427 protein-coding genes, 5 pseudogenes and 1 riboswitch (2 of these 433 only partly in view) are annotated in these 451,578 nt (G+C 60.6%); of the genes and pseudogenes, 203 read left to right on the top strand and 229 right to left on the bottom strand.

The window, feature by feature from the left end:
* Positions 1-1,389, top strand: the 3' end of a protein-coding gene (uvrA, locus tag RAN89_RS04185; RefSeq protein ID WP_428984475.1) for an excinuclease ABC subunit UvrA. 1,641 nt of this gene lie to the left of the window's left edge; the window shows 1,389 of its 3,030 coding nt (coding positions 1,642-3,030); its start codon lies off the left edge, out of view; its stop codon occupies positions 1,387-1,389.
* Between the two features lie 66 nt (positions 1,390-1,455).
* On the opposite strand, the gene RAN89_RS04180 is transcribed toward uvrA, so the two are convergent.
* A complete protein-coding gene (locus RAN89_RS04180; RefSeq protein WP_313868392.1) occupies positions 1,456-3,450 on the bottom strand; it encodes a sigma-54-dependent Fis family transcriptional regulator in 1,995 nt (664 codons plus the stop codon).
* 302 nt (positions 3,451-3,752) lie between these two features.
* Here RAN89_RS04180 and exaC point away from each other — a divergent pair, with 302 nt between their 5' ends.
* Positions 3,753-5,276, top strand: a complete 1,524-nt coding sequence (exaC, locus tag RAN89_RS04175; protein WP_313868391.1) for an acetaldehyde dehydrogenase ExaC — start codon at positions 3,753-3,755, stop codon at positions 5,274-5,276.
* 255 nt (positions 5,277-5,531) lie between these two features.
* A complete protein-coding gene (locus tag RAN89_RS04170) occupies positions 5,532-5,906 on the top strand; it encodes a DUF779 domain-containing protein (RefSeq protein ID WP_313868390.1) in 375 nt (124 codons plus the stop codon).
* A 64-nt stretch (positions 5,907-5,970) separates the two neighbouring features.
* On the opposite strand, the gene RAN89_RS04165 is transcribed toward RAN89_RS04170, so the two are convergent.
* The 6 genes from RAN89_RS04165 to tsaB form a co-directional block, all read right to left on the bottom strand.
* Positions 5,971-7,491 carry a DUF1501 domain-containing protein gene (locus RAN89_RS04165; RefSeq protein WP_313868389.1) on the bottom strand — a complete coding sequence of 507 codons (1,521 nt, stop codon included), beginning with the start codon at positions 7,489-7,491 and terminating at the stop codon, positions 5,971-5,973.
* A 10-nt stretch (positions 7,492-7,501) separates the two neighbouring features.
* The gene (locus tag RAN89_RS04160) at positions 7,502-9,118 is read right to left on the bottom strand and encodes a DUF1800 domain-containing protein (RefSeq protein WP_313868388.1); all 1,617 of its coding nucleotides are present in this window, start codon (positions 9,116-9,118) and stop codon (positions 7,502-7,504) included.
* A gap of 321 nt (positions 9,119-9,439) precedes the next feature.
* Positions 9,440-10,282: an orotidine-5'-phosphate decarboxylase gene (pyrF, locus tag RAN89_RS04155; RefSeq protein ID WP_313868387.1), complete on the bottom strand. Its 843-nt coding sequence runs from the start codon at positions 10,280-10,282 to the stop codon at positions 9,440-9,442.
* Positions 10,283-10,303: 21 nt separating this feature from the next.
* A complete protein-coding gene (locus RAN89_RS04150) occupies positions 10,304-11,185 on the bottom strand; it encodes a uracil-DNA glycosylase (RefSeq protein ID WP_313868386.1) in 882 nt (293 codons plus the stop codon).
* A gap of 5 nt (positions 11,186-11,190) precedes the next feature.
* A complete protein-coding gene (rimI, locus tag RAN89_RS04145; protein WP_313868385.1) occupies positions 11,191-11,682 on the bottom strand; it encodes a ribosomal protein S18-alanine N-acetyltransferase in 492 nt (163 codons plus the stop codon).
* Positions 11,679-12,428: a tRNA (adenosine(37)-N6)-threonylcarbamoyltransferase complex dimerization subunit type 1 TsaB gene (gene tsaB, locus RAN89_RS04140; RefSeq protein WP_313868384.1), complete on the bottom strand. Its 750-nt coding sequence runs from the start codon at positions 12,426-12,428 to the stop codon at positions 11,679-11,681. Before tsaB ends, rimI begins: the two co-directional genes overlap by 4 nt.
* A 41-nt stretch (positions 12,429-12,469) precedes the next feature.
* Here tsaB and dacB point away from each other — a divergent pair, with 41 nt between their 5' ends.
* Positions 12,470-13,966, top strand: coding sequence for a D-alanyl-D-alanine carboxypeptidase/D-alanyl-D-alanine endopeptidase (gene dacB, locus RAN89_RS04135; RefSeq protein ID WP_313868383.1), 1,497 nt, complete (start codon positions 12,470-12,472; stop codon positions 13,964-13,966).
* A 43-nt stretch (positions 13,967-14,009) separates the two neighbouring features.
* On the opposite strand, the gene RAN89_RS04130 is transcribed toward dacB, so the two are convergent.
* Genes RAN89_RS04130 through purE form a run of 3 tightly spaced genes read right to left on the bottom strand, consistent with a single transcriptional unit; the run spans position 14,010 to position 16,839 of the window.
* Positions 14,010-15,071, bottom strand: a complete 1,062-nt coding sequence (locus tag RAN89_RS04130; RefSeq protein ID WP_313868382.1) for an L-threonylcarbamoyladenylate synthase — start codon at positions 15,069-15,071, stop codon at positions 14,010-14,012.
* A gap of 26 nt (positions 15,072-15,097) precedes the next feature.
* Positions 15,098-16,306 (bottom strand): 5-(carboxyamino)imidazole ribonucleotide synthase, encoded by a 1,209-nt coding sequence (locus tag RAN89_RS04125; RefSeq protein ID WP_313869338.1) that lies wholly within the window; start codon positions 16,304-16,306, stop codon positions 15,098-15,100.
* Positions 16,307-16,335: 29 nt separating this feature from the next.
* Complete coding sequence (gene purE / locus RAN89_RS04120) at positions 16,336-16,839, bottom strand: 5-(carboxyamino)imidazole ribonucleotide mutase (RefSeq protein ID WP_138512731.1); 504 nt, start codon at positions 16,837-16,839, stop codon at positions 16,336-16,338.
* Between the two features lie 37 nt (positions 16,840-16,876).
* Between purE and trxA the strand changes: the two genes are divergently transcribed.
* The 7 genes from trxA (at position 16,877) to RAN89_RS04085 (ending at position 25,194) form a co-directional block, all read left to right on the top strand.
* Positions 16,877-17,833 carry a thioredoxin gene (gene trxA, locus RAN89_RS04115; RefSeq protein WP_313868381.1) on the top strand — a complete coding sequence of 319 codons (957 nt, stop codon included), beginning with the start codon at positions 16,877-16,879 and terminating at the stop codon, positions 17,831-17,833.
* 156 nt (positions 17,834-17,989) lie between these two features.
* On the top strand, positions 17,990-18,676 hold the full coding sequence (locus RAN89_RS04110) for a response regulator (RefSeq protein ID WP_313868380.1): 687 nt from the start codon (positions 17,990-17,992) through the stop codon (positions 18,674-18,676).
* Positions 18,673-19,740: a sensor histidine kinase gene (locus RAN89_RS04105; RefSeq protein WP_313868379.1), complete on the top strand. Its 1,068-nt coding sequence runs from the start codon at positions 18,673-18,675 to the stop codon at positions 19,738-19,740. Before RAN89_RS04110 ends, RAN89_RS04105 begins: the two co-directional genes overlap by 4 nt.
* Positions 19,737-20,813 carry an ABC transporter ATP-binding protein gene (locus RAN89_RS04100; protein ID WP_313868378.1) on the top strand — a complete coding sequence of 359 codons (1,077 nt, stop codon included), beginning with the start codon at positions 19,737-19,739 and terminating at the stop codon, positions 20,811-20,813. Before RAN89_RS04105 ends, RAN89_RS04100 begins: the two co-directional genes overlap by 4 nt.
* An 11-nt stretch (positions 20,814-20,824) precedes the next feature.
* Positions 20,825-21,850 carry an ABC transporter substrate-binding protein gene (locus tag RAN89_RS04095; RefSeq protein WP_313868377.1) on the top strand — a complete coding sequence of 342 codons (1,026 nt, stop codon included), beginning with the start codon at positions 20,825-20,827 and terminating at the stop codon, positions 21,848-21,850.
* A gap of 72 nt (positions 21,851-21,922) precedes the next feature.
* Entirely contained in the window at positions 21,923-24,124 is a 2,202-nt protein-coding gene (locus tag RAN89_RS04090; RefSeq protein ID WP_313868376.1) for an ABC transporter permease, read from the top strand.
* 23 nt (positions 24,125-24,147) lie between these two features.
* Positions 24,148-25,194 carry an ABC transporter ATP-binding protein gene (locus tag RAN89_RS04085; RefSeq protein WP_313868375.1) on the top strand — a complete coding sequence of 349 codons (1,047 nt, stop codon included), beginning with the start codon at positions 24,148-24,150 and terminating at the stop codon, positions 25,192-25,194.
* A 7-nt stretch (positions 25,195-25,201) separates the two neighbouring features.
* Here RAN89_RS04085 and RAN89_RS04080 read toward each other — a convergent pair whose 3' ends face one another.
* The 3 genes from RAN89_RS04080 to pyk all read right to left on the bottom strand — a co-directional run bounded on the left by RAN89_RS04080 (position 25,202) and on the right by pyk (position 28,887).
* Positions 25,202-26,107 (bottom strand): phosphoribosylaminoimidazolesuccinocarboxamide synthase, encoded by a 906-nt coding sequence (locus tag RAN89_RS04080; protein ID WP_313868374.1) that lies wholly within the window; start codon positions 26,105-26,107, stop codon positions 25,202-25,204.
* 93 nt (positions 26,108-26,200) lie between these two features.
* On the bottom strand, positions 26,201-27,283 hold the full coding sequence (fba, locus tag RAN89_RS04075; RefSeq protein WP_313868373.1) for a class II fructose-bisphosphate aldolase: 1,083 nt from the start codon (positions 27,281-27,283) through the stop codon (positions 26,201-26,203).
* Between the two features lie 170 nt (positions 27,284-27,453).
* Positions 27,454-28,887 (bottom strand): pyruvate kinase, encoded by a 1,434-nt coding sequence (gene pyk, locus RAN89_RS04070; RefSeq protein ID WP_087495966.1) that lies wholly within the window; start codon positions 28,885-28,887, stop codon positions 27,454-27,456.
* Between the two features lie 169 nt (positions 28,888-29,056).
* Here pyk and RAN89_RS04065 point away from each other — a divergent pair, with 169 nt between their 5' ends.
* Positions 29,057-30,031, top strand: coding sequence for a diguanylate cyclase (locus tag RAN89_RS04065; RefSeq protein ID WP_313868372.1), 975 nt, complete (start codon positions 29,057-29,059; stop codon positions 30,029-30,031).
* A 102-nt stretch (positions 30,032-30,133) separates the two neighbouring features.
* Here RAN89_RS04065 and RAN89_RS04060 read toward each other — a convergent pair whose 3' ends face one another.
* The 5 genes from RAN89_RS04060 to def form a co-directional block, all read right to left on the bottom strand.
* Positions 30,134-31,327, bottom strand: a complete 1,194-nt coding sequence (locus RAN89_RS04060; RefSeq protein ID WP_313868371.1) for a phosphoglycerate kinase — start codon at positions 31,325-31,327, stop codon at positions 30,134-30,136.
* A 163-nt stretch (positions 31,328-31,490) separates the two neighbouring features.
* Complete coding sequence (locus tag RAN89_RS04055) at positions 31,491-31,850, bottom strand: AzlD domain-containing protein (protein ID WP_313868370.1); 360 nt, start codon at positions 31,848-31,850, stop codon at positions 31,491-31,493.
* Positions 31,850-32,590, bottom strand: coding sequence for an AzlC family ABC transporter permease (locus tag RAN89_RS04050; RefSeq protein WP_313868369.1), 741 nt, complete (start codon positions 32,588-32,590; stop codon positions 31,850-31,852). The genes RAN89_RS04055 and RAN89_RS04050 overlap by 1 nt, the downstream gene beginning before the upstream one ends.
* Entirely contained in the window at positions 32,590-33,597 is a 1,008-nt protein-coding gene (fmt, locus tag RAN89_RS04045) for a methionyl-tRNA formyltransferase (protein ID WP_313868368.1), read from the bottom strand. Before fmt ends, RAN89_RS04050 begins: the two co-directional genes overlap by 1 nt.
* 21 nt (positions 33,598-33,618) lie before the next feature.
* Positions 33,619-34,128 carry a peptide deformylase gene (gene def / locus RAN89_RS04040; RefSeq protein ID WP_313868367.1) on the bottom strand — a complete coding sequence of 170 codons (510 nt, stop codon included), beginning with the start codon at positions 34,126-34,128 and terminating at the stop codon, positions 33,619-33,621.
* Between the two features lie 141 nt (positions 34,129-34,269).
* Between def and RAN89_RS04035 the strand changes: the two genes are divergently transcribed.
* The 3 genes from RAN89_RS04035 (at position 34,270) to RAN89_RS04025 (ending at position 37,265) form a co-directional block, all read left to right on the top strand.
* The gene (locus RAN89_RS04035; protein ID WP_313868366.1) at positions 34,270-35,487 is read left to right on the top strand and encodes a LysM peptidoglycan-binding domain-containing protein; all 1,218 of its coding nucleotides are present in this window, start codon (positions 34,270-34,272) and stop codon (positions 35,485-35,487) included.
* Between the two features lie 24 nt (positions 35,488-35,511).
* Positions 35,512-36,678 carry a DNA-processing protein DprA gene (dprA, locus tag RAN89_RS04030; protein ID WP_313869337.1) on the top strand — a complete coding sequence of 389 codons (1,167 nt, stop codon included), beginning with the start codon at positions 35,512-35,514 and terminating at the stop codon, positions 36,676-36,678.
* Positions 36,679-36,767: 89 nt separating this feature from the next.
* Positions 36,768-37,265, top strand: a complete 498-nt coding sequence (locus RAN89_RS04025) for a Smg family protein (RefSeq protein WP_313868365.1) — start codon at positions 36,768-36,770, stop codon at positions 37,263-37,265.
* 21 nt (positions 37,266-37,286) lie between these two features.
* Here RAN89_RS04025 and RAN89_RS04020 read toward each other — a convergent pair whose 3' ends face one another.
* The 5 genes from RAN89_RS04020 to RAN89_RS04000 all read right to left on the bottom strand — a co-directional run bounded on the left by RAN89_RS04020 (position 37,287) and on the right by RAN89_RS04000 (position 46,923).
* Positions 37,287-39,932, bottom strand: coding sequence for a DUF1631 family protein (locus RAN89_RS04020; protein ID WP_313868364.1), 2,646 nt, complete (start codon positions 39,930-39,932; stop codon positions 37,287-37,289).
* Between the two features lie 18 nt (positions 39,933-39,950).
* Entirely contained in the window at positions 39,951-40,904 is a 954-nt protein-coding gene (gene secF / locus RAN89_RS04015; protein WP_313868363.1) for a protein translocase subunit SecF, read from the bottom strand.
* A gap of 11 nt (positions 40,905-40,915) precedes the next feature.
* Complete coding sequence (gene secD / locus RAN89_RS04010) at positions 40,916-42,796, bottom strand: protein translocase subunit SecD (protein ID WP_313868362.1); 1,881 nt, start codon at positions 42,794-42,796, stop codon at positions 40,916-40,918.
* Between the two features lie 27 nt (positions 42,797-42,823).
* Positions 42,824-43,153 carry a preprotein translocase subunit YajC gene (gene yajC, locus RAN89_RS04005; protein WP_087495958.1) on the bottom strand — a complete coding sequence of 110 codons (330 nt, stop codon included), beginning with the start codon at positions 43,151-43,153 and terminating at the stop codon, positions 42,824-42,826.
* Between the two features lie 140 nt (positions 43,154-43,293).
* Positions 43,294-46,923: an indolepyruvate ferredoxin oxidoreductase family protein gene (locus tag RAN89_RS04000; protein ID WP_313868361.1), complete on the bottom strand. Its 3,630-nt coding sequence runs from the start codon at positions 46,921-46,923 to the stop codon at positions 43,294-43,296.
* Between the two features lie 118 nt (positions 46,924-47,041).
* Here RAN89_RS04000 and RAN89_RS03995 point away from each other — a divergent pair, with 118 nt between their 5' ends.
* Both RAN89_RS03995 and RAN89_RS03990 read left to right on the top strand, forming a co-directional pair.
* On the top strand, positions 47,042-47,551 hold the full coding sequence (locus tag RAN89_RS03995; RefSeq protein ID WP_313868360.1) for an Lrp/AsnC family transcriptional regulator: 510 nt from the start codon (positions 47,042-47,044) through the stop codon (positions 47,549-47,551).
* A 68-nt stretch (positions 47,552-47,619) separates the two neighbouring features.
* Positions 47,620-48,195 (top strand): hypothetical protein, encoded by a 576-nt coding sequence (locus RAN89_RS03990; protein WP_313868359.1) that lies wholly within the window; start codon positions 47,620-47,622, stop codon positions 48,193-48,195.
* 18 nt (positions 48,196-48,213) lie between these two features.
* Here the strand turns inward: RAN89_RS03990 and RAN89_RS03985 are convergent, their stop codons facing one another.
* The 8 genes from RAN89_RS03985 to RAN89_RS03950 form a co-directional block, all read right to left on the bottom strand.
* Complete coding sequence (locus RAN89_RS03985; protein ID WP_313868358.1) at positions 48,214-49,650, bottom strand: FGGY-family carbohydrate kinase; 1,437 nt, start codon at positions 49,648-49,650, stop codon at positions 48,214-48,216.
* A gap of 10 nt (positions 49,651-49,660) precedes the next feature.
* Positions 49,661-49,993, bottom strand: coding sequence for an L-rhamnose mutarotase (gene rhaM, locus RAN89_RS03980; RefSeq protein ID WP_313868357.1), 333 nt, complete (start codon positions 49,991-49,993; stop codon positions 49,661-49,663).
* Entirely contained in the window at positions 49,990-50,952 is a 963-nt protein-coding gene (locus RAN89_RS03975) for an ABC transporter permease (protein WP_313868356.1), read from the bottom strand. The genes rhaM and RAN89_RS03975 overlap by 4 nt, the downstream gene beginning before the upstream one ends.
* Positions 50,949-51,953: an ABC transporter permease gene (locus RAN89_RS03970; RefSeq protein ID WP_313868355.1), complete on the bottom strand. Its 1,005-nt coding sequence runs from the start codon at positions 51,951-51,953 to the stop codon at positions 50,949-50,951. Before RAN89_RS03970 ends, RAN89_RS03975 begins: the two co-directional genes overlap by 4 nt.
* Positions 51,950-53,488: a sugar ABC transporter ATP-binding protein gene (locus tag RAN89_RS03965; protein WP_313868354.1), complete on the bottom strand. Its 1,539-nt coding sequence runs from the start codon at positions 53,486-53,488 to the stop codon at positions 51,950-51,952. The genes RAN89_RS03970 and RAN89_RS03965 overlap by 4 nt, the downstream gene beginning before the upstream one ends.
* A gap of 189 nt (positions 53,489-53,677) precedes the next feature.
* Positions 53,678-54,670 carry a rhamnose ABC transporter substrate-binding protein gene (rhaS, locus tag RAN89_RS03960; protein WP_313868353.1) on the bottom strand — a complete coding sequence of 331 codons (993 nt, stop codon included), beginning with the start codon at positions 54,668-54,670 and terminating at the stop codon, positions 53,678-53,680.
* Between the two features lie 129 nt (positions 54,671-54,799).
* Positions 54,800-56,089 carry an L-rhamnose catabolism isomerase gene (gene rhaI, locus RAN89_RS03955; protein ID WP_313868352.1) on the bottom strand — a complete coding sequence of 430 codons (1,290 nt, stop codon included), beginning with the start codon at positions 56,087-56,089 and terminating at the stop codon, positions 54,800-54,802.
* A gap of 24 nt (positions 56,090-56,113) precedes the next feature.
* On the bottom strand, positions 56,114-58,219 hold the full coding sequence (locus RAN89_RS03950; RefSeq protein ID WP_313868351.1) for a bifunctional rhamnulose-1-phosphate aldolase/short-chain dehydrogenase: 2,106 nt from the start codon (positions 58,217-58,219) through the stop codon (positions 56,114-56,116).
* A 188-nt stretch (positions 58,220-58,407) separates the two neighbouring features.
* On the opposite strand from RAN89_RS03950, the gene RAN89_RS03945 reads away from it, so the two are divergent.
* On the top strand, positions 58,408-59,436 hold the full coding sequence (locus tag RAN89_RS03945) for a LysR family transcriptional regulator (protein ID WP_313868350.1): 1,029 nt from the start codon (positions 58,408-58,410) through the stop codon (positions 59,434-59,436).
* 16 nt (positions 59,437-59,452) lie between these two features.
* Here RAN89_RS03945 and RAN89_RS03940 read toward each other — a convergent pair whose 3' ends face one another.
* Both RAN89_RS03940 and mltA read right to left on the bottom strand, forming a co-directional pair.
* Positions 59,453-60,403, bottom strand: a complete 951-nt coding sequence (locus RAN89_RS03940) for a chemotaxis protein (RefSeq protein ID WP_313868349.1) — start codon at positions 60,401-60,403, stop codon at positions 59,453-59,455.
* Positions 60,404-60,465: 62 nt separating this feature from the next.
* Positions 60,466-61,653, bottom strand: coding sequence for a murein transglycosylase A (mltA, locus tag RAN89_RS03935; protein WP_313868348.1), 1,188 nt, complete (start codon positions 61,651-61,653; stop codon positions 60,466-60,468).
* Between mltA and RAN89_RS03930 the strand changes: the two genes are divergently transcribed.
* Entirely contained in the window at positions 61,601-61,732 is a 132-nt protein-coding gene (locus RAN89_RS03930; RefSeq protein WP_313868347.1) for a hypothetical protein, read from the top strand. The genes mltA and RAN89_RS03930 overlap by 53 nt on opposite strands.
* Before the next feature lie 42 nt (positions 61,733-61,774).
* Here the strand turns inward: RAN89_RS03930 and RAN89_RS03925 are convergent, their stop codons facing one another.
* Both RAN89_RS03925 and RAN89_RS03920 read right to left on the bottom strand, forming a co-directional pair.
* On the bottom strand, positions 61,775-62,593 hold the full coding sequence (locus RAN89_RS03925) for a carbon-nitrogen hydrolase family protein (RefSeq protein WP_313868346.1): 819 nt from the start codon (positions 62,591-62,593) through the stop codon (positions 61,775-61,777).
* Between the two features lie 34 nt (positions 62,594-62,627).
* Entirely contained in the window at positions 62,628-66,683 is a 4,056-nt protein-coding gene (locus RAN89_RS03920; protein ID WP_313868345.1) for a YhdP family protein, read from the bottom strand.
* A gap of 27 nt (positions 66,684-66,710) precedes the next feature.
* Between RAN89_RS03920 and glnE the strand changes: the two genes are divergently transcribed.
* On the top strand, positions 66,711-69,416 hold the full coding sequence (glnE, locus tag RAN89_RS03915) for a bifunctional [glutamate--ammonia ligase]-adenylyl-L-tyrosine phosphorylase/[glutamate--ammonia-ligase] adenylyltransferase (RefSeq protein ID WP_313868344.1): 2,706 nt from the start codon (positions 66,711-66,713) through the stop codon (positions 69,414-69,416).
* A gap of 11 nt (positions 69,417-69,427) precedes the next feature.
* Here the strand turns inward: glnE and rfaE2 are convergent, their stop codons facing one another.
* Entirely contained in the window at positions 69,428-69,931 is a 504-nt protein-coding gene (gene rfaE2 / locus RAN89_RS03910) for a D-glycero-beta-D-manno-heptose 1-phosphate adenylyltransferase (RefSeq protein WP_313868343.1), read from the bottom strand.
* Between the two features lie 89 nt (positions 69,932-70,020).
* Here rfaE2 and RAN89_RS03905 point away from each other — a divergent pair, with 89 nt between their 5' ends.
* Positions 70,021-71,250, top strand: a complete 1,230-nt coding sequence (locus RAN89_RS03905) for an HD-GYP domain-containing protein (protein WP_313868342.1) — start codon at positions 70,021-70,023, stop codon at positions 71,248-71,250.
* Here RAN89_RS03905 and RAN89_RS03900 read toward each other — a convergent pair.
* A complete protein-coding gene (locus RAN89_RS03900; protein WP_313868341.1) occupies positions 71,233-72,096 on the bottom strand; it encodes a ferritin family protein in 864 nt (287 codons plus the stop codon). The two genes, RAN89_RS03905 and RAN89_RS03900, sit on opposite strands and share 18 nt — an antisense overlap.
* A gap of 226 nt (positions 72,097-72,322) precedes the next feature.
* Between RAN89_RS03900 and RAN89_RS03895 the strand changes: the two genes are divergently transcribed.
* The 8 genes from RAN89_RS03895 (at position 72,323) to RAN89_RS03860 (ending at position 79,445) form a co-directional block, all read left to right on the top strand.
* Positions 72,323-73,618 carry an NAD(P)/FAD-dependent oxidoreductase gene (locus RAN89_RS03895; protein WP_313868340.1) on the top strand — a complete coding sequence of 432 codons (1,296 nt, stop codon included), beginning with the start codon at positions 72,323-72,325 and terminating at the stop codon, positions 73,616-73,618.
* Positions 73,619-73,629: 11 nt separating this feature from the next.
* Positions 73,630-74,457 carry a DUF1365 domain-containing protein gene (locus RAN89_RS03890; protein ID WP_313868339.1) on the top strand — a complete coding sequence of 276 codons (828 nt, stop codon included), beginning with the start codon at positions 73,630-73,632 and terminating at the stop codon, positions 74,455-74,457.
* 21 nt (positions 74,458-74,478) lie between these two features.
* On the top strand, positions 74,479-75,726 hold the full coding sequence (locus tag RAN89_RS03885) for a class I SAM-dependent methyltransferase (RefSeq protein WP_428984474.1): 1,248 nt from the start codon (positions 74,479-74,481) through the stop codon (positions 75,724-75,726).
* A 32-nt stretch (positions 75,727-75,758) separates the two neighbouring features.
* Positions 75,759-76,331, top strand: coding sequence for a chalcone isomerase family protein (locus RAN89_RS03880; protein ID WP_313868338.1), 573 nt, complete (start codon positions 75,759-75,761; stop codon positions 76,329-76,331).
* A complete protein-coding gene (locus tag RAN89_RS03875) occupies positions 76,328-77,605 on the top strand; it encodes an MFS transporter (RefSeq protein WP_313868337.1) in 1,278 nt (425 codons plus the stop codon). The genes RAN89_RS03880 and RAN89_RS03875 overlap by 4 nt, the downstream gene beginning before the upstream one ends.
* Positions 77,602-78,135 carry a DUF3833 domain-containing protein gene (locus RAN89_RS03870; RefSeq protein ID WP_313868336.1) on the top strand — a complete coding sequence of 178 codons (534 nt, stop codon included), beginning with the start codon at positions 77,602-77,604 and terminating at the stop codon, positions 78,133-78,135. The genes RAN89_RS03875 and RAN89_RS03870 overlap by 4 nt, the downstream gene beginning before the upstream one ends.
* 105 nt (positions 78,136-78,240) lie before the next feature.
* Positions 78,241-78,990, top strand: coding sequence for an SDR family NAD(P)-dependent oxidoreductase (locus RAN89_RS03865; RefSeq protein WP_313868335.1), 750 nt, complete (start codon positions 78,241-78,243; stop codon positions 78,988-78,990).
* A complete protein-coding gene (locus RAN89_RS03860) occupies positions 78,987-79,445 on the top strand; it encodes a nuclear transport factor 2 family protein (protein ID WP_313868334.1) in 459 nt (152 codons plus the stop codon). The genes RAN89_RS03865 and RAN89_RS03860 overlap by 4 nt, the downstream gene beginning before the upstream one ends.
* 31 nt (positions 79,446-79,476) lie before the next feature.
* Here the strand turns inward: RAN89_RS03860 and RAN89_RS03855 are convergent, their stop codons facing one another.
* Both RAN89_RS03855 and RAN89_RS03850 read right to left on the bottom strand, forming a co-directional pair.
* The gene (locus tag RAN89_RS03855; protein ID WP_313868333.1) at positions 79,477-79,698 is read right to left on the bottom strand and encodes a hypothetical protein; all 222 of its coding nucleotides are present in this window, start codon (positions 79,696-79,698) and stop codon (positions 79,477-79,479) included.
* Positions 79,699-79,805: 107 nt separating this feature from the next.
* Complete coding sequence (locus RAN89_RS03850) at positions 79,806-80,420, bottom strand: glutathione S-transferase C-terminal domain-containing protein (protein WP_313868332.1); 615 nt, start codon at positions 80,418-80,420, stop codon at positions 79,806-79,808.
* 96 nt (positions 80,421-80,516) lie between these two features.
* Between RAN89_RS03850 and purB the strand changes: the two genes are divergently transcribed.
* Positions 80,517-81,896, top strand: a complete 1,380-nt coding sequence (gene purB / locus RAN89_RS03845; RefSeq protein ID WP_313868331.1) for an adenylosuccinate lyase — start codon at positions 80,517-80,519, stop codon at positions 81,894-81,896.
* Complete coding sequence (locus RAN89_RS03840; protein WP_313868330.1) at positions 81,896-82,456, top strand: YaeQ family protein; 561 nt, start codon at positions 81,896-81,898, stop codon at positions 82,454-82,456. Before purB ends, RAN89_RS03840 begins: the two co-directional genes overlap by 1 nt.
* 65 nt (positions 82,457-82,521) lie before the next feature.
* Here the strand turns inward: RAN89_RS03840 and RAN89_RS03835 are convergent, their stop codons facing one another.
* Positions 82,522-82,941 (bottom strand): DUF3717 domain-containing protein, encoded by a 420-nt coding sequence (locus tag RAN89_RS03835; protein ID WP_087495927.1) that lies wholly within the window; start codon positions 82,939-82,941, stop codon positions 82,522-82,524.
* Between the two features lie 346 nt (positions 82,942-83,287).
* On the opposite strand from RAN89_RS03835, the gene RAN89_RS03830 reads away from it, so the two are divergent.
* The gene (locus RAN89_RS03830) at positions 83,288-83,998 is read left to right on the top strand and encodes a TerC family protein (protein WP_313868329.1); all 711 of its coding nucleotides are present in this window, start codon (positions 83,288-83,290) and stop codon (positions 83,996-83,998) included.
* A 36-nt stretch (positions 83,999-84,034) separates the two neighbouring features.
* The gene (locus RAN89_RS03825; RefSeq protein ID WP_087495925.1) at positions 84,035-84,385 is read left to right on the top strand and encodes a phage holin family protein; all 351 of its coding nucleotides are present in this window, start codon (positions 84,035-84,037) and stop codon (positions 84,383-84,385) included.
* Here the strand turns inward: RAN89_RS03825 and RAN89_RS03820 are convergent.
* The 13 genes from RAN89_RS03820 to sucC all read right to left on the bottom strand — a co-directional run bounded on the left by RAN89_RS03820 (position 84,356) and on the right by sucC (position 101,816).
* Positions 84,356-85,855 carry a M48 family metalloprotease gene (locus tag RAN89_RS03820; RefSeq protein WP_313868328.1) on the bottom strand — a complete coding sequence of 500 codons (1,500 nt, stop codon included), beginning with the start codon at positions 85,853-85,855 and terminating at the stop codon, positions 84,356-84,358. The genes RAN89_RS03825 and RAN89_RS03820 overlap by 30 nt on opposite strands.
* 35 nt (positions 85,856-85,890) lie before the next feature.
* Entirely contained in the window at positions 85,891-86,664 is a 774-nt protein-coding gene (gene tfpZ, locus RAN89_RS03815) for a TfpX/TfpZ family type IV pilin accessory protein (protein WP_313868327.1), read from the bottom strand.
* Positions 86,665-86,768: 104 nt separating this feature from the next.
* The gene (locus RAN89_RS03810) at positions 86,769-88,433 is read right to left on the bottom strand and encodes a PglL family O-oligosaccharyltransferase (RefSeq protein WP_313868326.1); all 1,665 of its coding nucleotides are present in this window, start codon (positions 88,431-88,433) and stop codon (positions 86,769-86,771) included.
* Between the two features lie 45 nt (positions 88,434-88,478).
* Positions 88,479-89,009, bottom strand: a complete 531-nt coding sequence (locus RAN89_RS03805; protein WP_313868325.1) for a pilin — start codon at positions 89,007-89,009, stop codon at positions 88,479-88,481.
* A gap of 118 nt (positions 89,010-89,127) precedes the next feature.
* On the bottom strand, positions 89,128-91,458 hold the full coding sequence (locus tag RAN89_RS03800) for a GspE/PulE family protein (RefSeq protein WP_313869335.1): 2,331 nt from the start codon (positions 91,456-91,458) through the stop codon (positions 89,128-89,130).
* A gap of 86 nt (positions 91,459-91,544) precedes the next feature.
* Positions 91,545-92,327, bottom strand: coding sequence for an MBL fold metallo-hydrolase (locus RAN89_RS03795; protein WP_313868324.1), 783 nt, complete (start codon positions 92,325-92,327; stop codon positions 91,545-91,547).
* A gap of 15 nt (positions 92,328-92,342) precedes the next feature.
* Positions 92,343-94,538 carry a CHASE2 domain-containing protein gene (locus RAN89_RS03790; protein WP_346432731.1) on the bottom strand — a complete coding sequence of 732 codons (2,196 nt, stop codon included), beginning with the start codon at positions 94,536-94,538 and terminating at the stop codon, positions 92,343-92,345.
* A gap of 102 nt (positions 94,539-94,640) precedes the next feature.
* Positions 94,641-95,306, bottom strand: coding sequence for an FHA domain-containing protein (locus tag RAN89_RS03785; RefSeq protein WP_313868323.1), 666 nt, complete (start codon positions 95,304-95,306; stop codon positions 94,641-94,643).
* A 44-nt stretch (positions 95,307-95,350) separates the two neighbouring features.
* The gene (locus tag RAN89_RS03780; protein WP_313868322.1) at positions 95,351-96,136 is read right to left on the bottom strand and encodes a Stp1/IreP family PP2C-type Ser/Thr phosphatase; all 786 of its coding nucleotides are present in this window, start codon (positions 96,134-96,136) and stop codon (positions 95,351-95,353) included.
* Between the two features lie 5 nt (positions 96,137-96,141).
* Positions 96,142-98,790, bottom strand: a complete 2,649-nt coding sequence (locus tag RAN89_RS03775) for a CHASE2 domain-containing serine/threonine-protein kinase (RefSeq protein WP_313868321.1) — start codon at positions 98,788-98,790, stop codon at positions 96,142-96,144.
* Between the two features lie 175 nt (positions 98,791-98,965).
* Positions 98,966-99,649 carry a TerC family protein gene (locus tag RAN89_RS03770; RefSeq protein WP_087495915.1) on the bottom strand — a complete coding sequence of 228 codons (684 nt, stop codon included), beginning with the start codon at positions 99,647-99,649 and terminating at the stop codon, positions 98,966-98,968.
* Between the two features lie 100 nt (positions 99,650-99,749).
* Positions 99,750-100,643 carry a succinate--CoA ligase subunit alpha gene (gene sucD / locus RAN89_RS03765; protein ID WP_313868320.1) on the bottom strand — a complete coding sequence of 298 codons (894 nt, stop codon included), beginning with the start codon at positions 100,641-100,643 and terminating at the stop codon, positions 99,750-99,752.
* Between the two features lie 9 nt (positions 100,644-100,652).
* Complete coding sequence (sucC, locus tag RAN89_RS03760; protein WP_313868319.1) at positions 100,653-101,816, bottom strand: ADP-forming succinate--CoA ligase subunit beta; 1,164 nt, start codon at positions 101,814-101,816, stop codon at positions 100,653-100,655.
* Positions 101,817-102,019: 203 nt separating this feature from the next.
* Here sucC and argC point away from each other — a divergent pair, with 203 nt between their 5' ends.
* On the top strand, positions 102,020-102,955 hold the full coding sequence (gene argC, locus RAN89_RS03755) for an N-acetyl-gamma-glutamyl-phosphate reductase (protein WP_313868318.1): 936 nt from the start codon (positions 102,020-102,022) through the stop codon (positions 102,953-102,955).
* Positions 102,956-102,958: 3 nt separating this feature from the next.
* Here the strand turns inward: argC and recX are convergent, their stop codons facing one another.
* Both recX and recA read right to left on the bottom strand, forming a co-directional pair.
* Entirely contained in the window at positions 102,959-103,417 is a 459-nt protein-coding gene (gene recX / locus RAN89_RS03750) for a recombination regulator RecX (RefSeq protein WP_313868317.1), read from the bottom strand.
* Positions 103,418-103,500: 83 nt separating this feature from the next.
* Positions 103,501-104,589 carry a recombinase RecA gene (recA, locus tag RAN89_RS03745; RefSeq protein WP_313868316.1) on the bottom strand — a complete coding sequence of 363 codons (1,089 nt, stop codon included), beginning with the start codon at positions 104,587-104,589 and terminating at the stop codon, positions 103,501-103,503.
* 142 nt (positions 104,590-104,731) lie between these two features.
* Between recA and RAN89_RS03740 the strand changes: the two genes are divergently transcribed.
* The 3 genes from RAN89_RS03740 (at position 104,732) to RAN89_RS03730 (ending at position 107,424) form a co-directional block, all read left to right on the top strand.
* Positions 104,732-105,208 carry a MarR family winged helix-turn-helix transcriptional regulator gene (locus RAN89_RS03740; protein ID WP_313868315.1) on the top strand — a complete coding sequence of 159 codons (477 nt, stop codon included), beginning with the start codon at positions 104,732-104,734 and terminating at the stop codon, positions 105,206-105,208.
* Between the two features lie 93 nt (positions 105,209-105,301).
* Positions 105,302-105,976, top strand: a complete 675-nt coding sequence (locus RAN89_RS03735; protein ID WP_087495909.1) for a response regulator — start codon at positions 105,302-105,304, stop codon at positions 105,974-105,976.
* Positions 105,973-107,424 carry a sensor histidine kinase gene (locus tag RAN89_RS03730; RefSeq protein ID WP_313868314.1) on the top strand — a complete coding sequence of 484 codons (1,452 nt, stop codon included), beginning with the start codon at positions 105,973-105,975 and terminating at the stop codon, positions 107,422-107,424. The genes RAN89_RS03735 and RAN89_RS03730 overlap by 4 nt, the downstream gene beginning before the upstream one ends.
* 3 nt (positions 107,425-107,427) lie before the next feature.
* Here the strand turns inward: RAN89_RS03730 and RAN89_RS03725 are convergent, their stop codons facing one another.
* The 3 genes and pseudogenes from RAN89_RS03725 to RAN89_RS03715 all read right to left on the bottom strand — a co-directional run bounded on the left by RAN89_RS03725 (position 107,428) and on the right by RAN89_RS03715 (position 109,482).
* The gene (locus RAN89_RS03725) at positions 107,428-108,087 is read right to left on the bottom strand and encodes an SPOR domain-containing protein (protein ID WP_313868313.1); all 660 of its coding nucleotides are present in this window, start codon (positions 108,085-108,087) and stop codon (positions 107,428-107,430) included.
* Positions 108,088-108,092: 5 nt separating this feature from the next.
* Complete coding sequence (locus RAN89_RS03720; RefSeq protein ID WP_313868312.1) at positions 108,093-108,905, bottom strand: biotin--[acetyl-CoA-carboxylase] ligase; 813 nt, start codon at positions 108,903-108,905, stop codon at positions 108,093-108,095.
* Positions 108,906-109,482 (bottom strand): annotated as a pseudogene (locus RAN89_RS03715) (SET domain-containing protein).
* 102 nt (positions 109,483-109,584) lie between these two features.
* Between RAN89_RS03715 and RAN89_RS03710 the strand changes: the two are divergent.
* Positions 109,585-112,547: pseudogene (locus tag RAN89_RS03710) on the top strand (DNA topoisomerase III).
* Positions 112,548-112,582: 35 nt separating this feature from the next.
* Positions 112,583-113,527, top strand: a complete 945-nt coding sequence (locus tag RAN89_RS03705; protein ID WP_313868311.1) for a cation diffusion facilitator family transporter — start codon at positions 112,583-112,585, stop codon at positions 113,525-113,527.
* A 19-nt stretch (positions 113,528-113,546) separates the two neighbouring features.
* Here the strand turns inward: RAN89_RS03705 and RAN89_RS03700 are convergent, their stop codons facing one another.
* From RAN89_RS03700 to RAN89_RS03655, 10 genes are all read right to left on the bottom strand, one after another.
* A complete protein-coding gene (locus RAN89_RS03700; protein WP_313868310.1) occupies positions 113,547-114,893 on the bottom strand; it encodes an ABC transporter permease in 1,347 nt (448 codons plus the stop codon).
* Positions 114,890-115,837, bottom strand: a complete 948-nt coding sequence (locus RAN89_RS03695) for an ABC transporter ATP-binding protein (RefSeq protein ID WP_313868309.1) — start codon at positions 115,835-115,837, stop codon at positions 114,890-114,892. The genes RAN89_RS03700 and RAN89_RS03695 overlap by 4 nt, the downstream gene beginning before the upstream one ends.
* An 85-nt stretch (positions 115,838-115,922) precedes the next feature.
* Positions 115,923-116,531, bottom strand: a complete 609-nt coding sequence (locus RAN89_RS03690; protein WP_313868308.1) for a TIGR00645 family protein — start codon at positions 116,529-116,531, stop codon at positions 115,923-115,925.
* 79 nt (positions 116,532-116,610) lie between these two features.
* Positions 116,611-117,405: a D-hexose-6-phosphate mutarotase gene (locus RAN89_RS03685; protein WP_313868307.1), complete on the bottom strand. Its 795-nt coding sequence runs from the start codon at positions 117,403-117,405 to the stop codon at positions 116,611-116,613.
* 9 nt (positions 117,406-117,414) lie between these two features.
* Positions 117,415-118,437: an SIS domain-containing protein gene (locus RAN89_RS03680; protein ID WP_313868306.1), complete on the bottom strand. Its 1,023-nt coding sequence runs from the start codon at positions 118,435-118,437 to the stop codon at positions 117,415-117,417.
* Positions 118,438-118,456: 19 nt separating this feature from the next.
* Positions 118,457-119,347 (bottom strand): glucosamine kinase nucleotide-binding domain-containing protein, encoded by an 891-nt coding sequence (locus RAN89_RS03675; protein WP_313868305.1) that lies wholly within the window; start codon positions 119,345-119,347, stop codon positions 118,457-118,459.
* The gene (locus RAN89_RS03670) at positions 119,337-120,479 is read right to left on the bottom strand and encodes an ABC transporter ATP-binding protein (protein ID WP_313868304.1); all 1,143 of its coding nucleotides are present in this window, start codon (positions 120,477-120,479) and stop codon (positions 119,337-119,339) included. Before RAN89_RS03670 ends, RAN89_RS03675 begins: the two co-directional genes overlap by 11 nt.
* 12 nt (positions 120,480-120,491) lie before the next feature.
* Positions 120,492-121,346, bottom strand: coding sequence for a carbohydrate ABC transporter permease (locus RAN89_RS03665; RefSeq protein WP_313868303.1), 855 nt, complete (start codon positions 121,344-121,346; stop codon positions 120,492-120,494).
* Between the two features lie 8 nt (positions 121,347-121,354).
* Positions 121,355-122,269 carry a carbohydrate ABC transporter permease gene (locus RAN89_RS03660; protein WP_313868302.1) on the bottom strand — a complete coding sequence of 305 codons (915 nt, stop codon included), beginning with the start codon at positions 122,267-122,269 and terminating at the stop codon, positions 121,355-121,357.
* A 109-nt stretch (positions 122,270-122,378) separates the two neighbouring features.
* On the bottom strand, positions 122,379-123,626 hold the full coding sequence (locus RAN89_RS03655) for an ABC transporter substrate-binding protein (protein WP_313868301.1): 1,248 nt from the start codon (positions 123,624-123,626) through the stop codon (positions 122,379-122,381).
* A gap of 269 nt (positions 123,627-123,895) precedes the next feature.
* Between RAN89_RS03655 and RAN89_RS03650 the strand changes: the two genes are divergently transcribed.
* The 4 genes from RAN89_RS03650 to RAN89_RS03635 all read left to right on the top strand — a co-directional run bounded on the left by RAN89_RS03650 (position 123,896) and on the right by RAN89_RS03635 (position 128,050).
* Complete coding sequence (locus RAN89_RS03650) at positions 123,896-125,158, top strand: ABC transporter substrate-binding protein (RefSeq protein ID WP_313868300.1); 1,263 nt, start codon at positions 123,896-123,898, stop codon at positions 125,156-125,158.
* A 16-nt stretch (positions 125,159-125,174) separates the two neighbouring features.
* Complete coding sequence (locus RAN89_RS03645) at positions 125,175-125,894, top strand: response regulator (protein ID WP_087495892.1); 720 nt, start codon at positions 125,175-125,177, stop codon at positions 125,892-125,894.
* Entirely contained in the window at positions 125,881-127,356 is a 1,476-nt protein-coding gene (locus tag RAN89_RS03640; RefSeq protein ID WP_087495891.1) for an ATP-binding protein, read from the top strand. Before RAN89_RS03645 ends, RAN89_RS03640 begins: the two co-directional genes overlap by 14 nt.
* 109 nt (positions 127,357-127,465) lie before the next feature.
* The gene (locus RAN89_RS03635) at positions 127,466-128,050 is read left to right on the top strand and encodes a hypothetical protein (RefSeq protein ID WP_313868299.1); all 585 of its coding nucleotides are present in this window, start codon (positions 127,466-127,468) and stop codon (positions 128,048-128,050) included.
* Positions 128,051-128,111: 61 nt separating this feature from the next.
* Here RAN89_RS03635 and rbp (RAN89_RS03630) read toward each other — a convergent pair whose 3' ends face one another.
* The 7 genes from rbp (RAN89_RS03630) to RAN89_RS03600 all read right to left on the bottom strand — a co-directional run bounded on the left by rbp (RAN89_RS03630) (position 128,112) and on the right by RAN89_RS03600 (position 134,169).
* Positions 128,112-128,408, bottom strand: coding sequence for an RNA-binding regulator (gene rbp / locus RAN89_RS03630; protein ID WP_087495889.1), 297 nt, complete (start codon positions 128,406-128,408; stop codon positions 128,112-128,114).
* 114 nt (positions 128,409-128,522) lie between these two features.
* Positions 128,523-128,762: a hypothetical protein gene (locus RAN89_RS03625; RefSeq protein ID WP_313868298.1), complete on the bottom strand. Its 240-nt coding sequence runs from the start codon at positions 128,760-128,762 to the stop codon at positions 128,523-128,525.
* 262 nt (positions 128,763-129,024) lie between these two features.
* A complete protein-coding gene (locus RAN89_RS03620; protein ID WP_313868297.1) occupies positions 129,025-129,876 on the bottom strand; it encodes an AraC family transcriptional regulator in 852 nt (283 codons plus the stop codon).
* A 27-nt stretch (positions 129,877-129,903) separates the two neighbouring features.
* Positions 129,904-130,347, bottom strand: coding sequence for a GyrI-like domain-containing protein (locus RAN89_RS03615; RefSeq protein ID WP_313868296.1), 444 nt, complete (start codon positions 130,345-130,347; stop codon positions 129,904-129,906).
* A gap of 100 nt (positions 130,348-130,447) precedes the next feature.
* Positions 130,448-131,578 carry an N-acetylglucosamine-6-phosphate deacetylase gene (gene nagA / locus RAN89_RS03610; protein ID WP_313868295.1) on the bottom strand — a complete coding sequence of 377 codons (1,131 nt, stop codon included), beginning with the start codon at positions 131,576-131,578 and terminating at the stop codon, positions 130,448-130,450.
* Positions 131,575-132,303 carry a GntR family transcriptional regulator gene (locus tag RAN89_RS03605; RefSeq protein WP_313868294.1) on the bottom strand — a complete coding sequence of 243 codons (729 nt, stop codon included), beginning with the start codon at positions 132,301-132,303 and terminating at the stop codon, positions 131,575-131,577. Before RAN89_RS03605 ends, nagA begins: the two co-directional genes overlap by 4 nt.
* A gap of 57 nt (positions 132,304-132,360) precedes the next feature.
* Positions 132,361-134,169, bottom strand: a complete 1,809-nt coding sequence (locus RAN89_RS03600) for a sensor domain-containing diguanylate cyclase (RefSeq protein ID WP_313868293.1) — start codon at positions 134,167-134,169, stop codon at positions 132,361-132,363.
* 173 nt (positions 134,170-134,342) lie between these two features.
* Here RAN89_RS03600 and RAN89_RS03595 point away from each other — a divergent pair, with 173 nt between their 5' ends.
* From RAN89_RS03595 to RAN89_RS03585, 3 genes are all read left to right on the top strand, one after another.
* The gene (locus RAN89_RS03595) at positions 134,343-134,888 is read left to right on the top strand and encodes a 3'-5' exonuclease (RefSeq protein WP_313868292.1); all 546 of its coding nucleotides are present in this window, start codon (positions 134,343-134,345) and stop codon (positions 134,886-134,888) included.
* A gap of 43 nt (positions 134,889-134,931) precedes the next feature.
* A complete protein-coding gene (locus tag RAN89_RS03590) occupies positions 134,932-135,747 on the top strand; it encodes a hypothetical protein (protein ID WP_313868291.1) in 816 nt (271 codons plus the stop codon).
* Positions 135,748-135,811: 64 nt separating this feature from the next.
* Positions 135,812-137,236: a DUF2130 domain-containing protein gene (locus RAN89_RS03585; protein ID WP_313868290.1), complete on the top strand. Its 1,425-nt coding sequence runs from the start codon at positions 135,812-135,814 to the stop codon at positions 137,234-137,236.
* On the opposite strand, the gene RAN89_RS03580 is transcribed toward RAN89_RS03585, so the two are convergent.
* Positions 137,226-138,140, bottom strand: a complete 915-nt coding sequence (locus RAN89_RS03580) for a LysR family transcriptional regulator (protein WP_313868289.1) — start codon at positions 138,138-138,140, stop codon at positions 137,226-137,228. The genes RAN89_RS03585 and RAN89_RS03580 overlap by 11 nt on opposite strands.
* Before the next feature lie 128 nt (positions 138,141-138,268).
* On the opposite strand from RAN89_RS03580, the gene RAN89_RS03575 reads away from it, so the two are divergent.
* Complete coding sequence (locus RAN89_RS03575; RefSeq protein WP_313868288.1) at positions 138,269-139,291, top strand: zinc-binding alcohol dehydrogenase family protein; 1,023 nt, start codon at positions 138,269-138,271, stop codon at positions 139,289-139,291.
* Positions 139,292-139,459: 168 nt separating this feature from the next.
* Here the strand turns inward: RAN89_RS03575 and RAN89_RS03570 are convergent, their stop codons facing one another.
* The 3 genes from RAN89_RS03570 to yjjJ form a co-directional block, all read right to left on the bottom strand.
* Entirely contained in the window at positions 139,460-140,590 is a 1,131-nt protein-coding gene (locus RAN89_RS03570) for a Fic family protein (protein ID WP_313868287.1), read from the bottom strand.
* A gap of 123 nt (positions 140,591-140,713) precedes the next feature.
* Positions 140,714-141,280 (bottom strand): YdeI/OmpD-associated family protein, encoded by a 567-nt coding sequence (locus tag RAN89_RS03565; protein WP_313868286.1) that lies wholly within the window; start codon positions 141,278-141,280, stop codon positions 140,714-140,716.
* A gap of 34 nt (positions 141,281-141,314) precedes the next feature.
* Positions 141,315-142,652, bottom strand: a complete 1,338-nt coding sequence (gene yjjJ / locus RAN89_RS03560; RefSeq protein ID WP_313868285.1) for a type II toxin-antitoxin system HipA family toxin YjjJ — start codon at positions 142,650-142,652, stop codon at positions 141,315-141,317.
* 216 nt (positions 142,653-142,868) lie between these two features.
* On the opposite strand from yjjJ, the gene RAN89_RS03555 reads away from it, so the two are divergent.
* The 3 genes from RAN89_RS03555 to RAN89_RS03545 all read left to right on the top strand — a co-directional run bounded on the left by RAN89_RS03555 (position 142,869) and on the right by RAN89_RS03545 (position 144,400).
* The gene (locus tag RAN89_RS03555; protein ID WP_313868284.1) at positions 142,869-143,249 is read left to right on the top strand and encodes a VOC family protein; all 381 of its coding nucleotides are present in this window, start codon (positions 142,869-142,871) and stop codon (positions 143,247-143,249) included.
* A gap of 175 nt (positions 143,250-143,424) precedes the next feature.
* Positions 143,425-143,949: a hypothetical protein gene (locus RAN89_RS03550; protein ID WP_313868283.1), complete on the top strand. Its 525-nt coding sequence runs from the start codon at positions 143,425-143,427 to the stop codon at positions 143,947-143,949.
* Entirely contained in the window at positions 143,939-144,400 is a 462-nt protein-coding gene (locus tag RAN89_RS03545) for an ABA4-like family protein (protein WP_313868282.1), read from the top strand. The genes RAN89_RS03550 and RAN89_RS03545 overlap by 11 nt, the downstream gene beginning before the upstream one ends.
* A 96-nt stretch (positions 144,401-144,496) precedes the next feature.
* On the opposite strand, the gene RAN89_RS03540 is transcribed toward RAN89_RS03545, so the two are convergent.
* On the bottom strand, positions 144,497-145,348 hold the full coding sequence (locus tag RAN89_RS03540) for a helix-turn-helix transcriptional regulator (RefSeq protein WP_313868281.1): 852 nt from the start codon (positions 145,346-145,348) through the stop codon (positions 144,497-144,499).
* 127 nt (positions 145,349-145,475) lie between these two features.
* On the opposite strand from RAN89_RS03540, the gene RAN89_RS03535 reads away from it, so the two are divergent.
* Positions 145,476-145,769 (top strand): DUF2834 domain-containing protein, encoded by a 294-nt coding sequence (locus tag RAN89_RS03535; RefSeq protein WP_313868280.1) that lies wholly within the window; start codon positions 145,476-145,478, stop codon positions 145,767-145,769.
* Between the two features lie 50 nt (positions 145,770-145,819).
* Here the strand turns inward: RAN89_RS03535 and RAN89_RS03530 are convergent, their stop codons facing one another.
* The 3 genes from RAN89_RS03530 to RAN89_RS03520 are packed head-to-tail and all read right to left on the bottom strand — an operon-like array spanning position 145,820 to position 147,504.
* Complete coding sequence (locus RAN89_RS03530) at positions 145,820-146,443, bottom strand: pyridoxamine 5'-phosphate oxidase family protein (protein ID WP_313868279.1); 624 nt, start codon at positions 146,441-146,443, stop codon at positions 145,820-145,822.
* Positions 146,444-146,452: 9 nt separating this feature from the next.
* Positions 146,453-146,932 carry a nuclear transport factor 2 family protein gene (locus RAN89_RS03525; protein ID WP_313868278.1) on the bottom strand — a complete coding sequence of 160 codons (480 nt, stop codon included), beginning with the start codon at positions 146,930-146,932 and terminating at the stop codon, positions 146,453-146,455.
* 23 nt (positions 146,933-146,955) lie between these two features.
* Positions 146,956-147,504 carry a carboxymuconolactone decarboxylase family protein gene (locus tag RAN89_RS03520; protein WP_313868277.1) on the bottom strand — a complete coding sequence of 183 codons (549 nt, stop codon included), beginning with the start codon at positions 147,502-147,504 and terminating at the stop codon, positions 146,956-146,958.
* A gap of 150 nt (positions 147,505-147,654) precedes the next feature.
* On the opposite strand from RAN89_RS03520, the gene RAN89_RS03515 reads away from it, so the two are divergent.
* Entirely contained in the window at positions 147,655-148,554 is a 900-nt protein-coding gene (locus RAN89_RS03515) for a LysR family transcriptional regulator (protein ID WP_313868276.1), read from the top strand.
* Between the two features lie 55 nt (positions 148,555-148,609).
* Entirely contained in the window at positions 148,610-149,005 is a 396-nt protein-coding gene (locus RAN89_RS03510) for a VOC family protein (RefSeq protein WP_313868275.1), read from the top strand.
* 68 nt (positions 149,006-149,073) lie between these two features.
* On the opposite strand, the gene RAN89_RS03505 is transcribed toward RAN89_RS03510, so the two are convergent.
* Positions 149,074-149,724, bottom strand: coding sequence for a pyridoxamine 5'-phosphate oxidase family protein (locus RAN89_RS03505; protein WP_313868274.1), 651 nt, complete (start codon positions 149,722-149,724; stop codon positions 149,074-149,076).
* A 112-nt stretch (positions 149,725-149,836) separates the two neighbouring features.
* Between RAN89_RS03505 and pdxR the strand changes: the two genes are divergently transcribed.
* Entirely contained in the window at positions 149,837-151,288 is a 1,452-nt protein-coding gene (gene pdxR / locus RAN89_RS03500) for a MocR-like pyridoxine biosynthesis transcription factor PdxR (RefSeq protein WP_313868273.1), read from the top strand.
* A gap of 51 nt (positions 151,289-151,339) precedes the next feature.
* On the opposite strand, the gene RAN89_RS03495 is transcribed toward pdxR, so the two are convergent.
* Complete coding sequence (locus tag RAN89_RS03495) at positions 151,340-152,041, bottom strand: dienelactone hydrolase family protein (protein WP_313868272.1); 702 nt, start codon at positions 152,039-152,041, stop codon at positions 151,340-151,342.
* Between the two features lie 90 nt (positions 152,042-152,131).
* Complete coding sequence (locus RAN89_RS03490; RefSeq protein WP_313868271.1) at positions 152,132-152,587, bottom strand: hypothetical protein; 456 nt, start codon at positions 152,585-152,587, stop codon at positions 152,132-152,134.
* A 70-nt stretch (positions 152,588-152,657) separates the two neighbouring features.
* On the opposite strand from RAN89_RS03490, the gene RAN89_RS03485 reads away from it, so the two are divergent.
* Positions 152,658-153,137, top strand: coding sequence for a MarR family winged helix-turn-helix transcriptional regulator (locus RAN89_RS03485; RefSeq protein ID WP_313868270.1), 480 nt, complete (start codon positions 152,658-152,660; stop codon positions 153,135-153,137).
* 82 nt (positions 153,138-153,219) lie between these two features.
* On the opposite strand, the gene RAN89_RS03480 is transcribed toward RAN89_RS03485, so the two are convergent.
* Entirely contained in the window at positions 153,220-154,617 is a 1,398-nt protein-coding gene (locus RAN89_RS03480; RefSeq protein WP_313868269.1) for a homoserine dehydrogenase, read from the bottom strand.
* A 342-nt stretch (positions 154,618-154,959) separates the two neighbouring features.
* Here RAN89_RS03480 and RAN89_RS03475 point away from each other — a divergent pair, with 342 nt between their 5' ends.
* The 5 genes from RAN89_RS03475 (at position 154,960) to RAN89_RS03455 (ending at position 158,544) form a co-directional block, all read left to right on the top strand.
* Positions 154,960-155,211, top strand: coding sequence for a hypothetical protein (locus RAN89_RS03475; RefSeq protein WP_313868268.1), 252 nt, complete (start codon positions 154,960-154,962; stop codon positions 155,209-155,211).
* A gap of 41 nt (positions 155,212-155,252) precedes the next feature.
* On the top strand, positions 155,253-155,804 hold the full coding sequence (locus RAN89_RS03470) for a restriction endonuclease (RefSeq protein WP_313868267.1): 552 nt from the start codon (positions 155,253-155,255) through the stop codon (positions 155,802-155,804).
* Positions 155,801-156,577 (top strand): tRNA-uridine aminocarboxypropyltransferase, encoded by a 777-nt coding sequence (locus tag RAN89_RS03465; RefSeq protein ID WP_313868266.1) that lies wholly within the window; start codon positions 155,801-155,803, stop codon positions 156,575-156,577. Before RAN89_RS03470 ends, RAN89_RS03465 begins: the two co-directional genes overlap by 4 nt.
* A gap of 70 nt (positions 156,578-156,647) precedes the next feature.
* A complete protein-coding gene (locus RAN89_RS03460) occupies positions 156,648-157,052 on the top strand; it encodes a 5-carboxymethyl-2-hydroxymuconate isomerase (protein WP_313868265.1) in 405 nt (134 codons plus the stop codon).
* Position 157,053: 1 nt separating this feature from the next.
* A complete protein-coding gene (locus RAN89_RS03455) occupies positions 157,054-158,544 on the top strand; it encodes a PglL family O-oligosaccharyltransferase (RefSeq protein ID WP_313868264.1) in 1,491 nt (496 codons plus the stop codon).
* On the opposite strand, the gene rarD is transcribed toward RAN89_RS03455, so the two are convergent.
* Genes rarD through RAN89_RS03435 form a run of 4 tightly spaced genes read right to left on the bottom strand, consistent with a single transcriptional unit; the run spans position 158,538 to position 161,442 of the window.
* Positions 158,538-159,422 carry an EamA family transporter RarD gene (gene rarD, locus RAN89_RS03450; protein ID WP_313868263.1) on the bottom strand — a complete coding sequence of 295 codons (885 nt, stop codon included), beginning with the start codon at positions 159,420-159,422 and terminating at the stop codon, positions 158,538-158,540. The genes RAN89_RS03455 and rarD overlap by 7 nt on opposite strands.
* A gap of 27 nt (positions 159,423-159,449) precedes the next feature.
* Positions 159,450-160,055: a chalcone isomerase family protein gene (locus RAN89_RS03445; protein ID WP_313868262.1), complete on the bottom strand. Its 606-nt coding sequence runs from the start codon at positions 160,053-160,055 to the stop codon at positions 159,450-159,452.
* Positions 160,055-160,924, bottom strand: a complete 870-nt coding sequence (locus RAN89_RS03440) for a bile acid:sodium symporter family protein (RefSeq protein WP_313868261.1) — start codon at positions 160,922-160,924, stop codon at positions 160,055-160,057. Before RAN89_RS03440 ends, RAN89_RS03445 begins: the two co-directional genes overlap by 1 nt.
* Positions 160,921-161,442 (bottom strand): Mpo1 family 2-hydroxy fatty acid dioxygenase, encoded by a 522-nt coding sequence (locus RAN89_RS03435; RefSeq protein WP_313868260.1) that lies wholly within the window; start codon positions 161,440-161,442, stop codon positions 160,921-160,923. Before RAN89_RS03435 ends, RAN89_RS03440 begins: the two co-directional genes overlap by 4 nt.
* A gap of 106 nt (positions 161,443-161,548) precedes the next feature.
* Between RAN89_RS03435 and RAN89_RS03430 the strand changes: the two genes are divergently transcribed.
* On the top strand, positions 161,549-162,253 hold the full coding sequence (locus RAN89_RS03430) for a Crp/Fnr family transcriptional regulator (protein WP_313868259.1): 705 nt from the start codon (positions 161,549-161,551) through the stop codon (positions 162,251-162,253).
* A 68-nt stretch (positions 162,254-162,321) separates the two neighbouring features.
* Here RAN89_RS03430 and gap read toward each other — a convergent pair whose 3' ends face one another.
* Positions 162,322-163,320 (bottom strand): type I glyceraldehyde-3-phosphate dehydrogenase, encoded by a 999-nt coding sequence (gene gap / locus RAN89_RS03425; protein ID WP_313868258.1) that lies wholly within the window; start codon positions 163,318-163,320, stop codon positions 162,322-162,324.
* A gap of 97 nt (positions 163,321-163,417) precedes the next feature.
* Positions 163,418-165,496, bottom strand: coding sequence for a transketolase (gene tkt / locus RAN89_RS03420; RefSeq protein WP_313868257.1), 2,079 nt, complete (start codon positions 165,494-165,496; stop codon positions 163,418-163,420).
* Between the two features lie 133 nt (positions 165,497-165,629).
* On the opposite strand from tkt, the gene RAN89_RS03415 reads away from it, so the two are divergent.
* Complete coding sequence (locus RAN89_RS03415) at positions 165,630-166,751, top strand: NADH:flavin oxidoreductase/NADH oxidase (protein ID WP_313868256.1); 1,122 nt, start codon at positions 165,630-165,632, stop codon at positions 166,749-166,751.
* Positions 166,752-166,818: 67 nt separating this feature from the next.
* Here RAN89_RS03415 and RAN89_RS03410 read toward each other — a convergent pair whose 3' ends face one another.
* From RAN89_RS03410 to RAN89_RS03400, 3 genes are all read right to left on the bottom strand, one after another.
* On the bottom strand, positions 166,819-167,457 hold the full coding sequence (locus RAN89_RS03410) for a PEP-CTERM sorting domain-containing protein (protein ID WP_313868255.1): 639 nt from the start codon (positions 167,455-167,457) through the stop codon (positions 166,819-166,821).
* Positions 167,458-167,571: 114 nt separating this feature from the next.
* Complete coding sequence (locus RAN89_RS03405) at positions 167,572-169,860, bottom strand: penicillin-binding protein 1A (protein ID WP_313868254.1); 2,289 nt, start codon at positions 169,858-169,860, stop codon at positions 167,572-167,574.
* Between the two features lie 107 nt (positions 169,861-169,967).
* Positions 169,968-170,762, bottom strand: a complete 795-nt coding sequence (locus RAN89_RS03400) for a ParA family protein (protein WP_313868253.1) — start codon at positions 170,760-170,762, stop codon at positions 169,968-169,970.
* A 136-nt stretch (positions 170,763-170,898) separates the two neighbouring features.
* Between RAN89_RS03400 and RAN89_RS03395 the strand changes: the two genes are divergently transcribed.
* Together RAN89_RS03395 and RAN89_RS03390 are read left to right on the top strand one after the other, a co-directional pair.
* The gene (locus RAN89_RS03395; protein WP_428984473.1) at positions 170,899-171,747 is read left to right on the top strand and encodes a nucleotidyltransferase family protein; all 849 of its coding nucleotides are present in this window, start codon (positions 170,899-170,901) and stop codon (positions 171,745-171,747) included.
* On the top strand, positions 171,744-173,147 hold the full coding sequence (locus tag RAN89_RS03390) for an aminopeptidase P N-terminal domain-containing protein (RefSeq protein WP_313868252.1): 1,404 nt from the start codon (positions 171,744-171,746) through the stop codon (positions 173,145-173,147). The genes RAN89_RS03395 and RAN89_RS03390 overlap by 4 nt, the downstream gene beginning before the upstream one ends.
* A gap of 18 nt (positions 173,148-173,165) precedes the next feature.
* Here RAN89_RS03390 and ypfH read toward each other — a convergent pair whose 3' ends face one another.
* Complete coding sequence (gene ypfH / locus RAN89_RS03385; protein WP_313868251.1) at positions 173,166-173,849, bottom strand: esterase; 684 nt, start codon at positions 173,847-173,849, stop codon at positions 173,166-173,168.
* A gap of 4 nt (positions 173,850-173,853) precedes the next feature.
* Entirely contained in the window at positions 173,854-175,059 is a 1,206-nt protein-coding gene (locus tag RAN89_RS03380) for a multidrug effflux MFS transporter (RefSeq protein ID WP_313868250.1), read from the bottom strand.
* A gap of 133 nt (positions 175,060-175,192) precedes the next feature.
* On the opposite strand from RAN89_RS03380, the gene RAN89_RS03375 reads away from it, so the two are divergent.
* The 9 genes from RAN89_RS03375 to RAN89_RS03335 all read left to right on the top strand — a co-directional run bounded on the left by RAN89_RS03375 (position 175,193) and on the right by RAN89_RS03335 (position 182,980).
* Positions 175,193-175,726 carry a heme NO-binding domain-containing protein gene (locus RAN89_RS03375; protein ID WP_313868249.1) on the top strand — a complete coding sequence of 178 codons (534 nt, stop codon included), beginning with the start codon at positions 175,193-175,195 and terminating at the stop codon, positions 175,724-175,726.
* A 4-nt stretch (positions 175,727-175,730) separates the two neighbouring features.
* The gene (locus tag RAN89_RS03370; RefSeq protein WP_313868248.1) at positions 175,731-177,089 is read left to right on the top strand and encodes an ATP-binding protein; all 1,359 of its coding nucleotides are present in this window, start codon (positions 175,731-175,733) and stop codon (positions 177,087-177,089) included.
* Between the two features lie 160 nt (positions 177,090-177,249).
* On the top strand, positions 177,250-177,732 hold the full coding sequence (locus tag RAN89_RS03365; protein ID WP_313868247.1) for a rubrerythrin family protein: 483 nt from the start codon (positions 177,250-177,252) through the stop codon (positions 177,730-177,732).
* A 100-nt stretch (positions 177,733-177,832) separates the two neighbouring features.
* Entirely contained in the window at positions 177,833-177,997 is a 165-nt protein-coding gene (locus RAN89_RS03360; protein ID WP_087495845.1) for a rubredoxin, read from the top strand.
* 104 nt (positions 177,998-178,101) lie between these two features.
* Positions 178,102-179,289 (top strand): NAD(P)/FAD-dependent oxidoreductase, encoded by a 1,188-nt coding sequence (locus tag RAN89_RS03355; protein WP_313868246.1) that lies wholly within the window; start codon positions 178,102-178,104, stop codon positions 179,287-179,289.
* Positions 179,290-179,445: 156 nt separating this feature from the next.
* A complete protein-coding gene (locus RAN89_RS03350; RefSeq protein ID WP_313868245.1) occupies positions 179,446-181,806 on the top strand; it encodes an NADP-dependent malic enzyme in 2,361 nt (786 codons plus the stop codon).
* Positions 181,807-182,005: 199 nt separating this feature from the next.
* Positions 182,006-182,350: a guanyl-specific ribonuclease gene (locus RAN89_RS03345; protein ID WP_313869332.1), complete on the top strand. Its 345-nt coding sequence runs from the start codon at positions 182,006-182,008 to the stop codon at positions 182,348-182,350.
* A 34-nt stretch (positions 182,351-182,384) separates the two neighbouring features.
* The gene (locus RAN89_RS03340) at positions 182,385-182,786 is read left to right on the top strand and encodes a barstar family protein (RefSeq protein WP_087495841.1); all 402 of its coding nucleotides are present in this window, start codon (positions 182,385-182,387) and stop codon (positions 182,784-182,786) included.
* Positions 182,787-182,842: 56 nt separating this feature from the next.
* Entirely contained in the window at positions 182,843-182,980 is a 138-nt protein-coding gene (locus RAN89_RS03335; RefSeq protein ID WP_313868244.1) for a hypothetical protein, read from the top strand.
* An 86-nt stretch (positions 182,981-183,066) separates the two neighbouring features.
* Here RAN89_RS03335 and rsmA read toward each other — a convergent pair whose 3' ends face one another.
* The 3 genes from rsmA to RAN89_RS03320 are packed head-to-tail and all read right to left on the bottom strand — an operon-like array spanning position 183,067 to position 187,549.
* Complete coding sequence (gene rsmA / locus RAN89_RS03330; protein WP_313868243.1) at positions 183,067-183,864, bottom strand: 16S rRNA (adenine(1518)-N(6)/adenine(1519)-N(6))-dimethyltransferase RsmA; 798 nt, start codon at positions 183,862-183,864, stop codon at positions 183,067-183,069.
* The gene (locus RAN89_RS03325; protein ID WP_313868242.1) at positions 183,861-185,171 is read right to left on the bottom strand and encodes a peptidylprolyl isomerase; all 1,311 of its coding nucleotides are present in this window, start codon (positions 185,169-185,171) and stop codon (positions 183,861-183,863) included. Before RAN89_RS03325 ends, rsmA begins: the two co-directional genes overlap by 4 nt.
* 5 nt (positions 185,172-185,176) lie before the next feature.
* On the bottom strand, positions 185,177-187,549 hold the full coding sequence (locus RAN89_RS03320; RefSeq protein WP_313868241.1) for an LPS-assembly protein LptD: 2,373 nt from the start codon (positions 187,547-187,549) through the stop codon (positions 185,177-185,179).
* 90 nt (positions 187,550-187,639) lie between these two features.
* On the opposite strand from RAN89_RS03320, the gene RAN89_RS03315 reads away from it, so the two are divergent.
* From RAN89_RS03315 to RAN89_RS03305, 3 genes are all read left to right on the top strand, one after another.
* Positions 187,640-188,776 (top strand): aminoglycoside phosphotransferase family protein, encoded by a 1,137-nt coding sequence (locus RAN89_RS03315; RefSeq protein WP_313868240.1) that lies wholly within the window; start codon positions 187,640-187,642, stop codon positions 188,774-188,776.
* Positions 188,777-188,852: 76 nt separating this feature from the next.
* A complete protein-coding gene (locus RAN89_RS03310) occupies positions 188,853-189,578 on the top strand; it encodes a 16S rRNA (uracil(1498)-N(3))-methyltransferase (RefSeq protein WP_313868239.1) in 726 nt (241 codons plus the stop codon).
* Positions 189,575-190,744 carry an MFS transporter gene (locus RAN89_RS03305; protein ID WP_313868238.1) on the top strand — a complete coding sequence of 390 codons (1,170 nt, stop codon included), beginning with the start codon at positions 189,575-189,577 and terminating at the stop codon, positions 190,742-190,744. Before RAN89_RS03310 ends, RAN89_RS03305 begins: the two co-directional genes overlap by 4 nt.
* On the opposite strand, the gene RAN89_RS03300 is transcribed toward RAN89_RS03305, so the two are convergent.
* The 6 genes from RAN89_RS03300 to metX all read right to left on the bottom strand — a co-directional run bounded on the left by RAN89_RS03300 (position 190,719) and on the right by metX (position 197,673).
* Entirely contained in the window at positions 190,719-191,318 is a 600-nt protein-coding gene (locus RAN89_RS03300) for a chalcone isomerase family protein (RefSeq protein ID WP_313868237.1), read from the bottom strand. The genes RAN89_RS03305 and RAN89_RS03300 overlap by 26 nt on opposite strands.
* Positions 191,319-191,347: 29 nt before the next feature.
* Complete coding sequence (locus RAN89_RS03295; protein ID WP_313868236.1) at positions 191,348-193,438, bottom strand: putative bifunctional diguanylate cyclase/phosphodiesterase; 2,091 nt, start codon at positions 193,436-193,438, stop codon at positions 191,348-191,350.
* A complete protein-coding gene (locus RAN89_RS03290; protein ID WP_313868235.1) occupies positions 193,439-194,281 on the bottom strand; it encodes an alpha/beta hydrolase in 843 nt (280 codons plus the stop codon).
* A 14-nt stretch (positions 194,282-194,295) separates the two neighbouring features.
* Positions 194,296-195,774: a M20/M25/M40 family metallo-hydrolase gene (locus RAN89_RS03285; protein WP_313868234.1), complete on the bottom strand. Its 1,479-nt coding sequence runs from the start codon at positions 195,772-195,774 to the stop codon at positions 194,296-194,298.
* 88 nt (positions 195,775-195,862) lie between these two features.
* On the bottom strand, positions 195,863-196,444 hold the full coding sequence (metW, locus tag RAN89_RS03280; RefSeq protein WP_313868233.1) for a methionine biosynthesis protein MetW: 582 nt from the start codon (positions 196,442-196,444) through the stop codon (positions 195,863-195,865).
* Positions 196,441-197,673 carry a homoserine O-succinyltransferase MetX gene (gene metX / locus RAN89_RS03275; protein WP_313868232.1) on the bottom strand — a complete coding sequence of 411 codons (1,233 nt, stop codon included), beginning with the start codon at positions 197,671-197,673 and terminating at the stop codon, positions 196,441-196,443. The genes metW and metX overlap by 4 nt, the downstream gene beginning before the upstream one ends.
* A gap of 270 nt (positions 197,674-197,943) precedes the next feature.
* Between metX and RAN89_RS03270 the strand changes: the two genes are divergently transcribed.
* Positions 197,944-199,146 (top strand): ammonium transporter, encoded by a 1,203-nt coding sequence (locus RAN89_RS03270; RefSeq protein ID WP_313868231.1) that lies wholly within the window; start codon positions 197,944-197,946, stop codon positions 199,144-199,146.
* Positions 199,147-199,206: 60 nt separating this feature from the next.
* On the opposite strand, the gene RAN89_RS03265 is transcribed toward RAN89_RS03270, so the two are convergent.
* From RAN89_RS03265 to RAN89_RS03250, 4 genes are read right to left on the bottom strand one after another with little or no spacing between them, the layout of a single operon-like run.
* A complete protein-coding gene (locus RAN89_RS03265; protein ID WP_313868230.1) occupies positions 199,207-199,692 on the bottom strand; it encodes a DoxX family protein in 486 nt (161 codons plus the stop codon).
* A gap of 31 nt (positions 199,693-199,723) precedes the next feature.
* Positions 199,724-200,497 carry a DNA-binding domain-containing protein gene (locus RAN89_RS03260; protein ID WP_313868229.1) on the bottom strand — a complete coding sequence of 258 codons (774 nt, stop codon included), beginning with the start codon at positions 200,495-200,497 and terminating at the stop codon, positions 199,724-199,726.
* Positions 200,494-201,423 (bottom strand): MNIO family bufferin maturase, encoded by a 930-nt coding sequence (bufB, locus tag RAN89_RS03255; protein ID WP_313868228.1) that lies wholly within the window; start codon positions 201,421-201,423, stop codon positions 200,494-200,496. The genes RAN89_RS03260 and bufB overlap by 4 nt, the downstream gene beginning before the upstream one ends.
* A 47-nt stretch (positions 201,424-201,470) precedes the next feature.
* Positions 201,471-201,728 carry a BufA1 family periplasmic bufferin-type metallophore gene (locus RAN89_RS03250; protein WP_313868227.1) on the bottom strand — a complete coding sequence of 86 codons (258 nt, stop codon included), beginning with the start codon at positions 201,726-201,728 and terminating at the stop codon, positions 201,471-201,473.
* A 174-nt stretch (positions 201,729-201,902) separates the two neighbouring features.
* Here RAN89_RS03250 and RAN89_RS03245 point away from each other — a divergent pair, with 174 nt between their 5' ends.
* The 3 genes from RAN89_RS03245 (at position 201,903) to rbp (RAN89_RS03235) (ending at position 203,295) form a co-directional block, all read left to right on the top strand.
* A complete protein-coding gene (locus RAN89_RS03245) occupies positions 201,903-202,472 on the top strand; it encodes a sigma-70 family RNA polymerase sigma factor (RefSeq protein ID WP_313868226.1) in 570 nt (189 codons plus the stop codon).
* Complete coding sequence (locus tag RAN89_RS03240; protein WP_087495823.1) at positions 202,469-202,681, top strand: zf-HC2 domain-containing protein; 213 nt, start codon at positions 202,469-202,471, stop codon at positions 202,679-202,681. Before RAN89_RS03245 ends, RAN89_RS03240 begins: the two co-directional genes overlap by 4 nt.
* Before the next feature lie 185 nt (positions 202,682-202,866).
* Positions 202,867-203,295, top strand: a complete 429-nt coding sequence (gene rbp / locus RAN89_RS03235) for an RNA-binding regulator (protein ID WP_313868225.1) — start codon at positions 202,867-202,869, stop codon at positions 203,293-203,295.
* 72 nt (positions 203,296-203,367) lie between these two features.
* Here the strand turns inward: rbp (RAN89_RS03235) and RAN89_RS03230 are convergent, their stop codons facing one another.
* The 4 genes from RAN89_RS03230 to RAN89_RS03215 are packed head-to-tail and all read right to left on the bottom strand — an operon-like array spanning position 203,368 to position 206,325.
* Complete coding sequence (locus RAN89_RS03230) at positions 203,368-204,144, bottom strand: SDR family oxidoreductase (RefSeq protein WP_313868224.1); 777 nt, start codon at positions 204,142-204,144, stop codon at positions 203,368-203,370.
* Positions 204,145-204,164: 20 nt separating this feature from the next.
* Entirely contained in the window at positions 204,165-204,746 is a 582-nt protein-coding gene (gene lptC, locus RAN89_RS03225; protein ID WP_313868223.1) for an LPS export ABC transporter periplasmic protein LptC, read from the bottom strand.
* Between the two features lie 32 nt (positions 204,747-204,778).
* Positions 204,779-205,324: a KdsC family phosphatase gene (locus RAN89_RS03220; RefSeq protein WP_313868222.1), complete on the bottom strand. Its 546-nt coding sequence runs from the start codon at positions 205,322-205,324 to the stop codon at positions 204,779-204,781.
* Positions 205,324-206,325 carry a KpsF/GutQ family sugar-phosphate isomerase gene (locus RAN89_RS03215; RefSeq protein WP_313868221.1) on the bottom strand — a complete coding sequence of 334 codons (1,002 nt, stop codon included), beginning with the start codon at positions 206,323-206,325 and terminating at the stop codon, positions 205,324-205,326. Before RAN89_RS03215 ends, RAN89_RS03220 begins: the two co-directional genes overlap by 1 nt.
* A 43-nt stretch (positions 206,326-206,368) precedes the next feature.
* Here RAN89_RS03215 and RAN89_RS03210 point away from each other — a divergent pair, with 43 nt between their 5' ends.
* Together RAN89_RS03210 and RAN89_RS03205 are read left to right on the top strand one after the other, a co-directional pair.
* Positions 206,369-208,357 carry a monovalent cation:proton antiporter family protein gene (locus RAN89_RS03210; protein WP_313868220.1) on the top strand — a complete coding sequence of 663 codons (1,989 nt, stop codon included), beginning with the start codon at positions 206,369-206,371 and terminating at the stop codon, positions 208,355-208,357.
* A 63-nt stretch (positions 208,358-208,420) separates the two neighbouring features.
* Positions 208,421-208,975 (top strand): adenine phosphoribosyltransferase, encoded by a 555-nt coding sequence (locus RAN89_RS03205; protein ID WP_087495817.1) that lies wholly within the window; start codon positions 208,421-208,423, stop codon positions 208,973-208,975.
* Positions 208,976-208,996: 21 nt separating this feature from the next.
* On the opposite strand, the gene RAN89_RS03200 is transcribed toward RAN89_RS03205, so the two are convergent.
* From RAN89_RS03200 to rpmH, 6 genes are all read right to left on the bottom strand, one after another.
* On the bottom strand, positions 208,997-209,539 hold the full coding sequence (locus tag RAN89_RS03200; RefSeq protein WP_087495816.1) for a hypothetical protein: 543 nt from the start codon (positions 209,537-209,539) through the stop codon (positions 208,997-208,999).
* 181 nt (positions 209,540-209,720) lie between these two features.
* Entirely contained in the window at positions 209,721-211,130 is a 1,410-nt protein-coding gene (gene mnmE, locus RAN89_RS03195; protein WP_313868219.1) for a tRNA uridine-5-carboxymethylaminomethyl(34) synthesis GTPase MnmE, read from the bottom strand.
* Positions 211,131-211,145: 15 nt separating this feature from the next.
* On the bottom strand, positions 211,146-212,843 hold the full coding sequence (gene yidC, locus RAN89_RS03190) for a membrane protein insertase YidC (protein ID WP_313868218.1): 1,698 nt from the start codon (positions 212,841-212,843) through the stop codon (positions 211,146-211,148).
* Complete coding sequence (gene yidD / locus RAN89_RS03185; RefSeq protein ID WP_087495813.1) at positions 212,840-213,112, bottom strand: membrane protein insertion efficiency factor YidD; 273 nt, start codon at positions 213,110-213,112, stop codon at positions 212,840-212,842. Before yidD ends, yidC begins: the two co-directional genes overlap by 4 nt.
* Positions 213,109-213,573, bottom strand: a complete 465-nt coding sequence (locus tag RAN89_RS03180) for a ribonuclease P protein component (protein ID WP_313868217.1) — start codon at positions 213,571-213,573, stop codon at positions 213,109-213,111. The genes yidD and RAN89_RS03180 overlap by 4 nt, the downstream gene beginning before the upstream one ends.
* Before the next feature lie 33 nt (positions 213,574-213,606).
* Positions 213,607-213,741 (bottom strand): 50S ribosomal protein L34, encoded by a 135-nt coding sequence (gene rpmH / locus RAN89_RS03175; RefSeq protein ID WP_006299042.1) that lies wholly within the window; start codon positions 213,739-213,741, stop codon positions 213,607-213,609.
* Positions 213,742-214,016: 275 nt separating this feature from the next.
* Between rpmH and dnaA the strand changes: the two genes are divergently transcribed.
* From dnaA to RAN89_RS03130, 9 genes are all read left to right on the top strand, one after another.
* Positions 214,017-215,429: a chromosomal replication initiator protein DnaA gene (gene dnaA, locus RAN89_RS03170; RefSeq protein ID WP_313868216.1), complete on the top strand. Its 1,413-nt coding sequence runs from the start codon at positions 214,017-214,019 to the stop codon at positions 215,427-215,429.
* A 93-nt stretch (positions 215,430-215,522) separates the two neighbouring features.
* Positions 215,523-216,629, top strand: a complete 1,107-nt coding sequence (gene dnaN / locus RAN89_RS03165) for a DNA polymerase III subunit beta (protein ID WP_087495810.1) — start codon at positions 215,523-215,525, stop codon at positions 216,627-216,629.
* 95 nt (positions 216,630-216,724) lie between these two features.
* Positions 216,725-219,328: a DNA topoisomerase (ATP-hydrolyzing) subunit B gene (gene gyrB, locus RAN89_RS03160; RefSeq protein WP_313868215.1), complete on the top strand. Its 2,604-nt coding sequence runs from the start codon at positions 216,725-216,727 to the stop codon at positions 219,326-219,328.
* Between the two features lie 5 nt (positions 219,329-219,333).
* On the top strand, positions 219,334-220,011 hold the full coding sequence (locus RAN89_RS03155; RefSeq protein WP_313868214.1) for a DUF3348 family protein: 678 nt from the start codon (positions 219,334-219,336) through the stop codon (positions 220,009-220,011).
* Between the two features lie 6 nt (positions 220,012-220,017).
* Positions 220,018-221,901, top strand: coding sequence for a hypothetical protein (locus RAN89_RS03150; protein WP_313868213.1), 1,884 nt, complete (start codon positions 220,018-220,020; stop codon positions 221,899-221,901).
* Positions 221,901-222,545, top strand: coding sequence for an OmpA family protein (locus RAN89_RS03145; protein ID WP_313868212.1), 645 nt, complete (start codon positions 221,901-221,903; stop codon positions 222,543-222,545). The genes RAN89_RS03150 and RAN89_RS03145 overlap by 1 nt, the downstream gene beginning before the upstream one ends.
* Positions 222,538-222,990, top strand: a complete 453-nt coding sequence (locus tag RAN89_RS03140) for a DUF2894 domain-containing protein (protein ID WP_313868211.1) — start codon at positions 222,538-222,540, stop codon at positions 222,988-222,990. Before RAN89_RS03145 ends, RAN89_RS03140 begins: the two co-directional genes overlap by 8 nt.
* A 37-nt stretch (positions 222,991-223,027) precedes the next feature.
* Positions 223,028-223,381: a RidA family protein gene (locus tag RAN89_RS03135; protein WP_313868210.1), complete on the top strand. Its 354-nt coding sequence runs from the start codon at positions 223,028-223,030 to the stop codon at positions 223,379-223,381.
* A gap of 129 nt (positions 223,382-223,510) precedes the next feature.
* Complete coding sequence (locus tag RAN89_RS03130) at positions 223,511-224,137, top strand: flavin reductase family protein (protein WP_313868209.1); 627 nt, start codon at positions 223,511-223,513, stop codon at positions 224,135-224,137.
* 21 nt (positions 224,138-224,158) lie between these two features.
* Here the strand turns inward: RAN89_RS03130 and RAN89_RS03125 are convergent, their stop codons facing one another.
* The gene (locus tag RAN89_RS03125) at positions 224,159-225,178 is read right to left on the bottom strand and encodes a LacI family DNA-binding transcriptional regulator (RefSeq protein WP_313868208.1); all 1,020 of its coding nucleotides are present in this window, start codon (positions 225,176-225,178) and stop codon (positions 224,159-224,161) included.
* Positions 225,179-225,594: 416 nt separating this feature from the next.
* Between RAN89_RS03125 and RAN89_RS03120 the strand changes: the two genes are divergently transcribed.
* The 9 genes from RAN89_RS03120 to RAN89_RS03080 all read left to right on the top strand — a co-directional run bounded on the left by RAN89_RS03120 (position 225,595) and on the right by RAN89_RS03080 (position 236,780).
* A complete protein-coding gene (locus RAN89_RS03120; RefSeq protein WP_313868207.1) occupies positions 225,595-226,881 on the top strand; it encodes an ABC transporter substrate-binding protein in 1,287 nt (428 codons plus the stop codon).
* A gap of 30 nt (positions 226,882-226,911) precedes the next feature.
* Entirely contained in the window at positions 226,912-227,808 is an 897-nt protein-coding gene (locus RAN89_RS03115; protein WP_313868206.1) for a carbohydrate ABC transporter permease, read from the top strand.
* Between the two features lies 1 nt (position 227,809).
* Positions 227,810-228,628, top strand: coding sequence for a carbohydrate ABC transporter permease (locus RAN89_RS03110; RefSeq protein ID WP_313868205.1), 819 nt, complete (start codon positions 227,810-227,812; stop codon positions 228,626-228,628).
* A 10-nt stretch (positions 228,629-228,638) separates the two neighbouring features.
* Positions 228,639-230,885 (top strand): glycoside hydrolase family 2 protein, encoded by a 2,247-nt coding sequence (locus tag RAN89_RS03105; protein WP_313868204.1) that lies wholly within the window; start codon positions 228,639-228,641, stop codon positions 230,883-230,885.
* Positions 230,886-230,911: 26 nt separating this feature from the next.
* Positions 230,912-232,012 (top strand): ABC transporter ATP-binding protein, encoded by a 1,101-nt coding sequence (locus tag RAN89_RS03100; RefSeq protein WP_313868203.1) that lies wholly within the window; start codon positions 230,912-230,914, stop codon positions 232,010-232,012.
* Entirely contained in the window at positions 232,009-234,183 is a 2,175-nt protein-coding gene (locus RAN89_RS03095; protein ID WP_313868202.1) for an alpha-galactosidase, read from the top strand. The genes RAN89_RS03100 and RAN89_RS03095 overlap by 4 nt, the downstream gene beginning before the upstream one ends.
* Before the next feature lie 60 nt (positions 234,184-234,243).
* Complete coding sequence (locus RAN89_RS03090; protein ID WP_313868201.1) at positions 234,244-234,570, top strand: rhodanese-like domain-containing protein; 327 nt, start codon at positions 234,244-234,246, stop codon at positions 234,568-234,570.
* Between the two features lie 223 nt (positions 234,571-234,793).
* Positions 234,794-236,254: an ATP-binding protein gene (locus RAN89_RS03085; protein ID WP_313868200.1), complete on the top strand. Its 1,461-nt coding sequence runs from the start codon at positions 234,794-234,796 to the stop codon at positions 236,252-236,254.
* A gap of 22 nt (positions 236,255-236,276) precedes the next feature.
* Complete coding sequence (locus tag RAN89_RS03080) at positions 236,277-236,780, top strand: DNA-deoxyinosine glycosylase (RefSeq protein WP_313868199.1); 504 nt, start codon at positions 236,277-236,279, stop codon at positions 236,778-236,780.
* Between the two features lie 66 nt (positions 236,781-236,846).
* Here the strand turns inward: RAN89_RS03080 and RAN89_RS03075 are convergent, their stop codons facing one another.
* The gene (locus RAN89_RS03075) at positions 236,847-237,635 is read right to left on the bottom strand and encodes an HNH endonuclease (protein ID WP_313868198.1); all 789 of its coding nucleotides are present in this window, start codon (positions 237,633-237,635) and stop codon (positions 236,847-236,849) included.
* Positions 237,636-237,679: 44 nt separating this feature from the next.
* Positions 237,680-238,090, bottom strand: a complete 411-nt coding sequence (locus RAN89_RS03070) for a hypothetical protein (RefSeq protein WP_313868197.1) — start codon at positions 238,088-238,090, stop codon at positions 237,680-237,682.
* Positions 238,091-238,251: 161 nt separating this feature from the next.
* Between RAN89_RS03070 and RAN89_RS03065 the strand changes: the two are divergent.
* Positions 238,252-238,501 (top strand): annotated as a pseudogene (locus RAN89_RS03065) (hypothetical protein); the annotation flags it as partial.
* A 25-nt stretch (positions 238,502-238,526) separates the two neighbouring features.
* Here RAN89_RS03065 and RAN89_RS03060 read toward each other — a convergent pair.
* Positions 238,527-238,934 carry a nuclear transport factor 2 family protein gene (locus RAN89_RS03060; protein ID WP_313868196.1) on the bottom strand — a complete coding sequence of 136 codons (408 nt, stop codon included), beginning with the start codon at positions 238,932-238,934 and terminating at the stop codon, positions 238,527-238,529.
* 95 nt (positions 238,935-239,029) lie between these two features.
* Here RAN89_RS03060 and RAN89_RS03055 point away from each other — a divergent pair, with 95 nt between their 5' ends.
* The gene (locus tag RAN89_RS03055) at positions 239,030-239,923 is read left to right on the top strand and encodes a LysR family transcriptional regulator (protein WP_313868195.1); all 894 of its coding nucleotides are present in this window, start codon (positions 239,030-239,032) and stop codon (positions 239,921-239,923) included.
* A 177-nt stretch (positions 239,924-240,100) separates the two neighbouring features.
* Positions 240,101-241,195, top strand: a complete 1,095-nt coding sequence (locus tag RAN89_RS03050; RefSeq protein WP_313868194.1) for a 3-deoxy-7-phosphoheptulonate synthase — start codon at positions 240,101-240,103, stop codon at positions 241,193-241,195.
* 29 nt (positions 241,196-241,224) lie between these two features.
* Here RAN89_RS03050 and cynS read toward each other — a convergent pair whose 3' ends face one another.
* The 16 genes from cynS to chvE (RAN89_RS02970) form a co-directional block, all read right to left on the bottom strand.
* Positions 241,225-241,668 carry a cyanase gene (gene cynS / locus RAN89_RS03045; RefSeq protein WP_313868193.1) on the bottom strand — a complete coding sequence of 148 codons (444 nt, stop codon included), beginning with the start codon at positions 241,666-241,668 and terminating at the stop codon, positions 241,225-241,227.
* Between the two features lie 26 nt (positions 241,669-241,694).
* Positions 241,695-242,573 (bottom strand): ABC transporter ATP-binding protein, encoded by an 879-nt coding sequence (locus RAN89_RS03040; RefSeq protein ID WP_313868192.1) that lies wholly within the window; start codon positions 242,571-242,573, stop codon positions 241,695-241,697.
* Positions 242,563-243,420: a nitrate ABC transporter permease gene (gene ntrB / locus RAN89_RS03035; protein ID WP_313868191.1), complete on the bottom strand. Its 858-nt coding sequence runs from the start codon at positions 243,418-243,420 to the stop codon at positions 242,563-242,565. The genes RAN89_RS03040 and ntrB overlap by 11 nt, the downstream gene beginning before the upstream one ends.
* A 2-nt stretch (positions 243,421-243,422) precedes the next feature.
* On the bottom strand, positions 243,423-244,838 hold the full coding sequence (locus RAN89_RS03030; protein ID WP_313868190.1) for a CmpA/NrtA family ABC transporter substrate-binding protein: 1,416 nt from the start codon (positions 244,836-244,838) through the stop codon (positions 243,423-243,425).
* 120 nt (positions 244,839-244,958) lie between these two features.
* Entirely contained in the window at positions 244,959-245,630 is a 672-nt protein-coding gene (locus RAN89_RS03025; protein ID WP_313868189.1) for a response regulator transcription factor, read from the bottom strand.
* Between the two features lie 2 nt (positions 245,631-245,632).
* Positions 245,633-246,826, bottom strand: coding sequence for a PAS domain-containing sensor histidine kinase (locus RAN89_RS03020; RefSeq protein WP_313868188.1), 1,194 nt, complete (start codon positions 246,824-246,826; stop codon positions 245,633-245,635).
* Between the two features lie 48 nt (positions 246,827-246,874).
* Positions 246,875-247,681, bottom strand: coding sequence for a FliA/WhiG family RNA polymerase sigma factor (locus tag RAN89_RS03015; protein WP_313868187.1), 807 nt, complete (start codon positions 247,679-247,681; stop codon positions 246,875-246,877).
* A 21-nt stretch (positions 247,682-247,702) separates the two neighbouring features.
* Positions 247,703-248,854, bottom strand: coding sequence for a M48 family metallopeptidase (locus tag RAN89_RS03010; RefSeq protein ID WP_313868186.1), 1,152 nt, complete (start codon positions 248,852-248,854; stop codon positions 247,703-247,705).
* Positions 248,855-248,858: 4 nt separating this feature from the next.
* The gene (locus tag RAN89_RS03005) at positions 248,859-249,665 is read right to left on the bottom strand and encodes a TIGR00266 family protein (RefSeq protein ID WP_313868185.1); all 807 of its coding nucleotides are present in this window, start codon (positions 249,663-249,665) and stop codon (positions 248,859-248,861) included.
* A 124-nt stretch (positions 249,666-249,789) separates the two neighbouring features.
* Positions 249,790-250,854 (bottom strand): multiple monosaccharide ABC transporter substrate-binding protein, encoded by a 1,065-nt coding sequence (gene chvE / locus RAN89_RS03000; protein WP_313868184.1) that lies wholly within the window; start codon positions 250,852-250,854, stop codon positions 249,790-249,792.
* Between the two features lie 25 nt (positions 250,855-250,879).
* The gene (locus RAN89_RS02995) at positions 250,880-252,319 is read right to left on the bottom strand and encodes an aldehyde dehydrogenase family protein (RefSeq protein WP_313868183.1); all 1,440 of its coding nucleotides are present in this window, start codon (positions 252,317-252,319) and stop codon (positions 250,880-250,882) included.
* A gap of 16 nt (positions 252,320-252,335) precedes the next feature.
* A complete protein-coding gene (locus RAN89_RS02990; RefSeq protein ID WP_313868182.1) occupies positions 252,336-253,496 on the bottom strand; it encodes a Gfo/Idh/MocA family protein in 1,161 nt (386 codons plus the stop codon).
* A 32-nt stretch (positions 253,497-253,528) separates the two neighbouring features.
* The gene (locus RAN89_RS02985) at positions 253,529-254,458 is read right to left on the bottom strand and encodes a dihydrodipicolinate synthase family protein (protein WP_313868181.1); all 930 of its coding nucleotides are present in this window, start codon (positions 254,456-254,458) and stop codon (positions 253,529-253,531) included.
* Positions 254,459-254,467: 9 nt separating this feature from the next.
* Positions 254,468-255,613 (bottom strand): multiple monosaccharide ABC transporter permease, encoded by a 1,146-nt coding sequence (mmsB, locus tag RAN89_RS02980; RefSeq protein WP_313868180.1) that lies wholly within the window; start codon positions 255,611-255,613, stop codon positions 254,468-254,470.
* A gap of 49 nt (positions 255,614-255,662) precedes the next feature.
* Entirely contained in the window at positions 255,663-257,195 is a 1,533-nt protein-coding gene (gene mmsA, locus RAN89_RS02975; RefSeq protein WP_313868179.1) for a multiple monosaccharide ABC transporter ATP-binding protein, read from the bottom strand.
* Between the two features lie 87 nt (positions 257,196-257,282).
* Complete coding sequence (chvE, locus tag RAN89_RS02970; protein WP_313868178.1) at positions 257,283-258,359, bottom strand: multiple monosaccharide ABC transporter substrate-binding protein; 1,077 nt, start codon at positions 258,357-258,359, stop codon at positions 257,283-257,285.
* Positions 258,360-258,505: 146 nt separating this feature from the next.
* Here chvE (RAN89_RS02970) and RAN89_RS02965 point away from each other — a divergent pair, with 146 nt between their 5' ends.
* Positions 258,506-259,480 carry a LysR family transcriptional regulator gene (locus tag RAN89_RS02965; RefSeq protein WP_313868177.1) on the top strand — a complete coding sequence of 325 codons (975 nt, stop codon included), beginning with the start codon at positions 258,506-258,508 and terminating at the stop codon, positions 259,478-259,480.
* Positions 259,481-259,492: 12 nt separating this feature from the next.
* Here the strand turns inward: RAN89_RS02965 and RAN89_RS02960 are convergent, their stop codons facing one another.
* Positions 259,493-260,269 carry an SDR family NAD(P)-dependent oxidoreductase gene (locus tag RAN89_RS02960; RefSeq protein WP_313868176.1) on the bottom strand — a complete coding sequence of 259 codons (777 nt, stop codon included), beginning with the start codon at positions 260,267-260,269 and terminating at the stop codon, positions 259,493-259,495.
* Positions 260,270-260,406: 137 nt separating this feature from the next.
* On the opposite strand from RAN89_RS02960, the gene RAN89_RS02955 reads away from it, so the two are divergent.
* Both RAN89_RS02955 and RAN89_RS02950 read left to right on the top strand, forming a co-directional pair.
* Positions 260,407-262,131: an IlvD/Edd family dehydratase gene (locus RAN89_RS02955; protein ID WP_313868175.1), complete on the top strand. Its 1,725-nt coding sequence runs from the start codon at positions 260,407-260,409 to the stop codon at positions 262,129-262,131.
* Between the two features lie 151 nt (positions 262,132-262,282).
* The gene (locus RAN89_RS02950) at positions 262,283-263,824 is read left to right on the top strand and encodes a methyl-accepting chemotaxis protein (RefSeq protein ID WP_313868174.1); all 1,542 of its coding nucleotides are present in this window, start codon (positions 262,283-262,285) and stop codon (positions 263,822-263,824) included.
* Between the two features lie 134 nt (positions 263,825-263,958).
* On the opposite strand, the gene infA is transcribed toward RAN89_RS02950, so the two are convergent.
* Positions 263,959-264,207: a translation initiation factor IF-1 gene (gene infA, locus RAN89_RS02945; RefSeq protein ID WP_087495722.1), complete on the bottom strand. Its 249-nt coding sequence runs from the start codon at positions 264,205-264,207 to the stop codon at positions 263,959-263,961.
* 488 nt (positions 264,208-264,695) lie between these two features.
* Here infA and RAN89_RS02940 point away from each other — a divergent pair, with 488 nt between their 5' ends.
* Positions 264,696-265,400, top strand: coding sequence for a glutamine amidotransferase-related protein (locus RAN89_RS02940; protein WP_313868173.1), 705 nt, complete (start codon positions 264,696-264,698; stop codon positions 265,398-265,400).
* On the opposite strand, the gene RAN89_RS02935 is transcribed toward RAN89_RS02940, so the two are convergent.
* Positions 265,397-265,882, bottom strand: coding sequence for a pyridoxamine 5'-phosphate oxidase family protein (locus RAN89_RS02935; RefSeq protein WP_313868172.1), 486 nt, complete (start codon positions 265,880-265,882; stop codon positions 265,397-265,399). The genes RAN89_RS02940 and RAN89_RS02935 overlap by 4 nt on opposite strands.
* Before the next feature lie 243 nt (positions 265,883-266,125).
* On the opposite strand from RAN89_RS02935, the gene RAN89_RS02930 reads away from it, so the two are divergent.
* On the top strand, positions 266,126-266,590 hold the full coding sequence (locus RAN89_RS02930; RefSeq protein ID WP_313868171.1) for an Lrp/AsnC family transcriptional regulator: 465 nt from the start codon (positions 266,126-266,128) through the stop codon (positions 266,588-266,590).
* A gap of 9 nt (positions 266,591-266,599) precedes the next feature.
* Positions 266,600-267,355: an NRDE family protein gene (locus RAN89_RS02925; protein ID WP_313868170.1), complete on the top strand. Its 756-nt coding sequence runs from the start codon at positions 266,600-266,602 to the stop codon at positions 267,353-267,355.
* Here the strand turns inward: RAN89_RS02925 and minE are convergent.
* Genes minE through minC form a run of 3 tightly spaced genes read right to left on the bottom strand, consistent with a single transcriptional unit; the run spans position 267,352 to position 269,243 of the window.
* Positions 267,352-267,612, bottom strand: a complete 261-nt coding sequence (gene minE / locus RAN89_RS02920) for a cell division topological specificity factor MinE (protein WP_087495717.1) — start codon at positions 267,610-267,612, stop codon at positions 267,352-267,354. The two genes, RAN89_RS02925 and minE, sit on opposite strands and share 4 nt — an antisense overlap.
* Before the next feature lie 4 nt (positions 267,613-267,616).
* Positions 267,617-268,432, bottom strand: a complete 816-nt coding sequence (minD, locus tag RAN89_RS02915; protein ID WP_087495716.1) for a septum site-determining protein MinD — start codon at positions 268,430-268,432, stop codon at positions 267,617-267,619.
* A gap of 34 nt (positions 268,433-268,466) precedes the next feature.
* Complete coding sequence (gene minC / locus RAN89_RS02910) at positions 268,467-269,243, bottom strand: septum site-determining protein MinC (RefSeq protein ID WP_313868169.1); 777 nt, start codon at positions 269,241-269,243, stop codon at positions 268,467-268,469.
* 491 nt (positions 269,244-269,734) lie between these two features.
* Between minC and RAN89_RS02905 the strand changes: the two genes are divergently transcribed.
* Complete coding sequence (locus tag RAN89_RS02905) at positions 269,735-271,294, top strand: GGDEF domain-containing protein (RefSeq protein WP_313869331.1); 1,560 nt, start codon at positions 269,735-269,737, stop codon at positions 271,292-271,294.
* A 9-nt stretch (positions 271,295-271,303) separates the two neighbouring features.
* On the opposite strand, the gene RAN89_RS02900 is transcribed toward RAN89_RS02905, so the two are convergent.
* The 3 genes from RAN89_RS02900 to RAN89_RS02890 form a co-directional block, all read right to left on the bottom strand.
* The gene (locus tag RAN89_RS02900; protein WP_313868168.1) at positions 271,304-271,519 is read right to left on the bottom strand and encodes a DUF2788 domain-containing protein; all 216 of its coding nucleotides are present in this window, start codon (positions 271,517-271,519) and stop codon (positions 271,304-271,306) included.
* The gene (locus RAN89_RS02895; protein WP_313868167.1) at positions 271,519-272,361 is read right to left on the bottom strand and encodes a DUF2189 domain-containing protein; all 843 of its coding nucleotides are present in this window, start codon (positions 272,359-272,361) and stop codon (positions 271,519-271,521) included. The genes RAN89_RS02900 and RAN89_RS02895 overlap by 1 nt, the downstream gene beginning before the upstream one ends.
* A gap of 83 nt (positions 272,362-272,444) precedes the next feature.
* On the bottom strand, positions 272,445-272,933 hold the full coding sequence (locus RAN89_RS02890; protein ID WP_313868166.1) for a Spy/CpxP family protein refolding chaperone: 489 nt from the start codon (positions 272,931-272,933) through the stop codon (positions 272,445-272,447).
* Positions 272,934-273,082: 149 nt separating this feature from the next.
* Between RAN89_RS02890 and RAN89_RS02885 the strand changes: the two genes are divergently transcribed.
* Together RAN89_RS02885 and RAN89_RS02880 are read left to right on the top strand one after the other, a co-directional pair.
* Positions 273,083-274,012, top strand: a complete 930-nt coding sequence (locus RAN89_RS02885) for a recombination-associated protein RdgC (RefSeq protein WP_313868165.1) — start codon at positions 273,083-273,085, stop codon at positions 274,010-274,012.
* Positions 274,013-274,098: 86 nt separating this feature from the next.
* Positions 274,099-274,989, top strand: a complete 891-nt coding sequence (locus RAN89_RS02880) for a dienelactone hydrolase family protein (protein WP_313868164.1) — start codon at positions 274,099-274,101, stop codon at positions 274,987-274,989.
* A gap of 3 nt (positions 274,990-274,992) precedes the next feature.
* Here RAN89_RS02880 and RAN89_RS02875 read toward each other — a convergent pair whose 3' ends face one another.
* The 10 genes from RAN89_RS02875 to RAN89_RS02830 form a co-directional block, all read right to left on the bottom strand.
* Entirely contained in the window at positions 274,993-275,466 is a 474-nt protein-coding gene (locus tag RAN89_RS02875; protein ID WP_313868163.1) for a glycine zipper domain-containing protein, read from the bottom strand.
* 193 nt (positions 275,467-275,659) lie between these two features.
* On the bottom strand, positions 275,660-276,394 hold the full coding sequence (locus RAN89_RS02870; protein ID WP_313868162.1) for an aspartate/glutamate racemase family protein: 735 nt from the start codon (positions 276,392-276,394) through the stop codon (positions 275,660-275,662).
* Positions 276,395-276,399: 5 nt separating this feature from the next.
* Positions 276,400-277,110 carry a GntR family transcriptional regulator gene (locus tag RAN89_RS02865; protein ID WP_313868161.1) on the bottom strand — a complete coding sequence of 237 codons (711 nt, stop codon included), beginning with the start codon at positions 277,108-277,110 and terminating at the stop codon, positions 276,400-276,402.
* A complete protein-coding gene (locus tag RAN89_RS02860) occupies positions 277,107-277,994 on the bottom strand; it encodes an ABC transporter permease (protein ID WP_313868160.1) in 888 nt (295 codons plus the stop codon). The genes RAN89_RS02865 and RAN89_RS02860 overlap by 4 nt, the downstream gene beginning before the upstream one ends.
* Positions 277,991-278,911, bottom strand: coding sequence for an ABC transporter permease (locus RAN89_RS02855; RefSeq protein ID WP_313868159.1), 921 nt, complete (start codon positions 278,909-278,911; stop codon positions 277,991-277,993). Before RAN89_RS02855 ends, RAN89_RS02860 begins: the two co-directional genes overlap by 4 nt.
* Before the next feature lie 122 nt (positions 278,912-279,033).
* On the bottom strand, positions 279,034-280,314 hold the full coding sequence (locus RAN89_RS02850; RefSeq protein WP_087495703.1) for an ABC transporter substrate-binding protein: 1,281 nt from the start codon (positions 280,312-280,314) through the stop codon (positions 279,034-279,036).
* A gap of 74 nt (positions 280,315-280,388) precedes the next feature.
* A complete protein-coding gene (locus RAN89_RS02845; RefSeq protein WP_313868158.1) occupies positions 280,389-281,420 on the bottom strand; it encodes an ABC transporter ATP-binding protein in 1,032 nt (343 codons plus the stop codon).
* Positions 281,421-281,639: 219 nt separating this feature from the next.
* Positions 281,640-281,831 carry a YgaP family membrane protein gene (locus tag RAN89_RS02840; RefSeq protein ID WP_087495702.1) on the bottom strand — a complete coding sequence of 64 codons (192 nt, stop codon included), beginning with the start codon at positions 281,829-281,831 and terminating at the stop codon, positions 281,640-281,642.
* A 178-nt stretch (positions 281,832-282,009) separates the two neighbouring features.
* Entirely contained in the window at positions 282,010-282,456 is a 447-nt protein-coding gene (gene cueR / locus RAN89_RS02835) for a Cu(I)-responsive transcriptional regulator (RefSeq protein WP_313868157.1), read from the bottom strand.
* Positions 282,440-282,637 (bottom strand): heavy-metal-associated domain-containing protein, encoded by a 198-nt coding sequence (locus RAN89_RS02830; RefSeq protein ID WP_313868156.1) that lies wholly within the window; start codon positions 282,635-282,637, stop codon positions 282,440-282,442. The genes cueR and RAN89_RS02830 overlap by 17 nt, the downstream gene beginning before the upstream one ends.
* A 144-nt stretch (positions 282,638-282,781) precedes the next feature.
* Here RAN89_RS02830 and RAN89_RS02825 point away from each other — a divergent pair, with 144 nt between their 5' ends.
* From RAN89_RS02825 to RAN89_RS02805, 5 genes are all read left to right on the top strand, one after another.
* Positions 282,782-283,237: a GNAT family N-acetyltransferase gene (locus tag RAN89_RS02825; protein ID WP_313868155.1), complete on the top strand. Its 456-nt coding sequence runs from the start codon at positions 282,782-282,784 to the stop codon at positions 283,235-283,237.
* 33 nt (positions 283,238-283,270) lie between these two features.
* Positions 283,271-285,595, top strand: coding sequence for a heavy metal translocating P-type ATPase (locus RAN89_RS02820; protein WP_313868154.1), 2,325 nt, complete (start codon positions 283,271-283,273; stop codon positions 285,593-285,595).
* 86 nt (positions 285,596-285,681) lie between these two features.
* Positions 285,682-286,020: a YnfA family protein gene (locus tag RAN89_RS02815; protein ID WP_313869330.1), complete on the top strand. Its 339-nt coding sequence runs from the start codon at positions 285,682-285,684 to the stop codon at positions 286,018-286,020.
* Between the two features lie 166 nt (positions 286,021-286,186).
* Positions 286,187-287,761, top strand: a complete 1,575-nt coding sequence (locus RAN89_RS02810; RefSeq protein WP_313868153.1) for a methyl-accepting chemotaxis protein — start codon at positions 286,187-286,189, stop codon at positions 287,759-287,761.
* An 8-nt stretch (positions 287,762-287,769) separates the two neighbouring features.
* Positions 287,770-288,990: a YbfB/YjiJ family MFS transporter gene (locus RAN89_RS02805; protein WP_313868152.1), complete on the top strand. Its 1,221-nt coding sequence runs from the start codon at positions 287,770-287,772 to the stop codon at positions 288,988-288,990.
* 83 nt (positions 288,991-289,073) lie between these two features.
* Here the strand turns inward: RAN89_RS02805 and gstA are convergent, their stop codons facing one another.
* The 3 genes from gstA to RAN89_RS02790 are packed head-to-tail and all read right to left on the bottom strand — an operon-like array spanning position 289,074 to position 292,105.
* Entirely contained in the window at positions 289,074-289,682 is a 609-nt protein-coding gene (gene gstA, locus RAN89_RS02800; protein ID WP_313868151.1) for a glutathione transferase GstA, read from the bottom strand.
* 18 nt (positions 289,683-289,700) lie between these two features.
* Entirely contained in the window at positions 289,701-291,338 is a 1,638-nt protein-coding gene (locus RAN89_RS02795) for a GMC family oxidoreductase (RefSeq protein WP_313868150.1), read from the bottom strand.
* Positions 291,339-291,346: 8 nt separating this feature from the next.
* Positions 291,347-292,105, bottom strand: a complete 759-nt coding sequence (locus RAN89_RS02790; RefSeq protein ID WP_313868149.1) for a class II aldolase/adducin family protein — start codon at positions 292,103-292,105, stop codon at positions 291,347-291,349.
* 100 nt (positions 292,106-292,205) lie between these two features.
* Between RAN89_RS02790 and RAN89_RS02785 the strand changes: the two genes are divergently transcribed.
* The 11 genes from RAN89_RS02785 to RAN89_RS02735 all read left to right on the top strand — a co-directional run bounded on the left by RAN89_RS02785 (position 292,206) and on the right by RAN89_RS02735 (position 304,112).
* Positions 292,206-292,901: a Crp/Fnr family transcriptional regulator gene (locus RAN89_RS02785; protein WP_313868148.1), complete on the top strand. Its 696-nt coding sequence runs from the start codon at positions 292,206-292,208 to the stop codon at positions 292,899-292,901.
* Between the two features lie 150 nt (positions 292,902-293,051).
* Positions 293,052-295,097: a tRNA uridine-5-carboxymethylaminomethyl(34) synthesis enzyme MnmG gene (mnmG, locus tag RAN89_RS02780; RefSeq protein ID WP_313868147.1), complete on the top strand. Its 2,046-nt coding sequence runs from the start codon at positions 293,052-293,054 to the stop codon at positions 295,095-295,097.
* On the top strand, positions 295,094-295,768 hold the full coding sequence (rsmG, locus tag RAN89_RS02775) for a 16S rRNA (guanine(527)-N(7))-methyltransferase RsmG (RefSeq protein WP_313868146.1): 675 nt from the start codon (positions 295,094-295,096) through the stop codon (positions 295,766-295,768). The genes mnmG and rsmG overlap by 4 nt, the downstream gene beginning before the upstream one ends.
* 408 nt (positions 295,769-296,176) lie before the next feature.
* On the top strand, positions 296,177-296,797 hold the full coding sequence (locus RAN89_RS02770; RefSeq protein ID WP_313868145.1) for a LysE family transporter: 621 nt from the start codon (positions 296,177-296,179) through the stop codon (positions 296,795-296,797).
* Positions 296,798-296,842: 45 nt separating this feature from the next.
* Positions 296,843-297,628, top strand: a complete 786-nt coding sequence (locus RAN89_RS02765) for a ParA family protein (RefSeq protein ID WP_313868144.1) — start codon at positions 296,843-296,845, stop codon at positions 297,626-297,628.
* A gap of 4 nt (positions 297,629-297,632) precedes the next feature.
* Positions 297,633-298,205 (top strand): RBBP9/YdeN family alpha/beta hydrolase, encoded by a 573-nt coding sequence (locus RAN89_RS02760; RefSeq protein WP_313868143.1) that lies wholly within the window; start codon positions 297,633-297,635, stop codon positions 298,203-298,205.
* Positions 298,202-298,531: a hypothetical protein gene (locus RAN89_RS02755; RefSeq protein WP_313868142.1), complete on the top strand. Its 330-nt coding sequence runs from the start codon at positions 298,202-298,204 to the stop codon at positions 298,529-298,531. The genes RAN89_RS02760 and RAN89_RS02755 overlap by 4 nt, the downstream gene beginning before the upstream one ends.
* A 25-nt stretch (positions 298,532-298,556) precedes the next feature.
* The gene (locus RAN89_RS02750; RefSeq protein ID WP_313868141.1) at positions 298,557-299,516 is read left to right on the top strand and encodes a ParB/RepB/Spo0J family partition protein; all 960 of its coding nucleotides are present in this window, start codon (positions 298,557-298,559) and stop codon (positions 299,514-299,516) included.
* An 89-nt stretch (positions 299,517-299,605) separates the two neighbouring features.
* A complete protein-coding gene (locus RAN89_RS02745) occupies positions 299,606-300,382 on the top strand; it encodes a class I SAM-dependent methyltransferase (protein WP_313868140.1) in 777 nt (258 codons plus the stop codon).
* Positions 300,379-301,125 carry an HD-GYP domain-containing protein gene (locus tag RAN89_RS02740; protein WP_313868139.1) on the top strand — a complete coding sequence of 249 codons (747 nt, stop codon included), beginning with the start codon at positions 300,379-300,381 and terminating at the stop codon, positions 301,123-301,125. The genes RAN89_RS02745 and RAN89_RS02740 overlap by 4 nt, the downstream gene beginning before the upstream one ends.
* Before the next feature lie 188 nt (positions 301,126-301,313).
* Positions 301,314-304,112 carry an ImpA family metalloprotease gene (locus tag RAN89_RS02735; protein WP_313868138.1) on the top strand — a complete coding sequence of 933 codons (2,799 nt, stop codon included), beginning with the start codon at positions 301,314-301,316 and terminating at the stop codon, positions 304,110-304,112.
* Positions 304,113-304,160: 48 nt separating this feature from the next.
* Here the strand turns inward: RAN89_RS02735 and RAN89_RS02730 are convergent, their stop codons facing one another.
* The 3 genes from RAN89_RS02730 to RAN89_RS02720 form a co-directional block, all read right to left on the bottom strand.
* Complete coding sequence (locus tag RAN89_RS02730; RefSeq protein WP_313868137.1) at positions 304,161-305,069, bottom strand: hypothetical protein; 909 nt, start codon at positions 305,067-305,069, stop codon at positions 304,161-304,163.
* 6 nt (positions 305,070-305,075) lie between these two features.
* Complete coding sequence (locus tag RAN89_RS02725; RefSeq protein ID WP_313868136.1) at positions 305,076-305,642, bottom strand: LemA family protein; 567 nt, start codon at positions 305,640-305,642, stop codon at positions 305,076-305,078.
* Between the two features lie 75 nt (positions 305,643-305,717).
* Complete coding sequence (locus tag RAN89_RS02720) at positions 305,718-307,142, bottom strand: FAD-binding oxidoreductase (RefSeq protein ID WP_313868135.1); 1,425 nt, start codon at positions 307,140-307,142, stop codon at positions 305,718-305,720.
* Positions 307,143-307,243: 101 nt separating this feature from the next.
* Here RAN89_RS02720 and RAN89_RS02715 point away from each other — a divergent pair, with 101 nt between their 5' ends.
* Positions 307,244-307,828 carry a cob(I)yrinic acid a,c-diamide adenosyltransferase gene (locus RAN89_RS02715; protein ID WP_313868134.1) on the top strand — a complete coding sequence of 195 codons (585 nt, stop codon included), beginning with the start codon at positions 307,244-307,246 and terminating at the stop codon, positions 307,826-307,828.
* A gap of 7 nt (positions 307,829-307,835) precedes the next feature.
* Here the strand turns inward: RAN89_RS02715 and RAN89_RS02710 are convergent, their stop codons facing one another.
* From RAN89_RS02710 to RAN89_RS02700, 3 genes are all read right to left on the bottom strand, one after another.
* Positions 307,836-308,591 (bottom strand): hypothetical protein, encoded by a 756-nt coding sequence (locus RAN89_RS02710; RefSeq protein ID WP_313868133.1) that lies wholly within the window; start codon positions 308,589-308,591, stop codon positions 307,836-307,838.
* A 29-nt stretch (positions 308,592-308,620) separates the two neighbouring features.
* Complete coding sequence (locus tag RAN89_RS02705) at positions 308,621-309,043, bottom strand: hotdog fold thioesterase (RefSeq protein WP_313868132.1); 423 nt, start codon at positions 309,041-309,043, stop codon at positions 308,621-308,623.
* Positions 309,044-309,208: 165 nt separating this feature from the next.
* Complete coding sequence (locus RAN89_RS02700) at positions 309,209-309,532, bottom strand: hypothetical protein (RefSeq protein WP_313868131.1); 324 nt, start codon at positions 309,530-309,532, stop codon at positions 309,209-309,211.
* Between the two features lie 161 nt (positions 309,533-309,693).
* On the opposite strand from RAN89_RS02700, the gene RAN89_RS02695 reads away from it, so the two are divergent.
* Positions 309,694-309,930, top strand: a complete 237-nt coding sequence (locus tag RAN89_RS02695; RefSeq protein WP_313868130.1) for a hypothetical protein — start codon at positions 309,694-309,696, stop codon at positions 309,928-309,930.
* 10 nt (positions 309,931-309,940) lie between these two features.
* Here RAN89_RS02695 and RAN89_RS02690 read toward each other — a convergent pair whose 3' ends face one another.
* From RAN89_RS02690 to RAN89_RS02675, 4 genes are all read right to left on the bottom strand, one after another.
* Positions 309,941-311,047: an ABC transporter substrate-binding protein gene (locus tag RAN89_RS02690; protein ID WP_313868129.1), complete on the bottom strand. Its 1,107-nt coding sequence runs from the start codon at positions 311,045-311,047 to the stop codon at positions 309,941-309,943.
* Between the two features lie 50 nt (positions 311,048-311,097).
* The gene (locus tag RAN89_RS02685) at positions 311,098-312,609 is read right to left on the bottom strand and encodes a tripartite tricarboxylate transporter permease (RefSeq protein ID WP_313866265.1); all 1,512 of its coding nucleotides are present in this window, start codon (positions 312,607-312,609) and stop codon (positions 311,098-311,100) included.
* A 34-nt stretch (positions 312,610-312,643) separates the two neighbouring features.
* Entirely contained in the window at positions 312,644-313,132 is a 489-nt protein-coding gene (locus tag RAN89_RS02680) for a tripartite tricarboxylate transporter TctB family protein (protein ID WP_313868128.1), read from the bottom strand.
* A gap of 152 nt (positions 313,133-313,284) precedes the next feature.
* Positions 313,285-314,313, bottom strand: coding sequence for a TRAP transporter substrate-binding protein (locus RAN89_RS02675; RefSeq protein WP_313868127.1), 1,029 nt, complete (start codon positions 314,311-314,313; stop codon positions 313,285-313,287).
* A 39-nt stretch (positions 314,314-314,352) separates the two neighbouring features.
* On the opposite strand from RAN89_RS02675, the gene RAN89_RS02670 reads away from it, so the two are divergent.
* From RAN89_RS02670 to RAN89_RS02640, 7 genes are all read left to right on the top strand, one after another.
* Positions 314,353-316,323: a two-component system sensor histidine kinase NtrB gene (locus tag RAN89_RS02670; RefSeq protein WP_313868126.1), complete on the top strand. Its 1,971-nt coding sequence runs from the start codon at positions 314,353-314,355 to the stop codon at positions 316,321-316,323.
* A 10-nt stretch (positions 316,324-316,333) separates the two neighbouring features.
* The gene (locus RAN89_RS02665) at positions 316,334-316,975 is read left to right on the top strand and encodes a response regulator transcription factor (RefSeq protein ID WP_313868125.1); all 642 of its coding nucleotides are present in this window, start codon (positions 316,334-316,336) and stop codon (positions 316,973-316,975) included.
* Between the two features lie 150 nt (positions 316,976-317,125).
* Positions 317,126-317,941 carry an ABC transporter ATP-binding protein gene (locus RAN89_RS02660; protein WP_313868124.1) on the top strand — a complete coding sequence of 272 codons (816 nt, stop codon included), beginning with the start codon at positions 317,126-317,128 and terminating at the stop codon, positions 317,939-317,941.
* On the top strand, positions 317,928-318,821 hold the full coding sequence (locus RAN89_RS02655; protein WP_313868123.1) for an ABC transporter permease: 894 nt from the start codon (positions 317,928-317,930) through the stop codon (positions 318,819-318,821). The genes RAN89_RS02660 and RAN89_RS02655 overlap by 14 nt, the downstream gene beginning before the upstream one ends.
* Positions 318,818-319,681, top strand: coding sequence for an ABC transporter permease (locus RAN89_RS02650; protein ID WP_313868122.1), 864 nt, complete (start codon positions 318,818-318,820; stop codon positions 319,679-319,681). The genes RAN89_RS02655 and RAN89_RS02650 overlap by 4 nt, the downstream gene beginning before the upstream one ends.
* 54 nt (positions 319,682-319,735) lie before the next feature.
* Entirely contained in the window at positions 319,736-320,740 is a 1,005-nt protein-coding gene (locus tag RAN89_RS02645) for an ABC transporter substrate-binding protein (RefSeq protein WP_313868121.1), read from the top strand.
* Between the two features lie 100 nt (positions 320,741-320,840).
* The gene (locus tag RAN89_RS02640; protein WP_313868120.1) at positions 320,841-321,467 is read left to right on the top strand and encodes a TetR/AcrR family transcriptional regulator; all 627 of its coding nucleotides are present in this window, start codon (positions 320,841-320,843) and stop codon (positions 321,465-321,467) included.
* Between the two features lie 86 nt (positions 321,468-321,553).
* Here the strand turns inward: RAN89_RS02640 and RAN89_RS02635 are convergent, their stop codons facing one another.
* From RAN89_RS02635 to nhaR, 7 genes are all read right to left on the bottom strand, one after another.
* Positions 321,554-322,645 carry a sulfate/molybdate ABC transporter ATP-binding protein gene (locus RAN89_RS02635; RefSeq protein ID WP_313868119.1) on the bottom strand — a complete coding sequence of 364 codons (1,092 nt, stop codon included), beginning with the start codon at positions 322,643-322,645 and terminating at the stop codon, positions 321,554-321,556.
* 26 nt (positions 322,646-322,671) lie between these two features.
* Positions 322,672-323,643 carry a sulfate ABC transporter permease subunit CysW gene (cysW, locus tag RAN89_RS02630; protein ID WP_313868118.1) on the bottom strand — a complete coding sequence of 324 codons (972 nt, stop codon included), beginning with the start codon at positions 323,641-323,643 and terminating at the stop codon, positions 322,672-322,674.
* Between the two features lie 2 nt (positions 323,644-323,645).
* On the bottom strand, positions 323,646-324,503 hold the full coding sequence (gene cysT / locus RAN89_RS02625) for a sulfate ABC transporter permease subunit CysT (protein WP_313868117.1): 858 nt from the start codon (positions 324,501-324,503) through the stop codon (positions 323,646-323,648).
* Positions 324,504-325,505, bottom strand: a complete 1,002-nt coding sequence (locus tag RAN89_RS02620) for a sulfate ABC transporter substrate-binding protein (RefSeq protein WP_313868116.1) — start codon at positions 325,503-325,505, stop codon at positions 324,504-324,506.
* A 156-nt stretch (positions 325,506-325,661) separates the two neighbouring features.
* Positions 325,662-326,546: a MipA/OmpV family protein gene (locus RAN89_RS02615; RefSeq protein ID WP_313868115.1), complete on the bottom strand. Its 885-nt coding sequence runs from the start codon at positions 326,544-326,546 to the stop codon at positions 325,662-325,664.
* A 19-nt stretch (positions 326,547-326,565) separates the two neighbouring features.
* Positions 326,566-327,036, bottom strand: coding sequence for a hypothetical protein (locus tag RAN89_RS02610; RefSeq protein ID WP_313868114.1), 471 nt, complete (start codon positions 327,034-327,036; stop codon positions 326,566-326,568).
* A gap of 58 nt (positions 327,037-327,094) precedes the next feature.
* A complete protein-coding gene (gene nhaR, locus RAN89_RS02605; RefSeq protein ID WP_313868113.1) occupies positions 327,095-327,988 on the bottom strand; it encodes a transcriptional activator NhaR in 894 nt (297 codons plus the stop codon).
* A 132-nt stretch (positions 327,989-328,120) separates the two neighbouring features.
* Here nhaR and RAN89_RS02600 point away from each other — a divergent pair, with 132 nt between their 5' ends.
* Positions 328,121-328,651, top strand: a complete 531-nt coding sequence (locus RAN89_RS02600) for an Rrf2 family transcriptional regulator (protein ID WP_313868112.1) — start codon at positions 328,121-328,123, stop codon at positions 328,649-328,651.
* A gap of 118 nt (positions 328,652-328,769) precedes the next feature.
* Here the strand turns inward: RAN89_RS02600 and RAN89_RS02595 are convergent, their stop codons facing one another.
* The 4 genes from RAN89_RS02595 to RAN89_RS02580 are packed head-to-tail and all read right to left on the bottom strand — an operon-like array spanning position 328,770 to position 330,424.
* Positions 328,770-329,117, bottom strand: coding sequence for a protein tyrosine phosphatase family protein (locus tag RAN89_RS02595; RefSeq protein WP_087495646.1), 348 nt, complete (start codon positions 329,115-329,117; stop codon positions 328,770-328,772).
* A 7-nt stretch (positions 329,118-329,124) separates the two neighbouring features.
* Positions 329,125-329,577, bottom strand: a complete 453-nt coding sequence (locus RAN89_RS02590; protein WP_087495645.1) for a YeeE/YedE family protein — start codon at positions 329,575-329,577, stop codon at positions 329,125-329,127.
* 44 nt (positions 329,578-329,621) lie between these two features.
* Entirely contained in the window at positions 329,622-330,053 is a 432-nt protein-coding gene (locus RAN89_RS02585; RefSeq protein WP_313868111.1) for a YeeE/YedE family protein, read from the bottom strand.
* A 29-nt stretch (positions 330,054-330,082) separates the two neighbouring features.
* Positions 330,083-330,424 (bottom strand): ArsR/SmtB family transcription factor, encoded by a 342-nt coding sequence (locus RAN89_RS02580; protein WP_313868110.1) that lies wholly within the window; start codon positions 330,422-330,424, stop codon positions 330,083-330,085.
* A gap of 109 nt (positions 330,425-330,533) precedes the next feature.
* Here RAN89_RS02580 and RAN89_RS02575 point away from each other — a divergent pair, with 109 nt between their 5' ends.
* The 4 genes from RAN89_RS02575 to RAN89_RS02560 all read left to right on the top strand — a co-directional run bounded on the left by RAN89_RS02575 (position 330,534) and on the right by RAN89_RS02560 (position 334,850).
* The gene (locus RAN89_RS02575; protein ID WP_313868109.1) at positions 330,534-331,448 is read left to right on the top strand and encodes an MBL fold metallo-hydrolase; all 915 of its coding nucleotides are present in this window, start codon (positions 330,534-330,536) and stop codon (positions 331,446-331,448) included.
* Between the two features lie 12 nt (positions 331,449-331,460).
* Entirely contained in the window at positions 331,461-332,075 is a 615-nt protein-coding gene (locus tag RAN89_RS02570) for a DUF599 family protein (protein WP_313868108.1), read from the top strand.
* Positions 332,076-332,165: 90 nt separating this feature from the next.
* The gene (locus tag RAN89_RS02565; RefSeq protein WP_313868107.1) at positions 332,166-333,008 is read left to right on the top strand and encodes a phosphate/phosphite/phosphonate ABC transporter substrate-binding protein; all 843 of its coding nucleotides are present in this window, start codon (positions 332,166-332,168) and stop codon (positions 333,006-333,008) included.
* A gap of 18 nt (positions 333,009-333,026) precedes the next feature.
* Positions 333,027-334,850: an ATP-binding protein gene (locus tag RAN89_RS02560; protein ID WP_313868106.1), complete on the top strand. Its 1,824-nt coding sequence runs from the start codon at positions 333,027-333,029 to the stop codon at positions 334,848-334,850.
* A gap of 29 nt (positions 334,851-334,879) precedes the next feature.
* Here RAN89_RS02560 and RAN89_RS02555 read toward each other — a convergent pair whose 3' ends face one another.
* The 10 genes from RAN89_RS02555 to RAN89_RS02510 form a co-directional block, all read right to left on the bottom strand.
* Positions 334,880-335,947 (bottom strand): DMT family transporter, encoded by a 1,068-nt coding sequence (locus RAN89_RS02555; RefSeq protein ID WP_313868105.1) that lies wholly within the window; start codon positions 335,945-335,947, stop codon positions 334,880-334,882.
* Positions 335,948-335,952: 5 nt separating this feature from the next.
* Complete coding sequence (locus RAN89_RS02550) at positions 335,953-336,261, bottom strand: copper-binding protein (protein ID WP_313868104.1); 309 nt, start codon at positions 336,259-336,261, stop codon at positions 335,953-335,955.
* A 12-nt stretch (positions 336,262-336,273) separates the two neighbouring features.
* Positions 336,274-336,729 carry a DUF411 domain-containing protein gene (locus RAN89_RS02545; protein WP_313868103.1) on the bottom strand — a complete coding sequence of 152 codons (456 nt, stop codon included), beginning with the start codon at positions 336,727-336,729 and terminating at the stop codon, positions 336,274-336,276.
* The gene (locus tag RAN89_RS02540) at positions 336,729-337,208 is read right to left on the bottom strand and encodes a cupredoxin domain-containing protein (protein ID WP_313868102.1); all 480 of its coding nucleotides are present in this window, start codon (positions 337,206-337,208) and stop codon (positions 336,729-336,731) included. The genes RAN89_RS02545 and RAN89_RS02540 overlap by 1 nt, the downstream gene beginning before the upstream one ends.
* 33 nt (positions 337,209-337,241) lie before the next feature.
* Positions 337,242-338,654, bottom strand: a complete 1,413-nt coding sequence (locus tag RAN89_RS02535; RefSeq protein WP_313868101.1) for a multicopper oxidase family protein — start codon at positions 338,652-338,654, stop codon at positions 337,242-337,244.
* 24 nt (positions 338,655-338,678) lie between these two features.
* Complete coding sequence (locus RAN89_RS02530) at positions 338,679-339,857, bottom strand: TolC family protein (protein WP_313868100.1); 1,179 nt, start codon at positions 339,855-339,857, stop codon at positions 338,679-338,681.
* Positions 339,854-340,192: a hypothetical protein gene (locus RAN89_RS02525; RefSeq protein WP_313868099.1), complete on the bottom strand. Its 339-nt coding sequence runs from the start codon at positions 340,190-340,192 to the stop codon at positions 339,854-339,856. The genes RAN89_RS02530 and RAN89_RS02525 overlap by 4 nt, the downstream gene beginning before the upstream one ends.
* Before the next feature lie 92 nt (positions 340,193-340,284).
* Positions 340,285-340,665, bottom strand: a complete 381-nt coding sequence (locus RAN89_RS02520) for a hypothetical protein (RefSeq protein ID WP_313868098.1) — start codon at positions 340,663-340,665, stop codon at positions 340,285-340,287.
* Positions 340,666-340,790: 125 nt separating this feature from the next.
* The gene (locus RAN89_RS02515; protein WP_313868097.1) at positions 340,791-341,048 is read right to left on the bottom strand and encodes a hypothetical protein; all 258 of its coding nucleotides are present in this window, start codon (positions 341,046-341,048) and stop codon (positions 340,791-340,793) included.
* A gap of 4 nt (positions 341,049-341,052) precedes the next feature.
* Positions 341,053-341,271, bottom strand: a complete 219-nt coding sequence (locus RAN89_RS02510) for a hypothetical protein (protein ID WP_087495632.1) — start codon at positions 341,269-341,271, stop codon at positions 341,053-341,055.
* A gap of 61 nt (positions 341,272-341,332) precedes the next feature.
* Here RAN89_RS02510 and RAN89_RS02505 point away from each other — a divergent pair, with 61 nt between their 5' ends.
* The gene (locus RAN89_RS02505; protein WP_313868096.1) at positions 341,333-342,229 is read left to right on the top strand and encodes a DMT family transporter; all 897 of its coding nucleotides are present in this window, start codon (positions 341,333-341,335) and stop codon (positions 342,227-342,229) included.
* 20 nt (positions 342,230-342,249) lie between these two features.
* On the opposite strand, the gene ssuE is transcribed toward RAN89_RS02505, so the two are convergent.
* From ssuE to RAN89_RS02475, 6 genes are all read right to left on the bottom strand, one after another.
* The gene (gene ssuE / locus RAN89_RS02500) at positions 342,250-342,840 is read right to left on the bottom strand and encodes an NADPH-dependent FMN reductase (RefSeq protein ID WP_313868095.1); all 591 of its coding nucleotides are present in this window, start codon (positions 342,838-342,840) and stop codon (positions 342,250-342,252) included.
* Between the two features lie 195 nt (positions 342,841-343,035).
* On the bottom strand, positions 343,036-343,179 hold the full coding sequence (locus RAN89_RS02495; RefSeq protein WP_313868094.1) for a hypothetical protein: 144 nt from the start codon (positions 343,177-343,179) through the stop codon (positions 343,036-343,038).
* A 138-nt stretch (positions 343,180-343,317) separates the two neighbouring features.
* Complete coding sequence (locus tag RAN89_RS02490) at positions 343,318-344,259, bottom strand: CysB family HTH-type transcriptional regulator (protein ID WP_313868093.1); 942 nt, start codon at positions 344,257-344,259, stop codon at positions 343,318-343,320.
* 7 nt (positions 344,260-344,266) lie between these two features.
* On the bottom strand, positions 344,267-345,562 hold the full coding sequence (locus RAN89_RS02485; RefSeq protein ID WP_313868092.1) for an O-acetylhomoserine aminocarboxypropyltransferase/cysteine synthase family protein: 1,296 nt from the start codon (positions 345,560-345,562) through the stop codon (positions 344,267-344,269).
* Between the two features lie 180 nt (positions 345,563-345,742).
* The gene (locus tag RAN89_RS02480; RefSeq protein ID WP_313868091.1) at positions 345,743-346,930 is read right to left on the bottom strand and encodes an MFS transporter; all 1,188 of its coding nucleotides are present in this window, start codon (positions 346,928-346,930) and stop codon (positions 345,743-345,745) included.
* Positions 346,930-347,850 carry a TauD/TfdA dioxygenase family protein gene (locus RAN89_RS02475; RefSeq protein WP_313868090.1) on the bottom strand — a complete coding sequence of 307 codons (921 nt, stop codon included), beginning with the start codon at positions 347,848-347,850 and terminating at the stop codon, positions 346,930-346,932. Before RAN89_RS02475 ends, RAN89_RS02480 begins: the two co-directional genes overlap by 1 nt.
* A gap of 197 nt (positions 347,851-348,047) precedes the next feature.
* On the opposite strand from RAN89_RS02475, the gene RAN89_RS02470 reads away from it, so the two are divergent.
* Genes RAN89_RS02470 through RAN89_RS02455 form a run of 4 tightly spaced genes read left to right on the top strand, consistent with a single transcriptional unit; the run spans position 348,048 to position 352,135 of the window.
* A complete protein-coding gene (locus RAN89_RS02470; protein ID WP_313868089.1) occupies positions 348,048-349,061 on the top strand; it encodes an ABC transporter substrate-binding protein in 1,014 nt (337 codons plus the stop codon).
* Entirely contained in the window at positions 349,058-349,912 is an 855-nt protein-coding gene (locus tag RAN89_RS02465) for an ABC transporter ATP-binding protein (protein ID WP_313868088.1), read from the top strand. Before RAN89_RS02470 ends, RAN89_RS02465 begins: the two co-directional genes overlap by 4 nt.
* Positions 349,905-350,744 carry an ABC transporter permease gene (locus tag RAN89_RS02460; protein WP_313868087.1) on the top strand — a complete coding sequence of 280 codons (840 nt, stop codon included), beginning with the start codon at positions 349,905-349,907 and terminating at the stop codon, positions 350,742-350,744. The genes RAN89_RS02465 and RAN89_RS02460 overlap by 8 nt, the downstream gene beginning before the upstream one ends.
* 38 nt (positions 350,745-350,782) lie before the next feature.
* Entirely contained in the window at positions 350,783-352,135 is a 1,353-nt protein-coding gene (locus RAN89_RS02455; RefSeq protein WP_313868086.1) for an LLM class flavin-dependent oxidoreductase, read from the top strand.
* Positions 352,136-352,148: 13 nt separating this feature from the next.
* On the opposite strand, the gene RAN89_RS02450 is transcribed toward RAN89_RS02455, so the two are convergent.
* Positions 352,149-352,688 carry an RBBP9/YdeN family alpha/beta hydrolase gene (locus RAN89_RS02450; RefSeq protein WP_313868085.1) on the bottom strand — a complete coding sequence of 180 codons (540 nt, stop codon included), beginning with the start codon at positions 352,686-352,688 and terminating at the stop codon, positions 352,149-352,151.
* 134 nt (positions 352,689-352,822) lie between these two features.
* Between RAN89_RS02450 and RAN89_RS02445 the strand changes: the two genes are divergently transcribed.
* Positions 352,823-353,713, top strand: a complete 891-nt coding sequence (locus RAN89_RS02445; protein ID WP_313868084.1) for a DMT family transporter — start codon at positions 352,823-352,825, stop codon at positions 353,711-353,713.
* A 51-nt stretch (positions 353,714-353,764) separates the two neighbouring features.
* Here RAN89_RS02445 and RAN89_RS02440 read toward each other — a convergent pair whose 3' ends face one another.
* Positions 353,765-353,980, bottom strand: coding sequence for a TOBE domain-containing protein (locus tag RAN89_RS02440; RefSeq protein ID WP_313868083.1), 216 nt, complete (start codon positions 353,978-353,980; stop codon positions 353,765-353,767).
* An 80-nt stretch (positions 353,981-354,060) separates the two neighbouring features.
* Positions 354,061-355,113: a sulfate ABC transporter substrate-binding protein gene (locus RAN89_RS02435; RefSeq protein WP_313868082.1), complete on the bottom strand. Its 1,053-nt coding sequence runs from the start codon at positions 355,111-355,113 to the stop codon at positions 354,061-354,063.
* 381 nt (positions 355,114-355,494) lie between these two features.
* Here RAN89_RS02435 and RAN89_RS02430 point away from each other — a divergent pair, with 381 nt between their 5' ends.
* The 7 genes from RAN89_RS02430 to RAN89_RS02400 all read left to right on the top strand — a co-directional run bounded on the left by RAN89_RS02430 (position 355,495) and on the right by RAN89_RS02400 (position 362,915).
* Positions 355,495-356,802: an ABC transporter substrate-binding protein gene (locus RAN89_RS02430; RefSeq protein WP_087495627.1), complete on the top strand. Its 1,308-nt coding sequence runs from the start codon at positions 355,495-355,497 to the stop codon at positions 356,800-356,802.
* 120 nt (positions 356,803-356,922) lie between these two features.
* Positions 356,923-357,783 (top strand): carbohydrate ABC transporter permease, encoded by an 861-nt coding sequence (locus RAN89_RS02425; RefSeq protein WP_313868081.1) that lies wholly within the window; start codon positions 356,923-356,925, stop codon positions 357,781-357,783.
* Positions 357,784-357,790: 7 nt separating this feature from the next.
* Positions 357,791-358,621: a carbohydrate ABC transporter permease gene (locus RAN89_RS02420; RefSeq protein ID WP_313868080.1), complete on the top strand. Its 831-nt coding sequence runs from the start codon at positions 357,791-357,793 to the stop codon at positions 358,619-358,621.
* A gap of 26 nt (positions 358,622-358,647) precedes the next feature.
* Positions 358,648-359,691, top strand: coding sequence for an ABC transporter ATP-binding protein (locus RAN89_RS02415; RefSeq protein WP_313868079.1), 1,044 nt, complete (start codon positions 358,648-358,650; stop codon positions 359,689-359,691).
* An 11-nt stretch (positions 359,692-359,702) separates the two neighbouring features.
* A complete protein-coding gene (locus RAN89_RS02410; protein WP_313868078.1) occupies positions 359,703-360,443 on the top strand; it encodes an SDR family oxidoreductase in 741 nt (246 codons plus the stop codon).
* Positions 360,444-360,487: 44 nt separating this feature from the next.
* Positions 360,488-361,888 (top strand): D-arabinitol 4-dehydrogenase, encoded by a 1,401-nt coding sequence (gene dalD, locus RAN89_RS02405; protein ID WP_313868077.1) that lies wholly within the window; start codon positions 360,488-360,490, stop codon positions 361,886-361,888.
* Positions 361,889-361,946: 58 nt separating this feature from the next.
* Complete coding sequence (locus RAN89_RS02400) at positions 361,947-362,915, top strand: AraC family transcriptional regulator (RefSeq protein WP_313868076.1); 969 nt, start codon at positions 361,947-361,949, stop codon at positions 362,913-362,915.
* Positions 362,916-362,933: 18 nt separating this feature from the next.
* Here the strand turns inward: RAN89_RS02400 and RAN89_RS02395 are convergent, their stop codons facing one another.
* Complete coding sequence (locus RAN89_RS02395; protein WP_313868075.1) at positions 362,934-363,725, bottom strand: AraC family transcriptional regulator; 792 nt, start codon at positions 363,723-363,725, stop codon at positions 362,934-362,936.
* 95 nt (positions 363,726-363,820) lie between these two features.
* Between RAN89_RS02395 and RAN89_RS02390 the strand changes: the two genes are divergently transcribed.
* The 3 genes from RAN89_RS02390 to RAN89_RS02380 all read left to right on the top strand — a co-directional run bounded on the left by RAN89_RS02390 (position 363,821) and on the right by RAN89_RS02380 (position 369,346).
* The gene (locus RAN89_RS02390; RefSeq protein WP_313868074.1) at positions 363,821-364,750 is read left to right on the top strand and encodes a DMT family transporter; all 930 of its coding nucleotides are present in this window, start codon (positions 363,821-363,823) and stop codon (positions 364,748-364,750) included.
* Positions 364,751-364,979: 229 nt separating this feature from the next.
* Positions 364,980-366,260, top strand: a complete 1,281-nt coding sequence (locus tag RAN89_RS02385) for an efflux RND transporter periplasmic adaptor subunit (RefSeq protein WP_313868073.1) — start codon at positions 364,980-364,982, stop codon at positions 366,258-366,260.
* The gene (locus RAN89_RS02380; protein ID WP_313868072.1) at positions 366,257-369,346 is read left to right on the top strand and encodes an efflux RND transporter permease subunit; all 3,090 of its coding nucleotides are present in this window, start codon (positions 366,257-366,259) and stop codon (positions 369,344-369,346) included. The genes RAN89_RS02385 and RAN89_RS02380 overlap by 4 nt, the downstream gene beginning before the upstream one ends.
* Here RAN89_RS02380 and RAN89_RS02375 read toward each other — a convergent pair.
* On the bottom strand, positions 369,343-370,092 hold the full coding sequence (locus RAN89_RS02375; protein WP_087495618.1) for a TerC family protein: 750 nt from the start codon (positions 370,090-370,092) through the stop codon (positions 369,343-369,345). The genes RAN89_RS02380 and RAN89_RS02375 overlap by 4 nt on opposite strands.
* Before the next feature lie 97 nt (positions 370,093-370,189).
* On the opposite strand from RAN89_RS02375, the gene otnI reads away from it, so the two are divergent.
* The 7 genes from otnI to RAN89_RS02340 all read left to right on the top strand — a co-directional run bounded on the left by otnI (position 370,190) and on the right by RAN89_RS02340 (position 378,370).
* Positions 370,190-371,002 carry a 2-oxo-tetronate isomerase gene (gene otnI, locus RAN89_RS02370; protein ID WP_313868071.1) on the top strand — a complete coding sequence of 271 codons (813 nt, stop codon included), beginning with the start codon at positions 370,190-370,192 and terminating at the stop codon, positions 371,000-371,002.
* Between the two features lie 17 nt (positions 371,003-371,019).
* Positions 371,020-372,006, top strand: coding sequence for an MYG1 family protein (locus RAN89_RS02365; RefSeq protein WP_313868070.1), 987 nt, complete (start codon positions 371,020-371,022; stop codon positions 372,004-372,006).
* The gene (locus RAN89_RS02360) at positions 372,003-372,677 is read left to right on the top strand and encodes an Mpv17/PMP22 family protein (RefSeq protein WP_313868069.1); all 675 of its coding nucleotides are present in this window, start codon (positions 372,003-372,005) and stop codon (positions 372,675-372,677) included. Before RAN89_RS02365 ends, RAN89_RS02360 begins: the two co-directional genes overlap by 4 nt.
* Before the next feature lie 181 nt (positions 372,678-372,858).
* Positions 372,859-373,344, top strand: a complete 486-nt coding sequence (locus RAN89_RS02355; protein WP_313868068.1) for a response regulator — start codon at positions 372,859-372,861, stop codon at positions 373,342-373,344.
* Positions 373,345-373,363: 19 nt separating this feature from the next.
* Entirely contained in the window at positions 373,364-375,430 is a 2,067-nt protein-coding gene (locus RAN89_RS02350) for an ATP-binding protein (RefSeq protein WP_313868067.1), read from the top strand.
* Positions 375,427-376,287 carry a substrate-binding periplasmic protein gene (locus RAN89_RS02345; protein ID WP_313868066.1) on the top strand — a complete coding sequence of 287 codons (861 nt, stop codon included), beginning with the start codon at positions 375,427-375,429 and terminating at the stop codon, positions 376,285-376,287. The genes RAN89_RS02350 and RAN89_RS02345 overlap by 4 nt, the downstream gene beginning before the upstream one ends.
* Positions 376,288-376,291: 4 nt before the next feature.
* Complete coding sequence (locus tag RAN89_RS02340; protein ID WP_313868065.1) at positions 376,292-378,370, top strand: sensor histidine kinase; 2,079 nt, start codon at positions 376,292-376,294, stop codon at positions 378,368-378,370.
* A 51-nt stretch (positions 378,371-378,421) separates the two neighbouring features.
* Here RAN89_RS02340 and RAN89_RS02335 read toward each other — a convergent pair whose 3' ends face one another.
* Complete coding sequence (locus RAN89_RS02335; RefSeq protein ID WP_313868064.1) at positions 378,422-379,030, bottom strand: tRNA-uridine aminocarboxypropyltransferase; 609 nt, start codon at positions 379,028-379,030, stop codon at positions 378,422-378,424.
* A gap of 101 nt (positions 379,031-379,131) precedes the next feature.
* Here RAN89_RS02335 and RAN89_RS02330 point away from each other — a divergent pair, with 101 nt between their 5' ends.
* The 5 genes from RAN89_RS02330 to add are packed head-to-tail and all read left to right on the top strand — an operon-like array spanning position 379,132 to position 386,454.
* Positions 379,132-380,127, top strand: a complete 996-nt coding sequence (locus tag RAN89_RS02330) for an ABC transporter substrate-binding protein (RefSeq protein WP_313868063.1) — start codon at positions 379,132-379,134, stop codon at positions 380,125-380,127.
* Between the two features lie 5 nt (positions 380,128-380,132).
* Complete coding sequence (locus RAN89_RS02325; RefSeq protein WP_313868062.1) at positions 380,133-383,999, top strand: hybrid sensor histidine kinase/response regulator; 3,867 nt, start codon at positions 380,133-380,135, stop codon at positions 383,997-383,999.
* Positions 383,989-385,152, top strand: coding sequence for a response regulator (locus RAN89_RS02320; protein ID WP_313868061.1), 1,164 nt, complete (start codon positions 383,989-383,991; stop codon positions 385,150-385,152). Before RAN89_RS02325 ends, RAN89_RS02320 begins: the two co-directional genes overlap by 11 nt.
* A gap of 30 nt (positions 385,153-385,182) precedes the next feature.
* Positions 385,183-385,398, top strand: coding sequence for a DUF4287 domain-containing protein (locus RAN89_RS02315; protein ID WP_313868060.1), 216 nt, complete (start codon positions 385,183-385,185; stop codon positions 385,396-385,398).
* Positions 385,399-385,422: 24 nt separating this feature from the next.
* A complete protein-coding gene (gene add, locus RAN89_RS02310; RefSeq protein ID WP_313868059.1) occupies positions 385,423-386,454 on the top strand; it encodes an adenosine deaminase in 1,032 nt (343 codons plus the stop codon).
* On the opposite strand, the gene yghU is transcribed toward add, so the two are convergent.
* Entirely contained in the window at positions 386,451-387,308 is an 858-nt protein-coding gene (yghU, locus tag RAN89_RS02305; protein WP_313868058.1) for a glutathione-dependent disulfide-bond oxidoreductase, read from the bottom strand. The two genes, add and yghU, sit on opposite strands and share 4 nt — an antisense overlap.
* Positions 387,309-387,413: 105 nt before the next feature.
* Here yghU and RAN89_RS02300 point away from each other — a divergent pair, with 105 nt between their 5' ends.
* Positions 387,414-387,758, top strand: coding sequence for a DMT family protein (locus RAN89_RS02300; RefSeq protein WP_313868057.1), 345 nt, complete (start codon positions 387,414-387,416; stop codon positions 387,756-387,758).
* A 116-nt stretch (positions 387,759-387,874) separates the two neighbouring features.
* Here RAN89_RS02300 and RAN89_RS02295 read toward each other — a convergent pair whose 3' ends face one another.
* The 4 genes from RAN89_RS02295 to RAN89_RS02280 all read right to left on the bottom strand — a co-directional run bounded on the left by RAN89_RS02295 (position 387,875) and on the right by RAN89_RS02280 (position 393,376).
* On the bottom strand, positions 387,875-389,146 hold the full coding sequence (locus RAN89_RS02295; RefSeq protein ID WP_313868056.1) for a Zn-dependent hydrolase: 1,272 nt from the start codon (positions 389,144-389,146) through the stop codon (positions 387,875-387,877).
* Positions 389,147-389,156: 10 nt separating this feature from the next.
* Entirely contained in the window at positions 389,157-390,599 is a 1,443-nt protein-coding gene (gene hydA, locus RAN89_RS02290) for a dihydropyrimidinase (protein WP_313868055.1), read from the bottom strand.
* Positions 390,600-390,687: 88 nt separating this feature from the next.
* On the bottom strand, positions 390,688-391,995 hold the full coding sequence (preA, locus tag RAN89_RS02285; RefSeq protein ID WP_313868054.1) for an NAD-dependent dihydropyrimidine dehydrogenase subunit PreA: 1,308 nt from the start codon (positions 391,993-391,995) through the stop codon (positions 390,688-390,690).
* Between the two features lie 28 nt (positions 391,996-392,023).
* The gene (locus RAN89_RS02280; protein ID WP_313868053.1) at positions 392,024-393,376 is read right to left on the bottom strand and encodes an NAD(P)-dependent oxidoreductase; all 1,353 of its coding nucleotides are present in this window, start codon (positions 393,374-393,376) and stop codon (positions 392,024-392,026) included.
* Between the two features lie 284 nt (positions 393,377-393,660).
* On the opposite strand from RAN89_RS02280, the gene RAN89_RS02275 reads away from it, so the two are divergent.
* Positions 393,661-394,674, top strand: a complete 1,014-nt coding sequence (locus RAN89_RS02275; RefSeq protein WP_313868052.1) for a hypothetical protein — start codon at positions 393,661-393,663, stop codon at positions 394,672-394,674.
* Positions 394,675-394,744: 70 nt separating this feature from the next.
* On the opposite strand, the gene RAN89_RS02270 is transcribed toward RAN89_RS02275, so the two are convergent.
* Genes RAN89_RS02270 through RAN89_RS02260 form a run of 3 tightly spaced genes read right to left on the bottom strand, consistent with a single transcriptional unit; the run spans position 394,745 to position 398,159 of the window.
* Complete coding sequence (locus RAN89_RS02270; RefSeq protein WP_313868051.1) at positions 394,745-395,653, bottom strand: LysR substrate-binding domain-containing protein; 909 nt, start codon at positions 395,651-395,653, stop codon at positions 394,745-394,747.
* A gap of 8 nt (positions 395,654-395,661) precedes the next feature.
* Positions 395,662-396,465 (bottom strand): carbon-nitrogen hydrolase family protein, encoded by an 804-nt coding sequence (locus RAN89_RS02265; RefSeq protein WP_313868050.1) that lies wholly within the window; start codon positions 396,463-396,465, stop codon positions 395,662-395,664.
* 5 nt (positions 396,466-396,470) lie between these two features.
* On the bottom strand, positions 396,471-398,159 hold the full coding sequence (locus tag RAN89_RS02260) for a flavin monoamine oxidase family protein (RefSeq protein ID WP_313868049.1): 1,689 nt from the start codon (positions 398,157-398,159) through the stop codon (positions 396,471-396,473).
* A 198-nt stretch (positions 398,160-398,357) separates the two neighbouring features.
* On the opposite strand from RAN89_RS02260, the gene RAN89_RS02255 reads away from it, so the two are divergent.
* Positions 398,358-399,554, top strand: a complete 1,197-nt coding sequence (locus tag RAN89_RS02255; protein WP_313868048.1) for an acyl-CoA dehydrogenase — start codon at positions 398,358-398,360, stop codon at positions 399,552-399,554.
* Positions 399,555-399,637: 83 nt separating this feature from the next.
* Positions 399,638-400,669: a LacI family DNA-binding transcriptional regulator gene (locus RAN89_RS02250; RefSeq protein ID WP_313868047.1), complete on the top strand. Its 1,032-nt coding sequence runs from the start codon at positions 399,638-399,640 to the stop codon at positions 400,667-400,669.
* 65 nt (positions 400,670-400,734) lie between these two features.
* Here the strand turns inward: RAN89_RS02250 and RAN89_RS02245 are convergent, their stop codons facing one another.
* Positions 400,735-402,081 (bottom strand): GH1 family beta-glucosidase, encoded by a 1,347-nt coding sequence (locus tag RAN89_RS02245; RefSeq protein WP_313868046.1) that lies wholly within the window; start codon positions 402,079-402,081, stop codon positions 400,735-400,737.
* Between the two features lie 106 nt (positions 402,082-402,187).
* On the opposite strand from RAN89_RS02245, the gene RAN89_RS02240 reads away from it, so the two are divergent.
* From RAN89_RS02240 to RAN89_RS02230, 3 genes are all read left to right on the top strand, one after another.
* The gene (locus tag RAN89_RS02240; protein ID WP_313868045.1) at positions 402,188-403,471 is read left to right on the top strand and encodes a CaiB/BaiF CoA transferase family protein; all 1,284 of its coding nucleotides are present in this window, start codon (positions 402,188-402,190) and stop codon (positions 403,469-403,471) included.
* Positions 403,472-403,532: 61 nt separating this feature from the next.
* Complete coding sequence (locus tag RAN89_RS02235) at positions 403,533-404,387, top strand: phosphate/phosphite/phosphonate ABC transporter substrate-binding protein (protein WP_313868044.1); 855 nt, start codon at positions 403,533-403,535, stop codon at positions 404,385-404,387.
* A gap of 39 nt (positions 404,388-404,426) precedes the next feature.
* The gene (locus RAN89_RS02230) at positions 404,427-406,784 is read left to right on the top strand and encodes a hybrid sensor histidine kinase/response regulator (protein WP_313868043.1); all 2,358 of its coding nucleotides are present in this window, start codon (positions 404,427-404,429) and stop codon (positions 406,782-406,784) included.
* Here the strand turns inward: RAN89_RS02230 and RAN89_RS02225 are convergent.
* Together RAN89_RS02225 and RAN89_RS02220 are read right to left on the bottom strand one after the other, a co-directional pair.
* Positions 406,781-408,745, bottom strand: coding sequence for an ATP-binding cassette domain-containing protein (locus RAN89_RS02225; protein WP_313868042.1), 1,965 nt, complete (start codon positions 408,743-408,745; stop codon positions 406,781-406,783). The two genes, RAN89_RS02230 and RAN89_RS02225, sit on opposite strands and share 4 nt — an antisense overlap.
* Positions 408,746-408,815: 70 nt before the next feature.
* Positions 408,816-409,991 (bottom strand): GGDEF domain-containing protein, encoded by a 1,176-nt coding sequence (locus tag RAN89_RS02220; RefSeq protein WP_313868041.1) that lies wholly within the window; start codon positions 409,989-409,991, stop codon positions 408,816-408,818.
* Between the two features lie 112 nt (positions 409,992-410,103).
* On the opposite strand from RAN89_RS02220, the gene RAN89_RS02215 reads away from it, so the two are divergent.
* Complete coding sequence (locus RAN89_RS02215) at positions 410,104-410,970, top strand: pirin family protein (RefSeq protein ID WP_313868040.1); 867 nt, start codon at positions 410,104-410,106, stop codon at positions 410,968-410,970.
* Here RAN89_RS02215 and RAN89_RS02210 read toward each other — a convergent pair.
* On the bottom strand, positions 410,942-411,991 hold the full coding sequence (locus RAN89_RS02210; protein WP_313868039.1) for an LLM class flavin-dependent oxidoreductase: 1,050 nt from the start codon (positions 411,989-411,991) through the stop codon (positions 410,942-410,944). The genes RAN89_RS02215 and RAN89_RS02210 overlap by 29 nt on opposite strands.
* 131 nt (positions 411,992-412,122) lie before the next feature.
* Here RAN89_RS02210 and RAN89_RS02205 point away from each other — a divergent pair, with 131 nt between their 5' ends.
* The 3 genes and pseudogenes from RAN89_RS02205 to RAN89_RS02195 all read left to right on the top strand — a co-directional run bounded on the left by RAN89_RS02205 (position 412,123) and on the right by RAN89_RS02195 (position 413,438).
* A complete protein-coding gene (locus RAN89_RS02205) occupies positions 412,123-412,608 on the top strand; it encodes an FxDxF family PEP-CTERM protein (protein ID WP_313868038.1) in 486 nt (161 codons plus the stop codon).
* A gap of 49 nt (positions 412,609-412,657) precedes the next feature.
* Positions 412,658-413,119: pseudogene (locus tag RAN89_RS02200) on the top strand (FxDxF family PEP-CTERM protein); the annotation flags it as partial.
* Positions 413,120-413,267: 148 nt separating this feature from the next.
* A complete protein-coding gene (locus RAN89_RS02195; RefSeq protein ID WP_313868036.1) occupies positions 413,268-413,438 on the top strand; it encodes a hypothetical protein in 171 nt (56 codons plus the stop codon).
* A 125-nt stretch (positions 413,439-413,563) separates the two neighbouring features.
* On the opposite strand, the gene RAN89_RS02190 is transcribed toward RAN89_RS02195, so the two are convergent.
* Entirely contained in the window at positions 413,564-415,069 is a 1,506-nt protein-coding gene (locus RAN89_RS02190; RefSeq protein ID WP_313868035.1) for a CoA-acylating methylmalonate-semialdehyde dehydrogenase, read from the bottom strand.
* 87 nt (positions 415,070-415,156) lie between these two features.
* Positions 415,157-416,467, bottom strand: a complete 1,311-nt coding sequence (aptA, locus tag RAN89_RS02185) for an omega-aminotransferase AptA (RefSeq protein ID WP_313869329.1) — start codon at positions 416,465-416,467, stop codon at positions 415,157-415,159.
* 174 nt (positions 416,468-416,641) lie between these two features.
* On the opposite strand from aptA, the gene RAN89_RS02180 reads away from it, so the two are divergent.
* Complete coding sequence (locus tag RAN89_RS02180) at positions 416,642-417,568, top strand: LysR family transcriptional regulator (RefSeq protein ID WP_313868034.1); 927 nt, start codon at positions 416,642-416,644, stop codon at positions 417,566-417,568.
* A gap of 300 nt (positions 417,569-417,868) precedes the next feature.
* Here RAN89_RS02180 and RAN89_RS02175 read toward each other — a convergent pair whose 3' ends face one another.
* Positions 417,869-419,194, bottom strand: a complete 1,326-nt coding sequence (locus RAN89_RS02175) for a D-amino acid dehydrogenase (RefSeq protein WP_313868033.1) — start codon at positions 419,192-419,194, stop codon at positions 417,869-417,871.
* A gap of 86 nt (positions 419,195-419,280) precedes the next feature.
* Here RAN89_RS02175 and RAN89_RS02170 point away from each other — a divergent pair, with 86 nt between their 5' ends.
* The gene (locus RAN89_RS02170; protein ID WP_313868032.1) at positions 419,281-420,198 is read left to right on the top strand and encodes a LysR family transcriptional regulator ArgP; all 918 of its coding nucleotides are present in this window, start codon (positions 419,281-419,283) and stop codon (positions 420,196-420,198) included.
* A 54-nt stretch (positions 420,199-420,252) separates the two neighbouring features.
* Positions 420,253-420,894, top strand: coding sequence for a TetR/AcrR family transcriptional regulator (locus tag RAN89_RS02165; protein ID WP_313868031.1), 642 nt, complete (start codon positions 420,253-420,255; stop codon positions 420,892-420,894).
* Between the two features lie 48 nt (positions 420,895-420,942).
* Here RAN89_RS02165 and RAN89_RS02160 read toward each other — a convergent pair whose 3' ends face one another.
* Positions 420,943-421,866 (bottom strand): aldose 1-epimerase, encoded by a 924-nt coding sequence (locus RAN89_RS02160; protein ID WP_313868030.1) that lies wholly within the window; start codon positions 421,864-421,866, stop codon positions 420,943-420,945.
* A 399-nt stretch (positions 421,867-422,265) separates the two neighbouring features.
* Between RAN89_RS02160 and RAN89_RS02155 the strand changes: the two genes are divergently transcribed.
* From RAN89_RS02155 to RAN89_RS02130, 6 genes are all read left to right on the top strand, one after another.
* Positions 422,266-423,231: an ABC transporter substrate-binding protein gene (locus RAN89_RS02155; RefSeq protein ID WP_313868029.1), complete on the top strand. Its 966-nt coding sequence runs from the start codon at positions 422,266-422,268 to the stop codon at positions 423,229-423,231.
* Positions 423,232-423,303: 72 nt separating this feature from the next.
* Positions 423,304-424,842, top strand: a complete 1,539-nt coding sequence (locus tag RAN89_RS02150; RefSeq protein WP_313868028.1) for a sugar ABC transporter ATP-binding protein — start codon at positions 423,304-423,306, stop codon at positions 424,840-424,842.
* Between the two features lie 2 nt (positions 424,843-424,844).
* Positions 424,845-425,906: an ABC transporter permease gene (locus tag RAN89_RS02145; protein WP_313868027.1), complete on the top strand. Its 1,062-nt coding sequence runs from the start codon at positions 424,845-424,847 to the stop codon at positions 425,904-425,906.
* Positions 425,903-426,871 (top strand): galactofuranose ABC transporter, permease protein YjfF, encoded by a 969-nt coding sequence (yjfF, locus tag RAN89_RS02140; protein ID WP_313868026.1) that lies wholly within the window; start codon positions 425,903-425,905, stop codon positions 426,869-426,871. The genes RAN89_RS02145 and yjfF overlap by 4 nt, the downstream gene beginning before the upstream one ends.
* A gap of 85 nt (positions 426,872-426,956) precedes the next feature.
* Positions 426,957-427,940 (top strand): aldo/keto reductase, encoded by a 984-nt coding sequence (locus RAN89_RS02135; protein WP_313868025.1) that lies wholly within the window; start codon positions 426,957-426,959, stop codon positions 427,938-427,940.
* A 7-nt stretch (positions 427,941-427,947) separates the two neighbouring features.
* The gene (locus RAN89_RS02130; protein WP_313868024.1) at positions 427,948-428,877 is read left to right on the top strand and encodes an NAD(P)-dependent oxidoreductase; all 930 of its coding nucleotides are present in this window, start codon (positions 427,948-427,950) and stop codon (positions 428,875-428,877) included.
* Here RAN89_RS02130 and RAN89_RS02125 read toward each other — a convergent pair.
* The gene (locus RAN89_RS02125) at positions 428,874-429,296 is read right to left on the bottom strand and encodes a universal stress protein (protein ID WP_313868023.1); all 423 of its coding nucleotides are present in this window, start codon (positions 429,294-429,296) and stop codon (positions 428,874-428,876) included. The two genes, RAN89_RS02130 and RAN89_RS02125, sit on opposite strands and share 4 nt — an antisense overlap.
* Positions 429,297-429,392: 96 nt before the next feature.
* Here RAN89_RS02125 and RAN89_RS02120 point away from each other — a divergent pair, with 96 nt between their 5' ends.
* Positions 429,393-430,295 (top strand): DNA ligase, encoded by a 903-nt coding sequence (locus RAN89_RS02120; protein ID WP_313868022.1) that lies wholly within the window; start codon positions 429,393-429,395, stop codon positions 430,293-430,295.
* Positions 430,296-430,337: 42 nt separating this feature from the next.
* Here the strand turns inward: RAN89_RS02120 and RAN89_RS02115 are convergent.
* Together RAN89_RS02115 and RAN89_RS02110 are read right to left on the bottom strand one after the other, a co-directional pair.
* Positions 430,338-431,155 (bottom strand): annotated as a pseudogene (locus tag RAN89_RS02115) (metallophosphoesterase).
* On the bottom strand, positions 431,152-432,114 hold the full coding sequence (locus RAN89_RS02110) for a LysR family transcriptional regulator (RefSeq protein WP_087495578.1): 963 nt from the start codon (positions 432,112-432,114) through the stop codon (positions 431,152-431,154). Before RAN89_RS02110 ends, RAN89_RS02115 begins: the two are co-directional and overlap by 4 nt.
* Positions 432,115-432,244: 130 nt before the next feature.
* Here RAN89_RS02110 and RAN89_RS02105 point away from each other — a divergent pair, with 130 nt between their 5' ends.
* The gene (locus tag RAN89_RS02105) at positions 432,245-432,652 is read left to right on the top strand and encodes a hypothetical protein (protein WP_313868021.1); all 408 of its coding nucleotides are present in this window, start codon (positions 432,245-432,247) and stop codon (positions 432,650-432,652) included.
* Positions 432,653-432,813: 161 nt separating this feature from the next.
* On the opposite strand, the gene RAN89_RS02100 is transcribed toward RAN89_RS02105, so the two are convergent.
* The 3 genes from RAN89_RS02100 to RAN89_RS02090 all read right to left on the bottom strand — a co-directional run bounded on the left by RAN89_RS02100 (position 432,814) and on the right by RAN89_RS02090 (position 435,687).
* On the bottom strand, positions 432,814-434,700 hold the full coding sequence (locus RAN89_RS02100; protein ID WP_313868020.1) for a phosphoenolpyruvate carboxykinase (GTP): 1,887 nt from the start codon (positions 434,698-434,700) through the stop codon (positions 432,814-432,816).
* 229 nt (positions 434,701-434,929) lie between these two features.
* Complete coding sequence (locus tag RAN89_RS02095; protein WP_313868019.1) at positions 434,930-435,532, bottom strand: glutathione peroxidase; 603 nt, start codon at positions 435,530-435,532, stop codon at positions 434,930-434,932.
* Between the two features lie 14 nt (positions 435,533-435,546).
* Positions 435,547-435,687 carry a hypothetical protein gene (locus RAN89_RS02090; RefSeq protein ID WP_198301815.1) on the bottom strand — a complete coding sequence of 47 codons (141 nt, stop codon included), beginning with the start codon at positions 435,685-435,687 and terminating at the stop codon, positions 435,547-435,549.
* Between the two features lie 162 nt (positions 435,688-435,849).
* Here RAN89_RS02090 and RAN89_RS02085 point away from each other — a divergent pair, with 162 nt between their 5' ends.
* Both RAN89_RS02085 and RAN89_RS02080 read left to right on the top strand, forming a co-directional pair.
* Complete coding sequence (locus tag RAN89_RS02085) at positions 435,850-438,177, top strand: ATP-binding protein (RefSeq protein ID WP_313868018.1); 2,328 nt, start codon at positions 435,850-435,852, stop codon at positions 438,175-438,177.
* A gap of 198 nt (positions 438,178-438,375) precedes the next feature.
* Positions 438,376-438,669 (top strand): hypothetical protein, encoded by a 294-nt coding sequence (locus RAN89_RS02080; protein WP_087495574.1) that lies wholly within the window; start codon positions 438,376-438,378, stop codon positions 438,667-438,669.
* A 15-nt stretch (positions 438,670-438,684) separates the two neighbouring features.
* Here RAN89_RS02080 and recQ read toward each other — a convergent pair whose 3' ends face one another.
* A complete protein-coding gene (recQ, locus tag RAN89_RS02075; RefSeq protein WP_313868017.1) occupies positions 438,685-440,532 on the bottom strand; it encodes a DNA helicase RecQ in 1,848 nt (615 codons plus the stop codon).
* 219 nt (positions 440,533-440,751) lie between these two features.
* A riboswitch (S-adenosyl-L-homocysteine riboswitch) is annotated at positions 440,752-440,832 on the top strand.
* A gap of 24 nt (positions 440,833-440,856) precedes the next feature.
* On the opposite strand from recQ, the gene RAN89_RS02070 reads away from it, so the two are divergent.
* From RAN89_RS02070 to RAN89_RS02030, 9 genes are all read left to right on the top strand, one after another.
* Positions 440,857-441,933 (top strand): homocysteine S-methyltransferase family protein, encoded by a 1,077-nt coding sequence (locus tag RAN89_RS02070; protein WP_313868016.1) that lies wholly within the window; start codon positions 440,857-440,859, stop codon positions 441,931-441,933.
* A gap of 89 nt (positions 441,934-442,022) precedes the next feature.
* Positions 442,023-442,646: a hypothetical protein gene (locus RAN89_RS02065; protein WP_313868015.1), complete on the top strand. Its 624-nt coding sequence runs from the start codon at positions 442,023-442,025 to the stop codon at positions 442,644-442,646.
* Between the two features lie 25 nt (positions 442,647-442,671).
* Positions 442,672-443,670 carry a Gfo/Idh/MocA family protein gene (locus tag RAN89_RS02060; RefSeq protein WP_313868014.1) on the top strand — a complete coding sequence of 333 codons (999 nt, stop codon included), beginning with the start codon at positions 442,672-442,674 and terminating at the stop codon, positions 443,668-443,670.
* 29 nt (positions 443,671-443,699) lie between these two features.
* Positions 443,700-446,465, top strand: a complete 2,766-nt coding sequence (gene metH, locus RAN89_RS02055; RefSeq protein WP_313868013.1) for a methionine synthase — start codon at positions 443,700-443,702, stop codon at positions 446,463-446,465.
* Between the two features lie 105 nt (positions 446,466-446,570).
* A complete protein-coding gene (locus tag RAN89_RS02050) occupies positions 446,571-447,053 on the top strand; it encodes a glycine zipper 2TM domain-containing protein (protein WP_313868012.1) in 483 nt (160 codons plus the stop codon).
* A 159-nt stretch (positions 447,054-447,212) separates the two neighbouring features.
* Complete coding sequence (locus RAN89_RS02045; protein WP_313868011.1) at positions 447,213-448,028, top strand: outer membrane lipoprotein; 816 nt, start codon at positions 447,213-447,215, stop codon at positions 448,026-448,028.
* Between the two features lie 46 nt (positions 448,029-448,074).
* Complete coding sequence (locus RAN89_RS02040) at positions 448,075-449,841, top strand: GspE/PulE family protein (protein WP_313868010.1); 1,767 nt, start codon at positions 448,075-448,077, stop codon at positions 449,839-449,841.
* Positions 449,842-449,843: 2 nt separating this feature from the next.
* A complete protein-coding gene (locus RAN89_RS02035; RefSeq protein WP_313868009.1) occupies positions 449,844-451,082 on the top strand; it encodes a type II secretion system F family protein in 1,239 nt (412 codons plus the stop codon).
* Between the two features lie 3 nt (positions 451,083-451,085).
* Positions 451,086-451,578, top strand: the 5' portion of a protein-coding gene (locus RAN89_RS02030; RefSeq protein ID WP_313868008.1) for a hypothetical protein. 29 nt of this gene lie beyond the right edge of the window; 493 of the gene's 522 nt are visible here — the first part of the coding sequence; its start codon is at positions 451,086-451,088; its stop codon lies beyond the right edge, outside the window.

Genomic DNA, 451,578 nt, shown 5'->3' with positions numbered 1-451,578 from the left:
ATCGGCCTGCACCAGCGTGACAACGACCGACTGATCGGCACGCTGCAACACCTGCGCGACATTGGCAACAGCGTGCTGGTGGTGGAGCACGACGAAGACATGATGCGTGCCGCCGACCATGTCATCGACATGGGCCTGGGCGCCGGCGTGCATGGCGGGCGGGTGATTGCCCAGGGCACGTTTGACGAAGTCAAAGCCAACCCTGACTCACTGACCGGTCAATACCTCGCCAAAACACTGCGTATCGAAGTGCCCAAGCGCCGCACGCCTTGGCTTCCCGTCGTCGAAGAAGCCAAGCCGGTCGCCAAGGGTGCAGGTAAAGGTGCACCCAGCAAGGCCGCCTTGGCCTGGGCCGAGCGTCAGGCACAGCACATCGCCACCCAGGGCACGCTGCAGGCCATCCGCATTACCGGTGCCACGGGGCACAACCTCAAGGGTGTGAATGTGGACTTCCCCGTGGGCCTGCTCACCTGCGTAACCGGCGTGTCTGGTTCCGGCAAGTCCACACTGGTGAACGACACGCTCTACGCCGCCGTGGCACGCCAGCTCTACCGCGCACACGACGAGCCCGCAGCCCACGAGAGCATTGACGGCATCCAGTATTTCGACAAGGTCATCAACGTCGACCAGTCGCCCATTGGCCGCACACCGCGCTCCAACCCGGCCACCTACACCGGCCTGTTCACCCCCATCCGCGAGCTGATGGCCGAGGTGCCCACCGCACGCGAACGGGGCTACGGCCCGGGCCGCTTCAGCTTCAACGTGGCCGGTGGCCGCTGCGAGGCCTGCCAGGGCGACGGCATGGTGAAGGTGGAGATGCACTTTCTGCCCGACGTGTATGTGCCCTGCGACGTGTGCGCCGGCCAGCGCTACAACCGCGAAACACTGGAAGTGCTCTACAAGGGCAAGAACATCGCGCAGATCCTGGACATGACGGTGGAAGCGGCCTACGAGTTTTTGCAGGCCGTGCCCACCATCGCGCGCAAGCTGCAAACCTTGCTGGACGTGGGCCTGTCGTACATCCGCCTCGGGCAAGCCGCCACCACGCTGTCCGGGGGCGAGGCGCAGCGCGTGAAGCTGGCGCTGGAGCTGTCCAAGAAAGACACTGGCCGCACGCTCTACATCCTGGACGAGCCCACCACCGGCCTGCACTTTGCCGACATCGCACTGCTGCTCAAAGTGCTGCACCAGCTGCGCGACGCGGGCAACACCATCGTCATCATCGAGCACAACCTGGACGTCATCAAAACCGCCGACTGGCTGATCGACATCGGCCCCGAAGGCGGCGCAGGTGGCGGCACCGTGGTCGGCGTGGGCACACCGGAAGACATTGCTGCGAACCCGGCCAGCCATACGGGCAAGTATTTGAGGCCGCTGCTGGAAGACTGATATTGGGTCAAATCAGGCTCTGGCGCCCATGGAATGTGCGTAAGCAGCTACCAATTTAATAGCAGATCAAACGCTGGCGGCACTCAACTTGCGATACAGCGTCTGCCTGCTGATGCCCAGTTGGCGGGCAGCGAGGGACACGTTGCCTCGGGTGGCCTCCAAGGCTTGCTGGATAGCGGCTTGGGACAAGGCTTGCAAGCTTTGCGGGGCCTGCACCGCAGCGGGCTGTGCATCCGGAGCATAGGGTGCTGGGGTCTGAGCTGATGGGGTGTCCACCATCCGCTCCGCCAGCGAAGGCGCCTGCAAGGCATCCAGCAAATCGTCCGGCATGTGCGTCCAGCCCAGCGTATCTTCCCCGTCTTGTAACATGGCGCAGGCGATGCGCAATACGCTGGCGTATTGGCGCAGGTTGCCGGGCCAGGGGTAGCTGGTCAAGCGCTGCATCAAGTCCGGTGCCACCTGCACTGGCACGTCCGGGCTCAGGTCAGCCAGCAAGCGCTCGGTCAAGGGCACCAGATCGCTGCGTTCGCGCAAGGCCGGGAGCGTAACCGTGAGGCCGTTGATGCGGTAATACAGGTCCTGGCGGAAAGCACCCTTCTCAGAGGCTTCCGCCAGCTTGCAGTGGGTGGCACTGATGAGCGCGAAATCCACTGCCACGGATTTCCCGGCGCCCACAGGTGTCACCGTGCGCTCTTGCAACACCCGCAGCAATCGGGTTTGCATGGGTAGTGGCATGTCGCCAATTTCATCCAGGAAAAGCGTGCCGCCATGGGCCTCGCGCAAGCGGCCGGGGCTACCCTCTTTGCGCGCTCCGGTAAAGGCACCGGCCACGTAGCCGAACAGCTCCGACTCGATCAGGTTCTCGGGGATGGCGCCACAGTTGATCGCCACAAATGGCCCGTCTCGGCGTGGGCCGCTGGCGTGCAAGGCGCGAGCAAACATTTCTTTGCCCACCCCGGATTCGCCCTGGATCAGCAGCGGTATGGGCTTGCCGACGACGCGGCGGGCCTTGTCGGCCGCACTGCGCCAGCGGGCGTCGCCGGTATCCAGTGCGGCCAGCGCATCGGCACCGGCTGCAGGTGAGCCTTCGACGGCATAAGCCGCGCGCAAGGCGGCGGTCTGGTTGATGACAGGCAGTACGGATGCATCCACCTGCACCTGGGCAAACAGCACGGCGCCGTTGTGCAAGCGCAATTGCTGAGGCAGCTGGGGGCGGCGCTTGTGGCGGGACAGCAAATCGTCCAGCCGCACATCGAGCACGCGCTCCATGGTGGTAGCGCCAATATCTCCCGCGTTCAGGCGCAGCAGGGCCAGCCCTACGCGGTTGGCACCGACGATCCATCCGTCGTCTGAGAGCGCGATGATGCCCTCCGCCACGCTGCCGATCCCCTCAGGCTGCACATGCAGGTGCAGACGGATGTTGCGTTTGCAGGTGGCCACCATCAGGCGGTTTTCAATCATGCGGGCTGCGGTGCTCACCAGCCCCAAGGTGTGGGCATGGCCGTTGCGGTGGTCGCCGGAAATATCCAGAATGCCGGTCAGCTCGCCAGTGGCCGACAGAATCGGCGAGGCCGCGCAGGTCAAGAAACCATTGCGCTCCAGAAAATGCTCAGAGCCATGGATTTCCACCGCACTGCGCTCTGCCAACGCCGTACCAATCGCGTTGGTACCCCGGTGGGCCTCGGCCCACGAAGCGCCGCTGGTGAGCGCCACGCGCTCGGCTTTGTCCACAAAGAACGGGTCACCCAAGGTGTGCATCAACATGCCGGCGGAGTCGGCGAGCACCACCACGCTCTGGCTTTGACGGACCTGGTCAAACATGTATTCCATGACCGGCCGGGAATGCGCCAACAAGGCATGGTTGCTGGCCAACACATGGCGCAAATGGTGGCTGCTGGCATGTTCAGGGGCCACGCGGGCAGTGGGCGCCAAGCCAGCAGCCACACTGCGGTGCCAGGAACGGGCCAGCCGCGCATCGACAACGCCCTCTGGGCATTGCCCGGTTTCCAATAGTTGCTGCCGGGCCTGACGCAGGGCCAGCAAGGGGGATGGTGATCGCACGTTGTCTCCTGCGCGGGGTCATAGCGCCCCGCTTTGGGCCCAGTATGGGGGTTGGCTGCGCGACGGGCAATGCCGCGCCGCCCCGCATCTGTCCGACTGTTCCATTTTGTGACACCTGTCACTGTGGCAAAGCTTGACAGGCCTGGCTTGCGGACAGCTTGCTGCATATCAACATTTGCAAAAAGTTCAATGAAATCAATACATTGAGCCGACCGAAACGCGTGGCACGCCTCTTGAGAGTACAGGCCACCCGGCAGAGTGACTCTGCGGGAAACCAAACCAATCACAAGAGGACGACAACCATGGCTATTTACGCAGCACCCGGCGCCGCTGGCGCCAAGATCACCTACAAATCCCAGTACAACAACTTCATCGGCGGCAAATGGGTTGCGCCGGTCAAGGGGCAGTACTTCGACGTCATCACACCGGTGAGCGGCAAGGTCTACACCCAAGCCGCCCGCTCCACCGCTGAAGACATTGAACTCGCGCTGGACGCCGCGCACGCTGCTTCTGATGCGTGGGGCAAAACCGACGCAGCCACCCGCGCCAACATCCTGCTCAAGATCGCCGACCGTATCGAGCAGAACCTGGAATTGCTGGCCTATGCAGAAACCGTGGACAACGGCAAGGCCATCCGCGAGACCCTGAACGCCGACATCCCCCTGACGGTGGACCATTTCCGTTATTTCGCAGGCTGCGTGCGTGCGCAAGAAGGCGCCTTGTCCAACATCGACGAGAACACCGTGGCGTATCACATCCAGGAACCCCTGGGCGTGGTGGGCCAAATCATTCCCTGGAACTTTCCCATCCTGATGGCGGCCTGGAAACTGGCGCCTGCCCTCGGAGCTGGCAACTGCGTGGTGCTTAAGCCCGCCGAATCCACTCCCATCTCCATCTTGATCCTGGTTGAGCTGATTGCCGACCTGCTGCCTGCTGGCGTGCTAAACATCGTCAACGGTTACGGCCGCGAAGCCGGCATGCCTTTGGCCACCAGCAAGCGCATTGCCAAGATCGCCTTCACCGGCTCCACCACTACCGGCCGCGTAATTGCGCAGGCCGCTGCCAACAACCTGATTCCCGCCACGCTGGAACTGGGCGGCAAGAGCCCCAACGTGTTCTTTGCGGACGTGATGGACAAGGACGACGCCTTCTTGGACAAAGCCATCGAAGGCTTGGTGCTGTTCGCATTCAACCAGGGCGAGGTCTGCACCTGCCCATCGCGCGCGTTGATTCAGGAAAGCATTTATGACAAGTTCATGGAACGCGTGCTGAAGCGCGTAGCCGCCATCAAGCACATGAACCCCCTGGACACCGACAGCATGATGGGTGCGCAAGCCTCCAAAGAGCAGCTGACCAAGATCCTGAGCTACCTGGACCTGGGCAAGCAAGAAGGCGCAGAGCTGCTGGCAGGCGGCGGCCAAGCCCATTTGGGTGGCGACTTGGAAGGCGGCTACTACGTGCAGCCCACCCTGTTCAAGGGCCACAACAAGATGCGCATCTTCCAGGAAGAAATCTTCGGCCCCGTGCTGGCCGTGACCACCTTCAAGGACGAAGCCGAGGCTTTGTCCATTGCCAATGACACCTTGTACGGCTTGGGCGCCGGCGTGTGGAGCCGCAACGGCAATGTGGCCTACCGCATGGGCCGTGCCATCAAGGCGGGCCGCGTGTGGACCAACTGTTACCACGCCTACCCTGCACACGCAGCTTTCGGCGGCTACAAGGAATCCGGCATTGGCCGCGAAACCCACAAGATGATGCTGGACCACTATCAGCAGACGAAGAACCTCTTGGTGTCTTACTCTGAGAACAAGCTGGGATTCTTCTAAAGCGGGGTGATGTCGCGCCGAACCGCGTGGTAGTCGGCCGGGCCTCCCCCTCATACTGGGGTACCAGAAATCGGGGGGATGCCCAACCGACTACCACGCTGCGGCAACGTTATGCCAACAGACACCCAGCGCAGTGACCCGACAGGGCGGCCGCCGATTTCTGGTACTCCAGTATGAGGTGGCCGCCCTGTCGGGTTGCTGCGTTGCGAGCGCCAACAATGCAAATTCAACAGCCCCTTGTTAAGGAGACAAGCCATGGTCGAAAAAGTAGTAGCCACCCCAGCAGCCCTGGAACTGGTGGCCTTCCTCAAAACCAAACACGGCCCCGACCTCATGTTCCACCAAAGCGGCGGCTGCTGCGACAACAGCGCGGCCAACTGCTATCTGCCCGGAGAGATCACCATGGGGGCAGGCGATGTGTATCTGGGCGACGTAGGCGGCAGCCCGTTTTACATCGGCAAGTCGCAATACGAATACTGGAAACACACGCAACTCATCATCGACGTGATCGAGGGCCATGGCGGCACGTTCTCACTCGAGGGGCCGGAAGGAAAAGCATTTCACACCCGCTCACGGGTGTTCACGGATGCGGAGTTGGCAGAGTTGGGCATCGAGAAGCCCACCGCCTGAAACTAGAAAAAAACAGACTGTAGCGCTCATCAAATATGCGCGAGCAGCTCCTTATTTCATAGCATCAGGCCATGAATCCCATGTCCCACGGGTAGTCTGCCCGACTGGCCGGTGTACCGAAATTGTTGATGTTGGCCAGCACTTGCGGCATCTCCGTGTCGGTCACGCCGAACCATTTGGCCAGTGTGGCGGCGTACTGGTCCACCGAGGTGCGGGGCAGCAGGCGTCCTTGCCCCACGTGCCATTGCTCCGCTGCCGAGTACACCCTGGGTGAGCCGCTGCCATCAGTTACGTTGATAGGAGGCGCTTCGCCGTAGAAGCGTCCTCCATTCACCGCTCCACCGACCACGAAGTGGTGGCTACCCCAACCATGGTCGGATCCATCGCCGTTGGAGGCCAATGTTCGGCCGAAGTCGGATGCTGTGAAAGAAGTCACTTGATTAGCCACTCCCAATTCAACAGTGGCGTTGTAAAAAGCGGTCATGGCTGCACTGACGCGGCCCAGCAAACCTCCATGGTCCCGCATCAGGTTGTCATGCAGGTCGAAGCCGCCCATGGAGACAAAAAACACCTGGCGACGAGCCCCCAGAGTGGAACGACCTTTGATCAGTCGTGCAACCATTTTGAGTTGATTGCCCAACGAATCCGTTGGAAAACCGATGTTTTGGAAGACCGTAGCGTCTTCACTGGCGGGAACCGCTGCTGCTATTGCGGCCTCGGCATCCAGCGCGCGCTTGGTAACCGCGTTGTACTCGTTCTCCAGCTTGTGGACCCTGTTCTCACGGAGCAAATTGTTGATGGCAGTGGCAACCGAGGCATGCCCATAAACGGTTGTGTTCGTAGCAGGCTTGATTTTGATCGCGCCGCTGGTGCTGACCTGGTACTGCAATGCAGTGTCCCCGGACAGGAAAACGGCATTGCCGGACACAGACATGCAAGTAAACACTGACGACGTGTTGAGGCTGTTGCCCAGCACCAAGTCACCCATGTTGCCGCCCCAGCCCACGGTGGACCCTTCGGGCGATGAAGACTGCCAAATACTCTGCTGGTCGTTATGGGAAAACAACTGTGGTGGACGAGGATAAAGCGCTCGGTTGGGGTCGTTGTACTGAGCACGGGTCAGTGGTTTGACCAAGGGCCCGACGTTCAGTTGCACAGCCATCTTGCGCTCGACGTTGAACAGATTGGCAAGCCCGGTCATTGCCGGGTTCAGCGCAAACTGACGGCCCGTTTGACCCTGGCTATCGGTAGGTGCCGCCAGAGGTGACAACAAAGTCCCTGCCAACGCGGACTTGGCCAACGCGATACCACCTGCCGTCTGTCCCGTTCCGCCGCCGCGGATCGCGCTGTAGAGGTTGTAGTTGGTGTCGTCGTAGGGAATGAGCGTGTTGGCATAGTCGTTGCCACCAAAGAGGAAAACGCACACCAGCGCCTTGTAGTCATTCGAAGGCGCATTGAATGCTGCTGCCTCCCCCATGGCCGCAAGATTCAGGGCAAAAGGCAAAGCGGTCCCGGTCAATGCCAGCTGCCCGGACCGACGCAAGAAGGCACGGCGTTGGGGGCTGGTCAGGTCGTGAGGGCTCATGATGTTTACCTTACTTCTGGACCAGGTATTCCACACTGGCCATCACCATTAAAACGGCAGCGCACACCCGGTTGCGCTTGACAGTTGCACTGCTGCTGGCAGTCACGGTGACGCCAAGCAAAGCATTGACGATGACCGTCACCGTTGCACCGGAAAGTTGCCCCCCGGCGAGCAAAAGGTTAAGGCGCTGGACCAATGCCGAAGGGTTGAGAACCAGAGTCAGCTCGGTGGCGTAGCTTGCCTTAATGTCACCCGAATTCAAGCCACTGTCGATGACGGTCATCATGTAGTTGAGATAACCACCCACACTGGTTTCATTCACGATTTGAAACTCCGGAGCGACCTTGCCGGCACTCAGACCGGTGGCCGGCGGCGCGACGGTGGAAGGCGGCACATACCCAGGGCGGAAGAAGTTGAACACCGAAGGTGCGCGCAAGGGACTTTGACCCAAGGCGCTACCCGGCGAACTCAAGTCGCCAATTTTCCATGCCCCGCTGGTGGATGTGACCTTGAAAGTGCGCACCCATTGCACCAGACGCAGCATGGGTTCGCGCAGCTTCCCGAATTCCGGTGCGGTCAATCCGGCTGAATTGCGAGCTTCGTCATCCAGGAGAATGGCCGCAAATACAAAAGCCAGGTCGCCGCGTACCCCGCTGCCGTTGTCCGCAAACACCGCCGCGACACGCCCCACATACGCAGCACTGGGGTTGCTGGTCACCAGCCGCTGGATCAGCTGTTTGCAGATAAATGGAGCAGTATTGGGGTGGTTGAAAAGCCTGTCCAAGGCTATTTTCAACGCAGCCGCGCCGGGCGTCCCGGCCGGGATGGTGGTGCCTAGAAACTGGACCTCCAGCGTCGAGTGGTTGGAGGCCGTCAGCTTCATGGGCAAGCGGACATAACTGGTGTTGGGAATGGTCCTTGTACCACCACCGGTTTGGGCAATGACCGTATCCACGTTTTGGCTACGATCCACGTCGTAACCCGTAAAGACACGCGCCAGGTTACTCACGTCACTGGCGGTGTAGGTTTCTTGCGCTTTGCCGTTGGTATCCAACTTGAGGGTGCCATCCGAATTGAGGAGATTCAGGCCCACGGTGAAGAGCTGCATGACCTCCCGTGCATAGTTTTCGTCAGGTTGTCGACCCGTCGCGGCGTTCTCTTTAAGGTTGCCTTTGGTATTGAGGTAATACCCCATCGCCGGATTGAGGGTGATTGCCTCCAGCAAGTCGCGGAAATTGCCGAATGCATGGGTCACCAGAATGTCCCAATACCTCGCAATGCCATGACTTCGCCAACTGAAGTCAAGCCCTGCAAGGGACACCACCAGTATCTCGGAGAGCGCCAATGCCGCTCTCTTGCGCATGGGGTCGGGTGCAGTCATGAGCTGGCTCCAGATCATGTAGCTGCCAGGATAGTCGTTGTCGTAATAGTTGGCTGTGTTGTACACATTGCCATAACCTTGGCTGTCCAACCAATCCCAGCCACTGATGCCCGACGATTTGGCGATTTCTGCTTGTATCCACCCCGCATAGCCAAGACTTCTGACCGAGGCAATTTCTTCATCGGTGGAAGCCAATCCCGCTTGCTGCAGAAAACGGGCGGCTTGGGCATCGTTGATACTGCTCAAGGCAGTGGAGTTGAAGGCATTGAGCGCGACGACCCGACCCGAGGTAAGCGGCGTATACGTGGTGGCGCCCCCCCACCAGAGCCGCCACCATCCCCTCCACCGCACGCTGTCAGTGCAAAGCTTGCGGCGGTAGTAGCTGCCGCAATGGTGGCGCTGTAGACCGAGGAGCACTCCTCAAGGTCCTGCCGGGAATGCGCAATCATGTTTTCCATACGATCCTTGCTGTTCGCACGCTCTGTCTGGCGTGTACTGTTTCAGTCAAGGTTACGGACTAAGTCCGAATTTGCATCATCAAACTTACAAACCTTTACGTCTGAAACATCAGAACGCTGAGGCGTTTTGTAACAACTCCCGGGTCCGCAAGGCCTCCTGGCGGGCAGCGGATGCAAAATCCGGGCCTGCCGAGGCGTACAAAATGGCGCGGGAGGAGTTCACTGCGATGGGCGCAGTAGTTGTGCCTTCTACGGACTTCCAGCCCGCTTTAACAGTGGCCACCGCATCACCTCCCTGAGCACCCACGCCGGGGATCAACAGAGGCACGGTAGGCGCCAAAGCGCGCACCCGCTCAATTTCCGCGGGGTAAGTGGCCCCCACCACCAATCCCAACTGGCCGTTGAGGTTCCAGGGCCCTTGGGCCAAGGCTGCAATGTGTTCATACAGGCGCGGCTGGCCGGGTACGTCACGCAGATGCTGCGGCTGGAAGTCATCACCGCCGGGGTTGGACGTGCGGCACAGCAGAAAAGCGCCCTTGCCGTGGTACTTGAGGTAGGGCGCCACCGAGTCAAAACCCATGAAAGGCGAGAGCGTGACCGCATCGGCCCCATAGCGCTCGAAGGCCTCTTTGGCGTACTGCTCGGCGGTGCTGCCGATGTCGCCGCGCTTGGCGTCCAGGATGATGGGCACCTGGGGCGCCGTGCGGCGCATGTGCTCCATCAGCTTTTCCAGCTGTGCTTCCGCGCCGTGGGCGGCAAAGTAAGCAATCTGGGGTTTGAAGGAATTCACCAGGTCGGCGGTAGCGTCCACGATGGCGGCGCAAAAATCGAAAATCTTGCTGGCGTCGCCGCGCAAATGCTCGGGGAACTTCGCAGGTTCCGGGTCCAGGCCCACGCACAACAGGGAGCCGTTTTGGCGCTCGGCGGTGCGCAACTGGTCAAGAAAGGTCATGGAGCTATTTTAAGAAGGGGGTTAGGGAGCGGACAAGGCGTCCATGGCCAGGCACAAATCGGCCCAGGCCTTAGCCTTGTCGGCGCTGTTGCGCAGCAGCAGCTTGGGGTGGTAACTTACCACCACCGGGATGCCCCGGTACCGGTAGACAGAACCGCGCAGCTTGCCCAGCGGTTGGGTTGCCAAAGCGCCATGTTCCGACAGCAGCGTTTGAACGGCGAAGCGCCCCACGGCAAAGATCACTTTGGGTTGCACCAGCTCGATTTCGCGCTGCAGGTAGGCCGCACATTGGGCCAGGTCTGCCGGCTGGGGGTTGCGCCCATGCGGTGGACGGCACTTCACCACATTGGTGGCATAGGCACCTTGCGGGCCACTGCCGGAGCGGCTGGCGCCTACGGCTTTGAGCATGTTGTCCAGCAACAGGCCCGGCGCTTCCACAAAGGCCTGGGCGGCACTATCTTCATCTTCCTCGGGCGGGTCGCCCACCACCATCCAGTCGGCCTGCGCTTGCTGTGCGGGTTGCAAGGTCGCGTGCTTGCGTCCGGCGCACAAGCCACAGGACTCGCAGGCAGCCGCCGTATCGGCCAAACCGTCCCAGTCCAGCGCTGCCAAAGCGGAAGCTTGAATCGGGGCACTGGCTGTTGCACCTGCAGCGACCGAAGCGGCCTGTACGGATACGGGTCGGCTCACCGGCGTCACCGGCGTGGCTGGGGAGGCCGGGCGCTGCTCCGCTGCAGACACGGCGCCCACGGGTGCAAGAGGCATGGCACGTGCAGGCAGTGCAGGGGCCTGCACGGCCACTGCGTTGTCTGCTGCGAGGGCGAAATCAGTGCCGGGCAGCCACACACGCACGCCCATTTCCAGCAGCATGGCGCGTTGGCGCTCGTCGAGTTGCAGTGCCATGGGGTTCAGTGCTCCAGTGCCAGGCTCATGACCACCGCGTCTTCACGCTGGCCGTTGTGGGCGGGGTAATAGCCCTTGCGCTGGCCGACGCGGCGGTAGCCATGGTTTTCATAAATCTGCAGTGCCCGCTGATTGCTCACCCGCACTTCCAGCCATAGCCATTGCGCACCCTGGCCCCGCGACCAGATGGCCAGTGCATCCAGCAACACGCGGGCCCAACCCTGGCGCTGAAATTCGGGCGCCACGGTGATGTTGAGCAAATGAACCTCATCCACGCCCTTCATCGCCACAAAGTAGCCCAATAGCTGGCCGTTGGCGGTCAGCATCTGGGCCTGGTAGCCGCTGTGTAGCGCGTCTATGAAGTTGGCACGGCTCCAAGGGTGCGAGTAGGCCCGCTGCTCCACATGGAGCACCCGGTCCAGGCTGTCCGCCAACAAAGGCTCGAACGCGGCTTCGTGGGTCACATCGGCCATCGGAAGACTGGCATAAGAACTCATGATGCAGCCACCGCCTGGGCGGCCGTCTTTTCGGCTTCGCGCTCCGCAGTGGTTTTGGCCACCTTGTCTCGGATGTAGCTGGGCATGGCCATTGCCGCATCCACCGCCAGACCTGCGGCCAGCATCCCGGGCGCCAGTCGCAACATGGCAGCGGCCATGGGTAAAGCCTGCACAACCTGCGCGGATTGCAGGGCTTGCGCCGGCAGCCTTTCCGCGTAGACGGTAAACACGTTGCCGGCCAGCAGGTGCCGCACACCGACCTCAACGCCCGGGACGGTCAAATCCTGCGGCTGCAGCAAGGTGCTGGCTTGCAGGGTCTGCCATTGTCCCTGTGCATAGTGGTACTGCGCCACGTACATCTCATCCATGCGCGCATCGAGCAATGCCGTGACCTGCAAAGTGGACGCATCCGACGCTGCCCGGAAACGGGCGTCTTCCGCGACGGCAAGGAGTGAGTCCACCGCCAGCACGGGCACACCGGCGCCAAAGGCCAGGCCCTGCACCACGGAGCAGGCGGTGCGCAAACCGGTGAACGAGCCGGGCCCGCTGCCAAAGCAAATGGCATCCAGTTGGCCCAAGCCTACACCCGCGTCGGCCAGCATCTGAAGGATGGCCGCAATCAAATCCGTAGAGGCCTTGGCGCCACCGGCGCTGTGGTGCTCCACCACACGCGTGCCTTCCGCTCCATCGGTACGCAGCGCAATCGAGAGAAATTCGGTTCCGGTATCCAGGGCCAACAGGTTCATTCCCGAATTATCCCTGCTGGGGCCGACCGGATAATGCCCGTATGCATCTTCGTCGCTTCCTTTCCCCTGATTCCCGTCGCGCAGCATGGGCTGCTCTCAGCCTGTGGGCCTTGCTTTTGAGTACCTCCGCCACCGCCCAAACCCTGCCCCCCGAGGTTGAAGCCGCACTGGCACGCGCCAAGGTGCCGCGAGACGCGGTGTCGTTTCTGGTGATGGATGCCCAAGGGGGTGCCGCGCCACGGCTCGCCCACCGTAGCACCAGCCCCATGAACCCCGCGTCCACCATGAAGCTGGTGACCACCATTGCCGCCCTGGACCTGCTGGGCCCGGCCTACACCTGGGCCACACCGATGTACGTGGACGGCACGGTGCAAAACGGGGTGCTCAACGGCAACCTCTACGTCAAAGGCTTGGGCGACCCCAGGCTGGTGATGGAGCGCCTGTGGCTGCTGCTGCGCCGGGTACAGGGCATGGGCATTAAAACCATTGCGGGCGACATCGTGTTGGACCGCAACGCCTTCGACCTGCCGGAACCCGACCCCGCCAAATTCGACGGCGAGCCCCTGCGCCCCTACAACGTGGCACCGGACGCCTTGCTAATCAACTTCAAGTCAGTCGTGATGACATTCACCCCGGACCTCGGCGCCAAAGTGGCCCAGGTGCAGTACGACCCGCCCCTGGCAGGTGTGAGCCTGCCCGCCACTGTGCCACTCAACACTGCCGCTGCCGATTGCGGCGACTACCGTGGTGCTCTTAAAGGTGACTTTGCTGACCCGCTGCGCTTCCGCTTCGGCGGCAGCTACCCCGTAAGCTGTGGCGAGAAGGTATGGCCCATCGCCTACGCGGACCCCAAGTCTTACCCAGGGCGTGCCGCACAAGGCCTGTGGGAGAGCATGGGTGGGAAGGTGCTCGGTACCGTGCGCAACGGCGTTGTCCCCGCACCGCTATTGGCCGGCAAACCCGCACTGCTGGTGAACTCGGCCACGCTGGCGGAGGTGATCCGCGACATCAACAAGTTCAGCAACAACGTGATGGCGCAGCAGGTGTTTCTGACCCTGGGCCGGGTGGCAGGCGCCGCCCAAGGCCTGCCCGCTGACGTGGTGGCAGACGCCAACCTGCCTCCGGGCAGCTTTGCCGCCAGCCGCGCTCTGGTGCAACGTTGGTGGAAGGACCGTATCGGCACGGACGATGCCCCCGTCATGGACAACGGTTCCGGCCTTTCGCGCCAGGAGCGCATCACCGCGCAGGCCATGGGCCGCCTGCTGCAGGCCACCTATGCAGCGCCCTTCATGCCGGAGCTGATGTCATCTCTGCCGATTACCGGGGTAGACGGCACCCTCAAACGCATCAAAACCCGCACCAGCGGCACCGCCCACCTCAAAACCGGAACCCTGACCGGTGTGGTGACGCTGGCCGGCTATGTGCACGCCGTCAGTGGCAAACGCTATGTGCTGGTCGCCTTCATCAACCACGCCAATGCCAACGACGCCCGGCCCGCGCTGGATGCGCTGGTGGACTGGGCGGGGCGGGATCAGTAAACCCACCGGCGGGCAACTGGCAAATGGCCGGGAGCTGCGCGGGTCAGGCAGCTGCGCGGGTCAGGCGGTCGCGCACGCCGTCCCACTCAGGGCTATCAGGTGGGGCTTCGACCCAGATGAGCTTGACGCCCTGCGCGTCCATCTCCCGCAGCTTGGAAAACAGCTCATGGGCTGCCGGCTGGGCATGCAACGGCATACGATGAGCGGCCACCAAAGGCGATCGTACATACAGCGGGCTGCGGTGGTAGAGCGCAATGGTGGGCCGCTTGTCCGGCGGAGTGGTGCCGCTCAGCAAGTCCAGGGCTGACTGCAAGGCTTTGGCGTCCATCAAGCGCACGGTCGCGCTGGGCGCGTAGTGCGACTCCAGGGTCCCGGAAGCCCGTGGCGCCTGTTGGTTCTGCGCGAGCAGCTCTTCTTTTGATAGCAGCTTGCGTCCGCAGGCATCTTCCACCTGCTGGGCGGTGATGGAGCCCGGGCGCAAGAGCACCGGCGCCCCCCGGGTGCAGTCGATGATGGTGGACTCAATGCCCACCTCACACGGTCCGCCGTCAAGGATCAGCAAGTCATCCCCGAATTCGCTGTGCACATGGGCCGCCGTTGTGGGGCTCACACGGCCGAACTTGTTGGCGCTGGGTGCGGCAATGCCCCAGACCTCGCGACCGCCGTCTGAAGGCTTGCGCAGGGCTGCCAATACCGCCTGGGCTACCGGGTGGGCCGGGCAGCGCAGGCCTATGCTGTTCTGGCCACCGGCTGCGGCCTCGCCCACGCCCTCTTTGCGCGGCAGGATGAGGGTGAGCGGGCCCGGCCAGAAGGCCGACATGAGCTGCTGCGCAAACGCCGGCACGCGGGCGCAGTAGTGCGCCACGCCGCCCATGCCGCCGTCAAAAGCAGCGACGTGAACGATCAAAGGGTGGTCGGACGGCCGGCCTTTGGCAGTGAATATCTTGCCCACGGCCACCGGGTCCGACGCATCCGCCCCCAGGCCATACACCGTCTCGGTAGGCAAGCCCATCAGGCCTCCAGCGCGCACCACGTCTGCGGCAGCAGCTATGGAATCAGGAGCAAGCTCCACCCCGTCGGCGAATTGGTAGGCAGAGACAATCATGCGCGGGGCGACTCGCTGACAGGCATTCAGAACGCGGCAATGCCGAGGATGCGCGCCGCTTCCAGAGCGGTAGCTCGGACCTGCTCAATGGTTGCGCCCGTGACGTTGAGGTGGCCCATCTTGCGGCCCTTCTTTGCGTCCAGCTTGCCGTACAGGTGCAAATGGGTGCCGGGCAAAGCCAGCACGGACGCCCAATCAGGCACACCGCCGTTACGACCATCTTGGGGCCAAATGTCGCCCAACAGATTGAGCATGATGGACGGGCTGTGCTGACGCGGTTGCACCAAGGGCAAGCCCGCCAGCGTGCGCACCTGCAGATGGAACTGCGACACATCGCAGGCGTCCATGCTGTAGTGGCCGCTGTTGTGGGGGCGTGGCGCCATCTCGTTGACCACCAAGCCACCCAAGCCTGCGGCGGCGGGGTGGGATTCTTCCAGCACGAAGAATTCCACGCACAGCACACCGACGTAGTTCACGCCGCTTGCTATCGATTTCGCAGCAGCCACCGCACGTTCGGCGAGCGCTGGAGGCACATTTCCTTCATAAACCTCGGTCACCGCCAGAATGCCGTCGCGGTGCAGATTGCGCTGCACCGGCAGGTTCACGCAGGCGCCCTCGGCACCGCGCGCCACGATGACGCTGCACTCCCACTGCAGGGGCAGCATCTTTTCCAGCACGCAGGGCACCTGTTTCAGGTCGGCCCACGCGGCGGCCAGCTCGGCAGGCGTCTTCACGCGAACCTGGCCTTTGCCGTCGTAGCCCATGCGGGCGGTTTTCAGAATTCCGGGGAGCAAGTTGGCGTCAATGGCGGCCAACTGCTCGGCTGTTTCAATCACCGCGTAGGGCGCGCATGGCACGCCGCATTGCACAAAGTGCGCTTTTTCCGCCGCCCGATCTTGAGCGATGGCAACCGCGGCCCCGCTGGGCGCCACGGGCCGGCTTTGTGCCAGCTGGTTCAGGGCCTCTGCCGGAACATTCTCAAATTCGGTGGTGATGGCGGCAGACACGGCGGCCAATCGCGCCAGCCCCTCTGCATCGGTGTAAGCCGTTTGCACATGGTGGTGGCTGATGCGGCCTGCCGGGCTGGTCGCATCCGGGTCCAGCACCGCAGTGAAAAACCCCATTTGTTGCGCAGCATGGGCAAACATGCGACCCAGCTGGCCGCCACCCATGACGCCCAGCGTCATTTCCTGTGAACCGCCCAGTGTCAATTCCTTGGGTCCACCCAGCGTCATTTCGGAACCACCCACTGCCAGTGCGTCCATCAGGCGTCGCTGCCGGTCACCGGCAGGGTCATGTTGCGGGCGGTCTGGGTCTGGTCGACGCGGTAGGCGTCCAGCTCCATGCGCAGGTCGGGGTTTTCGTTGGCCAGGAGCGCCACCGCAAACAAGGCCGCGTTCGCCGCACCGGCGTTGCCGATGGCAAAGGTCGCGACCGGAATGCCCTTGGGCATTTGCACGATGCTGTGCAAGGAGTCGACCCCCGAGAGCGCCTTGCTCTGCACCGGCACACCCAGCACGGGCACCGTGGTTTTGGCCGCCAGCATGCCCGGCAGGTGGGCAGCACCGCCGGCGCCGGCGATGATGGCTTTCAGGCCGCGGCCTGCGGCGGCCTCAGCGTAGCGGAACATGTCGTCCGGCATGCGGTGGGCGGAAATGACGCGCGCCTCGAAGCCGATACCAAACTGTTGGAGAATCTGGACTGCGTGTTGCATGGTGTCCCAATCCGAGTTGGAACCCATGACGACGCCGATTTGAATTGATTTCATTGTTGAATTTTACTTTTTCACCCCGAGCACCCTTCCCATGATCGACGTCACCCTAGAAAACTTCGAAACCGAAGTCATCGCCGCCTCCCACCAGGTGCCCGTTCTGGTCGATTTCTGGGCGCCTTGGTGTGGGCCTTGCAAAACACTCGGACCGCTGCTGGAAAAGGTGGAAGCCGACTACGACGGCCGCTTCAAGCTGGTGAAAATTGACTCTGACCAGGAGCAACAGCTCGCGCAGGCCTTCGGCATCCGCAGCATTCCGACCTGCGTGTTGATGATCAACGGCAAGCCCGCCGATGGTTTCATGGGCGCAGTGCCCGAGAGCAAGCTCAAGGAGTTTCTGGACAAGCACGTGCCCTCCGAAGAAGTACTGGAAGCAGAAGCCGATGTGGAAGATGCCCAATCTTTGGCCCAAGCAGGTGACCCACGCGCGGCCCTGCAAAAGCTGCATGAAGCGCTGACCCTGAACCCCGGCAACGATGACGCACGCTACGACTACGTCAAGCTGCTGATCGAGAACGACATGATCGAAGACGCCGAGGCCGCTTTGGCCCCGACGCTGGCCTACATCCCCAAGCAGCAGCGCTTCGAAGCACTGGCCCAGTTTTTGGATGCCATCAAGTTCGTGCTGACCGACGACAAAGGCCTGTGGACCCCTGCGCAGTTTGACGAAGTGATTGCCACCAACAAGCGGGACTTTGACACCCGTTTGGCCAAAGCCCGCGTGCTCATGGTGGGGGGCGACTGGACCGGCTCCATGGACGAGCTGCTGGAAATCATCATGCGTGACAAGGCTTGGAACAACGAGGTGCCCCGCAAAACCTTTGTGGCGATCCTCGAACTGCTCACCCCGCCCAAGCCCAAGGCTGATCCTGCAACGGCTGGCAAACCCGCCGGTGGCATCGAGGTGCTAGGCAAAGTGGTGGCCGAGCAAGACCCGCAGGCGCAGCTGGTGGCCAGTTACCGCCGCAAGCTGAGCATGGCACTGAACTAACACTGCGCTTGCCCCCCACAAACCGCCAGATGGCGGTTTTTTTGTTTCAGTGCCGATGGCCGCTTCAGTGGAAGCCTGCCACATTTCAAGTTTCTTTCATTCAACCTGCGCGCTAACCCCATTGCGAAGCTAGCCCCCTGACAGCACGATACCGGCATGGATGTGTTGTTGGTTGAAGACGATCTGGATCTGGTGGACGCATTGGGGCGTGTGCTCGCATCGCGCGGGTTCAAGCCGGTGTGCTGTGCCGACGGGCATGAAGCGCTGGCATGGATGCGCAAACGCAACTTCGACGCGGTAATCTTGGACCTGAGCCTGCCGGGGCTGGACGGTCTGGACGTACTGCAACGCATGCGCGACCTTGGATTGCGCCTGCCGGTGCTGGTAGTCACGGCCCGCGCCTCCATCGGCGAGCGGGTCACCGGACTGACCCTAGGCGCCGATGACTACCTGACCAAACCTTTCGACACCGAGGAACTGGTGGCTCGCCTGCGTGCCCTGATGCGGCGTAACCAGGGCATCGAAGACTTCCGTTGCGGGCACTTGCAGCTCGACATGAACCAGGGACTGTTCTTGCGATCTGGGCGCCCTTTGGACATTGCCCCTCGGGAAAGCGCGATGTTGCGCGTCTTGATCACCAAGCCGGGCCGCCCTGTATCCAAAGATGACTTGTATCAGGCCATCTTCGGTGACGATGCCAGCCATCAAAGCGATGCCATCGACCTGCTTGCGCACCGTTTGCGCAAGCGCTTGGCGGGCAGTGGTGCCGCCTTGTTGACGATGCGCGGTATCGGCTACCTTCTGGTGGACGAACTGGGCCACGACAGCAAGGATCCGGCATGACCCAGACCAAGGGCAAAGCCGCCCAGTCCATGCGGAAGCAGTTATTGCTGATGTTCGTGATCTGCACCGGACTGGGGGGAGCGCTCGGCGCCATCGGATCCATGACACCGTGGCTTGCTGTGTGCATGGCACTGGCGGGTGCACCAACCCTGTGGTGGTTGGCGGGGCAGTGCCTGCGGCCGGTACAAGAGCTCACGACTACCGTTGCCAGCCGACAACCCCAGGAAACAACGCCCTTGGGCCATACACCGGCCGTAGAGCTGGAACCCATCGTGCGCGCCCTGAATGTGCAATGGCAACAACAACGGGATGCCTTGGAGCAACAGCAGCGCTTCATTGCGGAAGCCTCTCACCAGTTGCGCACACCATTGGCGGTGCTGAAAACCCAAGTGCAAGGTGTCACGTCCGGGGAGCTTCCGGCCTCTGACACCCTGCCCAAAATGCTGCGTACGCTGGATCGCGCAAGCCATCTGGCGAATCAATTGCTGTCGCAGGCAAAGGTGGAGCAAAAGGTCCGGCATGCCCAGTGGTGCTTGGTGGAGTTGCACCACCTTGCCAGCGAAGTTCTGGTGGAATTTGCACCCTTGATCGCCCGCAAGCAGCTGGAAGTGTCCTTGGACGCCGAACCCGTACGGCTCATGAGCGACAGCTGGCTGGTCGGTGAAATGCTACGCAATCTGTTAACCAATGCGATCCGCCAGTCCGCCACCGGAGCCAGTCTGGGCGTGGTCATCCGCCATCTGCCAGACGAACTGGAGCTTCTGGTCTGGGACAACGCAGGAGGGTTGGACGAGGCAGTCCGGGAGCGTCTGTTCCAGCCCTTCGAATCCGCCAGCGGAGGCACCGGAGTGGGCTTGGGCCTGTCGATCTGCAAGCAAATCGCTGTGTCCATGCACGCGACGCTAGACCTCTACAACCGAATCCAACAAGGCGCGGTAGTGGGCGTTGACGCCGTCGTCCGCTGGCCCCGGCCTGCGCATGCCATGGCGCAAGACTCGGCAGTACCAGCCTTATCGATGCCGCATGCGTCCCTGTCGGATGCCACATTGAGGATGCCGGCATGAGGCCCGGTCTGGAAATCCGCGGGGTGACCAAGTCCTATGCCAATGGCTACAAGGCGCTGCACGGGGTGGATGTGCATATCCCGGATCGCCGGTTGACGACTCTGCTTGGCCCCTCCGGATGCGGCAAAACCACGCTGCTGCGCTTGGTAGCCGGATTGGACACACCCGACGAGGGGCAGCTGATTTTTCACGGGGAAGACGTCACTTCCAAGAGCGCCGAACAACGGGACCTCAGTCTGGTGTTTCAGAGCTACGCCCTGTTTCCCTACCAGAGCGTGGAAGAAAACGTCTGCTATGGCTTGCGCATGCAAGGCCTGTCTGCGGCGAGCCAACGCGAGCGTTGTGCCCAGGCCCTGGTGCTGGTCGGTCTGCAAGGCTTGGAAGATCGCATGCCGCATGAGTTGTCCGGCGGTCAGCAACAACGCACCGCATTGGCTCGTGCACTCGCATTGCAGCCCCGTATCTTGTTGCTGGATGAGCCTCTCTCCAACCTCGACAGCAACTTGCGACGCCATATCCGTGAAGACATCCGCTCCCTGCAACAGAGGTTGGATCTGACAGTGCTGTATGTCACCCACGACCATGCAGAAGCCATGTCGGTCAGTGACCGCGTCGTCGTCATGCAAGAGGGCAGGATTGCGCAAATCGGCTCACCGCGGGATCTTTATGAACGTCCCCTGTCAGAGTTCGTTGCTGCCTTCATGGGTGACGCTGTCACATTTGACGCCGAGGTGGACGCCCGGGGCGTTGTACATCTGGGCCCCTTGCAGATAGGTCCTGACCCCGGACTGCGCCGTGGCGCAGTGCGTATCGTTGTGCGTCCGCACGCCTGGCGTATCGCACCGGCCAGTTCGGCCGGATTACCGGGCAAGGTTTTACGGAGCGCCTTTCTAGGCCCCTCTACGGAGGTCTGGGTGCACACCACCTTGGGCGAGATATTGGTGCTCATTCCGTCACCAGGCGCGGCCTATGCCTGCGGCGCCCCGGTCAGCTTGTTTTTGTCAGCACAGGGGGTCAGCGTGCTGTTGCCCTCCGTTTTTTCCAACGCATCCGAACCCCCGGTCCAACACTAAAGGAGACTTTCATGAAGAAAACCCACCTGATCGCTGCTGCATGTATCGCGCTCTCTCAAGCCAGCGCTTATGCCCAATCCGGCAACGAGGTCAACATCATCTGCTCGGGCCAAGCGCCGTGGTGCAGCATGATTGCCATCACCTTCGAGAAAAGCCAGGGTATCAAGGTCAACATGACGCTCAAGGGCTCAGGTGAAGCCGTCGCCCAACTCATGGCCGAAAAAGCAAATCCCAAGACAGACATCTTTTTCGGGGGCACCGGGGACCCGCACCTGGTGGCTGCCGAACAAAACCTGACTCAGGAATACAAGTCGCCCCTGCTGCCGAAGTTGTACGACTGGGCGCAAAAGCAGGCTGCACAGTCCGGCTACAAGACGGTAGGCATTTACTCCGGGCCTTTGGGTTTTGGATACAACACCGAGCTGATGGCCAATAAGAAGCTGCCCATCCCGAAGACGTGGGCTGACCTGATCAAGCCTGAGTACAAAGGCGAAATCCAATCCGCCAATCCGTCCTCCAGCGGGACGGCCTACACCATGATTGCCACGCTGGTACAGCTGATGGGAGAAGACAAGGCATTTGACTATCTGGCCAAGCTGCACAAAAACATTGCCACCTACCAACGTTCCGGCGTAGGCCCCATCAAGGCCGTGGCACGTGGTGAAGCCGCAATTTCCATCAGCTTTGTGCACGACGGCCCCGGTGAAAAAGCCCAAGGCTTCCCCCTGGAGACCATCACACCGTCCGATGGCACAGGTGCAGAGATCGGCTCGATGTCCATCGTGCGCGGTGCGCGCAACCTGGAAGCAGCGAAGAAGTTTTATGACTGGGCTTTAACGCCGGGCGCACAGGCGCTGGGCGCTGCCACGCTGCAGTTCCAGCTGCCCTCCAACCGCGAAACCAAGGTGGACCCGCGCGTGCCGGACTTCCGCAAGATCAAGATGATCGACTACGACTATGCCAAGTACGGCCAGTCCGCAGAGCGCAAGCGCCTGATTCAGCGCTGGGAACGCGATGTGAACGGCCAGTCCCGCTAATCCCGCATTCCCTGCTAACCCGCCCGCCGCTGCGTTGTGCAGCAGGCCGGGCCCTGCCTCACGCTGGATGACATGAACACTTTTCACCCGTGGCGAACCCGCCGCGTCATTGCCCTTTGGGCCGCCCTTGGCGCTGCGGCCTTTGTGCTGCTGCCCTGGTATTTTCTTCAACGAGGGAGCCTCTTGGAGGCCCTGCCCGGCCTGTGGGGCGCCGCTGCCAGTGCCAACGGCTGGACTCAAATGAGCAGCCATGCCCGCCCCTGGCTGGGGGTGGGCATGGCGGGACTACTACTGGCAGCCTCCGCTGTATTCACCCATACACCGCGCCGCCAGGGTCTGTTGTTGTGCAGTGGCGCCGGCCTGGGTCTGGCAGGGCTGGTCTTCAGCGGATTTGCCATCGGCATTGTGGGGTGGACTTGGGATTGGCTCACTGCATTGGCAGGCGCCACGGACTACACCCAGCCGGGCATGGGGTGGGGCGCCATGGTGTTGATAGTGAGCCTGCTGGCACTGCTCTCCATCGGCGTAGCACGTCTAGGAGGATTCAAGGGTGACGCCTTCGTAGCCGGTGCCGTGTTGTGTTGTACCGCCTTGCTGGCGCTGTTTGTGGTGTACCCGGTTCTCAAGTCCTTGATGGGCAGCGTGCTCAATGACGAGGGACTATTCTCCATCAGCGCCCTGTGGGACCGGATCGGCACTGCCCGCATCTGGGGCCTCGGATGTATCAGTGGCCAAGGCCGTTGCGGTGTGGCGTGGAACACTCTGGGTCTCGCACTGCTCACAGCCGCCGGGACCACATTCCTGGGCACCTTGATCGCACTCTGGGCAGAGCGGGAAGCAAAAGCATTAGCCAAACCGCTCAACATTCTGGCCATGTTGCCCATCATCACACCGCCGTTTGTGGTGGGCTTGGGGCTGATTTTGCTATTTGGGCGTGCCGGGCTCTTCAATCAATATCTGGAGTGGGCTTTTGGCATTGAGCCTACGCGCTGGTTTTATGGTTTCTTTGGTGTCTGGCTGGCGCAGTTGTTCGCCTTCACCCCAATTGCTTTCATGATCATGCGCGGTGTGGTTCAAGGCGTGAGCCCTTCCATGGAGGAAGCCTCCCAGACCCTGCGCGCCAGCCGCATGCAGACTTTTTGGACCGTCACCCTGCCATTGCTCAAGCCGGGCTTGGCCAATGCATTTTTGGTGGGATTTATCGAGAGCATGGCGGACTTCGGGAACCCGATCGTGGTGGGCGGACAGTTCGCCGTGCTGTCGACAGAAATCTTTTTTGCCATCGTGGGAGCGTCCCTGGACCCGGGAATGGCCGCGGCCTTGTCGCTGATCCTGACGGTGTTTGCCCTTGCAGTCTTCTTCATCCAGCGCAGGGTGCTGGGCAAAGGCAGTTTCACCACGGTTGCCGGCAAGGGCGATGCCGGTTTGCCCATGCCCCTCCCCGCAGGTATCCGCAAGCTATGCCTGGGTGTGGCGGGGCCATGGCTGGTGTTCACGCTGGTGGTGTACCTCTTTGCCTTCGCTGGTGGTTTCGTCCAGACTTGGGGGCGTGACTACACGCTCACGCTGAATCACTTCCGCACGGCCTTTGATGTGCAATGGGGGGAGTACGGTGTGGTTTGGGCAGGTACTGCCTGGAACTCGCTGTTCACCACCGTGTCGCTGGCAGCCATGGCGGCCCCTTTGTGCGCGGGCCTGGGCCTGCTGATTGCCTGGTTGCTGGCGCGTGCGGAGTTCCGGGGCAAGGCCAGCTTCGAATTCTCTGCACTCTTGACCTTTGCAGTTCCGGGCACGGTGCTTGGTGTCAGCTACATCCTGGCATTCAACGTACCGCCTGTAGAGCTGACGGGTACCGGGCTGATCATTGTTTTGTGCTTTGTGTTCCGCAACCTGCCGGTCGGGGTGCGTGCAGGGACTGCCGCCTTCAAGCAATTGGATCGCTCACTGGACGAAGCGTCTCTGATGCTGCGCGCCAACACGCTCACCACCTTGCGCCTGGTGGTATTGCCCCTCATCAAATCGGCGCTGGTAGCAGCACTGGTGTATTCGTTTGTACGCTCCATCACCACCGTGTCTGCCGTGATCTTCCTGGTGACGGCGCAGTACGAGCTGTCCACCACTTACATCATCGGCCGCGTAGGCAATGGTGACTACGGTGTGGCGTTGGCGTATTGCACGGTGCTGATCCTGCTCATGTCCTGCAGCACCCTCTTGGTCCAAGCCCTAGTGGGTGAACGCAAACTCGGCCGCCGCAACGCTGCGACTGCCCATTGAAATACTTACGGATGACGACTTCCATGAACAACACAGGCATTTCTTTCCGTCAGGTCTCCAAGCGCTACGGCGGCGCCCACAGCCCTTTGGTAGTCAACGCGATTGACTTTCATGTTCCCAAAGGGACGCTGACCACCATCCTCGGACCATCCGGCTGTGGCAAGACCACCACCCTGCGCATGATCGCCGGGCTGGAGTCGCCCTCCAGCGGCCAAATTTTCATTGACGGCCGCGATGTCACCCACCTGGGTCCGGCGGAGCGCAACGTAAGCATGGTTTTTCAAAGCTATGCCTTGTTCCCCCACATGTCAGTGCTGGAGAACGTGTCCTACGGACTGAACGTGAGCGGCGTACCCAAACAGGAGGTGAGCGAACGTGCCCGTTCATCCATGGCTATCGTGGGCCTGGGAGGGTACGAGAGCCGCTACCCCGCAGAGTTGTCAGGCGGGCAACAGCAACGCGTGGCTTTGGCACGCGCGCTGGTGCTGGAGCCCTCTGTGCTCTTGTTTGATGAGCCGCTGTCCAACCTGGACGCACGCTTGCGCCGGTCCATGCGCGAAGAAATCCGGGCCCTGCAACAGCGACTGAAACTGACGGTGGCGTATGTGACCCATGACCAGAGCGAAGCCTTGGCCGTGAGCGACCAGATCATTGTGATGAACGGAGGGCAGATTGCACAGGCCGGAAGCCCACGCGAACTTTACGAGAACCCGCAAACTGAATTTGTTGCGGGCTTCATGGGCGAAGCAGTATTGCTCAATGGCCAATGTCTGGAGAATGGCTCTGTGGAATTGGGCCCCTTGACGCTCTCAACACCGCGCCGCTTGAACGCAGGCCCGGTGAAAGTGGCGATTCGCCCCGAAGCATGGTCCGTCCACCCCGGACACAGCGCGGGCCTGCAAGGCACCGTAAGCAAAGCGGCCTACTTGGGTAGCTTTCAGGAGTTGACGGTAGAGACCGCTTTAGGGCCCATCTTCGTCGTGGCCTCGGATGCCCAAGGCCACTGGTCGCCCCAAGACGATGTGACTTTGAACATCAGCCAAAGAGGCGTATCCGTCGTAGCGGCTTGAGCAGCGATCAGGTCGTCAAGCGCTGCAGGGCTTCGCGGTACTTGTCGGCCGTCTTCTCGATCACCTCGCGAGGCACGCGGGGTGCGGGTGGAGTTTTATCCCAAGGCTTGCCGTCCACCAGCGCTTGCTCCAGCCAGTCCCGCACGAACTGCTTGTCGTAGCTGGGCGGGTTAGTACCGACTTGGTAACTTTCCACTGGCCAGTAGCGGCTGGAGTCCGGTGTCAGCACTTCATCCATCAGGGTCAGGGTACCGTCTTTGTCCAAACCAAATTCGAACTTGGTGTCGGCAATGATGATGCCTTTGGTCAAGGCGAACTCAGCGGCCACCTTGTAGATGCGGATGCTGATGTCTCGGATCTGGGTCGCGAGGTCCAGACCGATCATTTCCACGGTTTTTTCGAAAGTGATGTTCTCGTCGTGGTCACCGACTGCAGCTTTGGCGGCAGGGGTGTAAATCGGCTCAGGCAACTTGCTGGCGTTTTGCAGGCCGGCAGGCAGTTTCACGCCGCATACCGCGCTGTTCTCTTGGTATTCCTTCCAGCCGCTACCGGCCAGGTAGCCACGTACCACCGCCTCCACAGGCAAGGGTTTCAAGCGCTTAACCAACATGGAACGGCCTGCGACCTGCGCCGCTTCTGCAGGCGTCACCACACTCTCTGGCGCCTCGCCGGTCAGGTGATTAGGACACACGTCGGCACCGTTCTTGCCCAGCTTCTCAAACCAGAACAAAGCCATCTGCGTCAGCAACGCACCCTTGCCGGGAATGGGTTCCCCCATGATCACGTCAAACGCGCTCAATCGGTCGCTGGCCACCATCAGGATGCGGTCTTCACCCACCGCATAGTTATCACGCACCTTGCCACGGGCAAGCAAGGGAAGGGACAAGGCGGAGGTGTGCAAAGCTGAAGTCATGGCATCCACAAAAGTAAAAAGGCTTCGCCCCGGAATGGAAGGCGAAGCCTTGGATTATCGCAAGTTCGGGCCGCTTAGCGGCACCATCGCGTTTCAGGCAGCGACTGCAGATTCCTGCACCACCTGGGCCAACTCACCGCGCGCGTATTGCCCAGCGACGACTTGCAGGCTATGGCCCTTGATGCTGGCGGCGCGACCTTCGCAACCGAACTCGATGTATCGCTGCTTGCACAGCTGCTTGGCTGCCTCACGGGCGGGCTTGAGCCACTCGCGGGCATCGAACTTTTCGGGGTTCTCGAACATGAACTTGCGCACAGCAGCGGTCATGGCCATGCGGATGTCGGTGTCGATGTTGACCTTGCGCACACCGAAGGGAATGGCACGCTGCACCTCTTCCACCGGCACGCCCCACGTCTGGGCCATCTTGCCGCCGTACTGATTAATGGCTGCCAGTAGCTCTTGGGGCACGGCGCTGGATCCGTGCATCACCAAATGGGTGTTGGGGATGCGGGCGTGGATTTCCTTGATGCGATCGATGGCCAAGATGTCACCTGTGGGCTTACGGGTGAACTTGTAGGCGCCATGGCTGGTCCCGATGGCAATGGCCAAAGCGTCAAGCTGGGTGCGCTTAACGAAGTCGGCCGCTTGCTCCGGGTCGGTCAGCAACTGCTCGCGGGTCATGATGGCGTCGGTGCCGTGGCCGTCTTCTTTGTCACCTTGCATGGTTTCCAGCGAGCCCAGGCAGCCGAGTTCACCCTCCACGGTGACACCCAGTTTGTGCGCGAGGTCTACAACTTTACGAGTAACTTCCACGTTGTATTCGTAACTGGCGATCGTCTTGCCGTCAGCCTCCAAGGAGCCGTCCATCATCACGGAGCTGAAGCCCAGGTCGATGGCGCCTTGGCACACGGCAGGGCTTTGGCCATGGTCCTGGTGCATGACCACGGGGATCGTGGGGTAGCTTTCCACAGCGGCCTGAATCAGGTGCTTGAGAAAGTGCTCACCGGCATATTTGCGGGCGCCGGCGCTGGCTTGCATGATCACAGGAGCGCCGGTTTCTTTGGCCGCCTCCATGATGGCCTGAACCTGCTCCAGGTTGTTGACGTTGAACGCTGGAATCGCATAGTTATGCGTTGCAGCGTGGTCCAAAAGCTCGCGCATGGAAACGAGTGCCATTTTTCTATCCCCAGGAAGTTAATAACCTGCAGCGGCCAATTCATGTAACCGCTTGGTAACTTGTACCGTTGCCGGATTCTAACCGCCAAGGGTTAACCCGCCTAATCAGGCCTCACGCGGGCACAAAAAAGGGAGCCACAGCTCCCTTTTTTGTGATTGCCAAGCTGCAATCAGCTGACTGCGCAGATCTTGAGCATGTTGGTGCCACCCGGAGCACCCATGGGTTCGCCACAAGTAATGGCATAGATGTCACCCTTTTGCACAATGCTGCGGGTCTTGAGGTGCTTTTCGGCATCCATCAATGCGGTGTCGCGGTCGGCGCTGGTGCCCATCAACAAGGGACGCACATTGCGATACAGCGTCATCTTGCGCTGGGTGCTGACCTTGGGGGTCAGCGCATAAATCGGCACGTGGATCAGGTGACGGCTCATCCACAAAGCGGTGCTTCCGCTGTCTGTCATCGCCACAATGGCTTTGGCACCCAGGTGGTGAGCAGTGAACAAAGCGCCCATGGCAATCGACTGGTCAATGCGGGTAAAAGTCTTTCCGGTGAAGTCGGCATCCAGCTTGACCATCTCGCTGCTTTCCGCAGCCAGACAGATCTTGGCCATCTCAATCACGGTTTCCAGGGGGTACTTGCCGGCTGCAGTTTCGGCGGACAACATGACGGCATCCGTGCCATCCAGCACCGCGTTCGCCACGTCGCTCACCTCGGCGCGGGTAGGCACCGGATTGGTGATCATGGACTCCATCATCTGGGTGGCGGTAATCACCACTTTGTCGTGCTCGCGGGCCAGCTTGATCATGCGCTTTTGCAGCGCAGGCACGGCAGCGTTGCCCACTTCCACTGCGAGGTCGCCACGGGCGACCATGATGCCGTCGGAGGCGAGGAGAATTTCTTCCAGCTTTGGAATCGCCTCGGCGCGTTCAATCTTTGCGATCAGGCCGGGCTTATGGTTGTATTCAGCAGCTGCAACATTGCACAACTGGCGCGCCATTTCCATATCAGTGGCGTTTTTGGGGAAGCTCACCGCCACGTAATCCGCCTGGAAACTCATCGCAGTGCGGATGTCTTCCATGTCCTTGCCGGTCAGGGCGGGAGCGGTCAATCCGCCACCCTGCTTGTTGATGCCCTTGTTGTTAGACAACTCGCCACCGAGCTTGACGGTGGTGTGCACCTGGTCACCGATCACAGCGTCCACAGTGATGACGATCAAGCCGTCATTGAGTAACAAAACATCGCCGGCCTTCACTTCCTGGGGGAGGGACTTGTAGTCCAAGCCTACGGCATCAATATCACCCAGTTCGGTGCGGCCGGCATCCAGAACAAACTTCTGACCCTGCTCCAGAAACACCTTGCCTTCAGCAAACTTGCCGACGCGGATCTTGGGGCCTTGCAAGTCGGCCATGATGGCTACTTCGCGGCCGGCACGCTGTGCTGCTTCACGGACCAAGCGGGCGCGATCGATGTGGTCCTGGGCTTTGCCGTGGCTGAAATTCAGACGAACCACGTTCACGCCGGCGCGGATCATCTGCTCCAGAATGGCGGCATCGCTGGAGGCGGGTCCGAGGGTGGCAACAATTTTGGTGGCGCGGCGCGGCATATGTCTGTCTCCTAGAGGTAGTTACCTATTTTCACATGCTTGTATGTATCCCGGTTACATGCAGGGCACAAGATGTTTTTGCAGTGGCGGGTAAGTACCAAGCGGCTTGTCTGACAACCCATGATGGAATGGTGCCCTTTTCGTCTTCATTCACCCGCCTGCCCAAACCATGAACGCCGCTGCCACCCACACTGCTGCCCTGCTGGACAGCACCCACGGCAAGCCCAAGGTTCTGGTAGTAGACGACCAGCCCCTGCCCATGGAATTGCTGGTGCAGACCCTGTGCGACGACTACCAGCTCTACATGGCCACCAGTGGCGAGCAGGCTCTGGCACTTTGTCGCAGTGATCCGCCGGACCTGGTGCTGCTGGATGTGCTGATGCCGGGGATGGACGGCTTCTCAGTGTGCAAGGCGCTCAAGGCCAACCCGGCGACTGCCGCCATACCGGTGATTTTTGTGACAGCCCGCGCCGACCCCGGACAGGAAACCCATGGCCTGAGCCTGGGGGCGGTGGACTTTATTGCCAAGCCCATCAACCCTGCCGTAGTGCGCGCCAGAGTGCATACCCACCTCACACTCAAGTTCCAGGCCGACATGCTCAAAAAGCTGGTGCTTCTGGACGGCCTGTCAGGCGTGTTCAACCGGCGCTATTTCGACCAGCAGCTGGCATCAGAGTGGGGGCGCTCCACGCGCAGCGGCTTGCCGCTTTCCTTGATTCTGGTGGATGTGGATCATTTCAGCGCCTACAACGCGCGCTATGGGCATCAGGCTGGTGATGATTGCCTGCGCCTCATCGCCGTGGCACTCAAAGGTGTGCTTCGACGACCGGCCGACCTGGTGGCCCGGTTTGCCGGGGAAGAATTTGCATGCCTGCTGCCGGACACCTCGCCTGCAGACGTCCGCAAGCTGGCCAATGACATGGCCCAGCGCGTGCGCGATTTGGGCCAGCTGCAGCCGGGCCATACCGCCATGCAACACATCACCGTAAGCATCGGGCTGGTGACACGCACCCATGCCGCGGCGGGACAGGTTGACGGCTTTTTGCAAGAAGTCAGCGCCCAACTCGCGCTGGCCAAAGCCAGCGGGCCCGGCCAGATACGCAGCACGGTGATACTGGGCACGCCAGCCGCCACTGCAGCCTGAATGGCATGGAGAACCCTAAAGAAAAAGGCACTTTTAATTTCACATCAAAAGTGCCCTTGGCGCCCGATTTGTATGCGCGGGCAGCTACATATTTAGGAGCAGTCAGCCCGCAGCGCGCTTGCCCAGAATTTCGAAGGCCGGCAGGGTTTTGCCTTCCAGCACTTCCAGGAAAGCACCACCGCCGGTGGAAATGTAACCCACCTGTTTTTCAATGCCGTACTTCGCAATGGCGGCCAGTGTGTCGCCACCGCCGGCAATGCTGAAGGCGCTGCTCTCGGCAATGGCGTGAGCGATTACTTTGGTGCCGTTCTCAAAGGCCGCGAACTCAAACACGCCGACCGGGCCATTCCACACAATCGTGCCGGCCTTCTTGAGTTGCTCGGCCAGGGCTTGGGCGGTTTGGGGGCCGATATCGAGAATCAGGTCGTCGTCTGCCACCTCGGTCGCCGCCTTGATGGTGGCGGGCGCATCGGCCGCAAAGGTTTTGGCAGTCACCACATCGGTGGGGATAGGCACGGCCGCACCACGGGCCTTCATGGCTTCGATCACTGCAGTCGCCTCTGCCAGCAAATCAGGCTCCGCCAAGCTCTTGCCGATCTTTAAGCCGGCCGCCAGCATGAAGGTGTTGGCAATGCCTCCGCCCACAATGAGCTGGTCCACATTGGCTGCCAGGCTCTTGAGAATAGTCAGTTTGGTCGACACTTTGGAACCCGCCACGATGGCCACCAAGGGGCGCTTGGGCGCCAGCAGGGCTTTGGAGATGGCGTCCATTTCAGCGGCCAACAGGGGGCCAGCACAGGCGATGGGCGCGAACTGGGCGATGCCGTAGGTCGAGGCCTCTGCCCGGTGGGCGGTGCCGAAGGCATCGTGCACAAAGATGTCGCACAGCGCTGCCATTTTCTTGGCGAGCTCTTCGTTGTTCTTTTTCTCACCCTTGTTGACGCGGCAGTTTTCCAGCATCACCAGCTGGCCGGGAGCAACGGTTACGCCATCGGTCCAGTTCACCAGCACCGGAATCTCACGGCCCATCAGCTCGCCCATGCGCTGGGCAACGGGTGCCAAAGAGTCTTCGGGCTTGAACTCGCCCTCGGTGGGGCGACCCAAATGGCTGGTCACCATCACGGCGGCACCGGCTTTCAGGGCCATTTCGATGCAGGGAATGCTGGCGCGGATGCGGGTGTCCTCGGTGATGTGGCCTGCGTCGTCCTGGGGAACGTTCAGGTCCGCGCGGATAAACACGCGCTTGCCGGCCATTTGGCCTTGGGCCACCAGATCGGAGAAACGGATCACTTGCATGGGGTCAACCTCGGAAGAATGGAAATGGAAAAACAGGCTCAGAGTCCGCATGGAGCGGCAACAGCCCGCATTGTAGGAGTGCGCTCTGTACCGGACCCTGCGTATCGACAACGTAACGGCAACGTACCGCGCTTGTCTGTGTGGGGCCGGTCAGCCCTGCGTCCTACCAGCCCAGCCCTACGTGCAGCGGCAGGTACACCGCCATCCCCGACAGAATGGTGCCCAATACCGCCTGCCCTTGACCGCGCCGCCAGAAGAAATAAGCCAGACCGCCTGCGACCGCATAGAGGCGGGCATCTTTCAGGGTGTGAATCATCTGGCCTTGCAACATCACGATCTCCGGCACGATGACCGCAGACAAGGCTGCAATCGGGGCATATTGAAGCCCCCGTTGCGCCCACGTCGGCATGACCCAGTCTTTGTCAAAAATGAAGAAAAACGAGCGCGCGACCACGGTCACACAGGCCAGCCCCAGGATGGTGAGCACCGTCCATACATCGGTGTTCGCCAACCAGTTTGCCATCAGGCCACCCGCCGTTCTTCGGTAGTTGCAGAAATACGCGCCTCCAGGAGCAAACACACCGTCACAGCGGCTGCAATGGCGACCAGAATATTGAGCTTGAGCGGCAAGGCAAAGGCGGCCACCGCCGCCGACCCTGCCACTCCGGCAGACACCCAACGCATGCGGGTGTTGGCCAATGATGCCAACATGCCTACCAAAGCCAGAATGCCGGCAAAACCCAAGCCCCACGAAGTGGGAACAAAGTTGGCCAGAATCACGCCCACCACACTGCTCGTGACCCAGCTCGCCCAGTTGATGCCTCCGTTGCCTGCCAGATAGGCCATCTGCGCTGCGCGCTCGTCCGCGTTGCCGCCGGGGTGGGGATAGTGCTTGGTGAACAACACGTAGGTCAAGTCCGCAGACAGGTAACCCGTGACCAGACGTTGCCAGCGCGGCAAGTGCATCAGGTAGGGCCGCAAATGCGCACTGAACACCACAAACCGAAGATTCACACAAAACCCGGTGGCCAGAATCACCCACATGGGAGCGCCCGCCTGAATCAGCGGCATGGCCGCCAACTGTGAACTACCAGCAAAGACCGTAGTGGCCATGAGTAGCGCTTCCACGGTGCTCAGCCCGGACTTGACCATGGCCACACCGGTCATCAAACCCCAGGCCGCAATGCCGGGGGCTACGCCCGCCATGTCGGCAAAGCCCCGGCGGAATTCCGGGTGCCGGCGGTTCTCGGCGAGAAAAAACATCAGGTGGCCGGCGCTGCAGAGGCCTGCAACTCAAACTGCGCACCCACCTCCAACGGCATGCCGCGCAAGAAGTCTGACACGGCCATGCGCTTGCCGCCCGGACGCTGCAGCTCCGTGATGATTACTATGGAATTCATAGCAGCCACCGCAATACCTTCGGGCGCAACGGCCACAATACGTCCATATTTTTCGGAGGCAGTACCGTTCCCGACTTTGGCACCCCATACCTTGAGTGTTTCGCCTTGCATCACGGCCGTGGCGCCGGGAAAAGGGTTAAATGCCCGGATGCGGCGGACGATGCTGCTTGCGTCATCCGCCCAACGGATGGGTGCTTCTTCTTTTTCGATTTTGTGGGCGTAGGTCACTCCCTCGTCCGGCTGGCGCCGGGGCTGGAGCGCGCCTTGGGAGGCCAGATCCAGGGTTTGCACAATCATGCGGGCACCCAGCGAGGCTACTTTGTCGTGCAGTGTGGCGGTGGTGTCGTCTGCTGCAATTGGTAGTGACTCCTTGAGCAACATGTCACCGGTGTCGAGACCCGCGTCCATCTGCATGATGGTGACGCCGGTCTCCGGATCACCCAGCTCGATCGCCCGGTGGATGGGGGCCGCGCCGCGCCAGCGGGGAAGCAATGAGCCGTGGATATTCAGGCACCCAAAGCGTACTCGTCCATCCGCATGTGGCGCGGCCATATCATCCAGCACCCATTGGGGAAGAATCAAGCCGTAAGCGGCCACCACCATGACGTCGGCTTTCGCATCAGCGATGGCCTGTCGTGCCGCCGCAGCATCTTCAAGAAATTTGCCATCGAGCCGCAGACTGCGCGGCTGCGCCACCGGTATGGAATGCTCAAGCGCAAACTGCTTGACTGCGGAAGCCTGGAGTTTCATGCCCCGCCCGGCCGGCCTGTCGGGCTGACTCATCACGAGGGCAATGGTGTGCCCGGCAGCATGCAATTCGGCCAGTGCAAGACGGGCGAACTCGGGAGTCCCGGCAAAAATGATGCGCAAAGGGCGCTGCAACGCCGGCACTTAGCGCGCTTCCTCGCGCTTGGCTTTGATCATTTTGGTTTTGATGCGGTTGCGCTTCAGTGGCGAGAGGTACTCCACGAACACTTTTCCCATCAAATGGTCCATTTCGTGCTGAATGCAAACAGCCAACAAGCCATCCGCTTCAATGACACGACTTTGGCCATTTGCGTCCAGCGCCTTGCAATGCACGGCGTCAAAGCGCGTGACACCGTCGTAGATACCGGGAACCGACAGGCAACCTTCTTCATTGAGGTGAGTGGTCGGGCTGGTCCAAACGAGTTCCGGGTTGATCAGGACCATGGGCTGGTCGCGGTCCTCGGACACGTCAATCACGATCACGCGCTCATGCACATCGATCTGGGTAGCCGCGAGGCCAATGCCTTTAGCGTCGTACATGGTTTCAAGCATGTCCGCTGTCAGGGTGCGGATACGGTCATCCACCTGGCTGACCGGCTTGGCCACGGTGTGAAGACGGGTGTCGGGGTAACAGAGAATGGGAAGTAGAGCCATGAATGCAGCCTTGGAGATGTGGGTATTTTCGCCACTTTTACGCTTGCTTGCATAACAGCGAGCCCAAAAACGTTGCTGAATCAAGGGCTTGAGCGCAAAATCGCGCGTAAATTATCAAGTTCACACTCTGATTCGTACCCTATGACGACACACCTGATGGCGAAATCCCGCTTGGCAATTGCCGCCTTGGCTGCACTGGCGGGCGCGCTGGCGACTTCCGCCACGTGGGCGCAGAATTTCCCGATCACCAGCGGGCAGCGCCAAACGGCCACTGCAGTCGCCCAAAAAGGGGTGCCACTGAGTGAGCTGGCCGCCAATGCCCCGGACCGCTACACCGTCAAAAGTGGCGACACACTGTGGGGCATCTCCTCCTTGTTCCTCAAGAGCCCGTGGCGCTGGCCTGAGCTGTGGGGCATGAATCTGGATGAAATCAAGAACCCCCACCGCATTTACCCCGGCCAGATTTTGATTTTGGAGCGCGCCAATGGCGTCGCCACTCTGAAGCTGGCCAATCCGGTTGGAGAGAGCGCCGCGGCCCCGGAGACCGTGCGCGTCAGCCCGCGGACCCGCTTTGAGACCCTGCCAGACTTCGCGTTGCCCACCCTGCGCACCAGCGTCATTGAGGCATTCCTCGCAGAGCCCATGATCGTGGACGCCGCGGGCCTGAGCGCCGCCGCCCGCATTGTGGCGACGCAGGAAGAGCGCGTACTTCTGGCGCGAGGCGATCGCGCATATGCGCGTGGCACAGAGACTCCTTTGCTGGACAACCAGAACAAGGAGCAACTGTTCCGCGTATTCCGCAATGCGACGCCTTTGAAAGACCCCGGTACCGGCGAAATCCTGGCCTATGAAGCCCAGTACGTGGGCAAGGCGACTTTGGCCCGAGGCGAAAGCACTACTGATGTGAACGGGCCGGAGGGCAGCACCCTCAGTGCCGTCGTTCCCGCCACCATCGACATCATTTCTGCCAAGGAAGAGATGCGTGTGGGTGACCGGCTGTTGCCTGAGCCCCCCAAACAGTTTGCAAGCTACACGCCCCGTGCGCCCGAGGGCCGGATCGCAGGTCGCATCGTGTCTGTGTATGGCAGCACGTCCATCGTCAATGCATCCCAAAATCAGGTCGTTGCGATCAATCTGGGTAAGCGGGATGGCATTGAAAGCGGGCATGTACTTGCAATCCAGAAAGATGGTGCCCGTATCGTGGACAAGTCAGACCCGACCAAACCGCTGATGAAGTTGCCTGACGAGCGCAACGGGCTGCTCATGGTTTTCAGTACCTATGAGCGCGTGTCTTATGCACTGATCCTCGAAATCATCGATGGCGTGCGCGTGGGTGACCGCCTGATCAATCCCCGCTGAACTTCCAGCAGGATGCGCCCCGGCATGGATGCGGAGGAGCTGCGCAGCTGGCTGCGCCTTGAGTTGACCAGCGGCGTCGGTAACGTCACCGCCCGCAGTCTGCTTCAGCATTTCGGACTCCCGAACTCCATCTTTGAGGCCACGGAGTCTGAACTCCGGGTTTGTGTCACTGAGCGGCAGGCTGAGGCCCTTTTACAAGTACCGCAGGGCCTCGATGAGCTGGTTGACCTTACCCGGCATTGGCTACAGGCAGCTCCCGATCAGCGGCGCGTGTTGACTTTGGGCGATAACGACTACCCACTCGCGCTGCTTGACACCGAAGATCCGCCCCTGATGCTGTATGCAATGGGGCAGGTACAGGACCTGGCTTCCGGTTTCGCACGGTGTGCACATCGAGGCGTTGCGGTCGTGGGCAGCCGAAACCCCACGCCACAGGGCATTCAGAACGCCAGACAGTTCAGCGCAGCCCTTGGACAAGCCGGGTTGACTGTGGTGTCAGGCTTGGCATTAGGTATCGATGGTGCTGCCCACGAAGGCGCATTAGAGGGCAGCTTCAAGGATGAGCTCGCCACCATTGCAGTGGTGGGCACAGGATTGGACCGGGTCTACCCCAAAGCCCAACTGGACTTGGCCCATCGGATTGCCGCACGCGGAGTTCTTCTGAGCGAGTATCCGCTGGGAACCCCACCCTTATCGGCCAACTTCCCCAAACGCAACCGCATTATTTCCGGCCTCTGCAAGGGTACTTTGGTCGTCGAGGCAGCCTTGAAATCCGGTTCATTGATCACGGCTCGCATGGCCGTCGAACAGGGTAAAGAAGTATTCGCCATTCCGGGATCCATCCATTCCACCCAAGCACGGGGTTGCCATGCGCTGATCAAGCAAGGCGCAAAATTGGTGGAATCTGCGCAAGACATCCTGGATGAACTGAATTTGATGACTGATGCGCGGGCTACGTCGACCACAACCCATGGTACCGGCGAAGTCAGCCCATCTGCCGCGACTTCCCTCTCTTCCTTAGAGAACGGTTTGCTGGATGCTTTGGGGTTCGAACCTACCAGCCTTGACGTACTTCAAAACCGCAGCGGAATGGATACCGCTACACTGCAAGCTCTCTTGATGGGTCTCGAGCTATCCGGTTTTGTGGCGCGGTTGCCCGGTAGCAAGTTCCAGCGTCTCGGAACAGCCTAAATCGGGCCCAGCCCTCACTGATCCGGAGAAAAGACGGGCAGTTCAGACCTGCTCATCCCGCGCGGTTTTTCTGGGATATATTGGCTTCCATGTTCGAAGTCCTCGCCTTTGTTTACGAAAACTATTACGCAGAAGACGGTTGCCCGGAGCCGGCTCACCTGCAACGAAAACTCAATGCGGTAGGCTTTGACGAGGATGAAATCTCTGAAGCCCTCGACTGGTTGTCGGGTCTGGGCAGTGCGGCAAGATTTGCCCGACCCGCTGTAACCGATTCGCCTACGGTGCTGCACAGCACCTGGCTGCACCTTCCATCCAGCCGCAGTGCCCGGGTGTATTCAGTGCAAGAGCAGAACCAGCTGGGTCCCGTGTGTTTGGGATATTTGAGCTTTATGGAGAGTGCGGGTATCTTGCCGGCGCACATCCGGGAAGTAGTGATGGACCGCAGCATGGCTATTACCAGCGCCCCGATCAGCTTGGATGACTTGAAGATCATCATCCTCATGGTGTTCTGGACATTCGGGCAGGAACCCGACGCCTTGGTACTGGATGAGCTCTGCAACGACCACGAAATCCGAATCGTGCACTAAACGCCGAACGGAAAAAGATCCTCAGGTAAGCAAACGCTCGGGATTGGCCTCGAGCTTGGCCAACGCATCGCGCGTAGCGCGTACGGTGAGTGCCTCTTCTTCTTGGGGCAAAAGGAGGCCGGCTTGCAAATAAGCCGCCAAACGCCCACCCTGAATCAGGAAACTTTTTCCCGAGGTCGAGGCAAACAGGTTGAGGTGTTTGCGATCGCTACGCCAAGCAAATTGCACCTGGGTAATCTGGTTGTTATGGTCCAGTGTGTACCAAGTTCCGAGCTGGAGTTCTTGGGCCCAAGCCATCATGGCTGCGGTTGGTTTGGAGCCACCATTGGCCACCACCTCGATTGCCGATGCATCGATACCCAACATCATTTCGATACTTTCGGCGTCCAGCGGTAGGTCTCCCATGCCGTCCTCAGACACGAAGTCTTCCAGGTTGCCAAGACGCTGGGCCATGGCATCAATTTTCGCTTGCGGAATAGCCTGTGTCTTCGACATGAAAGCATCCGCCAAGGTATCACTGATCCGCTTCACGTGGGCTTCTTGCTCAGACGGAGCCATGGCCAGCAAGGTCATTCCGGAACGCAAACGGAGCAACAAATTTGGCAAATCTTGAATCACTTTGGCCCGGTCTGCACGGTTGGGCTTGGCACTGGCCGCCCATACAAGATCCGTGGCTGACTTTTTTAGCACCAGCGTGTCCGCATGTTGCGGGCCTTTGCGGACTGCGGCCACAGCCAGAACCTCGGCCCACACCTTGAATAGGAAGTCACGGATCTCGTCACGGACAGGCATGTCCTTGAGCATGTTCCGCATCTCGATCGTGTATTGGATTGCCAGCGTTTCCTTCTGTTCGACTTGCTGAGCAACTCCGACCACCTTTTGTGCGGGACCCTTTTCTGTCAGGAACTTGGACAAAAATTTCTGAAACTCGTCAAAAACGATCTGGTAGACCTTTTTGCCCGTCTCCGGATACTGTTCGATCACCTGAACAATACGCTTGATCTCGGCTTCCATGGCACTTCCATGAACGCCTGCAGCATCAAAACCCATAACGCAGGAACCCATCCGATCAATCAGCATACGGGCCGGGTGGGTTGCCGTACCAAAAAAGTCAGGGTCCTCCAAGGCCACGCGCAGAACCGGCATCTGCAAACGGGCAAACCAGACGCGAATTCCGGGCGGAATGCGCTCCTCCGCGAGAATGGCCTGAAACATGAGCGCCACTATCTCAATGGTCGCTTTCTCCCCTTTGGTTTCTGCTTTTTTCTTCAGTTCGGCAGACTTCTCACGCAAGTCGCCTGCAACTTTCGCAACGCCCGCAGGACTGTAATCTTCGTACATCGTGCCACCAGCGGCGTACCCTGCCCCACCAGCCGGCTGATAAGCCATGGCAGCCGCCAAGGCTGGAGACGGCGCGTAATGTTCGGTGCCCACAAAGTCGCCACCGCCATGTGCTACAAACAATTTACGGATTTGTCCGATGACACCTTGCGCTCGACTCCTCGCACGTGCCAAAGGCGTTGTAGCAGTCAGCATACGAGTCTCTTCAGCGGCTCCATAGGCCTGCCCGGGGGTGCTACTCGCACCGGACGACTGGCGCCAGAAGGGCGTGGGGGTCGAAGTACTGACTCCTTGTGGCCCGGATGCAGGTCCACTCGCCATGCCACCTGCCGTAGCACTACTTGACGAAGTACCACCCCAACCCAAGCGACCACTGAAAAAGCCTCCGCCAGAGCGTGGAGCCGAATTCACTTGCTCAACACCACCATGCCCTGAAGCTGCACCGCCCCCTTGAGGCGCCGCATAACCCTGCCGCAAACCTGCGCGTCCAGTTGGAGAGGCGAACCCGGTCGCTCCGTAGCCACCACCCTGCTGGGGGTATTGGCCTTGGGCGAACTGGCCTTGCGGATATCCCGCATCGCCATAGCCCATGTCCCCATAGCCACTGGAGCCATGTTCTGGAGGGGGGGCGTCGACACCGGTTACCGGGGCACGCGGTCGCGGCAATGCAGACTTGGTGGGTGACTTGACGCGGTCCTTCAACTCAATGGTCGGCATCACACCTTTGCTGATCAGCAAATCGTTGGCATTTTTGTAGGCCACGATCAAGCGCTCAATCAGAAGGCGCTGGACCACTTCGGTGACCATTGGCCACGACTCTCCGGGCATCCCGGATTTCGCCCACTGTTCGACGAGCAGCAGGACCAGAACTTCGGGCCGCAATAGATCATGCCCTTCCAGATCCTCCGTCCCCTCAAGGTACTTGATGCGGATGCGCAAGTCATCCAACTGGGGCAATACTTTTTCGTTCACCGCCAACACCATGCGTGAGGCGAGAATCTTGTTCTCCACCACTTCGGTGCCTACCAGCTCCAAACCTGCAGACTCCAAGCCCGTTGCCTTCTTCTGCTTGGGCGGCTCCAGGCACTCACGCCAGACCTTGGTGGTTCCGTCAATCCATACCGGCCGACTTTGCTTGTAGGCCATCCAGATATCCCGGCGCAACTGAGACTCACGGGCATTGGTCAGCTCATCCATCAGCGCGGTCAAACGCTCCTGGACTGCCCCACTGATCTCCAGCAGTGCCTTGCCGGCCTCAGCAAGAAATCGCTCACGCAGTGCGCGCGTAAGCTGCAAACGGGGGGAGAGCGTGGGACCGGTAGCCATCGTCGTGTTCAGTTGCCTTTAGACAGTAGCACCCGCATTAGGATCGTTGGGGTCAGCATCCTTTTTAACGCCTCCCTTTACCAGGTCTTCGCGTTGAATACCCAGCCACATCGCAATAGCTGCCGCAACGAAGACCGAGGAATAAATGCCGAACAAAATCCCGATAGTCAATGCCAAGGCGAAGTAATGCAAGGTGGCACCGCCGAATACCAGCATAGAAAGCACCATCAATTGCGTGGAGCCGTGGGTAATGATCGTGCGGCTGATGGTTGAAGTGATGGCGTTATCGATGATCTGTTCCGTGTTCATTTTCCGGTAGCGACGGAAGTTCTCGCGGATACGGTCAAAGATCACTACCGATTCGTTCACGGAATAACCAAGGACCGCCAATACGGCCGCCAATACAGGCAAGGAAAATTCCCACTGAAAGAACGCAAAGAAGCCAAGAATGATGATCACATCATGCAAGTTGGCGATGATGGCTGCCACCGCAAACTTCCACTCGAACCGGATGGCAAGGTAGATCATGATGCCCACCACTACAAAGGCCAGAGCCTTCAAGCCGTCAGCCGCGAGTTCATCACCCACTTGGGGGCCCACAAATTCCGTGCGGCGCAAGGTCGCGCTGGCATCTGACGCTTTCAGGGCGGACAACACCTTGTCGCTTTGCTGGCCAGAAGTGCTGCCCTTTTGCACCGGCATGCGGATCAACACATCCTGTGCAGTACCGAAATTCTGAACCTGGACGTCATTGATGCCCAAGCTCGCTACGGTGCTCCGAATGTTGTCCAGATTAGCCGGCTGGGAATAACTGACTTCCATCAAGGTGCCGCCGGTGAACTCCACCGACAAATGCAACCCGCGCGAAAACAGGAAAAACACGGCCGCCACAAAGGTGACGAACGAGACCAGATTGAAGATCAAAGCATTCCGCATAAACGGAATGTCACGGCGGATTTTGAAGAATTCCATGACTTTTCCCTTTAGTTGGTGGTGACCTGCTGCCCAGCATCAGGACGCCAAACGGTACCGATGGAAACCGTTTTCAACTTCTTTTGGCGACCGTACCACAAATTCACCACGCCACGCGAGAAGAAGACGCCGGAGAACATGCTCGTCAAAATACCCAAACAGTGAACCACTGCAAAACCACGTACCGGACCGGAACCGAATGCCAGCAAGGCCAAGCCGGCAATCAGCGTGGTGACGTTGGAGTCAATGATGGTGGCCCATGCGCGGTCGTAACCGGCGTGGATGGCAGCTTGTGGCGACGCGCCATTGCGCAGCTCTTCCCGCACCCGCTCGTTAATCAGTACGTTCGCGTCAATCGCCATACCCAGCACTAATGCCATCGCAGCCATACCCGGCAGGGTCAGGGTGGCTTGCAACATGGACAAGACCGCCACCAACAGCAGCAAGTTGAACGCCAGCGCGACGCTGGAAATCATGCCGAACAGCATGTAGTAGACGCACATGAAAATGGCCACGGCGGTAAAGCCCCAGGAAACGCTCTGGAAGCCCTTGGCAATGTTTTCAGCACCCAGGCTCGGGCCAATGGTGCGCTCTTCAATGATTTCCATGGGCGCCGCCAATGAGCCGGCGCGAAGCAACAGGGCTGTGTCAGCCGCCTCTATGGTGGTCATGCGACCGGAAATCTGTACACGCCCGCCGCTGATTTCAGAGCGGATAACTGGAGCGGTCACCACCTCGCCCTTGCCCTTTTCGAACAAAAGGATGGCCATGCGCTTGTTGATGTTCTCGCGGGTGACGTCACGGAAAATGCGCGCACCCTTGGCATCCAAGGACAGGTTGACGGTGGGTTCCTGGGTCTGGCTATCGAAACCGGGTTGAGCATCCGTCAGATTCTCACCGGTGAGGATCACCTGCTTCTTGACGATCACCGGGCGCCCTTCGCGATCCAGGTAACGTTCTGAGCCAAAAGGCACCGGGCCGGTTCCGGTTTCGGCAGAGCGCGCCTCGGTACCCTCGTCCACCAGCCGGACTTCCAGCGTTGCTGTCCGGCCCAGAATGTCTTTGGCCTTGGCAGTGTCTTGCACACCGGGCAACTGCACCACGATGCGGTCCAGACCTTGCTGCTGAATCACCGGCTCGGCCACGCCCAGCTCATTGATACGGTTGTGCAGGGTGGTGATGTTCTGCTTGAGCGCCTGCTCTTGAATGGTCTTGGCGGACACCGGCTTGATGCTGGCAACCAGCTTCACATCGGCGCCGTCCGTCGAGGACACCGTTTCCAGATCGGCGAATTGGTCTTGGATGATGCGCTTGGCGGCATCCGCCGTGGCAGCGTCACGGAAACGCACTTCCACCGTTTGTGCATTGCGGGAAATACCACTGTGACGCACATTTTTCTCACGCAATACAGTGCGGATATCCCCGGCGAGTGATTCAGCACGCTTGGTCAGCGCTGCCTGCATGTCCACCTGGAGCATGAAATGCACGCCGCCGCGCAAATCCAGCCCCAGATACATGGGAGATGCATGCAAAGCGGTCAGCCATGCGGGAGATCGGGACAACAGGTTCAAGGCCACGATATAGGCCGGATCAGTCGCATCCGGGTTAATCGCCTTCTGGATGGCGTCTTTGGCTTTGAGCTGGGTATCGGTATCAGCAAAGCGGGCCTTGACGGAAGTGCCTTCCAAAGCCACCGCGTCTGCGGTCAAGCCGGCGTCCTTTAATGTTTGTTCCACCTTGGCCAGAACTGCGGCGTCGACCTTCACGACCGATTTGGCCGCGGAGACTTGAACCGCGGGTGACTCGCCGAACAAATTGGGCAGGGCATACAAGCCACTGACCACCAGCGCGACCAGAATGATCGCGTACTTCCACACCGGATAACGGTTCATGATCGCGCTTTGCTTCGGGTTGACGACTTACTTGATGGAGCCCTTGGGCAGCACTTGCACTACCGCACTGCGCTGCACCTGAACTTCCACGCCACTGGCCACTTCCAGACCCACATAGCTGTCGCCCAACTTGCTGACCTTTCCGAGCACGCCACCAGCGGTCACGACTTCATCGCCCTTGGCCAACGCATCGATCATGGCGCGATGCTCTTTCTGCTTTTTCATCTGGGGGCGGATCATCACAAAGTACAGCACCACAAACATCAGCACCAAAGGCAACATGCTCATCAAGGAGGATTGCATGTCACCGCCAGCGGCAGCAGGAGCGGTTTGGGCAAAAGCAGAAGAAATGAACACAGGCAAACTCCACAAAAGGGAACAAAACAAAAACGTTTGCGGCTGCGGGCATGCCCGCGCGCACGCGGACCGGCCTCTGGCCAGCCAACCGGTCATTGTAAGCGGGGGAAAAGGCCCGCCCGTGAAGGGCGGGCATGGCCCTAAGCAGCCCGGGCTTGTTGGGCTTGATCCAGAGAGCGGTAGCGCGCCAACAGCTCAGCCCACTGGACTTTGGCCGACCTCAGGTGCCGGGCCTTGACATGGCCATAGCCGCGGATGTGCTCGGGGACTTTGGCAAACGCGACGGCAGCGCTCAGGTTGCCTGAGTTCAAGGAGGGCAACATACTCTCCACAGCTTCGCGGTATTCAACGATCAGGGCCCGCTCTTCGCGGCGCTCTTCCGTGTAGCCGAACACATCCAAAGCGGTGCCCCGAACAACCTTCAACGGGGCCAATGCCCGGAATGCTAGGCCCATCCAGCTGCCAAAACGCGCCTTCTGCAGCTCGCCCTGGGCGTTTTTGCGGGCCCACAAGGGCGGTGCGAGGTGGTAGGCCAGCTTGAAGTCGCCTTCGAACATGGCGCCAACGCGAGTTTTGAACGCGGTGTCGGTATGCAATCGCGCGACTTCGTACTCATCTTTGTAGGCCATGAGTTTGAAGAGGTAGCGTGCGACCGCCTCCGTCAAAGGCAGCTTGTCACCGCCCAGCGCAGCCTCCTTGGCACGCACGTGCATCACAAAGTCCGTATAGGTGCGGGCGTAGGCCGCGTTTTGATAGCCGCTCAGAAACTCCACACGCTGCTGCACTATGGCGTCCAACGTTTCTTTGCTGCGCGGCGTGAATGCAATCACTTGCCCTGGGTTGATGGCGCGTTGTACGGCGGGCCAATCCACTGCGGCGCGGCGGCCCCACTCAAAAGCGGCCTTGTTGTTCCCCACCGCCACGGCATTGAGCTCGATAGCGCGCATCAAGGATGCCAGTCCCAAAGGAATCCAGCCCTTTTGCCACGCATAGCCCAACATCATGGGGTTGGTGTAGATGCTGTCACCCATCACCTTGGTGGCCACCGCATCGGCATCCAACAGCCCGACATGACTTTCGCCCACGGTGCGGATGATGTCGCTCACGCACTGGTCACCGGGGTTGGTCCAGTCGGCATTTTTCACAAAGCCGGCAGTAGGCACCGTGTTGGCGTTGAGGGCCACATGGGTGCGACCGGGCCGCATGCGGATGAGCGTCTCTTTGCCAGCCACCACGACCGGATCACAGCCCAGCACCAAATCTGCAGAAGCCGTACCGACCCGCGTGGTGCGGATCGCGTCCTGCGACGCGCCAATCAACACATGGCTCCAAGTCGCGCCGCCTTTTTGCGCCAATCCACCGGCGTCCTGGGTGACGATGCCTTTGCCTTCCAGGTGGGCCGCCACGCCTAGTAGCTGTCCAATGGTGATCACGCCCGTGCCGCCCACACCTGCCACGATGGTGCCCCACACACCGCCCTGCACCGTTGCAAGGTCGGGAAGCTGCGGGTCAGGCAGCGCCGGCCAGCCACTGGCATCGGTTTGCAATTTCACCGGCTTCTTCAGGATACCGCCTTCCACGGTCACAAAGCTGGGGCAAAAGCCTTTGACGCAAGAAATGTCTTTGTTGCAGGTGCTCTGGTTGATCTGGCGCTTACGCCCGAAAGGGGTCTCCAGCGGCTCCACACTCATGCAGTTGCTTTGCACGCCGCAATCGCCACAGCCTTCACACACCAGTTCGTTGATGACTACGCGCTTGGCGGGGTCCACCATGGTGCCGCGCTTGCGGCGGCGGCGCTTTTCGGTGGCACAAGTCTGGTCATAAATGATGACGGTGGTACCTTTGATTTCGCGGAACTCCCGCTGGATGCGGTCCAGCTCATCGCGGTGCTCGATGGCAATACCCTCGGGCAGCCCCTCGACTGCATCGTATTTTTCAGGCTCGTCTGTCACCACTATGATTTTGATAGCGCCTTCCGCACGCATGCTCTGCGCTATCTGTACCACCGAGTGCCCTTCCGGCCGTTCACCCACTTGCTGGCCACCGGTCATGGCCACCGCATCGTTGTAGAGGATTTTGTAGGTGATGTTGACGCCGGCCGCAATGCTCTGGCGGATGGCCAGCAAGCCGCTGTGGAAGTAGGTTCCATCGCCCAGGTTGGCGAAGATGTGTTTGTCGTTGGTGAACGGCTGCTGCCCGACCCACGGCACGCCCTCGCCGCCCATTTGGGTAAAGCCATCGGTGCTGCGGTCCATCCAGATAGTCATGAAATGGCAGCCGATACCGGCCATCGCACGCGAACCTTCCGGCACTTTCGTGCTGGTGTTGTGCGGGCAGCCTGAGCAGAACCAGGGCTGGCGAACCGCAGCAGCGGCACCGGAGTTACCCAAGTCAATGACGTGCATGGCCCGCTCTTTGGCTTCCAGAATCGCCATCTGGGCATCGATGCGGGCGCTGGTGTCGGCATCCAGCCCCAGCTTTTTGATGCGCTGGGCTATCGCACGGGCGATGATGGCCGGCGACAAATCCGCATTCGCACGCAACAAGGTGTTGGCGCTCGGGTTGGGCATGGACCACTCGCCACCGGCGCCATAGTGATCTGGCGTTTCCACCTCGTTGAATTTGCCCAACACTGTGGGGCGCACGTCCGCGCGCCAGTTGTACAGCTCTTCCTTGATCTGGTATTCGATGACCTGGCGCTTTTCTTCCACCACCAGAATCTCCTGCAAGCCGGTGGCGAATTCGCGAGTCAGCTGCGCCTCCAGCGGCCACACCACGCCCACCTTGTGCAGGCGGATGCCGATGCGGCGGCAGGTGTCATCGTCCAGCCCCAGGTCGAGCAACGCCTGGCGGGTGTCGTTGTACGCCTTGCCACTCGAAATAATGCCGAAGCGATCGTGCGGTCCTTCGATCACGTTGTGGTTCAGCCGGTTGGCGCGGATATAGGCCAGCGCGGCATACCACTTGTAATCAAACAGGCGGGCTTCCTGGTCCAGCGCATGGTCGGGCCAGCGGATGTGCAGGCCGCCAGGTGGCAACTCAAAGTCGGCCGGCATGCGGGTGAGGACGCGCTCGGGGTCGATGGTGACGGTGGCGCTGGACTCCACAATTTCCTGGATCGTCTTCATGCCCGCCCACACGCCGGAAAAACGGCTCATGGCAAAGGCGTGCAGACCGAGGTCCAGAATCTCCTGCACATTGGCCGGGAAGAACACCGGGAATCCGCAGGCCTTGAAGATATGGTCGCTCTGGTGGGCGGCAGTGGAGCTTTTGGAGATGTGGTCATCCCCCGCCACGGCGATCACACCGCCCCAGGGCGTGGTGCCGGCCATATTGGCGTGCTTGAACACGTCAGAGCAGCGGTCCACACCGGGGCCTTTGCCGTACCAGATGCCGAACACGCCGTCGTATTTGTTAGTGCCGGGTGGTGCAAAGCCCAGTTGCTGAGTACCCCACAAGGCGGTGGCAGCCAGCTCCTCATTCACGCCCGGCTGGAACTTGATGTGGTGGGCCTCCAGGTATTTTTCTGCCTTGACCAGCGACTGGTCATAGGTGCCCAAGGGCGAGCCACGGTAGCCGCTGATAAAGCCGGCCGTATTCTTGCCGGCGCGCTGGTCGCGCACGCGCTGCAGCATGGGCAGCTTGACCAGTGCCTGCACGCCACTCATGAAAGCGCGGCCGTGGTCGAGGGCGTATTTGTCGTCGAGGGTGACCGAATCCAACGCCGTGCGGATGTGCGCGGGCAGGTCCCGGTTGAGGGGTGCATTCATGGTGCTTGTCTCCGTGTTTTTGTTTGGCAAAGTGTATGCCCGCAACTCAGATAGGTGTTTGCTTTCTTTGCCTGAAAACCACCTCTCAAAGAACGATTCTTTCTCCATAATGCGATTTATGGAAACACTTGACCGTTATGACCTGGCCATCCTGAGCGAGCTGCAAAACGATGGGCGCCTCAGCAACGCCGAACTCGCCACCCGCGTGGGCCTGAGTGCGGCGCCGTGCTGGCGGCGGGTGAAGGCGCTGGAGGACAGCGGCTTCATCACCGGCTACCGGGCAGAGATCAACCGCCACAAAATCGGGCTGGGGGTGCTGGCCTTTGTGCGCTTGGACGCCAACCGCAACAGCGGCGATGTGCTGCACGAGCTCGAAGAGGCGATACGGCGGATCCCGGAGGTCATCAGCTGTCACTACATCAGCGGCACCGGTACTTTTGAGCTGCAGGTGGTCAACCGCGACCTGAACAGCTTCAGCCAGTTTGCGCGCGAGGTGCTGATCAACCTGCCCAACGTCAAAGACCTGCACACCAGCTTCTCGCTGGGCGAGGTCAAGGCCAGCAGTGCGCTGCCCTTGAGCCAGCTGCAAGCGCCGCCCACAGGCGCCACCATGAAAGGACGTACATGAACCGACGACATTGGCTGGTTTTGGCACTTTTTTGGCACCTGACGCCCGCTGTATATGCGCAGGCAGCTATGAATTCAGGAGCAAATGCAACTCCCTTGCCCTTGCGCAATCTGCTCATCGAAGTGAGGCAGGTGCAATCCGAAGATGGCCAGCAGGCGGGCGTAGACCTGCAAGGCGGCAGGGTCACAGGCGGCCTGGCGCAAGGCCGTAGCAGCGGCACGGCGGTGCAACAAATCCTCATTTTGAATGGCCGGCCTGCACGCATCGCGGTGCAAACGCAAACGCCATTGCGCCTGCTGCAAAGCTTTGTGCGCAACGGGCACATCGTGAGCACCCAAGGAACCGTGCTGATCGAAGCTGGCACGGGTTTTAGTGCGCTACCGCGCTGGGAGGGTGGCGATGTGGTCGAGGTCGAGCTTAATACCCAGCAACCTCTGCGCCCCCTGTTTCCCCAAGCCGGGGCAGTGAATGCCCCGCCGGCACAATCCAGCACCGGCAGCAGCATGCTGCTCCCCTTGGGCGAGTGGATGACAGTGGCAGAGACCGAGCAAAACCTGCAGAACAATCAGCAGAGCCTGCGTGGCGCGCATTTGCAGAGTGGTGTGACCCGGACGGAGGTTCAGCTCAGGGTGAGCTTGCGCTGACAGTCCGAACCAGCTACCTCAGACCAGCGCGCGCTGCCATGCTGCGTGGTACTCACCCAAGCCTGCGACAAACAGCGCTTCTACGGGCATCACATCGGCCGCAGTCGACTGCCCCCACCGCGAGAGCATCCACGCACCCCGCGCCGTTCCCTCCACCGGGTCGAGGCTGACCAGGCATCGGTCTGCGGGCATGAGCCCCTGCAACGCCCCGAGGTACAAAGCATTTCTGGCCAGCGGCCCTTCTACCAATACGGTGCGTGGCAGTGCGCTCCCGCTCCACAGACGCTCCACGAGCCAAGCGGTCGTCTGCGCACAATAAAGAGCCGCCAGGGCAGCGCGTTGACCCGCAGTGAGTCCGGCACTGGCCGTATTCGCGAAAACTTCCGAGCCGCACCGGATGCTGCCTTCTCGCCCACGGAACGGCCCGCCATGTGCCGCAAATGAGGGCAAAGCCATGATCGCCCCGGAGATGAGGGATTGCAGATCTTCGAGGCTGCCCGCATCCGGGTCTGCGCCGGCTAACAGACATTCAAACTCCCGCCCGCCCATGAAGCGTGCGGTCGGCGTGGCGCGGCTCAATACGTCCACATTCGCCAGCATGTCGCGCTCGGCCTGCAATCCCTGGGTGGACGCACCTGGGGCCATCAGCACCGTCCAGGTTCCGGAGGAGACCACGGTCAAGGCGGTGCTGGTAGTGGCATCACGGTTCAGTGACTCCAGATAGCGGGACAGGCAGGCATTGCTGTCGTGCACTCCTGCATGCACCACACAGTGCGGCGGCAAGCCCCATGTGCGGGACACCTGTGGCGTCACGGTGCCCAGCGCCTCCCACGCAGGGCGCACCGGTGCAAACAGTGCCGTCCAACCCTGGCTATTTGCCAGCGTTGAATACCTGCCCGCCTGCGGCAGCCACAGATGCGTGTGGCACCCCAGCGAAGACACTTCGCTCGCCCGCTCACCAGACAAGCGCCACGCCCAGTACTGCGGGTACGGCAAGAGATGGCGGGTGCGCTGCCAGACTTGCGGATGCGCGCGCTGCACATAGAACAGCTGCCTGGCCGCGTTCAAGCCTGCGGGCAAATCGGGCGACAGCGTCTGCGCGAAGGCATCTGCAGCATCCTCAAATTCGCGCGCCCATACAGGGTGCTGTGCCAGCGCATCAAACTCGTAATCCAGCGGCGCCCATGCCAAGCCGGTCTCATCCAACCCCACCAACGCCGCGCCATGGGTTGACGTAATCACACGGCTACAACGCACGGTATTGGCCGAAGCGCTCAGGGTGTGCGACATCCAGTCCTCCAGCCCCTGCACATCCAGCGCCGGATAGCCCAAGGCCGATGGGACGCTGCGGTTGTCGCGCCCGTGGCGTTCCACCACCTCACCAGCATTGTTGAACATCAGCAGCTTGGCATGGCTTTTACCGATGTCGATGACCAGCGTCAGTTCGTCTTGCACACAGTGCCTTTCAGTCCAAATGAAACAGGCAGGGCAAGGGCTCGGCAACCGGCGAACCATCCGGGTTGGTACGCATGATGTCCGCCATATGGGCCCACCAGCGCTGCATCACCGGGTGATGGGGCAAATCCGCCATGGTGTGTCCCGGGGTGCGACGCAGTACGGCAAAGAGCACCAGATGCTCCTCGTCCAGATAGATGCTGTAGTCCGAGATACCGCTGGCTTGAAGCAGCGTCACCAGCTCCGGCCAAATTTCGTCATGGCGCTTTTTGTACTCGGCCACGCAACCCGGATTCAGGAACATGCGGAACGCGTACTTCTCGGTGGTTTGTGCCAGACTCATGCCGCCACCCTCCGGCCTTGCAGCAGGCGCGGCAGCACCATGGAGACGATCAACAGGACGCCGATCACCATGGACATCACAATGCCCGTGACATTGGCCATGCCCATGGCAAAGGTGAACAAGCCCAAGAGCAACACAGCCAGCATGGTGCCCACGATGCTGCCACGCCCACCTTCAATGGCGACACCACCCAGAATCACCATGGTGATGGCATCAAGCTCCCATCCCATGGCGATGTTGGGGCGGGTACTGCCGATGCGACCGGTCAGCATGATGGCTGCAAGAGCCGCCATCAGACCGGCGAATACAAACAAGGCCAAGCGGTAACGGTCCACCTCGATACCGGAAAAGCGTGCAGCGATCGGATTGGCGCCAATAGCGTAGAGCCTGCGACCTGCTACGGTGCGGTGCAAGGTCACGCCGACCAACACGGCGAAGACCAAGAGGATGGCGAATTCAATCGGGATGATGAGCCAGCGTACCCCGATGAGTTCCCCCACGTAGCTATTGCCCAAGGTGGAGAAGACTTCGGGATAACCCGAAATCGCTTGGTCGCCCAATGCCACCAGTGCCAGTCCGCGGTACAGCGACAGCGTGCCGATGGTCACCACAATCGAAGGCAGCTTGTAGCGGGTCACCAGCACCCCATTCACCGCGCCGGCCACAGCGCCGGTCAAAAATGCTGCCAGCGTCATGCCCACGGGCCCGGCACCTGCCTTCATGGCGTAACCCATGGCCAGGGAACACAGCGCCAGAATGGCAGCAATCGACAAGTCGATCTCTCCTGCGATGATGAGCAGGGCCAAGGCCAGCGCCAAAATACCTTTCTCACTGAAGTTGAACGTGCTGTCTGCCAAGGCATCCGGCGTCATGAAGCCGGGCTGCGCAAAGCCGAAGACCGCCAGCAACAACACCAGCAATGCGAGCAACACCCGCTCCCATGTATTCCAGGCCTTCATGCCGCTGCTCCTTGAGGATGTGTTGTACTGCTTTTACGCTCCAGAATTTGACGGCCACCGCGCCGCGCCGCACGCGCATTGACGGTGACCGAAATCAGAATGACCGCACCCGCAATCGCCTGTTGCCAGAACGGCGACACCTGGATCACCGGCAATGCCCCGTTGACCACGCCGATGAACAGCACGCCCAATGCAGCTCCTGCGACCGTGCCAACTCCGCCACCGATGCTCACGCCACCGATGACACAGGCCGCCACCACCGTCAACTCATAACCGGCCGCCAACTCGGTGTAGGCGATGGAGTAGCGCCCTACCCACAACAAGCCGGCCAGGCCCGCCAACATGCCCGACAAGGTATAGACACGCATCAGGCACTTGCGCGGAGAAATGCCCACATACGCCGCAGCCAGTGGATTGCCCCCCAGGGCATAGATCTCGCGCCCCTCGCGGCGCAGCTTCAAGAACACTGTGGCCAGCACCAACACCACCACCGCAAACCACACGAGTGCAGGCAGCCCGAGCCAGACCTCGCGCGGCAAACCTTTGATGACTTGGTGAATGTCCTGGTCAGACACCCAAGCGCCCTTGCTCGCCACGAAGATGGCGCCGCGGTAGGCAGACAAGGTCCCCAATGTCACCACAATGGGCGGCAAGCCGAAGCGGGTAATCAACCAGCCGTTCACAGATCCCAGAAAGGCCCCTATGGTCAATGCCAGCACGATCAGCACAGGTGCCGAAGCGCCCGGCCATGCCTTGCCAACCAAGGCAAACACCATGCCGGTGAGCGCCAGATTGGAGGCGACTGAAAGGTCGATGCCACGGGTCAGCAACACCAGCATCTGACCCATCACCAGGATGGCAAGAATGGCCGAGTCGTTGGCAATGTCCATGCCATTGCGCCAGGTCAGGAACACCGGCGCACGCACGCCCACCACCAGGGCAATGGCGACAATGATGGCCAGCAGCAGCCATTCGCGCCGTATGGATTTCAGGGCACTCATGCCACCACCTCTTCAGCTTGAGGCGACGCAACCACCGACGTTGCCTGTTGATTCAGACCCGAGGCCGCAGCCACGATGGCTTCCGCCTGGGCCTGGGCCTTGTCAAACTCTGCCACCTGTTCACCGCGGCGCATCACGATCGTCCGGTGGGCCAAGTTCATGACCTCCGGCAACTCGCTGGACACCAGAATGACGGCCAGCCCCTGCTCCACCATTTCGGCAATGAGGTGATAGACGGCCTGCTTGGCCCCCACGTCGATGCCCTTGGTGGGCTCATCCAGAATGACGATGCGCGGGTCGAGCCCCAGCCACTTGGCGATCACCACTTTCTGTTGGTTTCCGCCTGAGAGGCCGGACAACAAAGTGTCCGGCGAATGGGTCTTGATCCGCAGCCGCTCAATCATCCGCTGGCACAAAGCCGACTCGCGAATCTTCGACAACCAAATGCCATGGGCAAAGCGGCTCAAGCCTGCCAGGCTGATGTTGTGTTCCACCGAAAACCCGAGAATGCCCCCCTGGCGTTGGCGCTCTTCAGGGACATAGGCTATTCCCGCTGCAATCGCGTCACCGGGGCGCCGCGCATCGAGCTTCTGGCCCTGCACCGTGAACTCACCGCTGGCGGCGGGGTTCAGGCCCATGATGGCCAGCATGGCCTCGCTCCGGCCGGAACCTACCAGACCATAAAACCCCAGAATTTCTCCACGCCGCAACTCAAAGGCAATGTTGCTGAATTCCGTGGGGTGCGAGAGGTTCTTGACCGTCATCACCACATCACCGGGAGTGGACACGATCTGAGGGTAAATCTGGTCGATGGCGCGCCCTGCCATGAGCTTGACCAGTTCCTGCTCCGTCACACCTGCAATAGCGCCAGTACCCACGGCCGCGCCGTCGCGCAGCACCACGTAGCGGTCCGCCACCGCAAAAATCTCATCGAACTTGTGGGTGATGAAGATCACGCCCACACCTTGGTCACGCAGCTGGCGCACGATGCCGTAGAAGTCCCGGATCTCCGCCTGCGAGAGTGCTGCGGTCGGCTCGTCCAAAATCACCACCGATGCCTTTTGGGACAATGCCCGCGCAATTTCGACCAGATGCCGCTCGGCCAAACTCAGGTCTTTGACCAGGGTCGTCGCCTTGAAACGGGCTCCAATCTGGTCCAACACCGACTGTGCCTGGATGTTCATTCCCGACCAGTCGATAAAAGGGCCACGCATCAGGTGGCGCCCTACGTAAATGTTTTCGGCCACGCTGAGTTCTTCGAACATCACCGTTTCCTGGTGCACCGCCAGAATGCCCGCAGCCTGCGATGCCTGGGCATTGGCGAACGTCTGAGGGACACCCCGCAGTCGGATCACCCCCTCGTCCACCGGCACCACTCCCGTCAACATTTTGACCAGGGTGGACTTACCGGCGCCGTTTTCACCCACAAGGGCCAGCACTTCTCCGGCCTGCAACTCCAGATCCACCCCGCGCAAGGCATGGGTCGCCCCATAGCGCTTGTGGATGCCTTGCAGACTCAGCAATACATCAGACATTGTGCGAAATCCAACTTTTCATAAAAAAGGGCATCTACCCGAGAGCGATGCCCCACGAACTATTTCACCAACATGGCAGACCGTTGAACACTCACCACCAAGAACACCGCAGAACCGGCCAAGCCGGGCTGCTGGTGTTGTCCCCTGCAAGGGGGTAGCGAAAGTGCGCAGCACTGCAGCCTGGGGTGTTTAAAAGAACTTCGCGAACTTCTCAACGTTGGAGGCATCGTACGTGAAGGGCTCCGACATCGCGGCTTCGCCATTCGCATCCAAGGTCACGGTGCCTACGCGGCCCAAGGACACCTTGTCGCCGGCCTTACCGGTCACTTTGCCGGAGATGAACTGGCTGGCAGCCATGATGGAGGAGTAGCCCAGATCAATCGGGTTCCAGATGGCAAAGGACTTCACGGCACCGCTCTTCACGTGACCGGCCATTTCAGACGGCAGGCCCAAGCCGGTTACGTAAATGGAGCCGACCTTCTTCTCGTCCTGCACAGCCTTCGCAGCAGCGGCCACACCCACGGTGGTAGGGGCAATGATGGCCTTCAGGTTGGGATAGCTTTTGAACAGGCCTTGGGCTTCACGATAGCTCTTGTCGGTCTGGTCATCGCCATAGACCACGCTGACCAGTTTCAGGCCCTTGTAGGCAGGCTGTGCGAGCACTTTCTTGGCTTCTTCGATCCAGATGTTCTGGTTGGTCGCTTGGGCGGTGGCGGAGAGCACCGCAACCTCGCCGGTCGAGCCAATCGCGTCAGCGGTCATCTTCACCAACTTCTCGCCGATCAAGGGGTTGCTGGAGGGGTTCAGGTGCATCATGCGTCCGTCCTTTCGGACGCCGGAGTCAAAGGACAAAACCTTGATGCCGCGGTCCATGGCGCGCTTGAGCACGGGGGCCAGTGCATCGGGATCATTCGCGGAAATCACGATGGCAGATACTTTTTGGGCGATCAGCGAGTTCACGATCTCGATCTGGCCTTCGGCAGTGGCTTTGGCAGGACCGGTGTAAATGATCTCGACGTTCTTGAGTTCCTTGGCGGCTTCCTGAGCGCCTTGGTTGGCGGCGTCGAAGAAGCCGTTGCCCAAACTCTTCACCACGAGGGCGATCTTGTCCGCTGCGAATGCCGGGCTGACCAGGGCCGCACTCAGTGCGATGGTCAGCAGTGTCTTGAGTTGTTTCTTCATGCTTGTCTCCTGGAATTGTTAGTAGAAAAATTTGGCACTAAGGCCGGTCTCGATACCGGCTGCACTGCCCCCCCTTGGGGGGGTGAACCGGATTCGATGGGGAGTGCGACATTGCCCATGCAATCTCGCTCAAACAATGCCGCTGCTCGGGCCGCTGGCGGGTCGGATGGCCGCCATCTGCTTGCGGTATCCGCTGGCGCGGTAGGCCAGGACCGGGTCAGCGGCGCCACCGGCTTCCATGCGGATCTTTTGCAACAGAGGGGTGACGTCGGTGTGGAAGGCCTGCTTCAGGGTCTGGGCGGCCATCAGCACATCGTTGCTGTCCTGGTAGGCCGTCAACGCGGTACGGTCGACCAACAGGGCCTGTGCATAGCAGCGCTGCACGGTGACCGCACTGGTCATCAGGCTCTCGATCGGGTCAGTCACGTTGTGCGATTGGTCCAGCATGTAGGCAGGGTCAAACTCTGCCGCTCCGGTTTGTGCGGCATCTACCAATTCGTTGAACACCAAGAAGAGCTGGAAGGGGTTGATACTGCCGCTGTCCAGGTCGTCGTCGCCGTATTTGCTGTCATTGAAGTGAAAACCGGCGAGCTTTCGGGCATGCACCAAGCGGGCCACGATCATCTCGATGTTGGTATTGGGAGCGTGATGACCCAAGTCCACCAGACAGCGCGCCTTGGGGCCCAAAGTTTGGGCAGCCAAGAGGCTGGAGCCCCAATCCTGAATCACGGTGGAATAGAACGCAGGCTCGAACATTTTGTGTTCAAGGAACATGCGCCAGTCGGCGGGGAGTGCGTCGTAAATCTGGCGATTGCTGTCCAGATAGCGCTCAAACTGGCGGCGGAAGTGGCTCTGGCCGGGGAAGTTGGAGCCGTCACCGATCCACACGGTGAGGGCTTTGCTGCCCAGCTGCTTGCCGATGTCGATGCACTCGAGATTGTGTGCTACAGCTTGTGCACGCACACCGGCATCGGCGTGGGTCAGGCTGCCGAACTTGTAGGAAAGCGGCTGGTCTTTCTGGTCCGAGAAAGTATTGGAGTTGACGGCGTCAAAGCCCACACCATGCGCCTCAGCATGCTGGCGCAGCTCCTGGTAATCGCTCACTTTGTCCCATGGGAAATGGGGAGAGACTGTGGGTGTACACCGCACCAGTTGCTGGATCACGCCGCAGTCCTGAATCTTGTCGAACACATGGCGCGGCTCGCCCAAGCCGGGGAAGCGTGCAAAGCGGGTGCCACCAGTGCCTACGCCCCAGCTGGGCACGGCCACGGCGAACCTGGCCACCTGATCCTTGAGAACGTGGGTGTCCACATTGCGGCGAGCCAGTTGCTCACCCAAGGTTTCATAGTCCAGGTTAACGCGGGCTGCGGCCTGGGCGTTGTGCTCAGCTATCAGCTGGCCGTTGATCTGTTGTGTCATGGTTCGTCTCGAATGCGTGGGGTCTTAGCGTGGGAAGGCTGCCAGATTGCCTGCGTCCACGTTGAGGATGTTGCCGGTGGATTTGGCTGCCAGTTCGCTGGCCAGAAAGTAGGTGGCCTCAGCGATGTCTTCGGGGAAGACACTACGTTTGAGCATGGACCGGTCACGGTAAAAGGCTTCTAGCTCTTCCTCGCTCACCTTGTTGGCCGCCGCGCGTTCCTGGCTCCAGGTACCCGTCCAGATCTTGCTGCCGCGGATCACGGCGTCAGGGTTGACCACATTGCAGCGGATGCCCAAGGGCGCACCTTCGAGGGCAAAGCTGCGCGACAGTTGAATTTCAGCGGCCTTGGCAGCACAGTAGGCCACCGCCTGGTTGCTGGCCACCATGCCGTTTTTGCTGGCGATGAACACCATGGAGCCGCCCACCCCTTGAGCTTTCATCAAACGGAAGGCTTCGCGCCCCACCAGGAAATAGCCTGTCGCCAAGATGCTCTGGTTGCGGTTCCAGAGCGCCAGCGTGGTGTCTTCCAACGGCGATGCCGAGGCGATCCCTGCGTTAGAGACCAGTATGTCCACGCCACCGTATTCGATGGCCGTGCGTGCATAGGCTGCAATCACCGACTCTTCGCTGGTGACATCGCAAACAACCCCACGCACCACATCCTTGCCGAACTTCTTGGAGAGTTCCGTCACCGTGGACTCGAGCGCCGCTGCATCAATGTCCAGCAACACGGCGCACACGCCTTCTTGCAACTGCCGCTCCACAATTGCGCGGCCAATGCCTCCGGCGCCGCCGGTAACCAGCGCCACCTTGCCGACCAAGGGTTTGGCCTTGGGCATGCGTTGCAGCTTCGCTTCTTCAAGCAGCCAGTACTCGATGTCAAATGCCTCCTGTTCAGGGAGACCCACATAAGTGTCGATGGCATTGGCATCGCGCATCACATTGATGGCGTTCACGTAAAACTCGCCGGCAATGCGGGCTGTGGCCTTGTCTTTGGCGATAGACACCATACCGATGCGCGGCAGCAGAATGATGACCGGGTTGGGATCGCGCAGGGCCGGGCTGTTGGCTCGCTTGCAGCGCTCGTAGTAGGCGGTGTAATCCGCGCGGTAGTCGGCGAGTTTGCCGGCAATCGCTTCGGACAGCGCCGCACCACTGAGGGTGTAAACCGACTCCTCAAGAATCAAGGGCTTGATCTTGGTGCGCAAAAAATGGTCGGGGCAGGAGGTGCCCAAGGCAGCCAGGGCTTCCAGCTGATGGCTATTCACAAATTCCATCACGACCGGCTGGCGGTCTACATGCAGAAGCTTGTGCCCGCTTTGCGAAGCCTGGCCCCGCAGAACCGGCAGCAATTTGGCCAGCACAGCGTCCTGCGTCGTCGCGTCCAGACCGGTGACCTTGGCACCACCGAATGGCACCGCATTGCGGGCCTGCGCTTGTTCGGCCAACCAAGTCTGCGCCTGCGCTATCACCGCCACGGTGTTCTCGTAGCAGGTGCGGGAATCATCGCCCCAAGTGAATAGTCCGTGCCCGCCAAGCACCAGACCCTTCAGGCCGGGGTGCGCTGCGACATAGCGTTGCAGCTGCAAGCCCAGCTCATAGCCGGGACGACGCCAGGGCAACCACCCGATGCTTTCACCAAACGCTTGCTGAGTAATGGCTTCGCTGTTCGCCATGGCCGCAATGGCGATCACCGAATCAGGGTGCATGTGATCCACATGGGCAAATGGCAGGTACGCATGCAATGGGGTGTCTATGCTGGCTGCGCGCGGATTCAGATTGAAAGTGCAATGCGGCAGGTAGCCAACCATCTCGTCTTCATGCTCAGGTCCGCGGTAAATGTCTTGCAAGGCAATGAGCTTGTCCATGTACAGGGTCGAGAAGCCATCGAGCTTCATGGAACCCACATCGCCGCCCGAGCCCTTGACCCATAGCACCTGCACATCCTGACCGGTGAGAGGATCCTTTTGGGTGATCTTGGCTGACGTATTGCCACCACCATAGTTGGTGATGCGCAGGTCGGAACCGAGCAGATTGGAGCGGTACAGGAGAAGGTTAGGCTGATCCAGCCGGGCAGCGTGGTCCTCATTCCACACGGGAAACGGGACGGGAGAAATGCGTGTTGTCATGGGCAGTGCAGTTACGAAGAATTGGCGTGACTGTAGACAGTGCAAGCCATAGGCACAACGCAGACATTTTTATAAATTCGATCAGTTATTCTTATGCGTCTATGGATGTGCCCCGTGTATGTCGCCATGGCAAGACGCCTGCAGGGACAAGAAGCACCCCAACTGACTTTTTCCTAGGGAAAGTACTGATGAAAGCATCTGTCAAAGTCACCGCTACCAAGAAGCATTCCCTAGGGATATCCCGTAACCAGCGCCTCACTGGCAAGGAAACCCAGCCCGAATACACGCAACACCGGCTCCGGAACTTGACCCTGCGTCAACTCCGTTTGTTTGAAGCGGTAGCAACGCATTTGAGCTACTCCAGGGCGGCTGAAGTCATGAACGTCACACAACCCGCCGTTTCCATGCAAGTCCAGCAACTGGAAACGGAAGTAGGGCTACAGCTGCTGGTCAAAGCAGGCCGCAAGGTGAGCCTTAGCCAGGCAGGGGAAGAAATGCTCCGTCAATGCCGGCGGATACTGAATCAGGTCTTGCTGGCTGAAGAGTCGATGGGTGCATTCCACCCTGCAGAGGGTGGGCATGGCGGCTTGCTGCATCTGGGCGTGGTGTCCTCCGCGCATTACTTTGCCCCGGCGCTTTTGATGGCATTCGCAGAGCGCTGGCCCGGAGTGAAATTCAAACTCACGGTGGATCGCCGGGAGACGATTCTCGCCATGCTGCAAGACCATCAATTGGATGTTGCGATTGCGGGCTACCCGCCCTCAGAGGCTGACGTGGAGGCCGAAACGTTCGCACAAAACCCACACTGCATCGTCGCGTCGGCAAATCACCCCTTGGCCAAAAAGCGGCGTGTGCACTGGGATTCCTTGCGCAATGAGCCGTTCATCTTCCGGGAGCCTGGTTCTGCAACGCGTCACTTTTTCGAACACCTGATTCAGGCACAGTCCCTGCAGGTACGCCTGTCCATGGAGCTGTCCGGTAACGAGACCATCAAGCAGGCGGTGATTGCCGGCATGGGCATCAGCTTTCTGTCGGCGCACACTTTTCAAGTGGAGTTTGAAGCAGGGAAACTCGCTGTCCTGCAGATGGAGGACATGCCCAAAATGCTGGACTGGTGCCTGCTGCACCGGCGCGACTCCAGCCTGAGCGGTGTCAATCAGGCCTTCCGCGAGTTTGTGCTCACAGAAGGCGCTGCACTCGTGCAGTGCAGGATGTAAGGACGCTTTACCCGCTTCAGCGGTGCAGCACTTCGCGGATGGTGGCGGCCAGTTCTTCTTCCACGAACTTGGCGATGTAAGCATCTGCCCCCACGCTCTTGACGTGGCCCTCGTTGGTCGCACCCGTCAATGAAGAGTGAATGATCACAGGGATAGTGCTGAAGCGCCCGTCCTGCTTGATGTTGCGGGTCAGAGTGAACCCATCCATCTCCGGCATTTCCAGGTCCGTCAGCACCAAAGCCACCTTGTCTTTGATGGACTTGCCTTCGCCAGTCGCTTGCGCATTCAGGGATTGCAACTTCTCCCAGGCTTCCTTGCCGGTCTTGGTCATGACGTAGGGCACATCCATGCCCTTGAGACCCTTCTCAATCATCATGCGGGCCACCGCCGAATCGTCGGCCGCCAGAATGATCTGGCCGGGCTCCAGGCGCAACTTGGGCGCGGTGCTCAGGGCCTCTTCCTTGACTTCCTGCGGCATCACATCGCGCAGGATCTGCTCCACGTCCAGCACCTGCGCCAAGCGGGTGTTTTCTGCGTTGCCGTCCAGCCGCGCGATGCTGGTGACCAGCCCGCCACCCGTATTCTCCGCAGAGAGCACCTGCTTCCACTCCAGGCGGACAATTTCGTTGACTTCTTCAACCGCGAAAGCCTGCGTCGTCCGCGCAAACTCGGTCACCAACAGAATGCCCAAGCCCTTGGTGGGCTTGCAACCGACCACTTGAGGCAGGTTGATGACGGTAATCATCTGGCCGCGGATATTGGCCACGCCCATGACGGAGGGTGGCGAATTGACCATGGCAGTGATCTCGGGCATCACCAGAATCTCGCGTACCTTGAACACATTGATGCCGAACAGCTCACGGCGCTGCGTACCGGGGGCCTCACCCAAACGGAACAACAGCAACTCAAACATGCTGTTGGCGGCCAGATTGGTACGCTCATCAATGTCACGCATCTCTTTGCTCATGGGGCCCGTCCTTGATTTCCGAATCTCACAGATTCAATGCATCCATACTAACGGTTTCTGGCTTATTTGGGCCACAAAATCCACATTTGCAAGGGCTGACGCATGCGCCCCGCAAGCTCTGCAGCCTCAGCCCCCCAGCCTGCAAAATAATCCGCCCGCACGGCCCCTGTGATGGCACTGCCGGTATCTTGCGCCAAAACCAGTTTTTGCAAATTTGTTTGATTCCCGTTGGACGCCAGCCACACTGGTGCCCCGTAAGGAATGCTGCCTGGGTCCACCGCAATCGAGCGACCCGGCGTCAGCGCCACACCCTGTGCGCCACGGGGTCCGAAGGCTGCATCCAGATCACCCAGCACTTCTTCCTTGAAAAACACCACACGCGGATTGGCCCAGAGCAGCTCTTGCTGGCGCTGCGGGTTCTGGGCCAACCAGGCCTTGATGCCGGGCCAGGAGGCGTCCTTGATCAGGCCCTGGTCCAACAACCAGCGCCCCACACTCCGGTAGGGTTGGTCGTTGGTGCCGGCGTACGCCAGCCGGACCCAGCGTTGACTCCCGTCGGGCTGCGTGATGCGCACCCGGCCGGAGCCTTGAATCTGCAGCACCAGCGCATCCACCGGGTCTGCCATGTAGGCAATGGCTTTGCCGCGCAAGGCAGCCTGTGCTTCGGGCAAGGTATCCATTTCCTGGCGTGTAAACCACGGCTTGCGGGTGGCCAACCCTGCAGGCAACTGGTAGAGGGGCACGGTGAATCCGGGCGCCGGATTGCGGCTGGCTTCAATGATGGGCTCGTAATAGCTGGTCAGCAAACCGGTAGCCTCGCCTTGGGGTGTTTCCACCCGGTGCGGCTGCAGGCGTGACTGCATCCATTCCATTTGCTCCTGCGCGCTGCCGATGCTCAAGCGACGCACATCACCGCACAGGGACGCCAACGGAGGCTGTGGCTTCTCACAGCTTTTCAACCAGGCGTTCCAGGCCTCGAACAAGCTGTCACTGCCCCATCCCGGCAATGCCTCCCAGGGCACCGGCACCCAGCGGCTGCGCGCCTGCACCACGGCAGGGGCAGTCGCCACAGCCGGTGCACTGACCGCTGGCGAGCGGGGCGACTCCACAGGAGCCCTGGTGGCCATGGGGACACTGCCGCAGGCGGCCAGCGTCCCTACAATCGGCAGCCAACACCCCCACATCAGGACACGATTCATGACCTTGCTACTGCTGGAAGCCTTGGGCGCGGGCCTGATATTTGTAGGCATCATTTGGTGGACCATGTTTTCGGGCCGGGAGAACGGCGAACTGCCGCAAGACGATGATAAGGACAAAAACAGCCACTAGCGCTCATGGGATATGCGCAGGCAGCTCCTGAATTCATAGCATTCACGCCAAAACCCGGTGTTGCAAAGCGGGCAGCTGTGCCCTGCAGTGTTGGAGTTGGCGGTAATCCAGATCCGCCAGCACCACCCCCGGGCCTTGCGCCTGTTGGGCCAGTACCTTGCCCCACGGGTCGATCAGCAGGCTCTGGCCCCAGGTACGCCGCCCGCTGGGGTGCACACCGCCTTGGGCGGCAGCTGCCACAAAAGACAGGTTTTCAATCGCGCGTGCCCGCAAGAGCACTTCCCAATGGGCTTCGCCCGTCGTGTGGGTAAAGGCGCTGGGCGCCAGCAACAGGTCCACACCCCGCTTGGCGTACTCGCGGTACAACTCGGCAAAGCGCATGTCGTAGCAGACACTCATGCCCACCGACCAGCTGTGTCCGTCTTTGGAAGGCAAGGTGAATACGGTGGGTGTGCTCCCGCGCTCGAGCACACGGGATTCGTCATAACTCTCCGTGCCATTGCTGAAGCGGAACAGGTGGATCTTGTCGTAACGGGCCACGCACTCGCCTTGCGGGTTGTAGGCCAGTGAACTGTTGAACACATGGTCGGGCTGGCTCGCCGTCAGGGGCAGGGTACCGGCCACAATCCACAGCCCCAGATCCCGCGCGGCGTTGGCAACAAACGCTTGAATGGGGCCTGAGCCATAGGGCTCCTGGATGCCCAGTTTGTCGGAGTCCTTCATGCCGATCAGGCAGAAGTACTCGGGCAACACTGCCAACTCCGCCCTCGCGTCTGCCGCCTGCGCAAGCAGGGAGCGCGCGACCTGGAGGTTGTCGTGCAAATCACCGGTGGACACCATCTGAATGGCAGCAACTTTCATACATTTCTCCGATTAACAAAGCAGCTTTGCGCTCTCAAGGCTTGCGGGGCACCTGGGTCACCTTGGGGTCCAGCCAAGTGCCATCCACAATGAACTCCTGGGTGGCGGCATTGACCAAGGGCCCCCGCAACAGAAGCTGGGCCAAAAAACTGCTCAAACCCACGACCGGGTTGATGATCGAGGCAATCAAGGAAGCACTGCCGGCATTGATTTCAGGCACCACCACCACCCGCATGTTCTGGGTTTCCTTGGCGATGTCGGCCTGGCCGTCCATCAACACCGCAGCGTTCACGCCCTTCATCTGCAAGTTGCTGGTTTTGGCAATGCCCTGCTCAATCCCAATATCGCCCCGGAAGTAATCAAACGCAAAGCCCTCACTGAATACATCCCGGAAATCCAAGGTCAAACGGCGCGGCAGGCTTTGCAGGCTCAACACGCCCAGCAATTTGGCGATCCCGGGCTCGGCTTTCAAAAACTGGCCGGTTTCCACATTCACATTGAACTTACCGCTCATGCTCGGGTAGTCGACCGTGATCGGGGAACCCGCCCATGCCACTTGTCCTTCCACCTTGCCATTGCCTTTGCGGACCACGCCCGGCATCCCCAGCCGGCTGAGCAGCTCGCCAGAGTCATTGATGTCAAGCTTGAAGTTCAGCACAGTACGGCGGCGCTCGCGTACGCTCTTGCCCACCGGAGCGGCAGACGCATTGATGCTGGCCCAGTTGCCGCTCGCCGTAAGCTGAGCCTCCGGCGTCTGAATGTTGAATCGGTTCAGGCGCCACTCCCGGGTGTTGGCGCTCCCCAAATTGACCGCTTCAATATCGATGCGCCCCAGCTTTTTGCCCCGGAGCACAAAGTCATCCACCTCGATGTCGAGTGCAGGAATGGCAGACGGCTGTTCATCCAGCAGGGATTCCACATCCTGGGCACTGCTCTGGCCAATGGAGAGGCGGGCCAAGCGCGCATACAAGCGGCCTGCATTGGCGCCGGAAGGTTGCCGGTATTCCATGTAGCCGCTGAGCTCCGTGGCATCCAGGTTGGCACGCCATAGAGGACCTTCGCGACCACCGCCCACCACCACGTTGTTGATCTGCCGCCCGGAAACCAACAATTCCTTCGCACGCAGCACCAGCACAGTGGGCATATAGCCGCTTGTAGCCAGTCCGCCATTGCCTGCAGGCTTGGCGCCCGGGTTGGCGGGCACATCCATGCTCAATTTATCGAGCACGGTAGACCACGCATCCGCATCGAGGCGCGGAATATTCATGTTGGCCACCACGCCTTCATCCGGCAAGGGAGCGGATTCGTCGGCCGCCAGGCCCACCCCGATCGCACCACTCTGCACCCTGGGCTCGACGCCCGATAGGTCGCGCACAAACGTCAACGAGGCCAACTTGCCCACATCAAGCTGCAAACGGTCGCGCAGACGGGCATTCGGCTGCCCACCAGCCAGAGGGCGCATCAACGCGGACTCGAAACGCACCGGCAAGGGAGTGTCCGCTGTTTTTCCCAAAGGCGCGGGCAAACTCAAGCCCATGCCTGCCAGGGTGGAATTGATTTGCAACTCCGCGACGCCGGAGCGGAACCCCAAACTGGCGGTGTAAGGAGCGCTGCCCGTGGCAAATTGCGCCAAACGAGCTGCGGCACCCAACTCCCGGGATTGCCGCAAGCCTTCAGCCGTCGCCGTCCCGGAAAACCTCAATTGGTTAGGCGCTGTACGTGCAGCAGGCGCAGTGGCAGGGGCCGCCACAAAGGACAAGCCGCCCTCCACTTTGATGTCACCCCCCAAGGCTCTGGCCTGGGCACCGGCCAGACTGAAGCCGGACTCGGAGAAGTTAATCGTCCCGCGTGCGCGGCTGAACTTGGGGGTGTCCGGAATGATTTGCAGGTCATTGCCACTCAGCACGATGCTGCCTTGCACGGTCGCCTTGTTGACGTCCGACACTGGAAAACCTAGCTTCAACTTGTAGTCCGCCACGCCCGTAGCGGTGGCCTGCGCGAGGGCTTTATCCATCAGGGGGCCCAGGGGGGAGGTGTTAACCACCGTCAGCAGGTCCGGCAAGGGACCCTTGGCCTCGGCCGTCACACTCACCTGAGAGGCGTCGTACAAGCGAGTGACCTGGGCCTCCGCCTTGCCGATCTGCAAGCCTGTACCCCCGACCAAACCGCGGTTGATTTTGACTTGCAGAACGTCCCGGTCCAGCACCATTTCGCCTTGTAATTGGTTCAGTACCGGCCACGGGAGGCTGTCCTTGGGCAGTACATAGGCAGGGGCAAAGGCAAAACTGCCGTTCTGCACGGATGCGGCAATACGGAACTCACCGGATTGCCCCGTGCGATACGGGAACTTCGCGAGGTCCCCTTTGACCTTGAACTGCACGTTGCTCGCCACACCGCCCAGCAAGGCGCCACGCAAGTATTCGTGAGAGTCTTTTTCCATGGCCAGCGGCAGGTAACGGTGCACACGGGCGCCATCCGCCCTGGCCAAGGTGCCTTGCAAATCCAAAGTACCGGGGCCCGCCATTGCACTGCCGGACACCGCGCTTTGCCAGCTGAACTTCAGCTCTCCCTGCCCATCTGCATTTGAAAACCGTACATTGCTGCCATTCACGGCAAGACGCGGACCGTCCACCTTCCACTGGAGATCGCCTGTGAACTGGTCAAAAAATACGACGGGGTCTTCAAACACTCCATACGCATCCACCATGCCACGGCGCAGGGCGAGCGTTGCCTTGCCGCCCGTTTGGTCCATATCAAATTCGGCATCCAGGCCTTGCACCCCGGGACGACTGTCTGCCTCACAGTGGCAGGAGGGCAAACTCAACTGACTGACCTTGCCTTTGGCCTTGTAAGTTTGAGGCGTTGCGATGGGTCCTTGCCAGCTGGCCTCCAAGCCATCCACGACGCCTTTGGGATCCAGCCTTTGCAGCAGTACATGGGCCTGGGGTTCCAGCGGTAACCTGCCTGCAATCTGGGCCAAAGCCGCCAGGTCCAACCGGTCTGCCGTCAATGTGCCGTGTTCAGGCGCTTTATGGCTTGGGGCGAACAGTTGCAGGCGCACATTGCCCCCCGGCCAATGCAGCCCGTCTTGCGTGACAAACTGCAATGACTCCGTGCTGAATTCACTACCGCCATCCAAGGCCTTGGCGCCTAATCTGCCGGACACCGAAGTCAGTGCCAGCGGCTCCAGCGAGGGACCCGTTGTCAAATTCACTTGGCTCAGGCTGACATCGGCTACGGCACCGGTGGGCGTGCCGCGCACCACATCGACCCACGCACGGAACACGCCACTGCCCCGTGCCAATTGGACACCCAGGTCCACATAACGCCCCAGTTCGGCCAGATCTACCCGCGAGAAGTCCGCATACGCCTGCCCGTCCCAGTCTGACCACTGGCCAGCATGCCGGGATAACAGTGGCTGGCGGAAAACGCCCTGCACACTCAGCCGTGCACCCCAGTGTTCCGGAGGGTCTGCATCCAATCGCATGGAGTGGGTGCGCAAGCGGTTACGCACGACCAGATTGACGCGCTGAAAGGTGACCGGCTCTACCGAGCGCGTTTCATCCGTCCAGGTCACGCTGCCATTCACCAAGGCGACTTCGGATTGAGAGAACAGCCAGTCCGCTCCCCCACTGTCCTGGTTCGGTGAAGTTGCCACATCCAATCCCGCAATCCACCATTTGCCGTCCACAGTCCGACGGATATCGAGTTGCGGACTATCGACATGCAACTGCTCAAAACCCAACCCCAAGATGGAGCGCGGCGACAAGGCGGCTGAAACGCTGGGCAACAGCAAAGCTTGACGCCCCTCGCGATCGAAGACCGTGACGCGCAGCAATTCGATGGAAGGGATGACACCATTGGACCGGGCTTGCAATTCCCCGATGCGGACCTGCAACCCCAAAGCTTGCGTGGCCTGCGTTTCCACCCATGGGCGGAAATCTGCGATTCGCGGCACAATGACAAAATGAAGTCCGCACCAGAGCAAGCCAACGGCCAGCCACGCCATAGCCAGCACACACAACGCCCATTTTGCAAGGATTGCAAACACCCGGAGACGGAGTGAGGGGGCGGAAATCAAATCGTTCATCGTGCTATGGGGACTTAGTCAGGAATTATGACCCGCCTTGAGAATTCCGCTGTGTCGGACGGTTCCCGTTTTGCCCAGCGCATACGGCGGCGTTACGCCACCGAGCTGGCCATGCTGCCCGCAGGCCTGCCCACCAAGGCAGACCTTTCCCGCCTCACAGAAACCCTGCAAATTGCAGGGCATGACTTGGGCACATCGCTGCGCATTACCCGGCAGCTCACATTGGAACGCTTGGTCTGTCTCGATTGCGGCGGTGCCGCGGATGTTTCCCAAGTCACCGGCGTCATGACGGGCCTGGCCGAATGGGCACTGGATCAGGCGTATGCGGCAAGCTACTCGCAGCTGGCCAGCCAGTACGGCTCACCTCAAGCTGCGAACGGTAGCCCCGCGCAATTGTTGGTCATTGGCATGGGCAAGCTAGGCGCTCGCGAACTCAATGTCTCCAGTGATATCGACCTGATCTACGTCTATGACCAGGATGGAGAAACCAGCGGTGACCCGCAAGGGCGCGGGCGCATCTCAAACCAGGAATTCTTCGGGAAAATGGTGCGGGCCATGTATGCCTTGGTAGGAGACAGCACCGACCATGGTTTCGTCTTCCGTGTTGACCTTGCGTTGCGTCCCAATGGCAACTCCGGCCCCTCGGCGGTATCGCTCGGCGCACTGGAAGAGTATTTCCACGTGCAAGGCCGGGAATGGGAACGTTTTGCCTGGTTAAAAAGCCGGGTCGTTGCGCCGGCCGCAGCTGTAGGCTCAGCGACCGCATTGCAGTTGCGGGGAGTGGTCGTGCCCTTTGTGTTCCGGCGCTACCTCGACTACAACGTTTTTGATTCATTGCGGATCTTGCACCGCCAGATCCGGGAGCATGCTGCCAAGCGCAGTGCCGGCCGGCCGGAGCGCAGCAATGACGTCAAGCTGTCCCGCGGGGGTATCCGGGAAATCGAATTTACTGTCCAGTTGCTTCAGGTGGTACGCGGCGGTCAGTACCCGGACCTGCGTACCCGGCCCACTGTCAGCGCTCTGCAGCGCCTGGTGCAAGCCGGCCTGATGCCGCAAGCTACCGCCACCGGGCTGGCAGAGGCCTACCTCTTTCTGCGCCAAGTGGAGCACCGTATCCAGTACCTGGATGACCAGCAAACCCATGTACTGCCAACAGAAGAATCCGACCTGCTCTGGATAGCCCGATCCATGGAGCTCCCCGACAGCAGTGCCCTGCTGCGAGAACTGGACCGGCATCGCGAGATGGTGGCGCAGGAATTCGATGCGCTACTGGGTGGTGGAGAGCCTCAATGCAAAGGTTGCACCGGAAAAAGTAAAGCCGAGGTATACGACTTCGATGCCACCTTGGACGCTTTGAGCGGCAGCTTCAAAGAGCGTATTGCTGCTTGGCGCGCGCACCCCAGAGTGCTTGCACTGAAAGAGGAGTCGCGTCAGCGTCTTGCGCGCTTGGTGCATCGTACGGCGCAGTGGGTGCAAGACGGCAGAACAACGGAAGACGCTGCCGTGAGGCTGGCCGATTGGATGGAGCCCTTGCTTCGGCGGGAAAGCTACCTCGCCATGTTGTTGGAGCGACCGCAAGTCCATGAGCGCCTATTGCGGATGTTGGGTGCAGCGCGGTGGCCTGCGCGGTACCTGCTCAAACACCCGGGCGTCATCGACGAGCTGGCAGACAGTCGCATTCTGGACGAGCGCTTCGATCCGGCTGTCTTTGAAGCCGATTTGGAACGCCGCCTGCAGGCACTCCAAGGCAGCGGGGAAGATGATGACGAAAGCCTGTTGAACCTGTTGCGTCGCGCCCACCATGCAGAGGTATTCAGAACGCTTGCCCGCGATGTGGAGGGACGCATCACCGTTGAGCAGGTAGCCGATGACCTGAGTGCATTGGCCCAATCCGTTCTGAGCATCACCACACGCTGGTGCTGGAGCCGCCTAAAGACGCGCCACACCGAGGTTCCGCACTTCGGCATCATTGCCTATGGCAAGCTGGGCGGCAAGGAACTGGGATACGGCAGTGACCTCGACATTGTTTTTGTCTACGACGACACAGATGAACGTGCATCGGAGATTTATTCCACCCTGGTGCGCAAGCTGATCAATTGGCTGACCGTAAAGACGGGCGAGGGTGATCTCTATGAGATCGATACTGCCCTTCGCCCCAACGGCAATTCAGGCCTGCTGGTCACCAGCTTCGAGGCTTACGCCAACTACCAGCAACAGCGCGGTAGTAATACGGCCTGGACTTGGGAACATCAAGCCATTACCCGCGCACGCTGTGTGTTTGGCTCACCAGAACTGGCTCTGCGTTTTGAAGAAGTGCGCCACGCAGTGCTGTGCAGTCAGCGCGACCCGATCGCCTTGCTCGAAGAAATTCACAGCATGCGCGACAAGGTGCGCAGCAGCCACAACACGGGTCCGGAATGGTTTGACGTCAAGCACAGCCCGGGTGGCATGGTCGATATCGAATTTACTGTGCAGTACTTGGTGCTCAGTGCGGGGCGCCTGCACCCATCATTGCTGGACAACGTTGGAAACATTGCCTTGCTACAACGTGCTCAGGCGGTAGGCTTATTACCAGCCCCGGTGGGAGAGGAGGCCGCACAAACCTATCGGCAGCTGCGTCAACTACAGCACCAAGCCCGATTGGATGAGGCCCCTACACAGGTGCCAGCCGAAGAAGCCACTGAGCAACAAAATGCGGGTATGGTGCTTTGGCACCAGGTTTTCGGCGCCTGAGACGCGTTTTGCTACCCCGCAGTTGTAGCCCTGATTTTTTTAACCAGACCGGTTGTCGAGTAGCCGGATACAAAAGGCAGTGCGCGGGCGAATCCACCCCAGCTCTCCACCAATTTGGTTTCCGGCAGTTTGGACATATCGTAGTCCCCGCCTTTGACCAGGATGTCGGGGCGGATGTGCGCGATCAGGGCTTCCGGGGTGTCTTCAGGGAACCACGTCACCAGATCCACAGCAGCAAGGCTGGCCATCACCACCGCGCGATCAGCTTCCGCATTGAGCGGACGGTCATCCCCCTTGCCGAGTCGACGTACCGAGGCATCGGTATTGAGCGCAACGATCAGACTGCCCCCCAAAGCACGTGCTTGGGCGAGATACAGGACGTGACCCCGGTGCAGAACGTCAAACACCCCATTCGTAAACACCCAGGGCTTGGGTAGCTTGGCGATCGCCTCTGACAGGTCTTCGAAACGCGTGATTTTGTCGAGGAAAGCGGGGAGTGGAACTGCATCTTTCATGCGGCGATCCTATCAGTTCCACCTGTTTCACCACCCAATTCAAGCGTGGACGCCAAGCGCCGATGGAAGCTGCATAATCGCGCAGCCTTATGCACCTCGTCGCCGTCAATATCGAATCGATACGTATCGGATCCCCACTCCCTTTCCCGCTCATGGACAAGGATGGAGTTCTTTTGGCCCGCAAAGGCTATGTCATTCCATCACGGCGCGACCTGGATGAGATCTCACATCGAGGGGGCGGACTGTTCATCGACGTCGCAGATTCTGAGGCCCTTCACCGCGCTTATGTGGACCACTTGTATGGTCTGGTGCGGGACGACAAACCCTTGGGCGAGATTGCAGAAACCCAGATTTCCAGTGACACCTTGACCGAACGCCAGGCCGCGCAGGACGATCGCATGGACTGGCTGGATCTGCAAGCCATTTGCAATGCACTGCTGCGCGACACGCACGAAGCCAGTTTCCGGGACCGCTTGGAGCGCCTGCAACGGCAGCTGGTAAGGCACACCCAGCGCAACCCGGACGGCACGCTGTTCGCCTTGATTTACCTGTCCTCCACAGAAATGCGCATGTACAGCGCGACCCACGCCATGTTGGTCAGCGTAATGTGTATGTTGGCCGCCAAGGATGTGCTGAACTGGCCGGAACCGGAGCAGTCCTTGGTCGGCATGGCTGCGCTGACCATGAACTACAGCATGACGGACATGCAGGACAAGCTTGCTCAGCAACTGGAACCGCCCAACCAGGCACAGCAACTGCAGATCGAACAACATGCCGCGCGATCCGCACTGTTGCTCAAGCAGATGGGTATTCAGGAGCCGGTGTGGCTGACGGCAGTCCACCAACATCACACTGCAGCGCCCGGCCCCTTGGCCCCGCGCACGCCCGGCGACCGCTTGGCACGTCTGATCCGGCGCGCTGACATGTTTGCTGCGCGACTGGCGCCCCGTGCGTCGCGCCTGCCGATCGCTCCGGCCGCGGCCATGCAAGCCTGTTATTTCGACGAGAACCAGACCATTGACGAAGCAGGAGCCGCCCTCATCAAGGCGGTGGGTATCTATCAGCCCGGCTCGTTTGTGCGCTTGGCGACCCATGAGGTCGGTGTTGTCATTCAACGCGGACAAAACACCACGACGCCCCGGGTTGCAGTACTTATCAACAAGAGCGGCGTGCCTACCGTCGAACCCGCCATCCGCGACACCAGCATGCGGGAACACCGCATTGTGGCCAGCGTGCCACACCGCGATGTGAAGGTGCAGCTGAATTTGGAGCGGCTATTGCCGCTTACCGCCCTGCCGAAGTCAGACCGCCCCTGGTGACGCAACGGGCGCGCCCGTCAGGTCCTTGGACAATTCTTTGCGGAACTTGTTCAGCTCCTGCACGGTGGTGAAGCTGCGCTCCATGAGCAGACTCATGTTGTGCAGGATGCGCTCCACCACCTTGGTTTCCCAGACGGCGTCGAAATTGATTTGCTTGTCCAGCCAGTGCTCCAGCCACTCCGGGTTGGGTAGTCGGCTCTGGATGGTGTCCCGCGGAAACAAGGATTTGTTAACGTGCAAATTGGTGGGGTGAAGCGCCTGTGCCGTGCGGCGCGCACTGGCCATCAACACACCCACTTTGGCGAACGCTGACTTGGCTTCGACGCCGAACTTGCCGATGGCGCGCTTCATGTATTTCAAATAGGCGCCGCCGTGGCGCGCCTCATCCTGGCTAAGCTTGGTATAGATGGCCTTGATGACCGGCTCGGTGTGCCAGTCACTCGCACGACGATACCAATGGTTGAGGCGAATCTCGCCGCAGAAGTGCAGCATCAACGTTTCCAGCGCGGGGGCAGGATCAAACTCAAAACGGATGGCGTGCAGTTCTTCTTCGGTGGGCACCATGTCGGGCCGGAAACGGCGCAGGTACTCCATCAATACCAAGGAGTGCTTTTGCTCTTCGAAAAACCAGATCGACATGAAGGCCGAAAAATCGCTGTCGCCCCGGTTATCCCGCAGGAACATTTCGGTAGCCGGCAACGCTGCCCACTCGGTGATCGCGTTCATCTTGATCGTGGCAGCCTGCTCATCAGAGAGCATGGCAGGGTCAAAGCTATCCCAAGGGATGTCTTTATCCATGTCCCAGCGCACAGATTCCAACTGTTTAAAGAGTTCGGGGTAGAGCATGACAACCTTTCAAAACTGGGCAAATTTTAGTCCTGACGTGTGTCAATTACTTGACACATTTCAGTCACAAGGGCTTTTTGCATGGCGGGCAAAGTATTTGAAAAAGCCACACAAAAACCAAGCATTGCGATATATTACCAACCAGTCACAAAATTACCAAGACGTTTAAGCTGTACCGTATGAGCATCCATCCAGTCACTGTCTCCACTGCTTGCGGGAGCGCCGCATGAAGATTGCCATCGTCGGCTCCGGCATCTCGGGCCTTGCCGTTGCTCACCGCTTGCACGGCCTCGCAGACATCACCTTACTGGAAGCAGGCGACTATTTCGGTGGGCACACGCACACGGTGGATGTCACATTGCCCGGCTCCGCCGGCCCGGTGACCCATGGTGTAGACACAGGCTTTCTGGTCTTCAATGAACGCACTTATCCCAACCTGATCGCGCTATTTGCCGAACTGGGTGTGGATACAGCCAAGTCAGACATGTCCTTTTCGGTCCAAGTACCAGGGGCCAAAGGGTCTGGTGCGCTGGAATGGAGCGGCTCCTCACTGGACACCGTGTTCGCCCAGCGCAGCAACCTGGTGAATCCACGCTTTCTTCGCATGCTGAGGGACGTGCTCCGGTTCAACGCTTTGGCCACCGACATTGCGGTGCGCAATGCCGAGAAAGAGCTGATGCAGCCCCTCTCTGAGTTTCTCGTGCAGCACAAACTCTCGGCCGAGTTCCGCGACTGGTATTTCCTGCCCATGCTGGGTTGTATCTGGAGCTGCCCGACCGACCAGATGCTCCAGTTCCCGGTGGCCACCATGATCCGCTTCTGCCACAACCACGGCTTGATCCAGGTGAGTAACCGGCCCCAATGGTGGACGGTGACCGGGGGCGCCCGGCACTATGTCGAGAAAATCATCTCCAAGATTGCCGACAAGCGACTGAACACCCCGGTGCAACATATCGTCCGTGACGCGCAGGGCGTAACGCTTGCCATCAACGGGCAAACCGAGCGCTTTGACGAGGTCGTTCTGGCCTGCCACTCTGACCAAAGTCTGGCCCTGCTTGGCGACGCCAGCCCTGAAGAGCGTGAAACGCTGGGCGCCATTCGCTACCAGCCCAACCGCGCGGTGCTGCACACGGATACCCGTGTGTTGCCACAAGCCCGCCGTGCCTGGGCCGCATGGAACTACGAACGCAGTGCCGACGCAGGCCAGGACAGCGCACGGGTCTGCCTGCACTATTTGCTCAACATGCTGCAGCCGCTGCCTTTTGCGCAAAGCGTGGTCGTTTCGCTGAACCCGGTGAGCGAGATCGACCCCGCCTTGATCCACGGCAGTTTTGACTATGCCCATCCGGTGTTCGATCTTGCTGCCATTCAGGCACAACACAAAGTGCCCGCACTGCAAGGTCAGCAACACACCTACTTCTGCGGCGCATGGACCGGTTATGGCTTCCATGAAGACGGTCTCAAATCCGGGCTGGACGTCGCACGCCGTCTGAAGGCGCGACTGGGCCTGGAAGCAGTTTGACGGACATCGCCATGCAACCCGGTCTTGCGCCCGCCACTTCGCCCTTAGCCATGCCGCTGATCGGCTTTGGCGAGGTGCGCCATACCCGGCTCAAACCGGTGCGCAATGCCTTTGCCTACGGCACCTATTTTTTGATGCTGCCCATGCGCAGCATGGCCCAACAAACCGGCGGACACCTTGCACGCAACCGCTTTGCGGCACTGAGCTTTTATGACGTCGACCACGGCGATGGGCGTTCCTTGGCCCAAGGCGGCGCATTGGCCTGGTTGGACCAATTGCTCGCCGCGGAAGGCATTACCGATGCCACCGGCGAGGTCTGGTTGCACTGCTACCCCCGCGTGTTGGGTTTTACTTTCAAGCCAGTCAGCTTCTGGTACTGCCACCGTGCGGACGGCAGCCTGCGCGCCATCCTGGTGGAGGTGAACAACACGTTCGGCGAGCGGCATTGCTACCTGCTGGACCAGCCCCGCTTCGGTCAGGAACTGCGGGCAGATAAAGTATTTCACGTCTCGCCGTTTTGCCCTGTGGAGGGCGGCTACCGCTTCCGCTTCATGCTCACCGCCGACCTCCGCCGCACTGTCGCCCGGATTGACTACGACGATGCAAGCGGCCCGCTGATTGAGACCAGCGTGAGCGGCAAACTCCAAGCCTTGACTGCCGCAAGCCAACGCCATGCGCTCTGGCACTACCCGGCCATGACGCTGGGCGTCGTGGCGCGTATCCACTGGCAAGCCCTCAAGCTGTGGATCAAAAAAGTACCTTTCTTCCGCAAGCCCGTGCCCCCGGCTTTGTTGACCACCCGTGCCGGCACGCCCCAACCTCACGCAGACACACCCTGAACCTTGACGCCCGAGACTGCCATGAACTCCAACACCATGAACCCCGGCATGCCTTCCACGACACCGGCTGCAACCACTCTGCCTGCTGGCACCCCGGCTGCTGCCCGCACCGTATTCAAGCTGCTGCAAAAGCTCCGCCACGGTAGCCTGACCGTGCAACTGCCTGACGGCAGCGCCCACCGCTTCGGTGGCGAGGCTACCCCGCACGCCAGCCTGGTGCTGCATAACTGGAAGGTATGCGGCGCAGCCCTCAAGTCCGGTGATATCGGTTTTGCCGAGAGCTTTATCGCCGGTGACTGGACCACCCCCAACCTCACCGAACTGCTTCGGGTGCTGGTGAAGAACCGGGCTGAAGTCGAAGGCGTGATTTACGGCAGCTGGGCCGGGCGCCTGCTCTACCGTATCAAGCACCTGCTGAACCGGAACACCAAAGCCAACAGCCAGAAAAACATCCACGCACACTACGACCTGGGCAACGCGTTTTACAGCCTGTGGCTGGACGACACGATGAACTACTCGTCTGCCTTGTTCAGCTCCAACCTGAACCAGCCTATGGCCCTCGCCCAGAAAGCCAAAGTCCGCCGCGCCCTCGAGGAAGCGGGGGTACAAGCGGGCGACCGCGTGCTGGAAATCGGCTGCGGCTGGGGTGCATTGGCCGAAATGGCCACCACCGAATTCAAGGCCGGTATCACCGGTGTCACGCTGAGCATCGAGCAACTGGCCTTTGCCGAAGAGCGCATGCGCAAGCTGGGCGTTCAGGACAAAGCCGACTTGCGGCTGCAGGACTACCGCGACATCCAGGACGCGCCGTTTGACGCTATTTGTTCCATTGAGATGGTGGAAGCGGTGGGCCGTGAATACTGGCCGACCTACTTCGCCACCATCGCCAACAAACTCAAGGCGGGCGGTCGCGCCTGCATCCAGAGCATCGTGATAGACGACGCGCTGTTTGAGCGCTACATAGCATCCACCGACTTCATCCAGCAGTACATCTTCCCCGGTGGCTGCCTGCCATGCCCCAAGGAATTCCGTGCCCAGGCGCGGGCCGCAGGTCTGGACGTGGTGAATGAACTCTCGTTCGGCCACGACTATGCGGAGACCCTCAAGCGTTGGCGCGATGCCTTCCTGGAAAAGCGCGCCGAGGTACTCAGCAAAGGCTTCGATGAGCGCTTTATGCGCATCTGGGAGTTCTACCTCTGCTACTGCGAGGCAGCTTTCCTGGAAGACAACATCGACGTCGTGCAATACACCTTGCGCAAGCCCGACTGAGCAGGGTCTAACGCCTGATGGAAAGCCCACGCATGTCACGCCCGCTCCAGCGCCGCACCTACCTTGCATTGAGTGCCGCCTGCTTCCTGCCCGTGCTGACCCTGCAGGCAGTGGCTCAAGGCAGCAGCGCTCCACCGGCGGAAGTCGGCAGCGAGCTGCCGGGCGCCAGTCTGGCGGGTAGCACGCGTATGCGCTTTTTCGGGCTCAACATCTATGACGCACGCCTGTGGGTGACGGCGGGGTTCAAGCCGGCGGCTTTCTGGCAGAGCCCGCTTGCCCTGGAGCTGACCTATCTGCGAAGTCTGAGCGGCAATGCCATTGCCCAGCGCTCGCTCGATGAAATGCGTCGCGGGGGCCCAATCAGCCAGGACACCGCGGAACGCTGGCTGGCCGCCATGATCGCGGCCTTTGCGGACGTGAAAGCTGCTGACCGCATCACCGGCATGCATGTGCCCGGTCAAGGCGCGAAGTTCTGGCTGAATGGCCAGCCTCGTCCGGGCATCAAGGACCCGGAATTCAGTCGCTTGTTCTTTGGTATCTGGTTGGCCGATCACACCAGTGAGCCTCGTTTGCGCGCGGAGCTGCTGGCCGGCGTCGCGCCATGAGCGCCACCTTGTCGCATTTGCCAGCCGGCCAGGGTTGGCGATACGGGCTCATGGGGCTGCCCCTGGCGTTTGTGGCCTTGCCCCTGTATGTGATCCTTCCTAACCACTACGCCAAAGCCTTCGGTGTGCCACTGGCTTCCTTGGGCTTGGTGCTGCTGGTTGCGCGTTTGTTGGACGCCTTGGTAGACCCGCTGCTGGGCCGCTGGAGCGACAAGCTCTACCTGCGGGGTGCTACCACCTTGCTCCAGCGCGCAGCGTTGGCTTGTGCACTTTTGGGCGCCGGTTTTTATCTGTTGTTCTTCCCGCCAGTGCAAGGCACCCAGGCGCTGCTGGTCTGGGCCACCGTGTGCCTGCTGTTCACCTATGCCGCCTACAGCTTCTTGAGTATCAGCCACCAAAGTTGGGGCGCCATGCTGGGCGGGGACGAGCACTACCGCAGCCGGGTCGTGGCCTGGCGCGAGGGCTTGGGGCTGGCTGGAGTGGTTTTGGCATCCATTGCGCCTGTAGCGCTCGGCCTGCCTGCGACAGCAGCTCTGTTTTTCATAGCACTTATAGCGGGTTGGTGGGCCTGGACACGCGCACCACGACCACTCGCAGCGCCCGTGGAAGCCGATGCGACGGTACCCACAGAAGCAGCCTCTATCTGGCTGCCGTTCACCCGCCCTGCCTTCCGCGCCCTGCTGGCTGTGTTTGTCGTGAACGGGATTGCAAGCGCTGTGCCAGCGACATTGATTTTGTTTTTCGTGCAAGACCGGCTGCAAGCCTCGCCCCAGAGCGAGCCGATATTCCTGGGCAGCTACTTTGTGTGTGCAGCACTGGCAATCCCGCTGTGGCTCAAGCTGGTGGCGCGCATAGGGCTGGCCCGTACCTGGCTGGCTGGCATGGTGTTATCGATTGCCGTGTTTGTGTTTGCCTCCCTGCTGGGCGCCGGCGACACGCTGCCGTTTTTGCTGGTGTGCGCGCTCTCCGGGGTGGCACTCGGCACCGACCTCACTATCCCGGGCGCCCTGTTGGCGGGTGTCATCGCCGGTGAGGGGGACCGAGGCCGGTTTGATGGCGCCTACTTCGGCTGGTGGAACTTTGCGACCAAGCTCAACCTCGCCCTGGCTGCGGGCGTGGCCCTGCCCGCGCTGGCCTGGCTGGGCTACACACCGGGCGCGCGGGATGCCCAAGCCTTAAACACCCTCACATTCGCCTACTGCCTGCTGCCCTGTGCCCTGAAAGCCATCGCAGCAACATTGCTCACCACCCTTGTTCTGCGGAGGTCCCCATGAAACGACGCCTGCTCCTTGCTGCTGCCACCGGCAGCGCCCTGTTGCTGGGGGGCTGCGCCTCCCAAAACATCGACCAGTACCGCACTGAGAAGCCGGAGCTGGACCTCCAGCAATACTTCAATGGCACGCTGGATGCCTACGGCGTTTTCACCGACCGCTCCGGGGCAGTGGTGAAGCGCTTTACCGTGGTCATGAACTGCAGCTGGCAGGGCAACGAGGGCGTGCTGGACGAGGACTTCACCTACTCCGACGGGACCACCCAAAAACGGGTGTGGCGCCTCACCAAGCTGCCCGACGGCAAGTACACCGGAACCGCGGGCGATGTGATCGGTACCGCACAGGGCCAAGCCCGGGGCAACGCGTTTTACTGGACTTACACCCTGAGCCTGCCGGTGGACGGCAGCGTGTACGAGGTGCGTTTTGATGACTGGATGTACCTGATGACTGACAAGGTCATGCTCAACAAGGCCACCATGAGCAAATTCGGGGTGAAGTTGGGCGAAGTCACGCTGTCGTTTACCAAGCGCTGATGTATGCAAAAAAACACTTTCGCGCCCGCCGAATCTGCGCGAGCAGCTACAAAAAATATAGCTAATAGCTCCTCCAGAGGTTTATTTCAACCCCTGAACCCGCCCATGGTGGATTGGCAGGGAAAGTCTGTGTGGATCGTCGGTGCGTCCAGCGGCATCGGGGAGGCCACCGCCTCCGCACTGCACGCCCTGGGCGCCAGGGTGACCGTGTCGGCCCGAAAGGAAGCTGCACTGCAGGATTTCGCCACTCGCCATCCCGGCAGCCGGGCGCTGGTGCTGGATGCCTCAGACCAGGCCGCAGTGCAAGCGGCGGTCGACACCTTGCTAGCCGCTGGGCCTTTGGACTGCGTGATCTATTGCGCCGGCCATTACAACGCCATGCGGGCCTATGAGATGGACGTGCCGGACATGGAGCGCCACATGCAAGTGAACTACCTAGGTGCGCTTTATGTCCTGCAAGCCGTAACCCCGGCAATGCTGGCGCAAGGGCACGGCCACATCAGCCTGGTGGGCAGTGTGGCCGGCTACCGCGGCCTGCCCAACAGCCTGGCCTATGGCCCCACCAAGGCGGCACTCATCAATCTGGCAGAAACCTTGTACCTCGACTTGCGGGACAAGGGACTGGGGGTGTCCCTCATCAGTCCCGGCTTTGTGCAGACGCCGCTGACTGCCAACAACGCCTTTGACATGCCCGCACTGATCACACCCGCTCAAGCCGCAGACGCCATGGTGAAGGGCTGGGCCAATGGCCGGTTTGAGATTCACTTTCCGAGGCGTTTTACCTTGTGGATGCAGCTGCTGCGCTTGCTGCCGGACCGCTTGTTTTTTGCGCTGGTACGGCGCGCCACTCTATGAGCACCCAGCAATCAAACGCTGAATCACACCAATCTGCCGTGCAGCGGATGGTGGATTTCTTTGAGCACATCACGCCAGACACCGTAGCGGAGCTGTCCAGGATCTATGTCTCCGATGCGCGCTTCAAAGATCCATTCAACGACGTGATTGGGTTGGCGGACATTCAGCGCATCTTCAGCCACATGTTTGTGGCGCTCGATCAACCGCGGTTTGTGGTGCTGGAGCGGGTGGTCCAGGGGACGCAGTGCTTTTTGACCTGGGAGTTCCGCTTCCGGTTCAAACGATTTTCACCAGACACCGAGCAGGTGATTCTTGGCGCCACCCACGTGGTGTTCAATGAGGCGGGGCTGGTGACCTTGCACCGCGATTACTGGGATGCTGCTGAAGAGCTCTACGAGAAATTGCCGGTGGTCGGCGGTGTGATGCGCTGGCTGAAAAAGCGGACGAACAGCTAAGGCCTAGCCTCCCCGTTGGGCGTAAACCGCCTCACTGGGAGGAAATTTCCAGGGGCGACAGTTTGCTGGATTGAAAGTCCACTTGCCGGCGAGGCTCCCACCAGGCACGCAGGCTGGCAAACACATTGCGGCAACCCGTGCATTTGTACTGACCGGTCGGCTTGAGGGCTCCGCTGGCGGCCCGTTCAATCACCTGTTGGTAGCTGGTGGCCCCGCATTCGCGGCATTTGTAGACAGTTTTATACGTCGGCATAGTGGGGAGACTGTAGTGAAGCCTCCGCCTTTTGGCGAGCGTATTTGTGTAATGCCTTGTAAACACGCGGCCCGCAGCGCTATTCAGGCTGCAAAGCCGCGCTGGGCTTAGGCCGGGACGGTATCCGCGAAGCTGGGGCGCTGCGCCAGCTTCTCATAGAGCTTGGCCAAGCCGGGGTGATCTTCACGCCATTGAATCTCAGGGAAACGGAAGTCCAGATAGCCCAAAGCGCAGCCCACCGCAATGTCGGCCAGGCTCAGGTGGATACCCGCACAAAAGGGCTTGTCGCCCAAGCCACGGGCCATCGCTTTGAGGGCATCGTTCACCTTGAGCATTTGGCGGTCTATCCAGACTTGGCTGCGTTGAGCCTTGGTCCGGCCTGTCCATGTGGCTTCCAGACGGGCCAGCACCGCAGCCTCCATCAGGCCATCCGCCAGCGCCTCCCAGGTTTTGATTTCGGCGCGCTCACGGCCTACCGCAGGGATCAACTTGCCCACGGGGGACAGGGTGTCGAGGTACTCCACAATCACGCGGGAGTCAAACAGGGCTTCAGCACCTTCCATAATCAGACAAGGCACTTTGCCCAGCGGGTTGGAGTCCGCGATGCGGGTTTCAGCCGACCAGACGTCTTCCTGAATCAGGACGTAATCGAGCTTCTTCTCGGCCATCACGACGCGGACTTTGCGAACGAAGGGGCTGGAAGTGGATCCGATAAGTTTCATGAGGACTTTGCAGTTGCTTGAGGCGTGATTCTATCCAGCGGGGGTTGCCGTTGAGGGGTGCGGGGTTGTCCGTGGCGCACAACCTACAATTGGGGGATGACCTTCTCCGCCATTTCCGCCCTTTCTCCGCTGGACGGCCGTTACGCCGCCAAACTTGCTACCCTGCGCCCCCTGACCAGTGAGCTGGGCTATATGCACCGCCGCGTGCAAGTGGAAGTGGCTTGGTTTATCGCCTTGAGCGACGCTGGCTTTGAGGAGTTCAAACCCCTGACCCCCGGCGCCCGCACCTACCTGCTGGGCTTGGTGAAAAACTTCTCGGAAGCTGACGGTGAAGCCATTAAGGCTATTGAAAAGACGACCAATCACGATGTAAAAGCGGTCGAGTATTGGATCAAGTCCAAGTTCGAAGCCCGTCCCGAACTGGAAAAAGCCGGTGAGTTCGTGCACTTTGCCTGCACCAGCGAAGACATCAACAACACCAGCCATGCCTTGCAGTTGCGCGCTTCGCGGGATGTTGTCGTCCTGCCCGCTCTGGACAAAATTGTGCTCAAGCTCAGGGACATGGCCCACGCCTACGCCGATGTGCCCATGCTGAGCCGCACCCATGGCCAGACCGCCAGCCCCACCACGGTGGGCAAGGAAATGGCCAACGTGGTCGTCCGCCTGCAAGCCGCCTGCGACCGCATTGCCAACGTGAAGATTCTGGCCAAGATGAACGGCGCCGTTGGCAACTACAACGCCCACCTGAGCGCCTGGCCCGACTTTGATTGGGAAGCTTTCAGCAAGAAAGTGGTGGAGACCCCCGAACCGCTGGGCTTGGGCCTGACCTTCCAGCCCTACAGCATTCAGATCGAACCCCACGATTACATGGCGGAGCTGTTTGATGCGGTAGCACGGACCAACACCATTCTGGTCGACTTGAGCCGCGATATCTGGGGCTATGTGTCGCTGGGTTACTTCAAACAAAAGCTCAAGGACGGTGAGGTGGGCTCGTCCACCATGCCGCACAAGGTCAATCCGATTGACTTTGAAAACGCCGAGGGCAATCTGGGCTTGGCCAATGCCTTGTTGCGCCATCTGAGCGAAAAGCTGCCGATTTCCCGTTGGCAGCGCGACCTGACCGATTCGACCGTGCTGCGCAACATGGGCGTGGCCTTGGGCTATGCCGTGCTGGCCTACAGCTCGCTGATGACCGGCTTGAATAAGCTGGAGATCAACGAGGCCGCCATCGCCGAAGACCTAGATGCCTCATGGGAAGTGTTGGCCGAGCCCATCCAGACCGTGATGCGCCGCTTCGGTTTGCCCCAGCCCTACGAGCAACTCAAAAAGTTCACTCGGGGTGCCGCCATGACGCGCGAGCTGATGCAGGGCTTTATTGCAGGTTTGGACATCCCAGACGCCGAGAAAGCGCGTCTGCTGGCCATGACGCCCGGTAGCTACACCGGCAAGGCGTCTGCGTTGGCAAAGCGTGTCTGATGGCACTCAAATCCACCATCTACAAAGCCAATCTGCAGATCGCAGACATTGAGAACAGCTACTACGCAGACCACGCGCTCACACTGGCTCGCCACCCCAGCGAGACGGACGAGCGCATGATGGTTCGGCTGGTGGCCCTGGCGTTCAACGCCCATAAGCTGCAAAGCGTCTGCAATGGAGACGGCACGCTGGCCTTCGGGGCGGGGTTGTCCGACCCGGAAGATCCCGATGTGTCGCTGACGGACTTCACCGGGCAAAAACGGCTGTGGATTGAAGTGGGCCAGCCGGAAGACAAGCCGATTTCCAAGGCCTGCAACAAAGCCGACTCCGTGTTGCTCTACCCATTCGCGCATTCGGCGGACATCTGGTGGAAGGGGATTGAGACCAAACTCACTCGCCTGGACAAATTGCAGGTGTGGCGCATCCCCTCTGTGACATCCCAGGCTTTGGCCAAACTGGCTGCCCGCAGCATGCAATTGCAAGCGACCGTTCAGGAAGGCGTTTTAATGCTAGGCGACGGTAGCAACACCGTGGATATTGAACCTGTCCGCTGGAAGTAAGCCCCCCGACTTTCAATCGAAATAGGCATCTAGCGCTCATCCAATATGCGCAAGGCGCTATCAAATCACCCTAATGACCTTGATTCTGCTGCCCGCTCGGCGTAACGGTTAAAGCGCCATGAGCTGGCATCTAGGGTGATGCGGCGCCAGGTAGCGCGCTTTTCGGCAGGGCGCATTTCCGGCCAGAGTTGCACTTCTTCAAAGGTGCGTCCGCATCCTTTGCAGGTTTCATCGCCTTGACTGGTCGAACAAATCGCGATGCAAGGCGTGTCGGGTGTCGAGTCATACCAGGCTTGCCAAGCTGCCAATGCTTTGGGCGGCATGCTGAATTCGTCCGCCTCCGTCTCGTGGTAGTAGATCAGCAAGGCATACACCTCGGCCAAGGCGCGAGTGGGCGCAGGTAGGGATACCCCATCCGGAGAGGGTTCACGCGCTCGCCAGAAGTTGATGGCCGACTCGATATCGGTGATGTGTATGCCTGCCAATGGATATGTCTCTGGTTTCGGGGGAGGCGCATCATATACCGGGGACTCCAAATCATGGTCCGGCTACTTGCGATGACCTGCATTTGCGGCCGGAGCGGAAAACCCTCTTTTTTATAGGCCTAAAATTTACATTGTTATATTCCCCACTTCTCCGGAGGGGAGTAGCTCCAAGCGGCCCTTAGCCGTTTCGGCAGATCGTCAATACGAAGCGACAAGCTTCCGGTCTGTCGGGGTGTTCGGTCGGAACATTCGAGCAAGACCTTCGATTCACGCCTTTTTGCAGGCGGGGTCGTGGTTGCCACTCCTCCACCTGCAGCGGCTTTTTCGTTCGTTGCGAGGTACTCTCATGGAATTCATGTCCGCCCCCTGGTGGTCCGCTTTGTTGGCCATTGTGTTGATTGATCTGGTGCTGGCCGGTGACAACGCCATTGTGATTGCGCTGGCTGCGCGCAACCTTCCCCCGGCTTTGAAACAAAAAGCCATCGTGTGGGGCACCGTGGGCGCCATCGTGGTTCGCTCTGCGATGACGCTTGGTGTGGTCTGGCTGCTCAAAATTCCTGGTCTGATGCTGGTAGGCGGCCTGGGTCTGCTGTGGATTGCCTACAAACTTCTTGCAGATCAAGGCGGTGACGAGCATGACGGCCCGTCCGCCACCACGTTCTGGGGGGCCATGAAGACCATCATTGTGGCTGATGCTTTGATGGGCGTAGACAATGTGCTGGGTGTAGCCGGTGCGGCACACGGTGCCATGGACTTGGTCATCATCGGCTTGCTGATTAGTGTGCCGATTGTGGTGTTCGGCAGCAATGTGGTGCTGAAACTCGTGGAACGTTTCCCGGTCATCATCCAATTGGGTGCTGCTGTGCTTGCATTCACTGCCGCAAAGATGGTGGTACATGAGCCATGGCTGGTGAATGTATTCGGCACAGATAGCGGCGCAACTGATGTGCAGAGCATGACGCGCTGGGCGCTCTATGCGCTGGCGATCGCTGCGGTGTTGGGTGCCGGCTGGTGGAGCCAGAAGCGAGCTGCAACTACTGAGCTCTCAGCGCACTAACCTTGCCGCCTCGGGCCTCGGTGCTATGCTGAGGCCATGAAGTTACTTAGTAAATGGTTGTTAAGCGCCATGGCGCTGCTGGCTGTGGCGCATTTGTATTCCGGGGTGGAAGTTCAAAGTTTTGGCTCGGCATTGATCGCCGCGGTGGTGATCGGGCTGTTCAACACCCTACTGCGGCCGGTGTTGGTTATTCTCACGCTGCCTGTCACACTGATTACCTTGGGCTTGTTTCTTTTCGTGATCAACGCGCTCATGTTCTGGTGGGCGGCAGGCTTGTTGGATGGATTTCAGGTGCGCGATTTCAGTGCCGCACTGATTGGCTCACTCCTGTACACCGTGGCCGGCATGATCATCAACTCAGCGCTCGACAGCCTGTTCCCGAAGTAATTGCTCCACCTGGCGCAAGCGAACGTCGACGATGGAGGCTTCGATGTGGTCAGCATTTTGGGAACTTGATCTGTAGAGCGATTGCGCGGCCTTCAACCGGCTCACTGCCGCTGCGTAGTCGAAATACGCGATATTGACTTCCGCTTCAGCACGCACGGCCGCAACCAAGCGGCCCTGAGACGCCCGGGCACTGGCGAGCTGTTGCCACATACTTGCGTCTGTAGGGTTGTCAATCAACCAGAGCTGTGCTGCATCGGCGGCAATATCAGCTTGTCCTGTTGCGACCTTTAGCGGTATCCAGAGCAGCAAGTCGGCTCGTGTTTTGGGGGCAGCATTGAATCCCAAGATGCTCAGTGCCGCATCTGGCTTGCCCTCCGCCATGAAAAGCTCCGCCCGGAGGTACCGCGATTGGCGTGCTGCTGGCGCATAGCTCGCCACAAGCGTCTGCAAGCTATTCGAGTATGCGAGCGCTCTCGAAAAGTCCCGCAATTTTATCGCGGCCAGGGTGGCACCGTAAAGGGAAGCGACTTTTTGCGAGCTCGTCGACTTTGCAAGCAGGCCAGGCTCGGTTTCGGAATACCAATTCCGCAAGGCGTCTACTGAGGGGTTGGAAAGTAGCCGCGCCCGTGCGGACACCATGGCGTGCTCCAGCGTGTCTGTAGGGGCAGTTGAAGCACCTTCTGGAATACGCGACTTCATATCCGCAATTCGTTCTGTGGTGAGAGGGTGACTACGCAAATAAGGAAAGTTACCGGTGTCGTTGTTACGGTTGTTTTGTTGGAGCTTTTCGAACATGCTCACAAAGCCTGCTGGCGAGAATCCCGCATCCGATGCAACGCCGAACCCGGTGCGATCTGCCTCACGCTCCATGTCGCGAGAAAAATTGAGCTGGGATTGTGCTGCTGCTGCTTGGCCCCCCACTATGACCGCATTGGCACCGCCGGGATTTTTGCTTGCCGCCAACGCCCCCAAGATCATGGCTCCCACCAACCAGGGTGCTTGATCTGACTGCTTGCTCGTTAAACGTGCGATATGCCGCTGGGTGACGTGACTGAGCTCGTGTGCGAGTACCGAGGCTAGTTCATCTCGCGAGGAAACGACCCCAAGCAGGCCAAGGTGTATCCCAAAAAAACCACCAGGCAAGGCAAATGCGTTGACATTCCTGTCCCGCCCCTGAAGCAACTGCCAAGCGAACGCAGCATCCAGTTCCGGCGTAATCTCATTGCGCTTGCGGGCTGACGCCAAGAGTGGTTGCCAGATTGATTGAAGGTAGTCGGCTAGAACGAGGTCATCGAGATAGTCGGGGTCGCGGTAGAGATTACGAACTATACGGTCACCAAGCCGACGCTCTACAGACACGGGAAACTCTGCGCCAGAGTCGGTGTTTAATAAACTTGAGGCCGACTGAGCAAACAAGTAGTTTGTTGGTGAAAGTGCAATTAAAAATATGGCGGCAATCGCAATTTTCACGGTCACTGCATACCGAAAAGCTCTAAATATCATCACTAGAAGGAGTCCAGTGGCAGATACCCCAAAATATCGCCATTGCGCCCATCAATCAGCACAGTCCAAAAATCTTTGCGGCCCGAAAGAGGCACATACAAGATGGTCCTAGCTGCCTCTGCTTTGCCTGCTGTAGCTGCCTCTATCTGCCTGACCGAATCAGGAAATCGCGCCTTGAGCTGTTCTATTGGCTTGGCGATACGCAATACATCGTTACGAGATGCATCGTAGCTTTGCCAGAATTCAGGGCGATAGCTCAGCTGGAGCCCTTGCAATGCTGCCAATGTCGCATGCATCTTTTCAAGGTCATCTTTAAAAGGTCTCAACCCAAGCACTGTCGGCCCACGGTAGGGAAGAGCAACTATTCCTGGCCGCGTTTGATCTAGCAACTCAGGCGGGACATCTATGGCGTGAACAACACGAAATCGATCAATCTCAAAAACGAGGTGGACGGGGCGTGCCATAGACATCGTCCACAAACCGTACCCTAAAGCAAACAATTGGAGCAGCACGACAATGGCTAGGTCACGACGTAGTTCCCGCAACGGCTTACGCTTATCAAATACTGCCAAAGTTATCAACGGACCCATGATGACATCCACCGAAACAAGCAATACAAATAGCTCTTGCCCTCCAGAAATCTTCTGGTAAGGGTATGGATACCAGATCTGAAATACCAATAATGCCGCACATCCGGCAACTATCGCACTCAACCCAAGGTGAACGCCACTAGCCCTGATACGAGAGCCTGACAGGAAGCTGCAATTTTTACTCATTATCGAATGATCTATGGTTTTAATAAATTTAGCTCAGACTTTCCCTACTCATTTAAAGTCAAATCTTCGGTTCAAATTCAAATGCAAGCACCAGTCATTTATGCTTAATTGTCAAAATCAATATTCTTGAGATGAGGATATCTATCTTCGGAAAGAGTGATTATGTTTTGCTTTGCCTCCTCACATACTTCCCTTGAAAAGAGGCTGCACAAGGTCCTCATTTTAGTTTGTGCAATGTTTTCACGACCATTTAAAGCAGAGGCAAGAGTTGATCTAAACAAAAGCGGCGCCCACCCAAATCGCTCGGAAACCCTCTCCAGCAATAAAACATCATTATCAGCCATGCCAGGAGTTGCCCGCATACGCATGGCATCCAACAAATCCTGATATTGATCCAACAAGTTTAGATTGGGAATCTCATATTCAGCAGGCGTAACCCCTATCCTTCTATTCTCAAACCTATTTACCCGAAAATCCTCTTCTACCAACTTATATTCATAAGCAATCAGCAATACCAAAGCAAGCCAAGATGAGTACATCAGCACTACAAATCCTCTTCCAAATGATATCAAAGTACCTCTTGTACCATAACTGTTAATCACCCCACAGAGAACTCCTGCAACCGCTAAAAAATATGAATATGCATGCGGCAACTCCAATAACGAGTGAATCACCAGCGGAATCAGCATCGCCATCGACCAATATACCTCTTCAGCTTTTCTGATAAAGGTAAATTTTGCGATCATCCAATAGCTTACGAGAAACAAGAGCACCACCGCGAATGGAACTCCAAATGTGACAAATATATCTAGCAAAATGTTGTGGGCATAATTCGCTTGCTCAATTCCCGGAAATATATCTGCTCCAAATTGCTGAGCCGCTGCCAATTGCCCCCACCCCCACCCCAGTATTGGTTTCTCGAAAATTGCTACAGCGAACTGCTTCCAAATCAAGCCTCTGGTTCCCGGCGCAGTTCTCAGTTCAACCTGCTGTGACTCTCCACTAAAATCGCCAGAAAAGTACATCCACAGCCAGTAAGCAATACCCAAAAGAGCCGGCACCAATAAAGGCAAGACATAATTTAGGAACCGCTTTTTTTGCTTAAAACCGAAAACAATCATATACATGACAACCAGCACTTCCGAAAGTATTGCCGTGCGCGATTGTGTAGCGGCTATTGCAATAGCAAAGTATGCTTGAATAAAGATGATTGTGGCGACACATATTTTCCCTCTTGCTTGCAGCCCCAGAGCAGCAATAACACCTAACACTAGAGTAGTAGCAGCTTGATTGGATTGCCCCAAGTTGGCTCTTGCCCTGCCATTCGGCAAAGGCTCTAAAATCAAGTCGCCGAACTCAGAAGTTATATTTAGTTGCTGGCTTATTACCTGAAAAGAAACTGCTATTGACACCCATACCAAGAGCAACTGAAGATGGTATAAAGTCGTCAAATTCTTTGCATCCAGTCGATGCCATTTGACGGATATACAGACCAAGCCGAGATAGACAATACCGACCAATACGTCTCCCAAATACTGCTTTGTAAATATCTGAGAGACTATCGTTACTATGAAAATCAATGCGAATACACATGCTTCACCACGTGTGGTGTCAACTGCATTTCTAAAGACTAAGGCTATTCCAATCAAGGCAACTGCTGCGAAGGCGGGGAATTCTGTATGATAAGCAGTCCAAGGCGGGAAATGATCGGGAATCAGCCAACATAATCCCAAAACCCAAAAAGATAATTTTGATAAAAAAATTTTCATAAAAAAAGGGCTCAAAGAGCCCTTCTTCCTATGCACTGATGTCAATTATGGTGCAAATGTACCGGCTCCGTATGTGCCAGCTACAGTGGCATCCCGGCAAGAACCTGGTAAGAATTTCGGATTTACACCACCGGTTGCGGTCAATCCAGCCGCTACGTTTGTTGCGACAGTAGGAGATGATGGGCCGCACAGCCAAGCAGTAACATTTCCTCCAGCAGTTATCGTAGCGCTGGGAGCCAAGATAATAGAACCCGGGCCTGACGCCAAATTAGATGCCACGCGGATAGCTCCAGCGGCACTGGTTTGGATTCGGTTTACGTTGCCAGCAGGAATCGACGTTTCGCATCCCCACCCGCCAGCGATAAACTGAGAGGCAGCTGATGTTGCGGTTTGCACTGTCTCGGTGATAGTTGTCCGGCATTGAGAAGCAGCCAAAATCACTTCTGAAATCTTCGCACGCACTGTGTAATCTTGATAAGCAGGAAGCGCAACTGCGGCCAAGATGCCGATAATTGCCACAACAATCATCAATTCGATGAGCGTAAAGCCTTTTTGAATAGCACGTTTTAATTTCATGGTGTTCTCCACGTAAGATTAGGGGAGCTAGGTCAAGCAAACAGCATGCCAATTAGGATTATTCCGATAAAGACCTTAGCACTACCCAAAAGCTATCAATTTTGTCATTCGGGTGCTACTACTTGATACAAACTTGTCGCACCATCTTCAAGTCCGTCATTCCCATCAGCACCTTCTCCATACCATCCATTTTGAGAGTCCTCATCCCACCCTCCACGGCACAGGAAAAGAGTTCTGCGACCCTCGCTCGCTCTTGGATCAACTTCTTCAAATCGTCATCAGCCACCATAAGTTCGTGCAAGCCAACGCGGCCCTTATAACCGGTATTGTTGCACTTGTCGCATCCGACTGCGCGATAAAGCCGAAGTTGGCCTCCCTCTCCATAAGATTTGGTCCATTGATCCAAGAGCTTCTTGGATTCCAGCTCGTAGTTGGCTTGCCAGGACTTCGTGTTTCGAAGTTCCTCAGAATATTCTTTGCAGAACAAACGAAGCTCATCATCCGTCGGCACATAGGCCTCCTTGCATTCACAGAGCTTTTTCGCCAGTCGCTGTGCAAGAATGCCTAGTAGCGCATCCGCGAAATTGAATGGGTCCATCCCCATATCCAAAAGCCGAGTGATGGATTCAGGTGCTGAATTGGTGTGTAACGTCGAGAAAACCATATGCCCCGTCAATGAAGCTTCAACGCCCATCGAGACCGTTTCTTTATCTCGTGATTCGCCCACCATAATGATATCGGGATCTGCCCGTAAAAAGGCGCGCATCACTAATGCAAAATCAATTCCTGCTTTCTTATTAATCTGTACTTGACGCAGGCCCCTCTGTGTAATTTCAACAGGATCTTCAGCTGTCCATATTTTGGTATCTGGTGTATTCAGAAACTTTAATATGGAATGTAGTGTCGTGGTCTTGCCGGAGCCCGTAGGGCCGCAAACATAGAACAGCCCATAAGGCTTACTGACTGTGGACTCCAGCCTCGCCTTGTTGTGGACAGTCAGGCCCAGTTTTTCAAGCGGAATCGGCTCACCGGCTGCCAGTATTCGCATCACCACATCTTCGACCCCACCAGCGGAGGGAATGGTTGCCACCCGAAGCTCAATATCTAGTGGACCATACTTCTTGAACTTAATCTTTCCATCTTGTGGCTTGCGTCTTTCCGATATGTCCAAATCACACATTATTTTCAATCGGGTAACCATCGCTTGACGGAAGTGTGCAGGAACCTCTACATATGGAACCAAACTGCCGTCAATTCGGAAGCGTATGCCCGTTTTAAACTTACCTGGCATTGGCTCAATGTGGATGTCTGATACTTTTTGATGATAGGCATCTATGATCACCTTGTTGACAAACTTTACGAGTTCATTATCTGCCGCCGCAGACTCGAGGGACTCATCATTGCTTCCATCATCGATAGGCCCGCCATCCATATCAGCCAAAAGTTGGTCGATGGTGCCGCTATCTATTTCTGCTCCAAATATCTGCGACAGCGTCTCTGCGAAATCCGCTTGTGTTGTTACCCTATAGGCAAACTTGTGAATACGAGGAAATACCTGGGGTACAACTCTGGAGCCTTTCACGGCCTCAGGATCGGTACACATAATCACCAATCCCTCAGGCGACTCCTCCAAAGGAATCCAACCCTGTTCCTCAAGGAACTCCCGCTTCATGGCTCCGTGCAAAGGCTCAGACCTTATACGACCCGGATTGAACGGCTCATAAGGAACTCCAAAGAAGTGCGCGAGACTAGGACCAATTTGGCTTGGACGCAAGCCGGTACGACTGATGATGAGCTGCTCCAACGAATTCCCATCATCACGAGATTCCTGCACAAGTTGTTGCAGGTCACTTTCAGACATCAGACCGGAGTCGATTAAATAGTCGTACTTTGTTTGTTTGCGTCTTGGTTGTACTTCCGACCGCTTCAGACGCTGCTTAATGGCAGTTGCCAACGTCTTGCATAACTCAGATACCCCATCTAACTCAAGTTCACCGAAGGGCTCATCGCTTTTGCTATTGATAACTTGCAGCACTCCATGCAAGGTATTTCCTTCCATGATCGGTGCAACCATCATTTGTTTTGTTCGATACCCGGAACGCTTGTCCACCTCCTTCAGAAAGTTTAAAGACGGATGGATTTTTCTGAGCGCTGCCTCGTCATAGACGTCATGAATATTCAGGGTAGATTTGCTGTAGGCAGCGTAGCCTGCAATACTCTGCGGCGAGATAGGGAGCTTTAACTCTCTGCTCGTATTCAGACCAGTCTTTACTTTTGAAACAATGGAGACGCCGTCTTCGCCTAGTGCGTAGAGTGTCAGACGATCTGCGTTCAAAAGCTTGCAGATATCCTGACTCGTCTCCAACATGATTTGCTCAATATTTTCTGTATCATGAATGCGAGCCGTTACAAGGTGAAGCTGACGATAAAACAAAGCCTCAAAGGTCATGCCTCGTTTTTTTGTTGCAAGTTTTTGTGATTCAAAGAAGGCTTGTTCTGTCGGGGAAACCATGTTTAATTCCTTGCCTAGTTTGTTCACAAAGAAAACTCTTGGCCGGCGCGGAGCCAATGGATTTCAAATCGTCTATGCGATTCCATCCCATTGAGTTGCTCTATCTCTCTCATGATGAGCTCAGTTTCAGCTGGCTTGGTATGCGTGATATAAATGGGAAAGACTTTATCAAAATCAATATGATCGAGCTGTTCAGCCATTGATTGCGGGTCGAGGTGTCCGCTTAGCAATGCAAGGGCTCTTTCTTTTTTGCTGAAAGCCGTTTCAATGACCAGTATTCCTACATTCAACTGGTTAACCCTCAACCATAGATCAGGGCAGGCGCCTGTATCCCCAGTAAATACCCAACAAGGTCCGTTTTGGCATACCGCGTATCCTAGTGCTGGCACTGAATGTTGAGCGGGTAATGCTTCGATCAGCATTCCATTTACTAACGTCTGTTGCCCCACCTCCACAGGAGAGAATTTCAAAAAGGGCGATTCGATACTGGGTATCTGCGAGAAGTCAGGCCATATCACGTCATTAAAGATATGGGCTTTAAGGGCATCTAGTGTCGACTGAAGCCCGTACAAATAAATCGGCTTGTCGCGTCTCGCACCTGTGGCATCCAGCATTAACGGAAGCGCCGCGATATGATCCAAATGAGAATGGGTCAGAAAGACATGATCAATGTCTTGCATTTCATCAAGGGTCAGGTCTCCCACTCCGGTTCCGGCATCGATCAGTACCTTGGTGCCGAACAAAAATGAAGTAGTTCTGCAGTCTTTGGCAATAGCCCCTGAGCACCCCAGCACACGTACTTTCACCTTTGTTGCCTCAATTCACTTGGTTTCAAAATTTGTAGCTCCATCCCACTCTGAATCAAAAGGCAGATGCCGCATGGAGGCAACACGTTGGGAGTAGAGGCTATACAAAAACTTCTTCGGATTCATGCGACTCACATTCAGCAAAGCCACGTCGGCCTGATCCCATTGCTGGCTGCGATACATTTTCAAGAACTGGGACCACAGTTTCACTTCGTCGGACAAAGAAGATGTTGCCCGTACATTCAAAGCTAATGGGTTCCATATCTTGACCGCTTGCTCTTTGCCTTTGACTCTTACCTTGTCAAGTTCCTGCCAAAGAATGTCCGTTGTAGCTTGCCTTGTCCCTTCACTCGCAACGATATCGACACCATAAATTTTTGAAAGTGACTCTAGCCGAGAAGCTAAGTTCACAGCGTCACCAATGACGGTGTAGCTTCTTCGGATATCAGAGCCCATGTCGCCAACACACATGAGTCCTGTATTTATTCCAATGCCTATACCAATCTGAGGAAGCCCAGCCAGCTGATGTTCCTTGTTAATTTCGCCGATGACTTCCACTATCTCAAGGGACGCCTTAATCGCCAACTGCGCATGTTCACTGGACTCCACGGGGGCTCCCCAGAAAGCCATTACACAATCGCCCATATATTTGTCAATCGTTCCCCGGTGCGCTCGAATTACAGAGGTTAGCCTGCTAAAAACCCCGGTCAACATCGCCTGTAACTGCACAGGCTCCATGGCCTCAGACATATTGGTAAAACCACGCATGTCGCAGAACATGACGGTCATATGGCGGCTCGTGGCCTTCATGTTGTAGCTGTCTGGGTCCTGAACCATTTCATCAACAAGCTCAGGCGGCACATAGGTTCCAAACAGATTGGCGAGGTCCCGCTTGGAGCGACTTTCCACAAAATATCCATAACTCATATTTAGTGCGAAGGCTGTTGCGGTCATTGCCAGGGCACCTGCCAACGGAAACACCAAGCCGTACCCGAGATAGAGCCAAAGATTCAGGACCAACAGGCAAGCGAGTACGCTGGTGCTTAAGACAACAGCCCTCATAGCGGAGAGTAAAGGAAGACCGATAGCCAAAACAAGACCAGAAAAAACCAGGACAACCAGCTCATAACCCATTGCATAGTCAGGTTTCACGAGCACGTGTCCATCCAAAAGTGCCGACAGCATGTTGGCATGTGTCTCAACTCCTGGGTAGGCCTCACCCACTGGGGTCACTCGCATGTCGAACAATCCAAGTGCGGTCGTTCCAAGCAAAACAATTTTGTCCTTTAGTTTCCCTACCGGGACACGGTTTTCCAAAACATCAGCAGCAGACACATACTGAAAGGATCCTCCTTGTGCATTTCCAGGCCCACGGAATGGAATAAGCGCGCCGCCACGTCTGTCTACAGGAATGCCAAGTGTTTTGTCCCCTTGTGTTAACAAGAGTTTGTCCACACCTTGGAATGCCTTAGGAAGAAATGTCTCCTTGGAATAGGAAGGTGCGATTTTGGGCATTCCCACAATCGCCCGAAACATGGCAAGGGACAAGGATTCGTAGTAAGCGTCCTTGTAATGAGCCACCAGAGGAACGGAGCGCACGACTCCATCAGGGTCAGTAAATGAATTGAAATGCCCGGCCATGGGAGCAGCATCGGCCAATCCCGCAATATTTGATCCGAAAGCAGTCCACTCGGGAGCATCCAAAGTACGCCCTAGAAGGGCATCTTCCAGAAAAATTGGTGGAGGCAAAACACCGCTGGAGCGACCTTGTGGGTCATTGGTGAAGAAATACCCAAGGACAATGGGTCTGCTTTCAAGGGTGCGAGCGAACACGCCGTCGTAATCCAGCCGTGGGGTCAACTCCTGCAACTTTGCCAGAAAAACTGGCTGATCATTGAGTTCGTTTTTGGCCAGTTCTTTCAAATGCTGAAGTCCTGAGCTCTCGTCAGGTTCCGCGAAAACCACATCGACGCCCAGAATCGCAATTTTGTGTTCAGCGAACAGCTTATTGACCAAGTCGGCCAGCTTGTTCCTGCCCCACGGCCAACGTCCTACCGATGCGAGACTTTTTTCATCAATATCTACGATAACGATGCGATCGTCCATGGACTTCGGCATCGTCGCCCGAAGACGAGCGTCGTAAATGATGTCATCGAATCGTTGCAGCACACCCAACGGCAACACTCCAGCGGCATGGAGTAGTGCAAACACAAGCGGGATGAGCGTGACCGCGATGCGTGGCCAGTGTCTTTTTATCCTGTTCACAGTCAGCGAGCACCTAGAAGATCACTACCAGAAGCTCGAGTCAGCCCGTTAGTGCTGAACAAACTGCATTTGGGTACCTGCCAGCTCTACCAAGTCTCCATTTTTGAGGGGAACAGGATCCGCTCCAATAGGAGAGCCATTCAACGTGGGATTCCCAGCCCCCTCAACATGGTGCACAACGAAGCCTTGCTGCCTCCGTGTAATTGCAGCGACGGCGACGCCAGGTTTTCCGATGGTGGTTACCACCTTTGTCAACGGCACCTCACGGCCTGACGCTGCTCCTGAAAGCACTTTAATAGCAGCATGGAAAGCACCGAGTCCCTGAGAATCCCCAGCAACCGTTGAGAATCCTGAGTTCAATGGCTGAGCTGCTGTAGGCGCGGGGCGTGCCTGTACGACCATGGTCTTATCAAAATTGTCGGCCACGCCATCGGCCATGAACTTGATCTTGTACTTGCCGATCTCAATTCCGTCGCCATGGCGAAGCTGCTGTTTCTTGATGGCCTTCCCGTTTATATAGGTACCGTTCGTACTGTTAAGGTCTTCCAGAAATATGTCGGTACCAGCCATCAAAATGACAGCATGCTCGCCACTGACAGCCAAGTTATCAATCACGATATCGTTATAAGGCCTGCGTCCCAAAGTAGTCCGGTCTTTGGTAATCTGCACTTCTTTGATCACGACCTCATCGATCGACACGATCATTTTCGGCATGATCGACTCCTTTTCCTGTAATTGTTTCTGGAAAACATTTGAACTTACTTCCCTAGCAACCGGGCAATTAAGCCTTTTTTCTCGGCTGCTTCATTCACGGCAACCATCAGAACCGAGATGTTGTCTTTGCCACCGTTTTCATTGGCAGCAGAAACAAGGCGCCCTGCAATCTGATCCAGCCCTGAAGCCTCACCGGCAATTCTAGCGATTACTTCATCAGCCACCATATCGGACAAGCCATCTGAACACATAAGATACAAATCACCTGGCTCCACGCTGAACTCGTTGACTTCCAACATGACCGACTGTTCAACACCCAAAGCCCTGGTAACCAAATTTTTAATGGGCGACACAGCCGCTTGCTCCTGCGTGATCAACCCCGCATCAATCTGCTCTTGCAAAAGGGAGTGATCCTTGGTGATTTGTTCCAATGTGTTGGACCGTAGTCTGTAGCATCTCGAGTCACCAATATGCCCTACCAATAGGCGACCGTCCTTAAACACACCCAACACCAGCGTGGTTCCCATGCCCGCAAAAGCAGGATTGGCGTTCGCCGAGTTGTAAATTGCCAAGTTTGCGTTGTCTACGCATATCTCCATGGCCCGGCGGATTTCCTTGGATTGGGCGAGTGCGCCTGCTTCAATCAGCCAACGGCTCAACTCCGACTTGATGAACGCAGTCGCCATTCCACTAGCGATCTCGCCTGCGTTGTAACCACCCATTCCGTCAGCCAACACTGCAACCAGTGCCTCTTCGTCAAATGCAACGGAATCTTCATTGTTATCGCGGGCCCGACCTGGGTCGGTAACAGCATGAAATTGATAATTCATTGTTCTTATATTTCTATGTCAGGTCCCCGGGATACCTGTGTGGCCTCGAAAGAGCCGGGCCTCTGTGCACCTGAGCTCTGGAATGCATCCGTTTTCTCGAATGCCATAGCACTGTCCTGAGCGTGCACGGTCGTGGAAAGACCCGTCTCAATCTCCGGCATGCAGCGCAGCAAATCATCGGAAAAAGCCACGCCTGTTTGGTAACGGCTTTCTGGTGGTTTGGCCATTGCTCTCTTCACCACCATGGCAAGCGACTCTGCCACGTCGGTGCGATGAATGCGGATATCTGATGCATCCTCGTTGGCAATTTTGTACATTAACTCCGCCATGGATTCGCCGCGGAATGGCAAAACTCCCGTCAACAATTGGTAGAGCATGACCCCCAATGAATAGAGGTCAGAGCGTCCGTCCACTTTTTTCCCCGCCAATTGCTCTGGGGACATAAAGCTTGGAGTTCCAAGAACCAGTCCGGTTTTTGTTTTGCTGCTGTCCGTAATTCTGGCAATACCAAAGTCGGTTACCTTGACCGTATCCGATACTCGCTCATACATGATGTTTGCGGGCTTGATGTCACGATGTACAACTTGCTGACGGTGCGCGTAGTCAAGGGCTTGGGCAACTCGGCTTACCACACTGACCACCGTTGATACTGGCATCAAGTTGCCGGGTTTGGTGTACTCAGTCAAATCGCTGCCTTTGAGGAACTCCATCGCGATGTACGCGAGGTCGTGCTCTTCACCAGCATCAAAAATTGTGACAATGTTTTGATGCTGGAGTCGTCCTGCTGTCTCTGCCTCGCGGAAAAAACGTTCCCGAGCATCCACCAAATCATCACCAGAGAACTCTTCGCTAAGCGCCATCGTCTTAATCGCGACCACCCGCCCGATTTTGGGATCTTTCCCCTGGTAGACGACACCCATCGCGCCTTTACCCAGCTCTTTTTCTACCTGGTACCGCCCCAACATGGGTTTTTCCATGGACGCACCATCCAGAAGCATGGTTCCACCGGGGTGACTGCCTCCACCCAGGATGACCGTTTCAGAAAGGTGCTTTACACGATTCAATTTTTGCTGTACTTCTTTAAAGTTCGCATCTGCAGCCGCAATGTGTTCGTATACCGCTTGCGCCTTGTTGAATTGGCGTTTTCGCTCAAAGTCCAGCGCAAGGCTGTAGAGATTGCCCAAAACCGCCTCGCTGGCAGGCACTCGCCGGAAACGATCAAAGGCCATATCCAGTTGACCTTGCCCCTGGAGAGCCAGGCCCATCATGCGGTTGGTTTCCGCAGATTCCTCATCTGACTTCACCTTGCCGGCTTCCGTCACCAGAAAACGCTTGGTGGTAAGGCCTACGTGCCCTGTGATCAGCACGAGCGCCGGCAAAAGAAGCGGTAGTGAAATGGATGCCCCAGCCAGCAAACCGTACTCAGCAAGAAGCAGAGTCAAAAAAAGGCTCGCCGTCATCATCGCTGCTGGCCCTGCAGAAAGCCTGGGCAGGGCCAAAACCACGTATAAAGCGACCAGAAACATTGCAACAAGCAGAACCCAAGCACTCCATGCGGGCTCAACAATGAAATGCTCACTCAGAATACTTGATGTGATGTGCGCAATGGTTTCTGCAGGTGACAAAGCCGGATGACCGGGAACTGGAAACTGGACACCGACTCCCGCTGCAGTCGCCCCAATGATCACAATCTTGTCGGTGTACTTGCTAAGTGGAATTTTCCCGCTGACTACATCGTAGAAGGAATCCACCTGGAATGCCGGACGCCCTTCTCTGTCCCTGTAGAACTGGGGAGACATCATGGCCGAGCTGTCGGTCTTGATTTTCAAGCGCCCAAGCTGCACCGAGTCACCGTCATTCAATCGAATGTCAGCCAGTGTCAAGTTCAAGCTCTTCATGGCTGCCAACAGGGCCATCGACGGTACGGCTTTGCCGAAATAATTCACCAGCAATGGCTCTCTCCGCACAGCTCCGTCCTGGTCAATGTACTGATTCAGATGTCCGACTGCAGCAGCATTGCTGCCGAGAGCATCGATGGGGTATTGGCCGCGCAATGCTGGCAGAGAGAAAGCGGAAACCTCATCCAACGATTGAGCCAGTACGAAGGGAGGCAATGGACTGTCCGCTTTCCCCTGAGGCTCTCCCAACACAAACACCGATGGCAACAAAACATTGCCCGCGTTATGCAGACTTTTAGCCAGTGCCGTGTCAGTGTCCAGCGCTGCCTCAGCTTCCGCAAAAGTTCGTGCGATCGCTTCGTTGTTGCCTAGGACGGGATCCGGATTACCGACCAATTCTTTGAGTTTCTGGATGTAAACCAGGCCCGGGTCTTTTTGGGGCTCAAAGAAAAAAATGGTTTGAACTACCGTCTTGGCTTTGGCTTGTGCCAACAAATCGATCAAATTTGCCTGGTAGGAGCGGGGCCACGGCCACCGGCCCAGATTGGACACACTCTGGTCATCGATAGCAATGATGGCAATACGGTCCGAGGGCTGTCGGTTACTGGCCGTACTGGCGAAGTCATAAAACCGGCGCTCCAAGCCACCGGCAAAGTCCGTGGCCGTGTAAACGACAGTGGCAATCAGAATGAGAAAAAGCCCTGCAAACCAGTCCGTTCGCCAGAATTCCGATTTCTTTGTCTTTTTCCCAGCCACTGTGCCCCCTGTTATTCCATCTCAGCCCAGCAAGAAGGTGCTAACGGCCATTTGTGTAACACGTTAGCAGAGGCTCGAGAGCTGAACAAGGCACTCGTACGCACTATTGGAGCCTTTTTGACAAAAGGAGACAAATCACGACAAGTGGCCTGTTTGTGAGCGTTCGATGAGCGGTTTAGTGCGTCACTTCAAGCTTGGGACGATTCAAAACCTTACCCGCACCCAGCACAAATAGGGCTCCAGCTATTGCAGCACCCCAATGCAACCAGGAATAAGACTCCAGCGCACCCTTCAGCGCCGTGTCGCTCACGATGGTCTCGCCGGCGACCCAGCCGATCAATGCAGCACCGAAGGTGACGATGACCGGGAAACGCTCCATCAGCTTGATCATCAACGTGCTACCAAAGATTACCAAGGGGATACTGATGGCCAAGCCCAAGATCAGCAAGACCATGCTGCCTTGCGCTGCGGCGGCGACCGCGATTACGTTATCCAGACTCATCACGAGATCGGCAATCAAAATGGTCCGCACTGCTGCCATCAGGCCGCCTTTTGCACCATCAGCGTGGTCTTCATCGTCGCCCTCAGTTAAAAGCTGAACGCCAATCCACAGCAGCAAAAGGCCTCCAACGATCTGCAGGAAAGAGATCTGCATCAATTTTGCAGCCACCACCGTCAAAGCGATCCGCAACACGACGGCTGCGCCGGAGCCAAAAAGCACCGCTTTCTTTTGTTGTTCCGCGGGTAGAGACCTGGCTGCCAAAGCAATCACAACGGCGTTGTCCCCGGACAAAATAATGTTGATCCAAACGATCTTGATCAGACCGATCCAAAAGTCAGCGTGTTGCAGTATTTCCATGGCGCTTCCGTCAAATTCAAAAAAAATGCCCAGTCTTGCGAACTGGGCATCCTTGCCTTAACAAGTCACCCCTCGCACAGAGGGGCCATCTTACCGGCAGTTAGAGCAAAGCCTTCAACAACTTCGCCATTTCAGATGGGTTGCGGGTCACTTTGAAACCACACTCTTCCATCACAGCCAACTTGGCATCCGCGGTGTCAGCACCGCCAGAAATCAAAGCGCCTGCATGGCCCATGCGCTTTCCGGGAGGAGCGGTCACGCCGGCAATGAAGCCAACCACAGGCTTCTTCATGTTCAGCTTGCACCAGCGCGCAGCTTCAGCTTCATCGGGTCCGCCGATTTCGCCGATCATGATGACCGCATCGGTATCCGGATCGTCATTGAATGCTTTCATCACGTCGATGTGCTTCAAACCGTTGATCGGGTCGCCGCCGATACCGACTGCAGAAGACTGGCCCAGACCGATTTCGGTCAACTGAGCCACTGCTTCGTAAGTCAGCGTACCGGAACGGGATACAACGCCAATACGGCCTTTGCGGTGAATGTGACCGGGCATGATGCCGATCTTGATTTCATCGGGAGTGATCAAGCCAGGGCAGTTGGGTCCCAACAACAGGGTTTTCTTGCCGCCAGCGGCTTCCTTGGCCTTCATCCTGTTGCGCACTTCCAGCATGTCCTTGACGGGGATGCCTTCAGTAATGCAGATCGCCAGATCCAGGTCAGCCTCTACAGCTTCCCAGATGGCTGCCGCAGCACCGGCCGGTGGCACATAGATCACGGACACGGTAGCGCCGGTTTCAGCAGCGGCGTCTTTGACGGATGCGTAGATTGGGATATTGAAGATGGACTCGCCAGCCTTCTTGGGGTTCACGCCCGCCACAAAGCAGTTTTTGCCGTTTGCGTATTCCTGGCACTTTTCAGTGTGGAACTGGCCTGTCTTGCCGGTAATGCCTTGGGTGATGACCTTGGTGTCTTTATTGATAAAGATCGACATGATGTTTCCTTAGCCTTTCACTGCTGCGACAACTTTTTGAGCCGCTTCAGCCATGCTGTCGGCGCTGATGATGGGCAGGCCAGACTCGGCCAGCATTTTCTTGCCCAGCTCTTCGTTCGTACCCTTCATGCGAACAACGAGGGGCACGGACAGGTTCACGGCCTTACAGGCGGTAATCACGCCAGTGGCGATGGTGTCGCACTTCATGATGCCGCCAAAGATGTTGACCAGAATGGCCTTGACCTTGTCGTTCTTCAACATGATCTTGAAGGCTTCAGTGACCTTCTCAGGGGTAGCTCCGCCACCCACGTCCAGGAAGTTGGCAGGCTCAGCGCCGAACAACTTGATGGTGTCCATGGTGGCCATGGCCAAGCCGGCACCGTTCACCAGGCAGCCGATGTTGCCGTCCAGGCTGATGTAAGCGAGGTCGAACTTGGAGGCTTCCACTTCGGCTGCATCTTCTTCGTCCAAGTCGCGGTAAGCCACGATTTCAGGGTGACGGAACAAGGCGTTGGAATCGAAGTTGAACTTCGCGTCCAGGGCCATCACATTGCCCTTGCTGTCGCAGTTCAGGGGGTTGATTTCCACCAGGGACGCATCGGTGTCCATGTAGCACTTGTACAGCTTGGCGAAAATATCCACTGCCTGATCCACGGAGGCACCCGTCAAGCCGATAGCCGCAGCCACCTTCTTGCTTTGCTCGGTGGTAATGCCGGTCAGAGGGTCGATCATCTCGGTGATGATCTTCTCAGGGGTGGAGTGCGCCACTTCCTCGATGTCCATACCGCCTTCGCTGGAAGCGATCAGGGCCACCTTTTGGGTCGCGCGGTCTGTTACCAGCGAAACGTAGAGTTCGTTTTTGATGTCAGCGCCGTCTTCGATATACAAGCGACGGACCTTTTGGCCTTCAGGGCCGGTCTGGTGAGTCTTGAGCTGCATGCCCAGGATTTCCGAGGCCAGGCGCTTGACGTCGTCAATCGATTTGGCAACCTTCACACCGCCGCCCTTGCCGCGACCACCTGCGTGGATTTGTGCCTTGACAACCCACACCGGGCCGCCGAGTTTCTGAGCGGCTTCCACCGCTTCTTGCACTGTAAAGGCCGGAATGCCGCGGGGCACCGGCACACCGAATTGGCGCAAGATTTCCTTGCCTTGGTACTCGTGAATCTTCATGACGTCTCTCTCTGGGACAGGACTATGTTCACCGTGTGGTAACGAGGATGTAATCACCACGCGGCACTGGACACATCAACCCGCGAATGTATCATGCTGCGACGCACAAGACTTGTGCGAGGCTTACAGCTGGTGCACTCCGGGTCGTTCATGCCCCACGCGATTGCCAGTGTGATGCACGATATTTGCCCCTTGCTTACACCATGAAAAAAATCTTTATCGACGGCGAAGCCGGTACCACTGGCCTGCAAATCCGGGAACGTCTGCAGACCATGTCCCAGATCGAACTGATCAGCATAGACCCCGCGCTCCGCAAAGATCCTCAAGCCAAACGCGCCCTGATTGCCCAAGCCGACTTGGTGATTCTTTGCCTGCACGACGATGCCGCCAAAGACACGGTCGCGATGATTGACGCGCTGGAGCGCGAAACCGGCAAGCCCGGCCCCCGCATCATTGACGCGTCGACCGCGCATCGGGTGGACCCGACCTGGGTCTACGGATTCCCAGAGCTGGCTGCGACCCAGCGCGATGCGGTCGCCAAAGCGCAAAGAGTGAGCAACCCTGGCTGCTACGCCACGGGTGCGATCGCACTGATCCGCCCCTTGGTCGATGCAGGCTTGCTACCCGCAGACTTTGCGGTGTGCCTGCCCTCGGTGAGCGGCTACTCCGGCGGCGGTCGCGCCATGATCGAAGCCTATGAGCAAGGCACCGCTGCTCCGTTTGAGCTGTACGCACTGGGGCTGAAACACAAACACATTCCTGAAATCATGAAGTACACCGGCCTGACCCGCCGGCCCTTGTTTGTGCCCTCCGTGGGCAATTTCATTCAGGGGATGCTGGTTCAACTGCCTCTGCACCTGGACACACTGCCCGGCCAACCGAGTGCGCAAGACTTGCACAACGCATTGGCCAAACACTACGCGGGCAGCGAATGGGTGACGGTGGAACCCGTGACAGTCGACCTCAAGCTCGACGCCGTTGCCTTGGCTGATACCAACAAACTGGAGTTGCGCGTGTTTGCCAACGATGCGAAGGCGGATGGCTTTGCCCACGCTGTGTTGGTTGCCCGCTTGGACAACCTGGGCAAAGGCGCCAGCGGCGCTGCGGTCCAGAACCTGCATTTGATGCTGGGCCTTTAAGCCTCAGCATTCGCCTTCGTTACCTCCGCCGGAGACTACCCGGTGGATGGTGTCTCCGCCGAAGCCGCGCCCAGCCATAAAGCGCATCTGCTTGGCGCGCTCTGTTGCATCCTGCGGCTGGGTTCCGAACTTTTTGCGCCACACCTCGCGGGCCCTTTCCAGCTCGGTCTCACGCAATGTGGCCACCGCCTCGGACACAGCTTCAGGAGCCAGCCCCTTGGCTTGCAGTTCCTGCTTGATACGTGCAGTGCCCAGTTTCCCGGCACGTCGGTACAGCACGGAACCGACCACCCGCTCTTCGTTGATGAAGTCTTTGGCGGCCAACGTGTCCAATGCCTTGGCCAAGGTTCCGGGCTCCTCTTCATAGCGCTGCAGCTTTCGCTCCAGCTCCACGCGAGAGTGCTCGCGGGTGCTGAGCAAGCGCAGCGCCCGGGCGGTAAGCGATAGCGACTGAGTTGCCATTGCAGATCCGGGAGTCAAAGATTTGCTATGAATTCAGTAGCTGCTGGCGCACATTTCATGAGCGCTGGCAGCCACTTTGACCATTATTCTGCTTTATCAGCCTTATCGGCTTTCTTGCCCTTGGCCTTCGCTTCAGGCTCTGCTACCGGCAACAAAGGGATGCCAAGGTTGGCGCGCACTTTGTTCTCGATTTCGACCGACAACTCTGGGTTCTCACGCAGGAATTCACGGGCGTTGTCACGGCCCTGGCCGATCTTCTCGCCTTGGTAGGCGTACCAGGCGCCGGATTTTTCCAGGATACCGGCGTTCACGCCCATGTCGATGATCTCGCCGTGGCGGCTGATACCTTCACCGAACAGGATGTCGAACTCCGCCGTCTTGAACGGAGGGCTGACTTTGTTCTTGACCACTTTGACTTTGGTCTCGTTGCCGATCGAGTCCTCGCCCTTTTTGATGGTGCCGGTGCGGCGGATATCCAGACGGACAGAGGCGTAGAACTTCAGCGCGTTACCGCCGGTGGTGGTTTCAGGCGAGCCGAACATCACACCGATCTTCATGCGGATCTGGTTGATGAAGATAACCATGCAGTTGGTCTTCTTGATGTGGGCGGTGAGCTTGCGCAGCGCCTGGCTCATCAAGCGGGCTTGCAAACCGGGCAGGCTGTCGCCCATCTCGCCTTCGAGCTCGGCTTTGGGGGTCAACGCAGCTACCGAGTCCACGATGATCAGGTCCACCGCGCCGGAACGCACCAGGCTGTCCACAATTTCCAGGGCCTGTTCGCCGGTGTCGGGCTGGCTGATGAGCAGGTCTTGCAGGTTCACGCCCAGCTTCTGGGCGTACTGGATGTCCAGCGCGTGCTCGGCATCCACAAAGGCGCACTGGCCGCCTTGCTTTTGCATCTCGGCGACCACTTGCAGGGTCAGGGTGGTTTTGCCGGAGGACTCCGGGCCGTAAATTTCCACCACACGGCCGCGGGGCAGGCCGCCTACGCCCAGTGCAATGTCCAGCCCCAAGGAGCCGGTGGACACGACCTGGATGTCTTCAATCACCTCGCCCTCGCCCAAACGCATGATGGTGCCCTTGCCGAATTGCTTTTCGATCTGGGCCAGAGCGACCTGCAGGGCCTTGGCCTTCTCTGCGTTGGCGGCGGGGTTCTTGACGGGTACGTCCATGGAAATCTCCTGAAAAATCAATTGGTGGGCTAACTTCTTGCATCTGGTTTTAACAACAGGCTGGATGCTTGAACAGTAGTTTATGGGGGCGGTCAAACAGCTACAAGCTATTTTTTAGTCAGTTTGCATTACCATTTAGACCATGCAATCTTCTCCCCATGCAGACACCTGGCGAAGCAATCATGTCGGCCACTGGCTGCGCCTGGCGCTGGAGCGGTTCGATGCGCGGGTGCTCCAGCTCATGGGCAGTCACCCCACGGTTCCATTGGGTCTGGCCAACCTGGCCGCGCGCGCGCAGGTCGGTGCAGCACACATCCACATCACGCGGCACCTTGAGCTGCAAGGCACGCGCCTGACCGATCTGGCTGCACGCGCCGGCATGACCAAACAAGCCATGGCCACGCTGGTCACCCAGTGCGAAGCCTGGGGCATGGTGCAGCGGGAGAGCGATGCATCCGACGCCCGGGCCAAACGCATCTGCTTCACTGCCGCCGGATTGGCATGGGTGCAGGCTTACCAGGACGCCGTGCAGCAGGCACAGGCGGAGCTGGAACAATCGGTCGGACCCGAGGTGGCCACGGTCATCACGCTGGGACTGGAAGCCTATGCCAGCCATTGACCGGATGCTGCGTCACCGCAAAAGGGCGCCCGCACGAGGCGCCTAGAATGGCACTCAAGCGGCCGCAGCGCCGCACCCCGCACGGAGACACACATGCGCATTCTCATTGCTGAAGACGATCAAGTTCTGGCCGATGGCCTGCTGCGCGCACTGCGCAGCGCAGGTGCTGCGGTAGACCATGTGGCCAGTGGCACCGAAGCCGATGCCGCACTCATGACCAACACCGAGTTCGACCTGCTGATCCTGGACCTGGGCCTGCCGAAAATGCACGGCCTGGAGGTCCTCAAGAAGCTGCGTGCACGGGGTTCTTCGCTGCCGGTGCTGATCCTGACGGCGGCGGACAGCGTGGATGAACGTGTCAAAGGCCTCGACTACGGTGCCGACGACTACATGGCCAAACCCTTCAGCCTGCAGGAGCTCGAAGCCCGCGTGCGCGCCCTGATCCGCCGCGGCATGGGCGCCACCAGCAGCAGCATCAAACACGGCCCGCTGACCTATGACCAGGCCGGGCGCGTGGCCACCATCGACGGCAAGATGGTCGAACTCTCCGCCCGCGAACTCGGCCTTCTGGAAGTGCTGCTGCAGCGCGCCGGCCGCCTAGTCAGCAAAGACCAGCTGGTGGAGCGTCTCTGCGAATGGGGTGAAGAGGTCAGCAACAACGCCATTGAGGTCTACATCCACCGTCTGCGCAAGAAGATCGAGAAAGGCCCGATCCGCATCGCCACCGTGCGGGGCCTCGGCTACTGCCTGGAGAAGATTCCCTCGTGAAGATTTTTCAGCGGGAGCAACGCAGCCTGTTCGGGGAAATCCTCGACTGGATGCTGACCCCGCTGCTGCTGCTGTGGCCTGTCAGCCTGGTGCTCACCTGGCTGGTTGCACAGGGCATTGCCGGCAAGCCCTTTGACCGCGCGCTCGAATACAACGCGGGCGCCCTGGCGCAGCTCATCACGGTCAACAAGAACAAGGCCCAGTTCGTGCTGCCGCTGCCGGCGCGCGAGCTGCTGCGCACCGACGACTCCGACACCGTGTATTACCAGGTGCTGGGCACCAAGGGCGAATACCTCAGCGGCGAGAAAGACCTGCCTCTGCCTCCGGAGGACGAACGCCTGCCGCCCGGCGAGGTCCGCATGCGTGAGGTGGATTTCAAGGGCACCGACCTGCGCGTGGCGTATATGTGGGTGCGTGTGGACGTGCCCGACGGCCGGCCCGCCTTGGTGCAAGTGGCCGAAACCATGGACAAGCGCTCGGTGCTGGCCACCGAAATTGTCAAAGGCGTGATGCTGCCGCAATTCGTGATCCTGCCGCTGGCCGTGCTGCTCGTCTGGCTGGCGCTGGTGCAAGCCATCAAGCCGCTCAACAGACTGGAAGAACGCATTCGCGCCCGCAGCCCCGACGACCTGAGCCCGCTGGACGTAGAGGCCGTCCCTTTGGAAGTCGTGCCGCTGGTGTCGTCGGTGAACGACCTGCTGATGCGGCTCAAAGACTCGATCGCCACGCAGAAGCGCTTTCTGGCCGATGCGGCGCACCAACTCAAGACCCCACTGGCCGGCCTTCGCATGCAAGCCGACCTGGCGCAGCGCCAGGGTGCGAGCGCAGACGATCTCAAACAGTCCCTGCGGCAGATCGGCCGCTCCAGCATCCGCGCCACCCACACGGTGAACCAACTGCTGGCGCTGGCCCGTGCCGAGAGCAGTGGCACCGTGCTGGCCCACCAGCCCTGCGACCTGGCCAAGCTCACCATGGACGTAGTGCGCGACTGCGTACCCCGTGCACTGGAAAAGTCCATCGACCTGGGCTATGAAGGCGTGGAGGCCGGCACGCCCGGCGTATCCATCCAGGGCAACATGACTTTGCTCAAAGAAATGGTGCGCAACCTGGTGGACAACGCCATCAACTACACGCCGTCCACCGCAGAGCGCGCAGGCGTCATCACCGCGCGCGTGTTGCTCGACCCGTTCAGCGGGGCGCTCGTGCTGCAGGTGGAGGACAACGGCCCGGGTATCCCGTTGGCCGAGCGGGAGCTGGTGTTCCAGCCGTTTTACCGCGCGTTGGGCAATGAAGCAGACGGCTCCGGTCTGGGCCTTCCCATCGTGCTGGAAATCGCCCGCCAGCACCACGCAGAAATCGCGGTGGACGACAGCCGCCCCGGCCACACGCCGCCAGGTACCACTTTCACCCTGCGCTTTTCGCGACTGATTGAAGTAGAAAGCGCTTGAGGCTTAGCTACAGGCCTTGAAGCTGTGGCCTGCCATCGAGGGCTTGATGTCTTGCAACTTGGCTTTCAAGGCCTCAGACACTGAGGGCAGCTTGAGCTGATGGGCAGTGCCTGCTTCGCGCTCCTGCACCACTTTGGCCGTGCGAATGCCTTTAGGTGCCATCTTGGCCAATTCAGCCTTGGCCGCAGCTTCGGATTCAAATGCCGCCAGCACCAGCCCCGGTTGAAGCTCAGAGGTGCCAACCGCCTCCGCCTTGATGCCCATGCCGGCCAGCTCGGCGCGCTTCTTGGCCTGGAGGTCCGCGGAGGCGTACTTGCCCATGTACACAATCCAGCGCGCCGGCTCTTTCACAGACTCGATCTGCCAGCTGCCGCTGGGCAGGGCCGCGTCCAGCGCTTTGCGCAGGCTTGCGGCTTGTTCATCATCGAACGGACCGGCTTGCAGGCATTCCTTGGGGGCCAGATCGGCTTGTACCTGGGCTTCGGCTTTCTTCAGGTCACCGGCGCTCAGCAGCTGAATCATCTCGGGCTTGATCTGCTGCTCCATGCGGTGCGGCTCATTCGGAGCGACCGGGCCAAAGCCATACATCTTCAGGTAGTCGTGGCTCCACGCAAAGTACACGCCATTGGCCAGCAGCAGCACCAGAACAATCAGTCGCAACATACGGATCAGGACAGAGAGGAAGGGGACGCGGGGCGCACACTCACCTCCGCGCTATTGATTTTGACGAGGCCGTTGTCAGTATGCACCAGCAGCACGCCGCCGGCATCCACGCCCTTGGCGATGCCCTGCGTGCCGTCCGTGCAGACGACCGGCTGGCCGTACAACAAGTCACGTCCATGGAAAGCCTGACGCAATGGCGCAAAGCCCTGGGAAGCAAACACCTGCACCGCGTGCACCAAAGGCGCCGCTACCTTTTGCAGCACCACCGGAGCTTCGATGCCGGGCATCAGCTCCTGCAAAGCGGCAGGTGGCGTACGCAAACCGTCGCCCTCGCGGGGAGTGATGTTGATGCCGATACCGATCACCGCGTAGCGCTGGTCCCCGGCACTGGCAGTCTCTATCAGGATGCCGGCCAGCTTGCGGCCTTGCCACCACACGTCGTTGGGCCACTTCAGTTGCAGGTCCGGGTGCAGGCTTTGCACCACCGACAAACCGACCGCCAAGGACAAGCCCGACCAGTCTTGCGGCTGCAACGCAATACCGAGGGAAAAAGTCAGCGTGCCGCCATCACCCTGGGTGTCACTCTTCCAGTCGCGGCCCAAACGGCCACGGCCTGCGGTCTGACGCTCGCCGACCAGAAGTACGGGATCGGTGAGTCCGGCACGGGCACGGCGCATCAGTTCGGTATTAGTGGAATCCACCTCCGGCAGGATCTCCACACTGAAGCTCGGGAGCACGGCAAACACCTCCTCCCAGATCGCTTCAGCGGGCCATTTCACGGTCATGGCAACCATCCCTCCGGCGGGCAATGCATCCATTCAGAAACGCCTTGGAACCGGCTTCGCCGGGCCATGGGCGTTGCCCCCTTGAGGGGGAGACGGCGAAAGCCGGCACGGGGGGGAGTCATTTCTTCGGGGCAAGAAGGGTGCCGCGGCAATTGGCACTGCCGCACCAGCAGGGGTACTCGGCCTTGAGTTTGGCGGTGTAGCGCTCTTCAAGAATCAGGCCGTAGTCATAGTTCAGCTCTTCACCCGCGCTGATATTGCGCAAGGCCTTGATAAACACGCGCCCATCCTCCTCATCGGCGATGCAGTTGCCGTCGCAGGAATGGTTGATCCAGCGGGAGGAATTGCCGCCATACAGGGCATCAATCACATTGCCGTTTTCCAGCGAGAAGTAAAAGGTGTGGTTCGGGTCTTTGGGATCGTGGGGGTGGCGGTCCTGGGCCTCCTGCCAGCTGATCACTTCGCCCACATACTCGATGATGGTTTCCCCCTCCGCAATGTCCTGCAGTGCGAACACCCCTTTGCCATGCACCCCGGAGCGCCGGGTCTGGATGCGGCGCTGGTTTGAAGTGGATGCACCGGCGGAGGATTTCACTGGGGTTTTTGCCACGGATGGAAAATTTGGTATGGTGAATCGTATGGGCGCGCATGTGTGCGTGCCTGCGTGTGCAAGCGCGCGCCTGCGCGCACGCGAGAACTGGATTGTAGTCAGATGAAAAACAGCGTTTTCAACAAAACATTAGTTATTGCGGAAAAGCCGTCGGTCGCCCAAGACATCGTGCGTGCACTCACACCGGTGGCCGGCAAGTTTGAGAAACATGATGAGTACTTCGAAAGCGACACCTATGTGGTCTCCAGCGCCGTAGGCCACCTGGTCGAGATCCAGGCTCCTGAACAATATGACGTCAAGCGCGGCAAGTGGAGCTTTGCGCACCTGCCGGTGATCCCGCCGCACTTCGACCTCAAGCCCGTAGACAAGACCAAGACGCGCCTGAACGCCGTGGTCAAACTGGCCAAGCGCAAGGACGTGGACAAAATCGTCAACGCCTGTGACGCGGGACGCGAAGGGGAGCTGATCTTCCGCCTGATTGAGCAGTACGCCGGTGGCGCCAAACCCTTGGGCAAGCCGGTGAGCCGCCTGTGGCTGCAGTCCATGACGCCCCAGGCCATCCGCGATGGCTTTGAGAATCTGCGCACCAACGCCCAGATGCAACCCCTGGCCGACGCCGCCCGCTGCCGGTCGGAGGCCGACTGGCTGGTGGGCATCAACGGCACCCGCGCCATGACGGCCTTCAACAGCCGCGATGGCGGCTTCTTCCTGACCACCGTGGGCCGGGTGCAGACGCCCACATTGTCCGTGGTGGTCGAGCGCGAAGAGCTGATCCGCAAGTTTGTGAGCCGCGACTATTGGGAAATACACGCCACCTTTGCCGCCCAGGCCGGTGAGTACCCTGCCAAGTGGTTCAACCCCGCCCACAAGAAGGATGCGGACGACGCTGAAAAGAAGGCCGACCGCGTCTGGTCCCTGGCAGAAGCCAGGACAATAGCCGACGCCGTGCGCGGCCAGCAGGCCACGGTCACAGAAGAGAGCAAGCCCACCACGCAAGCTTCCCCCTGCTGTTTGACCTGACCAGCCTGCAACGCGAAGCCAACGGCAAGTTCGGCTTCTCCGCCAAGACCACCTTGCAAATTGCCCAGAGCCTCTACGAGCGCCACAAGGCCCTGACCTACCCGCGTACCGATTCCCGCGCCCTGCCGGAAGACTATGTGCCGGTGGTGAAAAAGACCTTCGAGATGCTGGCCGACAGCGACATGCGCCACCTCGCGCCTCACGCCCTGGTCGCACTGAATGGCAACTACATCAAGCCCACCAAACGCGTGTTCGACAACGCCAAGGTGTCGGATCACTTTGCCATCATCCCCACCCTGCAAGCGCCCAGTGGCTTGAGCGAGGCGGAACAGAAGCTGTACGACCTGGTGGTGCGCCGCTTCATGGCGGTGTTCTTCCCCAGTGCGGAATACCAGGTGACCACCCGCATCACCACGGCGGCCCAGCACGCTTTCAAAACCGAAGGCAAGGTACTGGTCAAGCCCGGCTGGCTGGCCATCTACGGCAAGGAAGCCGCCGCCGAAGTGGAAGATGCCAAGGACGGCGACAAGGGCCAGAATTTGGTGCCCGTGGCCCCGAATGAAAAGGTGCGCGGCGAGACCGTGGAAGCCAAGGGCCTCAAAACCAAACCCCCAGCCCGCTACTCCGAAGCCACGCTGCTCGGCGCCATGGAAGGTGCCGGCAAAACCGTGGAAGACGACGAGCTGCGGGAAGCCATGCAGGAGAAGGGCCTGGGCACACCAGCCACCCGCTCCAGCATCATCGAAGGTCTGATCGCAGAAAAGTACATGCTGCGCGAAGGCCGCGAGCTGATTCCCACTGCCAAGTCCTTCCAGCTCATGACGCTCTTGCGCGGCTTGGACGTACAGGAACTGACCAAGGCTGAGCTCACTGGTGAATGGGAATACAAGCTCTCCCAGATGGAGCAGGGCAAACTCAGCCGCGAAAAGTTCATGGCCGAGATCGCCGCCATGACCGAGCACATGGTCCGCAAAGCCAAGGAATACGACCGCGACACCATCCCCGGTGACTACGCCACCCTGGCTGCCCCTTGCCCCAACTGCGGCGGCATTGTGAAAGAGAACTACCGCCGCTACACCTGTACCGGTGCAGACGGTCACAGCGAGGGCTGCGGCTTCTCCTTCGGCAAGTCCCCCGCAGGTCGCACGTTTGAGCTGGCCGAGGTGGAGCAGTTCCTGCGCGACAAGCACATTGGCCCCTTGGACGGTTTCCGCTCCAAAGCCGGCTGGCCTTTTGTGGCCGAGATGGTCATCAAGTTTGATGAAGAAGCCAAGAACTACAAACTGGAGTTCGACTTCGGCGACGACAAGGCCGGCGAAGAAGACGGCGAGATCATCGACTTCAGCGCACAAACCGCGCTGGGCGCCTGCCCCAAGTGCGGCGGCAATGTCTTCGAGCACGGCAAGAACTACGTCTGCGAAAAATCGGTGCCCACCGATGGCCAGCCCACCCCGAGCTGCGACTTCAAGAGCGGCCAGATCATCTTGCAGCAGCCTATCGAACGCGAGCAGATGCAAAAGCTGTTGGCCACTGGCAAGACCGACATGCTGGAGAAATTTGTCTCCATGCGCACCCGCCGCAACTTCAAGGCCATGCTGGCTTGGGATGCGACCGAGGGCAAAGTGAACTTCGAGTTCGCTCCCTCCAAGTTCCCACCCCGCAAAACGGCCTTCAAGGCTGTCATCAAAACCACAGCCGCTACAAAAACAGGAGCTGCCCGCGCAGGTTCTGCGGGCGCTGCAGCCAAAAAAGCCCCTGCAAAGAAAGCTGCTGCCGTCAAAGAGGCCAAGCCCAAAGCCCCGCGCAAAACCACAGCCGCCAGCGGCAAACAACCGAGCGCAGAGTTGGCCGCGGTGATCGGTGCCGAGCCGATTGCGCGCCCGCAGGTCATGAAGAAGCTGTGGGACTACATCAAGGCCAACGGCCTGCAAGACGCCAAAGACAAGCGCAGCATCAACGCCGATGCCAAGCTGCTCGCGGTGTTCGGCAAGCCCCAGGTCACCATGTTTGAGCTGGCCGGCATTGCCGGCAAACACCTCAGTTAAGGACGCCTTCAGGAACTAAAGGCACACTGCGCACCATGCAATTCACCGAACAAGACGACGACTCCGAACACGCGCCCCACAGCGCCGCAGAGCGCGCTGCCGCGGCCTCCCGCAGCACTTGGGTGAGCGTGGTGGTGAACGTGGTGTTGGCAAGTGCCCAGGTCATCGTGGGCACGCTCACCAAGTCGCAGGCGTTGATTGCGGACGGCATCCATTCGCTGTCCGATCTGGTGTCGGACTTTGTGGTGCTGTTTGCAGGGCACCATGCCAAAAAAGACGCGGACGAAGACCACCCCTACGGTCACCAGCGCTTCGAGACGGCGGCTTCCCTGGCGCTGGGCGCCATTCTGCTGGCGGTGGGTGGCGGCATGGTCTGGTCGGCCCTGCAAAAGCTCGAATCGCCAGAGACGATCGCCGCGCCCCACTACGTCTCTCTCTGGGTCGCGCTGGGGGGCATTGCCACCAAGGAGCTGTTGTTCCGCTACATGCTACGCACGGCCAAAGCCGTGAAGTCCAGCCTGCTGGTCGCCAACGCGTGGCATGCGCGCTCGGACGCTGCGTCTTCGTTGGTGGTCAGCCTGGGCATTCTGGGCAGCATGGCCGGCTATCCGCTGCTGGATCCGATTGCGGCGCTGATTGTGGGCTTCATGGTGGGCAAGATGGGCTGGAGCTTCGGCTGGGATGCGCTGCACGACCTGATGGACCGCGCGGTGGATGAAGAAGAAGTGCAAGCCATTCGCAGCACCTTGATGGCCACCCCCGGTGTGGCCGGTGTGCACGATGTGCGAACCCGCAAGATGGGCGACATGGTGGTGGCCGACGCCCACATTGAAGTGGACGCCAAACTCACCGTCGAAGAGGGGCACAACATCGCCGTGGCCGCGCGCAACGCCGTGCTCAAGCGCCACCGGGTCCTCAACCTGATGACCCATGTGGACCCGGCCCACCGGCCGGACGCCGACCACCAGCCGGTGGTCTGAGCCAGCTGCAAAAACCCCTTTAGCTGGTTTGGGCGGGCTTGGCGCCCGCAGCCCAACGCCAGGCCACCAGCGCAGCTACCACCGCCAGCTGGACCGCCATGGCCAGCCAGGGCGCCAGACCCAGCGATGCGCCGCCCTTGACCAGTTGCTGCAGGCCGAACAAGGGTTCAAACCAGGTCGCCAACTCCGGCGCGCTCCCTGCCACCAAGCCGGGCAGCACCACCCCCAACACAAAGAGCGTTAGCAGGGTCATGCCGGCCGGCTTGCGCGTGGTGTTGCGCAGCGCAAAGAAGTGGTAGATGCCGCAGTCCCGCAGGCAGTGCAGCAAGGCGAGCCACATCACACTACCCAAAGACGCCAGGTGCTGGTCGGGGTTGATGCCCAACACGCCATAGAGCAGCACAAACAGCGCCGCCATGGCCCAGCTCACCGGCCACAAAGGCAGGGCCTGCAGCATGCGGCGACGGGGGCTGTGAGCGTGGTGAAACAGCACAGCCTGCCAAACGAGGCGGTTGTTGCTCTCGGTAAACAAGGCCGCATACGTGGCCAACAGCGCCACACCGGCCAGTGGCACCATCAGGTTGGCGTCGCGGGCGTCTTCCGGCATGAAGCCGGCCAGCATCCAGCCCACAGCCAACACGCCCAGTGCCCAGGCCCAAGGGGTTGACCGCACCATCAGCTGCTTGCCCATGCTGCGCCACAAGGCCAGCAATCCCAGCGCCAGCATCAAGGCGGCCAGCACCAGCGACTGCACAGGCAGAGGCAGCCCCAGACTCCACCAGCCGCCGGAAGCTTGAGGCTCGTCAGTCGGGCTGCGCAGCACCATGAACACCATGGGCAGCGTCTGCAAGGCCATGAACAAGCCGAACAGTCGGCCTGCCGTGCTGCTGGACTTTTCGGTGCGCAGGTCCAGGGTATGCAAGCGGCTGGCCATCAGCCAGGCATGCAGGGCGACCGCGCCAATGGCACCTGCCAGCATCCAGACGCAGCGGCTCAAGAAGCCCGGCAGGGTCGAGGCTGCGAGCACCGCCACCACCGCACACAGCAGAGCGCCGTACCAGGCGTAGGCCGTGCTGCCGAAGAGCTTGCCCCAGGCCATCTGCCAAGGGGTGAGTGCGCTCAGGCGCTGCTGGTCCCAGGTGCGCTCGGTCACTTCGTTGTTGATACTGGACATCACCAACAGGCTGCCCCAGCCTACCGTGAGGCCGGTGAACAGCACCGTGCAGGCGATGAACAGGTTGTCGCGCGGGTTGTGCTCGCTCATGGCGACGGCCAGCAGGGCGATCAGGGTCAGCACCGCGGGCATCAGGGCGAGGCGGGCAGGCGAAATTTCCAACCAGAGGTTGCGTTTGAATTCCGGGTTCATGGTGCAGCTCCCGAGGAGTGGTGGGAATCGGCTTGGCCGTAGCTCATCTGCAGGCTGGTGCGTACTTCCTGAAAGGCACATACGGGCACACCCTCTGCAGTGAGCTTGGCCAGCAAGGCCGCGCGTGCGGCCAGGTCGCCGGCAGGCAGGTACACCGTCGTGGGCGTAGCGCCACTCGCATCCAGGTGCGCCACTTCATAAGCGGCCAGCGCTTGGGCCAGTTGCGGCGCGGGCGCAGCCAGCTGCACCTGCACCAGCGCCTTGACCACGCCTTCGCTGCCGGTGGCAGTCGTCGCCAGGCTGGCAAAGCGGCTGACCCGCCCGTCGCGGATGGAGAGAATGTGGGTGCAGTACTCATCCAGCTCGCTCAGGATGTGGCTGGACACCACCAGCGTCATGCCATGGGACTGCAGGTTGCGGAACAAGGCCGACAGGTCGGCGCGCGCTTCCGGGTCCAGACCACTGGCGGGCTCGTCGAGCAGCAGCACCTGCGGCATGTGCACGATGGCCTGGCCGATCGCTACCCGCTGGCGCTGCCCGCGCGAGAGGTTGCTGGCCAAGCTTTGCAGCTTGTTTTCCAGATTCAGGAAGCGGGCCACTTCCTTGACGCGCTTGGGCACGCGGCTTTCAGCAATGCCCTGCGACGCGGCGGCATAGTGCAGGCACTGCTCCACCGTGAGGTCCTGGTAGAGGCCAAAGAAGTCGGAGAGGTAACCCAGCTTGGTGTGCACCTCGCGCGGGTGCTCCTGCACATCCACACCACCCACCGTGATGGTGCCGGCCAGCGGCGTGTCCAGCCCGGCCATGCAGCGCATCAGCGTGGACTTGCCGGCACCATTGGGGCCCACCAGGGCGGTGACCGTGCCCTGCGGGATATCCACCGAGACCCCATGCAGGGCGCGGTGCCCCAGGTAGTCAAAGACCAAACCACTCACGTGAATCATGGAAAGCCGTCCCTTCAGCAGTGGATATTTGCTATATTTTTAGTAGCTGCTTGCGCATTATCCACGGGCGCCAGCAGCACATTTTTCAATGACCAGAGTTCTGGTGGCTGCTATTGAGCAGCTTGTCGGTGTAGGCAATGGCAATGGCTGACAACAAGAAGGTGATGTGGATGGCCGTCTGGGCAATCAGCACCTTCTCGTCGTAATTGGCAGCGTTGATAAAGGTCTTGAGCAGGTGGATGGAGCTGATACCGATGATGGCGGTGGCCAGCTTCACTTTGAGCACCGAGGCATTCACATGGCTGAGCCACTCGGGTTGGTCGGGGTGGCCGTCCAGGTCCATGCGGCTCACAAAAGTTTCGTAGCCACCCACGATCACCATGATCAGCAGGTTGGAGATCATCACCACGTCAATCAGCGCCAGCACCACCAACATGATGATGGTCTCGTTCAGCGCAGGGACCGGCACATCCGACTTGTAGCCGATGCTGCTTACGAGCGCCTGCAGCGCGGTCTGGCTGCCGAAGGCGGCTTCCAGCAGGTGCACCAGCTCCACCCAGAAGTGAAACACGTACACGCCCTGCGCGGCAATCAAGCCCAGGTACAGGGGCAGCTGCAACCAGCGGCTGGCAAAAATGAAGTTGGGAATAGGGCGCAATTTGGGGCTCTTGGGAGTGGATTCAGGAGATGTCATGGAGTTTTCCGTTGGATGGTGCCGGGCACCGTGTGCGCCGGCATTGTAAAAAAGCAGGGCTTACCCCTACGCGGCGGTGCTAGGTAGCGATAAAAAGGCACTGGCTACCTTGCCAATGCGCGCCCGGCGCCAACTGCACCGGCACGCCCACAGAAGCAGCCTCCACACACAAGAAACGGGCATAACCCCCGGCAGGCAGATCGGCAATCACGGCCTGCGGCCCGGGGTTCCAGACCACAGCGTCGGTAAAGCCTTCGTGGACCAGGTCCAGCGCAGTGGCAGGGCTGCGCAGGGCAAACGGGCCAGGCACGGATTCAAACAAGTGGTCAATCGGCTCGGCCAGCGACAAGACCTCGCCTTGCGGCAAGACACCGGTCAGCGTGCTCCGGGCAACGTCGCCCACCTCCAGGTAGGTGTGGAGTGCAGCATGAAAGCTCAAGGGGCTGTTGCCCGTGTTGTGCACGGCCAGCGTCATGCGCAGACCGGCCGGCACCAAGGCCACAGTCAAGGTACATGCACAGTCATGCGGCCACAGCGGCGTCTCGTGCGCGGCGTGCTGCATGCGGAAGACCAGCTGAGGCTCGGCCCCAGCCGCATCCGCTGGCAGCCACTCCCACAGGCTGGTGCGTGCAAATCCGTGGCGCACCATGGGGCCACGTCCGGAGAACTGCGGAAAAATCACCGGCACGCCGCCCCGCACAGGCTGCGGCCCGTCCAGCGGCGAGAGCGGGCTGCGGTACAAACGCTCCACACCCGTGGCATCCACCCACGAAATCACCTGGGCACCACGCAAGAGCACGGTGACCGTATCGCCGGTGGGGCCCTGCAGCTGAACTGCGGGTGCCCCTTCCATCATCAAAGTTTGAACATGCATGCACCCAGTTTATCGGGTGCTTGTGACTTTCGAGAGATGGGGTGGCTGGTCGGGGTCCAGCCCGCGCGCACGGGCAACCGCCTCCACCAGCAGATAGAAACTCTGGATCGCCGTAATCGGATCCAGGTCCTCCTGCGGCGCGGTGCTCAGGGTGAGGTCCCGCTCAGGTACATCGGCCGGTGCGGCCAGCAGCACCCGCGCACCTCGGCCGCGCATCTCGGCGGCCAACGCAATCAGGCTTTGCTGGGCCGGGCCGCGCAGGGCAAAGATCAGCATGGGGTAGTTGTCGTTCACCAGCGCCATGGGGCCGTGTTTGACCTCAGCCCCGCTGAAGGCCTCGGCCTGAATGCCACAGGTTTCCTTGAACTTGAGGGCCGCCTCCTGCGCAATCGCCAGGCCCGGCCCCCGGCCTATCACCATGAGCTGGCTGGCGGTGCGCAAGGGCTCCACCGCAGCGCTCCAGTCCTGCTGGCAGGCCTCTTCCAGCGATGCAGGCAGCGTCTTCAAGGCCTCCAGCAAGTCTGCATGGGCACCCCAGTGCGCGGCCAGCCGTGCACCGGCTACCAGGCCGCAGATAAAGCTCTTGGTGGCCGCCACACTCTTCTCGGGGCCGGCGTGCAAGGGCATGGCCCAGTCCACCGCTTGCGCCAGGGGCGAGCTGATGTCATTCACCAGGGCCACCGTGGTCGCCCCGGCTTTCTCAAACACCTGCATGGGTTCAAACAAGTCCGGGCTGCGGCCCGACTGCGAAATGGACACAGCCAGCACCCGCTGCCGCGCCATGGGCGCCTTGTAAAGGGTCAGCAATGACATGGGCAGCGAGGTCACCAGCTGCCCGGTGCGCGACATCACCAAATAGGCGAAGTAGGCAGCCGCGTGGTCCGAGCTGCCACGGGCAATGGTGACGGCACCCTGGGGCGGCAAAGCCCGCAACGCCAGGCCAAGGGCGGCGTAGCGACCTTCATCGCCCGCCAGTTGTTGCGCCACCTGGCGCGCCGAGGACAGGGCCTCTTGCAACATCAATGTTGTCATTACGGAATCTCTTTTCATGTCATTGCAAACACAGGGTCAGGGCACCGTCCATGGCGTCACCCTGCGGTGGCACCACACTCGCGCCCACCAAAGCACAGAGCCGGGGCGCCAGTCGTTGGCCTACGCTGCCGGCTACTACCAAGGGCAGCGTGTGGGTAGGGTCTAAGGCACGGGCCAAGGCTTCGAGCTGGTGCAGGGCCCGCTCCAGCAGCCTTGCAGCGTCGGGGTCGGAAGCCTCGTGCAAAAAAATCAGGGGCGTGAGGCTGGCGTACTCCCCTTGCCCTGCGGCACCACACCAGGCCAGCAAGGCCTCGGGTGTGCCACCAGTGGCTTGCAGCACTGCCAGGGTTAGCGGCCCTGGCAACGCGCGGCCGTCCAGCGCACGCTGGGTGAGGTTGACGGCCTGCAGACCCAAGTCCGCGCCACTGCCCTCATCACCACTCGGGAAGCCCCAACCACCGCTGGTGCGGCGCTGCCCGTCCGGCAGCAAGGCCAGGCCCACCGCGCCGGTACCTACGATGACCAGCGCACCCGGGTGTCCGCCGTGCGCACCCAACAGCGCCGTGACAGCATCAGACTCCAGCTTCAAGGTGGCATAGCCCGGATCGGCGGCCAGGCATTCGGCGTGCCACGCCGCATTGTTGGCACCGGCCAAGCCCAAGCCCAAGGCACAGTTGGCCGGCACCGGCTCGGGCCAGCCGGCTTGCAACCTGCCCCCGGTAGCTTGCGAAATGGCTTCTTCGATGTGGCGCCACGCCTGTCCAATGCCCTGGGTCAGGCCCGAGGCGCCGGCCTTGCCTTCGCCCACCACCACACCACTGCGGTGCACCACCCGCGCGCGGGTACTGGTGCCGCCACCATCAATGCCAATGGCGTAGTGAATGTGTGCCGGCAGCAGTTCAACGTGCATGGGCCGAGCGCATGTTGCCGGGGTTCAGGCGGGTGCACGCCGTGCCATCAGCCTTGAAAAGGTACAAGGCTGACGGTGCCGCACGCACGATGACCGAGTCGCCCAGACGCACTTCGGCATTGCCGTCACCCCGCACGATCAGCTCTTGCCCGTCGTCCATCTTCAAGTAGAGCAGGTTGGACTCGCCCAGGTGCTCGACCAGCGTGATCTCGGCATCCAGCGCCGTGTCGTCCGCCGCAGGCGCCACACCGGCGGGCAGCACTTCGCAGTGCTCGGGGCGCAGGCCCACTTCCACACTCTCACCCACTTGCAGCTGGCTGCTGTCCACCGTGGCCAGCACCTTGCTGCCGTTGCCCAACAGCAGGCGGGCGCCACCGTCGAGCACTTCCACCACACGGGCCGGCAACAGGTTGATGGTGGGCGAGCCGATGAAGGTCGCCACAAAACGGTTGGCAGGCTGTTGGTACAGCGTGAGCGGGGTGCCGGCCTGCTGCACATGGCCTTCGCTGAGCACCACAATTTTGTCGCCCAGCGTCATGGCTTCCACCTGGTCGTGGGTCACATAGACCATGGTGGCGCCCAGGTCGCGGTGCAGGCGGGCCAGCTCGATGCGGGTCTTGGCGCGCAGCGCAGCGTCCAGGTTGGAGAGCGGCTCGTCAAACAAAAACAGGCGCGGCTCGCGCACGATGGCGCGGCCGATGGCCACACGCTGGCGCTGCCCGCCCGAGAGCTCGCGGGGCAGTCGCTCCAGCAGGTGGTCGATGTGCAGCACCTTGGCGGCATCACGTACCCGTTTGTCAATGTCAGCCTTGTTGGCGCCGTGGATCTTGAGCCCGAAGGACATGTTGCGGTACACCGTCATGTGCGGGTAGAGCGCATAGCTCTGGAACACCATGGCGATACCGCGCTCGGCGGGCGGCAGGTCGTTGACCAGGTCGTCACCTATGCGCAGCTCGCCGCTGCTGATGTCTTCCAGCCCGCAGAGCACGCGCAGCAAGGTGGACTTGCCGCAGCCGCTGGGGCCGACCAGCACCACCAGTTCGCCGTGCTCGATCTCGAGGTTGATGTTGTGCAGCACCGGCGCGTTGTTGCCGTAGCGCTTGCTGATGTTTTGAAGGGAAACGCTTGCCATGGTGGTTCTGCTTTACTTGACGGCGCCCGCGGTGATGCCGCGGATCAGTTGACGGGAGAAGAGGGCGTAGAGGGTGACCACCGGCACGATGGCCAGCGTGAGCGAAGCCAACACGGCGTTCCAGTCGGTGGCGTACTGCCCCACGAACTGCTGGATACCCAGGGTGATGGTCTGCGTCTTGTCAGACGGCGCAAGAATGAGCGGGAACCACAGGTCGTTCCAGATCGGCACCATGGTGAACACCGCCACGGTGGCAATGGCCGGACGGATCAGCGGCACCACCACCTGGAAGAAGATGCGGAACTCATCGATGCCGTCGCAGCGCGCGGCGTCTTTGAGCTCACCGGGCACCTGCCCCATGAACTCCGACAGGATCATGATGGCCAGCGGCAAGCCCTGCGCCACGTACACCAGCACCAGTGCGGTGAGGGTGTTCACCAGATTCAGATCCACCATCAGCTGGAGGATGGACACCGTACCCAGGCGGATAGGCACCATGATGCCGAAGGCAAAAAAGAACTTCAGCCAGCGGTTGCCCTTGAAGCGGTATTCCGACAAGCCCCAGGCCGCCATGGCCCCGAACAACAGGATGAAAAACAGCGACGCAATCGTGACGATGAAGCTGTTGCCGAAATACATGAGCACGTCGGAGCGGCCCAGCACCTTGGTGTAACCGATGAGCGAAAACGTCTCGGGCGTGGGCCAGGCCAGCGGGTCGTTGAAGATGGCGTCCCGGCTCTTGAACGAGTTCATGAACACCAACAGGATGGGCAGCAGCGCCAGCAGCAAATAGCTGATGAGGGTCAGATGCACAAACACCCGGCTGGGCGCGAAGGGCAGAGATTTGGAATGGGATGCGTTTGCCATGTGCGGCCTCACATTGCAAAGCGTTGCAGCTTGCGCTGCACCGCGAGGAAGTACACCGCCACGCCCACCAGAATCACCAGGAACATGATGGTGGCCACGGCAGCACCCATGGTCGGGCTGGCCACTTGCGACTGGTAGCCGAAGAAGGTGCGGTAGAACAGCGTGCCCAGAATGTCGGTGCTGTAGTTGGGGCCCGCCACCGCGCCCTTGACCGTGTAGATCAGGTCAAACGCATTGAAGTTGGCCACGAAGGTCAGGATGGTCACCAGCCCCAGCGTGGGCAGGATGAGCGGCAGGCGGATCTGCCAGAAAATGCGCCAGGGCGATGCGCCCTCGACGACCGCGGCCTCGATGATGTCCTCCGGAATCGCAATCAGCGCGGCGTAGATCAGCATCATGGGCACGCCGATGTATTGCCACACCGACATCAGCGACACGGTGATCAGCGCCGAGCTCTCCAGCCCCAGCCAGGGCGCGAACCAGTCGCCCAGGCCCACCAGGGTCAAGAGCCGCTCAGACACGCCCCACAGCGGCGAGAGGATGAGTTGCCACACAAAGCCGATGATCACCACCGACAACAGCGTGGGCAGGAAAAAGATGGTGCGGTAGGTGGCTGCAAAGCGCACATTGCGCAGGGACAGCAGCGCTGCCAGCAGCAAGCCCACCGGGTTTTGCACCAGCATGTGGATGGCAAAGAACTTCAGGTTGTTGCCCATCGCATTCCAGAAGCTGGCGGACCACTGCGGGTCATTCAGGATGGTGTTGTAGTTCGCCAGACCGGTGAAGGTGCGCAGGCCGGTGTCGTCCGCGCTGTAGAGCCCCAAGCGCAGGGTGTCCAGTAGCGGCAGGGCACTGAAGGTGGCGTAGATCAGCAATGCCGGGGCGATAAACACCAGCACCCGCCAGGAAAAGCCGAGTTTCATGAGAGACCTTGTTGGTCAAAGAGACAAAGGAGAACTAAGGGAGGCGACTGGAGGGGCGCCGCAAGGAGTGCAAGCCACCGGCTCGCACTCCTGACTCACACGCTGCGGTTTACTTGGCAGGTGCGTACCACTTGGCAAAGCCGTTCTGGATTTGCGCAGCAGCGTCCTTGGGCGCCATCTTTCCGTTCATGACCTGGGAGTTCACGTTCCAGAACTCGTTTTCCATGCTCGGGGTGCCGCGGCTCATGATCTGGGCGTTCAGGCGGATGGTGCTCTTGCACTGGTTGCGCCAGCCGATCATTTCTTTGGCCACAGGGTTCTTCACATCAATCGCGTGGTTGGAGAGCGAGAAGAAGCCGGTCACCTTGTTGGTGTACAGGTCGGCAAACTCTTTGCTCGCCAGCCAGTTCAGGAACACCTGGGCGTCTGACTTGTTTTTGCTCTTGCTGTTCACACCCATGGCGATGTCGGTGTGGTCCGAGATGTAGCAAGGGTCACCGGCCTTGGCCACGGGCGGCTTGAAGGCGCCGAATTCCACTTTGCTGTTGCCTTCAAAGTAAGAGATGTCCCATGAGCCCGCGGGGTAGATGGCCGCACGGCCGCTGCCGAACAGGTTTTGCGAGTCGCCATAGGTCTGGGCCTGGTAGCCCTTGGGCAGGTAGTTGGCCCATTTGCCCATCACGTCCCAGGTTTTCACGAATTCGGGATCGGTGAATTTCTTCTTGCCGGCGATCAGTGCCTTGCGACCTTCTTCACCCTTCCAGTAGTTCGGGCCGATGCCGGTGTACACGATCTGGTGGGTTTCCCACTGGTCGGCGGTGCCCATGGCAATCGGAGCGACCTTGCCGGCGGCCTTGACCTTGTCCAGCACATTGAAGAAGTCTGCTTCGGTCACGGGCGGGTTCAGGCCCAGCTCGGCAAACACCTTCTTGTTGTAGAAGAAACCGTGGATCACAGACGCCATGGGCACGCAGTAGGTGTCCCGTCCGTCATCGGTCTGCCACGCCACCTGGGCGGACTCGGGGAAGTTCTTCAGGGCGGGGTTGCCATTGAGTTTGTCCAGATGGCCCTTTTTGTACAAGTCCAAGGACACGTCAAACGGGCGGCAGGTCACCAGGTCACCAGCGGTGCCGGCGGTCAGGCGGGCGTTCAGTGCAGAGTTGTACTCAGGGGGTGCAGTGGGCGCGAACTTGACGGTAATGCCGGGGTGGGCTTTGTAGAAGGCGGGCAGCAGCACGTCTTCCCACAAACCTTTGTCGTCAACACGCCAGCTCTCAATGGTGAGCGTACCGGCACCTGCAAAGCTACTGCAAACCAGCGCTGCCGCAGCGGCGGCCATGCGAAGGGAATGGGACATGGAATCTCCTGATCATCGGTTGAATGAAACTGCCAGCTCCGTGCATCGCGGTAGCCGTTCAGTGGGGCGGAGGTTATGCTTTGACCCCAGTAATATCAAACCGCATCAGGCGGTCCCGATTACAAACATAAGTCGTTGATTTCATTCAGTTTTTTCGCCATGTACCGCACTTGCGCATTACGCTTTATTACCTGCCGCGCGGCCTCTGCAGAGGCCGCTGGAGGGGGTGCGGACGGGCAGTCATACACAACATTACAAATCGACAGGAAATGAAAGGTTTCGCCCGCCTCGCTGCCCTGCTGCTGTGTTGTGTATGTCTGCACAGCGCGCAGGCCCAACAGATGGGCGTGCCCATGGACGTGCTGCACTGGTGGACCTCGGCCAGCGAACGCAAAGCCGCTGACCAGCTCGCCCTGCAACTGGCGCAGGCCGGCGTGCAGTGGAAAGACGCTGCCATCCCCGGTGGCGGCGGTATGGCCGCAGTCAAAGTGCTCAAGAGCCGGGTGCTCATGGGCGACCCGCCGGATGTAGCGCAGCTGATTGGCACCACCCTCACCGACTGGGCCGACATCGGGCTGGTCATGCCGCTCAATGCGGTGGCGCAGCGCCAGCGCTGGTCGCAGGTTTTGTTCCCTACCGTGCTTGAACTCGTCACCTACAAGGGCGATGTGATTGCCGCACCGCTGGGCGTACACCGCATCAACACCTTGCTCTACAACCGCAAGGTGTTCGGCAGGCTGGGCCTGACACCACCCCGCACCTGGGCCGAGTTTGAAATGACGGCCCGCAAGCTGCAGGCCAAAGGCATACGGCCACTGGCCTGGAGCGACGAGCCGTGGCAGATTGCCACGGTGTTCGAGACGATGCTGCTCGGCGACGCAGGCCCTGCGCTCTACCGCGAGCTCATCGTGCAGCGCAAGAGCAGCGCATGGATGGACGCCCGCGTGGAGCGCGCCCTGCAACGCGTGCGCTGGCTACGCGCCCTGGCCACCGACGCCCCTGTGGAACGCCCCTGGACCGAGAGCACTCGCGAGCTCATGGCTGACAACGCCGGCATGATGATCATGGGCGACTGGGCCAAGGGCGAGCTCATGGCCTGGGGCGCCAGCCCGGTGCGCGACTTCGGCTGTGCCGTGGTGCCCGGCACCGAGAACATGCACCTCTACAGCATCGACACGCTGGCCATGCTGGTCAGCGCCCGTCCGCGCGAAGCCGCCCAGGAAAAGATGGCCGAGGTGGTCACCGGCATTCCTGCGCAGCTGGCCTACAACCGCTTCAAAGGCGCGGTGCCGGTGCGCCGCGACATGGACCCCGCGGCACTCGACGGCTGCGCCCGCGACTCCTGGGAAACCTTTGCCAGCCCGCGCAATGCGCGCGTGCCCAGCCTGGCCCACCGCATGGCGGCCGACGAAGCCATCAAGGACGCCGTGGCCCAGACCCTTTGGCGCTACCTGACCGACCCCCGCATGGAAACCCAGGAAGCCCAGCGCCGCCTAGCCTCCGTGATCCGCGCACCCAGCGCTGAACGCTAACCCGCACGACCAGCCCATGACCCGCACCCTGCTTGTCGTTGACGACGACCAAAAAACCCGCAACCTGCTCAAGACGTACCTGGAGAAGCACCAGTACGAAGTGCGCGTGGCCCACGACGGCGCCAGCTTCAACGCAGAGTTCGAGCGCTTCAAGGACGAACTGAGCCTGGTCATCCTGGATGTGATGCTGCCCGACACCGATGGATTCACGCTGTGCCGCAGCGTGCGCAGCCAGTCGCCGGTGCCCATCATCATGTTGACTGCCAGCGCGGACGACACGGACCGTATCGTCGGGCTGGAGCTGGGGGCGGACGACTACATCGCCAAACCCTACAACCCGCGCGAGCTGCTGGCCCGCATCAAGGCCATCCACCGCCGCATGCAACTGGGTGCACCCGGTGCGCCGGTGCGGTTTTTGAAGTTCGCCGGTTTCAGCATGGACGTGGTGGAGCGCGTGCTTACCGACCCGCAAGGCCAGCCGGTGGTGCTCACCAGCATGGACTTCAACCTGCTGCGCTTTTTTGCCGAACATGCGGGCGAGACTCTGGACCGCGCCCGCCTGATGGAGCAAACCCGCGGCCGCGACCTCGGGCCATTGGACCGCTCACTCGATGTGCAGGTGAGCCGCCTGCGCCAACGCCTGCATGACGATGGCAAGCAGCCGGTGTTGATTAAAACCGTACGCGGTAGCGGCTATGTGTTCTCGGCGGACGTGAGCGCCCATGCCGAACCCTGAGCGCCGCCGCTGGACGCGGCGCTACCTGCCCGACAGCCTGCTGGGCCGCATCGTGGTGGTCATGGCGCTGGGCGTCATCAGCGCGCAGCTGGTGGGCACACTGCTGTGGGCGCGGCAGCTGCGCGAGAGCGCGCGGGCCGAGGCCCTGAGTGCCGGCCACGCGATTGCGCTGAATGCAGCCGGCTCCATCCGTTTCTTCCGCGACCTGCCGCCGCAGTTCCGCCCCATCCTGATTGAACAGCTGCGCACCATGGGCGGCACCCGCTTTTTCATCAACGTGAACAAGGCGCGTGTGCCGGTGCAGCCGGTGGAAGGCAACGGCCTGGTAGACGCCGTGGTGGAAGCCATGCAGGGCGATCTCACCCGCAACCTGGCGGGCAACACCCAAGCCCCCAGCGTGGCCTTTGCCTGGCCCGAGACGCTGCAGGTATCTGACGACGGGCGCATGGTGCGCGACCTGCCGGACTCTTGGGTGGAAGCCACCCTGCTGCTGCGCCCGCGCCCCGCACCGGTGCTGGTCATCCAGGCCGAGTTCGAGCCCGGGCGTTGGTTGTACCTGGCCACCACCATGCCCGACCCGTACTTTCTGGAGAACGCCAACCCCCTCACCTGGGACCGCGTGGCCTTGCAACTGGTGACGCTGCTGACCGCACTGGTCATCAGCGTGCTGCTGGTGCGCGGGCTCATACGCCCGCTGAACAAGATTGCCTCGGCCGCCAATGCCTTTGGTAGCGACACCGCGCCTGAGAGCGTGCCAGAAACCGGCACCGCCGAGCTGCGCCGTACCGCACGCGCCTTCAATGAAATGCAGGCCCGCATTCAGGGCTACCTGGTGGACCGGGAACGGCTGTTTCTGGGCATCTCGCACGGGCTCAAAACGCCCATCATGCGGCTCAAGTTGCGTACCGAGCTGCTGGACGACGACACCCTGCGCGCCGAGTTCCACGAAGACCTGGATGACCTCGATGTCATGGTCAAAGCCGCGCTGCAAAGCGTGAAAGACACCGACATCCACGAGAACCTCACCCCCGTGCGGCTGGACACCCTGCTCGCCCGCCTGGCGCAGCGCCCCATTCACCCCGACGCCACCATCGAATGCACGGCAGAGCCGGTGAGCGTGCTGGGTAAACCGCTGGCGCTGGAGCGCGCCCTGAGCAACTTGCTGGACAACGCAGTGCTCTATGGCGAGCGGGTGCAAGTGCGCCTGAGCCTGCAGGGCAGCCGCGCGCTGGTGGAGGTGCGCGACTTCGGGCCCGGCATCGCGCAGGCCAGCATGTCAGCCGCGTTTGAGCCGCATGTGCGACTGAGCCACGGCCAGCAACAAAACCGCACCGGTACCGGTTTGGGCCTGGGCATTGCGCGCAACATCATCCAGGCCCACGGTGGTGAGATCAGGCTGCACAACCATGCCGAGGGCGGACTGGTGGTGACGGTGCTGCTGGCAGCACTGCCGGCCGACTAGCCTCGCGCCGGTATGTCCACCAACGAACAGACCGGCCGCCCCTTCCCCCTTACTGTGACGACTCTCAGGCCTGCATGGCCTGCCACTGTTTTCACTTTAAGGACTCCCCATGAAAACCCCCCACACCTTGTTGACCCGCGTCGCCATGGCGAGCTGCTTGCTGTTTGCCGGCACTGCGATGGCGCAGATGGCCCCCACCGAATTCAACGCGAGCAAGACGCGCATCAAGAACGAATACAGCACCGCCAAAAAGGCCTGCAACTCCCAGTCCGGCAATGCGCGTGACATCTGTGTTGCCGAAGCCAAAGGCAAAGAGTCTGTAGCCCTGGCCGAGCTGGACAACACCTACAAGCCCACGCTCAAAACGCAATACAAAGTGCGCAACGAACAGGCAGAGGCCACCTATGACGTAGCCAAGCAAAAGTGCGATGACCTGTCGGGCAACCCCAAGGATGTATGTGTGAAAGAGGCCAAGGCCGCGCGTACAACTGCCAAGGCTGATGCCACCGTACAAATGAAGACCGGCCAAACCAACTCGGACGCCAAAACCGACAACAAGGAAGTCCGCACCGACGCGGCCGCCGACAAGCGCGCCGCTGAACTCAAGGTCGCAGAAGAGAAGTGCGATGCCCTGGCCTCTACCGCCAAGGACACCTGCATGGCAGCGGCCAAGGCCAAGTTCGGCAAGATGTAATTCGTCGCCAGACGCAAAAAAGCCGGCTACCAGAGCCGGCTTTTTTGTGGGCGATGAGCGCTTAGTAGCTGCTACGGCCGCCGCGGTAGCCGTCTGAGCTGCCGCGGTCTTCACGCGGACGGGCCAGGTTGACCACGATGGAGCGACCATCCACGGATTGACCGTTCAAACCGTCAATGGCGGCTTGGGCAAATGCGGGAGTGCTCATTTCTACAAAGGCAAAGCCCTTGGAACGGCCGGTGTCGCGGTCCATCATGACCTTGGCGGAGGTGACTTCGCCGAATTCGGAGAAGTTGCTCTGCAGGCTGTCGTCAGTGACGGAATAGGGCAGGTTGCCCACGTAAATTTTGCTGCTCATGGTGAGCCTTTCAGTGAGTGCGCTGTCAGCCCGGGTGGCTGGGGTGCGCGGGTTTGCAGCCTTTGCGGGCGGCGGAATGGGGTGATGTCGGTTGCTTGGTGCGTCCGGCCTGCTTCAGCAGGTTTGCGCATTGGCGCTGCCGGTTTCTAACCAGCCTTGGGTAATGGCGTACACGCGGGCAGCTTCGCGGGAGACAAACTCGCAGTCGAAGTTGAAGACCCGGCAGTAAGCGCCCTTGCTCTGGCTGCGCTGAACGGCGATGGAGGCACGGTACAGACCTTTGCTGGTTTCTTGCGTTGCGGGCGAAACCATGTAGTTGCCCATGGGGATAGCGGATTCGAAATTCTGATTCATGAAAAGGGAGAGGTGCGGGCCACGTTATCAGGCCGGCTTGAGCAAAAAGAGATTCGGTTGGCTGCTGCTCTGCAGATCAACGCGGTCGACAGGTGTCGAATAGGCCGGATGCCGACGGCAAAAGACTTCTCTTGGCGGCTCCGTGGAACTGGGTGTGTTGGGTTTCACCGTGTTCCTGCTCCGAATTATATGGATATTGAAATATAAGTCAACATTTATATTTCATATTCGTTATGAAGCTCGCCCATGACCAGCTGCGGCGTCAGCGCAAAGGCAGGCAGATGTCGGTCAGCAAATCGGCGGGCGCCGTGTCGCGCGGGTTGTTCAGGTACTCCTCAAACACCGGCTGGTCCAGCGCATCACGGCCGGACTGCACTAGCCAGTGGCCATACAGCCACTGGTACGCCGCGCCCATGGTGGCATAAGGCCCCCGGTGGCGCAGCACGGCGCACATGCACCCACCCAGGGTGCGGGGCTCCAGCGGCGGCACTGCACTCGAACCGGCCGGCAAGGAAAGGCCCGCCCACGCCCGCAGCTGCTTCTCAGGCACGGCCGCCGGGTCATCGTGGTACACGGCGAGCCAGCGTGTATCCCCACGCACCAGCCCCTGCGCGGCCATGCAGGCAAAACTGGTCTCAAAAGCCTGGCCGATGCGCATGTAAGCCCCCCGGTGCGGCAGGCCCGCAAGCTGCACCGCCGGCACATGGCGGATTTCCACCGCATAGCCAGCGTCCTTAACCTGTGCCAACCCGGCGCGAAACACCACATGGCCGCCCCGGGCACGGTAGTCCATGGGCGCCACGCCATAGGCGCTGCGAAACGCGCGGGTGAACGACTGCGCATTCGGATAGCCACACAGCTGGGCAATGCGCGCCACCGGTTGCTGCGTATTGGCCAAGTAGCCTGAGGCCCGGTGCAGCCGCAGCCGACGGATGGTGGCTGCCATGGTTTCGCCATAGAGCGCGTGGTAGGTGCGGTGCCAATGGAACGGCGAGAGGTGCGCCACCTCTGCCAATTGCTCCAAGCTCAAGTCGTCGGCCAGATGCTCGTGCACATAGGCAATCACCCGGCTCAGGCGCTCCTGGTAATCCGTCCAACTGTGGCTGCGGTTCATGGGTGTGAGGCGGCGTCTTGCAGGCCGTCAGAGGCCAATGGATATCTGGATGGTGCCGTCCGGACTGTAGCGCTCGAACTCGGCAATATAGGTTTTGGGCAGGTCGGTGCGGGCCCAGATCTCCATCCACTTCGTGCCGACCAGGACCTGCCGGCCGGGCTCCACCGCAAATACCGCGCGCTTGGATGCGGGCACCACCACCCGCACCATGCCCGGCGGTACACAGGCGCTGGCCGGTACGGCGGCACCGATCACCAGCGAATACAGGCCCTGGTTGTTGCTGCCGGCGTTTTCAAAGTGGGTGTAGACGGCATACACCTCGTCGCTCAGCCTGCCGGTGATTTGGCCCAACACACCCTTGCTGGCAAAGCGCTGCCAGTGCGGGGGAATGGTCTGCATCGCCTCCAGATTGCTGGTGCGCAGCTCAATCCCGACTACGTGAATGGCTTGGGTTAAAGGCTCCATGTACATGTTCAGACTCCGGTAAATGCGATAGCCGACAGTCTAGAAACACGGAACATACATTTCTTGCGGAGTTGCCTGGCGCCCGTGGAATATGCGCGAGCAGCTCCTATTTCAATAGCACTTCGTTGCCCTCGACCCACACGGCTTGCACCTGCAAGTCGCGGTCGAGCACTACCGCATCAGCCCAGGCGCCGGGCTGCAAACGCCCGCGGTCTTGCAGGCCCATGTGGTCGGCCGCGAAGGTGGACACGCGGCTGCTGGCATCGGCCAGGCTCAGGCCCAGTGTGTTGACGAGGTTGCGCAACGCCTGGTCCATGCTGAGCACCGAGCCGGCCAGCGTGCCATCGGCCAAGCGCACACCGCCCATGCACTTGGTCACGGTGTGGCGGCCGAGCTTGTAGTCGCCATCGGGCATGCCGGCAGCTGAGGTGGAGTCGGTCACGCAGTACAGACGGGGAATAGCGCGCAGCGCCGCGTGAATGGCGCCGGGGTGCACATGCAGAAGGTCAGGGATGACTTCTGCAAACTCGGCATGCGCCAGCGCCGCACCCACCATGCCGGGCTCGCGGTGGTGCAGTGCCGACATGGCGTTGAACAAATGGGTAAAGCCCGTAGCCCCGCAGCGCAGCGCAGCCACGCCCTGCTCGTAACTGCCGGTGGTGTGGCCCAGCTGCACCTTGAAGCCCTCGGCCACCAGCTGCGCAATCAGCGCCTCGTTGCCACCCACCTCGGGCGCCAGCGTGATCAGGCGAATGGGCGCGAGCGCATGCAGGCGGTGGATTTCGTCAAAACTCGCGGGCCGCGCAAACGGCGGCTGCGCACCCAGGCGCGCCTCACTGATGTACGGCCCCTCGAGGTGTACACCCAACACACGGGCTGCATTTGGCGCAGGCGCGGTACATAGGGGTGCGAGTGCGGCAAAGGCGGCATCCAGGTCGGCTTGCGGCGCGGTCATGGTGGTGGCAAGCAGCGATGTGGTGCCGTGCTGCGCATGCAGGCGCGCCACATGCCAGGCCGCGTCGCCGCCTTCCATGATGTCGTGCCCCGCGCCACCGTGCACATGCAGGTCGATGAAGCCGGGCAGCACGATGGGCGCACTGCCCTCGCGCACTTGGGCCTCGCTGACCGGCTCGCCGGTGATGCCGGCAATGCGGCCGTCGGTGCCCAAGTGCAGGCTGCCGTGCACAAAGCCGGTGGGGGTGAGGATGTGGCCTTGCAGAGAAGTAAGTGCCGTCATGGCGTGCTCCGGAGTTCGGCCACAAAGGCGTAGTAGTCGCTGCGGCACCAGGTTTGGGTGAATTCGATGGCGCTGCCATCTGCACTGTGGGCCACGCGGCTCACCCACAAGAGCGCGGCGCCTTCGGGCACCTGCAAATGGCTGGCCATGTCGGCCGTGGCGTTGATAGCGCGCAGGTGCTGCACCGCGCGCACGGGCGCGGCGCCACTGCGGGCGAGGTGCAGGTACAGCGAGCCGTCCAGCTCCTGCGGGCGGGGCAGCACGCTCAGGGGTAGCGCGCTGTGCTCGTAGGCCATGGGCACGCCATCGGCCAGGCGCAAGCGCAGCAGGCGTGCCACCTTGGCACCGCGCGGCAGACCCAGCGCCTCGCGCTCGGGCACGGTGGCCACGCCGGTTTCGCGGGTGATCCACTGGCTGGCCGGCACATAGCCGCGCTGGCGCAGCTCCTCAGAAAAACTGGCGAGCTTGCTGGTGGGCTGCTCAATGCGCGGCGCAATGAAGTTGCCCGAGCCATGTTTGCGCACCACCAGGCCCTGCTCGACCAGCACGTCAATCGCCTTGCGCGCCGTGATGCGCGACACACCCAGTGACTCGCACAGCACCCGCTCCGAGGGCAGCGCCTGGTCTACCCGGAAGGTGCCCGCGCGAATGTCCGCCGCCAGTTGGCGCGCCAGCTGCAGGTACAGCGGAGAGGTGTCTTCAGGACTGTTGGGGGCGGCAGGCACGTTGCGGGGAGTGGCTGGTTGAAAGTGGTCTTGATTGTATAACCACTTTAATACCAGTTACCCACCCAAGGGCTCGGCCAGCACCACGCGGTTGCGGCCCTGGGCCTTGGCTTCATAGAGCGCGTCGTCGGCTTGGCCCAGCAGGTTTTCGAGACTGTCGTCAGGGCCGGGCACGGTGACTGCCACACCGCAGCTCACGGTGACTACCGATTCATACGCCAACGGGTGCGGCATGCCCAAAGCGCGCACCGCATCGCATGCACGCTGGGCCATTTGCAGGGCCTGCGGGCCGTCGGTGCCCGGGGCGATGATCACAAACTCCTCGCCACCGTAGCGCGCTACCAGGTCGCTGGCGCGGCTCACGCCGCTGATGGCCTGGGCCACCGCGCGCAGGCACTCGTCGCCGGCCTGGTGGCCGAAGTGGTCGTTGTAGCGCTTGAACCAGTCCACATCCAGCATCACCAGCGCCAAGGGCTGGGCGGCGCGCTCCAGCCGCGTCCACTCTTTGTGCAGCACCTGGTCAAAGTGGCGGCGGTTGGCAATGCCGGTCAAGCCGTCCACCATGCTCAGCGCCTCCAGCCGCTCGTTGGCCACTTGCAGCTGGCGGGTGCGCTCTTCGACCCGCTGGGCCAGCTCCAGCTCGGAGGCACGCAGCGTATCTACCAGCTGCTGCTGGGCGGACACCAGCTCGCGCTGCGCCAAGTGCTTTTCGCGGCGCATCTGGTTGAAGCGGTCGGCCAGCGCAAAGGCCAGTAACAGCATCTCGAGGTTGGAGCCCAGCTGAAAGCCGTTCACGGTGAAGGCGTTGGTCGGCAGCCAGCCGAAGCTGCGCGCGGTGGTCACCAGGCTACCCACCGCCAACATGCCAAAGGCCCCTAAAAAGTAGTACCCGCTGCGCATGCGCAAAAAGGCACACCACGCGCCCACCGCAGTCACGGCCAGCACCGTCAACAAAAACAGCAGCGTGGCGAAGCGCGCTACCGGCGTTATGGCAAACCAATACACCAGCGGTGCCAGCAGGTGCACCGCCGCCAGCACCTGCAATGCGCGGTGCACACGGGGCAACACGGTGGCGGTGTCCAGCATGCGGCGGGTAAACAGGCAAAACGCCGCCGCGCCTACCGACGCAGCCGTGTAGTACGAAAAGTTGCTCCACACCAGCGCCCCGGGCCAAAAGTACTGGGAAGCCAGCCCGGCCTTGGAGGCCAGCATCAGCGCGGTGGCGCCCACAAACACCACGTAGTAGCCATAAATGCGGTCGCGCAGTGCCACCCACAGCATCAGGTTGAACACCAGCATGGCTGTGGCCATGCCGTAGTACCAGGCGTGGAGCATGTAGTCGGTGTGGGTGTGCTCATCAAGGTCCGGCCGCGCCCACAGCTGCACCGGCACGATCAGTCCGATGGTGGACTGCACCCGCAGGTACACCACCTGCGTAGCCTGCGGCGCCACCTGCAGCGGGAACACCAGATGCCGGTGCGCCACCGCGCGGGTGGCAAATGGCAGGTCGCCCCCGGTGCGCGTCTCGGTGTAGCGGCCCGCGTCATCAGGCACAAAGAAAGACACATGGGAAATGCGCGCGTTGCTCACCTCCAGCAGCTGGTGCGCCACGGCGGAGCCGGGGTTGCGCACCTCCAGCCGCAGCCAGAAGGCCGAGCGGGTAAAGCCCAGCGACAAGCCTTGGGACGCACCGGGCCGCGGCACCATGCGGCCCGCGCGGTCTGCGGCCAGCACCTCCGGCAGGGTGAGGCTGCCATCGGCATCCTCCAGCACAGCCAGCGCCGGGCTCACGTCCAGGGCGCCCGCACCCACCGCCTGCACCTGCACCGCCTGCGCGGCCACCCACAGCGGCAGGAGCAAAACCATATTTACTATGATTTTGATAGCTGCTCGCGCATGTTTGATGGGCGCCAGAGGCATTTTTGGCTCGTATTTTGGTGGCGTTTACTGCATGGTAGCGGATTCAACTTAAGGCGGGTGCGGTCTTAAACCCTAGGCCTGCCGGGGCAGGAACCGCACCAGAATAGTGAAATTCGCAAATGCAGATACTGGAATTTGTGCTTTTAAGCGGGCATGATGGCGACCAACAAAAAAGCATTCAGGGTGGCAGGCAGTTCATGGCGACATTGATTCCGGCAATTAGCGCGTGCGTTTCGCGCATGACCAGTGGCGAACGCAGAGTGGCCGAGCGGCTGGAGCAAAAGCTCCACGCCGACTACCTGGCCCAAGCTCACAAAGAAGACTTTGCGTGGGGCGACATGGCCGCGCTTTGCGCAGACTTCAAGACGCGCGACCTGTGCGCCCGCACCTTGGCGCAACGCAAGCTTCCTTTAGAGAACCGGCTGGGCTCTGGCAACTTTGACCCTAACAGCAACAAGATCGAGGTCATGACCATGAAGGTCAGCAAGGGCTTGGAGTTACCCGTGGTGGCGCTACCCGGCGTGGGGCATATGCCTGCGGCGGGAGAGGACGAGAAGGAAGCGGCGCGAGTGTTTTATGTGGCGGCTACGCGGGCTACGCAGAGGTTGGTGATGGGGGTGGGTGGGGAAAGTGAATTTGGGAAGCGATTGCCTCATGCGCGATAACACCACTTGCCCCGCTCGCTTCGATATTTTGGAGTTCTGAAATATGTCCACGTTAAAGACTCACGAAAAAGTTATCTTCGAGAGGCTGTTTGATCGTGGCGGTTATGTACTCGACTTCACTGACCCAACTTTCTCCGCCTTCTTTCGAGAGCACCAAATCGGCATTGACGATCCGAAGTACAAATTTAACGGCGCCTCAAAAATGAAGCGACTGAGGGCCTTTTGGGAGGTTGAATCTGATGCAGTGGTCGGGAGGGTATTGGGAGCGCTACTGCAATACGCAGAGGTAACGGAGAAGGTTGATGCTGTCGATAAAAAGAGGGCCGAGGAGATCATTGAACGCCTTGTCGGAATGCCACACGCGAAGCCAGCTTCAGTGTCTAGCGAATCTGACTTCCTCACCATGGAATACGCAAAGCCAAATTTGGGACGGCTCAATATTGATGGTCCGTTTCAGCAAGTCATCGAACAACGCATCAGCGAAATACACAAATCCCTGAAATCTGACGCCGCTTTGGCCGTAATCTTCCTTTGCGGCAGCACTTTAGAAGGCCTATTGTTAGATGCGGCCACCAAAAATTCGCAGCAGTTTAATCAAGCGAGTTCAGCCCCGAAAGACAAGAACAGCAACACAAAGCAATTTCATGAATGGACACTTGATAACCTGATCAATGTGGCGCACGAAGTTGGTTTGCTGTCGCTGGATATCAAAAAACACAGTCACTCGCTTAGGGACTTCCGAAATTACATTCATCCTCGTCAACAAGCAGTCCAAAACTTTCGACCAGACGCCCACACTGCAAAGATCAGCTGGCAGGTGCTTCAAGCGGCTATCGCCAATCTGAGTGGGCAAAGATGATGAAGATAATCGCGCGCATTCCACGAGAGCCACCAGTCCAACAAACAAGTAAAGCCCCCTCCCCATGCACGAAATCATCTGCCCCCACTGCAGCAAAGCCTTCAAGATCGACGAGGCGGGGTATGCCGACATCCTCAAGCAGGTGCGCGATGGCGAGTTTGAGCAGGCATTGCACGAGCGCCTTGAATTGGCCGAGCGGGAGAAGCAGGGCGCCATTGCCCTAGCCAAAGCCGAGGTAACCAACGCACTGCAAAAGGCGGCGGCTGCCAAAGACACCGAGATTCAGGCACTGAGGGCCCAGCTGGACGCGGGCGAAGTGGAGCGCAAGCTGGCGGTCACCGAGGCCTTGAGCAAAGTGAGCCAAGAGCGCGATGCGCTGGCCAACGAGCTGAAGAACGAACTAGAAAAGGCGCGCAACGCGCAACAAGCCGCCGCCCAGTTGGCCGAGGCCAAGCTGGCCCATGCGCTGCAGGCCGAAGCCGCCAAAAAGGACGCCGAAATTCAGGCCCTGCAAGCCAAGCTGGCGGCCAGCGACGTGGCGCGCCAGTTGGCGGTGACAGAGGCCGTCAACCAGGCCGTGGGCGTGGTGGCCCAAGAGCGCGATGCCTTGAAGAGCGAGCTCAACCTCATCACCGTCAAAAACCAGCTGGAGGAGAAAGCCATCAAAGAGCAGTTCGCCTTGCAGTTGCGCGACCGCGAAGGCGAGATTGAGCGCCTGCGCGACATGAAGGCGCGGCTATCGACCAAGATGGTGGGCGAGACGCTGGAGCAGCACTGCGAGATTGAGTTCAACCGCATCCGTGCGGCGGCGTTTCAGCGGGCGCACTTTGACAAGGACAACGACGCCCGCACCGGCAGCAAGGGCGACTACATCTTCCGCGAGGCGGACGAGCATGGCAACGAGATCGTGTCCATCATGTTCGAGATGAAGAACGAGAGCGATGAAACCGCCACCAAAAAGCGGAACGAAGACTTTCTGAAAGAACTGGACAAAGACCGCACCGAGAAGGCGTGCGAATACGCGGTGCTGGTGACCCTGCTGGAGCCGGAGAGCGAGCTGTACAACAGCGGCATTGTGGATGTGTCGCACCGCTACCCCAAGATGTATGTGGTGCGGCCGCAGTTCTTTATTCCGCTGATCACGCTCTTGCGCAATGCGGCGCTCAACTCGCTCAAATACAAATCCGAGTTGGCAATGGTGCGCTCGCAGAACGTGGACATCACCAAGTTCGAAACCCAGCTGGATGAGTTCAAAACCGCGTTTGGCCGCAACTGGCGCCTGGCCTCTGAGGGCTTTGAAGAAGCCATCAAACGCATCGACGAAGCCATCAAGGACCTGGAGAAAACCAAGGAAGCGCTGCACAAGTCCGCCAACAACCTGCGCCTGGCCAACGACAAGGCCGACGACCTGACGATCAAAAAGCTCACACGCGGCAACCCCACGATGGCGGCCAAGTTTGCGGAGTTGCAGGGGCCGGTTACGGACTGAAGCGGGCTAGCAGCTCCGCCGTGCGCTGGGCCAAAAAGTCGCGCAAGCTGCGCACCAAGGGCGTGAGCTGGCGGCGGCTGGGTACCACCATGAACAGGGGCGTGGGCTCGCAGGTCCAGCCCGGGCACAGGGCGATGAGGCGGCCGTGGGCAAGGTCGTCGGCGACATCAAGCTGCGCCTTGTAGGCAATGCCACGACCCAGCAGGGCCCACCGGCGCACGGCATCGCCGTCGTTGGCCACGTTGGTGGCTTTGACGCGCACGCTGACCTCGGGGGCGTTGCCCAGGGCAAAGGTCCAGCGGTCGTGCACGTCTTCGCCCAGCATGAAGCACAGGCAGGCGTGGTCAGCAAGGGCATGCGGTGTGGCGGGGGCGCCGTGCTGCGCCACATAGGCGGGCGAGGCGCACAGCACCCGGCGGTGCAAGGGTGCCAGCGGCAGGGCCACCAGGTTGGAATCGGGCGGCTTGCCGTAGCGCAGGGCTACGTCCACCGGCTCGCTATAAATGTTGGCCACGCGGTCGGAGAGCTGCAGCCTAATTTCCACCCGGGGGTGCAGTTGCTGGAATGCGTCCAGCCAGGGCAGCAGCACATTGCGCCCCAGGTCTGACGGGGCGGAGAGCTTGAGCACCCCTTGCAATGCTTGCTCGCCCACGGCGAGTTGCTGGCGGGCTTGCTGCAGCGCCTGCACAGCGGGGCGGCATTGCTCCAGAAACTGCTCGCCCTGCGGCGTGAGGCGCAGGCTGCGGGTGGAGCGCACAAACAGCTGGCTGCCCAGCTCTTGCTCCAGGCGCTTGAGCGCGGCGCTGGCGGCGGCGGGCGTCAGGTCCAGGGCGCGGGCGGTGGCCGAGAGGTTGTGGCTTTCCGCAGTGCGAATGAAGATGTCCAGGTCTTGCAGGGCTTTCATAAGACTTTGCGGCTTGATTTTCAAATTTTATTTTAAGAAAGCTTCAACCCGAGCCCTGTTTTTCAAGTGAATGAATAGTCAGAAGATTCGCTTCCGGATCGAGCATTACTCACTTTGAAAGAACACCCATGAAAGCCATTGGCTACCAAACCGCCCATCCCATTGAGCACCGCGAGTCGCTGCTCGACATCACCCTGCCCGAGCCGACGGCCACCGGCCGCGATCTGTTGGTGGAGGTGCTGGCCGTTTCGGTGAACCCCGTGGATACCAAAGTGCGCAAAAGCAGCGCGCGTAGCGGCGACGGCCCCGACTACAAGGTGCTGGGCTGGGATGCCACGGGCATCGTCAAGGCGGTGGGGCCCGATGTGACATGGTTCAAGCCCGGCGACCGCGTGTGGTACGCGGGCTCCATTGCACGGCCGGGCACCAACAGCGAGTTGCATTTGGTGGACGAGCGCATCGTGGGCCATGCACCGCAGTCGCTCAGCCATGCCCAAGCCGCCGCGCTGCCGCTGACCGCCATCACCGCGTGGGAGATGCTGTTTGACCGCCTGGGCATTGCGCCGGGCAAGCAGCCGAGCCACAAGACGCTGCTGATCATTGGCGCATCGGGCGGGGTGGGTTCCATCATGACGCAGCTGGCAGCCCGGCTTACCAGCCTGACCGTCATTGGCACGGCCTCCCGGCCCGAGACTCAGGCGTGGGTGAAGGAGCTGGGCGCGCACCACGTGATTGACCACAGCCAGCCGCTTGCTGCGGAGCTGAAACGCATAGGCTTTGACACGGTGGACTACATCGTGAGCCTGACGCAGACCGACCAGCACTTGCCGCAAATTGCAGAGGCGATTGCACCGCAAGGAAAGTTCGGGCTGATTGACGACCCGGTGAAGTTTGACGCCACGGTGTTCAAGCGCAAGTCGGTGTCTATCCACTGGGAGCTGATGTTCACCCGCGCCCTGTATGGCACCGACGACATGCCAGGCCAGCACCGGCTGCTGAACGAGGTGGCCGCGCTGGTAGACGCCGGGCTGCTGCGCAGTACGCTGGCAGAGCACCTGGGCACCATCAACGCGGCCAACCTGAAGAAGGCGCACACCTTGATCGAGTCGGGCAAGGCACGCGGCAAGGTGGTGCTGGAAGGGTGGAACTGAGCGCGTTAACACCCCGTTTCCAACCGCAGCACCGCCCCGGTGCTTGTGGGCGGGCCTGCCTTACGGGCGCTCGGCACGCGCTAGCTGCGTGGGGGCTTTAAACGCGTGGTGCGTCAGTTTGCTCATGTTTTGATAGCTGCTTGCGCCTATTTCACGTGGGCTATTGGTCTATTTGGCATTCAACTCATAACCCGTACTGCGTCCACCTCCCTCCAGCCTGCGCAGCACACCGCGCGTCAGCAGGTCGTTGATGTCGCGCAGCGCCGTATCTGCAGAGCATTTGCCAATGGCTGCCCACTTGGCGTTGGTGAGCTTGCCTTCCATGCCGTCCAGCACTTTGTTCAACACCAGCGTTTGCCGCTGGTTCATGGGCATGCCCGCCCAGCGTTGCCAGAACTGGGTCTTAATCAAAACGCCACCTAGCAAGCCATCGGCGCCCTGCACGGCACGTAGCAGGCAGGCCAAGAACCAGCTCAGCCAGGGCGTGACATCCAGCGTGCCGCGCTGAGTGGCCTCCAGCTGGTCGTAATACTGTTTGCGCTCGCGCTGTATTTGGGCACTGAGGCTGTAGAAGCGTTGTGCCGTGCCTTCGGCGCGCGCCAGCGCCATGTCGCCCACAGCACGGCTGATGCGGCCGTTGCCGTCGTCAAAGGGGTGCAAGGTGACGAGCCACAGGTGGGCTAGGCCCGCGTGAATGAGCGCGTCTCCCGCCGGAGCGGCGTTGAACCATTGCAAAAAGGCAGCGGTCTCTGCGGGTAGTGCGGTGGCGGGCGGTGCCTCAAAGTGCACCTTTTCGCGGCCCACGGGGCCAGACACCACTTGCATAGGGCCTGCGGCATCGTTGCGCCACGCACCCACCTGGATGCGCACGCGGCCGCTGTAGCCGGTGGGAAACAACGCCGCGTGCCAGCCAAAGAGGCGCTCGGCCGTGAGTGGCAGGGCGTGCTGCTGGGTGGCGTCCAGCACCATGTCGACCACGCCATCTACATGCCGGTCGGCGGGAGCCAGCGCACCGATGTCCACGCCCAGCCTGCGGGCAATCGACGAGCGCACGGCGTCCAGGTTGAGCGCTTCGCCTTCGATGGCGCTGGTGGTGATGACTTCTTGGGTGAGGGCTTGCAGCGTGGCCTGGTCGCGCTGCGCCAACCCCAGCTCGGCCATGCGCCCCGCCAGGTTGCCCTGGGCCCGATGCACCTGTGCCATCGGCGCAGCCAGTGCTGCCGCGTCAAACCGCCACTGCGGCCAGTCGGGGCGCTGCCAGATGTAAGTGCGGCGGAGTTGAGACTTGTGGGGGTGCATGCGGCGATTATGCGCCCTATTCACCGCATTACGTGCGGTAAATAATAGGACTATTCACCGCAAAACTGAACCGCATTGTTGAAAATACGCCTCACTTTTTGAGCTGTATGGCCCCGCCCACGGTCACAGACTCTCGCCCCGCCCCAACTTCCCCAACAACTCCGCCATCCGCCTCTCGCGCGTCTCCACCCGCTTGGCGCTGGTGAGCCGGTAGTAGATGGTGAACAGCTGCTGGCGCTTGAGCGTGCCGTAGAAAGCCAGCGCTGCGGGGTCTTGTTGCAGCGCTGCCAAAAAGTCTTCGGGGATCACCATGTCGGCGCTGCCGGCGTAGGCGGCGTCCCAGCGGCCGTCGGCGCGGGCGGCCTCTACCTGCGCCAGGCCGGGGGCTTGCATCAGCCCCTCGGCAATCAGCCGCTCGGCGTGCTGCACATTCTTTTGCGACCAGCCGGAGCGCGCGCGGCGCGGCGTCATGCGCTGCAGAAATGAGGTGTCGTCCAGGGATTTGCGCTGCCCGTCGATCCAGCCCCAGGTGAGGGCGGCGATGACGCAGTCGTCCCACGTCACGGTGGCTTGGCCGCTACCTTTTTTGAAGATGCGCACCCACAGCTCGGTCTCGCTGGCGTGGTGGGCGCGCAGCCAGGCGTCCAGCTGCTCGGGGGTTTCAAAGCTGTGGTGCGTTGGTTTGCTCATGATTTGATAGCTGCTTGCGCAAATTCCACGGGGGCTAACGGCTGATATGGCTTAAATTTTCCGCCGCTACCTGCCTGAAGCCGGGGGAGATGCGCGCGTCGGCACTGGCGGCTGCCCAGAAGCTGCGGGCCAGGGCCAGGGCCTGCGGCCACTCCGGGAGAGTGGCGGCGGTGCGCTGCAGGGGGCGATCGGCAAAGTTGCGCGGCACCAGCTCGCCGCCCACGGGGGCGTAGAGCATGGGCAGCATGTCGTAGGCGGGGGCCAGGGCCCAGTCGTCATCGTCCAGCAAGAGCGAGATGTTGCCGTAGTGCCGGTCGGTGTTGGCAATCAGCTCGCCAAAGGCCTCCAGCAGGCGCAGGGTGCGCGCATCGGCCGGTCGCAGCAGGCCGCGCTCTTGCATGCGGTTGGCGGTGGCGCCCCAGTTGTCCATGGCGCCCACGTATTCGGCGTCATACACCATGAGCGAGACCATGCCGATGCGCCCCAAGCCCTGCGGATTGGCGGCGCTGATGGGCATGCGATCAAACCGCTCCACCTCCAGAAACACGCGGCCCGCGCCGGTGTGGATGCGGCTGGCGGCGGCAGCAATGCCCGCGCTGGCCAGTGTGTGCAGGGCCAGGTGTTCGCAGACCAGCAGGTCGCGGGTGCGTTGGTCGGTGGGGGCGTCGCCCGCGGGGGAGAACTTGACCAGCACATGGCGGTCGCCTGTGATGGCGCAGAACTTGGGCTGCTCGCCCCCGGCTGACGAGCCGCCCATGGTGCCTTGCATGGCCGCATCGGCAAGGGCGGGATAGTCGGCTGGCGATGCGGCGCGGCGGGCGCGCTGGGGCAGGCTGTGAAAGCGCGCAAACGCGACCTCGCCCACCACCAGGTTGCCGGGCAGGTCGTCACCACACAGGGCCAGGGCGCGCAGCACGTCGTCGTCGCTCCAGTAGCGGGGGTCGTTGCCCAGTTGCAGCTCGGGGTGGGCGCTCGCGAAGGTGCGGCCCATGAAGCCCTGGGGGCGCATGTCGTCCAGAAACCAGGGCAGGCCGTCAAAGCGCTTGGAGAGGCCGTCTTCTTCGTCCACCCACACCGCGCCGCTGGCCAGGGGCACCATGCGCCCGAACGGGCTCGGTTGGCCTTGCGCGTTGATGCGCATGATGGGCACGCTGCGCCCCACGTCGCGCACGGTGCGCGGCAGCACATAACGCTGCTTGCGGGCGGCGCCCACCTTTTGCACCTCGCCCGCCTGGATGAGCGGTGCCAGCGCGCGCGAGACGGTGGGCTGGCTCACCCCCAGCGCTTTTTGCAGCTCGGCGCTGCTGAGCGCACCACCCTGGCGCCGCAGGGCTTGCAGGATGCTGGCGGAGAGGTCTGGTGCAGTGGGCATGAATGATTATATGAATAGATTTATTTCTGCAAAAACCTATTTAAATCAAATATTAAGCCAGTTACATGAATAGATTTTGAAAGCTATTTTTCATGGAATGGGGCCCTGATACGGTCACGGGCAGCGCGACGACACTGTTGTGGGAATGCCTTGGACTGTCTTATCGGATTTCGACAGCGTATTCTGCGAGCCTTGCAACCCCAAGAAAGAGCCCCCATGCAACTCGGCTACACCATCCTCTACGTCCCCGACGTACCCGCCACGCTCAAGTTCTACGAAGCGGCCTTCGGGCTGACCACCCGCTTTCTGCATGAGAGTGGCGACTACGGCGAGCTGGAGACGGGCAGCACCGCGCTGGCGTTTTCAACCCACAGCCTGATGCAGCAGCTGGGCAAAAACCCGCAGGCGGCCAGCCCCACGGCGCCCTGCTTTGAGATTGCGCTGTGCACCCCCGATGTAGCCGCCGCACTGGAGCGCGCCATAGCTGCAGGGGCCAAGCCCATGCGCCCCCTGGAGGTAATGCCCTGGGGCCAGACGATTGCTTATGTGGCTGATATCAACGGCTTTTTGGTGGAGCTGTGCACGCCCATGGGCTGAGCCTCTTGGAATCAGAGCCGCTGATCGCACGTATCTGCGTGGCTACAATGCCGCTCGGGCTTGCAGGACGCCCAGCTCGCAAAAGCCGATGCACCTGTCACGCAAGCCACTATCGCTTGCATACCTCTCCCACTTGGCCCACTGCGAGAACGGCCATTGTTTTCAAGGAGCTGGTATGCGCAATTCAAGCATTACCCCCCATATTTCGTCCACTGCGTTAACGGCTATTGCGGTGGCCGGATGTTCACCTTCACCCAAACCCATCAGCGCTGTCGAGCTTGCGTTACGCGAGGCCCGCGCGTTACACCGCGCGTCCAAAGACGCGACCTTGTTGGTGGCCATGCCCGCCGTGCGACGTGCCCACACAGCAGGTGTATTGGCAGGGCTGACACTCAGTGCCTTGTACCGCCAGCGCCATCTGCTGCAGCGCAAGCACTTTTTGCGCACATTGTCAGTAGAAGCAGGCTTTGCCAGTTGGGACGCTTACCTGCCCGTGCTGCGCAGCCGGCCGGCCCGGGCGATTGAGCAGTGCGCCACGCGGCTGGAGTTTGGTTACCCCAACGCATGGTTTTCAACCTATGCACAGGCCATTGCCTTTGCCAACGAACACGGGGGCATGGTTGTTCGGCATGGGCATCAGGCAATGGTTGTGCGGGCTGAGAGCAGCGCGTTGAAGGCAGAGGTGCAACATGGCACCTGACAACGCATTTGAATTCGTCAGCACCTTGGCACTGGTAGGGTGGACGCTGCTGGCCACCGCGGTCGCATGCAAACCTGGCGTCATGCGCGACAGACTTCTGCAAATGAGCGGACGGTTTGTGCCCTTGCTGCTGTGCACCTGCTATGTGGCTTTACTTGTACAACATTGGGGGAGTGCTCCCGGCGGCAACTTTGGCAGCCTGGAAGGTGTAACCACGCTTTTTGCATCGCCCGGTAAGCTCGTCGGCGGATGGGTTCACTTCTTGGCGTTTGACCTGTGGTTGGGCCGTTGGATGGTGGATGACCTGGAGGCAAAGCAGCGAAGTCGTTGGCTGCTGCTGCCCTGCCTGCCTCTTACCTTTTTATTCGGGCCCGCAGGCCTGCTGCTGCACTGCGGGCTGTTTGCTGCCCCGCTACCACGCGCCGGACTTGTCGAAGCCCGTGGTGAATGATGCACTCCGCCCAATAGGCGGAGGAGTTTTTCACATTCGAGTGAGGCGCGGGGTTTGCTACCGGTTTAGGAGCTGCCCGCGCACATTCCACGGGCGCTAGCTGCCCATTTGGCTTAGTTGCGCGGTCAACACTGCCCGCGTGGCCTCGTCCGCCGGGAACACATGCTCCACCCGCAGGGATGCCAGCGTGATGTCTTGCGGGGTGCCGAAGGTGGAAAACATGCTGAAGAACGCCAGCTCGCCGTGCCGCGTGGCGAAGCGGGTGGTGAGCACCGGCGCCATCTGGCGCGGCCAGGCTGCCAGCACCCGCTTGCCCAGGCGCTGCTGCATTTGCTGCGCCAGCTGCTCGACGCGGGGCAGGATGTCGGGCACCACGCTGGCGTCGTCGCGCATGTGGGCCAGCAGGGCGGGGGCCACTTCTTCGAGGTTGGTGATGTGTTTCGTCATGCCCTCGGGGTGCAGCATGGCGTCGATCATGTTGATGGGCGTGCCGGAGGGCAATTCAGCCACCCAGGGCATGAGGGTGGTGGCCAGCCACTGGGCGCCGCGGTTCATGTGCAGCACGTTCCAGGCGGCGTCCATCACCATGGCGGGCATGGGGTCGTGCGCTTGCAGCAGCCGGGCCAGCGCGTCGCGCACCGGAGCGAGCACGGCGTCGGCCAGCTCGCTGCCGCGGTAAACCGGGGCAAAGCCGGCCTGTTGCAGCGCCACGTTGCGCAGGGCCAGCGGCGCTTGCAATTCGTGCAGCCAACTCAGCAGGAGCTCGCGGCTGGGCTGGGCGCGGCCGCTTTCCACAAAGCTCACATGCCGCTGGCTCACGCCCATGCGCAGGGCCAGTTCCAGCTGGCTCAGGCGCTTGGACTTGCGCGCAGTTTGCAGGGTGGTTTGCAGGGTGGTTTGCAGGCTGTCGGGCTGGACGTTAGACGGGTGGATGGTGCTGGTTTCCATGCGGGCATTGAATCACAGCGCTGCGCTTTCGCAATTACCTGCGACGTAATTGCGCGCATGCAGGGCGCTGCGCAAACTTGGCCCCGTCTGCAATGGTTGCTGACACCATGACCCACAAGGAAATCTCATGAACAAGGCTTTGTTGATCTTCGTACTCGTTGTGTTTGCTGCCCTGACCGGCTACACGCTGATGCACTACGGCGGGCTGTTCGCGTGGCTGGCGTTTTACACACGCGACCCGGCCAGCTGGCAGATATTTGCCGACCTGGTGATCACCATGTGCCTGCTGCTTGTGTTCATGAAGCGCGATGCACAAGCCAACGGCCGCCCCTTTGTGCCGTGGGCGGTGTTCAGCCTGGCGGTAGGTTCGTTTGGGCCACTGCTGTATTTCATTACCGCCAAGAAGCGGGTGGCGGAGTGAGCTCATCCGGCAGATGCAGGCACACCGCGCGCTTACCCCCGCTTAGCCCTTTACCCCGCTTCCCTCGCGCGCAAAGTTTGCACTTCCAGCTCCAATGCCTTGATGCGCGCATCGCGGGCGTCCAGCGCGGCGGCAACGTCGGCTGCCTCAAAGCGCACCGGAATGTGCTGCGGGCAGTTGGAATCCCACGCGGCTACGGTAAAGAGGATGACTTGCTCGGGCCGCGCCGCGTAGCCTTCGGGCATGAGGCGGGCTATGAGTGCGTCGTCACCCTCCACCACCCGCGCCTCGCCCCAGATCTTGATGCGCTGGCGGTGGGCGTAGTCCATCAAAAACAGATGCGCCTTGGGGTTCTCTGACAGATTGCCACTGCTGATGTATTGCTTGTTGCCGGCAAAGTCCACAAACGCGATGGTGTGCGCGTCCAGCACTTTGAGAAAACCCGCCGGGCCACCCCGGTGTTGGATGTAGGGCTGGCCTTGGGCGTTCACGGTTGCCAGAAAGACGCTGGTTTGCGCGGCAATAAAGTCGGCCAGTTCATCGCTGATGGTGGCCTGCCAGCCACCCGCTTGCTCCATGCGGGCATAGCCGTGGCGGGAGCCTTTGCGGGCCTGGATGGCTTTGACCGCGGGGGTAAAGGCAACGTCACTGATGTAGGTGCGGTTGGCGGACATGGGGGCTCCTTACAGGCCAAGCTCGCTGAGCGAGGGGTAGTCATCCGGCCGGCGCGCGCCGCTCCAGCGGAGCTTGCGGTCAGCCTCGGCAATGGGCAGGTCATTGATGCTGGCAATGCGGCGTTGCATCAGGCCTTGCGGGTTGAATTCCCAGTTTTCGTTGCCGTAGCTGCGGAACCACTGACCTTGTGCGTCGTGCCATTCGTAGGCAAAGCGCACAGCGATGCGGTTGCCCGCAAAAGCCCACAACTCTTTGACTAGGCGGTAGTCCAACTCGCGGCGCCATTTGAGGGTCAGAAAAGCGGTGATCTGTTCGCGGCCCTGTAGAAATTCGCTGCGGTTGCGCCACACGCTGTCAGGCGTGTAGGCCAGCGCCACGCGCGCGGGGTCCTGGCTGTTCCAGCCGTCTTCAGCGAGCCGGACTTTGAGAGCCGCGGACTCGGCATCGAACGGAGGCAGCGGTGGCCGGGGTGTTTCGGGAGTGGACATGGGTACCTCCGTTCTTTGCGCTATCAGGCAGCCAGCTTGGCATGGACTTGCGGGAAGTCGATGTCCGTCTCGGCCACGTTGTTGACGTAGTTGGTCAGCACGTTGAGTGACACATTGACCACGATCTCGATGATGGCGGCTTCGTCAAAGCCAGCCAAACGCACGGCAGCCAACTGGGCGTCAGACACGCGGCCTCGGGCTTGGGCCACTTGCAGTGCGAAGCGCAGGGCGGCTTCCACCTGGGCGTCTTCGGAGTGGCCGTCGCGGGCGGCATTGAGCTCGGCACGGCTGAGTTTGGCGACGTTGGCACCCAGGTAGTCGTGCGCAGAGAGGCAGTAGTCACAGCCGTTGAATTCAGCCACGGCGAGCGCAATGCGTTCACGCAGCTGTGCTGTCAGCTTGCCTTTGCCTACCGCGCCATTGAGAGACAAGTAGCCCTCCAGCGCGGCGGGGCTGTGGCCCACGAGCTTCATCAGGTTGGGCGTGACACCGAGGGACTTGTGCACAGCAGCCAGCAGGGGCTTGGAAGCTTCGACAGATTGTTCGACGGTGGGGATGCTGATACGGGACATGGTGTTTTCCTTCAAGGGTTAAGGGCAGATCGCCCGGCTTCGCTGCGCTGCAAACACGCAGTGGTCAGCGAATGGATGAACTGTATTTAGACTGCCAAAGAAATAGAATCCGCTTGATGTTGAATTCACTCTTCCACTAACTGGAACAATATGGACCGCTTTCACCTGATGAATGTGCTGGTGGCCGTGGTGGACGCCCAAGGCTTTGCCGGGGCAGCGCGCAAACTGGCCATTTCGCCGCCTGCCGTCACGCGGGCGGTGAACGAGCTGGAAGCCCACCTGGGCTTGCGCCTGCTGACGCGCACTACCCGAACAGTGCGGGTGACGGATGCGGGCGAACGCTATGTGCAGGACTGCCGGCGCATCCTGGCGGAAATGGCGGAGGCGGACGATTCCGTCACCGGCCAGCACCGCGCGCCGCGGGGGCGGCTGACCATCACTGCACCGGTGTTGTTCGGATGCAAGTTTGTGACGCCCATCGTGCGTGAATACTTGGAGCGCTATCCGGAGGTGAACGCGTCCTGCATGTTCCTGGACCGTGTGGTGAACATGGTGGACGAAGGGCTGGACGTGGCCATCCGCATCGGCGAGTTGCCAGACTCCAGCATGCAGGCCATTCGCGTGGGCCAGGTGCGTCGGGTGGTGTGTGCGTCACCGGCATACCTCAAGGAACACGGCATTCCGCTCACTCCGGATGATTTGCACCGGCACGCCATCGTCTCCACCAGCAGTCTGGCGCCCCATCTGGAGTGGCGTTTTCTGCAAGACGGGGCTCCGCTCTCCATTCGCCTTCAGCCGCGCATGAGCACTACCACCAACGACTCCGCCATTGCTGCGGTGGTGGATGGATTCGGGCTGACGCGCAGGCTGTCGTACCAGGTCGCGGAGGACTTGCGTGCGCGCAAGCTCAAAACCGTGCTGGCTGACTATGAGCCCGAACCGGTCCCCATCCATGTGGTGCACCGCGAGGGGCGACAAGCCGCACAGCGGGTGCGGGCTTTTATCGACTTGGCTGTTGAGCGACTGCGCAGCGATCCGTCGCTGAATTGACAAGCGCGCCTGCCCTGGCGATCTACCATGGCGGCTCTAACAACGAGGAGTCCCCATGTTCAGTCATGTCATGGTCGGTGTGAACGACATCGATGCATCCAAGCGCTTTTACGACGCCGTCTTGGGCACCTTGGGCATCAAGCCCGGCATCCACAACAACAACGGCGTGGTGGACCGCTACTTCTACCGCACGCCCACCGGCAGCTTCGGCATTACCCAGCCACTGAATGGCCAACCAGCCACCGCCGCCAACGGTGGCACCATTGGCTTCACCATGGCGTCCCCCGAGCAAGCCGATGCGTTTCACGCTGCAGGCATTGCCAACGGCGGCACCACCTGCGAAGACCCGCCCGGCTGGCGCGAGGGCTCGGTCGGCAAGCTCTACCTGGCCTACCTGCGCGACCCGGACGGCCACAAGCTCTGCGCCTTGTACCGCCCGCCCAAGGTGTAAACGCGACTGTTTTTGTAGCTGCTGGCGCATATTCCACGTGCGCTAGCAGCCTATTTGGCTCCTAAAGTCTAGTTTGCCCAGTGTTGCACGTAGTCCGGTGCGGGCGCGCTGCTCAGCGCGTCGGGCACCGGCGCCATGCGTTGGCTGCGCATGGGCAGCACGCCGGCCCACACCGGCAGGTTCATATCTTCAGCGTCGTCATTCGGGCCACCGCTGCGCACTTTGCAGGCTGCCTCTTCTAGGCTGATACGCATCACCGTGGTGGCGGCCAGCTCTTTGGCGCTGCCGGGGCGTGCTTGCTGCTCGCGGCCGGGGGCCAGGTGGCGCATGAAGGTGTCCAGCGCGGAGGCCTTGTCGTTCACCTTTTCAAACTGGCCGTACACCATGGCCGAGCGGTAGTTCATCGAATGGTTGAACGCCGAGCGCGCGAGCACCAGGCCGTCGATATGTGTCACCGTCACGCAGGCTTGCGTGCCCTTGGCCAGCAGCTTGATGAGCCGCCCGCCGTTGGAGCCGTGGATGTAGAGGTGCTCGCCCTCGCGCCAGCAGGCGGTGGGGATGCAGTGGGTGCCCTTGTCGTCCACAAACGCGATTTGGCACACATAGGCTGCGTCCAGCACGGCGTGCAGGGTGCTTCGGTGGTAATCAGCGTTTTCGGCAATGCGGCGGATGCGGGTGCGGTCGCTGGGTGGGGCGGGCAGGTGGGTGGGTGCGGTCATGCTGTGTTGGTTGATAGTGAGCAATTGGTGGACGCAATGTAGATTTTTTATGGTTCCAAATTAAGATCCACAACCGCACTATTTTTTGGTGCCACAAATAGAAGGGCCTGCTGTGGACTACCAACTGCTGTTCTCCACCTACACCGCTGTGCCGGCGCATGCCCGCTGGTCGCGCCAGCGGCAGTTGCACGAGTGTTTGCGCAGTGCCATCCGCAGCGGTACGTTGGGTAGCGGCGCGCGCTTGCCGGCCACGCGCACGTTGGCCCACGACCTGGGAGTGTCGCGCAACACCGTGCTCTACGCCTACGACCAGCTGGCTACTGAGGGCTTTGTGCTGCCCGACCGGCGTGGCACCGTGGTGGCTGGTGCCGCTGCCCGAACTGCCCTGCCTGCGCCTGCGGCCACGCCGCTGCGCGTGGGCCTGTCGCGCCGCGCTCTGGCTGTGCCCACGCGCGATGCACCGGAGACGCCGGCTGCCTTTGCACCCGGCGTGCCCGCACTCAAGGAATTTCCGGCCACTCTGTGGCGGCGCCTGCTGGACCGCGCCTGGAAGAGCCTGCGCACCGAGCAACTGAACTACGCGCCCCACACCGGCGAGCCTGCGCTGCGCGAGGCCATTGCCAACCACCTGCGTGTGGCCCGTGGCGCGCGGCTGGATGCGAGCCAGGTGTTCATTACCGATGGCACACAAAACAGCCTGGACCTGTGCGCCCAGGCCTTTGCCGATGCGGGCGACAAGGTGTGGATAGAGAGCCCCGGCTACCTGGGCGCGTTGGCCGCCTTCAAGGCTGCGCAGCTCAGGCCGGTAGGCATCGTGGTGGATGGCGAGGGCATGGCACCCACTGCCGCCGACTGGCAGCGCCACCCGCCCAAACTGATTTACGTGACGCCCTCGCACCAGTACCCCACGGGCAGCGTACTGAGCTTGCAGCGGCGGTTGGACCTGATAGCCAACGCGCGGGCTGCGCAGGCGCTGATCATTGAAGACGATTACGACAGCGAGTTCCGCCATGACGGGCCGCCGCTCTCGTGCATGCAGGGCCTGGAGGTGGATGCGCCGGTGCTCTACCTGGGTACCTTCAGCAAGACCATGTTCCCGGCGTTGCGGCTGGGCTTTGTGGTGGTGCCGGCTGCGCTGGTGGAGCCACTGAGTGCCCTTTTGGCCCGCACTGCGCCACGCGGGCGCGCGGCGGACCAACTGGCGCTGGCCGAGTTTATGCAGAGCGGGCAGTTCAGCCTGCACCTTCGGCGCATGCGCCGCCTCTACCGCCAGCGGCGCGATGCGCTGGTGGCCGCGCTGGAGCAGCAACTGGGCGACGTGGCCGATGTGTACGGTGGCTCGGCCGGCATGCACCTGGCCTTGCGCCTGCGCAACCCCCAAGCGGACGACGCCGCCATGAGCAAGCAACTCCTCTCAATGGGCGTGGTCGCCCCCGCCCTGAGTCCCCAAGCTGTGGGCCAACGCGTGCAGCCTTGGCGCGGCTTTTTGCTGGGCTACGCGCAGGTGCCGGTGGAGCGGATGCCCGAGCTCGTTGGGCAGCTGGCCAAGGTGGTGAAGAGCTAAGCCCACTAAGGGCATGCCTCGCACAGGCCTTGTCAGAGGCCTGCGTGAGATTCAGCCCAAGTGCTTGCCGAAGAAGCGCAGGGTACGGTCCCACGCTTGTTGGGCCCACACGGGGTCGTACTGCGTGGCAGGAGTGCGGTGTGGGCCGACGGCGGTTTCGTTGGCGAAGGCGTGGTGGGCCAGGTAGCGATGGAACTCGTAGCCCACGCCAGCGGCGGTGAGCTTGGCTTCCAGGCCATCGACCACATCGATCTTGAAGAACTCGTCTTGCGTGGCCCAGTGGCCGAGCAGGGGCGTTTTGATTTTGCTGGCGTCGATGTAGTCCAGCGGCGGGCAGCCGTACCAGACGGCTACGGCATCCAGCTCAGGAGCTTGCGTAGCACCCAGCAGGGTGAGCGCGCCGCCCATGCAAAAGCCGGTGAGGCCGACCTTGGATGCGCGGGCTTTGAGAAACTGCACCGCACCGCGTATGTCCTGGCTGGCGGCGTCGCCGAAGTCCAGACCGGTCATGAGGTGGTGGGCTTCTTCTGCCTCGACGGTGGCTTTGCCGCGGTAGAGGTCAGGCACCAGGGCTTGGTAGCCGGCGGTGGCCAGGCGGTCGGCCACGCCTTTGATCTGGTCGTTCAGGCCCCACCACTCCTGAATGACAACGACGGCAGGTGCGTTGCTGGTTGACTGTGACGCTGTTGGTTCGGCCAGGTAGCCCTGTACGGTTTTGCCATCAGGGCGGGTGAATGTGACCATGGTTCCCATGCTTGCTCCTTCGTGTGTGTTGCGCGGTATTGTGGGCAGTTCACACGACTGAGGGCAGCGTGGGGGTATTGGCGCCGGCAGCCCGGCCGGTCAGGCTGCTGCGGCAGCGCGGGCTTTCATCTCTTCGATTTTGGGCTTCATGTAGAAGCCCATGAACAGGCCCACCAGCAGGCCGACGGGCAGCGAGCGGCTGAAGGCGCGCCACCAGAAGCCGAACCAGCTGGCGTCCAGCGGGTTGCTGATGACGGCGATGACTGCAGCCAACAAGCTCTCAATGAACATAGCGCCCAACAGGGACACCACCAGCTTGAGCATGTTGCCCCGCAGCTGGGGAGCTATGCGGGCCAGCAACATTTCGATCTGAACCATGCCCATCAGGATCACGGGCAGAAAGACGATGCTGGTGGCGAAGTTGCGCGCCCAGGTGGGCAGAAATGGCGTACCGGCGTGGGCGTTGGCCCAAGTCATGAAGGCGCTGAGCAACAGGGCCACGGCGGGCAGGATGAGGATGCCGGGGAAGAGTTTTTTGAATACGGGTGTTGGCATGGATTTGTTAATAGTTGACAATATCAACATTATAGAAAATATTGGTTGAACTTGTCAACCATCCAATCCTATGGCCGCTTCCAACTCCTCTTCCAGCCTTGTGGACGATCCCGCCGTTTCCGGCTTTGTGGCGCTGATGACGATCTCCGGGCAGGCGCAGCAGTTGCTCAAGGCGCGCATGCAGGACACCACCTTGGCGGGCCTGGGGCCCTTGCACATGCACGCGCTGTGCCTGTGTCAACAGCAGCCCGGTGCACCACAGCAAGCCCTGGTGCAGGCGCTGGGCCGCGACAAGGGCCAGATGGCGCGCCTGATCCGCGACTTGGAAGACCACGGCCTGCTCACCCGCAACACCGACGAGCGCGACCGCCGGGTCTGGCGCCTGTACCTGACACCAGAGGGGGCAACGCGCAGCGCCTGGTTCAGCGCGTTGGAAGCGCAAGTGGCCCAAGACCTGATGGGGCACCTGAGCCCGGAAGACAGCGCGCAACTGAACCGCATGCTTCACAGCGTGCAAGCGCAGCTGAATGGGCTGGGCAGCGAGGCTTGAAGCCCCTGCTGAGCCTGCTATCCGCTATGGTTTCAGGAGCTGCCTGCGCATATTCAACGGGCGCCAGCAGCCTGTTTAATGCCTAAACCAAGCTTTCCACCCGCAGCACATTCGCATAACCCAGCACTTCGGGCCAGGCCTCAACCGCTTGCAAGGCGGGACGTAGCTCGCGCAAAGCCAGTGGCTGGGTGAGCAGCACCAGGCAGGGTTGCACCGCATCAGCCGGGTGGGGCAGTACCTCCATGCGCTGCACCTGCACACCAGCCAGAGCCAGCGCTTGCAGTACGCGCGGCAGGGTGGCATCCGGGCGGCTCAGGTCCAGCCGCACATAGAAGGCGTTTTGCACATCGTCAGCCGCCACCACCGGCATGGCCGACAGTGCACCGCTCTGAAAACCGAGCGCGGGCACACGTTGCGCCGGCGGCAAGCTGGCGCTGCGGGTCAGGTCCACCAGATCGGCAATGACGGCTGAGCCGGTTGGCTCAGCCCCCGCACCAGCGCCGTAGTACAGGGTGATGCCCGCTGCATCGCTCTTGACCATGACCGCATTCATGCTGCCGTGCACCTGGGCCAGCAGGTGGTCTGTGGGCAAGAGCGTGGGGTGCACGCGCAGCTCCAGCGCGTTGCCACGCCGCTTGGCAATGCCCAGCAGCTTCACACGGTAGCCCCAGCGCTCGGCAAAGGCCACGTCTGCCGCGTCCAGACCGGTAATGCCGTGCACCTGCACATCGGCCAACTGCGGCGGCACACCAAAGGCGTTAGCAGCCAGCAGGGTGAGCTTGTGGGCAGCGTCGATGCCTTGCACGTCGAAGGCGGGATCGGCCTCTGCGTAGCCCAGGGCTTGGGCCTCGGCCAGCGCCGTGGCAAAGCTGAGGCCGCGCTCGCGCATGGCGGAGAGGATGAAGTTGGTGGTGCCGTTGATGATGCCCGCCACCCACTCGATGCGGTTGGCGGTGAGCCCTTCGCGCAACGCTTTGATGATGGGGATGCTCACCGCCACCGCGCCTTCATAAGCCACGACCACGCCGCGCGCCTGGGCTGCGGCAAAGATCTCACTACCGTGCTCGGCCAGCAACGCCTTGTTCGCGGTGACCACGTGCTTGCCGTTGGCAATGGCCTGCAGCACCAGGGTGCGGGCCAGCGTGGTGCCGCCCATGACCTCGACTACGACATCCACCTCGGGGTTGTGGATCAGGGCCTGGGTGTCGTCGGTGAGCTGCACGCGCGCGCTGCTCGATTCGCCCAGCAGTTGCGCAAGCGTGGCGGCCGCGCGGGGCAGGTTGCGCACGGCCACCAGGCGCACCTCGATGCGGCGGCCGGCGCGCGCGGCAATCAACTCCGCATTACGCAGCAAGACGGCCAGAGTGCCGCCGCCTACTGTGCCCAGCCCCAAGAGGCCTACGCGCAAGGGCGCAGGCGCTGCAGGGGCTGCGCGACCGGCAGGGCTGCCAGCGGAAAGGTTGAAGTGGTCTTGGTACATGGGTGTCTCCGGAACAGTTGCAGACCCTGCTGCCGGGGCCGGGTTCTTCTGCGGAGGAAACACCAGGTGGCAGCCGGAACGGCCACCTGCACGACTCAGGTGGCCGTGGTGCTAATGGTGGTAATGGGGTTGCGCAGGTCTGCCTCGCGCGCCGGGGCGCGGGGTGAAGAGGAGCAGAAATGGCACAACATGGGCGCAGCATAGCACAATCAAACTGCTCCGCGCGGAGCAAATGAAAACCCTGCGATCACTGCGCTTGTCGGCCCGCAAAACCGGATACTCCAACGGGGCTGCGACAATCACGCCCTTTCCCACCGACGGCGCTGCCAGAGAAACCCCAACATGTCCGATAACTACGAAATCGCCGCGAAAGCCCGTGAAGCCGCATTGTGCGAACCCTGCCGCGGCATTCAGCGCGATTGGCGGCGCGCCCCAGGACACGCCGAACTGGTGCAAGGGGACAACCGCAAAGAAGACCGGGACGGCCGTTCCGTCACGGTGACCCGTTACCGCTGCGACCGCTGCGGCTCCATCTGGGATTACGAGAACAACAAATTCAACCAGCGGGCGGGCTGGTCGCTGCCGCGACGCTAAGGTCGTGCTCTTCATCCATCGCTTCCTCACGAGTTAAGAAAATGAAACTCAAAATGGCTCCCAACTCACTGTTTGCGATTTTGTTGCGCAATCCGTGGTGGTATAGCGTGGCGCTGGTGGTTGTGATCTGCGCGGTCAGCGCGGCACTGCTGCCCAAGGATGTGGTGGTGTTTGGCGCCATCGGGTCCTTCCCCTTTCTGGTGACCGCAGGGATCGCGCTCAAAAGGCAATGGAACAAGCCCTCAGCCGCCGCGGTTGAAGCTGAAATGGCGCGACTGGCAGCCTTGTCCTGGCGCGAGTTCTCACAAGAGTTGGAGACCCGGTTTGCACGGCAGGGCTATGCGGTGACGCGTCTGGCGGCCCAAGGCCCGTCCACGGGTGCAGCGGATTTCCGACTGGAGAAAGCCGGGCGGGTAACGCTGGTCGCCGCCAAGCGCTACAAGGCGGCAACCCATGGCGTCGAGGCACTGGAGGCGCTGGTCGCCCACAAGGAGGCCATGGGTGCGGACGATGCGCACTACCTGTGCTTGGGCACGGTGAGCCCGCAAGCAGCAAAGTACGCGAGAGAACACGCGGTGAAAGTGGGCCTGTGACGCACAGCCCGGCGCTGCCGCACGCCGTGTCGCGCCTGCGGGCCGAGCGGCTGGCGCGCAGCAGCAAGCCCTTTCTGGCCCGTGGGGGCATGAAGGGCGAGCGCTGCCCCGGCTGCCGCATCAACCCCGCCCACTGCATTTGCAAGCTGCGCCCGCAACTGCCGGCAAACGCAGGGGTGTGTCTCATCATGGCGGATATTGAAGCCCTCAAGCCCAGCAACACGGGCTGGCTTATTGCCGATGTGGTGCCCGACACCTGGGCCTTCGGCTGGGCCCGTACGGAGGTAGATCCCGCGCTGCTGGTCCTGCTGGCCGACCCGCAATGGCAGCCGTATGTGGTGTTTCCCGGCGAGTTTGTGGCACCGGGCCGGGTGGTGAACTCGCTGCCTGCTGCGCAGGACTTGCCCACCGGCAAAAGACCTTTGTTTGTGCTGCTGGATGCCACCTGGCCCGAAGCCCGCAAGATGTTCCGCAAGAGCCCTTACCTGGACCGCTTTCCGGTGCTCAGCCTGCAGCCTGAGCAGATCTCACGCTACCGCCTGCGCCGCTCGCGCCGTGAAGACCATTTCTGCACCAGTGAAGTGGGCGCACTCTGCCTGGAACTGGCCGGCGAGACCCGCGCTGCGCAGGCGCTTGAAGCCTGGCTGGACGTTTACACCCACCATTACCTGCAGGCCAAGCACCAGCTACCTCCGCACCTGGATACACCAGCCCATCTGGCATTGCGGGCGCTACTGGAGAGCCACGACGCACAGACCGCTCTTGCACTATGATTTTGATAGCTGCCAGCGCAAGTTTCACGGGCGCCAGAGTCTAATTTCTTTCATAACACAGGGAGACGCCATGCCCCATTTGGTCATTTTGTACACCGCCAACCTGGACCGCGAAGCCGACATGTCCGGCCTGTGCCGCAGCCTGTGCGACACCATGCTCGCCCAACGCGACGAGAGCGGCAAACAGGTCTTCCCCACCGGCGGCACGCGCGTGCTGGCCTACCCTGCTGCCCACAGCGCCGTGGCAGACAGCAAGGGCGACTACGGCTTTTTGTACATGAACCTGCGCATGGCCAAAGGCCGCAGCCCGGTGGTGCACCAGCAGATGGGGGAGGCCCTCAAAGCCACGGTCGGCAGCTACCTGGCTGACGTACTCGCAAACAAGCCGCTGGGCATTACGGTGCAGATCGACGAAGGGCACGAAGTGTTCGACGGCAAGCACAGCACGCTGCACCCGCTGTTCAACAAAGCCTGAGATGCACGTCCGGGACAAGGCCTATCCGCGATGGTGTCTGGCGACCCTGCTGGCGCTGTGCGTGGCCTTTCCGTGGGTGCATCCTTTCAGCTGGGGACCCAACCCGGACATGATGCAGCGGCTGATTGCGGGGGCATGTGCATCGGGCTTTTTGCTCCTTTGGGCGATAGGTGGACCTTGGCTCTCGCTGCACCAACTGGTGCGCACCGTCGCCGTCGCATGGCTGGTGGCCGCGCTACTGAGCTCGATCATGGCTCTGCTGCAGTACTTTGGGGCCGTAGAAGGCGGGCTCACCGAATGGATCACCCGCACCACTGCTGGCAATGCGTTTGCCAACCTGAGGCAGCGGAACCAGTTTGCGTCACTCACCTCCATCGGGCTGCTGAGCCTGTTGTTCATGGCGCAGTGGCCGACAAAACGCGACCTGCACCCGGCACACAGACTGCGGCAGTGGCTGATTGCTGTTGGAGTGCTGCTGCTTGCTGCAGGCAATGCCGCCAGCAGCTCGCGCACTGGGGCCGTGCAATGGCTGCTGATTGCCGGACTGGCGCTGGTGTGGGAGACGCACGGCCAGCGCCCCCTGCTGCGATGGAGCGTGCTGGCACTGGGCCTGATTCTGGCGGCCAATATCGTGCTGCCATTGCTGTTGCATATGCAAACCGGCGTGGTGCCCGTAAATGCCCTGGACCGCTTTGGCGAGGATGCCGGGTCCCAAAGCCGCACCGTTCTGTGGGCCAATGTGCTGGAGCTGATACGCGAGAAACCTTGGCTGGGCTGGGGGTGGGGTGAACTGAAATTTGCCCACTTCATGCAACCTTATGCGGGTGAACGCTTCAACGACATTCTGGACAACGCACACAACCTGCCCTTGCATCTTGCCGTCACGCTTGGCGTACCGGCCGCCGTCATGCTGTGCGGTACGGCTCTGGTCTTGACATTGCGGGCTCGTCCCTGGCGGGAGGCCTCTGCCACCCGCCAGCTGGCCTGGGGTGTGCTGCTGGTGCTGGCGGTGCACAGCCTGCTGGAGTACCCGCTGTGGTACGCCCCGTTTCAGGTGGCTGCGGTCCTGGCGGTAGGCATGTTGTGCGGGCGCCGACTTTTGCGATGGTCCGTGCTGCCGGTACTGGCCAGCGGGATGGCCGGCTTGTTGATCACCGCGACCGCCTACACCGGTTGGGACTATTGGCGCGTGAGCCAGCTCTATATGCCACCCGCACTCCGCGCAGACATGTGGCGTGAGGACACGCTGAACAAGGTGCGCGACTCGGTCATCTTCCGTGGGGAGGTGCAGTTTGCTTATGTGACCACCACGCCGGTGACGTCTGAAACGGCAGAGGCGCTGTACGCAGCGTCCCTGCAAACCCTGCACTTTTCGCCAGAGCCCAAAGTGATTGCAGTGCTGCTGGAAAGTGCCGCTCTCTTGAATATGGAAAGCCCGCTCACCGAGCACATTCGCAGGCAGTGGCGCGCGGCGTACCGCGAAGGCTACTGAGCGCTCCGTGCGCTGCGACGGCTGAACCACCAGCCCTCTACGGTGTACACCACCAGCGCTGCCCATATCAGGCAAAAACCGATGGCCCGTGCCGAAGCAAACGGCTCACCATACAGCCACACACCGATCAGCAGTTGCAAGCTGGGCGAGATGTATTGCAAGAGCCCCAAGGTCGCCATGGACACGCGGCGCGCGCCGGCGGCAAACAGCAGCAATGGCACCGCCGTAAAGGGCCCGGCCAACAGCAGCCAGCCGATGTCTGTCGCGCTACCCTGCACCAATGCACCCTGCCCGTGCAGACCCCACCACAGCAACAAGCCCCCAGCAAATGGCGCGAGCACCAGGGTCTCCAGCGTCAACCCTTCCAGCGCGCCCAGTGCGCCCACTTTGCGTAGCAGGCCGTAGAACCCGAAGGTGACGGCCAGCACCAATGCCACCCATGGCACATGGCCCGAGAGCAAGGCCAACCAAAGCACACCGGCAGCGGCTACCGCGACGGCCAGCCATTGCCCGGGGCGAGGGCGTTCGTGCAGGAACACAAAACCCAGCCCCACGTTGACCAGCGGGAGAATGAAATAGCCGAGGCTGGCGTCCAACACATGGCCGTTTTGTACAGCCCACACGTACACCAGCCAATTGATCCCCAGGAGCACCGCCGAGAGGGCAAATGCGCCCATGACCTTGGGCGTGCGCCACACCGCGCCCAGCCAGGCCCACTGACTGCGCACGGCCAACACGGCCAGCAGCAAGACCATGCACCAGACGGTGCGGTGCATCACTACCTCCAAGGCGGGGATGGCCGAGAGCTGTTTGAAATAAATGGGGAAAAGGCCCCAAGCCAGGTAGGCCAGGGCCGCATAGATGACGCCGGTTTGCATGCGGGGAGCTTAACCGCCTCCCAAGAGTCAGGTACCGCCCAACAAGGCCGCCTTGAGATTGGCATCCGCCGGGCGCTCACCGAAATAGTTGTACATGAGACAAGCAAAAAACTCCGGCTCGGAAATCTCGGCCACCACTTTGTTGTTGATGCTGATGACCGTCGCTTTGGCCGGTATCTCGTCCACGGTGAACATTTCTCCCACACCCATTTTCTTCTTCTCGGAGAAAAGCTCACCGAGCTTGACGAGGCCGGGTATGCATTTGCCGAACTGCTCCCGCGGGAGGTTGTCACTCATGACCTGAGACATGGTTTTGCCCAAAGTGGTGGCATCGGTCTCGCGGACAAAGCTTACTTTCAGGCGCTTGGGCCCCTTGGCCGCATAAATGTCTGCGGGGGTTCTGGCGGGGGTAGCCAAATACAAACCAGCGGCATAGACCTTGAAAACAAACTTGGTACGCAAGCCTGCACCATTGAGCCGCAGCGTCGAGCCCGCCACCTGGACCTCTTTGTCGAAGACCACTCCGTCTACGGTTACCCCCCCGTGCGCCGCGGTAGCTTGTGCAAAAGCGCCAGACGCCAGAGACAAGGACAGCAGACCGGGTACCAGCCTATGGAAAGCAAAGGACCACATCACACGCTTTCCCGCGCCGAGCGACGCAACACCAGAAAACCGAACAGCGTAGCCGTCAGGTACATGCTCACCGAGTACACGGCCGCAGGCAAGCCCAGCTGCATGTTGCCCAAGACCGATAACGCCACGAAGATGGCCAGAGTGGAGTTGTGGATGCCAATCTCGAAACTCACGGCCGTGGCCAGCGGTTTGGCAAGACCCGCAGCGCGCGAGAGGTAGTAGCCCACCAGCAGACTGGCAAGGTTGAAGACGAGGACTACCGGACCCAGGCTGTCGATGGAAGCCGTCAGTGCGCTCCATTCTTTGACGATGGCAATCAAGGAGAAAGCCGACAGCACTACCGCGCTGAACGCCTTCATGGGCGAGCCCATGCGCTCACTGAACTCGGGCTTGCGCTGGCGTACCACCATGCCGATGAGTACCGGAACCATCACCACACCGACCACCTCCAGCACCTTGCCGAACTGCAGGGGCACAACCTGCCCGCTCTGCAAATAAGTGGCGATGGCCCAGTTGGCAATGAGCGGCAGGCTAACGATGGAGAGCACCGTATTGATCGCAGTGAGCGAAATGTTCATGGCCACGTTGCCACCGAACAAGTGACTGAACAGGTTGGCAGAGACGCCGCCGGGCGAAGCTGCCAAGAGCATCAGGCCCACGGCATAAATGGGCGGCACATGCCAAAGCACAATCAAAAGCACAGCGACGGCCGGCAGCACCAGCATCTGCAACGCGAGCGCCAGCAGTACTGCACGGGGATGCTCACGCAGGCGGGCAAAGTCCTGCACAGTCAATGACAGGCCCAAGCCGAACATGACCAGCGCAAGCGCCAGCAACAGCAAGGTAGGCAGCGCAGCGGTAAAGCTCATGCCGTCACGCCGCCAGAAGCGGATACGTCGCCCAGACGACGGCGGATTTCATCGCGCACATCCGTGCGCATGTTCAGATGGAAGGCCACCTCGGCCACCAGAAACAGGGGTCCCACCAGCAGGCCGATCAGATCATCCACAAAGGCGGGCTTTTTGCCCTCGAAGTAGTGGCCCACAAACTGGAAGGCCCACCCCACCACAAACAAGCCGATACCCCAACCCAGCCAGACGCTGGTGCTCTGCGCGGCAAACCACTGGCTGGCCGCCAGCGCAGCGGCCAACAAGACCGCCATGACGACACCGAAGCGCGCATCCAGCCGCGTATAGAACCAGGTAGAAGCCAGCGCCACCAGAACGGCCGGGCTGAGGTGCAAACCCGCAGCGGCCCACTGGGGGCGCGACAGCAGCATGGTGACCGCCAGCACGATCATGGGGATTCCTACAAAGTGGGTGGCAACGTTGCGCCCGTCCTGGTGATAAGCGGCGTATTGGGTCAGGTGGTCGGTGAGGGTTTTCATGTTTGTCTCCTTGGCTCTGGGCGGATCATGGGTGCAGGTATGCTTGCCGTCTGTCAAGTAGCCGACACATCACCGTCCACCTAGTGAAAGCCCTAATCCGCAAGCCATGCCCGACATATCCAGTCATTTGCCCATGCTGCGCAGCGGTCGCTGGTTTGCGCAGCTGCCGCCGGACTTTACCCAAGGCTTGCTGGACATGGCCCGTGTACGCCATCTGCAGGCCGGCGAAAAGCTGTTCCTGCGGGACGCCGCGCCCTGCGGTCTCTATGCCGTGGTGCGCGGCACCATCCGCATCTCCGGGCACAGTGGCGAGGGAGACGGGGCGCGTGAGGCTGTGTTGGTGCTGCTCTCGCCGCCCCAGTGGTTCGGGGAAATTTCGGTGTTTGACGGCTCGGCCCGCACCCATGACGCCCATGCGGCTGAGCCGTGCACGCTGCTCCATGTTCCCCACGATGAGCTGCTGGCATGGCTCGCCCAGCATCCAGCGCATTGGCGTGACTTGGCCGTGCTGATGGCAGACAAGCTGCGCCTGGCCTTTGTGAGCATGGAGGAACAAACTGTGTTGCCTGCGCCCCAGCGCCTCGCACGGCGCCTGCTGACCATGGCCCTGAGTTACGGCCAGGCCACAGAAAGCGACCGCACCTTGCGCGTGCTGGCCGTCACCCAGGAACAACTGGCCTTGATGATCGGTGTGTCACGCCAGACCACCAACCAGATCCTGCGCGATTTCAAGGCCCGTGGCGTGTTGCACGTGCAGCGCGGCTGTATTGAGCTGCTGGATTTGCAGGCGCTGCGCGCGGAGTGCGATTGAGACACTACTCGCAGACCCATAAAAAAAACGCGCCCGAGGGCGCGTTTTGCTTGGGCGAGAGAGATGCCTTACTTCGAAACGACACGAGCCATTTCCAACACTTTGTTGGAGTAGCCCCATTCGTTGTCGTACCAGCTCACCAACTTGACGAAAGTGCCGTCCAAAGCGATGGAGGCTTCTGCGTCGTAGATGGAGGTGCGGCTGTCACCACGGAAGTCGGTAGCAACCACTTTGTCTTCGGTGTAACCCAACACGCCCTTCAAGGCGCCTTCGGATTGCGCCTTCAACTCTGCGTTGATTTCGGCAATGGTGGCAGAGGTGTTCAGCTCGACAGTCAAGTCGACCACGGACACATCGCTGGTAGGCACGCGGAAAGCCATGCCGGTCAGCTTCTTGTTCAGCTCAGGAATCACCACGCCCACGGCCTTGGCTGCGCCAGTGCTGGAAGGAATGATGTTTTCCAGAATGCCGCGGCCGCCGCGCCAGTCTTTGTTGGACGGGCCGTCCACGGTCTTTTGGGTGGCAGTGGCTGCGTGCACGGTGGTCATCAGGCCGCGCTTGATGCCGAACTTGTCGTTGATCACCTTGGCCAAGGGGGCCAGGCAATTGGTGGTGCAAGACGCGTTGGAGATGATGGCTTGGCCGGCATAGGTCTTGTCGTTCACACCAAACACGAACATGGGGGTGTCGTCTTTGGAAGGAGCGGACAGGATGACCTTCTTGGCGCCTGCGTCGATGTGCTTTTGTGCGGTTTCCTTGGTCAAGAACAGGCCGGTGGATTCGACCACGATGTCGGCGCCGACCTCAGACCACTTCAGGTTCGCAGGATCGCGCTCCTGGGTCAGGCGGATCTTCTTGCCGTTGACGATCAGGACGCCGTTGTCGACAGACACTTCGCCCTTGAAGCGGCCATGCACGCTGTCGTACTGCAGCATGTAGGCCAGGTAGTCAGGCTCCAACAAGTCGTTGATGCCGACGATCTCGATGTCGTTGAAGTTTTGCACCGCTGCGCGGAACACCATACGGCCGATGCGACCGAAACCATTGATACCTACTTTGATTGCCATGGGATACCTCAATAAAAATCAACTAGAAACTATAAGCGGGTGTAACCACTTGGTAAGCGGCGCTTTTCATCCAGAAATACGCGCCGCTTGAGCCGACTCAAACTTTGCGGGTCAATGCGGCTTGCACGGTGTCTGCCACGTTCTCAGGCGTGAAGCCGAAGTGCTTGAACAATACTGGAGCGGGAGCGGATTCACCGTACGTATCCAGACCGACAACGGCCGCAGTGCCGTACTTCCACCAACCACCAGTAGAACCCATTTCCACCGCAATGCGGGGCACGCCGGCTGGCAGCACGCTGGTCTTGTACTCAGTGCTTTGCAGGTCGAAGGTGGTGGTGGAAGGCATGGAGACCACGCGCACCGCGATCTTGCGCTCGGCCAACACCTTTTGCGCAGCAATGGCCAGCTGCACTTCGGAACCGGTGGCGATGATGACGGCCTGGGTCTTCTTCTTGAGGCCCACATCGGACGGCTCGGACAACACGTAGGCGCCCTTGCTGATGGAGTCGATGCCGGAGGCATCAGGGGCGGCAGCGGAGTCGCACTTGGCGGCGTAAGCGATGTTCTGGCGGCTCAAGAGCAGCGCAGTAGGCTTGGCCTTGTTTTGCAAAGCGACGGTCCACGCCACGGCAGTTTCGGCCGTGTCGGCGGGGCGCCAGACGTCCAGGTTGGGGATCAGGCGCAGGCTAGCAGCGTGCTCAATGGACTGGTGGGTCGGGCCGTCTTCGCCCAGACCGATAGAGTCGTGGGTGAACACGTGTACCACGCGCAGCTTCATCAAAGCCGCCATGCGGATGGCATTACGGCTGTAGTCGCTGAAGGTCAGGAAGGTGCCGCCGTAAGGGATGTAACCACCGTGCAAGGCCACGCCGTTCATGATGGCGGCCATGCCGAACTCGCGCACACCGTAGTTGATGTGGCGGCCACCCTGGCCGGCTTCGTTGGTCACCACGTCGCCGGTCAAAGCGTCAAAACGCAGGTTGGGCGTGCTCTTGGTGTTGGTCAGGTTGGAGCCGGTCAAGTCGGCAGAGCCACCCAGCATTTCGGGCAATGCAGCGGTGAAAGACTCCAGCGCCAACTGGCTGGCCTTGCGGCTGGCCACGGTTTCACCCTTTTGGTGGGCAGCGATCACGGTGTCCACGGCGGTCTGCACGAAGTTCTTGGGCAGGTCGCCCTTCATGCGGCGCACAAACTCTTTGGCCAGCTCAGGGAAGGCGGCCTTGTAGGCGGCGAACTTGTCGTTCCACGCCGCTTCTGCAGCCTTGCCTTTTTCCTTGGCGTCCCAGTCTGCATAGACTTCTTTGGGGATCACGAAGGGAGCGTGGCTCCAGCCGATGGATTCACGGGTGAGCTTGATTTCTTCAGCGCCCAAAGGCTCGCCGTGGGCCTTGGAGGTGTTGGCGCGGTTGGGGCTGCCTTTGCCGATGTGGGTCTTGCTGATGATCAGGGTGGGGCGGTTGTCGGTGCCGGCCTTGGCTTGTGCAATGGCGGCAGACACGGCAGCCACGTCATGGCCGTCCACCGGACCGATCACGTTCCAGCCGTAGGCCACAAAACGTTGGGCGGTGTTATCGATGAACCAGGGAGCGACTTGGCCGTCGATGGAGATGCCGTTGTCGTCGTACAGGGCGATCAGCTTGCCCAGCTTCCAGGCGCCGGCCAGTGCGGCGGCTTCGTGGCTGATGCCCTCCATCAGGCAGCCGTCACCCATGAACACGTAGGTGTGGTGGTCCACCACGGTGTGGCCTTCTCGGTTGAATTCTTTGGCCAGCAGCTTTTCAGCCAAGGCAAAGCCCACGGCATTGGTGATGCCCTGGCCCAAGGGGCCGGTGGTGGTTTCCACGCCGGGGGTAATGCCGAACTCGGGGTGACCCGCGGTTTTGCTGTGCAGCTGGCGGAAGTTCTTGAGTTCGTTGATGGGCAGCTTGTAGCCGGTCAGGTGCAGCAGCGCATAGATCAGCATGGAGCCGTGGCCGTTGGACAGAATGAAGCGGTCGCGGTTGGCCCAGTGGGGGTTGGTGGGGTTGTGACGGAGGTGCTCACCCCACAATGCCACTGCCATGTCGGCCATGCCCATGGGGGCGCCGGGGTGGCCGGAATTGGCTTGTTGCACAGCGTCCATGGACAGTGCGCGGATGGCATTTGCCATGTCTTTGGTATTGGGGGTGGGGGCCATTGAGGGCAACTCCGGGAGGTAGGTTAAGAAAGAGTGGAAGCGTAAAACTGTCGCGATTTTACCGGTGCGGGTTTTGGCGGACCTTACACTCCTGCAGCGCACGCGCTTGGCGCCCTTGGGCTATGCTTTTGCCATGAGCCTCCTCTTCACCCCCACCACCCTCCCCTCGCCCGATGGCGGCCTCGTTTTGCCGAACCGGATTGTGGTAGCTCCCATGTGCCAATACCAAGCGGTGAATGGCGAGGCGACTGACTGGCATTTGATGCATTGGGGCAACCTGCTCAATAGCGGTGCCGCCCTATTCACCATCGAAGCCACGGGCGTGTTGCCTGAAGGCCGCATTACACCCGCCTGTCTCGGGCTGTGGGACGACCGCACCGAGGCTGCCTTGGCCGACAAACTGCACCGCGCGCGCAAGTTGGCGCCGCACACCGCGGTATGTATCCAACTCGCGCACGCGGGCCGCAAAGCGTCGAGCAAACTGCCGTGGCAGGGCGGGCAGCTGCTGGCGCGTGAAGAGGGCGGGTGGGAGCCGGTAGGTCCTTCAGCACTTCCCCAGTTGCCCCAGGAACCACCGCCCGTCGAGCTGACACGGGAAGGCATGGAGCGCGTCAAAGCCGCGTTCGTAGAGGCTGCGATTCGTTGCGCCCGTTTGGGTGTGGAGGCTATCGAACTCCATGCGGCCCATGGTTACCTGATGCATGAGTTTTTGTCGCCGATTGCCAACCAGCGCACCGATGCCTACGGGGGCAGCCTGGAAAACCGCATGCGCTTTCCTTTGGAAGTGTTTGCCGCACTGCGAAGCGCCTTCCGCGGTGTTCTGGGTGTGCGCATCTCTGCCAGCGATTGGGTGGAGGGTGCGTGGGATGTGGAACAAAGCGCGGTGTTTGCGCAGCAGCTCAAGGCGTTGGGCTGCGACTTCATTCACGTGTCGAGCGGCGGGGTTTCGCCACAGCAACAAATTGCGCTGGGCGCCAACTACCAAGTGCCTTTTGCGAAGCGCATCCGCGAAGCATCCGGCATGCTCACCACAGCGGTAGGACTGATCACAGAGCCGCAGCAAGCGGAAGACATTCTGCAAGCCGGCGATGCCGACCTGATCGCCCTGGCCCGCGCCTTCCTCTACAACCCGCGTTGGGGATGGCACGCCGCCGCCGCATTGGGTGGCCAAGTGGAAGGCAACCCCGTCTACTGGCGCTGCCTGCCGCGAGAGGCGCAGAGCGTGTTCGGCAAGGTGGCGGTGGGCACGCGCTGAAGCAGGCTATGAATAACAAAAAAAGGGAGCCTCGGCTCCCTTTTTTTGTGACTAGCAGATACGGAACTTAAGCAGCCTTGCCCTTCATGCGGCGACGGCTGATCACACCCATGAGCCCCAAGCCTGCCAACAGCATGGCGTAGGTTTCTGGCTCAGGCACGGGCGTCACATTGGATTGCAGGAACTCCACACGCAAACCTGTGGGGTTGCCGCTGTTTTGGGCCAAGTTGGTCACCACAAATTCCAATGTGTTGGCGCCACTGGAAAAGCCACTGTTTGCACCGAAGGAATAGAAACTGCCGAACCCGTTAGCACTTCCGACCTGGACTCCATTGAGCTTCACAATAGCCTTGTTATCGGCCGCAAACTGGCCGGAGAAACTGGCGGTGTTTGCATCAAAACCTGTCAAGTCAAAGCTCAACTTCCAAGAATAGGTGCCGTTCGCAGAGGGGTCAAAAGACTGGCCTTGACTTGCTGTGGGTGTGATCCATTTGGAGGTGCTGGTGTTGGGGATCCAGTTGCCGGCCAGAGGAAATGTTCCATTGCTGGTCACATACCCGAAGGAACTGCCATTGAGCACGTAATTGGTATCCTGGGCTCCACTGGCAAAACTTCCTCCCGTGTTCACCAGACCGCTGATGGATGCGGCGTGTGCCGATACAAACGACGCCGTGGCGACTACGGCTGCTATCAAAAACTTTTTCATGGCTCTCCCCTTGTGTAAATGGACTGGACTCCGCCCGATTTTAGGTAACGGCGCCCCAAAGACATGTAGGCTGAATGGACTAACGCAGCCACAAAAATGTGGAAAATTTCACGTTTATGGCGATGGGCCCTGCACCCCCTCCGAGCTTGGTCGCACGGCCAGCGCGGGCGAGATGGCTTGGCCATCGACCCCAATACTCTCCAGAAAACCTCCATTGGCCCATTCCTCGTAGCGCCAGTCTCCACCAACGCGGACCACGCCTGCTGGTGGCTGCACTTCCTGCACGGGCACGTTCTTGAGTGCGGTGGCCATGTAGTCGATCCATGCCGGCAGGGCGAGTGCAGAACCGGAGGCTCGCGATCCCAGGCTGCGCGGCGTGTCATAGCCCACCCAGACCACCGCAACCAGGCCGGGTTGGTAGCCCGCGAACCAGGCGTCCACCACGTCATTGGTGGTACCTGTTTTGCCATACAAGTCCGGGCGCTTGAGGGTGGCTTGGGCTTTGGCCGCCGTGCCGGTGCGGGTGACCTCTTGCAAAAGACTGGACACCATGAAGGTATTGCGTTGCGGCACGGCGCGCACGGTCTCGTCCAGCACCTGGGGCTTGGCTTCAAACACCACTTCGCCACTGGCGCGGGCAATCTTCTGGATCAACACCGGGTTCACGCGGTAGCCGCCGTTGGCCAGCACCGAATACGCACCCGCCATTTGCAGGGGGTTGGTGGAGCCAGTGCCCAAAGCCTGGGTCAGGTTGTCGGGCTGGCGCTCGGGGTCGAAACCGAAGCGGCTGGTCCACTCGCGGGCCCCCACCGGTGAAAGCAGCTGCATCAGGCGGATGGACACCAGGTTCTTGGAGCGGGCCAGCGCGCGGCGCAAGGTGATGGGGCCGTCGGTGCTGCCGTCATCGTTTTCGGGTGCCCAATCACCCACGTTTTCCATGGGCGCGTCGTTCACCAGGGATTCCGGCTGCATGCCGCTCTCGATGGCTCCGGAGTAAATGAAGGGCTTGTAGCTGGAACCCGGTTGCCGCCAGCCTTGGGTCACGTGGTTGAACTGGTTGCGGTGAAAGTCGAAACCGCCCACCAGCGCGCGAATCTCGCCATTGGCCGGATCCATGGACACGAAAGCCCCTTCGGCCTCGGGCCACTGCACCAAGCTCCAGGCCTTGCCCTGTTGCAGCACCCGCACCACCGAGCCGCGGCGCAGCTTCAGCTTGGCAGCTGCAGAGTCACCCAAGCCAGACTGCGCAGGGCGCAGGCCGGTACCGTCAATGGTGATCGCCTCACCCGAGCCCAGCACCACGCTGACCGCCTTGGCACTGGCACGGGTGACGATGGCGATGCGCAGGTCTTCGTCATCGTCGTAGTCGGCGAGCGCCTGGGCTACGGCCGGATCTTCGTCCTTCAAGTCGGCAGCGAGGTTCTCCTGCCCCTCCGGACCACGCCAGACCTGGCGCAGCGAGTGCTCCACCAGCGTGTGACGCAGCGCCTTGTAGGCCACCTGCTGGTCCGCAGCACGCAAAGTGGTGGTGACGTTGAGGCCGGTGGTGTAGCTCAGCTCACCGAACTGGGCATAGACCTGCTGGCGCACCATCTCGGCCACGTACTCCGCGTGCACATCCACCTCATTGCGTTTGCGCACCGCGAGCTTTTCAGCCTTGGCTGCCTGGTACTGCGCTTCGTCGATCACACCTTCCGATCGCATGCGACTCAAGGCGACCAGCTGGCGGGTACGTGCGCGCTCGAAATTCTGGATGGGGTTGGCAAAGTACGGGTTCTGCGGCAGGCCGGCCAGCATGGCGCACTCGGCCGCACTGAGCGCAGACAGCGTTTTGCCGAAATAGGCCTGCGCTGCCGCTTCAAAGCCGTATGCCCGCGCGCCCAAGTAGATCTGGTTCATGTAGAGCTCCAGAATCTGGTCTTTGCTGAGCTGGGACTCGATTTTGTAGGCCAGCAGTGCCTCCTTGATCTTGCGCTCCAGCGTGCGCGAGCGGCTCAAAAAGAAAGTGCGCGCCACCTGTTGGGTGATGGTGGACGCGCCCTGGGTGCGCCCTCCGGTCAGGTTGGCCACCAGGGCCCGCGCCACGCCGATGGGGTCCAACCCGCCATGGCTGTAAAAGCGCGAGTCTTCCACAGCCAGCAGGCTGTCTTTCATCAGCTTGGGGATCTGGTCAATGGGTTTGTAGACCCGGCGTTCGGTCCCGAAACCGGCTACCTCCACACCATCGGCCGTGAGCACACGCAGCGGTTGCTTGGGTTGGTAATTGGAGAGGGAAGATGTATCCGGCAGCTGGGTCGAGAAAAACGCGACCGCAGCGGCCAGAAACAGGGCACCCAGCACTGCCAACACCAGGCCGGTTTTGAGGATGCGCATGGGCCAGGGGCCCCAGGAAGTGGTTTGCATAGCGGCTCGAAGATGGAGCGCGCATTATCGACAGTGCCGGTCGCACGCTGGCGACCCGTTTGTAAACGCTATGAAATAAGGAGCTGCTAGCGCAATATGGGCGAGCGCTACTTGCTCTTTTTGCCTGATTTTTTCTTGGGCAACAAAGCGTCGTGCAAAGCCACAAACTCCTGGGTCAGCTTGTGGCCGGGCTCTAGGTAGATCATGGGTTTGAACTGCTCGTGCGACTCGCGGATCTTCACCGAGGCACCGAGGTAAGGCTGCAAGACCGGCAGGCCTTCGTCAATCAGCTCCTGCACCAGGCGCTGCGGCAGGTTGGCGCGCGGCTGGAACTGGTTGACCACGATGCCTTCCACTTCCAGATGCTTGTTGTGGTCGGCCTTGATCTCCTGCACGTTCTCCAGCAGGGTGTAGAGCGCACGGCGGGAGAAGTCGTCGCAGTCAAACGGGATCAGGCAGCCCTGCGCGGCAATCAGCGCGCTGCGGGTGTAGAAGTTGAGGGCCGGTGGCGTGTCGATGTAAATCTGGTCGTAGTCGGCGGCCAGCTGCTCCAGCGCGTCACGCAGCTTGTAGATCTTGTGGCGACTCTCCAGCTTGCTGTGCAGCTCGTCGAGCAGCGGGCTGGATGGCAGCAGGTCCAGATGGGGCCACTGGGTTTCGCTGATGTAGTCGCTCGCAGGCTTGTCGCGCACGGTGAACTTGAGACTCTGCTCAAAAAACTCGGCCACGTTGGGCAGCTCGTCGGCCATGTCGGCGCCCAGCAAATAGCGGCTGGAGTTGCCCTGGGAGTCCAAGTCAATCACCAGGGTGCGCAAACCTTGGGATGCGCTGATGGCCGCCAGGTTGCAGGTGATGGTGGACTTGCCGACGCCACCTTTCTGGTTGAAAACAACGTGCTGCATAACGATTTCCTTTGATCAAAGCGGTCCACGGGGATGCAGGCAGTCTAGCGGGGCCGCATGACACGGCGCTGAACACCCCTGCGCACACGCCATGCAGGCAAAAACTGCGCCAGTGCGTGGGCTATGCTTCCTCACCATGCCTGACCTATTGCCCTCTGACTCCTCCTCAGACACCGCCTCGCCCGCACGCACCAGCCCCGCCATCGTGCTGGCTGCCGGCCGCGGCGAGCGCATGCGCCCGCTGACCGACACCCGCCCTAAGCCCCTGCTGCAGGTGCACGGCAAGCCGCTCATGCAGTACCACCTGGAGGCGCTGGCCGCAGGGGGCTTTGCGTCTGCCATGGTGAACACGGCCTGGTTGGGCGAACAGATAGAGGCTGCGTTTCATGATGCTTTAGCCCTCCAGCGCCCGCTGGATGAGCGCGAGCAGCTATCAAATTCAGAGCATTCTGCTACCAGCATCAGCCTGCACTACTCCCATGAAGGTCGCGATTTCGGCGGAGCGCTGGAGACGGCCGGCGGCATTGCCCGTGCGCTGCCGCAGTTGGACACGGTGTTCTGGTCCATGGCGGGTGACGTATTTGCGCCCGACATGGTGTTCACCCGTAGCGCCTTGGAGCGCTTTGCGGGCAGCGGCATGTTGGCCCACCTGTGGCTGGTGCCCAACCCGGCGCACAACACCAAGGGTGACTTCGGGTTGGAGGCCGTGGGCGCGGGTGGCATGGGCCGCTGCGTGGACCCCGCTCCGGGCAGCACTGCGCCCCGCTACACCTACAGCACCTTTGCCCTGTTTCACCGCGACCTGTTTGCCCAGCCCTGGTGCGACATTCCCGCCGGCAACCCGCACGGCATCAAAGCGCCGCTGGCTCCGCTCCTGCGCAAGGCCATGCAGGGTGCACGGGTGAGCGCCGAGATTTACACTGGCCGCTGGACCGACGTCGGCACCCCCGAGCGCTTGGCAGAACTCAACGCACAGACACCATGACCCAGCCCTCCATCTCCGCACTCTCTGCAGACTACGCCGGCCGCCGCGCGCGCCTGGCCGCCCACATCGGCCCGCATGGCGTGGCGGTGCTGCCCACGGCCCCGGAGCAGCAGCGCAACCGGGATGCGGACTTTTTGTTCCGCCATGACAGCTACTTCCATTACCTGAGCGGCTTTGCCGAGCCGCGGGCTTGGCTGGTCATCCAGGGTGACGGTACCACCACCCTGTTTTGCCAACCCAAAGACCTGGAGCGCGAAATCTGGGACGGCTTTCGCCTCGGGCCGGATGCAGCGCCGGGAACCCTCGGCGTGAACGCCGCCTATTCAGTAGACGAGCTGGACCAACGCCTGCCCGCACTGCTGGATGGCGCCGATGCCGTCTGGTACCCCTTTGCCACCCACAAGGGCTTGGAGACCCGCATCGACGGCTGGCTCAGCAGTCTGCGCGCCCGCGTGCGCTTTGGCTCGTTGGTGCCCGAGCAGGTGCGCGACCTGTGCGGTCCGCTGGATGAGATGCGCCTGATCAAGGATGCCTATGAGCAGGACGTGATGCGCCGCGCCGCGCAGATCAGCGCGCAAGCCCACATCCGCGCTATGCAGCTGTCGGCCCGCATGCTGCGCGAAGGCAAAGACGTGCGCGAATACCACCTGGACGCTGAGCTGCTGCATGAGTTCCGCCTGCAAGGCTCGCAGTACCCGGCCTACAGCTCCATCGTGGCGGCCGGTGCCAACGCCTGCGTGCTGCACTACCGCGCCGACGCGGCCCCGGTACGTAACGGCGAGCTGGTGCTGATTGACGCAGGCTGCGAGCTGGACGGCTACGCCAGCGACATCACCCGCACCTTCCCCGCCAACGGCACATTTACCGGCCCGCAGCGCGCGCTGTATGACCTGGTGCTGGCCTCTCAAGTGGCCGCTGTAGAAGCCACCAAGGCCGGAGCGCGCTTTACCGATCCGCATGACGCCACCGTCAAAGTGCTGGCGCAAGGCATGCTGGACTTGGGGCTCTTGAACAAAAACAGCGTGGGTAGCCTGGACGATGTGATTGAGAAGCGCGCCTACTTCCAGTTCTACATGCACCGTACCGGCCACTGGCTGGGCATGGATGTGCATGACTGCGGCTCGTACACCGAGCCATCCGAGCTGGGCACTAAGCATGTGCGCAAAGACGCGCTCACCGGCAACGAGATCGTGAACCGGCCCGCGCGCATTCTGCGCAGCGGCATGGTGCTGACCATAGAGCCCGGTATTTATGTGCGTCCGGCACCAGGGGTGCCGGAGCAGTTCCACCACATCGGCATCCGCATCGAAGACGACGCCATCGTCACCGACACCGGCTGCGAGCTCATCAGCCGCGGCGTGCCGGTGGAGGCAGATGCTATTGAAGCCTTGATGCGCTAAGGTCCGATAACGGGTAGATCAGTCCTCGGCGGTATCGTCCTGTTCGGCCGCTTGGTGGACGGCCTCCCAGTGGCGCTTGGGCAGGTGGCCGAGCAGGCGCTCGACCGCCGTGTCCACCACATCCTGATTCACCTCATGGCCTACGAAGGGGATGACGTCGGCCGTCACATCCGAGCCCAGGCTCACCAGGTGCTCTGCCGCCGTCACGGTGTAGCCGTAATGCATGACCTTGTCAGCCTTGCCGTGCACAAAGTGCAGGGTGGTATTGGCGTGCGGTGCCTTGGGCAGTTGGGCGAAGCGGCCCGACAAGGCGAGCACGCGGCCGGCCAGAAAGACATCTTGCTGGGTGGATTCCAAGGCCATGATGGCGCCCTGCGAAAAGCCCACCAGCGCTGTGGCCTCGGGGCTGACGCCGGCGCGGGCTTGCCACTCCTGCACGGCCTTCACAAATGCGGGCATGGCCGCAGCCACGCGCTCAGGGCGGTTCTCTTCGGTGATCCCGACCACTGAAAACCACTGGTAGCCCTGGCCGAGGTCAGAGGCCTGTGGCCCTTGCAAGCTGACCACCAGCGCTTCCGGAAACTCTTGCGCCAGACGCCGGCCAAACGGCACCAAGCCCTCAGGCGTGGCGCCCACACCGTGGTGCAACATGAAAAGTTGTTGGGGGGTGCCTGCCGGCTGTTGAACGACGATGTCTGTCATGGGCTTACTCCTTGTCTTGTGCGGCCGCGCGGCCTGCATGGCGCAATGTGATGCGGGCCAGCACCCACGCAACGATAGCCGAACCTGCAATGCCGGCCACCATGGGGCGGGCCGTGCCATCCGCCATGGCACCCGTCACTGCCATGACCACCGCACCGGTCACGAACTGCAGGGTACCCATCAAGGCCGAAGCGGTGCCGGCAATTTCGCCATGTTCATCCAGCGCCAACACCGCTGTAGTCGGCACCACCAGGCCCAAGAAACCGTAGCCTATAAACAGCATGCCCAGCATCACATCCAGCCGCTCCATACCGCTGAGGTTGACTGCCAACAGCAGGGTCATCGTCAGCGCATAGCCCACCACCGCAAACTTCACCAGCTTGACCAGGCCGAAGCGGGCGCTGAGCTTGCCGGTGAACTGCGAAATGCCGATGAAAGACGCCGCGTTGGCCGCGAACGCGATGCTGTACTGCCGGGGCGTGAGGCCGTAGTGGTCGATCAGCACAAACGATGAATTGGCCAAGTAGGCAAAGAAGCTGGAGATCCCGAAGGCACCGATGAACACCAGGCCCAGAAAATGCCGGTCCTTCAACAGCACGCCGTAAGCGGCCAACGCACTGCCAAAGCTGCTGTTGACGCGGTCTTCCGGCGGGCGGGTTTCGGGCAGGCTGGTGGCCAACAGCACCAGGCCCAACAAGGCGGCTACGGTCACAGCCCAGAAAACGGCGCGCCAACCAAACACTTCAATCAGCACACTGCCGGCCAGAGGCGCGAGAATGGGCGACACGCTGAACACCAGCATGAGCAGCGACATGTGCCGCGCGGCGTCATGCCCGGTATGCAGATCGCGCACCACCGCGCGCGGAATCACCATACCGGCGCAGGCGCCCAGCCCCTGGATGAAGCGCAGCACCACCAGGGTTTCAATGTCCGGCGCCAGCGCGCAGCCCACGCTGCCCAAGGCGAACAACACGAGACCAAAGTACAGGGGCGCCTTGCGACCCAGCATGTCCGACACCGGGCCGTAAATGATCTGGCCCACGCCCAGCGAGATAAAAAACGCCATCAGGCTGGCCTGCACCGCACCCATGGAAGCCCCCAGGCTTTGGCCGATGGAGGGCAGGGCGGGGAGGTACATGTCAATGGCAAACGGGCCGATGGCCGACAGCAAGCCGAGCACCAGGGCGGTGCCGAAGAAGGAAGTTTTCATAGGGGCGCGAGCATACCCCCGCCGCGTTACACGCGGGGCCGGTGTGTGATTGAAGGTGAATGCGGGCGCTTTTTCCTGCACGTTTTGGCTCGGGCTGGGCTATAAAGCGGAAACCCCCTAAAGGAGATTGCGCATGAAAGGCATGGTCTTTACCGAGTTTCTGGAAATGGTGGAGGACAAGTTCTCTGCCGATATGGTGGACGACATCATTGACGACAGTGCGCCTCCCAGCGGCGGTGCGTACACAGCAGTCGGCACCTACGACCACAATGAGCTCGTAGGCATGGTAGTCGCCCTCTCGCAGCGCTCGGGCCTGCCGGTGCCGGCGCTGGTACATGCCTTTGGTGTGCACCTGTTCGGACGCTTTCATGCGCTGTACCCCGCGTTTTTCGGCGGCATAACTTCGGCGGTCGATTTCTTGTATGGCATCGAGTCGGTGATCCATACCGAAGTGCGCAAGCTCTACCCGGACGCCCAGCTGCCCAGCTTTGATTGCGAGCGTTTACCGGACGGCTTGAACATGCTTTACGCCTCCCCCCGGCACTTCGGTGATCTGGCTGAGGGCCTGATTGCCGGTGCAGTCGCCCACTTCGGGGACCCGGTCAACGTCACTCGCGTCAACTTACCGGATGGGGCTATCCGCTTCGAACTCCGCAACAAAGCCTGACTGCGTGACAGATTCCGCTGCCCCGCCCCCGCTGGACCCTCATGCTGAAGCCCTGAGGCGCATGCAGGGGCGGCTGGACCGCGAGAAATCGGCGCGCAAACAGGCGGAACATTTGCTGGAAGAAAAAAGCCTGGCCCTGTTCCAAGCCAACCAGGTGCTGGAACAGCGGGTGAGCGAGCGTACCGCCGAACTCCGAGCCGCACTGGTACAGGCCGAGGCGGCCAACGTGGCTAAAAGCCGCTTTCTGGCGATGATGAGCCACGAAATACGCACGCCCATGAACGGCGCACTCGGCCTGACCGAGCTCCTGAAATCCACGCCCCTGAATGACGAGCAGGCCGGCTATGTGGACAACATCCTCATGGCGGGAAATGCCCTGCTCAGCCTGATCAACGACATCCTGGACTTCTCCAAGATCGAAGCCCACCAGATGGAGTTGGAGCGCATACCCTTCAATCCCCGACAGGTGGTGCAGGACACCCTGGCGCTGTTCCGCACACAGGCAGAAGCGAAAGGTTTGGCCTTGCATCTGGACATCGATGACCATGTGCCGGACCGTGCAACCGGGGACCCCAACCGCATTCGGCAGGTGTGGATGAATCTGGTGGGCAACGCGCTCAAGTTCACTGCAGACGGAGAGATACGCGTAACGCTGCTCTGCACACCCGAGGGCTTGCGTTGCAGCGTCAAAGACACCGGTATTGGCATGAGTGCGGAGGTGATGTCGCAGTTGTTTGAGCCCTTCAAGCAGGGCGACAGTTCCATTTCCCGCAAGTTCGGCGGCACCGGTCTGGGTCTGGTGATTTGCAAAGCGCTCATTGACCAGATGGGCTCTGCTTTGCAGGTCCAAAGCACGCCCGGAGTCGGGACGGAGTTCAGTTTTACCTTGTCGCCCGCTTCTTTGGGCCTGTCTGCGCCTGAGGCTTGGACGCGACCTGTAGAAGCTAGCGCTGAAGCGGCGCCCGCGGCTCACATGGATTTGTCGGGGCTGCGTATCCTGCTGGTGGATGACCAGCCTCTCAACCGCCTGCTGGCCCGAAACCAGCTCAAACAGTTGGGCTGCCCGCCGCACAAGGAGGCCGAGAACGGCCTGCTCGCCCTGGAGCGACTCCAAGAGGCAGAGTTCGATGTGGTGCTGATGGACATGCAAATGCCGGAGATGGACGGCATCACGGCCGCCAAGGCCCTGCGCGCCATGCCCTTGGCCCGGCAACCTCTGGTCATTGCCATGACGGCCAATGCCTACGCGGAAGACCGTATCGCCTGCATGGAAGCCGGGATGGATTTGTTTTTGAGCAAACCTGTGCAACTCGACACCTTGCGCCAGGCATTGAACCAGGCAGGCACCCTGCGGGCTTCCTGATTTCCTAACAAAAGCGTGGCACGCCGCCCCTTTGGGACTACAAAAGATAGTTTCTATCTATAGATTAGTCAAGTGCGATTGGCTTTATTGAGGCGCAGTACCTACCATTCACTCCATGCCGCAGAAATGGTTTCTGTAGCCAACGCCCCAGGAGATGACCATGAGCACCGCACAACGCCCCGAGATCAAGACATTTGCCAATCTGGAAGCCGCCTTCGCCGGCGAGTCCATGGCGCATATCAAGTACCGCTATTTCGCCAAGCTCTCCCGCGAGATGGGCGATGAATCGACGGCCCGCGCCTTTGAAGAAACCGCCGACCAGGAAGTCATGCACGCATTCGGTCACCTGGACTTGCTGTACCCCAAGGCCACCATGACGCCGGCCAAGGCCTTGCAAATCGCCATCGACGGCGAGACCTACGAGTACAGCGAGATGTACCCGGGATTCCGTGCCACGGCAGAGGCCGAAGGCAATGCCGCCGCTGTTGCCGAGATGGACGAGCAGATTGAAGAAAGCAAAGTGCATGCAGCCCAGTTCAAGGCGACTCTGGAGAAAGCCCAGAAACGTTTCGCCGCCCTGGCCCGCGTCGAGGAGCGCCACGCCAACCACTACAAGTCGCAACTGGCAACCCTGACCGCTTAAGCCTGTCTTCAGCAGGCTGCTTTACGCTACTAATTTCATAGCTGGTCACGCATATTCCACCCGGGCCAGCAATCCCTTTGACTCTTGATCTTTGAACACCATGAAAACCTATATCTGCATCGTTTGTGGCTTTGTGTATGACGAAACTGCCGGCCGCCCCGAGGACGGCATTGCGCCCGGCACCTTGTGGGCCGATGTGCCCGAGAGCTGGGAGTGCCCGGACTGTGGCGTAGCCAAAGCGGACTTCGAGGTCGTTACGATCTAGGCCATCCGGCCCCAAGCCCACCCACAGGAAATCACGATGAATCGCAACGCCCCACCGACCCCACTCCGCCCCACTGCCCACAACCACTGCACAGGAGCCAGCGCATGAGCAGCTCTCCTGTCATCGTGATCGGTAGCGGCGTGGCCGGTTGGACCACGGTGCGTGAGTTCCGCAAGCTCGACGCCCACACTCCGGTGGTACTGGTGACCACCGACAGCGGGGACTTCTATGCCAAGCCCACGCTTTCCAACGCTTACGCCCAAAAGCGGGGTCCCGCGCAACTGGTGACGACCCCCGCGGCCAAAATGGCCGAGACCCTGCAAGTCACGCTGATGGACCATGCACGTGCGGAGAGCCTGGACACTAGCGCCAGGACCCTCACGGTGCGTCAGGGGGACGTTGCGCAAACCTTGGGCTACCGCCAGCTCGTACTCGCGACCGGTGCTCACCCGATTCGCATTCCCTTGCAGGGCGACGCTGCCGACCGCGTGCGCTCCATCAACACACTTGACGATTTCGCGGGTTTCCACGCCGCACTGGGTGTGGACGCCACCGTGCCAGGCAGTGGCGAAGGCAAAACCGTCGTGGTGATGGGTGCCGGCCTGATCGGCTGCGAGTTTGCCAACGACCTCGCGCTAGCCGGTGTCCAGGTCCATGTGGCGGACCCCGCTGCAAGGCCCCTGGCTGCTTTGTTGCCCGCCGATGCTGGCGAACAATTGCAGGCCGCTTTGTCCGGCCTGGGCGTGCAATGGCACTTCGGCACCTCGGTCGCATCGGTGAATGCGGATGCCAACGGAAAGCTGCTGGCCACCCTGGCGGATGGCAGCACATTGCCGGCCGATTTGGTACTCAGCGCCATTGGCTTGCGCGCCGATACCGCTCTGGCACTGGCCGCCGGGCTGGCCTGTGAACGGGGTGTCCTTGTCAACACCCGCTTGGAAACCTCCGCCGCGGATGTCTACGCCCTGGGCGACTGTGCCCAGTACGAGAGCGCCGGTCAACGCACCCTCCCTTATGTCATGCCCGTAATGACTGCAGCGCGCGCACTGGCCGCCACCTTGGCAGGCACACCCACCGACGTGGTGTTTCCCTTGATGCCGGTCAGCATCAAAACACCGGCTTTGCCTATTGTGGTCGCCGCAGCGCATCCCGCCACGGCGGGCCAATGGGAGGCGGAAGGCGGTGAGGGTGCCTGGCGTTTTGTGGATTCGGCCGGTCAGCAACGGGGCTTTGTGCTGGCGGGCAAGAGCACTGCACGCCGCATGGAAATGGCCAAGCTCACTGTGGCGTGAGGGCGCCAAAGCACTGGTCATAACCCCATACGCCATTCGCATAAAGTTGGCCTCCTCTGTAGCGGGGAGTTAGAGAGCCAAGCCTACAATGCAAAGCCCATTACCGTGCTGGGGCACGCCTCGTGTTGCGAGAGCCCCAGCCACAGAGGAAGCCGAATGACAGACCAGACCACGCCGCTCACGCCACGCCCCCCTGTTTCCAATTCCGCAGAGAAAAAAGCCCAGTTGCGGCAAGCGGCGCTGGAGTACCACGAGTTTCCCACCCCGGGCAAAGTAGCGATCAGCGCGACGAAGCAGCTCATCAACCAGCATGATCTGGCGCTGGCGTACTCCCCCGGTGTGGCAGCTCCGTGCGAAGAGATCGTCAAAGATCCGAACAACGCCTTCAAATACACCAGCCGCGGCAACCTGGTGGCCGTGATCACCAACGGCACTGCCGTGCTGGGTCTGGGCGACATTGGTCCGTTGGCGTCCAAGCCGGTGATGGAAGGCAAGGGCGTGCTGTTCAAGAAGTTCGCCGGCATTGATGTGTTCGACATCGAGATTGACGAAAAGAACGACCTCGACAAGCTGGTCGACATCATTGCTTCGCTGGAGCCTACCTTCGGCGGCATCAACCTCGAAGACATCAAGGCGCCCGACTGCTTCTATGTGGAGCGCAAGCTGCGCGAGCGCATGAGGATCCCGGTGTTCCACGACGACCAGCACGGTACCGCCATTTGCGTGGGCGCCGCCATCCTGAACGGCCTGAAAATTGCCGGCAAAGATCCCAAAAAGGTCAAGCTCGTGACCTCGGGTGCGGGTGCTGCGGCACTGGCCTGCCTGGGCTTGCTGGTCAAGTTGGGCATTCCACGCGAAAACATTTTCGTGACCGACTTGGCCGGCGTGGTCTATGAAGGCCGTACCGAGCTGATGGACGAGGACAAGATCCAGTTCGCCCAGAAAACCGATGCACGCACCTTGCGTGAAGTCATCGCGGGTGCAGACATCTTCCTGGGCCTGTCCGCCGGCGGCGTGCTCAAGCAGGACATGGTCAAGTCCATGGCGGACAAACCCCTGATCTTCGCGCTGGCCAACCCCACGCCCGAAATCCTGCCGGAAGAAGTCAAGGCCGTGCGCGACGACGCCATCATGGCAACCGGCCGCACCGATTACCCCAACCAGGTCAACAACGTCCTGTGCTTCCCCTATATCTTCCGGGGTGCTTTAGATGCCGGCGCATCCACCATCACCCTGGAAATGGAAATTGCAGCTGTCCATGCGATCGCCGAACTGGCACAAGCAGAGCAAAGTGAAGTGGTTGCAGCAGCCTATGTCGGCGAGCAGCTCGCTTTCGGCCCGGAGTACCTGATTCCCAAGCCTTTCGATCCGCGCTTGATGATGAAGATTGCACCTGCGGTGGCGCAGGCAGCGGCAGACAGCGGCGTGGCATTGCGCCCCATCCAGGACATGGACGCCTACCGCGAGAAGCTGCAAAGCTTTGTGTATGCCTCCGGCACCACCATGAAGCCCATCTTCAATGCTGCCAAGAAGGCCTTGAAGAAGCGCGTGGCCTACGCCGAGGGTGAAGACGAGCGGGTACTGCGTGCAGCCCAGATCGTGGTGGACGAGCGCCTCGCACTGCCTACCTTGATCGGACGTCCTGCGGTGATTGCCGAGCGTATCGAAAAATTTGGTCTGCGCCTCAAAGAAAACGTGGACTACAACGTGGTCAACGTAGAGCAGGACCACCGCTACCGCGACTTCTGGCAGTCCTACCATCGCATGACCGAGCGCAAAGGTGTCACGGTCCAGATGGCGAAGATTGAAATGCGCCGCCGTTTGACCCTGATTGGCGCCATGTTGCTCAACAAGGGCGATGTGGACGGCCTGATCTGCGGCACCTGGGGCACCACCGCCACGCATTTGCATTACATCGACCAGGTGATCGGCAAACGCGTTGGTGGCAGCCCCAGCACCCCGCAGGATGTGCAGATTTACGCCTGCATGAACGGCCTGATGCTGCCCAACCGCCAGGTCTTTCTGGTGGACACCCACGTCAACTACGACCCGACCGCCGAACAGCTGTGCGAAATCACGGTCATGGCCGCCGAAGAAATGATGCGCTTCGGCTTCAAGCCCAAGGCTGCTTTGCTGAGCCACTCCAACTTCGGCAGCAGTAACGAACCCAGCGCCATCAAAATGCGCCGCACCCTCGAACTGCTGCGTGAACAAGCCCCTTGGCTGGAAGTGGACGGCGAGATGCACGGTGACGTCGCACTGGATGGCGCAGCCCGCAAGGCGCTGATGCCCAATAGCACCCTGCACGGTGATGCCAACCTGCTGGTGCTGCCGAATATCGACGCTGCCAACATTGCCTACAACCTGCTCAAGACTGCAGCAGGCGGCAATATCGCCATCGGACCGGTGCTCTTGGGTGCGGCCAAACCGGTGCACGTGTTGACTGCGAGCACGACCGTGCGCCGCATCGTCAATATGACAGCCCTGACGGTCGCCGACGCCAACGCTACACGCTGAGTTTTCGGGGCAGTTAGTGCCCACTCTGCGTGTAAAAATTGTGTAAGGGCTTGCTTATTTATTGGGCAAGCCCTTGCTTTTTTGTGCCGAATACGCGACACTAGTGGCTTACTTTTTCGGGTTAACCCGCGGTAGTCGTAAAGGATTCTGGGTGCACAAGGGAGTTATCAAGTTAGTACTTACTGGCTTGTTTTTCGCGGTGGCATGGTCTGCCGGTGTCTCCTCTGCCAAAGAAGCTCCGGCTTTTGTTGCAGAGTCGACTGTTGCACTTGCCAGCCTGCCCCCCCAAGCCCGTACGACCTACAACCTGGTTCTGCAAGGTGGTCCTTTTCCCTACGACAAAGACGGCGACGTCTTCGGCAACCGGGAGCGGCTTCTGCCCTTGCAGCCCCGAGGGTTTTACCGCGAGTACACCGTGAAGACGCCCGGAGCGTCCAATCGGGGAGCCCGAAGAATTGTGTGTGGTGGCAAGCAAGCCACTGCACCTCAAGCCTGTTATTACACGGCCGATCACTATGCGAGTTTTCGCAAGATCGTGCCCTGAGCCGAATTTTGTACTTTGAGAAAGAGAATCGGGGATGGATACGCCACTTCGAACTGTCAGAACGAATATCGTTCAATCGATACGCGCATTTCGCGTATCGGACCTGCAGGAAGCCGCACAAGGCTTGGGTCACCACTTTCTGTACGCCAACCTGGCTAACGCCCAGACCAAGCAGGACGTGCTGGACATGATCGGCCAGCAATTCATGCTGCCGACCACGGTCAGCAAGAACTTTGACGCGCTGTACGACAACCTGACCGACCCTGTGCACAAGTCGGGCCCTCAGCCCGGTTTTGTGGCGGTGCTGGAACACATTCCCGCGAACGTCAAATTCGACAAGGAAGCGCGCGAACAGCTCTTGGACATCTTCCGTGACACCGCGGACTACTGGGGAGACCGGAAAATTCCTTTCCGATGCTTCTATTCTTTTCTGTAGCCCGTTCTGCACAAACCAGCCAAGCAGAACGGGCGAACGAGGCAAGCAGCGAAGCCGTGGCAGAAATTGCCATTGCAGAGCCGATTACCGACACCGGCGAAAAAATGCCGACCGACAAGTTGTTGGATGTGTCTCCCCTTGCGTTGCGCATGAGCAGCCCCTTTAACGCGGGATACTGGTTGGCAGCCGCCTGATCAGTACGGTAGGGAAGCAAAAAGGCCTGTCTGTGACAGGCCTTTTTCCATAGGAGCTCCAAAAGCAAACGCGCTCTAACGGGTAGTTAAGCCTTCAGCGATTGCACCAAAGCCACATACTCTTCCACCGGAACCTCCTGGGCGCGACGTTGCACGTCAAACTGGCCTGAAAAACCCTTCTGCTCCAGCCAGGCCCCCAGTGTGTGGCGCAGCAACTTGCGACGCTGGCTAAACGCCACCTGCACCATTTCCGAAAACAGCCCCACATCCAACAATGGCGGCTGGGCCAGGGGCACCATGCGCACCACGGCGCTATTGACCCGGGGCGGGGGATCGAAGCATTCCGGAGGAACAAACAGCACGTCCTCCATCGCATAGCGCCATTGCAGCATCACACTCAGGCGACTGAAATCGGAGCTGTCAGGCGGGGCCACCATGCGATCAATCACTTCCTTTTGCAGCATGAAATGCTGGTCTTCAATGCACTTCACGTAGTCCAGCAAATGGAAAAGGATGGGCGTTGAGATGTTGTAGGGCAGGTTACCCACCACCCGGAGTTTGCGGGGTAAGCTCGCGGAGTCTGCTATATTTTCAGGAGCTGCTGGCGCAATGTCCGAGCGGCTGAAATCCACATTCAGCACATCGGATTCAATCACGTGGAGCTGCGGGTGACTGCGCAAACGCTTTGCCAGATCACGGTCCAGCTCAATCACGGTCAGGCGACCAAGACGCTCCACCAACGGCTGTGTCAGGGCCGCCAGACCGGGACCAATCTCGACCATCGGATCGCCAGGCTGGGGGTTGATGGCTTGGACGATCGCATCGATGATGCCGGAGTCCGACAAAAAGTGCTGGCCGAAACGCTTGCGCGCCAAGTGCTTCATTGCGGGGCCTCACGCATTTCCACAAAGGCGCGGGCGCGCACATCGCGCGCCCAAGCGGTGTAAGCCTCTTCATAGCGGCTCTGCCGCAACTGGGCGCGAACGGACTCGCGGATCTGTTGGGGGCTCAACTCCACGCGGCGCTTATCCACCAACTGAATCAGGTGTACACCGAAGCGAGACACCACCGGCGGACTGATAGCGCCTTCGTCTTGCAAGCGGTTCATAGCCTCTTCAAACTCAGGCACAAACATCCCCGGCGATGCCCAACCCAAATCACCCCCCTGTTCGGCCGACGAGTCCTGGGACATCTTGCGGGCCATGGACGCGAAATCGGTCTTTCCGCTCACGATCTGTTGGCGGGCATCGGCCAACCGGGCAATCGCCTGGGCCTGGGAAAGCTGGGGCGAATTGCGCAACAAAATGTGGCGGGCACGCGTTTGGACCACGGTCTGGACCAATCGGGTCGGCGCCTTGCGCTCCACCAGCTTGAGGATGTGGAAACCCGCGCCGGTGCGAACCACCTCAGAAACTTCGCCGACCTTCAAGTTTTGCGTAGCGGTCACAAAAGAAGGTGGCAACCGGTCACCGCGGCGCAAACCGATCTGACCACCATTGTTGCGGTCAGCCGCTGAGAACTCCTGGACCAGCTTGTTGAAGTCCTCGCCATCGCGCGCACGTTGCAGCACTCGCTGGGCTTTCACGAACAGTGCTGCCGCTTCTTCGCCATTGGCTTTCTCGGGAACCACGATCAGAATCTGCGCGAGATTGAGTTCCTGGGCAAAAGGGTCCGTGTTGTTGGCCTGCTGTTCCTGAATAACACGGTCCACATCGACATCCGACACTTTGATGGAGGACTCCACCTCGCGCTCATGCAAGCGGCTGAGGGTCAGCTGATCGCGCAGGCCATCGCGGAAAGACTGCACGGTCACACCATCCTTGGCGAGCTTCTGCCGCAGGGCAAGCACATCCACGCCGTTCTGGCTGGCCACGTTCTGCTCTGCACGATCGATAGCTGTGGCATCCATGCGGATCCCCTGCTCCCGGGCCAACTGCAACTGGGCCTTGTCGTTGATCATCCGCTCCAACACCAAGCGGCGAAGTTCTTCAGGAGCTGGCGCTGCCTGTCCCTGTTGCGTTAATTGCTGCGACACGCGCCGCACTTCAATGTTGAGCTCCTGAAAGGTAATGGGCTCGGAGTTCACCACGGCAACGATGTAGTCACCCGGAAGGGCCTGCTGGGCCAGCAGGGCCGGTGTTGCCACTGTCAGGAGGCACGCCAAGGCCCATGCGCGTACGCTGGATTTCATGGTTTTCAATCGTAGTTACTGAAGCGGCTGTTGGAGCCACCTGTTTCACGCAAGTTCTGGTAACGCGAAATATTGGATTTCAATGTCTGCAAGGGGCTGACTCCCAAGCGGGTAAAGCCGACGAACTCCAGCTCGAATTTGATACTGCTGGTCGAGGATGTGCTGCTGGTTTGCACACGCCCCACCACGACCCGGGCCAGCCAGCAGCCCGCATCGTACTCGACGCCCAGCAAGGTATCGACCATGCGGCTTTCGTTCAGGCTGTAGTTGAGCCGGCCCACCGCATAGTAGCGACCTTCACCAAGGCCCTTGCCACTCCCGGTGAACTGATCCGCATCACCCCACAAGTCATTCAAAGGCCACTGCCAGCTGAAATCGATTTGCTCACTCACATCACGCTGGAAGCGATAGGCTGCGTTGAATACCCGGTACGGTGATGGCGTGTAGCGCGCGCCTACCGTGACGCGGCTGGACTGGGCCGTCAACGGGTTGTACTGCACCGTGGAGTCCAGACCCCATTGACGAGAAAAATTGACGCCAGCGCCCAGCATGACGTCGCTCCAACCGGCCAAAGCCGGCGAAGTCGTGGAATTCAAGGTCACCAACTGGTCTTCAAACCGGTAGCGCTGGGCCACTCCGAAGCGGGCCAACTGCTCCCCGGTCTGTGCATCCAAAAAGCGGGTGGTCAGACCAAAGGTGACCAGGTTGTTGTCGGAAATCTTGTCGTGGCCGACGTAGGCATTCTCGGTAAAGATGCTGGCGAAGTTGAAATCGCTGGCGGCCGTGTCGTAATTGGGCAGGTAGCTCTGGTTGCGGTAGGGCGTGCGTACATAGAACAGGCGGGGCTCCAGTGTCTGGACGAGGTCGCGGTCGCGCCAGGCTGTCTCACGCTCGAATACCAGTCCCGCATCCACGCTGAAGGTAGGCACCGTACTGTCAGCGGAGCGATTGCCATTGTTGAGCGTTGAGTCAAATTGGTAGATCGATGTGTGCAACTGCAACTTTGGCGTAATGTAGCCCTCCGGTGCAATGAACGGCCGGCTCACTTGAGCCAAGCCATACAGACGCTGAGTATTTGGTTGTTTTGTCAGACTCTTGTCCGACTCAAACTGTGACACATCGCCTTGCAAAGACCAGTCAAAGCCGCGGTCGTTGAGCTGGCTGTACTGCACATTCAACTGGGTCAGGTCATAGGGCGGAGTGATCACCGAGCTGCTGGACTGCAAGGTTTGCCACTTCAGGGAACGTCCGGTCACGGTGTAACCTGAACGGGCCCAGGTGGCTTGCATGTCATTGGCCAGCGTACGCGAGGTCAGGGACCCTATGCTGCTGAAGTCACTCCAGTAGTTGTCATCGCTCACCCGGTTCAGGTTCAAGGTGTAAGCCACATTACCAAGATCCGTTCCGAGATTGCCAGTCTGGTTCAGCGTCGCACCCCAACGGTCGGCACTGCGCAGTTTGTCCGATGGCATGTAATTCGCCCGCAACACGCCGGAATAGGTGGGCTCCAGGTAACGGAACTCGCCCGCCACGGTCACGCCCCGCGCCGTCATCACAGTAGGGGTGACGGTCGCGTCCCGGTTGGGCGCAATGTTCCAGTAGTAAGGCACGCTCAGTTCTGTGCCATTCACGTCGCCCAATCCGATGGTGGGCGGCATGACACCGGATTTGCGGGCGTCACTCAAAGGAAAGCTGATCGCCGGCACCGGTAGCAGCGGGGTATCCTTGAAATACAAGTAGGCGCCGTGGGCAACCCCCACGTCCTCGCCGGTATCAAACTCAATATCAGCCGCACGCAACACCCAGTCCGGCACCCAATCCGGGCCGGGCTTGCGTCGACAGGTGGTGTACGTGGCATTGCGCACCACGGTGCGATCCGGATCAATGAATTCCGCCTTGGAGGCGTTGCCGTGCGCATCGTTCTGCAGAAAACGGTAGGTCGGAGACTCGAAGGTTCCTTCAAAGGCTTCTACCTTGAGGTCCAGCGACGGACCCTCAAACACATTGCCATTGCGATTAATGCGCACATTGCCGCTTGCCCGAGCCTGGTCGTCCGGCGCGTAGTACTCCAACCGATCGGCTTTGATCACGGTGCCGGGCTTGCGCATTTCCGCCTGGCCCTGGACGATTGTTTCGAGGTCAGGACGGCCGGTGATCTGCTCACCCATCAAGAACACTGGCGCGGCATCGCGCTGGGCTTGGTCTATGCCCTCCTGCAATCGCGGAGAGCTGTTGAGCGTGAGTGGCGCCTCGTCTGGAGTCTCCTGCGCCTGAACGGACATCTGCGCGCATGCCAAGGCCACCAGAGCCACAAGGCGGGTCAGCGGTGGCCGGCAGACAGGCGCCCCGGGGGGCAGGGCGCGCGAAGAAAAACGCATGGGGCGAAGGGCAGAAACCAGGAGTTGGATCAGGAATCCACACCGGACCGCACAGGGCGACACAGCGTGGCTTTGTAGAATGGATTATCCATGACCCCAAGCCCTCACACCGTGTCCTCAGCCACGCCCCCTTCCCCTACCGCCTCCGCTGCTCCCGCCCTGCAAGCGATTGTCTGGACTGACACCGCGCGCGAACAACGCTTCCACACGTGGTTCAAAAGCCTGCAATCCGGTTTTTCGCTGGAGCCGGCAACGCTGGGTCTGGCCTCTGCCGATGCAAGCTTTCGCCGCTATTTCCGGGTGCAAAGCGATCGGGGCAGTCTGGTCATCATGGATGCGCCCCCGGACAAAGAGAACTGCAAACCCTTCGTCGATATTGCCGCCCTGCTGAACCACGCGGGCCTGCGTGCCCCAAAAATACTGGCTTGGGACGAAGCCGACGGCTTCATGCTGCTCACCGACCTGGGCACACGCACCATGATGCAAACGATAGACCCGGCAAAGCCACCGCTGGACCTGTACCTGCATGCCGTCGACACCCTGGTGCAATGGCAGCTGGCCTCGGCCCCGGGTGTGCTGCCTCTGTATGACGAGGCTTTGCTGCGCCGCGAGTTGGAGCTTTTTCCTGAGTGGTACATAGCCCGCCACCGGAACTTCACGCTGGATGCGCCCATGCGCAAGACGCTGGACGACACATTTGCCTTGTTGATCCAGAACAACCTGTCCTGGCCCAGTGTCTATGTGCACCGGGACTTCATGCCGCGCAATCTGATGGTGCCCGATCTTGCGGAGATACCTTCCAAAGCCGACCCACGCTACCTTGGTGTGCTGGACTTCCAGGACGCCGTCTACGGCCCCATCACCTACGACATTGCCAGCCTGATGCGCGATGCGTTTTTGACCTGGGAAGAAGACTTCTGCCTGGACGTGACCATCCGCTACTGGGAAAAAGCCCGCAAAGCCGGCCTGCCGGTAGGCGAGGACTTCGGTGAGTTTTACCGTGGCGTGGAATGGATGGGCCTGCAACGCCACCTCAAGATTGCCGGCATTTTTGCCCGCCTGACCCTGCGCGACGGCAAGCCCAAATACCTGGCCGACACGCCCCGCTTTATCGACTACATCCGCAGCACCTGCAGCCGCTACATCCAGCTCAAGCCCTTGCTGCGTCTGGTGGAAAAGGTGGAGGGCATTGAGGTGCCGAATGTTTTCGCCTTCGGGCGCTCATAGTCAAATTGCGCACTGGCGCCCGTGGAATATGCGCAAACAGCTCCTGAATTTATAGCAAGCTCCGGCTTCCCCCTGTATGCCCCGTTTTTTCTGCGCTGCGGCGCTGGTCAGCGACACCGCTCTGGAACTGCCAGCGGGAGCCGCGCGCCATGTGCAGGTGCTGCGCCTGCAACCCGGCGACAGCATCACCCTGTTTGATGGACAAAGCGCTGACGAATTCGACGCCACCGTCACCCGCATGGGCCGCAGCGACGTGGCGGTTCAGGTCGGGCAGCGGCGCACCGTGGCCCGCGAGCCGGCGCGTCAGATTCACCTCGCCGTGGGCATGCCCGCCAACGACCGCATGGACTGGCTGGTGGAGAAGGCCACCGAACTCGGTGTGGCCAGCATCCAGCCCCTGATGACGGAACGCAGTGTGCTCAAGCTAAGTGGAGAGCGGGCCGACAAGAAAGTGGCTCACTGGCAAAGCGTAGCGGTGGCGGCCTGTGAACAGTGCGGCGGCAACCTGGTACCCGTGGTGCACCCCATGCAAACGCTGGCTCAGTGGCTCAAAAGTCCGAGCGCGCAATCAGATACCCCGCACCGTTTGCTGCTCTCTTTGCGTGCCGGTAGCACCCCAGTGGCCTCCTTGCCAGCCGGCTTGGCACCGGTCTGGTTTCTATCCGGTCCCGAAGGGGGCTTGAGCATCCATGAGGAAGATGCCGCTATCGCCGCCGGCTTCTCCCCGGCTTCCCTGGGCCCCCGCGTTCTGCGGGCCGAAACCGCTGCACTGGCAGCACTCACTTTACTGACTCAACCATGAACCGCAGCCTTTGGCTACTCGCTCTGTGCCAAGGGCTCTTCCTCACCAACAACGTCACCTTTATTGCCATCAACGGCCTGGTGGGTTTGAGCATGGCCCCTTACGGGTGGATGGCGACTTTGCCTGTCATGGGCTATGTGGTGGGCGGTGCTTTGGCGACGCCTCTGGTGGCCGCTACGCAGGCGCGCTTCGGGCGGCGGACCTCTTTCCAGATCGGGCTGGCAGTGGCAGTGGCCTCCGCGCTGGCCGGCGCGTGGGCCGTGGCTGCCCATCAGTTTTGGGGCCTGGTCGCCGCGACCGTCGTTGCCGGCTACTACAGCGCCAACGGCCAGCTCTACCGTTTTGCAGCAGCGGAACTGGCATTGCCTGCATTCCGGGAAAAAGCGGTTTCTCTGGTGCTGGCGGGCGGCCTCATCGGCGCGATTGCCGGACCCAACCTCGCGGCCCGCACACGCACGCTCATGGAGGTGCCGTTCACGGGTGCGTACTTGGTGCTGGCCGGCGTGGGGCTGCTGGCCATGGTGCTGATGGCGTTCGTCCGTTTTCCGGCACACCAGGCGCCGAATGCGGCTACCTCTACCGGTCGCCCCCTGAGCGAGATCGCGCGGCAGCCTGCATTCGTCGTGGCTTGCCTGAGCGCCGCCATGGGCTACGGAGTCATGAATCTGCTGATGGCAGCCACGCCGTTGGCCATGCAGCAATGTGGTCTGGGTTTTGATGACGCAGCCTCCGTGCTGGAGTGGCATGTCATCGGTATGTTTGCACCAGGGTTTTTTACCGGTCACCTGATTAAGCGCTTCGGCACCTTGCACATCATGGCCGTCGGCGTGGCGCTCAATCTCTTGTGTGTGGCCATCGCGTTGAGTGGTGTGGAGCTGCAGCAGTTTGTGCTGTCTTTGTTCCTGCTGGGTGTGGGTTGGAATTTCTTGTTCACCGGCAGCACCACATTGGCGCTGACGGCTTATCGCCCCGAGGAAAAAGACCGAGCCCAGGCAGCCGTCAACTTCTGCGTGTTTGCCGTGATGGCCCTGAGCTCATTGGCCTCAGGCGCACTGGTGGTGACGCAGGGCTGGACATGGCTGAACATCGGCTCCATCCCTCCACTGGTCCTCACCGCAGCTGCCCTGCTGTGGCTGCAGGTCAAAGGCCGAGCAGCGCGTCCTTGAGCTTGAAGTCGGCCGGGACCGGGCCGATCCAGATCTTGAGCACCATGTCAAAAAACTCGGCGTCTCCGATGGGCGCGCCCTGGGCTTGGCCCTGAATGTAAAAGGTGGTGCCTCTGCCGGGCACAAATTCCATGGCGAAGGTATCGCCTGCCGTGAGCTTGGGCTTGCCCGAAAAAATCTCGATCAAGCGGGTGCTGGATGCAGCGTGCTTTTGCACTTGGTCCGCCGGCGAATTGCTGGACAGACCTTTGATGAAAGCGATACCGAGGTCCGTGCCCGGCAGATCGCGCAGCGCCACGAAACTGAGGCGCTTGGGGCCCTGCATCGCAATGATGGCCTCAGGAGTGTTGCCCTTGGCAGAGGTATACAGCGCCATGTCGTACACACGGAAAATCGCCTTGTAGCGGGTACCCGCGCCATTGAGCTGTAAAGGCACGCCCTGCACCGCGGCCTTCGCTTCGAAGTTGCTGCTCACCGTCGCCGCATGGGCTTGCACTGCCACCGTCCCGATGGCACTCCAAAGAGCCAGTGTCAGGACACTGGCGCGGAGGTGTTGGTGTGTGGGTGTTGTCATCTTTTTCTCTCCCTTTTCTCTTGTAAAAATTATGTTCGTCGGTTCAGGAGCCACTGCTCCAAGGCCTCCACCGTCAGTGGTTTTGCGATCCAATAACCCTGCAGGGTGTGACAGCCGATGTCCTGCAGGAAGGCACGCTGCTCTTCGGTCTCCACCCCCTCAGCGACCACATTCAGGCTCAAGGCCTCGGCCAGTCCCACCACGCCTTTGACAATGGCGCGAGAGTCGCTGTCGGTGGCTGTATCGTTGACGAAAGAGCGGTCGATCTTGAGCTGGTTGGGTCGCAGGCGCTTGAGATAGGCCAGCGACGAATAGCCGGTACCGAAGTCATCAATCGCAATGCCAACCCCGATCTGGCGCAAGCGTTCGATGATGCGCTGGCTGGTTTCGGTTTCCGCCATCAGCACACTCTCGGTAATCTCAATTTCAAGGCGCTGCGGGGGAATGCCACTGGCATCCAGCGCTGCCTGCAGACTGTCGAGCAAGCGGTGGTCACGGAACTCCAGCGCTGACACATTGACCGCCATGTTACCGATATGGATGCCACGCGCGGACCAGTCCGCCAACTGGCGGCAGGCCTCCCGGAGAGTCCAGACACCCATCTCGGCAATACGCCCCGACTCTTCTGCCAACCCAATGAACTGGGCAGGGTACAACAGGCCACGGGTCGGGTGCTGCCAGCGCACCAGTGCCTCTACCGCTACCATCTCGCCGGTTTTGGCGGAGACCTGCGGCTGATAGTGCAGCACCAGCTGGTCATGGCCAATCGCGTAGGCCAGCTCCTGCTCCAACTCCAGGTTGGCCTGCAGGCGGGAATTCAGCTCGGAGTGGAAATAGCTGTACCTGGCGCGCCCCAGCGTCTTGGCCTGATACACCGCGATATCGGCATGCTTGACCAGGGTCTCAAAGTCCTGCCCGTCTTCGGGGTAGAGAGAAATACCGATACTGGCTGACACCTTGACAGGGGCATTGGCCAACACCACCGGTGCCTCAATGGAGCGCAAGACCCGCTGCGCCATTTCACCCAGAGACTCCCAGTGCTCAATGTCACGCACCAGCACCAAAAACTCATTGCCGCTCTGGCGGCAGACCACATCCACCTCACGCAACACCTCGCGCAATCGACGTGCCACTTCAATCAGCAAGGCATCGCCGGCCGCGTGACCCATGGAGTCATTGACGGCCTTGAAGCGGTCCAGATCGATGAAGAAGATGCCGAACTGCTGATCATTGCGCTGTGCAGACAGCATTTCACGCTGCACCAGATCGATAAACAGCGAGCGGTTCGGCAAGCCGGTCAGTTGGTCGTAAAACGCCATTTGCTGCAGCTGCGCATTCTTGTTACCGAGCTGGGTGAACAGGCCGCGCAACTCCTCTTGCACACGGCCCAAATGGCGACCCAACAGACCGAGCTCGTCCTGCCTGCGCCATACAAACACCTGACCCGGGCCGTCGTCCCGGCTGTGGTCCAGCAAAGCGCTGGCGTGTTCTTTAAGACGCTCGATAGGACGCAGCACGCGGGACACCAGCACCGGCATCAGCACCGCCAGAATGGCCAGCACCTGCAAGGCCACCAGCACCAGCATCTGGTCGCGCCGCGCCTGCAACAGGCCCTGGCCGTAAGAGGCGTCAAACCAGACCACCAGCGTGCCCAGGGGCTCCCCTGATCGGATCACACTTTGCGTGCGGCGGGTCAGTCGGCCGGCGGCCGTATCTTTGTCCAGCGAGCCGGCAAAGTCCGGCCGGATGCGCTCCATCTCCGGAGTATTGGCCAGCCCGTCCTCGATACGTACCGCTACGACTTGCGGGCTCTCCAGCAGGCGGGCGGCCGCGGCGTCCAGAGCTACACGATCCACCACCCACATCGGTTCGGCAATAGACACACTGCCAATTTTCATCAGCGCAGTTTCACTCTGGGTCAGCAAAGCTTTTTGGGACTTTTCCGCCAATTGCTGCTCGAGGGTGAGTAGCAACATCGCAGGCAGGGTCACGCCGATCACCACCACCAGCATCATGGTGTAGCGCAGGGGCAAGCCCTCGCGGATTCGCAAGCGCAACTTCTTCCAGCTCAACGCAATGGATGCCAACGGAGTTACCCCGGGTTCAATGCTGGGCTGCACTCAAAACCGCTGGTCCAGCCAGCTGCGCATGGCGGCAAACACCGGTGTGGCATCTTTTTCATTGAAGATCTCGTGATACAGCGCATCAAAGCACACTGAGGTCACCTGGTCTTTGGGGGCCGCAGCCGCAAAGTCACGACTGCCCTGCGGGTTCACCAGACGATCATCCCCTGCGTACATCAGCAAGGTGGGAACCTTCCATTGCGGGGCGGCGGCCACGGTCGCCGGCCCCTCGGTAGAGAAAAAGCGGGCCAAACGGGCGGAGATGCGGTCATGCACCAGTGGGTCCGAGGTGTAAGCCTTCACCACAGCGGGGTCATGCGAAATGAAGGTAGGGTTCAGGCCATTGCCTACGCGCAGGTTGGGGGCGATTGTTGGCAACACCGCAACCAGGAATTTCTGGAATGCATTCATGCCCGGATTCAGGGCAGGGGAGGACATGATGAGCGCCTCTACCTTGCGAAGCCCCAAGGACACAAAGCGCCCGGTCACCAGACCGCCCATGCTGTGCCCCAACAGAATCAGCGGAGTTCCGGGTTCCATGCGGGCACGTGTACTGTCGATGATGTCGGCCAGGTCATCCAGCAAGCGGGTATCGGAGGGCAGACTACCGGGCAAGCCGCTGCTCTCGCCGTGGCCGCACTGGTCATAGCCGCGCACTGCAAAGCCCCAGGCATTGAGTTGTTGCGCGACATGGTCGTAGCGTCCGGCATGCTCGCCCAGCCCGTGGACGATGAGCACAACGCCGCGGGGTGTCACACCCGGATCTAACGGCCAATCTTGGACGGCGAGGTTTTCGCCGTCGCTGGCGGTGAAGGTACTCAGAGTGGATTCAGAAGCCATGCTTTGCTACCGGTTCAAGGAAAACGGGAAATCACCTGTGCCACTGCGGCAGTGAGTTTTTTGGCATACGGCACATGCAAAAACTCATTCGGTCCATGGGCATTGCTCTTGGGGCCCAGCACACCACACACCATCATCTGTGCTTTCGGGAAGCCCTTGGACAGCATGTTCATGAGCGGGATCGTACCGCCCTGACCAATGTGGCCACAGGGCGCTCCGAAGTGCGCATTCGAGGCGTCATTCAATGCTGCATCGAACCAGGGCGCGGTGTCCGGAGCATTCCAGCCGGTGGCGCTGGACAGCCCTTCAAACGTGACTTTGGCCTGGTAAGGCGCGTTGTCTTCCAAGAGCGTCTTCAACTCCTGGACGGCAGACGCCGCCTCCACCAAAGGTGGCAGACGCAGACTCAACTTGAACGCGGTGTAAGGCCGCAGCACGTTTCCGGCATTTTTGATGTCAGGAAAGCCATCTGCGCCGGTGACACTCAGCGTGGGCTGCCAAGTGCGCTTGAGCAAGGCCTCGAGCGGGTCCGAGGTGGTGGGCAACGCGAAGGTAGTGGCGCCACCGCAGTCATAGTGCGCCCAGGGAAAGCGCTTGAACAATTCATCACCCAATATTCCGGCAGTCGCCCGCGCTTGCTGCATGCGCTCGGCAGGGACTTCGCAGTGGAAGTTGGCAGGCAACAAATGGCCGGTTTTGCTGTCCTCCAAGCGGTCCAGCACCTGGCGCAGGATGCGGAAGCTCGAAGGCACGAGGCCACTGGCGTCTCCTGAGTGAATGCCCTCGGTCAGGATTTCGACCTTCAACACGCCGCTGGCCATGCCACGCAGGCTGTTGGTCAACCATAGTTGGTCGTAATTGCCCGCTCCGGAGTCCAGGCACACCACCAGCCCCACATCACCCAAGCGGGGCTTGAGTGCGTCGACATAGTGGAGCAGGTCGTAAGAGCCACTTTCCTCACAGGTCTCGATCAGGCCGACCACTCGCGGGTGACGCAGCTTCTGGTCTTTGAGCGCCTGCAGTGCGGAAATTGCCGCATAGGCAGCGTAGCCGTCGTCCGCGCCGCCACGGCCATACAGCTTGCCGTCCTCGTATTTGGGGGTCCAGGGACCCAAGTCGTTGCGCCAACCTGAGAACTCCGGCTGCTTATCCAGATGGCCATACATGAGCACGGTTTCGCCGGACGCAGGTACCTCGCCAGCCTCACCGCCACTGGCGGGTATTTCAAAAAAGATGACCGGAGTACGACCCTCCAGCCGGATGACCTCCAGCTGCAGGCCGGGAACTTTCTGGGCCTCGATCCACTGGGCGGTATTGCGCACCACGGTGTCCAGCAAACCGGCCTCCGACCATTGCGCGTCAAACATCGGCGACTTGGCCGGAATACGGATGTATTCCTCCAAACGATGGACGATGTCCGTGTCCCAGGCAGCACTGACGTGCTCAAGGGCCTGGGCGGTATGGAATACAGAGGATGGAACGCGGGCGTTCATGGGGCTCCTGATACAGATTCGGCGCGGGGCATCCATCATGCCATGCGCAGCCTGAATCTTGCTGGAGGCTTACCCGCAGTCGACTGCTTTAACGTGCCAATTTGTACACAGAAGTGCCGGCCCGCAGGTTGGGCAGGAAGCGGACCGTCTGACCATCCTGCAAACCAAAGCTGTCCAACACGCGCAAACCATTGCGCTGCGCCAGAACAGCCAGGTCCGCATGGGTGCCGACGCGGATGTTGGGCGTGTCGTACCACTGGTAGGGCAATCGCTTGGTCACGGGCATGCGCCCTTGCAAAATGCTCACGCGGTTAGGCCAATGGGCAAAGTTGGGGAAGGCCACAATGCCCACCCGTCCGACACGGGCCGTCTCAATCAACATGGTTTCGGCATTGCGCAAGTGCTGCAGGGTGTCGATCTGCAGCACCACATCGAAGCTGGCGTCCTCAAACACGGTAAGCCCCTGGTCGAGGTTGAGCTGCAGCACATTCACGCCGCGTTTGACACAAGCCAGCACATTGGCATCGTCCAGCTCCACGCCGTAGCCGCTGCAGCCCCGCTCGCGCTGCAAGTAGTCCAGCATGGCGCCGTCGCCACAACCCAGGTCGAGCACCCGCGAGCCTTGAGGCACCAGGCTGGCAATCGCGTGCAAGGTATTCAAGTCGGTCATGCTGCTGTTACCCCCACACTTGTCGCTTCGCGTACTGCGCTGCCCCCCAAGGGGGCGCTTTCCGCCTTGGGACGGCCCGGCGGCGGACTACCCTCCAAACCATTAAAGATGCTATCAAAATAGGAGCGCATCACGCTCATGTAACGGGCGTCATCGAGCAAAAAAGCATCATGTCCGTGGGGTGCATCGATTTCAGCGTAACTGACCTCGCGCTTGTTATCCAACAAGGCCTTCACCACCTCGCGGCTGCGTTTGGGGCTGAAGCGCCAATCGGTCGTAAAGCTCACCAGCAAAAACTTGGCGCGGGTTCGGGCCAGGGCCCGGCTCAAGTCGCCGCCAAAGGCTTTGGCCGGGTCAAAGTAGTCCAGCGCGCGGGTGATCAGCAGATACGTGTTGGCATCAAAGTACTCCGCAAACTTGTCGCCCTGGTAGCGCAGGTAGCTCTCGATCTGGAACTCCACGTCCTGCGTGCTGTACTTGTAGCCGTTGGCGCTGGCCAGCACGGCGTCTTTGAGCTCGCGGCCAAACTTCTCGTTCATCACGTCATCGCTCAGGTACGTGATGTGGCCGATCATGCGGGCGATGCGCAGGCCGCGCTTGGGGATGACGCCATGCTCGTAAAAATGACCGCCATGAAAGTCGGGGTCGGTCACGATGGCACGGCGCGCAACTTCATTGAACGCAATATTCTCAGCCGTGAGGTTGGGCGCACTGGCCACCACCACCGCATGGCGCATGCGCTCGGGGTATTGCAGCGTCCAGCTCAGGGCTTGCATTCCGCCCAAGCTGCCACCCAAGACCGCGGCCAAGGTCTCGATACCCAACGCGTCCAACAATTTCGCTTGGGCGTTCACCCAATCTTCGACGGTGACCACTGGAAAGTCCGCGCCATAGACCTTGCCCGTGTCGGGGTGGGTGTGCATGGGGCCGGTGGAGCCGAAACAGGAGCCGAGGTTGTTGACGCCGATGACGAAAAACTTGTCCGTATCCACAGACTTGCCCGGGCCGATCATGTTGTCCCACCAGCCCTCGGACTTGTCCTGACCCTCATAAACACCCGCTACATGGTGCGAAGCGTTCAGGGCATGGCAGACCAGCACGGCGTTGGACTTGTCGGCGTTGAGCGTGCCGTAGGTCTCGTAACTCAAGGAATAGCCATGGATGGACTCCCCGCTTTGCAGCAGCAAAGGGGTATCAAAGCGCATGGTTTGGGGCGTGGCAATCAGCATAAAAACAAAACCCGGCAGCGCTAAACGCGGGCCGGGTTGCAATGCCAGAAGGCGGGTCCGTGTTTAGCTGAATTTATTAAGCGCCCGCAAGCTGGAGCAAATTGGCGCTGTGGGTGGCGAGTATAGCAAGGGACGCCTTTTTCGGGGTCCATCGCATCACCATGCACCAGCTTGGAATGTCTGGCGTGGTTTTTGCTTTATTTTGGTGCGCAAAGCCATTTTTCGATGGTTTTGCACCAATCAAAAGCATTTAACGACCAAAGGACTCGTATGGAAGCACTAAAACAGGGCGCGGATGCCTTGTTCATTTTGTTGGGCGCAATCATGGTGCTGGCCATGCACGCCGGTTTTGCCTTTCTGGAACTCGGCACCGTGCGCCGCAAGAACCAGGTGAACGCGCTGGTCAAGATCCTGGTGGACTTCTCGGTGTCTACCGTGGTGTATTTCGTGGTCGGGTACGCCGTGGCCTACGGCACCACCTTCTTTGTCGGTGCCGAGCAACTGGCCGCCAAGAACGGCTACGAGCTGGTGAAGTTCTTCTTTCTGCTGACCTTTGCCGCTGCCATTCCCGCCATCATTTCGGGCGGCATTGCCGAGCGGGCCAAGTTCTGGCCGCAGCTCATTGCCACGGCCGTCATCGTCGGTGTGGTCTACCCCTTCTTTGAAGGCATTGTCTGGAACCAGCACTTCGGCGTGCAAGCCTGGATCAAGGCGCTCACCGGCGACGAGTTTCACGACTTTGCCGGTAGCGTGGTGGTGCACGCCGTGGGCGGTTGGATCGCTTTGGGTGCCGTGCTCTTGCTGGGTGCCCGCAGCAACCGTTACCGCAAAGATGGCGCGATGTCGGCGCACCCGCCCAGCAGCATTCCCTTCCTCGCCTTGGGCGCGTGGATTTTGATCGTGGGTTGGTTCGGCTTCAATGTGATGAGTGCTCAGCTGCTCGACAAAATGTCCGGCCTGGTGGCGGTGAACTCGCTCATGGCCATGGTGGGCGGCACGCTGGTGGCCCTGCTCATGGGCAAAAACGACCCCGGCTTTGTGCACAACGGCCCGCTGGCCGGTCTGGTGGCCGTATGCGCCGGTTCCGACCTCATGCACCCGCTGGGCGCATTGGTGGTGGGCGGGGTGGCCGGCGCCATTTTTGTGGTCATGTTCACCCTGACCCAGAACAAATGGAAGATTGACGACGTGCTGGGCGTGTGGCCGCTGCACGGCCTGTGCGGCACTTGGGGTGGCATTGCAGCAGGCATTTTCGGTAGCACTGCATTCGGCGGCTTGGGTGGCGTCAACTTCATGGCCCAGCTCATCGGCACTGCCATGGGCGTTGCATGGGCAGCCGCGGCGGGCTTTGTGGTTTACGGACTGCTCAAGGCTACCGTCGGCCTGCGCATGAGCCAGGAAGAGGAATATGACGGCGCGGACCTCTCCATTCACAAAATCAGCGCATCGCCGGAGCGGGAAGCCAACTGGTAGTCATACCGCAAAAGCGGGTAGCTATGCTTTTTATAGCTGCCCGCGCATATTCGATGGGTGTTAGCGCCCATTTTTGTTGAAAAAACGGTCTACAGCCCATGCGCCCGGGCCATACAAAGCCAGAGTCAGCAACAACACACCCCAAGTGATGTGCTGCTGCAACGCTGCGGGTGCAATCTCGCTCAGGGACAGCACCGCCATCACGTTGACCACACTCAGGCCCAAGGCCGCAAACCGCCCCCCCAAGCCCAAGACCAACAAGACCGGCAATACGAGCTCACCCGCAGTGCCCATCCAGGCTGCCAGCTCCGGAGGCAGTAGGGGCACGTGGTATTCGTCCATGAACAAGGACAGTGTGATGTCCCAGTCACGCAGCTTGGTCAAGCCGGAAGAGAAAAATGCGTTCGCGACATACAGCCGCGCCAGCAAAGCAGCAGGCGCTTGCAAGGCGTCCAGTACACGGTGACCGCTTGCCACCAGCGTGGCAAAGCGCGTGAGCCAATGCCCGCCACCGGCGCGGGATGAGCTTGCCAATAGAGATTTCATACAGACTCTTTTCAAACACAGGACATGGCGATCACTCGCCGGAATACACCGCCAACAACAAGCCGCTTTGAACAGCCACGGTCAGCCACTGAGAAACATCCAGATGGGGCACGTCGTCCAAGGCCTGACCCAGGCTGCGGCCCGCTAGCAGGGCGTGAAGGAGCGCAGCCTCCCCCTCCAAGGCCACACGCACACAGGGCTTGAACCCCTGCCGCCAGACCACTGCATCCTCGCCCGCATGGGCTTGCAACAAACGACCGACCTCTTCAAAGCTGGGGCCGTTCTCACCATGCGCCGCATGGATGGTGGCAACCGGCCAATCACTGCACTGCACCGCGGCACCGGGCGCCAGGCGTAAGCACAACATGCCGGGGTCTTGGGTGCTCAATAGCGTCAAGGTATTTAGGTCCGGGGTCGCGTCTTCCAGCGTGGCCATGCTGTGCAGGGCCCATTCCAAACGCGCCACATCGGGGAGAAAAGGCGTGTCCTGCAGCTGGCTGCTGCTCGCCATAAAGGCAGCCAGGCTTTCGCCCCATTGCGCCACATCGCCGCGCACAGGGGGGTGGGCATGCCAGTAGGCACGGGCCAGATCCCCCATGCTTTCCACGCCTAATAGTTGGGTTAATACTGGATAAGCGGCCTGCAGCGCGCGTTCTGCCAGCGCATGCGCATTGGATTGATAGGCTTTCAGGCCTCTGGCGCCCGGGTCCATTGCGCAGGCAGCTATGTTTTTCATAGCATTTTCCGCAGGCCAATCGAAAAGCGCTGCCACCAACGCTTGTTGTTGCTGTGCGAGGGTGCTCATGCGTCGCACGCCTCGGCTTGCTGCAAGGCGGTTTGTGCCATCTGGCGCGCCACGTCTGCTTCACCCAGCAGCACTTCCAAGGCTGGCACGTCGGTGTCCCACTCCATCAGTGTAGGCACCGCGCCAAAGCGCCGGATGGCATGGCGGTAGACCGCCCACACCGCGTCGGAGACTCGGCTTCCGTGGTCATCGATCACGATGTGGCCGTGCGCGTCATTCACCTCGCAATGGCCGGCCACATGCAGCTCGCCCACCGAAGCGGGGTCGATGGCATCCAGCCAGGCAGAGCATGCGGCCACCGGATCGCGGGCATCGCCCTGCAGTTGTGCGTTCAGGGCATTGACGTAGATGTTGTTCACATCGACCAGCAACTCGCAGCCGGTACGCCGGGCCAAGGCATTGAGGAAATCCGGCTCAGTCCATTCCTGCTCGCCAGGCACCGGGCGCCACTGCAGATAGGCCGACAGGTTTTCCACCATGAAGCGGCGCTGCAAGCGATCTTGCACACGCTGCACGTTGGCACAGAGCGTGTCCAGCGCTTCGTCACTGAACGGCAATGGCAGAAGGTCGGCAGCATGCACCATGGCGACCGAACCCCAAGGCGCGCGGGCAAAGCTGGCATGGTCGCTGACCCTCACCGGGTCGATGCGGCGTACCAGTGCCTCCAATTGGTCCAGATGCCAAGGGTCCAGCCCCGTGGCCGATCCTAATGAGAGGCCCACGCCGTGCAGACTGACCGGATACAGGGCACGCCCCTGTTCCAACACCGCCAGGCTGGCGCCACCGCGGGCAAAAAAATTCTCGGAGTGGACTTCCAGAAAGTCCAACGAAGCCTGCTGTTGCAGCAACTGCGCGTAATGAGGGTGCCGCCACCCGATACCGGCCTGAATGTCGCCGGACAAGGCCGGGGCCTTTGGTGCTTGCATGAGCGGGTATGCGTGGGGGCGGACTTGGAAATGCAATCGATGTGGAATTACATCTTGGGCGCCATCAGGCTGCCTTTCATTTTTTCGCAGGTGCCTTTGGCCACATATTTCCATTCGCCCTTGTCCATGTCCACTTTGGACTGGCCGGCACACGAGTGGGTACCGGAAGCGTTTGCGCAGTCGTTTTGACCGGCCTTGGCAATGCCGAAGCATTTCTCTTTTTCCTGGGCGGCAACAGGGGCAGACGCCAGGGTGAGGGACATCAGGGTGGCGGCGGTAGCGGCAAGCAGGGCACGTTGGTTCATGTCGAAACTCCTTGAGTAATTGCATCAATGAAAACAACCATTCAGCCTCCGGTGCGGTGCGCTCTGGCGCTGTGGTTGACGTTTAGTCCTGCTGCCACGTGCTTTCTTACACTCCGCGCAAAAAAATTTCAAAACTCGCCCATTACACTGCGCATCACACTCCGCGAGCACGCCATGACCCGCTACGAAGACCAGGTCGCAGAACATCGCGACTATCTGTACAAATTCGCCCGCTTGCAACTGCGCAATGAAGCGTGGGCAGAGGATGCTGTTTCAGAAACCCTGCTGGCAGCGCTGGCCAAACCGCAAGCATTCGACAACCGGTCGCAGCTCAAAACCTGGCTGGTTGGCATCCTCAAACACAAGGTCGTGGACGCATTGCGCCACCACGGCCGCGAAGTCACGGGGTTGGGCAGTTCGGAGGATGAAGATACAGATCCGCTGGAGCTGCTGAACTTCAAGGCGGATGGGCACTTTGTGGAAACACCTGCGGATTGGGGCAACCCGGAACAACAAACCAGCAGCCGGCAGTTCTTTGAAATTCTGGAAGCCTGCACGGAAAAACTACCCGCCGCGCAAGGGCGGCTGTTTCTCATGCGCGAATGGCTGGAGTTGTCCAGCGAAGAAATTTGTAAGGAACTCAACCTGACCCCGACGAATCTCTACGTCCAACTCCACCGTGCCCGCTTGAGGCTCCGGGAATGTCTTGAAGTGAATTGGTTCCAGAAAGCAGGTGCCTTGTGAAGCTGCTGCGCCGTACATGCAAAGAAGCGACCGCCTTGATGGTGGCGAGGGAAGATCGCGCCCTGCCGGTGGTGGATCGCGTGGCTTTGTATTTCCATCTCGCAGCCTGCAAGGCCTGCCCCCGCTTTGAAAAGCAGATGCTGACCCTGCGCAACAGCATGCGCCAGTGGCGCCATTACAGCGAAAACGATGCCGATTCTGCCGGCTAACCTGAAAAAACAAGAAAAACTAGGATTCCTCAACAAAGTAACGCATAATGGTTTGGCATTGCCGAAATATCGGTGTGCAAGTTTGCGGTGATTAGTCAGTTTCGCGTCTGCTTTAAGTCTTCAATGGTTTGTTGATTGCGGTTAAGGACTCCATCGCGTTTTGAGTTATTTTGAGGAGTCCATCCATGGGCAACAAACTTTACGTAGGCAACCTGCCTTATTCTTTCCGTGACGAAGACCTGCAACAAGCGTTTTCCCAGCACGGTTCCGTTTCCAGCGCCAAAGTCATGATGGAACGCGACACCGGCCGCTCCAAGGGCTTCGGCTTTGTGGAAATGGGCAGCGATGCTGAAGCACAAACTGCTATCAGCGCCATGAACGGTCAACAGTTCGGCGGCCGCGGTTTGGTCGTGAACGAAGCACGTCCCATGGAGCCACGTCCTCCCCGTTCCGGCGGCTTCGGCGGCGGCGCTGGTGGTGGCGGCTACGGCGGCGGCGGCCGTTCCGGTGGCGGCGGCTTCGGCGGCGGTGGCCGTTCCGGTGGCGGCGGCTACGGCGGCGGCGGTGACCGTTCCGGTGGCGGCGGCTACGGCGGTGGCCGTTCCAGCTACTAAGCCAGGAACTGCATCTGCAGATCAAAAAAGGGACCTTCGGGTCCCTTTTGTTTTGCCTGTCTCACTCGTCGGTTACGCCTCATCGATGCGACGCTTGCGGGGGCGCCCCGCCAAAGCTTTGTCAAACAAGGCATCCGGCAAAGCACGCAACAGCTTGGCTACCCAGCCCATTTGCCACGGAATCACTTTGTAGCGTACCCCCTGCGTAATGGCGTCAAAGGCACGTGCAGCGAAATCATCTGCAGTCATCAAAAACGGCATGGAATAGCGGTTTTGCCTCGTCAATGGCGTATCTATATAGCCTGGACAAATGGTGACCACCTTGACACCGCTGGCTCGTAACTCTCCCCGCAGTGATTCGCAATAGGCAATGACGGCCGCCTTGCTTGCACAGTAGGCTCCGTGCCCGGGCAAGCCACGGATGCCGGCCACACTGCCGATGCCTACCAGCCGGCCCGAACCGCGCTGTTCCATGGCAGCTATGAAGGGATGGAAGGTCGCCGCCAGACCGATGTTATTGGTGGCAAAGGTCCGTTGCATGACGTCAATATCACCGCGAATGCCCGTATCCATACCGATGCTGATGCCCGCATTGGCCACGACTACGTCCGGTACGCCCTGGGCACTCAAACAGGCACGACCCGCAGCCACAATGCTGTCGGGTTCGGCTACGTCTGCGCTGTAGACCTTGAAGCGCTGTGCATCCAGCCGTTGCGCGGTCGCCCAGCGCTCAATCTCTGCGGTTCGCCTCGCCACCAATGCCAGCGAATAGCCTGCGTCATAAAAGCGTTTGGCCAAAGCCTGGCCGATTCCACTGGAAGCGCCGGTAATGAAAATAAGCGGTGGCATAGAAGTCCTCGGAAACTGGGCTACCGTGTTGTAGGAGTCAAGGTGCCGCGAACGCGACCTCGCAGCAAGATCACTTGCTGCACATTGTCATAGTCCATGGCATCTGCGGTGAAAACGTCTTTGCCACGCCGCAGTTCAACCGGCTTGTTCGACTTCACTTGCTCAGTGTCCATGAAAGCATGCAAGAACTCGCCCCGGTATTCGGTTCGCACCTGTTCCGGTTTCCCCTTGCTTGCCGTTATTGCCTCGCGCACTACGATGGCATTACCAATCAGCTGCACCTCAGAGCCGTCCTCATTGGTCAGGCCGCGGTTGGCTGATGCGGTGGTGAGGCGACCTTCGGCATCAAAGGATCGGATTCGGATGGCGTCTATCTCCAGCCATTGGGTATCCGGGTAATGACGGGCGACGTCACCCATCACCTCTGACCGGAGCTTGCCCGCAGGATCGAAGGACTTCACGCTGAAGCCATGCATGAAGTAGTCCGGTTCATGGCCTCGTACCCGTTCAGGTGCATTGTGCTCAACTACCGGTGTACTACGAACCAACCAATAGGTTCCCAGCGCCAACACCCCCATTACCAGAACGGGGAGGTACAGCATCAGCCGTTCCCAAGCACCGTAGAAAAAATTTTTCACGAAAGATACGGCTCTAAAAGATCCACATAGCGGCCACTGGCCACCATCAACAAGTCGCAAACTTCACGTACCGCCCCGTTTCCGCCGGCAGTATGAGTAATGTAGTGAGCGCGACCGCTGACCTCCACATGCGCATTCGGAGGCGCGGCAGCAAATGCACAGCGCAACATCATGGGCAAGTCCGGCCAATCATCGCCCATGGCGGCAGCCTGCTCCCAGCCCAATCCCAATGCGTTCAGGATTTCTTGCGCTGCTGGATGCTTGTCTTCAGTGCCGAAACGGGCCTGTTCGATGCCCAGGGCTTGAAGGCGCAGCCGCAGCGCGGGCGAATCCCGGCCGGTCACCACCGCAGGCGTAATGCCGGCCTTCTGCAGCAACTTGAGACCATGGCCATCCAAGGTGTTGAATCGCTTGCTGGTCTCGCCTTCGGCGGTGAATTGCAATCCGCCATCTGTGAGTACACCATCCACATCAAGAAAAAGAACGCGTATGTTCTGCGCTTTCAGAAGCAGATCCGGCGGGAAATTCAGCAGTGGTTTCATCAGATCACCTTGGCCCGCATCAAATCATTGCTATTGATGGCACCGCATAAGCGCCCGGCATCGTCTACCACCAATACGCTGGTAATGCGGCGGGCCTCCATCAGGTCAGCCGCGTCTACCGCCAAAGCATGGGCCGGGATGGTGCAAGGATTGGCATGCATCACCTCCATCGCTGTTTTGGCGCGTAGGTCAGCACCTTGTTCCACCAACCTGCGCAAGTCTCCGTCGGTAAAGATGCCCATCAAAGCCCCGTCTTCACTCACTACTGCGGCAGCGCCCAAGCCCTTCGCGCTCATTTCACGCATCACTTCGCTGAATGTCGCCGTCGGCATTACGCGCGGAATGGCATCCCCACTGCGCATGACGTCCGACACATGGGTCAGCAGTTTGCGACCCAATGCACCACCGGGATGCGAACGGGCAAAGTCCTCTGCGCGAAAGCCCCGGGCGTCCAACAGTGCCACGGCCAGGGCATCGCCCATGGCCAGTTGTGCTGTCGTGCTCGCTGTAGGCGCGAGATTCAGGGGGCAGGCCTCTTTACTCACCGCGGTGTCGATCCAGAAATCGGCATGCTGGGCCATGGTGCTACGTGCATTGCCTGTCATGGCGACCAACGGTACTCCCAAGCGTTTGAGTACCGGAAGAATCGCCGCCACTTCCTGGGACTCTCCGCTGTTGGAAATCATGAGCACCAGATCTGCAACGGTCACCATGCCCAGATCACCGTGACTGGCCTCAGCAGGGTGCACAAACATGGCGGGAGTACCGGTGGATGCAAGAGTAGCTGCAATCTTGCGACCCACATGACCGCTTTTGCCCATCCCCATGACCACCACGCGCCCCGAGATCGTCAACACCCGTTCCACCGTCCTCACAAAGCCTTCACCAAGACGGCTTTTCAGCCCCTGAACGGCTGCAGCTTCGATGTCGAAGGTTTCGTTGGCGAGGGCAATGGCGCGCTGCGCATCAAAGCTGGATGCAATGAGGGAAGGTACTGTCATCCGAGCATTTTATAGAGCGCATGTCTCTTGCTAGTATCCGCCTATGACCGGTTTAGAAATCACCCTGCTTTACCTCCTCGCCGCCGTGATGGGAGTGGTGATCTGCCGCACATTGAAATTGCCGCCTATGCTGGGCTATCTGGCTGTCGGCGTGGTGATTGGTCCCAATGCCCTCGCGTTGTCCCAAAACTCCGAGGCCGTGCGGCACTTGGGGGAATTCGGCGTCGTATTTCTGATGTTTGTGATCGGGCTGGAGTTCAATTTGCCGCGTCTACGGGCGATGCGCCAGCACGTGTTCGGCTTGGGGCTTTTGCAGGTGGCGCTAACCATGCTACTGGCCACGGGGCTCATGCTCGGCCTGTCTATCTGGCTGTCAGGCGCTTGGCATCTGGGTTGGCAAGCGGCGCTGGCCCTGTCCAGTGCGCTGGCCATGAGTAGCACCGCGATTGTGGTGAAGCTGATGGTGGAGCGGCTGGAAATGGAGTCTGAACACGGAAAACGCGTGATGGGCGTTTTGCTGTTTCAGGATTTGGCAGTGGTGCCACTGCTGGTGCTGATTCCCGCCCTCAGTGCATCCGGGGAGCGCTTGATGGAAGCGTTGGCGCTCGCAGCCTTCAAAGCTACAGTGCTAGTCACCGTTTTGCTGGTGGGCGGGCAGCATGTCATGCGCCGCTGGCTGACGGTCGTGGTGCGCCGCAAGAGCGATGAGCTGTTTGTACTCAATCTGCTGCTGATCACGCTGGGCCTCTCCTGGCTCACGGAGTTGGCTGGCTTGAGCTTGGCCTTGGGTGCCTTCATTGCGGGCATGCTGATTTCCGAGACGGAATACAAGCACCAGGTGGAAACCGACATCCGGCCGTTCCACGACGTACTGCTGGGGCTCTTCTTTATCAGTATCGGGATGCTGCTGGATTGGCGCTTGGTCCTGGAGCGCTGGCCACTGGTTTTGCTGCTGCTGGTGGTACCTACCCTCTTCAAGGCCGCCCTGGTAGCGCTGATTGCAAGAGGCCTTGGCGCGACAGCGGGGGTGTCTTTGCGTACCGGGCTCTATCTTGCACAAGCCGGCGAGTTCGGCTTTGTGCTGCTGACACTGGCCCAGAAAAATGCCTTGGTTCCCCCCGAGCTGTTGAATCCCATCCTGGCAGGCATGGTGCTATCGATGCTGGCGACCCCCTTCATCATCATGAATGCCAACCGTATCGTCATGAAACTGGTCAGCAGCGAGTGGCTGCAGCAATCCCTGCAAATGACGACGATTGCGCGCAAGTCCATCAACGCCAACCAGCACGTCATCATTTGCGGCTACGGGCGCTGCGGCCAGAATCTGGCACGCATGCTGGAGGGCGAAGGGATACCTTATATGGCGCTGGACTTGGACCCGGATCGGGTACGCCAGGCTGCAGCAGCAGGGGATTCCGTGGTGTTCGGAGACGCAGCCCGCTTGCAAGCCCTGATGGCAGCCGGTCTTGCGCGAGCCAGCGCCGTGGTCATCACCTATCTGGATACCAATGGCGCTCTCAAGGTACTTGCCAATACCCGTTCACACGCGCCACAGGTACCTGTCATTGTTCGCACCCAGGATGACCAGAATCTGGAAAAGCTGCAGGAAGCTGGGGCCACTGAAGTGGTTCCCGAGGCCATCGAGGGCTCACTCATGCTCGCCAGCCATGCGCTTGCACTGGTGGGTGTGCCTATGCGACGGGTGATCCGCATCGTGCAGGATCAGCGTGATGCACGGTACAACCTCTTGCGCGGTTTCTTCCACGGTGCGGATGACAACTCTGTCGACGAGCTGCAGAACGAACGGCTGGCCACCGTGAGTCTGCCCATGGGGACGAAATCTGCCGGGAAGTTGATAGGTGATTTCGGTCTGGAACGCTTGGGTGTACGTCTGGTCAGTTTGCGACGTGCGGATGGCAAAACTGTCTCACCCGATGCGCAGACTCGCCTTATGGCGGGTGATACCCTGGTCCTGAGCGGCAAGGCCGTCGATTTGGCAAGTGCTGAGCAAAAACTGCTCAAAGGTGCTTAATCTTATCGACGCTTCGGCGCACAATAGCGCGGCGCCACTCTGGCGCCTTTTCTTTGAATTCCTATGCAACACCTCAGCATCAATCAGTACCTCCGTGACCATATCCGCACTGTCCCCGACTGGCCTACGCCAGGCGTGCAGTTCCGTGACATCACGCCGCTTCTGCAGGATGCCAAGGTTTTCCGGGTGTTGATTGACGCCTTTGTGCACCGCTACATGGACCCCACCATGCGACCGGACGTAGTGGCCGGGCTTGACGCGCGCGGTTTCATCCTCGGGGCCGTGGTGGCCTACGAATTGAATATCGGTTTCGTACCCATCCGCAAGAAAGGTAAGTTGCCTTTCACCACGGTTGAAGAAACCTACGAGCTGGAGTACGGCAGCGCCACTGTGGAGCTCCATACCGACGCAGTGAAAAAGGGCGACCGCGTGCTGCTGATTGACGACTTGATCGCCACCGGCGGGACCATGATGGCAGGCAAGAAGTTGCTTGAGCGTTTGGGTGCGCACGTCATGGAAGGCGCCGCCATTGTGGACTTGCCGGAATTAGGCGGATCCGACAAGCTGCGGGAAGCCGGTCTGCCTTTGTTCACCTTGGTGGATTTCGCAGGTCACTAAGCTGCGAAATCGGCGTCGCCCTCAGTTCAACTCGCCGTACTGGGTGCCACTGAGGGGAGATTGGCGTTCGTCAATCTCGGTATCTGCAAATCGGGATGGCTGTGGATTGCGACGGGATGACTTCATGATCTCGCCAGGCGCCGACAACTTGGCCGGGGCCGGCACAGACGCCAGCGCCTGCTTGAACGCTGCAACCTCCGAGGGTTGTAAAGGTTCAAATCGACGGGGTGTCGGTAGCGTACGGACATGATCGTCCTGGGTATGCGACAGGCTGGAGCTCACATGCTCATTCACGCGCCAGTAGACAGCCGTCACCAAAAGGTCATGGCGGGTTTTGGCAATTTTGGCGATGTGAGTCTCGATGCCAGCCAAGCGGGCGGGGTCGCTCACATTGCGGGCCGCCATATCCATCATGATCAGGTACTGGCGCCCGCGAGAGTCCAATGACAGCACCTTGAACTTGTAGCTGCTCGACAGCATGCCGGCGCCCGTCATCGATTCGCGCACCACGGCGTACAACAACTCTCGCCGCTCAAGCCGCTCACTGCGTCGGGCAGACGTCATTCCCGATGACGCGCCTGAAGCTGATTTGCTCCGGCCATGGCGCGCAGAGGCTCGATCTCCATCCATCTGGTCGAGACCTGAGTGACGGGTGCCGAGCGAGTTGTTGGAACTCGTCCGAGTAAACCAGCTGAATAGTGACATAGGTGAGTGACTCCTGTGCGACGCCAGAGTGTAGTGCAGGCTATTTGCCGATACAAAATTTTGAAAAGATGACACCCAGCAGGTCATCCGCGCCGAATTCGCCGGTAATGCTGTTCAGGGCATTCTGACCAAGCCGGAGTTCCTCTGCCAACAGGTCCAAGGCAGCGCTACCGGAGGCCAGCCATTCCGACGCCATGTCCAAATGCTGACCCACCAGATGCAAGGCCTGTACATGGCGCTGGCGGGCCATGAAAGCGCCACTCTGTGCTGGTTGCCACCCTGCCGCTGTGAGCAGGTTTTGCCTCAATGCATCGAGGCCAACGCCGGTCTTGGCAGAGAGAACGATGCCCTCCAAACCAGTTTCCGGAGTCGCTGCGTCAGACTTGTTCCAGACATGGATCACCGGTATGGATGCAGGCAGTTTTTCGGCGATAGCGCCCGCTATATCTGCGTCAGCAGCTATGTATTCGATAGCAGAACTACGTGTCAAATCATGCAGGAACAGGACGGCGTCTGCGGTTTCAATAGCCTGCCAGGCACGTTCGATTCCGATTTTTTCCACGGCGTCATCACTGGCACGCAAACCGGCCGTGTCGATGATGTGAAGAGGCACGCCTTCGATTTGGATCGTCTCCTGCACCTTGTCGCGCGTAGTACCTGCGATGGGGGTCACGATGGCCAATTCAGCACCCGCCAAGGCATTCAAGAGAGATGACTTGCCGGCGTTCGGTTGCCCGGCAATGACCACCTTCAAACCTTCGCGGAGCAAAGCTCCTTGGGTCGCTTTGGCCAGCACCTGTTGGAGAGCTTGTTGCAAGCGTTGCAACTGCCCAACCGCGTCCGCTTTCTGCAGAAAGTCAATTTCCTCTTCGGGGAAATCGAGCGTCGCCTCTACCAGCATGCGCAAGTGAATGAGCGCATCCCGCAAGATGCCGATTTCCTTGGAGAAGGCGCCGGACAAAGACTGGCTGGCACTGCGTGCTGCCGCTTCCGTGCTTGCGTCGATGAGATCGGCGATGGCCTCTGCCTGGGCCAGATCGAGCTTGTTGTTCAGGAAGGCACGTTGGGTGAACTCGCCCGCCTCGGCAATGCGCAAACCAGGCAACAGAACGCTTGAGACGCCCTCTGTTTGCACACTGTTTGCCAGTGCAAGACAGCGGGCGACCAGCAACTGCAACACCACAGGCCCGCCATGAGCCTGGAGTTCCAGTACGTCTTCACCTGTGAAGGAATGGGGGCCCGGAAAAAACAAGGCCAGCCCATGGTCAATAGGCTGGCCTTTTTCGTCAGGGAAAGGGAGATAGGTCGCTTCTCGCGGCCGCAAGGCTTTGCCCAGCAGCGCCTGCGTGAAAGCGCCAAGACTCTTTCCACTCAACCTCACGATACCGACAGCACCGCGGCCGGAGGCCGTGGCGATGGCGGCAATGGGGTCAGAGTGACGTGACAGCACGCGCGACCGGCCCTTTTACTTGAACTTGGGCAGGTTGAACTGGGGTGGCACACCCATGCGGGTGTTGATGATCCACTGCTGAGCAATCGACAGAATGTTGTTGGTAATCCAGTACAGCACCAAACCGGACGGGAAGAAGAAGAACATGACGCTGAAGGCCAACGGCATGATCCACATCATCTTGGCTTGCAGGGGGTCCGGTGGCGCAGGGTTGAGCGCCGTCTGCAGCAAGGTCGTCAAGGTCATGACAACCGGCAGGATGAAATAAGGATCAGGCGATGACAAGTCATGAATCCACATCACCCACGGTGCATTGCGCATTTCCACACTGGACAGGAGCACCCAGTACAAGGCGATGAACACAGGAATCTGGATCATGATGGGGAAGCAGCCACCCATGGGGTTGACCTTTTCCTCGCGGTAGATCTTCATCATTTCCTGCTGCATCTGCTGCGGATTGTCTTTGAGGCGCTCACGCATTTCCATGATGCGAGGATTCACCGCCTTCATCTTGGCCATGCTGGCGTATGCCTTGGCATTGAGCCAGTAGAACGCGATTTTCAACAGCAGCACCAGGGCCACGATGGACCATCCCCAGTTCTGGATGAAGCTGTGCAGCTTGTCGAGCAACCAGTACAAGGGCTTGGCCAGAATGGTCAACCAGCCGTAGTCTTTCACCAGCTCCATGCCGGGTGCCAAAGCCTCGAGCTTTTTCTCCTCTTGGGGACCGACAAACAGTTTGGCCTCTACAGCTTTGGTTTGACCGGGGGCCACGGCTTCCAGCGGCGTGATCATGGTGGCGCGGTAGCAGCAATCAGCGACGGTCGCACCCACATCTTTGGCATCCAGAGAGAAGGTCCGCTTCACGTCCGCTGGCAAGATCCAGGCGCTGGCAAAGTAGTGCTGCACCATGGCGATATAGCCATTGGAGCTCTCTTTCTCAAAGTCAGCGTTCCCTTTTTTGATAGCGCTGAACTCCACCTTCTGGTACTTTTTGAGGTCGGTATAGACCGCTGGGCCTGTGAAGGTGGAATAGAACGAGGACTCGCCGGCAGGCTTGTTGCCGTCACGTACCAGCTGCAAATACAACTGGGGGTTCAGTGCAGTTGCACCGGTATTGACGACTTCGTGCTTGACCGCAATGTCATATGCACCACGGCGCAAGGTGTAAGTCTTCACCAGCTTGATGCCACCAGTGTCTTGTGAGGTGAAAACAATCTTGAGCTCGTCCTGCCCATCTTTGAGCGACTTGTCACCACTTACTGCCATGACCGACTTATGGGTCGGAAAGCTGTCAGGCGCAGCGCCACCGATCAACCCAGTCTGGGCTTGGTAGTAACGGTCTTTGGTGTCGTCCAGCAACACGAAATTGCGGGACTTGTCGTTGGAATCAAGGTACTGCAGGAATTCAGAACGAACCAGCGAACCACCCAGAGTGTCAAACGTCAGTTTGAGCACATCGGTGCTGACCTCAAAGCGCTCAGACGCCAGGGCTGGAGCCGATGTAGAGACCGGTGCCTGCCCTGCCGCCACTGGTGCAACAGGTAAGCCGGCCGAAGCACTCACCGCGGGAGCCGGAGCTGAGGCCGCTTTTTGTGCAGGGTTAGGGAAGAAAGTGGCTTGCTTTCCATTGTGGATCTGCCACTGGTCCCACAAGAGAACCATGGAGAACCCAAAGATCACCCACAAAATGGTGCGGCGAATATCGTTCATGAAGACTTCTTCTCAGAGGGGGATTGAATCAAGCGACTGAACAGTCGCGGCGCATTCTCAGGCACGGGATCGTGCCCACCCGCGCACCACGGGTGACAGCGCGCGAGACGCGCAACCATCAAATAGCTGCCTATTGTCGCACCGTGTCGCTCAAGAGCTTGCAAGGCGTACACAGAACATGTGGGGTTAAAACGGCACGCAGAGCCCAACCAGGGGCTCAACAACAAACGATAGCCTTTGATCAGACCTATCAGCAGCCCCCGAATCATGCCTGGGACTCCGGGAGAGGAGCTGGCCTGCGTGAGGGAGGGGCGCCAACAACTTGACCGAACAGATCCAGCAATTCCTGCCGGACCGCAGCCTTGAGCGCATCAGAAGTGGCACTCACGAATTGCTTGCGGTCAAAGTCCCGGCGTAAGCGGATGAGGTGCGCTTTTTCCTTGAGCACCGGAGCAAACTCGACGCCCAAGTGGTACACCTGCCGCTTGATGGTGTTACGCGTTACAGCACGTTTGGCCCAACGCTTGGGCACCATGGCACCCAGCCAGATCCCGGACACGGGAAACACCGGCACAGCTTCTTCAGGCACAGAAACACCAACAGCGCAGCAATGCAAAGCAAAGTGCGCTGTTTTCGAAACCGTAGTGCCACCCAGAGCCGCTTGGAACTGGGCGCGCGTTTGAAGGCGCTTGACGGCAGGCGGTCTGCCGGTTTGCGGTTCCGCGTTCACCAAAAGCCGGAAGCTTTGGTTAGCGAAGCCGTCTTAGACAGCCAGACGCTTGCGGCCCTTGGCGCGGCGTGCGTTGATCACAGCGCGGCCGCCGCGTGTCTTCATGCGGACCAGGAAACCGTGGGTACGTGCGCGACGGATTTTGGAGGGTTGGTATGTGCGTTTCATGAAATTTTCCTAACAGGCTCTGTGGGTATCTGCGCGACCCATCGATGCATTCCACCAACGGCCTAACAGCGCAGATTTCGGTCTTATCGCCCCGAACACAATCAGGGGAACCGCGGATTATCGCAAACTTTATTAATCAGGGCAACACCTTAGGGACGAATCAGATTCTTTTGCACGAACTGTGCAACGCGGTCAGCGGAATGTGGATAAAGTATTGATAAATTAGAATCCGCTTCGCAGCAAACAACAACTATCCACAGAAGCTGACCCGCACAATGACCCAGGGCTCCCATCCCAACTCCCACGACGGCTCCAATTTTGAACTCGGGCAAAGCCTTTGGCAAAGCTGCGTAGACCAACTCGCACAAGAACTTCCCGAGCAGCAATTCAACACCTGGATCAAGCCGCTAACGGCCCTCGTTCACGAGGACATGTCCAAAATTACCGTTTTTGTGGCTAACCGCTTCAAGCTGGATTGGGTACGCGCACAATACAGCCAGCGCATTGCGGGAATGCTGGAGAAGCTTTACGGACAAGCCGTTTCCGTAGAGTTAGTGATCACTCCGCGTGAAGCACCCGTGCGTCCGGCCATGGCACCCCGTGCCGCAGAAGTGCCCGCCGCCATTGAGGAAGTGGAAGTCGGCGAGGACCGCGTGGCCAGCGGACCCAAGAGCCGGCTCAACAGCATGTTGACTTTTGAGAGTCTGGTCGAAGGCACCGCGAACCGCATGGCGCGCGCCGCCGCCATGCACGTGGCTACCATGCCCGGCCACCTGTACAACCCCTTGTTTATCTACGGCGGCGTGGGCTTGGGCAAGACCCACTTGATGCATGCGGTAGGTAACAGACTGCTTGTGGATAAACCCGGATCCAAGGTGCTTTACATACATGCAGAACAATTTGTGTCGGACGTGGTGAAGGCCTACCAACGCAAAACTTTTGACGAATTCAAGGAGCGTTATCACTCCCTGGACCTGCTGTTGATTGACGATGTGCAATTCTTTGCCAACAAAGACCGCACCCAGGAAGAGTTCTTCAATGCTTTTGAGGCCTTGCTGGCCAAGAAGTCCCACATCGTGATGACCAGCGACACCTACCCCAAGGGCCTGGCCGACATTCACGAGCGCTTGGTCTCCCGTTTCGACTCCGGCCTGACCGTGGCCATCGAGCCACCGGAGCTGGAAATGCGGGTGGCGATTCTGATCAACAAGGCGCATGCCGAGGGCTCTGAAATGCCCGAAGAAGTGGCCTTTTTCGTGGCCAAGAACGTGCGCTCCAACGTCCGTGAGCTCGAAGGCGCACTGCGCAAAATCCTGGCGTATTCGCGCTTCAACCAAAAGGAAATCTCCATCCAGCTGGCCCGGGAAGCCCTGCGCGACCTGCTGTCCATCCAGAACCGGCAGATTTCGGTGGAAAACATCCAAAAAACGGTGGCCGACTACTACAAGATCAAGGTCGCGGACATGTATTCCAAAAAACGTCCCGCCAGCATTGCCCGGCCGCGCCAGATCGCCATGTATCTGGCCAAGGAGCTGACCCAGAAGAGCCTGCCCGAAATCGGCGAGTTGTTCGGGGGGCGCGACCACACCACGGTGCTGCATGCAGTGCGCAAAATCGGCGGTGAACGCCAGCAGCTCACTGAACTGAACCAACAGTTACACGTTCTGGAGCAAACCCTGAAGGGTTAACAGCAAAAACAAGCGCCTACCCCCGTAACTCACTGAAAAAACAGGGAAAATGGCAGGATTGAATGTTTGGCAGAGTTTCACAAAGAGGTTGACATGATCGTATTGAAGGCAACGCAAGACAAGGTCTTATCGGTTCTGCAATCGGTGGCCGGTATTGTCGAACGCCGCCACACCTTGCCCATTCTTGCCAACGTGCTGTTGCGCAAGACCGGAACCTCCCTTCAACTCACCACCAGCGACCTCGAAATTCAAATCCGTACCACTGCGGAACTGGGCGGTGACACCGGCAACTTCACCACCACCATCGGAGCGCGCAAGCTGATCGACATATTGCGCACCATGCCCGGTGACCAGACGGTGTCTCTGGAATCCAGCCAAAGCAAAATCATCCTCAAAGGCGGCAAGAGCAAGTTCACGCTCCAGACCATGCAAGCAGAGGACTTCCCGCTGGTGCAGGAAAGCGCCAGCTTCGGCCCCGTGTTCAGCGTGCCGCAAAAAACCCTGAAGGACCTTCTGAGCCAGGTGTCCTTCGCCATGGCAGTCCACGACATCCGCTACTACCTCAACGGCATTCTGTTTGTCGCCGAAGGCAAGCAACTCAGCCTGGTTGCCACCGATGGCCACCGCCTGGCATTCGCCTCTGCCACGCTCGATGTGGAAGTGCCTAAGCAGGAAGTCATCCTGCCCCGCAAAACGGTCATCGAATTGCAACGCTTGTTGTCTGACGCCGAAGGCGCCATTGAGATGCAATTCGCCAACAACCAGGCCAAATTCACTTTCGACGGCATGGAATTCGTGACCAAGCTGGTCGAAGGCAAGTTCCCAGACTACAACCGCGTCATCCCCAAGAACCACAAGAACAGCATCACCCTGGGCCGCGAAGCGTTGCTCAAAACGCTGCAACGCACCGCCATTCTGACCAGCGACAAGTTCAAGGGCGTGCGCCTGAACATTGATCCCGGCAGCCTGCGCGTAGCGTCCAACAACGCCGAGCAGGAAGAAGCGGTGGACGAGTTGGACATCGACTACGGCGGCGACAGCATTGAGATCGGCTTCAACGTGACCTACCTAATCGATGCCCTGAGCAATATGAGCCAGGACATGGTGAAAGTGGAGCTATCCGACGGCAATAGTTCGGCCCTGATCACCATTCCCGACAACACGACCTTCAAATACGTCGTGATGCCCATGAGAATCTGATGCTACAAAAATAGTAGCTCCCCGCGCAATCAAACCCCCGCTCACCGGGGGTTTGGTCATTCAAGAGTTTGAGATTTTTCGAAGAGAAGCTAGCCATGACTGAAGAAAACAAGTCGGTTTCCACCCCTGAAAACGCTGATGGCGCTGTGCACACGGGCGAGGGCGGAGCCGACAGTTCCAACTTCCAGCCCACCATCGACACCAACCAAGCCGGTGCGACCGAGGCCTATGGCGAAGGCTCTATCCAGATTCTTGAAGGCCTGGAAGCCGTGCGCAAGCGCCCCGGCATGTACATCGGCGACACGTCCGACGGCACCGGCTTGCACCACTTGGTGTTTGAGGTGGTGGATAACTCCATCGACGAATCGCTGGCGGGCCATTGCGACGACATTCTGGTCACCATCCATTCCGACAATTCCATCAGCGTGGTCGACAACGGCCGTGGCATCCCCACCGGCATCAAGCTCGATGACAAGCACGAACCCAAGCGCTCCGCCGCAGAAATCGCGCTGACCGAACTGCACGCCGGCGGCAAGTTCAACCAGAACAGCTACAAGGTGTCCGGTGGTCTGCACGGCGTGGGTGTGTCCTGCGTAAACGCGCTGTCCAAAATGCTGCGCCTCACCATCCGTCGTGACGGCAAAGTCCACACGCTGGAATTCAGCAAGGGCTTTGTACAAAACCGCATCGTCGAAACGCAGAACGGCATCGAAGTCTCGCCCATGAAGATCATCGGCGACACCGAAAAGCGTGGCACCGAAGTGCACTTCCTGCCAGACACCGAAATCTTCAAGGAAAACAACGACTTCCACTACGAAATCCTGAGCAAGCGCCTGCGCGAACTCAGCTTCCTGAACAACGGCGTGCGCATCCGCCTCAAGGACGAGCGCAGTGGCAAGGAAGACGACTTCGCTGGCGCCGGTGGCGTGCAGGGCTTTGTGAACTTCATCAACAAGGGCAAGACCGTTTTGCACCCCAACGTGTTCCACGCGATGGGCGACCGTCAGAGCGACCAGGGCACCAACATCGGCGTGGAAGTGGCCATGCAATGGAACAGCGGCTTCAACGAGCAGGTGCTGTGCTTCACCAACAATATTCCCCAGCGTGACGGCGGTACCCACTTGACCGGCCTGCGCGCCGCGATGACCCGCGTCATCAGCAAATACATCGAACAAAACGAAATGGCCAAGAAGGCCAAGGTCGAAGTTACCGGTGACGACATGCGCGAAGGCCTGTGCTGCGTGCTGTCGGTCAAAGTGCCTGAGCCCAAGTTCTCCAGCCAGACCAAAGACAAGCTGGTCTCCAGCGAAGTGCGCGGTCCGGTGGAGGACATCGTGGGCAAGCTGCTCGCCGACTATCTGGAAGAGCGCCCGAACGATGCCAAGATCATCGTCGGCAAAATCATCGAAGCCGCCCGCGCACGCGAAGCCGCCCGCAAAGCCCGTGACATGACCCGCCGCAAAGGGGTGCTCGACGGCATGGGCCTGCCCGGCAAGCTGGCTGACTGCCAGGAAAAAGACCCGGCCCTGTGCGAAATCTACATCGTTGAGGGTGACTCCGCCGGCGGCTCTGCCAAGCAAGGTCGCGACCGGAAGTTCCAGGCCATCCTGCCCTTGCGCGGCAAGATCCTGAACGTGGAAAAAGCCCGTTACGAGAAGCTGCTGACCAGCAACGAAATCCTGACGCTGATCACCGCCCTGGGCACCGGTATCGGCAAGGCCGGTGGCAGCACCGGTGGGGACGACTTCAACGTCGCCAAGCTGCGCTACCACCGCATCATCATCATGACCGACGCGGACGTGGACGGTGCCCACATCCGTACGCTGCTCTTGACCTTCTTTTACCGCCAAATGCCCGAGCTGGTGGAGCGCGGCCACATCTACATTGCCCAGCCCCCACTGTACAAAGTGAAATCCGGCAAAGAAGAGCTCTACCTGCAAGGCCCGGCCGAACTGGACGGATACTTGCTCCGCATCGCGTTGGTCAATGCCTCGGTCTACACCGGTGGACCCAACGGCACCACCTTGAGTGGCGACACGCTGGCAGAGCTGGCCCGTAAACATCAATTGGCCCAGGCCGTGATTGCCCGCCTTCAAAACTTCATGGACGCCGAGGCCCTGCGCTCCGTGGCCGACGGTGTCGTCCTGAAACTGGACACCGTGGCTGACGCCGAAGCCTCTGCTGCCGCCCTGCAAGCCAAGTTGCCGGATGCCGAAGTGGCCGGCGAATTCGATGTCCGCACTGACAAGCCCATTTTGCGTATCAGCCGCCGCCATCACGGCAACGTGAAGAGCAGCGTGCTCACTCAGGACTTTGTGCACGGTGCCGACTACGCCGCCCTGGCCGAAGCTGCCAACACGTTCCGCGGTCTGCTGAGCGAAGGCGCCCGCGTGATGCGCGGCGAAGGCGAGAAGCAGAAGGAAGAAAAGGTCTCCGACTTCCGCGAAGCCATGGCCTGGCTGATTGGAGAAGCCGAGCGCACCTCCAGCCGCCAGCGCTACAAAGGCTTGGGTGAAATGAACCCTGAACAACTGTGGGAAACCACCATGGACCCGACCGTGCGCCGTCTGCTGCGCGTCCAGATCGACGACGCCATTGAAGCCGACCGCGTGTTCACCATGCTGATGGGTGACGAAGTCGAACCCCGCCGCGATTTCATTGAAACCAACGCCTTGCGCGCCGGCAACATCGACGTGTGATGGCCTTGAGTTCCGGAACGCCGGGGCTCATCGGTCTGTTGGAAACCTGGAGTGCGATAGAAGTCCGCCCCACCCGGCCGGACTGGGCACTCCATTGGAGCGCGTGGCTGGGGCCACTGGATGCCATTGCATTGCGTGGCGCCTTGCCCGCCATCACCAAGGCCACCAAGGCAGCGGCACCCCGTACCGCTCAAGAGCCCGACCTGAGCCAGGCATTGCAACAACTGCGTGATGACTTGACCGGATTCATCCGGCAAGCGCCGGTGCGGCCGGTGCCTGCGCAGGTGCGCGTAGCGGGCATTGCCCAAGCGGCGCCCGAACCGGCGGAAGATGAGGACTACGGCAGCTACCGCCAGCGCTACCTGGACATCCAACGCCGCATGGACTTGCGCATAGGCCCGTTCCGCCAGCATTGCCGCGAAGTGCTCGCCCGCACCAGCCCCCGCCTGAGCCAATTGGCCCTGATGGACACCACCCTGGAAGACATGCTGGGTGAACGCGCCCAGGCACTGCTGGCCAAGCTCTCCGCACTGCTGGAGCGGCGTTTTCACCGTTATCGCCAGGATGCCGCGCTCTCCATGGCCACTTTCGAACAAGATTTTCAAGACGCCCTGGTGGCGGAACTGCACTTTAGATTGGAACCCGTCGCCGGCCTGGTAGAGGCTTGGCAGACCGGGGCCTGACACACCATGACACAAGATATGAACCGTTTCGTCATCCCTGCCGCTATAGGCGCGGGGACTGTTTTTGTGGGCTGGATTGCGCTGGGCTTTGTAGGCACCAGCTATCTGGCTCTGTGCATGACGTTGCTCATTGGCGCGGTATATGCCATCGGCCTGCGGGAAATGTCCCGCTACCGCGCAAGCACCAAGTCCTTGAGGCAGGCGCTCACCGACATGGGCGAACCGCTGGAATCGCTGGCTGCATGGTTGGGCCGCGTCCCTGCGGCTTTGCAACCCAGCGTGCGCGCACGCATTGAGGGTGAGCGCGTGGGCCTGCCCGGCCCATCGCTCACCCCGTACCTTGTTGGACTATTGGTCATGCTGGGCATGCTGGGCACCTTTCTGGGCATGGTCATGACCTTCAAAGGCGCCGTCTTTGCCTTGGAAGGCTCTGCCGACCTGCAAGCCATTCGCGCGGCGCTTGCGGCACCTATCAAAGGTCTTGGCTTGTCCTTTGGTACCTCGGTGGCTGGGGTGGCGACATCGGCTTTGCTGGGTCTGGTGTCCGCACTCTGCCGCCGCGAGCGCCTGCAAGTCACCCGCCTGCTGGACACTCGCATTGCCACGGTGCTGCGGCCCTTCACCCTGGCCCACCAACGTGAAGCAGGGCTCCTGGCCCAGCAGCAGCAGGTGCAGGCACTGCCTGCGGTGGCAGAGCAACTCGCCAAGTTGATGGAGCAGATCGAGCAACGCAACCTGGCCCTGAACACCCGGCTCGAAGCCCAGCAACAAGCCTTCCATGCCGACGTCGGCCGCGCTTACACCGGCCTGGCCACTGCCGTAGGGCAAAGCCTGCAAGACAGCCTGTTGGCGGGTGCGAAGCAAACCAGCGAAGCCATCGTGCCGGTGATGGAATCCGCCCTGCAGCAGCTGGTGGCGGAGACGCGCCAACAACACACGCAGATGCGTGAAGCTTTGCAAGCGCAACTCCAGGGCGTACAAGCCGCCTTCCACGAAGGCACCCACACCCTGACGGCCGACTGGGCACGCGCCCTGAATGAGAGCACCGCCAGCCTGCAGACCGAATGGCAGCGCGCGGGCGAACACGCGCAGGCCCAGCAGCAGGCTTTGGCCCGCACGCTGGAAGCCAACGTGGCCACCATCACCGAGCACACCGCCAGCCAAGCAAGTGCGACTATTGCCGGCATGGCCCGTGTGCTGACGCAATCTGAAGCGTTGGTCGCTACCCAACAGCAGGCCGAAGCCGCGTGGGCAGAACAGCAGCAGGCCCGCATGGACCAACTTACCACCCTGTGGCGCATCGGACTGAGCGACTTGCGTGCGGAAGAGGCCGCCCGCAGCGAAGCGGCGGCGGCTCGTATCAGCGAGCTGACCTTGCAACTGCGCACCGGCATGACCCAGCTGGTCGAACGTGACACGCTTGCACTGCAAGAGCGCCAACAGCTCATGGAGCGGCTGCACGGCGTGCTGCAATCGGCCGAGGCCACCACGCAGGGCCAGCGCGTCGCCATCGACACCTTGGTCGCCAACACCGGCCACACGCTGCTGCAAGTGCAGGAGCAGTTTTCGCAAACCTTGGCGCTTCAAGCCGACAAGGCCGACCACCTGGCTGCGCAAGTGGGTGGCAGTGCCACCGAACTCTCCCACTTGGGCAGCAGCTTCCAGCAAGCGGTGGAACTGTTTGTGGGCACCAGCGAGCAGCTGGTCCAGAGCCTGCAAGGGGTGGAGGCGGCAGTCAACCAATCCATGGAGCGCAGCGACGAGCAACTGGCCTACTACGTGGCCCAGGCGCGTGAGGTGATCGACCTCAGCCTGAGCTCGCAAAAGGCCGTGGTGGAAGACCTTCGCAAGCTGCGCAATCAGGCCGTCGCTAGCGCAGGGACTGCGTGATGACGGACATCGACACCATGGACGACAGCGGGGTCGATAGCGCCCCGGTCTGGGCTACTTTTGGCGACCTGATGGCCGGCCTGCTGGGGGCGTTTGTGCTGATTCTGGTAGGTGTATTGGTCGTGCAGATGGACCTAGTCGCCAACCTCGAATCCGAAGTCAAAAAACGCCAGCAGGAAGAACAGCGCCGCATGGCGCTGGAGAAGGCCTTGGCCATTCCCTTGCAGTCAGGCCGCGTAACCTTGAACAACGGGCGCATCGGCATCAGCGGCAGTGTGCTGTTTGCCGTCAACTCCGACCAACTGCGCTCCGATGGGCGGCAGTTGCTCAAAAGCCTGGTTCCGCCACTGCAGGTCTACCTGGGTGAACGGGATGAGATGCTCATGGTCAGCGGCTTTACGGACAACATAGCCGTCTCGGGGGCCAACCGCCACTTTGCCGACAACCTGGAGCTTTCCGCCCAACGCTCGCTCACCGTGACGCGCGCGCTCATTGAAGAGGGCATGCCCGCCTCGCGCGTGTTTGCGGCGGCTTTTGGCGCACAGCAGCCCGTGGCATCCAACCAGAGCGAGAGCGGCCGGGCCCTGAACCGCCGCGTGGAAATGGCCCCGGTGCCCAAGGGTACGCAAGCTGCCCATGACTGACGCGTCGCACGCCATGCCCACCCTGCTGGAGCGCATGCGCCAGCTTCAGGTGCGGCCGCGCACAGCGATTCCTCGCAATGGCCTCAACGCCCTGAAGGCCCTGAACCGCAGCATGCAAAGCTCCGCCACAGGGTCCGAAAACGCGGCGGCGGCATTCAGCCCCGCGGGCGCTGTGGAACTGAAAAGTGTGCAGCAGTTCCGCCAGTCGTGGCAACGCATGAAGGTGCAAGACCAGGTGGAGCACGCGCTGCAACAAGGCCCCGCCAACGCCGGTCCGCTCAACTCCCACCGGCTGGTGCTGCGCACTTTGGGTCTGATGCAAGACCTGTCTCCCGCCTACCTGCACCACTTCATGAGCCACCTGGACACCATGCTGCAGCTGGACACGATGACGCTGCCGCAAGCGGCCAAGCCGGTAAAAGGCGGAAAACGCCGCCTCAAGTAGGATGCGCCAAAGCGTCAAGCTCTGAACAGGATTCCCTATGACAGTCTCCCCCATCCAACGCATCAACCCCGCCGCCCAATGGTCGGACGCGGTGGTGCACAACGGCACTGCTTATTTTGTGGAAGTGCCCGAAAGTGGCACCGACATCACCAGCCAATCGCAGGCTGTGTTTGCACAAGCCGAGCGCACGTTGGCGCTGGCCGGTAGCGACAAAAGCCGCTTGCTGATTGCCACCATCTACCTCAAGCACATGGCTGACCGTGCAGCCTTCAACGCCGCGTGGCAAGCATGGCTCCCAGAGGGTTGCGCACCGGCCCGTGTGTGCGTGAGCGCCGAGATGGCCAGCCCGGACTATCTGCTGGAGATTGCGTTCACCGCAGCGACCGCCTGATCAGCGTCGCAGGCATTTTTAGGTAAAAAGTGCCCGCAACTCCTACGGAATGTGCGCGGGCAGCTTCTATTTTGATAGCAGACTTCTCCACTCCGGTTTAGCGGCACGTCCCTTGCGTGCACGTTGCGCATGACCGAAGTCGACTTTTCACAGATCACCGCCTACCAGCGCTACAAGCTCATGGCCAGCCTCATCGTGCCGCGGCCGATTGCGCTGGTCACCAACCTGAACGCAGCGGGCGTGGTGAACGCCGCACCGTTTTCCATGTTCAACATGCTGGGGGAGGACCCGCCGGTTGTCATGCTCAGCATCAACCGCTTGCAGGACGGGCAGCTCAAGGACACGGCGGCCAACATACTTTCACAGCGCGAGTTCGTCGTGCACATGACGGACGAACCTCTGGCCGCCCAGATGCACGCCTGCGGCCAGACCTTCCCGGCCTCGGTGAGTGAGCTGGACGCGGTGGGCCTGCATGCTGCCCCGTCGCACAGCGTGCGCCCGCCGCGCATTGCGGAGGCGCCGGTGGCGTTTGAATGCGTATTGCACGAAACACTGGAAACACCCAGCCGCTATGTATTCATAGGCCGGGTGCTGTGGATGAGCGCGCGCGATGGCCTGATTGACACCGAAAAGTGGCGCGTGCACCTGCAGGACTACCACCCGGTGGGTCGCTTCGGCGCAAGCTTCTACACCCGCTGCCGGCACCGCTTCGCCATCGGCGACGACACGGCTCACAACCCCATCGACACACTGTAGGCCGCCACGGCGGCCCGTACCTCAGGTGCCGCTGCGCACCGAGCCGGTGGAGGCCCGCACTACCAGCACCGGATCGGGCACGTGCACGATGGTCGGTTCGTGCTGGGGGTTTTCAATCAAATCCAACAGCAGGTTGATGGAGATGGTGGCCACCTGCTCAATGCCCAAGGCCACGGTGGTGAGTGCCGGGCGCATGTCGCGTGCTAGCTGGATGTCAGTGATGCCGATGAGCGAAATGTCTTGCGGGATGCGGATGCCCCGGTCGGCCAGGGCCTGGCTGGCGCCATAGGCCATCAAATCGTTGGTGCAAAAAATGGCGGTGATGTCGGGGTGCTGCTCCAGCAATGAGTCGGTGGCCTCATGGCCGCCGGCCACGGTGTCGCTCACATTGCGGACCATTGGCTCAGCCAGCGCAATGCCAGCGGCAGACAAGGCGCTTTTGAACCCGTCCAGACGCCCGAGCTGCATGCCTTCCAGGCCGCAACCCACGATGGCACCGATGCGCTGGTGGCCCAAGTCCAGCAAATGCTGCCCTGCAATTTCGCCCGCGCGGTGGAAGTTAACCACCACATGGGGAATGCGGTTGGCGAGGTCCACCTGCTCTTCGGACGCCAACACGATGGGGGAGCGCCGGGTCTTCAGCTCATTGATGTCGTCCGCGCTGATACCGGTGTGCAGCACCAGCACGCCGTCGGCCAGCGTGCCGGCAATCTGGTGCAGATACGCGCGGCCGATGTCAGGGCGCTCGTCGGTGTTGCACACCATGAGAAAGTAGTTGCGGTGCCGCGCCACCCGCTCGGCCACCCGCACGAACTCGGGGTAGAAGGGGTTGTTGATGTCGGGCAGCACCAGCGCCACCATGGACGACTTGCCTTCGGCCAGTGCGCGTGCCATCAGGTTGGGGCGGTAGCCGGTCGCGGCAATCGCCTCTTGCACCTTTTGCACTGTGGCTGGCTTCACCTTCTGGGTATTGCGCAGCACATTGGACACCGTGGCAGTGGTGACTCCTGCCAGGCGGGCGACTTCACTCAGGGTAGCCATGGGCACTGCAACTTGGTGTGAATTGGCATCGATTGATACTTTTTTTGATCCCTAGGACTTACCCTAGGAGCCGGTTTTTTTGCGGATACCCATAGGTATACTCGAAAAATTGTCGAATTTAACCGCTTAAATTTTAAATTTACGGATGTCTCCCCGGCGGGTCTGCAAGCCTTCCGGACCGGTGGCGGTACGAATGTCGACATGTGTTTCAGTCAGAAATTTAACCGCTTAAATTTACGAAAGGACGCCAGCCGGTACCAGGATTCAACCCCAACACACTCTGGTTTCATTCACAAAGGCAGAGCCTGACCCGCCCCACTTTTTTTGGCAGGCCCGGACTCTGGAGACAACAGATACGCATGCTACGGTTCGCCCCGCATGACGTGCCTGACCCCATATCAACAGGAAGAATCACTATGAATTTCGCCAAACGCTTCACGATCCGTTCCACCGCAGCCGCCATGCTCGGCTTGGCCTTGGGCGGCACCGGCCTGATGGCCAGCCACGCCGCCAATGCCGGCGAAGTCACCATCTGGGCATGGGACCCGAACTTCAACATCGCCATCATGCAAGAGGCGGCCAAGCGTTACACCGCCAAGAACCCCGGTGTGACTTTCAAAATCATGGACATGGCCAAAGCCGATGTGGAGCAAAAGCTGCAGACCACCCTGGCCTCAGGCGTGACCAAGACCCTGCCCGACATCGTGCTGGTCGAGGACTACAACGCACCCAAGTATTTGCGCTCCTTCCCCGGCGCGTTTGAGCCCCTGTCCGGCAAAGTGGATCACAAGGCGTTTGCCAACTACAAGGTCAACCTGATGACCATGGGCGGCAAAGTCTACGGCCTGCCTTTTGACACCGGCACCACCGGCATGTACTACCGCAGCGACCTGATCAAGCAGGCCGGCTTCAGCGACAAGGACATGCAGAACATCACCTGGGACCGTTACCTGGAAATCGGCAAGCAAGTCGAAGCAAAAACCGGCAAGAAGATGTTCGCCATGGACCCCCAGGACATCGCCAGCATCCGCATCATGATGCAGTCCGCAGGCCGCTGGTACTTTGACAAAGACGGCAAGCTCGACATCAAGAACAACCCCGCCCTGAAGGCCGCGCTGGAAACCCAGGTCAAGTTCATGCAGACCGGCGTTTACAAGCCCACCTCCGGCTGGGGCGAGTGGGTCGGCGCGCTGAACAAGGGTGACGTCGCCTCCGTAATTACCGGCGTGTGGATCACCGGCTCCGTGAAGGCGGAAGCCAGCCAGTCCGGCAAATGGGCTGTGGCCGCCACACCGCGCCTGAATGTGCCCGGCGCAACCAACGCTTCCAACCTGGGCGGCTCCAGCTGGTATGTGCTGTCCAGCGGCAAGGAAAAGGCAGCGGCTGTGGACTTCCTGAACCAGATCTACGCCAAGGATGTGGACTTCTACCAAACCATCCTGCAATCCCGCGGTGCGGTGGGTTCCCTGTTGGCATCCCGTGGTGGCAAGGCGTACTCTGAAGCCGACCCCTTCTTCGGTGGCGACAAGGTCTGGCAAAAGTTCAGCGACTGGATGGGCAAAGTGCCTAGCGTGAACTACGGCATTTACACCGCCGAAGGTGACGCTGCCGTGGCCGCCCAGCTGCCCGGTCTGGCACAAGGCATGCCGGTCGAGAAGGCGCTGGAAAACATCCACAACCAGCTCGCCTCGCAAATCAAGTAAGTCACGGCAACACTGCACCCAAGGAGCACCATGGCGCCAAAGCCCACGACCAGCTACCGGCGTTTTTACGACGTCAACGGTTGGCTATTTGTTTCCATCGCCCTCGGGCTGATCGGGGTCTTCATGGCCTTCCCGATCGTTCATTCGCTATGGATGTCCCTGCATGCCGGGCAGGGAACGGTGGTTGAGTTCGTAGGCGTGGGCAACATCGTGCGTCTGGCGAGTGATCCTGTCTTTCTGAAAGCACTGCAGAACACCTGCATCTTTCTGGTGATCCAAGTGCCCATCATGCTGTTGCTGGCGCTGGTCATGGCCAGCTGCCTCAACATGCCGAACCTGCGCTTTCGCGGGCTGTTGCGCACGGCAGTATTTCTGCCGTGCGTGACCTCGCTGGTGGCGTACTCGGTGGTGTTCAAAAGCATGTTCTCGTATGACGGCCTGGTCAACCACGCGCTGGCGTGGCTGGGCCTCATTGCTGAGCCCATCCCCTGGCTCAACGACCCGTTCTGGTCCAAGGTAGTCATCATCATCGCCATCACCTGGCGCTGGACCGGCTACAACATGATCTTCTACCTCGCGGCCATGCAGAACATCGACAAGTCGATCTACGAGGCAGCCCGCATTGATGGCATCTCGGCCTACCGCCGCTTTGTCTCCATCACCATCCCGAATCTCAAGCCGGTGATCCTGTTCACCACGGTGACCTCCACCATCGGCACCCTGCAGTTGTTTGATGAACCCATGAACATCACCACCGTGGGCACCGTGTTCTCGGACAACACGCTCACCCTGTCCATGTACATCTACAACCTGTCATTCAAATTCGTGCCCAACTTCGGCTACGCCGCTACGGTGTCTTACGTCATCGTGCTGCTGGTGGCCGCGCTGGCTGCCATCCAGTTTTATGCCGCCCGGGAGCGCAACTGACATGACCAACTGGGCAGAAAAATTCCGCATGGCCGGCGTCTACCTCTTTCTGGGGGTCATGGCCTTTGTTTCCATCTTCCCCTTTGCCTGGATGGTGATCAGCTCCACCAATGCTTCGGTGGACGTCACCAAAGGCAAATTCACCTTCGGCAGCGCCTTTCTGCAGAACCTGGAAAAGCTCAACAAAACCTTTGATGTGGCCCAGGTCTTCTGGAACTCCGGGAAGATCGCCATCATCGGCGGCTTCTTCACGCTGGTCATCTCGTCCATGGCCGGATACGGTTTTGAAGTGTTCAGCTCCAAGGCCCGGGAGCGGGTCTACAACGGCCTGCTGCTCACGCTGATGGTTCCGTTTGCTGCGCTGATGATCCCCTTGTTCATCCTGATGGCCAAGTTCGATTTGTTGGACACGCACCTCGCCGTCATCCTGCCGGCCCTCGCCTCTGCGTACATCATTTTTTACTTTCGCCAGAGCACCAAAGCCTTCCCGCCCGAGCTGCGCGAAGCCGCGCGTCTGGACGGCCTCAAGGAATGGCAGATCTTCCTGTTTGTGTATGTGCCGGTGATGCGCTCTACCTATGCGGCGGCATTCATCATCGTGTTCATGGCAGCATGGAACAACTTCCTCTGGCCCCTCATCGTGCTGCAGTCCCCCGAGCTCAAAACCATCACCCTGGTGTTGTCCTCGCTGGGCTCGGCCTATTTCCCCGACTTCGGCGTGATCATGCTGGCGGCCATGCTCGCCACCCTGCCCACCCTGGTCGTCTTTTTCGCAATGCAACGGCAGTTCGTACAGGGCATGCTGGGCTCCGTCAAATAAGGCTTTTCACATGCGTACCGTTACCAAGCTCGTCTCGGGCTGGACTTTTCACACCTCTTTTTCGTCTGAACTCATCGCCAAGGCCGCTGCCGGCGAGGCCGTGCGCCTGCCGCACAACGCCGTCGACCTGGACATGACCTACTTCGACGAACGCGCATTCCAGAAGGAATTTGCCTACCAGTACACCCTGGCCTGGCAACCCGCATTTGCCGGCCGCGAAGTGGCCCTGAGCTTTGACGGCGCCATGGCCAACAGCGTGGTCTGGGTCAATGGCCAGCAAGTTGCCGCGCACAAAGACGGCTACACCCCCTTCAGCGCCCGCCTCACCGGTTTGCTCCAAGAGGGCGACAACCTCATTACCGTGAAGGTGGACGGCAGCGAGAACCCCGAAATCCCCCCCTTCGGCGGCCAGATCGATTACCTGACCTACGCCGGCATCTACCGCGATGTGTGGCTGCAAGTGACCGACGCGGTGTCCATTGCCAACCTCAAGGTTGAAACCGCTAACGAACTCAGCGACGCCAAGGGCGTCACCGTCAAAGGCTTTCTGGCCAACCCCACCCAAGTGACCTTCACAGGCACCGCACTGGTAGAGCTGTGCGCCATCGATGGCACCGTGCTGCACCAGCAAACCGTGGACGTGGCGGGCGCGGAATTCAGCGCCTCGTTTGAAGCACTGTCCGGCCTCGCGCTGTGGGAGCTGGACAGCCCTGTGCTGTATGTGGCCCGCGTCACGCTGAACACCAGCGCCGGCAGCGACCAGCACAGCACCCGCTTCGGCTTCCGCACCGCGCGCTTCACCACCGAAGGCTTCTTCCTCAACGGCAAGCCACTCAAAATTCGCGGCCTCAACCGCCACCAGAGCTACCCCTATGTAGGCTACGCCATGGGCCAACGCGCCCAGGCCAAAGACGCCGACGTCATGAAGGACGTGCTCAAGTGCAACCTTGTACGCACCTCGCACTACCCGCAGTCCACCTACTTTCTGAACCGGTGTGACGAAATCGGCCTCCTGGTGTTTGAAGAGATTCCGGGCTGGCAGCACATTGGCGGCCAGGCCTGGCAGGACGAGTCGGTGGAGAACGTGCGCCGCATGGTCGAGCGCGACTGGAACCACCCCTCCATCATCATCTGGGGCGTGCGCATCAACGAGTCGCAAGACAACCACGACTTCTACACCCGCACCAACGCCATGGCCCGCAGCCTGGACAGCACCCGCCAGACCGGTGGCGTGCGCTACATCGAAAACAGCGAGCTGCTGGAAGACGTGTACACCGTGAACGACTTCTGCCACGTGGCCCCCCCGGAGTGGATGAAGGGCATTGCCCCCACCCCGCTGCGCCAGCCACGCCAAGTGACCGGCCTGGCCCACGAGGTGCCGTATCTGGTGACCGAGTTCAACGGCCACATGTACCCTACCAAGCGCATCGACCCCGAAGACCGCCAGGCAGAGCATGTGCGCCGGCATCTGGATGTGCTGAACAAGGCGTATGAAAACCCCGTCATCAGCGGCGCCATTGGCTGGTGCATGTTTGACTACAACACCCACAAAGACTTCGGCGCGGGCGACCGCATCTGCCACCACGGCGTGATGGACATCTTCCGCGAACCCAAGTTCGCCGCCTGGGGTTACACCAGCCAGTGCAGCCCTGCAGAGCAAGTGGTGCTGCAACCCGTGACCTATTGGGCCCGTGGCGAGAAAGACCGCTGCGAGGTGCTGCCCCTGATCGTGCTCACCAACTGCGACTACGTGGAACTGCAAGTGGGCGACTTCGCGCCCAAGCGCGCCGAGCCTGACCGCGCGTTGTACCCCCACCTGCCGCACGCGCCGGTCATCTTTGACAGCCGCCACGTCAACATGAACGACCTGGGCGCCTGGGGCATGCTGTGGCGCGATGCCACGGTGACGGGCTACATCAACGGCAAGGCGGTTTCCACCGTCAAGCTCTCGGGCAACCCGGTGCCTACCACCTTGCAAGTGCAGGTGGACGACACGCAATTGCACGCCCATGAGAAGGACGCCACCCGCGTCATCGTGCGCGCGCTCGACCAAGCCGGCCGCCTGCTGCCGTTTATGGACGACGTGGTGCATGTGCAAGTCACCGGCGCAGCCAAGCTGCTGGGGCCCGATTTGCTCACGCTCAAGGGCGGTACCACCGGCTTCTGGCTGGAAACCACTGGCGCGGTGGGCGACATTACCCTGAGCGTATCCACCCGCCGCATGGGCGAGCAGCGCGTCACGCTGCGCGCCGCGTAAACAACCGAGTCGACGAGGAATAGAACATGGCAGACGTCAAACTCACCCAGGTCCGCAAATCATTCGGCGAGATCGACATCATTCGGGGCGTGGACCTCGACATCAAACACGGCGAATTCGTGGTGTTCGTGGGCCCCTCGGGCTGCGGCAAGTCCACGCTGTTGCGCGCCATCTCGGGCCTAGAAGACATCACCAGCGGCGAGCTGCGCATCGGCGACCAGGTCATGAACCATGTGGACCCGTCCAAGCGCGGCATTGCCATGGTGTTCCAGAGCTACGCGCTCTACCCCCACATGACAGTGCGCGAAAACATGGGCTTTGCCCTCAAGCACGCCGGTGTGGCCAAAGACGTGGTCCAAAGCAAGGTAGACGCCGCTGCCAAAATTCTGGGCCTCGAGCCGCTGATGGACCGCAAGCCCAAGGCCCTGTCGGGCGGGCAGCGCCAGCGCGTGGCCATCGGCCGTGCCATCGTGCGCGACCCGCAAGTGTTCTTGTTTGACGAGCCACTCTCCAACCTCGACGCCGAGCTGCGCGTACACATGCGCATCGAGATTGCGCGTTTGCACCGCGAGCTGGGCAGCACCATCATCTACGTGACGCACGACCAGGTGGAGGCCATGACCCTGGCCGACAAAATCGTCGTACTGCGCGCCGGCGTGGTCGAGCAAGTGGGTGCGCCGCTTGAACTGTATGACAACCCGGCCAACACCTTTGTGGCCGGCTTCATCGGCTCGCCGCGCATGAACTTCTTTGAAGGCAAGGTCACCGGTCACGCCCCCGTGAATGGCGGCAATGGCTGCCAGATCAGCCTCAACGGTTTTGACAACACCACCATCCAGCTGCCCCTGGGCGGCACCTTGCCGGCCGTAGGCAGCGAGGTGTCGGTGGGCGTGCGGCCCGAGCACTTCCAGGAGCAGGGCGATACCGTCCTGCCCGTCACCATCGACATGCTGGAACACCTGGGCGGCGAGACCTTTACCTACGCCCGCTCCAGCGGCGGCGTGATGGTGGTTATCGAGAGCAAAAACGGCCGCGAGCTGCGCTCCGGCCAGGCCATGGAAGCCCGCTTTGATGCTACAAAGGCCTTGTTGTTCGACAAGAGCGGCGCCCGCATTTACGGCTCATGAGCACCCACGCACCCGAGGCTTCTGCCACCTTCACCACGCTGCATGGCACCCACACCAGCGTGGTGCTGGAGGTGCGCCCGGGTGAGGCGCCGCTGTGGCGCTACTGGGGCCCCCGCCTGCCGGACAACTGCGTGCCCCTGGCTCCGCTGCGCGATGGCAGGGCCATCCCGCCCAGCAGCATGGAGTTCGACCAGCCGCTGACCGTGGCCCCCACCTTCGGCGTGGGCTGGTACATGCAAAGCGCCTTGCTGGCCCACCGAAGCGGCCAGCAGTTTGCGCAACAGTTCACCCACTGCGAGGTGGAAACCCTGCTCACCGGCAAGCGCATTGCCATCCACCTCACTGATAGCGTGGCGCAACTGCGCCTCACGCTGCACATGGCGCTGGACGCGCACGATGTGCTGCAGCTCAGCACCACCCTGGTGAACGACGGGCCTGATGTGCTGGACGTGCAGTGGCTGGCCGCAGGCACCGTGCCGCTGCCGGGCAACGCCCAAGCGGTGCGCTCTTACACCGGCCAGTGGGCCAACGAATTTCAGTTGCAAGTGGATGCCCTTTCGCGCAGCACCTGGCAGCGCGAGAACCGGCGCGGCCGCACCTCGCACGACAGCTTTCCCGGTGCCGTAGTCACCACGCCCGGCAGCACTGAACACGCGGGTACGGTGTATGGCGCGCACCTGGCGTGGTCAGGCAACCACCGCCAGGCCATCGAGTGGCTGCACGACGGGCAATACCAATGGCAAATGGGCGAGTGGCTGGCCCCCGGCGAAGTGCGCTTGGGCGCAGGCGAGCGACTGCAAACGCCCACCCTGTTTGCCAGCTGCTCGGTGCAGGGCCTGAACGGCCTGGCTGCGAACTTCCACGCCACCGTGCGCAGCCGCGTGCCCTGGCCCGGTGGCCGCATGCGCCCGCGCCCGGTGCACCTCAACACCTGGGAGGCGGTGTACTTTGACCACCGCACCGACGACATCCGGGCACTGGCTGAAGCCGCCGCCAGCGTGGGCGTGGAGCGCTTTGTGCTCGACGACGGCTGGTTCCAGGGCCGCCACAGCGACCGCGCCGCCCTGGGCGACTGGTGGCCCGACCCCGCTAAATACCCCGATGGCCTGCAACCCCTGGCCCGCCATGTGAACCAGCTGGGCATGGAGTTCGGCCTGTGGGTCGAGCCCGAAATGGTCAATCCCGACAGCCAGCTCTTCCGCACCCACCCCGACTGGGCGCTGCAGCTGGAAGGCCGCCCCCTGCTCACCATGCGCAACCAGCTGGTGCTGGACGTGGCCCGCCCCGAGGTGGCCGACTACCTGTTTACCAAGCTGCACGCGCTCTTGAGCAATGTGCCCATTGCCTACCTCAAGTGGGACATGAACCGCGACCTCACCACCGCAGGCAACGCGCTGGGCCACCCGGCCTACCGCCGGTTTGTGCACGCGCTGTATGCACTGGTGGACCGGGTGCGCGCAGCCCACCCGCAGCTGGAGATTGAAAGCTGCGCCTCCGGCGGCGCGCGGCTGGACATGGGTGTGCTCGCCCACACCCACCGCGTCTGGACCAGCGACTGCAACGACGCACTCTCGCGCGTGGCCATCCAGCGCGGCGCGCTGCAATTTTTGCCCCCAGAGATTCTGGGCGCCCACATCGGCCCAGCCCCGGCGCACACCACCGGCCGTAGCCAGAGCCTGAACTTCCGTGCCGGTGTTGCGTTGAGCGGGCACCTGGGCATTGAGGCAGACGTGCGCCACATGAGCGACGAAGACCGCATGGCCCTGGGCCGCTGGGTGGGCATGTACAAACAGCTACGCAACCGCCTGCACACCGGCCAGGTGTGGCTGGGCGAGGCTGGCGACGGCGTGGTCTGGCAAGCCCATGGCGACGCCGGTGCCAGCGAAATTCTGCTGCTGGTGTACCGCACCGCGCCCACTACCCACCGCAACACACCGCCCCTGCGCCTTCCCATGCTGCGCCCGGCGGCGCACTACACCATCGAGCGGCTGGACCCGACCCCACCCGAGTGGACCAGCAGCCCGCTCAACGACGCAGCACTTGCCGCCGGTGCCCAAGCCGCCCTGCCGCCCACCGCCCACGGCGCTTGGCTGGCCGCAGTGGGCTTGCCGCTGCCACGGATGTACGCGGAGAGCGCGCTGATCTACCGGCTGCGGTTTATCCCGCAGTAGACCGGGTTGGCGCGAGGCGGCGACAATCCGCAGGAACCCACCACCTCCTGAGGCCCCCGCATGAAAACACTCGTCGCCAACATCACCCTCGCCCTCACCATGTCCTTGGGGGCCCTCACGGCCCAGGCCAAAGACGTCATCATTGACGTGCGCAGCCCGCAGGAATTTGCCGCCGGGCATGTGGAAGGCGCCATCAACATCGAGCACACCGCCATCGCCCAGGAGATTGCCAAGGCGGGCGTGGGCAAGGACGACACCGTGCTGCTGTACTGCCAGAGTGGCCGGCGCAGCGGCATCGCGCTGGAAACGCTTAAAGGCATGGGCTTTAGCAAAGCCGAAAACGTGGGCGGAATCGAGCAGGCCCGCAAAACCTTGGCCAAGAAATAAGGCAGAGCACGCGCATGGCGGCAGTCACACTGACCGTCCTGGCTCCGCTGGTGTCACCCTAGAATCACATCCGAATCCGGAAAGTGACAAATAACCTATAAAAATCAAACACTTGCTGTCACATTCAGTTTGATAAGCCTTAGCTAGGCTAAAGCAAGCCGGTTATCACATCCGAATCCGGAAATTTTGATAAAAGCCAATCCAATCAACAACTTACTGTCACATGGCAAACAAACACTGGGTCACTGATGCGCTGGCGATATTGGCTGAAAGCCTATCTCCGCTGCCGCATGAGCTCAACGAGCTGGACTGGAAGGCCAACCTCTCGACCCACAAAGACCGCTTGGCAGAACACCTGATGGCCATGGCCAACCAGCCTAACGGGGGCGTGCTGGTATTTGGTATCAACAACGATGGCACAGCTGTGGGTGTGTCTGATAGTGAGGTGGAGCAAGTCATCGGGACACTTGCCAATCTCGGCCGGGATGCCATTGAGCCGCCCATCGCACTCGATCACGCCGTGGTAGACCACACGCCGGGAACGGCGGTGCTGCTGGTGAAAATTCCCGAGTCCCCCGTTAAGCCCGTGCAACGGCGCGGAAAGTCGGTAGAAGAGACATGGATTCGATCAGGGGGCACTACCCGGAAAGCGTCCCGCCAAGAAATCGGCGCGTTGATGATGAACAGCGCGCCCATGCGCTGGGAAGACTTGCGCGCTTCAACCCTGCTAAAACTCGATGAGGTTGCTGACTTACTGGACCTCCAGGCTATTGCGCGGCTGCTGGAACGACCTCTCCCGGGCGATGATGATGACCTCGCTCATTGGCTGGTCGCAGAGGGCCTTACCACCATGGAGGGGCGGGGGCACTACATCACCAACTTCGGGGCTATAGCGGCAGCCCGTCAACTCAAAGACTTTCCCAACTTGGCCAGAAAAGCCATTCGCGTGGTGATCTACCGGGGCACGAACAAAATAGACACGATTGAAGAACTGCAAGGTCAACGTGGCTACGCCGTGGGTTTTGAGGGGCTGATTGGCTACTTGCGCAAAATGCTGCCGCACTCGGAAGTCATCAAACAGTCTCTGCGTACCGAGGTGAGTGTCTATCCGGAGATTGCACTGCGCGAACTCATCGCCAATGCTCTCATCCACCAAGACTTTCATATCAGCGGCTCAGGCCCGATGGTGGATGTTTACAGCGACCGCATTGCGATTTCCAACCCTGGCACCTTACTGCCGGGCAAGCGCCCTGACCGGCTAATTGGCGCTACCCCAGAATCGCGCAACGAAAAACTTGCCTACTCATTTCGCCGCTTCCGCATTTGTGAGGAACGGGGCACTGGCTTTCAAAAAGTGGTGCAGGCCATTGAGCTCTTTGGTATGCCGCCCCTACGCATCACGCCGGAGCAAACCACCTTCAGCGTAACGCTCAGTGCGCCACGCAAGTTCGCCGATATGGAAACTCCCGAGCGTATTGAGGCCTGCTACCAACACGCTGTGCTGCAATACCTGTCCAGCCAAACCCTGACCAACACCACTCTGCGTGAGCGATTCAAGCTGCATGACAAACAGCGCAACGCTATCACCAACCTCATCAGCGAAGCGGTGGCTGCAGGGCGCCTCAAACGCAAAGACGCAAGTAGCGGCAACAAATTTGCCGAATACTTACCGTATTGGGCCTAAACCTAACAAACGGGTAGCACGGATGACAAACACTACCCTCACCGGCCTGGCGCCGCTGGTGTCACCCGCCACCAAGGTGCTGATACTGGGCAGCTTCCCCGGTGTGCGCTCGCTGCAAGCGCAAGAGTATTACGGCCACCCGCAAAACCAGTTCTGGAAGATATTGCAAGCCATTTGGCCCTCTGGCGCCCATGGAATATGCGCAAGCAGCTATGAAATTCGTAGCAACTGGCTGCTGGATCGCGGCCTGGGCTTGTGGGACGTGTACGCCAGCTGCGAGCGCGAAGGCAGCCTGGACAGTGCCATCCGTAACGCGGTGTCCAACGATATCGCCGCGCTACACCTGCCGCAGTTACAGGCCATCGCCCACAACGGCGGCGAAAGCTTCAAACACGCCCGCCACACCCGCACCCTGGGCGTGCCCGTCTACCAGCTCCCCAGCACCAGCCCGGCCAATGCGTCATGGAGCTTTGAGCGCAAGTTGGCGGCGTGGCGGGAGGTGATGGAGCGGCATGGGTTGGTTTAAGAGTCAAATCAGGCTCTAGCGCTCGTGAATATTGCGCAAGCAGCTATCAAAAACAGAGCAATTTCCCTAGATAAATCCAAAGTGACCCGCGTGCCAAGCCAAAAATTCAGGCGCAGGTGCCAAGCGAGAAGGCATACGAATGGGGGCCTTGTCGAAGCGCAGAAGTGACTCCCGCAAGAACGCGTCGGCGCTTTTGGATTTGAGCTTGGGACTCACACGCACTGTGTAGTCCGGCAACACCGTGATAAGACCTTGGTCGTACGCGCGGTCATGGAGTGCGGATAAACAGAGACCGTTTTGCGGATTCAGGCGGTTGTGAGTGTCCTCACTCCACGGGACGATGTGGCTCGCGATGAGCAGGCTCTCGTTCTGCAAACCGCTGATGCAGCAGGTGCTGTTGTAGCCCACCAGCACAGACTTACGAAAACGCGCTTGATTGACACGAACTTGCACGGTGGCCGTGCGGGTACGCCCCAGTTCAGTAGGCGGTAACTCTAGGTCCAACTCGTCGGCCACCTCCAAGCCATGACCCGCCGCCAACTTTCCATAAATGGAAGCGGCTTCAAGAACAGTGGCGTCCCAGTTCGCCAAAAGCTCACTCCAAACCGCTTTATCGACCTTGGATGCGCCGTCCATGCCTTTACGACCGCTCGCGAGCACTGCAGGGTCTAGGCTGGCTAAGTTGCACAGCTTGAGTGCCACCGAGTTCGCGGTACGGCCAATCCAGACTGCTAATTCTTTGATTTTGGGGTTTCGCGCGTGGAGCTGTCCGTAGTTCAGCTGCAGATAAATATGCAGCCCCGCTAGTACCTGCTCTCGAGTCCAGTCATTGCGTAGCTTTGTCTCTTTTGACATACCGCTTTCCTCCTTGAAAAGCAGTATGCCAGGCAGAAATCTCACTATTTCGGCATCGGGTTGTGCGCAATCCGATAACCCGCCCGCTTACTCGTCCTGAACGTGTCCTCGGGTGGCAAACATTCCGCAGGTGGGACGTAGTACACCGTCCAGTCGCCGTAGTACTTCCCGGCGTAAATCAACATGTCGCCTTTGATCCCAAAGTCCTGCTGGGTCGAATCGTCGCCAAAGTACCGCTTCGCGTCACCCGCGGATTCAAACTCAATCTTTACGTCGTTAGCGTAGGTGGTGTGGCACCAAACCAATGGACCAATGGCGGGCCCATTGAAGCCCCAATCCGTCATCCGCTCATTAGGGTCATCCCGCCCGTGAAAGAGGCCCAAGTACAAACCGGGCTTGGCAGGGCTTTGGCCGTATTCGGGGATTGCATCGTCTTTCATCACACAGGTGGTCATCAGCTTCTCCTCTGAAAAGGGCGAAGCGTAGGGAGCTTCCATCGCTTTGTGACCCAGGGCTTTGCCTGGGCTGACAGCCCAATTTCCAGCAGCGAGACTTGCGGGGGCGGAGTGCACCTAAAATACATGCCAAATCACCCTCTAGCGCTCGTATTACCTGCGCGAGCAGCTATGAAAATCATAGCGAGTGGCTGCTGGAGCGCGGCCTGGGTGTCTAGGACGTGTACGCCCACTGCGAGCGCGAAGGCAGCCTGGACAGTGCCATCCGCAACGCGGTGCCCAACGACATCGCCGCACTGCACCAGCTCGGCCAATGCGTCATGGAGCTTTGAGAGCAAGCTGGCGGCGTGGCGGGAGGTGATGGAGCGGCATGGGTTGGTTCCGGATCCACCCCTTCCTTCCAAAATTTAGTGGGGCTTCGTAGTTGCGTTGGGTATCAACGATCGGGGGCGTACTTGTCGCCAACCTGTTCGCGCAACGGATGCGTGTCGTAGACGATCTGCATATCCTGAATGCGGGAACCTTGCGGCCGGAAACTGAAAACGTCAACACAGGTGAAATTCACCTCCCTGCCGTCGTTCAGTGTCCAGTCGTAGCGGAAGTAGGCCGCCACCCGTACAACGTCGGTAGCGGGTTGTACGGATGCGAACAGGTCAATGGGTGTGATGACGCTCTTGCTCGACGCCAGCGCGAGCTTCTGGAAGAATTCGCTCGCTCCCATCGTGCCCAAGAAGGGCGAATGAACGACACCGTTCTCCTCGAATGTGGAAATCAGACCTGCCGTGTCGCTGGCGTGCAAGTACTGCAGATAGGTTTGAACTGTCTGGATGGCTAACTGGGTCATGGGAATCTTCCTTTTGCTGTTTAGAACGACTTGAGCTTCCCAGATGGACTCGATGGTCGCAAGCCATAATGCCCGTCAATACATAAACGATTTTTATGAATTTGCGTTACTTGCAGTACTTGAGACTGGTCATTGAGCACGGCTCATTTGCAGCAGCTGCGCGAGCAAGCGGTGTGTCTCAGCCGGCCATCAGCCACGGGATGCGGCAACTCCAACAGCACTTCATAACCCCTTTGCTGCTTCGATCCGGCCGGCAATGCGTGCCTACCGAATTGGCGTTGCAGGTTGCGTCGGAAGGCGCAGCGATTGCGGATCGAGTCGATGCGCTTGCCACGGTTTCCCGTGCCCGTCCAAGCCCGTATGTGTTGCGGATCGGCCTGACCCCTTCTGCCGCGGTCGTCTGCGGACCGACCGTGTACAGCACCTGGTGCCAGGGCCATCCCCGTCGCAGTTTGGAACTCACGAGCGCCGACGAGGGGCACCTCCTGGCAGAACTGCAGAAGGGTGCGTTCGACCTCGTCCTAGCGCCACGGCCCCGCGGATACGTGGCGAAGGGTCTGACCTGCCAGCCCTTGTACCAACTTCAGCCTTTGGTATATGCCCGGCGAAATCACCCTCTGACCGACGCACAAACGATCACTGCACTGCAGGGTGCAGATTGGACATCCGTGGGGCCCAGTGTTCGAGGCCCGGTCAACGTACTGACAGAAGCATTCGCGGTTCGCCGCATGACGCCACCGCGCGTCACTGTGAAGTGCCCTGACTATGCAAGCATGCTAAACCTCGTGGCCCACACAGACCTGCTTGCGGTGGTGCCCCATCCAGCATTGCTGACGGGAGAGCTGCATCAGCAAGTCACGCCTTTGCGCCTGCGCGAGACACTACCTCTTTACGAAATGTGGTCGTTCCATCTGGCCAGCTCCCGTCGGGCGGAAGCTGTAGTGGCCGCGCTGCTTCAAAATCCAGCCCTGGCACCCCAGAGCATGTAGAGGGGCCGCCCGCTGGGATACGGAAGCTGTGCGGGTGCTGCATCGTGCTTGGCGCATTCCTGACTCCGGTACTGCACCCATCGCCTTTCCCACTGGATCCATCACTCCTCTAAAATATAAGCCAAATCACCCTCTAGCGCTCGTATTACCTGCGCGAGCAGCTATCAAATTCATAGTATGACAACCTCCACCATCGCCGCCCTGACCACCCACGACACCACCCGTATTGACGATGTGCGCATCGGTGCGGTGCGCCCGCTCATCACCCCCGCGCTGCTGGAAGAAAAGCTGCCCGTGCCGGCCGCTGCCGAGGCGCTGGTGGAATGCAGCCGTGCGGCCATCTCGCGCATCCTGCAGGGGCAGGACGACCGGCTGGTGGTGGTGGTGGGGCCCTGCTCCATCCACGACCACAGCCAGGCCATGGAATACGCACGCCTGCTCAAGGCGCAGGCCGATTTGCTGAGTGCCGACCTGCTGGTGGTGATGCGCGTGTACTTTGAGAAGCCGCGCACCACCGTGGGCTGGAAGGGCTACATCAACGACCCGCACCTGGACGGCAGCTTTGCCATCAACCAAGGGCTGGAGATGGCGCGCCGCTTGTTGCTGGATGTGCTGGACACCGGCCTGCCTGCAGCCACCGAGTTTCTGGACTTGCTCTCGCCGCAATTCATCAGCGAGCTGGTGAGCTGGGGCGCCATTGGCGCGCGCACCACCGAGAGCCAGAGCCACCGCCAGCTGGCCAGCGGCCTAAGCTGCCCCGTGGGCTTCAAAAACGGCACCGATGGCGGTATCAAGGTGGCGACCGACGCGATTCAGGCCGCGCAAGGCGCGCACGCTTTCATGGGCATGACCAAAATGGGCCAGGCCGCCATCTTCGAGACACGCGGCAACCACGATTGCCACGTGATCCTGCGCGGCGGCAAGGCGCCCAACTACTCTGCCGCTGATGTGGACGCCGCCTGCGCGCTGCTCAAAGCCGCCGGCCTGCGCGAGCAGGTGATGATTGACGTGAGCCACGCCAACAGCAGCAAACAGCACGCCCGCCAGATCGTGGTGGCGCAAGACGTGGCCGCACAGATTGCCGCAGGCGATGCGCGCATTACCGGCCTGATGATCGAGAGCCATCTCAACGAAGGCCGCCAAGACATCGTGGACGGCAAGCCGCTGCAACACGGCGTGAGCGTGACCGACGCTTGCATCAGCTGGGCGCAAACCGTGCCGGTACTCGAAACATTGGCCGCCGCTGTGCGCGAGCGCCGCCAGAAGGCCTGAGCGCCACAGGCGCCCAAGCCTAAGCTCGGTCAGTAAGTCTTGTAGGGCAGGAACTTGCCCGACAGCACCACGTTCACACGGTCGCCCTTGGGGTCGGGCTGGCGCACGATGTCCATGGAAAAGTCGATGGCGCTCATGATGCCGTCGCCGAACTCTTCGTGGATGAGTTCTTTGATGGTGGTGCCGTACACGCTGACGATTTCATACCAGCGGTAGATCAGCGGGTCGGTAGGCACGGGGGTGGGCAGCGAGCCTTTGTAGGGCACCACTTGCAGCCACTTTTGCTCTTCTACCGTCAGGCCAAAGATTTTGCCCACGACCTTGGCTTGCTTGTCGTCCAGCGTCATCTGGCCCAGGCAGGCGGCGGTAGTCCACTCTTTGCTCAAGCCCACTTTTTTGGCCACCGATTCCCAGGTGATGCCTTTGCTGACTTTGACGGTGATGATCTTTTCGGTAACGTCGTTGCGGTTCATGGTTGACTCCTTTGGTGTTGACAGGTTTAAGCGGGGGTTGCGGATACAGCGGCCAGGCCGGGTTGCACCACGGGCGGGTGCGCAGGCGCACGGCCGTTGGACAGGTCTTTGGACCGGCTGACCAGAAAGTCCACGAGGTGGTTGCGCTGCGGGTAGTACTGCGGGTCGTGGTGTACGGTGGCGCGTTGCCGGTCGCGGGGCATGGTGTTGTGCACGATCTCGGCCACACGCGCGGTGGGGCCGTTGCTCATGAGCAGCACTTTGTCGGCCAGCAGCACGGCTTCGTCCACATCGTGGGTGATCATGAAAACGGTTTGCCCGGTATCGCGCACGATGGTGAGCAGCTCGTCCTGGATGGTGCCGCGGGTGAGCGCGTCCAGCGCGCCAAAGGGCTCGTCGAGCAGCAGCATTTTGGGTTCGATGGCAAACGCCCGGGCAATGCCCACGCGCTGTTTCATGCCACCCGAAAGCGCCGCGGGCTTCTTGTCCAGCGCGGCGGTCAGGCCGACCAGCGCCACGTACTTTTCGACATGCGCGCGCACTTGCTCGGCAGACCAATCTGGCCACTTGGAGCGCACGGCAAACGCTATGTTGTTGCGCACTGAGAGCCAGGGCATGAGCGCATGGCCCTGAAAGACCACGCCGCGCTCCAGGCCCGGCGCGTTGACTTCGCGCCCGTCCATGAACACCTGGCCCGCGCTGGCTTGCTCTAGGCCTGCCAGCACGTTGAGGATGGTGGTTTTGCCGCAGCCCGAGTGGCCGATGATGCAAACGAACTCGCCTTTGGCTACGGTGAAGTTCACCTGGTCAAACACAGGCTCGGTCGCACCGGGGTAGGTTTTGGCCAGGCCTTCAATTTGCAGGAAGGGGCGGGGCGTTGTGAAAGTGGTGGGCTCAGTCTGCATAGGTCACCCATTTCTGCAGGCGGGCAAACACCAGGTCCAGCAGCATGCCCATGACGCCGATCACGCCGATGGCAAAGAGCACGTTGGTGAGCGACAGGTTGTTCCACTCGTTCCACACAAAGTAGCCGATGCCGGTGCCACCCACCAGCATCTCGGCCGCCACAATCACCAGCCAGGCTATCCCCATGGAGATGCGCATGCCGGTCAGGATGGTGGGCGCGGCTGCGGGCAATATCACCTGAAAGGCCTTGCGCAGGGGCTTGACCTCCAGGGTGCGGGCCACGTTCAGCCACTCGCGCTTGACGCTGGCCACGCCGAACGCGGTGTTGATGAGCATGGGCCAGACCGAGCAGATAAAGATCACAAAGATGCCGGAGGCCGACGAGTCCTTGATGGTGTAGAGCGCCAGCGGCATCCACGCCAAAGGCGAGATGGGCTTGAGGATCTGGATAAACGGGTCCAGCGCCTTGTGCAGCAGGGGCGACATGCCGATCACAAACCCCAGCGGTATGGCTACTACGCATGCGAGCAAGAAGCCCAGACCCACCCGCGCCAGCGAATGGCCCAGCTGAATGGCGATGCCTTTGTCGTTGGGGCCCTTGTCATAAAAAGGATCTGCCAGGTGCTTCCAGACTGTGGCGCCCATTTGAGCGGGAGTTGGAAACCCGCCCTGCTTTTGGGTGCCGGGGTCTTTGCCGAGCATCTTGAGGTACTCAATTTGCTCGGCGCTCAGGTTGCTGGCGCTGGCTGCGCCGGTGCTGTGGGTAGCCAGCTGCCAGATGCCCAGCAGCGCCAACAACAAGACCAGCGAGATGAGCAGCGCGCGGCCGTTCAGGTTGCTTGCCATGCTCAGCCCATCTTGTTGATAGCGAAGCTGTTGACGTACTCGTCAGGCTTGGCCGCGTCAAACACTTTGCCCATGATGGTGAACTTGGGGTAGGCGCCTTCGGGGGCCTTCATGCCGAGTTCGGTCATGCGCTTTTTGGCGTCGGTGAGCAGGAAGACTTTTTCGGCAATCTGCTTGTAGTTCACATCGCCCTTGATGTAGCCCCAGCGCTTCATCTGGGTGAGCATCCACACCGCCATGGACTGCCATGGGATGGGGTTGAAGTCCGCCCGGTCAGGCACGGTTTTGATGTTGCCCAAGCCGTCGGCAAAGCGGCCGGTGAGCACTTGGGTGAGCACGGTTTCGGGCTGGTTCAGGTAGGCCTGGGGCGCAATCACCTTGGCAATGAGCTCGCGATTCTCGGGGCCGCGCGCCATGGCGGCCGCGTTGAGCACCGCGCGGTACAACGCGGCAAAGGTGTTGGGGTTGCTCTGGATGAACTCGGTGCTGCTGCCAAACGCACAGCAGGGGTGGCCGTCCCACAGCTCTTTGGTCAGGATGTGGATGAAGCCGATTTCCTCAAACACCGCGCGCTGGTTGAACGGATCGGGGCCGAGGTAGCCATCAATGTTACCTGCGCGCAGGTTGGCCACCATTTCGGGTGGGGGTACCACGCGAATCTGGATGTCGGTGTCGGGGTTGAGGCCGGCTTCTGCCACGTAGTAGCGCAGCAGGAAGTTGTGCATGCTGAACTCAAAGGGCACCGCGAATTTGAGCCCCTTCCAGAGCTTGGGGTCGCGCTTGTCTTTGTGCTTGTTGGCCAGGGTGATAGCCTGGCCGTTGGTGTTTTGGATGGTGGCCACGTTCATGGGCACCTGGGTGGAGCCCACGCCCATGGAGATGGCCAGCGGCATAGGCGACAAGAAGTGTGTGGCGTCGTATTCCTTGTTGATCATCTTGTCGCGGATCAGCGCCCAGCCTGCGGTCTTGGTGACTTCGACGTTCAGGCCCTGTTTGCTATAAAAGCCCAGGGGGTGGGCCATGATGAGCGGCGTGGCGCAAGTGATCGGGATAAAGCCGATTTTTAGGTTGGTTTTTTCCAGCGTTCCGGGCTTTTTGCCGGCCTCTTGTGCCATGGCTTGCATGCTGGCAATGGGCAACACACTGGCAATGGCGGCCATGGCTGTGCCCTTGCCCACCGCGCGCAGGAAGTTGCGGCGCTCACGCTCCTGCGGAAAGATGGCCTTGATGAGAGAGGCTTCAACAAACGCGTTGGAATAGGCCTCGAATTCTTCAGTCTGGCTGCGGCGGATGAGCTCGGTGGTGGCGCTTTGGGCGGCTTGTTCTTTTTGGTGTTCTGCCACCGTGTGGTCTTTGCCGCAGGTGCAGCGCATCAACAAGGGGCGATCGGCATCGTAGGGAGAAAAGTCAAACAACATGGCAAACACCTTTCCAGTTAAAAGATGTGTGCCCCTTTGCAACGAGCGGGCCAGAAAGTACCGGAATGCAGCCCTTGCAAAAAATGGCGGGAACTTCGGCAACGCTTTGTAGGGGCTGCCCTACAAATTCGCGTTATGGGCCTGTTGTTGGGCGTACAGCGCGAGCTCTACGTCGTTTTTGGTGCCGGTTTTTTCCAGGATGCGCTGCCGGTAGGTGCTGACCGTGTTGGACGCCAGGCCCAGCTGTGCACCAATTTCGCCCACGGTTTTGCCGGCGGTGAGTAGCCTGAAGACCTGGTGCTCGCGATGAGAAAGCGCCTCTGCACCTTGGTGGGTCGTATTGGCCACGGCACTGGCCAGCGCCTCAGCCGCCTGTGCAGACACATACACGCCACCACTGGCGACCTTGCGCACGGCGGCGATCATGTCGTCGGGGTCGGCACCCTTATTCAAATAGCCCGCCGCGCCCAGCTTGATGCAGCGCACGGCGTATTGCTTCTCGGGGTAGGTGCTGAGCATGAGCACCGGCAGCTTGGGCCAGGCAGCCTTGAGGGCCTGCAAAACATCCAAACCATCCCGCCCGGGCATGGCAATGTCCAGCAGCACGGCCGACAGGCCTGCGTTGCCGCCCAGGGCCTGCACCGCCTCCAACACCTCCGGGCCACTAGCGGCCTCTGCCACCACGTGCAGGTCTGCGGCATCGGCCAGCACTTGCTTGAGCCCTTCACGCACGATGCGGTGGTCGTCACCAATCAGTATGCGGTAGGGGGTGTGGGAGGTGGAGCTTGGCATTGCTATGGTTTTGGTAGCTGCACGCGCAGATTGAAAGAGGACCCGAGGCCGATTTGGCTTGTAATCTCCAGGCTTCCGCCCAAGTGCCTTGCCCGCTCACGCATGCCCATGATGCCGTAGGCGTCGGGCGCATCAAAGGCCTGCATGGGGGCGCCCTGGCCATTGTCTTTGACTGAGATGGTGATGTCACTCGCATCCGCGCGGATCGAGATGTCCAAATGCGTCGCCTGCGCGTGGCGCCCCACATTACTGAGCATTTCTTGAAAGATGCGGAAGATGGCGATGGTGTGGGTGTCAGGCACGGGCTGCGCGGCGCTCACGTCCATGTGCCAGTCCAAACCCATCTCTGCCGACTGCACAAACTCGTGCGCCTGCCAGTCCAGCGCGACCCACAGACCTTGGTGATCGAGGATGCTGGGGCGCAGGTCGGTGATGATGCGGCCGACGTTGTCCACCGCCGCTTCAATCAGCTGGCTCATGTTGCGGCATTTGTGCTGCATCTGGTCGCGCATGGCTTGTGCGGCATCCGGCGCCCGGCCGGGTTGCTCAGCCAGGCGTTTTTCGAGCCAGCCGACATCCATCTTCAAGGCGACCAGCAGGCTGCCCAGCTCGTCATGCACTTCGCGGGCAATGCGGGTGCGCTCTTCTTCGCGCACCGAGTGGCTGTGGGCGGTGAGTTCGCGCAGTTGCTGCAGGGCTTCGGACAGCGCCTGGGTGCGCTCCTCCACCCGCTGCTCCAGCTCGGTGTGGGCGCGGCGCAAGGCCTCTTCGGCGTTGCGGCGGGCGGAGATATCCACAAAAGTGACCACAGCGCCCTGCACCAAGCCGCTATCGACAATGGGGTGCGACGAGTATTCGACCGCGAAGGCCGAACCGTCGCGGCGCCAGAACAGCTCCGTGTCGATCCGGCAGGGCAACGCTTTGCGGAAGGCATTGAAGATGGGGCAGGTGTGTTCAGGGTAGTGTTCGCCACCCGGGTGGCTGTGGTGTGCCAGCTCGTGCATGTTGGCGCCCAGCACTTCATGGGACTCGTAGCCCAGCATGGCGGCCCCGGCGCGGTTGATGAAGGTGCAACGGCCGTCCATGTCGATGCCGAAGATGCCTTCGCCGGTGGACTCCAGCAGCAGCGAAAGCCGGTCACGCCACAGGGGCTGTGTGGGACCGGATACGGTGGCAACTGGGGCTTGAGGGTGCATGCATTGCAGGCAGCAAGCATCGTGCCTGATAAGGCCCGGGCAGCAGGTTCAGGCGCCCAGGGTGCTGTACTCCGACTCGTCAGGCTCGTCGCGCGGCCGCATGCGCGGGGTGAGCAGGCGCGCCATGTCACGGTCGGCCATCGAGGCGCGTAGCTGGGCGATGGACTGGGTGTGCATTTGCGAGATGCGCGCCTCCGAGAGGCCCAGGTGTTTGGCGATCTCGTGCATGCGCATTTCGTGCTCGTAATACAACGTGAGCAAGATCTGGCTTTTGCGTGGGAGCAGCTGGATGGATTCAGCCAGCGCCTGGCGCAGGGCAGCGCGCTCCAGCAGGGCCAGGGGGTCGGCGTTGTCTTCCAGGCAGCGCTTGAGGTACTGATCTACGCTGTCGCCGGTAAGGTCTTGCAGCGAGATCAGCACGTAGCCTTGAGCGTCCTGCAGCAAGCGCTGGTAGTCGGCCAAAGGCATGTCAAGCTGCTTGGCCAGCTCGCCTTCGGTCGGCGGACGGCCCAGCCGGTGGCTGAGCTGCTGCAGCGCCACTTCGACCCGCCGCATGTCTTTGCGCACCTGGCGACTTACCGGATCGGCAGCGCGCAGGCCGTCAATCATGGCGCCCTGGGCCCGCAGGGCGATGTAGTTTTCAAAATGCGTGCCCGAGGACTCTTTGGTCCAGCGCAGCAGCGCTTCCATCAGCCCGAGCATGCCATCCTGCACCAGATCCGCCCTGTCCACATTCGGCGGCAGGCGCCGCCCCACGTGGTTCGCCACGGAACGCACCACCGGCTGGTGGTCTTCCACCAGCTTGCGGGTGTCGTCGCTCAATTGCGTAGAGGCTGGCTGGGGCGTGGCGGCCATGAACAAGTTGTGAGTGGAAGCCTATTGTGCGCTACCCACCTTTTCGGCCGGTGACAGGCTCTTCTGTACTGCCACCCAGTCCAAGGGCAGCACATCCCAAGGCCCGGTATGGGCTTTGACTGCCTCGCGCAGGCGCGTGGCCCGGCCCTCAGAGGCCGGGTGGGTAGAAAGGAGCTCTGGCACTGCAACACCGGGGCTTTGCTTGACCAGCGTGTCCATAAAGTCGGCCATGCCTGCGGGGTTGATGCGTGCAGCTACCAAACGACGCAAACCTTCGGCATCGGCGGCTTCCTCAGCCTCGCGGGAAAACTTCATTTCCAACAAGCCGGTCATCGCCTGACCCAGCGCGGCACCGCTCCATTCGCCCAGCAGCACTGCGGCACCCGCGCGCACCCCCAGCGCTTTGACCATTCCTTGCAGGCCATGGCGCAACTCGGCATGTGCCACCTCGTGGGCGATAACGCCAGCTGCTTCTTCCGGCGTTCTGGCGGCCTGCAGCAAACCGCTGTAGACCACCACCACGCCGCCGGGTGCTGTAAAGGCATTGAGCTCGGCTTTGTCGACCACCAGCCAACGGTAGGTGTAGGCCGAGCCCGTGGTCAGGCGCTGGCCCATGAGGCGCACGGCGTCCACTGCCGGGCCGGACTCCATCACGCGCATTTGGGCGCGGGTCTGGGCCAGCACCAGGTCGCCCAGTTTGGCTTCCTGCTCGTGAGGAATATGTTTCACGAGCCAGCCCACGGCGTCGTCCACGCGGGTGATTAACAAGACCAAGGCCAGCAATGGAACCAAGGCAAGAAGCGCCAAAGCGGCCCACCACAACCTGAAGCGCCGCTCCACCTTGGCGCTTGCGTTGCCGGCGGCCTGGTGCTGCGGTGTCAGGTGAGCGGGCAAACCGGCAGCAAAGGCCATGCGCGAGGCACCGGCATCCACATAAAAGCGGCATTCGCCGTCTGCACCGGCCCATACCAGCGCGAGCTGCGTAGCATTGAAACCACCGGACTGCACACGTGCATCCGGCTCTGATTCCCATGTTTGTTCCGCAGTTTGCACTTGCAAGCGGCCGTGCTGCCAGCGCGCGCTGGCAGCTACCCCCACGCCGTCCAGACCGGGGGCAAAAAAGCGGCCTGTGAATGGGCTGTGGGCGGCGGCTTCGCTACTGCTGCTCAGCATGCGCTCATTCGTCGTTGCTGCCGCCACCAATCAGGCCGCCGAGCACGCCCGCGCCCAACAAGGAGCCCTGGTCCGCAGACCGGCCACCTGCAGCAGGCGCGGAAAGGATGATGCGGTTGGCCAGGCGCGACAGCGGCAGGCTTTGCAGCCACACCTTGCCCGGGCCGCGCAGGGTGGCAAAGAACAAACCTTCACCGCCGAAGATGGCGGACTTCACTTTGCCCACGAACTGGATGTCAAAGTCCACGGTGGGCTGGAAAGCCACCACACAGCCGGTGTCTACCCGCAGGGTCTCACCGGGTGCCAGAGTGCGCTCCATCAGGGTGCCGCCGGCGTGCACAAAAGCCATGCCGTCGCCATCGAGCTTTTGCATGATGAAGCCTTCGCCGCCGAACAGGCCCACGCCCAGCTTTTTCTGGAAGGCAATGCCCAGCGCCACGCCTTTGGCGGCGCACAGGAAGGAATCTTTCTGGCAGATGATGGTGCCACCAAGTTGGCTCAGGTCCATGGGCACGATCTTGCCGGGGTAGGGTGCTGCAAAGGCCACGCGTTGCTTGCCGGAACCGCTGTTTTCGAAAACCGTGGTGAACAGGCCTTCGCCGGTCAGCAGGCGTTTGCCTGCTCCCATAAGTTTGCCGAAAAAGCCGCCTTGCTGGGAACCATCACCAAAGATGGTGTCCATGGTGATGCCTTCTTGCATGTACATCATCACGCCGGCTTCGCCGATGGCGGCTTCACCGGGGTCGAGTTCCACCTCGACGTATTGCATCTCGGAACCAAAAATTTCGTAGTCAACTACATCCATTGCCATGTGTGCTCTCCTGGGTACAGGGCCCGCGCTGGGGCCGGATTGCGAACCTTATCAGGCCTGCAAGGCACAGGCATAAAAAAGCCCCCTGCAGGAGGGGGCTATGTGCAGAGGGAACCCAGCGCAATCACTTGAACTGGTCGGCCCGGTAATAGCCGGAGTTCACCAGCATGGGGCGCCAGTTGTTGATGTCCACCACAGCCGGCTTGAGCAGGAACGATGGAACGATCTTCTGGCCGTTGTTGTAGGTTTTTTCGTCGTTGATGGCGGGCTTTTTGCCGGAGAGAATGGCGTCCACCATGGTGGTGACGACCTGCGCCAATTCGCGGTTGTCCTTGAAGACGGTGGAAGACTGCTCGCCCCGGATGATGGAGCGCACGGAGGGCATCTCTGCGTCCTGCCCGGTCACCACCGGCAGGGGTTGGTTGCCTTGTCCGTAGTTGGCCTTCTTCATGGCGGTAATCAGTTCCATGCTGATGCCGTCATAGGGCGATAGCAGGGCGTCCAGACGCTGTTTGGTGTAGTGCTTGTCCAGGATCTGCACCAGGCGGGCACGGGCGACCGAGCCGCTCCAGCGCAGGGTGGATACCTTCTCCATGCCCATTTGGCCTGAACCTACGACGAGCTTGCCTTTGTCGATGTAGGGCTTGAGCACCGACATGGCACCGTCGTAGAAAAAGTATGCGTTGTTGTCGTCCGGGGAACCGGCGAACAGCTCGATGGTGAACGGGCCTTTGCCCTTGTCCAGACCCAACCGCTCAATGATGTCGGAACCTTGCAGCACGCCGACCTGAAAGTTGTCGAAGGTAGCGTAGTAATCGACATGCGGCGTGTCGCGGATCAGGCGGTCATAAGCAACGACCTTGATGTTGCGCTCGGCTGCCTTCTTGAGCACCGGGGCCAGCTTGGTGCCGTCAATGGCGCCGATGACCAGCACTTTCATGTCGGACGCCTTGAGCATTTCCTCTGTTTGGGCCACTTGGGTGGCTACATCGTCGTTGGCGTACTTGAGATCGGGGCGGTAGCCCAGCTTGTCCATGGCACGCACCATGGCCAAGCCGTCCACCACCCAACGCTGGGACGTGATGGTGGGCATGAGAATGCCCACGCCGCCCTTACTGTTTTGTGCATGGGCCCAGGGCATGGACACCATCAGCACTGTACTTAAAAAGAACCGCCCCAGGAATCGCATGCCTGTCTCCTCGTTGTTGTTTGAATCAGGCGAGCGTATATGCAGTCTTGACCGTCGTAAAGAACTCGGCAGCGTACTTGCCTTGCTCGCGGGAACCGTAGCTGCTGCCTTTGCGCCCACCAAAAGGCACATGGTAGTCCACCCCCGCAGTGGGCAGATTGACCATCACCATACCGGCCTGGCTGTGGCGCTTGAAATGAGTGGCGTATTTCAGGCTGGTGGTGGCAATGCCGGCCGACAGGCCGAAGGGCGTGTCATTGGCGACGGCCAAGGCTTCGTCGTAGTCCTTCACACGGATCACGCTGGCCACCGGACCGAAGATTTCTTCGCGGTTGATACGCATGGACGGGGTGCTGTCCACCAGCAAGGCCGGTGCCATGTAAAAGCCCTCGGTGTCGCGCGTGAGGCGTTCGCCACCGGTGAGCAGCGTGGCGCCCTCAAGCTTGCCGATTTCCACATACGACAAGTCCTGCTCCAGCTGCGCTTGGGACGACACCGGACCGATGTCGATGCCAGCGGCCAAGGCGTCACCCACCTTGATGGCGGCCATGCGTTTTTGCATGGCTTCGATGAAGGCCGGGTAGATTTTGTCGGTCACGATCAGGCGGCTGGACGCGGTGCAGCGCTGGCCGGTGGAGTAGAAGGCGCTTTGCACGCTGAGCTCGACCGCCACATTCAGGTCAGCATCGTCCAGCACCACTTGCGGGTTCTTGCCACCCATTTCGAGCTGGACTTTCTTCATGTGTCCGGCACAGGCGGCGGCAATGCGCTGGCCCACACCCACGGAGCCGGTGAAGCTCACGGCAGTGATGCCGGGGTGATTGACCAAGGCGTCGCCAATGACACGACCCGACCCCATGACGAGGTTGAACACACCGGCAGGAATGCCGCTGCGGTGGATGATGTCGGCCAGCGCCCAGGCACAGCCTGGCACCAGGTCTGCGGGCTTCAACACCACGCAGTTGCCATAGGCCAGTGCAGGTGCAATCTTCCAGGCAGGGATGGCGATGGGGAAGTTCCAGGGGGTGATCAAGCCGATCACGCCCAAAGGCTCGCGGGTGACTTCCACCCCGATGCCGGGACGCACGGAGGGCAATGTTTCACCGGCCAGGCGCAGGCATTCACCGGCAAAGAACTTGAAGATGTTGCCGGCACGGGCCGCTTCGCCAATGCCTTCGGCGCGGGTCTTGCCCTCTTCGCGGGAGAGCAGGGTACCCAGCTCTTCTTTGCGAGCCAGGATTTCATTGCCGATTTTGTCGAGCGCGTCGGCACGGGCCTGGATGCCGCCTGTAGACCAGGCCGGAAAGGCCTTTTGGGCTGCTGCGACGGCAGCGTTGAGCTGGGCCACGTCGGCTTGAGCGTATTCACCGATCACGTCTGCGAGGTTGGACGGATTCAGGTTGGGCGCGTAGCTGTTGCCGGCGAGCCATTCGCCGTTGATAAGGTTGTTGTATTGGGTGGTCATGGTTTGATGAAGTGGGTTAAACGGTAGTCCAGGCGCCGTTGTGGCGGCTGGAACGAATAGCGGCGGCTACAAAGCGGATGCCTTGCAAGCCGTCAGTCGCATTCGGGAAAAACTGGTTCAGCGGGTCAGGCGCGTTTCCGCTGCGCTGCGCTGCAATGGTGTCCGCCGCATTGGTGTACAGATTGGCAAACGCCTCGTGAAAACCTTCCGGGTGGCCCGCCACAATGCGCGAAGCACGGGCTGCCAATGGCAGGGTGCCTTGGCCATTCGGGGTGCGCACTTGGGCGGGCGCGTCCAGCGGTTTGAAGTGCAGCACCTGCGGATGTTCCTGATGCCACTCCACACTGCCCAACGAACCACTCACGCGGATGCGCAGGCCGTTTTCCACACCCGCTGCAGCCTGCGTCACCCAAAAGCTGCCACGCGCACCGTTGCTCATGCGCAGCATGGCGCCGGCATAGTCATGGGTGACGCGGTCGGGCACGATGCTGCCTACATCCGCAGCGACCTCGGCGACTTCTAGGCCGGTAATGAAGCGCAGCAGGTTGTGGGCGTGGGTGCCGATATCACCCATCACGAGGGAAGGGCCACCACGGGCCGGGTCTTCTTTCCAGGCCTTGCGACCGGGGCCGGCTTTGGCACGACCACTTTGCACGTATTCCACCTGCACCAGACGGATGTCGCCCAACAAACCTTCCATCACCATGGCCTTGGCTTGGCGCACCATGGGGTAGCCGGTGTAGTTGTGGGTCAGGCAGAACACACGACCGCTGCTCTGCACCTTCGCATGCAGTGCCTCGGCTTCTTGCAGCGTATTGGTCATGGGCTTGTCGCATATGACGTCCATGCCATGTTCCAGCGCCAGCATGGAAAAGCGGAAGTGGCTGTCATTGGGCGTCATGATGGCCACGACCTCAGCGCCATCGGCGCGTCGGGCTTCTGCTTCAATCAATGAAGTTCCATCCCCATAGCAACGATCTGCGGGTACCCCGATGCTTTGGCCGCTGGACTTGGATCGTTCAGGGTCGGACGAGAGAGCTGCTGCCACCAATTCGTACCGGTCATCCAGGCGTGCGGCCTGGCGGTGCATGGCGCCGATAAAGGAGCCGGGGCCACCACCGATTACCGCCAGTCGCAAGCGGCGACCGAGGAGTTGGAAGACGGTGTTTTCTGACATGGTGGCGAATCCTTATCGGGTGATGAACGGGCTTACCGGCCCCAGCGCAACACCATGGGGTCCAGACGCTTGGCCGTATCCATCAAGCCGGCACGTGTGTCGGGATGCATGGCGGGGAAGGGGTGGCGGCCGGCTTCGCAAGCGATGACGCCACCTTCCTTCATCAATGCTTTGGCCGTCAGTATGCCGCCTTGGCGATTTTCGAAGTTGATGAGGGGCAGCCACTGCTGGTAGTGGGCAGCCGCCTCGTCACGACGGCCGGCAGCATAGGCGTCCACAATCTTGCGGATGCCGTCGGGGTAGGCACCTCCGGTCATTGCGCCGGTGGCACCGGCGTCCAGGTCGGGCATGAGGGTGATGGCTTCCTCGCCATCCCACGGGCCTTCAATGGCTGCACCGCCTACGCGAATGAGCTCGCGCAACTTGGACGCAGCGCCCGCTGTTTCGATCTTGAAGTACGACACTTGCTTGATTTCCTGCGCCATGCGAGCCAGGAAAGGCACCGACAAAGGCGTACCACTGACGGGGGCGTCCTGGATCATGATGGGAATATCGATCGCATCCGAGAGACGCGCGAAATACTCATAAATCTGGCCTTCGGGCACACGGATCGTGGCGCCGTGGTACGGAGGCATCACCATGACCATGGAGGCACCTAGCTGCTGGGCCTGCACGCTGCGCGCAATGGTGACCTGGGTGCTGAAATGCGTGGTCGTCACGATGACCGGCACCCGCCCCTTCACATGGGCAAGGATGGTTTTGGTGAGCACTTCGCGCTCAGCATCGGCCAGCACAAACTGCTCGGAGAAGTTGGCCAGGATGCACAAACCGGTGGAGCCTGCGTCGATCATGAAGTCGACACAGCGTTTTTGGCTTTCCAGGTCCAGCTCGCCGGCATCATTGAAGGTCGTAGGGACGACAGGAAACACGCCCTTGTAGCGGGCGTTAGAGGCGGAGTACATAGTGAGTCCTTATTTGTTTTTGTTGTAGACGTCGAAGCAGACGGCTGCCAACAAGACCAGGCCCTTGATGACCTGTTGCCAATCAATACCGATACCCATGATGGACATGCCGTTGTTCATCACGCCCATGATGAACGCGCCGATGACCGCGCCCAATACTTTGCCCACACCGCCCGATGCCGATGCGCCACCGATGAAGCAGGCAGCGATCACATCGAGCTCAAAGCCCAAACCTGCCTTGGGGGTCGCCGTATTCAGACGCGCTGCAAAAATCAGCCCGGCCAATGCAGCCAGCACACCCATGTTGACAAAGGTGTAGAACGTGAGGCGTTCCGTGCGGATACCGGACAAACGAGCAGCCTTCTCGTTGCCGCCAAGGGCGTAAATGCGTCGACCGACAGTGGTGCGCGATGCGACAAAGTCGTAGGCCAACATCAGGAGCAGCATCACCACCAGAACGTTCGGCAAGCCTTTGTACGAAGCCAACTGGTAGCTGAAGGCCACGATCATGCCGATGAAGATCAGGTTGGTGATCCCGAACAACAAGACAGGTTCGTTCTCCATCCCATGGGCTGCGCGATCTGCACGGCCACGCACTTTGCTGACCAACATCACCAAGGCAATAAGCAGGCCGATCACCAGTGTGGCCACCCGCAAGGTCTCTCCGGCGAACGGGTCAGGAATGAACCCGGTGCTGAGCAATTGGAACTCCGGCGGGAAGGGGCCGACGGATGCGCCCTCCAGCACTGCGAGGGCCAGGCCCTTGAAGACCAGCATGCCGGCAAGTGTCACGATGAAGGACGGGATTTTGTAGAACGCAACCCAATAGCCTTGGGCCGCCCCGATCAATCCACCCAGGATCAGGCAGGCAATGGTGGCGGGTACATAGTGCCAGTTGTAGTTGACCATCAGTACCGCCGCTACCGCGCCAACAAAGCCGCACACAGAGCCTACCGAAAGATCAATGTGGCCGGCCACGATGACGAGCAGCATGCCCAGCGCCATCACGATGATGTAGCTGTTTTGCAAGATCAGGTTGGTAAGGTTCAGCGGCTGAAACAGGGTGCCGTCTGTCTTGACCTGGAAAAACACCATGATGATGACCAGGGAAATCAACAGGCCATATTCACGCAGGTTGCTTTTCAAGAAAGCCATACCGCCGCTCGTGGCAGGGGCATTTGTTTCCGGGGTTGTGCTTGCCATTTCAGTTCACTCCTGACGTCACAATAGAACGCATAATTTTTTCTTGTGTCGCTTCTGCGGCTGGGAATTCCGCCACAAAAGCACCTTCATTCAATACACAGATCCGGTCGCACATACCGAGCAACTCGGGCATCTCGCTGGAGATCATCAACACGCACTTCCCCTCAGCGGCGAGCTGCGCAATGATGGTGTAGATCTCATACTTGGCACCTACGTCGATACCGCGGGTGGGCTCATCCAGAATGAGCACTTCGGGCTCGGAAAACAGCCATTTGCTCAGCACCACTTTTTGCTGGTTGCCACCCGACAAATTGACGGTGCGGGCAAACACATTGGGGCTTCGGATGTTGAGCTTTTTGCGGAAGTCCTGGGCGACGCTGAATTCCTTGCCCTCATCAACCACGGTCTTGTTGGACACTGCTGACAAGTTGGCGAGTGTGGTGTTCCAGGCAATGGTTTCATCGAGTACCAGGCCATAGCCTTTGCGGTCTTCCGTGACATAGGCAATGCCTTGGTCAATGGCTTTTTGAACGGTGCTGGTGTCCACCTCTTTGCCGTTGAGCAAGACTTTGCCGCTGATGTTCTGGCCATAGGTGCGGCCGAAAATACTCATGGCCAGCTCGGTCCGTCCCGCACCCATCAGTCCGGCAATGCCGACGATCTCTCCACGCTTGACGTGCAGGTTGACACCCTTGATGACTTTGCGCTCAGGGTGAATGGCGTGGTGTACCACCCAGTCGCGCACTTCAAATACGGTATCGCCCACATTCGGCGTGCGCTTGGGGTAGCGGTCAGCCATTTCGCGTCCCACCATGTGGCGGATGATCAGGTCTTCACTGACGGGTTCGGTACGGCAATCCAGCGAGGCGACTGTCGCCCCGTCCCGCAGCACCGTGATCGCATCGGCCACCTTGGAGATTTCATTGAGCTTGTGCGAAATCAGGATGCAAGAGATGCCTTGTCTTTTGAGTTCAAGCAATAGCTCCAGCAACGCATCACTGTCGGTTTCATTCAAACTTGCGGTGGGCTCGTCCAGGATCAGAAGCTTGACCTCTTTGGACAGTGCTTTGGCAATTTCGATGAGTTGTTGTTTACCGACACCCAGATTGGTAATCAGGGTGTTGGGGGATTCTTTCAAGCCGACTTTTTTCAGCAAGGCCTGCGTTTTGACGTAAGACGTATTCCAGTCAATCACGCCACCTTTGGCTTGTTCGTTACCGAGAAAAATGTTCTCTGTAATCGACAGCAGTGGCACGAGCGCCAGCTCCTGGTGGATGATGATGATGCCTTTTTGTTCACTGTCGTGAATGCCACGGAACTGGCATTCCTCACCTTGGTAGCGGATGGTGCCCTCGTAGTCACCAAAGGGGTAAACACCGCTCAGCACTTTCATCAGGGTGGATTTGCCGGCGCCGTTCTCGCCGACGATGGCGTGAATCTGGCCTTCTTGCACTGTGAGGTTCACATTGCTTAGGGCGGTCACGCCGTGGAATGTCTTGCGCATTCCACGCATTTCTAAAATAGGTTCAGCCATGGTGCCTCAACGATCGTTCTCTTGAACCAGAAGAATGTAAAAAGCCCTGTGCTTTGGGGCACAGGGCCTCTTTATCGCCGCTAAAGATTACTTCAGCTGCTCTTCTTTGATGTAACCGCTACCAATCAGCACTTGCTTGTAGTTGGACAGATCCACAGCAACAGGCTTGAGCAGGTAGGAAGGCACAACCTTGACCTTGTTGTTGTAGGTCTTGGTGTCGTTGATTTCAGGCTGCTTGCCAGACATAACGGCATCCACCATGTTGGCAGTGACCTTGGCCAGTTCGCGAGTGTCCTTGAAGATGGTGGAGTACTGCTCTTTGCGGATGATGGACTTGACGGAAGGCACTTCGGCGTCTTGGCCACTCACAAAAGGCATGGGTTGGCCTGCGCCACCGTAACCGACGCCCTTGAGGGCGGAAATGATACCGATGGACAGACCGTCATAGGGAGACAACACAGCATGGACCTTGTCCTTGCCGTAGTAAGCGCTCAACAGGTTTTCCATACGCGCTTGGGCCACTTGGCCGTCCCAACGCAGTGTTGCCACCTTTTGCATGCCGGTTTGCTTGGAGCGAACCACCAGCTTGCCGGACTTGATGTAGGGGTCCAGTACAGACATCGCACCGTCGTAGAAGAAGAATGCGTTGTTGTCATCTGCAGAGCCACCGAACAATTCGATGTTGAAGGGGCCTTTGCCTTCCTTCAGACCCAGAGCCTTTTCCAGAGATTGGGCTTGCAATACACCCACTTGGAAGTTGTCAAAGGTGGCGTAGTAGTCCACGTTCTTGGAACCGACGATCAGGCGGTCATAAGAAATGATTTTGATGCCCTTGTCTGCGGCTTTTTGCAGCACGTTGGTCAGGGTGGTACCGTCGATCGCAGCGATCACCAGCACCTTGGCACCCTTGGTGATCATGTTTTCGATCTGGGCCAACTGGTTGGGGATGTCGTCTTCTGCGTACTGCAGATCGGCCTTGTAGCCTTTGGCAGCCAAGGCGGCAACCATGCTGTTGCCGTCGCTGATCCAGCGGGTAGAGCTCTTGGTGGGCATGGCCACGCCAACGAGGCCCTTGTCTTGTGCGTTGGCTACGGTGGTGCCGAATGCCAGACCCAATGCAAGGCTTGCTGCAAGTGCCTTGAGGGTGGTTCTACGTGCTGTCATGGAATGTCTCCTGTGTGTGGTTGCTTCTGTCATGTGCGTCTTCGCCTTTTCGGCTCAGGCGGCAAATCTTACTTACCACATTGATTTATTTCCAATATAGTTTGAGGCTTATTCGATATGTAAATGCAGATTGGTGCTAACCCTAAATGACGAATTACACCCATTGGTTCTTGCGTGCAAGGCTCAAAACCAGGCAACTTTTGCTATTGGTCGCGTTGGCAGAAGAAGGCAACATTCACCGTGCGGCCCAAGTGCTGAACATGACGCAGCCCGCGGCCTCCAAGCTACTCAAGGACCTGGAGGACGTGTTGGGCGTCTCCCTGTTCGAGCGTTTACCCCGCGGCATGCGGCCAACCTGGTATGGCGACACCATGATTCGCCATGCGAGGGCCGCACTGGCGAGTTTGAACCAGGCCCATGAAGAGTTGCAGGCAGCCAAAAACGGTCAGTTCGGCCAAGTGAACCTGGGGTCCATCACCGCGCCGGGGCTCGCCCTGTTGCCACCTACTGTGGCGGCCGTAAAGCAGGCACACCCGAACCTGCAAATTACCATCCAGATCGAGCCCAGCAACGTATTGATTGAGAAACTCAACCGGGGCAGCCTCGATATCCTGGTGGGGCGTTTGTCTCCGGAGCATGACAAAGCCGCGCTACGCTACGAAATGCTGGCAGAGGAGCCCATTTGTGCTGTGGCGCGGCCTGGCCATCCCTTGCTTACTGCGATCAAGCCTACCCTTGAAGATGTCTTCAAGTACGGTTGGATTGTCCCGCCAGCCGGCAGCATGTTGCGTCACCGGTTTGATCTGATGATTCAGGAGCTGGGCTTGGAACAACCCTCCAACAGCGTCGAAACCAGCGCCATGCTGTTCATCAGCAAAATGATGCAACAAAGCGATATGGTGAGCGTCATGGCAGTGGATGTGGCCCGCTACTATGCCAACCACGGACTGATGTCGATCCTGCCCGTAGCCATGCCCTGCGAAATGGAACCTTTTGGCTTCATCACACGCCGGGACCGTTTGTTGTCACCAGCGGCCGAGGTGGTATTGCGTGCTTTGAAGTCTTCCGCCATGACGGTGTACGGCAAAGCATTCAGTGTGGATGCGTTGCCCGGCGCCTAGCGGATGTACCCCTTAGTTCCAGCCCGCGTCGACCTTGAATTCCTGCGCAGTGCACATGGCACCATCGTCGGATGCAAGGAATAGAACCATGCGGGCGACGTCAGACGGCTGCAGCTTGTCCGGCAAACATTGATTGCGCTGGATATCGGCTTCGCCCTCAGCATTCAGCCACATTTTGATCTGACGCTCCGTCATAACCCAACCGGGAGAGACGGTGTTGATTCGAATGCGATCCGCGCCCAATGTGTCCGCCAGACCGCGCGTCAGACCATTCACTGATGATTTCGCTACCGCGTAGCAGGGATAACCGCTACCTTTGGTCTGCCATCCGGTGGAGCCGAGGTTGATGATCGAGCCGGCGCCAAGACGCTTCATGCCGGGCACCAGCGCTTGAATGGCAAAAAAGGCCGGTCGTTGGTTGACGGCCATACGCTCATCCCAGTACTCCGGGGTCACTGACTCCAACGTGTGCCTGTCATCGCGGGCGACATTGTTCACCAGCACCGAAAAGTCCCCCAACGCCCGGGCGGCATCCTCAGTCGCTGCCTGAAGGGCCACGACATCACGGACGTCGCAAGTCCGCCACCAAACCTTGGTGGCAAGGGTGCTGGTCAGCTGATCTGCCAACAGGCGACTTTCATGTTCCGCAACATCCACAAACGCCACCTGTGCGCCTTGCTCCGCAAAGGCGGTCACGATGGCAGCTCCAATTCCGGTTCCGCCGCCTGTGATGAAAACATTTTTACCTTCTAGGCTGGGATAACGCGCGAGTTTTGATGTTTTGGACATGGTTTTTTCTCTGGTTTGATAGCAATATATATATATGAATCGTCTCTAAATTCATTTTCTATTATCACTGTGCATTGGTACCATGCCTGCTGTCAAGAACCGGAGGCATCTGCCTCCACGTACAAAGAGGCAAGCCCATGAGTTCCGAAAAACCCCCATTCCGACGCAGCCACGCTTGGTTCGGTCGCGAAGACCGCGATGGTTTCGTACATCGCAGCTGGATAAAAAACCAAGGTTATCCGCACGACCTGTTGGATGGTCGCCCGGTTATTGGCATCTGCAATACGTGGAGCGAGCTGACGCCTTGCAATGGCCATTTCCGTGAGCTGGCAGAGTTCGTCAAGCGTGGTGTGTATGAGGCTGGCGGCTTCCCTCTCGAGTTTCCGGTGATGTCGCTCGGAGAGACGCAACTGCGACCAACCGCCATGCTGTTCCGCAATCTGGCGTCCATGGATGTGGAAGAAAGTATTCGCGGTAATCCCATCGATGGCGTTGTGCTGCTGATGGGTTGTGACAAAACCACGCCTTCCCTGATGATGGGTGCCGCCAGTTGCGACCTGCCCACCATCGGCTTGTCCGGCGGCCCCATGCTCAATGGAAAGTTCCGCGGGCAGGATGTAGGCTCGGGCACCGGGGTCTGGCAGATGTCGGAAATGGTGCGGGCCGGTCAAATGACAATGCAGGAATTCACTTCCTGCGAGAGTGACATGCATCGCTCCAGCGGCACTTGCATGACCATGGGTACGGCTTCCACCATGGCCAGCATGGTCGAAGCACTGGGTATGGCACTGCCCGAAAACGCCGCCATTCCGGCAGCCGACACCCGTCGCAAGCGTTTGGCTCAACTCACCGGTCGCCGCATCGTCGAGATGGTGAAACAGGACATCAAGATGTCCCAGATCTTGACCCGTCAGGCTTTCGAAAACGCCATCCGTACCAATGCGGCAATCGGTGGTTCGACCAATGCTGTGATCCACCTTTTGGCAATTGCTGGTCGTATCGGCGTGGATTTGAAGTTGGAAGACTTTGACAAACTGGGTTCCGAAGTCAACAACATCCTGAATCTCCAGCCCTCCGGCAAGTACCTGATGGAAGACTTCTGCTACGCCGGTGGACTGCCTGCTGTCATGCGTGAAATCCTGCCCATGCTGCATGGCGACGCCTTGACCGTGAACGGCAAAACCATCCGCCAGAACGTCGAGAACGCGCCTTGCTACAACCGCGAAGTCATCAAGACCGTGCAAGAGCCGTTCATGCCAGCCGCAGGCATTGCGGTGGTGCGTGGCAATCTGGCACCCAATGGTGCCGTGATCAAGCCTTCTGCCGCGTCCAAGCATTTGCTGCAACACCGCGGCCCGGCAGTGGTATTCGAATCCATTGAGGATTTCCACGCCCGCATTGACGATCCGGATCTGGACATCGACGAGAACAGCATCATGGTGCTCAAAAACTGTGGTCCCCGCGGCTACCCCGGCATGGCGGAAGTGGGCAATATGCCGTTGCCTCCCAAGGTGCTCAAAAAAGGCATTACCGACATGGTCCGCATCTCGGATGCGCGTATGAGCGGAACTGCCTACGGCACCACCGTACTGCATACCTCTCCCGAAGCTGCGGCGGGCGGTCCCTTGGCGGTGGTGCAAAACGGTGACATCATTGAATTGAACGTGCCGGAGCGCAAACTGCACTTGGAGATTTCTGACGAAGAGTTGGCTCGTCGTCTTGCTGCATGGCAAGCGCCTGAGAAACCAAAACGCGGTTGGTACAAGCTTTACGTCGAGACGGTTCAACAAGCGCACTTGGGTGCCGATCTCGACTTTTTGGTGGGTGGAAGCGGCGCAGCCGTTCCACGAGACTCTCACTAAATTGCGTACTGTTTGATGCCTTTAGGGCCCATAGCGACGGAAACACCGTTGTTATGGGCCTTTTTCGTCGTTGCGAAGCATGCTATTTTTCGCCCCATAAGCGTCTATAGCAGCTGGAATTGGCCCCGATACAACCATAAGGAGACAGGCCATGAATATCAAAGACATGAAGATTTCCACGCGTCTGATGGCGGTGATGGGCGGCCTGACCGCGTTGCTGGTCGCCGTTGTGGTACTTGCAATCTCGCAGATGCAAGCCATGCGCAATGACACCACCGCTATCACCACCAATTGGTTGCCCAGTGTGGGCCTTGTAGGCGACCTGAAAGCGGGCCTTGCGGATTTGCGGGCATGGGAAAGTCAGCACGTGCTCAACACCGACGAAGGCGCCATGGAGCGCATAGAAAAGCTGGCTTCCCAATCGGTTGCAACGGTAGAGGCCACACGCCTGGAATACGGAAAGCTTGTTGACGAGGCCGAAGAGAAGGCTTTGTTTGATGCGCTGGAAACCGATTGGAAAGCTTATCAGGCCCTTCACACCCAATTGATCGACATGTCCACCAAACGAGAGAAGTTTCCTGCTCGCAAGCTGTTGGAGGGCGATGCCAAGGTCTTGTTTGACAAGATCATTGTCACAACCAAGAAGATCTCTGAGTACAACCAATCTGGTGCCACGTTCGCCAGTAACAAAACGGACAAGAGTTTCAGTACTGCGCGTGCCTCCATGCTCACCGCACTATTGCTTGGTGCAATCGCTGCCGTTTTTGCCACCTTGTGGGTGACCAAGTCAGTGACCGGGCCGATATCGACGGTGATTGATCTGGCAGACAACATCGCAGATGGTGATTTATCCAAGACCATCAAAGTGGACTCGGCCAATGAAACTGGCCAACTGTTGGCGGCTCTGCAGCGCATGCAATCCAAGCTGGCCCACGTCGTTTCCCAGGTCCGCTCAGGCTCCGAATCCGTAGCCACCGCCAGCGCCGAAATCGCCCAAGGCAACAACGACCTCTCGGCCCGCACCGAACAACAAGCCAGTGCTTTGGAAGAAACCGCAGCGTCCATGGAAGAACTCGGCTCCACCGTCAAACAAAACGCCGACTCCGCCCGTCAGGCCAATCAGCTGGCCATGAATGCCTCCACCGTGGCTATTCAAGGTGGAGAAGTCGTCGGCCAGGTCGTGGAGACCATGAAAGGCATCAACGAATCCAGCCGCAAGATTGCAGACATCATCAGCGTCATTGACGGCATTGCCTTCCAGACCAACATCCTGGCCCTCAATGCAGCCGTAGAAGCCGCTAGAGCAGGAGAACAAGGCCGGGGCTTTGCCGTGGTGGCATCCGAAGTCCGTAGCTTGGCAGGACGCAGTGCCGAAGCCGCCAAAGAAATCAAAACCCTGATCAACGCCAGCGTAGAGCGGGTAGAGCAAGGCAGTAGTCTGGTAGACAAAGCTGGTGAAACCATGACCGAAGTGGTCAGCAGCATCCGGCGGGTGACAGACATCATGGGAGAAATCAGTGCCGCCAGCTCAGAACAGAGTGCCGGAGTCTCTCAGGTTGGAGAAGCAGTCACCCAGATGGACCAGGCTACCCAGCAGAACGCCGCCCTGGTGGAAGAGATGGCAGCGGCTGCCAGCAGCCTGAAGAGTCAGGCCCATGATCTGGTGCAGGTGGTGGCAACCTTCAAGCTGTGAGCAGAATCAGGCTCTAATCGGGCTCTGGCGCCCGAGGATTATGCGCAAGCCGCTATATAAGTTATAGCAAACAAGGTGCGGTTTCCAAAATCCCATCACGCGGTCGTGATGGAAGTGAATTTCACAGTCGCTGATCAGCGACGTGGGGTCATCGGGCCGCGGCCTTCGATGTGACGGAAGTTGATACGACCCTTGCTCAGGTCATAAGGAGACAACTCCAGGGAAACACGGTCACCCGCCAGAATGCGGATGTGGTTCTTGCGCATCTTGCCTGCCGAATAGGCGATCAGCTGATGACCATTGTCCAAGGTGACGCGGAAACGGGTGTCAGGCAACACTTCGTTAACCACGCCCATCATTTCAATCAGATCTTCTTTTGCCATAAAACTTCCTCTGAACCTATTAATTACCAGGAGCCGGTTCGAGCTTGTGTCCGGTAAAAAACTTGTGCGTTTGCAGATTCCGCCAGCGCAACAAGCGTTGAAAAATTGTCACCAAAATTCAATATTTGTGCGCGTCGCACCAGTGCAGCCGGCAATGCGCTATTTGCCAAGTTGAACTGTGTGTAAATCGTCAAACTAATTTTGGTTCTGAATTTATAAATATACAAACGCGCCAACTGCAAAGGAAGTGGACTGGTTATCCGTCTGCAGCTACCGGTAGGTATTGGGAGTCGCTCTAGAAGCCGAATAGGCGCTGGATTGGAACCTCCACAGTCGGGAGAATTGTGTTTTTGCACGAGGCTCAGACACTGCCAATCGCTTTTTGGCGACTCGCTAATGTAGCATGGAGCACTGATACCGGAACTTCACGCCCTGTTTTGACTCGACAGGGTGTGGTTTTCTTAGTGAAACTCGGGAATATTCAAAGCATGAAACTCTGCATTCTGGACAACGACACCATCGATGAAGCCTTGATCCCGGTATACGGCAATTACGGTGCCATGCTGGAGAAAGTCCTTCGTGAAGCCGGGGCTGCCGATTGGACAATGGATCGTTTCAGCACACCGCACGGTGAATACCCGGCGAACTTTGCAGATTACGACGCTGTGCTTCTTACGGGCAGCAAAGCAGACTCCTTCTCGGATGAGCCTTGGGTGGTAGAGCTGCGGCGTAGGGTCACTGAGCTGTTGTCCACCGACATCAAGTTGTTGGGTGTGTGTTTCGGCCATCAGTTGATCGCTCTGTGCATGGGCGCCAAAGTGGGTCGTGCACCTCAAGGCTGGGTAACGGGTCGCAACACGTACCAGTGGCATGCAGAAGATCTCGTAGACGACAACCGAGATGGTTTTGCTTTGTTGGCCAGCCACCAGGACCAGGTCTTGGAGTTACCTGAAGGCGCACGACTGCTTGCGAGCAGTGACCGATGCCCAATCGCTGCCTACTCCAAAGGCAAAGAGGTCCTGTGCATTCAACCGCATCCCGAATTTGTAGAAGATTACAGCGCCTATCTTTTGAACAAACGTCGCGCGCTTCTGGGTGACGAGCACTACGCGTCCAGCATGGAAAGTCTGCAATACGGACACGAGGGCGCAGACTTTGCCAAAGTCATGGTCGCTTTCGTCGAAGGCAACTAACTGTTTTCAATAGCTACCCGCAAGCTTGCTTGGTCAAGCTTTCTGGCGGCACCAAATCCGGCAATAACCCGGCCTGAAAGTGGCTTGATTTTGACAAAAGCAAAGTCCTGCAAATCGGTCATGAATCCCGCTTCAGGGAAACGTTGAACATATGCATCGCGTGCTGGGGCGTAGTCAGGACTTTGTCTGTCAATGAACTCAATGTCGGCTTGAATTGACAGTCTCGGTAGCGCGTGAACTTCTTCACCTGCTATTTCTGGCTTTGAAATCAAAACTGCTGCCTGTAATCTGCGTTTCAAATAGCCAAAGTGCGGCGCCAGTGCACTCACATGAATCAACAGGGATGCCTGCCCACGTAACAGCGCAAAGGGAACCAAGGACGCGTGCGGAAGCCCGTCATCGTCAACAGTTGCCAATGTGGCAATGCGTTGTCCACCCAGCAGATTTGAAGTCACTGAATGAAAATTTGTGGTCTCGCTCATGCGGTGATCGTACCCGCCAACAAAAACGCCCCGCTATCGGTTGAATAGCAAGGGCGTTGTAGGTAGAGGCTTTGGTAAAACCTGCAGTGAACCGGTTCCTTGTGAGCTCCGGAAGAAGTGAGGCTGTGATTCAACCCTGAGAAGAAGTGTATGGCGGTTGAGCAAGCATTAGATTGCGAACTTGCTCCATTTCTCTATATATTTGGCATAATATTTTGTAAATTTATGTTTTATGGATATATTATGGAAATAGATCGCATAGATCAGCAAATTCTGGAAATCCTCCAAGTAGACGGCCGGATTGCCAACCAGGATTTGGCAGATCGCATTGGCTTGTCTCCCTCGCCCTGCCTGCGTAGGGTCCGGGCGCTTGAAGAATCCGGCTTGATTACGGGTTATCGCGCCATGTTGGATGCCAAAAAGCTGGGTCTGTCTTTGATCGCTTTGGTCCATATCTCCATGGACAGACATACGCCCGAACGATTTGCCAACTTTGAAGCCAGCGTTGGCGTATTGCCAGAAGTGCTTGAATGCCTGCTCATCACTGGCCAGGATGCGGACTATCAAATCAAAGTGGCAGTGAAAGACATGGACCATTACCAAACCTTGTTATTGAACAAGCTCACCCGGATTGAAGGGGTCACAGGTGTTCACTCCAGCTTTGTGCTGCGCCGGGTGATCGATAGAACCACGCTTCCCTTGGTCTAAGCTGCTTCAATGTGCCTCATCGTCTGGGACTGGGATCCGGAATCCAAAAATTTACTTCTTTTGAGCAATCGTGATGAAGCGTACCAACGGCCTACTCTTCCCCTGCATGCATGGCCTGATTCCAACATCTACGCAGGTAAAGACCTAGAAGCACTCGGTACGTGGTTAGGCTGCAGTCGCACAGGCAGAATGGCCGCGGTCACCAACTTCAGAAACGGTAAGGTATCCAATCCACAGGCGAAAAGCCGGGGTGAATTGGTTACTCAGTTTTTGTCTACGGCGCTTGATGCCGAAGAATATATCAATGAAATTGAGACACAGGCAAATACCTATAACGCGTTCAACTTGCTGGTATTCGACGGTGAAACTTTGGCTGGCTTTGAAAGCCATACGGGTCAGATTCTGACCATGTTGCCGGGCATTTCGGGCGTTTCGAATGCTGGATTTGACACACCTTGGCCCAAGTTGGTGGCTACCAAGAGCGGGCTTTCTCATCTTCGGGAAACGAAAAGCGTTTCTGAAGAAGATTACTTTGCTTTACTGAGCGATAGTCGCCTTGCCAGCTTGAACACTTGCCCCTCAACCGGTGTCCCGCAACACATCGAACACCAGCTGTCTGCTGTCTTTATCAAAATGCCGGGATATGGAACACGGGCTAGCAGTCTTGTACAGATAGACCCTGTTGCCATCTCATTCCAAGAACGTACGTTCAATGAACGAGGATTGCAGGGTCAAACAAATTTGCAGTTTTCTATCGGCGCTTAACGCGCGTCAGGTAGCTCAATTTTGACTTCCAGCACTTCCAGGTTGTCCTGACGTTCCAGATTGACCTTGATATCGTCAGGATTGATCTTGATGTACTTGCTGATGACTGCAACCAGATCCCGTTGCAGATCGGGCAGATAGTCAGGTTCCGCTGCATTCCGGCCACTGCGTTCATGGGCCAGGATGATTTGCAACCGTTCCTTTGCAACACTTGCTGTCTTCTTTTTCTCGCCGATCAGAAATGAAAGGAATGACATAGCCTCATTTCCCTCCGAACAGGCGCTTCAGCAAACCTTGTTTGGGAGCCTCGGTAAATCGCATGGGCTTTTCAGCACCCAAAAAGCGATCGATCACGTCTTTATAGGCTTCAGATACATCGCTGCCTTGCATGTGTACAGCAGGAACGCCCTGATTCGATGCTTGCAAAACAGATTCACTTTCAGGTATCACACCAATCAACGGTATGCGCAAGATATCCTGAATATCTTCCAGGGACAGCATCTGCCCTTGGTCTACGCGTGCCGGGTTGTAACGTGTGATGAGCAAATGCTCCTTGATCGGCGTTGTACCTTCCATCGCACGCTTGGTCTTGCTCGACAGCATTCCGAGAATGCGGTCTGAATCGCGCACCGATGAGACTTCCGGATTGGTAACCACCAGGGCTTCGTCAGCGAAATGCATTGCCATCAGTGCGCCGGTCTCAATACCAGCAGGCGAGTCGCACACGATGTACTCGAAGTCCATGGACGACAAGTCATTCAACACCCGCTCCACGCCTTCCTGCGTGAGCGCATCTTTGTCTCGTGTTTGTGAGGCAGCAAGGATGTACAAGTTATCGCATTGCTTGTCTTTGATCAGTGCCTGATTCAGGTTGGCTTCGCCCTGGATCACATTGATCAGGTCATAGACGACACGACGCTCACAGCCCATGATCAGGTCCAGATTGCGCAAACCCACATCAAAGTCAATGACAGCGGTTTTGTGTCCACGCAATGCCAACCCTGTTGCAAAACTAGCGCTGGTTGTCGTTTTGCCAACCCCGCCTTTGCCCGATGTAACAACAATGATCTTGGCCATGTGAAGCAGGTCTTTCAATAAGAAGTGAAATGTTTCAAGCCTTGAGGGCTTCTATCAATAATTTTTCTTGTCCGTCATCACTGAGCCGGACTTGAGCCGTCTTCCCATGGACCTCCTTGGGAAACGGATTCTCACTGGTGCGATACACGCCAGCAATGGAAACCAACTCCGGTTCCAGTGATAGCGCAAAAATTCTCGCTTTGGCATTTCCTCTGGCACCTGCCATGGCTTTGCCGCGTAGAGCTGCATACACATGAATGTTACCGTCTGCCACTACTTCTGCGCCTTGGTTTACCATAGCCAAAACCACTAGATCGCAGCCCTTGGCATAGACTTTTTGTCCAGATCTCAACGGTTTGTCTATCACCATGGTCGCTGGCCCGGGAACTTCACGGATGACTTCCTGAACCAGTGTCTGCCTTGGTTCGGGAATTACCGTGGCAGCTTTTGAACGTTGAACTTCCGGCTCCGCTTTGAACAGACCTAGCGTCTCTGCCGCTTCGGCCCAAGCAGGGTGGTTACAACGGTAGGCAACAGGAATCAGATTACAGGTTTTTAAAACCCGTAGCAGAGGTTCCAGTCCTTGCGTTGGTACATCGACATCCAAAGACGAGAAATCCAGGACCAGACCATCCTTCTCAAAGAAATCCGGTGTTTCACCCTGCGGTCCGAATGCAGCATTCAATTCTTCCGCAAGGGTTTGAAAGTCGTTGGTCTTCACCAGCAAAGCAACCAATGGCAATTGGGCGCTTTTGATTTCAAACGTGCTGCGCTTTGAGGGTGACGATTGCACTGCAGAGGGTGCTGGCATGAAAGGGTTAAGGCAGATTCATCAGAAGGTGGCAAATCTTACTTGATGTGAGAGTGTCTTCCCTTGATTTATCGACAGAAATTGCAGATGTACACAAGATTTCTCTGAAAAAAATCTGTCTTGCAAAAGTGGGGAAAAAGTTTTCCTTGCTATTGTCTTATTTCTTTAAATTCAAAATAGTAGTAGTAGGTAAGGGAAGCACTTTTCTGTTGATAAGCCATAAAAACATTTATAAAACAACATCTTACAGTTCATCTACTCTTGTGTGTGACTGTGCTTTGGTTATGTACCCGGAATAGGGATAAGTCTAAAAAAAACCTCTGATCTGTGGATAAGTAGAAGTTGTCATGGAGTTTATACACAGAGTTATGCTCATTTGCTTGTGTTGTTGAAGCGTGCCTTTTACAACGCACTTTTGTTCCGGCCTGACCATTTCCGCTGACAATGCTTTTGCGCTTGAAACAGGGTGTACGCCAGAAAGAGAAGCAAGCATGGTTGAGAAACGTTCATTCGAGATTGCCCGAGAGACTTTGAAGCAGCTCACGGCAAGAAAGCTGGTCCCTACGCCGGCCAATTACCAGTCTGTCTATAACGAGATAGCCGGTATTCCTTCTGTGCAACCGTTTCCGGCAGACTTTCTGCGTGACCTGTCCCAGTCGTTGCCACTCAAGACACCTGGCCAGCAGAAACAAAAAGGCTTGTTGGATTACGCAATCGACCGGTTGAGTTGGGACGGTGTGAAAGCGGCACTGGTGGGTTATGGAGCGTTTGCACCTGTCGTCGGGTCAGATGCAGGTACATCGCCTTTGGCGTCATCTTTGTCGGCTAACGCAGAGCAACCGTCATCCAATCCACCAGCCTTGACGGCAGAGTTTTTTGCGCAAATTGCCAGGTTGATTGAATACGCACAACCGGCGCTGGGCACAGACGACGAGCGTTTTGTGGAGCAAACCGGTTTTTTACTGCAGGCCATGCGCAAACCCGATGCGGATGCCTACACATTGAAAACCATGTTGGTGAATTACAGCCACCGGCTTTCCTTTGCAGCAGAAGATCAGGCCGAAATTCGCAAGGGCCTTCTCAAGCTACTGCATTTGATCTTCACGAACATCGGTGAGCTGAGTCTGGATGAACAGTGGCTCAAAGGTCAGATGGATGCGTTGATGAGTGTGTCAACACCGCCATTGAGTTTGCGGCGCATGGATGAGTTGGAACGACTCTTGACTGACGTCATCTTCAAACAGAAAGACGCCAAATACAAATGGTTGGAAGCGCAAGACGAAATGCGGCGCATGTTGGCTGCATTTATCGAACGGCTTGCCCAGATGACCCAGTCCACCGGCACGTTTCAAAGCAAACTGGAAGAAAGTGCCCGTCTGATTGAGCAAGCCAGGAGCATCGCGGACATTGCGCCGGTGTTGAAAGAGGTTGTGGGCACAACGCGCAATATGGCGCAAGAAAGCCAGCTGTCGCGAGAACAGTTGGGTGCCATGCAGGAACGTGCCAAACAGACAGAGGTCGAGCTGGCCAAATTGCATAAGGAACTCGACAGGGTCAGCTTGCAGGCACGACATGATGCACTCACTGGAGCTTTGAATCGCAAGGGTTTGGATGAGGCGTTGAACCGCGAAATTTCCACCATGCGACGCAATGAAAGCGTGCTCAGCGTGGCTCTGCTGGATATTGACAACTTCAAGAAGCTGAACGATACCTTGGGTCACGCAACCGGCGACGTGGCTTTGACGCATTTGGCTGGGGTCGCCAAAGAATGTATGCGTCCCCAGGACACATTGGCACGTTATGGCGGTGAGGAATTTGTCATTCTTTTGCCCGACACGCCATTAGACAAAGGCATTGAAGCCATGACCCGTTTGCAGCGGGAATTGACCAAGCGTTTCTTTTTGGCCGGAACAGAGAAAGTACTGATTACCTTCAGTGCAGGTGTAGCTCAAGTTGCTGCAGAAGAAGAACCAGCTGATGCCATTCGCCGAGCGGATCAGGCAATGTATCTGGCAAAGCGGGCTGGCAAAAACCGTGTTTTGGGTGCCTGAAGCAGCTGGTTACAGCGCAGAAGTCAGGAACCACTGAATCAGGAACTTTGCGGCAAAGCCCACCATGCCGAAAGCCAAGCCCAAGAAAAGCACAAAGGTGCCAAACTTGCCTGCTTTGGATTCCCATGCAAGTTGTCCGATGATGAAGAGCATGTAGAGCATAAAAGCTCCCACGCCGAAAGTAAGCCCAAAAGCGGCGATCTGTTCTTCAGAAAAGCCGAACATCACTTCGCACCCGTAGCGGGAGTCGAACCCTTGTCCTGCAGGTGGGCATCAATGTCAGGTGCAACCAGATCCCGATAGGCGTGCCAACTGGCATGCCCCAGCATCGGAATCACAAAAATCAGACCTATCAAAAGGGAAGCGAGTCCCAAAAATGTGAACCCCATGATCAAAGCAGCCCACCAAGCCATAACGCCAGGGTTGCTAAGAACCACTTGCCAGCTGGTCAGTACAGCGGTTTTGACATTGACTTTGCGATCCAGCAGCAAAGGCATGGCGACAACACTGGATGCAAACATGGGCGCTGCCAATATGGCACCCATAGCGAGCCAGAGCTCAAAGAGCCAGCCATGCGGTGAGAGAACTACCAACTGAATGAAATCCGCAGGAGAGTTCACAGGAGCCGGTGCCAGCAAGGTAATGAGTGCTGCGGATGTGAGTACCCATGTCGTAGCGGCACTTGCTAACAGAATGCCAAAACGCAACATGCACCAATAGTCTTCGCTCCACCGATTGAGGCGCTGGTTTTGCCAATTCAGCCAGGTTTGTGCGATGACTTCCCAGTCGGCAGGCTCCTCACGTTCAATTGCACGGCTCAGTGCATATAAGCTCGTCGCCAGCACCGGTGCAACCACCAGGAATCCCGTCAGTGCTCCCGCTAGAAGCCAAAATTTATCTCTTGCGAACGCGACAATGGCAGCGCCGATAAAGGTCAACATCAGTCCATGGGACAGACTTGCGATACCGGAATGCTGAATATCCCGCCAACCCATGCCAAGCCACACCAAAGGCCGCATGAAGCCGACAGTGCGGACGGAAATAACGGGTGTTGGCAATGGATTCATGGTCAAGAACAGTCTACGGGAGTCACCCCGCAGAGTTCTTGACCATGATCAAGGAGTAGCGCTCATAGAGCGTTTGGCAATGCTCAATGCTTGGACATGCCACCCCGGTGGTGATCTTTCATGTTGGCGAACTCGGTATCAAATACCTTTTTTTGTTCCGCAGTCAGCGTGCCATAAAAGGTTTTAACGGCCTGATCGCGCTGTTCCATTTGTGCGGTGCGGGCAGCCATATGCTCAGTACGCAGTGCTTTGATTTTGTCCAGGCGTTCCGGCGTGGGCAGCTTGGCGAGCTCAGCGCGGTCCATGGCGGGTTTGGTTTGCGGTGCTGGTGGCTTCATGCTGTTGGAGAACGCGGTCCAGTTGGCTTCCTGTGCCGCTGTAATTTTCAGCTTTGCCTTCAGTTCGGCACTGCGCTTGGCATGCATTTCTTCCATTTTGGCGGGGTCCATGCGGTGCAAGCCGGGGCGTTGGTCGTACTGGCCTTCATCAGCACCGTGCTTCTGCGCCAATACGGAAAAACCGGCACTGGCCAACAGGCCGGCGACCACCAGAGTTTTGAATGCGGGTTTCATTGGAGTGTCCTTCAAGTGGATACCTGCAGCAGACATTGCTTTCAGGTTGAAAGCAAGTGTTGCTTCAGCATGTAACGCTGACATGCAGATGCGATATCAATTTGTAAAGATGCATGAAAATGTCTGATTAACAAATTGATAGGTGTTGTGTGTTTAAAAACGTGATCGTGTACCGCTTGGTGTCCCCCTGGTCTGTGACGCAGGCCCAACTTGAAGATGCATTGCAGGCGGACCGTTTTGTGGAATGCGGTGCCAGTCAGGAAAAATCAGTAGGCTGGACAGAGCCCCGGGGTCAAGCACATGGACCTTTGGTGGAAGTAGTGGGTGGCCAGTGGGTGTTGAAGCTCATGATGGAAGTGAAATCTGTTCCCGGTTCGGTCGTCAAACGCAAGGTCGAAGAACAGGTTGCGCAGATCGAAGTCAGCACCGGTCGCAAACCCGGCAAAAAAGAAGTCCGAGAGTTGCGGGATGACGCACGTCTTGCTTTATTGCCCATGGCATTTACCAAGCAGGGTAGCGTGGGGGTGTGGATAGATCCCAAAAGCGGCTGGCTCGTGTTGGATGCAGGCAGCCAAAGCAAGGCGGATGAGGTGATGACTGCATTGATCAAAGCCATCCCCGATTTTGCAGTTCAGTTGGTCAATACCCAGATATCTCCCGCAGCAGCCATGGCGGTGTGGTTGTCCACACGAGAATCACCTACAGATTTTTCCGTTGACCGGGAATGTGAGCTAAAAGCCTCTGACGAGTCCAAAGCAGTGGTGCGCTACACCCGACATCCTCTCGATACTGAAGAAGTGAGCCAACACATTGCCCTAGGGAAAATGCCGACTCGCTTGGCCATGACCTGGAACGACCGGGTTTCCTTTGTGTTGACTGAAGCCTTGCAACTCAAAAAAGTCACGTTTCTCGACACGGTGTTTGAAGAAGCCTCCAAGGCGGCAGGGGATGGCAAAGACGACAACTTTGATGCCGATGTCATCATTTCCACCGGTGAACTGTCCCAATTGATTCCGGACTTGATGGAGGCTTTGGGTGGCGAAGTTCCCTTGGGGTCCATGCCGGTAGCACCGGTGTAAAGACGCGATGGCGGTAGGGGTTTGACAAAACCTTTGCCGGTTCGTCACGCGACTTGGCTACCCTGCTACTTTTTTGGGGAGACACCATGCCGCGCAAGACAGCCCAAGACTTTGATCAGGAACTGCTCATTCTTTTTGATGCCTATGTGCATGGTGTCGTAGACCGGCGGGGGTTCCTGGAAAAAGCCCAGAAGTTCGCCGTAGGAGGCATGACAGCAGTAGGTTTGCTGGCTGCGTTGAGCCCGGACTTTGCTTCTGCCCAGCAGATTGCCAAAGATGACAAGCGTATCGTTACCTCTTCGGTGGAACTTCCATCACCCGCAGGCTATGGAACTGTCAAGGGGTACTTGGTACGTCCTGCAGGCACGCAAGGCAAGTTGCCGACCGTTCTGGTGGTGCATGAAAACCGGGGCTTGAATCCACACATTGAAGACATCGCCCGTCGCCTTGCCCTGGAGGGCTATCTGGTCTTTGCGCCGGATGCCTTGGCGCCCTTGGGAGGCTATCTCGGCGATGAAGACAAAGCCAGGACCCTATTTGCGACCTTGGACCAGAAGAAGACAGCAGAAGACTTTGTGGCTTCTGCCCAGTGGTTGCAATCTCACCCAGACGCGACAGGCAAATTGGGGGTTGTCGGTTTCTGCTACGGTGGGGGTGTCGCACATGCACTGGCTGTGCGGTTGCCCAACTTGTCGGCTGCAGTACCGTTCTATGGCAACCACCCGGCAGCAGAAGACGCTGCCAAGGTCAAAGCGCCTTTGTTGATCCATTTTGCCGGGGTAGACGAACGCATCAATGCGGCCTGGCCTGCTTATGAAGCGGCACTGAAAGCAGCAGGGGTACATTACACCGCGCACCAATACGCTGGCACCCAGCATGGTTTCAACAACGACACCACGCCCCGCTTTGATGCTGCAGCTGCCAAGCTGGCGTGGGAACGCACCCTGGCGTTCTTTAGCCAGACTTTGAAGGCCTAAGCCTTAGTCGTCATACCGGTCGTGGCCCCGGCCGCGACCATGGTGACCATGGCGGTGGTGGTGGTCAAATTCCCTGCCGTATCGTTCATCTCCCCGGCGGTAGCCGGTGTGGTAGCCGTAGCCCTCGCGCCCCCGGCTTTCAAAACGGCGATCAGGCACTTGTCGGTTTCCCATGTTGCGTGCGATACCGGTGCCAGCAGCACCGCCTATGCCCGCACCGACAATCGCACCCGAGCGACCGCCGACTGACTGGCCCACTGCAGCACCTGCGGCACCCCCTACGGCGCCACCAATCACCGCGCCATTCTGGTTGCGGCCGTGACTTGTTACAGCGGCGCCAGCAGCGCCACCCAATGCGCCACCAATCACCGCACCGCTCTTGCCACCCACGCTTTGTCCCAGAACCGCACCTGCCGCTGCACCTGCGCCACCCCCGAGCAGGGGTGTCCAGTCATCAGCGTGGGCCAAGGGAGACATCAGGAGTGCACTGGCAACACAAGCGCCTGCAATCCAACGAGGGTTCTGAATAGCGGAACGGAATGTGGATAAGTTCAACATGCATCAAGGGGCGGGGCCCGCACCGCCAGAAGTGACGGTTTATGCACCTACAACGGGGCGTTGTTCACCGGGATGACGCGGATTACAAGCCTTTACACCTGCAGCAATTTGCTTACCTGCTGCCCAGAGCGCTTAACTCGGGCGATACCTGCGCCCATTGCACCGGAAAGCCGTTGCTGCGTTGGGATTGTGCGTCCAGTGACAAAACATGCACGGTCCCGGCAATAACACTGTCAATCACTGGTACCGGTACCCGGGCTTGTACAGACGCAGCCATACCCGCCAAGCCGGCGCCTCCCAGAACAATGCTGCGGACTTCCGGGTGGGCTGCCGCTTGCAGGCAGGCTTGAGTCAAAAGCTCCAAGGCAGCTTGCGGATCATTGGCCAGCTCTACACCGCTGGGTGCAACGGTATGAATATCGATCAGCGCTCGGTGCAAATCCAGGCCCAGTGCGAGGCGCTGCAGCATGGGTTTCCACTTGGCGCCACCCGTAACCACGGCAAAACCCCCATGGCGGCTGGCCTGCAGGAATGAGGCTTCTGCCAAACCGGTTACCGGTGCCGCACTGCCTTCGCGCAAGGCCCACAGGCCGGGATCGCCAAAGCAGGCGATGAGTACGGCATCCGGTTTCCGCACGGACGCATTGCATTGGTCTGCCGCCCACGCATCCAGCAAGGCGTGGCCGGCCACGGCATAGCTAGCCTCGCAAGCGATATAAGGTGCGCCGAAGCGTGCGGTGACGGTGTCTACGTGCACGTCAGGTCCGGCGGCCAATTGCACATGGTGTTGCACCAGGGCGCTCACCGTGGTCGAGGTGTTGGGGTTGATCACCAGCAGACGGCGCATGGATGTCAATCGGTGGCGGGCGCGCCGAACAAGGACAACAAGTCCGGAGCATCGTCCACGGCTTCCGAGAAGTGCAGTTGTTGTTCCAGTTGTGCCAGGTGTTCGTGCATCAGGCGGGCGGCTTCGCGCGGGTCGCGCAAGCGGATGGCGTCCAGCAACGCACGGTGCTCCTGGCAGCCGCACGAAGTGGCCTCAGATTTGGCCTGTACATGGTTGTCGCTGTAGGTCATCAAGATCAACGAGGTGCGCGATACCAATTCACGCAGGATGCGTCCCAGCGTCTGGTGGTCGGACGCATTCGCGATGTGCAAGTGAAAGTCCCCGGACAGCCGAATGGCACGGCGCATGTCTCCACTGGCGCGCGCCGCCTCTTCTTCATTGATGCACTGGGTGAGGGTGGCAATGTCGTCCGCTGTAGCGCTGGCAATAAAGCATTCGATCAGGGTGGGTTCGATCATGCGGCGCACCTCAAACACTTCGCGCGCTTCTTTCTCGGTGGGCTGGGCCACCATGGCACCGCGGTTGGGCGTCAGCGTCACAATCTGTTCGTTGGCCAGGCGTACCAGTACCGGGCGAATGCGGGTGCGCGATACGCCGAACGCACTGGCCAGCTTTTCTTCAATGAGTTTGGTACCGGGCGGCAGGCGGTGGTCCAGGATGGTGGCCACCATGCGCTCGTAGATCTCGTTTTCCGTCAGTGCAACAAATTCGCTCATGTGTCCCGCTTTGCTTGCTGGCGCTTGGCCAGCAGGGTGGACAGCCCCATGGCCAGTCCCATCACGAGAAACGATACCACCATGGTTACCGTGCCCAGCGCGTAGATGGACGGGGTGGTCACGGTGGTGGTGAGGCCTTGCAACTCTAGGGGAAGGGTGTTGACATCACCAATGGCCTGCGTGGTGCGGGCAATCTCATCCCAGCTCAGCGTGAAGCCGAACATGCCGATGCCGACCACCGAGGGTGCAATCAGCGGCAGTACTACATGGCGGAAGGTCTGCCATGGCGTAGCACCCAGATCGCGGGCTGCCTCTTCATAGGCAGGGTTGAAGCGGTTGAAGATGGCAAACATGATGAGCAGGCCGAAGGGCAAAGTCCAGGTCAGGTGAGCCCCCAGTGCCGAGGTATAGATGCCCAAAGCGGTACCGTAGTTTTCCAACGCGCTTTCCATGCCGAAGGTCTCCAGCATCTTCTTGATGGCGCCATCCAGCAGGCGGAACTCCAGGCCGATACCCAGCGACACGATGATGGACGGCATGATCAAACTGGCCACCACGGTGAAAAACAGCACATTCGCAAAACGCAGCTTCTTGCGGAACGCCAGACCCGCCAGTACCGAGAACACGACGGTGAACGCCATCACGGTCAACCCCAAGCCCAGTGAGCGTTTCAGTGCGGAACTGATGTCGACTGTGCCCAGCCCTTCTGCGAGCTTGTGGAACCAGTGCAAGGACATGCTGCGCATCGGAAAAGTCAGGCCGCCATCCGGGCCCTGAAAACTCAACACCACGATGACCAACATGGGTCCGTAAAGGAACAACACATAGGCGGCAAAAAATGCAGCCAACAGCCAGAAGGCAGGCGAACGACGGTCGGAATTCATAGCTCTTTCCGGATGTCGACCATGCGGGTTAGCGCCCAGATGATCATCAAGACAATGGCCAGCAGCACCACGGCATTGGCCGCCGCGAGGGGGAACTGCAGGTAAGACGTTTGCACCTGGATGATCTTGCCCACGGAGGCAATCTGTTGACCGCCCATGACGCCGATGGTCACGAAGTCGCCCATCACAATGGTGATGACAAAGATGGAGCCGATGATGATGCCGGTGCGGCACAGCGGCACGATCACATTCCACAGCGTTTGCCAACCGCTGGCGCCGCTGTCGTTGGCAGCTTCAATCAGGCTGCGGTCTATGCGCATCATGCTGTTGAAGATGGGCACGATCATGAAAGTGGTGAACAGGTGCACAAAGGCCAGGACCACCGAGAAGTTGGAGAACAACAGCCACTCAATCGGCTGGTCGACCATGCCGTAGCCGACCAGAAAGTCATTCACCAGTCCGTTGCGCCCCAGGAGCGGTACCCAGGCAATCATGCGGATCACATTGGAGGTCCAGAAAGGAATGGTGCAGATGACGAAGAGCACCACCTGCATGCCGCTGGACTTCACATGGAAAGCCAGAAAGTACGACACGGTAAAGCCGATCACCAGGGTCAGGGCCCACACCAGCAGGCAGAACTTGAACGTGGACAGGTAGGTCTTGAGCGTGACGCACAGGTCGCCCGACTCATTGCGCGACAAGCAGCCTTCGAACACCGAGATGTAGTTCTTGAATGTGAAACCCGGCAGCATCTCGTACTGGTTGTAGTCCCAGAAACTCACCATCAGCACCAAGGCCAATGGAATCAAAAAGAAGAGCACAAACACCGTGGTCAGCGGCAAGGCCTGCCACCAGGCCGCAAGCGTGCGGCCCGGGGTAGATGCCGCCGGAAGTGTGGGAGAAGTGTTGGTGCTCATATGTCAGTTGGTTTGTGATGTCCGGGAACACCGCGGGACTGGCTTTGCCAGACCGCTGGTGTTGCCCCCTTGAGGGAGGAACGGGCTACACGCAGTGCGCCCGGACAGGGGTGGGCCACAAGTTACGCTGCGACGAACTCGTTCCACTTCTGGACCATGTAGGCGTTCTCGTCCATCACGGCGTTCCAGCAGGCAATGCCGCCCATGCGTTGTTCGTAGCTGCCGCCGTCGCGCACTTCGCCCTTCTTGGCCAGCACATCGCCGTTGGGGCTCTTGATGTCCTGGGTGGCAGGCTTGCCTTCCATCCAGTACGCCCACTCATAGGCTTCCATCTTGGCCTTGGCGGTTTCCAGCACGGCGCTGTAGTAGCCCTGGCGGTTGAGGTACGCACCGGCCCAGCCGTCCAGGAACCAGTTGATGAACTCGTAGGCGCCATCAAGCTTGCGGCCGGACAGTGTGGATGGAATACCGAAGCCGGAAGCCCAGGCGCGATAGCCCTCTTTGAGTGGCTGGAAGGTGCAAGCGATGCCCTTGGTGCGCACTGCGGTGACCGCAGGGCTCCACATGGACTGGATCACTACTTCTCCGGAGGCCATCAGGTTGACGGACTCGTTGAAGTCTTTCCACAGGCTGCGGAACTGGCCTTGTTTCTTGGCTTCAATCAGGGTCTTGATCGTCAGATCAATTTCCTTCTTGGTCATGTTGCCCTTGTCGGGGTATTTGTAGATGCCCATGGCTTCCACGACCATGGCGGCGTCCATGATGCCGATGGAAGGAATGTTCAGAATCGCGGCCTTGCCCTTGAATTCGGGGTTGAGTAGCTCAGCCCAGGAAGAGATGGGGCGCTTGATCAGGTCAGGGCGGATACCCAGCGTGTCGGCGTTGTACACGGTGGGAATGATGGACATGAACTGGGTCGGGCTCTTGGCGAACACTTTGCTCTTTTCGCCTTCCAGGAAGATGGTCTTCTTGGGAGCGGTGCCTTGGTCGCCCACGGCCTTGCCTGCCACCATGCCGGTTGTGAACAGGGTGGTGATCTTGTCCGCGTTTTTGATGCGCTTGGTGTCGATGCCCTTCAGGTTGCCGGTGGGCACGATGTTTTTCAGGGAGAAGTATTCGGTATCGATCAGATCAAAGCTGTTGGGCGCAGTGACGGCGCGCTTGGTCACGTCATCGGTAGTGACGGCCACGTACTGGATCTTGATGCCGGTGTCTTTTTCGAACTTTTCGCCGATGGCCTTGTCCTGGTTCACGGCGGTGCCCAAGTAACGCAGCACGATGGGTTCTGCAGAGTGCACTGCGGGGAACATGCCGGCGGCCAAGATGCCGGCGGTGCCTTTGAGCAAGCTGCGGCGCTGCACGGGGGCGGCGTTGGTGAGGGTGTCTTTCAGATCGTCAGCCATGGGAAAACTCCTTGAGGGTTGCGGAGGGGAGGATGAAAACTTCTTGCGAAGACGTTGGGGAAAAAAGGCCCCGCTCAGTGCGGGAGCGGATGCGCGGCCTCAGGAGCCCAACGCAGCTGCACGGTCTCGCCCACGGCATAGGGCCGCGCGGCAAATGTGGATTCAGACAACATCACCGAGATTTCGGCGGTGGTCGATGCGGTCACCGATGTGCCGGGGTTCTGCAGGCCGAGCAGCACGTAGGTGCCCTGGTATTCCACGTCGGTGATCAGTGCCATCTTGGTATGGGGGGCATCAGGCACCGCCTGGTCGGCCGGCAGCACTTGCAGGTGGTCGGTGCGCACACCGACCTTGCCCTCGGGCGTCTCGATGACGTTGTGCCCGCCCATGAAGCGGGCCACGAACTCGCTGGCAGGCCGGTTGTACACCTCGTGCGGGCTGCCTACCTGTTCGATGACGCCGTGGTTCATTACCACCATGGTGTCGGCCAGGGCCATGGCCTCTTCCTGGCTGTGGGTGACGTGGATGAAGGTCAGCCCCAGTTCTTTTTGCCAGCGGCGCAGCTCGGCGCGCATCTGGATGCGCAAGAAGGGGTCGAGCGCAGAGAGCGGCTCATCCAGCAACAGCACACGCGGTTGGGTAATCAATGCCCGTGCCAATGCGACGCGCTGTTGTTGGCCACCCGAGAGCTCAGTCGGTTTGCGGTCTGCCAGATGGCCCATGGCCACGCGCTCCAACAAGTCTTTGGCTTTGGCGTGGCGCTCAGCTTTGCCCACGCCCTTCATCTTGAGGCTGAAGGCCACGTTGTCCAGGGCGCTCAGATGCGGAAAGAGCGCAAAGCTCTGGAACATCATGGCCGTGCCGCGTTCGGCGGCGGGCAGGTCGGTGATGTTGCGGTTTTCCAGCAGGATGTCACCGTCAGACGCCGATTCGTGCCCAGCAATCAAGCGCAGCGTGGTGCTTTTGCCGCAGCCCGAAGGGCCGAGCAGGCAGCAGTAGCTGCCGCTGGCAATGCGCAGGTGGATGCTGTCCACAGCGGGCTTGCCCTGCGCATAGCGCTTGGTCAGCCCGATGACTTCGATGGCGGCAGGTGCAGTGGCGTTCATGCCGGGGCTGTACGCAAACCGCATGCCAACTTTGTACACAATATTTTTCAAGGATTGTGTACAAAATGCACCGGCATTGTGCGGTTCAACACGCCAAAGCGCAAAACCGGTGCGCGCGGCTTTGGTGCAAACCGGAGAGCATTTCCCTGTTTTTAGTGAATCAAATCAGCCGTTGGCGCCCGTTGAATAAGCGCGAGCAGCTCCTGATTTCATAGCGTTTCAGGTTTTGGCAGGGCACGTGCTGAATCCAAAGATGGCATACGACGGGCACCAGCCGATGAGCCCGGTGATCACCGGGGCAATGCCAACCCACCCCCACATGCCGATGATGTCGGTGGCCGCCAGCCCGATCAGCACGGCACCCAGCCAGATGCGGATAAGGCGTTCCCAGTTGCCGATGTTGGTGCGCATGCTGTGCTCCTGAAGCTGTATAGAGCTTGATTGGAGCGGTGGGCGCTACAGCCGTCGGTGCTGCGGCCCACATAGCAGGCGATTGAAATAGAGCGCTTTTGTATCTTGAATAAGATGCCCTTAGAGCATATTGATATGTGCTCATAGCGCCCGTCGAATGTGCGCGAGCAGCTATCAATTACGTAGCAGTGCGCTTGTCGCCCGCCAAGTCATCGAGGATGGGGCAGTCCGGCCGGTCGTCGCCGTGGCAGCAGTGCAGCAGGGTGGAGAGGGTGCGCTGCATGGCCTGCATGGCGGCAATGCGCTCACTCAGTTCGTCCATGTGCTTTTGGGCGATCTTCTTGACGTTGGCACTGGCGCGGCGCTTGTTTTGCCACAGGCCCACCAGCTCGCCGATCTCGGCCATCGAAAAGCCCAGGTCGCGGCAGCGTTTGATGAAGCGCAGGGTGTGCACATCGGCCGCGCTGTACAGCCGGTAGCCGCTGTCGGTGCGCGTGACGGTGCCCAGCAGCCCCAGCGACTCGTAGTGCCGCAGCATCTTGGCGGACACTCCGCTTTGCCGGGCAGCCTCGCCGATGTTGACGGGCTGGCCGGGCAGCGTTGCTGACTTAGTCTTTGACGGCATAGCCCTCTTCGGCAATCGCCTTGGCAAGGATGTCGCGGGCTTGGGTGGATTCGACTTCCACCAAGTTGGCGCTGCGGTCTATTTTTACTTGGGCTTGGGGGTCCGCGTCCTGGATGGCGCGGGTCACGGCCTTCTCGCAGTGGCCGCAGGTCATGCCGGTGACGGTAAAGGTTTGGTTCATGGGGACTCCTGAAAGGTAGATAAAGGCATTGTGAACCTTGCCATGGTGGGAGGGTCAAGCGCTTGTGTCAGTGGCCTGCCGCTCTTTGTGGGAACGGATTTGCACGTAAGCTTGATTTCCGACGCTCGAAGAGGAGAAGCTCACTTGGACATCATCAAAGCCACGGTCGAAGATGCTCCGGTCATCAGCCGCCTGATCGGTAGCGTGACCCGCTTCTTCACTTTGCAGCCAGACGGCGCGGGTGCGGAAGATTTTCTCAAGACGATTTCGCCCGACGCTGTAGCCGGCTACTTGGCCGATCCGCGCTTCGCGTATTTCAAGGCGGTCGACAACGGCACGCTGGCGGGGGTGGTGGCGGTGCGCGATACCAGCCACTTGTATCACTTGTTTGTGGACGCGTCATTCCAGCGCCGGGGCTTGAGCCGCTTGCTGTGGGACCATGCCCGTGCAGTGGTGGGCGAGGCGAACCCCGGCTACTTCACCGTCAACTCCACGCCCTATGCCCAGCCGGTGTACGAGCGTTTCGGGTTTGTGGCCACCGGACCGCGGGTGGAGACCAAAGGCATTGCTTTTGTGCCCATGCGTTGGGTAGCCGCTTGACCTTCCCACCATGGCAAGGCCTAAGCTTGCACCATGAGTACTGAAACCCCCTCCCACACGACCATCGATATCGGCATTGGCGGCATGACTTGCGCATCGTGTGTGATGCGTGTGGAAAAAGCCCTGAAAAGGGTGCCCGGCGTGGACAGCGCCACGGTGAACCTGGCCACCGAGTCCGCCCGCATCGCCGTGCACGATGCCGGCATGGAGGCCCGCTTGCGCCGCGCGGTGCGGGACGCGGGCTATGAGCCGCTGGCGCCCAGTGCGGCAATTGACGCGGTGGATGCCTCGCCATGGGCCGGATTCGGGCCGGTGGGCATAGGCCTTGCGCTGTGTGCGCCGCTGGTACTGCCCATGGTCGGTGACCTGTTCGGCAAAGACTGGATGCTGCCGGCACTGTGGCAATTTTTGCTGGCCACGCCGGTGCAGTTCATTTTGGGGGCACGTTTCTACAAGGCCGGTTGGCATGCGCTGCTGGCTCGCACCGGCAATATGGATTTGCTGGTGGCGCTGGGCACCACAGCGGGTTGGGCTTTGTCCATGTGGTTGTGGCTGACCGCCCCTGACCACAGCGCGCATGGCATGCCCGCCATGGAGCCGCACCTGTACTTTGAAGGCAGCGCCGTGGTGGTGACGCTGGTGCTTTTGGGCAAATGGCTGGAAGCCCGGGCCAAGCGGCAGACGACGGCCGCCATTCGCGCCCTGCACAGCCTGCGCCCGGACACGGCGCACCTGTTGGTCGGGATGGGAGCCGCAGCGACGGGCCGCCCCGAGCAAGGCACGGCCCCCTCGGGGGGCAGCGACCCGCACGCAGTGGGGGAGCGTGGGGGCCATACCGTGGATGTGCCCGTGGCTGAGGTGTTGGTGGGCGACAAAATTGTGGTCAAACCCGGTGAGCGCTTTCCGGTAGACGGCACCCTTCTCGAGGGCCGCACGCAGGTGGACGAATCCATGCTGACCGGCGAACCGCTGCCAGTGACCAAAGACGTGGGCGCCAAGCTCACGGGCGGCAGCATCAATGGCGAAGGCCGCGTGGTGCTGCAGGTGCGGGCGGTGGGGGTGGACACGGTGCTCTCCAGCATCATCCGCCTGGTGGAAGACGCGCAGGCTGCCAAGGCGCCCATCCAGCGGCTGGTAGACCAGGTGAGCGCGGTGTTTGTGCCCGTGGTGCTGGTCATTGCGCTGGTCACGCTGTTGGCTTGGTACTTCACAGGCCACAGTTTTGAAGTGGCGCTGATCCACGCGGTGGCGGTGCTGGTGATTGCCTGCCCTTGCGCGCTGGGTTTGGCCACACCAGCTGCCATCATGGCGGGCACCGGGGTAGCGGCCAAGTTCGGCATTTTGATCAAGGACGCCCAAGCGCTGGAAGTGGTGCACACGGTGAACGTGGTGGCCTTCGACAAAACCGGCACGCTCACCGTGGGCCAGCCACGGCTGACCGCGCTCATGCCCGTGGGCCTGACCCATGACGAAGCACTGGCCTTGGCCGCCGGCTTGCAAAGCGGCAGCGAGCACCCGCTGGCCCGCGCTGTGCTGCAGGCGGCCAAAGACAAAGCACTCACCGTGACCGCACCTACCGACGTGCAAGCCGTGGCCGGCCGCGGCACCCAAGGCAAAGTGGGGGGCCAGACCTTGCTGTTGGGCAGCCTGCGCTGGATGGCGGAGCTGGGGGTGGACATGGCGCCGGTCGCGGCGCAGGCGGCCGATTTGCAAGCCGGTGGCGCCACGGTGTCGGCGATGGCTGAGCAACACGCCAGTGGCGCAAAGCTGCTGGCCCTGCTGGCGTTTGCCGACGAGCCCAAGCCCGGCGCCAAGGAAGCGTTGGCGACCCTGAAGGCTCGCGGTATTCAGACCGTCATGATCTCCGGCGACAACCGTGGTGCGGCTGAAGCCATGGCAATGCGCCTGGGGCTAGACGCTAAAGATGTGCTGGCCGAAGTGTTGCCCGGCGACAAGGCAGCCAAGGTGGCCGCACTCAAGGCAGATGGGAAGGCAGTCGCATTCGTGGGCGACGGCGTGAACGACGCGCCTGCGCTGGCGGCCGCCGATGTGGGCATGGCCATGGCCAACCCTAACGGTGGCGGCACCGACGTGGCCATGCACGCGGCCGGCATCACGCTCATGCGGGGCGACCCGCTCTTGGTGGCGGCTGCGCTGGACATCAGCCGCCGCACGGTGTCCAAGATTCGGCAAAACCTGTTCTGGGCCTTTGCCTACAACGCGGCCGGCATTCCCTTGGCGGCGTTGGGCTACCTCAGCCCGGTGGTGGCAGGTGCGGCCATGGCACTGAGCTCGGTGAGTGTGATGACCAACGCCTTGCTGCTTAAGCGCTGGACACCGGAGCAGGGTGGCAAGTAAGTCGATTTTGGGGATAAAAATGGCCTCTGGCGCCCATGGAATATGCGCAAGCAGCTCCTAAAATGGGAGCAAACTCCAAGGTGCCCATGAACCATCTGCTGCTCACCACCGGCCTCTATGTGCTCACCGCGGTCGCTGAGATCGTGGGGTGTTACCTGCCTTGGCTCTGGTGGCAGCAGCGCGCACCGGTGTGGGTGCTGTTGCCGGCGGCAGCGTCACTGGCCCTGTTCGTGTGGCTGCTCACCTTGCACCCTGCAGCCAGCGGCCGGGTATATGCGGCCTATGGCGGCGTGTACATCGCCACCGCGCTGGTGTGGTTGTGGGTGGTGGACGGCGTTCGCCCCACGGCGTGGGACTGCGCGGGTGCGGCTTTGGCCTTGGCGGGCATGGCGGTGATTGTGCTGGCACCGCGCACCGGGGCATGACCTAAGTCAAGGTGTGCTGGAGCGGTCTGTGGGATTCTCTGGTTGCCCGAGTCGTTGGAAATGGCGGGCGTCCTGACGGCTTTGCCTCGTATTGCCGCTTGTAACCACCCCTAGACTCTGAAAGAATGGCCCAACGCTGGGACCGGCTCACCCGAGGAACACAACAATGAACATGATGACCATGATGCGCCAATTCACCATCCGGCTGCGTATGTTGGGGGCCATTGCGATGGTTCTGGCTCTGTTGTTCATGCTGGGCGGTGGCGGCCTGTGGGGCATGGGCAAGATTCAGGACCAGAGCGACGCTTTTCTGGACAACTCCTTCGCCGAGATGCAGCACCTGGGCCGCTTGCAGGCTGCCATGAGCACGGTGCGCGAGGCCGAAAAGGACATGATCATCGAATACGAGCGTCCCGCGGAGGTCGAAAAGGCCTACACCCGCTGGAAGTCCCACCTGGCCGAAGTGGATGCGATTGCAGGCCACTTCCTCGAAGGGGTGGAAGACACCGACAACCCGGTAGTCCGCGAGATGCAGGCGGACCTCAAGGAATACGTCAAATTGTTTGAACCGGTGGCCAACCAACTCAAATCCAGCGGTTACGAGTCCGCCACCATTGCCAACCGCATGAGCCAGAAGGCCTTGGCTCAGATCGACAAGGTCATGAAGCACATGAAGTCACTGGAAGGCGTGTTGCAGGACGAGGCCAATGACGCGGTCAACGACCAGCACAAGGTCAGCGGTGTGATCAAGTGGCTGTTCATGGCTGCCCTGGGTGTGGCCTCTCTGGTGGTGGTGCCGCTCACCATTCTCAACATGAACTCCATCTGCCAGCCCTTGGAGCGCGCGCGCTTGTTGGCGCAGGCGATTGCCGGTGGTGACTTGTCGCAGCACATCGAGGTGCACGGCAAAGACGAAGTGGCCGATTTGCAGCATGCCCAGAAGGCCATGCAAGAGGGCTTGGGCGCCTTGGTCTCGCAGGTGCGCTATGCCAGCGAAAGCGTGGCCACGGCCAGCCAGGAAATTGCCTCGGGTAACCAGGACCTGTCGGAGCGCACCGAAAAATCCGCCAGCAGCGTGCAGGACACCGTGGGCTCCCTGGCCGAGCTGACTGAGAACGTGCAGCAAACGGCCCACGCTGCCCAAACCGCCCGCCAGTTGTCGGACTCCGCCTTTACTCTCGCGGCCCGTGGTGGCCAGGTGGTGACGCAGGCGGTAGGTAGCATGCATGAGATCGCTGCCAGCAGCAGCAAGATCAACGACATCATCGGCCTGATCGACTCCATCGCCTTCCAGACCAACATCCTGGCGCTGAACGCGGCAGTAGAAGCGGCCCGTGCCGGCGAGCAGGGGCGGGGCTTTGCAGTGGTGGCGTCTGAAGTGCGCATGCTGGCCAAACGCTCGGCTGCGGCTGCGCAGGAGATCAAGGGCCTGGTGAGCACCAGCGTCAAAGCCGTAGACGGCGGTGTAAAGCTGGTGGAAGAGGCCGGCGCCGCCATGAAAGAAATGGTGGATGGCGTGCAGCGTGTGGGCCAGATCATTGGCGAGATTTCATCCTCGGCCACTGAGCAATCCAGCGGCATTGCACAGGTGAACCAGTCGGTAGGCATGATCGATCAAGCTACGCAGCAGAACGCGGCCTTGGTGGAGCAAAGCGCTGCAGCTGCCCAAGGCTTGCGTGAGCAGGCAGATGCGTTGGCCCAAGTGGTACGCCAGTTCCGACTCAAGGGCAGCGCAGCCTGACCCAGCCTGTGGCAACCCCTACGCAGTCCGCGCTGCCTTCCGTGGACGCGCGCGGCTGGTGCCTGGCCCTCGCGCTGTCGGTCGGGGCGGCGGTGTCGCTGGGTATTACCCGTTTTGCCTATGGGCTGCTGTTGCCCGCGATGCGCACCGACCTGGGTTGGACCTACACCCTGGCTGGTGCCATGAACACCGCGAATGCGCTGGGTTACTTCATAGGGGCGCTGCTCACACCCCGCTTGCTGCACAGCCGGGGCCCGGGTGAGTTGTTGTGGGGCGGGGCTTTGATGGCCACCGTATTCATGGCCCTGAGCGGATTTTTTACCGACGCGAATGCCTTGCTGGTGCAGCGCCTGCTGGCCGGTATTGCCAGTGCCCTGGTGTTCGTGGCCGGTGGATTGCTGGCCGCACGCTTGGGCGCGCGTTACCCGCGCCATGGCGGTCTGCTGCTGGGTATCTATTACGGTGGCACCGGCTTGGGGATAGTAGCCAGTGCCCTGTTGGTGCCATGGTTGTTGGAGCGTTTTGCGGGTCAGGCCCATGGCTGGCAGTGGTCCTGGTGGGCGCTGGCGCTGATTTGTGCAGCGGGAACCGCGGTGATGCTGTGGCCGGCACGGGTGATGTCGGCCTGGGCCCTGCCGCAGGCGCAGGCGGCAGCCGGCGGGCCGCAGCAGTTTCAGTGGGCAGATTTCCGCTACGGCTTGGCGGGCTACACGCTCTTCGGGGTGGGCTACATCGGCTATATGACCTTTGTGGTGGCGCTTTTGCGCTCGCAGGGCACATCCGCCGCCGCTGTCACGGTGTTTTATGCCTTGCTGGGTGTGGCGGTGATGGCGTCCAGCCGCATCTGGGCGCGCTTGCTCGACAAGCACCACGACGGCCGGCCGCTCGCCACGCTGAATGCCTTGTTGGGCGTGGCGACCATTCTGCCGGCGCTCACCCAGTGGTGGCCGGTAGTGCTGGCTTCGGGGTTGTTGTTCGGGGCGGTGTTTTTGTCGGTAGTGGCATCGACCACGGCGCTGGTGCGGCACAACCTGCCGCCTGCGGCCTGGGCAGCAGGTATCAGCGCCTTCACCACCGTGTTTGCCGCCGGCCAGATTGTCGGGCCCACGGTGGTGGGCTGGATTGCCGATGGCCCCGGTGGCTTGGCACGCGGCCTGGTGTTTTCGGCATGTGCCTTATGGGCAGGGTCCGCCCTCGGTTTGCGTCAAAAGGCACTCCGGCGCCCGTGAATCATGCGCAGGCAGCTATCAAAGTAATAGCAATCAAACAAAAGGGCCCGTGAGGGCCCTTCTTTTTGGTAGTGCGCTTGGCCTTATTTCAGCAGGCCTTCAGCGCGCATGGCGGCTTGCACACCGGGGCGTTCGCCTACGCGGTTCCGGTAGGCCAGCAAATTGGCAAAGGTGCTGAGGTCCACCTTCACGATGCGGGCCCAGTTGGTCACGGTAAACAGGTAGGCGTCGGCCACGGTGAACTGTTCGCCCAGCAGGTAGTCTTTGCCGGCGAGTTCACTGTCTACCCACGCAAGGCGCTTGGCCAGGGTTTGCTTGGCCTGCTCTTTGGTTGCATCCGGTGCGGCAGGGTTGAACAAGGGGCTGAAGCTCTTGTGCAGTTCGGTGCCGATGAAGGTAAGCCACTCTTGCAGCTTGTAGCGCTCGAAGGTGCCGTTGGCCGGGGCCAGCTTTTTCTCGGGCACCAGGTCTGCCAGGTACTGCACGATGGCGGGGCCTTCGTGCAGGCTGCGGCCGTCGTCCAGCGTGAGGTAGGGCACGTAGCCCAGCGGGTTGATGGTGTAGAAGTCGGTGCCGTCGGGCAGCTGGTGGGTTTTGGTGGGCGCAGGGATGGCTTCAAACGCCAGGCCGGCTTCATGCATCACGATGTGCGGGGAGAGCGAGCAGGCGCCCTGGGAGAAATACAGCTTCATAAACGTCCTCGGGTTGGGTCAGGCTTGCATGCTAGCGGCTTTGGCCGCCCGGATGTGTTGCACGGCTTTTTCCGCAATCATGATGGTAGGCGCGTTGGTGTTGCCAGTCACCAGGTCCGGCATGATGGACGCGTCCACCACGCGCAGACCTTGGATGCCGTGCACCCGCAGCTCTGCGTCCACCACGGCCATGGGGTCGTCGGCCGGGCCCATTTTGCAGGTGCCTATGGGGTGGTACTCGGTGTCGGAGTGGTCACGCAGGAACTGTTCGATCTGTGCCCTGTTGTCCCGTTCAATCGGGTAAAGCATCTTGCCGCGGTAGGGCTGCAAGGCCTGCGCCTGCATGATGTCAAAGCCCATCTGCGTGCCGCGCACCAGGGTTTCCAGGTCATCAGGGTCTTGCAGGTACGCCGGGTCGATGCGGGGGGCATCGGTGGGCTTGGCGCTCTGCAAGGTGACGCTGCCGCGGCTCTTGGGCCGCATCAGGGTGACGTGCAGGGTGTAGCCGTGGCCGAGGTGGGCTTTGCGGGTGTGGTCGTCCACGATGCCGGTGCAAAACGCGAGCTGAATGTCAGGCGCCTCCACGTCAGGCCGGGTTTTCATGAAGGCCTGGGATTCGGCCACGTTGGTGGTGATCCAGCCGGTGCGCTTGGCTCTCCACTCGAACACCGACTTCACCATGTTGAGCGCGCCCTTGAGCGAAAAGCCCAGGGTCTCCTGCTGGTGTTGGGTGCGGTAAATGAGGACCGTGGTGACATGGTCCTGCAGGTTCTGGCCTACGCCGGGCAACACGTGGCGCACCGGAATGCCATGTTCGCGCAGGTGCTCGGCAGGGCCCACACCCGAGAGCATGAGCAGCTGGGGCGAGCCGAAGGCGCCGCCGCTGAGCAGCACCTCGCGCCGGGCACGCAGCTCGTGGGTCTGGCCCCGGTGCAGGTAGCTCACCCCGGTGGCGCGTTGGTCGCCATGGACGCCGTCGAGCAGTACTTTGCTGGTGTGGGCGTGCGTGATCACGGTGAGGTTGGGCCGGTTGCGGTGGGGCGTGACATAGGCCTTGGCCGCACTCCAGCGCTCGCCGTCCTTCTGGGTCACTTGCGCGGGCGCGCAGCCCCATTGCTGTGCGCCGTTGTAGTCGGGCGTGCGGGGCAGGCCCTGGCTTTCGCAGGCATCCAGAAAGGCCTGGTTCAGCGGGCTGGGGCTGCGCAGGTAGCTCACGTTGAGCGGGCCGCCGGTGCTGCGGTATTCGTTGTTGCCGAAGCACTGGTTGTTCTCGGACTGCTTGAAGAGCGGCAATACCTCCCGGTAGCTCCAGCCGGGGTTGCCCAAAGCGGCCCAGCGGTCGTAGTCATGGGGGTTGCCGCGGGTGTAGACCATGGCATTGAGCGAGCTGCTGCCACCCATGACTTTGCCGCGCGGCGCGAAGCCCCGGCGCCCGCCCAGGCCGGGCTGGGGCACGCTCTCGTAGTTCCAGTTGAAGATGCCCAAGGGTGCTGTGGCCGCGAAGCCCAGGGGCGCGTGGATAAAGGCGCTGGTGTCCGGGCCGCCGGCTTCGAGCAGGCACACGGTGATGGTCGGGTCTTCGCTCAGGCGGCCGGCAAGCACGCAGCCGGCGGAGCCGCCGCCGACCACGATGTAGTCAAATTCTGTGGGGGTCATGAAAAGGGTCAGTCCTGGTAACTGGGGTCTATGCGTTGGAGTTTGCGGATCAGGGCCGGCCAGACAAAGGCGCCGCCCATGCCACCGGTTTGCACGCGCATGGCCTCACTTACGCCTTTGACGATTTGCGGGTTCACATGGGTGAGCGCGCCGCCACCGGACTGCGCGCCGATCTGGATCTGGCAGGTGGCCTCGAAGGTGTACATGCTCAGGAATGCGTCGGCAATGGTTTTGCCCACCACCAGCAGGCCGTGGTTGCGCAGCACCAGAAAGTTGGCCTGGCCCAGGTCGGCTTGCAGGCGCGGTTTTTCTTCAGGGCGGAAGGCCACGCCTTCGTAGTCGTGGTACGCGAGGGACGCCAGCACAAAGGTGGACTGCTGGCTCAAAGGGAGCACGCCGTCCTTCTGGGCGCTCACCGCGACGCCTGCGCGGGTGTGGGTGTGCAGCACGCAGCCGGCGTCTTCGCGGGCCTCGTGCACGGCGCTGTGGATCACGAAACCTGCCGGGTTGACGGGGTTGGGTGAGTCGATCAGCTTATTGCAGTGTTGATCGACTTTGACGAGACTGCTGGCAGTGATCTCGTCGAACATCAACCCATAGGGGTTGATGAGGAAGTGGTGCTCCGGCCCGGGAATGCGGGCGCTGATATGGGTGAAGACCAGATCGCTCCACCCATACAGGGCGACCAGCCGGTAGCAGGCGGCGAGGTCCTGGCGGAGTTGCCATTCCTGCTCGCTGACCTGGGATTGCACTGACGGTGTGGTCATTGATGACTCCATGAAGGGTTTGCATTCGAGGTTAGCGGGGGCAGACGGCGTTACACTGTTAAAAATTTGACAATCTAGGGTATTCACCGTGGGGGAATGGATGGCGCACTCCAAAACCGAACTGCTGAAGAAAATGTCTGTGAACCCTTGGTTTGCCACCCTGCCTCTGGCAGAGCGCAAGGCCATGTTGGCGGTGGCGGTCGTCCAGCCGCTGGCAGTGGGGGAGTCGGTCTACCGCAAGGGCGATGTGTCGGGCGGCTTTTATGGCGTGCTGTCCGGCCTGTTGCGCGTGTCGGCCACAGGTGAGGATGGCCGGGAGGGCATTCTCTCCGTGCTGGAGCCGGGCAACTGGTTCGGCGAGACGACCTTGCTGGACGGACAGACCCGACCCCATGATGTGACTGCGGTGCAGGAAGGGGAGGTCCTCGTGATCACCGCTGCGGACTTCAAGCGCCTGATGCAGCGTCTGGGGTTTGCCCACGGCATGACGACCCTGCTCTGTGCCCGGGTGCGGGGTTTGTTCGGGCTGATCGAGGACACCATGTTGCGATCCACCCGCATGCGTGTGGCGCGGCGGCTGATTACCTTGGCCAAAGGCGACATGACCATGGCGGCGCAGACCCGGCAGGGTGTACAGGTCTCCCATGAAGAGCTGGCCATGATGCTGGGCGTGACCCGCCAGACGCTGGCCAAAGAGCTCAAATACTTTGTGCGCGAAGGTGCCTTGGCGCTCGGGTACGGACACATTGATTTTCTGGATACAGCGCTGTTGCGCCACGAGGCGGCCTTGGATTAAGTGCGGCCGGTGGGTCGGGCAGCACCGCGCGGCCAAGGGCTTGAAGGTGGAGACTGGCTGAAACCGGAGCAGGCCGGTAAAATCGCGCCCTCCCTTCTCTGATTGCGCCGGCCGGACTCGCACTGTGGTCCGCCCCCGCGCCCCCATGCCATGTTGTACCCACAAGAATTCGACGTCATCGTTGTCGGCGGCGGCCATGCCGGAACCGAGGCTGCGCTCGCGGCCGCCCGCATGGGCTGCAAGACCCTGCTGCTCTCCCACAACATCGAGACCCTGGGGCAGATGAGCTGCAACCCTTCTATCGGCGGCATCGGCAAGGGCCACCTGGTCAAAGAGGTGGATGCCATGGGCGGCGCGATGGCGCTGGCGACCGACGAGGCGGGCATCCAGTTCCGCATTCTCAATTCCAGCAAGGGCCCGGCCGTGCGGGCTACCCGTGCGCAGGCAGACCGCGTGCTCTATAAAGCCGCGATCCGGCGCATGCTGGAGAACCAACCCAACCTCTCGTTGTTTCAACAAGCCGTCGATGACCTGATGGTCGAAGGCGAGCGGGTGGTGGGTGCCGTCACGCAGGTGGGCATCCGCTTCAGGGGCAAGACGGTGGTGCTGACGGCCGGCACCTTTCTGGACGGCAAGATTCATGTGGGCCTGAACAACTATGCCGCCGGCCGGGCAGGCGACCCGCCCGCCGTGTCGCTGTCGGCCCGACTCAAAGAACTGAAGCTGCCCCAGGGCCGCCTCAAGACCGGAACCCCGCCGCGCATTGACGGCCGCAGCATCGACTTCAGCAAGTGCATTGAGCAGCCTGGCGACGGCGTGCCCGGTGGCATGAGCGATGTGATGCCGGTGGTCAGTTTCATGGGCAATGTGGCCATGCATCCACAGCAAGTGCCCTGCTGGATCACCCATACCAACGAGCGTACGCACGACATCATTCGCAGCGGTTTTGACCGCAGCCCCATGTTCACCGGCAAGATCGAGGGCGTGGGCCCGCGCTACTGCCCGAGTGTGGAAGACAAGATCAACCGCTTTGCCGACAAAGACAGTCATCAGATCTTTTTGGAGCCCGAGGGCCTGACCACCCACGAGTACTACCCCAACGGCATCAGCACCAGCCTGCCTTTCGATATCCAGTACGAGTTGGTGCGCAGCATGGCCGGCCTGGAGAACGCGCACATTCTGCGCCCCGGTTATGCCATTGAGTACGACTACTTTGACCCGCGCAGCCTGAAGGGTAGTTTTGAGACACGCCAGATTGGCGGACTGTTCTTTGCCGGTCAGATCAACGGCACCACCGGCTATGAAGAGGCGGCGGCGCAAGGGATGTTTGCCGGTATCAACGCAGCATTGCAAGTGCGCGCCATGGGCGGTGGCGATGTGGCCCTGAGTGCGGCGGGCAGCGCCAGCTACAGCGGCGACACCTGGTTGCCCGGCCGTGACCAAGCCTACCTGGGCGTGCTAGTGGATGACCTGATTACCAAGGGCGTGACCGAGCCCTACCGCATGTTCACCAGCCGGGCGGAGTTCCGCTTGCAGCTGCGGGAAGACAATGCCGATGCCCGTTTGACCGAAGTGGGTCGTGAACTGGGCTTGGTGGACAACGCGCGTTGGGATGCCTTCTGCCGCAAGCGCGATGCTGTTTCACGTGAAACAGAACGTCTGCGCAGCATCTGGGTGAACCCGCGCAACCTGGCCGCCGACGAATCCGAGCGGGTGCTGGGCAAGTCCATCGAGCATGAGTACAACCTCGCGGACCTGTTGCGGCGCCCCAATGTGAGCTACGGCGGGCTGATGTCGCTGGACCATGGCAAGTACGCCAACCGTGATTTGCTGGACGCGGTTTCACGTGAAACAGCAGGGCTGCCTGCCGTGGATGCCGTTGAAGTGGCCTTTGTGGCTGCGGTGGTGGAGCAGGTGGAAATTGCTGCCAAGTATTCCGGCTATATCAACCGCCAGAAGGACGAAGTGGAGCGTGCCGCACATTACGAGAACCTGCGCTTGCCGGATGACCTCGACTATATGCAAGTCACGGCCCTGAGCATCGAAGCCCGCCAGCGCCTGAGCAAGTACAAGCCCGAAACTCTGGGGCAGGCATCGCGCTTGTCCGGCATCACACCCGCCACGATTTCGCTGTTGATGATCCACCTGAAGAAGGGCAACTTCCGGGGCTTCGCTGAGAAGGCAGAGGCTGTATGAGCGCCAGTCACTTGGAGCAACTGGGCAAAGCGGCCACAGCATTGAGTTTGAATCTGGACGCTGCCCAGCAAGCTGCATTGTTGGAGTACCTTGCCCTGATCCAGAAATGGACCAAGGTCTACAACCTGACGGCGGTGCGCGATCCGGATGAGATGCTCACGCACCACTTGCTGGACAGTCTGGCGGTGATCGCTCCTTTGCAAAAGCAGCTTGCCGCTTTGAAAGAGCAGGGCGTGTGTAGTGACAAGCCGCGCTTGCTGGATGTGGGTTCGGGTGCTGGCCTGCCCGGTATCGTGATTGCCATTTGCTGCCCGCACATCACGGTGCACTGTGTCGATACGGTGGCCAAGAAGGCTGCGTTCATCCAGCAGGTGGCAGTGACCTTGAAGCTGCCTAACCTGCGTGGCATCCATGCGCGGGTGGAAAGCTTGACTGAGCCCTACGACGTGGTCAGCTCGCGTGCCTTTGCTTCTTTGGTGGACTTCACCACCTGGTCCGAAAAAGCCTTGGCTGGGCAGGGGGTGTGGATGGGAATGAAGGGCAAGCACCCGGCGGACGAGATGGCTGCGCTGCCTGGTTCTGTGGAAGTGTTTCACGTGGAACAGCTTGTGGTGCCTGGGTTGGATGCGGAGCGGTGCATTGTGTGGATGCGGAAGAGGGCAGCCGCCTAAGGTCTTGTGGCTTGCGTTTTTGTGGGGATGGGTAGGGGTTGGCGTTTTGCTCCGTGTCCCCCGCCCGCTGTGCGGGCTCCTCCTTGACCTGCGCAAAACGCCAACCCCTACAAAGCGCTGGCAAACCTACGGTCGGCGCCCCTATGCGCTCTTCGCAGCGGCGTGGCAGGGGTGCACCCCAAAGTGAGGTCAAGAAGGAGCCTGCGCAGCAGGCGGGGGACACGAACGGCGGGGTGTACCCTTGGCGCACAGCGAGCCCAGCACCATAGTCACCGTGCAATCTGCACCCGATAAGGTTTCACGTGAAACAACACTCTGGCGATCTGAGCACGCCAGCAACCCAAATCCCAACCCTCGCCACAAACTTTCCAACGTAAACTCGACACCCATCTCCAAGAAAGCAAACCCATGCTCGGCGTCACCGATTACGGTACCTTTGTCATCACCATCATCGTGTTCCTGGCCATTCCCGGCCCGGGTAATTTGGCTTTGGTGACGTCTACCAGCAAGGGTGGTATTGCCGGTGGACTGGCCGCTACCCTCGGTGTGATCCTTGGTGACCAGGTGCTGATGTGGTCTGCCGTCGCGGGTGTGGCGGCCCTGCTGGCCGCGTACCCCGAAGCCTTCCACGCTGTTCAGTGGGCCGGCGCTGCTTATCTGGCTTGGCTGGGCTACAAGATGTTGACCGCCAAACCCGGCGCTGCACCGGTGCTCAACATCAAGGCAGGCCACTACCTGCGCCAGGCTTTGCTCATCACGCTGCTCAACCCCAAGGCCATCCTGTTTTACATGGCCTTCTTCCCCCTATTTGTGGATCGCGCGAACCAGCAAGGACTGGTGACCTATGGATTCATGGCCGCGACGATTGCCTTTTTGACTTTTCTCTACGGTCTTGGCGCCACGCTGTTGACCCACTTTCTGGCCGAGCGTATGCGGGCCGACCCCCGCATCGGCCGGGTGCTGGAGAAAGTGGCGGGTCTGTTTCTGGTGGGCTTTGGCATCAAGCTGGCCCTGCAGTCCGCCAAGTAATTCCACCGCTGTTTCTGTTTTTCGTTTTCACACCCTGAGCGTCCTATGGCCAAAATCTTCTGCGTTGCCAACCAAAAAGGTGGCGTCGGCAAAACCACCACCACCGTCAACCTGGCTGCAGGTCTGGCCAAGGTCGGGCAGCGGGTGTTGATGATTGACCTGGACCCGCAGGGCAATGCCACCATGGGCTCGGGGGTGGACAAGCGCAAACTCGAACTCACGGTGTACGACGTGCTGCTGGAATCCGCCACGGTGGCCGAAGCCCGTGCCAAAAGCGAAAAGCTGATCGAGGGCGGCTGCAGCTACGACATCCTGGGCGCCAACCGCGAACTGGCGGGTGCCGAGGTGGAAATGGTGGAGCTGGAGCGACGTGAGCGCCGCCTCAAACAGGCGCTGGCAGTGGTGGACCATGAATACGACTTCGTTCTTATCGACTGCCCGCCCTCCTTGAGCATGCTCACCCTCAACGGCCTTTGCTGCGCCCATGGTGTGATCGTGCCCATGCAATGCGAGTACTTCGCCCTCGAAGGCCTGACGGATCTGGTCAACACCATCAAGCAGGTCAAGGCCAACCTCAACGACGACCTGCAGATCATCGGCCTGCTGCGCGTGATGTTCGACCCCCGCATTACCTTGCAAAACCAGGTGAGCGACCAGCTCAAGGCCCACTTCGGCGACAAGGTGTTCGACACCGTCATCCCCCGTAACGTGCGTCTGGCCGAGGCGCCCAGCTACGGCGTGCCCGGTGTGGTGTTCGATCCTCAGTCCAAAGGCGCGCAGTCTTTCGTGACCTTTGCGCAAGAGATGGTGGACCGCATCAAGGTCATGTAAACCCATGGAACTCGCAAGCTTCACCACCCTCCTGTTGCCCGGCTGGCAGAACTCCGGCCCGGCCCATTGGCAAAGCCGCTGGGAAGCCTTGCATGGCTTTACCCGGGTGCAGCAGCACGACTGGATGCAACCGCTGCGCGGCGACTGGATGATGCAGCTCGAAGAAACCGTGCTGGCCGCACCCACGCCAGTGGTGCTGGTGGCACACAGCCTGGGCTGCATACTCACCGCCGCCTGGGCCCAACATTCGCAGAACACCCACCGCGTGAAGGCTGCCTTTCTGGTCGGCCCCGGTGACCCGGAGCGTGAGGAGTTGCTGGCCCCGCTCAAGAGCTGGTGGCCGGTCGTCATGGACAAGTTGCCCTTCGCTGCCGAGTTGCTGGGCAGCCGCAACGACCCTTATTGCAGCTTTGAGCGGGCACAGCAGTTCGCCGCCGCCTGGGGAGCCGACTTCGTGGACTGCGGCAACGCCGGTCACCTAAATGCCGAGTCCGGCTTGGGTGACTGGCCAGAAGGGTTGGCTAGGTTGCGGCGACTCATGGAAGTTGCGGCTGGCAGAAGCAATCAGCGCATATGAAGCGGGACAAACGTTTAAACGGCATCGCCGCTGCCCAAAAGGTGGCGCTTCTTAGGAAGCGTGAAAAATATGGATATCTAGCAGGTAGTGCTGTCGGAGCGTTAGTTTCTATCTTGCTCTTCAAAGAGCATGGATGGCAGGGCGCAGCGATAGGTTTCGCAGCCTGTTTTCTTGTTGCTCAAATGCTCTTTTCCATTCTGTTCAAACCAAAGTGCCCCTTTTGCGGAGTTTCTTTAACCCAGAACCGTGAGCTTGAGATAGGCACTTTGCATTTGCCAAAGTGCATAAAGTGCGGAGTGCCATTCGAGATGCTCAACGGAAAATAGCGACTATAAAAAGAGGAATAGAAACATGGTTACGAAAAAACCCAAAGGCTTGGGCATGGGCCTGGAAGCCCTGCTGGGACCCAAAGTGGTGGATGCTCCTGCAGCCGATGCCACCCCCGCGACTCAGACCACGCCCAGCACCTTGCTGTTGGCCGATATGGTGGCAGGCGTCTACCAGCCGCGCACCCGCATGGACGAGGGTGCCCTGTACGAGCTGGCAGAGAGCATCAAGGCACAGGGCATCATGCAACCGATACTGGTGCGCAAGCTCGATGAGGCAGATGCCGCCAAGCACATTGGCGATGGCCGCAAGCGCGCCGTCTATGAAATCATCGCCGGTGAACGCCGCTTCCGCGCCGCCAAACTGGCCGGCCTGACCGAGGTGCCGGTGCTGGTGCGCGACGTGCCCAACGAGGCCGCCGCTGCGATGGCGCTGATCGAAAACATCCAGCGTGAAGACCTGAACCCGCTGGAAGAAGCGCAGGGTCTGCAGCGTTTGATCCGGGAATTCGGCCTCACCCACGAAACCGCGGCCCAGGCCGTGGGCCGTTCGCGCAGCGCGGCGAGCAACCTGCTGCGCCTCTTGAACCTCGCCGATCCGGTGCAGACCATGCTGATGGCCGGCGACATCGACATGGGCCACGCCCGTGCCTTGTTGGCCTTGGACCGCGGCACGCAGATCACCGCAGCCAACCAGATCGCCACCAAAAAAATGTCGGTGCGCGAAGCCGAGAGTTTGGTCAAAAAGCTCAGTGCTGAGTTCTCCCTCAAGCCGCAAAAGCCGGCCAAGGAAAAGTCGCGTGACATCAAGCGTGTGGAAGAAGAACTCTCTGATTTGCTCATGGCCCAGGTGGATGTGCACATCAAAAAGCGCGTCAAGCGCCACGGCCGTTTCGAGGAAATGGGAGAAGTGGTGATCCAGTTCGGCTCGCTCGATGAGCTGAACGGTCTGATCGACCGATTGGCGCCGGGCGGCAACCGTTAACTACGGCGTCGTCAAACTATATGCTATGAAAACAGGAGCTGCTTGCGCATATTCCATGAGCGCTGGCGGCACTTTTGGCTCATAAATCGATGCGCCGCCTGAATCCTGTCCATTGGCAATGGCCGCTGCCTGCGGTGCTGGCGTGGGCCCTATGTTGGGCGGTGTTCCGCGAGCTGCTGGGGCAGGGCATGGCCTTGCAGTGGGCACTGGGCCTGAGCAGTGCCTTGGGGGTCGCCTGCAGCTTGTGGGGCGCGACCTGGTGGCGGCGTTTGCTGATTGCGGCGGGCTTTCCCCTGTCGCTGGCAGCCAGCCTGTCAGCCTTGGGGGCGGACTCGTTGCCGGCGTGGGCCTGGCTGCTGCCTTTGGGGCTGTTGCTCCTGGTTTATCCGGTGAACGCCTGGCGCGATGCACCGCTGTTTCCCACCCCGCCCCATGCGCTGGTTGATTTGCCGAGGCACGCTCCCTTACCCCAAGGCGCTCATGTGCTCGATGCCGGTTGCGGCCTGGGCCATGGCCTGCAGGCCTTGCGTTTGGCCTACCCACAGGCCGAGCTGCACGGCATGGAGTGGAGCTGGCCCCTGCGTCTGCTCTGCGGTTTGCGCTGCCCCTGGGCCCACGTCACCCGGGCAGATATCTGGAAAGCGAGCTGGGCCCGCTATGACATGGTGTACGTGTTCCAGCGCCCTGAAAGCATGGCGCGCGCCGTGGACAAGGCCCGCGCCGAGCTGCGGCCGGGAGCTTGGCTGGTGAGTTTGGACTTTGAAGCAACAACTTCCACACCGCGCGCCAGCTGGCGCGCACCCGGTGGCAAAATGGTATGGCTGTACCAGGCGCCTCTGCCGGTGCCCCCAGGAGAATCTGCATGACCCACACTAGCTCTGCCCCTCACACCGACGCCGACGAAGCCCTGCACGCGGCTCAGGTCGTGGTGTTTGCTTTGGCCACGCTGGCCGAGCTGCGCGACTCGGACACCGAGAGCCACCTCCTGCGGGTTCAGAACTATGTGCGCGCATTGTGTGGCGAGTTGCAAAAGAACCCCGCCTATGCCGCCACGTTGACTCCCGCCTACGTCGAGACATTGGTAGGCAGCGTACCCATGTACGACATGGGCACCATCGGCATTCCGGACCGCATCCTGCTCAAACCCGGCCGCCTGACCCCGGATGAGATTGCCATCATGCGCACCCACACCACGCTGGGTCACGACGCACTGGTGCGCGCAGAAAAGACCTTGGGCCGTGTGTCCCCACTGCTCACGGTCGCCAAAGAACTCACCCTGTGCCACCAGGAAAAATGGGACGGTACCGGCTACCCCAAGGGCTTGTGGGGGGAGCAAATTCCGCTGTCTGCCCGCATCGTGGCGCTGGCCGATGTGTTTGATGCACTGATCAGCAACAAGGTTTACAAGGACGGCGTGTCTGTAGACCGCGCGGTGGAAATCATCACGGAAGCTCGCGGCTCACACTTCGATCCTGCGCTGGTAGACGCCTTTGTTGCCGTGCAAGACACCTTCCGCGGCATTGCGGTGCGCCATGCCGATACGGATGCGGACATGCAGCAGAAGATCGAATACATGGCCAACGCCATCGCCGAGGTCGCGGTTCTCTAAAAGCCAGTCTTACTGCCACTGGGCTCATGGTCGGGTCGTAAAACCCGGTTTTCTGTATCGCCCGTGCCGGACGCCGGGTAAGCCTTTGTAAGGCGCGTTGCAGCCTGTCAGCAGGGCGTCGTTTTGCCAATGCGTGCACCGACAATCCGCCGTCCCTGCACGCGGTAGAGGCAGGGCGGAGACCCGGCATGCGCCCGCACACAGCAAACACAACAACAACAATCAATCGTCATCGTGTCGGATGGTCCACCCTGGCCTTGGCTGCGCTTCTCACGGCCTGTGGTGGCGGTGGATCGGGTGACAGTCCCAACTCCAGTGCGCCCAGCACCACCGCAACGATGGTGGCTGCGCCCCAGGCCAGTAGCCAGATTTCGCAAGCCCTTCAAAGCGGCGACGCGAGCGCGCTCACCGATGCCAAGCTGGTGGCTCAGCATGCCCAGTACGCACAGCAGCAAATCAGCCTGACGCAGGCAGCGCGCATCAGCAGCCTGTACCAAGGGGTGAGCACCGAATACGACCCCACCCAGTGGAGCTATTGGGTGCAGCCCCGCAATACCGCCACGGCACAACCGCTGATCGTGGGTGACCAGGGCAACGCCTTGGCCAGTATCAGTGTGGCGGGTGGCGGCCGCAGCGCTGGCTTTGGTGTGCAGGTGCTTTCCAAGTTCAATGCCAATGAGTTGGTCGCCTACCGGCCCGCCTTCAAGCGCCTTCTGGCCTGGCTGGTGCGTGGTGATGCTGCCGGCACCTTGCCCGCCACGCTGAATGTGGCCTTTGCGGGCATCAACGCCAGCAGCAGTGCGGCCGGTATGGTGAAGACCGGAGTGCCGGTTGCCACCATCGCCTGTGACTTCATTGCCACTCCGGCCTGCGCCACCAATGCGCACCTGTTGGTGGTGGGCGGAGACCTGGCCGCCAGTGCCAGTCTGGAGGCCAGCATCCGGGCGCTGGTGGCATCCGGGCGGCCGGTGCTCTACGTGCACACCAAAAGCAACTGGACCAGCGACTCGGCCATCCAGGTGCTGGCGGGCATGGGCCTGCAGTTCGGCCCGTATGGCGGTAATTACTGGGCCAGCGACAAGGTGGCAGCCGGCCGCAGCGAAGCGAGCAACCGCACGCTTTCCGACCAGTTCGCCAAAACCACGGCCATGTTGAACCTGCTGGCCTCCGACAGTTTCAGCATGCCCTACGACTGGTCGCCGTGCACCGTCACCGCCGGCAAGACCGATTGTTCGGGGGTGGCCAGCCTGCAGTCCAACTTGCTGTCGCCCGTAGATACCTTGCGCAGCCAGATCGATGTGTTCAACAAAGCAGGTCAGAACATCTTTGCCACAGCCGATACCGACGTGTTGCGCTACCTGGTGCTGTGGGCTGACGTGGTGCGGCGCCAGCTCCGTTACCCCATGGACAAAATCAGCACCCCGGCGGCGTTTCAGAAAGCGCTGATTGCCGATGCCCTGGTGGCTTATGTGCGTCCGGTTGCTACCGCGCAGGCGGACCTGGGGAGCTTTGCCAGTGCCGTGACCGCTGGCATGGCGGTGAGCGACACGGATGAAGTAGTCGACGTAACCGTGCCGTCCACCAGTGGCTTTACAGCCATCGGCCGCCTTGCGGCTCCGGGCAAGCCGGTGACGGTCGAGCTGCTCAGCGCGGGCAGCGCCAATGTGTCCCTGCGCCTCAACACCCAGCGCACCGGCTCCACCCGCCTGTGGGACCCCAACCGGTACAACCGCCCTCGCTTTTTGGCCAGCCCGGACATGGTGCTCAGCACCGGCCAGGCGATGCAGTTGGTGAGCCCCTATGGCGGCACCTTGCAGCTGGTGTTCAGCAACGCCACGCCGCAGCAAAACGTGCAACTGCGTTTGCGCGGGGTGGCCAAGCATCCCTTCTTGGACCAGTCCAATGGCGCTGGCGACAAGGCAGCATTTGTGACGGCCCTGAACGCCGCCCAGCACGAGTGGGCCGAGATCAAGCTCGCAGGTATTGAGATCCACTCCCGTGCCGACAAGATGCGTGCCGTCATCAACGGAACCGATTACGCGGGCGACATCGACAAGTTTTTGAACGAGGTGAAAACCCTCTTCTTCGAAGACCTCTACATGCTGGCCGGCTATGCGTTGCCAGGCAAAAGCTTGACCGCCCATGTGCAGGCCATGTGCACCAGTCTGGGCTGGAACTGTACCGATGCCACGCTGCACCGCGTCCCCGGAACACAGCACATCAACGTGGACAACTATTCGCAGTGCGGCAGCGGCTGCTCAGGCAACCCGTATGACCAGGACTGGGGCCTCAGCCCCCGCGGCTGGGGTGAAAGCCACGAGGTGGGTCACAACCAGCAAAAGGGCATGCACAAGGTCTATGACGACCGCAGCACCGAGGTCTCCAACAACCTGTTCCCCTTGCACAAAGGCTGGCGCATGCTCAGTGAGATGGGCTACAACACGGGCGATACCCGCGTGAGCTACTTGTCCGCCTTCAACATGATCAAAGCCGCCAAGTTGCAGGCCGATCCTGTGGAGGCGGCTTACCAAAGCATCTGGGGTAACGCCGCCTACGCGGTGCAGAACGGCGAGCGCATGGCTTTTTACATGCAGTGGGTGCACTACTGGGCCCAGCGCCAGGTGAGCATTGCCACCGGCTGGGACATCATCACCTTGCTGTACCTGCACCAGCGCCAGTTTGACGCCGTGGCCGATGCCGACTGGGCAGCCAACCGCAACAAGCTGGGCTACAGCACCTATGCCACCAAGCCCAGCCCGACCGGCAACGACAACCTGCTCATCACCCTCTCGTGGATCACCCAACGTGACCAGCGCCCGACCTTCGACCTGTGGGGTGTGCGCTACTCGGCGGCTGCGGCTGCGCAGGTGGCAGCGTTCACGTATGCGGTAGAGCCGGCGCTGTTTTATGCCAATACCAGTACCAACAACCACAGCACGGTGCGCAAGGTGGACATGTCCGTCGCCAGCCCGGCCTGGCCCTTCTGATTTATGCGTGTTTCAGGGCGCTAGCGCCCGTCGAATCTGCGCGGACAGCTATCGAATCAGGAGCGTTTTCAGGGTGATGAAAGCGGCACCCAGGCACACTGCCAGGTGGAAGCCGCTCCATAGCAGGTAACGCCGGCGCAGGGATTGGGGTGAGAGCGGCGAGAGCAAAAACAAGCGCCCGTCTTGCGGTGCGCGCAGCATGTGCACGCCGGGTTGCGCGCGGATGTTGCGGTGTTCTTTCTCCACCGTGCGGGTGGCCAGTCGGCGGGCCAGCTCCCATTCTTTCAGGTCGATCTCGCCGTCCCGGTTCAGGTCGAAGCGGCGTTGCAGCTCGGCGGGGTTCTGCTTCCAGCTGGTGAGCAGGGCATTCACGTCTTCGCGCAAGCTCAAGACCGAGTTGGCACCGCCCACGGTCACAAACTCACCCAGCGCATACAAGTTGCGTCCACCGTGCAGCAAGTGCTCCACGTGCTTGGTGTCGCCGGATACGCGGGACGTCTCTGGTACGCCCATCACTTCGGCATGGTCGGGGTCTATGGTGCACACGCCACTGCCGTCATGCAGGTCAAAGGTGGCGCTGCTCGTGCCGCTTTCCACTTCCTTCCAGTCGTTGTCACTGTCGCGCTCATAGATGGCGTAGCGGTACCAGATGCAGGGCGAGTTGCTCAAGGGGCTGTAAATCAGGTCGGTGGTGTTGGTGCGTCCTTGCAGCTCCACGTAGCCCTGTGCGGCCGAGGCAATGCGCGAGGTGGCGATGTTGGAGATGGCCCGTGCCCGTCGCAGCGCAGCACCCCAGGCCAGCAGGCCGATGGCGCTGATGGCACCCGCGGCCCAGGGCCAATGCTGGCCGGACCCCGCGTGAAATGCCCCGCCGGCGATTCCGAAATAAACGGCTGCCAGCAGCCCGTTCATGCTCTGGCTGCGCAGCCAGCGCAAGCCCATCAGTTGCAGACCCACCGCCCGTCAGGCCTTGAAGCGCGCGGAAATGTCCACGTCCTGCAACTCTTCAGTGCTGAACTTCAGCAGCTCGGCACTCTTGAAGTTGAAGAACCGCGCCACCAGCACGCCGGGAAACTGCTCGATGCGCACGTTGTTGATGTTGACGGACTCGTTGTAAAACTCGCGGCGGTCGGCAATGCTGTTCTCCAGGCTGCTGATGCGTGACTGCAGCTGCACAAACTGCTCATTGGCCTTGAGGTCGGGGTAGCTCTCGGCGAGCGCGAACAACTGGCCCAGCCCGTTGCGCAAGCCGGTCTCGGCGCGACCCACGGCCGCCACGTCCTGGGACTCGCGGGCGCTGGATACCTGGGCGCGGGCTGCAATCACTTTCTCCAAGGTGGCTTGCTCGTACTGCATGTACTGCTTGCAGGTGTCGATCAGCTTGGGCAGCTCGTCATGGCGCTGTTTGAGCAGCACATCGATATTGGCCCAAGCCTTGGAGACCGCATTCTTGACCTCCACCAGCCCGTTGTAGACGCTGATCAGATAGAACATCGCCACTGCCACCACGATCCAGAACATGATTCCCATAGCCAGCTCCTTGCCCTGATTAAGTACCAAAAAGGCTGCCAGCGCTCATGGAGTGTGCGCTAGCAGCTCCTGAATTTATAGCGAAAAGATTTTTCCAGGATTCAGGATGTTATGCGGATCCAGGGCGCGCTTGATGGTGCGCATCATCTCCACTGCGCCATGGCCGGTTTCCTCCACCAGAAAGCCCTGCTTGTGCAAGCCCACACCGTGCTCGCCGGTGCAGGTGCCGCCCAGCTTGAGTGCACGTGCCACCAGCTGGTGGTTGAGCTGCTCGGCCAACTCACGCTCGGACGGAATGGCGGGGTCAATCAGGTAGCCCATGTGGAAGTTGCCGTCTCCCACGTGGCCGACCAGGAAGAAGGGGATGCCCGCCTCTTGGGCCTCGGTCACGCTGTCCAAGAGCGCGTCCGCCAGGCTGGAGATGGGCACGCAGGTGTCGGTGGTGATGGCTTTGCAGCCCGGGCGCGACTGGATGCCGGCAAAGTAAGCGTTGTGCCGCGCCGTCCACAGGCGGGTGCGTTCTTCCGGCGTTTCGGCCCACTCGAACGCTGCACCGCCGAACTCGGCGGCAATGTCCTGCACGGTTTGCACCTGTTCTTTCACACCTTCGGGCGAGCCGTGGAACTCCATCAACAGCATGGCGCCTTCGCGCAGGGTGAGCTTGGAGTGCGCATTGACCATGCGGATGGTGTTCTCGTCCAGCAGCTCGCAGCGTGCAATCGGCACGCCGAGTTGAATGAGCTGGATGGTGGTGTTCACCGCATCGGCCAGGCTGTTGAATGAGCAGGTGGCGGCCATCACTGCCTCGGGCAGCGGGTAGAGCTTGACGGTGACTTCGGTGATCACGCCCAGTGTGCCTTCGCTGCCCACCATCAGGCGGGTCAGGTCGTAGCCGGCGCTGCTCTTTTTGGCGCGGGTGCCGGTGCGGATGATGTCTCCGCTGGCGGTCACCACTTCCAGGGCCAGCACGTTTTCGCGCATGGTGCCGTAGCGCACCGCGTTGGTTCCGCTGGCACGGGTGGCGCTCATGCCGCCTATGGTGGCGTCCGCGCCGGGGTCGATGGGGAAGAAGAGGCCGGTGGATTTGATCTCGTCATTGAGTTGCTTGCGCGTCACGCCGGGCTGCACGGTGACGGTCAGGTCCTCGGCGTTGATGGACAGCACCTTGTTCATGCGGCTCACATCCAGGCTGATGCCACCTTGCACCGCCAGCAAATGCCCTTCCAGTGAAGAGCCCACGCCGAAGGGAATCACCGGCACCAGGTATTGGGCGGCCAGTCGGACCGCATCGCTCACGTCCTGCGTGTTTTGCGCGAACACCACCGCCGAGGGTGGCGGCACGTCAAAGGCCGACTCATCGCGCCCGTGCTGCTCGCGCACCACCAGCGCGGTGGAGAGCTGATCGCCGAAGCGGGCCTTGAGGGCGTCCAACAAAGCGGTGGGCACTTCGCGCAGGTTCACTTGGGGCAACAGGTGGTTCAGGGCGGTGGGGGCGTTCATGGCGTGTCTCCTTGTTTTCGCCATTGTAGGAATCTGCGCGGCGCGAGGGGCTGTCACTTTGCTGGCGGGCAAACGGCAGCAGTGCCTGCCACAATGTGCGCATGGCAAACCGACTCACACAAATCGCCACCCGCACAGGGGACAACGGCACCACGGGGCTGGGCGACAACACCCGTGTTTCTAAAAACAGCCTGCGGGTGCACGCCATGGGCGATGTGGACGAGCTCAACAGCCACCTCGGTGTGCTGCTGTGCGAAGACATGCCGCCTGCGGTGCGCAGCTTGTTGGTCGAAATCCAGCACCAGCTTTTCAATCTGGGCGGCGAGTTGTCGATCCCCGGGTTTGAACTGCTCAAGCACGAGGCCGTGTTGGCTTTGGACGAGGCTTTGGCTGAGCACAACGCTACGTTGCCGCGTTTGGAGGAGTTCATTCTTCCGGCCGGTACCCGAGCTGCTTCGCTGGCGCATGTCTGCCGCACCGTGGCTCGCCGGGCCGAGCGCGCGGTGGTGGCGCTGGGCAATGAAGAGGCTTTGAAAGACACACCTCGCCAGTACCTCAACCGCCTCTCGGATCTGATGTTCGTACTCGCGCGCGTGCTCAACCGTTACCGTACCGATGGCACGGTGGGGGACGATGTGTACTGGAAGAGCGAGCGCATGGCCAAGAGCGGCAGCGAGTCCGCCTGAGCACTACTCACTCTGCAGAGAGTGTGAAGTTGCGTATGTCGGTGCTGTGCGCTGCCGCAGGCCGGCTGGCGCTGGCCGGCACGAGATAGCTCATGCGCACCGCCATCGGGAAGATGTCCGGAAGCCGGCTGCCAGCGACCACCTCGGCACGACTCAGTTCCCATTTGAACGACTCTGGCCGGCTCAGAGACAGCGTCTCTTGCCGCAAGACGGTGCCATCACGCACCTTCACGAGTTGCAGTTGGTAGGTCCCGGAGCGCTGGCCTTCGGTGTGCACTTCCACCTGCCAATGGCCCCCTGGCAGAACTTGCACCTGCAGTTCACTGATCTTGAAAGCGCCCTCTACCGAGGCTTTGAAAGCAGCCAGCTCCTGCGCACTCTGCTTTTCGCGCGCCTGGTAGGCCGCAGCCACTTCCGCACAGGCTTTCGGTGAGTGGTTGGAGCCATCACCCCACAGCGAGCGCCGCTCCACCACCTTGGCACACAGTTCAGCGCGGCCGGTGCGACGCACAAGTTCCATGTAGCAGGCCGAGCGGTAATAGTAGGTTTTGCCGCCTATGCCGAGCGTGCCCCAGCCACCATCTGTCAAGCCGCTGATGTAGCGGGTGGGCGACATGGCGTCGCACACTGCTTCCAGTTGGGCATTGGTGTAGCGGCCGTAGTGGTTGGCGGGGTCATCGCTACCTTGCTGTGCCAGTGCGGCAGAGCTTCCCAAAAGCAGCGCCCACGTCGATAGGGCGGTGGCGTAGGGATACGTGCCCATGCAAGGTCGGAACTTGGGGCGACGGCTTGCTAGCGCGGCGCCAGAATCGCCATCGTGATGCGCGAAACACAGGTCATTTCGCCGGCCTCATTGCGCATGTCAATCTGCCACACATGGGTGGTGCGGCCCATGTGTACCGGACGCGCTATGGCGGTGACCCAGCCCGTTTTGACGCCCTTGAGGTGATTGGCATTGATGTCCAGACCGACAGCGTTGTAGCCCTCTGGAATGGCAAACCCCGCACCGCACGAACCCAGAGTCTCGGCCAACACCACAGACACACCGCCGTGCAAAAGCCCGAAAGGTTGGTGGGTGCGGTGGTCCACCGGCACGCGGCCCACCAGATAGTCGTCACCGACTTCGGTGAACTCGATGCCAAGTTGCTCGACAGCCGTGTTTTTGCTGATGTGTGTGAGGATCTCCACAGAGACCGGTTTTTGCCAGATACGCATGGGAAAAGGTTCGGGTGAATGAATGTTGTTCCCAATATAACGATTGGCCGAGGGACCTGCTGTCACGTTGGTGGTGGGCTGATAGGGCCTGCTGCAGATCGGACGCAAAAAGGCCACCCGGAGGTGGCCTTCATGCAGCGGCTTAGGGCGCCCTGCGCAACGTGCTTATTTGGCAGCGGGCGTTGCTGGTGCTGCGGGGGCTGCAGGAGTAGCTGGTGCTGCGGCCTTGGCTTCCTGGTGCTTGGCCTTCTTGGCTGCGCGCTCTGCTTTGCGTGCTTCGCGCTTGGCCTTCATTTCCTCATGCTTGGCCTTTTTGGCTTCGGCATCAGCCTTGTGTTCGGTGTGCTTCTCTTTCGCGGCTTCAGGTGCCTTTGCGGGAGCGGGTGCTGTCGCGGCGGCAGGTGCTGCGGGTGTTGCAGCAGGTGCTTGGGCAAAAGCGCCAAACGTGGAGATAACCAAAGCAGTAGCGATCAGAGATTGTTTCAACATATTCAGTTTCAGTGCATGGCGAACTTGCCATGGGTACTTAACCCCCGCGGGCTGTGCGCCGTTTACCGTTGCTGCGTAAACCTATGTAAAGCAACATGCTCGGCACCACAGGCCAAGCGCCTGCGGTTTGTCTACACTGCCACTCACACCGGAGGTTTTGTATGCGCGCTGGATGGGGTTTGGTTGGACTGGTTGTCGCTTTGGCCATTGTTGCCGTGCTTGCCAGAAAGCAGCTCGCAACGACGGCCACGCCTCAATTGGCAGTACCTGCGGTATCGGGTGCGCCGGCCTCATCGACAGGCACAGCCGTTGAGCAAAGCCGCGCTTTCCAAGATCAGGTGAAGCAGCAAGTGGAAACCCAAATGCAAGCCCGCCCGATTTCTGAGGCGGACAAATAAGTCCTGCGGTTCAGCGCCGGAATTTGCCGGAGGCCGTGATGATCGAAAGGTCAGCGAAGTCCAGGCCGGTGTGATCATTGGCACTGAAACTCAGACTCAAACCCCCCAGGTCAAAGCGGCTGATGCTTTCGAGTGCGGACTGGAGTTTGTCGCGCGTGGGTTTGGGGCCTGCACGGCGCAAGGCCTCCACCAACACTTTGGCCGAGACAAAGCCCTCCAGCATGGCCGGGCTCACATCCAGCACTTCTTTGGCTTTGGCCAAACCGGCAGCCTCCTGCACCAGCGCATAGTTGGGGGACTGGGGCAACACCTGGCTCACGATCACACCGCGTGCGTTGTCGCCCAGCAGTTTGATGAAGCCACCGGATGCGTTGTTGGACAAGGTCACCAACTGCGCGCCGCTTCCGGCTTCACGCAGTGACTTGATCGCATCCACGACAGCAGTACCTGAGCCAATGATCATGACCGCCTGGGGAGAGAGCTTGGCGATGGAAGGTGCAATCTGTGAAAAGTCGGGTTTGCTCCGGTCGAACTTGGCGACCGCCAAGGCGTTGAGCTTGGCAGCTGCCAGACCCTTTTGCGTACCTTCAAGGCCGTCAGCGCCGAAGCTGTCATCCACATGAATGATGGCCATGCGGGTCACACCGGTTGCGGCAAGGTGCGCCACTGCGCGCTCGGCCTCCCGCTGGTAAGTGGCCCGCACATTGAAGACATGTTTCTTCAGCGGCTGGTGCAGCACCATCGCGCCGGTAGACGGCCCTAGCAGGGGCACCCCATGTTGGTCCAAGAGCGGAATGATGCCTTCGGTATGGGGTGTGCCGCGTGTCATGAACAGTGCGAGCACCCCCTTGTTCTCTATCAAGTCTTTGGCATTGGCCAAGGCCAGTTGTGTGTCGAACTTGTCATCCAGCGTGATCACTTCGATCTTCTCGCCACCCACTCCGCCTTTGGCGTTCACCGAGTCGATGTAGAGCTGCGCGCCAAACATGGACTCCTTGACCGTTGCAGCGACAGCCCCTGTCACCCCGGTGGTCTGCCCGATCTTGAGTTGGGCACTGGCTGACAGGCAGGCACTTGCAAACCAGAGCCCGATCAGGGCAGAGCGTAGCGGCGTCATGGGTTACTCCAAAAACGTGAATTGGATCATCTGAATTTGAAACTATAGTTTCAATCCTCCACAAACGCCTCCTCCCGCTTGGCCTTGATGGAAGGCAGCATCACCACCACCAGAAGAGCCAGCGCCGCCACCAACAGGCTGGCTGAGAGTGGCCGGGTGACGAACACACTCCAGTCCCCACGGGAGAGCAGAAGCGCCCGGCGCAAGTACTCCTCCATCATCGGCCCCAGAATAAAGCCCAGCAAAAGCGGAGCGGGTTCTGTGCCCAGCTTGATGAACAGATACCCGATCACCCCGAACAGACCCACCATCCAGATATCGAAGGTGTTGTTGTTGGTCGAATACACCCCGATCGCACAGAACAGCACGATAGAAGGGAACAACCAGCGGTAAGGCACTGTAAGCAGCTTGATCCAGATCCCGATGAGCGGCAGGTTCAGGATCACCAACATCAGGTTGCCGATCCACATGGAAGCAATCAGACCCCAGAAGAGCTCGGGGTTACTTGTCATCACCTGCGGTCCGGGCTGGATGTTGTGGATGGTCATCGCACCCACCATCAGGGCCATCACCGCATTCGGTGGGATACCCAGGGTCAGCAGAGGAATGAAAGAAGTCTGGCTTCCTGCGTTGTTCGCCGACTCAGGCGCGGCCACCCCGCGGATGTTGCCCTTGCCGAAAGGCACTTCACCGGGACGCAGCTTGGTCTTCTTCTCCAGGGTGTAGGCCGCAAAGGCCGCCATCACCGCACCACCACCGGGCAAGATACCCAGCACCGAACCCAAAGCGGTACCCCGCAGCACAGCGGGGAACATGTCCTTGAAGTCCTGTTTGGTAGGCAAGAGACCGGAAACAGAAGCCGAGAAGACTTCACGTTCACTCTCGCTCTTGGCCAGGTTGCTGATGATCTCGCCGTAGCCGAACACGCCCATGGCGATCACGATGAAGCCGATACCGTCGGTGAGCTCAGGGATATCAAAGCTGAAACGGGCCACACCGGAGTTCACATCGGTGCCCACCATGCCCAGCAAGAGCCCCAGCACAATCATGGCAATGGCCTTGAGCAGGGAGCCCGAAGCCAGCACCACCGCACCGATCAAGCCCAGAATCATCAGGCTGAAGTACTCGGCAGGGCCGAACTTGAAGGCCAGCTCGGTCAAGGGGCCTGCAAAGGCCGCCAGGATCAGGGTACCCACGCAACCGGCAAAGAAAGAACCCAAGCCCGCTGCAGCCAGCGCAGGACCTGCGCGTCCATTACGGGCCATCTGGTAACCGTCAATGACGGTCACCACCGACGAAGACTCGCCGGGCAGGTTCACCAGAATGGCGGTAGTCGATCCTCCGTACTGGGCGCCGTAGTAAATACCGGCCAGCATGATCAATGCCGCCACAGGAGGCAAGGCATAGGTGGCGGGCAGCAGCATGGCAATGGTGGCCAAGGGGCCGATGCCGGGCAAAACGCCGATCAAGGTACCCAGCAGACAGCCGATGAAGGCATAAATCAGGTTCTGGCCGGTGAAGGCCACACCGAAACCTAAGGAGAGGTGTTCAAAGAGTTCCATGTTGCAGTCTCAATAAGCCGTGATTAAGCGGTGATCAGGCAGTGAAGTACGCAGGCCAAACGGGGAACTGCAGCTTGAGGAGAACGATGAAGGCCACATAGCTCAAGAGCGCCAGGATGGTGGCCAGCACGGCGACTTCCTTGAACTTGTGTTCTTCACCTGCGTGGCTGGCGATGTAGGTGAGCAAATAGATGCCCACGATCAGGCCCAGGGGTTTGAGGCCAATCACGGGCAGTCCGCCGATGGATGCGCCGAACACCAGGTTGGCAGCGATGATGAAGAACAGGGGTTTCCAGGCGAATTTGCCTATCTTGTCGCCGTCAGGCGTGGGGGTGATCATGCTTTTAACGGCAATGGCACAGCCCAGCACGGCGAGCAGGATGCCCAGAATGAGCGGGAAGTAGCCCGGTCCCATTTTTGCTCCGCTGCCCAGCGTGTACTGGCTGGCGCCGGCAGCAAAGCTGCCTCCCACCACCGTGAACATCAGTCCGGCAAAGAAGTCTTTTTGACTTTGGATTTTCAAGTGAATGCCCCTCGTTTTTGTTACGACGTTTTGGTGTCCGCAGGGGCATAGAAAAAGCCGCATCCGGACTCCGCGGGGCGAAGGTTATCGACAGGCTCTCCGGCTGGTAACTGTGGCGTTCAACAGCTAGTGAAAACCCTGCAGTAGAAACCCTAGGTTGCCTTGATGAGTGCGTTCTGCACCTTGGTGAGCCAGTCCTGGCCGATGCGTGCTGCCAGTTCTGCGTGCACCGGACGACTGGCTTGTTGGAGCAGCCGCGTTTGCGCAGATGAAGGGTTGTGGATGTTGGCTGCACCCGTGAGGTGCAGGGCTGCCAGTGCTTTGTCGTTTTGCGCATCGGCAATTTCGTTGCCGAACACCAGGGCGTCGTCCAAAGCCTCTTGGACCATGCGCCGGTCTGCATTGGGCAAGTTCTCCCAGAAGCGTTGGTGGGTCACCACTGCATAGCCCAGGTATCCATGCGCGGTCAGGCTCAGATCGCTCTGCACCGCTTGCATGCCTTGGGTCCAGAAGTTGGACACCGGATTTTCGGTGCCATCCACCACTCTGGTTTCCAGTGCACGTCGTGTTTCACTGAAGGGCAATGTGACCGGCACCGCCCCCCAAGCCCGCATTTGCTGGGCAATCACGCGGGAGCCCTGAATCCGCATGCGCAGTCCTGCAAAGTCGCGCGGTTCCAAAAGGGGCTTGTTGGCACTCATGTGTTTGAAGCCGTTGTCAAAAAAGCCCAATCCCATCAGGCGTTGTCGGCTCAGACCTTGCAAGAGGGTGTGTCCGACCTTGCCGCGTGTGAGGCTGCGTACGGCCTCCACGCTGTCAAACAAAAAAGGAAGGTCAAAAAGCTCGAATTCGGGAAAACCGATGGGCCCGAACTTGGAGAGGGAAGGCGCCACCATGTCCACAGCCCCGAGTTGTAGCGCCTGCATTTCATCGTGGTCCCCGTAGAGTTGGCCTTGCGGGTAAATCTGGACTCGTATGCGTCCCCGGCTGCGTTCTTCCACCAAAGCGCGGAAGCGTTCCAGTGCCATGCCCTTCGGGGTATCCCGCGCCACGACGTGGGACAGCCGGATGGTTCTCTCCGCCGCAGCAGAGGCGTGTCCTGTCAAAAGGCCTGCTCCGGCTACTGCCGCAGCTTGCAGCCAGCGGCGGCGGGGCAGGGCAGGGGCGGAGAACAGGGACATGGTCGCTATTATGCGAGTGCACCTTCCCCACAACCGCCCATGCCCGAGCGTCCGTCCGTTCCCGTTTTTGACTTTGTCTCTGCGCGCGAAAGCGCTGCGGGTACGGGTGTGCGCAGTTTCTGGCCGGGTATCTGGTTGCTGGGTTTCCTGGCGCTCGTGGTGGGCTCCGTGATTGCACTGGTGCTGTATTTGCAGCACTTTGAAGCTGAGGAGGACACCCGTCGCCAAGCTGCAGATGCCCAGTGGCTGGAGCAGAGTGTTCAGTTCCATTTCCGGCGCTTGGAGGAGGACCTGCGGGTTGCCGCGCGCCAATCGGCCGATGTGCAGGGAGGCCTGTTGTGGCGGGAGCCCGGTGTGCTGTTGGCGCAAGGGTGGGTGGGCGCCCCCTTGAGCGCACCGCCCGCGCTTTGGCAGATGGATGAAAACCGCCACCCCTTGAATACCCAGTCACTGGCCACCATGCATGACACCGCTCGCGGCCTGCGGCGTTCTGCATACGCCGGCCCCATGCGGGATGCAGACGGCAAGCTCACACCTTTGGTCTGGCTCGCAGTGCCCTATTTCGAGCGCGGTTATTTTGTAGGCAACTATGTGGCTGCACTCGCGCTGGATGTCGCAGTCCGGTCCCTGGTTCCGGAGTGGTTCACCCGCTCCCATGAGGTACGTCTTGTACTGGACGAGGGGAGTACGACTTTCGATCCGGACAGACGCAAGCCATTCCGCGCTGCCATGAATCTGGCGGGAACCGATGTGTACCTCGAAGTGACACCTATCCGGGAGCAAGCGGCAACCGTACCCCGCATGTTCCTGCTGGTGGCCATGGTGTTCTTGGGGGGCATGTTGGTCAGCCTGTGGGCTCTGCGCCGGGACATCCAAAAGCGCCAGCAAGTGCAAGCCCGTCTGGAGGCTGAAGTGGCCTTGCGCACCGCGATGGAGAACTCGGTCACCATAGGCTTGCGGGCCTGGGACCTGGCTGGCCGCGTGTTGTATGTGAACGAGGCGTTTTGCAGCATGGTGGGTTACCCGGCGGAGCGGCTCATCGGCGTCTCTGCGCCCATGCCGTATTGGCCGCAGGGCAACGACAGCCATATCGAGCAAGTTCACCGCGATGTGCTGGCGCATGGCACCAGCATGGACGGGGTGGAAGTGCAGTTCCAACATCGTGATGGCCATTTGCTGGATGTACTGATTCACGAAGCGCCGCTGCACACGGCCGCCGGTGAACACATAGGCTGGATGAGCTCCGTGCTCGACATCAGCGAGCGCAAGCGCGCGCAGGCGGTGGCCGCGCAACAGCAGGAACGGCTGGAAGCCACCGGCAGATTGGTGGCGGTGGGTGAGGTGGCCTCCACCCTGGCCCATGAACTCAACCAGCCGCTGGGCGCGCTCAGCAGTTTCGCCACCGGGTTGCTCAACAAATTGAATGCCGGCCGCATCAGTATCGAAGAGACCGCGCCGGTGGTGCAACGTATCGCAGGACTGGCCGAGCGGGCGGGCCGCATTATCCAGCGGGTGAATGCGATCGCCCGGCGTCGCGAAATTTCTTTGCAGCGCCTCGATCTGATGCCGGTGGTGCAGCGCATGGCGCCCCACGCCGTGCCGGACGCGGAGCCGGTCTGGGTGAACGCAGACGAGTTGTTGATCGAACACTTGCTGAATAACCTGCTCACCAATGCCCAAGAAGCCGCACAGGCGCATTCGGGCACGCCACAGGTGCATCTGGGGGTGCGAATGGAGCAAGCCTGGGCCCAGATCAGCATTTCAGACAATGGCCCGGGCGTACCGGACGAAACTCAGTCGCACATCTTTGATGCCTTTTTCAGCAGCAAGGAAGGCGGCATGGGAATGGGCCTGGCGATTTGCCGATCCATCGTCGAGGCGCACCATGGCCGCATTCAGGTCGATCGCTCGCCCGAGTTGGGCGGTGCCCGTTTCACCGTGAGCCTGCCACTGGCAGGGATTGCCCTTGGCGAGCCAAGCACCCTGGACGGCACAATAGACACCCCATGAGAGACGCCCTGTGAGCACCGCAGCCATTTACATCGTTGATGACGACGCCGACATGCGCGAGGGATTGGCATGGCTGTTTGACTCCCGCGGCCACAAGGCCACCACCTGGGACAGTGGCCCGCCCTTTCTGGAGTCCGTCAAAGCCCGTGCCGGCATCTGGGAGCAAGCGGTGGTGCTACTGGACATTCGCATGACGCCCATGACAGGTTTGCAGGTGTTTGAGCAGCTCAAGGCCTTGGCCTGCCCCTGGCCGGTGTTGTTTTTGACCGGCAATGGCGATGTGGGAACGGCCGTTGCGGCCGTCAAAAACGGCGCGTGGGACTTTCTGGAAAAGCCTTTTCAGGACAATGTCTTGGTAGACCGGGTGGAGCAAGCGCTGGCTGCCGCTGCCGCCCATGGCGATGCCAACCAGGAGGCCCATCGCCTGCGTTACGCGCTGGCCTCGCTCAGTCCCCGCGAGCGGGAGGTGCTGGACCAGCTCATTCTGGGCCACTACAACAAGAACATTGCTGATCACCTTGGCATCACCCAGCGCACGGTGGAGTTTCACCGGGCCAATATCTTCGAAAAAATGGGTGTGAGTTCTGCCATCGAGCTCGCCCATAAATTGGGCCGTCTGCAGCCCATTGGCACCCTGCCCGACAAGTCCTGAAGCCGAGGCCCCGTACAAACCCCAGTGGTGGGACTGGCACGGAACTGGCTAGTATGAGTCCATAAGTTGACCATTTGGTTAACTTGTAAAGGTCGAATCGGCGGTTGCGCCCTCAGTTGGTGCAACCATGACTCCTGCTACTGTGTGTCAATGAACCATTCCGAAGCATCAGGCCCCACGGCCGCCCCCCATGCTGGCCGCACCGCGGTCGCGGTGCGCAATGCCAGCGTGATCTACCAGACCGCGGATACCCCGGTCCACGCCCTTTCCAACATCGATCTGGACATCCGTGAAGGCGAGTTTGTTTCGCTCATCGGCCCCAGCGGCTGCGGCAAAACCACGCTTATGCGGGTCATCGCTGACTTGGAGCACATCAGTTCCGGCGAAGTGCTGGTGAACGGTGTCAGCCCGCATGACGCGCGCCTGGCCCGCTCATATGGGTATGTCTTTCAGGCACCTGCTCTTTTTCCGTGGCGCAATGTGCTGGCCAATGTGACCCTGCCGCTGCAGATTCAGGGTAAGGGCAAGGCAGAGGTGAAGGCCATTGCGCTCGAGCATCTGGAGCGCGTAGGCCTTAAGGGCTTTGAGGGGAAGTACCCTTGGCAGCTCTCGGGCGGCATGCAACAGCGGGTGTCGATTGCGCGTGCGCTCTCGTTTGAACCCAAGATATTGATGATGGATGAGCCCTTCGGCGCTCTGGACGAAATCACCCGTGACCGCCTGAACGAGCAGCTGCAGCAACTCTGGCAGCGCGAGCGTCGCACGGTGGTTTTTGTGACCCACAGCATTGCTGAGGCGGTGTACCTGTCTACCAAGATTGTGGTGATGTCGCCGCGCCCCGGGCGCATCGTCAAGGTGATTGATTCGCCCCTGCCCGATGAGCGCCATCTGGGCTTGCGGGATACGCCAGCATTTATGGAGCTGGCCCACGAAGTGCGCGAGGCCTTAGCCGATGGCCACCACTAAGACGTTTTCCCAACGCATAGTCCACGACTACTTTCCTGTCGTGGTGGTGCTCTTGGCCGTAGTGTTGGCCTGGTACGGCGCGGCTTGGGGTCTGAATGCGCAAGGCGCTATCGAGCGTGTGCTGGATGAAGAGGCCGGCTACACCCAGATGGAGCTGTTCGAGGCCACCATGAGCATGGAGCGCCCGTTGATGCCTGCGCCACATCAGGTGGCCGCCGACTTTTACGAGAGCCTCACCGAATGGCCGGTGGACTCCCCACGCAACCTGATCTACCACGTGATCGTGACCGGCCAGTCCACGCTGCTGGGGTTCGTCATGGGTACTGCGCTGGGCCTCTTGCTATCGGTGCTCATCGTGCACAGCCGTACGCTCGATAAAGCTTTGCTCCCTTGGATCGTTGCTTCGCAAACGGTGCCTGTGCTGGCCATCGCGCCGATCGTGCTGGTGGTGTTGGGCAGCTTGGGTTTTTCGGGCACCGCGCCCAAAGCCTTCATTGCCATGTACCTGTGCTTTTTCCCGGTCACTGTGGCCATGGTGCAGGGCCTGCGTTCACCGCAAAAAATTGAAACCGAAATGATGCACACCTATGCTGCGTCGCGTTGGCAGTCCCTGTGGTTGTTGCGGCTGCCTGCGGCCTTGCCGTTTCTGTTCCCTGCATTGCGGGTAGGCGTGGCGGCAGGTCTGGTGGGTGCCATGGTCGCCGAGCTGCCCACCGGGGCTCAAGCCGGTTTGGGCGCGCGCTTGCTCACCGGCTCGTATTACGGACAGACCACACAAATCTGGTCGGCACTAGTGATGTCTGCGCTCTTGGGTCTCGCGTTGACCGGCATCGTTGCCGGCGTGGAGCGCTTGGTGCTGCGCAGCCGGGGGGGCGTATGACAGGCGGTGTGACTCCGGTGTGGTTCTGGCCCGGCATGGTGTTGCTGGCTCTGGGAGCGGGTTACAGCGTCTACCGCATGGCGTCCGTACAGGGCAGCCGCTGGGTGGGTATGGCGACTGCTGCCTTGTTTGGTGCTTGGGTGGTGTTGTTCTGGGAAATCCTGGTACGCGCGCTCGATGTACCGCGCGTGCTCCTGCCCGCCCCCAGCCTGATCATCGGGTCGCTGGGGGACCATGCGTCCAAACTTTGGGGCGACTTTGTGCAGACCGTAGGAAAAGCAGTGCTCATCGGTTGGGCTATGGGATGTGGAGCGGGCTTTCTCGTGGCAGTGGCCATTGACCGCATGCCGTTTTTGCAGCGCGGCCTCCTTCCTGTGGCGTCCCTCACCAGCGCGATCCCGCTGGTCGGCGTGGCGCCCATTGCGGTGATGTGGTTCGGGTTTGAGTGGCCCTCCAAAGCGGCGGTGGTGGTGCTGATGACCTTCTTCCCCATGCTGGTGTCTACCCTCGCGGGCCTGCAGGCAGCCGGCAAACTGGAGCGTGAGTTGATGTACAGCTACGCCGCCAGCTACCCACGCACCTTGTTGGCGCTGCGCTTGCCTGCCGCGCTGCCGTTCATCTTTGGCGCGCTCAAGGTCAATGCCACTCTGGCGCTTATCGGAGCCATCGTGGCGGAGTTCTTTGGTTCACCCACGTCGGGTCTGGGTTTTCGCATCAGCACCGAGGCTGCGCGCATGAACATGCCGCTGGTTTGGGGCGCGATTGTGGTGGCGGCGGTAACCGGGTCGGTGGCCTACGCCTTGCTAGTTGCATTGGAGCGCCGGGCGGCGTTCTGGCATCCCTCAGTGCGCGAAGGGTGAGCCCGCGCTTGGTCTGTGTTGCGATTTTTCATTAACCCGTAGAAGGAGCTTTCCATGATTCGTTCTTCCCAATTCACCAAGGGCCTGCTGGCCTTGGGCGTGGCAGCCGCCTGCCTGGGTGCCCAGGCCGCCGACAAGGTGACTGTGCAGCTCAAGTGGGTGCCTCAGGCCCAGTTTGCCGGCTACTACATGGCTGCTGCCAAGGGCTTCTACAAAGACGCCGGTCTGGACGTGACCATCAAACCCGGCGGCCCTGACATTGCCCCCACCCAGGTGATTGCGGGCAAACAAGCCGATATCGTGGTTGACTGGATGCCTTCTGCCTTGGCCGCCCGCGAAGCCGGTGTGCCTTTGGTGAACGTGGCACAGGTGTTCAACCAATCCGGTTTGATGCTGACCTGCAAGAAGTCCAGCGGCGTGGCAAGCCCCAAAGACTTCAAGGGCAAGACCCTGGGCGTTTGGTACGGTGGCAACGAGTACCCCTTCCTCAACTGGATGGGCAAGCTCGGCCTGAAGACCGACTCCGACATCAAGATCCTGAAGCAAGGTTTCAACGTCGACCCGCTGTTGCAAAACCAGGCTGCCTGCATCTCCACCATGATTTACAACGAGTACTGGCAAGTGGTGGACGCTGGAGTCAAGGAAAAAGACCTGGTCACTTTCTTCTATGAAAAAGAGGGCGTCGCAACCCTGGAAGACGGCTTGTATGTGTTGGAAGACAACCTGAAAGACCCCGCCTTCGTGGCAAGAATGGGCAAGTTCCTGAAGGCCACGCTCAAGGGTTGGGACGCTGCAGTGAAGGACCCTGACGGTGCCGCGAAAGCCGTGGTTGCCGCTGACACCTCCGGTAGCGCCAGCCTGAAGGTCCAGAAGCGCCAGATGGAAAACGTGGCCAAGCTGATCACCAATGCCGGTACCAAGAAAATTGGTTACCTGGAGCCCGCTGCTTACGAGCGCACCGTGAAGGTGTTGCTGGCCGGCGGCAGCGATCCTGTGATCAAGAAAGACCCGGGTAAGGCTGCGTATTCGCACGCCATTTATGACGCTGCCCAGAAGTGATGACGTTTCGCCGCCGAGCCGCCTCAAGGCGTAACGCGGCCCCTGGTGGGGCAGCGACCCGCGCAGCGGCGGAGCGTGGGGGCGTTTATAGTTCGGCGACATGACCCACGTTGCCGAAGCTCCCAAGGGCCTCATTCGCAGGGCGAATGAGGCCCTTATTTTGTCTGCCGCCGAAAAAGTGTTTGCCCGTGCCGGTTTCGGAGGCGCCACCATGGCCGCCATCGCCGAGGCCAGCGGACTGCCCAAGGCCAACCTGCACTACTACTTCGGCAGCAAGGAAGTGCTGTACCGCGCCGTACTGGCCCAAATTCTGAGCGACTGGCTGGTGCCCACCCATGGCATCACCGTGGACGCCGACCCGCGCACCGCGTTGGAGCAATACATACGCGCCAAGATGGAGCTCTCCGCACAGCGGCCTGACGGCTCCAAAGTGTGGGCCAACGAACTGCTGCATGGTGCGCCGGTGGTGAAGGAACTGCTGGCGACCGACTTGCGTCAACTCACTCTCGAAAAAGCGGCCGTCGTGAAAGCCTGGGCAGACGCCGGGCGAATCGCACCGGTGGACGGCATGCACCTCTTCTTCACCATCTGGGCCGCCACCCAAACCTATGCCGACTTCGACGTGCAGATCTGCGCGGTGATGGATCAGGATGCGCTTACTGAGAAAGACTACGAGCGTGCCACCGAGCACGCGGTCTCATTCATCTTGCGGGGCTGCGGGCTGTAGGTTCCAACAAAAAGAGCTGCTAGCGCATATGGAATGTGCGCCAGCAGCTCCTGTTTTTATAGCGCCTTTGCGCTGCTCATCTCACCTCAAGCCGTAAACACCCGTGCCTTGCGCGGTGTCAGTACGACGGTGTCGCCATCCTTCAGCTCGAGCGCCTTGTATTCCTGTGCGCCGATCTGGGCTTCGATGATGTCGCCGCTGCCTGCCGCGCTGCGGTCTTCGGGCAGCAGTTCGAGGCGGGCAATCGGGCCGACCACGATGGCGCGCACCAGCTTGGCGACGATGCCGCCTGCGGGTTGGCCGGCTTTGTAGGGCTGCACATCCAGGTCGTGGGGGCGCACATAGGCAAAGGCTTTGGCGTTCTGCGCTTCACTGTGCTCAGGGCTGGCCAAGCGCACGCCGTGGTGGTCTTCGCCGATCAGCATTTCGCCTTCGTGGGCACGGCCGTGGAACAGGTTCACATCACCCAGGAAACCGTAGACAAACGGGCTGGCGGGGTGGTCCCACACCTGCTGGGGCGAGCCGATCTGCTCGACTTTGCCGCTGTTCATCAGCACCACGCGGTCAGCCACTTCGAGGGCCTCTTCCTGGTCGTGGGTCACGAAGATACTGGTCACATGCAAGTCGTCGTGCAGGCGGCGCAACCAGCGGCGCAGCTCTTTACGCACCTTGGCATCCAGCGCGCCAAAGGGCTCGTCCAGCAGCAACACTTTGGGCTCCACTGCCAAGGCGCGGGCCAGCGCAATACGCTGGCGCTGCCCGCCGGAGAGCTGCGCCGGATACCGGTCCGACAGCCAGTCCAGCTGTACGAGACCCAGCAGTTCATGCACCTTTTCCTTGATGACGGCTTCTGAAGGGCGCAGAGCGCGCGGCTTCATGCGCAGGCCGAAAGCCACGTTGTCAAACACCGTCATGTGGCGGAACAGGGCGTAGTGCTGGAACACAAAGCCCACGTTGCGCTCACGCACGTGCACGTCGGTGGTGTCTTCGCCGCTGAAAAGGATGTTGCCGTGGTCAGCGGTTTCCAGACCGGCGATGATGCGCAGCAGCGTGGTTTTGCCGCAGCCGGAGGGGCCGAGCAGGGCGACAAGTTCGCCGGACTCAATGTCCAGGTTCACGTCCTGCAGCGCCTTGAAGGTGCCGAAGTCTTTGCTGACGTTGCGGATTGCAATGCTCATGATGATTTACTCAAAAAGGCGGGCGCTTATGCCAGCGGTTTTTCAGGGGGCAAGTCCGCAGCGGCTTTCTGGTCGCGCTCGAACTTCCACTCCACAAAGGACTTGATGACCAGGGTGACCAGCGCCAGCAGCGCCAGCAGCGAGGCAATGGCAAAGGCGGCCACCGACTGGTATTCGTTGTACAGAATCTCGACGTGCAGCGGCATGGTGTTGGTCTGGCCACGGATGTGCCCCGACACCACCGACACCGCCCCGAACTCCCCCATGGCGCGCGCGTTACACAAGATGACGCCATAAATCAGGCCCCACTTGATGTTGGGTAACGTTACATGCCAGAAGGTTTGCCAGCCGCTGGCGCCCAGCACCTGGGCGGCCTGCTCTTCGTCCGTGCCTTGGGCCTGCATGAGCGGGATCAGCTCGCGGGCGATGAAGGGGAAGGTGACGAAGATGGTGGCGAGCACGATACCCGGCACGGCAAACACGATCTTGATGTCATTCGCCTGCAGCCATGGGCCGAACCAGCCGTGCGCCCCGAACATCAGCACGTATATCAGGCCAGCCACCACCGGGGACACCGAGAAAGGCAGGTCCACCAGGGTGGTCAAAAACGCCTTGCCTTTGAACTCGTACTTGGCAATGCACCATGCAGCAGCAATGCCGAACACCAGGTTCATGGGCACCGCTATGGCGGCGATCAGCAAGGTGAGGCGGATGGCGCTCCAGGCGTCCGGCTCTTTCAAGGCCAGCAGAAACTCCTCACCACCCTTGCGCAAGGCTTCGGTGAACACGGCAGCCAGCGGCAAGACCAGAAACAAGAAAATGAACCCCAGTGCCACGGCGATGAGCGACCATTTCACCCATGCCGGTTCGGTGGTGCCCGCCTTGGCGCGGCGGACGTTTCTGGCCCCCACGCTTGTCGCTTTGCGTACGTCGCTGCCCCCCGAGGGGGTGTTCACACCTTGGGACGGCCCGGCGGTGTTCATGCGTGTGCTACTCATGGTCAGGCTCCCGCACGTTTGCGCTGCCAGGCTTGCAGGCTGTTGATCACCATCAGCATGACAAACGAAGCCAGCAGCATGACGGTAGCCACTGCGGTGGCGCCCGCATAGTCGTATTGCTCCAGCTTGCTGATGATGATGAGCGGAGTGATTTCAGAAATCATGGGCATGTTGCCGGCGATAAAGATGACCGAACCGTACTCACCCACACCACGGGCGAAGGCCATGGCAAAGCCGGTAAGCAGGGCAGGGGCTATGGTCGGGAAGATCACGTGCCGGAAGGTCTGCCAGCGCGTGGCACCCAGGCAGGTGGCGGCTTCTTCCAATTCTTTTTCTGCATCTTCCAGCACGGGTTGCACAGTGCGTACTACAAAGGGCAGGCCGATAAAGATCAGGGCGATCACCACCCCATTGCGGTTAAAGGCCAGTTGGATGCCATGTGGTTCCAGCAAGCTGCCGATCCAGCCGTTGCCGGCCAGCAGCGCGGTCAGCGAAATGCCCGCCACTGCGGTGGGCAAGGCGAAGGGCAGATCCACCAGCGCATCCACAATGCGCTTGCCGGGGAACTGGTAGCGCACCAGCACCCAGGCGACCAGCAGGCCGAAGACCGAATTCACCAGAGCGGCAAAAAACGAAGCCCCGAAGGTCAGTTGGTACGAGGCCACCACGCGCGGGCTGGCCACGGCTGCCCAGAATTGTTCACCCGTGAGCGTGAAGGTTTTGAATATCAGCGCAGACAGCGGCAACAGTACGATCAGCGCCAGATAAAACAGGGTGTAGCCCAGCGTCAGGCGGAAGCCGGGCAACACCCGTTTGGGCGCCCGCTTGTTGAGCGGGGCCTGCAGAACAGCAGCAGTCATTTACTTGACGGTGTAGAGCTTGTCGAACTGGCCGCCGTCGTTGAAGTGCACTTTTTGCGCTTCAGCAAAGGAGCCGAAAAATTCTTCCGCACGGAACAGCGTGATTGGCTTGAAGGTGCTGGCGTACTTCTTCAGGATGGCCGGGTTGCTGGGGCGGATAGCATGCTGGGCTGCAATTTCCTGGCCCTCGTCGGTGTACAGGAAATTCAGGTAAGCGCGGGCTTGCTCTGCAGTGCCTTTCTTGGCCACCGTGCGCTCAACCACCGCCACGGGGTTTTCCGCCACGATGGAGATGCCGGGGTGAATGGCATCGACCTTGCCGGCGCCGAACTCCTTGTCTACGGACACCACTTCGGATTCGAAGGTGATCAGCACATCGCCGATGTTGCGTTGCAGGAAGATCGTGGTTGCGTCACGACCGCCTTTGGCGAGCACCGGCACGTTTTTGTACAGTTTGGAGACAAAGTCCAAAGCCTGGGCGTCGGTGCCGCCCTTCTTGCGTACCTGGCCCCAAGCGGCCAAGTAGGCCATGCGGCCATTGCCGCCGGTTTTGGGGTTGACCACAACCACCTGCACGCCGGGCTTGACCAGGTCATCCCAGTCCTTGATGCCCTTGGGGTTGCCGTTGCGCACCAGGAACAACATGGTGGAGCTGGTGGGTGCTGCGTTGTTGGGGAACTTCTTGGCCCAGTCCTTGGCCACCACACCGGTACCGGCCAGGAAGTCCACGTCGGTGGTGGTGTTCATGGTGACCACGTCAGCGTCGAGGCCATCGTTCACGGCGCGGGCCTGGGCGCTGGAGCCGGCGTGGCTCTGGTCGATCTTGATGTCTTTGCCGGTGGTTTTCTTGTAGTTGGCAATGAAGGCGGTGTTGATGTCTTTGTAAAACTCGCGCGCCACGTCGTAAGACACATTGAGCAGCGTCGTCTGGGCTGCTACCAAATTGCTAGCGGTCAGCGCAAGTGCGGCGAGCGCCAGAGTCGTTTTTTGTTTGAAATTCATGTCGGCTCCAAATATTGAAATGGCCGCGAAGCTGCGACCGTTGAGTCGGTGAAACCCGATTTTGGGGATGCGGGGTGCAAACCACAACGAATACTTCGTTGTTTGTTTATGCGATAAACCATCTATAGGTGGCCTGCATGCCACCTAAATTGGTTATTAGCGTGCCCGGGCTTCCGAGCGGCCCAGCGTCCAGTTCAAGCCCAAGCCTGCCGAGGTACCGGTGCTGCGCAAGTACAGGGGGCTGCCCGCGTTGGCACTGCCGGCATAGCTTTCCGCGCGCATAAAGCCGAAGACCCGCACATCGGGCCCCAAGCTGCGGGAAGCCATCAGTGTGAGGCGCGACGCTATCAGGCCGGCCTTGGCTTCATAAGCCGGGCGATCGGCGGTGGCCAAGTCGGCCGGCACGCCGTAAAAGTAGCGGTTAAGCCGGTCATCCCCGAAGATCAGGCTGGCGCTGGTAGACAAGCCCCACGCAGTTCCCGGTACCCGGGTGGCCCATGTGAGCTCGGGTTCTATGGCCAGGCCCTGGCTGCGCAGGCCGCCTTGCACCTCAATCACGCTGCGCACCGGCAGCTCAAAGCGCACCAGGCTGTATGCGTTGGGCCGGGCCAGCACAGTCTTCAGCCGGGGGCCGAATTCCACCAGCGTGCCGAGGTCCGGCATGCCTTGACGGGCGGCTATGTCGTTGGAGCTGGCCGGCAGCGAGGCCGCAAATCCGATGTCGAACTCGGTGTCCTCGGTGTGCACCAGCCGCGCACCCACATTGCCGCGCTCGGCCCGGAAGATCTCGCCGCGGTACACCAGTACCGGAAGCACCAGTCCGCGGTTGTTGCGCTCCACGGATGCGGGGTAGGCGGGTGTGGTGACTCCGCCGGCAAACACGCCCATCTCCCACAGCGGCAGGCTTTTTCCCTCGCCTTCAGACTGCGCGTGGGCGCCCAGTGCTGCAGTGCAGGCCAGTAGTGCAATGGCTAAACCACGCAGATCAGGAATGCTGTGCTTAAAAGTTGGGCCGGTGAGGGGGTGAAGTCGGGCTGGCATCGCTAGTTGAAAAAGTGAGTTACGCCAACAACTTGACCGCGGCAATCGCAGCCCAGCCGAGCACAAAGTTGGTGACCACCAGCAAATGAATCTGGCCGGCTGCCTTGGCAGCGACCGGCCACTGGGCGGCGGCCACCGCGCGGCGGAACTTGGCAAAACCCGCAAAGTAGATGTGCCCGAAAATCAAAAACATCAGCCCGCCCAGTGCGGTCATCACGGTCCAGCCCAAGGGCACTACTCCGTGGCCGGTGGCTTCGCGGGCGGCTTTCATGGAGCCGCCGAACATGTAGCCACCGGTCGCCAGCAGCACCACGATCGCGATAAGTACCGCCACAAAAAAGCGCTGCCACACGGCGGCCATCAGCACCGCACGGGGTTGGGCCTCCATGACCGCCAGGGTGGCAGGGCGAAGGGCGATCAGCATGAAGGTCATGCCCCCCATCCAGACGATGGCGGCAATCAGGTGCAGGAGTTTGAGCAGGTCGTACATGCGGTCTTTCAGTGGAGGAGTGAGGCCGCATTGTCCACGCGGCTGTGACAGAACAGTATCAGCTGAACAATTGGCCCCGCGCGGTTTTGGTAATCGCCACCACGCAGGGGTGGGTGATGCGCCGCTCCACCGAGACGGCAAAGAATTCCTCTACCAGCTCGTCGCTGCGGCCAATCACCTCCACACCGAACTGCTCCACGATGTCGGCCTCCATCACCGAGGGCGCCATGAACACGCCGCGCCCCTTCCGGCCGAAGGCGGTCATGAGCGCGCCATCGTCAAACTCGCCAATGGTGCGCGGGTGCAGCTGGTGGCGGCTGAGCCAGCCCTCCCACTGCTGGCGCACCGAAGCTTGGGCGCCCTGGATGAGTACTGGTGCATCGTTCAGACACTCGGGAAAATCACCTTTGAGGGTCTTGCGCAGCGCCGGCGCGCAAAAGAAGCTCATGGGCGTGCTGCCCAGCTCGTGGTTAAAGGCCTTGACGCTCATGCGCTTGGACATGGGCTCATCCGCAATCACCAGGTCCAGTTGGTTGAGCGCCAGCTTGGCCAGCAAGTCGGGGAACTTGCCCTCGCTGCAAATCATGCGCACCGGTTCGTCCAGCGTCAGGGCGGGCTCCAGCAAGCGGTACGCGAGGGACTTGGTCACCGAATCGGCCACCCCCACCTTGAAGTCCAACACCCGGTTAGTGCCGCGCGGCAGGCGCACCGCGTTTTCGAGCTCTGCGCCCAGGGTAAAGATCTGGTCGGCATAGCCCAGCGCCAGCCGGCCGTCTTCGGTGAGCTCCAGATTGCGGCCGCTTTTCTGGAAGAGCTTGCGGCCCAGCCAGTCTTCCAGCAGCTTGATCTGGCCCGACAGCGTCTGGGGCGTGGTGTGCAACTGTTCACCCGCGCGCATGATGCCGCCGGCCTTGGCGGTGACCCAAAAGTAGTGGAGGTGCTTGAAGTTCATGGGGACTCCGGCTGATACAAACTGAAATACTACGAAAAAATCGAATTAAAAATTTACAAAATTCGAATTTACGCGAAGCATAACCATGCCTACAGTTCAGGTCTATCAGTCGTTCACTAAAGGAGACCTTGTATGCGACTCAGTACCCGCGGACGTTTTGCCATTACCGCCATGATCGACCTGGCTTTGCGTGAAAGCGGCCAGCCGGTGCCTCTGCAGGACATCGCACTCCGGCACCGCATTTCGCTGTCTTACCTGGAGCAGGTGTTTGCCAAGTTGCGCCAGCACGGCCTGGTAGAGAGCACCCGCGGCCCCGGCGGCGGTTACTCCCTGGGCTTCCGGGGCGACAGCATCACCGTGGCCGACATCATTGGTGCCATCGAAGAGAAGGAAGAGTCCAGCCGCGAGACTTCCCAGAGCGCGCAGGACATGACCCGCGACCTGTGGGCTGCGCTGCAAAGCACCGTGGTGGCGCACATGCGCACCATCACCCTGCGCAGCCTGGCTGAGGAGCAGCGTGCCAAGGGCTTTGCGGTCAAGGAACGCAAAGTGGCCAAGAAGGGCGTGTTGCAAAAGCTCAAGCCTTTGGCCCCTGTGCGCACCACCGCCCCGAACTCGGTGTTCGCGTTGGGGCAAGCGCTGTCGTTTAACGGCGGGCGCTGAGCCAAAAGGGCTGCTAGCGCCCAGCGGATGTGCGCTAGCAGCTAGCAAAAACATAGCAAAAAGGGCTGCCGGCATTGCCGGCAGCCCTTTTTGTTTGTGCTCTACAGATGGGCGCGGATCAGGCGGCGCTTTGCTGCGCCAGCATGAACAGCTGGGTCGAACGTGCGCCCGAGCGGCAAAAAGCCAGCACCGGTTGTTGGGCTGCATCCAATGCCTGCTTCATGGCGACGGCTTGTTCGGGGGTGATGGAGCCGGCCACCACGGGCAGGTATACGTAGTTCAAACCGGCAGCCACTGCTGCGGCTTGCATGCTGGTGCTGGCGGGTTGCTCGGCGCCGCCTTCCATATCGGGGCGGTTGTTGATCACTGTTTTGAAGCCCATGGCGGCGGCGGCGGCCATGTCAGCCGGCGCCAACTGTGCGGCGACATAAAACTCGGGGGTGACGGAACGTACGGGCAGGCTCATGGCAGTTTTATCCTTTCAGCGCGAGTTTAGCGGGGCGACGTTCCAGCACTTCAAACAGCGCCATGCCGGCCAGCATGGCCAGCACAAACACCACGGCCTTGGGGTTGCCGGTGCCCACAGAAACGAGTGCAGGTCCGGGGCAGAAGCCGGCCAGGCCCCAGCCCGCGCCGAAAAGCAGGCTACCGGTCACCAGGCGTTTGTCGATGTCGCGGCTGGTGGGCAGTTGCATGGCACCGCCCAGAAAACTGGTCGTACGTTTCTTGGCCAGGGTGAATGCGCCCAGGCTCACCAGAATGGCGCCGCCCATGACGAAGGCCAGCGAGGGGTCCCACAACCCGGCCAAGTCCAGAAAGCCCAGAACCTTGGACGGGTCGGTCATGCCGGCCAGGATCAGGCCCAAGCCGAACAGCAAGCCCACGCCGAATTCGGCCAGGCGGTGGTGGTGAAAAGCGTTTTTCATAACTGCAGCTCCAGATTCAAAAGTTCAACGTCAATGGATTCAACTCAAGCCAGCACGTGGCGAATGACAAACACAACCGCAAAGCCCGCGCCCATGAAGGACAGGGTGGCGACCAAGGAACGTGGCGAGAGGCGTGACAAACCGCACACGCCGTGGCCGCTGGTGCAGCCAGCACCGTAACGGGTGCCTACGCCCACCAGCAAGCCGGCCACGATCAGGGTCAGCCAGCCGGCGTCCACGGTCGCAGGCACCGGGCCGCCTGCCAGCGCATAGACAGCGGGTGCGACGACCAGACCCAGCACAAACGCCAGGCGCCAGGCGGCATCTCCGCCGCGTGGCATGAGCAGGCCGCCCACAATGCCGCTGATGCCCAGAATGCGCCCGTTCACCAGAATGAAAAGGCTGGCGGCAAGCCCGAGCAGGATGCCCCCGATCAGCGAAGCCCAGGGGGTGAAATGGTTCCAATCGATTTGCATAGTGTGATTTCCTTCAAAATTGTGAGTGCTTACTCGCCTTGAGGGGCGCCGCAGTACTGGTTGTAGAGAACGCCCATGACGGCCATCGCCTGCGGGCTGTCAATGCCGTAGTAAATGGATTTGCCTTCCCGTCGGGTGGTGACCAGGCCTTCTTCCCGCAACACGCTCAGCTGTTGCGACAGGGTGGGCTGGGCAATACCCACCAGTTCTTCGAGTTCGCCCACCCGCTTTTCGCCTTGGCTGAGCTGGCACAGCAGCAGCAGGCGGTCGGGGTTGGACATCACTTTCATCAGCCGGCAGGCGGCGTCTGCAGAGCGGCGCAGTTGCTCCAGATCCAAAGCGGCGGCGGGGGTTGCGGTGTCAGCCAGCATGAGGAGGCTCCTTTCACATTCGATGTCGATAGTTTATTGACAAACAATATATAAGTCAATAAACTATTTACTTCGCAATTGAAATAACGACCTTTACAAGGAGTTCTCGATGACCGCTTCCACTGCTACCCCCGCGACCCCTACGGGCGCCACCCCGAACATCAAAGCCTTCTTTGACCCCGCCACTTGGACCGTGAGCTATGTGGTCTATGACCATGCCGGCGGCCAATGTGCCATCGTCGACTCGGTGCTCGACTACGACTCCAAGGCTGGCCGCACCAGTACCACGTCGGCAGATGCACTGATGGCATTTGTCAAAGAGCAGGGCTTGACCGTGCAGTGGATTCTGGAAACCCATGCCCATGCCGACCACCTCTCGGCGGCGCATTACCTGCGCAAGCACCTGGGCGGCCGCATTGCGATAGGGGCCGCCATCACCCAGGTGCAAAACGTGTTCAAAGGCATCTTCAACCTAGAGCCCGAATTCCACCCCGATGGCAGCCAGTTCGACTATCTGCTTGCACCTGACGAAACATTTGCCATCGGAGAGCTCCAGGCGCAGGCATTGGCCGTGCCCGGTCATACGCCCGCCTGCATGGCCTTCAAAGTGGATGGTGGCAGCGAACCCGACGCCGTGTTTGTGGGCGACACCTTGTTCATGCCCGATGTAGGCACCGCCCGTTGCGACTTCCCCGGCGGCAATGCCAACACCTTGTACCGCAGTGTGCGCAGCCTGCTCTCCATGCCAGAAGACACGCGCCTCTACATGTGCCACGACTACCCGCCCGCCGGCCGCGAAGCCGCGTGGGAAAGCACCGTGGGCGCACAACGTGCGGGCAACATCCATATCCGCGACGGTGTGAGCGAGCAGGACTTCGTGGCCATGCGCACCACCCGCGATGCCGGCCTGGCCATGCCCAACCTCATCCTGCCCTCGGTGCAAATCAACATCCGCGCGGGCGAACTGCCGCCCGCCGACAGCAACGGCGTGTCTTACTTGCGTATTCCGCTCAACGCGTTGTAAGCCGCGGGCATCATGAGCACCCTTTCCCTGTGGTGGCCTTGGGCTGCCACCACCACTTTGCTACTCCTGTACACGGTTTATTACGCGCTGCTGTCGCGCGGTGCAGCCTGGCGGACCCACGGCCGTCTGCGGGATGACTGGCTACATGCCATGTCCGCCCAGGTCGGTACAGAAATCCTCGCGGTCCAGACACTCCGCAACTCGGTGATGACCGCCACCATGACCGCCTCCACCGCGGCGCTCGGGCTGATGGGGGCACTCGGCCTGGCAGCACCCGCTTTGCGCGCGGCCTCGGCAGAAGGTGTCAGCCCAGGGTTGTCTGCGGCACTCGCGGGCGAACTCACGGTTTTGTTGCTTCTGGTCACGACCTTGGTGAGCACCACTTTGTCCATCCGCTTCTACCACCACGCCGGCTTTGTTTGCGCCATGCCAGTGGGTTCGCCGCTGCGTGCGCGCTGGATGGATACCGGCCGGCAACATTTGCGCCGTGCGGGCGTGCTCTACAGCATAGGCTTACGGAGCTTGGTCTGGGTCACCCCTTTTCTGGCGGGAATAGTGTGGCCGGCGGGAGGCGTGGTTGTGGCGATTTTGGTGTTTTCTGCGCTTCATTTGGCCGACCGTAGTTAAGCCCTCAAAACTACAGGCCCGTGTCATACTGAAACCTCGTACTGAAACCTCGGCATGAGCGTCTGTCCATTTCTTGCAAGGAGTCCCGGGATGTTGCGTATCCATCGGAAACTTTTCCGCTCTCTCGTCGGCCTGCTGGCCGCGTGGTTTTCATCGGGTACCGCCGTGCATGCAGATACCTTCAGCTTCTCGGTCGTTCCCCAGTTTCCGGTGGTGGAAGTCTTCCGTTCCTGGCGCCCGTTGCTCGAAGCCCTGGAGGTAGAAACGGGACACAAGTTTGAGCTCAAAACATCAGAGTCCATTCCCAAATTTGAGGCCTCCTTTCTTGCGGCGGAGCCCGATTTTGTCTACCTGAACCCGTATCACACCGTGATGGCGCACCGCAGCGGGGGATACATTCCTCTGGTGCGAAGCAGTGAACCGCTGTCGGGGATTCTTGTGGTGCGCAAAGACAGCAGCCTTCGCGAGTTGGCAGAGCTCAAGGGCAGCACTATTGCCTACCCCGCACCGAATGCGTTTGGCGCATCCTTGTACATGCGCGCGCTACTGGGTGAGCGCTTCAAGCTTGCGACTGAGCCGGTGTATGTTCAAACCCATGTCAATGCTTACCGGGCAGTGATCCGGGGTGACAACCCGGCTGCGGGTGGTATCCGTTCCACCCTGGATCGGGAGCCCGCCGAAGTCCGCGACAAACTCCGGGTGCTGTATGAAACTCCCTCCACGGCCTCGCACCCGGTAGCTGTGCATCCGCGGGTGAATGCTTCGGTCCGCACCACAGTGCGCAATGCACTTTTGAAAATCGCAAAGACAGAAGCAGGCAGCAAGCTAATGGAGGGTGTCTCGCTCGACGCCCTTGTCGCGGCGGACTACGCCAAAGACTATGCACCTCTTGAAGCGCTCCGCCTGGATCGTTTTGTGGTGCAGCCCAAATAGGGCCGCGCCGGTTCGCGCATGCAGCAGACCCCTTTTCAGCCGCTAAAAGAGGAGAAAGCGCCGTGGTCTCTGCTCACCCAGGTGTCGTGGTTGACGGTGGCAGTGACTCTGATCTCGCTCCTCTCTTACGGCCTGTGGTACGAGTCGCAGATCGCACAAGTCAATCGCAGCGCAGCGCAGGCCCAAGCCCTAACACTGGCCACCACCCTTGCCACAGCAGCTGAAACAGCGGTAATTACCCGTGACAGTGGCGCGCTGGAGGCCCTGCTGATCAATATGCGCAATGCGCCTGATCTGGTGCAGCTCGCGGTATTTGACCCCCAGGGCAAGCCGCGTGCTGTGGTCGATGTGACGCCCGAGCGCGCGGCGAAGCTGAACTTTGAGTTGGGCCCTCAAGCCCCCCCTGCTACCCCCGCCATTCAGCTCGAATTGGTGGGCGAGGGTGACAGCGGCAGCATTCAGGTATGGGCACCGATTCAGGTGGGCACGCTGGCAGGGTGGACGCGTGTCACGGTGAACCGGCAGGGCGAGGCGCAGGCCCGTGCACTGGTGCGGCAGCAAACCATCGTTTCCGCTTTGTTGACCTCCGCCTTCACGTCGATGGCCTTGTTTGTGTTGATGCGTAACCGTTTGCGACCGGTCGCGCAATGTGCCGATTTCGCGCAAGGCATGGCCCGGAACTTCGGCTCCGCTTTGGCAGTGCCGGTCCGAAGCCGTGAAGTCGCCCAACTGCAGCAGGCCCTCAATGGCGCTTCTCAACAACTGGAGAAGCAGTACCACGACATCCTTGAGCGGAACGAACGACTGGACGCCATCTTTGCGCTCAGCAGTGATGGCCTGGTCGTATTCACCGAGCGAGGCGAGTTGGCCTATGCCAATCCGGCCTTCAGTACGATGAGCAGCGTGCCCACACAGCCCGGGCAGACGTGTGCGGCGCTGGATGCTGCCCTGGCATTGCAGTGTGAAAACCCTGCGGACTACCAAAGTGCCACCGTGCACAACACCGACCATGTGTTCACTTTCGTGCTGGTTCGTCCGGTACGTCGCGTGCTGCGTCGGGAGCATCGTGTGAACGAGCGCGGGCAGATGGTGCTTTACTTCCGGGACATTACCGCCGAGTCAGATGTCGCGCGCATGAAGAGCGAATTCTTGACAACGGCAGCCCACGAGCTGCGCACCCCTATGGTGAGCATCTTCGGGTTTGTTGAGCTTTTGCTCAAACGCAAATACACAGAAGAAGCCCAGCGCAGCATGCTGGATGTAATCTACCGGCAATCCAAGCGCCTCACTACCATGGTGACAGAGCTCCTTGATCTGGCGCGCATCGAAGCCAGGGCGGGGCTGGACTTTTCATTGAGCGAGCAGGCCCTTGCTCCGCTCATTGAACAAGCGTGCGAGGCGGTCGCCGTTCCGCAAGAAAGCCACACCCTGGTGGTGGAGCTGCCGGATATCGCGCTATGCGCCAACTATGACGCCGACAAAATGCGCCAAGCTCTGGAAAATGTTTTGTCCAACGCTATCAAGTACTCTCCAGCCGGTGGTGAAGTGCGTGTGTCGGTGGTGCATGGCCCCGCCGGGCAAGAGCCTCCGTGGCTAGGTATTGCGGTGCAAGACCAGGGCATTGGCATGACGCCGGAACAATTTGAACATGCGTTTGAGCGGTTCTACCGTGCCGATGCCTCGGGCAACATCCCCGGCACCGGGCTGGGCCTATCCCTGGTGAAAGAAATTGTGGAGATCCACGGCGGGAGGGTTGAACTACAAAGCCGGCCCGGCGAGGGCACTAAGGTTATTTTGTGGCTCAAATCTGCCACGCCCCGCTCAGCGCACGCTAAGACATAACGACGGTATTGAGCCCGTCCATGGCGGGCTCAAGGGTGCGCGTGTTGGTGGTGCGCATCCGGGTAATGCGGGTGGCTGTGGCGCAAGGGCGTGTGGTGGTGCGCATGGGTGTGCACTTCGCCGGGGGCGAGCACCAATCCGGGTTGGTCGGGGTGATCGTGCTGGTGGTGCAGGTCGTGGCTGTGCGGATGGTTGTGGTCCATGGCTTCATGCACATGGGGGTGCGCATGGTGCTCGGTCAGGTGCAGCCACAGCCCCAAGCCCATGAGCGCTGCCGCTGCTGTGAGCTGCCAGGTCAGCGGCTCGCCAGTGGCCACGCCCAGCGCCGCGCCAAAGAAAGGCGCCAGTGAAAAATACGCACCGGTGCGCGCCGTGCCCAGCTCCCGCAGGCCCACCACAAACAGCACCAGGCTCACGCCGTAGGCCAGCAGGCCCACCAGCATGGCGCCGCCGAGTGCCGGTAACGTAGGCAACGCGTTGCCCAGCAAGAGCGCGAGCAGCAAATTCACACTGCCCGCCACCAAACCTTTGACGCAGGCAATCCAGCTCGCGTCGTGCAGAGACACTTTGCGCGTGAGGTTGTTGTCCAGCGCCCAGGCCAAGCAGGCCCCCAAAATGCACAGCGCCGGCCATGCACCCGCAAACCCCGGTTGCGAGGGCCAGCTCAGCACCACCGCACCGGCGGCAATGGCGGCCATGCCGAGTGCAATGCGCCGGTCCACGTTCTCGCGGAAAGCCACCCACGCCAGCACGGCGGTGAACACACCTTCAGCATTGAGCAGCAAAGAGGCGCCTGACGCCGGCATGCCGCTCAAGCCCGCCATCAGCAACACCGGGCCCACCACGCCCCCGCTGGCAATCGCACCCAGCAGCCAGCGCCACTCGCCGGGGGCAAGCTGCACCGGTGCCGCACCAATGAGCCTGCGGAACAGGCCCAAGCCCAACCCGGAGCCCAGGTAGAGCAAGCCCGCCAGCATCCAAGGCTGCACATCGCCCATCAGCCATTTGGCCAGCGGCGTGCCGGCCCCGAAGAGCAGAGCCGCCAGCAAGGCGGCGCTGATGCCACGGGGGGTGAGGCGGAGCAGCAGAAGCTTCATGGAACTTATCGGTCGGCTTCGAGGCGGGTGACGATGTACTTGCCGCCCTCTTGGACGACATCGAAGCGGATTTTGTCACCGGCCTTGGCGCTCTCCAGCCAGGCCGCGTCTTTGACGCCAAACACCATGGTCATGGGCGGCATCGCTATGGAGGGTATGTCGCCATGCTTGATGGTGATTTTGGCTGCAGCCTTGTCGACCTTGCGGATTTCGCCCTGGGCCAGCCCGGCGGTTTCTTGGGCCAACACGGACGCTGCGCAGACCAGCGTGGCAAGGGTGATGCCAGCCCGATGTGCGAGGTGAGAGAAAGTCATGGTGCAGTCCTTTCAGCGGTAACTCTGGAACACGGTGCGGCTGCCATTGGCGGCCACCAGCAGCACATCGAACGGGTCCTTGCGGCCCTTGTAAATGGCGCCGTCCATGCCCGGTGAGCCTATGGGCATGCCGGGTACGGACAACCCTAGCGCCTTGGGTTTGTCGCGCAGCAGACGCTTAATGTCTTCGGCGGGCACATGGCCTTCGATGACATAACCGCCTACCTGGCCGGTGTGGCAGGAGCCCAGGGTTTGCGGCATGCCCAGTTCGGCACGCTTGGCTTCGTTGCCCGTGTCGTACACCCGCACGGCAAAGCCGGCTTGCTCCAAGTGTTTCACCCAGTCTTTGCAGCAGCCGCAATTGGGGTCTTTCCAGACCTCCATGGCGGGGCCGACGGGTTTGGCAGCCCATGCGGGCGCTGCCAACAGCGCGCTGAGAGACGCGAGCACGGTTCGGCGGGTGTGCATCATTTGGCTCCCACTTTCACAGTGCCTTTCATGCCGGCGTCAAAGTGGCCGGGGTGCAGGCAGGCAAAGTTCACGGTACCTGCCTTGGTGAACTGCCAGATCACCTCACCGGTTTGGCCGGGCTCCACGCTGGCGATGTTAGGTTCGTCATGTTCCATCTCGGGGAACTTTTTCATCAACTCGTAGTGTTCCTTCAAGTCTTTTTCGGTACCGAGGTTGAACTCGTGTTTGATCTTCCCCGAGTTCTTGACGACAAAGCGCACTGTCTCTCCCCGGCGCACGGTGAGGGTGTCAGGGGTGAAGCGCATGTTGTCGGTCATGTCGATCTGCACCGTACGGGTCACCTTGGCGGCGACGCCGGGCTTGCCGATGGCCTCGGTGCCGTGCCCGTGGCCTCCGGCATGGCTTCCTGATGCAAAAGAGGCACCGGCGCCTGCCAATACTGCGCCAGCAGCTATGAGTTTGATAGTATTTTTCATGGTTACGATGGGTGTGAAAAGTGAAAGAAAAGCTCAGTGGTTCATGTGGCCTGTGGGCTTGCGCACCTGGACCTGGGTGTCGTGGTGGGGCGGCTGGGCCAGCGGCATGCTTCCCTTGCCTTCGACTTGAAAGCGCGCGGGTTCTGGCAAGGCGCCCGTCCACTCAAAGGCGCGGGTGCCCGGGGGCTGCCGGTACCACCCGGGGTCTTTGTAGTCCCCCGGCTTCTGGTCTTTGCGCACCTTGAGGATGCTGAACATGCCGCCCATTTCCACCCCGCCATAGGGGCCTGTGCCCGTCATCATGGGGGCGGTGTTGTCGGGCAGGGGCATTTCCATCTCGCCCATATCCGCCATGCCGCGTTCGCCCATCACCATGTAGTCGGGCATGGCCTTTTGCAATTTGCCTACCAGCCCGCGGTGGTCCACCCCGATCATGGTGGGCACGTTGTGGCCCATGGCGTTCATGGTGTGGTGGCTCTTGTGGCAATGGAAGGCCCAGTCGCCCTCTTCGTCAGCCAAAAACTCGAATTGCCGCATCTGCCCCACCGCAATGTCGGTGGTGATCTCGGGCACTCGCGCGGTCAGCGGCCAGGGCCCGCCGTCGCTGCCGGTGACCACAAACTCGTGGCCGTGCAGGTGAATGGGGTGGTTGGTCATGGTGAGGTTGCCCACGCGGATGCGCACCTTGTCCATCTTGCGCACGTTGAGCGTGTCGATGCCGGGAAATATGCGGCTGTTCCAGCTCCAGAGGTTGAAGTCCAGCATGGTCATGGTCTTGGGCGTCATGCTGCCGGGGTCAATGTCGTAGGCATTGAGCAGGAAGCAAAAGTCCCGGTCCACCTCGGCAATCAGCGGGTTCTTGGCCTTGGGGTGCGTGACCCAGAAGCCCATCATGCCCATGGCCATCTGCGTCATCTCGTCGGCATGCGGGTGGTACATAAAGGTGCCGGGGCGGCGCGCCACAAACTCGTAGACAAAAGTCTTGCCCACGGGAATGGGCGCCTGGTTCAGGCCGGACACACCGTCCATGCCGTTGGGCAGGCGCTGGCCGTGCCAGTGCACGCTGGTGTGCTCGGGCAACTTGTTGGTCACAAACAGACGCACCCGGTCGCCCTCCACCACCTCGATGGTGGGGCCGGGGCTCTGGCCGTTGTAGCCCCACATATTGGCCTTGAAGCCGGGCGCCATCTCGCGCACGACCGGCTCGGCCACGAGGTGGAATTCCTTCACGCCCTGGTTCATGCGCCAGGGCAGGGTCCAGCCGTTGAGGGTAACCACCGGGTTGTAGGGCCGGCCGGTGCCGGGCACCAAGGGCGGCATGGTGGCGGGTGATGTTTGCAGCACCGGTTCGGGCAGCGCGGCCAGGGCCACGCGACTGACTGAGGCGGCAGCGACCGCACCCATGGCGGTGGCGGCGGCACCGTTAAAGAAGTTACGTCGGTTCATACAGATCCTTGAATGAGGGCGCGATCAATGCGCGGGCTTGGCATCGGCACCGGCTGCGGCACCGGTGCGCGCGGGGGCACTACCTTCGGGCGACACGCCGGCCAGGACTGCTTGCACATCGGCAAACGCCAGCCAATAGTCGCGCAGCGCTTCTGCAGCCGCAAGTTCTGCCATGGTGCGAGTGCGGCTGTCAGCCATGACCTCAAACACGCTGGTCAGCATGCCGTTGTAGCGCAGGGTCAGCTCGTCGTGGATGAACTGGCGCAGCGGCAGCACCTCGTTTTGCAGGTGGTGGGCAATGTCCCACTGGGTGCGCAGGTTAAATGCAACTTCGCGTGCCTCGCTGCGCACTTGGACCGCTTGCGCACGTACTTTGGCGGCGTCGCCCAGCGCGTCCCAGCGTTCGTCAATGCTGGACGGCACATGAGTAGCTTGCTTGCGTTGCCAACTCAGGCGTTCGGCTTGCAGGCTGCTGCGGGCGGCTAGGGCGCGGGCTTCCAGATCGGTGGTGTCCGTGGGGCTGGCGGGCAATGGGGGCAGGGCGGACGCCAAGGTAAAGCCGGTTTGCGCACCCCACAGGCCCAGCACCCGGATGAGCTGCTCGCGCGCGGCAAATGCCGCTTGCTCGCCCCGCGCCAGCGCTACCGCCGCCTCAGACAGGGTGGCCTGGCTTTGGGCTTGGGTCAGGCGGTTCACATTGCCTGCACGCACCATGCGGCGGGTGAGCTCGTCAGCGGTTTCGGCCGTGGTCTTGGCCTCGCGCAGCAGCTGGGCGCTGCGTTCTGCGGCCACCGCGTTCACCCACGCTTTGTAGGCGCGCAAGGCCAAGCGGGTAGCTTCGTCTCGGGCGCGCAGCCGGGCCGGAAAGCCGGGGCTTTGCATGTCGGTGACGCTGCTGCCCTCCGCACCCAGCGCCATTTGCAACTCAGGGTTGTGGAGCAGGGCAATGCGCATGGCAGCGGGTCCATCCAGCGGGGCTTGGAGTAGCTTGGTCAGCTCATAGTCGCCTGCAAAGCTCGGGCTGGCGATGCGCAAGGGCGCGGCCGACGGGCCCAGCAGGCCGCTCAGCCTGGCCTGCACCTCCGTTTGCAGGCCTTGCACACCGCCATCGGGCAGGGCGGCATGGGCAGGGGAGAGCAGCAGTGCGAGAGAAACAGAGAGTGCCAAGGGCACCGCGCGCAAGGGCAAGAAGATGCGCATCATGGCTGCTCCTTCGGCTTCGCGGCTTGGGCTTTTTCCCACTGCAGCAGGTCGATGTGACCGCGCGGGAACTGGGCCACCGCCTTGTTGGCGGCTTTCCAGTCGGTGCTGCCTTCTTCGACGCCCTTGGGCAAGTCGGCAAACACCGAGCGGTAGGGCAGTGCGGGCACGAGGCTGGCGGCGTCACTGGCTTGCAGGGTGCGTGCTGGCTCGGTAAGGGCTGGCGCGCTGGGCTGTGCGTACGCGGGGGCGGCAAGCCAAAGTGCGAATAAAAGCACCGAAGCGAGCCCCGTGCCAAAGGCGCCGGTGGACCTCAAAAGCGGAGGCGAAAAGTACATGGATGGTTTCCTGATTCAAGGTGTCAACACCCCGCCCCAACGCTGCACAAGGCAGTGAAGGGCGGACTACAGACCCACTACGGGCCTTGGAATCAGGAAATGGGTGGTTTTTCGGCCAAGGCCGCCGGGGCGCTGGCAAAGTGGTCGGTGCGGGTCGGCACTTGCATTTGCTGGCCGAACACCGGCAAGGCTACGCGCAGTTCGGCAGGCATGGCTGCCGAGGCGCACATCTGGCAGAGCGAGCAGTTCTCGCAACCGTCGTGGCTTGCTGTCTTTGCGGCCGGCTGCTTTGTATGGTGTGGCGCTTGGGCCATCTCTTCGCAGTGGTGGCCGCCTGCATGCGTGTCGCCAGCGGCTGCGGCGGCGCTCACGTTCATCGCCAAGGTGGTGGCCATGCGTGTCGCCATCAGCTCATTGGCCATGCCGCGCAAGGGCGCCATGGCGATCAGCAGGATAAGGAGGACAACACGCATGTTTGGATGATACGCCGCAGTCCCCTGAAGTTCCTTACACCGAGGATTTGGGAGTCAAATCGACCGGTAGCGCCCATGGAATATGCGCGAGCAGCTATGAAATTCATAGTGAAAGAGTCTGCTGCTCAGAACGGCCAGTACATCCAGGCGGCAATGGTTGCCGCCACCAGCGCCATGAAGGCGGCCAGGCCGCGCTGGATCTTGCGGGTCAGTACGCAGTCGTTGCAGATGCGGCCATGTTTGTCGATGGTGTGGGGCACAGCGCCGCAGCTGTAGCACAGGCCGGCACGCTCCCACTTTTCACGCCGCTTGGTGCGCCAGGTGAACACCACCACCAGCACCAGCAACACCACGACCAGAAAGTTGAATCCGAGTTTGAGCATGGTTTTAGCGCGCTGCCATCACTTTGCGGATGCGCTCGATCGTCTCGGGCATGCGCGCCTTGCGCGACACATCCAGGCCCAGTTCGCGCGCAATATGGTTCACCACCGCCACGTTCAGGGGCAGGCCGCCGGCGTCCACCGCGCGCAGCAGCTCACGCGCGCGTTGCTCGGCAGTGCGGGGTTGGGGGCGAAAGAGGGTCGAGAGAGCGGTAAGCCAGTTCATGCATGTCCTGCGGGTTGGCAGGACTGTAGCGCGTCCTGCCTGTGCCGCTACGATTGGAACCATGCCGAACTTCATTTCCCGCTTGAAGGAGGGCAACCCCCGCAGCATCACTGCCATGTTGCTGGCCGTGATGTTGTTCTCTGTGATGGACACCCTCATCAAGGTGCTGTCTGAGCGCTATCCCCCCATCCAGATCGCTGCATTGCGTGGCGGGCTTTCGCTGCCGTTGATCGTGTTGTGGATTCATTGGCGGGGTGCGTGGCCGGAGGTGATGCGTGCACGCTGGCCCTTGCACCTGCTGCGTGGGGCGCTGGTGATCGCCATGCTGGTGCTGTTTACCGTCGGTGTGCGCGGCTTGCCGCTTACCCACGCCTATACCCTGATGTTCTTTGCGCCGCTGTTGATCACGGTGCTCGCCTGGCCGGTGCTCGGTGAGCAGGCGCCTCGCGCGCACTGGTGGGCGGTAGTGGGTGGACTTGCCGGGGTACTGGTGGCCTTGCGGCCGAGCGCGGAGGGTTTTGTCAGCTGGTCCGGGTTGGCAGTGTTGGGTGCCGCAGTGTGCTACGCCGTGTCTGCGGTGGTGACGCGTCTTTGCAGTCGTACCGACTCCAAAGACAGCCTGGTCTTGTGGGTGATGGTGATTTTGACGTTGGGCGCAGGCGTGCTCGCCGCCCCGCATTGGCTGCCCGTGCAGAGCGCGGACCTTTGGCTATGGCTAGGTTTGGCGATTTCCGGTTTTCTGGGGCAACTTGCGATTACCGAAGCTTTCCGGCATGGGCAGGCCAGTGCTGTGGCCCCCTTTGAATACACCGCTCTTGCATGGAGTCTGGCCATTGATTGGATGGTGTGGCGGCAATGGCCAGATGCATTTACCCTGCTCGGTGGCGCCATCATTGTGGCCAGCGGCTTGTATGTGCTGCGCCACGAGCAGGTGCATGCCACCGCTGATCACCCCTGACTCGCAGCACTGCCTGGTGCCTATACGCTGCAACGCACCTCTGAAAAAGCGACCGATGGGAATCGGCCTGCAATCGACAAGCCGGTTTGCAGCGTTTCTGTGATGAGCGTGTTCACTGCATCATCGATACGCTGGCCGATATCGGGGCTGACTTGGTAGCTGCCACTCTCGTTCACAGTGACTTGCGAGTCAGTGGCATAGATGCCCGGCAGGATGTGTTTGGCACCGAGCGATTGCAGGACCGGGCGCAAGGAATAGTCCAGCGCCAACATGTGGTGCGGGCTGCCGCCGGTAGCTAGTGGCAATACCACTTTGCCTTTGAAGCCGTCCTGCGGCAGCAAGTCCAGAAAGACCTTGAGCACGCCGCTGTAGGCAGCCTTGTACACCGGTGTCGCCACGATGATGACGTCAGCCTCTGCGACTTGACCGGTTGCCTGGCTGACGGATGGGTGACCGAAATCGGCCAGCAGCAAGGCCTGTGGGGACAGGTCCCGCACGCGCAAGCGGTCGACCAGCACGCCGCGCGCCTCCAGACGCTGGCCTGCGGCCTCCAAAAGGGCCGCAGTGCGTGAACGCTCTGAGGGGCTACCGGCAATGAGTAATACAGACATGTTGAGCTCTACTTGGTGAAATGAATGCGTCCATTGTGGGAGCTACCCCCCACTGCAGGAAGCAATGTTTTTTCATGTCCTTATTACCTTTTTGGATCTGCCAGGAACGTGTGGTGACGCTCAGCACCCGCACCAGATTGATGAGGATGAAGTCGTCACACGAATGGGGATTGAAAGTGCGCATGGTGTGAGCCCTCAAATCATCTTCACAGGCAGCAGCCAGAGGTTCACGATCAGGGCAACCGCCCCCACACCTGCGAGTGCATAGCCAAGTGACAGCGCCAACTCACGGAGGGTGAATGGGCTGTCGATGTCGTACGTGGAATACTTGTCTTGCATTGTTTTTCTCCCGCGGCACATGCCGCTTGCATAGGGAGTTCATTCTGCGAAGACCTTGCGCACAAGAGAAGGAATGAAACGTCAGCTTCAACTGCGCAAACCGCATAAGGGCGGGCCCTTGCAGCCCGCCCTGTGTCTTCAAGCTTCCTGGTGGTTCGCTTCCACCAACGTGCGGGCCACCACAGCCTTGTTCAAAGTCGGCACAAAGGTTTCGATGAAGCTGTAGGCATAGCCGCGCAACCACACGCCTTTGCGTAGCCCCAAGCGGGTTACGTTCACCTGAAAGAGGTGGCCTGCATCCAGGATACGCAGGTTGCGGTCCCGCTCCGCATCGAGCGCGACCGACGCGACGATGCCCACCCCCATGCCGAGTTCGACATAGGTTTTGATCACGTCTGCATCCATCGCCGTCAGCACCACATCCGGGCGCAAGCTTTCAGCGGCAAACGCGTTGTCAATATGAGCCCGGCCGGTGTAGCCCAGCTCGTAGGTGATGATGGGGTAATGCGCCAACTGGCGCAGCGTGACGGGCTCCGTCTGCTCCAGCAGTGGATGGCCCGGAGGCACCACGATGCTGTGCGTCCAGCGGTAGCAGGGCAGGGTGACCAATTGCGCGTAGTCGGCCAGCGCTTCGGTGGCCACACCAATGTCGGCCTCGCCGGAGAGCAGCATGGCGGCTACCTGCTTGGGTGAACCCTGATGCAAGTGCAGCGTGACTTTCGGAAACTTGTCGCGGAAGTCTTTCACCACCTGGGGCAGGGCGTAGCGGGCTTGCGAGTGCGTGGCAGCGACGGACAGCTGGCCCTCCAGCTGCGAGCTGTAGTCCTGGCCGGCCCGCTTGAGGTTTTCGGCATCCAGCAGCAAGCGCTCCACGATGGGCAGCAGGTCTTTGCCCGGGGGCGTGAGCCCTGTGAGGCGCTTGCCGGCGCGGTTGAAAATCTCCACGCCCAGCTCTTCTTCCAGCTCGCGGATCTGCCGGCTTACGCCGGGCTGCGAGGTGTGCAACATGCCAGCCACCTCGGTCAGGTTGTAGCCGCATCGCACGGCCTCCCGCACGGATCTCAGTTGTTGAAAATTCATGCGCCCGTCACACCGCTGCCAATGCGCTGTCCAGGTCGGCCAGCAAGTCGTCAATGTGCTCAATGCCCACTGACAAACGCACCGCATCCACGGGCACACCCGCTTTGGCCAGCTCCTCGGGCGAGAGCTGTCGGTGGGTGGTGGAAGCCGGGTGAGTGGCCAGGGATTTGGCATCGCCGATGTTCACCAGGCGGGTGAACACCTGCAGTGCATCGAGGAAGCGGGCGCCGGCTTCGCGGCCTTGGCCTTCGGCCGACTTCACACCAAAGGTCAGCAGCCCGGAGGCCTTGCCGCCCAGGTATTTCTGCGCCAGTGCATGGTCGGGGTGACCGGGCAGGGCGGCAAAGTTCACCCAAGATACTTTGGGGTGCTTCTGCAGGTGCTGCGCGACCTTGAGCGCGTTGTCGGTGATGCGTTCCAGGCGCAGGGCCAGGGTCTCTATGCCTTGCAGGATCAGGAATGCATTGAAGGGCGAAATGGCGGCACCGGTATTGCGCAAGGGCACCACGCGGGCACGGCCGATGTAGGCGGCAGGTCCCAGGGCTTCGGTATAGACCACGCCGTGGTAGCTGGGGTCGGGCTCATTCAGGCGCTTGAAGCGGGCCTTGTGCTCGGCCCAGGGGAACTTGCCGCTGTCCACAATCGCACCGCCAATGGTGGTGCCGTGGCCGCCCAGGTACTTGGTGAGCGAGTGCACCACGATGTCGGCGCCGTGCTCGATGGGGCGCAGCAGGTAGGGCGTGGCCACGGTGTTGTCCACAATAAGCGGAATGCCGTGCGCGTGCGCGATGTCGGCAATGCGGCGGATGTCGGTCACATTGCCTTGCGGGTTGCCCAAAGACTCGACAAAGATGGCTTTGGTACGTTCATCAATCAGCGGGGCAAAGCTGTCGGGGTTCTTGTGGTCCGCAAAGCGGGTAGTGATGCCGAATTGGGGCAGCGTGTGGGCGAACAGGTTGTAGGTGCCGCCGTAAAGTGCTGTGCTGGAGACGATGTTGTCGCCCGCCTCGGCAATCGTCTGGATGGCGTAGGTCACCGCCGCTTGGCCGGAGGCCAGGGCCAGGGCCGCCAGGCCGCCTTCCAGGGCCGCGACGCGCTTTTCCAGCACGTCCTGCGTGGGGTTCATGATGCGGGTGTAGATGTTGCCCGGCACCTTCAGGTCGAACAGGTCGGCGCCATGCTGGGCGCTGTCAAAGGCATAAGCCGCCGTCTGGTAGATCGGCACGGCGACAGCCTTGGTAGTGGGATCGGGGCTGTAACCGGCGTGGACGGACTTGGTTTCGAATTTCCAGTTCTCGGACATGGCGCTTCTCCTTGGTGTGTGACAAATTTGCTATGAAATAAAGAGCTGCTCGCGCATATTCCATGGGCGCTAGAGGCCTGTTTGGCATATCAATGCCAAGCATGGGGCAGTCGGCAGCGCTGATGGAAAACGACTGTAATCAGTCCTCATCAAAACTCAAACGAATAAAAAGTTGATTCTTTAAGCCGAAATCATCTGAGGCGAACGGTGGGCGCGCACACTGTTCCACGCCAGCCACGCAAACAGCGGGACAAAAACCAAGAACATGGCTTGCAGCCCTATCGCTGCACCGGTGGTGCCGCCGAGCAGGCCGCCCAGAAAGCCGCCTGTGGGCCCGGCCAGCGCGCTCAGGCCCGACACCCGGCCGCGCCCCAGCTTGGCGCCCCACACAGCAAATTGGCTCAGCGTATGAATTTGCAGCAAGCCCAAGCCCAGACCCAAGAGCGCACCGCCCGCCCACAGCCCGCCAATATTGCGGGCACTGGCTAGTAGAACCATGGCCAGTCCAGCAGCCACCGCGCCACCCACCACCGTGCGCAAGGGTCCCAAGCGTGCCGTCCACCGGCCCAGAAAAATCAGCGAGAAGATGAAAGCGCTTCCCTGCACCGCCACCAGCGAGCCGGCTCCCAGCGCGGGCAGACCCAGCTGCTGCACCGCAATCACCACGATATAGAAGGCGTAATACATGTGCGCCGCTTGCACTGCAAATTCGAGGCTGGCCAAGGTGCGCACCGCAGGCTCGGCCCACAGTGCGCGCACCGAACGGAAGATGCCCACACGGGTACCAGCTGCAGGTGGGGAATGCGGCTGCTCTCGCAACACCGGGCCGGCCAAAAGTGCCGTCAGTACAAACATGCCGGCAATCAGCCAGTAGCTGCCGGCGTGACCACCCCAATGGATCACACTGGCAGCCACCACCGGCCCGAGCAAAAACATGCCTGACATGTGCGCGCCGCGCTGCCAGCCCGCCTGCGCATGGCCGATGCGGTCCAGCGCCGTCATGAACACGGTGTTGAGCGACACGAAGCGCAATGGCATCAGAAAGCTGATGCACGCCGTTACGCCCAGCAAGAAAAAGGCATGGGGCACCGCAGGAATCAGGGCGTACAGCGCCCCCATGAGCCAGCTGCCCGCAATGAACAGCCGCGCCGGCCCGAAGCGCTCCACCCAGAAGCCCACCGGCAGGCTCATGAACAGAATGCCCACTGATTGGGCGCCCGCCATGGCCGCCAACAACCAGCCCTGGGCGCCCAGCTCCAGCGCGTACAGGGTGGTGGTGAACTTGGCCAGGCCCACGCTGGTCCCCATGAAGGAGGACAGCAGGGCAAAGCGCAGCAGAAAGGCGTGGCGGGTGAAGAACCCGCGCATCAGGCGGGGTGCGTGACAGCGTTGCCGGGCACGAAGCTGCGTTGGCCGTCCACAGCGACGGGAACCTCGCCACGCACGGTCACGCGGCGTACTACGCGGTGTTGCTTGCCGTAGTCGTTGATGGCGTAGTGTTGGGTGGCGCGGTTGTCCCAGATAGCCACGTCGCCTGTCGTCCATTGCCAGCGCACGGTGTTCTCCAAGCGGGTAATGTGGTGTTGGAAGATTTCGAACAGGCGGTCCGAATCGTGGGTGTTGTAGCCGGCAAAGCGCTTGACGAAATGGCCAGCCACCAAAGTGCGTTCGCCGGTTTCGGGGTGCACGCGTACCAGGGGGTGCTGCGCCTCAATCAAGCGGGCGCGAAATACTTCGCGGTAGTGCTGGGCACCCGCGTCATCGGGCTCCACGCGGGTGGCGGCGTAGTCGTAGTCATTGCTGTGCACGGCCCACAGACGATCGGCCAAGGCACGCAACTCCTCAGGGAGCTCCTCATAGGCAGCTGCCGTGTTGGACCAGACCGTATCGCCTCCGGACTCGGGGATCGTTACCCCGCGCAGTACCGAGACCTTGGGGTAGTCCACATCAAAAGTCACATCGGTATGCCATGAGTTTGCACGCCCGCCGTGCTGGGAGTCCAGCTCCAGGATCTGTGTGCCGTTGCGCGAAGGCACGGTGGGGTGGGCCACCACGTCACCCCACAGGGATGCAAACGCTTGTTGCGAAGCGTCGTCAAGGTGGTGCTGACCCCGGAAGAAAACTACCTTGTAGCGCAACAGCGCTTGGTGGATGGCCGCGAAGGTCTCCGGTGCGAGTTCGCCAGAGAGACGCACGCCCTGAATAAGGGCACCAATGCGACCCGCCAGGGGTGTGATCTCCAGCGGCGCAGCTGCGGTGGCGAGTGGGCTTTGCAAAACAGCAGACATAAAACTCCTTGATGTGACAGCGTGAAAACAGAGAAGAGGCCTGCATGCTAAGAAGCCGAAGCCCTTCCGCGAAGCGCGCATTTCGCATGAACACATCTGCTTTTTGTTGCGGTGTTTGCTTGGTCGTTTTTCTTCGTTGTCGATGGCGTGTTGCGTCTCTACGCTGACACCCCATGAACAACCAACGAGGGAAACCCATGCAAAAAATCATCAAGCTTTTCGCAACCGCCTGGCTGGCGTGGAGCGCCATCAGCCCCGCCGCAGCCCAAGAAGCACTGGAAGTCACCGACATCCGTTACCAGGGCACCGTGGGCCAGGTGGTCTGGATCGAACTGGCCGAACACCTGGGCAATCTGGCACCGCTCAAGGCCAAATGGGTGGGCAACACCATCAGTGGCCCGCAGGATGTGCAAGCGGTGGTGACGAACGACATCGATATCGGCGGTGCCTTTAATGGCGCACTGGTCAAGCTCATTGTCAAGAAAGCGCCTGTGAAGGCGGTGATCGGCTACTACGGTGTAGATGACAACACCTGGACCGGCTACTACGTCAAGAACGACAGTCCCATCAAAACTGCCCGTGACTTGCTGGGCAAGAAGGTGGCCATGAACACCCTGGGTGCCCACCATGATTTCATGGTGCGTGAATACTTGGAGCGCAACAAGGTGACGGACGAAGAGGCCAAGCAGGTCACCTTTGTCATCACGCCGCCCGTCTCCGGCGAGCAGGCGCTGCGTCAAGGCCAAGTGGAGGTGAGCACGCTGGGCGGCATCTTGCGGGACAAGGCGCTGGAACGCGGCGGCATCCGCCCGCTGTTCACAGACCGTGACTTGTTCGGCAACTTCACCGCAGGTTCCTATGTGCTGCGCAACAAGTTCATCGAGCAAAACCCCAAGGCCTCCAAGCACCTGGTGGGTGCGATAGCCAAGGCGATTGAGTGGGCGCGTGTGACACCACCTGCCCAGGTGCGCAGCACCTTCGAAGGAATCATCAAGGCCCGGGGTCGTGCCGAGAGCGCTGACGCTATCCAGTTCTGGAAAAGCACCGGCATTCCTTCGGTAGGCGGTGTGGTGCTGGACAAGGATCTGCAGGTCTGGATTGACTGGCTGGTGAAGGAGGACATCATCAAGGCCGGGCAAGTCAAGCCTTCGGATCTCTACACGAACGCCCTCAACCCGTACGCGAATGGCGCAAAGGTGGCAACGAAATGAGCACGCCCAAAATCCGGTTTGAAAACGTCAGCAAGACGTTCGCCGTGCGGTCTGAAGACGGCACACCCGCCCAGCGCTTTGTGGCGCTGGACAACGTGAGCCTTGACGTGCGCGCTGGTGAGTTTCTGGTTCTGGTGGGTCCAAGCGGTTGCGGCAAATCCACGTTGTTGGACCTGCTGGCAGGCCTCGCCTTGCCCAGCAGTGGTCGCGTGCTGATTGACGGCAAGCCCATTACCGGTCCTGCTCGGGACCGTGGGGTGGTCTTTCAGCAATACGCGCTGTTTCCGTGGCTCACCGCTTTGGACAACGTGGCCTTCGGGTTGGAGATTGCCGGGCTGGGCCGCAGTGAGCGCCGTGCCAAGGCGGCCGCTTATCTGGACCTGGTGGGCTTGAGCGCTTTTGCCAAGCACTACCCCCACGAAATGTCGGGCGGCATGAAGCAACGCGTGGCCATTGCCCGCAGCCTCGCCTATGAGCCCGAGGTGCTGCTGATGGACGAGCCCTTTGCCGCGCTGGACGCACAAACACGCGAGACCTTGCAGGAGGAGTTGGTGGACATCTGGCACCGAACCGGCAAGACGATTGTGTTCATCACCCACGGTATTGACGAAGCCGTGGTGCTGGGCCAGCGCGTGGCGGTGATGACCTCGCGCCCGGGGCGCATCAAAGAGATCGTGGACATCCCTGACACCTTGCGCGCCGACACGCCCGATGTGCGCTCGCTGCCCCTGTTCGGCGAATTGCGCCACCAAATCTGGTCCCTGTTGCACGACGAGGTGGCCGAAGCGCGCCAGCAGCGCCGTGCCCGTATTGCCACCCTGCCCGCTCGCAAGGAGAGTTTCCATGTCTGATGTTTCGTTGACTGCGGGTGCTGTTCCGCTGGTGTTGAGTACGCCCTCCGTTTGGTTGCGGGTGTTGAGGCGGGTGCTGCATTGGGGCTGGCGTTCTGCGTTGGTAGTCGCGCTGGCTGCGTGGTGGGAGTTGGCTCCGCGTCTGGAGTTGACGGATCCCGCCTTCTTCCCGCCACTGAGCGAGGTGCTGGCTGCAGGCTGGGCCTTGGCTTTGAATGGCCAGCTCTGGCAGCACACGTCGGCCAGCGTAGGCCGGGCGCTGGGGGGCTTTGGCATTGCCGTGTTGTATGCCGTGCCCCTGGGGCTGGCCATCGGCTGGTACCGCAGCTTGGGGGACTTTCTGAACCCGCTGATTGAGCTGCTGCGCAACACCGCGGCGCTAGCCCTGTTGCCTGTGTTCATTTTGTTGCTGGGCATTGGCGAAGTGTCCAAGGTGGCGATGGTGGTCTACGCCTGCTCCTGGCCCTTGCTGCTCAACACCATTGCGGCGGTGAAGCAGGTGGACCCGCTGCTGATCAAGTCGGCCCGCACCATGGGCGCCAGTGCGCGGCAGTTGTTCATCAAGGTCATCTTGCCCGCCTCGGTGCCCACCATCTTTGTGGGTATACGCCTGGCCAGTGCCACCTCCATTCTGGTGTTGGTAGCCGCCGAAATGGTGGGTGCCAAGTCCGGCTTGGGCTACCTGATCATTTACGCGCAATACAGCTTTCTGATTGCCGACATGTACTTCGGAATCATTGCCATCACCGTCATTGGCGTGGTCTTTAACGCCTTGCTGCAAGTGGCAGAGCGCCGCCTGACCGCCTGGAAACCGGGCGCAGGCAACACCTGATTTTTCACTCAAATTTTCATTCGCAAAAAGGAACTGTCATGTCAAAACGCAAACTGCGCCTGGGCGCATTCATCATGGCTACCGGCCACCACATTGCTGCCTGGCGCCACCCCGGCGCGCAGATCGACTCCGGCACCAATATCGATCACTACATTGAGGTCGCCAAAACGGCCGAGCGCGGCCTGTTCGACCAGGTGTTTGTGGCCGACAGTCCCGGTCTGTGGTTTGAAGGCAGCGACGAAGCCTTCAGCCGTCAGGGCCGTGTCTCGCACTTCGAGCCGGTGACGCTGTGGGCTGCACTGGCAACGGCCACCAAGCACATCGGCTTTGTGGCTACGGCCTCCACCACCTATGAAGACCCGTATCTGCTGGCGCGCAAGTTCGCGTCCTTGGACCACATCAGCAAAGGCCGGGCAGCGTGGAATGTGGTGACGACCGGGGCAGAGAATGTGTACGGCAACTTCGGTTTTGACAAGCACCCCGACCCCGAGACGCGTTATGAGATTGCGCACGAGTTTGTGGATGTGGTCAAAGGCTTGTGGGACAGCTTTGAAGATGACGCCTTCAGCCGCGACCCGGCGAGTGGCGTGTACTTTGACCCCGCCAAACTGCACACCCTGAACCACGTCGGCAAGCACCTCAAGGTGAAAGGCCCGCTCAACATCGAGCGCTCACCCCAGGGCTACCCGGTGATCGTGCAAGCAGGCTCGTCCGAGCCGGGCAAGGAGCTGGCGGCTGCGACCGCCGAGGCGATCTTCACCGCCTGGACCAGCCTGGCCGAGGCGCAGGCCTTCTATGCGGATGTGAAAGGCCGGCTGGCCAAGTACGGCCGCCGCCCTGATCAGTTGCTGGTGCTGCCCGGCATTTCACCCGTGGTGGGCCGCACGCAAGAGGAAGCTGATGCCAAATGGGCCGAGCTGCAAAAGCTCATCCACCCCTCGGTAGGCCTGAGCACAATTGCACCTTTCTGGCCGGGCGAAGATTTGACCAAGTGGGACCTGGACGCACCGCCGCCCTACATTCCCCAGCCGCCCTTGGGCCGTAACAGCCGCGCACATGTGGTGCTCGAATTGGCCCGCCGCGACAAGCTCACCGTGCGCCAGTTGTATGAGTACCTGGCGGGTGCGCGGGGTCACTGGGTGGTGGTGGGTACCCCCGAGAAGATTGCCGACGAGATTCAGAACTGGTTCGAGAACGGCGCAGCCGATGGCTTCAATGTGATGCCACCGGTATTGCCTGAATCACTGGACGACTTTGTGGAGCTGGTCATTCCGGAGCTGCAGCGCCGGGGCTTGTTCCGCACTGAGTACGAAGGCACAACCTTGCGCGAGAACCTGGGGCTGGAGCGCCCGGCCAATCAGTTCACGGTGCAGAAGCAAAAGGCGGCTTGAGGAAGCGCTTGCTTCAAGCGACTGCAGGGCTTGCGACCGGAAGCAAGCTCTGCAGCAATGCGCTGCCCAGAGGCCAGGGGCCGAAGCCGGCCTCTACGTTGATGTGGCCGGCGTCGGGCAGGCGCACGAATTCACTCTTCCACGCCCGTGCATAGGCACCCGCGGTGCGTACCGGGCAAAACGGGTCGTTGGTGCTGGCCACCACAATGCTGCGGTAGGGCAGGGGCTGGTAGGGCACGGGGGCAAAGTCCGCCAGAATGCCGCGCCGTTCGGGGTCGGCCGGAGCCACGAGCAGGGCGCCCACAATGCGCTCTACCGCTTCCGGCGGCAAGTGGCTGGTAGCAATGCAGCCCAGGCTGTGCGCAGCAATGACGACCGGACCACCAATCTCCAGAATGTGGCGCGTGATTGATGCGACCCAAGCGGTGCGCGTAGGGGTGATCCAGTCATCCTGATGCACGCGCACTGCGCCCGGCAGTTGTTCGGCCCACAGGGTTTGCCAATGGCCGGGGCCGGAATCACGCCATCCGGGAACAATCAACACAGTAGACATGGACTCACCTTCAAAACTAGCGAGGGGCCATTCTGCGCAAGCGATGTGCGAAACCCAACGAATACTTTGTTGTTTGCTTATGCAAGGCAAGCATGGCCATCAGAGTGTGAAGCGCGGGTCTTTAAGATCGGTAGATGATTTCGCGCTCCACCTCCTCCGCCTCGCCGCTGGCCGCCCTGTATCCGCTCTTGTTTGTGGCCCTGTGGAGCACCGGCTTTATCGGGGCCAAGTTCGGTTTGCCGTATGTGGAGCCGCTCACCTTTCTGGCAGTTCGCTATGCCGCGGTGCTGGTGCTGATGGGGCTGGTGGTGTGGCACACGCGGGCGCCCTGGCCACGGACGTTGCGCGAGTGCGGGCACATTGCCGTGACCGGCGTGCTGGTGCATGCGGTGTATCTGGGTGGTGTGTTCATCGCCATCGGCCATGGGCTGCCGGCAGGTGTGGCGGCCATTGTGGTGGGGCTGCAGCCTTTGCTTACCGCGTTGGGCGCCGGCTGGTTGTTGCGAGAAAAAGTGCGGGCTACGCAATGGGCGGGCTTGGCGGCTGGCTTTGCAGGCGTGACTCTGGTGGTGGCGCACAAGTTGGCCGCCGGTGCGGGGCTGACCACCTTGTGGACCTTGTTGTTCCCGGTGGCTGTGGCATTGCTGGCCATCACGGCCGGCACGTTGTACCAGAAGCGCTATTGCCCTTCGTTTGATTTGCGCACGGGCTCGCTCATTCAGTTCATTCCCAGTTTGGTGTTGACGGGCTTGGCGGCAGCTGCCACCGAGACCATGCACATTGAGTGGACCGGGTCCTTCGTGTTTGCGCTGGCGTGGCTGGTGCTGGTGTTGTCCTTGGGGGCGGTCACGCTGCTCAATGTGCTGATCCGCAGTGGCACGGCCGTCAACGTGGCCAGCCTGTTTTACCTGGTGCCGCCTTGCACCGCGCTGGTGGCCTGGGCCCTGTTTGGCGAGACGCTGACCGGCTTGGCACTCGCCGGCATGGGGCTTACGGTGTTCGGGGTCTGGCTGGCGCGCAAATAAAAAAGCCCGGGGCCTTGAGGCCGCGGGCTGTGCTGGCTGTGATGCGGGCGATCAGAGCTTGGCGATGGACACTTCGGTGGACTTCACCAGCGCGACCACGTCTGAACCGATGGCGAGTTGCAGGTCGTCCACAGAGCGCGTGGTGATGACAGAAGTAACGATGCCCCAGGGGGATTCGACGTCGATTTCCGAGACCACGTCGCCGCGGATGATTTCACGTACCTTGCCTTTGAACTGGTTGCGTACGTTGATGGCTTGAATGGACATGGCAGTTTTCCCTTGTTGTGAATCGCTATATTTTTGATAGCTGCTTGCGCACATCCCATGGGCGCTAGCAGCCTATTTGCTTACTTTTTGGTGTAGATCTGGTCGAAGCTGGCGCCGTCGGCAAAGTGGTCCTTGTCGGCCTTTTCCCAGCCACCGAAGGCTTCTTCGATGGTGAAGGTCTTGAGCGGTTGGAACTGCTTGGCGTATTTGGCTTTGGCCTTCTCGGAAATCACGGGGCGGTAGAAGTTCTTGCCAGCGATGTCCTGACCTTCTTCGCTGTAGAGGTACTTCAGGTACTCCTCCGCCACGGCACGGGTGCCTCGTCTGTCCACGTTTTTGTCGACCACGGCGACGGCAGGCTCAGCCAGGATGGACAGAGGAGGGGCTACCACGTCGAACTTGGCGCCGAATTCTTTTTCCAGCAGATACGCCTCGTTTTCCCAGGCGATCAGCACATCACCCTGGTTGCGCTGGGCGAAGGTGATGGTGGAGCCGCGTGCACCGGTGTCCAGGATGGGCACGTTGGCGAACAGCTTGGCGACGAATTCTTTGGCCTTGGCGTCGCTGCCGTATTTGCGCTTGGCAAATTCCCAGGCGGCCAGGTAGTTCCAGCGTGCGCCACCCGAGGTCTTGGGGTTGGGGGTAATGACTTTGACGTCAGGGCGGATCAGGTCATCCCAATCCTTGATTTTCTTGGGGTTGCCCTCACGCACGGCCAGCACGATGGTGGATGCATACGGTGTGGAGTTGTGGGGCAGGCGCTTTTGCCAGTCTTTGTTGATCCAGCCGCCGTTCTTGGCGATGGCGTCGGTGTCGCCGGCCAGGGCGAGGGTCACCACATCAGCGTCCAGCCCGTCGATCACAGAGCGGGCCTGCTTGCCCGAGCCGCCGTGGCTTTGTTTGATGGTCACGTCCTGGCCGGTTTTGGCCTTCCAGTACTTGGCAAACGCGGCGTTGAATTCCACGTACAGCTCGCGGGTCGGGTCGTACGACACGTTGAGCAGGGTGATGCTTTGTTGCGCAAGGGCCTGGCCGGAAGAGGCTGCAAGGGCGCCAGCGAGTACCAGCGTACCGAAGCCGCGGCGGGAGAGGGAGGCGTTGTGAGACGCGATGGCAATAGATGCAAAGGGCATATCAAATCCAGAAATCAACGCGTTAATGCGATAAAGGTGATTCTGAAAGCCCTTCGTTAAAACTGGAACAACGGAATTTTCAGTTCTAAATAACCAAATCATCCGTAGAGGCCCAGGATTGGTCGTGTTTGCCGGCCAGCGAACCGCTTGCGCACTCAGAGGGACTGACCGGACTTCTCTGGCCAAACTTTGCAAAAATTTCCGGAGATCAATACGTTATCGCATCTGTGTGGGAAAACCCTAGTCCCATGGCGCATCAAAATACACGCAATCGTCCCGAAAGTATCAACCCCGCTGGGGGGCGACTTCTACTATTCAGCCCTGTCGATGCACGGTTGGCATTGGCTGAACACCCCGAAATTAACAACAGGAGACAGTTTCATGAAACTCAAAGCATCTCTGGCTTTGGCCTTTGGTTTGATGGCAGGCGCGTCTTTCGCCGCTGACACCGAGCTGGTTATCGCCACCGTGAACAACGGCCACATGATCGAAATGCAGAAGCTCAGCAAGAACTTCGAGCAGGCCAACCCCGACATCAAACTCAAGTGGGTGACTCTTGAAGAAGGCGTACTGCGCCAGCGCGTGACCACCGACATCGCCACCAAAGGCGGTCAGTTTGACGTGATGACCATCGGCATGTACGAAACCCCGATCTGGGGCAAAAAGGGCTGGCTGCAGGAACTGAAGACGGATGCCAAGTACGACGCGGACGACATCCTGCCCGCCATGCGCAACGGTTTGAGCGTGGACGGCAAGATGTTTGCCGTGCCTTTCTACGGTGAATCCTCCATGCTGATGTACCGCAAGGACCTGGCTGACAAGGCCGGCATCAAAGTGGCCGACAAGCCCACATGGACCGACATCAAGGCCCTGGCTGCCAAGATCCATGACCCCAAGAACGGCGTGTACGGCATCTGCCTGCGCGGCAAGCCGGGCTGGGGTGACAACATGGCCTTCCTGAGCACCTTGGTGAACACCAACGGCGGCCAGTGGTTTGACATGCAGTGGAAGCCCCAGCTGGAAAGCAAGCCCTGGAAGGACTCCATCAACTTCTACGTGGACCTGCTGAAGAACTACGGCCCTCCCGGCTCTTCTGCCAACAGCTTCAACGAAATCCTGGCGCTGTACAACGAAGGCAAGTGCGGCATGTGGATTGACGCGACCATTGCAGCGTCTTTCATTACCGACCCCAAGCAGTCCAAGGTGGCTGACAAGGTGGCATTTGCGCAGGCACCAACCGCTGTGACCCCCAAGGGTGCCAACTGGCTGTGGGCATGGGCACTGGCCATTCCATCGGGCTCCAAGAAAGTGGATGCAGCGAGCAAGTTTGTGACTTGGGCAACCTCCAAGGAATACATCGAGCTGGTGGCCAAGACCAATGGCTGGGCCCACGTGCCTACCGGTACCCGCAAGAGCACCTACGCCAATCCTGAGTTCCAGAAGGCTGCTAAGTTTGCAGCTGCTGAAAAAGCAGCCATCGACTCCGCCAACCCGAACGACAGCACCTTGCCCAAGAGCCCATATGTCGGCGTGCAGTTTGCGGCGATTCCTGAGTTCCAGGCCATCGGCGCCACCGTGGGTCAGGAAATGAGTGCAGCACTGGCCGGCAAGAAGTCGGTAGACGCAGCCTTGAAGGCCTCTCAGGTCGCAGCAGAGCGCGAAATGAAGAAGGCCGGCTACTACAAGTAAGCATCTCTCCCGGTAGGTTGACTTCAGGCGCGCGGGGGAACCTGCGCGCCCTTTTATGTCACGTTTTCCGCCGCACTCCATGCCCCGGCTGGCCGGCGACGCTCAGTGAGAGACATCTTCATGAACCGATTTATTCCCCGCGCCCTGATGGCGCCGGCAGTGATCACCCTCTTCTTGTGGATGATCGTGCCCTTGGTGATGACCATTTACTTCTCGGTCATCCGCTACAACCTGATGCAGCCCGACCAGAGCGGCTTCATCGGACTGGAAAACTTTGAATACTTCGTGACCGACCCTTCGTTCGGCACGGCAGTGATGAACACCCTGCTGCTGCTGGGCAGCGTGATCCTGATCACAGTGGTGTTGGGTACTTTGATTGCGCTGCTGATTGACGAGCCTTTTCCCGGCCGTGGTCTGGTGCGCATCCTGCTGATTTCACCGTTCTTTGTCATGCCCACCGTGAATGCTTTGCTGTGGAAGCACATGATGATGAACCCCATCTACGGCGTGCTGGCGCAGGTATGGATCTTCTTCGGCGGCACCCCGGTGGACTGGTTGACGGACTTCCCGCTGTTCAGCGTGATCGTCATCGTGTCCTGGCAGTGGCTGCCGTTTGCCACGCTCATTTTCATTACCTCCCTGCAGAGCATGAACCGCGAGCAGTTGGAAGCCTCCCGCATGGACGGCGCCAATTACCTGCAGCAACTGCGCTACCTCTACCTGCCCCACATGGCCCGCTCAGTGGCGGTAGTGGTGATGATCGAAATGATCTTCCTGCTCAGCGTGTTTGCCGAGATCTACACCACCACCGGTGGTGGCCCGGGCGATGCGAGCACCAACGTGGCCTTCCTGATTTTCAAGCAGGCGCTACTGAATTTCGATGCCGGTGTGGCTTCCGCGGGCGCGCTGTTCGCCGTGGTGCTGGCCAATATCGCCGCCGTCTTCCTGATCCGCATGGTCGGCAAGAACCTGGACAAGTGAGCTGCACATGACACAACCCAAATCTTTCCCCTGGCTGCATTGGCTGCGCACGCTGGTTGCGTGGCTGGTGACTCTGGTGCTGTTCTTCCCGCTGGGCTGGCTGGTGCTCACCGCCTTCAAAACCGAGCTGCAAGCCATCTCGGTGCCGCCTCTGGTGTTCTTCACGCCTACGTTGGAGAACTTCCAGATCGTGCAGGAGCGTAGCGACTACATGCTCTACGCCAAGAACTCGCTCATCACCAGTGTGGCGTCCACCATTCTGGGCTTGATGCTGGCGTTCCCCGCCGCGTACGCCATGGCCTTCTTCAAAGGCAAGTACACCAAGGACATCCTGATGTGGATGCTCTCTACCAAGATGATGCCCGCTGTGGGCGCCCTGGTGCCGGTGTATGTAATGGCACAAACCAGCGGCTTGCTGGACACCCGCACCGGACTGGTGATCGTGTTCACCTTGTCCAACCTGCCCATCATGGTGTGGATGCTGTACTCCTACCTGAAGGAGATCCCGAACGAGATTCTGGAAGCCTCCCGAATGGACGGCGCCACACTGTGGAGCGAGTTCCGCTACGTGCTGTTGCCCCTCACCATGGGCGGTCTGGCCTCTACCGGTTTACTGACCCTGGTCCTGAGCTGGAACGAGGCCTTCTGGTCCCTGAACCTGAGTGCCGCCAAGGCCGGCACGCTGGCCACGCTGATTGCCAGCTACTCCAGCCCGGAGGGCCTGTTCTGGGCCAAGTTGTCCGCCGCGTCCTTCATGGCGATTGGCCCCATCGTGGTCTTCGGCTGGTTCAGCCAGAAGCAATTGGTCCAAGGCCTGACCTTCGGCGCCGTCAAGTAACAAATAAAGATCAGGAGACTTCTTTCATGTCTTACCTCCAACTCAGCGGCGTTGAAAAGCTGTTCGGTGAACACCGTGTTATCAAGGGCATTGACCTGGCCATCAAGCAGGGCGAATTTGTGGTGTTTGTGGGCCCGTCCGGCTGCGGCAAGTCCACACTCTTGCGCCTGATTGCCGGTCTGGAAACCATCGACGGCGGCAGCTTGCAGCTCGACGGCCGCGACATCACCCACCAGCCTTCCAGCAAGCGCGACCTGGCCATGGTGTTCCAGAGCTACGCGCTCTACCCGCACATGAGCGTGTTCGAGAACATGAGCTTTGCCCTGAAGCTGGCCAATGTGGACCCCGCCATCATCAAAGACAAGGTGGACCGCGCCGCCAGGATCCTGAACCTCACCAACTACCTGCAACGCACACCGAAAGAGTTGTCCGGCGGGCAGCGCCAGCGTGTGGCGATCGGCCGCGCCATCGTGCGGGCTCCCAAAGTGTTTTTGTTTGACGAGCCGCTCTCCAATCTGGATGCAGCCCTGCGCGGCCAGACGCGTATCGAGATTGCCAAGCTGCACCGCGACCTGGGCGCCACCACCATTTACGTGACGCACGACCAGGTGGAAGCCATGACCTTGGCCGACCGCGTGGTGGTGCTGCGCGACGGCAACATAGAGCAAGTGGGCACGCCTCTGGAGCTGTACGACCGCCCGGCCAACCAGTTTGTGGCCCAGTTCATCGGCACCCCGCAAATGAACGTGGTCGAAGCCGCCAAGCTGCCCTCGGTGACCATCGTGGCCGGTGTGCAGGTGCCTGCGCTGGGTTCCATAGGCTTACGGCCTGAAAGCATCACGCTGGTGCAGGCCGGCCAGGGCGCTGTGCAAGCCAAGGTAGAGCTGATCGAGGCTCTTGGCGCTGAGACCCTGATTTATGTGACTACCCAGAGTGGCGCCCAATTGGTGGCCCGCTTGAACACCCGCACCGATTTACATGTGGGCGCCGACGTAGGCGTGCAGATCGATGCCGACGCGGCCCACCTGTTTGATGCCAACGGCCGTGTCGTGGCTGCGGGCGCACTTTGATGTCCGCCCTCATGACCTCTCAATCACAGCAACCTCTGCAAGGTCAGGTGGCCGCGGTTACCGGTGCCGCATCAGGCATCGGTTTCGCCAGCGCGAGCGCCATGGTTCACGCCGGTGCCCGCGTGGTGCTGATTGACCGTGATCGCACCGCTTTGGACAAAGCCTGCGCCACCTTGGGCTCCCAAGCGGTGCCCCTGGTACTTGACCTGCTGGACCGCGATCAGTGCGCCAGCCTGCTAACCCAAGTGCTGGCCTTGGAAGGGCGCCTGGATGTGTTCCACGCCAACGCCGGCCTGTATGTGGGAGGCGACCTGGTCGACAGCGATCCAGATGCCATCGACCGCATGCTCAATCTGAACATCAATGTGGTGATGAAGAACGTGCACAACGTGCTGCCGCACATGATCGCGCGGGGTTCAGGCGACATCATCGTGACCAGCTCACTGGCTGCGCACTTTCCTACCCCCTGGGAGCCCGTGTATGCGTCGTCCAAGTGGGCTATCGACTGCTTTGTGCAGACGGTGCGCCGCCAGGTGTTCAAACACGGCCTGCGCGTCGGCTCGATTTCCCCGGGGCCGGTCATCACCTCCTTGCTGGCCGATTGGCCCGCCGACAAGCTGGCAGAGGCCAAGGCCAGAGGCAGCCTGCTGGAAGCCTCGGAAGTCGCTGACGTCGTGATCTTCATGCTGACCCGCCCGCGCGGCATGACCATCCGCGACGTGGTGATGATGCCCACCCAGTTTGATCTTTAAGCGATTTCCCAGCGAACCCTGATCCACTTTTTTCACGCCTGACCATGACCACGATTCTTCACCTCGGACTGGGCTCGTTCCACCGCGCACACCAGGCGCTTTACATCCACGAACTGCGACAACGTGGAGATACCGAATGGTCGATCACCGGCGGCAATTTGCGCCCGGACATGCTGGCCACCATGGAGGCCCTGCAGGCCCAAGGCGGCGCGTACACGCTGGAAACCGTGACGCCCCAGGGCGAGCGCAGCTACACACGCATTGAGTCGATCGGGAAAGTCATTCCTTATCAGGATGACTTGGCCCCGCTGATTACAGCAGGCGCTGAGGCTGCCACCCGCATCATCTCGTTCACGGTGACCGAAGCCGGCTACTACCTGGACGCGAAGAACCAGCTGGACTGGGCCACCTTTGCGGACCTGCGGGCTGACCTGGAGGCGGTAAAGGCAGGCCGCGCCGGCCACACTATTTACGGCGGCTTGGTCAGCATCTTGCGGGCCCGCATGCGCAGCGGCGCCGGTGCGGTGACCCTGATGAACTGTGACAACCTCCGCCACAACGGCGAGCGTTCGCGCGCCGGCTTGCTGCAGTTCATTGACGCACTCGGCGACACCGCGCTCAAGGCATGGGTAGAGCAGAACACCAGCAGCCCCAATGCCATGGTGGACCGCATCACCCCGCGCCCCACGCCGGATGTGGCCGAGCGCGTGAAAGCCGCTACCGGCTGGGACGATCAAGCCGCCATCATGGGGGAGAGCTTTATACAGTGGGTGATTGAAGACAACTTCATTGCCGGCCGCCCTGCCTGGGAGCAGGTGGGCGTGGAGATGGTGCAGTCGGTTGACGCCTTTGAGGAAGCCAAGATTCGGCTGCTGAATGCCACCCACAGCTGCATCGCCTGGGCCGGCACCCTGGTGGGCTACCAGTACATCCACGAAGGCACGCATGACTCCGTCATCCGCCGCTTTGCCTATGACTACGTGACGGACGACACCATTCCCGTGCTGGATACGCCCGAAAAGCCCAGTCCGCTGGACCTGCGCGCCTACCGCGACGTGGTTCTGGATCGTTTCGGTAACCCTGCCATTTGCGACACCAACCAGCGCGTGGCCATGGACGGTTATTCCAAGATTCCAGGGTTCATTGCCCCCACCATTCGCGAGCGTCTGGCCCGGGGTGAATCCATCTCGAGCGTGGCGATGTTGCCTGCGCTGTTTCTGGCTTACCTGCAGCGCTGGCACCGGGGTGAGATTGCCTACACCTACCAGGACCAGGCCATGGATCCGGCTGCAGCGCACGCCATGTGCGAATCTGCCGACCCGGTCGCGGCCTTTGCAGCAGACACGGTGCTCTGGGGGGCGCTCGCTTCGCACCCGCAGCTGGTAGGCGCCTTGCGGGTGGCGCACGAGCGGGTAGGCCTGTTTGTGAAGAACCACTTGGGCTGAACGCCCGGAGCGAATGCTGGTAATGTGATGTGCTGACGTTTTTCTGAGGGAAGTTGCCATGGTCGCTACCCACGCATCGATCTCGCCCATGAGTGCACAGGCCGCCGGCCGCCGCAAGGCGCCTGAGCTGGAGGCCGACTACAACCGCAACCCGTCGCTGGGCTACGAGCCTACCGACGAGGTCGGCTTCATCCGTTGCCTGGACCACGGCTACCCCACGCCGCTGGCACGCTGGCATTGCCATGACGAGTACGAACTTCACTTGATCACCGCCACCACGGGCAAGGCCTTTGTGGGCGATTGGATAGGCCCGTTTGCAGCCGGCCAGTTGGTGTTGTGCGGCCCGCGACTGCCTCACAACTGGATTTCGCTGGATGTGCCGGAAGAGGGCGTTGCGCGGCGGGACTTGGTGATCCAGTTCCGCCACGAGCCGCTGGAGCTGGCCTGCAAGGCGATTCCTGAGTTTCAGGAAATCATGCCTTTGTTGGAGCGTGCACGCCACGGCATCGAATTCTTTGGTTGGGCAGACAAGGCGGAGCCGCATTGGCAGGCCGTCAAAAGTGCGCGCGGGCTGAAACGCCTGGCCGCTTTTTGCCATTTCATGACGGACCTGGCCCGTTGGGGCGATTACCGCCTGCTGTCCAACGTGCAAATGCGTGGGGTGGAAAACGACACCGAGTTGGACCAGATCAACACCATCGTCAACCGCATCACCGAGAACCCGTCGCATTCCCAGTCGGCGGCCGAGGTGGCAGCCGAATTGGCCATGAGCGAGAGCCGGTTTTCGCGTTTCTTCCGCAGGGCGACCGGCAATACCTATACCGACTTTGTGAACCGGGTGCGCATCAACCGCGCCTGCCAGTTGTTGATGACCTCGGACCGCTACGTCACCAACATCTGCTACGACGTGGGCTTTAACAACGTGGCCAATTTCAACCGGCGCTTTCTGGAACTCAAGGGCATGACTCCATCCGAATTCCGCAAGCAAGCGGAGAGCCGCTTTGGCGGGGCCCCTTTGAGCGCCTGAAGCAGGCACATACGGGTCTTAGCCCAAGGCGGCTTTGCGCAGCTCGTCCGGCGTGCTGCCGGTGAGCTTTTTGAACATGGTGATGAAGGCGGACGCACTGCCGTAACCCAGGTCCAGCGCAATCGTCTCCACCGTTTGGCCCGCTTCCAGCAGGGGCATGGCTCGCACCACCCGCAGGCGCTGGCGCCATTCGGCGAATGTCATTCCCAGATCCCGCTGGCAGCGGCGCATCAGGGTGCGCTCCGTGGTGTGCACCGCCCGGGCCAGTTCGGGCAGGGAGCGGTTGTCGCCCGGCTGTGCCTCCAGCATGCGCAGTACCGCACCCAGCGCAGGGTCTTCGGAGCCGGGCAGGTAGCTGCCGGCGCGGGGTGCCACCACCAGCTGGTCCAGCAGGACCTTGAGCAGTCGTGTTTCTGCGCCTGCCGCAGGAATGCCGGCGGGCTGCAAGCGCAGATGTTCCAGCATGGCCCGCACCAGCGGGCTCACCGTGAGCGCACAGGGCTCTGCCGGCAATGGGTGGCACAGGGGCGTGGACACATACAGGGAGCAATGGTGAGCGGCCTTGCGGTTCAGACCCACGTGCTCCAGGTGCGGTGGTAGCCAGATGCCGTACTGGGGCGGCGCCAAGAAGTGGTGCCCCAGTACCTTGACCTCCATGACACCGCTGAAGGAATACACAAACTCGCCCCAGGCGTGCTGGTGCTCGGGGTAGAGCCCGTGGTCCGGCACATAAGCGCTGCGAAACATCACGGGCGCCGGCAGGGTGGGGCTGGAGAGGGGGACTTCCAGTTTGGGACGCAGGATGGGCATACTTGTCGGCTATCGTGTATGGCTTGTCTGTTTTTCACTATATCAAGGAAAGCCGTCAGCCCAATAATCGTCTCATTCAATCAATTCGGGGTGTTATGGATACGCGCAAGGCAATCGATGGGCAGGCCATCGTGGTGATGGTGGTGCTGTGCGCCACTTGGGGCATGCAACAGGTGGCCCTGAAAGCCACGGCGGCAGACATGGCTCCTGCCATGCAGATCGGCCTGCGCTCCGGCATTGCAGCGTGTCTGGTGGCGTTGGTCATGCACCTGCGGGGCGAGCGTATGTCCTTACGCGACGGCACGCTCTTGCCCGGCCTGGCTGTGGGCGTGCTGTTTGCCCTGGAGTTTTTGTTGGTGGCAGAGGGCCTGCGGCACACCAGTGCCTCACACATGGTGGTGTTTTTGTATACCGCGCCCATCTTTGCGGCACTGGGCCTGCACTGGCGACTGCCCGCAGAGCGATTGGGGCTATTGCAGTGGTCGGGCATTGCCTTGGCGTTCTCCGGTATCGCCATGACTTTTCTGGGGCGCGGTCAGGCCGGCGCGTCAGATGCCACGTCCATTCTGTGGGGCGACTTTCTCGGCGTGTTGGCCGCCATCTCTTGGGCGGCGACGACCGTGGTGGTGCGTTGTTCCGTGTTGTCCACGGCTGCGCCCGCCAAAACCTTGCAGTACCAGTTGGTCATGGCCTGTGTGCTCCTGCTCGCCGGCGCCGTGGTGACCGGCCAGAGCCATGTGAACTGGACACCCACGGTCTGGGCGAGCTTGGCCTTTCACGGGATCATCGTGTCCTTTGCCAGCTTTCTGGCCTGGTTCTGGATGTTGCGCACCTACTTGGCATCCCGCCTGGGCGTGTTCTCGTTCATGACGCCCTTGTTTGGCATGCTGTTCGGGGCCTGGTTGTTGGGTGAGCCCATGGAGGCCGGTTTTCTTATTGGCGCCATTCCGGTGTTGGCGGGCATCGTGTTGGTGAGCGCAGGCCCCTGGTTGGAGCAGATGTTCAAAAAGCCGAAAGCGACATAGGCGCGCTAATCGCGCGGCAGGGCGAGGGAAAACCTGTCTTGGTTCCGCCATGGAGAGCCGATAGACTTGTCTGACCTCTTAAGTCAGATAACTTTACAGACGCTTTGCACGGCAGTCGGGATTGACGCAGTCAATTCACGCTGGTGCGGCCTATCATTAAAAATGAAGGCCAAACGCGCGCGTTTGTGCTGCTTTCTTCCCATTACTGCCTTCTGTCGTTGCTCCGCCCATGAACCTTTACCGTGCCAAAGTCGTGCTGGCTTGCTCAGCCTTGCCCTTACTCATGCTGGGTTGCTCCGGCAAAACGGATACCGCGCCGGCTACTGCCGCTTCGGGTGCCGCCACTCCAGCGGCCACACCGGCCAGCGGCGCTGCCAGTGCTCCGGCCGGCGGACCTGCCTCGGTGTCCACGGTGAAGGCGCAGAAGAAAGACCTGAACGTCACCCTCAAAGCCACCGGCACCGTGGTGCCCCTCAATGTGGTGGATGTGCGCCCCCAAGTCAGCAGCACCATCAAGGCGGTGCATTTCAAGGAAGGCCAGTTCATCAAGGCCGGCCAGTTGCTGTTCACGCTGGATGCACGGACTGACGAAGCCAATGTGGCCAAGGCCGCCGCCCAGCTGGCCAAAGACAATGTGTCGCTGGCGGATGCCAAGCGCCAGTTTGAGCGTGCCAAGCAGTTGTTTGCCCAGAACTTCATTTCCCAAGGCTCGGTGGACACCGCCCAAGCGCTGGTGGACAGCGTGAACGCCACGGTCAACGCCGACCAAGCCGCGATGGATGCTGCCAAGGTCGCTTTGTCTTACTCCCGTATCGTGGCGCCTGCCTCAGGGCGTGCGGGTGCCGTTAATGTGTTCGTGGGCAGTGCCGTGCAAGCCAACGTGACCAGCCTGGTCACCATCACCCAGCTGGACCCGGTGGGTATCCAGTTCAGCATTCCACAGCGCAACCTCAGTGATGCCTTGGTGGCCTTGAAAGACGGTGCATCGGTGAAGGCCACGCTGGCAGATGGCGGCGGAACTTTCAAAGGCAAGTTGCAGTTTGTAGACAGTGCGGTGGATGCAAGCTCGGGTGCCGTGAAGGCCAAGGCCGTGTTCCCCAACAAGGAGAACAAACTCTGGCCCGGCGCCTTTGCCGAAGTGCAGCAGACCGTCACCACCATTTCCGATGCGGTGGTCATTCCGGTCGCTGCCATCGTGCAAGGCGCCCGCGGCACCATCGTCTACGTCGTGGAAGACGGCAAGGCCGTGCTCAAGCCTATCAAGCTGGTGTACTCCGAAGCGGGCGAAGCCGCGGTCACCGGCATCAAGCCCGGCGACTCGGTGGTGCAGGAAGGCAAGCAGAACTTGCGCCCCAACGTGCCTGTGGTGGAGCGTGCCAAGGAAAGCAAAGACGGCAAGGATGCCAAGGGTGGCGCCGAGAGCGGCAAAGACAAATCTAAAGATGGCGAGGCGAAGGCCGGGGAGCCCAAGCCCGCTTCCAGTGATGCAGCAGCGCCCGTGAAGCCATGAACATCTCTGAACTCTTTATCCGCCGTCCGGTAATGACGGTGCTGCTGAACCTGGCCATCGTGATGGCCGGGGTGATCGGTTTCCGCAGCATTCCTGTAGCGGCCCTTCCCAGCTACGACACACCGGTTATCAATGTTTCGGCATCTCTTGCGGGGGCCAGCCCTGAAACTATGGCGTCCTCGGTGGCACTTCCGCTGGAAAAGCAGTTTCAGACGGTTCCCGGACTCAAGACCATCAGCTCTACCAGCACCTTGGGGCAAACCTCACTGACGCTGGAGTTTGAAGAGTCTCGCAACATCGATGCCGCTGCAGTGGACGTGCAGGCCGCCTTGTTGCGTGCGCAACGCGCACTTCCGTCTGACATGACCAATCCGCCGTCCTACCGCAAGGTCAATCCGGCGGATGCACCGGTGTTGCTGGTAGCCTTGCAGTCACCCTCCCTCTCACCTGCGGAATTGCAGGACTATGCAGAGCACTTGATCGTTCCCACCTTGTCCACCGTGAATGGCGTTGCTCAGGTTAACGTCTTCGGTGCGAAGCGCTATGCCGTGCGGGTGCGGGTGCAACCGCAGGCACTGGCTGTGCGCAACATCGGCTTGGACGAAGTCAGCACAGCTTTGCGTGCCGCAAACGTCAATACACCGGTGGGCACCCTGGAAGGGCCCAAACAAACCTTGGTGCTTCAGGCCAACAAGCAGCTGCGCAATGCGGCCGAGTTTGCCGATTTGATTGTCAGCACCAAGGGTGGAAGTCCGGTGCGCCTGCGGGATGTGGCGTCGGTGGAAGAAAGTCTGGAGTCGCTCAAGAGCTGGGCGACCTTCAACGGCGAGCCCTCCATCACTTTGGCCGTGTTGCGCCAGCCCGGTGCGAATACGGTGCAGGTGGTGGATTCCATCCGCGCGGCCTTGCCTACCTTGCAAAGCCAGATGCCGGCTTCTGTCAAGATGACGCCGGTCAACGACCGCTCGCTATCGGTGCGCGAGGCGCTGCACGATGTGACCCTCACACTCATCGGCACCATTGCGCTGGTGGTGTTGGTGATCTTCCTGTTCTTGCGCCGTTTTGTGGCGACCGTGATCCCGACCTTGTCGCTGCCCGTCTCGCTGATCGGTGCGGTGGCCTTGCTCTGGGGCCTGAACTACAGCTTGGACAACATTTCGCTATTGGGTCTGACTCTCGCCGTGGGCTTGGTGGTGGACGATGCCATCGTGGTGCTGGAGAACATCATCCGCCACGTCGAAAAGGGCGAAAACGCCTTCCAGGCAGCCCTGCGCGGTGCACGCGAAGTGGGCTTCACCATCATCTCGATTTCGGTGTCGTTGATTGCGGTGTTCATCCCCATCTTCTTCATGCCAGGTGTGATCGGCTTGTTGTTCCACGAGTTTGCCGTGGTGGTGGGCCTGTCCATTGTGGTGTCGGCTTTTGTTTCCCTGACCCTGGTGCCCATGCTGGCCAGCCGGTTCTTGAAGGATGAGGCCCACATGAAGCCTCCGGGCGCAGTAGTCCGCAGCTTTGAACGCGCGTTCAATGCCACCCTGGCCGGCTACACCCGCCTGCTGGACCTGGCGCTGGCGCACCGCTATGTGATTCTGGGCGTGGCCATTTCCACCTTTGTGGCGACTGCATGGTTGTTGCAGGTAATTCCCAAAGGCTTTTTCCCTGAAGAAGACATCGGACAGATTCAGGTGACCACGGAGGCCGCGGAAGACACATCCTTTGCCGCCATGGTGGTACTTCAGGAGCGTGCTGCCGAAATCATCCGCAAGGACCCGAATGTGGCCATGGTCAGCTCCTTCAATGGGGGTAGCGGCGCGCAAAACACGGGGCGTATGTTCGTTACTCTCAAGCCGCAAAACGAACGTGAGCCGATGAAGAAAGTGGTCGAAGGCTTGCGCAAGAAGCTGCGCGGTGTCGCCGGCATCAACGTGTTCATGCGGCCCACGCAGAACCTGCAACTCGGTGGCCGCCAGAGCAAGGCGCAGTACCAGTACATCCTGCAAAGCATTCAGGCGGATGAACTCAGTACCTGGGCCAACCGCTTGCAGGAAAAGCTGCGCGCGGACCCCATGTTCCGTGACGTAACCAGCGATTCGCAATTGCGCGGGTTACAGGCCCAGCTCAAGATCGACCGCGACCGGGCCAACTCCTTGGGCGTATCGGTGGACAGCATCCGCACCGCCCTGTTCAGCGCCTTCGGGGAGCGCCAGGTATCCACCATTTACCTGCCCACGGACACCTACCAGGTCATCATGGAAGTGGCGCCCGAGGCCAAGCAGGATGAATCTGCTCTGAATGGAATTTACGTGCGTTCGAGCAACGGAGGCCTCGTACCTATGAGCAGCTTCACTACGGTGGAGCGCGCCGTGGGGCCGACCTCCATTAACCACGTGGGCCAGCTACAGGCAGTAACGGTCTCTTTCAACCTTGCGCCCGGTGCGGCTTTGGGCGATGCCACGGCCAAAATCGACGCAGCGCGTGAAGCCATCCAGATGCCGGTGTCCATCATCAGCTCGTACGGTGGTGATGCGGCGGTGTTCAAGAATTCACAGGGCAGCCAGGCCATATTGATCGTGGCCGCGTTGTTGGTGATTTATGTGTTGCTGGGTGTGCTGTACGAGAGTTACATCCACCCCATCACTATCCTTGCGGGCTTGCCCTCTGCAGCTACGGGCGCCTTGGCGACCTTGATGATCTTCGGACAGGACTTGACGCTGATTGCCACCATCGGCCTGGTGCTGCTGATCGGTATCGTGAAGAAGAACGCGATCATGATGATCGACTTCGCACTCGATGCCCAGCGCCACCAAGGCATGACGCCGGCCGAGGCTATCCGCGAGGCCTGTATTTTGCGTTTCCGTCCCATCATGATGACCACGCTGGCGGCGTTGATGGGTGCCCTGCCGATTGCCTTGGGCCTGGGTGCGGGCGCCGAGCTGCGTCAGCCGCTGGGCCTGGCGGTGGTGGGTGGCCTGATCTTCTCGCAGGCCATCACCCTCTTCATCACGCCAGTGCTCTACCTGATGCTGGAGCGCTTCAGCGGCACCGGCCCTATAGTGACGCCGGAGAACGCACAGGTCGAGATTTAAGAACTCTTCTGGGCCTTGCGCTTGGCGCGGGCCCGGATGTTCAAGGCTTCCACCGCGAGCGAGAACGCCATGGCTGCGTAGATGTAGCCTTTGGGGATTTCCTGGTCAAACGCCTCTGCGGTGAGCGCCATGCCCACCATCACCAGAAATGCCAGCGCCAGCACCTTCACAGAGGGGTGGCGGTCCACAAACTCCCCGATGGGCTTGGCTGCCACCAGCATCACACCGACCGACACCACTACGGCCGCCACCATCACGCTGATCTGGTCGACCATGCCCACCGCCGTGATCACCGAGTCCAGCGAAAACACGATGTCAATGATGGCAATCTGCCCGATGATGGACCAGAAAAGTTTGGCCCCCGCAGCCTTCATGACGGCGTCTTCCGTGGCGGCCGGGGCATGCTCGTCCCGCGCCTCCACTTCCACAAATATCTCGTGTGACGCCTTGTAGAGCAGGAACAGGCCCCCGGCCAGCAGCACCAAATCGCGCCCGCTGAAGCCTTTGCCCGCCACGCTGAACAAGTCTTCGGTAAGGCCCATGACCCAGCTGAGCGAAAAAAGGAGCAGCAGGCGCGAGACCATCGCAAAGCCCAGTCCCAGTCGACGCGCTTTGTCGCGCAGCTCAGGCGGCAAGCGTCCCACCAGAATCGAGATGAAGATGATGTTGTCAATGCCCAGCACGATCTCCAGTGCGGTCAGCATGGCAAAGGCAATCCAGACATTCGGGTCGCTCAAAAATTCCATGGTCTTGTCCTTGTAAATGGAAATGTTGTTCTGGCTGCCATCCTAGCCGCTTGATGTGACCTTGCGCCAGCGGGCGGACCAGTACACTTTCATAAACATGCCCCGATTTGCCGCCAACCTTTCTCTGCTCTACAACGAGCACCCCTTTCTGGACCGTTTTGGCGCCGCAGCGCAAGACGGATTCGAGGGCGTCGAGTTCTTGTTTCCCTACGCGTTTTCGGCGGCGGACATTGCGGCACAGCTCCAAGCCCATGGCCTGCAACAAGTGTTGATGAACGCCCCGCCGGGTGACTGGGATGCAGGCGAACGCGGCATTGGCTGCCTGCCGGGCCGTGAGGCCGAGTTCCGCACGGGGTTTGCCAGCGCACTGGAGTACGCGCGGGTTCTGGATTGCCCACGCATCCATGTGCTGGCCGGCCTGGTGCCACCGGGCGCAGACCCGGTGGAGCTGGAGGCTGTCTACACCAGCAACTTGCTTTGGGCTGCTGGCCAAGCCGCCGCAGCGGGCAAGCAGGTGTTGATCGAGCCCATCAACACCCGCGACTTTCCGGGCTACCTGTTGCAAACACAGGCCCAGGCCCACGCGATCGTGCAGGCGGTGGGGGCGCCCAACCTGAAAGTGCAGTTTGACCTCTACCACTGCCAGATTATGGAAGGCGATGTGGCCACCAAAATTCGCCACTACCTGCCGACCGGACGCGTTGGCCACTTTCAGATTGCCGGTGTACCGGGCCGCCATGAGCCGGATTTGGGCGAGCTGAACTACCCTTATCTGCTGGATGTGATTGACGAAGTGTCTGCTGCCTGCGGCTGGGATGGCTGGGTGGGCTGCGAGTACCGCCCCCGGCGCGGTGTGGAGCCCGGCGCTACGCGCGAGGGCTTGGGCTGGCTGCAACGCCGATCAGGGTAAGTCCCTAAAATCGGTGGATGACTGAAACCACCACCACCCTGATCGCCACCCACAGTGGCACCTTCCATGCCGACGACGTATTCGGAGTGGGCATTTTGATGGGGGTGTTTCCCTCGCACCGACTGATCCGCACTCGCAAACAAGAGTTGATTGACACGGCCGATTTCGTGGTCGATGTGGGCGGCGTGTGGGACGCTGCCAAGGGCCGCTTTGACCACCACCAGCGTGGCTTTGACGGTGCCCGCCCAGCCACCGAGGTCGAAGGCGCCATCGTGCCCGGTGTGGGCTATGCAAGTGCCGGCCTGGTGTGGTCTGCGTTTGGCACGGCCTACGTGCAAACCTGGTGCAAAGGCCAGGGCCATGCTTTGGACGAAGCCGCCGTGGCGGAAGTGGTGCGCTCCATCGACCATTCACTGGTGCAGTACCTCGACATCGTGGACACCGGGCAGGGCGATGTGTCGCCCGGCATCTTCGGCCTCTCCAGCCTGATTGCCCAACTCAACACCCATTGGCTCGAAGAAAAGGGACTGGACCACGCAGCCAAGGCCCAGCTTCTGGAAACCCGCTTCCGTGAAGCGATCGCGATCACCCGCAAGTTCCTGGACCATGCCATCAGCAAAAAGGTGGCCCAGCTGCGCGCCATGGACACCGTGCGCCAGGCGCCGCGCCTGTTGGGTGGCCGGGTGCTGCACTTGCAAGAAGGTGGCATGCCCTGGACGCACGTGGTGCTGAACGAAATGCCTGAAGTGATGTTCGTTATCTATCCCGACTCCGATGGCGATCAATACCAGATCAAAACCGTACCTGTCGAAGCCGGCTCATTCACTGCCCGCATGGACTTGCCAAAGAGCTGGGCCGGATTGCGCGATGGCGAGTTGGCTGCGGTGAATGGCGTGCTTGATAGCGTGTTCTGCCACCTCAACCTGTTCATCGGCGGAGCACGCAGTTTTGAAGGCGCCGTCAAGATGGCCGAACTGGCCCTGGCGGACGCAGCCGCCGCATGACGGCGCGGTCTACACCTTCGGCCCTGCACCAAGTCCGCGCGGCCATCCGCGCCAATGCGCTGCCAGGCGTATTGCTGTGGTGTGGCCTGGCGGTGCTGCTGCTGGCCTATGCCACCATGCCCGCGTTTCAGCAAGGTCTGGCCCGTTGGGGCGATGTGAAACAGGCCTGGGGCCTCACCTTCGCTTTCGTGTCATATGTGGTGTTTGCCGTGCTGGTGCCCGAGGGGCTGAGCGTGGCACTCGGTCGCCAGACCTGGACGCGAAAGACCACCATGGACGTGCTCTATGCCGCGCTGGTGTTCGGAACTATCGGTCTGACGGTGGATATTCTGTATGGCGTGCAGGTGCATCTGTTCGGCGAGCAGAGCGATGCCATCACCTTGGTCAAAAAAATGCTGTTTGACCAATTTGTGTACTCGCCGGTGTCCAACTACCTCATCGTCGCGTTATTTGCCTGGCGCGAAGGCGGCTTCACCCTCAAGACGCTGCGGCATCTGTTCTCTGCCGACTTTCTGGCCCACCAGTACCTGCCGGTGCTGATTGCCATGTGGTGCGTCTGGATACCCGGGGTGATGGTGATTTACTTCATGCCTACCGAACTCCAGTTTCCGGTGGCGTCGCTCATTCTGGTCTTCTGGATTTTGATTTTCAAGTTCGTGCGCCGGAGTTAATTGCTCCTGAATTCATAGCTGCTCGCGCTTATTCGACAGGCGCTAGAGACCAATAAAGTGCCTAAGCGTCGGCGGCCTCAGCAGCGCCGATCCGCAAATTTGTCATAAAAATTAAATCGAACTGTTTTTGACAAACAATGAGTTTAAGTATAAATTCGGCAAAATTACTGAATTTATCAATATGGCTGCCATCATCCTCTGTGTTGACGACGACAAGACCGTGCTCACGGCCTTGCGCACCTTGTTGAGCAACACCATCGGTGCGGATTGCAGGGTGGAAATTGCCGAGAGCGGACAAGAGGCGCTGGAGATCGTGGACGACTACGCCGCCGAGGGCCGGGTGGTGGACGTGGTGATCAGCGACTTCATCATGCCGCAGATGCGGGGCGACGAGCTCTTGGTGCGCCTGCACGAGCGCAACCCCGGCATGGTGAAGATTTTGCTCACCGGGCAAAGCGATTTCAGTGGGGTCAAGCGCGTCATCAATGAAGCCAATTTGTACCGCTTTATTGAAAAACCGTTCAAAAACGCCGACCTGGTGCTGACCGCCAAAACCGCCATGGAATCCCGCGTTACCGAAGCGGCGCTGCGTGTAGAAATTGCGGCGCTTAAAGCACGGATTGCAGAGTTGGAAGTGCAGCTCCCCCGCTCGGATCAGCAGGCCTGAGTTTGGCTTGGCAGGCGTCATGAAGTCCTATACGCGTCGGCTGGCTTCTCTCACGGAGGACCGGGCGTTGCTGCGGTTTGCCAGCGGAGTAATTGCCTTCTTAGTGGTGATATTTGCTCTGGTGTGGGGCGGCGTAGCGTGGGTGCTCCAGACGAAGCAGGTGGATGCACTGGAGTCTGAAAAACAGCAAAACGTCAACCTGGCGCACACCCTAGCGGAGCAATCGCTGCGGGTGTTTCAGTCGGTAGACCAGGCAACACTCCGAGTGAACGCTGCGATTGCCTCCGGTGAGTTTGTGAATGAAGACCTAGTCCGCTTTACGCGTGAAACCGGTCTTGCCGACACCATCATCACCCAGCTTTCCTATGTGGGCGCTGACGGGCGTTTTATCGCGAGCAATATCGATTTGAGTGGTGCGAAAACCGGCGCTGTGGATTTGTCGGAGCGGGAGCACGTCAAGGTCCACCTTGCGTCTTCCACGAATGAAACTGCGCAGCAGCAGGTGCTCTTCATCGGCAAATCGGTGGTGGGCAAAGTGTCGGGCAAGCGAACGATCCAGCTCTCCCGCAAACTGTTGCTGCCTGATGGCACCGTCAAAGGCGTGGTGGTTGCGAGTATCAATCCGGACTACTTCGAACAGACCTTCAAGGTGCTCAACTTGGACACACAAGGGCAGGTGGCCATCGTAGGCCGAGATGGGGCGATAAGGGCTGCAGTCAAAGGCGGTGAATCAGATGACGAAAAGACAGCTCCAGACCTGTGGACACATCAGATCGGCAGCATGACTGGTGCGGTCACCACCCGTTCGTTGATTGATACGGGCGCGCCTGAAGCGATTTTTGCTGTGAAGCAGATCGGACACTACCCTGTGTACTTGGTGGTGCAAACCAGTGTGAATCAGGCACTGCGTGATTGGCATGACATGCGGGCCGGGGCCATAGGCATCACCTTGCTGTTCAGCCTTGCGCTTCTGGCGGCGGCGTTTACCTATTTGTTGGGTATTCAAAAGCTGGCGTTTGCCAACAAAGGCCTGGAGGAGAAAGTGTGGGCGCGCACCCAAGCCCTGTCGGAAACATTGGAGAACCTTCAGTCCGCCCAATCGCAGCTCATCCAATCCGAAAAGCTGGCCACTCTGGGCCAGATAGTGGCTAACGTGGCCCACGAAATCAACACGCCCATTGGTGCCGTCAAGTCCAGCGGGGAAAGCATTGCGGTGGCCGTGGGGCATGTGCTGGCGCGCTTTCCAGCTATGTTGCTGTCGTTGGACGAAACCACGCGCGACGTCTTCTTTGACCTGGTCGCCGAGCACCGGCAATCTTTGCCCGCCCTGAGCACCCGCGAGGAGCGGCAAATCCAACGCACCATGAGCATCACACTGGAACAAGCCGGGATTGCCGAACCACAGCAGAAAGCTGATCTGCTCTTGGCCATGCGAGTGCGAGCAGAGCCATTGCGCTATGCGGGCGTATTGAGCCACCCTCGGGCGATGGAGATTTTGGACATGGCCAACCAGATTGGCACCATCATCGGCGGTACCGAAAACATCAACCTCGCGGTGGAGCGGGTCGCCAAAATCATTTTTGCACTCAAGTCTTTTTCCCACACCGATGCGTCGGGCGAATTCCAGCCGGTGGACCTCAAGGTCGGCATGGAAACGATGCTCACCATTTACAGCAACCAGATCAAGCAAGGTGTGGAGGTGACGCGCGAGTACGGCGACGTGGGCCCGGTGGAGTGCCTGCCGGATGAGCTCAACCAGGTATGGACCAACCTGATCCACAACGCCCTGCAAGCCATGAACAACCAGGGCAAGCTGCTGATAGCGATGCAGGCGCAGGACCAAGGTGTGCGTGTCAGCATCACCGACAACGGCCCCGGCATCCCCTTGGATATTCAAACCCGCATCTTCGACCCCTTCTTTACCACCAAGCCCGTGGGCGAGGGCAGCGGCTTGGGGCTGGATATTGCCCGCAAGATTGTGGACAAGCACCACGGCCGCCTGGAGCTGCACAGCGAAGTGGGGGTGGGCACCACCTTCAGCGTGTGGCTGCCGAGCGCTGCCGCGTCAACCGAGGTGACTCTATGAAGCAAAAGTACCCCCTCCAAACAAGCAAAAACCCCCTCCCGTGGGCTCTTGCACTGAACGCCTTTGCGCTGCTTCTCGGCCTCGGAGGCAGTCACCCGGGCGGCGCAGCCCATGCGGCAAGTGCGGCAAGCGTGTCACGCACCGAGCGCATAGCAACGACAAAGAAGCTTCGTGTTTGCATATGGCCCGACTACTACGGGGTGAGCTTTCGCAATCCCAAGACGTTGGAGGTATCGGGGGTCGATGCGGATTTGGCAGCGGACTTTGCCAAAGACCTTGGCGTATCTTTGGAGTTTGTGGAAAGTTCGTTTGCCAAGCTGGTGCAAGACATTGAGTCCGACCGCTGCGATGTTGCAATGTTCGCGGTGGGAGTTACCCCTGAACGGCAAAAGAAATTGCGCTTCACGGCTCCCACGATGGAGAGCGACATTTTTGCGATTGCCGCCAACACGAATCGCCGCATCAAGGCCTGGGGCGACATTGACCGGGCCGGCAATGTGGTCGCCGTTATGCGGGGCACCTTGCACGAACCGGTGATGCGTGCGGGGCTGAAGTCGGCAGAGCTTTTGGTGTTGGATACCCCCATGGCCCGTGAGCAGGAAGTGCAGTCGGGCAGGGCGGATGTATTCATGACGGACTTCCCTTACAGCCGGCGGATGCTGGAGACCACCGATTGGGCCAAAGTGATTGCACCGGAGGTGCCTTACCACTTGACGCCGTATGCCTACGCGGTGGCCCCGGGCGACGACCGCTGGTTCGCGCGCGTGGAGCAGTTCGTGCGGGATATCAAGAAAGACGGTCGTTTGCTGAAGGCTGCTGCCCGGTACAAGCTCGACCCCATCGTGGTCAGAAAGTAGCGCTGTGCGCCGTAACGGTGGATTCAGGTGGCAGACCAACCGCTTTGTGGTGTTGGGCCATGTGTTTCTTGCGCTGTTTGTGCTGGCGGTCGCGGTGTCTGTGTCGCTGACGCTGTACCAAGACAGGCAAACCCTGTTGGCTCTGCAGGTGCAACGTGCCAAGGCGAACGCCCTGGTTTTTGAAGATCAGATCAGCCAGACCTTTCAGGCGATTGAAAACACCGTCCGGAGCATTCCTGAGTTCACCCCATCCGATCTGGAGGGCAAAGCATCTTCTGACGTGCAAGCACTCCTCAAGCGGCTTCAACACGGGCAGCCCGCCTTGCGCTCACTGTCACTGATGCAGGGGGGCGTGGTGGTTCAAAGTACCCACCCTGGCAATGTGGGTGTCAGCCCCGAGGGATTGAACTTGGTGCCCGATGAGCGACCCGATGCGACCACGGCCCGATTGCGAGTCGGCCGCAATTGGATAGGGCGCGACTTTCACCAAGGGCATGGCGCGCAAGGGCTTGCCTCAGACCGCAACGACCGCCCCTATCTGTTGCCGCTAAGCCTTCGATTAACGCAGGGTGCACGGCCGGTGAGTGTGTTGGTGGGGGTGAATCCTGATTACTTCCTCGGACGCCAGCAGCGTTTCAGCGATTCGCAAACCGACCGCTTTCAACTGGTGCGGATCGATGGAGCGGTGCTGCTGGACACCGCCGATGCGGCGATTGGTGCCGCATTTCCGTACCCCGACATCGTGGAGCGCGCCAGAAAAGACGAGATAGGGGTAGAGCAGTCGGCCCATATTCTGTCGTTCAGGTCTTCGGCGAAATACCCGTTTTTTGTGGCTGTGCATGTCGATCAAGAGCGCATTCTGGAAAGCTGGCGCCACAAAGCCATGGTGGTGGGCGGGGTGACGGGGTGCGTGTTGTTACTGGTGGCCGCGTCGGCTTCTGCACTGCTACGGCGCATTCATCACGCAGAAATTGCGCACCGGCAAGAACGTGAGCTAGCACACGCCACCATGGAGCGTGACTTGGAGGCCCGCATTGCACAACGCACCCAAGAGCTGACGGAGAGCAAACGCTCACTAGAGCACACGCTGAGCCATTTGCGGGATACGCAGTCCCAACTCATCCAATCCGAAAAGCTGGCCACCCTGGGCCAGATCGTGGCCAATGTGGCCCACGAGATCAACACGCCCATAGGCGCCGTCAAGTCCAGCGGGGAGAGCATCTCAGTTGCACTGAACCAGGTGTTGGCGGGCTTTCCGGCCCTGGTGTTGTCGCTCGATGAAGCCACGCGGAACCTGTTTTTTGCCTTGGTGACCGAGGTGCGCAAGCCCGCCGAGCCTTTGAGCACGCGGGAGGAGCGTGCGCTTAACCGCGCGGTGCGAGCTGAGCTGGAGGCTGCGGACATGCCGGATGCACAAACCAAGGCGGATTGGTTGCTCGGCCTGAAAGTGCGCCAGCAGCCCATGCGCTTTGCGGCCTTGTTGCAGCATCCCCGTGCAGGGGACTTTTTTGAGATGGCCAACCAGATTGCCACCATCATCCACAGCGCAGACAACATCAACCTCGCAGTGGAGCGGGTGGCCAAAATCATTTTTGCGCTCAAGTCTTTTTCTCACACCGATGCGTCGGGCGAATTCCAGCCGGTGGACCTCAAGGCCGGCATGGAAACGGTGCTCACCATTTACAGCAACCAGATCAAGCAAGGTGTGGAGGTAACACGCGAGTACGGCAACTTGGGTTTGGTGGAGTGCCTGCCGGATGAGCTCAACCAGGTGTGGACCAACCTGATCCACAACGCCCTGCAAGCCATGAACAACCAGGGCAAGCTGCTGATAGCGATGCAGGCGCAGGACCACGGCGTGCGTGTCAGCATCACCGACAACGGCCCCGGCATTTCCCCGGATATTCAAACCCGCATCTTCGACCCCTTCTTCACCACCAAACCCGTGGGCGAGGGCAGTGGCTTGGGGTTGGACATTGCCCGCAAGATTGTGGACAAGCACCACGGCCGCCTGGAGTTGCACAGCGAGGTGGGGGTGGGCACGACGTTTAGCGTGTGGCTTCCCTTGCAGCAGGCAACTTGAAGTTGCTATAAATTTAATAGCTATTTGCGCATATTCCACGAGTGCTAGAGGCTAATTTGGCACATAAACCTGCTGCTGCGCCACCCAGCCGTCAAACGCCGCCAGCAGCGGCTGCCAGCGTTCTGTGTTCCGCTCCAGTTGCGCCAAAGCAGCGCAGGTAGCCTCCAGGGTCGAGAGCTGGCCCGGTGCATGTGCCTTGCGGATCGCGTAGCGGCCGGTCGGCACCTCGTCCAGGGCCAAACGCGGTAAGCGCTGCAGGCCCGGGCTCAAGTGCAGCATCTTGCGGCTCTTGCGCCAGGTGGCGTCCAGCACGACCAATCGCAGTGTCCCGGGATGCACCAGCTGCGCGGGTTCCAGCAAGGCGGGTACTGCATGCCCCTCATACGCGGTGGGGGGGTAGAGCAGCACGGTAGTGCGCGGTCCGGGCAGCAAGGCTTGCAATGCAGCATCATCAAACGCCTCGCCCACTACGATGCGGCTGCCCGGCACGCTCAGGTGCAAGAGGCGCGCGCTATTTTTGGCATGGTGCACCTCCAGAGGGTGCTGGAGGATCAGCAGCTCGCAAGCGCTCGCTGTGGGCACCACCAAATGGCACAGGCAGGTGGCTTGCGGGCGCAGGCAAAGCGCGCAAACAGGGCGGCGTACAAGGGGTGCGTTCATAGGGGGGGCTGGCGGATCGTACAGAAATTGATCCAGGTCACTTGTTGTCGCGACAAACCCTCACGTACACTGGCTCGAATCTACTTTACGAATGCCAAGCGATGTTGCCCCAGACCTTGGAGTCGCACTCCGCCATGTTTTACAGCCTTGGCCGCCGCCGCTGGTTGGCCGGTGGCATGGCTTTGGGGCTGGCACCCTTGCTGCCGGCGTGTAGCAAGCCTGTGCCGGTGATGCGGGTGGGCTCCATCGTGTTCCCCGGATACGAATTGATGTTCATGGCCCGGGAACGTGGCCTCATCGACAGCCGAAAGGTCCGCCTGATCGAGATGCTGGCCAACACGGACACCCTGCGCGCCCTGGCTGCCGGCCAACTGGAGGGCGCAGCCCTGACCCTGGACGAGATGATGAGTGCCCGCGCCGATGGCGTGGACTTGCGCGTAGTGATGGTGATCGACATTTCCCAAGGCGCCGATGTGGTCATGGCCCGCCGTGGTGTCACGTTGGACAACCTGGGTGGCAAGCGCATTGCGGTCGAGGAGGGCGCCATGGGAGCTGTCATGCTTAGCTCCCTTTTGCGTGCTGCGCAACTTCGGGTAGAGGAGGTCAAAAAAGTGGCAATGACCCTGGACAGCAGCCTGAAGGTTTTCAGCACGGGCAAAGTCGACGCGATTGTCACGGCCGAGCCTTGGGCCACCAAGTTGGAGGCCCAGGGGGCACAGCGCATCTTTGACAGCTCCCGCATCCCCGGACGCATCACCGATGTGCTGGCGGTGCGTGCCGATGTTCTTGACACCCAGGCAGATGCTATCCGGGCGCTTGTTGCCGCCCATTTTGAAGCCCGGCAATTCTTTCTCGCCCAACCGGCGCAGGCCTCGATCCACATGGCGGCCCGATTGCAAACACCGGTTGAGGAGGTGCCTGCCTCATTGCGAGGGCTGCAACTGCCGGATGCTGCTGAAAACCGGCGCCTTCTGGAAAAGGGCGGCAACTTTCACCGCACGGCCCTGGAGCTCCAGCGCGTGATGTTCGAGGCCGGGCTGCTGCGTAAAGTGTCCCAGCCCCATGAGCTCGTGGACACCCGTTTCCTGCCGGCTTGAGATCCATGACTGGCCGCCGCATCTCTCTTCGATCTGCATTGCCTTTGGGCCTGGCCGTCGCGGTGGTGGCGATGTTGCTGGTGTCCTTCTTTGTCGGAATTCTGAATGACCGTGCGGCGGTCGTTGAACACCAGACTGACGATGCCATTTTGATCGCAGAGCACATGGCCCGTACCGCAGAGCGGGGCCTGGCGAATCAACGCGAACAGGTCGCGGCAGACCTCGCGGTGACATCCACGGACCGTGCGGTGGTGGCCATGGTGGTGATTGACGCAGACGGCAAAGTAGAGCTAGCGCATCGCCTGGGCTGGACGGGCCAGCACGTGAGCAAGGTCATCCCCGGTTTTGACATGGCCCGCTTCAAACGTGTTTCGTGGGGAAACCTGCCGGATGTCGAGATCTCGGAGTCCCTCGCGCGGATCACGGTACTCACCCAGTACAACCTGCCTGTGGGCGATGCCGAGCTACGCAGCTCCCGCCATGGAGCCATTTATCTGGAGTACGACATCCTGCCGGACTTCGACCTCGTGCTCTGGCATGCGCAAAACCGCCTGTGGTCGCAGTTGGCCATAGCGATCGTACTGATTGCAGCCTTGTCCAGCATATTGAAACGCTTTGTCATACGGCCCATTCGTCAACTGGAACAGGCTGCTGAACAATTCACCTTGGGTGAGATTCCCAAGGACGCGCTTCTTGAAAATGGTCCCAAAGAAGTGCAGCGCCTGTCGCACAGCTTTAACGCCATGCTGCAGCGGGTTGTATCCGCGCAGCAGAAGGTGGCTTCCAGCCAGGCGCGTATGGAAGGCATTGTCGATGCCGCCATGGACGCCATCATTACCGTGGACAGTCTGCACCGCATCGTGGTGATGAACCGGGCGGCCCTGGATTTGTTCGGGTACGAGTTGGAGGAAGTGCTGGGCCAGTCGGTCGACATGTTGATCCCCCATGACACCCGGCACTACCACGCCCGCGAGATGACGGCATTCGCAAAGACTGGGGTAACCCGTCGACGCATGAGCGGGCAATCAGTGGTTCGAGGGATGCGAAAGGATGGCACTGAATTCCCGGCCGAAGCGTCTATCTCTCACCTGGTGATTGACGGACAGGACCTGTTGACCGTCATCATGCGAGATGTGACAGATCGAGTGCGCGCCGAGCAGGAAATCCGCATGCTCAACGCGAGCCTGGAGGACCAGGTGGCACAACGCACAGCTCGACTGGAGAGCACACTGCTCGCGCTCTCTGATGAAAAGCAAAAACTATCCTTGGCACACGCCGAGCAACGCGCCATTTTTGAAATGGCGACAGTGGGTATCGTGCTCATGGTGAACCGCGTGGTGGTGCAGTGCAACCGCAACCTGGAAGAGTTGTTTGGATACGCACCCGGCGAGCTGCTCGGCCAATCCACCCGTTGTTGGTATCCGAGCGAGGAAAGCTATGACGCCATGGGGCGGGCTGTTCAGCAACTTACGGACGGTGGTCGGCTCCACAACACCGAATTACAGATGGTGCGCAAAGACGGCACGCTATTTTGGGCGCGGGTGTCGGCCCGGGTGTTTGATACGCCGGACCACCGGAACGCCGTGCTGGGCGTGCTGGAGGACATCACTCCGTCGTACGAGGCGCGTCAGGCCATTGAACACGCCCACCAGCAGGCGGAAGAAGCCAACCGCGCCAAGAGCAGCTTCCTGGCCAATATGAGCCATGAAATCCGCACGCCCATGAACGCCATCATGGGCATGTCGTATCTGGTTCAGAAAACCGAGCTCAGCGAGCGGCAGCGCGGCTACCTGAACAAGATTCAGTCATCCAGTCAGCACCTGTTGGGCATCATCAACGACATCCTCGATTACTCGAAGATTGAGGCCGGCAAACTGGGTATTGAGCACATCGAATTCGAGCTGGACAAAGTGCTGGACAACCTGGCCGGATTGGTCGGCGACAAAGCCGCTTCCAAGGGGCTGGAGCTGGTATTTGATGTGGACAAGCAAGTACCCCTGCAGTTGGTGGGTGACCCCTTGCGCCTGGGGCAGATTCTGGTGAACTACGCCAACAACGCCGTGAAGTTCACGGAGCGGGGCGAGATCGACATACGAGTGCGGGTGCAGGAGGAAAGTACTTCGCATGTGATGCTGCACTTTGCGGTGCGTGACACCGGCATCGGCATCAGTGAAGAGCAGAAGTCGGTGTTGTTCCAGAGTTTCCAGCAAGCTGATGCCTCTACCACCCGCAAGTTCGGTGGCACCGGTCTGGGGTTGGCTATCTCGCGGCAGTTGGCCCAGATGATGGAGGGCGAGGTCGGTGTGGACAGCACCTTCGGCCAGGGCAGTACCTTCTGGTTCACGGCACGGCTGCAAAAGGGCATCAGTACCGGCAGGGCCCGGGTGCTGCGCAGCGAGCTCTACGGAAAGCGGGTGCTGGTGGTGGACGACAACGACAGTGCGCGCACGCTTTTGCAGACCATGTTGCAGGACCTGAATCTGGTCGCTGAGGCTGTGGATGCAGGGCCCGCAGCATTGGATGCGGTTTACAAGTCCGCGCAAGCGGGCCAGCCCTTTGAAATTGTGTTTCTGGACTGGCAGATGCCCGGCATGAGCGGGGTCGAGCTGGCACAGCGCCTGCAGGCTCTGCCGCTGGAGGTGACGCCACGCCTGGTACTGGTCACCGGTTACGGGCGTGAAGAGGTGTTGAGCAGCGCGGAGGCTGCCGGGATCCAAACTGTGCTGGTCAAGCCGGTCAGTGCATCCATGCTGTTTGACAGTGTGGCCCGCGAGCTCAGTGGTGCACCCGCACCGGTCCAGGCCTTTGGTGCTATGCCCCCTGATGAGGGGCTTGCCCGTTTGCGCGGTGCCCGCGTATTGCTGGTGGAAGACAACGAACTGAATCAGGAAGTCGCGACCGAGTTGTTACAGGGTGTCGGTGTGGAGGTTGCTGTGGCCCACAACGGACAAGAGGCGGTGGAGCAGGTGCAAGCGGGCCGGTTCGATTTGGTGCTGATGGACATGCAAATGCCGGTGATGGACGGCTTGACCGCCACACGCATCCTCCGGCGCAATGAGGCGTTATCCGGCTTGCCCATCATCGCGATGACGGCCAACGCCATGGCGTCGGACCGGGAAGCGTGCCTGGCGGCGGGCATGAACGACCACCTTGCCAAGCCTATTGAACCGGAGCACTTGTTTGCCAGCCTGTTGCATTGGCTGGCGGGGCGTACGCCCGCACCGTTGGCCGGGCAAGCAGTTGCAGCCGCCACCCACGAAGAGAGCACGCTGCAACTGCCCGTGGTGGAGGGCCTGGACACACGGGCCGGCCTGCGCCGCGTCATGGGCAAGCGGGCGGTGTACCTGTCCTTGCTGCACAAGTTTGTACAGGGACAGGGCGATGCCATTCCACAGCTTCAGCAAGCGCTGTACCGTGGCGACGCGGCGCAGCTGAGGCAACTGGCCCATACGCTCAAGTCGGTGGCAGGCAATATCGGGCTTGGCAGCGTGCAGCAACGTGCGGCGGATCTGGAACTGGCTGCATCAGGTCAGAACCCCGGAACGCAGAAAGCCGCGCTGGAAGCCTTGGCATCGATACTGGTACCGCAGTGGAAAGCCTTGCAAGCCGCGTTGGCGCCAGAACAGCCCGTCGAACCGGTGGGTGATGCGGTGGATCCTGTCAGACTCCACCATGTTTGCACACGCCTGCGCAGCCTGCTCGAAGATGACGATATGGAAGTGATTGAGCTGGTCAGAGACAACGAGGTCTTGCTGCGAACGGCTTGTGCCAGCCGGTTCGATGAGATGCAAGCGCGTATCCAGCAATTTGACTTTGAATCCGCTGCAGCTATCGTGCGGGATGCGATGGAAGGAAACGCCCATGTCAGATAACGCCGCTACCCTGCAAAACCGCCCCACTGTGCTGGTGGTGGATGACACCCCCGAGAACCTGCTGCTCATGCAGTCCCTGCTGCGGGATGATTACAAAGTCAAAGGCGCCAACAACGGTGAGCGCGCGCTCAAGATCGTGGCGGGCGAAGCCCCACCGGATTTGATTCTGCTCGACATCATGATGCCCGGCATGGACGGCTACGAGGTGTGCCGCCGCATCAAGGCAGACCCCAAGGCGCGACATATTCCGGTGATCTTTCTGACCGCCAAATCCCAGACGGAGGATGAAGCCTTCGGTTTGTCACTGGGCGCTGCGGACTACATCACCAAACCTATCAGTCCCCCTATCGTGCTGGCCCGGGTGCGCAACCAGTTGGCGGTGAAAGCGTCGGCAGATTTTCTGCGTGACCAGAACGAATATCTGGAGGCCGAAGTCAGAAAACGCACCCATGAGGTATCTGCCATTCAGGATGTAACCATTCTGGCCATGGCTTCTCTGGCGGAAACGCGTGACTCGGACACTGGCAACCACATCCGCCGCACCCAGCATTACGTGCAATCCCTGGCGCGCAAGTTGGCAGAGCATCCCAAGTTCAGCACCTACCTCACGCCGGCCACGATTGCCATGCTCTACAAATCTGCGCCTCTGCATGACATCGGCAAGGTGGGTATTCCGGACCGCATTCTGCTCAAGCCCGGCAAGCTCACCCCTGAAGAGTTTGAAGTCATGAAAACCCACACCACCCTGGGCCGCGATGCCATTGCCCATGCGGAACGTGAGCTGGGCACCGAGGTGGCTTTCCTCACCATGGCCAAGGAAATTGCGTACAGCCACCAGGAGAAGTGGGACGGTAGCGGTTATCCGCAAGGCCTGGCGGGCGATGCCATTCCCGTGTCGGCCCGACTGATGGCGGTTGCCGATGTGTATGACGCACTCATCAGCCGCCGTGTGTACAAAGAGCCCATGCCGCATTCCAAGGCTGTGGACATCATTGCGCAGGGTCGCGGCGCCCATTTCGACCCTGACATGGTGGACGCATTTCTGGCCATTCAGGACGAATTCATAGCCATTGCCGCAACCTACAGTGACAGCGAGGAAGACCTGCAGGTGAAGGCAAACTATGCGGATGTGGCCGGTTTGCCCTATCGTTAAAGCCACGCACCCTGCTTCGAGGAATCCGATATGCCTGCTCCCGACAAAGTCAAAGGCCCAGCGTCTTACTTCCCGTCTATCGAGAAAACCTACGGCCAGCCCATGGCGCACTGGTTTGCACTGGTGCAACAACAGCAAGGCAAAAAGCACATGGAAATTGTGGCGTGGCTCAAGGCCGAGCACGGGCTGGGGCACGGCCATGCCAATGCCATCGTGGCGCATTGTTTGGCGGCCGGCAAAGCCTGATCGGCGGCAGCGCCAGATCGCAGGATGACATCGCTCCACGCCCCTGAACATGTCCGCCTCAAGGCATTGCCCAAGGCCGAAATCCATCTGCACCTGGAAGGTTGTTTTGAGGCCAGCTTGATCGCCCAATGGGCCCGCGCAGAGTGCGTGGCGCTGTCCCGGCCGCAAGAGGATTTGTTCAAGTTCTCGGGGCTGGCGGACTTTCTGGGTTTCTTGGATCTGGCCTGTGGACTCGCCCGCACGCAAGACCGGCTGGTGGAGCTGAGCTACGGCCTGAGTCAGCGGCTGGCGGCCAACGGCACCGGTTATGCCGACGTGATCTTCAACCCCACCCACTGGCACGCATGGCATGGCCGCCTGGGCCCCATGCTGGAAGCGATCGACGCGGGCTTCACCGCCGCCGAGCAGGATGGCCTGCCGGGTGTGGGCCTGTGCGTCAGCCTGCTGCGCACGCAAACGGCGGACCAAGCCATCGAGCTGGTGGACACCCTGGTGGCCTTGCGCCACCCGCGCGTGGTGGCGCTCTCGGTCGATGGCAACGAAGCTGCCGCCGGACGCACCGGCCCCCGGTTTGCCGAAGCCTTCCGCAAGGCGGGTGCCGCAGGCTTGCGCCGCACGGTGCATGCCGGTGAATCCAGCGGACCCGAGGGCGTGTGGGATGCGGTGGAGCTGTTGGGCGCGGACCGCATAGACCACGGTGTGCGCGCCATTGAAGACCCTGTATTGGTGCAGCTGCTCGCAGAAAAGCAGATCCCGCTGGGCGTGTGCCTCACCTCCAACCTGGTGCTGGGCGTGTACCCGTCGATAGACCTTCACCCGATTGAGCGCCTGCGCCAAGCGGGCGTGCCAGTGTCACTCAATACCGATGACCCTGCGCTGCTGGGTGCCAGCTTGGTGGGCGAGTACGCACTATGCCGGCAGACCTTCGGTTGGACCGATGCAGTCACCGCCACAGTGGCGCGCACATCTATCGCGGCCAGCTTTGCCAACGCCGAACTGAAAGCCAGCTTGCTCAGCCAGTTGAATGGCTGGCCAGCCGGGGACGCAGGGCTCTAGGCCAAGGTCTTGCCGTCGAAGTCGCTGGCGTCGTGGCGCTCGCGCACTTGCTCTGAAGGTTCGCCGGTCACCTTGTTCACCATGCGGCCGCGCTTCACGGCCGGGCGGGCGTAGAGCTGGTCTGCCCAGCGCATCACGTGTTGGTACTCGTGCACGCTCAAGAACTCGGCAGCGCCGTAAGCCCAGCCCTTGACCAGCCCGCCGTACCAGGGGAAGACCGCCATATCGGCAATGGTGTACTCACTGCCCGCCAGGTATTCGTGGTCGGCCAAGCGCCGGTCCAGCACGTCGAGTTCGCGCTTCACTTCCATGGCGAAGCGGTCTATGGCGTATTCAATTTTGGTGGGCGCGTAGGCATAAAAGTGCCCGAAACCGCCACCCAGGTAGGGCGCACTGCCCATCTGCCAGAACAACCAGTTCAGCGTCTCGGTGCGGCCTGCAATGTCTTTGGGCACAAAGGCGCCGAACTTTTCAGCCAGGTACAGCAGGATGGAGCCCGACTCAAACACGCGCAAAGGTTCAGGCCCACTGCGGTCCAGCAAGGCGGGGATTTTGGAGTTGGGGTTCACGTCCACAAAGCCGGAGCCGAACTGGTCGCCATCGCGGATGTTGATCAGCCACGCGTCGTACTCGGCACCTGTGTGGCCGAGGGCCAGCAGCTCTTCAAGCAGGATGGTCACTTTCACGCCATTGGGCGTGCCCAGCGAATACAGCTGCAGCGGGTGCTTGCCCACGGGCAATTCTTTGTCATGCGTGGGGCCGGCAATCGGGCGGTTGATGCTGGCGAACGCGCCGCCATTGTCTTTGTCCCAGGTCCAAACCTTGGGTGGCACATAGGGGGAGGAGTCGGTCATGTGGGGTCTGATGGATGGGGGTTCAAGAAGTCAGTCCCATGATATTCGTGATCACCCAAATTTGCCTACGAAGGGTTGTTTGCCCAGCCTCGGAGACAATGCCGCATGAGCACTTTTCTACTTCTTGTTGCGTCCAACATCTTCATGACGTTTGCCTGGTATGGGCACCTCAAGTTCGGCCACGACTGGCCGCTGTGGCGCGTGATTTTGGTGTCTTGGGGCATTGCGTTTTTTGAGTACTGCTTGGCTGTTCCTGCCAACCGGTTGGGTTACGGCGTGTTCTCCGGCTTCCAACTCAAGATCCTGCAAGAGGTGGTGACGCTCAGCGTCTTTGTCGGCTTTGCAGTGTTGGTGCTGAAAGAAAAGTTCGCGTGGAACTACATCGCCGCCTTCGTGTGCTTGGGCGGTGCGGCCTTCTTTGCGTTTGCGTTCAAGGCGCCGGCGCCTTGAGACACATACAGAATTAAAGCGCTCCTGTTTTAGGAGCTACTCGCGCAATGAATACGGGCGCTAGAGGCAGATTTGCCCCTAGCGCCCGTGAGTTCGGCTTTATCTCCGGGTAGCGGTCAAACCACCTTCGCCCGCTCCAACATCGCATGCAGCAACACATTGCACCCTGCGGTGATGTGTTCCGGTTTTGCGTCTTCAATCTCGTTGTGGCTGATGCCGTCCTTGCAGGGGATGAAGATCATGCCGCTGGGGGCCAGCTTGGCCATGTAGACCGCGTCGTGGCCGGCGCCTGAGACGGCGGGCATGTTGGAGTAGCCCAGCTTTTTGGCGGCGCGGCCTACGGCTTCCACGCAGTCGTCATGGAAAGCGATGGCGTTGTAGCTGGACACCATTTCTATCTTCACGTCCACGCCGTGTTCTTGCGCCACTTTGGCGGCAAAGGCTTTTACCTCGTCGGCCATCTGGTCCACCAGCGCGTCGGTGCTGTTGCGCAGGTCTATGCTGAACTTCACCCGGCCGGGAATCACGTTGCGGCTGTTGGGGAACACCTGCACCATGCCCACGGTGCCACGGCCATGCGGCGGGTGGCGGTGGGCCGCGGCCACCACGTCTTGCATGATGCGCGTGGCGGCCAGGAGCGAGTCCTTGCGTAGCGCCATGGGTGTGGGCCCGGCGTGGGCTTCCATGCCGGTCACGGTGCAGTCAAACCAGCGGATGCCCAGCACGCCGCTGACCACGCCAATCGTCACGTCGTTGTCTTCCAGCACCGGGCCCTGCTCGATGTGCGTCTCGAAGTACGCGCCAATAGGGTGGTCGCCAGGTTCCTGGTCGCCGATGTAACCGATGCGCTCCAGTTCGCCCTTGACGCTCTTGCCTTCGGTGTCGGTGGCGGCATAGGCATGCTCCAGCGTGAAGGCTTTGGCGAACACACCCGAGCCCATCATCACCGGCACAAAGCGCGAGCCTTCCTCGTTGGTCCAGAAGGCTACTTCGATCGGCGCTTCGGTCTCAATGCCCATGTCGTTCAGGGTGCGCACCACCTCGATGCCTGCCAGCACGCCGTAGTTGCCATCAAACTTGCCGCCAGTGGGCTGAGTGTCGATGTGGCTGCCGGTCATGATGGGGGGCAGGCTGTTGTTGCGCCCGGGCCGGCGCATGAAGCCGTTACCGATTTTGTCGATGGTTACCGTCATGCCCGCCTCACGGGCCCAGCGGGTGACCAAGTCGCGGCCTTGTTTGTCCAGGTCGGTCAGGGTCAGGCGGCACACACCGCCTTTGGGTGTTGCGCCGATCTGCGCCAGCTCCATCAGCGAGGCCCAGAGGCGTTCTCCGTTGATGCGGATGTTGGAGATGTCGAGCACGGTGTCGATGTGGGTGTCGGTAGTCATGGTGCTTCCTTTAGCGCTTGACGGCGGTGGGGGCTAAGGTGTCCGCGCGCAGTTTGCTGGCCGCAAAGTTGGAGCTGAACGGTGCCCGCTTGATATAGCGGCCCTTGCCCTGCACGGCGCGCAAGTCGCCTTGCACATAGACCAGCTCACCCTGGCTCACGGTGTGGCTTGGGATGCCCTTGACGGTGCGGCCTTCGAAGATGTTGAAGTCGCCCTTGCTGAACTGCATTTTCACCGACAAGGTCTTGGTGCCTGCCGGGTCCCAGACCACCAGGTCGGCATCGGCTCCCACGCTCACGCTGCCCTTTTGCGGGTAGATGTTGAACAGCTTGGCCGTGTTGGCAGAAGTGACCGCTACAAACTCTGAAGGCGTCAGGCGCCCGGTGTTCACACCTTCGTCCCATATAACGGCCAAGCGCTCTTCGACGCCGCCGCAGCCGTTCGGGATTTTGGTGAAGTCGTCTTTACCTGCGGCTTTTTGCGCAGCGCAGAAGGTGCAGTGATCAGTGGCGGTGGTGTGCAGGTTGCCACTTTGCAGGCCGCGCCATAGGAACTCGCTGTTGCCCTTGGGGCGGAAGGGAGGGCTCATCACGTGGGCAGCGGCGGTGGCAAAGTCGGGATGGCGGTAGACGCTGTCGTCCAGCACCAAGTGGCCGGCTAATACCTCGCCATACACGCGTTGGCCGCGGGCACGGGCACGGGCAATCGCTTCCGCCGCTTCCACACAGCTCACGTGCACCACATAAATGGGCACGTTCAGCACGTCGGCAATCGCAATCGCCCGGTTGGCGGCTTCCGCCTCCACCATGGGTGGGCGGGAGAGCGGATGGCCTTCAGGCCCTTTGATGCCCATCTCGGAGACGGTTTTCTGCAGCAGGTAGACCAGTTCGCCGTTCTCGGCGTGCACGGTGGGCATGGCACCCAGTTCCAGGGAGCGCTTGAAGCTGTTCACCAGTGTTTCGTCGTCGCACATGATGGCGTTTTTATAGGCCATGAAGTGCTTGAAGCTGTTCACGCCTTCCTCATTGACCAGCGTGCCCATGTCTTTGCGGACTTGCTCGCTCCACCAGGTGATGGCGACGTGGAAAGAGTAATCCGACGCTGACTTTTCGGCCCAGCCGCGCCACTTCTTGTAGGCGTCCAGAATGTTTTCCTGGGGGTCAGGAATCACGAAGTCGATGATGGTGGTGTTGCCACCTGCCAGGCCTGCGGCAGTACCGGTGAAGAAGTCGTCCATGGTCACCGTACCCATGAAGGGCAGCTGCATGTGGGTGTGCGGGTCGATGCCGCCGGGCATGACGTACTGGCCGCCCGCGTCCACCACCGTGGCGCCCGCTGGGGCACTCAGGTTTTCGCCCACGGCAATGATCTTGCCGTCCTGGGTGATGACATCTGCCTTGAATTCGCGATCTGCGTTGACGACAGTGCCGCCACGGATAAACAGAGTGCTCATGGTTGCTCCTAAATTAATAGCTTTTTGCGCAATGAAACAGGGCGGCAGAAGCGATTTTCATGCCTAAGTGCCGCCCTTACAAGTCCGTTCAGGCATTGACCCGCATGGGGTTGTTGGGATGGGTGGTCCAGTCGGCGTGCACGCCACTCACCGGCTTGCCGGTGCGCAGGTCCATCTCACCGACTGCCAGATCGCGCATGCTGATGGTGTCCGGCACGGGGCACACTGTCACGCACAGGTTGCAGCCCACGCATTCGTCTTCCTTCACCTCGAAGTGGCGCTTGCCGTCCTTCTCGAAGGTAATGGCCTGGTGGCTGGTGTCTTCGCAGGCAATGTGGCAGCGGCCGCACTGGATGCAGCTGTCCTGGTTAATGACAGCCTTGCTCACGTGGTTCAGGTTCAGGTAGCGCCAGTCCGACACGGTGGGCACGGCTTTGCCCACGATCTCGCCCACGCTCTTGAAGCCCATCTCGTCCATGTAGTTCAACAGACCGCTTTCCATTTCCTGCACGATCTTGAAGCCGTACACCATGGCCGCAGTACACACCTGCACCGTACCGGATCCCAGTGCAATGAAGTCCAGCGCGTCCCGCCAGGTGCCGATACCGCCAATACCGCTGATGGGCAGGCCGGCGGTTTCGGGGTCACGGGCGATCTCGGCCACCATGTTCAGCGCAATCGGCTTCACCGCCGGGCCGCAGTAGCCGCCGTGGCTGCCCTTGCCGCCCGTGCTGGGCGACATGGTCAGGGTGTAGGGGTCCACGCCCATGATGGAGTTGATGGTGTTGATCAGGCTCACCGCGTCTGCGCCACCGCGCTTGGCGGCTTGGGCGGGTTTGCGGATGTCGGTGATGTTGGGCGTGAGCTTCACGATGACGGGCAGCTTGCTGTACTGCTTGCACCACTCAGTCACCATCTGGATGTACTCGGGCACCTGGCCGACGGCAGCGCCCATGCCACGCTCGCTCATGCCATGCGGGCAGCCGAAATTAAGTTCGATGGCGTCGGCGCCGGTGTCTTCCACGCGGGGCAGGATGGCCTTCCAGCTTTCTTCCTGGCAGGGCACCATAAGTGAGACGATCATGGCGCGGTCCTGCCAGTTGCGCTTCACTTCGGTGATTTCGCGCAGGTTCAGCTCCAGATCGCGGTCGGTGATCAGTTCAATGTTGTTAAAGCCGTTCAGCCGGCGGTCAGCGGACAGCAACGCGCCGTAGCGGGGGCCGTTCACGTTGACAACCGGTGGGCCGGCTTCGCCCAGGGTCTTCCAGACTACGCCGCCCCAGCCCGCCTCGAAGGCGCGGTTGACGTTGTAGGCCTTGTCGGTAGGCGGTGCAGAGGCGAGCCAGAAGGGGTTGGGGCTTTTGACGCCGGCAAAGGTGGTTTCTAAATTGGCCATGGTGTTTCTCCGGAATGCGTGGCGCCCGTTAGGCAGTGATGAAGGCGTGAATAGCGTGGGCGGACTGCTTGCCGTGTTCCACGGCTTCGACCGTCAGGTCCAGTCCGCCGGCACGGCAGTCGCCCCCGGCCCACACGCCTTTCAAGTTGGTGGTGCCGGCTTCATCGGTGGCGATGCGGCCGTCTTTCAGAGTCAGGCCGCTCTCGGCCAACACCGGGTTGCCCAGCTTCTGGCCGATGGCCTTGAGCACCATGTCAGCCGCCAAGGTGGTGGTGCCACCGGTAGCGCTCAGCTTTCCGTTGACCAAGGCTTGGCGCGCGAAGGTCACGCCGGTGGCGTGACCGGCTTCGCCGATCACCTCGACCGGAGCCAACCAGTGGTGGATGGTCACGCCGTTGGTCTGCGCCCATTCCTGCTCGGCGGTGGATGCGGACATGCTCTCCTGTCCGCGGCGGTAAACGATGTGCACCTCTTCAGCACCCAGCAGCTTGCTTTGCACCGCGGCGTCCACCGCAGTCATGCCGCCACCGATGACCACCACACGGCGGCCTACCGGCAAGGTGGAGAGGTCTTGGGTCTGGCGCAAGGTGGCGATAAAGTCCACCGCGTCCTGCACGCCGTTCAAGTTGTCGCCGGGCACGCCCAGTTGCTGGGTGGTAGACAGACCCATGCCGAGGAATACGGCCGCGTAGTCTTTGCGCAGGGCGTCGAGTTGCGCCACGGTGTCCAGCTTCCAGTTATTTTGGATGGTGATGCCACCGATGCTCAGCAGCCACTGGACTTCGCGTTGGGCAAAGTCATCCGGTGTTTTGTAGCTGGCCAAACCATATTCGTTCAGGCCGCCTGCTTTGGGCTTGGCGTCAAACACCACGACGTCATGGCCTTGGCGGGCCAGGGTGTAGGCACAGGCCAAGCCTGCAGGCCCTGCGCCCACCACAGCCACCTTTTTGCCGGTGGCGGGAGCGCGGGTAAAGACCTGGGGCTTGGCGCTTTCCATCAGCGCATCGACGGCGTGACGCTGCAGGCGGCCGATGGCCACGGGCCGGTCTTCCTGGGTGTTGCGCACGCAGACGGCTTCGCACAGGTTCTCGGTGGGGCAGACGCGGGCACACATGCCGCCCAAGGGGTTGCTGTCCAGAATGGTCTGGGCCGAGCCACGCAGGTTGCCATCGGCAATGCGCTTGATGAAAGACGGCACATCAATGCTGGTGGGGCAGGCGGTAGCGCAGGGGGCGTCATAGCAATACAGGCAGCGTTCGGCTTCCAGCAGGGCTTGCGACGCCGTGAAGCGCGGGGTGGCGTCGGCAAAGCGTTTGGCGTATTCCTCGGTGGCGAGGCGGCCTGCACGAACGTCGGCGGGAGAAGAAGAGGGGGTGGACACGCGGGCAACTCCTTAAAAAAACTGACCGTTTGGTCAAGTCGTGGTGTGCATGCTAGCAATCCACGTGCCACGCTGTAACTAGGGGTTTGCACCATAAACCCGCCCGTTTGTCGGCCGCCTTGCACCGGCTTGGGGTGCAGCGATGGTGCGCGCTGTCACGGTTTTGGGGCGCAACTTGTCTTGCGTCTGTCACACCGTTGTCACGCAAAGCGCGGACATTGAGCAAGTGCCGTGCGGTCGCGTGCCGCAGCGCCCTGCCTAGTCCCTCTTTTCCGGAGTTCTCCATGTCTATCCGTCTCTTAAGCGCTCTGGCGATTGCTGCCAGCCTGACTGCCTGCGCCACTGCGCCCGGTACTCCCAACAACAGCTACAGCTTCGGTTTGTGGGGTGACATGCCCTACAAAAAAGCCGGAGACGACAGCAAGCTGCCCGCAGTGCTGAACAGCATCAACGCCTCGGACATTGCGTTCTCCGTGTATGACGGCGACATCAAGGACGGCAGCTCCAAATGCACCGACGACATCTACGTCGATGCCCTCAAGATGTTCGGCAGCATGAAGAAGCCCGTGGTCTATGTGCCCGGAGACAACGAGTGGACCGATTGCCACCGCACCAATAACGGCGGATTTGATGCCCTCGAGCGCTTGGCTCACCTGCGCAAGGTGATGTTCCCTTCAGCTGCGAGCTTGGGTCAGGCTACGCTGCCCTTGGAGCACCAGGGCAAGCTCGGTGAGAAATACGTCGAAAACACCCGCTTCAGCTACGGCCCCGTGGTGTTTGCCGGCATCAACGTGCCTGGCAGCAACAACAACGTGATCATGAGCGCCAAGGAGTGCACGGCCAAGAGCGCCCGCAATGCTGCGCAGTGCGATGCCTCGAATGCGGAATATCTGGAACGTGATGCCGCCAACATCCAGTGGCTGGATTCCACCTTCGCCAAGGCCAAGGCAGAAAAGGCCGAAGGCGTGGTGCTGGTCATCCAGGCCGACCCCGGCTTTGACTGGCCTGAGACCGAAGAGACCGACGAAAGCGAGTTGCCCCAGTTCAGCGGCTACCGCAACTTTATGGCTGCGGTCGTGAAGCAAACCGAAAGTTACAAAGGCCAGGTGCTGTTTGTGCATGGCGACACCCACTTCTTCAAAGTGGACAAGCCCCTGTACAGCCCCAGCAAGCTATTGCCCAATCTGACCCGTTTGCAAACATTCGGCAGCCCCAGCCTGCACTGGGTCAAGGTCGGTGTGGAGCCCGGCAGTGCACACCTGTTCAACATCCAGCCAGTGATCGTGCGCCAGCCCTGAGCGGCAAGCTAAACCGAAAACTCTCCCCGGGAGCCGCGGCGCAGCGTTGCCCGCGGCTTTTTCTTGTGCGTTAGAGCGCTGCGGGAGAGCACACTGACTGGAGCCATGCGCTGAACAGCTCCACGGCTGGGCCGGCCTCGGTGTTTTCCGGGAGCACCAGGTAGTAGTGCCGCTCACCGGGCAGCGGCGCAGGGTGCGCGAGCGCCAGCTCACCCCGGGCCAGCTCTGCCTCTATCAACAGGCGTGGCACCAAGGCCACGCCCATTCCGCATGCGGCAGCTGACGAAGCCATGGAAAACTGCTCGTACCGCGGCCCGGCAAAGGCGTTGGCTGCTTCAATGCCTTGCGCCGAAAACCAGCTTTGCCAGCTGTCGGGCCGGGTGCTTTGTTGCAGCAGGGGCAGCAAAGCCACTTCTGCCGCACTTAATGCTCTGCGCCCGCGCAGCAAGGCCGGGCTGCACACGGCAATCACCTCTTCTTGTAACAGCGGGTAGCTGCGCGTGCCTGCCCAGTGGCGGATCTGTAATTCGGTGCAGGCGAAGATGGCTGCGTCAAACGAGGTGTCGTTGAACAGAAAAGGGCGGGTACGGGTTTCAATGTGCACGACGGTGTTGGCGTGCTTGGCGTGAAAGTCGGGCAGGCGCGGCAGGAGCCAACGCGCTGCAAAGGTGGGAACGCTGGCCAACTGCACCGCGCCACCGTGGCCGCGGGTGGACATGAGGTCCAGGGTGTCCTGCTCCAGCCCGCGTAGCCAGGACGCGACCTGCGCGGCGTAGCGCGTGCCCGCACTCGTCAGCGCCACACCATGCCGCGTGCGGCGGAACAGCGCCATGCCCACCAACTCCTCGAGCGTGGTGATTTGCCGCGAAATGGCGCTTTGGGTGAGCGACAGCTCCTGGGCCGCGCGGGTAAAACTTTCGTGGCGCGCCGCAGCCTCGAAACAGAGCAAGGCTTGGGTGGCAGGTATTTTTCGTCGCATGGGGCGGGTTAAGTCGGTGGGTTGTGGAGGACCGTCAGGTCTCGAACGTGCTGCGCGGCGTTGCGGGCGGCAGTGAGCCGCTCATCGTCGAGAGTGGCAAACACCAGCGCTTCTTCGCGCCCGGCTTGTACGAGGGTGGCGCCGTCAGGCCCGGCCACCACGCTCAAACCACCGTACTGCAGTCCGCCCTCGGAACCGGCGAAGTTGGCATAGGCTACAAACAACTGGTTCTCATAGGCCCGCACCGGCACCAGCGATCGGGCTACGAAGTCGTAGTCCGCCATGTTGGCCGTCGGCACCACAATCAGGTCTGCGCCTGCAAGCGCGAGTGCGCGGGTGGCTTCGGGAAATTCCACGTCGTAGCAAATCAGCATGCCGACTTTCCAGCCTAGGAAGTCGAAGGTCCGGGCGCTTTGCGCCTCGGCGGCAAACTGGCTGCGGTCGAGCTCGCCGAAGAGATAAGCCTTGCGGTAATTCAGGCGGCGCAGGCCCGACGCATCGATCCATTGGGCTGCGTTGTGAACGCGGCCGTCCGCGCCGCGCTCGGGGTAGCCATATACCACCGCCACTTGGTGGCGTTGCGCAATGCCGGTCACGGCGTCGGCCCAGGCCCCGTCTGCCATTTGGGCCAGGGTCTGCACGGCCGGCGCACCAATGGCGTAACCCGTGATGAACATCTCCGGGCACACCAGGAGTTGTGCTCCTGCACTGGCGGCCTCGCGGGCGGCGGCTTCCAGCCTCTCCAGATTGCCCGGCACATCCAGCGGGGCAGGGGCACATTGCCACAGGGCCAGTTTCAGAGGTGCGCGCATGGCCGTCATTCGGGGAGCGCCATCGGTCCCAAGGTGTCGAACACATCACCGGGGCCGGGGTTGGTGGCATGGGTGTGTCCGCCCAGATGTTGCACGATGCCCCACACCGCGTTCAGGGACGTTTGCACCGCCCCCTCTACCCATGCGGGTGTCCACGAGACGTCGTCCCCGGCGATGAAGATGCCGCGCTGTTCAGGCGGAAGTCCGTCCTGCTTGAAATGGGCATACATGCGCTGGTTGTAGCGGTAGTGCCCGGGCAGTGCGCCCTTGAAGGCTCCCAGAAAGTAGGGGTCCGCCTCCCAGGACACGCAAATCGGGTCGCCGATGATGTGGCTGGCAATGTCCACCTTGGGGTAGATCTTCTTGAGGGCCTGCAGGGCCAGCTTGACGCGTTTCTCCGGGGTCTGCGGCAGCATCTTGAGGGCGTCGCCCATCCAGGCATAAGACAGACAAATCACGGCAGGTTTGTCCGGCCCGTTGTCAAACAGGTAGGTGCCGCGGGTCAGCCGGTCGGTGAGGGTCATGCTCATCACATCGCGGCCGGTTTCCGGGTCTTTGTCTTTCCAAAATGGCCGGTCCACCATCACAAAGGTTTTGCTGGATTGCATGTAGCGGGTGCGGTCCAGCGCCATCCACATCTTGTGCGAGAACAGGGACTCTTCGACCGCAATCTGGGTGGTGAGCAGCCAGCTCTGGCAGGTCGTCAGCACCGCGTTGTAGTGGCGCGTGTCGCCCCAGGTGTCCGTCACGGCGAGTCGGCCATCCGCGGCCCGGGCAACGGCGGCTACCCCCGCACGGGTTGCGCCGCTGTGCAGGCTTTGCAAGGTGGTGCCTGCCGGCCAGTGCACCAGTGGGGTAGGCGCGTGGCGCCACAGGCCGTGAGGCACTTGGTCGGCCCCGCCCACAATAAGACGCTGGTTGTCATCGCAGTTGGTCAGGACTACTCGCAGGATCTCCAGCATGGAATTGGGGAAATCCGAGTCCCAACCGCCGGTGCCAAAACCCACTTGCCCGAAGATTTCCCGGTGATGGAAGGACAGCTTGGCAAACGCCTTGGAGTTGGCGATGAAGTCGTAAAACGTACGGTCATCCCAAAGCGGCACCAGCGCATTCCACATGCGTTTGAGTGCCGGCACATCCCGGTTGCGGATGGCGTTTTGCATATCGCTGAAGCGGGCATCGTCTTCGAGTGCCTGCGCCCAGGCGTCCGCGACCTCTTTGAAGATCGGGGGCAGGTCTTGCAGGCTGCGCGCGTAATGGGTGTTGCCCTCCAGGTCGATGACGGTGCTGCCCGAAGCGGGCGTCAGGGGGTTGGGGAAGTCCCGGGTCTCCAGGCCCAGCAGGTGGACATAGTGGTAGAACGCGGTGCCCGAGACCGGAAAGCGCATGCCGCCCAGCTCCGCCACCACGTCCTGCGTCCCCTCAAACACTTGCGAACGCAACCGCCCGCCCATCTTGGACGCCTCATAAATCACCGGCTTGAGGCCCAGCTTCATCAGCTCGTAGGCGGCCACCATGCCGGCCATGCCTGCGCCGACGATAGCCACCTCTTCGCCCAAGCGGTGGGCGGGTAGCTGGCCCAGCCCGTCGGGGTGGGCGATCCAGTCGTCAAACGCGAACGGGAAATCCGGGCCGAAGATGGTGACCGGTTTGCTCTGATCAGGTGCTGTTGTCGTGGTGCTGCTGTTGCCCATGGAATTGCTCTCCAAATTGGCGCGGACTATGTCATAGGTATGCACCACACGCAATACATCGGTGTCAAAGCGTCAAAAATCGCGTTTTTTTGGATTTAAAAATGAGTTAAATGCATGCCTTTGTGCAAAACGCTTGCTTGCACAGGCCCTATGCAGGGGCTACGATCCCTGCATTCCTTTCTTCTGCCGGAGCACTTCATGAGCCACGCCGCCTTCAATTGGCAAGACCCCTTTTTGCTGGACAGCCAACTCTCTGACGACGAGCGCATGGTGCGCGATGCCGCCGCTGCGTACTGCCAGGACAAGTTGCTCCCCCGCGTGACCCAGGCCTTCCGGGACGGCAGCACCGATCCCGCCATATTCCGGGAAATGGGTGAGTTGGGTCTCTTGGGCCCCACGATTCCCGAGCAATACGGCGGCCCCGGCCTCAACTACGTGGCCTACGGCCTGATCGCCCGCGAGGTGGAGCGGGTGGACAGCGGCTACCGCAGCATGATGAGCGTGCAGTCCTCGTTGGTGATGGTGCCTATCTTCGAGTTCGGCACCGAGGCCCAGCGCCAGAAGTACCTGCCCAAGCTGGCCACCGGCGAATGGATAGGTTGCTTCGGGCTGACCGAACCCGACCATGGCTCCGACCCCCAGAGCATGGCCACCCGTGCCCAAAAAGTGGCAGGCGGGTACAAGCTCACTGGCAGCAAGATGTGGATCAGCAACAGCCCGATCGCCGACGTGTTCGTGGTGTGGGCCAAAGAGGTCAGCGAGGCTGGATCGGTCGGCCCCATCCGTGGCTTTGTACTGGAAAAAGGCATGGCGGGCCTGTCGGCTCCGGCCATCCACGGCAAAGTGGGCCTGCGCGCCAGCATTACCGGCGAAATCGTGATGGACGGCGTGTTTGTACCCGAGGAAAATGCCTTCCCAGAGATCCGTGGACTCAAGGGCCCGTTCACCTGCTTGAACAGTGCGCGCTATGGCATTGCCTGGGGTGCACTGGGTGCGGCTGAAGATTGCTGGACCCGCTCCCGCCAATACACCTTGGACCGCAAGCAGTTCGGTCGCCCTTTGGCCGCCAACCAGCTCATCCAGAAAAAACTGGCCGACATGCAAACTGAGATCGCATTGGGCCTGCAAGGCTGCCTGCGCCTGGGCCGCATGAAGGACGAAGGCACGGCAGCGGTGGAAATCACCTCCATCCTCAAGCGCAACTCCTGCGGCAAAGCACTAGACATAGCGCGTATGGCCCGCGACATGATGGGTGGCAACGGCATCAGCGACGAGTTCGGGGTGGCGCGCCATTTGGTGAACCTCGAGGTGGTCAACACCTACGAAGGTACGCACGATATCCACGCCCTGATCTTGGGCCGGGCCCAAACGGGCATTGCCGCGTTCGCCAACTGATATCCGCTGGCGGCCCGTGTCAGTGCGGCCGCGGTGGGCATCGCATAAACTCCGGCGGGTCTGAACCACCTGCCTGAACCCGCATGACCACCACCTTCGCCTCCCCCTCCAGCAGCGAACCTGTAACGCTGCTGGACGTGGCCCGCGTGGCGGGGGTTTCCCCAAGCACTGTTTCCCGCATCCTGAACGGCACAGCCCGTGTAGCCCCGGCCAAACGCGAAGCGGTAGAAGCAGCGATCACCCAGCTCAAGTTCCGCCCCAACATCTTTGCCCGCAGCCTGAAGACCGGCATCACCATGACGGTGGGGGTGCTCACCCAGTCTATTGAAAGCCAGTTCTATTCGCGTGCGCTCAAGGGCATCGAGGTGGGGCTGGAGGCCAGCGGCCACTCCCCCATCATCGTGAGCGGTCACTGGAATGCCCAGACCGACGTGGCCAGCCTGAAGCTGCTGACCTCTCGCCGCGTCGATGGCGTCATCATCCTGACCAGTGACATTGCCGACCAGGATGTGCTGGACGTGGCCAAGCAACAGCCGGTGGTGATTACCGAGCGCGATCTGGAAGGGCCCAACCTGCGCTCCATCCATGTGGACCAGAAGTTCGGTGGCTATCTGGCTACCCGCCATTTGCTGGCCTTGGGGCACACCCGCATTGCCCACATTGCCGGTGTCGAGAACCGCGCCGATGCGCAAGGCCGCTACCTGGGTTATCTGGAGGCCCATGCAGAGGCCGGTGTGGAGCCGGACCCGCGCCTGCTGGTGCGCGGCAACTTTACGGACAAAGGCGGTCATGCCGCAGTGCAACGCTTGATCGAGAGCGGGGTTTCATTCACCGCCATCTTTTGCGCCAATGACGACACCGCACTGGGCGCGAGGCTTGCTCTCTACCAGCGGGGCCTGCGGGTGCCGGAAGACGTGTCACTCGTCGGCTTTGATGACATGCCCACCTCCAGCTTCATGACCCCGCCGCTCACCAGCGTGCGCCAGCCGGTGTACGAAGTGGGTTTGTATGCGGCCCGCATGCTGCTCGACATGATGGGCTACCCCGCAGAAGCGGTGCAGTTGCCCCCGCTGGAGCTCATGGTGCGCGAGACCACCCGGAAGTGGCAGGCTTGAGGCAGGCCTGAGTCAGTAGGTCTCCAACGGCAGACGGAAAAAAAGGCCCGAGGGCCTTTTTTTGTTTAGCGCTTGCGCTGCCTGGCGATGAACGCCCGGTAGCGCAAGGCACTGTCTTTCAGGGTGCGCTGCTGGGTGGCATAGTCCACATGCACCAGTCCGAAACGTTTGTCGTATCCGCAGGCCCACTCAAAGTTGTCCATCAGGCTCCAGTAAAAGAAGCCGCGCACATCCACACCCGCGTCCATGGCCTCGAGCAGCGCCTTCAAGTGGGTCTGCATATAGGCCTGGCGGCCCGGGTCGTTCACGCGGCCATCGACCACCTTGTCGGCCTCCGCAAATCCGTTTTCCGTGATGTAAATGGGAGGCAGGGTGTAGTCGCGGTGAATGCCTTGCAGCAGGTCCGAGAGGCCCTGCGCGTAGTTTTCCCAGCCCATGTCGGACACGCCATCCTTGTTGGGCGCGGGCACCGGTGGTGTGCTGGTGCTGGCCCAGATGCGGGTGTAGTAATTGATACCCAGAAAATCCAAGGGCTGGGCAATGATGTCGAAGTCACCGTCCTGGATGTTGTCGGGCTGCGCCAGCTCAGGGCCTTGGGGGTAAGCCTTGTTGAAGATGGGGTCCATGTACCAGCGCACAAAGCGGTCGTACTCGCGCTGGGCGCGGGCCTGGTCCGCCGGGCTGTCGGTGGCCGCGGTGGTGGGCGACTGGTTCAGCACAATCCCCAGCGGCGCTTTCACGCCCACAGCGCGCATGGCCTGAAGAGCAAGCCCGTGCGAGAGCAGCAGATGGTGGGACACGCGCAGCATGGCGGGCACGTCTTTCTTGCCGGGGGCAAACACGCCCTGGTCGTACCCCAGGGTGGCGGTGCACCAGGGTTCGTTGTGGGTGGCAATGCTGGCTACGCGGTCGCCCAGGAGTTTGCCCATGCGCTGGGCGTAGTCGGCAAAACGGTACGCGGTGTCGCGCGCTTCCCAGCCCTGCTGCAAGTCTTGCAGGCCCTGCGGCAAGTCCCAGTGGTAGAGGGTGGCAAACGGGGCGATGCCGCGTTTCAACAAGCCGTCTACCAGGCGCTCATAGAAGTCCAGTCCTTTTTCGTTCCAGGCGCCATAGCCCAGAGGCTGCACGCGGGACCAGGCGATCGAGAAGCGGTAGCTGTCCACGCCCAGGCTCTGAATCATGTCGAGGTCGGACTCGAGGCGGTTGTAGTGGTCGCAGGCCACATCACCGGTATCACCGTTCACCACCTTGCCGGGTGTTTTGGAAAAGGTGTCCCAGATGGAGGGTGCGCGCCCGTCCTGGGCGGCAGCGCCCTCAATCTGGTAAGAGCTGGTGGCGACGCCCCAGCGGAAATCGGAAGGAAAAGGGGGCAGGGGGAATGTCTCGGGAGCGGTCACGGGGTGTCCTTGCATTATTCTCATTTGAAATCGTTTTCAGGTGCGAATTTTACGGGTGAAATCGACCCTGTCAAACCGGCCGCACAGGCTACCATGGGCCATCCCATGCACTGAAGCCGGTATGACCCTTCCCAACACTCCCCAAGGCGCGCTCTCCCACCTCAAAGTTCTGGACCTCTCCCGGGTGCTGGCCGGCCCCTGGTGCACCCAGATGCTGGCCGATATGGGGGCGGATGTAGTCAAGGTGGAGCGACCTGTCGCCGGCGACGACACCCGCCACTGGGGCCCGCCCTTCATGCCGGGGGCGGATGGCAGGCCCACGCAAGATGCAACCTACTTCACCGCCTGCAACCGGAACAAGCGCTCCATCACCATCGACATGGCGAAGGAAGAGGGACAGGCGTTAATCCGTCAGATGGCAGTCCGGAGCGACATCCTGGTGGAAAACTTCAAGGTGGGTGGCCTCGCCCACTACGGCCTGGACTACGCCAGCCTCAAGGCTCTGAACCCCCGCTTGATTTACTGCTCCATCACCGGTTTCGGTCAGACCGGGCCCTATGCCGAACGGGCGGGTTACGACCTCATGATCCAGGCCATGAGCGGCATGATGAGCATCACCGGCAGAGCCGATGGTGAGCCCGGTGGCGGTCCGCAGCGCGCGGGTGTGGCCATCACCGATGTGTTTACCGGCATCTATGCCACCAGCGCCATCCTCGCGGCGGTGGAAATGCGCCACCGCACCGGCGAAGGCCAGCACATTGATATGGCGCTGCTGGATGTAGGCATGGCCATTCTGGCCAACCAAGCTGCAGGTTTCATCAACACCGGTGCCGAGCCCCAGCGCATGGGCAACGCCCACCCCAGCTTGGTGCCTTATCAGGATTTCCCCACGCTGGACGGCGCCATGCTGCTGGCCATTGGCAACGACGGCCAGTTTGCCCGCTTCTGCCAGGCCGCTGGCCGCCTCGAGTGGGCGCAGGATCCGCGTTTCACCACCAACCCCCGCCGGGTTGAAAACCGCTCCACGCTGATCCCGTTGATGATGGAGGTCACCCGCACCCGCAGCACCGATGCGTGGATTGCCTTGCTGGAAGACAAGGCCGTACCTTGCGGGCCCATCAACACGCTGGCACGCGCCTTTGCGGACCCCCAGGTACAAGCCCGGGGTTTGGTGCAAAATCAACGCGTAGCGCGTGTGGAATATGCGCAAGCAGCTCCTGAAACCATAGCAAATGCAAGTTACGAAAGCATCCGTACCGTTGCCAGTCCGATCCGCCTGTCGGCGGCCCCGGTGCAGTTGCGCTACCCCCCGCCGGCTTTGGGCGAACACACGCAGGTGGTGCTGACAGAGCTGGGGCTTGATGCAGGTCAAATACAAGACCTGCAGGCCCGTGGCATCGTGTAGCCTGCGCGCCGGTTACAGTGGCGCGGTGAAACTGCCGATAACAACACGTCGTGGAGTAACAATGCAACATCGTCGCCAATGGCTGTCTTTCGCAGCCGCCACTCTGGCTCTAGCAGCCGCCGCCCCCTCACTCGCGCAGGAAGCCCCGGTCTACCGCTTTTCCCCGGTCAACCAGTACGGCCTGGAGCTCACCGCCCGCTACTGGAACCCCATCATTGAATACATCACTGCCAAGAGCGGCGTGAAACTGCAGCTCAAGATCGGCCGCACTTCGGCGGACACCACGGCCTATGTGCTGGCCAATGAAGTGGAGTTTGTGTTTTCCAACCACCTGTTCAGCCCCGACCGCGACCAACTTGGCTGGAAGGTCTTCGGGCGCCGGCAGACGCCGCCCATCCACAGCCAGATCGTGGTTCTGGCGGATTCGCCGTACCAGAAGCTGGAGCAACTCGCCAACCAATCGGTGGCCTTCCCCGGCCCGGAGGCGTTGGTGGCCTACAAGTTCAGTTACGCCCAACTGCTGAACCGCAATATTCCGGTCGAGGTGGTGTTCGGCGGCAACATGGACGGGGCCTTTGCGCAGTTGGCCAGTGGCCGTGTCAAAGCGGTAGGCGCCAACTCCCAGCTGACCGAAGGTTGGGTCAAGCGGGAGGGCAAGAAGATACGTGTGCTCTGGCAGTCGGATCCCTTGTATGACCTGGCCCTCATGGCCTCCAAGAATGTGCCCGAGAAAGACCTGAAGGCGGTGGCCAAGGCCTTTGCTGACATGGGCAAAGACGTGCAGGGTGTGAAGATTCTGGCGGCCTCGGGCAATCTGGTCGGGCTGTTGCCCAATGCCAGCTTTGTGGCGTCTAATGGCAGCGAATACGTCAGCTACCGCAATTTCTACAAAACGGCTCCTCCCAACCTGCGCTGATCGTCCCCTTCAGGGCCTCCAGAAAACTGCTTCTCACCCATGCCTGCACGACTTCTGGACCGCATCACTCCCGCCACCCTGACCAATCGCGTCTTCGCGATTTACACCGCCACCCTTCTGCTGTTCGTGGCGGGCGGATTGGCGGCGTTTATCAGCTACGAGTTCCGCAAGCAGATCGAGGAAACGCAAGCTTCTTCCGTCATGCTGATCGAAGTGGTGGCGCAGTCTGTGCAAGACAGTGTGGTGATCGGCGATTACGACACCGTCAAACGCATTCTCGAAAAAGGCGTGCAGGGTTCCGCCTTTGCCAGCGCCATGTTCAAGGACACCAGCGGCGCTATTGTTTTGGCCAAAAGCAAGGCCCCAGCCGACGGACACCCCCCGAAATTCATCTCCAACTGGGTGAAGTTGCGCCTGGACGATGTGAACCGGCCTGTCTCCGTCGGCGGTAAAGACTACGGCCTGCTCCGCCTGGAGTTCGACGCCGATCTCGTGGCTGAAGATTTGTGGTCTATCAGCGTGCTGGTACTAGGTGTGGGGCTGGCCAGCCTGGTCGTAGGCCTGCTACTGATCCGCTGGGCCTTGAACCATTGGCTGGGAGGGCTCCAGAAACTGCGTGAAGTCGTACAGACTTTGGGCACCGGAAGTAGTGAAACCGAGAAGCTCGTGATCGAAGGGGCCCCTGCCGAAATCCAGAGTCTGGTGGCCATGTTCAACCAGACCGCCGTGCTGGTGCGCGAGCGTGAGGGCAGCCGCGCAGCGCTGGAACAAGCCAAACTGGCTGCTGAAAAAGCCCGCCACACGGCGGAGCAGGCGAGCTTGGCCAAGAGCCAGTTTCTGGCCAACATGAGCCACGAATTGCGCACGCCCATGAACGCCATTCTGGGCATGCTGCAGTTGCTGGAAGGCACCGAGCTCACCGACAAGCAGCGTAGCTACACCCACAACACCGCCAGCGCCGCCCGATCCCTGCTGAGCCTGCTCAACGACATCCTCGATTTCTCCAAGATCGAGGCCGGAAAGATGACGCTGGACCCGCGTCCCTTCCGCACCGACCAGCTGCTGCGCGACCTGTCCGTCATTCTTTCTGCGAATGTGGGCGCCAAGACCATTGAGGTCTTGTTTGATGTGGGTACTGACGTGCCCAATGCCCTGGTGGGCGATGACATGCGCTTGCAGCAAGTGCTGATCAACCTCGGTGGTAATGCAGTCAAGTTCACTGAACGGGGTGAGGTGGTGATCCGCCTGCGCCTCAAAGCGACCAACGGTGCCAAAGCGTTCGTGGAGTTCGCCGTCTCTGACACCGGCATCGGCATCGCGAGCGAAAACCAGGCTCACATCTTCAGTGGTTTCTCCCAGGCAGAAGCATCCACGACCCGCCGCTTCGGTGGTACCGGCCTGGGGCTGGCGATCTGCCAGCGCCTGGTGGGCCTGATGGGCGGCACCCTCGAAGTGGACAGCGTGCCGGGCGAGGGCAGCAACTTTCACTTTACCGTTCCCCTGCAGATCGCTCCACCTGCAGCTGTAGGGCCGGCAGCGATGGTGCAGCGCCACCCCTTGGCAGCCCAGAAGGCGCTGGTGGTGGACGACAACCCGGTCGCCCGCGCGCTTTTGGCCACCATGACCCGCTCGCTGGGCTGGGACGTGGATGTGGCAGAGGGCGGCCCGCAAGCGCTGGAGCGTGTGCAGGCTGCACAGAGCGGCAGCAAGCCTTACCAGGTGATTTTCATGGACTGGCGTATGCCCGATTGGGACGGTTGGGAGACCACCCGCCGCATCCGTGCCGCGATGCCGGGCGGCGACACGCTGATCCTGATGGTGAGCGCCAACGGCCGCGCCATGATGGCAGAGCGCACTGCGGACGAGCAGGCTTTGCTGAATGGCTTTCTGGTCAAGCCGGTGACGGCCTCCATGCTGCTGGACGCGGTCATGGATGCACAGGCGGCGAGCGCCAAGGCCGCCACCGGCGTCAACCCCGCCGCCCCGCAAGCGGTCAACAAACCCAAGCGTCTGGACGGCATGCGCTTGTTGGTGGTGGAAGACAACAAGATCAACCAGCTGGTGGCCAAGGGCCTGCTCAAGCAAGAAGGCGCCGAGGTCACTCTGGCCGACAACGGGCAGCTCGCTGTGGAACTGCTCACCGCCCGGCCCGATGCCTTTGAGGCCGTGCTGATGGATGTGCAAATGCCGGTGATGGATGGCTACGAAGCTACCCGTGCCCTGCGCACCATGCCCGTATTTGCTAACCTGCCCGTGATCGCCATGACTGCCAATGCCATGGCCTCAGACCGAGAGGCCTGCCTGGCCGCCGGCATGAACGACCACGTGGGCAAACCCTTCGAGATTGACCACCTGGTGCGCACCCTGCTGCACTTCACCGGGCGGCCCGCGCTTTAAGCCGGCTTGCCCAGTTCTTCCCAGCGCTCCAGCGCCGCCATCAACGCTTCGTCGATCTCGGCATTGCGCGCGCTCAAGGCGAGTGCACGGGCGTTGTCTTTGGCGAACAGGCTGCCGTCGGCCAGCGCATCGGCAATATCTTTTTGCTCGGCTTCCAAGGCCGCAATGGCGGCAGGTAAACCATCGAGCTCGCGCTGCTCCTTGAAGCTCAGCTTGCGGGCCTTGGCGGGTGCCGGTGCAGCAGGCGCAGTGGCGCTCACCTTGGCAGTTGCCTGCTCCTGTTTTTGTAGCTGCTCGCGCTCGTAATTAAAGGGCTTGGCCGTGGTTTTGCCTTGCGCGGCGGCAATGTCGTTTGCGCGCTTGGTCTGTATCAGCCAATCGCTCACGCCGCCCTCGTACTCGCGCCACTTGGCATCGCCCTCGTAGGCAATGGTGCTGGTGACCACGTTGTCCAGGAAGGTCCGGTCGTGGCTGACGAGGAAAACGGTGCCGTCGTAGCTTTGCAGCAAGTCTTCCAGCAGCTCCAGCGTGTCGATGTCCAGGTCGTTGGTGGGTTCGTCCAGCACCAGCACGTTGGCCGGGCGGGCAAACAGGCGGGCCAGCAGCAAGCGGTTGCGCTCGCCACCCGACAAGGACCGCACCGGTGAGGTGGCGCGGGCCGGAGAGAACAAAAAGTCGCCCAGGTAGCTTTTGACGTGCTTGCGCTGGTTGCCGATTTCGATCCACTCCGAGCCGGGGCTGATGAAGTCTTCCAGCGTCGCGTCCAGGTCCAGCGCGTTGCGCATCTGGTCGAAGTAGGCCACGGTGACGTTGGCACCCAGGCGCACCGTGCCCCAGGGGCTGTGTCCGGGTTCGGGTTTGGGTGCATTGGCGGGGGCTGGATCCGGCTTGTGCTCGCCCAGAATCAGCTTGAGCAAGGTGGTCTTGCCCGCGCCGTTCGGGCCGAGCAGGCCGATCTTGTCGCCGCGCAGAATGGTGGCGGTGAAGTCCTTCACGATCATGCGGTCGCCGAAGGTCTTGCTCACATGCACCATCTCGGACACCAACTTGCCGCTCTTGTCGCCGCTGTTCACGTCCATGTTGACGCTGCCCACCACTTCGCGGCGGGCTTCTCGGGTGGCGCGCAGCTCTTGCAGGCGGTTGATGCGGGCAGTGGCGCGGGTGCGGCGGGCTTCCACGCCCTTGCGGATCCACACCTCCTCCTGGGCCAGCAGCTTGTCGGCCTTGGCGTTGATGACCGCCTCTTGCGCGAGTTGCTCTTCCTTTTGGGTCAGGTAGGCGGCGAAGTTGCCGGGGTAGCTCATCAGCTTGCCGCGGTCCAGCTCCACGATGCGGGTGGCCACGTTGTCCAGGAAGGAGCGGTCGTGGGTGATGGTGATGATGGAGCCCTTGAATTCCTTGAGCAGGCCTTCCAGCCATTCAATCGAGTCCAGGTCCAGGTGGTTGGTGGGTTCGTCCAGCAGCAGCACATCAGGCTGGGCGACCAGCGCCTGGGCCAGGGCCACGCGCTTTTTGGTACCGCCGGAGAGCGAGTTGACGATCGCCTCGGGATTCAGGTGCAGGCGTTGCAGGGTCTCGTTGACCCGCTGTTCCCAGTTCCAGCCGTCCAGCGTTTCGATCTCGCTTTGCATGGCGTCCAGATCGCCTTCGCCCGCGCAATATTGCTCAATCAGGCCGATAACGCGCTCCAGACCTGCGCGAACAGCTACGAAAATCGTAGCGTCTGCATCGAGTTGCGGCTCTTGTGCCACATAGGAAATGCGGGTGCCGGTCTGCACTTGCAGGGTGCCGTCGTCAGGCTTCTCCATACCGCCCAGAATTTTGAGCATGGAGGATTTGCCTGCGCCGTTGCGGCCGATGAGGCCGACGCGCTCCTGCGTTTCGAGGGAGAAATCAGCGTGGTCGAGGAGGGGGACGTGCCCGAATGCCAGCTGGGCGTCAAGAAGAGTAATAAGTGCCATGTGGGACCGATTATCCCAGCATGGATGTGACAAGCGCCTTGAGGCCTCCGATGGCGCTGGCGCGCCGGGGTCAAATCACCCGGTTGCGACCCCGCTGCTTGGCGAGGTAGAGTGCCTTGTCGGCCTCGGTGTAGAGGCTGTCGAATTCGCGGCTTTCTTCGGCCGTGGTGCCGGCAAGGCCGATGCTGGCGGTTACCGCGATGCGCTTGTCTTCCCAGCGAATGTCGCTGACTTCCAGGCGCTGGCGGATTTTTTCAGCGATTTTGCGGCTGGCCTCCGCGGTGGTGTGGGGCAGCAGCACGATAAATTCTTCGCCACCCAGGCGGCCCACCAGGTCGGTGCTGCGCACCGAGTTCACCATGGTCTGCGCCACATGCCGCAGTACCGCGTCACCGGCAGGATGGCCCCAGGTGTCATTGATGCGCTTGAAATGGTCCAGGTCCAGCAGAAGGATGGTGGTGGCGCTGCCTTGCCGTTTGGCGCGCTTCAGCTCGTTGGTGCTGAGCTCCACAAAGGTGTTGCGGTTGAACAGCCCGGTCAGGCCGTCCTGGCGGGTGAGCCGCTCCAGCTCGCGCTGTTTGAGCTGCAATTCGGTGTGGGCCTTCTCTAACTGATGCTTTTGCACCGCGATAGTGGTGAATTTGCGCCACATCAGCACCGACAGGCAGAACCCGATCACGCACACAGCCAGGCCATTGAGGCGGTTCGAAAGCAGCATCTCCGGGTTGTGCTGCGTCATGCCGATCAGGGTACTGAACAGCACAAAGGCCACGCCAAACAAGGCGGCTGCCACATGGGGGCGCAGGTAGATCGTGAGGCTGGTCACGATACAGGCGATGAAAAACGGGGTGATGGCCGGGGTAACCCATTGGTCGATGGCCGTGATCAGCATGGCAAAGACTATGCACACCGCCATGGCCAGAACCGGCAACCAGCGCCCTGCCAATGAGCGGTGGCGGTGCTCCAGCGGGCGACAGGCCCAAGCGCACAAGGCCAAGGCCGCCCCCATGCCGGTGTGGGTCAACAGCTGCCAGAATTTCCATCGGTAAGCAGGGTCGTCGTCCGAGGCGCTCAGGGCCATCCAGAGAAACAGCACCGCAAAAAAACCATTCAGTGCCGCTGCCAACGGGCTGAGCAATCGGGTGCGCTGCAAATTGCTGGCGTGTGCCTCATCGAGTACCAGTGCGTACTCGGAGTTCCAGCGCTCCATCGTGTGGCGCAATACGCGGGCGGTATAGGTGTTCATGCTCAGGCGAAGCACTGTAGCAGAGCAAGCGCTTATTGCAGCAAACCATTGCACGCTGGGGCAGAATGCTTGCAAACCCATGCGGCTTTAGTGCCTCAGCTCAAGGATACCTATGTCGACTCCCATCATCCCCCGTGCCCACGATTTGGGTGGCGGCTTCACCGTTCGGCGTGTCTTGCCTTCGGTACAGCGCCAGGCCATCGGACCTTTTGTGTTTTTTGACCACTTCGGCCCGGTAACTGCCCACCCGGGAGACAACCATGACGTGCGCCCGCACCCCCATATCGGGCTGGCGACGGTGACCTATCTGTTTGAAGGCGCCATGATGCACCGCGACTCAACCGGCGTGGTGCAACGTATAGAGCCCGGCGCCATCAACTGGATGACCGCGGGCCGTGGCATCGTGCACTCGGAGCGCACCCCCGATGACCTGCGGGACGTGAGCCGCAACAGCCACGGCTTTCAGCTCTGGGCCGCGCTCCCGGCGGAACATGAAGAAGATGCGCCTGCCTTTTCCCACACCCCTGCAAGCGCCATTCCGGTGGTGACCCTGCCGGGCGCCACCGTGCGCGTGCTGGTGGGCAGCGCGTTCGGGGTGAGTTCGCCGGTTGCGACCCTGTCGCCTACTTTGTATTTGGCGATCGAGTTGGAGGCCGGTGCTTCAGTCACGGTGCCTGCCGCCGCCGTGGAGCGGGGTATTTACAGCGTGGACGCGGACGTGTCAGCAGACGGCGCTTCTCTGTCTAGCGGGCAAATGCTGGTGCTGGAGGAAGGCTCGGAGCCGGTCATCCATGCTGCACAAGCCACACGCCTGATGGTGCTGGGTGGTACGCCACTGGGGCACCGCTTCATGGTTTGGAACTTCGTGTCCAGCCACAAAGAACGCATTCTGCAGGCCCAGGACGATTGGGAGGCGCAGCGCTTCCCTACAGTGCCGGGCGAGACGGAGTTCATCCCATTGCCGGTGCGGCGTCCCTGACTTTCGCACTGTCTTCGGCAGCCCGGCGCATGGCGTGCGCGGCAATGTCCAGGGAGCGCAGACGCAAGGCAGGGTCGTAAATGTCGCTGACCAGCATCAGCTCGTCGGCAAGAGTGGCGTCTGCCATCGCCAGCAGGCCTTGCTCAACGGTGTCCGGCCCGCCGATCACGGCTTCACCGAGAAAGTCCTGGATGGCGGCCCGCGCATCGGGCGGGCACTGTTGCAGGAACTGCGGCTTGGGGGGAGGCAAGGCCCCGCGTTGCCCGGTCAGGATGCCCAGCACCCGCTGGTAAATGCTGCTGGCGAGCAGCTCGGCCTCTTCGTCCGTTTCCGCCGCGACCAGGGGCACGCCCACCATCACATGCGGTTTGGCCAGTGAGGCAGACGGTTTGAACAGGCTGCGGTACATCGCAATCGCCTGGTGCAGATAGCGTGGTGCGAAGTGGGATGCGAACGCATAAGGCAGCCCCAAGTGGCCGGCCAGTTGGGCCGAATACAGGCTGGAGCCCAGCAGCCAGATGGGCACTTGCGTGCCCGCACCGGGCATGGCGACCAACTTTTGCCCCGGTTGCAGGGGGGCCAGCAGGGCTTGCAGCTCGGCCACGTCGCGCGGGAAATCGTCTTCGTGTTCGACTTTGTTGCGGCGCAGGGCGCGCATGGTGGTTGGGTCCGTACCGGGGGCACGGCCCAGGCCGAGGTCAATACGGCCCGGATACAACTCGGCCAAGGTGCCAAACGCTTCGGCCACGACCAGCGGCGCATGGTTGGGCAGCATGATGCCGCCTGACCCGACCCGGATGCGCTTGGTGCCGCCTGCCATATGGCCCACCAGTACGGCGGTGGCAGAACTCGCGATGCCCGGCATGTTGTGGTGCTCTGCCAGCCAGTAGCGCTCGAAACCCAGCGCCTCCGCATGCTGCGCTGTGCGCAAAGCGATTTGCAAGGCCTGCCCCACCGTGCCGCCTTCGCGGACGGCAACCAGATCAAGCATGGAAAGGCGGGGGGGTGAGTACTTCTGCATGTGACGATTGTGTCGAAACTTTCAAAGCCTTGTGGTAGATAGTCCGATCGCACTATTGTTGCAGTGCCGCAAAAGCTCGACACTTCGGCCATTCTGAAATTTGATGGGAGAAGCTTGTGTACAAATCGTTAATGAAAAAAGCAGCTTTGGCGCTCACGCTGGCAGCGTCTCTGGCTGCGGCTCAAGCAAGTACATTCAATATCGGCCCGTTGGAAAACACTTACCAGAATTCCGTTGATGTTTCAGGCACGTTTGAGGATATTTACACCTTCACCCTGCCGTCTCAATTTACGGGCGTAACTGGCGGCTACTTCGCAGTGGACTATGCTGGTTTGGGCTTGGATACCTATTTGACTGTGGGTCAGGGCGCACCCGGGTCTGGGTTTACTGTGTCCTTGCCGATCAACGGAAGTCTGAGTGGTTTGGGTGTGGCTTCATATCAATCCACTTTCAGCCTTGCTCCCGGTGGCTCTTACTGGTTCCAATTGTCGGGTTACGGCGAAGCCGCCTCCTACACTGTGACATTGGCTCCTGTCCCGGAACCCGAAACTTATGCTTTGCTTTTGGCGGGCTTGGGTTTGATGGGTGCGGTTGCTCGCCGTCGTCAATCCAAATAATCAGGGGATACGCATGAAAAAGACCATCCAATCACTCGTGGCAGCCGCCGTTTTGGTAGCGGCGGCAAACAGCCATGCAGCCGGCACCAGCGCGTCCTTCGAAGAAGCCACCAACGGTGCATTTGCCGAATCCTTTGTGGTAACTCCTGCAGTAACAAATAAGCTCATATTGCGTGTGACTGGGCTCGCAAGCCAGTTCTCTGCACTGTCGGCTTCCTTGTGGTCCGGTGTATCCCAGATCGCTGTTTTTAATTCTGTTAGCTTGAACGGCAATCGCACAATTTTGGTAAGCGATGCGGCGAACAGCGCGTTTAGCTTGTTGGCTGGGCAGGCGTATACGCTCAAGGTGACAGGCACCAGCGCCGCTTTGCCCAACACCGCCAAGGGCGCGGTCGTGGTCAACTTCGGAACTGTTAGCCCTGTGCCCGAACCCGAAAGCTTTGCGCTCTTGCTTGCAGGACTGGGGTTGATTGGTGCCGCCACAAAACGCAGTCGTCAAAAGTCTGCGTAAGTACGACACATTTGCTTTCAGAAGGCCTGCCTCGTGCAGGCCTTTTTGTTTTGGATGTCGGAATGTTGGTTGCTTATCCGAATGGACTATTGTTGCGGCGCAGCATAGGGTTAATACTGACCTTGTCACACATCCTTCCGGAGGCCTTATGAAGATCAAATTACTCCTGTTACTCGCAGTGGCTGCGCTACCCGCTTGGGCTGTTCAGACTGCCGGCCCCGATGCTATGCAGCTGGTGACACCTGACGCCAATTCCGGCGGTTTGGTATTGGCTGGCTTGGGATTGATGGCGACGATTGCGCGGCGTCGTTTCAAGTAGGGACGCTTGCCGCTGGCCTGCACGGCCCCACCGAAAAAAAGGCTTGTCGAAAGACAAGCCTTTTTGCTTTTGGGCGGATCCGGGGAGCGTGCAAACCCGGCGGTGGCCGGGATTGCACACCAGACTCAGCGGCTGCTCGGGAAGTTGAACACTGCCCCCTCGCGCACACCGGCACTCGGCCAGCGCTGGGTGATGGTTTTGCGTTTGGTATAGAAGCGCACGGCGTCGGGGCCGTAGGCGTGCAGGTCACCAAACAGGCTGCGCTTCCAGCCGCCGAAGGAGTGGTAGGCCACAGGCACGGGCAGCGGCACGTTCACCCCCACCATGCCGACCAAAATGTTGTCGGTGAAGTAACGGGCGGCTTCGCCGTCGCGGGTGAAGATGCAGGTGCCGTTGCCGTATTCGTGGGCATCGATCATGTCCATGGCTTCTTGAAGCGTCTTGACACGCACCACACCCAGCACGGGACCGAAGATTTCTTCCTGGTAAATCACCATGCCCGGTTTGACGTTGTCAAACAGGCAGGGGCCGAGGTAATAGCCGTCTTCATGGCCGGCGACCTTCAGCCCGCGGCCGTCCACCACCAGGGTGGCGCCTTCTTTCACACCTTGGTCCACATAGCCCTTCACCTTTTCGAAGTGCGGCTTGGTCACCAGTGGGCCCATGTCCATGCCGGGGGCTGTGCCAGGGCCGACCTTCATCTTGGCGATCTCGGCTTTCAGGCCTTCAATCACCGCGTCGGCGGTAGCGTCACCTACGGCCACCACCAGCGGAATGGCCATGCAGCGTTCGCCGCAGGAGCCATAGGCCGCACCCATGAGGGCGCTCACGGCGTTGGCGACGTCGGCATCGGGCATGACCACCGCGTGGTTCTTGGCGCCGCCCAAGGCTTGTACACGTTTGCCGTGTTTGCAGCCTTCGGCATAAATGTATTCGGCAATCGGGGTGGAGCCCACAAAGCTCACCGCCTTGACCCGTGGGTCTTGCAAGAGCGTGTCCACGGCTTCTTTGTCGCCGTTGACCACGTTCAGCACACCGGGTGGCAGGCCGGCTTCGAGTGCCAACTCGGCCACACGCAGGGTGGAGCTGGGGTCGCGCTCAGACGGTTTCAGTACAAAGGTGTTGCCGCAGGCGACCGCCATAGGCCACATCCACAGCGGCACCATGGCCGGGAAGTTGAAGGGGGTGATGCCGGCGGTCACGCCCAGCGCCTGAAACTCGCTCCAGCTGTCGATAGCGGGGCCCACGTTCTTGCTGTGCTCCCCTTTGAGAAGTTCGGGGGCATAAGACGCGTATTCCACGTTCTCAATGCCGCGCTGCAGTTCGCCCAAGGCGTCGGAAAGCACCTTGCCGTGTTCGGCGGTGATGAGGGCGCAGAGTTCTTCAGCGTGCTTTTCCAGCAAAACTTTCAGGTTGCTCATCACGCGGGCTCGCTTGAGCGGTGGCGTGTTGCGCCAGGCGGGGAAGGCAGCTTGCGCGTTGGCAATGGCTTCTTCTACCGTGGCTTTGGGGGCCAGCAGCACCCGCTTCTCGGCTTTGCCGGTGGCGGGGTTGAAGACGTCTTGTGCGCGTTCGCCGGTGGTGATGATCTTGCCGCCGATGAGGTGGCCGACTGTGGGGAGTTGAGACATAGAGGGATTGAAGTGTCAAAAGGGCTGCTGGCGCACGACAAACGTGCGCGAGCAGCTATAAAAAGAATAGCGAATGGGTATTTCGCTTCAGGCGGTTGCGTTGATGGCTTCGCCCAAGGCGTTGACCAGGCTGTCGATCTCGGCCTCGGTGGTGATGAAGGGTGGCGCCAGCGCAATGCAGTCACCGGCATAGCGCACGTAGAAGCCCTTGTCCAGGCAGCGCATGGCCACCTCGTAAGGGCGCTTGGCGGGCTCGCCGGGCACTGCAGCCAGCGTAAAGCCGGCCGACAGACCGAGGTTGCGGATGTCGGTGATGTGCTTGGCGCCGCGCAGGCTGTGCACCGCTTTCTCGAAGTAAGGCGCTAGAGCCGCCACGCGCTCCACCATGTTTTCCTTGACCAGAATGTCCAGAGCCGCAATGCCGGCGGCGCAGGCCACGGGGTGGGCGGAGTAGGTGTAGCCGTGGGGGAATTCCAGCATGTAGTCGGGGCCACCGGCTGCCATGAAGGTGTCGTAAATCTCTTTCTTGGCCACCACCACGCCCAAGGGTTGCGCGCCATTGGTGATCTGCTTGGCGGCGTTCAGGATGTCCGGCACTACGCCGAAATAGCCTGCGCCGGTGTAAGCGCCCAAGCGGCCGAAACCGGTGATCACTTCATCAAAAATCAGCAGGATGTTGTTCTGGGTGCAGATCTCTCGCAGGCGCTGCAGGTAGCCCACGGGCGGCACCACCACACCGGCCGAGCCGGACATGGGTTCCACGATCACTGCGGCAATGTTGGACGCGTCGTGCAGGGCAATCAGGCGCAGCAGCTCGTCGGCCATGTCGCCGCCTTTCTCAGGCAGACCTTTGCTGAACGCGTTGGAGGCCAGCTGGGTGTGGGCCAAGTGGTCGGCCTCAATGCCTTGGCCGAAGGTCTTGCGGTTGGCGGGCAGGCCGCCGACCGAAATGCCGCCGAAGTTCACGCCGTGGTAACCCTTCTCGCGGCCGATCAAACGCGTCTTGGTGCCCATGCCTTTGGCGCGCCAGTAAGCGCGGGCCATTTTGAGTGCAGTGTCTGCCGATTCGGAGCCGGAGCCGGTGTAGAACACATGGTCCAAGCCCTCGGGGGTGAGTTCGACGATCTTGTTGGCCAGCTCAAAGGAGAGCGGGTGGCCGAACTGGAAGGCGGGCGAAAAGTCCAGGGTGCCGATCTGCTTGCTCACAGCCTCGGTAATCTCGCGACGGCCGTGGCCCAGACCTGCGCACCAGAGGCCGGAGAGGCCGTCGAAGATCTTTTTGCCGTTGGAGTCCGTGAAGTAAGCGCCTTGGGCACTCACCATCATGCGCGGGTTGGCTTTGAAATCGCGGTTGCCGGTAAAGGCCATCCAGTGCGATTCCATCCACTCGCGGGACATGGGGAAGGTGGAGGTGCTGGTTACTGCCTCGCCGGTAGCGGAGACGCTGGTGTCGTTGAGCTTCATGGGAACTCCAGTGGGTGGGGTTGGTAGGCCTTGTAAGGGCGATGGTGCATTGTGGGCAGCTCTGTTACTCTTATAAAGTCACAAATATCACTATTTACTTCGCAAAGTATGAAAGTAAAAGCCAAAGCCGTTCTCGGCCAGATCAGCGACATGGATTTGCGCTTGCTGCGCGTCTTCAAGGCGGTGGTCGATTGCGGGGGCATGGCCGCGGCCGAGCTGGAGCTCAACATCGGAACCTCCACGGTGAGCCGCCACATCAAGGACCTGGAAACCCGCCTCGGCCTGACCCTGTGCAGGCGTGGCCGGGCTGGTTTTGCGCTCACCGCCGAGGGCGAAAAAATCTATGCCCAGACCACCCAGTTGCTGGCTGCGACCGACGCATTCCGCAGCAGCGTGGACGAAATCCACCAGCGCATGGGCGGGCAACTGCAGGTGGCGGTGTTCGACAAAACCGCCAGCAACCCGGCCAGCCACATTGCCGAAGCCATCGCTCACTTTCATGCGGAAGCCCCCGATGTCGGGCTGAACCTGCATGTGGCCACCCTCACGGCCATCGAGCGCGGGGTGCTGGACGGGCAGTTCCATGTGGGCATCATCCCCGGTCATCGCGCGTCGGATGTGTTGGACTACACCCCCTTGTTTGACGAGCACATGTTGCTGTACTGCGGTACTCGCCATGCGTTGTGGAACGCGGATAAGAGTGCCCTGAACTGGGAGACTTTGCCCGGCCACGAGTTTGCGGGGCTGGGCTACCACTCGCCGAACATGGAGCTGAGCCAGCGCATGCGCCTGCCGCGCCGTGCCACGGGGTTTGACCAGGAGTCGATTGCCACGTTGATTTTGTCCGGCCAGTTTCTGGGATTTCTGCCCGATCACTATGCCGAGAGCTTTGTACGCCGTGGTCTGATGCAAGCCGTGCGACCTGATCTGCTGAGCTACGCCTGCCAGTTTTTTGCCATCACGCGTAAGTCACCGCAGCCGAGCCGGGCGACGTTGGCGTTTCAGTCGTGTTTAGTGCGGGCGCACGGAGGGTGACGGCGACTATGGTGTTCGCCCGCGTGGAGCGGGGGTGTGCGCTTACGCTCGTGTCCCCCGGCCGCGCTGCGGCCTCCTCCTTGACCTCGCTTCAGCGCACATCCCCGCCCCACGCTAGAGGGTTTGGTCTCTTCTGAGTCAGCACACCAAGTTCGCGCAAGAGCTGGCGGGGTAGGTGTTCTGCGCAGGTCAAGGAGGAGGCCGCAAAGCGGCCGGGGGACACGGAGCAGAACGCCTACCCCGCTAGCTTCTCACCAACACGGCCGGTAAACCAAAGACCGAAAAACGGCGAAGTAAGACCTAAGCCCCGTAAAACTTGAAGTTCATTTCGGGCTTCTTGCCGTGGATCAACTCCGCAATCGCCTTGCCCGACCCCGCACCATGCGTCCACCCCAGGGTACCGTGACCGGCATTGACCCACACGCCCTTGACCGGCGACTGGCCGATGTAAGGAATGTTGGTGGGGGTGGCGGGGCGCAGGCCGGTCCAGTAGTTGGGCTGGCCCCCTTGCTCTTCGGTGCGGGTGTCGCACACGCCGGGCAACACTTCTTCAATCCGGCGGGACAGCATGTGGCAGCGGGCCTTGGCCACGGGTGAATCCAATGTCAGGTCAAAGCCGCCGACCTCGATGGTGCCGGCCACGCGCAGCTCGTCGCCCAGGCGGCTGATGGCCACCTTCTTGGCGTCGTCAATCGTGGAGACCAGCGGCGCCAGCTCAGGCTTCAAGATCTTGAAGGTAGCGCTGTAGCCCTTACCGGGGTAAATCGGCAGGTTCACGCCCACGGTGCGCAAGAGCGGTGCGGTGTAGGAGCCGGTGGCGACCACCACATGATCTGCCTTCAGCACCTTGAAGGACCCGGGCACGGTTTGGCCCTTGGCGCCCGAGGACAGTGCGCGAACAGCTACTGATTTGATAGCGCCACCGTCGGTATTGAGCTGCTCTACGCTGTACTCATACAAGAACTCGGCGCCACGGGCGGCGCACAGCTTGGCCAGCTCCTGGGTGAATACCTTGCAGTCGCCGGATTCGTCGCTGGGGGTGATGGTGCCGCCCACGATCTGGTGCGCGAACTGGCGGTAGGCCGGCTCGATCTTCAGGAACTCTTCTTTGCTGATGACCTGGCGGTTCACGCCGTACTTGCGCATCAGCGCAGCGGCGTCCCCGGCGGTGTCAAACGACTTCTGGTCGCAGTAATAGTGCGCAATGCCGCGCTCCAGGCGGTTGTATTGAATGCCGGTGCTGGCAACCACATCCTTCAAGGCGGCGTGGCTGTAAGCACCCAAAGCGACGAGCTGCTGCACATTGCGCTCAAAAGCCGCGTCGTTGCAGTTGGCCAGGAAAGACAAGCCCCAGGTGTACTGGTGCAGGCCGGGGCCGAAGGGGTTCTGGGGGCGGAACAGGAGCGGCGCCTCTTTGCTGAGCATCCACTTGAGGGCCTTGAGCGGCGCCTCTTTGTTGGCCCAGGGTTCGCAATAACTCACTGAGATTTGCGCGCCATTGGCAAAACTGGTTTCCAGGGCGGCGTCGGCTTGACGCTCGACCACCGTGACTTCGTGGCCGAGTTCCAGCAAATGCCACGCAGTGCAAATGCCGATGGTGCCTGCGCCGAGAACAATAATTTTCATCTGCGCAGTGTCAGGCAAGCGGAAGGCTAGTAAAAGTAAAATTAACTGGTTTGCGAAAACATTAGCTGCATTAATAAGAAAACACCATGCGTACTTTCGACTCGGACGCCCTGGAATGCCTTGCCGCCATCGTGGAAGAAGGCGGCTTTGAACGCGCTGCGGTGCGCCTGTCCATCACCCAATCCGCCGTCTCGCAGCGCCTGCGCGCACTGGAGGCGCAGGTGGGAACGGTGCTGCTGGTGCGCAGCCGGCCGGTGAAAGCGACCTCGGCCGGGCGCTTGCTCATCAAGCACGCGGTGCAAATGCGCCTCTTGCGAGCCGATCTGGAAACCGACCTCAAAGACCTGGCGCCCAGCACCGGTGCTGTGCGCGAGGACGAGCGCATCTCGATTGCGGTGAATGCCGACAGCATCGCCACCTGGGCCCTGCCGGCGCTGGACCCGCTGGTGCACGCGGGATTGCCGCTGGAAATCATCACCGATGACCAGGACTTCACCCACGAATGGCTGCGTGAAGGCCAAGTGCTGGGCTGTGTGACCACCCTGAAGCAAGCGCTTCGTGGTTGCAAAGTGCAGTCTTTGGGTGCCATGCAATATGTGGCGGTGGCCAGTGCCGAGTACGCCCAGGCGCATTGCCCCCAGGGCCTGACTCCGCACAATTTCCGCAGTATTCCGTTTGTCGCCTTCAACCGCAAAGACGATCTGCCCACTGAATTTGTGAGCCGGGCACTCAACCTGCGACGGGTGTCCCTGAGCCAACGCTTCGTGCCCAGCTCTGAGGGGCAGGTGCGTGCGGTGCTGGCCGGTTGGGGTGCGAGCATCGTGCCCGAGCTGCTGGTGCAGGGGCTGTTGGAAACAGGGCAGCTGGTCAATCTGGCGCCCGACATGCGCTTGCCCGTGAGCCTGTACTGGCACTGCTGGAATCTGGACTCGGAGGTGATAGACCGGCTGACCCATGCCCTGTCGGGCGCGGCTACCCGCTTGCTGGGTGCGAAAACCAAGTAGTCACAAAGTAGCCTTGGTCTCCACATTCCGACGCCAGAGGAATAAAATGCCGACATGAACGAACCATCCGCTGTCCAGGACGCGCCCGTGGCGCCCGTCAAAGTCTCTTTCAAAAAGCAGATGCTGCAAGCCCGGGAGGACGCCATCATCCGCTCGGTGAACCTGCTGCTGGCGGAAAAAGGCTTTGAGGCCATGACGGTGGACGAGGTGGCCGCCAGCGTAGGTATCGCCAAGGCCAGCCTGTACAAGCACTTTCCCAGCAAGGAAGACCTAGCCGCTGCGGCCATGGCCCACCTGATGGGGCAGGCGCAGGCTTTTCTGGACACTTTGCCGGACGACATGTCGCCCCTGCAGCGCCTGCGCGCGGTGGTGCGCTGGACCATGGCGCTCAAGCTGGCCGGCGAGATGCCTTCCCTGCCCAGCCAGAACAGCACCTTGCGCGCCACGCTGATGGGCCACAAAGCCTACATGGACGGACTCATGGACGTGAGCGACCGTCTAGGGGCATGGATCGAAGCAGCCCAGGCGCAAGGCCTGATCAACCCCGAGCTGCCGGCCATTGCCGTGCTCTACACCCTGTACGCCCGCGCCTGTGACCCGGTGCTGGAGTTTTTGCGCATGGGTGGCCAGCACACCGATGCGCAAATCATCGATCTGGTGCTGTCCACTTGCTTTGATGGCCTGAATAGCCGCTAGCGCCCGAAGGCTGTGTGCTGGCAGCTACTTTTTTGATAGCAAAAAGCGCTAGCGGGTGAGTGACTCAAACCGCCACTCCACTGCCTGGCGCAAGGTCTGGCCGGTTTGCAGCACCTGCAATCCCGGCCGGCCTTCCATGTGAAAAGCGTCAATCGGGTGGGTAACAGGTTCGAAGCAAAAATGAGCCCCTTCAGCCGGGCGGTAGAGCAAGCAGAAGCCGTCGCTCCGGCCCCGCGCCACGACGACCGGATCGCGCATGTGCAGTCGCAAGGCATGTTCCGGCCAGTCGATGTGGGCCTTGCCGCTCCAGCCGGCATAGGCGTTGTCAATCAGGCTGCCACTCACCGCCATGCCCTCGCGAGGGTCCCACCCGGCGGGAAACTGCGTGGTGAATCCGGTAGGCATGGGGTCTGCACCACTGAGCCATACGCCTTCTACTTGTGCGTGCAAACGAGCGTTGGGCGTGCGCAAAAAGGCCGGGTGCTGTCCCAGACCATAGGGCAGGCTGTCTGCACCGAGGTGGGTGACCTCCAGGAGTTGGTCCATGCCGTCATCCCGCAGGACAAAGCGCTGCAAGGCGCGGTAGTGATAGGGGTTGCCGTCGAAGTGCTTGGATTCGAGGTGCAGCTCCAGCGTGTCGTGGCGAGGCTGGCGGATCACCCAGGGCTGTAGCCAGCCGTCCCCGTGGATGGGATAGGGCTCGCCCACGCGGTTGGGGTGCATGGGGTAGTGGGTGCCGTCATGGCTGAACCCGCCTTGCCCGATGCGGTTGGACCATGGCACGAGGGGGAAAGACGCCGTCGTGTACAGGTCCGGCGCGCCGGCCCAGGGGCGCCAGATGTCCATCAAGCCTTGACCTGCGTCCCGCTGCCAGGCGGCCACGCTGCCCCCCAGGCCGGGTAGGAGGCCCAGGCGTTGGCCCCCGTGTTGCAGCCAATGGATGGGGTGGGAAGGTGCAGAGAGGGAGTTCATGGACAGGGTGCAGTTGGGTGGTGGTCAATGGCCGGCCAAGCGGCAGGGCTGGCGCATGCTAGTCCCGCGGCCCTGCAAAAGAAAATCACAATTCAGGCCTGTGACATTGCAATATTGCAATTAATAAAACAATTGCCCACATTTAATCCGCTGGGCAAACTAAATAAAAAACCCTCATAAAAACAATAATCTAGGGTAAACCTGAATTATTCGATTGATATCTGAATCATCTAAAACACTATTAGATCGATATCTTTTCGAATCATATGATGACAACCACTCCTCCCGACAAAGGGCGCTTTGAAAACGTTGCCGGGTTGCAAGGGGAGGCCAAGTGGTCGAACGCGGGAGGCTGCTTTGAAACCCATTTCCCGCATTTACAACGAAAGAGGAGACATCATGAACAACAATCGTCGGACCGTATTGGCTTCCGCCCTGGCAGCATCCATTGCAGTGGCTGCGCCCATGAGCGCATTTGCCCAGAAGAAGATCGTTATGGGCTTCAGCCAGATCGGTGCGGAAAGTGAATGGCGCACCGCCAACACCAACTCCATGAAATCTGCCGCGGCCGCAGCGGGCATTGAACTCAAGTTCTCCGATGCGCAGCAGAAGCAGGAAAACCAGATCAAGGCCTTGCGCTCTTTCATCGCGCAAAAGGTGGATGTGATTGCGCTGACCCCCGTGGTGGAATCCGGCTGGGACACGGTGCTCAAAGAGATCAAGGATGCCAAGATTCCTTTGATCCTGATGGACCGTTCAGTGGACTCCAAAGACACCTCCCTGTACGCCACCCACATCGGCTTTGACTTTGTGAAGCAAGGCGAGATGGCGGGCCAGTGGCTGGTGGAGCGTGCCAAGACCATGAAGGGCGACATCAACGTCGTGGAGCTGCAAGGCACCGTGGGCTCCGCGCCTGCCATCGACCGCAAGAAGGGCTTTGAAGACGCCATCAAGGGCAACTCCAATATCAAGATCATCCGCTCCCAGACCGGCGACTTCACCCGCGCCAAGGGCAAGGAAGTCATGGAAGCCTTCCTGAAGGCCGAGGGCAAGAAGATCAATGTGCTCTACGCACACAACGACGACATGGCGATCGGTGCCATTCAGGCCATTGAGGAAGCCGGTCTCAAGCCCGCCAAGGACATCCTGGTGATCTCGGTGGACGGCGTGAAGGGTGCGTTTGAGGCCATGATTGCCGGCAAGTTGAACGTCAGCGTGGAATGCAGCCCGCTGCTCGGCCCGCTGGTCATGGCCACCGCCAAAGACATCGTGGCCGGTAAAACCGTGGCGCGTCGCATCATCGGCAAAGACGGTGTGTACCCCATGGAAACTGCGGCCAAAGAGTTCCCCAGCCGCCAGTACTGATCTCCTGTTAGTTCGCTTCGGTCATTCGTTTTGGCCTGCGGCCTCGGCTGCAGGCCTTTTTTCACGTAGAACATGACACACACACCACCAACGGCGCAGGCTGTGGCACCGGTGCTGGAGCTTTCCGGCATTGCCAAGCAGTTCGGACCCGTGCGGGCGCTCTCGGGCGTGGGACTGCGGCTGTATGCCGGCGAAGTCCATGCGCTGATGGGCCAGAACGGCGCGGGCAAATCCACCCTGATCAAAGTCCTCACCGGCGTATACCAGGCCGATGAAGGCGACATGCGGCTTAACGGCAGCTCCATACGCGCAACCTCCACCCTGGATGCCCAGCGCCTGGGCATCAGCACGGTTTACCAAGAGGTCAACTTGTGCGCCAACCTGTCGGTCGCTGAAAACATATTTGCGGGCCGTTACCCGCGCAAGGGGCTTGCCGGCGCATGGGCCATTGACTGGCCCGCCATGCACCGCGATGCGCGCACCCTGCTGGCGCGCCTGAACCTCGACATCGATGTCACCCAGACGTTGGCCAGCTACTCGGTCGCAGTGCAGCAAATGGTGGCCATTGCCCGGGGCTTGAGTATTTCGGCCCAGGTGCTGATCCTGGATGAGCCCACCTCCAGCCTGGATGATGAAGAGGTGGAGCGCCTTTATGTAGTGCTGCGCCAGTTGCGCGACCAGGGCATGGCCATCCTGTTTGTGACCCACTTTTTGGACCAGGTGTATGCGCTGTGCGACCGCATCACCGTGCTGCGCAATGGCGAGCTAGTGGGCGAGTACCCGGCGGCGGAGCTGGGCCACAACGCCCTGATTGCCGCCATGGTGGGGCGCGAGCTCGCCGCAGCCTCCAGCGCAGACGCTGCCAATGACGCAAGCCGCGCGCAAGCGCCGGAGTGGCTGCAAACCAAGGCCCTGAACCGCCGTGGCCATGTGAAAGCCATGAACCTCGGCATCCGCCGGGGCGAGGTGGTGGGCCTGGGCGGGCTGCTGGGCTCGGGGCGCACCGAGCTGGCTCGCCTGCTCTTCGGACTGGACCGCAGTGATGCCGGCGAGATCACGCTGGACGGCAAGACCGTGCGCATGGACTCGCCCATCACCGCCATCCAGCTGGGGCTGGGCCTGTGCCCGGAAGACCGCAAGGCCGAGGGCATCATCGCCGAGCTCTCGGTGCGCGAAAACATCGTGCTGGCCTTGCAGGCCCGCCAAGGCCTGTGGCCCGCCATTGGCCGGGTGCAACAAACCACGCTGGCCGAGGGTTATGTCAAAGCCCTGGGCATCAAGACCGCCGATGTGGACACGCCCATCGGGCAGCTCTCGGGCGGCAACCAGCAAAAAGCCGTCTTGGCCCGCTGGCTGGCCACCCAACCCAGCCTGTTGATATTGGACGAACCTACCCGCGGCATCGACATCGCCGCCAAGCAGGAAATCATGAACGAGATACTGGCACTGGCCAAACAGGGGATGGCGGTGCTGTTCATCTCCTCCGAGATGGAAGAGGTGGTGCGCGTCTCCGACCGCATCGTGGTGCTGCGCGACCGCGCCAAGGTGGGCGAGCTGCCTGCCGGCACGAATGACCAGGCGGTCTACGCCATGATTGCGGGGCAGGCATGAACATGGCGAACACACCTTCCCTTGTGAAGCGGGTGCAAGCGCACCCTTTGCTGTGGCCGGTGGTCACGCTGGTCCTGATCCTGATGGTCAACGCCAGCCTCAACCCCGGCTTCTGGATGCTGCAATGGCGCGATGGCCATCTCTACGGCAGCGTCATCGACATCCTGAACCGTACAGCGCCCTTGATGCTGGTGTCGCTGGGCATGACGCTGGTCATTGCCACACGCGGCATTGATATCTCGGTGGGCGCCACCGTGGCCATCAGTGCGGCGGTAGCGGCCCTCATGGTGGGCGGCAAGCTGGTCATCACCAACGGTGTAGCCCAGCATGTGAGCCGCTTTCCCATGTGGCTGGCCATCGTGTGTGCCCTGCTCACTGCGTTGGCTTGCGGGCTGTGGAACGGGGTGCTGGTGGCCAAGATCGGCCTGCAGCCCATCATTGCCACGCTGATCCTGATGGTGGCGGGCCGGGGTGTGGCGCAGTTGCTCACGGACGGACAGATCGTCACGGTCTACTACCCGCCGTATTTCTATATCGGGAGTGGTTACCTGTGGGGCTTGCCCTTTGCACTGTTCATTGCGGGCTTTGTCTATCTGCTGATGCATATGGCGGTCACGCGCACTGCGCTGGGCTTGTTCATTCAGGCCATCGGCATCAACCCCGCGGCGGCCCGTGTGGCCGGCGTGCGGGAGCGGCTTATCAGCATTTGTGTGTACGCCTTTTGCGGGCTGACGGCGGGCATTGCCGGCCTGATCATCAGCTCCAACGTCAAGAGTGCGGACGGCAACAACGCCGGCAACCTGCTGGAGCTGGACGCCATTCTGGCGGTCACGCTGGGTGGCACCTTGCTCACCGGCGGGCGCTTCACGCTGGCGGGCAGCATGATTGGCGCGCTGATCATTCAGACGCTCACCTCCACCATTTACTCCATCGGCGTGCCGCCCGAGATCAACCTCGTGGTCAAGGCCGCCGTGGTGTTTGTGGTCATGCTGATGCAGTCGGCAGAGTTCCGCCGCGCCGTGCGCGGCTGGGTGGTGCGCCCCGCTGCCGGGAGCCATACATGAAACTCCAGAACAAATACATTCCCCTGGCGGCCACCATCTCGCTGTTCGCTGCCATGTCGGTGTTCGGGGCGGTGTCGTACACCGGCTTTCTGTCGCCCCAAGTGTTCCTGAACCTGCTGATCGACAACGCCTTCCTGGTCATCGTGGCCGTGGGCATGACCTTCGTCATCCTGTCCGGCGGTATCGATCTGTCGGTTGGCTCGGTGGTGGCACTGAGCACCATCGTGCTGGCCAAACTGGTGCAACACCTGCATTGGGACCTGATGGCCGCCATTCCGCTGGTGCTGTGCATGGGCACGCTGTTCGGCGCCTTCATGGGCTGGTTGATCCAGCGTTTCCGATTGCAGCCTTTCATCGTCACGCTGGCGGGCATGTTTTTGGCGCGCGGCCTGTGTTACCTGATCAGCATCGACTCGATCAGCATCACCGACGAGGCCTACACCGTGCTGGCGCAAACCCGGCTGCACCTGTGGACGGACGGCCCCATGGTGTCCATCAGCGCGGTGCTGGCGCTGGTGGTGTTGGCCGCTGCGGTGTTTGTGGCCCACGGGACCGAGTTCGGCCGCACGGTGTATGCCATTGGCGGCTCCGAGCACTCGGCCGTGCTCATGGGCCTGCCGGTGGCGCGCACCAATGTGCTGGTGTATGCCCTGAGCGGCTTTTGCGCAGCGCTGGGCGGCGTGGTGTTCACCTTCTACATGCTCTCGGGCTATGGCCTGCATGCCGTGGGGCTGGAGCTGGACGCAATTGCTGCCGTGGTCATAGGCGGCACTTTGCTCAGCGGCGGGGTGGGCTACATGGTGGGCACGCTGTTCGGGGTGCTGACCCTGGGCGTGATCCAGACCTTGATCATGTTCGACGGGTCCTTGAGCTCGTGGTGGACCCGCATCGTCATCGGAGCCCTGCTGTTTGTGTTCTGTGTGCTGCAGCGGGTGTTTGAAGCCGGTCGCAAGCCAGGGGTTTGAACTTTAGAGTCAAATAGGTCGCTTGCGCCCATTGAATGTGCGAAAGCAGCTCCTGAATTCATAGCAAACAACACCGGAAATCCTTATGCAATACCGTCCTCTCGGCCGTACCGGCTGGAATGTTTCCACTGTGAGCTTCGGCGCCTGGGCTATCGGCGGCACTTGGGGCGAGGTTGATGACAAGGACTCCATGGCCGCGCTGCACCGTGCGCTGGACTTGGGGGTGAACTTCTTCGACACCGCCGATGTGTATGGCGATGGCCGCAGCGAGCGTCTGCTGGCACGCCTGCGCAAGGAGCGCAGCGAGCCGTTTTATGTCGCCACCAAAGCCGGCCGCCGGCTGGTGCCCCATGTGGCAGCCGGTTTCACCCGCGCCAACCTGACTGCCTTTGTGGAGCGCAGCCTGCAAAACCTGGAGACCGAGGCGATCGACCTCTTGCAACTGCACTGCCCGCCGACCGATGTGTTTTACATGCCCGAAGTCTTCGGCGTGCTGGATGACCTGGTGGTAGCCGGCAAGCTGCGCCACTACGGCGTGAGTGTCGAGAAGGTGGAAGAAGCGCTCAAGGCCATCGAGTACCCCGGCGTGCAGAGTGTGCAGATCATCTACAACCTGTTCCGTCAGCGCCCGGCCGAGCTGCTGTTCGAGCAAACACAAAAGCGCGGCGTGGGCATTCTGGCTCGTCTGCCGCTGTCCAGCGGCTTGCTCAGCGGCAAGATGAATGCGCAAAGCACCTTCGGTGCTGATGACCATCGTGGCTTCAACCGCGAAGGGGCGGCTTTTGACAAGGGCGAAACCTTCTCGGGGCTGGACTTCGGGGTGGGCCTGGAGGCCGTGGAGGCCATGCGGCCTCTGGTGCCCGCCGGCATGAGCATGGCGCAAATGGCCTTGCGCTGGATCCAGATGAATCCGGCAGTCACCTGCACCATTCCCGGTGGCAAGAACCCCGCGCAGGTGCAAGACAACGTAGCCGCCGCCGACCTCCCCCCGCTGCCCGATGCGACCATGCAGGCACTGGCCGACATTTACGCGCGCTACGCCAAGCCGCTTGTGCATCAACGCTGGTAGAACGGATATGCAACACGGACGCGACACCATCGGCTTTATCGGCCTGGGCCTGATGGGCCACGGCATGGCCAAAAACATAGTGGAAAAGGGCTATGCCCTCACCGTGTGTGCCCGCAAGCCATCGGCGGCGCTGGATGATTTGTTGAGCCGTGGCGCAAAACAGGTCGATACGCCTATGGCAGTAGCCCAACAAGCCAGTGTCGTGTTTCTGTGCGTGACGGGTTCACCGGACGTGGAGGCCATTGTGCGTGGACCGATGGGGCTGGCAAAGGGCTTGCGGCCCGGCTCGGTGGTGGTCGATTGCTCCACCTCGGACCCGACGTCTACGGTGGCGCTGGCCGCAGAACTCACCGCCATGGACGTGACGCTGGTTGACGCACCGTTGAGCCGTACGCCCAAAGAGGCTTGGGAGGGTACGCTGGACACCATGGTGGGCGCGGACGCCCCAACCCTGGAGCGAATTCGCCCGATCTTGTCCACCTGGGCCGCGCGCATTGTGCATGTGGGAGGGCCCGGGGACGGGCATCGGCTGAAGTTGATCAATAACTTTGTCGCCATGGGCTATGCGGCCCTCTACTCAGAGGCTCTCACCCTGGCGCAGGCGGTCGGCATTGGTCCGCAGCGCGTCGATGCGGTGCTGCGCAATGGCCGCATGGACTGCGGCTTTTACCAGACCTTTATGGACTACACGCTGAACGGAAACCGCGAAGCGCACAAGTTCACCTTGAAGAATGCCTTCAAGGACATGCGCTATCTGGAGTCCATGGCCGATGCGGCTGGTATTTCGAACAGCCTGGGCAATGCCGTGAAAAACTCATTCGCTATGGCATTGGCTAACGGTGGAGCGGAGGCCTATGTGCCCATGCTGCCCGAGTACGTGGCGCGGCTCAGCGGCGTGGATCTCACGCCAGCCCCCAAGCCCAAGGACTCGCCTTAGCGAACTAGCAACACCGGCGTCTTGCAGTGGGCCAGCACCTGGGTGGTGACCGAGCCCATCACCAGATTGCCCAGGGCGCTGTGGCCGTGGGAACCCATGACCAGCAGGTCGAACTTGCCGGTGTCGGCCAGCTTGCCGATCAGGGTGCCGGCGGAGCCTACTTTCCAATCCAGCTTGGCCTCAATGCCATGCCGCTTTAGGAACTTGGAAATCGGTGCGAGCACCTTGTCCGCTTCTTCTGCGTGGTACCGGTCCACCGTGGCTTTGCCCAGAGCTGCTTTGGCGCGTGGGGGCAGCGCGGGCTGCGCATGGAACACGGTGTACTCGTGGCCGGGCGCGAGCAACGCATCGTGTGTGCTCAAGTAGGCCAACATTTTTTTGCTGTAAGCGCTTCCATCGACAGCGAGCAAGATCTTCATGGGGGGTCTCCGGTTGTGTGGCCTCAGTATGAACCTGCAACGCTACACTGCCTTGAGCCAAGTCAAGAAATGTCCACGCACCCCGAGGAGCCTCGCATGACCCAGCCTGCCGCACAAGATCGCCGCTTATGCCTTCAAGGTCTGGGCGCTGTTGCACTGAGTGGTTTGCTTCCTGCCGCATCGGTGTGGGCTGCAGACAGCGCGCAGCGCCCTCCTTTGATGCTGGCAGGCGAGTACCGCAAAGAGTTTGTGCTGGCCGATGCGCGGGTGAGCGAAAAGTACGACGGCGTGCGCGGCTACTGGGACGGCCGGCGCCTGATCACCCGGGGCGGCAACCCCATCGCTGCGCCCGCATGGTTTACCGCGGGTTGGCCGGCAAACTCTCTGGATGGTGAACTTTGGGCCGGCCGGGGCCGCTTTGCGGATGCGGTGTCTACCGTGCGCCAACAGACGCCCGACGAAGCCGCCTGGCGTGGTTTGCGCTTCATGGTGTTTGACTTGCCTTCGCATGGCGGGCGCTTCGAGGAGCGCTATGCCGCCTTGCAAACCGCCGTAAGCGCGCTCGGGCAGGTGTGGGTGCAAGCGGTAGAGCAAGCACCGGCGCCGGATGCGGCCCGCCTGCGCGCTTTGTTGGATCGCACCGTGGCAGCCGGTGGTGAGGGCTTGGTGTTGCACCGGGCCAGCGCGCTGTATGTGCCGGGCCGCTCGGCAGAGCTGGTGAAGTTCAAGCCGTTTCAAGATGCCGAAGCGCGGGTGCTGGCGCATGTGCCCGGACAAGGCCGCTTGCAAGGCAGCATCGGTGCTCTGTGGGTAGAGTGGCCGGGTGGTGAGGGTGGCCAGCCTCAGCGCTTCAAGCTCGGCAGCGGCTTCTCGAATGCGGACCGTGGTGATCCGCCTGCGGTGGGGAGCTGGGTGACCTTCCGCTACCGCGGGTTGACCGCGCAGGGTATTCCTCGCTTTGCCAGTTACTTGCGACCGGCGGGAGAACCGGGTCTTTAATGACTGTGTGAGTCCGCTCCTATTTTGATAGCTTCTCGCGCACTATCCTCCGGCGCCAGAGCCTATTTCTATCACTAGGTCAGGCTGGTAGCCCAGCTGTTCGTTCTTGCGCACATAGCCCAGCGGGTTGGCCACCACCCGGCACTTGCCCACGCGGTAGTCGCTGGGGGCGTGGAGATGGCCATGCAGCCAGAGGTCTGCCAGCGGCAGCAGTTCATCCAGTGCATTGCAAAAGCCGGCGGTGCCGGGTACCAGACCGTAGCGCGGGTCGGCACTGTGCAGGCTGGGGGCAAAGTGAGTCACCACGACCGTGGGGCCGTCGTGTGGCTGGGCCAAGGCGTCGCGCAGCCAGGCTTGGCAGACCAGCGCCTGTTCCCGCAAACCATCTGCCAGCCAAGGCTCGTCCGCACGGGTGGTGAGTGTTTTCTTCAGGTAGTAGTTGGCGGCGCGATAGGCCTTGTCACGGGCCTTGAGCTGTCGCTCGGGTGGCTCTTGGGCGGCGAGCGCGTCAAAGTCGGTCCACAAGGTGGTGCCGACGAAACGCACGCCAGCCAGCACGACGGATTCACGTTCCAGCCACTGGATGTCCAGTCGCACACAGGTGGCACGCAGGCGGGCGTGGGCGAGGTCAAAGTCCAGGGTGTCGTATTCATGGTTACCGGGCACAAACAACACCGGAGTCGGCCAGCCATGCAGGGGGGAAAGCGCTCCAAGCCGAAGTCGTCGCCCGCCAGCTGCGAGCCGGGTTGGTAGGAGCCGATGTCGCCTGCCAGTACCAGCACATCCGCTCCGGCCAAGGGCGTGGCTTGCCAATGGGGATGGGCCTCCAAATGGAGGTCGGACAAGAGCTGAATCTTCATGCGGAAAAAATGGTCTGGCCCAAGGAGGCGACTTGCGCGCGCAGCCAGGCGTGGGGGCTGGCACCGTCCAGCCGCTGGTGCCACAGCGCATCGACCTGGATGGGCGGTACGGTAAATGGCAACTCGCGGATGACCAGCTGGTCGGCATAGCCGGTCACATTCACAAAGTGGCGGGGCAGCACGGTGAGCAGGTCGGACTGCACGACCACCTTGCCGGCGGTAAAAAACTGGTTCACGGTCAGCACCACGCGGCGGGTGCGCTTGAGGCTGACCAGCGATTCGTCAATGAAACCGAAGGCCCGCCCCGAAAAACTCACCAGCATGTGGGAGGCGCTACAAAAGCGATCGAGGGTGAACTCGCCCTCGGTGAGCGGGTGGTCTTTGCGCATGACGCACACGTAGTCGCCGACAAACAGGCGGTGGTGCAAAAAGGTTTCCGCGGCGCCGGCCTGGGCGCGGGCCGTCAGGTCGGCCAGCACCGCCGGAAAGTGGCCGATAGCCAAGTCTGCCGCACCTTCTTCCAGCACTTTGCGGGGGTCGCGGGTGGTCAGGGGTACCACCCGCAGGGATACACCGGGGGCATCCCGCGCCAGCACTTTCACCAAGCCGGGCATCAACTCTGCGGCGGTGGCGTCTGCCATGGTGAGCACAAAGGTGTTGGTGGCCAAGGCCGGTTCAAACACGCTGGGTGCCAGCGAGGCTTGCAGCTTCTGCAAGGTCTCGCGCACTGCGGGCCATAGCTCCTGCCCGCGGGCCGTGGGTTCCAGGTTGCGGCCGTTGCGCACCAGCAGCTCGTCGTCCAGTGCTTCGCGAAGGCGGCGCAAGGCGTTGCTGACGGCAGGCTGGGTGAGGTTGAGCTGGGCTGCAGCGCGTGTGAGGCTGCGCTCGGACATGACCACATCAAACACCTTGAGCAGGTTCAGGTCGAAGGTCCGGAGGTTGATGCGGCTGCTGGGCATGTCTGACTATAAATCTCGTGAATACCAAACATCACCAACATAAAGTTGAACAACACTAGGGGAAACCCTATGATTCGCCCATCTTAGAAATTTTTATCCAGTGAGCATCAACCTTTTCAAGGAGTTTGCCATGACACAAGTTATCAATACCCCGTATTTCTCGTATTCCACCGCTCAGCCCCGTACACCCCGTGCACGTCGTGAGACAGTGGAAGCTTCCCGCACCTTGTCCGGCATGTTGCTGGCTGCTGTTTTGTCCGCCTTGTTGGTGGTAGCTGACCAAGTGATCGATACCTGGGTTGACGGCCACATGCTGGCTGCCTGGGTTGCACTGTGGACTGTGGCATTCGCAGCCTTGGCCTTGTTGGCTCCCCCACTGCGCAAAGTGTCTTCCGGTTTGGCTTCCCTGATCGCTTCGGCAGTGCAGTCGTACAAAGTGCGTCGCATGGAAGAAAAAATGTGGGAATATGCCCACCACGATCCTCGCATCATGGCTGAGCTGCAACACGCATGGTTGCGCAGCCAAAGCCAGATCTAAGCGGTCCTCAGCTGCATCACGACCTGCGCTCACGGGTCGGATAAACAAAAAGCCACCGTTAGGTGGCTTTTTTTATGCTCGGCCGGCCGCAGCCTTGTGCGCTGCGATCTGCCAGGTACGGCTAGGGCGGTGTGCGCCGTGCCGGACTTTGTTGATGACCCTCAGGCGGCGAGTCGCTGGGCCAGTTGGGTTTTGGTCTCTTCGAGTTCCTTTGGCAAGTGGTAGGCCAGCTGGGTGAACAGTTCGGTGTGCAAGGCGATTTCGGCCTTCCAGTCGTCCTTGTTCAGGCTGGTGACGGAGTCGAATTGCGCTTGGCTGAAGTCCAATCCGGTCCAGTTGATTTCGTTGTACGTGGGCGCCACGCCGAAGCCGGTTTCGCTACCCGTGGCCTTGCCTTCGATGCGGTCGATCATCCACTTCAAAACGCGCATGTTTTCACCGTAGCCGGGCCAGACGAATTTGCCATCCTCGCCCTTGCGGAACCAGTTGGTGGTGAAAATCTTGGGCTGCTTGGCGCCGGACTTCGCCAACTTGTCACCCATGTTGAGCCAGTGCTGGAAGTAGTCGCTCATGTTGTAGCCCATGAAGGGCAGCATCGCAAACGGGTCACGGCGCACGATACCCGCTTGGCCGGTAGCCGCGGCAGTGGTCTCGGAACCCATGGTCGCAGCCATGTAAACACCTTCGGTCCAGTTGCGGGCTTCCGTCACCAGAGGCACGGTGGTGGAGCGGCGGCCACCGAAAATGAAGGCGTCGATCGCTACGCCGTTGGCATCGTCCCACTGGCTGTCTAGCGCAGGGTTGTTGCCGGCTGAGACCGTAAAGCGGGCGTTGGGGTGGGCGGCTTTGGCACCGGTTTCCTTGGCGATGGCGGGTGTCCAGTCTTTGCCTTGCCAGTCGATCAGGTGATCGGGCATGCCGCCAGTGTCTTTCTCCATGCCTTCCCACCATACGTCACCGTCATCGGTCAGCGCCACGTTCGTGAAGATCACGTTCTTGTCGAGGCTGGCCATGCAGTTGGGGTTCGTGTGGAAGTTGGTGCCGGGGGCCACGCCGAAGTAACCCGCTTCAGGGTTGATGGCGTACAGCTTGCCGTCGCTGCCAGGCTTGATCCAGGCAATGTCGTCGCCAATGGTGGTGACTTTCCAGCCTTCAAAGCCGGTGGGTGGCACCAGCATGGAAAAGTTGGTTTTGCCGCACGCACTCGGGAAGGCGGCTGCTACGTGGTACTTCTTGCCTTCGGGGTTGGTTACGCCCAGGATGAGCATGTGCTCTGCCAACCAGCCCTGGTCACGGCCCATGTTGGAGGCAATGCGCAGCGCAAAGCACTTCTTGCCCAGCAGAGCATTGCCGCCGTAACCGGAACCATAAGACCAAATTTCGCGGGTCTCGGGGTAGTGCACGATGTACTTGGTTTTGTTGCAAGGCCACTTCACGTCCGCCTGGCCCTCTGCCAAGGGGGCGCCCACGGTGTGCACGCAGGGCACAAAAGCGCCGTCTACGCCCAACACGTCATAGACGGCCTTGCCCATGCGGGTCATGATGCGCTGGTTCACCGCCACATAGGCGCTGTCCGACAACTCGATGCCAATGTGCGCGATGTGGGAGCCCAAGGGTCCCATGGAGAAAGGCACCACATACATGGTGCGGCCCTTCATGCAGCCGTCAAACAGCGCTGGTGTACCGTCTGCCTGGCCACTTTCCAGAATCTTGCGCATCTCGGCGGGCGCCATCCAGTTGTTGGTGGGGCCGGCGTTTTCTTTCTTCTCTGCGCAAATGTAGGTACGGTCTTCCACGCGGGCCACGTCGCTGGGATCAGAGCAGGCCAGGAAGCTGTTGGGGCGCTTGGCGGGATTGAGCTTTTTGAAGGTGCCTGCATCCACCAGTTGCTGGCACAGGCGCTGGTATTCCTCTTCGGAACCGTCGCACCAGTACACGTCTTTGGGCTTGCACAGGGCCACCATGTCGGCCACCCATGCAATCAGGCGGGGGTTCTTGACAAAGCTGGGGGTGTTGAGGGACAGGCCCTGCATCACGGGTGCGTTCATGAAAAGCTCCTAAGTTTGAAAATCGTCTTTTCAAAATCGGGTGCAACGCTGGGGAACACCGCCACAAACTTTGAGAAACCGGCTTTCCACGCTTGGAAGCCATGTGGCATCGCAAGCGTGGAAGCAGATTCTAAGAACAGGTACTCAAGTTACCAAGCGATTACAGCTTAACTTTATGCAAGCTACGCATGGGTTTATGCGTTAGGTAAAGATGGTGCGCCATGCACAGTCAGGGTGCTTTCAGTGCCTTTTGAATGGCGGCGATCAGAAGAGCGTCTTCTGGCGTGGTTTCACTACGGAAGGCGCCGACCACTTTGCCTTGGCGATCTACCAAGTATTTGTGGAAGTTCCATCGCGGTGAGCTGCCGGTCTGCTGCACCAACTCCTTGAACAAGGGGTTGGCGGCGTTGCCGGTGACGCTGGTTTTGGCGAACATTGGGAACTTCACGCCATAGGTGTTGAAGCAGAAATCGGCGATCTGCTTGCTGTTACCGGGTTCTTGCTGCCCGAAGTCATTGGAGGGGAAGCCCAGAACCACCAAGCCCTGCGCTTGGTACCGGGCGTAGACTTTTTCCAAGCCTTCATATTGCGAAGTAAAGCCGCAGTAACTGGCGGTGTTGACCACCAACGCCACTTTTCCCCGGTACTGGCACAGATCCTGGGGCTTGTCATCTTGCAGGCGGGGAAAGGTCTTTTGCCACAAAGCGGGGCAAGACGAAGTCTTTTCAGCGGGCTGTGCAGCCAGCACTGACGATGCAATGAGCAACAAAAAAGCGGCCGAAGCCGCTTTGGTTTTCACAGTCATTTGCAGCGCACGTGAAGTGCGGCCCATGATGCGTTGCTCCATCAAGCCATCGATACAGCGATGAAAGCCAACAAGAACATCAATACGGCGCCAACAATCGGCAGCACCACGGGCATCAGTGGTACCACCTCGTCGACGGGGTCAACGGCGTGGTTGTCATCAGAGTGAGCGGGTGCGGACATAGTCAATCCTCAGTGTGTTCGTTGGTATTCCAAGGATTTTAGCCTTTTGCCCAGCGCTGCGCCAAGCGGATAGACCATCAAGGAGAATTGGGAAGGGTACTTCCCTCTTTTTCAAGACTGCGCTATCGTGGTTCCAGCACACAGCAGTGCTGGAGGCGTTGGATGGCCAAGCGTTCACTGTTCATGCCCCAAGGCGGGCATCTCGTTCCCTCACCGGGACTGGAGCGCGCGCCTGTCCTGGATTTGATGTGCTCGCACTTTGTGTTGACGCTGGCAGCCCGGCAAGGCGCCAGTTTCAATGTCCGCAGGGATTTCAATGGCGTGGTGGGGCTGGCGGGACGGCATCTGATCTGGCCGGTTTCTGTCTTGACCCGTTTGCGTGAATTTCTTGCGCGGCGCTGTGTGGGCAATGAGCTGTGGCGGGGCCATGAGTCACTGAGTGCCACGGAATTCCTGGCCCGGCATGGCACATGGTGCGGGCCCTACGACGAGGCCACGCTGTTTTTCTTCCTGGACGAATACGCCAAAGACCAGCCCAAAGACCTGATCTCGGTGCTGGCTGTCACCGGTGAATGGCTGCAGCAGGCCCTGAAGAAGCAATCTACCTTGGTGGAGAAGAACATCAATGCACTCGCCGGGCTCTTGCAACTGAACAAAGCAGAACGGGCGTTGCTACTCTACGGAACACTGGCGCGCTACCAGCGGGACATGCGCAGCATTCTGGTGGAGTTCAAGGTCAACAACGCAGCCGAGGCCTATGCCGCCATTGCGGAGGTGGCCCACGTCAGTGCCCAGGAGTTGGGTGAAGCGCTGCGCGCGGGTTCCCGGCTTGAGCGCATAGGCCTCGTCGAAAACCTGATCTCCGAGCACAACATCACTGACCTTGCCGACTTGATGAAGGTGAGTGAAAAGCTCCCCCCTGTACTGATGCGCCATTACCGTGACCACGCTGAGCTGATGGCGGTGTTCACCCGGCTCTCTTCCAAAAGCAGCTTGCACCTGGAGGACTTCGCATTTGTGGCGGAAGACGCACACATGCTCTGCCGACTGTTGCAGCACGCGGTGGCCCGCAAAGAGGCCGGGGTCAACATCCTGTTGTATGGCCCCCCCGGCACCGGAAAGACCGAGCTTGCCAAGGTGATCGCCCAGCATGTGGGGCTGGAGTTGTTTGAGGTGGAGTATGCCGATCGGGATGGAAATTCCCTGAGCGGCCGTGATCGTTACCGCTCCCTTCAGATTGCGCAGGTGTTTTTGAAGGGAAGCGCTCAAGCGGCCTTGCTGTTTGATGAAGTGGAAGATGTCTTTCCGCCCTTGACCAGCGAAACGGCAAGCTTCATTGCCAGAGCCGACGCGCATGCAACACCGGCCAATGCGAGCGTGAGTGGCAAAGCCTGGGTGAACCAGATTCTGGAATCGAATGCGGTGCCCACCATTTGGGTGACCAACCGCATCGAGCAGATTGATCCCGCGTTCCGGCGTCGCTTTGCCTACCATTTGGAACTCAAGTCGCCACCGCCGGGCGCCCGTGAAGGCGTAGTGCGCAAAACCCTGGAGGGCATTTCAGTCAGCGAAGCGTTTGTCGCCAGGCTCAGCGGCCGCAAGGGTTTGACCCCTGCGCAGATCAGAACCGCAGCACGCTTTGCGCGTCTGAGCACACCCGAAAATGGCGTGAGCGACAGCGCGCTCATGGAAACCTTGATTGACCGCCAGTTGAAAAATGCGGACCTGGCCTTGGGGAACCCTGCAGCCGAGACGGGGCGCCCCCAAGCGCTGAGCCGATACGACGTGTCGTACCTGAATGTCGAGACCCGGTATCCCTTGCAGCGCATCGTGGACTCACTGGCCTCCAGGCGGCACGGAACCTTGTGCTTTTATGGCCCGCCAGGTACCGGCAAAACCGCTTTGGCAGAGCACATCGCCCGGGAATTGGGACGACCCCTGATCATCCGGCGTGCCAGTGACCTGATGAGCAAATACGTAGGGGAGACAGAACAAAACATGGCTGCCATGTTCCGCGAAGCCGAAGGTGAGAATGCCGTTTTGTTGTTGGACGAAGCGGACAGCTTCCTGCAAGACCGGCGAGGTGCCCAGCGTAACTACGAGGTCAGCGAAGTCAATGAGATGTTGCAGGGCATGGAGCGCCATCCGGGGGTGTTCATCTGCACTACCAATCTCATGGAACGTATCGACGAAGCGGCTTTGCGCCGGTTTACGTTCAAGATCCAGTTCTTGCCCTTGCAGCCTGAACAGCGTGAGCAACTCTTCGTGCAAGAAGCATGTGGGGGAGACGCTTCACAGCTGGATCCACGCTCCCAACATGCGCTCAAACAGCTGGATCAGCTCTGTTTGGGAGATTTTGCGGCGGTTAAGCGGCAGTTGGAGATACTTGGCGCCGAATTGACGCCCGCAGAGTTTCTTGATCAATTGCTTGCAGAGCACCGCATCAAGCCGGAGGTGCGTGAAAGGCGGTCCATGGGCTTTACACCCTGAACCATCAGTCAAGGCAATAACACCGGCAAAAATGGCACATCCGGTGGTTTAGTAACTTCTTTGAAACTTTTTTCAAGAACGTGTCAACCAGTCCCGCAACTGGTGCGTGATATCCCTATGCGGGTGCATTCACTCCGGTTCGTTGGAACCAAACCGGAGCATGAACAGCACCGATCTATCACCTAATGTGCGGCAAATATGCAAAAAAACACGATTCAAGTGCCAGAAAAGGGAACTTACAAGTGGCAGCTGTTTGATTATTGGTCCGGCGAATTCCGCCAGACCCACGCCGGGCACAACGCATACATCGCACTGAATTTCGCTGGCGCCTTGGACGCTTGCAAATCCAAATTCCAAGCCTTGGTGCAGCAACACCGCGCCAAAGCCGCGGATGCCGCTACCGGTGCACGCCACATGCGCGCCATCGAGCGCTTGCAAAACACCATGTCAGGTGCAGCGGTCGCCTACGAAAGCGGTTTTCACCGCCACTGAGCGTCTGAAAGGCATTTACTGGAGCGCGACAACCTTCAAAACGTCGTCGGCATAAGCCTCCAGCTTCTTCGCTCCAATCCCGCTGATGCCCTGCAAATCGTCGATAGATTGAGGGGCACGTTGTGCAATGGCCGCCAAGGTTGCATCGTGAAAAATCACATAGGCCGGCAGATTGTGCTGCTGCGCCACCTCTGCACGCCATGCCTTCAGGGCGGAATAACGTAGCAAACCCTCACTGTCGAGATTGATAGGCGCCTTGACCACAGCGCCCAAGCGCGCATTGCGCCGTGGCTTGCGATCTGCCGGCGCTGACACCGACTCCCTCAACATCACTGCAACTTCGCCCTTGAGCACTGCGCGCGACTCTGCAGTCAATTGCAGGGTGTTGAAAGCCTGCGCATCCACGGCCACGGCGCCCATGGCAATCAACTGGCGCAGTACACCGCGCAATTGCAACTCGGTGAAATCCTTGCCGATTCCGAAGGTGCTCAGGCTCTCGTGGCTGTATTGGGTGACTTTCTCGGTCGTCTTGCCGCGCACGATGTCCATCAGGTGGCCCGCGCCGAAGCTTACCCCGCTCATTTGCTGGATGCGGTAAATGGTGCTGAGCAGTTTGCGGGCAGCATCCGTGCCATCCCACACCTCGGGTGGATGCAGGCAGTTGTCGCAGTTGCCGCAGGGTTGGCTCTTCTCGCCAAAGTAGCCCAGCAAGCGGACGCGGCGGCAATCGGTGGCTTCCGCCAAGCCCAATAAGGCGTCCAACTTTCCGCGCATGACCTGTTTGAACTCTTCGCTGGCCGGGCTTTCGTCAATCATGCGGCGCTGGTTCACCACGTCTTGCAGGCCATAGGCCATCCAGGCATCGGCCGGCAGCCCGTCACGCCCGGCGCGGCCAGTCTCCTGGTAGTAGCCCTCGATGTTTTTGGGCATGTCGCGGTGGGCGACAAAACGGACGTCCGGCTTGTCGATGCCCATGCCGAAAGCAATGGTGGCCACCATGACGATGCCTTCCTCGCGCAAAAACCGGTCCTGGTTTAGTTGGCGTACTTTGGCATCCAAACCCGCGTGGTAAGGCAGGGCTTTGATACCCGCATCCACCAAGGTCTGCGCCATGTCTTCCACTTTTTTGCGGCTCTGGCAGTAGACGATGCCGGCCTCTCCCTCATGCTCGCGCTCGATGAAGCGCAGCAACTGGGTGGTGGAGTCCTTCTTTTCGACAATCGTGTAGCGGATGTTGGGTCGGTCGAAACTGCTGACGAAGGCACGGGCCTCTTCGAGCTGCAAACGTTCCAGAATGTCGGCACGGGTCAGGTCGTCTGCCGTAGCCGTCAGGGCGATACGTGGTACGCCGGGGTAGCGCTCATGCAACACGGTGAGGTTGCGGTAGTCGGGCCGGAAGTCGTGGCCCCACTGACTCACGCAGTGGGCTTCATCGATCGCAAACAGGCTCAGCTTGCCACGCTCAAAGAGCGAATCCAACAAGGCCAGAAAGCGTGCGTTGCTGACCCGCTCGGGTGCCGCGTAGAGCAGGGTGATCTCGCCGCGCAGCAGTTGCTGCTCGACGTGGTAGGCCTCGTCGCTGGTGAGGGTAGAGTTCAGAAAAGCTGCACTCACCCCGGCTTCATGCAGGGCGCCCACCTGGTCGTGCATCAGCGCAATCAGGGGGGAAATGACCAGCGTCGCACCCAGGCCCGCTTGTTGGCGGGCAATGGCAGGAACCTGGTAACAGAGGCTTTTGCCACCGCCCGTGGGCATAAGCACCAGCGCATCCCCGCCCGCGATCACATGCTCCACGATGGCTTGCTGGGGCCCGCGGAAGGCCTGGTAGCCAAATACATCGTGAAGAATCTGCAGGTGAGGCACTTAAAACGCTATCAAATCAGGAGCTGCTCGCGCATATTCCGCGGGCGCCAGGTGGCAAAAAGGCATACATTTCCCTTGGTTAGACCGCCGTAGGGCCGCCATGGGCAGGGTTTCTATTGTCGGGCAAGCCGGGTGCCTATCTATGGCACAGTAGCTTCAGCTGCCCGGTGCTTATTTGCAACGCGGCAATGCGGCGCGCGCTTGTCGTTTAAAATCCACCCACCCAAGGGGCGCTGCAGCCGCAACGTGTGAACACACCGAACCGGTCAGGCTTGGGGACTCCAACTGCGCTCACTTGTTTCAATCCACATAGTGAGCCGCACCATGAAGCCCATCACCTATACCCGCGCCCAAGCGCTCCCCGGCATTCTGGCCAGCCGCATCGCCATTCTGGACGGCGCCATGGGCACCATGATCCAGCGCTTCAAGCTGGGCGAGGCCCAGTACCGTGGCGAGGGCTACGCCGGCCCGGGCAGCCAAGGCGACCGTTTCAAAGACTTCCCCAAAGACGTCAAAGGCAACAACGAGTTGTTGAGCCTGACACGTCCGGACGTGATCACCGACATCCACGAGGCCTACTTGGCCGCCGGTGCGGACATGATCGAAACCAACACCTTCGGCGCCACCACCGTAGCCCAGGCGGACTACGACATGGCCGACTTGGCCATCGAGATGAACTATGTGTCTGCCAAGTTGGCCCGCGCAGCGTGTGACAAGTTCAGCACCCCTGAGAAGCCGCGTTTTGTGTGCGGCGCCCTCGGCCCCACGCCCAAAACCGCCAGCATCAGCCCCGATGTGAACGACCCCGGCGCCCGCAATGTGACATTTGAAGAGCTGCGGGCCGCTTATTACGATCAGACCAAGGCGCTGGTGGAAGGCGGGGCGGACGTCATCTTGGTGGAAACTATTTTTGACACGCTCAACGCCAAAGCCGCGCTGTTTGCAGTGGACGAATACTTCGAAGCCAGTGGGGAGCGCCTGCCCATCATCATCAGCGGCACCGTGACCGACGCTTCCGGCCGCATCTTGAGTGGCCAGACAGTAACCGCCTTCTGGCACAGCGTGCGCCATGCGCAGCCACTGGCGATTGGACTGAACTGCGCACTCGGTGCAGCGCTCATGCGCCCCTACATCCAGGAGCTGAACAAGGTGGCGACGGACACCTTTATCAGCTGCTACCCTAACGCGGGCCTGCCCAACCCCATGAGCGACACCGGCTTTGACGAAACGCCGGATGTGACCAGCCGTTTGGTGCGGGAGTTTGCGGAAGAGGGCTTGGTCAATATTGTGGGTGGCTGCTGCGGCACCACCCCCGACCACATTGGTGCGATCGCCCATGCGGTGAACCCGATTGCGACCCGCAACGTGCAACGCGGCTACTTTTATAAGGATGCTGCGTGACGGCACATAGGTCGTCACGCAGCCTCTTAGCGGCCAGGTCTGGCGCCGCGACCTTGCCAGACCGACACACTTAACCAGGGAGAAAATTCATGAGATCTATCGCCATCGCAGCGATTGCCATTGCTATTTCAAGTGGCGCTGCTGCCCAGAACCAAAGTGAGACCCTTAAGCCAGCTTCGCCATGGCAGTTCTTCGGGTCTTTTGGTTATAACTTTGGGGACGGAAGCGAGGAGCTCGTCAAGGGCAATTACGCTAACAATGCCGGTACCTATTCCATCAAAGCCGGCAATGGACTGGCGGTAGCTGCGGGGGTGAGTTACTCCATCACTGATAAGGCGGATATCCAGTTCTCCCTCGGGCATGAGCGCACCTCCACCAGCGGAAGCAATGGCGACTTCACTTTCACCCGCGTACCCGTGGAGTTGCTTGGTTTTTACAACTTGGGCGATCACTGGCGTGTGGGTGGCGGCTTGCGTTTGGCAACCTCTGCAAGGTTAGAGTCCTATGGCGTCGTTTCGGGTGTGGGTAACTACGATTTCACACCTCGACCTGGTTATGTGCTGGAAGCGCAATATCTGACCAAGCGCCATGCGAATCCTATGGGCCGGTTTGGGGTCGCATTCAAGTTGGTGGATGAAACATTCGAATACGCACCCACCAACTACACCGCCAAGGGCCATCATCTGGGTGTCTCCTTGATTTACTACCGTTAAGCCTGACAAAAAGGACCCACTTGCCATGAACAAAGTCCGCTGGGGCGTGCTGAGCACTGCCAAAATCGGGATGGAGAAAGTCACCCCTGCGCTTCAGCGCAGTCAGTGGTGCGACGTCCAAGCCATTGCCTCGCGCTCCCTGGAGAGCGCGCAGGCGGCGGCGGGCAAGCTGGGTATTCCCAAAGCCTACGGGTCCTACGAGGAGTTGTTGGCGGACCCTTCGATAGAGGCCATTTACAACCCTCTGCCGAACGACCAACACGTTCCTTTGACGCTGGCAGCAGCCCGCGCGGGCAAGCATGTGTTGTGTGAAAAGCCGATCGCCCTGAACGCCAATGAGGCAGCCCAGCTGCGTGAAGTGGCGGGCAAAGTGCACATCATGGAAGCCTTCATGGTGCGCTTTCACCCGCAGTGGCTGCGCACCCGCGAGCTGGTGCAAAGCGGTGCGTTGGGTGATTTGCGTACGGTCCAGGTCTGGTTCTCGTATTTCAACCGCAGTGCGACCAACATCCGCAACGATGCCACCAAGGGCGGCGGCGCGTTGATGGACATCGGTTGCTACCCCATCGTGGCCGGGCGCTTTTTGTTTGGCACAGAGCCGGTGCGGGTGATGGCCTTGGCAGACATGGACACCGACTTCGGCGTGGACCGCACATTCAGCGCCTTGCTCGATTTTGGTGATGGCCGGCGTCTGGATTTCACGGTGTCCATGCAAACCACGCCCTACCAAAGGGCTCACGTGGTAGGTACGGAAAAACGGGTGGAGATTGAGATCCCGTTCAATGCGCCCCAAGGCCAGGAAACTCGCATCCTTGTGGACGATGGCAAGGTACTCGGCGGTCGCGAAGCCGTCGTGGAAACCTTTGCGGCTTGCGATCAGTACAGCCTGGAGGGGGATGCCTTCTCGCTCGCTATCCGTGGTGAGCAAGCCTTGCAATACGGCGTGGAAGACGCCATCCAGAACATGCGCATCATCGATGCCCTGTTTGCCTCCCAGCGCACGGGCGCCTGGGTTGCGGTTTAAGCCGCTGATCATTGATTTTTAGGTCATTTATGTCTCTAGCACCCGTCGAATCTGCGCAAGCAGCTCCTAAAACCGTAGCGCCCATGCTGCTCTCAGGCCTGGAGCCCATCACCATCGACAGCAGCAGCCTGTTTGTGAACGTCGGTGAGCGCACCAACGTCACCGGTTCCAAGGCCTTCGCCCGCATGATCTTGAACGGCCAGTTTGAAGAGGCTTTGGCCGTGGCCCGTCAGCAGGTGGAAAACGGGGCGCAGATCATCGACATCAACATGGACGAGGCCATGCTGGACAGCCAAGCCGCCATGGTGCGCTTCCTGAACCTGATCGCTTCTGAGCCCGATATTTCCCGCGTGCCGATCATGATCGACAGCTCCAAGTGGAGCGTGATCGAAGCGGGTCTGCGCTGCGTGCAGGGCAAGGCAGTGGTGAACTCCATCAGCATGAAAGAGGGCGTGGACGAGTTCAAACGCCAGGCCAAACTGCTGCGCCGCTATGGCGCCGCCGCCGTAGTGATGGCCTTTGATGAAAAAGGCCAGGCCGACACCTACCAACGCAAAGTGGAGATCTGCGAACGCGCCTACCGTGTGCTGGTGGATGAGGTGGACTTTCCGCCTGAAGACATCATCTTCGACCCCAACATCTTTGCCATTGCCACCGGCATTGAAGAGCACAACAACTACGCAGTGGACTTCATCGAGGCTACCCGCTGGATCAAGCAGAACCTGCCCGGCGCCAAGGTGAGCGGTGGCGTGTCCAACGTGTCGTTCTCCTTCCGCGGCAACGACCCGGTGCGTGAAGCGATTCACACTGTGTTCCTGTACCACGCGATCAAAGCCGGCATGGACATGGGCATCGTGAACGCCGGCATGGTCGGCGTGTACGACGACTTGGAGACCACCCTGCGCGAGCGCGTGGAAGACGTGGTGCTGAACCGCCGACCTGACGCGGGCGAACGCTTGGTGGAGATTGCCGAAACGGCAAAGAGCGGCGCCAAGGACGAGAGCAAAAAGCTGGAATGGCGCGGCACCCCCGAGGCTCCTGTGGCGGTGGCCCAGCGCCTGAGCCATGCCTTGGTGCACGGCATTACCGACTTCATCACCGAAGACACCGAAGAAGCCTACCGAGAGATTCTGGCGAAGGGCGGCCGTCCACTGCACGTGATCGAAGGCCCGCTCATGGACGGCATGAATGTGGTGGGGGATTTGTTCGGCCAGGGCAAGATGTTCCTGCCGCAAGTGGTGAAAAGTGCCCGCGTGATGAAGAGCGCGGTGGCGCACCTGCTGCCCTACATCGAGGCTGAAAAGCTCGCCATGGTGGAGGCCGGTGGCGAGGCGAAAGCCAAAGGCAAGATCGTGATTGCGACCGTGAAAGGCGACGTGCACGACATTGGTAAAAACATCGTCACCGTCGTGCTCCAGTGCAATAACTTTGATGTGGTGAACATGGGCGTCATGGTGCCTTGCCATGAGATCTTGGCCAAGGCCAAGGAAGAGGGCGCAGACATCATCGGCCTCTCCGGCCTGATCACCCCCAGCCTGGAAGAGATGCAGTACGTGGCCGGCGAGATGCAGAAGGACGAGTACTTCCGCAGCCGCAACATCCCGCTGCTCATCGGTGGCGCCACCTGCAGTCGCGTTCACACCGCCGTGAAGATTGCGCCCAACTACGAAGGCCCGGTGGTCTATGTGCCCGATGCTTCCCGCAGTGTCAGCGTGGCCCAGAGCCTGCTCAGCGAAAGCGCTGCTGCTTATATTGCCGAGCTCAACGCCGACTACGACAAGGTGCGCCATCAGCACGCCAGCAAAAAGCAAACGCCTTTGTGGCCCTTGGTCAAAGCGCGCGCCAACAAAGCGTCCATCGATTGGTCTGCCCACCAGCCCACCGTACCGAAGTTCATCGGCCGCCGTGTGTTCAAGAACTTTGACCTGACCGAGCTGGCCAAGTACATCGACTGGGCGCCGTTCTTCCAGACCTGGGACCTGGCGGGCCCGTTTCCTGCCATCCTCAAGGACGAGGTGGTGGGCACCGAGGCCGTGCGGGTGTACTCCGATGGCCAGCGCATGCTCAAGCGACTGATCGAAGGGCGCTGGCTCACTGCCAACGCCGTCGTGGCCTTGTACCCTGCCAACACGGTGAATGACGACGACATCGAGTTCTACACGGACGAGAGCCGCAGCGAGGTCGCCATGACCTGGTACGGCCTGCGCCAGCAAACCGAGAAGCAGGAAATAGACGGTGTGATGCGCCCCAGCCGTTGCCTGGCGGACTTTGTGGCCCCCAAAGGCGTCAAGGCGGACTACGCCGGCATGTTCGCCGTCACAGCCGGTATCGGCGTGGACAAAAAGGAAAAGTATTTCCTCGATGACCATGACGACTACTCCGCCATCATGCTCAAGGCGATTGCTGACCGCCTTGCGGAGGCCTTTGCCGAGTGCTTGCACCATCGTGTGCGCACCGATCTCTGGGGCTACGCCGCAGGCGAGTCGCTCAGCAATGAGGACCTGATCGGTGAGAAGTACAAAGGCATCCGCCCCGCACCCGGCTACCCTGCCTGCCCGGACCACAGCGTCAAGAAGGACATGTTCGCTCTTCTGCAGTGCGAAGAGGTCGGCATGACGGTGACCGAGAGCCTGGCCATGACCCCGGCGGCCAGCGTGAGCGGCTTCTACATCGGGCACCCGGACGCAACCTACTTCAATGTCGGCAGGATCGGGGACGACCAGGTGCACGACCTGGCTGAGCGCCGCAAGCTCGACCGCACCGCGCTGGAACGCCTGCTGGCGCCCAACCTGTAAGGCGCTTTGGTGTGACAAAGTAGGCATATGGCCGGGAAGTTTTTATCCGGCTGTGTGCTTTTAAGGGGCGCTGTGCGTTGAGTCGGGGTAACTCCAAGGTTCACCATGCGCCTCCATCCATTTTTTGGTAATTTCTTAGTCACAGGCTTCATCTGGGCCTTGGCTGCCTGCCTCACGGTAACCGCACCGCTTGCACAATCGCAGCCCCTGGCGGCCGTGGAGCGGAGCGCAGTCTGTGGCGAATGCGGAATCGTTGAATCGGCTGTCGAAATCCCTCGTGACACACCCCATAGTGGTGTGGGCGCGGCTATCGGTGCAGCGGTAGGGGGGCTTATCGCCAACAAAATCGGTGGCGAGGAAGGTAAAACCATGGCCACCATCATCGGACTCCTAGGCGGCGTATGGGCTGGCAATGCCATTGAGAAGCAACTCAAGCAAAAGCCCGGCTGCCGCATTGTGGTGCGTATGCAGGACAACACGCAGCGCACGTTTGAACAGGACGCGTTCCTGCCGGTAGGTTCACAAGTGCGTGTTCAAGGTGGAACTTTGGTGCTCATGGAAAGAGACAGTGCGGTGGAGTCCACCTGATTCCCCCTTGAAAGGCAATGCTTTCAGCGGCTGGCTTTACCCAGCGTTACAAATCAGATACCTCCCAGCCGGATGGGCTGTGTACCTTTAAGCACATGCGGGCGTTAGCTCTTTAGCGGGACCGGTCCGGTTGTCCGTATGGCTGTTTGAAGGAGATGTATGTCGACTGTTTTGTCTCATTCCGGTGCGTCAGCTGCCGGGAACAAGGTGTTGTGGGGTGCCATCGGTGTGCTGGGTGCCAGTACTCTCGCGCTGGGAGCCGTCGTGCTGCGCCAGCAGATGGGCCCGGCCCAGCCGGACGCGCCCCTGGAGGTCGTGGCCATCCATTCACCCGCTACGCCTGCACCTTTGGAGTCCGTGCAGGCGCCCACGGCCGCTGTAGTGCCTGCAGTCACTCCTGTCGTTTTGGATAAAAAAGTGCCATCGGCGCCCGCCAAATATGCGCAGACAGCTCCTAAATCAGTAGCAAATCAAGGGGCGACCAAGGTGTCTGCGCCGGTCGTGACGCCGGTAGCAGGTGTGCCGGTCGCCCATAGTGCGCCTGTGGCGGCGGCACCCGTGCCCGTTCAGGCTCCTGTGCAGCTTCCCGCCAGAGTCGTGTGCGCCACGTGCGGCGTGGTCGAGAGTGTGACGCCGGTTCAGCGCGAAAGTGCCAACCCCAGTGGCGCGGGCGCGGTGGCAGGCGCGTTGCTGGGTGGTCTGGTGGGCAACCAGTTCGGCGGCGGTGACGGCAAAGCCCTGGCCACTATTGCCGGTGTGTTGGGCGGCGGCTGGGCCGGGAACACCGTGGAAAAGCGCCTGAAAAAAGACACGGTCTACCTGGTCGAAGTACGCATGGAAGACGGCAGCGTTCGCACCATCGAGCAGGCGAATAGCGCCAGCGTCGGCCAGCATGTGACGGTGGAGGGCAACAGCATTACCCCGGCGCGCAGCCCCGCTGAGCGGAATCCCGCCCCTTTTAACAGCGCTACATAAAAGGTTCGCGTGCTATTATTTTTGCAAACCGCAAAAGGAATAGCGCATGAACATGGCAACGGCAGCGCCCGGTGCGCCGGACGGTCCACGTCCCCCCTCGGGCCGCCCTGAGAAACTGCGTTTGGGTGATGTGCTGGTCCAGCAAAAGCTGATCTCGCAGGAGCAACTGCAACAGACCCTGGACCTGCAGCGCACCACCGGCAAGAAGGTGGGGCGCCTGCTGATTGAAACCGGCGTCATCACCGAAGAGTTGCTGGCCAACGGCCTGGCACGGCAGCTGCGCATTCCCTTCGTCAACCTCAAGACCTTCCCCTTCCGCGCCGACGTGGTCAAGCTGCTGCCCGAGGCCGCGGCGCGCCGCTTCAAGGCGCTGGCTTTGGAAGACAAGGGCGATACCTTGCTGGTGGCCTTGGCCGACCCCTTGGATTTGTTCGCCTACGACGAGCTGACTCGTCTGCTCAAGCGCAACATCAGCATTGCCGCCGTGCCGGAAAGCCAGCTGGCGCTCGCCTTCGACCGCCTCTACCGCCGCACCGAAGAAATCAGCGGCTTGGCCCGCGCCCTCGAAAAAGACCTGGGTGATGCGGTGGACTTCGGTGAGCTGACTGCCAGTGTGGGCCTGGAAGGCGCGCCGGTGGTGCGCTTGCTGCAATCCTTGTTTGAAGACGCCATGCAGGTCGGGGCATCCGACGTGCATATCGAGCCGCAAGAAGGCTTTTTGCAGATCCGCGTGCGGGTCGACGGCGTCCTCCAAACCCAAACGCAAGCCGACAAACGTATCGGCGGAGCGCTGGCCCAGCGCCTCAAGCTGATGGCGGGGCTGGATATCTCTGAAAAGCGCTTGCCGCAAGACGGCCGCTTCTCGGTGCGCCTGAAGGACAACACCATCGACGTGCGTCTGTCCACCTTGCCCACCACCTACGGCGAGTCGGCAGTGATGCGCTTGCTGAACCAGGGCACCGGCATGCGGCGCCTGGACACCATCGGCATGCCGCCGGACATGCTCAAGCGCTTCCGCGATGTGCTGACCCGCTCCTCGGGCATGGTGCTGGTGACCGGTCCCACAGGCTCCGGCAAAACTACCACTTTGTACGCCGCGTTGGCAGAAATCAACGCGGCGGAACTCAAGGTCATCACGGTGGAAGACCCGGTCGAATACCGCCTGCCCGCCATCACCCAGGTGCAGGTCAATGACAAGATTGAGCTCACCTTTGCGCGCGTGTTGCGCGCTTGCTTGCGACAGGATCCGGATGTGATTCTGGTCGGTGAAATGCGCGATGCGGAGACGGCAGAAATCGGCCTGCGTGCTGCCATTACCGGCCATTTGGTGCTCTCTACCCTGCACACGCGCGATGCGATCAGCACCCCCTTCCGCCTGCTGGATATGGGTGTGCCGCCTTTCATGGTGGCTACCTCCTTGCAGGCCGTTATTGCGCAGCGTCTGGTACGGCTCAATTGCCAGGATTGCCTGGCTCCCCATTCACCCACGCCGCAAGAGCAGTCGTGGCTGGAGTCCATGCTGGAGCCGGGTGACACCGTAGCGCCCAAGCGCGGCTTGGGTTGCTCCACATGCAACGGCACGGGCTACTCCGGCCGGCAAGGGGTGTATGAATTGCTGGAGATGGACGCCGCCCTCACCCACGCAGCATCGCACAGCGACCCTGCCGGCTTCCTGCGGACTGCACGGGAGCGCATGAAGGGCCACACCATGGCCTTCCATGCCTTACAGATGGTGCGTGCAGGCAAGACCTCTTTGGCAGAAGCTTTGCGCATCGGCTTCGATGCCGATGACGACGAAGCCATGGTGGGCTGAAGATGGCCGTTTACGACTGGCGCGGACGCAATAACCGGGGCGAGGCTGTCAGCGGCCAGCTTGACGCCATGACGGAGGGCGGAGTGGCCGATCAGCTGCTGTCCATCGGTGTGGCACCGGTGCACATTGCCTTGGCCAAGGCAGTGGAAAGCAAGGAGAAGAAAGACCCTCTCGCGTTCCTGACCCGTAAGCCGGTGGACGTGGAAGATCTGTTGATTTTTTCGAGGCAGATGTACACGCTCAACAAGGCGGGTGTGCCCATTTTGCGAGCCTTTGCGGGGCTGGAGGCCTCGGCGACCAAGCCGGCCATGGTGGAGCTGCTCAAGGACGTGCGCTCCAGCCTGGACCAGGGGCGGGAGCTATCGGCTGCGCTGGCGCGCCATAGCGCACTCTTCGGTAACTTCTACATCGCCATGATCCGCGTGGGTGAGATGACGGGCCGCCTGACCGAGGTGTTCTTGCGTCTGAATGAACACATGGAGTTCGAGCGTGACGTGCGCGAGCGCATCAAGCAGGCCATGCGTTACCCCAGCTTTGTGATGATCGCGATGGCAGCCGCCATCGTGATCCTCAACATCTTTGTGATACCGGTGTTCGCCAAGGTGTTCGCCGGTTTCAACAGCGAACTGCCGCTGATTACGCGGGGTTTGCTCGGCTTCTCGAACTGGATGATTAACTGGTGGCCCATGCTGCTGGCTGTTGTGGCAGGGGCGGTGGTGGGCATACGCGCTTACCTGCGCACGCCCGCCGGCCGCTACCGCTGGGATGCCCGCAAGCTCAAGCTTCCCATTGTGGGAGACATCATTCTCAAGGCAACCTTGGCCCGTTTTGCCCGCAGCTTTGCCTTGTCCAGCCAGAGCGGTGTGCCGCTGGTGCAGGCCCTGACCGTGGTGGCGCAAACGGTGGACAACGCCTTTATCGGTGCCCGTATTGAGCAGATGCGGGACGGTATTGAACGGGGCGAAAGCATTTCCCGTTGTGCGGCGGCCACGGGTGTATTCACTCCAGTCGTCCTGCAAATGATCAACGTGGGCGAAGAGACCGGCGAGCTGGACAACCTGCTGTTTGAGATTGCCGGCATGTACGAGCGGGAAACGGACTACAGCATCAAGGGCCTGTCGGCAGCCATCGAGCCGGTGCTACTGGCCGTGATCGGTGTGTTGGTATTGCTGCTGGCTTTGGGCGTGTTTCTGCCTTTGTGGAACATGGGCCAGGCCGCCATGGGCAAGGGCGGGGGCTAGCCAATGGCAACGGCCTACATCCCTGAGAGCCCCCGTCCGGTCTGGAGCACACGCTGGGTGGAGTGGGGGCTGCTGGCGCTCTGCGTTGCCGTGGTCATGGGAGTTCTATGGCGTTATGGCCAGCAGGTACGTGCCCAGTCAGAGAGAGCCGCAGTCCAGAGTACGCTAGGCGCCCTGCGAACCGCGCTGGTGCTGGACTACGTGCACCGAATGATTCCCGCTTCAGGCAAATCCAGGGCCGCAGTCTCTACCTCTGTGGCGCTGCCCAACCCCTTTGACTTGCTACAACAACCGGCTCCCAATTACGCAGGCGAAGTACCTGCTGCTCTGTTGCAAGAGGTGGCACCCGGCCGGTGGGTGTTTGATAAGCGCTGTGGATGCGTGGGGTACAAGCCGCAGGACATCAGTGTTTTGGATGCGCCGGCGGGCAGCCAAGCGGTGTGGTTTACGGTGGAAACCACGGGCGCCGCACCCCAACTCCGGCCCATACAGTCTT

The sequence above is a fragment of the Rhodoferax mekongensis genome (assembly GCF_032191775.1).
GTDB classification, from domain to species: Bacteria; Pseudomonadota; Gammaproteobacteria; order Burkholderiales; family Burkholderiaceae_C; genus Allorhodoferax; species Allorhodoferax mekongensis.
The sequence above is the reverse complement of the archived record's forward strand: the minus strand, read 5'-3'. Positions and strand labels throughout refer to the sequence as shown.

Bases quoted from the DNA above. Each gene is read 5' to 3' on its own strand.
- exaC (WP_313868391.1), top strand. From the start codon at position 3,753: ATGGCTATTTACGCAGCACCCGGCGCCGCTGGCGCCAAGATCACCTAC.
- RAN89_RS04170 (WP_313868390.1), top strand. From the start codon at position 5,532: ATGGTCGAAAAAGTAGTAGCCACCCCAGCAGCCCTGGAACTGGTGGCC.
- RAN89_RS04165 (WP_313868389.1), bottom strand. From the start codon at position 7,491: ATGAGCCCTCACGACCTGACCAGCCCCCAACGCCGTGCCTTCTTGCGT.
- pyrF (WP_313868387.1), bottom strand. From the start codon at position 10,282: ATGACCTTTCTTGACCAGTTGCGCACCGCCGAGCGCCAAAACGGCTCC.
- RAN89_RS04150 (WP_313868386.1), bottom strand. From the start codon at position 11,185: ATGGCACTGCAACTCGACGAGCGCCAACGCGCCATGCTGCTGGAAATG.
- rimI (WP_313868385.1), bottom strand. From the start codon at position 11,682: ATGAGTTCTTATGCCAGTCTTCCGATGGCCGATGTGACCCACGAAGCC.
- tsaB (WP_313868384.1), bottom strand. From the start codon at position 12,428: ATGAACCTGTTGGCCCTGGATACCGGAACCGAATTTCTCTCGATTGCG.
- dacB (WP_313868383.1), top strand. From the start codon at position 12,470: ATGCATCTTCGTCGCTTCCTTTCCCCTGATTCCCGTCGCGCAGCATGG.
- RAN89_RS04130 (WP_313868382.1), bottom strand. From the start codon at position 15,071: ATGATTGTCTCTGCCTACCAATTCGCCGACGGGGTGGAGCTTGCTCCT.
- RAN89_RS04125 (WP_313869338.1), bottom strand. From the start codon at position 16,306: ATGACGCTGGGTGGACCCAAGGAATTGACACTGGGCGGTTCACAGGAA.
- purE (WP_138512731.1), bottom strand. From the start codon at position 16,839: ATGAAATCAATTCAAATCGGCGTCGTCATGGGTTCCAACTCGGATTGG.
- trxA (WP_313868381.1), top strand. From the start codon at position 16,877: ATGATCGACGTCACCCTAGAAAACTTCGAAACCGAAGTCATCGCCGCC.
- RAN89_RS04110 (WP_313868380.1), top strand. From the start codon at position 17,990: ATGGATGTGTTGTTGGTTGAAGACGATCTGGATCTGGTGGACGCATTG.
- RAN89_RS04105 (WP_313868379.1), top strand. From the start codon at position 18,673: ATGACCCAGACCAAGGGCAAAGCCGCCCAGTCCATGCGGAAGCAGTTA.
- RAN89_RS04100 (WP_313868378.1), top strand. From the start codon at position 19,737: ATGAGGCCCGGTCTGGAAATCCGCGGGGTGACCAAGTCCTATGCCAAT.
- RAN89_RS04095 (WP_313868377.1), top strand. From the start codon at position 20,825: ATGAAGAAAACCCACCTGATCGCTGCTGCATGTATCGCGCTCTCTCAA.
- RAN89_RS04090 (WP_313868376.1), top strand. From the start codon at position 21,923: ATGAACACTTTTCACCCGTGGCGAACCCGCCGCGTCATTGCCCTTTGG.
- RAN89_RS04085 (WP_313868375.1), top strand. From the start codon at position 24,148: ATGAACAACACAGGCATTTCTTTCCGTCAGGTCTCCAAGCGCTACGGC.
- RAN89_RS04080 (WP_313868374.1), bottom strand. From the start codon at position 26,107: ATGACTTCAGCTTTGCACACCTCCGCCTTGTCCCTTCCCTTGCTTGCC.
- fba (WP_313868373.1), bottom strand. From the start codon at position 27,283: ATGGCACTCGTTTCCATGCGCGAGCTTTTGGACCACGCTGCAACGCAT.
- pyk (WP_087495966.1), bottom strand. From the start codon at position 28,887: ATGCCGCGCCGCGCCACCAAAATTGTTGCCACCCTCGGACCCGCCTCC.
- RAN89_RS04065 (WP_313868372.1), top strand. From the start codon at position 29,057: ATGAACGCCGCTGCCACCCACACTGCTGCCCTGCTGGACAGCACCCAC.
- RAN89_RS04060 (WP_313868371.1), bottom strand. From the start codon at position 31,327: ATGCAAGTGATCCGTTTCTCCGATCTGGTGGCCCAAGGCCAAATGGCC.
- RAN89_RS04055 (WP_313868370.1), bottom strand. From the start codon at position 31,850: ATGGCAAACTGGTTGGCGAACACCGATGTATGGACGGTGCTCACCATC.
- RAN89_RS04050 (WP_313868369.1), bottom strand. From the start codon at position 32,590: ATGTTTTTTCTCGCCGAGAACCGCCGGCACCCGGAATTCCGCCGGGGC.
- def (WP_313868367.1), bottom strand. From the start codon at position 34,128: ATGGCTCTACTTCCCATTCTCTGTTACCCCGACACCCGTCTTCACACC.
- RAN89_RS04035 (WP_313868366.1), top strand. From the start codon at position 34,270: ATGACGACACACCTGATGGCGAAATCCCGCTTGGCAATTGCCGCCTTG.
- dprA (WP_313869337.1), top strand. From the start codon at position 35,512: ATGGATGCGGAGGAGCTGCGCAGCTGGCTGCGCCTTGAGTTGACCAGC.
- RAN89_RS04025 (WP_313868365.1), top strand. From the start codon at position 36,768: ATGTTCGAAGTCCTCGCCTTTGTTTACGAAAACTATTACGCAGAAGAC.
- RAN89_RS04020 (WP_313868364.1), bottom strand. From the start codon at position 39,932: ATGGCTACCGGTCCCACGCTCTCCCCCCGTTTGCAGCTTACGCGCGCA.
- secF (WP_313868363.1), bottom strand. From the start codon at position 40,904: ATGGAATTCTTCAAAATCCGCCGTGACATTCCGTTTATGCGGAATGCT.
- secD (WP_313868362.1), bottom strand. From the start codon at position 42,796: ATGAACCGTTATCCGGTGTGGAAGTACGCGATCATTCTGGTCGCGCTG.
- RAN89_RS04000 (WP_313868361.1), bottom strand. From the start codon at position 46,923: ATGAATGCACCCCTCAACCGGGACCTGCCCGCGCACATCCGCACGGCG.
- RAN89_RS03995 (WP_313868360.1), top strand. From the start codon at position 47,042: ATGGAAACACTTGACCGTTATGACCTGGCCATCCTGAGCGAGCTGCAA.
- RAN89_RS03990 (WP_313868359.1), top strand. From the start codon at position 47,620: ATGAATTCAGGAGCAAATGCAACTCCCTTGCCCTTGCGCAATCTGCTC.
- rhaM (WP_313868357.1), bottom strand. From the start codon at position 49,993: ATGAGTCTGGCACAAACCACCGAGAAGTACGCGTTCCGCATGTTCCTG.
- RAN89_RS03975 (WP_313868356.1), bottom strand. From the start codon at position 50,952: ATGAAGGCCTGGAATACATGGGAGCGGGTGTTGCTCGCATTGCTGGTG.
- RAN89_RS03970 (WP_313868355.1), bottom strand. From the start codon at position 51,953: ATGAGTGCCCTGAAATCCATACGGCGCGAATGGCTGCTGCTGGCCATC.
- RAN89_RS03965 (WP_313868354.1), bottom strand. From the start codon at position 53,488: ATGTCTGATGTATTGCTGAGTCTGCAAGGCATCCACAAGCGCTATGGG.
- rhaS (WP_313868353.1), bottom strand. From the start codon at position 54,670: ATGAAGAAACAACTCAAGACACTGCTGACCATCGCACTGAGTGCGGCC.
- rhaI (WP_313868352.1), bottom strand. From the start codon at position 56,089: ATGACACAACAGATCAACGGCCAGCTGATAGCTGAGCACAACGCCCAG.
- RAN89_RS03950 (WP_313868351.1), bottom strand. From the start codon at position 58,219: ATGACAACACGCATTTCTCCCGTCCCGTTTCCCGTGTGGAATGAGGAC.
- RAN89_RS03945 (WP_313868350.1), top strand. From the start codon at position 58,408: ATGAAAGCATCTGTCAAAGTCACCGCTACCAAGAAGCATTCCCTAGGG.
- RAN89_RS03940 (WP_313868349.1), bottom strand. From the start codon at position 60,403: ATGAGCAAAGAGATGCGTGACATTGATGAGCGTACCAATCTGGCCGCC.
- RAN89_RS03930 (WP_313868347.1), top strand. From the start codon at position 61,601: ATGACCTTGCTACTGCTGGAAGCCTTGGGCGCGGGCCTGATATTTGTA.
- mltA (WP_313868348.1), bottom strand. From the start codon at position 61,653: ATGCCTACAAATATCAGGCCCGCGCCCAAGGCTTCCAGCAGTAGCAAG.
- RAN89_RS03925 (WP_313868346.1), bottom strand. From the start codon at position 62,593: ATGAAAGTTGCTGCCATTCAGATGGTGTCCACCGGTGATTTGCACGAC.
- RAN89_RS03920 (WP_313868345.1), bottom strand. From the start codon at position 66,683: ATGAACGATTTGATTTCCGCCCCCTCACTCCGTCTCCGGGTGTTTGCA.
- glnE (WP_313868344.1), top strand. From the start codon at position 66,711: ATGACCCGCCTTGAGAATTCCGCTGTGTCGGACGGTTCCCGTTTTGCC.
- rfaE2 (WP_313868343.1), bottom strand. From the start codon at position 69,931: ATGAAAGATGCAGTTCCACTCCCCGCTTTCCTCGACAAAATCACGCGT.
- RAN89_RS03905 (WP_313868342.1), top strand. From the start codon at position 70,021: ATGCACCTCGTCGCCGTCAATATCGAATCGATACGTATCGGATCCCCA.
- RAN89_RS03900 (WP_313868341.1), bottom strand. From the start codon at position 72,096: ATGCTCTACCCCGAACTCTTTAAACAGTTGGAATCTGTGCGCTGGGAC.
- RAN89_RS03895 (WP_313868340.1), top strand. From the start codon at position 72,323: ATGAAGATTGCCATCGTCGGCTCCGGCATCTCGGGCCTTGCCGTTGCT.
- RAN89_RS03890 (WP_313868339.1), top strand. From the start codon at position 73,630: ATGCAACCCGGTCTTGCGCCCGCCACTTCGCCCTTAGCCATGCCGCTG.
- RAN89_RS03885 (WP_428984474.1), top strand. From the start codon at position 74,479: ATGAACTCCAACACCATGAACCCCGGCATGCCTTCCACGACACCGGCT.
- RAN89_RS03880 (WP_313868338.1), top strand. From the start codon at position 75,759: ATGTCACGCCCGCTCCAGCGCCGCACCTACCTTGCATTGAGTGCCGCC.
- RAN89_RS03875 (WP_313868337.1), top strand. From the start codon at position 76,328: ATGAGCGCCACCTTGTCGCATTTGCCAGCCGGCCAGGGTTGGCGATAC.
- RAN89_RS03870 (WP_313868336.1), top strand. From the start codon at position 77,602: ATGAAACGACGCCTGCTCCTTGCTGCTGCCACCGGCAGCGCCCTGTTG.
- RAN89_RS03865 (WP_313868335.1), top strand. From the start codon at position 78,241: ATGGTGGATTGGCAGGGAAAGTCTGTGTGGATCGTCGGTGCGTCCAGC.
- RAN89_RS03860 (WP_313868334.1), top strand. From the start codon at position 78,987: ATGAGCACCCAGCAATCAAACGCTGAATCACACCAATCTGCCGTGCAG.
- RAN89_RS03855 (WP_313868333.1), bottom strand. From the start codon at position 79,698: ATGCCGACGTATAAAACTGTCTACAAATGCCGCGAATGCGGGGCCACC.
- RAN89_RS03850 (WP_313868332.1), bottom strand. From the start codon at position 80,420: ATGAAACTTATCGGATCCACTTCCAGCCCCTTCGTTCGCAAAGTCCGC.
- purB (WP_313868331.1), top strand. From the start codon at position 80,517: ATGACCTTCTCCGCCATTTCCGCCCTTTCTCCGCTGGACGGCCGTTAC.
- RAN89_RS03840 (WP_313868330.1), top strand. From the start codon at position 81,896: ATGGCACTCAAATCCACCATCTACAAAGCCAATCTGCAGATCGCAGAC.
- RAN89_RS03830 (WP_313868329.1), top strand. From the start codon at position 83,288: ATGGAATTCATGTCCGCCCCCTGGTGGTCCGCTTTGTTGGCCATTGTG.
- RAN89_RS03825 (WP_087495925.1), top strand. From the start codon at position 84,035: ATGAAGTTACTTAGTAAATGGTTGTTAAGCGCCATGGCGCTGCTGGCT.
- tfpZ (WP_313868327.1), bottom strand. From the start codon at position 86,664: ATGAGTAAAAATTGCAGCTTCCTGTCAGGCTCTCGTATCAGGGCTAGT.
- RAN89_RS03810 (WP_313868326.1), bottom strand. From the start codon at position 88,433: ATGAAAATTTTTTTATCAAAATTATCTTTTTGGGTTTTGGGATTATGT.
- RAN89_RS03805 (WP_313868325.1), bottom strand. From the start codon at position 89,009: ATGAAATTAAAACGTGCTATTCAAAAAGGCTTTACGCTCATCGAATTG.
- RAN89_RS03800 (WP_313869335.1), bottom strand. From the start codon at position 91,458: ATGACCTTTGAGGCTTTGTTTTATCGTCAGCTTCACCTTGTAACGGCT.
- RAN89_RS03785 (WP_313868323.1), bottom strand. From the start codon at position 95,306: ATGCCGAAAATGATCGTGTCGATCGATGAGGTCGTGATCAAAGAAGTG.
- RAN89_RS03780 (WP_313868322.1), bottom strand. From the start codon at position 96,136: ATGAATTATCAATTTCATGCTGTTACCGACCCAGGTCGGGCCCGCGAT.
- RAN89_RS03770 (WP_087495915.1), bottom strand. From the start codon at position 99,649: ATGGAAATACTGCAACACGCTGACTTTTGGATCGGTCTGATCAAGATC.
- sucD (WP_313868320.1), bottom strand. From the start codon at position 100,643: ATGTCGATCTTTATCAATAAAGACACCAAGGTCATCACCCAAGGCATT.
- sucC (WP_313868319.1), bottom strand. From the start codon at position 101,816: ATGAAGATTCACGAGTACCAAGGCAAGGAAATCTTGCGCCAATTCGGT.
- argC (WP_313868318.1), top strand. From the start codon at position 102,020: ATGAAAAAAATCTTTATCGACGGCGAAGCCGGTACCACTGGCCTGCAA.
- recX (WP_313868317.1), bottom strand. From the start codon at position 103,417: ATGGCAACTCAGTCGCTATCGCTTACCGCCCGGGCGCTGCGCTTGCTC.
- recA (WP_313868316.1), bottom strand. From the start codon at position 104,589: ATGGACGTACCCGTCAAGAACCCCGCCGCCAACGCAGAGAAGGCCAAG.
- RAN89_RS03740 (WP_313868315.1), top strand. From the start codon at position 104,732: ATGCAATCTTCTCCCCATGCAGACACCTGGCGAAGCAATCATGTCGGC.
- RAN89_RS03735 (WP_087495909.1), top strand. From the start codon at position 105,302: ATGCGCATTCTCATTGCTGAAGACGATCAAGTTCTGGCCGATGGCCTG.
- RAN89_RS03725 (WP_313868313.1), bottom strand. From the start codon at position 108,087: ATGTTGCGACTGATTGTTCTGGTGCTGCTGCTGGCCAATGGCGTGTAC.
- RAN89_RS03720 (WP_313868312.1), bottom strand. From the start codon at position 108,905: ATGGATGCATTGCCCGCCGGAGGGATGGTTGCCATGACCGTGAAATGG.
- RAN89_RS03705 (WP_313868311.1), top strand. From the start codon at position 112,583: ATGCAATTCACCGAACAAGACGACGACTCCGAACACGCGCCCCACAGC.
- RAN89_RS03700 (WP_313868310.1), bottom strand. From the start codon at position 114,893: ATGAACCCGGAATTCAAACGCAACCTCTGGTTGGAAATTTCGCCTGCC.
- RAN89_RS03695 (WP_313868309.1), bottom strand. From the start codon at position 115,837: ATGATTCACGTGAGTGGTTTGGTCTTTGACTACCTGGGGCACCGCGCC.
- RAN89_RS03690 (WP_313868308.1), bottom strand. From the start codon at position 116,531: ATGACATCTCCTGAATCCACTCCCAAGAGCCCCAAATTGCGCCCTATT.
- RAN89_RS03685 (WP_313868307.1), bottom strand. From the start codon at position 117,405: ATGCATGTTCAAACTTTGATGATGGAAGGGGCACCCGCAGTTCAGCTG.
- RAN89_RS03680 (WP_313868306.1), bottom strand. From the start codon at position 118,437: ATGACAACATTGATGTTGCAAGAGGCCCTGTCCTCGGCGCGCCAGGTG.
- RAN89_RS03675 (WP_313868305.1), bottom strand. From the start codon at position 119,347: ATGCACGTTGAACTGCTGCCGGCACACATTCACTACGCCATTGGCATT.
- RAN89_RS03670 (WP_313868304.1), bottom strand. From the start codon at position 120,479: ATGGCAAGCGTTTCCCTTCAAAACATCAGCAAGCGCTACGGCAACAAC.
- RAN89_RS03665 (WP_313868303.1), bottom strand. From the start codon at position 121,346: ATGGCAAACGCATCCCATTCCAAATCTCTGCCCTTCGCGCCCAGCCGG.
- RAN89_RS03660 (WP_313868302.1), bottom strand. From the start codon at position 122,269: ATGAAACTCGGCTTTTCCTGGCGGGTGCTGGTGTTTATCGCCCCGGCA.
- RAN89_RS03655 (WP_313868301.1), bottom strand. From the start codon at position 123,626: ATGTCCCATTCCCTTCGCATGGCCGCCGCTGCGGCAGCGCTGGTTTGC.
- RAN89_RS03650 (WP_313868300.1), top strand. From the start codon at position 123,896: ATGAAAGGTTTCGCCCGCCTCGCTGCCCTGCTGCTGTGTTGTGTATGT.
- RAN89_RS03645 (WP_087495892.1), top strand. From the start codon at position 125,175: ATGACCCGCACCCTGCTTGTCGTTGACGACGACCAAAAAACCCGCAAC.
- RAN89_RS03640 (WP_087495891.1), top strand. From the start codon at position 125,881: ATGCCGAACCCTGAGCGCCGCCGCTGGACGCGGCGCTACCTGCCCGAC.
- RAN89_RS03635 (WP_313868299.1), top strand. From the start codon at position 127,466: ATGAAAACCCCCCACACCTTGTTGACCCGCGTCGCCATGGCGAGCTGC.
- rbp (WP_087495889.1), bottom strand. From the start codon at position 128,408: ATGAGCAGCAAAATTTACGTGGGCAACCTGCCCTATTCCGTCACTGAC.
- RAN89_RS03625 (WP_313868298.1), bottom strand. From the start codon at position 128,762: ATGAATCAGAATTTCGAATCCGCTATCCCCATGGGCAACTACATGGTT.
- RAN89_RS03620 (WP_313868297.1), bottom strand. From the start codon at position 129,876: ATGAACCGCAGCCACAGTTGGACGGATTACCAGGAGCGCCTGAGCCGG.
- RAN89_RS03615 (WP_313868296.1), bottom strand. From the start codon at position 130,347: ATGTACATGGAGCCTTTAACCCAAGCCATTCACGTAGTCGGGATTGAG.
- nagA (WP_313868295.1), bottom strand. From the start codon at position 131,578: ATGACGGCACTTACTTCTCTGCAAGGCCACATCCTCACCCCCACCGGC.
- RAN89_RS03600 (WP_313868293.1), bottom strand. From the start codon at position 134,169: ATGGTTTTGCTCCTGCCGCTGTGGGTGGCCGCGCAGGCGGTGCAGGTG.
- RAN89_RS03595 (WP_313868292.1), top strand. From the start codon at position 134,343: ATGCAGATACTGGAATTTGTGCTTTTAAGCGGGCATGATGGCGACCAA.
- RAN89_RS03590 (WP_313868291.1), top strand. From the start codon at position 134,932: ATGTCCACGTTAAAGACTCACGAAAAAGTTATCTTCGAGAGGCTGTTT.
- RAN89_RS03585 (WP_313868290.1), top strand. From the start codon at position 135,812: ATGCACGAAATCATCTGCCCCCACTGCAGCAAAGCCTTCAAGATCGAC.
- RAN89_RS03580 (WP_313868289.1), bottom strand. From the start codon at position 138,140: ATGAAAGCCCTGCAAGACCTGGACATCTTCATTCGCACTGCGGAAAGC.
- RAN89_RS03575 (WP_313868288.1), top strand. From the start codon at position 138,269: ATGAAAGCCATTGGCTACCAAACCGCCCATCCCATTGAGCACCGCGAG.
- RAN89_RS03570 (WP_313868287.1), bottom strand. From the start codon at position 140,590: ATGCACCCCCACAAGTCTCAACTCCGCCGCACTTACATCTGGCAGCGC.
- RAN89_RS03565 (WP_313868286.1), bottom strand. From the start codon at position 141,280: ATGAGCAAACCAACGCACCACAGCTTTGAAACCCCCGAGCAGCTGGAC.
- yjjJ (WP_313868285.1), bottom strand. From the start codon at position 142,652: ATGCCCACTGCACCAGACCTCTCCGCCAGCATCCTGCAAGCCCTGCGG.
- RAN89_RS03555 (WP_313868284.1), top strand. From the start codon at position 142,869: ATGCAACTCGGCTACACCATCCTCTACGTCCCCGACGTACCCGCCACG.
- RAN89_RS03550 (WP_313868283.1), top strand. From the start codon at position 143,425: ATGCGCAATTCAAGCATTACCCCCCATATTTCGTCCACTGCGTTAACG.
- RAN89_RS03545 (WP_313868282.1), top strand. From the start codon at position 143,939: ATGGCACCTGACAACGCATTTGAATTCGTCAGCACCTTGGCACTGGTA.
- RAN89_RS03540 (WP_313868281.1), bottom strand. From the start codon at position 145,348: ATGGAAACCAGCACCATCCACCCGTCTAACGTCCAGCCCGACAGCCTG.
- RAN89_RS03535 (WP_313868280.1), top strand. From the start codon at position 145,476: ATGAACAAGGCTTTGTTGATCTTCGTACTCGTTGTGTTTGCTGCCCTG.
- RAN89_RS03530 (WP_313868279.1), bottom strand. From the start codon at position 146,443: ATGTCCGCCAACCGCACCTACATCAGTGACGTTGCCTTTACCCCCGCG.
- RAN89_RS03525 (WP_313868278.1), bottom strand. From the start codon at position 146,932: ATGTCCACTCCCGAAACACCCCGGCCACCGCTGCCTCCGTTCGATGCC.
- RAN89_RS03520 (WP_313868277.1), bottom strand. From the start codon at position 147,504: ATGTCCCGTATCAGCATCCCCACCGTCGAACAATCTGTCGAAGCTTCC.
- RAN89_RS03515 (WP_313868276.1), top strand. From the start codon at position 147,655: ATGGACCGCTTTCACCTGATGAATGTGCTGGTGGCCGTGGTGGACGCC.
- RAN89_RS03510 (WP_313868275.1), top strand. From the start codon at position 148,610: ATGTTCAGTCATGTCATGGTCGGTGTGAACGACATCGATGCATCCAAG.
- RAN89_RS03505 (WP_313868274.1), bottom strand. From the start codon at position 149,724: ATGACCGCACCCACCCACCTGCCCGCCCCACCCAGCGACCGCACCCGC.
- RAN89_RS03495 (WP_313868272.1), bottom strand. From the start codon at position 152,041: ATGGGAACCATGGTCACATTCACCCGCCCTGATGGCAAAACCGTACAG.
- RAN89_RS03490 (WP_313868271.1), bottom strand. From the start codon at position 152,587: ATGCCAACACCCGTATTCAAAAAACTCTTCCCCGGCATCCTCATCCTG.
- RAN89_RS03485 (WP_313868270.1), top strand. From the start codon at position 152,658: ATGGCCGCTTCCAACTCCTCTTCCAGCCTTGTGGACGATCCCGCCGTT.
- RAN89_RS03480 (WP_313868269.1), bottom strand. From the start codon at position 154,617: ATGTACCAAGACCACTTCAACCTTTCCGCTGGCAGCCCTGCCGGTCGC.
- RAN89_RS03475 (WP_313868268.1), top strand. From the start codon at position 154,960: ATGTCCGATAACTACGAAATCGCCGCGAAAGCCCGTGAAGCCGCATTG.
- RAN89_RS03470 (WP_313868267.1), top strand. From the start codon at position 155,253: ATGAAACTCAAAATGGCTCCCAACTCACTGTTTGCGATTTTGTTGCGC.
- RAN89_RS03460 (WP_313868265.1), top strand. From the start codon at position 156,648: ATGCCCCATTTGGTCATTTTGTACACCGCCAACCTGGACCGCGAAGCC.
- RAN89_RS03455 (WP_313868264.1), top strand. From the start codon at position 157,054: ATGCACGTCCGGGACAAGGCCTATCCGCGATGGTGTCTGGCGACCCTG.
- rarD (WP_313868263.1), bottom strand. From the start codon at position 159,422: ATGCAAACCGGCGTCATCTATGCGGCCCTGGCCTACCTGGCTTGGGGC.
- RAN89_RS03445 (WP_313868262.1), bottom strand. From the start codon at position 160,055: ATGTGGTCCTTTGCTTTCCATAGGCTGGTACCCGGTCTGCTGTCCTTG.
- RAN89_RS03440 (WP_313868261.1), bottom strand. From the start codon at position 160,924: ATGAGCTTTACCGCTGCGCTGCCTACCTTGCTGTTGCTGGCGCTTGCG.
- RAN89_RS03435 (WP_313868260.1), bottom strand. From the start codon at position 161,442: ATGAAAACCCTCACCGACCACCTGACCCAATACGCCGCTTATCACCAG.
- RAN89_RS03430 (WP_313868259.1), top strand. From the start codon at position 161,549: ATGCCCGACATATCCAGTCATTTGCCCATGCTGCGCAGCGGTCGCTGG.
- gap (WP_313868258.1), bottom strand. From the start codon at position 163,320: ATGGCAATCAAAGTAGGTATCAATGGTTTCGGTCGCATCGGCCGTATG.
- tkt (WP_313868257.1), bottom strand. From the start codon at position 165,496: ATGGCCCCCACCCCCAATACCAAAGACATGGCAAATGCCATCCGCGCA.
- RAN89_RS03415 (WP_313868256.1), top strand. From the start codon at position 165,630: ATGAGCCTCCTCTTCACCCCCACCACCCTCCCCTCGCCCGATGGCGGC.
- RAN89_RS03410 (WP_313868255.1), bottom strand. From the start codon at position 167,457: ATGAAAAAGTTTTTGATAGCAGCCGTAGTCGCCACGGCGTCGTTTGTA.
- RAN89_RS03405 (WP_313868254.1), bottom strand. From the start codon at position 169,860: ATGCAAACCACTTCCTGGGGCCCCTGGCCCATGCGCATCCTCAAAACC.
- RAN89_RS03400 (WP_313868253.1), bottom strand. From the start codon at position 170,762: ATGCAGCACGTTGTTTTCAACCAGAAAGGTGGCGTCGGCAAGTCCACC.
- RAN89_RS03395 (WP_428984473.1), top strand. From the start codon at position 170,899: ATGCCTGACCTATTGCCCTCTGACTCCTCCTCAGACACCGCCTCGCCC.
- RAN89_RS03390 (WP_313868252.1), top strand. From the start codon at position 171,744: ATGACCCAGCCCTCCATCTCCGCACTCTCTGCAGACTACGCCGGCCGC.
- ypfH (WP_313868251.1), bottom strand. From the start codon at position 173,849: ATGACAGACATCGTCGTTCAACAGCCGGCAGGCACCCCCCAACAACTT.
- RAN89_RS03380 (WP_313868250.1), bottom strand. From the start codon at position 175,059: ATGAAAACTTCCTTCTTCGGCACCGCCCTGGTGCTCGGCTTGCTGTCG.
- RAN89_RS03375 (WP_313868249.1), top strand. From the start codon at position 175,193: ATGAAAGGCATGGTCTTTACCGAGTTTCTGGAAATGGTGGAGGACAAG.
- RAN89_RS03365 (WP_313868247.1), top strand. From the start codon at position 177,250: ATGAGCACCGCACAACGCCCCGAGATCAAGACATTTGCCAATCTGGAA.
- RAN89_RS03360 (WP_087495845.1), top strand. From the start codon at position 177,833: ATGAAAACCTATATCTGCATCGTTTGTGGCTTTGTGTATGACGAAACT.
- RAN89_RS03355 (WP_313868246.1), top strand. From the start codon at position 178,102: ATGAGCAGCTCTCCTGTCATCGTGATCGGTAGCGGCGTGGCCGGTTGG.
- RAN89_RS03350 (WP_313868245.1), top strand. From the start codon at position 179,446: ATGACAGACCAGACCACGCCGCTCACGCCACGCCCCCCTGTTTCCAAT.
- RAN89_RS03340 (WP_087495841.1), top strand. From the start codon at position 182,385: ATGGATACGCCACTTCGAACTGTCAGAACGAATATCGTTCAATCGATA.
- rsmA (WP_313868243.1), bottom strand. From the start codon at position 183,864: ATGAAGCACTTGGCGCGCAAGCGTTTCGGCCAGCACTTTTTGTCGGAC.
- RAN89_RS03325 (WP_313868242.1), bottom strand. From the start codon at position 185,171: ATGAAATCCAGCGTACGCGCATGGGCCTTGGCGTGCCTCCTGACAGTG.
- RAN89_RS03320 (WP_313868241.1), bottom strand. From the start codon at position 187,549: ATGCGTTTTTCTTCGCGCGCCCTGCCCCCCGGGGCGCCTGTCTGCCGG.
- RAN89_RS03315 (WP_313868240.1), top strand. From the start codon at position 187,640: ATGACCCCAAGCCCTCACACCGTGTCCTCAGCCACGCCCCCTTCCCCT.
- RAN89_RS03310 (WP_313868239.1), top strand. From the start codon at position 188,853: ATGCCCCGTTTTTTCTGCGCTGCGGCGCTGGTCAGCGACACCGCTCTG.
- RAN89_RS03305 (WP_313868238.1), top strand. From the start codon at position 189,575: ATGAACCGCAGCCTTTGGCTACTCGCTCTGTGCCAAGGGCTCTTCCTC.
- RAN89_RS03300 (WP_313868237.1), bottom strand. From the start codon at position 191,318: ATGACAACACCCACACACCAACACCTCCGCGCCAGTGTCCTGACACTG.
- RAN89_RS03290 (WP_313868235.1), bottom strand. From the start codon at position 194,281: ATGGCTTCTGAATCCACTCTGAGTACCTTCACCGCCAGCGACGGCGAA.
- RAN89_RS03285 (WP_313868234.1), bottom strand. From the start codon at position 195,774: ATGAACGCCCGCGTTCCATCCTCTGTATTCCATACCGCCCAGGCCCTT.
- metW (WP_313868233.1), bottom strand. From the start codon at position 196,444: ATGACCGACTTGAATACCTTGCACGCGATTGCCAGCCTGGTGCCTCAA.
- metX (WP_313868232.1), bottom strand. From the start codon at position 197,673: ATGCTGATTGCCACGCCCCAAACCATGCGCTTTGATACCCCTTTGCTG.
- RAN89_RS03270 (WP_313868231.1), top strand. From the start codon at position 197,944: ATGGAAGCACTAAAACAGGGCGCGGATGCCTTGTTCATTTTGTTGGGC.
- RAN89_RS03265 (WP_313868230.1), bottom strand. From the start codon at position 199,692: ATGAAATCTCTATTGGCAAGCTCATCCCGCGCCGGTGGCGGGCATTGG.
- RAN89_RS03260 (WP_313868229.1), bottom strand. From the start codon at position 200,497: ATGAGCACCCTCGCACAGCAACAACAAGCGTTGGTGGCAGCGCTTTTC.
- bufB (WP_313868228.1), bottom strand. From the start codon at position 201,423: ATGCAAGCACCAAAGGCCCCGGCCTTGTCCGGCGACATTCAGGCCGGT.
- RAN89_RS03250 (WP_313868227.1), bottom strand. From the start codon at position 201,728: ATGAACCAACGTGCCCTGCTTGCCGCTACCGCCGCCACCCTGATGTCC.
- RAN89_RS03245 (WP_313868226.1), top strand. From the start codon at position 201,903: ATGACCCGCTACGAAGACCAGGTCGCAGAACATCGCGACTATCTGTAC.
- rbp (WP_313868225.1), top strand. From the start codon at position 202,867: ATGGGCAACAAACTTTACGTAGGCAACCTGCCTTATTCTTTCCGTGAC.
- RAN89_RS03230 (WP_313868224.1), bottom strand. From the start codon at position 204,144: ATGCCACCGCTTATTTTCATTACCGGCGCTTCCAGTGGAATCGGCCAG.
- lptC (WP_313868223.1), bottom strand. From the start codon at position 204,746: ATGCTGTACCTCCCCGTTCTGGTAATGGGGGTGTTGGCGCTGGGAACC.
- RAN89_RS03220 (WP_313868222.1), bottom strand. From the start codon at position 205,324: ATGAAACCACTGCTGAATTTCCCGCCGGATCTGCTTCTGAAAGCGCAG.
- RAN89_RS03215 (WP_313868221.1), bottom strand. From the start codon at position 206,325: ATGACAGTACCTTCCCTCATTGCATCCAGCTTTGATGCGCAGCGCGCC.
- RAN89_RS03210 (WP_313868220.1), top strand. From the start codon at position 206,369: ATGACCGGTTTAGAAATCACCCTGCTTTACCTCCTCGCCGCCGTGATG.
- RAN89_RS03205 (WP_087495817.1), top strand. From the start codon at position 208,421: ATGCAACACCTCAGCATCAATCAGTACCTCCGTGACCATATCCGCACT.
- RAN89_RS03200 (WP_087495816.1), bottom strand. From the start codon at position 209,539: ATGACGTCTGCCCGACGCAGTGAGCGGCTTGAGCGGCGAGAGTTGTTG.
- yidC (WP_313868218.1), bottom strand. From the start codon at position 212,843: ATGAACGATATTCGCCGCACCATTTTGTGGGTGATCTTTGGGTTCTCC.
- yidD (WP_087495813.1), bottom strand. From the start codon at position 213,112: ATGATTCGGGGGCTGCTGATAGGTCTGATCAAAGGCTATCGTTTGTTG.
- rpmH (WP_006299042.1), bottom strand. From the start codon at position 213,741: ATGAAACGCACATACCAACCCTCCAAAATCCGTCGCGCACGTACCCAC.
- dnaA (WP_313868216.1), top strand. From the start codon at position 214,017: ATGACCCAGGGCTCCCATCCCAACTCCCACGACGGCTCCAATTTTGAA.
- dnaN (WP_087495810.1), top strand. From the start codon at position 215,523: ATGATCGTATTGAAGGCAACGCAAGACAAGGTCTTATCGGTTCTGCAA.
- gyrB (WP_313868215.1), top strand. From the start codon at position 216,725: ATGACTGAAGAAAACAAGTCGGTTTCCACCCCTGAAAACGCTGATGGC.
- RAN89_RS03150 (WP_313868213.1), top strand. From the start codon at position 220,018: ATGACACAAGATATGAACCGTTTCGTCATCCCTGCCGCTATAGGCGCG.
- RAN89_RS03145 (WP_313868212.1), top strand. From the start codon at position 221,901: ATGACGGACATCGACACCATGGACGACAGCGGGGTCGATAGCGCCCCG.
- RAN89_RS03140 (WP_313868211.1), top strand. From the start codon at position 222,538: ATGACTGACGCGTCGCACGCCATGCCCACCCTGCTGGAGCGCATGCGC.
- RAN89_RS03135 (WP_313868210.1), top strand. From the start codon at position 223,028: ATGACAGTCTCCCCCATCCAACGCATCAACCCCGCCGCCCAATGGTCG.
- RAN89_RS03130 (WP_313868209.1), top strand. From the start codon at position 223,511: ATGACCGAAGTCGACTTTTCACAGATCACCGCCTACCAGCGCTACAAG.
- RAN89_RS03125 (WP_313868208.1), bottom strand. From the start codon at position 225,178: ATGGCTACCCTGAGTGAAGTCGCCCGCCTGGCAGGAGTCACCACTGCC.
- RAN89_RS03120 (WP_313868207.1), top strand. From the start codon at position 225,595: ATGAATTTCGCCAAACGCTTCACGATCCGTTCCACCGCAGCCGCCATG.
- RAN89_RS03115 (WP_313868206.1), top strand. From the start codon at position 226,912: ATGGCGCCAAAGCCCACGACCAGCTACCGGCGTTTTTACGACGTCAAC.
- RAN89_RS03110 (WP_313868205.1), top strand. From the start codon at position 227,810: ATGACCAACTGGGCAGAAAAATTCCGCATGGCCGGCGTCTACCTCTTT.
- RAN89_RS03105 (WP_313868204.1), top strand. From the start codon at position 228,639: ATGCGTACCGTTACCAAGCTCGTCTCGGGCTGGACTTTTCACACCTCT.
- RAN89_RS03100 (WP_313868203.1), top strand. From the start codon at position 230,912: ATGGCAGACGTCAAACTCACCCAGGTCCGCAAATCATTCGGCGAGATC.
- RAN89_RS03095 (WP_313868202.1), top strand. From the start codon at position 232,009: ATGAGCACCCACGCACCCGAGGCTTCTGCCACCTTCACCACGCTGCAT.
- RAN89_RS03090 (WP_313868201.1), top strand. From the start codon at position 234,244: ATGAAAACACTCGTCGCCAACATCACCCTCGCCCTCACCATGTCCTTG.
- RAN89_RS03085 (WP_313868200.1), top strand. From the start codon at position 234,794: ATGGCAAACAAACACTGGGTCACTGATGCGCTGGCGATATTGGCTGAA.
- RAN89_RS03080 (WP_313868199.1), top strand. From the start codon at position 236,277: ATGACAAACACTACCCTCACCGGCCTGGCGCCGCTGGTGTCACCCGCC.
- RAN89_RS03075 (WP_313868198.1), bottom strand. From the start codon at position 237,635: ATGTCAAAAGAGACAAAGCTACGCAATGACTGGACTCGAGAGCAGGTA.
- RAN89_RS03070 (WP_313868197.1), bottom strand. From the start codon at position 238,090: ATGACCACCTGTGTGATGAAAGACGATGCAATCCCCGAATACGGCCAA.
- RAN89_RS03060 (WP_313868196.1), bottom strand. From the start codon at position 238,934: ATGACCCAGTTAGCCATCCAGACAGTTCAAACCTATCTGCAGTACTTG.
- RAN89_RS03055 (WP_313868195.1), top strand. From the start codon at position 239,030: ATGAATTTGCGTTACTTGCAGTACTTGAGACTGGTCATTGAGCACGGC.
- RAN89_RS03050 (WP_313868194.1), top strand. From the start codon at position 240,101: ATGACAACCTCCACCATCGCCGCCCTGACCACCCACGACACCACCCGT.
- cynS (WP_313868193.1), bottom strand. From the start codon at position 241,668: ATGAACCGCAACGACGTTACCGAAAAGATCATCACCGTCAAAGTCAGC.
- RAN89_RS03040 (WP_313868192.1), bottom strand. From the start codon at position 242,573: ATGCAGACTGAGCCCACCACTTTCACAACGCCCCGCCCCTTCCTGCAA.
- ntrB (WP_313868191.1), bottom strand. From the start codon at position 243,420: ATGGCAAGCAACCTGAACGGCCGCGCGCTGCTCATCTCGCTGGTCTTG.
- RAN89_RS03030 (WP_313868190.1), bottom strand. From the start codon at position 244,838: ATGTTGTTTGACTTTTCTCCCTACGATGCCGATCGCCCCTTGTTGATG.
- RAN89_RS03025 (WP_313868189.1), bottom strand. From the start codon at position 245,630: ATGCCAAGCTCCACCTCCCACACCCCCTACCGCATACTGATTGGTGAC.
- RAN89_RS03020 (WP_313868188.1), bottom strand. From the start codon at position 246,826: ATGCACCCTCAAGCCCCAGTTGCCACCGTATCCGGTCCCACACAGCCC.
- RAN89_RS03015 (WP_313868187.1), bottom strand. From the start codon at position 247,681: ATGGCCGCCACGCCCCAGCCAGCCTCTACGCAATTGAGCGACGACACC.
- RAN89_RS03010 (WP_313868186.1), bottom strand. From the start codon at position 248,854: ATGCTGAGCAGCAGTAGCGAAGCCGCCGCCCACAGCCCATTCACAGGC.
- RAN89_RS03005 (WP_313868185.1), bottom strand. From the start codon at position 249,665: ATGGCAATGGATGTAGTTGACTACGAAATTTTTGGTTCCGAGATGCAA.
- chvE (WP_313868184.1), bottom strand. From the start codon at position 250,854: ATGCGATTCCTGGGGCGGTTCTTTTTAAGTACAGTGCTGATGGTGTCC.
- RAN89_RS02995 (WP_313868183.1), bottom strand. From the start codon at position 252,319: ATGACCACCCAATACAACAACCTTATCAACGGCGAATGGCTCGCCGGC.
- RAN89_RS02990 (WP_313868182.1), bottom strand. From the start codon at position 253,496: ATGTCAGAAAACACCGTCTTCCAACTCCTCGGTCGCCGCTTGCGACTG.
- RAN89_RS02985 (WP_313868181.1), bottom strand. From the start codon at position 254,458: ATGTACTCCGCCTCTAACGCCCGCTACAAGGGCGTGTTTCCTGTCGTC.
- mmsB (WP_313868180.1), bottom strand. From the start codon at position 255,613: ATGGCTTTCTTGAAAAGCAACCTGCGTGAATATGGCCTGTTGATTTCC.
- mmsA (WP_313868179.1), bottom strand. From the start codon at position 257,195: ATGGCTGAACCTATTTTAGAAATGCGTGGAATGCGCAAGACATTCCAC.
- chvE (WP_313868178.1), bottom strand. From the start codon at position 258,359: ATGACAGCACGTAGAACCACCCTCAAGGCACTTGCAGCAAGCCTTGCA.
- RAN89_RS02965 (WP_313868177.1), top strand. From the start codon at position 258,506: ATGACGAATTACACCCATTGGTTCTTGCGTGCAAGGCTCAAAACCAGG.
- RAN89_RS02960 (WP_313868176.1), bottom strand. From the start codon at position 260,269: ATGTCCAAAACATCAAAACTCGCGCGTTATCCCAGCCTAGAAGGTAAA.
- RAN89_RS02955 (WP_313868175.1), top strand. From the start codon at position 260,407: ATGAGTTCCGAAAAACCCCCATTCCGACGCAGCCACGCTTGGTTCGGT.
- RAN89_RS02950 (WP_313868174.1), top strand. From the start codon at position 262,283: ATGAATATCAAAGACATGAAGATTTCCACGCGTCTGATGGCGGTGATG.
- infA (WP_087495722.1), bottom strand. From the start codon at position 264,207: ATGGCAAAAGAAGATCTGATTGAAATGATGGGCGTGGTTAACGAAGTG.
- RAN89_RS02940 (WP_313868173.1), top strand. From the start codon at position 264,696: ATGAAACTCTGCATTCTGGACAACGACACCATCGATGAAGCCTTGATC.
- RAN89_RS02935 (WP_313868172.1), bottom strand. From the start codon at position 265,882: ATGAGCGAGACCACAAATTTTCATTCAGTGACTTCAAATCTGCTGGGT.
- RAN89_RS02930 (WP_313868171.1), top strand. From the start codon at position 266,126: ATGGAAATAGATCGCATAGATCAGCAAATTCTGGAAATCCTCCAAGTA.
- RAN89_RS02925 (WP_313868170.1), top strand. From the start codon at position 266,600: ATGTGCCTCATCGTCTGGGACTGGGATCCGGAATCCAAAAATTTACTT.
- minE (WP_087495717.1), bottom strand. From the start codon at position 267,612: ATGTCATTCCTTTCATTTCTGATCGGCGAGAAAAAGAAGACAGCAAGT.
- minD (WP_087495716.1), bottom strand. From the start codon at position 268,432: ATGGCCAAGATCATTGTTGTTACATCGGGCAAAGGCGGGGTTGGCAAA.
- minC (WP_313868169.1), bottom strand. From the start codon at position 269,243: ATGCCAGCACCCTCTGCAGTGCAATCGTCACCCTCAAAGCGCAGCACG.
- RAN89_RS02905 (WP_313869331.1), top strand. From the start codon at position 269,735: ATGGTTGAGAAACGTTCATTCGAGATTGCCCGAGAGACTTTGAAGCAG.
- RAN89_RS02900 (WP_313868168.1), bottom strand. From the start codon at position 271,519: ATGTTCGGCTTTTCTGAAGAACAGATCGCCGCTTTTGGGCTTACTTTC.
- RAN89_RS02895 (WP_313868167.1), bottom strand. From the start codon at position 272,361: ATGAATCCATTGCCAACACCCGTTATTTCCGTCCGCACTGTCGGCTTC.
- RAN89_RS02890 (WP_313868166.1), bottom strand. From the start codon at position 272,933: ATGAAACCCGCATTCAAAACTCTGGTGGTCGCCGGCCTGTTGGCCAGT.
- RAN89_RS02880 (WP_313868164.1), top strand. From the start codon at position 274,099: ATGCCGCGCAAGACAGCCCAAGACTTTGATCAGGAACTGCTCATTCTT.
- RAN89_RS02875 (WP_313868163.1), bottom strand. From the start codon at position 275,466: ATGTCTCCCTTGGCCCACGCTGATGACTGGACACCCCTGCTCGGGGGT.
- RAN89_RS02870 (WP_313868162.1), bottom strand. From the start codon at position 276,394: ATGCGCCGTCTGCTGGTGATCAACCCCAACACCTCGACCACGGTGAGC.
- RAN89_RS02865 (WP_313868161.1), bottom strand. From the start codon at position 277,110: ATGAGCGAATTTGTTGCACTGACGGAAAACGAGATCTACGAGCGCATG.
- RAN89_RS02860 (WP_313868160.1), bottom strand. From the start codon at position 277,994: ATGAATTCCGACCGTCGTTCGCCTGCCTTCTGGCTGTTGGCTGCATTT.
- RAN89_RS02855 (WP_313868159.1), bottom strand. From the start codon at position 278,911: ATGAGCACCAACACTTCTCCCACACTTCCGGCGGCATCTACCCCGGGC.
- RAN89_RS02850 (WP_087495703.1), bottom strand. From the start codon at position 280,314: ATGGCTGACGATCTGAAAGACACCCTCACCAACGCCGCCCCCGTGCAG.
- RAN89_RS02845 (WP_313868158.1), bottom strand. From the start codon at position 281,420: ATGAACGCCACTGCACCTGCCGCCATCGAAGTCATCGGGCTGACCAAG.
- RAN89_RS02840 (WP_087495702.1), bottom strand. From the start codon at position 281,831: ATGCGCACCAACATCGGCAACTGGGAACGCCTTATCCGCATCTGGCTG.
- cueR (WP_313868157.1), bottom strand. From the start codon at position 282,456: ATGCCGTCAAAGACTAAGTCAGCAACGCTGCCCGGCCAGCCCGTCAAC.
- RAN89_RS02830 (WP_313868156.1), bottom strand. From the start codon at position 282,637: ATGAACCAAACCTTTACCGTCACCGGCATGACCTGCGGCCACTGCGAG.
- RAN89_RS02820 (WP_313868154.1), top strand. From the start codon at position 283,271: ATGAGTACTGAAACCCCCTCCCACACGACCATCGATATCGGCATTGGC.
- RAN89_RS02815 (WP_313869330.1), top strand. From the start codon at position 285,682: ATGAACCATCTGCTGCTCACCACCGGCCTCTATGTGCTCACCGCGGTC.
- RAN89_RS02810 (WP_313868153.1), top strand. From the start codon at position 286,187: ATGAACATGATGACCATGATGCGCCAATTCACCATCCGGCTGCGTATG.
- gstA (WP_313868151.1), bottom strand. From the start codon at position 289,682: ATGAAGCTGTATTTCTCCCAGGGCGCCTGCTCGCTCTCCCCGCACATC.
- RAN89_RS02795 (WP_313868150.1), bottom strand. From the start codon at position 291,338: ATGACCCCCACAGAATTTGACTACATCGTGGTCGGCGGCGGCTCCGCC.
- RAN89_RS02790 (WP_313868149.1), bottom strand. From the start codon at position 292,105: ATGACCACACCGTCAGTGCAATCCCAGGTCAGCGAGCAGGAATGGCAA.
- RAN89_RS02785 (WP_313868148.1), top strand. From the start codon at position 292,206: ATGGCGCACTCCAAAACCGAACTGCTGAAGAAAATGTCTGTGAACCCT.
- mnmG (WP_313868147.1), top strand. From the start codon at position 293,052: ATGTTGTACCCACAAGAATTCGACGTCATCGTTGTCGGCGGCGGCCAT.
- rsmG (WP_313868146.1), top strand. From the start codon at position 295,094: ATGAGCGCCAGTCACTTGGAGCAACTGGGCAAAGCGGCCACAGCATTG.
- RAN89_RS02770 (WP_313868145.1), top strand. From the start codon at position 296,177: ATGCTCGGCGTCACCGATTACGGTACCTTTGTCATCACCATCATCGTG.
- RAN89_RS02765 (WP_313868144.1), top strand. From the start codon at position 296,843: ATGGCCAAAATCTTCTGCGTTGCCAACCAAAAAGGTGGCGTCGGCAAA.
- RAN89_RS02760 (WP_313868143.1), top strand. From the start codon at position 297,633: ATGGAACTCGCAAGCTTCACCACCCTCCTGTTGCCCGGCTGGCAGAAC.
- RAN89_RS02755 (WP_313868142.1), top strand. From the start codon at position 298,202: ATGAAGCGGGACAAACGTTTAAACGGCATCGCCGCTGCCCAAAAGGTG.
- RAN89_RS02750 (WP_313868141.1), top strand. From the start codon at position 298,557: ATGGTTACGAAAAAACCCAAAGGCTTGGGCATGGGCCTGGAAGCCCTG.
- RAN89_RS02745 (WP_313868140.1), top strand. From the start codon at position 299,606: ATGCGCCGCCTGAATCCTGTCCATTGGCAATGGCCGCTGCCTGCGGTG.
- RAN89_RS02740 (WP_313868139.1), top strand. From the start codon at position 300,379: ATGACCCACACTAGCTCTGCCCCTCACACCGACGCCGACGAAGCCCTG.
- RAN89_RS02735 (WP_313868138.1), top strand. From the start codon at position 301,314: ATGCGCCCGCACACAGCAAACACAACAACAACAATCAATCGTCATCGT.
- RAN89_RS02725 (WP_313868136.1), bottom strand. From the start codon at position 305,642: ATGGGAATCATGTTCTGGATCGTGGTGGCAGTGGCGATGTTCTATCTG.
- RAN89_RS02720 (WP_313868135.1), bottom strand. From the start codon at position 307,142: ATGAACGCCCCCACCGCCCTGAACCACCTGTTGCCCCAAGTGAACCTG.
- RAN89_RS02715 (WP_313868134.1), top strand. From the start codon at position 307,244: ATGGCAAACCGACTCACACAAATCGCCACCCGCACAGGGGACAACGGC.
- RAN89_RS02710 (WP_313868133.1), bottom strand. From the start codon at position 308,591: ATGGGCACGTATCCCTACGCCACCGCCCTATCGACGTGGGCGCTGCTT.
- RAN89_RS02705 (WP_313868132.1), bottom strand. From the start codon at position 309,043: ATGCGTATCTGGCAAAAACCGGTCTCTGTGGAGATCCTCACACACATC.
- RAN89_RS02700 (WP_313868131.1), bottom strand. From the start codon at position 309,532: ATGTTGAAACAATCTCTGATCGCTACTGCTTTGGTTATCTCCACGTTT.
- RAN89_RS02695 (WP_313868130.1), top strand. From the start codon at position 309,694: ATGCGCGCTGGATGGGGTTTGGTTGGACTGGTTGTCGCTTTGGCCATT.
- RAN89_RS02690 (WP_313868129.1), bottom strand. From the start codon at position 311,047: ATGACGCCGCTACGCTCTGCCCTGATCGGGCTCTGGTTTGCAAGTGCC.
- RAN89_RS02685 (WP_313866265.1), bottom strand. From the start codon at position 312,609: ATGGAACTCTTTGAACACCTCTCCTTAGGTTTCGGTGTGGCCTTCACC.
- RAN89_RS02675 (WP_313868127.1), bottom strand. From the start codon at position 314,313: ATGTCCCTGTTCTCCGCCCCTGCCCTGCCCCGCCGCCGCTGGCTGCAA.
- RAN89_RS02670 (WP_313868126.1), top strand. From the start codon at position 314,353: ATGCCCGAGCGTCCGTCCGTTCCCGTTTTTGACTTTGTCTCTGCGCGC.
- RAN89_RS02660 (WP_313868124.1), top strand. From the start codon at position 317,126: ATGAACCATTCCGAAGCATCAGGCCCCACGGCCGCCCCCCATGCTGGC.
- RAN89_RS02655 (WP_313868123.1), top strand. From the start codon at position 317,928: ATGGCCACCACTAAGACGTTTTCCCAACGCATAGTCCACGACTACTTT.
- RAN89_RS02650 (WP_313868122.1), top strand. From the start codon at position 318,818: ATGACAGGCGGTGTGACTCCGGTGTGGTTCTGGCCCGGCATGGTGTTG.
- RAN89_RS02645 (WP_313868121.1), top strand. From the start codon at position 319,736: ATGATTCGTTCTTCCCAATTCACCAAGGGCCTGCTGGCCTTGGGCGTG.
- RAN89_RS02640 (WP_313868120.1), top strand. From the start codon at position 320,841: ATGACCCACGTTGCCGAAGCTCCCAAGGGCCTCATTCGCAGGGCGAAT.
- RAN89_RS02635 (WP_313868119.1), bottom strand. From the start codon at position 322,645: ATGAGCATTGCAATCCGCAACGTCAGCAAAGACTTCGGCACCTTCAAG.
- cysW (WP_313868118.1), bottom strand. From the start codon at position 323,643: ATGAGTAGCACACGCATGAACACCGCCGGGCCGTCCCAAGGTGTGAAC.
- cysT (WP_313868117.1), bottom strand. From the start codon at position 324,503: ATGACTGCTGCTGTTCTGCAGGCCCCGCTCAACAAGCGGGCGCCCAAA.
- RAN89_RS02620 (WP_313868116.1), bottom strand. From the start codon at position 325,505: ATGAATTTCAAACAAAAAACGACTCTGGCGCTCGCCGCACTTGCGCTG.
- RAN89_RS02615 (WP_313868115.1), bottom strand. From the start codon at position 326,546: ATGCCAGCCCGACTTCACCCCCTCACCGGCCCAACTTTTAAGCACAGC.
- RAN89_RS02610 (WP_313868114.1), bottom strand. From the start codon at position 327,036: ATGTACGACCTGCTCAAACTCCTGCACCTGATTGCCGCCATCGTCTGG.
- nhaR (WP_313868113.1), bottom strand. From the start codon at position 327,988: ATGAACTTCAAGCACCTCCACTACTTTTGGGTCACCGCCAAGGCCGGC.
- RAN89_RS02600 (WP_313868112.1), top strand. From the start codon at position 328,121: ATGCGACTCAGTACCCGCGGACGTTTTGCCATTACCGCCATGATCGAC.
- RAN89_RS02595 (WP_087495646.1), bottom strand. From the start codon at position 329,117: ATGAGCCTGCCCGTACGTTCCGTCACCCCCGAGTTTTATGTCGCCGCA.
- RAN89_RS02590 (WP_087495645.1), bottom strand. From the start codon at position 329,577: ATGAAAAACGCTTTTCACCACCACCGCCTGGCCGAATTCGGCGTGGGC.
- RAN89_RS02585 (WP_313868111.1), bottom strand. From the start codon at position 330,053: ATGCAAATCGATTGGAACCATTTCACCCCCTGGGCTTCGCTGATCGGG.
- RAN89_RS02580 (WP_313868110.1), bottom strand. From the start codon at position 330,424: ATGCTGGCTGACACCGCAACCCCCGCCGCCGCTTTGGATCTGGAGCAA.
- RAN89_RS02575 (WP_313868109.1), top strand. From the start codon at position 330,534: ATGACCGCTTCCACTGCTACCCCCGCGACCCCTACGGGCGCCACCCCG.
- RAN89_RS02570 (WP_313868108.1), top strand. From the start codon at position 331,461: ATGAGCACCCTTTCCCTGTGGTGGCCTTGGGCTGCCACCACCACTTTG.
- RAN89_RS02565 (WP_313868107.1), top strand. From the start codon at position 332,166: ATGTTGCGTATCCATCGGAAACTTTTCCGCTCTCTCGTCGGCCTGCTG.
- RAN89_RS02560 (WP_313868106.1), top strand. From the start codon at position 333,027: ATGCAGCAGACCCCTTTTCAGCCGCTAAAAGAGGAGAAAGCGCCGTGG.
- RAN89_RS02555 (WP_313868105.1), bottom strand. From the start codon at position 335,947: ATGAAGCTTCTGCTGCTCCGCCTCACCCCCCGTGGCATCAGCGCCGCC.
- RAN89_RS02550 (WP_313868104.1), bottom strand. From the start codon at position 336,261: ATGACTTTCTCTCACCTCGCACATCGGGCTGGCATCACCCTTGCCACG.
- RAN89_RS02545 (WP_313868103.1), bottom strand. From the start codon at position 336,729: ATGCACACCCGCCGAACCGTGCTCGCGTCTCTCAGCGCGCTGTTGGCA.
- RAN89_RS02540 (WP_313868102.1), bottom strand. From the start codon at position 337,208: ATGAAAAATACTATCAAACTCATAGCTGCTGGCGCAGTATTGGCAGGC.
- RAN89_RS02535 (WP_313868101.1), bottom strand. From the start codon at position 338,654: ATGAACCGACGTAACTTCTTTAACGGTGCCGCCGCCACCGCCATGGGT.
- RAN89_RS02530 (WP_313868100.1), bottom strand. From the start codon at position 339,857: ATGATGCGCATCTTCTTGCCCTTGCGCGCGGTGCCCTTGGCACTCTCT.
- RAN89_RS02525 (WP_313868099.1), bottom strand. From the start codon at position 340,192: ATGTACTTTTCGCCTCCGCTTTTGAGGTCCACCGGCGCCTTTGGCACG.
- RAN89_RS02520 (WP_313868098.1), bottom strand. From the start codon at position 340,665: ATGCGTGTTGTCCTCCTTATCCTGCTGATCGCCATGGCGCCCTTGCGC.
- RAN89_RS02515 (WP_313868097.1), bottom strand. From the start codon at position 341,048: ATGCTCAAACTCGGATTCAACTTTCTGGTCGTGGTGTTGCTGGTGCTG.
- RAN89_RS02510 (WP_087495632.1), bottom strand. From the start codon at position 341,271: ATGAACTGGCTTACCGCTCTCTCGACCCTCTTTCGCCCCCAACCCCGC.
- RAN89_RS02505 (WP_313868096.1), top strand. From the start codon at position 341,333: ATGCCGAACTTCATTTCCCGCTTGAAGGAGGGCAACCCCCGCAGCATC.
- ssuE (WP_313868095.1), bottom strand. From the start codon at position 342,840: ATGTCTGTATTACTCATTGCCGGTAGCCCCTCAGAGCGTTCACGCACT.
- RAN89_RS02495 (WP_313868094.1), bottom strand. From the start codon at position 343,179: ATGCAAGACAAGTATTCCACGTACGACATCGACAGCCCATTCACCCTC.
- RAN89_RS02490 (WP_313868093.1), bottom strand. From the start codon at position 344,259: ATGAATTTTCAACAACTGAGATCCGTGCGGGAGGCCGTGCGATGCGGC.
- RAN89_RS02485 (WP_313868092.1), bottom strand. From the start codon at position 345,562: ATGTCCGAGAACTGGAAATTCGAAACCAAGTCCGTCCACGCCGGTTAC.
- RAN89_RS02480 (WP_313868091.1), bottom strand. From the start codon at position 346,930: ATGCGCGGGTTCTTCACCCGCCACGCCTTTCTGCTGCGCTTTGCCCTG.
- RAN89_RS02475 (WP_313868090.1), bottom strand. From the start codon at position 347,850: ATGTCTGCTGTTTTGCAAAGCCCACTCGCCACCGCAGCTGCGCCGCTG.
- RAN89_RS02470 (WP_313868089.1), top strand. From the start codon at position 348,048: ATGCAAAAAATCATCAAGCTTTTCGCAACCGCCTGGCTGGCGTGGAGC.
- RAN89_RS02465 (WP_313868088.1), top strand. From the start codon at position 349,058: ATGAGCACGCCCAAAATCCGGTTTGAAAACGTCAGCAAGACGTTCGCC.
- RAN89_RS02460 (WP_313868087.1), top strand. From the start codon at position 349,905: ATGTCTGATGTTTCGTTGACTGCGGGTGCTGTTCCGCTGGTGTTGAGT.
- RAN89_RS02455 (WP_313868086.1), top strand. From the start codon at position 350,783: ATGTCAAAACGCAAACTGCGCCTGGGCGCATTCATCATGGCTACCGGC.
- RAN89_RS02450 (WP_313868085.1), bottom strand. From the start codon at position 352,688: ATGTCTACTGTGTTGATTGTTCCCGGATGGCGTGATTCCGGCCCCGGC.
- RAN89_RS02445 (WP_313868084.1), top strand. From the start codon at position 352,823: ATGATTTCGCGCTCCACCTCCTCCGCCTCGCCGCTGGCCGCCCTGTAT.
- RAN89_RS02440 (WP_313868083.1), bottom strand. From the start codon at position 353,980: ATGTCCATTCAAGCCATCAACGTACGCAACCAGTTCAAAGGCAAGGTA.
- RAN89_RS02435 (WP_313868082.1), bottom strand. From the start codon at position 355,113: ATGCCCTTTGCATCTATTGCCATCGCGTCTCACAACGCCTCCCTCTCC.
- RAN89_RS02430 (WP_087495627.1), top strand. From the start codon at position 355,495: ATGAAACTCAAAGCATCTCTGGCTTTGGCCTTTGGTTTGATGGCAGGC.
- RAN89_RS02425 (WP_313868081.1), top strand. From the start codon at position 356,923: ATGAACCGATTTATTCCCCGCGCCCTGATGGCGCCGGCAGTGATCACC.
- RAN89_RS02420 (WP_313868080.1), top strand. From the start codon at position 357,791: ATGACACAACCCAAATCTTTCCCCTGGCTGCATTGGCTGCGCACGCTG.
- RAN89_RS02415 (WP_313868079.1), top strand. From the start codon at position 358,648: ATGTCTTACCTCCAACTCAGCGGCGTTGAAAAGCTGTTCGGTGAACAC.
- RAN89_RS02410 (WP_313868078.1), top strand. From the start codon at position 359,703: ATGACCTCTCAATCACAGCAACCTCTGCAAGGTCAGGTGGCCGCGGTT.
- dalD (WP_313868077.1), top strand. From the start codon at position 360,488: ATGACCACGATTCTTCACCTCGGACTGGGCTCGTTCCACCGCGCACAC.
- RAN89_RS02400 (WP_313868076.1), top strand. From the start codon at position 361,947: ATGGTCGCTACCCACGCATCGATCTCGCCCATGAGTGCACAGGCCGCC.
- RAN89_RS02395 (WP_313868075.1), bottom strand. From the start codon at position 363,725: ATGCCCATCCTGCGTCCCAAACTGGAAGTCCCCCTCTCCAGCCCCACC.
- RAN89_RS02390 (WP_313868074.1), top strand. From the start codon at position 363,821: ATGGATACGCGCAAGGCAATCGATGGGCAGGCCATCGTGGTGATGGTG.
- RAN89_RS02385 (WP_313868073.1), top strand. From the start codon at position 364,980: ATGAACCTTTACCGTGCCAAAGTCGTGCTGGCTTGCTCAGCCTTGCCC.
- RAN89_RS02380 (WP_313868072.1), top strand. From the start codon at position 366,257: ATGAACATCTCTGAACTCTTTATCCGCCGTCCGGTAATGACGGTGCTG.
- RAN89_RS02375 (WP_087495618.1), bottom strand. From the start codon at position 370,092: ATGGAATTTTTGAGCGACCCGAATGTCTGGATTGCCTTTGCCATGCTG.
- otnI (WP_313868071.1), top strand. From the start codon at position 370,190: ATGCCCCGATTTGCCGCCAACCTTTCTCTGCTCTACAACGAGCACCCC.
- RAN89_RS02365 (WP_313868070.1), top strand. From the start codon at position 371,020: ATGACTGAAACCACCACCACCCTGATCGCCACCCACAGTGGCACCTTC.
- RAN89_RS02360 (WP_313868069.1), top strand. From the start codon at position 372,003: ATGACGGCGCGGTCTACACCTTCGGCCCTGCACCAAGTCCGCGCGGCC.
- RAN89_RS02355 (WP_313868068.1), top strand. From the start codon at position 372,859: ATGGCTGCCATCATCCTCTGTGTTGACGACGACAAGACCGTGCTCACG.
- RAN89_RS02350 (WP_313868067.1), top strand. From the start codon at position 373,364: ATGAAGTCCTATACGCGTCGGCTGGCTTCTCTCACGGAGGACCGGGCG.
- RAN89_RS02345 (WP_313868066.1), top strand. From the start codon at position 375,427: ATGAAGCAAAAGTACCCCCTCCAAACAAGCAAAAACCCCCTCCCGTGG.
- RAN89_RS02335 (WP_313868064.1), bottom strand. From the start codon at position 379,030: ATGAACGCACCCCTTGTACGCCGCCCTGTTTGCGCGCTTTGCCTGCGC.
- RAN89_RS02330 (WP_313868063.1), top strand. From the start codon at position 379,132: ATGTTGCCCCAGACCTTGGAGTCGCACTCCGCCATGTTTTACAGCCTT.
- RAN89_RS02325 (WP_313868062.1), top strand. From the start codon at position 380,133: ATGACTGGCCGCCGCATCTCTCTTCGATCTGCATTGCCTTTGGGCCTG.
- RAN89_RS02320 (WP_313868061.1), top strand. From the start codon at position 383,989: ATGTCAGATAACGCCGCTACCCTGCAAAACCGCCCCACTGTGCTGGTG.
- RAN89_RS02315 (WP_313868060.1), top strand. From the start codon at position 385,183: ATGCCTGCTCCCGACAAAGTCAAAGGCCCAGCGTCTTACTTCCCGTCT.
- add (WP_313868059.1), top strand. From the start codon at position 385,423: ATGACATCGCTCCACGCCCCTGAACATGTCCGCCTCAAGGCATTGCCC.
- yghU (WP_313868058.1), bottom strand. From the start codon at position 387,308: ATGACCGACTCCTCCCCCTATGTGCCACCCAAGGTTTGGACCTGGGAC.
- RAN89_RS02300 (WP_313868057.1), top strand. From the start codon at position 387,414: ATGAGCACTTTTCTACTTCTTGTTGCGTCCAACATCTTCATGACGTTT.
- RAN89_RS02295 (WP_313868056.1), bottom strand. From the start codon at position 389,146: ATGACTACCGACACCCACATCGACACCGTGCTCGACATCTCCAACATC.
- hydA (WP_313868055.1), bottom strand. From the start codon at position 390,599: ATGAGCACTCTGTTTATCCGTGGCGGCACTGTCGTCAACGCAGATCGC.
- preA (WP_313868054.1), bottom strand. From the start codon at position 391,995: ATGGCCAATTTAGAAACCACCTTTGCCGGCGTCAAAAGCCCCAACCCC.
- RAN89_RS02275 (WP_313868052.1), top strand. From the start codon at position 393,661: ATGTCTATCCGTCTCTTAAGCGCTCTGGCGATTGCTGCCAGCCTGACT.
- RAN89_RS02270 (WP_313868051.1), bottom strand. From the start codon at position 395,653: ATGCGACGAAAAATACCTGCCACCCAAGCCTTGCTCTGTTTCGAGGCT.
- RAN89_RS02265 (WP_313868050.1), bottom strand. From the start codon at position 396,465: ATGCGCGCACCTCTGAAACTGGCCCTGTGGCAATGTGCCCCTGCCCCG.
- RAN89_RS02260 (WP_313868049.1), bottom strand. From the start codon at position 398,159: ATGGGCAACAGCAGCACCACGACAACAGCACCTGATCAGAGCAAACCG.
- RAN89_RS02255 (WP_313868048.1), top strand. From the start codon at position 398,358: ATGAGCCACGCCGCCTTCAATTGGCAAGACCCCTTTTTGCTGGACAGC.
- RAN89_RS02250 (WP_313868047.1), top strand. From the start codon at position 399,638: ATGACCACCACCTTCGCCTCCCCCTCCAGCAGCGAACCTGTAACGCTG.
- RAN89_RS02245 (WP_313868046.1), bottom strand. From the start codon at position 402,081: ATGCAAGGACACCCCGTGACCGCTCCCGAGACATTCCCCCTGCCCCCT.
- RAN89_RS02240 (WP_313868045.1), top strand. From the start codon at position 402,188: ATGACCCTTCCCAACACTCCCCAAGGCGCGCTCTCCCACCTCAAAGTT.
- RAN89_RS02235 (WP_313868044.1), top strand. From the start codon at position 403,533: ATGCAACATCGTCGCCAATGGCTGTCTTTCGCAGCCGCCACTCTGGCT.
- RAN89_RS02230 (WP_313868043.1), top strand. From the start codon at position 404,427: ATGCCTGCACGACTTCTGGACCGCATCACTCCCGCCACCCTGACCAAT.
- RAN89_RS02225 (WP_313868042.1), bottom strand. From the start codon at position 408,745: ATGGCACTTATTACTCTTCTTGACGCCCAGCTGGCATTCGGGCACGTC.
- RAN89_RS02220 (WP_313868041.1), bottom strand. From the start codon at position 409,991: ATGAACACCTATACCGCCCGCGTATTGCGCCACACGATGGAGCGCTGG.
- RAN89_RS02215 (WP_313868040.1), top strand. From the start codon at position 410,104: ATGTCGACTCCCATCATCCCCCGTGCCCACGATTTGGGTGGCGGCTTC.
- RAN89_RS02210 (WP_313868039.1), bottom strand. From the start codon at position 411,991: ATGCAGAAGTACTCACCCCCCCGCCTTTCCATGCTTGATCTGGTTGCC.
- RAN89_RS02205 (WP_313868038.1), top strand. From the start codon at position 412,123: ATGAAAAAAGCAGCTTTGGCGCTCACGCTGGCAGCGTCTCTGGCTGCG.
- RAN89_RS02195 (WP_313868036.1), top strand. From the start codon at position 413,268: ATGAAGATCAAATTACTCCTGTTACTCGCAGTGGCTGCGCTACCCGCT.
- RAN89_RS02190 (WP_313868035.1), bottom strand. From the start codon at position 415,069: ATGTCTCAACTCCCCACAGTCGGCCACCTCATCGGCGGCAAGATCATC.
- aptA (WP_313869329.1), bottom strand. From the start codon at position 416,467: ATGTCCCGCGAGTGGATGGAATCGCACTGGATGGCCTTTACCGGCAAC.
- RAN89_RS02180 (WP_313868034.1), top strand. From the start codon at position 416,642: ATGAAAGTAAAAGCCAAAGCCGTTCTCGGCCAGATCAGCGACATGGAT.
- RAN89_RS02175 (WP_313868033.1), bottom strand. From the start codon at position 419,194: ATGAAAATTATTGTTCTCGGCGCAGGCACCATCGGCATTTGCACTGCG.
- RAN89_RS02170 (WP_313868032.1), top strand. From the start codon at position 419,281: ATGCGTACTTTCGACTCGGACGCCCTGGAATGCCTTGCCGCCATCGTG.
- RAN89_RS02165 (WP_313868031.1), top strand. From the start codon at position 420,253: ATGAACGAACCATCCGCTGTCCAGGACGCGCCCGTGGCGCCCGTCAAA.
- RAN89_RS02160 (WP_313868030.1), bottom strand. From the start codon at position 421,866: ATGAACTCCCTCTCTGCACCTTCCCACCCCATCCATTGGCTGCAACAC.
- RAN89_RS02155 (WP_313868029.1), top strand. From the start codon at position 422,266: ATGAACAACAATCGTCGGACCGTATTGGCTTCCGCCCTGGCAGCATCC.
- RAN89_RS02150 (WP_313868028.1), top strand. From the start codon at position 423,304: ATGACACACACACCACCAACGGCGCAGGCTGTGGCACCGGTGCTGGAG.
- RAN89_RS02145 (WP_313868027.1), top strand. From the start codon at position 424,845: ATGGCGAACACACCTTCCCTTGTGAAGCGGGTGCAAGCGCACCCTTTG.
- yjfF (WP_313868026.1), top strand. From the start codon at position 425,903: ATGAAACTCCAGAACAAATACATTCCCCTGGCGGCCACCATCTCGCTG.
- RAN89_RS02135 (WP_313868025.1), top strand. From the start codon at position 426,957: ATGCAATACCGTCCTCTCGGCCGTACCGGCTGGAATGTTTCCACTGTG.
- RAN89_RS02130 (WP_313868024.1), top strand. From the start codon at position 427,948: ATGCAACACGGACGCGACACCATCGGCTTTATCGGCCTGGGCCTGATG.
- RAN89_RS02125 (WP_313868023.1), bottom strand. From the start codon at position 429,296: ATGAAGATCTTGCTCGCTGTCGATGGAAGCGCTTACAGCAAAAAAATG.
- RAN89_RS02120 (WP_313868022.1), top strand. From the start codon at position 429,393: ATGACCCAGCCTGCCGCACAAGATCGCCGCTTATGCCTTCAAGGTCTG.
- RAN89_RS02110 (WP_087495578.1), bottom strand. From the start codon at position 432,114: ATGCCCAGCAGCCGCATCAACCTCCGGACCTTCGACCTGAACCTGCTC.
- RAN89_RS02105 (WP_313868021.1), top strand. From the start codon at position 432,245: ATGACACAAGTTATCAATACCCCGTATTTCTCGTATTCCACCGCTCAG.
- RAN89_RS02100 (WP_313868020.1), bottom strand. From the start codon at position 434,700: ATGAACGCACCCGTGATGCAGGGCCTGTCCCTCAACACCCCCAGCTTT.
- RAN89_RS02095 (WP_313868019.1), bottom strand. From the start codon at position 435,532: ATGGGCCGCACTTCACGTGCGCTGCAAATGACTGTGAAAACCAAAGCG.
- RAN89_RS02090 (WP_198301815.1), bottom strand. From the start codon at position 435,687: ATGTCCGCACCCGCTCACTCTGATGACAACCACGCCGTTGACCCCGTC.
- RAN89_RS02085 (WP_313868018.1), top strand. From the start codon at position 435,850: ATGGCCAAGCGTTCACTGTTCATGCCCCAAGGCGGGCATCTCGTTCCC.
- RAN89_RS02080 (WP_087495574.1), top strand. From the start codon at position 438,376: ATGCAAAAAAACACGATTCAAGTGCCAGAAAAGGGAACTTACAAGTGG.
- RAN89_RS02070 (WP_313868016.1), top strand. From the start codon at position 440,857: ATGAAGCCCATCACCTATACCCGCGCCCAAGCGCTCCCCGGCATTCTG.
- RAN89_RS02065 (WP_313868015.1), top strand. From the start codon at position 442,023: ATGAGATCTATCGCCATCGCAGCGATTGCCATTGCTATTTCAAGTGGC.
- RAN89_RS02060 (WP_313868014.1), top strand. From the start codon at position 442,672: ATGAACAAAGTCCGCTGGGGCGTGCTGAGCACTGCCAAAATCGGGATG.
- metH (WP_313868013.1), top strand. From the start codon at position 443,700: ATGTCTCTAGCACCCGTCGAATCTGCGCAAGCAGCTCCTAAAACCGTA.
- RAN89_RS02050 (WP_313868012.1), top strand. From the start codon at position 446,571: ATGCGCCTCCATCCATTTTTTGGTAATTTCTTAGTCACAGGCTTCATC.
- RAN89_RS02045 (WP_313868011.1), top strand. From the start codon at position 447,213: ATGTCGACTGTTTTGTCTCATTCCGGTGCGTCAGCTGCCGGGAACAAG.
- RAN89_RS02040 (WP_313868010.1), top strand. From the start codon at position 448,075: ATGAACATGGCAACGGCAGCGCCCGGTGCGCCGGACGGTCCACGTCCC.
- RAN89_RS02035 (WP_313868009.1), top strand. From the start codon at position 449,844: ATGGCCGTTTACGACTGGCGCGGACGCAATAACCGGGGCGAGGCTGTC.